This is a genomic window from Halomonas sp. LC1 (genome assembly GCF_030247125.1).
Lineage (GTDB): Bacteria > Pseudomonadota > Gammaproteobacteria > Pseudomonadales > Halomonadaceae > Vreelandella.
Map to the genome: position 1 here is coordinate 55,712 of NZ_JASSPG010000002.1, position 454,817 is coordinate 510,528.

Below are 454,817 nucleotides of genomic sequence, written 5' to 3' on the forward strand. Positions count from 1 at the left end.
GTGAGCAGCGTCGAGAAACCAATGACGCTGACATTGGGCAGCGATGCGCACACCGACTCCGCCAGCGCAATGCGCGTCTCTAAATCCAGGCTGGGGCGTTTGCCAGGGCTGGCCGCCACGGCAATCACCACTTTGTCGAACATGCGCGCGCCGCGCTCGATCAGGTCGTAATGACCGTTGGTGATCGGATCGAACGTCCCTGGGTAGACGGCGATATTCTCGCGGCGGGTGGTCATGTCGGCGTCTCCTCGTCTAGCGAACCAAACGGATTGTCGGCGGCCAGCGACACCGCCTGATCGTAGCCGGGAATGTGGATGCGGTCTGCGTGTATCTCAAGCTCTGGGCCTTCCAGCACCGCTTCGCCAAACTGATAGCGAGGTGCATAGTGTCCCCGGTCGGCGTCGGCGAGATAAGCCGCGGCGTTGGCGCGGACGGTTTCGCGGCGGCCTTTCCAGGCATCGATGGCCGCACGGCCGTGGCGCTTGACCAGCAGGCGCTCGGTGACGTCGGGCGAGAGCACGACACCCGTGGCGTTATTGCCGCCAAAGCCTTTGGCGTTGATAAAGGCGGCGTCGGCAGTAAACGCTTGCGGCGTCGTGAAAAAGCGTAGCCGCTCGGCATACACGTCATCGGCCACCGCATCCAACGTCGGGATGCCCGGCAGCAAGCCGTGGGCAAAGCTGCCCAGGGCGCTGGCCATCTGGTCGCCCGCCGCAGAGCCTTGCGAGTGGCCGATGAACGCTTTGATCGCCACCACCGGCCACTGCTCGATGCCGTTCGCACGGGCGATTTCATCGAACACGTGGGATTCGGTGGTGCGGTTTTTCGGCGTGCTGGTGCCGTGGGCATGAAGGAAAGTGCGCTCTTTCAGCGCGGTCTCCCCCAGCATGTCTTTGACCAGCGCGGCCGCTTTGCCCAGAGTGATGTAGTTGCCGATGCCGGGCGCAGAGATAGAGCGCTTGTAGCCGTCAGCGTTGACGAAGACCTCGGGCACCGCGCCCAGAATGTCGGCGCCTAGCGTGAGGGCGAGGCTGTCGTCCATCAGCAGCAGGAACTGGCTCGCTTCGGCCATGGTGAACCCGCAATTGCGGGCAAACGGGCGGCAGGCGCGCTGGTAATCAGCATCGGTGAGCAGCTCCAAGGCATCCAGCGCTTTCAGGCTGGCGTCATCGGCCAGCGCGCCCATGGCGCGGAAACCTTCGATGATCTCCGGCGTGATTGGCGCATCGGCCGTGCCCACCATGACCACTCGGCGGCGGCCAGCGCGGATATCCTCGATGCCCAGACGCAGGTTGTAGAGGAAGCTCGCGCACGCACCCAGCGCTGCACCGGTGCCGCCTACGCTGCCGAGGACATAGGCATTGAGAAAGTCTGCGGGCATTTGCCCATAGCCCAGCGGCATCTGCTTGGAGGTGGCGCGCTGGCCGGTCACCAAGCTTTTCAATAAGCCGCCCCAGCCCTGGTCATCGAGCTGGCCAATCGAGTTGCCCGCGTACACAGCGATATGGTCGGGGTTGAGCTGCTGGCGCAGGGTTTCCCAAGAGAGGCCGCTGGCACCCAGGCAGTCGCTGGCACCGAAGACCGCCATCGAGAGTCCGCGCGGATGGTGGACGCTGCGGTACAGGCTGGCGGGATCGAAGCCGCTGGGCAGCTGGGCCGCGGCCCGGACCTTGGGTTCCTGTGCATCAGGCAGCAGCACGTCGAAAGCACCGGCAGGAAGGGTGACTTCGACCTGCCGCGCGTCGATCTCACGCACCTGCCACCCGTCGGGTAGCTGTTCCGGCAGTTGGCGGCGGCGCAGCGTCACGCGCAGCGGCTCGGCCAGGGCCAAGTCGGCTCGTCGGTTCGCGGGTAGGCCGGGGGCGAGAAAGCGCGGGTCTTCGTTGCGGCGAATCAGCGTGTGGTTAAGCACCTGATCACGCAGCCGTTGGGCCGGGGCGTCGATGGGCTGCCCTGCGCTGTCGTGCCATCCGTTGTCGGAGTGCTCGGCAAGGCGCATGAGTGCCGCTAAGCCTTCCAGGGTTTGGCGCTGCTGGTCGGCGGGTAGAGCATCAAGCACGGTGCGGCGGAAGGCCTGATGGCCCGAGGTTCTGCCGGCGGGATTGATGCCGCCCATGCCGACAATCACCGGTAAGTGTGACAAGCCGGGTTCCTCGTGGTGCGGTGGTTTTTAATAACAGTTATTGTCGGACCAGGCCGAAAACGGTGACCGATCCGAGCTTAATAGTGAGCTGAACAAATAGCTCGGGCGTGATCATAGCACCGGGCGTACAACGGCGTCATGCCGAGCGCGCGGGAGACTGATAGAATCACGCTTTTTTTAACCCAGGGGATGGCATGCAGCACACTTCACGGCCAGTGACGTCCAATCAACCCGGTCCGCATCACGATGTGGCGCGTCGAGTTGCGCGCGCCCTCGCGCATCCGCTGCGCAAACCCATTGCCGACCACACGCGTCGTGCGTTCGAGCAGGCCGATGCGTGGCGGCAACAGCACACGGCGCCCTTGATTCTCGACGCTGGCTGCGGGGTCGGGTTATCGACCCGGCGACTCGCCATACAGTTCCCAGAACATCGTGTGATCGGCGTTGATCGCAGCGAAGATCGGCTGGGACGCGAGCACGGCGAGCCGCCGGACAATGCGCTGCTGGTGCGCGCCGATTTGGTCGATTTTTGGCGTCTGGCCCTGGAAGCCGGCTGGGCGCCCGAGCGTCACTATTTGCTGTACCCCAACCCGTATCCCAAGTCGGCCCACTTGAAAATGCGCTGGCATGGCCATCCGGTTTTCCCCACACTGTTAGCTTTGGGCGGGCGGCTGGAGCTGCGCTCGAACTGGCAGCTCTATGTGGAAGAGTTTGCCCAGGCCGTCGAAGTCGTCACCGGTCAGACGGCCAGCGTCACTTCGCTGCAACCTAACGGTGATTATCTCACCCCGTTTGAAGCCAAATATGACCAAAGTGGCCAAACGCTCTGGCGTTTGTGCATCGACTTGGAGCGCCCATGACGTTTGTGTATCTGATTCTAGCGATTGTGGCGGAAGTGATCGCCACCAGTGCGCTAAAAGCCTCGGCGGGGTTTACCCGGCCGCTGCCAAGTCTCTTGGTGGTGGGGGGCTATGCCGTTGCGTTCTATTTATTGAGCCTGGTGCTGCGCACCCTGCCGGTAGGGGTGACCTACGCCATTTGGGCAGGGTTGGGTATCGTGCTGGTCACGCTGGTAGGCATCGTGGTGTTTGGCGAAAAGCCCGACCTGCCCGCCGTGCTGGGCATTACCCTGATCGTGACGGGCGTGGTGACGCTACAGGTCTTTTCCAAAATGAATGTGCATTGAGGTAGCTCAACGTGACGTGTTTACTCCATTTTTCCGCACGCTGGCTGCGTAACGGTGTCGTCGCAGGGCTCACGACCGCGGCACTCTGCGCCAGTTCTGCGCTTTGGGCCGACTTCACCCGATTGAGCCAGCTCGAGGCAAAAGGGTTTTCGATCAGTGCCGAAGCGCGCCTTCTGGATGCCGATAGCGGCAGCAACCCGTTGCTGGGCAGCCTGAACCCTGAGCGTCAGCTCTCGCCCGCCTCGGTCACCAAAGCGTACATGTCGGCGGCCTTGCTGAATCGCTTTGGCCCCCAGCACCGCTTCACTAGCCAACTCGTTAGTACCGGCGCGGTGCAGGATGGCGTGCTGAGGGGCGATCTCGTGTTCGAAGGTGGCGGTGACCCAGGTCTGACCACCGAAGATCTATGGCGGCTCGTTCAACGCTTGCGGCTGGCGGGCGTTGACCGCGTTGACGGCGCGCTGGTGGTTAGCCAGTGGCGCTTCGGGCCGGTGGAGTGCATCACCACGGACCGCTGCAATGCCCGCACCCGGGTGACCAATGCCTACAGCGCGCCGCTCACCTCGGCAGGCGTCAACTTTGGCACTTGGTGTGTCAATGTCGCGCCGGCCGCCCAGCCAGGGGCACCTGCCCGGGTAGGCCTGTGCGACAGCCAAGACCCGCTGATCGTGATCGATAATCAGGTCGTCACGCGTCCGGCCAATAGCGGTACCGAGATCAGCGCAGAGCGGCTAACCGACGAGCGCGGTGATGTCATGCGATTGACGGGGCAGATTTCTACCAACGCAGTGGCGCGGGATGTCTACCGTGGTGCGGGGGATGCCGCAGAGAAGACGGCTCAGGTACTGCTCAGCATGCTCAACCAGTCGGGCGTCAGCGTTCGTGATCCGTGGCGCGTCAGCGCCAGCCAGCCGCCGAGCAACGCCCAGCGCCTGGCCGCCGTGGATAGCCAGCCGCTACAAGAGCTGCTGTTGCGCACCATGAACTACTCCAACAACTACATGGCCGACGTGCTGGCGCTGAACTTGGTGGAAACGCCCCAGGCGCAGCTGCGTCAGGCAGGGCAGGCCATCGAAACCTACGTCCAGCGCCTGCCTGGGCATGGCCCGATCACGCTACACAGCGGCAGTGGACTCACCACCGATAACCGCACCTCGGCCCACGGTGTCAACGTCATGTTGGAGGACATGTTCCGTCAAAGCGCGCTGTTCCCCAGTTTCGTAGCCTCTTTTCAATCGCCCGCCAATGGGGTGATGCGCTTTATTCGTCGCGGTTCATCCACGTTCCAACATAACGTCATGCTGAAAACCGGCACGCTCAACCAGCCGTTTGCCGTGCGCGCTGCGGCAGGCTATTTCCGTACGGCCCAAGGGCGCTGGGGCGTGTTCAGCGTGCTGGTGAACGGGAGCGGCAGCACACCTTATCTCAGCTGGCCCGAGGTGCTCGACCCGCTGTCGTTAGATCTAGATGCAATGATATTGGCCAATTAATGAAACGCTTAGCTGAGGCACAACGGGCATGAAGCCAAGTCACACGGGGTTAACCCATTTACTGCACTCCACACGCTACTCCTGGAAGGGGCTAAAAGCGGCGTTTCGCAACGAATCTGCCTTTCGCCAGGAGCTGGCGATTACCGCCGTGCTGCTGCCGTTCGCCTGGTGGATCGGCGAAGGCCCAGTAAGCTGGCTGCTGCTGGTTGGCAGCCTGTTTTTAGTGCTGATCGTCGAACTACTAAACAGTGCGATTGAAAACGTGGTCGACCGTATTGGCACCGAACACCACGAGCTATCTGGGCGTGCTAAGGACATTGGCTCGGCGGCGGTGATGCTGTCGCTGATGATGGCGGGCCTGACCTGGGGGCTGTTAGGCTGGGAAAAATGGATGGGCTAATCGGCCCAGAATGTCGTTAATAATCATAACAACCGCTTGGCAAAGAGGTGCTCATGCATACCCACGATGCGTTATTTCCCACGGCCACGCTTCCTAAAGCACTCGCACCTGCCGCCGCTGGGGCACACCAACGCCTGAGCGAGGCGTTGAGCCAAGCGGACAACATCGCCTCGATGACCAAGCAGCCGCTACCCTCCAGCAGTTGGGAGTCGCTCTCTCCTGCCCGCCGGGAAGCGCTCGCCCGAGTGGTGACGATTTCCACCTTTGCTCTCGATACGCTGGCGCGCTTTCCCCTCTGGCTGGCCGAGCTGGACGCTGCCGAAGAGTTGGATAGCGCCCCCAGTAAGGAAGCGCTGACTCAGTGGTTGGATGATGCCCTGGAGAGCGCCGAGGACGAAGACGCGTTGCACCGTATCCTGCGCCGTTTTCGCCGCGCGCGTATGCTGGGCATTATTTGGCGCGATCTTAATCGCCCCGACGGTGCCACCATGTGGGACACCGCTCGGTCGGTCTCTTGGCTGGCGGAAGTGTGCACCGACGCGGCGCTTGGCTGGCTGGAGCGTTTTTATGCCCCCCGCTGGGGCACGCCTGCGGCCCGACGACAGGGTGAGTCTCAACGGCTGGTGGTGCTGGGAATGGGTAAGTTGGGCGCCGGGGAGCTCAACCTCTCCTCGGACATCGATTTGATTTTTGCCTTCCCTGAAAAGGGCGAGACCGAAGGTGGCCGTAAGCCACTCGAGCATCAAGAGTACTTCACCAAGCTTGGTCAGCGTTTGATCGCTGCCCTGGATGCCATGACGGCGGATGGCTTCGTGTTCCGCGTGGATATGCGCCTGCGCCCGCTGGGCGACGGTGGCCCACTGGTGGGCAGCTTCTCGATGCTCTCCAGCTACTATCAAGACCAAGGCCGAGAGTGGGAGCGCTACGCAATGCTCAAAGCGCGGCCCATTGCTGGGGACCTCGACGCCGGGCATGAGTTGCTGGCGAGCCTGCGGCCGTTCGTGTATCGCCGCTACCTGGATTTCGGGGCCATCGAATCGCTGCGCGAGCTGAAGGCAATGATCAACCGGGAAGTGAAGCGCAAAGGCATGCAGAGCAATATCAAGCTGGGGCCGGGAGGCATTCGCGAGGTGGAGTTCGTGGTGCAGGCGTTTCAGCTGATTCGCGGCGGCCGTGATACCGAGCTGCAGGTCACCTCGCTGCAAACAGCGCTCAAGCGCTTACCCGACCTTGGGCTGCTGCCCCCAGCCGTGGTAGACGAGCTGCTGCCGGATTACGCCTTCCTGCGCGATCTGGAGCACGCCCTTCAGGCGCTGGAAGATCGCCAAACGCAGATGCTGCCCAACGACGATGAGGACCGCGAGCGCGTCGCTTTCGCCATGGGGCACGAGGATTGGCCCGGACTTATCGCCCAACTCGATGAGGTCCGCGAGCGGGTGCGCCAGCACTTCGACGCGGTGATCGCGGACCCTGAAGAAGAGGCCGATGAAGAGCAAAGCGACGCCAGCCTCCACCAGTGGCGGCTTTTGTGGCGCGGTGAGCTTGAAGAGGATGAGGCTCAGGCCCTTCTCAGCGAAGCGGGCTTTAACGAATCGGAAAAAGCGCTCAAGCGCGTGCAGAGCCTCTCCAGCTCCCGGGCCGTGCAAAGCATGCAGCGCATTGGCTTTGAGCGTTTGGATGCGCTCATGCCGCTCCTGCTGAGTGCCGTTGCCGAGAGCGAGACCCCAGACACCGCGCTGACGCGGGTGCAGCCGCTGATCGAGGCCGTGTTGCGCCGTACCGCTTACCTGGCGCTGCTACGGGAAAACCCTCAGGCGCTGGAGCATCTTATGCGACTCTGCTCGGCGAGCCCTTGGATTGCCGAGCAGCTAGCACGCTACCCGATCCTGCTGGACGAGCTATTGACCCCCGATACGCTCTACACGCCCGCAGACAAGGCGCGTTTGGCCGATGAGCTGCGCCAAACGCTCAACCGCATACCCGAAGAGGACGAGGAAGCACAGCTAGAGGCGCTGCGGGTTTTCAAGCACGCCCAGATGCTCCACGTGGCGGCCTCCGATATTGCCGGTACGCGCCACCTGATGAAAGTAAGCGATTACTTAACCTACATCGCCGAAGTGATCTTGGATGCGGTGCTGGCCATGGCGTGGAAACACGTGACGCGCAAGCACGGCGCTCCCGCCGGGTGTCATCACCAAGAGCCGGCGTTCTTGGTGATTGGTTACGGCAAGCTGGGCGGCATCGAGTTGGGCTATGGCTCCGATCTGGATCTGGTGTTCCTGCACGATAACGACGGCAAAGGCAGTACCGACGGTCCGCGTCCTCTGGATACTCCGGTGTTTTTCACCCGCCTAGGCCAGCGCATCATCCACCTGCTCACCGCCGTAACCCCCGCAGGCAGCCTGTACGAAGTGGACATGCGCCTGCGACCCTCAGGAAATGCGGGGCTGCTGGTTACTTCCCTCGATGCCTTCGCCGACTACCAGCACCAAAACGCCTGGACCTGGGAGCATCAGGCGCTGGTGCGCGCGCGCGTGGTGGCAGGCAACGAGTCGCTGGCCAAAAAGTTCGATGCCCTGCGTGGCGAGATTTTACGCCGTCAGCGTGACCCAGCATCGCTGCGTGACGACGTGGTCAGCATGCGCCACAAAATGCGTGACCACCTGGGTACCAAAGGACAGGTGGAGAGTGGCCCCGACGCGACCTTTAACTTGAAACACGACGCCGGTGGCATGGTGGATATCGAGTTTCTGTGTCAGTACGCCGTGCTGGCGCTCTCACACCAAACGCCAGCGCTGATCACCTATAGCGACAATATTCGCATTCTGGAGACCCTGGCGGAGAGTGGGCACATCACCCAGGAGGAGGCCGAGCAACTTCGCGACGCGTATTTGGCCTACCGCATCCGAACGCATCGCGCGGCGTTGACGGGAGACAAGGCGTTGGGGCAAGTCAGCGAGTTTGCAGAACATCGTCAGGTGGTGACCACGTTGTGGCAGCGTTTTCTGGAGCCCTGATTGGCGCGCCAGGCATTTTTCAGTAGCATCGGTAAAAAGCTAGCCTGATAACGACCTCCCCAGGGCGGCGACTCCAATAAGAACAAGGACGAACCTATGTGCACTCACCCGTCTGCACGGCCTCAGAATGAGGCGTCTTACCAATGATCGGTCACATTCTAGCCACGTTGCTGCCGGTATTTTTGATTGCCGGCAGCGGTGCCGCCTATGGACGTTTCCGCACGCCCGATATACGCAGTCTGAACACCCTCAATATGGAGCTGTTCGTTCCTCTGCTGGTATTTGCGGTACTGGCCGACCGCCAAGCGCCGCTGGCGGAGTACGCGTGGCTCGCCAGCGCGGCCGCGCTGGTGGTGCTGGGGTCAGGGGTCGTGCTATGGCCCGTGGTGAAGTGGCTGGGGTTGGACAAAAAGGTCTTCTTGCCACCGATGATGTTCAATAACTCCGGCAACATGGGGGTGCCGCTGCTGGTGCTGGCCTTTGGGCCGGAAGCGCTGCCAGCGGCGGTGGTGGTCTTCATCGTGGAGATGCTGCTGCACTTTTCGGTGGGGCTTTACATGCTCGACCCGCGCACGTCGCTGTGGAGAATGTTGAAGATGCCTATCGTCGCGGCCAGTGTGGCGGGGCTTTTGGTCAATGTTGGGGGCGTGCCGCTGCCGGGCTGGCTGCTGGAAGCCATGCATATGCTGGGGGGCGTGTGTATTCCGCTCATGCTGTTTGCCCTGGGCGTGCGCCTGCTGGAGATCGACTTTAGTGATTGGCGAACGGGCTTGTTGGGAGCCGTGCTTTGCCCACTCTCCGGGCTCATCGTGGCGCTCCCGCTCATGTGGCTGATGCCGCTGACGCCGCTGCAGACGGCCACGCTGCTCGTGTTTGCCGCACTGCCGCCAGCCGTATTGAATTACTTGGTGGCGGAGCAGTACCAGCTGGCACCGCACAAGGTGGCGTCGCTGGTGTTGATTGGCAACTTAGGCAGCTTGATCGTCATGCCGCTAACGTTGGCCGCGGCATTTGCCTGGATCCAGCCGCCCCCGTAGCGGCAGCTGGCGGTGTTGGGGGCCTAACGACACACTAGTAGCGAGATGAGCGGCGAGGCTCCTCTTTGACTTCGTAGCTCCCTTCGAGCGCATCCTGCTGCCCGGTGGGCCGTTCACTTGCATAGCCGCCGCCAATGTCTTGCGCCTGATCGGCGCGCATCTGCTCCATGCGTTTTTTCATCTTGTGGCGAACAAACGGCATCATCGCCCAGCCAACGAGTAGGAAAAACAGGCCAAGTACGACGCCAACGATCATCAGCGCGCCAAACGCAAGCCACGTCAGCAGCAGTTTGAGACTGCCCATGAGACCGTTGGGCTGTGTCTGAGCAGCGCGGGCGCGCCACTGGTGGGCAGCCTGCCAAGCGGCATTACGTTGTTCGCGATTCATCTGTGGCATGAAAGCCTCCATCGTTCGTTTGCTTCCTTTGGAACCTCGCACCACGAGCAAGTTCACTGTTTCTTCGGTCTTCTATTCAAAGGGCCGTCATAAGAATCAATTAGGATTGACTAATTTGCTGACTTAATGACTTAACATGCGATCGTTAGCATTGAATGTTAAGGTTTAAACGAGTGCACTAACATTATGCGTCATGTTGTTATGAGCTAATGTTTTATGAGCTGCTATCGATGAGCGTTAATAAGCGATGACTTTTATGAACGTATGTTGTTCATTAACCAGGGTGGTGCTATGACAAACCATGGAGGTAAGTCGGTGTTTATCGCATCGGCTGTGATTATTTTCGGTTTAGTGGTGGTGGGGGCCTCTTTTCCAGAAGCGTTTGGTAACGCAGCGGAGTCGGCGCTGACATCCATCACCGAACTGTTTGGCTGGTTTTATCTTTTTTCAGTGTTTGGCTTTGTCGTTTTTCTGATTGGCCTGGCACTGAGTAAATACGGCAAAGTGCGCCTGGGCCCACAGGACAGTACGCCGAGCTACGGATTTTTCTCCTGGATCAGCATGCTGCTGGCGGCAGGTTTTGGGGTAGGCTTGGTGTTTTACGGCATGGCGGAACCCATGACGCACTACCTCAATCCGCCTTACGGAGATGTGCCCGGCGAGAGCGAAGCGGCTGCTCGCTACGCCATCCAGTACAGCTACTTCAACTGGGGGATTCACCAGTGGGCAGCGTTCTCTGTCGTCGGGCTGATCATTGCGTACTTTCAATTCCGTAAAGGGCAGGCGGGGCTGGTGTCGTCAGTGTTGTCGTCGGTCACGGCCAAGCATCCTCGTATTCGCCCTTATGCGTCTTGGTTGGATGTCTTTGCCGTGGTGGCCACCGTCATGGGAGTGGCGACGTCGCTGGGGCTTGGCGTCTTACAAATGAACGGCGGTCTCAACGCGGTCTTTGGCCTGCCGGAGAACGGGTTTTGGCAATTCGTCATTCTCTTCGTGATGTTTTGTGCGTACATGGCGTCGACCTGGTCAGGACTCGATAAAGGCATTAAACGGCTCTCCAACCTGAACATGGCGCTGTGTATTGGCCTGATGCTTTACGTACTGTTCACTGGCCCGACCATTGCCATTCTTGAGACCATCACGCTCGGGATCGGTGACTATCTTCAGAACTTCATTGGCATGAGCCTGCGAATTTCGCCCTACAGCGACAATCAGTGGGCCAGTAGCTGGACCATCTTCTATTGGGCATGGGTCATTGCTTGGTCGCCTTTCGTTGGCACCTTCGTTGCGCGGGTTTCCCGTGGCCGTACCATCAAAGAGTACGTCTTCGGGGTGCTGTTCGTGCCGCCGCTCTTGGCGTGCCTGTGGATCGGCGTATTTGGCGGTGCCGCACTCAACCTGGAGATGAGCGGTGCCGATGTTGGCTTGGCGGCCGCGACCGAGGCCAACATCACCGTTGCCCTGTTCGAGATGTTCGATCTCATGCCGTTCTCCGGGGTGCTGTCCGTCGTGGCCATGCTGCTGATTTTCATCTTCTTGGTGACGTCAGCCGACTCCGCTTCGTATATTGTGGCGCAGATGACCGACAACGGCTCCATCAATCCGCCGCTCTATAAGCGGGTAGTGTGGGGGGTACTTATTGCGGCGATCTGTCTGACGCTCATCGTGGCTGGGGGGCTGTCTGGATTGCAGTCGGCCGCCGTGCTCTCAGCGCTACCGTTTACCTTCATTCTGTATATGATGGTCATCGTGCTGGTGCGCGAACTGCGCGCAGACCGCAAAGCCATGCTGACCCAGCTCTACCGTCGCCACGGTGAAACCCCGGTAGGGGCCGATGCGTTCGAAGCCGAGCAGCTTGGTGAAGAGGAGCGGCTGCGCCGTGCGCCCAGCGTGGTCAACCGGCGCATCAATAGTTAAACAACGGCTTCAATAGAGGAAGCACCCATGGAAACAGCGTGCTAATGGCTCGACAGGGACGTCACGGGGCAACGCGAAGGCAGCCCAAAGGGGTTGCCTTCGACCGCTGGCTAGATCGCATCGTCACCATCGCGGTGGTCACTGCCATGGTAGTAGGGATCTCAGCGGTGATTGCCCACTGGCTGTTGTGACGACGTGCCCATGGAGAGCAAAAAAACGCCCGGCTACGCCGGGCGTTCGTGTATCTCGACACGGTTACGCCCGCGCCGTTTGGCCAGATAGAGCTGCTGGTCGGCAAGACCGAGCAGGTCGTCGGTGCTGAGCGGCTGCTCGGGCGTCATGGTGGCCACGCCCATGCTGGCCGTCAGGTGGGAGTGGGTGCTGGAGTAGGCGTGAGGAATGGCAAGAGAGAGAACCGCCTGGCGCAGACAGTTGGCGACGCACTTTGCCTCGCCGCTGGCTTTGCCAGGCAGCACACAAATGAACTCTTCACCGCCGTAGCGTGCCAGCAGGTCGCGGCTGGGGTCGATGCATTGGTTCAGCGCCGTTGCCACCGCCCGCAACGTATCGTCGCCCATGGCGTGGCCGTAGTGGTCGTTAAACTCTTTGAAATTGTCGATATCGATGAAGATCACCGAGAGCGGCCGTTTGGCGCGATGTGCCCACTGCCACTGCTGAGCAATGAACATATCGAAGTGGCGACGGTTGGCCACCCCCGTCAATCCGTCGTACTGGGAGAGCTGGTGAAGATGGTCGCGCTGCTCCAGCCCTGACTGAAAGGCATTGAGTAGGTGGTCCAAGCTCTCGACCAAATGGCCCAACTCGTCGTCATGGTGGCCTTTCAGCGTGGGTTTGGGCCACTGGCCTGGGCGCGCCGGGTCGGTTTGGGTGATGGCGGCATGTACCTTCAACAGCGGGCGCGTGATGAAAATATGAAATAGCGCAATGACCAAGCTGCTCAGTAAAAAGGCTTCCAGCACGCTCCTACCGACGACGGTGTAGCCCCGCGCTAAAAATTCCTGGGTGAGGTAGGTGGCATCCAGGGTCAACGAGATATGGCCGACCGTCGCTTCGGGCATGTCGCTGCCCATGTAGTAGCGCAGCGGCATCTCATGGTCGACGATATCGCCAAACAGCCGCTGGCCGAGCCAGCTGGTGGTCGTGGGTTGAGAGGGGTAGAACTCCGCCAGCGCCCGGCCAAAATCGTCGCGAATCGCCACTTGAGCGATGTCGCTATTGCTGAACAAGCCAAAGGCGATTTGATGCGCTAAATCGGGATTGAGCTGAAAGGCTGCCTCGGCCGCCGCGCCATTGACGATGGCCAGTTGTTGCAGGGTGCGCTTTTGCACGTCTTCGCGCATGCTGCTGGCGTGCCCAAGCAGCTCGATGCTTCCAGATACCAAACTGATCATTATAGCGATCATCAGCGTCAGCAGTGCCTGCTTGAGCGTCAAGCGACCGCTGGCGAGAGAGGGCTTGGCGACACTCAAGGCAGAGGCTCCATACGGGGGGTGGGAGGTGTGTCTAAGTGGCGCTGCAGTTGCTCGATCACGCTGCGCTCGACGCTAGGGTGGCAGGCGAGGTAGAGCGGCGCGTAATAGAAGGTGAACAAGTGTTCGATGGCGATGTTTGCTTCTTCTGCCAGCTGTTCAGCGGTGGCCCGTCCGGTGACGATGACATCCACGAGCCCGGCGCCCAGCCGAGCCATGTTCTCCCGTTCGGTGGGCGCGCGCAGCACGTCGACCCCTTGGCTGGCGACGTAATCTCCAACGGCATCTTCGCGAAAGCTGCCGACGCGCCACTCGTGTAAGTGGGTAAGCGCGGCTAGGTCCAGTTGACGCTCCACCAAGCCGAAAGCCGACCACTCGTTGATCACCAGCGGCCCTACCCAATGAAATAGCGGTTCCCGGGCGGGAGTGCGGGTGGTGGAGTAGACGCAGTGATACTCCCTCAACCTTGCTTCGGTATAGGCGCGTGCCCAGGGTAGCAGGCGAAAGCGAGCCTCGATCCCGGCGCTCTCCAACGCATGGCGTAGCTGTCGGGTGGCGGTGCCATCGACCTCGCCTTGGGCATTTTGAAAATTAAACGGCGGGTACTCTTCGGTATTGATCGTGAGAAACGGGAGTTGCGCGCGGCTGGCGTGGCTCATGCCCATCAGCAGCGCGCCAAACGCAATGACCAGCCAGTAGGGCTTGGCGGGAAAGATCGATCGATTAACCATCGCTACCTGCCTGTGTGGCCAGCGAGAGCGACGTGACGCGCTCGAAGGCCTGCTGCAACTGGGCAACGAGACGCGGGTCCGTCTCAGGGTTCAGCGCAAAGTATAGGTAAGATTCGCTCAGCGTGTAGAGCGGCACCACGATCTCTGCAGGATAGCCGGCTTGTTCGGCAATCCACTGGGCGACATCGGTACTGTACGCCCACAAATCGACGCGCTCATGAAGCAACATATGCAGCGCGCTGCGATTATCCATGGCCGGTCGCACCAGCGCGTCTGGGTAGCCCGCTTCGATCAGTGCCTGGGCACCAATGTCTTCGCGAATGACCGCCACGCTCAGCCCCTGTTCGACGGCATCGTCCACCGAGGTCACGCGAATGTTCGCTCCCTGGCGTGCAAGCAGTACCACATGGTCCTGGGCAATGGGGCCTACCCAGTGAAAGCGCGACTCTCGGCTCGGCGTACGAGTGGTGGAAAACAGCACCGTATTTGGCCGCTGCAAGGCGAGTTCGTAGCCGCGTACCCAGGGGTAATAGCGTATCTCCCTCTTATCCAGGGAGGTGCCCATTTGGGCCAGCATGGCCTGAAGTAGCTCGACGGAGGTGCCCGCGATGCGGTCACCGTCTAAATAGTTGTAAGGCGGGTACTCTTCGGTGATAAACGTCAGAGATGACAGCGATGCCGTTGAGTCGTCAGCCAAAATACGGTCGGCAAACAGAGTGGCGGTGACCCCAGCACACCCTAACAGCAGCGAAAGGGTGGCGAGTAAACGCTTTTTTATAACGTTGCCATGCGCCATCTAACTGCGTCCCTGTTATTAAATGAATCTAGCAAAGTTAGAGTAACTTTGTGTGTCTGTCACCTCTAATCTGTTAACGACCTGGATAGCGGTGCGATACTGCTAACTGATACTCTTATGACTCTTTTTAAGAGAACGCTGATATGCCGTCCGCACCCGCCATGCCTAATGCCACTGCCTATGCTACCCGGCGCGAAATTTTCGGCTGGGCCATGTTTGACTTTGCTAATCAGGCCTACACGCTGCTCATTATTACCGTGGTGTTTGGCGAACTATTTACCACGGTCATCGTGGGGGATCGTAACGATGGTTATCGACTCGCCAACTTTTTGTGGAGTCTTGCCCTCGCCATTAGTTATTTGATGGTGGTGATCAGTGCGCCACTATGCGGTGCCATCATGGATTACCGTGCTGAAAAGAAACGCTTTCTGCTATTTAGCTATATGGCAACGGTGGCGACGACGGCGATGCTCTATTTTGTCGAGCCGGGTTACGTGGTGTTGGGGCTCTTGTTGATCGTGCTCTCCAACTACGCTTACTCCATGGGGGAGTCGTTTATCGCAGCCTTCTTACCCGAATTGGGGCCGCCGGATGCGCTAGGCAAAATTTCCGGCTTTGGCTGGGCGTTGGGTTATATCGGTGGTTTGGTAGCGGCTGGGTTTACCCTCGTCGTGCTGGGTGAGGCCACGGCCGAGAACTACGAGCGCATTCGCTGGGTGGGGCCGTTTGCGGCGGGCTTCTTCTTGGTGGCCGCCCTTCCCACGTTCTTATGGCTTAAAGAGCGCGGCGTGCCCAAACCCCACGGTGTCTCCTATCGTCACATTGCCCAGCAGCGGTTATGGGGCACGTTCCAAGAGCTTCGTTACTTCAAAGATTTAAGTATCTTTTTAGTCTCTCTGCTGTTCTCCATGGCGGGGGTCTACATCATTATCGCCTTTGCCTTTATTTATGGCGCGCAAGTGATCGGGTGGGATGAGAGCGTGCGCAACATCATGTTCATCATCGTACAAATCACGGCAGCGGCTGGGGCCATCGGGTTTGGCTTTCTGCAGGATAAACTCGGGGCCAAGCACACCTACCAAATGACCCTGGCTCTGTGGGTGGCCGCGATCGTGGCCATTTGGGCGACTCCCGCATTGACCGCATGGCTCAATCAGCAGTGGGTGTGGCAGTGGCAAGCACAGCACGTGTTCTTGATCGTAGGCTGTTTGGCCGGGTTGAGTTTGGGGTCCAGCCAGTCGGCGAGCCGTGCGCTGGTGGGGGTCTTCTCGCCGTTGGAAAAGTCGGCGGAATTTTTCGGTTTCTGGGGGCTGGCGAACAAACTCGCCGGGGTGCTGGGGATCGTCATGCTCGGCGTATTGCAAACGCTGATCGGCCTGCAAGCGTCTATTCTTTTATGTGTGGGGCTGTTCATAACGGCCATGCTGATTTGCGTAGGCGTCAACGAGCGCCGTGGCCGTGAGGCAGCGGTGGCCTGGAAAAGCGCCTGATGCGTCGAGGTGAGCGATGGTGACACACCGGCCACAGCGCGGCGGCATCGTGATGATGCTGCTATTTTGGGTACTGCTCATGGCAGTGGGCACTTGGTGGATTCAAGGCGGCCTGGAGCAGATGTGGCAGCCGAATGTGCACCTGATGAACACCGCCCCGGATAACGCCCCGGTGACGCTCAAGCGAAACCGAGCGGGGCATTTTGAAGCACCAGGTCGCATCAACGGAGAGCCCGTCACGTTTTTGCTGGATACCGGGGCCACCTACGTGGCGGTGCCTGCCGAGCTGGCCAAGCGTCTGGGCTTGGCGCCTGGACGGCGCGCTTGGTTCAACACGGCCAATGGTCGCGTGGAGGGCAACCTGACTCAGCTAGACGAAGTGGCGTTGGGTGGCATACGCATGCGCAATGTGCAGGGTTCCATCAGCCCCGGTATGGAGCGCGACACGGTCCTATTGGGCATGAGCTTTTTGAATCAGTTAGCCATCGAAATACGCGGGGGAGAGATGGTGCTCAAGCTGCCAGAACCTTAGCGTCCGTTTGTGTTTAGCCCACGCATGTGCTTAGCTGAAGGCTCATGGACGTTAACACGCAAGGAGAGACACATGGGTATCGAAGTCGGCGGTTTATTAGGTTTGATCTGGCTCGTCATTGTCGTATGGGCCATCGTAAAAGTCGCCAAGAGTTCGGCCGGTGGGCTGGCCAAACTGCTTTGGATTATCGCGCTGCTGGTATTTCCCCTCGTTGGGCTGATTGCTTGGTTCTTGTTTGGCCCTAAAGGGTAGCGAACGTCATGGCAGTATGCGTATAAAAAAGGCAGGCCCTAGTGGCCTGCCTTTTTTCTATATAGACCGCGGTGAACAGCGGCTAATCATCCATTGCGCCATTGGCATCGCTAGGCGGTGCCTTATAGTGCCCGGGGATCTTTAGCTTTTCTCCGTTGGGCAGGTCACGTACTTGCGTGGGTACATAGACACGTTTAATGACACTTTTGGCTTTGCCATCTCCCATAGGGATCTCCTCCTGCCAGATTGTCGACAGTTTGCCACTTCACATTAGCGCCTGATGTTTGAAGAATCAAGCTGGCGCAGGGTGCCCAGCAAGGTAAGCCCGGCGAACGTTGATCAAGGGGCAGGCGTTAGCGAGGTTTTAAGGTATCCTGGGAGCTATCACAACCTGCTTTTGCAACGGGTGAGCGGGTGATAATACAAACTGCCTAAGCGGAGTGAAGAAAAAGGATGGTAGATCACTTGGAACAGCAATTTCAAGCACTTGGGGCACAGGATTCGGTCACCCCCGACTACCCCGACCAGGACCACGTGCTGATCATCGAAGACGATCAGCGCTTGGCGGAGCTCACCCGCGACTACCTGGAGGCGAATGGCTTTCAAGTCACTTTGGAAGCGGATGGGGCCAAGGGGGTCGATCGCATTTTAACGCTGCAGCCCGATCTGGTGATCTTGGATCTCATGCTGCCGGGGGAAGATGGCTTGGCGATTTGCCGCCGCGTGCGACCCAATTTTGCGGGGCCTATCATGATGCTGACCGCCCGCACGGACGATCTCGATCAAGTGCTGGGGCTGGAAATGGGGGCAGACGACTACGTGCCCAAGCCCGTACAGCCGCGCGTGCTGTTGGCGCGTATGCGCGCGCTGCTGCGGCGTGCCGATGGCCCCGCCCCTGATGGTGAGATGCGCCTGAAGTTCGAAAACCTAGAAATCGACAACGCCACCCGTGAAGCGTGGCTCTCCGGCGAGCGTATCGATCTCACCAGCGCCGAGTTCGATCTGCTGTGGCTGTTGGCGCGTAACGCAGGGCGCGTGTTGACCCGCGAGGAGATCTTTAGCGACCTACGCGGCATCAAGTACGACGGTCAGGACCGCTCCATCGACGTGCGCGTTTCGCGTATACGACCCAAGATCGGCGACGATCCCAATCAGCCGCACCGCATCAAAACCGTGCGCAGCAAAGGTTATCTGTTCGTCAAGGACAGCTAAGAGAGGTTGTCGCATGCGGCGAGTGCTTGGTCACGGCACGTTTTTGCGCTTCTACCTGCTGCTGGGGTTGGCGCTCTGCGTGGTGTTTTTCATCGCGCTGGGCGGGCGCTCCTTCATCGAGCAGGTACGCCGTGAAGATTACCGGGAGCAGCTCGCCGCGCTGCCCATGTCCTTGATGACCCAACAGCTTGCCGACGTGCCCATGGAGGAGCGTGAAGTCCTGCTTGGGGAGTTTTCGGAGCAGTTGGGTATGCAACTGGCGCTACGCAGTCTCAGCGAGGCACCGCTTGGCTATTTCGAGCGAGCGCGCATCGAGCGGGGAACGGTGTTGGTGTCAGAAGAGCCGTGGCAACTGCGCCAGCGTCTGCCGACGTCCAGCAGCGGTGAGCAGTGGATGCTGGAGGCCACGTTTGGGTCTTGGAGCGAGCGTCAGTGGCAGGGCAGCATGGTGCTGTTGGGCGAATGGCTGGCCGAGATGCCCGCCGAGGAGCGGCTCACGGCGCTCACACGGCTGCGCCCTGGCAGCTGGCCGCTGAGTCTGCTCAATGCGTTGCCTGACGACCTGACCACCGAACAGCAGTTTCAACTCACCCTGGGCGGGGTGATTACCCGCCTCATGTCGGACAAACTCTCCATTACCTTACTGTATCAGTTACCGAACGACGCCGACGACGCGGAGCAGTGGCTTCAAGCAGGCCCGATTTCCCGAGGAGACACGCTGCCACTGAACTTGCACTTGCCGCTGCTGGTGGCGTTGATGGTCGTGCTTAGCCTGATTGTTTACCTGATCATGCGCAGCATCGAATCGCGCATGGCGCGTTTGGAGCTAGCCGCCACGCGCATCGCCAGCGGGCGCTTGGAAACCCGTGTCAAAGTGGAGAGCGGGGACTTTCTAGGCCGCTTGGGAATGGCCTTCAACGGCATGGCGAACCAAGTGCAGAGCCTGTTACGTGGCCAGCAGGAGATGATTCGCGCGGTGTCTCACGAATTGCGCACCCCGGTGGCACGTATTCGCTTTGCCGTGCAGATGGTCGAAGACATGACCGACCAGCCCGCCATTCAGCGCCAGCTACAGGGCATCGATGCCGATATCGCCGAGCTGGATGAGCTGGTGGACGAAATTTTGACTTACGCCCGCTTGGGTGGCGAGACGGTCAACGGTGCCGAGCTCGAAATGGCCCTGGTCGATTGTCGGGCCATGGCCGAGCGAGTGATCGACACGCTGGCGCCGCTACACAGCGGCCAGCAGCTGACCCTCGTGCCGGGGCCTGATATCGAGCTGCTGGCCGAACCTCGCTATCTACAGCGCGCGCTACAGAACCTGGTGGGCAATGCGTGCCGCTATGGCAAATCTCAGGTGGTGATTCGCCTGTGGGATGAGCCGCACCTCGTACGTATCGATGTGGAAGACGACGGGCCGGGGATTCCTTTCGAAGCGCGGGCCGATATCTTCAAACCCTTTGCGCGGCTGGATGATAGCCGTGCCCGCAGCTCCGGCGGCTATGGTCTGGGCCTCTCAATCGTACAGAAAATCATGGCTGGCCACGGCGGTAGCGTCACCGTGGACAGCAGCCCTGCCTTGGGCGGCGCGCGCTTTACGCTGCTGATTCCTCGTCGCGACTCGCCGGTTTAATCCCCGAAAGCACTGCGAAAGAGGTCTCTTTCGCAGTGCGCAAAAAGTCCTGCATCCATGGCGCGTCTGCGCTCTCTTCCCTTATGGCCGCATAGAGCGTGCTCCAAATGCCCTGGTCGCCGAGCTTCACGGCGCTGACATAGTCGCGCTCCAAATACTCGGTGAGCGCCCAGTTGGGCAGCGCACACACACCGCGGCCACTGGCGACCAGCTGCATCATCATGATGGTGAGTTCTGCCGTGCGGATCTCTTTGGGGCGCACGTTGGCCGGGGCCAGAAATTGCGTGAACACGTCTAGCCGCGACTGCTCCACCGGGTAAGTAATGAGCGTTTCATCGGCCAGGGCGTCCGGGGTGATATAGGGCTGCCCTGCGAAGCGGTGCTGGCGGGCAACGGCAAGCAGGCCCTCGTAGCGAAACAGCGGCACGTAATGCACCCCTTCCAGCGGTTGCGGGTCGGCGGTAATGACCAGATCCAACTGCTCTCGGGAAAGCGCAGGCAGCGGGTCGAAGTGGTGCCCGCTGGGAATATCGATCTCCACTTCCGGCCAGTGGTCGCGAAAGTAATCCACCGTGGGCATGAGCCACTGAAAGCAGCTATGGCACTCGATGGCCATGTGGAGCCGCCCCTGCTCGGTGCCTGCCAATCGAGCCAGGTCCCGCTCGGCTTTACGGACTTCCGGCAGGATCTCATCGGCCAGCGCCAGCAATCGTAGCCCTGCCCGCGTGAACTCCACTGGCCGAGTTTTGCGCACGAAGAGCGCGCTATCCACACGGCTTTCCAGATCTTTCAATTGGTGCGAAAGAGCCGACTGCGTCAAATGCACCCGCTCGGCGGCTTCCACGAGCGAGCCGGTTTCGCGCAGGGCCAGCAGGGTGCGCAGATGGCGTAATTCAATCATTGTGAGTATTTTTCATGTTTGATATTAAAATCTTTAGTTTGATTCACGTTTATGCGGCGCTCAAACTGTGTGAAATCATTCACGTTGGAAGGATTCATCATGACAGTTTCTCATATTCTCGGCTATCCTCGCATCGGCGCACAGCGCGAACTGAAAAAAGTCACGGAAGCCTACTGGAAGGGCGACGTCAGCCGTGACGAGCTGGAAGCCGCCGGTCAAGCGCTGCGACTGGCCCACTGGCAAACCCAGCAGGCTGCGGGCTTGGACATGGTCAGCGTGGGGGATTTCGCTTTTTACGATCAGGTGCTGAACGTTTCCGTGATGCTGGGAGCGGTACCCAAGCGCTTTAACGCCCAAGACGAGGTCAATGCAGGCCGTGTCGATCTGGACACCGCCTTTCGCATGGCCCGTGGCCGCGCGCCAAGCGGTACCCCGGCGGCCGCCTGCGAGATGACTAAATATTTTGATACCAATTACCACTACCTCGTGCCGGAGCTTCATCAAGGGCAGACATTTACCTTAGCCTCCACGCGACTGTTTGACGAGGTAGATGAAGCGCTTAAAGCGGGCTTTACGCCCAAAGTGACGCTGACCGGGCCGCTGACGTGGCTTTGGCTGGGTAAGACCAAGGGCAGTGATTTTAACCGTCTCGAATTGCTCGATAGCGTGCTGGATGTATATAGCGAAGCGCTGTCTCGCCTGGCGACTCAGGGCATTGAGTGGGTACAGCTCGACGAGCCCGCGCTGGTACAGGATTTGCCACTGGCATGGCAGCAGGCCTACGAGCGTGCTTACCATCGCCTGCAGTCCGCTCCGCTGAAGCTGCTGGTCGCTACCTACTTCGGCGCGCTGGGCGACAATCTTTCGCTCACCACGCGGCTACCGGTAGAGGGTCTGCACATCGATGCCGTGCGTGCCCCCGAACAGGTGGAGAGCGTGATCGATCGGTTAAGCCCGCATCAGGTGCTCTCGGTAGGTTTAGTGGATGGCCGAAATATCTGGCGGGCCGATTTGGCGGCACTGCGTGAGCGCTTACTGCCGCTGAAAGTGCGACTGGGACAGCGGCTGTGGCTCGCACCTAGCTGCTCGCTGCTTCACGTGCCGGTCGATCTGCGTCAAGAGACCGAGCTGGACGCCGAGCTGGTGACTTGGCTGGCCTTTGCTCGCCAGAAGCTGGATGAAGTGGTCACGCTGGCGCGACTGATTGATAACCGCGCCACGCCGGAAGACGAGCAGCGTTTGAGCGAAGCAACCCGCGCCTTGGACGCGCGCCGGGAATCGACGCGTATCCACCAACCCGCTGTGAGCGAGCGTTTGGCCGCCGTCACGTCACAAGACAGCCAGCGTCAGTCGCCCTATGCACAGCGTGTGCAGGCCCAGCGCAGGCTGCTGGCACTGCCGCTGTTTCCCACCACCACGATTGGCTCGTTCCCGCAGACGGATGCCATTCGTGCCGCTCGTCGGGCGTTCAAAGCGGGGGAACTCAGTCAGACGGACTACGAAGCGCGGATGCGCGAAGAGATCGCCTATGCGGTGGAACGCCAGGAAGCGCTTGGCTTGGACGTACCGGTGCACGGCGAAGCCGAACGGAACGACATGGTGGAGTACTTTGGCGAGCAGCTCGACGGTTTTGCGTTTACCCGCTTTGGCTGGGTGCAGAGCTACGGCTCCCGCTGTGTGAAGCCACCGATCATCTTTGGCGACGTGACGCGCCCTGCACCGATGACCGTGCGCTGGAGCGAGTACGCTCAATCGCTGACCGAAAAGCCGATGAAAGGCATGCTCACCGGGCCGGTGACGATCTTACAGTGGTCGTTCGTGCGTGACGACCAGCCCCGCGCCACCACCTGCCGTCAGATCGCCCTGGCGCTGCGCGACGAAGTGTGTGACCTGGAAAAAGCGGGTATCCATGTCATTCAAATCGATGAGCCCGCGCTGCGGGAAGGGCTGCCGTTGCGCCAGAGCGAGTGGCAGCGCTATTTGGATTGGGCCGTCGAGAGCTTCCAGCTGAGTGCCGCAGGGGTAGCCGACAGCACCCAGATTCATACTCATATGTGCTATTCGGAGTTCAACGACATCATTGGCGCCATTGCCGCGCTGGATGCCGATGTGATCACCATCGAGACGTCGCGTTCGGATATGCAGCTGTTGGATGCGTTTCAGGACTTCGCTTACCCCAACGAGATCGGGCCGGGTGTCTACGATATCCACACCCCGAATATTCCCGAGGTGGAGTGGATGGTGGCACTGATGGAGAAAGCGCTGGAGAAAATCCCTGCCGAACGTCTGTGGGTCAACCCGGATTGCGGATTGAAAACCCGTGGCTGGGCCGAGGTAGAGCCAGCCCTCGCGAATATGGTGGAGGCCGCTGAGCAGCTGCGCCAGCGTTACGCTTAAGCCAAGCGTGTTACTCGGCTTTTATTACCCCGCTGCTAAGTGCAGCGGGGTTTTTGCATTAGCTCTTCGAGGCGTAGGCGTACAGCAGCGTTTCCTGAGCACTGATTGCATCACCGCTGCCGGGGTCCTGCAGCTGGTAGCTGCCGTCGCTCTGCAAGAGCCAGCTCTGGCAGTTATCCACCAGGTAGGTCTCTAGATCTTTACGTACCCGAGTGGCGAGCTTCTTATCCAGCAGCGGGAAGCACGTCTCGACCCGGTGGAACATATTGCGCGACATGAAATCGGCGCTGGAGCACCAGATTTCCGGCTTGCCGTCGTTATGGAAGTGGAATACCCGGGTGTGCTCAAGGAAGCGGCCAATGATCGAGCGTACGCGAATGTTGTCGGATACACCGGGAATGCCCGGCTTCAGGCAGCACATGCCGCGAATGATCAGATCGCACTCCACGCCCGCTTGAGAGGCGCGGTATAGCGCTTTGATCAACTTGGGTTCTGTCAGCGAGTTGCACTTGATGATGATATGGCCGCGTTTCCCTTTACGTGCCACCTGCGCTTCCCGATCGATCATCTCGACTAAGCGCTCGTGCAGCGTGAAGGGCGCATGCAGCAGCGTATCGATCTTGCGCGCCCTGCCCATGCCCGAGAGCTGCTGAAAGACTTTATGCACATCGGCGCATAGCGCTGTGTTGGCAGTCAGCAGGCTGTAGTCGGTGTAGAGCTTGGCAGTTTTGGAGTGGTAGTTGCCGGTGCCCAGGTGCGCGTAGTGGCGCAGCTCGCCCTTCTCACGACGCACGATATGCAGCATCTTGGCGTGGGTCTTATACGCCATGATGCCGTAAATCACGATCGCGCCTGCTTCTTGCAAACGTGACGCTAGCTGCAGGTTATCCGCCTCGTCGAAGCGCGCCCGCAGCTCGATCACTACGGTGACTTCTTTGCCCTGGCTGGCGGCATCCACCAGCGCGGTGACGATGGGCGAGTCCGAGCCGGTGCGGTAGAGCGTCTGCTTGATGGCCAGCACGTCGGGGTCACGGGCGGCTTCCCGCAGTAAGTCTTCGATAGGTGAGAAGGATTGGAAGGGGTGGTGAAGCAGAATGTCACTTTTCGCGATGGCGCTAAACAGGCTGCTGCCTTTCAGCGCTTTGGGCACGCTGGGAGTGAACGGGCGGTAGAGCAGCTCGGGGCGGTCGACGTCGCCCAGCACGGCCATCATGCGGGTCAGGTTCACGGGCCCCTGTACGCGATAAAGATCACCGCTCTCCAGATCGAACTGACGCAGCAGGAAGTTGGTCAGGTCGTCGGGGCAGTTGTCGGCGACTTCCAAACGCACGCCGCTACCGTAGCGACGGGCCAACAGCTCGCCGCGTAGGGCGGAGGCCAGGTCGGACACTTCTTCCGGGTCGACGGTCATGTCCGCGTTGCGGGTCAGGCGGAACTGATAGCAGCCCCGCACGCGCATGCCGGGGAAGAGCTCTTCGGCGTGGGCATGAATCATCGACGACAGGAAAACGTATTCGGAGAAGCCCTCGGCGCACAGCTCTTTCGGCAGCGCCATCAGGCGTGGCAGTGAGCGGGGGGCGGGTAGAATCGCCATCCCCCCTGCGCGGCCAAAGGCGTCTTTCCCCTCGAGCTCGACGATGAAGTTGAGGCTCTTGTTGACTAGCCGTGGAAACGGGTGGGAGGGGTCGAGGCCGATGGGGCTGATGACCGGCATGATTTCGTTGTCGAAGAAATCACGCACCCAGGTTTTTTGCGCGTCGGTCCACTGGTCGCGACGGCGAAAACGCAGCCCCTGAGCTTCCAGCGCAGGTAGCAGCGTATCGTTGAGAATCTCGTACTGGCGGGCAATTTGCTGGTGCGCGATCTCGGAAATCTCGGCCAGCACGGCTTTGGGTAAGCGGCCATCGGCGGCGGTGGTGTCGTCGCCCAGGGCCATTTGATGCTTGAGCCCGGCGACGCGAATTTCGAAGAACTCATCCATGTTGGAGGAGAAGATCAGCAGGAACATCAGCCGGTTCAGCAGTGGATGTGCGTCGTCCAGCGCCTGCTCCAAAACACGGATATTGAACTGTAAATGGGAGAGCTCACGGTTGAAGTAGAGCTGAGGGTCATCCAGGTCGGCTTCGGTGTGCGACTCTTTGGCTTGGACCCCGGTTGGCGTGCGGTTGATGCGCAGTGGAGCGATATCGACGTCGCTGCTCGACGTCTCACTGGGCTGTAACGTCGACGATAGTGTCGACGTGGAATCTGTTGCGTTGTCGTCCATGGTTGCCCCCCGCAGTAGTGGTTTTTACCCATCATAGCTTCATAACGATAATTAAATCAGTATGCAGGGGGAAGATGACAAACTGGTGTCACCGATTTGTCATCTTAATGGCATAAGCGACGTTCAGCGCTGAAGAAGGCGCGCTGCTTCCAGGGCAAAATAGGTCAAAATGCCGTCGGCTCCCGCCCGCTTGAAACACATCAACGACTCCAAAATCACCGGTTCTGCCTCTAACCAGCCGTTGTCGAATGCCGCCCGATGCATGGCATACTCGCCGCTCACCTGATAGGCAAAGGTGGGCACCTGTAGCTCGCTTTTGACCCGACGTACCACGTCCAGATAGGGCATGCCCGGCTTGACCATCACCATGTCCGCCCCTTCGGCGATGTCCATCGCCACTTCGTGCAGCGCTTCGTCACCGTTGGCCGGGTCCATCTGGTACGTGCGCTTGTCCGCTTTGCCCAGGTTGGCCGCCGAACCGACCGCGTCACGGAAGGGACCGTAGTACTTGGAGGCGTACTTGGCGCTGTAAGCCATAATGCGCACGTTGTGCAGATGCTCCTGCTCCAGCACTTGGCGAATGGCACCAATGCGGCCATCCATCATATCGGAAGGCGCGACCACGTCGGCACCCGCCTCAGCGTGGGAGAGCGCCTGTTTGAGCAGAGTGTCGACGGTGCGATCGTTTTGAACGTACCCCTGCTCATCGAGAATGCCGTCCTGCCCGTGGCTGGTATAAGGATCGAGGGCCACATCGGTAATGATCCCCAGCTCGGGCAGCGCCTGTTTGAGCGCACGCACGCTGCGCTGTACGAGGCCACTGGCGTTGTACGCCTCTTCGGCCAGCTCGCTTTTCTGCTCAGGGCCAATCACCGGGAATAGCGCCAGCGCGGGGATGCCCAGGGCATACGCTTCACGGGCCTGCTCGATCAGCAGGTCGATCGACAGACGCTCGACACCGGGCATCGAAGCGACTTCTTCACGCTGATTCTCGCCTTCCAGAACGAAGACCGGCAGGATGAGATCGTTGGGCGTCAGCGTCGACTCTTGCATCAGGCGGCGCGAAAAATCGTCCCGGCGCATGCGGCGCATTCGGGTGGCGGGGAAGTGGCGTGGGGTTGAGGTAGTCAACGGCTCTCTCCAAGCAATCGCAATGTGGGTGCCCCGTTCAGGGCTTGGTGTGAGTATATCAGTCATGCCATGCAGCGAAAGCCGCCTTGTGGCAGCGATGGAGACTGACTAAAGTGAGCCATTCAGCCACATGGATGGCCTGGATAAGGAGAGAGGTATGACGAAGCAGGTAGCGGTCGTATTAGCGGGGTGTGGCGTCTTTGATGGTTCGGAGATCTACGAGACCACCTTGACGCTGTTGCGCTTGGATCAGTTGGGCATCGGTTATCGCTGCTTTGCCCCGGACGTGGCGCAGCACCATGTGATCAATCACCTGGACCAATCGCCGGTGGAGGGGGAAACCCGCAACGTACTGCAGGAGTCCGCGCGTTTGGCCCGTGGCGATATCAGCCCGATTACCGAGCTGGAGGCCGACGACTTCGATGCGGTCATCGTGCCGGGGGGATTCGGAGTGGCCAAAAACCTCTCTGATTTCGCCCTGCAGAGCGACAACATGCAGGTATTGGAGAGCGTGAAAGAGGCGCTCGCCGGATTCAAAGAGGATGCCAAGCCCATCGGTCTGATGTGTATTGCCCCGGTGATGGTACCGCGCTTGCTGGGCGATGGCATTGCGGTCACCATTGGCCATGATCCGGGCGTGGCGGGTGCGATCAGCGCCATGGGCGGCCTGCACCGTAGCTGTGGCGTGGAAGATATCGTCGTGGATCATGAGCACCGTGTGGTCACGACCCCGGCGTACATGCTCGCCACGCGTATCAGCGAAGCCGCGACGGGGATTTTCAAGCTGGTGGATCGTATCGATGACATGATGGGGTGATGGTCACGCGGACGCGTGCGCGGGGCCACTCGTAGGAAAAAAGCCTCTGTCATCGTGGGATGACAGAGGCTTTTTAGTGGCTCGTCGCAAGGGCGATGACGCTTACTCGTCGGTGTCGGCCTCTGCGCGGCGTTTACGTACCAAGCGGCCAAACAGCAAGCCGACTTCGTAAAGCAAGTACATGGGAATGGCCAGCAGGCTCTGTGAGATGACATCCGGCGGTGTCAGCAGCATCCCGATCACGAAGCACCCCAGGATGATGTAGGGGCGTTTCTTGGAAAGGCTTTCGACGGTGGTCGCACCGGACAAGATCAGCAGAAAGGTCGCGATGGGAATTTCGAACGCCACCCCAAACGCAAAGAACAGCTTCAACACAAAGTTAAGGTACTGGTTGATGTCGGTCATCACCGCGACGTTTTCCGGGCCGGTTTGGGTGAAGAACTCAAACAGCAGCGGAAATACCACGTAGTAAGCGAAGGCCGCACCGACATAAAACAGCGCCACGCTGGAGACCAAAATGGGGATGGCCAGCATTTTCTCGTTGTCGTACAGCCCCGGTGCGACGAACGCCCAGGCCTGATGCAGCACGAACGGGATGGCAATGAAGACCGCCACTACCAGCGTCAGCTTGAAGGGCGCCAAGAAGGGCGAGGCCACTTCGGTGGCGATCATCTGCGAGCCTGCCGGCAGCAGCGACATCAGCGGGTCGGCCACGAAGCTGTAGATGTCGTTCGCAAACGCGTACAGCCCGAGAAATACCACCAGGATCACCACGATGGCCTTCATCAAGCGCGAACGCAGTTCGATCAGGTGCTCAATGAGGGGCGCTTGGCTTTGGTCGTTATGCGGCTCCTGGGAATCGCCAGACATACTCATTGGTGGTTGCTATCCTTTTGATGATCGGCCTGGTCAGTGGCTGGGGCGTCTTCCCGCACCGTTTTCAGAGCGTCGTCTAGACGAGCGCTGGCGCTGGCCACGCGCTGCTCGGTGGCTTGCTGGTTGGCCGTCGTCTCGCGGTGTGGCTCGGCAATGCTTTCGACGTCCTGCTTGGCTTTCTTCAGGCTGTCGTCGAGTTTTTTCTGCTGCTCGTTCAGCTTCTGCCGCAGCTCTTCCGCTTCCAGTTGGGCGCTGATCTCACGCTGCATGCCGGATACCGTACGCTTGATCTTGCCGATCCATAGCCCCGTGGTGCGTGCCGCTTTAGGCAGCCGCTCAGGGCCGAGCACCAGCAGCGCCACGATGCCAATGAGCATGAGTTCAAGAAAGCCGATATCCAGCATGGGTTATTTGCGCTCTTCGTTGCGGTCGGCAGCAGCGCGTTTCTCTTCGGCCTGCACGTCGTAGGTGTTGCCCGCTTCTTCGTGGCTCACCTTGGCGTGAGGCTGATCGGCGTCCTTCTTGTCGCCCTCTTTCTCCTCTTCGTGCATGGCTTTCTTGAAGCCTTTGACGGCACCGCCTAGGTCGGTGCCCACGTTACGCAGTTTTTTGGTGCCGAAAATCAGGATGATAATGCCCAGAACAATCAGCAACTGCCAAATACTGATACCACCTAACATATGCATTTCCTCATCGGAGCAGGGTTAACGTTGTGATCGGGACGCTTTCTCGTCGTGGCCAGAAATACCGAACCGCCGAGCGAGTTCATCAAGTACCCGCTGATGGTCGAGATCTAGGTGCGACAGCATGACAAGGCTATGAAACCACAGGTCGGCCGTTTCGGCGATCAACGCTTCACGGGCCTCGTCACTGCCGTGCTCGGCATCTTTGGCCGCCAGCAGCGTTTCTGTGGCTTCTTCACCCACTTTTTCGAGTATCTTGTTCAAGCCCTTATGATGCAAGGAGGCAACATAAGAATCTTCTGGATTAGCATGGCGCCGCTGCTTTAAAACGTCAGCAAGGGCATCTAAAACGGGTGCGTGGGTAACGTCGGTCATGGTGTTCTCTTTATCAATCGGCGGCGCCGTTTCGTCAAGTGATTGCATCGTATCAGTGCCAGAGCAGCAGTATTAAGCCGGCACCGGCAGCCGCGAGTATCGGCCAATCCTGAGTGGCAGCCCAACTACTGAGTGGCTGCCAAGCCAGCGCAATAGCGACTAGGGCCAAGCCAATGCGCAGCCGATGCTGGCGTTTACCTTGCTGACTCATTTGGCGGCGCATCTGGCTGATCGCCGTCACCTGCTGATGGCGCTGACGATGCTCATGCTCCATGCGGCTAAGTGCCTGATGCGCCAATACGGGCAGTTCAGGCAGCTGATGAGAAAGCTCCGGTGCTTGGCGCTTGAGCGATTCCCACAGCCCGCCAATGCCTGCCCGCTCTTTCATCCACTTCTCTAAATAGGGCTTGGCGGTGCTCCAAAGGTCCAGGTCGGGGTAGAGCTGGCGGCCCAAACCCTCGATATTGAGCAGCGTCTTTTGCAGCAGCACCAGTTGGGGCTGCACTTCCATATTGAAGCGCCGAGCGGTCTGGAACAGCCCGAGCAGTACCTGCCCAAACGAGATGTCTTTGAGCGGCTTCTCTAGAATGGGCTCGCATACCGTGCGAATGGCGGCGGCAAACTCGTTGGCGCGGGTGTTTTCACCGACCCATCCCGACTCGATGTGCAGCGCGGCGACTTCGTAGTAATCCTGGTGAAAGAATGCCAGCAGATTGCGCGCCAGGTAGTCCTGATCTTCCCGGGTGAGGCTGCCGACGATGCCGCAGTCGATAGCGATATATTGTGGATCGTCCGGGTCGTCACAGTTTACGAAGATGTTGCCGGGGTGCATGTCGGCATGGAAGAAATTGTCGCGGAACACCTGGGTGAAGAAAATTTCCACCCCGCGTTCGGCGAGCTTTTTCAAGTTCGTGCCCCGCGCCATCAGCGTATCCAGATCGGCCACCGGTACGCCGCGAATGCGCTCCTGCACCATGACGTGGCGGCGGGTGTAGGGCCAGTAAATGGTCGGCACGAACAGCAGCGGTGAGTCTTTGAAATTGCGCTTGAGCTGGGAGGTATTGGCGGCCTCTTTGTAGAGATCCAGCTCGTCGAACAGCGTCGCCTCGTAATCGCGGATCACCTCGACCGGGCGTAAGCGCCGGGCTTCGGGCACTTTGGCCAGCAGCTTGGCCACCTGGTACATCAAGCCCATGTCTTGACGCATGATACGGTCGATGCCGGGACGGATGATTTTGACCACCACGTCTTCGCCGCTGTGCAGCGTGGCGGCGTGGACTTGGGCAATCGAGGCCGACGCCAAGGGGACACGATCAAAGGCGGCAAACGCCTCCGGCAGCGTCATTTCGAGCTCTTTTTCCACCCGCGCAGCGGCCAGCTCGCCAGGGAAGGGCGGCACTTGGTCTTGCAAGCGCTTTAGCTCGTCGGCGATGTCTTCCGGCAGCAGGTCACGGCGGGTCGAGAGCATTTGGCCGAACTTGATGAAGATCGGCCCCAGCGCCTCCAGCGCCAAACGCAAACGCTCGCCACGGCTGCGCTGCCCAACGGGCACCAGTTGAAGCGGCGACAGCTTCAGTAGTAGGCGCATCCAGAGCGGCAGGCGCTCGGCAGGAATCAAGGTGTCCAAGCGATGCCGCGTGACGACCCAGACGATTTTAAACAGCCGCAGGCTCATCCGCGCTGCTCCTTAGGCGTTGATGGTTCCGCTGGCTGCGTAAGTCGCTTATGGAGACGGTTAAGCCGCGCTTCCAGGCGGTCGGTGGCGATCTCTAGCTCGGTCAGGTGGTCGCGCAGCACGTCGCGCTGCTGGCGGCCGGGCAGCAGGCGCGCTTCCTCGAACACGTACTCCGAGACATCCTGCAGCAGCTCGTCTTTGGCACGCAGCCCCCAGCGGGCCGCACGTCGAATACCTTCCGCCAGGGAGTGAGCAGGCATATCGCCCAGCCAGCGCGCCAGTTCGCCCTCCCAGTCGATATCCAGATCGAACAGCAGATCGCGGGTCGCTTCCAGCAGATGGAGTCGGCCGCGTACGGCCAATTTGCCGTCGAACATCAGCCGCTCGATGGAAGCGCCGCTCAGCCATTCGGAGAGCGTCTCGGGGGTGAGTTCCACGACGGCATCGACGTCGGTCTCTTCCACTTCGTCGCCGTGCTGCAGGTCAATGCCTGATGCGTGGTAGCAGAGCAGCAGCGCGAGCTGGGGCTTCTCCAAACGGACCAGCAAGCGGCTACCTGCCAGCGACGCCAAACGGTTTGGCGCCGCCGGGTCGCGGGCGAGCAGGGCATTGATCGTGCGTTCACATCCGGCCAGCAGCAGGGTCGGGGTGACTAGCATGCCGACCTCGTATTCCAAGGGATCATCGCTGTTTGCTGCTGTGTCATAGTTTGATGCCGCGGTGGAGGGCCACGATACCGCCGGTCAGGTTGGTGTACTCCACCCGTTCCAGGCCTGCGTTCTCCATCATGCCCTTCAGCGTCTCTTGGTCCGGGTGCATACGAATCGACTCGGCCAAATAGCGGTAGCTCTCGCCATCACCGGCGACCAGCTCACCCATTTTGGGCAGCAGGCGGAAGGAGTACTCGTCATAGGCTTTGGAGAGCAGCGGGTTGTTGGGTTTCGAGAACTCCAGCACCAGCAGGCGTCCGCCGGGCTTCAGTACCCGCGCCATGGAGCGCAGCGCGGCGTCTTTATCGGTGACGTTACGCAGGCCAAAGGCAATGGTGATGCAGTCGAAGCTGTTATCCGGGAAGGGCAGGCACTCGGCGTTGGCCTGCACGTACTCGACGTTGCCGCCCACGCCGTTATCCATCAGCTTGTCGCGGCCGACCTTGAGCATGGAGGCATTGATATCGGCCAGCACCACTTTGCCACGCGGGCCTACCAAGCGGGAAAACTTGAGAGTGAGGTCGCCGGTGCCGCCCGCAATGTCGAGCACTTGGTGCCCTGGGCGGACGCCAGCACGTTCGATGGTGAGTCGCTTCCAGACCCGGTGGATGCCCATGGACATCAGGTCGTTCATCACGTCGTAACGAGCGGCCACCGAATGGAAGACGTCGGCCACGCGGGAGGCTTTCTCGTCGACCGGCACTTCTTGGTAGCCAAAATGGGTAGTGCGCTTTTCCGTGGGGCTCATGGGGCTTTAGCTCCCGAATTCGAGGCGGTAGTTGTCGACCGTTAGGTCATCGCAATCAATGGTTGGCAACATTGTAGCCTTCTCGACCCCAATTTGTCTGCGCCTCGCCTGGGGCAGCGCGTCACAGCTGCTTGAATTGAATGCCTGCAGGCTCGCGAGAGGCCCCTGCCGCCTCCAAGCGCTCGAGATAGTTCTGCCAATAAGCGTCTTGGTGGGTGGCGAGGTCGAAAAGATAGTTCCAGCTATACAGACCGCTATCGTGGCCGTCGTCGAAGTGCAGTTTGAGGGCGTAGTTACCGGCTTGGGTAATGTTCTGTAAGCCGACATCCTTTTTACCCACTTGCAGCACGGCCGTATCACCGCCGTGGCCGCGCACTTCGGCGGAGGGGGAGTAAACCCTCAAAAGTTCGACGGGAAGCCGGTACGTCTCGCCGCTGGCATAGCCAAGTTCCAGCTCACGCGCCTGCTTATGATAGTGAACCCGGGTGGGCGTCGGGGCGTTCATGGGGGGCACCTCATAACGATCAATCGCAAAAGCAGCCTGCCCGCCAATGCGAGCAGGCTGCCGGTGGCTCTACCGAAAGCGGCGCTTACAGAATGTAGCGCGACAGGTCCTCGTCGACCGCCAGCTCGCCTAGCTGAGCATTGACGTAGTCGGCGTCGATGACCAAGGGGCTGTCCATATCTCCCCCTTTGAACGACGCCTCTTCCAGCAAGCGCTCCATGACCGTGTGCAGACGACGAGCGCCGATGTTCTCGGTTCCTTCGTTCACCTGCCAGGAAATCTCGGCAATGCGTTCGATGCCGTCCGGGGTGAACTCGACGTCGAGCCCTTCTGTGGCCAGCAGTGCCTGATACTGCTTGGTGAGCGAAGCAGAAGGCTCGGTGAGGATCCGCTTGAAGTCGCCCGGTGTGAGCGCATCCAGCTCGACGCGAATGGGCAGACGACCCTGCAGTTCCGGAATGAGGTCGGAAGGCCGCGACAGGTGGAAAGCACCGGAAGCAATGAACAGAATGTGGTCGGTTTTGACCATGCCGTATTTGGTCGACACCGTCGAGCCTTCGATCAGCGGCAGCAGGTCGCGCTGCACGCCCTCGCGGGAGACTTCGCCACCGCTGGATTGGCCACTGCCCTTGGCGACCTTGTCGATCTCGTCCAGGAACACGATGCCGTGCTGCTCGACGGCTTCCACGGCGCGGGCTTTGATCTCTTCTTCGTTGACCAGCTTGCCGGCCTCTTCGTCACGCAGTAGCACCAGCGCCTCTTTGACGGTCACGCGGCGCTGCTCGCGCTTCTGCTGGCCCATGTTGGAGAACAGGCTCTGCAGTTGGCTGGTCATCTCTTCCATGCCCGGCGGGGTCATGATATCGATGCCCTGGCCCTGGGAAGAGATTTCGATATCGATCTCTTTATCGTCGAGCTGGCCTTCACGCAGCTTTTTGCGGAAGGTCTGGCGGGTGCCGCTATCTTCACGGGGTTTATCTTCCTGGCCCCGGGGCGGCGGCAGCAGCGCATCGAGCACGCGGTCTTCGGCGGCGTCTTCGGCACGGTGGCCCACTTCCTCTTTGGCATGCTCGCGAACCATCTTGATCGCCGCTTCCATCAGATCGCGAATGATCGACTCGACGTCGCGGCCTACGTAGCCCACTTCGGTGAACTTGGTGGCCTCTACCTTGATGAACGGCGCGCGGGCGAGCTTCGCCAAGCGGCGGGCAATTTCGGTTTTACCTACGCCAGTGGGGCCAATCATCAGAATGTTTTTCGGCGTGACTTCGGGGCGCAGCTCGTCGTCGAGCTGCATGCGGCGCCAGCGGTTGCGCAGGGCAATGGCCACGGCGCGCTTGGCATCCTGCTGGCCAATGATGTACTGGTCCAGCGCATGAACGATTTCGCGGGGTGTCATCTGGGTCATAAAGGGGCCTCAACGTTCGTTGATGTTCAGCTCTTCGAGCGTCACGTGGTGATTGGTGAATACGCAGATGTCACCAGCGATGGCGAGGGATTTTTCGGTAATTTCGCGAGCGGACAGCTCGGTGTTCTCGAGCAGCGCTCTGGCGCTGGCCTGGGCAAAGTTGCCGCCAGAGCCAATGGCGATGATGCCGCGCTCCGGCTCGACCACGTCACCGTTACCGGTAATGATCAGCGAGGCGCTGTGGTCGGCAACGGCCAACAGCGCTTCCAAACGGCGCAGCGCGCGATCGGTGCGCCAATCTTTGGCGAGTTCGACGGCGGCTTTGGTCAAATGGCCTTGATACTTTTCAAGCTGCGCTTCGAAACGCTCGAACAGGGTAAACGCATCGGCGGTGCCACCGGCGAAACCGGCCAACACCTTGCCGCGATACAGGCGGCGTACTTTGCTGGCATTGCCTTTCATGACGGTGTTGCCGAGGGAAACTTGTCCATCGCCCGCTAGGGCAACTTGATTACCGCGGCGAACGGAAACAATCGTGGTCATGGAGATAACTCCTTGGGGGAGACGCGCTCCCGATGACTGATCGGCCGCAGCGAGCGGCCGTATAAAAAGCGATTCCCAACAAAATGCGGGCGGCTGATAAAAAATCAACCGCCCGCAAGCGAAAGCCATCCGATAAAAGGGGGCGGCAGGCGTGTCACGCCGTGGGGATTAGTTCTGTAGCTGGATCAGCAGCGGCTCGATGCCTTGGGTACTCATCAGGTCCTGGGCGCGATTGAGCTCGCGGGTGTCGTCGTAAGGGCCGACCTGAACCCGGTGCCAAGTGTCGCCGTTGGCCTGTACCTCGCTGATCTGCGCCAGCAGGCTCAGGTTGCGCAGGCGGCTGCGCAGCTGCTCGGCATCGCTCAGCTCGCGAAACGAGGCTGCTTGCAGCATGTAGCGGTTCGAAGCACTGGCCGGTGCCTGCTGAACGGCGGCTGCCTGATCACTGGGGCGTGTGTTGGCGGCAATGACCTGGGCAATGGGGTCGTCCGCCGCGCTGTCTGTGGCGCTTGCTGTACTCTCTGACGAGTCCGTCGTGGCCGTATCGCGCTCGGTGTCCTCGTCACTGGCTGCCACGGTGGGCGGTGTGACGTTGGAAGGCACAGCCCCACCTGGAGCGATGACTTCGGTTTCGGGTAGCAGCGTGTAGAACTCGAAGGTGGGCATCGCCTGTTCGGCAGGCGTTTCGGTTTGCCGCGCGGCGCTGCGTTCGTCACTACCGGCCGGCTTGGGCAGCACCGTGGCCTGGGGTGTCTCGCTTTGCTCCTGCCAGGGAGCCGTGCCGTGCTGGTGCTGAGCGAGGAAGAAACCAGCGGCCACCCCGGCAATCCCCCATAGCCAGCCGGGTATGCGCAGCCCGCCGCCGGAGCGGCGGGGCGATTTGCGCTGCGTGGTGGCTCCGCGGCGGGCGGGCTTATTACGCGGGCTGGCCATGAATTACATCTCCTCTGGGGCGCTGACACCCATCAGATCCAGGCCGTTGCGCAGCACTTGGTGCACTGCCAAGCCTAGCGCCAAGCGAGTATTGCGCAGGGTGTCGTCATCAACCATCACTTTGACCGCGTTGTAGCAGGTGTGGAAGTCACCGGCCAAGTCCAGCAGGTACTGGGCGACTTGTTGCGGCTCGCGGTTCTTGGCGGCGTGTTCGACCACCTCCGGATAGCGGGCCAACCGGTTCAGCACCGCTTTCTCCTGATCGCTATCGAGCAGTGCCAAGTGGGCCGTGGCGATGCTGTGATCGAAGGGTTGGCCTGCCTCTTCGGCTTTGCGCAACATGCTGCACACCCGCGCGTGGGCATACTGAATGTAATACACCGGGTTGTCGTTGGACTGGGAACGGGCGAGGTCGATATCAAAGGTCAACTGAGAGTCCGCGCGCCGTGCCGCCAGGAAGAAGCGCGTGGCGTCACGGCCCACTTCGTCGATCAGGTCGCGCACGGTGACGTAGCTGCCTGCGCGCTTGGAGAGCTTCACTTCAACCCCAGAACGGGTGACCATCACCATCTGGTGCAGCACGTAGTCGGGCCAGCCTGTCGGGATGCCCACTTCCAGCGCTTGCAGACCCGCCCGCACCCGCGTCACGGTGGAGTGGTGATCGGCGCCCTGCTCGTTGATCACGGTGGTGAAGCCGCGCTGCCACTTGTCGAGGTGGTACGCCACGTCGGGTAGGAAGTAGGTGTAGCCCCCTTCGCGCTTGCGCATCACACGGTCTTTGTCATCGCCGAAGTCGGTGGTGCGCAGCCACATGGCACCGTCTTCTTCATAGGTGTGACCATTGGCGACCAGTTTTTCGACGGTGGCCTCGACCTTGCCATCCTCGTAGAGCGAGGACTCCAGGAAGTAGACGTCAAACTCGACGCCAAAGGCTTTGAGGTCTAGATCCTGCTCGCGGCGCAGCCAAGCCACGGCGAAGGCCTGAATGGCGTCCAGGTCGTCTGCATCGGCTTTGGCGGTCACTTCCCGATCATCGGCGGTGACGGTTTTACCTGCCATGTAGTCGTTGGCGACATCGATGATGTATTCGCCGCGGTAGCCATCCTCCGGCCAGCTAGCATCGTCGGGGCCGAGGTGTTTGGCGCGGGCTTGAACGGAGAGCGCCAGGTTTTTGATCTGCGCGCCCGCGTCGTTGTAGTAGAACTCGCGGGTCACGTCGTAGCCGGTGGCTTCCAGCAGGCGGCAGAGACAGTCGCCAATCGCCGCGCCGCGGCCGTGACCAACGTGGAGCGGGCCGGTGGGGTTGGCGGATACGAACTCCACCTGCACTTTTTCACCCTTACCGATTAGGCTGCGGCCGAAGGCATCGCCGCTATCCAGCACTTGGGCGACGATTTGCGCGGCGGCGTCGGCGGCAGCAAAGAAGTTGATGAACCCAGGGCCGGCAATCTCGGTTTTTTGAATGGCGTCGCTGGCGGGCAGGGCAGCGACGAGGGTATCGGCCAGCTCACGGGGCTTCATGCCGGAGGGCTTGGCCAACATCAGTGCGAGGTTGGTGGCGTAGTCGCCATGGGCCTTGTCTTTGGTGGGATCCACCTTGATGGCGGGCGTTAAATCGTTGGGCAGCACGCCTTGGTGCTTGAGCGCGTCAACCGCGCCTTCGAGCAGAGAAATAATCGTATCTTTCATGTAAATATCCGGATGTCGTCGGTGGCGGCGTGTGCAGTCGCCCAGAGAATGCAGCGGCAAAGCGGCCATTATCGGCAATTGGCGCGCAGTTTCAAAGCCGTATTCCCTTCGACGCGCCAGCGTTGTGCGCCCCCTGGCGGTCAGGCCAGGGTTTGTGGGTCGATATCCATCGACCAGCGCACTTTGCGCGCCTCGCGGTTGGCTTCTAGCCACTGCACCAGCCAGTTAGCGGCGGCGTGGCGGTGGCTACGTTTGTAAGCAGTGATCATGACGTGAATGTGGTAGCGGTTTTGGCGACGCTCCATGGGGGCGGGCACGGGCCCCAGGCAGCGCACGGGCAGCTGGGCGTCCTTCAACCACTGGCGCAGCGCCTGGGCGGCGTGTTGAGCCAGCGCGAGCGCCGCCTGCTCCTGTGGGCTTTCTACGCGTAGCAGCGCCATAAAGCAAAACGGCGGCAGCTTGGCGATGCGGCGCTCTTCCAGCAGGTTGCGGGCCAGTGCGCCGTAGCCATGTTCGGCCAGCTGGCCTAGATGTGGGTCATCCGGGTGGAGGGTTTGCACCAGCACACGGCCAGGGTGGGCGGCGCGGCCCGCACGCCCCGCCACTTGCTCCAAGAGCTGTGCGCTGTGCTCCAGGGCGCGGAAGTCCGCCGCGTAGAGGCCGCCATCGGCGTTGACCACCACCACCAAGGTGACGTGGGGCAGGTGGTGGCCTTTGGCGAGCATTTGAGTGCCCACCAGCAGGCAGGGTTCGCCGCGATGAATCTCTTTGAGCACCTGCTCGAAGCTCTCTTTTTTGCGCGTGCTGTCGCGGTCAATGCGGTGAACGGTGGTGTCAGGGAACAGCCCTTGTAGCGTCTCCTCGGTGCGCTCCGTGCCGCTACCCAGCGCACGTAAGTCGCCGCTGCCGCAGTCTGGGCAGGCATCCGGCAGGGCACGGCGGCTGTCGCAGTGGTGGCAGGCCAGCAGCGGTGGCTGGCGGTGAAGCGTCATGCGCGCATCGCACTGGCCGCATTCGGCCATCCAGCCGCAGCTATGGCAGGCCAGGCTCGGCGCAAAGCCACGCCGGTTGATAAAAATGAGCGCCTGCTTGCCCGCCGCGAGGGTGCTTTTGATGGCTTTGATGGCCCCCGGCAGCAGCCCCCCTTGGCGGCGCTGGTGGCGCAGGTCGATCAGCTCTAGCTTAGCGGGCGGGTGACGGCTGGGCCGCTGGGTTAGCCGCAGGTGACGATAAGCACCCGTAAGCGCCTGCTGCAGGCTTTCAAACGAGGGCGTTGCACTACCCAGTAATAGAGGAATGCCGTGATAGTGCGCCCTGGCAACGGCTAAATCCCTAGCGTGGTAGCGCAGCCCGTCGTGCTGTTTGTAAGAGCCATCGTGCTCTTCATCGACGATGATCGCCCCGGGGTTCGCCAGCGGGGTGAAAATGGCCGACCGGGTGCCGATGATCACCAGCGCGCGGCCGCTGGCGGCGGCTTCCCATACATCCAAGCGCTCTGGGTCGGTAAGCCCGGAGTGTAGCGCCACCACCGGCACGCGAAAGCGGCTTTTGAACCGCGCGAGCGTTTGCGGTGTAAGGCCGATTTCAGGCACGAGTACCAGGGACTGCTTTCCTTTGGCAGCGAGCGCTTCGATGAGCTGTAGGTAAATCTCGGTTTTGCCGCTGCCGGTCACGCCTTCCAATAAACAGGGGTGGTAGCCGTCGAGTTTTTCATGCAGCACGGATAGCGCAGCGGCCTGTTCACGGTTGAGCGGCAGCGACGGTGAGGCGAGTAAGCTTCCACCGGTGGGTTGAGCGGCGGTGAGGGTGATCTCTTGAGGCTCGGTAAAGCCCTTCTTTTGCAGCGCTAATAGCTGGTCCCGAGTGAAGCCGTGGGCGCTCACGGCGCGGCCTGGGAGTCCGTGGGGGTGCTGGCGAAGAAGCGCATAAAGCGCTGCCTGTTTAGGCGCGCGCGCCAGGGCCGTTTCATCGTTGGGGAGCGGAAGCCACAGGGTTTGGGTGCGCCCTGCCATCGGGTGACCCTGGCGCAGCCTGGCGGGCATGGCGTGCTGCAGGGTATCGCCCAGGCTGTGCTGGTAGTAACGCGCCGCAAAGTGGCACAGCCACTGCCAGTCGCTGGGCAGGGGGGCATCATCCAACGCTTCGCTAATAGCGCGTAGCTGCGCGCGGGGGAGCTCGCTGCCGGTGGCGAGGGAGACCACCACGCCCACCACCTCTCGGCGGCCAAACGGAACACGCACCCGGAGCCCCGGCTGCCAGCCACAGGCGGGCGCGCGCGGGGCCGGTAGATAGTCAAACAGGCGGCGCAGCGGCGATGGCAGCGCCACTTTCACTACCTGAAAAGCGCCTTGAGGCTGCCTCTGGGTAGGGGGCGTTGAAGAAACAGGATCGGACAATTGGCCTCCGGCGATTAGTTTGCTAGAATGCGCGGCCGCTCTGAATCTATCGGATGGAGCGGTTAACCGGTTAGCAGTTTTTTCAAACCCGTATGCGGTGCCTGGCAATGGATCAGGTGGCGGCATATAGCTCATGAGGCTCAAGATGAAACAAGGTATCCACCCGAATTACAACACGGTCACCGCCAACTGTTCTTGCGGTGCAAGCTTCCAGGTCGGTTCTACTTCTGGTCAGGACTTCTCTCTGGACGTGTGCTCCAACTGCCACCCGTTCTACACCGGTAAGCAGAAGCAAGCGACCACTGGTGGCCGCGTAGAGCGCTTCAACAAGCGTTTCGGCGCTGCTATCAAGCGCGGCTAATCCTAACGGATTCAGCCTATCGCAGGCACGTCTCGTGCTCTGTGCAAAAGCCCACGCCACGGCGTGGGCTTTTTGTCCCTAAAAGGCTACGCTTTTGGTTAGCCTCGTCGGCCGCTCTCTCCCGCTGCCAATAGCGGACGCATCGATCTCTCCTTGCTGACCAAGCAATCTCTCTTTGTTTCTTGTTAGCTTTTCCACAGGGCGATTGCGCCCAATGGGTGTGGATAACTCTCTTGTTGTTCTATTGGAATTTATTTCCAAAAATACTGCACTGCATCAATAAGGAAACCTTTATAGCTGATAGCGTGAAGCATAAGTTGCAGCAAATAACGTAGAAAAGTTTCGAAATGGAGTGGAAAGTAGCTAAAACGGTCGTTTCGTAGGTAAGTTTACTACGTGCTTGAGGCGCCTAGGTTTTTTCTATATTCTGATACGACTTTTCTACTTTAGGCTGATGAGACCTTGACCATGACGGATGCAAACAAGCAGGCAGCTTTGGATTATCACGCTAAACCGATCCCCGGTAAGCTTTCCGTGGAGTTGACCAAGCCCACTGCTACTGCTCGGGACTTGGCACTGGCGTATAGCCCAGGCGTTGCCGAGCCGGTTCGCGAAATCGCTCGCGAAGCGGAAAATGCTTACCGTTATACCGGCAAAGGTAATCTGGTCGCGGTCATTTCGGACGGCAGTGCGATTCTGGGCTTGGGCAATCTTGGCCCGCTGGCCAGTAAGCCGGTCATGGAAGGCAAAGGCGTGCTGTTCAAGTGTTTTGCGGGCATTAACTCCGTTGATATCGAAGTAGACGCCGAAAGCCCCCAAGCGTTTATCGACACCGTTGCCCGCATTGCCGATACCTGGGGCGGCATTAACCTGGAAGACATCAAAGCGCCCGAGTGTTTCGAGATCGAAAAAGCCTTGGTCGAGCGCTGCAGTATCCCCGTCTTCCACGATGACCAGCACGGTACGGCGATTGTGACCGCTGCGGGCATGCTCAACGCGCTGGATATCGCGGGCAAGCGGATTGAAGACGTGAAAATCGTCTGCATGGGCGCAGGCGCGGCGGCGATTGCCTGCATGCGTCTGCTGATCTCCTGCGGTGCCAAGAAAGAGAACCTGGTCATGCTGGATCGTCGCGGCGTGATTCACACTGACCGTGACGGTATCAACGAGTACAAGGCGGAGTTTGCCCGCGATACCGACATGCGCACGTTGGACGATGCCATCGACGGGGCAGACGTGTTTATCGGCCTTTCTGGCCCGGGCCTGCTCTCTGCGGAGCAGGTGAAGAAAATGGCCGCTGACCCGGTGATTTTCGCCTGCACCAACCCCGACCCGGAAATTCACCCGGACGTAGCCCGCGAAGCGCGCCCGGATGTGATCATGGCCACCGGCCGTTCGGACTTTCCGAACCAGGTGAACAACGTGCTGGGCTTCCCGTTCATCTTCCGCGGCGCGCTGGATGTACGCGCCACGCGCATTAACGAAGCCATGAAGTTGGCCGCCGTTCACGCGCTGAAAGACCTGGCCCGCGAGCCGGTGCCTCAGGAAGTGCTGAACGCCTACGAGCGTACCGAGATGAGCTTTGGGCGTGATTACATCATTCCCACCCCGGTGGATATCCGCCTGCTGGAACGCGTCTCCTCAGCAGTGGCCCAAGCGGCGGTCGACTCCGGTGTGGCCCGCAAGCCGTACCCGGCTCACTACCCGCTGAAAACCATTAATGACGTGTATGGTGGGTAATTAACAAGGCCACTTAGGTCAGGGCAGCCCGTAACGGGGGTCTTTCGCCATGGCCGAAAAATGCTCCCTGCAATTTCGGCATTTCCACCATCCATGGCGGTCAGATGGCGAAAGTAGCGCCCAAGGACGGGTTTACAGCGCCCCCGTCTAGGGTTGTGCTGACCGGTATTTTACAACGCCCGCACACTGCGGGCGTTGCTGTTTTTAGAGGTGTTTAGAGCAGAGGCTCAAGACTGCGGATAGCGCACCAACCCCTCTTGCGCCGTCGAGGCCACCAAACGCCCATCGCGGCGATAGATGTGACCCCTCGCCAAGCCCCGTGCGCCGCCGGTCCAGGGGGAGTCGATGGCGTACAGCAGCCACTCGTCTAGCCGCGTATCTTCGTGCAGCCAAATGGCATGGTCGAGACTGGCGATGCGCAGTTTCGGGTCGGTGTACTTGATGCCATGAGGAATCAGGCCGGTGGTCAGCAGGTTGAAATCCGATGCATACGAGAGCAGGTGACGGTGCAGCGCCGGGTCGTCCGGTAGCGGCCCACCAGCAAAGCGGAACCATAGGCACTGGCCGGCCGGTGAGGCGCTGTCCGGATTATCCTTCAAGTGTAAAAACTCGATAGGGTGGCCGGGGAAGCGCGCGTGCTTGGCATCGCCGCTCTCTATAAGCGCTTTCGGCGTGGGCACTTGTGGCATGGCCCGCTGATGATTGATGCTCTCTTCAGCACTTTGGAAAGAGGCGCTGCAGAAGAAAATCGGTCGCCCTTTCTGAATAGCGGTCACCCGCCGGGTGGTAAAACTGCCGCCATCGCGGATGGTATCGACCTGATACACCACCGGGCGATGCGGGTCGCCTGGGCGCAAAAAATAGCCGTGCTGGGAGTGCGGGCGGCGCTCATCCGGCACCGTGCGCGCCGCAGCGGCCAGTGCCTGGCCCAACACTTGGCCGCCATACAGTTGAGGAAAGCCCAAATCTTGGCTTTGGCCGCGAAAGAGCGTCTCTTCAAGGGTTTCAAGCTCTAACAAGCTGACCAGTGACTTCAGCGCATCGTTCATTCTCTGTATCCTTGGTGCTATCCGTTTTCCCGCCGATGATTGAAAGCGCACCCAGTGCGGCCATCACGCTATTAAAACGATCGTTTTGCTACCTTAGCGGAGTTTGCCTTGATACGCAGCGATGAATTTTACATGCACCGCGCCATGGACCAAGCGCACCTAGCGTTTGCCGCCGGGGAAGTGCCGGTGGGCGCGGTGGTGGTGGATGCCCAGGGGGAGATCATCGGCGCTGGCCACAATGCACCGCTGGCAAGCTGCGACCCCAGCGGCCACGCCGAGGTGCGCGCGCTACGCGAGGCGGGGCAGCGGTTGGGCAACTACCGTTTAGAGGGCTGCACGCTGTTTGTGACGCTAGAGCCCTGCATGATGTGCGCAGGCACCATGGTGCATGCGCGCATTGCCCGTTTGGTATACGGCGCGCCCGAGCCACGCACTGGCATGGTGGAGTCAAAGGCCAACCTGCTGGCACAGCCCTGGTTCAACCATCAGATCGCAGTGACGGGCGGCGTGCTGGCGACGCCCGCCAAGCGGTTGCTCAAGCAGTTCTTTGCCGAGAAGCGCTAGCCAGATTACGGCTCGATAGGGGGCACGATATCGAACAGCAGCAGCGGCTCTTCGCTGGTGGGCGCCTGCTCTAGCTGAAAGAATTGCTGTCGGCTGCGCTCCACGTACTCGATCATCTCGTAGTAGCGCCGGATGTTGCGCACGTAGATGACCGGCTCGCCGCCACGGGCATAGCCATGGCGGGTTTGGCTATGCCACTCACGCTCCTGTAAGAGCGGGAGCGCTGCGCGAACGTCCTGCCAGTGATCCGGATCGCCGCCACGCATCTCGGCAATCTTACGGGCATCGTAAAGGTGGCCAAGACCGACATTGTAAGCCGCCATGGCCATGTAGAGTCGGTCATCCCCGGTAATGCTGTCTGGAAGTCGGTCTTTAATGCTGCGCAGGTAGCGCGCGCCGCCATCGATACTCTGTGCGGCGTCGGTGCGGTCGGCCACGCCCATCTCGCTGGCGGTGGGGTTGGTCAGCATCATCAGGCCGCGAACCCCGGTGGGGGAGACGGCGGTCGGGTCCCAGTGCGACTCTTGATACCCGACGGCGGCCAGTAGCTTCCAATCAAAGCCGGTATCGCGGGCCGCTTGCTTGAATAGCTCGGTGTAGTTGGGCAGGCGCTCATCGAGATGGGCGAGGAACGTGCGGGTGCCCACGTACTCCAGATAGTCGTCATGGCCGAAGTAGCGGCTCACCAGCTGTTGCAGGGTGCCGTTCTCTTGTAGCTCCTGGAGAAATTGATTGGCGGCTTCTAATAATCCAAGCCCGCGGCCGCTAGGCACGGCCCATGCCAGAGAGAGCGGCTCGCCTAGAAAAAAACCGCGTTCGACGTTTGGGAAAAACAGCCGGTTCAAACGAAACTGGTGATCAAAAATGATCGCCGCATCCAAAATACCGTTTTCTACTCGCGCCAATAGTTCGGCCACTTCAAGCTCGTGAGACTCTTTCCAGCTAAGGTTGGGGTAGTCACGTTGAAGGGCGCGCAGCGCTTGGCTGGTGCCCGCCTCGCTCAGCGTGCCAAGCTCCAGGCCCACGAGATCTGCCGGTTCATCGATGCCGTTGAGCCCGCGGCGATACACCACCAGCGGCTGCATCTGAATGATGGAGCGGGTGTAGTGAATGCCCGGTGAGTCTGCCAGTAGGGGGAGGGCGGCAGCGCCTAAGTCGCCCTGCTCGCGCACGGCGGGAAGCACGCTCTCCGGGTGGTGGCTCGCGTTCAGGTTGAGGCTGACCCCTAGATAGTCCGCAAAGCGGTGCATCAGCTCATACTCGAAGCCGGTCGGCCCTTGGCGGCCTTCGTAATAGGTGGTGGGGGTGTTGCGAGTATGAATCGTGATGAACTCTTTCGCTTGAATTTGCGCAAGGTGTTCACCGCTCGTCATGGACGCACTGCGCGGCACTAAAATCAGAAGAAGTGTCGCGATCATCGCGAAATACGCCCGGTAATGAGCGATAAAATGTTGGGCAATCGATGTCGGCATGAGGGCTGGTCAACATGGAACAGTCTGCCACGATACCCAGCCTGCCAGGCGCTGTCACCTTGTTGATTTCGTGTGGACGCCGCTTTCCAGTATCATAGTGGGATTGCCGCGTAGCGGCCCGGTGATTTCCTGCTCGAACTCTCCCTGCTTTAGAGGCTCTCAGATATGCTCGAACTGCGAGGCGCACCCGCCCTTTCCGCCTTCCGTCATGAACGGCTGTTAATGGTGTTGCGTGACCGTGTTCCGGAGGTGGAGGCGCTGTCTGCCCATTACGTCCACTTCATCGACCACCACGAAGAGCTCGATCAGGCCGCCCAGGCGCGGTTGGCGCAACTGCTGGCGTACGGCAGCCACGAACACCAGGAAACCCCCGATAACGCGCAGCGCTTTCTGGTCGTGCCGCGTCTGGGCACTCAGTCACCGTGGTCCTCTAAAGCAACCGACATTGCCTATAACTGCGGGCTCAGCCAGATTAGTCGCATCGAGCGGGGTATCGATTACCGCGTAGGCCTACGTGGTGCCCCCAGCGCTGAGCAGCTAGAAACGATCAGCGCGCTGTTGCATGACCGCATGACCGAAAACGTGCTGGCCGACGTAGCCGAGGCGAGCAAGCTATTCGCCCATCACTCGCCTGCCCCCCTTGGCAGCGTCGACATTCTGGAAGGCGGCCGCGACGCGCTGATGACGGCGAACCGTGAGCTGGGCCTTGCGCTGGCGGATGATGAAGTCGACTACCTCGTCGAGGCCTTTATCGAGCTAGGCCGCAACCCCAGCGATGTGGAGCTGATGATGTTCGCCCAGGCGAACTCTGAGCACTGCCGCCACAAAATCTTCAACGCAGATTGGATTATCGACGGCGAGGCCCAGAGCCACTCGCTGTTCAAGATGATCAAAAATACCTTCGCCACGTCACCGGATAACGTGCTCTCTGCGTACAGCGATAACGCGGCGGTGATCAAAGGCAGCCACGGCGGACGCTTCTTCCCCACGCCGCTCACCGGTGCCGAAGGCGAGCGCGCCCGCTATGATGCCCACCAAGAGCCGATCCACATTCTGATGAAGGTGGAGACCCACAACCACCCCACGGCCATTGCGCCATTTCCCGGTGCGGCCACCGGCTCCGGCGGTGAGATTCGAGACGAAGGCGCGACCGGCATCGGCGGTAAGCCAAAAGCAGGCTTGTCCGGTTTTACCGTTTCTAACCTGCGCATTCCTGAATTCGTTCAGCCCTGGGAAGCCTTCGATTATGGCAAGCCCGAGCGCATGCAGTCCGCGCTCAATATTATGCTGGACGGCCCGATTGGCGGTGCCGCGTTCAACAACGAGTTTGGCCGCCCCAACCTGACCGGCTACTTCCGCACCTATGAGCAGGATGCGCTCAGCGAAGGCGGCATCGAGCGTCGCGGCTACCACAAGCCGATCATGATTGCCGGCGGTTACGGCAACATTCGCGCTCAGCACGTGCAAAAAGGCGAGATTCCGGTCGGCGGTAAGCTGATCGTCATGGGCGGCCCGGCGATGCTGATCGGCCTGGGTGGCGGTGCGGCGTCCAGCATGGCGTCCGGTGAGTCCAGCGCGGATCTGGATTTCGCCTCTGTGCAGCGGGAAAACCCGGAAATCGAGCGTCGTGCCCAAGAAGTTATCGACCGCTGCTGGGCGCTGGGCGACAACAACCCGATTCGCTTTATCCACGATGTCGGTGCGGGCGGGCTGTCTAACGCCTTGCCGGAGCTGGTCAAAGACGGCAACCGTGGCGGTCTGTTTGACTTGCGCGCGGTGCCCAACGCCGAGCCGGGCATGAGCCCGCTGGAAATCTGGTGTAACGAAGCCCAGGAGCGCTACGTACTGGCAGTGGCCCCTGAAGACTTGGATACCTTCGACGCGCTGTGCAAGCGCGAGCGCTGCCCCTATGCGGTGGTGGGCGAAGCCCAGGCGGAGCACCACCTGGAAGTGCGCGACGGCCACTTCGAAACCAAGCCCGTCGATCTGCCCATGAGCGTGCTGTTTGGCAAGCCGCCGAAGATGACCCGTTCGTTTGAGCGCCAAACCCCTGAACTCTCTGGCGTCATGCTGGATAACCTGGACCTGCGCGAAGCGATGGACCGGGTGCTGCGCCTGCCCACGGTGGCCTCGAAAAGCTTCCTGATCACCATCGGCGACCGTTCCATCACCGGCCAAGTCGCCCGTGATCAGATGGTAGGCCCCTGGCAAGTGCCGGTGGCCGACGTCGCGGTCACCACCGCGAGCTTCGATACCCACGCCGGTGAAGCCATGGCCATGGGCGAGCGCCCGCCGGTGGCGCTGATCAACCCTGCGGCCAGCGCGCGCTTAGCGGTGGCAGAAGCCATTACCAATCTCGCGGCTGCGCCGATTGCCAAGCTGTCGGATATCAAGCTCTCCGCCAACTGGATGAGCGCTGCTGATCACCCCGGTGAAAACCAGGCGCTGTATGACGCCGTTCATGCCGTGGGCATGGAGCTATGCCCGGCACTCGGCATCGCCGTGCCGGTGGGCAAGGACTCCATGTCCATGCGCACCGCGTGGCAAGAGGGCGATGACGCCGAAGAGAAGAGCATTACCTCGCCGCTGTCGCTGGTGGTGACCGGCTTTGCACCGGTGACCGACGCGCTGGCGACGCTGACGCCGCAGATCAACCTGGAGCAGGATGAGTCTGATCTGATCTTGATCGACCTGGGGAACGGCCAGAACCGTCTTGGCGGCTCGGCGCTGGCGCAGGTCTATGGCCAAGTGGGCGATGAGTGCCCCGATGTGGACGACCCGGAAGATCTGAAAGCGTTTTTCGAAGTGATCCAAGGTCTGAACCGCGACGGCAAGCTGCTGGCTTATCACGACCGCAGCGACGGCGGCCTGTTGGTGACGCTGCTGGAGATGGCTTTTGCCGCGCACGCCGGTCTCGAGATCAAGCTCGACTGGCTGATCGATGAGCCGGTGGAAGCCTTCAACGCGCTGTTCTCTGAAGAGCTGGGCGCGGTGATTCAGGTCAATCGCCAGCACACCGAAGAGGTGCTGACCCAGTTCGCCATGGCGGGTATCGAAACCTGCGGCGTGATTGCTCGCCCGCGTTACGACGACCAAGTGCGTGTCACGCTGTTTGAAGAGCCGCTGCTGGAAACCACCCGTCAGCTAACCCAGCGTACCTGGTCCGAGACCAGCTACCGCATGCAGGCGCTACGGGATAACCCGGAATGCGCGAAGAACGAGTTCGACAACCTGCTCGACGTGCGCGACCCGGGCCTCAGCGCCGCGCCGACCTTCGATATCAACGACGATATCAGCGCGCCCTTTATCAACACCGCCAAGCCCGCGGTGGCCGTGCTGCGTGAACAGGGCGTCAATGGTCAGGTAGAGATGGCCTGGGCCTTTCACAAAGCGGGTTTCGATGCGGTGGATGTGCATATGAGCGACATCCTCGAAGGCCGTGTCTCCCTGGAGGAGTTCAAAGGTTTGGTGGCCTGTGGCGGTTTCTCCTACGGCGACGTGCTGGGTGCAGGCGGCGGCTGGGCCAAGTCTGTGCTATTCAACGAGCGCGCCCGCGAGCAGTTCGAAACCTTCTTCACCCGTGACGATAGCTTCTCGCTGGGCGTGTGTAACGGCTGCCAGATGCTCTCGCAGCTCAAAACGCTGATTCCTGGTGCGGAAAACTGGCCGGCTTTCGTGCGCAATGAGTCCGAACAGTTCGAAGCCCGGGTGTCGATGGTGCGGGTAGAGAAGAGCCCTTCGATTCTGCTGGCGGGCATGGAAGGCTCCAAGCTGCCCATCGCCGTGGCCCACGGGGAGGGCCGCGCCGAGTTCCGCGATACGGCGCACCTGCGCAGCATGCAGTCGAGCAGCCAAATTGCCCTGCGCTATATCGATAACTACGGCCAAGTCACTACGCGCTACCCGGCCAACCCCAACGGCTCCCCGTCGGGCATTACCGGCCTGACCACGCCGGATGGTCGCGTGACGATCATGATGCCGCACCCCGAGCGGGTGACCCGCGCGGTCACCAACTCCTGGCGTCCGGCGGAGTGGACCGAGGATGGTGCGTGGCTGCGCCTGTTCCGCAATGCGCGGGTATGGCTGGGCTAATGTCATGTGATCAACCTGAAAGGTGATGGATGACACATCCTGATAAGGCGGCCTCCGGGCCGCCTTTCTTGGCTAACGGGGCAGCGCCTTCGCTGCGCCCCTACCAAGCCGAGGCGGTCAAGCGGGTAGTCAGCCACTTTCGCGCCACCAGCGCCCCCGCCGTGGTGGTGTTGCCGACGGGCAGCGGCAAGTCGCTGGTGATCGCTGAACTGGCGAGACTCGCCCGTGGGCGGGTGCTGGTGTTGGCTCACGTACGCGAGCTGGTGGAGCAGAACCACGCCAAGTACCAAGCGTACGGCTTGGAGGCGGATATCTTCAGCGCTGGGTTAAAGCGCAAAGAGGCCAGTCGCCAAGTGGTGTTTGGCTCGGTGCAGTCGGTGGTGCGTAACCTGGAGCAGTTCAACGACGCCAGCTTTACTCTGCTGGTAATCGACGAGTGCCATCGGGTATCGCTGGAGGAAGACTCCAGCTATCGGCAGGTGATCGAGCATCTACGGAGCCAGAACCCGCAGCTCAAAATCCTCGGCCTAACCGCCACCCCGTTTCGTTTGGGGCAGGGTTTTATCTACCACCGCCACCACCACGGGATGGTGCGCGGTTCAGAAGAGAGCTTTTTTGCCGACTGCGTGTTCGAGCAGCCGCTACGTCTGATGGTCAAACAGGGCTTTTTGGCCGCGCCCAAGCGGCTGGATATGGCCATCGAGGGGTACGACTTCTCGGCGCTGGCGCCCTCGTCCAGCGGGCTGTTTCGGGAGGAGGAACTCAACCGGGTGGTGGCGGGCAACCGGGCGACACCGGGCATCATTGCCCAGGTGGTGGAGTACGCCGCCGACCGCCAGGGGGTGATGATTTTCGCCGCGACGGTGGCCCACGCCGAAGAGATCATGGGCTATCTGCCCGCCGAGCAGGCCGCGCTGATTACCGGTGCGACCGCCTCGGCCGAGCGCACCGCGCTGATTGATGCGTTCAAAGCGCGCCAACTGAAGTATTTGGTCAACGTGGCGGTGTTGACCACCGGCTTCGATGCCCCCCACGTCGATCTGATTGCGATCCTGCGGCCTACCGAGTCGGTCAGCCTGTATCAGCAGATCGTAGGGCGCGGGCTGCGCCTCTCGCCGGGTAAAGAGGAGTGCTTGATTCTCGACTATGCGGGCAACCCGTGGGATCTCTACGCTCCGGAAGTAGGCGAACCCAAGCCGGATAGCGATAGCGAACCGGTGCAGGTGCCCTGCCCGGACTGCGGTCACGCAAACCTGTTTTGGGGCAAGCGCGACGGCGAGCTGGTGATCGAACACTTCGGCCGCCGCTGCCAGGGGCTGATTGAGGATGACGCAGGGCGGCGCCGCCAGTGCGAGTTTCGCTTTCGCTTCAAAGTATGCGACGAGTGCGGCGCTGAGAACGATATTGCCGCCCGCCGCTGTCATGGCTGTGAGAAGCTGCTGGTGGACGCTGACGACAAGCTCAAGGATGCGCTGAAACTAAAAGATGCCAAGGTGCTGCGCGTCAGCGGCATGCAGTTGGAAGCGACCACCAATGGCCGTGGTCTGCCGCGCCTAAAAGCCACCTACCACGATGAAGATGGCGACAGCCTGAGCGAATGGTTTGCCTTAGAAACCCCTGCCCAGCGCCGCGCGTTTTATGCCGTATTTTTGCGTACCCATCTGCGTGCGCCAGGCGGTCAATGGCAACCGACGACGCCTGATGAGGTTGTCAACGAGCAGCGTCGATTGCGCCACCCGGATTTTGTGGTGGGGCGAAAGGTAGGCCGACACTTTCAAATCCGCGATAAGCTGTTCGATTATCAAGGGCGCTATCGGAAAGCCGCCGATGCTGGCTAGATGCCGCGCTGACAACGCGCTGTTACACTGCTGTTTTCCCACTCATCAACGAAGGATTCGACCCGCGTGAGCGAGACGCCAAGCGCAGCGCCAGACCAAGACCAAGACCAAGACGTGGCGGAATCTACTGCCGAGCCGTTGGTGGAGGCGCTTGGGCGTCTGTTTGATGAGCCCATCACGCAGCTGCCGGAAGATCTCTATATTCCACCCGAGGCGCTGCGGGTCTTTCTGGAAGCCTTCGAAGGGCCGTTGGATCTGCTGCTCTATTTAATTCGTCGCCAGAACCTAGATATTTTGACCATCAACGTGGCCACCATTACCCACCAGTACATTGAGTACGTGGAGCTAATGAAAGCCATGGAGATCGAGCTGGCGGGCGAGTATCTGCTGATGGCTGCCATGCTGGCGGAGATTAAATCCCGGACGTTGCTGCCACGCCCGCCGAAAGCAGAAGGCGAGGAGGAGGAGGATCCCCGCGCCGAGCTGATTCGCCGTCTGCAGGAGTACGAGCGCCTGAAAGAGGCCGCTGAGGCGCTGGATACGCTGCCCCGAGTAGGCCGGGACTGGTTCAGCGTACAGGCGGGCTTGCCGCCGTTGGAAACGCGGGTGATCCATCCCGATGTGGCGCTCGATGAGCTGCTGGGGGCGCTGTCCGATATTCTCAAGCGTGCCGAGCTGGCCCAGGCCCACCAGATCAGCCGGGAAGTGCTCTCCACCCGCGAGCGAATGCTGAAGATCATGGAGCAGCTCAGCCTGGATGGCGAGAGCGGCCGTTATACGCCCTTTGAAGCGCTGTTTACCCTTGAAGAGGGGCGTGCCGGTGTGGTGGTAACCTTTATGGCTATTTTAGAGCTGGCCAAAGAGGCCATGATCGAGATCGTTCAAAACGCACCGCTGTCGCCCATTCACGTGCGCGCCCGCCAAGCGGCGCTGGCCGATGGGGAAGAGGGCGCTTTCGAGCGTTTGGGAGAGGAGCAGGGCGATGCCGCCTCGGCATTCGAAGAGCCTGCGTTTGAACCTGACGAGGAGTCGCGGTGAGAGACACCACGTTAGACGATATTATTGAAGCGGCGCTGCTAGCGGCGGGTGAGCCGTTGCCGATTGAGCGCCTGGAAACGCTCTTTTTAGAAGAGGAGTGCCCTACCCGCAAAGCGCTGAGGGAGGCGTTGTCGCGGCTGGCGCTGCGTCATGAACATGGCGCGCTCGAACTGGTCGAGACCGCCTCGGGCTTTCAGCTACGCATTCGCCCGCGTTTGGCCCACTGGGTCTCGCGGCTGTGGGACGAGCGCCCCCAGCGCTACTCGCGGGCACTGCTGGAAACGCTGGCGCTCATTGCCTACCGTCAACCGGTGACTCGGGGTGATATCGAAGATGTGCGCGGCGTGAGCGTTAGCAGTTCGATCATTCGAACACTGATGGAACGCGGCTGGATACGCGTGGTAGGCCACCGAGACGTGCCGGGTCGCCCGGCGGTCTATGCCACCACGCGCAGCTTTTTGGATGACTTCGGGCTGAAAACCTTGGATGCGCTGCCGCCCATGCATACGCTGGTCAGCGGCGACGATCACGAAGCGCACTCCGTCGAAGAGGAATCGGGCGAACAAAACCCACTGCCAGCACTGGACGAAACGGTGCAAAGCGTGCAGGATGCGCCACCCCAGCAAGATGAGAATACGTCGGCAGAGAGTGCCGATCACCACGCCGAGACGGCGTTAACCCAGCCGCTCAGTTTTGCCGATTTAGAGGCACGGCTAGCGGCACGTGCGCAGCGTCAACATGAGGACGCTGGCACGCAGACCAACGATGTGAGGTCAGACGACCATGAGTCAGAGTAACAACACCACGCCGCCCACCAGCGAAAAGCTGCAGAAAGTCCTCGCCCGTGCGGGCCTTGGCTCCCGCCGTGAAATGGAAACCGCCATTGCCGATGGCCGGGTGAAGGTGAATAGCCAGGTCGCCAAACTGGGCGATCGGGTGGAAGCGCGGGATAAGGTCAGCTTCGATGACCGCCCGGTGACGCTGCGCCCGGAAGAGGAAGTGCCGCGCCGGGTCATTATGTACAACAAGCCGGAAGGCGAGCTGTGCACCCGCAAAGATCCGGAAGGCCGTCGCACGGTCTTTGAGCGCCTACCGCGCCTGAAAGGCGAGCGCTGGATTGCGATTGGCCGCCTGGACATCAACACCAGCGGTTTGCTGCTGTTCACCACCGACGGTGAACTGGCCAACCGCTTGATGCACCCCTCGACTCAAGTAGAGCGTGAGTACGCGGTGCGGGTCATGGGCGACGTCAAGCGTGAGCATATCGTCGCTATGGTCGACGGTGTGATGCTGGAAGATGGCCCGGCGCGCTTCACCGACGTGCAGGAGTTTGGTGGCGAAGGCATCAACACCTGGTTCCACGTGGTGATTCTGGAGGGCCGCAACCGTGAGGTTCGCCGCCTGTGGGAATCCCAGGGGCTTACCGTTAGCCGCCTGAAGCGCGTTCGCTACGGCAACATCTTCCTCGACAAGCGCGCGAAAGCTGGTGAGTGGGTCGAACTCTCTCAGGATGAGGTGGATGACTTGGCGACGCTGGCCAATCTTGAAACCCGGAAAGTGCCTGAGCTGACGCCAGACGAGAAGAACCGCTGGAGCCGTGACAAGCACAAGCGCCGTCCGGTGCAGGCGATGCGTAAGCCGAAACCCAAGCGCGGCTAAGCAAGTGACCTCTGCGGTGTAGGCGTTGTCGACGCCGCAGAGGACGGAATATAGACGAAAGATAAAAAAGGGCTTGCTATTCACAAGCCGTATCCGTACTATATGCATCCGTTCGGACGGGTCGTTAGCTCAGTTGGTAGAGCAGTTGACTTTTAATCAATTGGTCGTAGGTTCGAATCCTACACGACCCACCATCCGAACCAAACAATGCATCAAGCCGTTATCTTCTTAATGCCTTGTTTTGATGCCAGCCATTGCGGGATTCGTGAATGTTGGCACCATCCGTAGTAACGCAGCAAAATTTGGGTCGTTAGCTCAGTTGGTAGAGCAGTTGACTTTTAATCAATTGGTCGTAGGTTCGAATCCTACACGACCCACCAAATTTCGACGCCCTTGGTAGCTTGCTGCCAGGGGCGTTTTGCTATGGGCGTTTTGACGCGCCGCAGCGTGACTTTGCGCTTGCAGCGAACAATCATTGTCCACCACAATGCCATGACAACGACGTGATGGCATCGTGAAACAGGATGAATGAACGTCTAATCGATTGATCGTATAGCTGCCGAGCTGTCACGGCAGCCCTGGCTCCCAAGAGTCAGATTGGTGACGCGCCACCGCGAGAGACGCAGCGGCCGTTGCCCCGAGTGCGGCGCATGCGGAGCGCATACGCCGTGACTGGTGTTTAACAGGGGGATTCCCTGTTCGTCACAGTGGTAGACACGATGACTATGATGACTTCTCAAGTGGAGTTAGACGCTCCGCTGCCAAGCCCGTACTGCCCTACCCGCATCCCGGCGGAAGACGAAGCGCGAGTGGCTGAGATCAAGCAGCTGCTCAAGGCGAACAACGCCGTTTTGGTAGCGCATTACTACACCGACGATGCCATTCAGCAGCTAGCCGAAGAGACTGGCGGCTGTGTGGCTGACTCCCTGGAAATGGCCCGCTTTGGCGCTCGCCATGAGGCCACTACGCTGGTGGTTGCTGGCGTGCGTTTCATGGGCGAAACGGCCAAGATCCTCTCCCCCGAAAAGCGCGTGTTGATGCCAACGCTCGAAGCGACCTGCTCCTTGGATGTCGGTTGCCCTATCGATGAGTTCAGCGCGTTCTGCGATGCCCATCCTGATCGTACGGTGGTGGTGTATGCCAATACCTCGGCGGCAGTAAAAGCGCGTGCCGATTGGGTCGTGACCTCTTCGATCGCCGTGGAGGTCATCGAGCATTTGCAGGCGAAGGGCGAAAAGATCCTCTGGGCGCCGGACAAACACCTGGGTAGCTATATTCAGAAGAAAACCGGGGCCGATATGCTGATGTGGGACGGTGCCTGCATCGTGCACGAGGAGTTCAAGGCGAAAGGCATTCAAGACTTGAAGCGTCTATATCCGGATGCCGCCGTGCTTGTCCACCCGGAGTCGCCGGAAGCCGTCGTGACGCTGGCCGATGTGGCGGGCTCCACCTCGCAACTCATCAAAGCGGCGAAAACGCTACCTAACGACAAGCTGATCGTGGCGACTGATCGTGGGATCTTTTTCAAGATGCAGCAAGCGGTGCCTGAGAAAACGCTCTTTGAAGCGCCCACCGCCGGTAACGGTGCGACGTGCCGTAGCTGTGCCCACTGCCCGTGGATGGCGATGAACGCGCTGGATAATTTGGCAGGGGCGCTGCGTGAAGGCAGCGGCGAAATTTTCGTCGACGACGCGCTGCGTCAGCAGGCGCTCAAACCCCTCGAACGCATGCTGAACTTCAACGCTTAGACATCAGCACAACGTCTTTGACGTTAGCCAAAAGCCCGAACGCAATGCGTCGGGCTTTTTTGCCTAGGTTGCATGGGCGCTAAAATGTCTCCAGCGTCTCTCGGTACTCAAGAAACGCTTCTCGGCGCTGCTCGATACGCGCGAGCGCTTGAGCGTCGTTCTCCTGTTGAGCAGCGTCTTTGGCAATACTCAGCTGTCGAATGGCGCGGTCTATGCGGCCGGTGAGCTGGAGGTGTTCGGCACGGGCCAGATGACCCCAGCCGTTGAAGCCGCTGCGCCCGGCCGCCTCGGCCAGCAGGTTGAATCCCTGCGGGTTTTCCGGGTGTTGCGCGGTAATGTCCCGAAGCAGGTCATAGGCGGCTTCAGGATGACGCTGTAGCTGCGCTTCCGCTAGCGTGAGCTGCGCCGGCAGGTAGTTGGGCATTAGCCGCAGCAGCCGCTGGCTGCGGTGAATGGCGTCATCGTAGCGCTGTGCGGTCAACGCCACGTGCGCCGCCGTGGCGGGCAGCATGCCGTAATCGGGAAGCTCGCTGGCTAGCTGGTCGAGGGTTTGGAGGGCACGGTCGGTCTGCCCGTTTTGTGCCGTGATCAGCGCGTCGATGTAGCGTAGCGCAGGCTCCTCGGCATCCTCTTGCGCCAGTCGCGACGCCGCCTGCTGGGGCGTGTTGCGGTAGATGCTCAGCAGCGCCCGGGCGCGCATCATGTCGTACAACGTATCGCTGGTGTAGCGGCTGGCCACGCTGAGCTGAGACACCCGCGCCTGGGCGTCGCTCAGGCGGCTGTCCGAGACCGGGTGGGTGAGCAGGAATTCCGGCGGTGTGCCGCCCTGAAGGCGCGAAAGGCGCTGCATGGTATCGAACATGCGCACCATGGCTTCGGGGTCGTAACCGGCGTCTGCCATGGCCTGTAGGCCGATGCGGTCGGCCTCCTGCTCGAAGCGCCTGGAGTAGGCGAGCTGATCTTGAATCAGCGCCGCCTGAGAGCCCATGGCGGTGGCAATGCCCGCATCGCCGCCGCCGCTGGCAGCAATCAGCATCCCCGCGAGCATGGCGGCCATGGCGGGCAGCTGGGTTTGCTCCGCGCGGGCGCTGCCGCGAGCGTAGTGGCGCTGGGAAAGGTGCCCAAGCTCGTGGGCAATCACCGAGACAAACGCCCCTTCATCCTCGGCAAAGGCAAACAACCCTGAATTGATGCCCACCACGCCGCCGGGCACCGCAAAGGCGTTGAGCGAGCGGTTATCCACCATCACTGTCGTCGTTTGCAGGCTGCCGAGCTGGCTGTAGGGCGCCAGGCGCGCGACCAGGCTTTCTAGGTAGTCGCTCACGATGGGGTCCTGCCACTGCGGTGCCTGGGCGCGAAACTGGCGCAGCCACGCGCGACCCAGGCGAAACTCTTCGTTGCTCACGGATGACGATGCGCCGCCTAGCGTGGGTAGTTGGTAATCCTCATAGCTGTGACTGGGCAAACTAACGCACAGGGTGCCGAGCGATAGCGCTAGCGCACAGGCCCAGCGGGCGTTGGTGGGTCTAAAAAGCAGCATGGCATCCCCATTCGTTCAGGTTATAGGCGCGGCGAACAACGGTGTGACATTGATTCAGGCAGGGAAGTGCCGTTAAATCAGAGCCACGGCGGGCATCGCAAAAAAACAGTTTATGCAACAATGCGACGCTTATGTAGCCAACGAACGATTGAGCACCATAGAAGCTGCCTTTGGGGGAGAGTATGTCTGAGCAAACAGCGTCTGGGTTGGCCGAGGGGGTTCAGCCCGATCGGGTAGTGGACGCCACCGGATTGCACTGTCCGCTACCGCTGCTGAAAGCCAAGCAGGCACTGGCCGGTCTAGCCCCCGGTCAACTGTTGGAAGTCAGCGCCACCGATGCTGGGTCGTGGCGGGATATGGCGGCATTTACCGAGCTGAGTGACCATGTCATGGAAGCGCGGGCGCAGCGCGGCGATGTATATGTGTTTTGGATCCGTAAAGCAGGGAATGCCCACTCATGACCATGCGCAGCATCCTGAGAGGTTGGGTCGAACGCTACTTTTCGGACGAGGAGGCGCTGATTCTTCTGTTCGTGCTGGTGGCGGGGTTCGCCGCGATCATCTGGTTTGGTCGTATGCTTGCGCCTTTTTTTACCGCGCTGGTGCTGGCGTTTTTACTGCAAGGGGTGGTCAGCGCGCTGACGCGGCGACGTGTACCGCACCTGTTGGCCGTCATTTTGGTGTTCTTGGCGTTTGTCAGCGTGCTGCTGACGCTGGCGTTCATTTTGATGCCGCTAATCTGGAATCAGCTGGTGGGGCTCGTTCAAGAGACCCCGCGCATGTTTGCCAGCGGCCAAGGGTGGCTGGATCAGTTACAGCAGCGTTTTCCCAATATCGTGACGCCCGATCAGATGCAGAGCTGGATTGGCGTTGCCGGACGGGAAATCAGCCAGCTTGGCCAGCGCGCGTTGACGCTCTCGCTGACCTCGTTGGGCAATATCATGTCGCTGATCATCTATCTGGTCCTGGTGCCGATTCTGGTCTTTTTCATGCTGAAAGATCGTGAGGCGCTGGTGGGTTTTACGCTTTCGTTGCTGCCGCAGAAGCGGACGCTGCTCACCCGTATCTGGCAAGAGATGGACCGCCAGATCGCCAACTACATTCGCGGCAAATCCATCGAAATCGTGATCGTGGGCACGGTGGCGTACATCACGTTCGCCTTTTTTGGCCTGCCTTACACGGCGCTGCTGGCGGTGCTGGTCGGATTTTCCGTCTTGGTGCCGTACATTGGCGCGGCGGTCGCAACGCTTCCCGTGGCGGCGGTGGCCGGGTTCCACTTTGGCATCAGCGAGCAGTTCGTGTACGTGCTGGTGGCCTACGGCGTGCTTCAGGCGCTGGATGGCAACGTGCTGGCTCCCGTGCTGTTCTCGGAAACCAACAATATCCACCCGGTATCGATTATCGTCGCGGTGCTGTTTTTTGGCGGTATTTGGGGGTTTTGGGGAGTATTCTTCGCCATCCCGCTGGCCACGCTGCTCAAGGCGTTGGTGTACGCTTGGCCCAGAGGGATCGAAAGCCGACAGGCAGCGCAACCGCCTCGCTTGGGACAGGATTCACCCTAAGGGCGACGGTGCCCCGATCCTAGGGGCACCGCGCTGTGCGCCGCTGTTACTGGCGGTGAAGTGCCTGCGCCGCGCTCAGCACTTCTTCTGCATGGCCGGGTACTTTGACGCCGCGCCACTCTTGGGCAAGCTTGCCGTCCTGGTCGATCAAGAAGGTGCTGCGCTCGATGCCTTGGTGCTCTTTGCCGTACATCTTTTTGAGTTTGATGACGTCGAAGAGCTGACAAACGGTTTCGTCTTTGTCGGAAATCAGCTCGAAATTGAAATCCTGTTTGGCTTTGAAGTTCTCCTGGGCGCGCAGGCCATCCCGGGAGACACCGATGATCACGGTGTTGGCCGCATCGAAGGCGGCTTTGCGATCCCGAAAATCGCCGCCTTCGGTGGTGCAGCCGGGCGTACTGGCTTTCGGGTAGAAGTAGATGACGACCTGCTTGCCGCGCAGTGCCGACAGCGTGACGGTGGTGTCGCCCGTGGCGGGGGCGGAAAAATCAGGGACGGGCTGGCCAAGTTCGATCGCCATAAAGGCTCCTTATCGGGGTGACTTTCATAGGGAATTACACGCAAGCGCTGCGCTGCTGTCAAAGCGTTCGATAAACTCGCAGTGCTTTACGCTGTACAGGCTCGAATCGCCTGAGTACCATTTGCTGTTTGTGGGCAGGGGTGATCGCGCTCCTTTAAGGCATCAACGCCGCGTCTTGACGTAATGTACGCCATTGCATCCCACGTGGCAGCTTGATTTCAACTTTTTGCAGGTGAGGAAAATACGGATGATCACAGGCAGCATTGTCGCCCTGGCGACGCCGATGAAGGTCAATGGCGACATCGACTGGGAGGCGCTTCGTCGTCTGGTGAACTTCCACCTCGATAATGGCACCGATGCCATCGTCGCTGCGGGCACCACGGGTGAGCCCACCACCATGTCTTTTGCCGAGCACTTCGACGTGATTCGCAGCGTGGTGGAAGAGGTCAACGGCCGTATTCCGGTCATCGCCGGTACCGGAGCGAACGCGACCTCGGAAGCGGTCGAGCTGGCACGCTACGCCAGCGAAGTGGGCGCGGATTACTGCCTGTCGGTTTGTCCTTACTACAACAAGCCCACCCAGGAAGGTCTCTATCAGCACTTCAAAGCGGTGGCAGAAGGCAGCAAACTGCCGGTCATTCTGTATAACGTGCCGGGCCGTACCTGCTCCGATCTTTACAACGAGACCGTGGTACGTTTGGCGGAAGTTAACAATATCATCGGCCTGAAAGACGCGACCGGGAACCTTGAGCGCGCTGAGGATCTAATCTCACGCCTGAAAGGCAGCGACTTCATGCTCTACTCCGGCGACGACGCGACGGCCTGTGACTTCATGCTGATGGGTGGCCATGGTGACATCTCCGTCACCGCCAACGTTGCCCCCAAAGCCATGCATGATCTGTGCGCGGCTGCCGTGGCGGGCGACGCCGACAAGGCGCACCAAATCAATACGCGCCTGATGCCGTTGCACACGAACTTAGGCATCGAATCCAACCCCATTCCCGTGAAGTGGGCGCTGCACCGCATGGGCTACATGGACGCCGGTATTCGCTTGCCGCTGACGTGGCTGTCGGAGAAGTACCACGGCACGGTCAGTGAAGCGCTGCAGCTGGCGGGTGTCGTAGAGGAGTAACCCGGCGCTCGAAACCCTTTTGCTACCCGGTGAAGGCATCGCCGGCCGGGTAACTGATCTGTTGACTGTTAAGGTGGCTTGATGAGCTCTGTGCTTGAACAACGTGCGCTTAAATGGATACCGCTGGCACTCGCAGCCGCTGTCACACTGGCAGGTTGCGCACGCGATGGGTACTACCACGACCGCAACCTGGACTACATCGAAGCGGCCCCGGCGCCGCCTTTGGTGTTGCCCGAGTCCCGCAATACCCAGCGTTACCGCGATGCGATGCCCGTTCCCCAGGTCGCCATGCAGGGCACACAGCTCGATGAGCCAGCCGAGGTCGAACCGCCTCAGTCGCTGGCCATTGGCAGCGGTCTGGAGCCTGACTACGTCGAACGTCGCCAAGTCGGTGACCAAAGCTGGTTAGTCGTCGCTGCGGACCCTGGTACCGTTTGGCCGCAATTGGAAGCCTTCGTGCGTAGCCGCCAACTCCCCGTTCAAGAGAGCAGTGCCAATCAAGGCGTCATCGTAACCCCGCAGGCGACGCTACGCCTACAGAGCGCCCTGCGCGCCGGTAGTAGCGAAGTGCGCTGTGATCAGAGCGGTCAAAGCGTCGAGAGCTGTCTCGCGGCCTTGGAGCAGTACTTGGGTGCTCGTAGCGCCACTGCCAGCTCCTCCTCGTGGACCGCCCAGCGTCTGGCCAGCGAGCAGACCCTTCAGCTGCGTCAGCAGGGCGACGAGTGGGAAGTGGTCATTCCGCAGCCCATCGACCGCGTCTGGGCCGAGTTGAACCACTACCTATCGCTTGATTTCACTCAAGAAGGGCAGCGTGACCTGCTCGCGACCTCCGCTGATGACTACGAGTTCTTGGTGGAGTACATGACCGAAACCGAGCGTGGACGTAACCCGTTGCAGATCGTCTTTAGTCCAGACGTACGCCGGATGTCACAGCAGATTCGTTTGGCGCTCGAGCCCAACGGCGACCAAACCGTACTGCGTGCCATCAACGCCAGCGAGCGTAATTTCAGTGCGGATGATCAGCGCGAGTTGCTTGAGCGCGTCTCCGGCTACTTACGTTAACCCTTTGCTTCTCACTTTCTCACGGAGCCCCCATGGAAAAGCGCCAAGAACTCTATGCCGGCAAGGCAAAATCCGTCTATACCACTGACGATCCTGACCTTCTGGTACTGCACTTTCGTGATGACACCAGCGCTTTCGATGGCAAGAAAAAAGAGGCGCTTGCCCGTAAGGGAATGGTGAACAACATCTTCAACGCCTTCATCATGGAGCGCTTGGAAGAGGGCGGTATCCCCACGCATTTCGAAAAGCAGCTTTCCAACAATGAAAGTCTGGTCAAGAAAATGCAGATGATTCCGGTCGAGTGCGTGGTGCGCAACATTGCGGCGGGCGGTTTGGTGAAGCGCTTGGGGGTGGAAGAGGGCATTGCCCTAAACCCGCCGACCTTCGAGCTGTTCTTGAAGAACGACGAGAAGGGCGACCCGATGATCAATGAATCGCTGGCGGAAACGTTTGGCTGGGCAACCCCCGAGCAACTGGCCAAAATGAAGACCCTGACGTTCAAGGTGAACCACATCCTCAAGCAGCTGTTTGCCGAGGGTGACATGCTGCTGGTGGATTACAAGCTAGAGTTCGGTGTGTTCAACGGCGAGGTCGTCCTGGGGGATGAGTTTTCACCCGATGGCTGCCGCTTGTGGGATGCCAACACCCGCGAGAAGCTGGACAAAGACCGCTTCCGCCAGGGCTTGGGTGGCGTCATTGAGGCTTATGAAGAAGTCGGCCGTCGCTTAGGGATTACCTTTCCCGCCTAAGAGCATTTCGTCAGTCAGTGTATCGATTGCCACCACCGTCAAGGTGGTGGCGTCGTTTTCAGAGGCGGCATCGATCGCCTGGAACTTGACGTCTACGTCGCGCAGTCGCACCCCGTAAAGGCGGTCACTCTGCGTGGCTTTCTGGTAGGCAGGACGTGGGTCTTGGCTCAATACCTGTTCGATCAGCGCATGGAGCGACGCTCCATCGGCACGGGCGGCAAGGCTTGCTTGGGCGGCCTGGCTAAAATGTACGGGTAGCCGTGAGGGCGCGCTGGGTGCAAAGCCTGCCCGAGCATCGGGCTTGGCTTCGGCCCAGGGCAGGTAAGGCTTGATATCGACCACTGGCGTCCCGCTGATCAAGTCACACCCGACGAGATGCAGACTCACCCCTTGCCGGGTGTCGATGTGAGACAGCTCGATCAACGACAGCCCAAGCCGATTGGGGCGGTGGGTGCTGCGGCTGGCAAAGACGCCGACTTTGCGGTTACCGCCCAGCCTCGGTGGGCGTACCAAGGGCGTCCAGCGGGTCGGGCTGTGATGAAAGATAAACGTCACCCATAGGTGGCTAAACTCTTCCAAGCCCCGTACGGTGAGAGGATCATCGAACGGTGCGGTAAGTACCAAGCTTGCGCTGGCCGCTGGCGCAAGTCCCGGCTGGCGGGGAACGCCGAACTTGTCCGGGTAGTCGCTGACGATATGGCCAATGGGCGTCAGCGCAAATGACGCGCTGTCTGATCGATCATGCATGGCACTGCCTTGTGGTTGACCGACACCGACGGGGTCGATGAAGTGGGGCTTTCGAAACGAGGCGACGAGTATAAAATAGCCCGCGGGTGACAGACAGTCCGCTGTCGTTGCCAGCCGCTAAATCGCATTGAGGCGAAGCATGTTGAAAACGAACGAACGCGCACCCTCTGCTGCGCCGACTGCCCGTGTGACCTATCGCGCGGCGCTGGCCAAAGATGCCGCCGATCAGGCGGAAGTCTTTTATCATGCGGTCATGCAGGGCGCGGCCACACACTATGGGTTGGATGAACGCCGTGCCTGGGCGAATGCGCTGCCTCGTGAGGCGAGCGCTTGGGCAGCGCGCCAGGCGCTCTACACCACACTGGTGGCGGCTTGCGATGGCCGCTGTGTCGGGTTTCTAGAGCTGAATATCAGCGCAGGCCGCATTGAAACGCTCTACGTCTGGCCGTCGCTGGCGGGGCGTGGTATTGGCACCACGCTACTGATCCACGCCGAACGCATTCTACTCGAGCACGGCGTTTCGAGCGTAGAGATCGAGGCGAGCCTGGTGCTCTATGAGCGCCTGCTGCGCCGAGGCTTCGATAACCTCGGCGAGCAGTGGGTCGAGCGCAGCGGTGAAATGCTGCGTCGCTACCGACTGGTGAAGCAGCTCAGCGCCGTAGAAACCTAACGCCTACACGTTGAAGGTTTGGGTGATCCGCATCGACAGGTCGATGGATTTAACGTCTTTCGTCAGCGCGCCGCTGGAGATGCAGTCTACCCCCGTGTCGGCAATCGCTCTTAGCGAAGAGTCGTCCACGTTGCCGGAGGCTTCCAGCGTGGCGCGGCCGCCGTTGATTTCCACCGCTACGTGGAGGTCTTCAATGGCGAAGTTATCCAGCATGACGATGTCGGCACCGGCGGCTAGGGCTTGATCCAGCTCCTCGAAGGTTTCGACTTCCACTTCCACCGGCAGCTCGCTGGCCAGTTTGCGGGCTTGAGTCACGGCGGCTTGAATGCCGCCGCAGGCGGCGATGTGGTTCTCTTTGATCAAGAACGCATCCCACAGGCCGATGCGGTGATTATGTCCGCCCCCACAGGTGACCGCATATTTTTGGGCCAGTCGCATCCCGGGAAGCGTTTTACGAGTATCCAGCAAGCGCACGCCGGTGCCTTCGATCAAGTCCACGTAGCGACGCGTGGCAGTGGCCGTAGCCGACAGTGTTTGCAGCATGTTGAGGGCGGCCCGTTCGCCGGTGAGCAGGCTGCGGGCCGGACCTTCGAGCTCGAGAAAGCACTGGTCGGGTGCCAAAAGGTCGCCATCTGCAGCTTGCCAGCGCAGCGTCACGCGGCCATCCAGGCGGCGAAAGATCTCATCGACCCAGGCAACACCGCAGAGTACTGCGGCTTCACGGGTAATCACCTTGGCGGTTGCCCATTGGCTCTCAGGAATCAGCTGAGCCGTGATATCGCCTGCACCCACGTCTTCCGCCAGCAGACGGGCGGCGCAAGCGCGAATCTCTTCAGCAAGAGCAGTTTGGTAATCCATAGGGGGAGGTCTCTGGGCGTCGTCTTCGATGACGGGCATTATAGTGAAACAGACGGCTAACGTAGAGGAGTGCGTGCGCGCATGAACCAAGAAAACAGGGCGGGAGCGTGGTCCAGGGCGCGGCAGGTGCCATCACCGAACCAGGATGCACGCCCCCAGCAGGAGGTCTCACTGCTGCTCTTGCACGCCATTAGCCTGCCGCCAGGGCAGTTCTCGGGCGATGCCATCGAGGCGCTGTTCACCAATCGACTGCCCCCGGACGGACACCCTTTCTTTGCCGAGATCGCCCACCTGCGGGTATCGGCCCATCTGTTGATCCGTCGCGACGGCGAGTGCGTTCAGTTCGTCGATACCGACCAGCGTGCTTGGCATGCCGGTCGCTCCTGCTGGTGGGACCCTGCGCTGGGCGCATGGCGATCCAGGCTCAACGATTTTTCCGTAGGCATCGAGCTCGAGGGCGATGATGACACTCCCTTTACCCAAGCGCAGTACACCGCCCTCGTCGACGCGGTGGGGTGGCTGATGGCTCGCTACCCGGCTTTGACGCCTCAGCGAATCACCAGCCATGCCAAAGTAGCGCCGCTGCGTAAAACCGATCCAGGGCCCGCCTTCGATTGGGCGTATTTCCGCCAGCGATTGTCACAGGCGGCCTTTAAACAATAAAAGCGTGGGTTAAAAAGTAGCGTTAAGTGGTTCTTGAGGCAGGTAATAAAACGGTAGTTTCACTACATTTTGAAGGTGTTCGTCGCAGCGACGAAGGTCTTATAAGGTGCTTATGTTGCAGTGCAATAGTTTGTTTTGGATAGCCTTTTACGGCTCACTGGAATTGGCAGCGTGGCGACTTTGCGGTATCTTCGCATATACAAAAGGCTAACTTTCACTCTCTATGTGTAGCTTTACTACATCAAGACGAGCGTAGCTTGTTGAATGTAGAACGAAAACCCCCGTACGGTGCAAACGCGTCGTGCCATTGTATGGCCTGTGGTGGCTAAACACCGCAGCCGCCCCAGGCCCGAAGGGTTGGCGGGGCTCATTGTCATTTATCGTCATTCGGAGAGACCTCTATGAGTCTGGAGACAAGAGAAGATCTCGATCCGGTCGAAACCACGGAGTGGCTGGAATCCCTGGAATCGGTACTGGATCGTGAGGGCGAGGATCGTGCCCGCTACCTGATGACCCGCCTGGCGGATCGCCTGCGCCGGGACGGGATGAAGGTGCCCTTCTCGGTGACAACCCCCCACCGTAATACGATCCCGGTTCACCGCGAAGCGCCCATGCCTGGCGATCTGTTCATGGAGCGTCGTATCCGCTCCCTGATCCGTTACAACGCCATTGCGCAGGTCATTCGTAACAACCGGGCCAACCCGGGCCTGGGTGGTCACATTGCAAGCTTCATGTCGTCCGCGACGCTGTACGATGTGGGTTTCAACCACTTCTTCCGCGCTCCCAAAGGCGATTTCGAAGGCGACTTGATCTACATTCAGGGGCACGTGGCGCCGGGTATCTACGCGCGTTCGTTCCTGGAAGGCCGTCTGAGCGAAGAGCAAATGGACAAGTTCCGTCGCGAAGTCGACGGCGATGGCCTCTCTTCTTATCCGCACCCGTGGCTGATGCCGGATTACTGGCAGTTCCCCACGGTGTCCATGGGTCTTGGCCCGATTCAGGCCATCTATCAAGCCCACGTGATGAAGTATCTGCATCACCGTGAGCTGAAAGATATGCACGACCGCAAGATCTGGTGCTTCATGGGCGACGGCGAGTGTGACGAGCCGGAATCCCTGGGCGCGATCTCGCTGGCGGGCCGTGAGAACCTCGATAACCTGATCTTCGTCATCAACTGTAACCTGCAGCGCTTGGACGGTCCGGTACGCGGTAACTCCCGCGTCATGGACGAGTTCGAAGGCGTCTTCCGCGGTGCCGGTTGGAACGTGATCAAGGTCGTTTGGGGGCGTCACTGGGATCCGCTGTTCGAGAAGGATAAGAAAGGCATCCTTCAAAAACGCATGGACGAGGCGGTCGACGGCGAGTACCAGAACTACAAGGCGAACGGCGGTGCTTACACCCGTGAGCACTTCTTCGGTAAGTATCCTGAAACCGAAGAAATGGTCAAAGACCTCTCCGACGAAGATATCTGGAAGCTCAACCGTGGCGGTCACGACCCGTTCAAGGTCTACGCTGCGTACCACGAAGCGGTCAATACCTCCAATGGCAAGCCCACCGTCATCCTGGCGCACACCATCAAAGGGTATGGCATGGGCAGCGGCGATGGCGAAGCGGCCAACGAAGCGCACCAGGTCAAGAGCATGGAGTACGAAGCGCTGAAGAAATTCCGCGACCGCTTCGGTATTCCGCTCACCGACGAGCAGCTCAAGGACGTGCCGTACTACAAGCCGGAAGAGGACTCTCCCGAGCTCAAGTATATGCACCTGCAGCGCGAGCGTCTCAACGGTTACCTGCCGAGCCGTCGCAGCTCGTTTGAGCCGCTGGAAATACCGACCCTGGAAGACAAGACCTTTGCTTCGCAAATGGGCGGCTCCAAAGGGCGTGAAGTCTCTACCACCATGGCGTTCGTGCGTATCTTGAACGGCCTAGTGAAAGACAAGAAACTGGGCAAGCAGGTCGTGCCGATCATTCCGGACGAAGCACGTACGTTCGGTATGGAAGGTATGTTCCGTCAGCTCGGTATCTACACCTCTGAAGGTCAGAAGTACGAGCCGGTCGATAAAGGCCAGATCATGTACTACCGCGAGGACCAGAAAGGTCAGGTTCTCGAAGAGGGTATTTCTGAAGCAGGCGCGATGTCGGCGTGGATTGCCGCCGCGACCTCCTACAGCAATAACAACGTCACGCTGCTGCCGTTCTACATCTACTACTCGATGTTCGGTTTCCAGCGTATCGGCGACTTGGCATGGGCCGCAGGCGACCTGCAGGCACGTGGCTTCATGGTCGGCGGCACTGCCGGGCGTACCACGCTCAACGGTGAAGGTCTGCAGCACCAGGATGGTCACAGCCTGATTCAGGCGTCCACCATCCCCAACTGCCGCAGCTACGACCCGACGTACGCACATGAAGTCGCGGTCATCGTGCAAGACGGTCTGAAGCGCATGTTCACGGATCAAGAGAACTGCTTCTACTATCTGACGGTGATGAACGAGAACTACGAGCACCCCGAGCTTGAGAACGTACCGGCCGACGACATCGTCAAGGGCATGTACCTGCTCAAAGAGACGAAGGGTGACAAAGGTCGCGTTCAGCTGATGGGCTCGGGCACCATTCTTCGCGAAGTGGAAGCCGCTGCCGAGCTGCTGGCCAACGACTGGGGCATCGGTGCGGACATCTGGAGCGTGACCAGCTTCAACGAGCTGCGTCGTGAAGCGCTGCTGCTGGAGCGTGAAGCGTTCCTGAACCCGGATGCCGAGGCCAACAAGCCCCACGTGACCAAGTGCCTGGAAGGCCGTGACGGTCCGGTCATTGCGTCGACCGACTACATGAAGCTGTACGCGGACCAAGTGCGTGCCTGGGTACCGAACGACTACACCGTGCTGGGTACCGACGGCTTTGGCCGTTCCGATACCCGCGAGAAGCTGCGCTACTTCTTCGAAGTAGACCGCTACTTCGTCACCGTCGCCGCGCTGCGTGCCCTGGCCGACCGTGGTGAGATTGATCGCAAGCATGTCGGCGACGCGCTGAAAAAGTATGGCATCGATGCCAACAAGCCGAACCCGCTGACCAGCTAAACCGCTGCCCGGCGGGCAGATGCCCGCCGGCTCGATCCGATTTGGAAGGAGCGCGACCTTGAGTAGCGAAATCATCAAAGTTCCCGACATCGGTGGGGATACCGATGTCGAAATCATCGAGATTGCGGTGTCAGAAGGCGACGTCATTGAAGCGGAAGACACCCTGATCACTCTGGAATCCGACAAAGCCAGCATGGATGTACCGGCCCCGAAAGGCGGCAAGGTGATCAAAGTGTTGGTCAAAGAGGGCGATAAAGTCTCGGAAGGCGATGATATCGTCGAGCTGGAAGTGGAAGGTGGCGGTGAGAGTGATGATGCCGAGCCGGAAGCCGACTCCCAAGCGTCTGAGCCAGACGAAGCGCCCGCCAAGCAGCAAGAAGCGGCCCCTGCGCCAAAGAAAGCCAGCGGCGGCAAGCAAACCGTGGATATCAAAGTCCCCGATCTCGGTGGCTCTGACAACGTCGAGATTATCGATGTCGCCGTCGGCGCAGGCGATGAAGTCAACGCCGAAGACACGCTGATCACCCTGGAGTCTGATAAAGCCTCCATGGACGTGCCCAGCCCGCACAGCGGTAAGATCGTCGCGCTGACGGTGAAAGAGGGCGACACCGTGTCCGAAGGCGATGTGATTGGCCAGATGGAAATCGCGGGTGAAGGCGATGATGACAGTGATGCGGACGCGCCTGCCCAAGCCGACGAGTCTGCCTCCACTAACGACTCTGCTGAAGCTGAAGACGATACGGCTGACGACGAAGGCGGCAGCGGCGAGCCAGAGCGTAAAGAGATTCGCGTGCCGGATCTGTCAGGCTCCTCTGACGTACCGATTATCGAAATTGGCGTTGCCGCCGGTGACGAGGTCGACGTCGAAGATCCGCTGATCACCCTGGAGTCCGATAAAGCCTCCATGGACGTGCCGAGCCCCTTCAAGGGCAAGATTCTGGAGCTCACCGTCAAAGAGGGTGACACCGTTTCTGAAGGCGACGTGATCGGCTATATGGAAGTCGCGGGTGCCAAGAAAGCCGCACCCAAAAAAGCGGCCCCTGAAAAAGCGGATAGCAAGCCGCAGAGCGCGCCCAGCGCCAAGCAGGCGTCCCCGGCGGGTTCCCCCAGTCCCGAAGCGCAAATGGCGTCTCACAAGCCTCGCGACGGCAAGCTGGTACACGCGGGCCCCGCCGTGCGTATGCTGGCCCGTGAGCTAGGCGTCGATCTGGGCCTCGTGAAGCCCAGCGGCCCGAAAGATCGCGTGCTGAAAGAGGACGTGCAGGCCTACGTCAAACAGGCAATTGCCAACCAGGGTAAAGCCCAGGCTGCCGCTCCTGCGGCCAGCGGTGGTGCAGGCATCCCCGCCGTGCCGGAAGTCGACTTCAGCCAGTTCGGTGAGGTGGAAGAGAAGCCGATGGGTCGCCTGCTCAAGATGGGCGCGACGAACCTGCATCGCAGCTGGCTCAACGTGCCCCACGTCACCCAGTTCGACGAAGCCGACATCACCGAGCTTGAGAACTTCCGTAAAGCCATGAAGGCGGAAGCCGAAGCCCAGGGAGCCAAGCTCACGCCGCTGCCCTTCCTGGTCAAGGCCTGTGCCTTTGCCCTGCGCAAGTTCCCGCAGTTCAACGTCAGCTTGAAAGGCGACGGCGATACGCTGGTATGGAAGAAGTACGTCCATATCGGTATCGCGGTGGATACGCCGGACGGTCTGATGGTGCCCGTGCTGCGTGACGCCGATAAGAAATCCTTGATCGAGATTGCCAAGGAGATGGCGGAGCTAGGCAAGAAAGCGCAAACCAAGAAGCTCAAGCGGGAAGAGATGACCGGTGGCTGCTTCACCATTTCGAGCCTGGGTTCGATTGGTGGCACGGCCTTCACGCCGATCGTCAACGCCCCTGAGGTCGCGATCTTGGGTGTGTCGAAAGCGCAGATGAAGCCGGTATGGGATGGCAGTGCTTTCCAGCCGCGCTTGATGATGCCGCTGTCGCTCTCCTACGATCACCGCGCGATCAACGGTGCGGATGCAGCGCGCTTCACCGCCTTCCTGGCGGACGTGCTCACCGATATCCGTCGCTTGCTGCTGTAAGCGATCATACGAGCAAGCCACAAGCGGCGCCCTGATGGGCGCCGCTTGTGTTTATAGCAAGCCCACTTAAACGGCAGTTTGAAGCAAACAGGGTGACCAAAGTACTAACGTTGGCCACTTTGCTGTTTTTGCTCAAAAAAACACAAAATAATCGTGCTCTCAGGCTTTTGGGGAGTTGTGTCGCCTGAACGGCACGGTTATTGTCGATTCATTGATTTCAACTATCACTATCATTCAAGACGATCATTCAAGGAGCAGTGCCATGCGTTTAATCCTGTTGGGTGCCCCCGGCGCGGGGAAGGGGACTCAAGCTCAATTTATTTGTGAGCAGTTCAAGATTCCCCAAATTTCCACCGGGGATATGCTGCGCGCCGCTATCAAGGACGGCACTGAGCTGGGCTTGAAGGTCAAAGAGATCATGAACAGCGGTGGTCTGGTGTCGGACGACATCATCATCGATCTGGTCAAAGAGCGCATCAGCCAGCCGGACTGCGCGAATGGTTTCTTGTTCGACGGTTTCCCGCGGACCATTCCCCAGGCCGACGCCATGAAAGAGGGCGGCGTCAAACTGGATCACGTACTGGAAATCGCGGTGCCGGATGAAGAGATCGTCAGCCGTTTGGCGGGTCGCCGCGTACACCCGGCCTCTGGTCGCGTGTATCACATCGAGCACAATCCGCCCAAAGAGCCGGGTAAAGACGATGTCACCGGCGAAACGCTGATCCAGCGTGAAGACGACCAAGAGTCCACGGTGCGTAACCGCCTGTCGGTCTACCACGACCAAACCGCGCCGCTGGTGGACTACTACCAGCAGTGGGCGAAAGAGGACCCGGCCGCCGCGCCGCAGTATCACCGCGTCGAAGGCGTGGGCAGCGTGGCGGACATCACGCGCCAGGTGAAAGAAGCGCTGAGCTAAGCGCGCTGCAGCGTCACGTGCCACGATGGCCCGCAGGCTTCCTGCGGGCCATCGTCGTTTCAGGCGTGTGACGGTATACTAGAGGCCTATTTTTACGGAGTGCAACACCGCTATGTCGTCGTTATACCTTCTGGCACTGGATGCCTCCTCCAGCGCCTGTTCTGCGGCTTTGCTCCGCCAAGCAGGCGGTCAGCGTGACTGTTTGGCGCGCTATGAAATGACGCCACGCGCGCACACCAAGCGCTTGATGCCGATGGTGGATGAGCTGCTCGCTGATGCGGGCATTGCCCCTCAAGCGCTGAACGCCATTGCGTTCGGGCGTGGTCCCGGTTCGTTTACCGGCCTGCGCATTGCGGCCGGTGCTGCCCAAGGGCTGGCGTTTGGCTTGGACTGCCCGCTGCTCGGCATTTCGACCTTGGAGGCGCTCGCGCTACAAGCGCATCGGCGTTATCACTTTCGCCATGTGGTCACCGCGTTGGATGCGCGCATGGGCGAAGTGTATGCGGCCACCTGGCACTGCTTGAACGATACCCTAAGCTTACAAAGTGACGAGGTCGTCATCGCGCCCGGTGCATTCCGCTTGCCGGCCGACGAAACCGATTGGGTAGGCGTAGGCTCGGGCTTTAGCCTGTGGGATGAGTTTGCTGTCGGCGTGCAGGCCAGCATGTCGCAACATCTCACGGACTTAGAACCGCGCGCAGAGGAGATGGCGTGGCTGGCCGCGCGCGACCTGGACGCAGGCTTGGGCCAAGCGGCCCACGCGGCACAGCCGGTGTATCTGCGTAATAACGTGGCGTGGAAAAAACCGGCATGAGCCAGCCGATACCGGAGGTTCTCCTGCCGACGGGGCTAACCTTGGGCTATGTGGAGGGCCAGCTTGCCCTGATCGGGGAGGAGCGGGAGTACGGCAAGCCGCTCAGCGTTGATTTTGTCTCGGGAAAGGCCGCGCATCGCCGTCAGTTCGGCGGCGGCCGTGGGCAGCTGGTGGCGAAGGCCTGCGGGCTGGCCAAAGGCGTGACGCCGAGCGTGGTCGATGCTACGGCGGGGCTGGGGCGCGACGCCTTCGTCTTGGCAAGCCTTGGAGCGCCGGTGCTGATGATCGAGCGGGTCGCGGCCATCGCCGCCTTGCTCAGCGATGGCCTCGCGCGTGCGGCGGCCGCAGAGGACACCGCCGCGATTGCCGCGCGAATGTGCCTGCGTCATGGCGATGCCGCCGAACAGTTGGCGATGCTGGTGGCAGACGCCGAGTTCGCCCCTCAGGTCATTCATCTGGACCCTATGTTCCCCCATCGGGAGAAGTCTGCGCTGGTGAAAAAAGAGATGCGCGTGTTTCGCGAGCTGGCCGGGGACGACGACGATGCCCCACGGCTGTTGGAAGCCGCGCTCGACGTGGCGTCTCACCGGGTGGTGGTGAAACGCCCCCGTAAAGCGCCGCCTATTGCGGGGCCCGCGCCGCAGCACACGCTGGAAGGCAAAACGAGCCGCTACGACCTGTACGTTCATCGTTCACTCAGCCGCTGAGCGTGGATGACACAGCGTAGCCAGAGAAGGAGTCTCTATGCAGCACGAGTGGCGAGAAGGAAACCGTGTGATTCTGCTGCCGGAAGCGTCGCGCTTTTTACCGGCGATGTTCGAAGCGGTTAGTCAGGCACAGCATTACGTGCTGGTGGAGCTCTACTTGATGGAATCGGGGGAGCTTGCCAACCAAGTCATCGACGCGCTGGCGTCGGCCTCGCAACGAGGCGTCAGCACCTACCTACTGCTGGACGGATACGGCGCGATGGGATTGGAGCGACGCGACCGTGAGCGCCTGGAGGCCGCTGGCGTGGCGTTGCAGCTGTTCAACCCGATTGGCTTTCACTCCCTGGCCCGTAATCTCAGCCGCGACCACCGTAAGATCGTGGTGGTGGACGGTGAGATTGCCTTTACCGGCGGTTTTGGCGCAGTGGATGAGTTCCTGCAGGCATGGTATGAAATCGCGCTACGTATCGACGGCCCGGCCGTTGCGGACTGGGAAGTGCTGTTTCGCCGTCTGTGGCGTTCCCGGCTGACTCGCCAAGCGTCGGGTGACCCAGCGCCCCTTCCGCTCCCGCCACAGCGCAGCGCGACCTCCCATGCCGATGGCGTGCGGGGGCGAGTGATGTCGGCAAGAGGCTATCGTTACCAAGCAATTCGCCACTCGCTGTATGCCCGGGTGAGTAGCGCCCAACAGCGGCTGTGGCTGTGTACGCCCTACTTCGTGCCTACGTTTGCGCTGCGCCGCCGGTTGATCCGCGCTGCTCGGCAAGGCGTGGATGTGCGCCTGCTACTGCCCGGTGCCAAGCACGACCATCCCGGCGTGCGCTATGCGGGTCAGCGCTTTTATCAGGGGTTGCTGAAAGCGGGCGTACGCATTTTCGAATTCCAGCCGACCTTCATACATGCCAAATTCGTTCTGGCCGATGAGTGGGTTAGTCTCGGCTCCTGCAACTTCGATCACTGGAACCTGCACTGGAACTTAGAGGCCAACCAGGAGATAGACGATCCAGGATTCGCCAGCGACGTGCAGGCGCTTTTCGAGCGTAACTTTGCCGCCAGCCAAGAGGTAGATGCCGCCGCCTGGGCCGCGCGCCCCTGGGGGCAGCGGGCCAAGGAGTGGGTGTATGGCGTCGTGGATGGCCTTGTGATGCGTCTAAAATAGCGCGGTTATTTGCGCTTTTTGCCTTTAGCCTTGGCGGGCGTTTTTTTACGCGGTTTGGGCTTGGGGGTTTCCGGCGGCACGCGGTAGTGCAGGTAAAGGTCAAGCACCAGCTCGGGCAGTTGAGCAACGAAGGTCTCTTGGCTGGCTTGATCCTTGGCCATCTCGGCCATGTCGGGTTCGTCGTCGAAGAGCCCCGATAGCGACATGAACGGCAGCAGCAGCGTGGCGGCAGCCTCTTCGTCATCCTGGAACCAGGCGCTTTCGTCGCTGAACACCGCTTCCATAAAGCCTGCACACCAGTCACCAATCGGCGTCTCCTCGGCGGGCAGTCCATCCAGCGTTAGCTCGAAGGGTAGTTCCGGTAGGCCACCTTGCTCCAGTACCGCCATGGCGTTGTCGCGCAGCAGCGTCAGCAGCTGGACGATCTCGTCGCGCTCGTCGGCATCGCGGTAGTTGGGTTCGCCTTGGAACAGCTCCTCCAGCCACTGTTCGGTGGGCTGTTCGCTAGGGGCAACCGCCAGGGCGACGAGAAAGCCGTGGGCTGAAATCAGGTCGAGGGCATCTTCGCCCACCCGGTCGGAGTCGAGAAAATCGTCCAGCCTGTCCAGCTGTTCATCATCAAGCAGCGGCTGAGGCGGAGTGCTGTCGGGCGAGTTAGCTTCGGTCACGGTGTTGCGCTCTGCCATAGGGAGCCTCGTGGTCAACGTCATCATTGAAAACCGCTGTCGATCCGTCACAATCGAGCAACGTCACTAATGGCTAGTTTATCACTAATGAAGACGTCACCACTGCCCCCTTGGCCGCACGATGATTTGATGGCGCGCTCCCAGGAGGCGCTTCTTCGGGCCGCCCAAGAGCGGGTCGCACAGGCTTTGGCACGCTGCCGAGAGGTGCATCCAGCGCTGCCTGCTCCCAAGGTGTGGTTTGACCTCAAGGGCGCATCGGCGGGGCAAGCGCATCTTGGACGGGGTGGGCTGCGTTTCAACCCGGTGCTGCTGGCAGACAATCGCGAGGCCTTCTTCGACGAAGTGATTCCTCATGAAATGGCCCACTGGCTGGTGTTTCATCTCGCCAACGGCGCGCGCTTGAAGCCCCATGGCCGCGAGTGGCAGGCGGTCATGCGTGATCTGTTCGGGCTCGTGCCACGGGTGACCCACCGCTTCGATATTCAGCGCTCCCAGCCGCGCCCCTATCGCTATGAGTGTCGCTGTCAGACCCACCGTTTTACACCGCGCCGCCATGCCCTGGTCGTCAAGGGGCGACGCTACCGCTGCCGTCATTGTGATGAGACCTTGGTCTATCGTGCTTTCGAACGCCCGTGATTCTTATTTTAAGTAGCTGTTTTTTAAATAAAAAATGCTACTACCAATGTCTAAAGGGAAGCCGTTCGGGACAGGTTTATGCTAGGTAAATATTACGCGCGTCGGTGCAGCCAATAATAAAACCGACATCACTTACCAGAGAGTGCAACTTCACGGACAGAGGCAACTTCATGAGCGAGCATAAAAACGTCTATCCAGTGCGCGATAGCATCGCTGCCAAGGCATGGGCCGATAAAGATAAATATGCGGCAATGTATCAGCAGTCCATGGACGACCCCGAAGGTTTCTGGGGCGAGCAGGCCAAACGCCTCGACTGGATCAAAACGCCCAGCAAAATTAAAAACACCTCGTTTGCCCGCGATAACGTCGATATTCGCTGGTTCGAAGATGGCGAGCTGAACGTGGCGGCGAACTGTCTGGACCGCCATCTAGACAAGCGAGGCGATCAAACGGCGATCATTTGGGAAGGCGATAACCCCAACGAATCCAAGCATATTACGTATCGCGAACTCTACGAGCGCACGAATCAATTGGCCAACGGCTTGAAGTCGCTGGGCATTCAGAAAGGCGATACCGTCACACTCTACATGCCGATGATTCCTGAAGCGGCTATGGCCATGTTGGCCTGCGCCCGTATCGGCGCGGTGCATTCGGTGGTCTTTGGTGGTTTCTCGCCTGACGCAGTGGCCCAGCGGGTCATCGGTGCGGATTCTAAGCTGGTCATTACCGCCGATGAGTCGGTGCGTGGTGGCAAGCACGTACCGCTCAAAGAGAACGTCGACTCCGCGCTCAAGCGTGATGGCACCGACGTGTGCAAGAACGTACTAGTAGTGAAGCGCACCGGTGGCGAGATCGACTGGCAGGAAGGCCGCGATATCTGGTTTGACGAGCTGGTCGATAAGCAGTCCAGCGAGTGCCCGGCCGAGGCGATGAACGCGGAAGATCCGCTGTTCATTCTCTACACCTCCGGTTCCACCGGCGCACCAAAAGGCTTGAAGCACACCACCGGCGGTTACCTGACTTACGCCGCCATGACGCATCAGTACGTCTTCGACTACCAAGAGGGCGAGATCTACTGGTGTACGGCTGACGTGGGCTGGGTGACCGGTCATAGCTATATCGTCTACGGCCCGCTAGCGAACGGTGCCACCACGCTGATGTTCGAAGGCGTGCCGAGCTACCCGACCCACGGCCGAATGGGCGAAATCGTCGACAAGCATCAGGTCAATATCCTCTACACCGCGCCCACCGCCGTACGCGCACTGATGGCCCACGGTGATGGCGTCATGGACTCCAGCAAGCGGGATTCGCTGCGCCTGCTGGGGTCGGTGGGTGAGCCGATCAACCCCGAAGCGTGGGAGTGGTTCTACCGCGTGATCGGCAACGAGAAGTGCCCCATCGTGGATACCTGGTGGCAGACCGAAACCGGCGGCATCATGATTGCACCGCTGCCGGGGGCCACCGACCTGAAACCAGGCTCGGCGACGACGCCTTTCTTTGGCGTCAAACCTGCCCTGGTCGATAACGAGGGCAATAAGCTCGAAGGTGCCACCGAAGGCAATCTGGTGATTCTAGACTCCTGGCCGGGGCAAGCGCGCTCTATCTGGGGCGACCACGAGCGCTTTGTTCAAACGTACTTCTCCACCTATGACGGCATGTACTTCACGGGTGACGGCTGTCGTCGTGATGAGGATGGCTACTACTGGATCACCGGTCGTGTGGATGACGTGCTGAACGTTTCCGGCCACCGTATGGGCACCGCCGAGATCGAGTCGTCGCTGGTGGCGCACTCTGCCGTGGCCGAAGCGGCGGTAGTGGGCTTCCCCCACGATATCAAAGGCCAGGGCATCTACATCTACGTGACCCTGAACGACGGTATCGATCCCACGGACGACCTGAAGAAAGAGCTGACTCAGTGGGTGCGCAAAGATATCGGGCCGATTGCCTCGCCGGATGTGATTCAGTGGGCACCGGGACTGCCGAAAACGCGCTCGGGTAAAATCATGCGCCGTATTTTGCGCAAGATCGCCGCCAACGAGTGCGATGGTCTCGGCGATACCAGCACCCTGGCCGATCCGTCGGTCGTCGATGATCTGATCGAGCATCGGGCCAATCAATAACCGTCTCGCCCTCACTGCCATCGGCAGTGAGGGCGGCGTTCAATGACGGGCGTCAAGCATTTGCGTCTAACGATCAGGCAAACTGCGCTTATCCGATGCAGTGCCGGCCATAGGGCCGGCACTGCTGTTTTCGTTCGGATGACGTCTCAATGACAAATTGTGCATGTGATGCTTGGGCATGATGAAGCCCATGGGGTACCATGCTTCAACCGTATGAGCCTAGCGTCGCGGCGGCAGGCAACCCCGCTGCTCGAGGAACCGGAGGAATATCCATGGCAGTAGCCCATAAGTTTATCGTCGCTGACGACCATCCGCTGTTTCGTGCAGCGCTCACCCAGGCGTTGCGCCAGTTGGCCCCCCAGGCTGAGATTGTCGAAGCCGACACCATGGAAGCCACCACTGAGGTCGTGAATCGACACCCCGATGCAGATTTGATTTTGCTGGATCTCCACATGCCCGGTGCCCACGGCTTTTCGGGCCTCATCCAGTTGCGCGGTCAGATGCCGGATATTCCGGTTGCCGTGGTATCCGGCAGCGATGAGCCCTACGTCGTGCGCCGTGCCATCGACTACGGTGCCTCGGGTTTTATTCCCAAGTCGTCATCGCTACAGCTGATCGCCGAGGCGGTGGGTGAGATTCTGCAGGGTGAGGTGTGGTTACCGGAAGCGCTGGCCAACGTCCTCGAAGAGACCAGCGAAGAGGAATCGCGCTTTGCCGAGGCGATCGCCTCGCTCACGCCCCAGCAGTTTCGCGTACTGAACATGCTCACCGAAGGTCTGCTGAACAAGCAGATCGCCTATGAGCTGAACGTCTCGGAAGCAACCATCAAAGCCCACGTAACGGCCATTCTGCGTAAGCTGGGCGTGCACTCGCGCACCCAGGCCGTCATTGCCGCGCAGAAGCTGGAAGTGGAGCCGCCAAAAGTCGAGTCGTAACGGCTAACGACCGGTGAACAGCGCCGCGCTTAGATGTTTCTAAGCGCGGCGCTGCTGTTTTCGGGCTGGCGATTAGGGATTGGCGCGGCTGGCCTGCAGCGTGCGGGTTAGTAGCGCACGGAGGGCGGCGGGCTTCACCGGCTTCAATAACAGCTGATAGCCTGCGCGCTTGACCTCTTCGGCAACGGCCTCGGTACGGTCGGCGGTAATCACAATGCCGGGAACGGCGCCGGTGAAGCGCTCGCTCAGTGCTTCTAGCGCCATCAGGCCGGTGACCTCGTTATCCAGATGATAATCCGCCAGGATGGCGTCAGGATCACCGTCCATATTGCGTAGAATCGATTTCGCCCCGCCAATGCTGGTCGCGGTGAATACCTCGCAGCCCCAGCCGCTGAGCATCGCGGTCATGCCTTCCAGAATCAGTGTTTCGTTGTCGATACACACAATCCGTGTGCCCGCCAGCTTATTACCGCTACGACGGCCGCTGGGCTCCTGTTCGGCGACGGTTGCCTCCCGGGCCGCCACGATAGGCACGCTGACCGAAAACACCGTGCCCACCCCTTCCCAGGAGCGCACTTTGATGGGGTGATCCAGCACGCGACTCATACGGTCGGCAATGGAGAGGCCCAGCCCCAGGCCTTTTTCGCTCTCTTTATGGCGGGACACCTGGTCGAGTCGACGGAACTCCTGGAAGATCTCCGTTAGCTTGGATTCAGGAATGCCTGGACCGCTGTCCCACACCTCGATCAGCAGCCTTCCCCCCTGACGGCGACAGCCGAGCAGTACACGCCCCTCTTGGGTGTAGCGAATCGCGTTGGAGAGAAAGTTCTGCACGATCCGGCGCAGCATCTGGGGATCGGAGTCCACCCACTGCTGGGTGGGCACCACGACCAAATCGAGCCCACGATCATCTGCCATCACGTCGAATTCGGCACGTAGCGGGCGGAAAATGTCGGCCAGGGCGAAGTGGCTACGCCGTGGCGTCAGCGCCCCCGCATCCAGCTTGGAGATGTCCAGCAGCGTGCCCAGCAGCTCCTCGGCGGCTTGCAACGAGTTATCGATATGGCCAATGGTGCGCTGAGTGTCGCTGGCGGTGACGTTCTGCATCAGCGCCGAGGTAAACAGGCGCGCGGCATTCAGAGGTTGCAGTAGGTCGTGGCTGGCGGCAGCCAGGAAACGGGTTTTCGAGGCGTTGGCGTCTTCCGCGAGCTGTTTCGCTTGGCGCAGTGCCTGCTCCGCTTCGGCGCGTACGCGGTTCTCCTGGCGCAGGGCCGCGTTGGCTTCTGACAGCGCCTGGGTGCGCTCGCGCACCCGCTCTTCCAGGGTTTCATTGGTCTCTTTCAGAGCAATTTCCGCCTGGCGGCGCTCGGTAATGTCTTGATACAGCGCAAAGAAGCCCAGAATCGACTGACTATCGCCAAAGTGCGGGGTGTAGGTCACCAGCATATAGCGCATGGCATCGTTGACCCGCATGGAGACTTCGAAACTCACCCGTTCACCGGCCAGGGTGCGCTGTACCCAGGGCACTCGTTCTTCGGCCTGTTTTACCGGCAGCACGTCTTCGTAGCGCCGCCCGATCACCGCGTTGCGATCGATGTTGAACGCCTGCTCGTAGGCGCGGTTAGTAAACAGGTAGCGGCTCTCTTTATCGAAGTAGGCAATGAGCGCCGGGACGTTATCGGTATAGATACGGATGTTGTTTTCCGAGCGGATCAGCGCCTCTTCGATGCGCTTCTGTTGGGTAATGTCTTGGTAGGTATAGACAAAGCCGCCGCCGGGCATCGGGTTGCCCTGTACTTCCAGCACGCTGCCGTCCTGGCGGTAGCGTACGTAGCGGTGGGGTTGGCCATCGCGAATGTTATCCAGCAGTAGCTGCACGTGCTCTTCCGGGTCGCCGGGGCCGTACTCACCGTTATGGGCGTTATAGCGGAAGATACGGTCCATCGGTGCGCCGACGCGAATGATGTGGTCGGGGAAGCGGAACAGCTCTAAATAGCGCTGATTCCACACCACCAGGCGCAGGTTCTGATCGACCACGCTAATGCCTTGATTGATGTTCTCGATGGTGGCCTGCAGCAGGGCGCGGTTGAACTCCAACACCTGAGACGCTTCATCCACAATCGAAATGACATCGGAAATGCCGATGCCTCGCCCTTGAAGGGCAGAGTTCACTACGATCCGCGCCGACGATGCCCCCAAGACAGAGGCGAGAAACCGCTCGGTAAATTGGATCACGTCGATGGAGGCACGGGTACCGTCATCCAGCGGCTTGCCCGCTCGGCGTGCGTAATCATCGAAGGCGCGATCGACTTGGCCCGCCCCCAGGAATCGCTCACACAGCACTTTCAAATCGCCCACCGTCGTGGCCCCCGTCCAGGGGCGATTCACTGAGGTTTGCCGGGTTTCGACGCTATCCACAAACAGCGAGGCTTGAATGCGCTCCACGACTCGCTGCGAGGTGACCTGCGAGACAAAGATATAGCAGAACAGGTTAATACCCAGCGACAGCATGACCCCGTGGGTAAACGTATCTCCCAGGTTCAATCCAAACAGCGCCGTGGGTGACAGCCAATTAAGTCCCAGCGGGCCACCGGTAAGCCACGCTTGAGGCAGCACGCCAGCGTTAATCATGGCGGGCATCAGCAGGCTATACGCCCAAATGGCAAAGCCCATGTTCATGCCCACGATCACGCCCAAGCGGTTGCCGCGCTTCCAGTACAGCCCGCCAATCAGCGCCGGAGCAAACTGGGCCGCTGCAGCAAACGAGAGCATGCCGATGGAGGCCAGCGAGGTGAACTCGCCAATCAGCTGATAAAAGCCGTATGCCATGGCCAGCACGGCCACGATGGTGAGGCGGCGGGCGCGCAGCACCAAACGGCCATAGTCTCGGGCTTTGGTATCGAACCAGCGCAGCCTGAAGAGCGCGGGAATGACGATCTCGTTCGAGATCATGATGGACACCGCCACCGCCGCCACAATGACCATGCCGGTGGCGGCAGAAAAACCGCCGATGAAGGTAAGCAGCGTTAGCCACTGCTGGCCGGACGCCATGGAGAGGGCAAGCACATAGGTATCCGGCTCCACGCCGCTTTCAGAGAACAGCAGCAGGCCAGCGGCCGCTAGAGGAACCACGAAAAAGGCAATCGCCAGCAAATAGAGTGGGAACAGCCAGCGCGCTTTGGTGGCATCGTCCGGATGAATATTCTCCACCACGGCCACGTGAAACTGGCGCGGTAGGCACAGAATGGCGAGCATGGCGAGTAGCGTTTGCGCCCAGAAGCTTTGACCGAAGTCTTGGTTAGCGAGCTGGCGCTGCAGCTCTAGCTGGCTTTCGGCGTGACCCATCAGCTCGCCTAAGCCGTCAAACATGCCCCAGGTGACGAAGGCGCCCAGCACTAAAAACGCCACCAGTTTGACCAGCGACTCAAAGGCGACCGCATGAATCAAGCCTTCGTGGTGTTCGGTGGCATCGGTGTGCCGGGTGCCAAACAGAATGGCGAATATCGCCATGACCACCGCCACGTAGAAGGCCGTATCGCCAAACAGCGGGGCGTGTGTCATGTCTTGGGCGTCGGTCAAGACGCTGAAGGTCGTCGAGACGGCTTTTAGCTGTAGCGCGATATAGGGCAGGGTGCCAATCAGGGCGACCAAGCTGGCAAAGGCGGCGAGAGACTGGGTCTTACCGTAGCGCGAGGCGATGAAGTCGGCAATGGAGGTGACGTTTTGGTGCTTGGCAACGCGGATCATCTTCGCCAGGACGGGCCAGAAGAGCAAAAACGTCAGAATAGGCCCCACGAAGATACTGGCAAACGACCAGCCTGCGGTGGCTGCTTGGCCCACCGCGCCGTAAAACGTCCATGACGTGCAGTAGATGGCGAGTGCCAAGCTATAAATAATGGGTCGGCGGCGGCTGGCGCCGTGGGTACGAGCACGCCGGTCGCCAAACCAGGCAATACCAAACAGCACTGCGATATAGAGCAGTGACACCGCGACCAGCAGCCCGCCATGAAACATAGTGTCTCCTCACCAATCGTACCTGTGACGATACGTCTAAGCCGTACGTCGCCTAGCAAAGGGCCCCATTCTAGGCGAAGGGAGGGCGCTACGTCTGCCGTTCGTTGGCCAGTTGGCAAACGGTAGTTAGCAGCGGTGACGTTTCCCGCAGAGATCGAAGCGCGTCGAGATCCGCTTCGCCGCTCTCGGGGTTTAGCGGAACCAGCTCTCGGCTTGAGCAGTTAAGGATGTAGGGCTGTGTAGTGATCAGGTCCGTATGGCGACGCTCGAACTGATACAGAATGAACTCGGCCACCACGTCGCCCTCGACGGTTTGCGAACGGACGTTTTCGCTATCCACCACGCTGAAGGTCGTGGTCATGGGAAATAGCAGGGTCCACGGCCGCCAGATCTGGCTCGAGGTGTCGCTGGAGATCACTTTGGCCGTGTCCGGCAACTGTTGCTGCTTGTGTTCATACCAGCTGTACTCGAACTGAACCTGGTAGCCCAGCATCCCCAAGCCGCCAAACACCGGCACGATCCACTTGGGAAGCCGTTTACGGCTCAAGGTGCGAAGCAGTAGGCCAATCCCGGCCGCGGCAAGGCCTGCAAACACGGCGGCCACTAAGTGCCAAATCATACGTTTTCCTTCTGAAAAGCCATCGGGCTCCCCTAAGGAAGCCCGATGGAAGATGGTTCCGTTCGCTATTGGCCGACGGCGCAATAGGGTGGAACGATTATGACTTAGTGATCAACCGCAGCACCAGCACCTTTCGGATAGCGTACGCTTTCCACCAGGTCCTGAATTTCTTGCGGCGGCGCGTCGGTGGCGTTGGAGACAACGAAGGCCACGGCAAAGTTGATCACGGCACCTACGGCACCAAACGAGAGCGGTGAAATACCCAGCATCCAGTTGTCCGGCGTGTTGGCCAGCATGTTGGTGCCCGGAATAAAGAACCAGCCCAGGTAGGTGAAAATGTAGAGCAGGGTGCAGATCAGGCCTGCCAGCATACCGGCCACCGCACCTTTGTTGTTCATACGCTTGGAGAAGATACCCATCATCAGCGCAGGGAACAGCGAGGCACCGGCAATACCGAAGGCAAGCGCGACCGTTTGAGCGGCAAACCCGGGCGGGTTGAGCCCTAAGTAGGTCGCCAGCAGGATCGCACCACCCATGGAGATACGGGCTGCCAACATTTCGCCTTTTTCAGAAATTTTCGGGTTGATCATGGTCTTGATCAAGTCGTGACTGATCGCTGACGAGATTGCCAAGAGCAGACCCGCTGCGGTGGAGAGCGCCGCCGCGATACCGCCCGCTGCGATCAGACCCACTACCCAGCCGGGCAGGTTGGCAATTTCAGGGTTCGCCAGTACCAGGATGTCGTTGTTCACCTCCAGCTCGTTGCCTTCCCAGCCGCGGTCTGCGTAGTCAGCAGCGCCGTTGTAGAACTGAATCCGGCCATCTTCGTTCAAGTCGTTGTGAGTGATCAGGCCGGTCTCTTCCCAGGTGCGGAACCACTCAGGACGATCGGCATAGAGGATCGGGTTACGCGCGGCCTCTTCGTAGTTCTCGGTTTGACCTGCCATTTCCGGATAGACGGTGGTCATCAGGTTCAGGCGTGCCATGGAGCCCACTGCGGGAGCCGTCAGGTAGAGCAGGGCGATGAACACCAGTGCCCAGCCCGCTGACCAGCGCGCATCGGCGACCTTCGGTACGGTGAAGAAGCGGATGATCACGTGGGGCAGACCCGCAGTACCGACCATCAGTGACAGAGTGAACAGCACCATGTTCAGCTTGTTGTCCACGTCAGCGGTGTAGTCGCGGAAACCAAGTGCCGACACCACGTCATCCAGCTTTTGCAGCAGTGGAACGCCGGATTCGGTGTGCGTGCTGAACATACCGAACATCGGCAGCGGGTTGCCGGTGAGCTGCATGGCGATGAACACCGCCGGAATAGTGTAGGCAATGATCAGTACCACGTACTGCGCTACCTGGGTGTAGGTGATGCCTTTCATACCGCCGAACACGGCGTACATGAAGACGATCGCTGCGGCAATCCAGATACCCCAGGTGTTGCTCACTTCCAGGAAGCGGGAGAACGCCACGCCTGCGCCGGTCATTTGGCCGATGACGTAGGTCACCGACGCAATGATCAAACACACAATCGCCACTAAACGTGCGGTGTTGCTGTAGAAGCGGTCGCCGATGAAGTCAGGCACGGTGAACTTGCCGAACTTACGCAGGTACGGGGCCAGTAGCATCGCCAGGATGACGTAGCCACCGGTCCAGCCCATCAGGAACGTAGAGTTCGCGTAGCCGCCAGACGCGAGCAGACCCGCCATGGAGATGAACGATGCCGCCGACATCCAGTCGGCTGCCGTAGCCATACCGTTGGTAATGGGGTGTACGCCGCCGCCGGCGACATAGAAGTCTTTGGTGGAGCCCGCTCGCGCCCATATCGCAATCCCGATATAGAGCGCGAACGAGGCGCCAACGAACAGTAAGTTGATTGCAAACTGGCTCATGCTGGCTTACTCCCCCAGGCCGTATTTTTTGTCGAGCGTGTTCATTCTCCAGGCGTAGAAGAAGATCAGCACGATGAAGGTAAGAATGGAGCCTTGCTGAGCAAACCAGAAGCCCAGGTCCGTACCGCCAACGGGAATGCCCGCGAGCAGCGGACGGAACAGGATGGCACATCCGTAGGAGACAAATGCCCAAACCACCAGGCATCCGAAGATCAGCCGGACGTTGGCCTTCCAGTATTCAGCAGCATTGGATTTATCGTCTGCCATTGTGTTGCTCTCCAGTTGTGATTTTTAGGGTTGGAAAGTGAACTCAAGATAGCGTGTGGTTCATCAGGGCAACCCCGCATGGAACACCGCGCTGGTGAGTGAGCGGTAAGTCAGCGTTGCCAAGCACGTCACCTTCTTATTGTTAAGCCGTTTTGTGTCGTTAAGGGGTGATCGGCAAGTTATCGTCAGCGGCTTGAAGTGCGTTAGACAGGTGGTGTGCGATTACCCTGTATGACTCGCTGATAATACTGGGCAATAATCGCCGAAAATAAATCCCAGACTTTGGTATCAGGCGCTTTTAGTCACGTGGCAAACAGGGGCTGTATGAATATAAAGCATTATTTTTCATGAGCTTTCAGCGTTCTTTAAACGCGTTCCTGGCGGTGATAGGACAATGGTCTATGGCTCGGTTAAAAGCAATGTTTGCTACCTTAACAAGTGGTGTTTAGTCGATTTAAAAGTGAGTAAAAAAGCCACTACTTTCGTCGCTAAACAAACGTCGTTAAGACGTTAGCGCTATAGCGGAAAGTATAATGAGTCAATGTGTCTACAGGTCTTCAAACCGTTTCTAGTTCTCTTTAGTCACTGCCCTTAAGTGAGGTCGCCCATGGTAGACGTGGATCTCTCCCAACTGCCGTTTTCGCTGATGGATGATGCGGGGCGCGATCACGTTCGTCGCGGTATGGACCTTGCCTACTTCGACCGGGATGAAATCATTCTTGAGATGGGCCAGGCAGGCGAGTCGGTATTTCTCATTCACAAGGGAGAGGTCGCCGAGCTGGACCCCACGCTACCCGCCGCCAGCGCGCGGATTGGCCACTACACGGCCGGGGACCTGTTTGGGGCGATCAGCATTCTCAACGGTAAAAGCCGCTACCGTTTCCAGGCCGAACAAGAGTGCTTGTGCTATGTGATGCCTAAAGCGCTGTTCGTGCAGCTCTGCCGACACTATCCTCCTTTCGAGCAGTTCTTCAAACAGTCGCTCTCCCATAAGGCGCGCCTGCTCACCGAAAAGCGCGCCGAGGGGGGCGTGACGATGGCAGGCTTCATGCTAGCCAAGGTGCACGAGTGCATGCGTGAGCCGCTGTTGATCGACGCATCGAAAAGTATTCGCGATGCCGTGCGTCAGTTAAACGAGAGTCACGCCGATAGCCTGCTGGTAGGGACGCAAGGCGCGCTGGGCATGGTCACCAAAACCGATCTGCTCAATGGCTTAGTGCTGGGGGACAGCACCCAGCATACCCCGGTAGAGGCGTTGGCAAACCAGGCGCTGGTCACCGTGACCCCCGAGCAGTACCTGTTTGAAGCACTGATACTGATGACTCGCCATAAGGTCGCCCGGGTCGTGGTGATGGAGGACGAGCGCGTTCGGGGCGTCGTAGAGCTGATGGACGTGCTGAGCTTCTTCTCCAGCCGCAGCTACGTAGTGAGCTTGCAGGTCGAGCAAGCCAATAGCCTGGAAGCCTTGGCGGCCGCCAGCCAGCGTACGCCGGAGTTGGTCAACGCGCTGATGGCCCAGGGCGTGAAGCTGCGCTTTGCCATGGAGTTACTGGCGGCGCTCAATGGTCGCATCATGAGCAAAGCGTGGGGATTTACGGTGCCCGAGCAGTACCACCGCCATAGCTGCCTGATGGTGATGGGCAGCGAAGGGCGCGGCGAACAGATTCTAAAAACCGATCAGGACAATGGCCTGATCCTGGCCGACGACTGCCAGTGGCCCGAGGTGCACGAGGCGATGAGCGGGCTCACCGACACGCTGATCCAGTTGGGTTACCCGCCGTGTCCTGGGAACATCATGGTGTCCAATCCCGAGTGGGTGGGCACCGTCTCGCAGTGGAAGAGCCGTATCGCCAAATGGGTGAGCGCCCGGGACGGTGACAGCTTGATGAAACTGGCGATTCTGCTCGACTCCCACGGCGTGGCAGGTAACCCCGCGCTACTGGATCAAATACGTGAGGCGCTGTTCGAGCGCTGCTCCCACGATGAGCTGCTGCTCTCTTACTTTGCTCGGGCAGCGCTGCGCTTCTCGACGCCGCTGACGCTATTTGGCTCGCTGAAGAAGCCCCAACACGGTATCGATATCAAAAAAGGCGGCATCTTCCCTATCGTGCACGGCGTGCGCACCATGGCGCTTGAGCGGCGCATCAAGGCCACGTCGACCCTGGATCGCCTGGAGGCGCTGGCCATCGATGGGCGGTTGGATCGCCGGTTTGCCGATGATCTCGGCGAAGCCCTGGCGCTATTCACCGAGTTGCGTCTTCGCCAGCAGCTCCAGGACATGGAGGGCACCCACGCCAAGCGTACCAATCGGGTCGTGGTACAAGAGCTTTCTTCACTGGAACGAGACCTGTTGCGCGAAGCCCTGCACATCGTGAAAGACTTCAAGCAGCGTCTTTCCCACCGCTACCATTTGGAGTACTCGTGAGCGGAATGCGCCTGTTAGACCGACACATGACGCTGCTCAGCGGCTCGCTGAGAACGCTGCTTCAGCGAGAAAGCGACCGTCGCCGCTGGGCCTATTCGCCGTATGCCTGGCTATTTCAGCCCTACATGGGGGAAGAGTCCGTGGCCATGGCCTGCCAGGTGAGCGAGGGTCAGCCAGCGGTGATCAGCGTAGCGGCGGTGGTACTGAACCCGCGCCGTGTGCACACCAGTCGTATGTGGTGGGCCACGTTGTCGGTATCGCCCGCGCTAGTCCCTGCTACCCTGCGACGCCATCACCAGCTACACGCCACCGACGCGCCGCGCACGCCAGATGCCGAGTGCCTGACGGAGTTGGCCGACTTCATCGGCAACCGGCCGCTGGTCGGCTGGCAGTTGGAGCACACCCTCGAACCTTTGAACGGGCTGTTCAAAAGCGTATTGGGGTTTGGTCTCCCCAACGCCCAGGTGGACGTTGCCAAGTTGCACGGGCGACAGCTGCGGCGGCTGCATCCACACATCGATACCCTCGACCCGCTTGGCGTAGCGTTGGCTCGCTGGCAGCTACCGCCATTGATCTGGCCCAGCGTGGTCAGTGAAGCCACCGCCAGCGCGCTCCTCTACCTGCGTTTACAGCGTGAGATCGCCCTGACGGCCTAGGGTTTGTATTGGGTAGAGCTTCGGAGTGTTGTTAGAATACGCGCTGCTCCTTCACCCATCGGCAGTGCGACGATCATGTTACAACCTGACTACTTTGACCCTACTGCGTCAGACAGCGCGTCTGACGAGTCTCTTGCCCAGCAGCATGAGCTGCAGGATGCCAAGCAGAAGCGTGAATTCAACAAGTTGCAAAAACGCCTGCGGCGCGAAGTGGGAAATGCCATCATCGATTACAACATGATCGAAGAGGGCGACCGGGTCATGGTGTGTCTCTCCGGTGGCAAAGACAGCTACACGATGTTGGAGATCTTGCGCAATCTTCAGCGCAACGCGCCGGTCAATTTCTCGCTCGTGGCGGTCAATATGGACCAAAAACAGCCTGGTTTCCCGGAGCACGTGTTGCCCCAGTACTTAGACAAGCTGGGGGTGGAGTACCACATTCTCGAACGTGATACCTATTCGGTCGTGAAGGAGAAAACGCCGGAAGGAAAGACCACCTGCGCGCTCTGTTCACGTCTGCGCCGTGGCTCGCTGTATGGGTTTGCCGACGAGATTGGCGCCAACAAGATTGCCCTGGGTCACCACCGGGAAGATATTCTGGAAACGCTGTTCCTGAATATGTTCTTCGGCGGTACGCTGAAGGCCATGCCGCCGAAACTGCTCTCTGATGACGGGAAAAATATCGTGATTCGCCCGCTGGCGTACTGCAAAGAGGCGGACATTGCAGAGTTTTCACGGCTGATGGCGTTTCCGATCATTCCCTGCAACCTGTGCGGTTCACAGCCCAACATGCAGCGCCAGATCGTCAAAGAGATGTTGGCAGAGTGGGACAAGAAGCACCCTGGCCGTTTGGAGAGCATGTTCAAAGCCGTCACCAACGTCGCCCCTTCCCAGCTTGCTGACCGCGAGCTATTCGACTTTGCCGGTCTGGAAGCGAAGCAGGCGGCGCTGATGGAGAGCCGCATTCAGGCGTTTAACGTGTAATCGTCTGCGCCTCCTCTTCTGCCAGGGTGATGAGGCGCTGCATGTCCAAAATATTCACCTCGCGACCCGAAACGGCCACCACCTCCTGCTGCTGAAAGCGGCTGAGAATACGGCTGACCGTTTCCACCGCCAGACCTAGGTAGTTGCCCATATCGGCCCGCGACATCGACAGCCGAAAGCTGTAGGGGGAGTAACCCCGGCGACGGAAGCGGTCAGAGAGCGTAATCAAAAAGCTGGCGAGCCGCTGGTCGGCGGTTTTGCGTGACAGCAAGCGCATCATCTTACGGTCATCGCGCAGCTCTTTACTCATGCTGCGGTAAAGCTGACCACGCAGCTCGGGCAGTTCTTGGGAGAGCGACTCCAAGCGGTCGAACGGAATTTCGCATACCGTGGTCGTCTCCAGGGCAATCACGGTACCGGGGTAGTACTCTTCGTCGATACCATCCAAGCCGACCAGCTCGCTGGGCAGAAAGAAGTTGGTGAGCTGATCGTTACCGTTCCCTTCGCTGGTCACCTGTTTCAAACTGCCAGAGCGCACGGCATAAACGCTGGTGAACGCGTCGCCCTGACGAAACAGCGGTTCGCCCTTCTTCAGCGGCGAGCGACGGCGAATGATGGCATCGAACTGGCTCATATCCTCAAGCTCCAGGGCAAGCGGTAAGCACAGCGAGCTTAAACTACAGGTTTGGCAGCGCGCTTCTTGCAGCAGTGAACGTCGTTGGCTGGCAGGATATGACATGGGGGTCTCCCTTCTTATTCGCCATCATGGGTACAGGGGGGCAGGTGGCTCAAGGCGCTCACACGATCTTTGAGTAGCGCTGGCCATCCTGGCGTTGTAAGTGGGTGTCGAAGGCCATGGCCAGGTGTCGAATGAGTAGCCGCCCCACCGGGGTGGCGGTGAGCCGAAGCCCCTGACGCGTTAACAGGCCATCCCGTTCGGCGATTTCCAACCGCTCAAGGGCGTTGGCAAAGTAATCTGCGGCATCGACCTGCCAGCGCTGGCCGACAGTGTCGAGGTCAATGGCCATATCGCACATGAGCCGCTCGATGACCTCTCTTCGCATTAGGTCATCCTTATTTAAACGTAACCCTTTCACGGTCGCCAGCCTACCTTCATCTAAGGCCGCTTCATAGTCAGCGAGCCGGGTAGGGTTTTGCGCGTAGCTATCGTTGATCCGAGAAATGGCCGATACCCCCAAACCAATCAAGTCGCACTCGGCGTGGCTGGAATAGCCTTGAAAGTTGCGCTGCAGGGTGCCGTTGCGCTGCGCCTTGGCCAAGCTGTCGTCGGGGCGCGCGAAATGGTCCATGCCGATATGCACATAGCCCGCCTGGGTCAGCATCGCAATGGTGGTATGCAGCATGGCCAGCTTCTCATCGGCGCTGGGCAGGTCGGCGTCCTTGATGCGTCGTTGGGGCGCAAAGCGGGTCGGCAGATGCGCATAGTTAAACACCGACAGCCGTGCGGGACCTAGCTCGATCACTTGGCGCAGCGTGTCCGCGAAACTCTTCTCGGTTTGTAAGGGCAGGCCATAAATCAAATCGAGGTTGAGCGAGCGAAAGCCGAGCCGATGGGCTTCATCCATTAGCGTTTCGGTGAGCACCCGGGGCTGAACGCGATTGATCGCCGCTTGTACCTGTGGATCGAGGTCTTGTACGCCCAAGCTCAAGCGGTTGAAGCCCAGCGACTGCAAATGGCGCAGGGTAAAGACATCCGCCTCACGTGGGTCGATTTCGATGGCGTAATCACGGTCCGGCGCATTGGAGAGGCCAAAGCGTGCGTCTAAGCGGTCGATCAAATCGCTCATCTGAGCCAGAGTGAGAAACGTTGGCGTGCCGCCGCCCCAGTGCAGCTGCTGCACCGGACGCTTTGTATCCAAATGGCGCGCAGTGAGCACCATCTCGCGATCCAACCGTGATAAGTAGGGTTCGGCCAGAGCGGTATTTTTTGTAGCGATTTTGTTGCACGCGCAGTAAAAGCAAATTTTCCGACAAAACGGGACGTGCACGTACAGTGAGAGCGGTTTTCGGCTGGCGTTGCTGCGCGCAAGCGCCTGGCTCATATCGTCAGCAGTGAATTGGTCATGAAAAGAGAGTGCCGTCGGGTACGAGGTATAGCGCGGGCCGCTGGTGTCGTAACGGCGTAGCAGTGCGTCGTCCCAGGCAGTGGTCTCCGCCGCTGCGGAAGAGGGGTGAGCGAGGGCAGCAGTGGCGTTAACGGGCATAGGGAGCGCTCCGACGTAACAGGGCAAGCAGAAAAGCGGATGCGCCAATGTTACGCCGGTTCCACACGCAAAGGGTTGAGCTATATCAAGCAACGGCGCAATAGCCGTCGTTGTGTTCAATGCCCGGTGGGAAAGAGAAGTACCCAGAGCTGCCACAAGGCAAAGCCGATAATGGTCAGTGCGGCGAGGCTACGCGTGGCGGGATGGCGGATGAGCTGACTTAGCTGGCGCGCCGCAAGGCCCGTGGCCAGCAGTGCGGGCAGGGTGCCCAAGCCAAAGGCACCCATCAATAACGCCCCTTGTAGCGGGTCGGCAATGGCCAAGCTCCAGGCGAGCATCGAGTACACCAGCCCGCAAGGCAGCCAGCCCCACAGGGCACCTAGCGCAAAAGCTTGCGGCAGGTGAACCACGGGCATCAAACGTCGCCCAACGGGTTCGATGAAGCGCCATAGCCTGCGCCCCACGGCTTCGACTTTCAATAGCCCTTTCCACCAGTTGGCGATATACAGCGCCATTAGGATCAGCATCACCGCCGCGACGATTTGCAGCGCGATACGCGCCTGCGGCGAGAGCGAGACCAGGGTGCCGAGCGTGGCTGCCAAGGCCCCTGCCGTCATGTAGCTCAAAATGCGGCCCACGTTATAACTGAGCAGCAGTCCGCCCATGCGAGCCGGGTGGCGCATGCTGGGCGGCACGGCGAAGGTAAGGGCGCTCATGATGCCGCCGCACATGCCAATGCAGTGAGCCCCGCCCATCAGGCCAAATACGAACGCCGCCATGAGCGGCGGCAGATCCAGACCCGTGGGGTTCATGGCGGTGGCTCGCGATCGCGGGGTGGCTTGGCGGCTTGTTTGCGTTCGGCGCGCTGCTCGGGGGTGAAGTCGTTCTCATCGTCATCGAACAGGATGCGGTGGGCGGGGCCTTCTAGGTCGTCGAACTGGTCATTCTTCACGGCCCAGAAGAACGCCCACACCGCCAGCCCTAACAGAATCAGCGATAGCGGAATCAGCAGATAGAGAATCGTCATACGGTCACCGGTGTGGCTGGGGCTAGCTGGGGAGCGGGTGAGGTACGCCAGCGCGTGAGGCGTAACGCATTGCCCACCACGACCAGCGAACTTAGCGACATGCCAATCGCCGCCAACCACGGCGGGACTAGCCCCATCGCAGCCAGGGGCAGCGCGGAGAAGTTGTAGCACACTGACCAGATCATGTTCTGGCGCATGATGCGTCGCGTGGCGCTGGCGATTTCAATGGCCTCGAAAATACGCATTAAGCGTGGGCTGAGCAAGACCGCGTCGGCCCGAGTGCGTGCCAAGTCGGTGGCTCCGTTCATGGCAATGGCCACATCGGCACCGGCGAGCACCGGCACATCGTTGATACCGTCGCCAATCATGACCACACGTTCGCCCTGCGCCTGTAGCTCACGCAGCCGTTCGAGCTTGCCTTCCGGTGACTTGCCTGCGTGCCACGTGGCAATATTGAGCTGCTCTGCCAAGCTCTCCACCGCTTCCTGGGTATCTCCAGACAGTAGCTCCACGGTGAGCCCTCGTGCCTGCAGGGCGGCCACGGTGTGGGCAGCATCGTCTCGAATCCCGTCGTGCAGTTTGAACCACGCCCGCGGCGCGTCATTTTCGCTGAGCAGCAGCCATTGGCCGCTGCCGGGCGGCGTGAGTGGTTCCGTCGTTGCAAAATCGGGCTTGCCCAAGCGCCATGTGGCACCGTTCAGCACGCCTTCTAGTCCGCTTCCCGTCACGCTTTTGACTTGGCGCGCCTGGAGCGTGGCGTCCCGAAACGGCCGAAACGCGCGGGCAATGGGGTGCTCGGAGTGGGCTTCCAGCGCGGCGGCAATAGCGCGCAGCTGTTCACTACTCTGGGCTGTTAACGGGCAGGTTTGGGTGAGCTGCATCTCGCCCCGGGTGAGCGTGCCGGTTTTGTCAAAAATCACTCGCGTGACGTTAGAGAGCGACTCGATGGCGTCGGCACGGGTAATCAACACCCCGCGCTGGCGCAGTTGCCCATGCCCTGCCGTGAGTGCCGTGGGAGTGGCGAGTGCCAGCGCGCATGGGCAGGTGACTACTAGGACGGAGAGTAGCACCCAGAGCATGCGGGAAGGGTCGATAAACCACCACGCCACGGTGACACAGGCGGTGACCACCAGCAGGCGCAGTACGAACAGGTGCGCCATGCGCGCCGCCATTTGCGCCAAGCGCGGGCGACTGGCAAAGGCGCGGTCGGTCAAATCGACGATGCCCGCCACGCGTGCATGGTGGCCTGCATGAGTCACCCGCACCGTGAGCGGATTCTCCATGTTTTGGCTGCCACCTACCACCTGTTCGCCCACACGGCGGGTGACGGGCAGGTACTCGCCGGTCAGCATCGACTCGTCCAGGCTAGACTCGCCATCTTCGATAATACCGTCGGCGGGGACGCCGTGGCCGGGCTTGATAAGTACGCGGTCGCCGGGGGCAAGCTCGCTAGCGGGCAGAATGCGTTCGCTGCCGTCAGCTTCCAGCCGTGTAGCAGAGACCGGCAGCACGCCACTTAAGGCATTACCGCTATGGCCGCTGCGTCGCCTAGCGCGCCCTTCTACGTAGCGGCCAAACAGCAAAAAGAAGGTGAACATGGCGACCGAGTCAAAATAGACCTCACCCACGTTAAACAGCACCGCGTAGCTGCTGGCGAAATACGCGCCACCAATGGCTAATGAAACAGGCACATCCATCCCTAGTACGCCGGTTTTGAGATCGCGCAGGGCGTTACGGAAGAAGGGCAGCGCCGAAAAGAACACCACCGGCGTGGCCAGCGCGAACGAGAGCCAATGAAACAGCGCAAAGAAGTCCTCACTGAGTTCCCCAGGCCCCGAGACGTAAATGGGGATGGAGAACATCATGACCTGCATCATCCCCACCGCCGCCACGATCAAGCGGCGTACGTTCATGCGCTCTTCATGCTGCAAGCGCATTTGGGCATGGTCCGGCTCGTAGGGCTGCGCATCGTAGCCAATGGCGGCGAGCTCGGCGAAGAGCTGGGAGAGCTTGATGACGTTAGGGTCCCAAGCGACGCGTAGGCGGTGATGGGTCAGGTTGACTGCGCTGGAGACAACGCCTTCAAGCGCGTTCAAGCGGTGCTCGATGAGCCACGCGCAGGCGGCACAGGTAATCCCTTCTACGGCCAGCGTTGCCCTGACGTGGCCCTCATCGCCGTCTGGGTGAACGAACTGCGCCTGCAGCCCTGGATCGTCGAACACCGACCAGGTCTCCGCTTTGGCGGCTTGACGTTCGTCGGGGCGCTCGGGCAGTTCGGTGCGATATCGGTAGTAGCTCTCTAACCCGCCGTCGACGATGGCGTGTGCCACGGCTTCACAGCCGGGGCAACACAATGAGTGGGGCGTGTCGTCCACCACGATTTGCCACGGTGCGCCGTCGGGCACCGGGCTGCCGCAGTGGTAGCAGCTTAGCGCGTTCGTGCTCATTCGCTTTCTGAGCGCCCTCCGGGCAGTAGAGCAACGCTCTCTTCATTCGGGAAGCGGGCTTCGCCGATCAGCCGCCAATCGGCGTCATCACCTTGCTCGGGCTGAATTTGAAGGTACCAGCGGTAGCGCAGGTTATCCGGCCCTTGGGTGATGTAGCGGCCTTCCCGGACGTGCTCCAGTACGAAGGATTGGTCTCGGTCATCTTCGGTGGGGAAGATGAGGTCCAGATAGAGTTTGTCCGGGCGAACATCGCCTGTAAGGTCGATGACGATATCACTCGTCAGCGGGTCGATGCGAAGGTCGGCGCTCAAATTGAGTTCACGCGCGCGCTCCTGCTTCGCCAGCACCATGTTGATGGCTTTGCCGTGCTCGTAGTAATCCTCTTGAACCACCATGCCGTCGTAGCTTTTGATCGACATGACTGCAAAGCCAATGCTGAACAGAATGGACGAAAACAGTAGCCCGAGCAGGAACCACGGCCAGAACTGTTTGTACCAAGGCGGAATCGGGGTGTCGGACATGACGCGTTTATCTCCTAATATCACTCAAGAACCGCGCTTCGCGGGTCTGACGAATCTGCTCGTCTTGCTGCGCCTGCAGCGTGAAGGTGATGGCGTGGCTGGGTTCGCTCAAGGTCTCAGGGTCCGCCAGTACGGTGATCACCTGAATGCGCGACTCACCGGCGGGAACGCGTAGCGCGGTGTTATCTAGCTGCAGGTTAGGCAGGCCCGCCGCGCTGATGTCATAGGTATGATCCTGGGCGTCCAAATTGCGCACGGTGAGGCTGTAGACGTTGCTTATCTGGCCATCGCGAGTGACTTGATAGAGCTGGGTACGCTCGCGTTCGGCATCGAAGGTTAGCGGTGTGCGGTCGTTCACGGCCCAGGCAAAGGTCGCCACCATCACCACCAGTGCCACGAAATAGCCGATCAAGCGCGGGCGCAGAATGTGGCTCTTTTTACCTTCCAGGGCGTTCTCGGTGGTGTAGCGAATCAGCCCTCTGGGGTAGCCCATTTTATCCATTACGCTATCGCAGGCATCGATACAGGCGGCGCAGGTAATGCATTCGTACTGCAGCCCGTCGCGGATATCGATGCCGGTCGGGCAGACCTGGACACACAGCTCGCAGTCGATACAGTCACCCAGGCCCGCTTCTCGGACCTCGGCATGGCTGAGCGATTTCTTGCGGTGGCCGCGGGGTTCGCCGCGGGCGTCGTCGTAAGAAACGATCAGCGTATCGCGATCAAACATCACCGACTGGAAACGGGCATAGGGGCACATGTAGATGCATACCTGTTCACGTAGCCAGCCGGCGTTGAGGTAGGTAAAAACTAAAAAGAAACCTACCCAAAAATAGGACCAGCCGTGGGCTTCTAGCGTGGGAAGCTCCTGGACCAGGTCACGAATCGGCGTAAAGTAGCCGACGAACGTCACGCCGGTGGCCAGGGCAATCAGCAGCCAGGCAGCGTGTTTTGCTCCCTTGCGCCAGGCTTTGTTGGCAGTCATCGGCTGGTTATCCAGCTTTATGCGCTGATTGCGCGAGCCTTCGATGCGGTGCTCAAGCCAAATGAATAAAAATGTCCAAACGCTCTGCGGGCAGGTGTAGCCACACCAGACACGCCCCGCAAACACGGTGATGAAAAACAGCCCAAAGGCGCAAATGATCAGCAGCCACGAGAGAAGGATGAACTCCTGCGGGTAGAACGTGGCCGAAAAAATGTGGAATTCACGGCCCGGTAGATCAAACCACACGGCAGGGCGGTCACCCCAGTTCAGCCAGGGGAGCAAAAAGAAGCCCATCATTAGCGCCCAGTTCGCGCTGCGTCGTACCTTTTGAAACAGCCCTTTGATCTCCCGCACGTAGATATGCCGCCGCTTGGCGTACATCTCTTGCGTGGTGGTGTCTCCCGGCGTGTGGTGCCCAACGGTTGGCGGCGTAATATCGTGGCTAGGTATTTTTTCCATGGCGGTGATCGCAGCTCAATAGGCAGGAGTGGACGATAGCCTGGCTCACGCAACCTTCATTGGTGAAGGAGATCGCGTCGCTGTATGTCGAATCGCTATACACACATTGCTAAACAATAGTGTAACGGATAGCCGGGTGGCTGAGCGGATGCTGGATGTAGAAAGGGTGCGGTATGTAACCGCACCCCTTCGTACACGCTGGCGTTAAAACGCCTATCAACGGGGTTAGTCGTTGAAACGTAGGCTGTACACGTAAGCGGCCACGAGGTGAACGCGCTCTTCACCGATGTACGCAGCCTGGGCAGGCATGTGGCCGTTACGGCCGTTACGCAGCGTTTGGCGAATGGAGTCGTCCACGTTCTGGCCGGGTGCCAGATAGAGCCACACGTCGTCGGTCAGGTTCGGCGCACCAAGAGCGGTGTTCCCCGTGCCGCTGGGCGTGTGACACGCCGCACAGGCAGCCAGGAAGGTGCTTTCACCGCTGGCAGCACGCTCGGCGTCATGCTCTTCGCCGGAGAGCGACAGCACGTACTGAGTCAGGTTTTCGATATTGTTCTCACCGAGCTGCTGCCAGGACGGCATCAGACCGTTACGGCCATTGTTCAGCGTGGTCAGAATGTTTTCGGGTTCGCCCCCGTAGAGCCAGTCGTCGTCGGTCAGGTTGGGGAAGCCGTAGCCGCCCTGGGCATTCGAGCCATGACATACGGCGCAGTTGTTCAAGAAGATACGCTCTGCCACCTGCATGGCTTCGGCATCCTGCGCGAGGTCTGGAATCGGCACTTCCTGGTACTGGGCAAAGATCGGCGTGAAGCGGTCTTCCGCGTCGGCCACTTCCTCTTCCCACTGGCTCTCCTGAGACCAGCCCAGGATGCCGGCGTAGTTACCCAGACCTGGGTAGAGCACCAAGTAGCCGAGGGCAAACACCACGGTAAGGATGAAGAGCTTGAACCACCACTGCGGCAGCGGATTGTCATACTCTTCGATACCATCCGCCGCGTGGCCAGTGGTCTCGACATTGCCATCGGCATCGGGCGTTTTATCGGTGCGGCGGTTGGCTAACAAAATCCAAACGCTCAGCGCGATCGTGCCCAGTGTGATGACGATAATCCAGGCGCTCCAGAAGCTGGATAGGGAGTCACCCCATAAATTATTCATCTATTCTTATCTCCCCTGTCGTGGCGGGAATCCGCTTCGTCTTCGGTCGAAGCATGCTTATCACGGGTCGGCTGCTCATCATCGTCGGCGAAGGGCAGGTTGGCCGCTTCGTCAAAATCTGGTTTGCGTCGCTTCGAGTAGGCCCAGAAAAAGATGCCAATGAAAGCGAAGATCAAAATCAGCGTGATCAGGCCGCGGAAAGTTCCCGTATCCATAACTTAACGTGTGCCCTCGAGCACGGTTCCTAGCTGTTGCAAGTAGGCGACCAGGGCAGTGATTTCCTGGGTGCCGCGTACGTCAGCGGTCGCGTTGGCGATGTCCTCATCGGTGTAGGGCACGCCGAGCTGACGCAGGGTGCGCATTTTATCCGGTGTGGCTTCGCCGTCGAGGGTACGCTCAAACAGCCAGGGGTAGGCTGGCATGATCGATTCCGGCACGACATCGCGCGGGTTGTACAGGTGGGCACGGTGCCAATCATCGCTGTAGCGGCCGCCTACACGCGCCAAGTCAGGCCCGGTACGCTTGGAACCCCACAGGAAGTTGTGCTCGTATACCTGTTCGCCCGCTACGTTGTAGTGGCCATAGCGCTCGGTTTCTGCACGGAAGGGGCGCACCATCTGCGAGTGACAGCCAACGCAGCCTTCACGGCGATAGATATCGCGGCCTTCCAGCTCAAGCGCGGTTAAAGGGCGTAGCCCTTCAACCGGCTCGGTGGTCTGCTTTTGAAAGAACAGCGGAACGACTTCGGCCAAACCGGCAAAGCTGATCACAACCAGGATCAACACGGCGAGTAGGCCAACGTTCTTTTCGACAATCTCGTGTTTCATTGGTCTTAACTTCCCCGGTTTAAGCGGCTTGCGGCGCAGTGAGGCCAATGGCTTCGCGGCGCTTCACGGTCATGTACACGTTGAAGGCCATCAGGAGCATGCCGGTTACCCAGAAGAGGCCGCCCACCATGCGCACGAAGTAGCCGGGGCCACTGGCTTCAACCGATTCCACAAAGGTGTACATCAGCGTGCCGTCAGCATTGATGGCGCGCCACATCAAGCCTTGCATGATGCCGTTGACCCACATCGCTGCGATGTACAGCACGGTACCGATGGTCGCCAGCCAGAAGTGCACGGCGATCAGATTAACGGAGTACATTTCGGTACGACCAAAGACGCGTGGAATCAGGTGGTACATGGAGCCGATGGTAATCATCGCGACCCAGCCAAGCGCACCTGAGTGAACGTGACCAATGGTCCAGTCGGTGTAGTGGGAAAGCGCGTTGACGGTCTTGATCGCCATCATCGGACCTTCGAAGGTCGACATGCCGTAGAACGACAGGGCAACCACCAAGAAGCGCAGGGTTGGGTCGGTGCGCAGCTTATGCCAAGCGCCTGACAAGGTCATCATGCCGTTGATCATGCCACCCCAAGACGGTGCCAGCAGAATGATCGACATGATCATACCCAGCGACTGCGCCCAGTTGGGCAGCGCGGTGTAGTGCAGGTGGTGCGGGCCTGCCCACATGTAGATCATGATCAGCGCCCAGAAGTGGACGATAGACAAGCGATAGGAGTAGATCGGACGCTCAGCCTGCTTCGGCACGAAGTAGTACATCATGCCCAGGAAGCCCGCTGTCAGGAAGAAGCCCACCGCGTTGTGGCCATACCACCACTGCACCATGGCATCGACGGCACCTGCATAAATGGAGGTGGAGTACATGGGCGTGACGGGAATCGCGGCGTTGTTCACGATGTGCAGAACGCCAACAGTCAGAATGAACGCAGCAAAGAACCAGTTCGCCACATAGATGTGTGACGTGGTGCGTTTCTTAATTGTCATCAAGAACACGATCGCATAGCTGATCCACACTACCGCCAGTAGGATGTTGATCGGCCATTCGAGCTCTGCGTACTCTTTGGTCGTGGTGTAGCCCAGCGGCAGGGAGACCACCGCCGACAGGATCACCGCTTGCCACCCCCAAAAGGTGAACGCTGCGAGCTTGTCAGAGAACAGGCGTGTCTGACAGGTACGCTGAACGACGTAATACGACGTCGCAAAGAGCGCTGAACCACCGAAGGCGAAGATAACGGCGTTAGTGTGTAACGGACGAAGACGCCCGAAGCTCGTCCAAGGTAGGCCGAGGTTCAGTTGCGGCCAGACCAACTGGGAGGCAAGGATAACGCCAAGCGTCATACCTACGATGCCCCACACAACGGTCATAATCGCGAACTGCCGAACTACCTTGTAGTTGTAGGTCGGGTGTTCCAATGCTGTGCTCATTTCATGTTCCCATCGAACGCGGTTAGGGGGTAACCCGTGGCATTTTGCAATCGCACGTTGCCATCGCATTGTGCACGGGTGCGGCCACCCGCTTGATGATGCAGGTCAAGATCCGGCCTAGATTCTATCGCAGCCGCGCCCTAAGCTGAACACGCCAATGGATGTAACGCTGAATTATTAGGAGGGCTAAGTGTCCTATTACGCTGGCCATGGTTTCGTGACCATCACCCCACAGGCGCTGCGTGAACGGCTCGCCAGCCCCGCTGTTCAGCGGTTTCTCGTGGAAGGGATGGGGCCGGTGAGCGTCTCCGGCAACCCCGAGCAGGGGCGAATTCTGCTAGCCCATGGTGCTGGGGCCGGTCACCTGTCAGATTTTATGCGGCAATTTGCCGCGACGCTGGCCCATCAGGGGCTCCAAGTTTGGGCGATCGATTTCCCCTACATGCAGCAAATGAGCGAGCAGGCAAAGCGCCGTCCGCCTCCGCCCGTAACGAAAACGCTGGAGCACTTCGTCGCTTGGTATGATCTGGTCGTGTCCATCAGTGGTTCGCCTTTATGGGTGGGAGGAAAATCCATGGGCGGGCGTGTGGCATCGCTGTTTGCCAGTCAGCACCCCTGCGCAGGCGTCGTTGCAGCAGGCTATCCGTTTCACCCACCCAAAAAGCCCGACTCTCTTCGCACCGATCATTTTCCTGACATCGCTACGCCTATGCTGATTCTGCAAGGGGAGCGTGACCCGTTTGGCACGCGTGAAGAGGTGGCCGCCTATGATTTACCAGACGCTCTTCACATTCATTGGTTAACCGATGGCGACCATGACTTTAAGCCGCGGCGACGTTCTGGTGTCAATCAGCAGGTTTTGATTGACGAAGCAGCCATAGTTGCGGCATCCTTCGTCCGCGCTCAGTAAGCGGTTGCCGCGAGAACGTGCAGTACGCTGGTTTAAATCAAAAATTTAAACGCAACGTGTTGACATTCAAACAGGCTTCTGTAGAATGCAGCGCCACGTGACCAGCGGGTGGTTAGCTCAGTTGGGAGAGCACCAGCCTTACAAGCTGGGGGTCACTGGTTCGAACCCAGTACCACCCACCATTTATTTGGTGCCCTGGAAACGTAACGCAGTTAAGTGATGCATTTGTGGACCGGTAGTTCAGTCGGTTAGAATGCCGGCCTGTCACGCCGGAGGTCGCGAGTTCGAGTCTCGTCCGGTCCGCCATCATCATCTTAGTCTGCAATTAGTTATCGCTGTTCGGACCGGTAGTTCAGTCGGTTAGAATGCCGGCCTGTCACGCCGGAGGTCGCGAGTTCGAGTCTCGTCCGGTCCGCCACGATAACTTGAGAAGTAGCAATATTGATAAGCAATAAGCTATCAATACCCCGGGTGGTTAGCTCAGTTGGGAGAGCACCAGCCTTACAAGCTGGGGGTCACTGGTTCGAACCCAGTACCACCCACCATTTAAGCCAATGTTTTAGCGCCTCTGAACCGCTTTAATAAATGATTTAAATGGTTAGTGTGTCTTAAAGTGGACCGGTAGTTCAGTCGGTTAGAATGCCGGCCTGTCACGCCGGAGGTCGCGAGTTCGAGTCTCGTCCGGTCCGCCATTAAGCACCCATCGGCAGTCATATTGATAAAGCCGAACAAATTTCAAAAAAGCCCGAATCGATGATTCGGGCTTTTTTTATTGCGCGTACATAACACGCTAACAAGCAGCGTGCAGTCGATGCGCTGCACGCTGCTGTTACTTGCTTTTATTACTGACTAGGTAAGCGTTAGGCGATCGCGCTGACGCCTGCTTTGGCAATTTGCACGTCTTGATCTGGCTTAACGCCAGAGATGCCAACAGCGCCGACGACTTGGCCATCCACGATGATCGGCACGCCGCCAGACAGCAGACCCTGTAGCGGTGCAGAGACAAACGCCGTACGGCCACCGTTAATCATCTCTTCAAACATTTGGGTCTCTTTACGACCCAGGGCAGCGCTACGCGCTTTTTGGGTAGCGACATCGGCGCTGAACGGGGCAGCACCGTCTAAACGGCGCAGTGCCAGCAGGTGGCCGCCATCGTCGGTGACAGCAATGGTGACCGGCCAGCTATTGGCGTCAGCTTCTTTCTGTGCAGCGTCGAGGACTTGGATAACGTCGGCTTGGCCTAAAACAGCTTTGGTTTGCATCAAAGGATCCTTTTTATCATAGGGATTAAAGCGCTGCGCCCAACCGTTAATACGTTGTGAAAGCGCAGCGAGTGTAAAGGGTTATACCAGGGCAGCGTCCACAACTTCTACCCAGTGGCGTACCGGCGTGCGGTTGGCACTGGCCAGATGCGTTTGACAGCCAATGTTGGCGGTCACAATCACCTCAGGGTTGCCTGCTTCTAGCGCATTCAGCTTGTTATCGCGCAGCTGAGTGGCGAGCTCTGGCTGTGTCACCGAGTAGGTGCCCGCCGAGCCGCAGCACAGGTGGGCATCTTTCACGGGCGTTAGTGCAAAGCCGAGTTTGCTAAGCACGCCTTCCACTGCGCCGTTGAGTTTCTGAGCGTGCTGCAGCGTGCAGGGGCAGTGGAACGCTAAACGCTGGTGCTCTTTAAGCTGCAGCGCTTCCAGCGGCTCGTCGCGCAGTATTTCGACGATATCCTTCGCCAGTGCGCTGACTTTTTTGGCCTTTTCAGCGTAGGCGGGGTCGTCCTTGAGCATGTCGGCATACTCTTTGACGAACGCGCCGCAGCCGCTGGCGGTTTGTACGATGGCTTCCGCGCCCTGCTCGATTTGCGGCCACCAGGCATCGATATTGGCGCGCATCCGCTCGCGGCCCGCCTCTTGGGCATTGAGGTGGAAGTCGATAGCACCACAGCAGCCAGCTTCACTAATCGGTGTGACGCTAATGCCCAAACGATCGAGCAGGCGTGCCGTGGCTGCGTTGGTGTTGGGCGACAGGCCCGGCTGCACGCAGCCTTCTAGAATCAATACCTTGCGGGCATGGCGCTGGCTGTCGGGTCGCTGGCCTGCATCGACCGGTGCGGGCGGCATTTTGCTACGCAGCTTGCCGGGCACTAGAGGCTTGAAGGTTTGCCCCAAGGTCAGCAGCGCTTTGAAGCGTTTCGGGTCGACCAGCATTTTGCGCAGCGCATAGCGCTGAGCCCGTTCTGCCGCCGGGCGCGGCACACGACGGTCGATTTCCGCACGGCCAATATCCAGCAGCTTGTGATACTCCACGCCGGAGGGGCAAGTGGTTTCACAGTTGCGGCAGGTTAGGCAGCGGTCTAAGTGCAGGCGAGTCTCTTCGGTGACTTGGTCATCGTCATCGCGGCTCTCCAGCAGCTCCTTCATTAAGTAGATGCGCCCGCGTGGCCCGTCTCGCTCATCGCCCAGCAACTGGTAAGTGGGGCAGGTGGCGTTACAAAAGCCGCAGTGCACACAGGTACGCAGAATGCGCTCGGCTTCCTGAATATGCGGTTTTTGGCGGTCGGCATCGGTAAAGTGCGTCTGCATGTCAGCTCTCCTGATTAAAATGCCGCATAAAGACGACCAGGGTTGAAAATGCCGTGGGCATCCAGCTCGGCCTTCAGGTTGCGGTGGTACTTCTCGACCACAGCATTCAGCGGAGTAAACGGTGACTCCGCGCCCCCTTGGGCATGCGGGGTGTAGCAGGTAGCGTGGCCACCGGCCTTCTGGCATTCATCGCGCAGCGTGTCTGCGGGTAGTGCGGTTTTCACCCAGCGCTGGCTGCCGCCCCAATCATAGAAGATATCGCTTTCATCAACGGCGAGCTCTAGCGCTGGGGTATGGGGCGGTAGCGAGAGGCGCCACAGTGCTTGCCCTTCGTTGAGGCTGAAAAAGCCATGCTGCTGGTCACGAAGCTGCTGCCAGAAATCCGCAGACAGCGCTTCACCGCCCAGGCGCTCTTTCGTGGCCTTGACGGAGCTTTCACCGCCTTCCAGCCGAATAAACAGCTCGCCCGCGTGCCATGCCGCAGCCGTGATAGGCAGCGGCTGGCGGCCAAGCTCAGAGAGCTTCGCTAAAGCATCTTGCAAGCCCATTTCAAGGCGCAGACTGTGGCTGGCGGTGGGAATAGGCAGCACCTTAAATGAGATATCGGCCAGCACGCCTAGCGTGCCCTGGGCACCGGCCATCATGCGGGACAGGTCATAGCCCGCCACGTTTTTCATCACTTCGCCGCCAAAGCGCAGCAGCTTGCCTTCTTGGGTAATCACCCGCGTGCCCAGGACAAAATCCCGTGCAGCACCTGCCCAAGGGCGGCGAGGGCCGGACATACCGGTGGCCACCGCACCGCCAATGGTGCTGGCTTCGCCAAAAATGGGCGGCTCGAAAGGCAGCATTTGATGTTTTTCTGCCAGCGCCGCGTTCAGCGCGCTCAAGCGGGTGCCTGCCCGCACCGTGACGACGAGTTCGATAGGATCGTAAGAGACGATGCCGCTATGGGCGGCGACGCTGAGTTCCGTGCCTTCCACCGGGCGACCATAAAAGGCTCGGGTATTGCCCCCCACGATGCGCAGCGGAGTACGGTCGTGGTAGGCGCTGTGAACCTGTTCGCTCAGCTCGTCGGCAATGTCTCGGTCGGCAGCGTGTATCGCTAGTTCGGTCATGGTGGTTCCTTATTGCATCAGAAGCGTGGCAGTTCCGGATGCGGTAACTCGTTGTTATGCACATGCATCGCGCCAAATTCGGCACAGCGCGCCAGGGTGGGAATGTTTTTCCCTGGGTTGAGCAGCCGTTTGGGGTCGAACGCCGCTTTCAGCGCGTGGAAGACCGTCAGCTCATCGGGCTGGAACTGGCTGCACATCTGGTTGATTTTTTCGCGCCCCACGCCATGCTCGCCGGTAATCGAGCCACCGGCGGCTACACATAGCTCCAGGATCTTGCCGCCTACGTCTTCCGCCAGGGCAAGCTGACCCTCTTTGTTGGCATCGAACAGGATCAGCGGGTGCATATTGCCGTCACCCGCGTGGAATACGTTGGCCACGGGCAGGCCGCTCTCTTCGGATAGTGCGGCAATGCCTTTCAACACGCGCGGCAGCTCGCGGCGGGGAATGGTGCCATCCATGCAGTAGTAGTCGGGTGACATGCGGCCTACGGCAGGGAAGGCATTCTTGCGTCCGGCCCAGAACTTGGCGCGCTCGGCTTCGTCCCGCGCCTGTTGAATGTTAGTGGCTCCAGCTTTTTCAAGTACGCGGCGCACGGTGTCGCAGTCGTCGTCCACGTCGGCTTCCACACCATCCAGCTCACAGAGCAGAATGGCTTCGGCTTCCACGGGGTAGCCTGCCTTGATGAAATCTTCGGCGGCTTTGATGGCGAGCTTATCCATCATTTCCAGGCCACCGGGGATAATGCCTGCGGCAATGATGTCGCCCACCGCGCGGCCCGCTTTTTCAATATCATCGAAGCTGGCCATCAGCACTTTGGCGGTTTCTGGCTTGGGCAGCAGCTTCACGGTGATTTCCGTGACCACCCCAAGCATGCCTTCTGAACCGTTCATCAGGGCCAAGAGATCAAAGCCGGGCGCATCCAGGGCTTCAGAACCCAGCGTCATGTGCTCGCCTTCAATGGTCAGCACATCCACCCGCATCACGTTATGCACGGTGAGGCCGTACTTCAGGCAGTGCACGCCGCCGGCATTTTCGGCGACGTTGCCGCCAATTGAGCAGGCGATTTGCGAGGAGGGGTCGGGGGCGTAGTAGAGCCCGTAAGGGGCGGCCGCCTCGGAAATGGCAAGGTTGCGCACCCCTGGTTGAACGCGGGCAATGCGCGCGTCGGGGTCAACGGTAATAATTTGGTTGAACCGCGACATGACCAGCAGCACGCCCTGCTCAAGCGGCAGTGCGCCGCCGGAAAGGCCGGTGCCTGCGCCCCGGGTCACCACGGGTACGCCCAGTGCATGGCAACGCTTTAACAGGCCTTCGACCTGTTCCAACGTTTCCGGCAGGGCCACCAACATCGGCAGCACGCGGTAAGCGGCTAAGCCATCGCACTCGAAAGGGCGTAAATCTTCTTCCCGATGCAGCAGCGTTAATGAGGGCACGGCGCCTTGCAGGTCGCTAAGCACCTCGGCTTTATCACGGCGGACAAGCTCACCATCAAGGCGCTCGTCGTAAAGGATATTCATGGTAACTCCTATGGATGAGGAGGAGAGACAGCTATCTAATCACTTGATGGAAAATATTTCCATAATATGTCGATGCTTTTGGAAGTATTTTTCATAAAGTGTCGAGAGTGGTTGGTGAGGATACAATCCGGCTTTTTAATGTAGTGCTGGGTAGCCCTAAGGCTACCCAGCCGTTCCTACCGTGAGGTAACGTTACTCCTTACATCAATGGGTCAGTCACACCCAAAACATAAAACGCGATCAGCGCGATAATGCCGGTGAAGACCAGGTAGTAGATGGTCGGGATGATCGTTTTACGAATGGTGGTGCCCTCACGGCCGAGTAGGCCGACGGTAGCCGACGCCGCCACGACGTTGTGAATTGCGATCATGTTACCTGCGGCCGCACCCACGGCTTGCAGTGCGACCATCATCGCCGTGGAGAGCCCAAGCGTTTCGGCCACGCTGAACTGGAACTCCGCCAGCATCAGGTTAGACACCGTGTTGGAGCCTGCAATAAAGGCGCCCATGGCCCCCACTGCCGGGGCAAAGAACGGGTAGATACCGCCCACACCGTTAGCCACCGCTTGTGCCATCATGACGGGCATCGAGACCAGATCCGCGCCGTTGACGCCGGAGTTGATCAGGATACGTACCATCGGCACGGTGAAGATCAGGACGAAGCCCGCACCAAAAATGGTTTTGGTCGACTCGGATACTGCAGCGCTTAACTGGCGCGGGTTCATGCGGTGCAGGAAGTAAGTCACCAGCACGACGGCAAGGATGATACCGCCGGGCAGGTAGAGCGGCTGAATGCCACCGCTAACACCGGCTTCACCAAAGATATTCGCCCAGTTCAGATTGATGGAGGTCAGCGCGGCTTTAAGCGGCTCGATGGTGCGTGAGGCCACCAAAAATAGCGCGAGCAGTACGTAAGGTACCCAACCTTTAAAGGTGGACATCGGTGCTTTACCGGCCACATCGTCCAGCTTGATTTGCAGGTTGCCGATCCACTCGTCCGGCCAGGCAGTCGATTCTGGGAAGTCCCAGGTATCTTTGGGCAGCAGGAAGCCTTTACGCGCGGCAGGTACCACAATCGCTAGGCCCACCATCGCACCAATCATGGAGGGGAATTCCGGACCAAGCAGCACGCCTACCAGCATATAAGGCACGACGAACGAGATACCGGTGAAGATCGCGAAAGGCGTGATGGATAGCCCCTCTTTCCAGGAACGGTTGGCACCGAAGAAACGCACCATCACCACGACTAAAATCAGCGGCATTAAAATACCGACGATACCGTGAGTGATTGCTACAGAGCTGGTCACCTGCTGAAAGAATACGTCCCAGGTAGAACCGTTCGCTTCAAGCTGTGCGGTAATGTCTGCACGGTTCAAGCCGCTACCTACACCCACGACGATGGGCGTACCCACGGCGCCGAACGATACCGGTGTGGATTGGATCATCATGCCCACCACCACGGCGGCCAACGCTGGGAAGCCTAATGCCACCATCAACGGGGCTGCCACGGCTGCCGGTGTACCGAAACCAGACGCGCCTTCAATGAAGCAGCCAAACAGCCACGCAACAATCAGCGCTTGTACACGGCGGTCAGGGCTGATGCCCGAGAAGCCGTTGCGAATCGCGGTGATGCCGCCTGAGTGTTTAAGCGTGTTGAGCAGTAAGATCGCGCCGAAAATAATCCACAGCAGGCCAGCGGTCTGGATAAGCCCCTGCACGGTGGATGCCGCCACGCGGCTAAACGACATATCCCAAGCGGTCAGACCAATAATGGCTGCCGTCAGGAAGACAATCGGCATCGCTATTTTGGCCGGGATTTTGAAGCCTATGAGCAATATCCCAGCGAGCAACAGCGGCAGAAATGCCAGAAGAGCGAGTATAGTTTCATTCATGGGAGGAACGGCCCCTTGTTATTGATTTGGTGTGCTCCGCAGTAGCCAACTTGTCATTTCAATGATAGTTGGGTCAGCGTGAAAGATACGGTCAGGCGGGCTGAATGACTACATTGGAAAATTGGTCTTACCAGTGTGGGTTGGCTCGTGAGTGCAAAAACCAAGCGGTCGTTTTAAATTAAGACGTTGTTTTTGTGAGGCTTTGAGCTTTACGTTAGCGTGCTAGCCAGACAGTGCCCATTAGACTAATAGACAGTGCGGCAAGCCTTCACGCAGCGAGCCTAGCGCGCAGCTTGCGTTGTTGATCGCTTAGACTCACTGTAGTGGCGATGCACTCACCATGACAAAAGGAGTACGATCCAATGGCGATTACCTTATATGACCTATGCGGCCGCGATGAGCGCCTGCGTTTTTCCCCTTACTGCTGGCGTGTGCGGATGGCGCTGGCCCATAAAGGGCTGGAGTACACCACCGTGGCTTGGCGCTTCCAGGAGAAAGACGTTCTCGCGTTTGCCGATTACGACAAGGTGCCTGTACTCACTGATGGCGACAATGTGGTCACCGATAGCTTCGACATCATGCGCTACCTAGACCGCGCTTACCCAGAGGCCCCGGTGGTGGGCGAAGGGGTGAGCCTTCAGCGCTTAATGCTGTTTAAACAGTTAGTAGAACGCAGCATTACCCCCGCGCTGTTTAAGATCGTCGCGTTAGATCTGTTAGCCGCGATTCACCCAGATGATCGTGATTACTTCCGTAAAACCCGTGAAGCGCGTTTTGGCGCGACCATGGAAGCCGTTCATGATCCCGAGCAGGGGCGTCAGCTGCTCAAGCAGGCGCTGGTGCCGGTGAGCGCTCAACTGAAAGAGAGTCCGTTTTTAGATGGCGATGCCCCCAGCGGTGCCGATTATCTGCTGTTTGGCAGCATGATGTGGGCTTACACCGTCTCCACGGAAACGTTGGTGGACGACAAGGACCCCGTTGCCGCATGGTTCCAACGCATGCTCGAGGTCCATGACTCCGCGGCAGGGAAGGCCCTGACGGTTCGTGATCTATAATAGGTAGGGCGGCACTTGGCCGCCTGACACCCACAGGCAGCACTAACGGCTTAGGCCGTTAGTGTGTAAGGAGATGGCAATGATTGACCTGTACTACTGGACAACCCCGAACGGCCACAAAATCTCCATCATGCTTGAAGAGGCAAAGCTGGCTTACCGCATCAAGCCGATCAATATTGGCCGTGGCGAGCAGTTTGACCCTGAGTTTTTGACGATTGCGCCCAATAACCGGATCCCCGCCATCGTGGACCACGCCCCTAACGATGGTGGTCAGCCCATGGCGCTGTTTGAATCAGGCGCCATTTTGGAATATCTCGCCGACAAAACGGGGCAGTTCCTGCCAACAGAAGGGCGCGAGCGCTACGTGGTATTGCAGTGGCTCCACTGGCAAATGGGCGGTCTTGGCCCCATGGCGGGGCAAAACCACCACTTCTGCCACTACGCCCCGCAAAAAATCGAGTACGCCATTGAGCGCTACGTGCGCGAGACCAACCGGCTATATAGCGTATTGGATCAGCGGCTCTCCCAGCAGCATTACGTTGGCGGTGACCGCTACTCCATTGCCGATATGGCGATTTACCCTTGGATCGTGCCGTGGGAGAAACAGCGCCAGACCCTGGAAGAGTTTCCCGACCTCGAGCGCTGGTTCGAAGAGGTATCCCAACGCCCGGCGGTGCGTAAAGCCTACGCGCTAGTGGAAGATATCAATCCCCAAGCGGGAGTCACGATGGATGATGAAGCTCGTAAGCATCTGTTTGGCAACCGTTAATCCAACGGCTTTTTCTGGCCTTTGAGTGGGCGAAAGTGTGGCAAGCGCAGCATGTTGAAAAATCATGTTGCGCTGCACAAAAAGCGCTGCTAGCTTTGTGGGTAGCAACGGCAAACGCCCACTACCGGCCTGCCTCGGCGCGGGTCGAATCGCTAGCTCACTCAAGGAGATTACGTGATGAACAAGGCCGCAGAGAAAACCAGTCAGCAGTTCGAGTCGGTATTCGTGTCCCCCATGCGTTCCTACACGTTGGCGGCACTGAACTACTACGAGCAGCTGGTCGGCGCGCAGATGGATGCAGCCCGTGCCTACTCCGACATGACCATCGCTCAAGCGCGTACGTGGTTAGACGTGAAAGATGCGGATAGCTTCAAAAAAGCGATGGAGAGCCAGCAAAAAACTGCTGCCGATCTGATGGAGCGCATGAAAGGCGACTCTGAAAAAGTCACTTCTATCAGCCAAAGCTTCATGCAAGACAGCCAGAAAATGGCCGAAGAAACGACCAAGAAAGCGGTAGAGACTGCCAAGCAGTAATTATCCCGCTTGAGTGAAAAAATGCCGCGCCCAGAACCGAATCTGGGCGCGGCATTTTTGTCGAGATGACGTAAAGATTACCGTGATGCTTCGTCAGCACGGGCCCGCAGCCGGAAGCGTGCAATACGAATAATTTGTTGAATCGCGGTTTCACGCTCTTGGGCCAAGCCGTTCTCCAAACGCTCTTCGAATGCCGCGAGGATGTCGTAGCGGTTCAGCCCTTTCACCGCAATGACGAACGGAAAGCCAAATTTCTCTTTATAGGCCGCGTTGAGCTGCTCAAAGCGGGCAAATTCCTCGGGCGAGCACTGGTCGAGCCCTGCGCCTGCCTGCTCGCTGGTGGAGTCGTGCGTTAACTCTCCCGCCAGTGCGGCCTTACCCGCTAGATCGGGGTGAGCCCGAATAACGGCAATCTGCTGCTCGGGCGTTGCCTGTCGCAGCATCAAACCCATCAGTTCGGCCAGTGCGTCAGGGGTGTCATGTTCTGGACGCAAGCCCTGCTGCCAAGCAGCCTCTGCCACCCAGGGCGAGTGCTCATACACATCGCCATAGTGGGAAACGAAGTCTTCCAGGCTGCACTGGCTGGGGGCAGGGGATAGCGTGAGTGGGGTAGCGGTCGGCACAAAAACTCTCCAGGCGTGCGAAAAGGGAAATGCTGTATACAATAAATAGCATCAACGGTACTCTTTGACCAATAGGTCAAACTCTACACATACCCTCTATCCATAACACCAACAACCCCGCCAATGTAAGGAGTGACGATGGGACGCTTAACTACCCACGTGCTGGATACCGCCAAAGGGCAGCCCGGCCAAGGCATTACCATTGAGGTCTTTCGTCTAGCGGGCGGCAGCCGCGAGCACTTAGGCTCCACCGTCACTAATAGCGATGGCCGTTGCGATGCCCCCCTGTTAGAGGGCGAGGCGCTCATACCCGGTGAGTATGAGTTAGTGTTCCACGCGGGGGATTATCTACGTCGTCAGGGCGTCGACGCCGTCGAACCGCGCTTTTTAGACGTGATTCCGCTGCGCTTTGGCGTAGCCGATGCAAGCCAGCACTATCACGTGCCGCTGCTGCTCTCGCCGTATGGCTACTCGACCTACCGCGGTAGTTAAGAGGGCGGATCATGCAAGCGTACATCGTTGAATTCGTAAACCTACTGCTGCGCTGGCTGCACGTGATTGCGGCCATTGCCTGGATCGGCGAGTCGATCTACTTCGTGATGCTGGATAACGGCCTGCGTACTCCCAAAGCCGCTGAAGATCGTGAGAAGGGAGTCTTTGGCGAGATGTGGGCTGTGCATGGTGGCGGTTTCTATCATAACCAGAAATATGCCACGGCCCCGGCCAAGCTGCCCAACGACCTGCACTGGTCATTCTGGAAAGCCTATACCACGTGGCTATCGGGTTTCGCGCTGTTCGTCATTCTCTACATGGTGAACCCCGGTTTCTACTTAGTGAACCCGGACAGCAACTGGGCCTGGGCGGCTAACCTCACCGGTTGGCAGGCGAACCTGCTGGCGCTTGGGTTCCTGCTAGGTGGCTGGGTGGTGTACAACGAGTTATGTAAGCGCATCAGCCCCAACATGGAGCGCGATGGCCTGCTGAGTATTGCCGTAGCGGTGATGATGGTGGTGGTGGCCTACCTAAGTACCCAGATGTTTACCGGGCGGGCGGCATTTCTGCTCACCGGCGCGGTAATGGCCACGGCGATGTCGGCCAACGTCTTCTTCTGGATTATTCCCGGCCAGCGCCGCATGGTAAAAGCCATGAAAGCGGGGGAGACCCCCAACCCGCTGGACGGCAAACGCGGCAAGCAGCGTTCGGTGCACAACACCTACTTCACGCTGCCCGTGGTTCTGCTGATGGTGAGTAATCACTACTCCTTTATCTACGCCCACGAGCTTTCCTGGGTGGTGATGGTGCTGTTTATTTTTGCCGGAGCGCTGATTCGTCAGTTCTTTGTGCTGATGCATGCCGGTAACATTCAGCCTGCCTACCCTGCGGTAGGCGTTGGGCTGATTCTGCTCGCGTTCTGGGTGGCAGCGCCCAGCCCACGTGCCGCCGTGGAAGGCGTTGGCGGTGCGCCCACGCAAGCGCAAATATCTGGACTCATCGAGCAACACTGTACCCAGTGCCATGCCCGCAACCCTGAACATGCCGGTTTCTCCGCGCCGCCTGCAGGCTATGCCTTCGATAGCTGGGACGATATTCTTGGTCACAAAGCGCAAATCCAACAGGTTGTTGGCAGTCGCTACATGCCGCTTGGTAATATCACCAACATGAGTGACGAAGAGCGCGATATCATTGCGGCCTGGGAGGAGTAATCAGAGTCGCAGACAGGAGACACTATGAGTGATGCGCAGGCGGCGTTAAAACGGAGGCCTTCTGACAAAGAGGGCGATGAGCGCCACGAAGCGATTTACCGGGCGGTGAGCGATGCGATTGTGGAGCAGCGTCTTAAGCCCGGCGCTCGGCTGCGCGAAGATGCGCTAGCGGAAGTATTCGGTATTAGCCGCACGGGGATTCGTAAAATCCTCCAGCGGCTGGCGCTGGAGCAGCTTGTTACCTTGACCCCGCGTCGTGGGGCCAGCGTAACGCGCCCCACTGCCGATGAAGCGAAAGACGTGTTCGATGCCCGCCAGCTGATCGAGTGCGGGCTAATGCCCGATGTGGCCAGGCGAATGAACGCCGCGGCGGCAGCGGAGCTTCGCGACATGGCCCGCCAAGAGCGCCAAGCCCTACGCAGCGGTCAGCAGAGCGTGGCGATTCGTCTCTCGGCGGATTTTCACGTGCGTCTCGCGCAGCTCTCCGGCAACGCCACCCTGGCAGAATTTGTTGAACGCCTCTGCTCCCGCTCCTCGCTGATCCTCGCCGTCTACGGCCATCGCGGCCACTTAGGCTGCGAATCCCACGACCACGACGACCTGATTGGCTACCTGGAAACCGGCAACGGCGAACGCGCCAAAGCCTTTATGAGCCGCCACCTCAAAGCCATCGAAGCCTCGCTCTCTATGGTTGAAGAGGAAGAGAACGTCCCGGATCTGCAGCAGATTTTTGGCGCGTAGCGACTCAGCTCTGCTCAGCTTTAATGACGGCTAAGCCGCTTCTCGAGACTCCCCACTAACATAAAAACGCCACCGGAGCTTATCCGGTGGCGTTTTTAGTGGTTATCTAACGTGTGTGGTGCTTCATCACTACATGGCTTAGTGCGCTTTCTGCTCAGCCATCACGGGCGCTGCCTTAAACCGCTTCATCAGCCCGTAGTAGAACACCCCACCCAAACCTGCGCCGATCAGCCAGCCGTAGCCGCCTAAGCTGGCTAAGGCCGGTACTAGTACGGTAGAGAGCGAGAACATCGCCGCCACGCCAAAGGCAATAAGAGCGCGGGTGTTCCAGCCGTTGACGTAGTAGTAAGCGCTGCCGGGGGCTGAGGAGAATAGCTCCTGCATATTGAGGTGCTGGCGTTTGATCAGGTAGTAGTCCACCACGATGATGCCGTAGAACGGCGCGACGATAGCGCCCAGCGCATTCACAAAGCCCGGCACGCCAATTTGGCTGATCACCGAGATCCACAGCGCACCCACGAAAAAGGCAATCACGGCGGTAATCAAGCCGCCCATTTTGAAGCTGATTTTGCTCGGGAACAGGTTGGCTAAGTCGTAGGCGGGGGGAATGAAGTTAGCAACGAGGTTAATACCCACCGTAGCGGCAAAGAAGGTGAGAGCAGCCACAATGGTCAGCGGCAGTGAATCGACGCGCTCCACGATATCCGCCGGGTTGGTGAGCGCTTCGCCAAACAGTACCAGCGTGCCTGCGGTAATAATCAGAGCAATAAACGAGAAGAACGCCACGTTCAAGGGCAGGCCCAGCAGGTTGCCCAGCTTCATCTGGCGCTCGGTTTTCACAAAACGGGTAAAGTCGCCGAAGTTGATCACCACTGCGGCGAAGTAGGCCACCATCGTACCCACAATGGCGAGAAACGCACCCAGGCCACCCTGCTCACCGTTGCCGCTGAAGATGGTGCCAATGGCGGGGAGCAGCTCGCTACCGGCTTGTACCCATACCACGATCATCAACACCACCATTACCCCATAGACCAGTGGGCCTGCCCAGTTCAGGAAGTGTTTGATGCGCTCGATGCCCTGCCAAAAAATCGCGATCTGAAATAGCCACACAATCACGAACGACAGCCACGCCACCCCGGAAAGGCCAAGAAAGGTACCCCCGTTGCCCACGCCAAACAGCGCGGTGATCAGCAGGGCCACGGCGGTGGAGGCGAAGTAGGTCTGCACGCCGTACCAGAAAATACCCACGATGGCGCGCAGCATGGCAGGCAGGTTGGCACCACGAACGCCCATGCTGGCGCGTACCATGACCGGGAAAGGAATGCCGTACTTCACGCTGGGTTTGCCGGTCAGGTTGACCAAAAACATGACGATAATCCCGGCCAGAATAATCGCGGCCATCACGGCCCAGCCGTTAAGGCCATAAGAGAGAAACAGAGACGCTGCCAGGGTGTAGCCAAACAGGCTTTGAATATCGTTAGACCAAACGTTAAAAATCTCAAAAGCGCCCCAAGTGCGGTGCTCTGGCTTTAGCGGGGCGAGGTCTTCGTTATAGAGCGTTGGATCAATCTGCTGGATGTTTAGGTCGCTTTGGCTGGGGTGTTCATTCATTGCAAGGCTCGTTATCCGGAAATGGTCGCCTGCCACGCGAGGGTGGCAGGCGTTGGCAAGGCGAGTTACTGAGTGAATCGCTGGCAGGCGGGCCAGTGTTTCATCAGCAGGTAGTAGGTCAGTCCGGCAGGAATAAGGCTGGCGTACCAAGAGACCGCCGAGAACGAGAGCGCTGCGACAATACCTACCGCTGTCGCTATCAGCGCCGCTTGGTTAATGCCTTGATAGGGGCCGTTTTCATCGTAGAGCTTGCCGATATCCAGCGTGCGGCGGCGAATCACGTAGTAGTCCACCACCAGAATGGCGAAGATGGGGCCAAGGAACGCGGAGTAAGTTTGTACAAAGAGCTGCAACCCTGCGGCCGATTCAGGCTGCACCAGTTTCCAGGGGAAGGTAGCGAAAGCCAGCAGGCCCACAATGACGGTGGCGACGGGGAACTTGAGCTTGAACACGTCCATCAGCACGTAGGTGGGCGGCACCACGTTATTCAGTACGTTGGTGGTCACCTGGGCGAAGGCGATAAACAGCAGTGTGATCATCAGTAGCGGCGTGTTATCCACCGCGTTGGCGAACACTTGGATAGGGTCGGCGGTGCCGGTGGCTTGCGACACCATGTAGCCAATCAGGCCCATAAACAGCGTGCAGGGCAGAATCGACATGGCGTAAATAGTGGTTAATAGCCCTTGGCCGGTGCCTTTTTTATGCTCGCGGGAGTAATCGCTCACATTCAGCATCATGGTGCTGTAGATGCCCAAAAACAGCATAGTGGCGCTCCAGAAGGGCATCCCCCAAGAGCCTTCCATGGTCAGCAGGCTGGTGGAAAGCTCATCGCCGTAACGCTGCACCGTGGCGTAGAACATGTACATCAGCGAGCAGAGAATAAAGGCGCTGCCGATATTTTCCAGCCACTTAATACCCTGAAAGCCGAGTACCGAAAGGCCAATCTGCAAACACTGGAAAGCAATGAAGTAGAAGATCAGGTTATCGAAGCCGAACAGCGTCGCCGACACCATGTTAAGGGCACCTGCGCCAATCCAGCTTTGAAAACCGTACCAGACGATGGCAGGCACGGCGCGCACAAGGCCTGGAATACGCGTGCCGGTAAAGCCAAACGCGCTGCGTGCCTGCACCATAAACGGAATGCCGTATTTGTAGCCAGCAGCCCCATTAATGGCGAGCGCCACGCCAATCACAAAGCAGCCAATGGCGATGGCCAGGGTGGCTTGAAGCAGGTTGAGCGTGCCCACCACGCTTGAGCCCATGGCGAAGGTGCCGATAGAGACACACCCTCCGAACCAGGCTAAAAAGTAGGAGGTGCGCCCCATAATGCGGGTGCTTTGTGGAGCTAAGCTTTCCGCCCCAACGGCTTTGGCGGTGGCGGGGCTAGCCGCTCCCGGTAGTTCATCTGAGGTAAGAGCAGAGGTTGAAGTGCTCATGTTACCGTCCTCGCAAGATTATCGATGTTATTGGCAACCTGGGCACTGTGGCCCAGGAGACGCTTGCGGCGTGGCGTGCTAATGGCGGTATTCGTACGGTTGTTATAGTTTTATGGTGCGTGATTTTTTAGCGTGTGGGTGGCAGGGTTAGGTTGGAAAAATCCGCGAACTTGCCGGTAAAGGGTTTCGGGCGAGGGTAGTCTAAATCGCCGTATTTGCTGGTATGTAAGCCCAGCCCCACCAGCGACTCGGCAAGCTTCAGCGCCGCGCTTACCCCTTCCACCACGGGCAGGCCAACTTCGCGGCTAATGGCGTGGGTGAGGTTCGCCATCCCGCCACAGCCCAGCACAATCGCGCCGATGCCATCCTCATCGCGGGCACGGCAGCACTCTTGCACAATGCGGCTAAAGGCAGCGTCAGGGTGGTCTTCCAAATCCAGCACCGGAATTTCAGCGGCGCGAATGCGGCGGCAGTGGTGGCTAAAGCCGTACTGCTCAAGAAGGTGCTCGGCAATAATGCCGGTACGGCCTAGGGTGGTCACAATCGAGAAGCGCGTGCTAATCAAGGTGGCCATGTGAAAAGCGGCTTCGGCAATGCCAATCACTGGGGCGCGGGTCAACTCGCGTGCAGCCAGCAAGCCTGGGTCACCAAAGCAGGCCACTACGTAGGCATCAATATTGCCCTCGCGCTCGCCTTTCAGCACTTCTTCGGCCACGCCCACTGCGCTCACTGCTTCATCGAAGTGGCTTTCGATAGAGACCGGGCCAGCGTCGGGTTGAGTGGCGCTCACCGTGGTCGATGGGGCCGCTAACTGTTCGGCTGCTTGTCGAATTGTCGCCGTCATGGCAGCCGTGGTATTGGGGTTAATCAAGCGTATATGCACGGGGTGATACTCGCATGTGAACAATATTTTCTATCTTGTATACGAAAATAGGGCGCTTTTCTGCGATGCGCAAGCCCTTTCATGCAACGGTTTAGCGCTCGTAGAGTTGACCAAGTGTTCAGGTTTCAAAGGGTTAGCGTGCTGTTGAGCCGAAAAGCGTCGTCATCTCAATTAATTAGCCCTGCGTTGAATTGCGATGGCCGTTCAAAATGGCTATTTTGTATACAAACTAAAACGCTCTGCCTTTGTTAAGGAGCCTGTCCATGACCTCTCATTACCCTCGCGATTTAATCGGCTATGGCCGCACGCCGCCCCACGCTAACTGGCCAGGCAAGGCCAAGATCGCCGTTCAATTTGTGCTTAATTATGAGGAGGGCGGCGAGAACTGCGTGCTGCATGGGGATTCAGGCTCGGAGCAGTTTTTGTCCGAGATTATCGGTGCGGCCAGCTACCCAGACCGCCACCTGAGCATGGAGTCCATCTACGAGTACGGCTCCCGCGCTGGCGTGTGGCGTATTCTGCGCGAGTTCGAGCGCCGTGGGTTGCCACTGACCGTATTTGGGGTGGCGATGGCGCTAGAGCGCCACCCGGACGTGGCCCAGGCGTTTAAAGAGCTTGGCCATGAAGTGGCGTGCCACGGCTACCGTTGGATTCACTACCAAGAAACTCCTGAGCATGTCGAGCGCGAACATCTGCAAAAAGCCATGGAGATCTTCCAGCGCTTGTACGGTGAAAAGCCTGAAGGCTGGTACACCGGGCGCGATAGCCCCAATACGCGCCGTTTAATTTTGGACGAAGGTGGTTTTCTTTACGACAGCGACTACTACGGCGACGACCTACCGTTCTGGACCAAGGTGAGCGATAGTCAGGGGGCTGAGCATAACCACCTGATCGTGCCTTACACCTTAGATACCAACGACATGCGCTTTGCTGCCCCGCAAGGTTTCAATACGGGGGATCACTTCTTTACCTACCTGCGCGACGCCTTTGATGTACTGTATGCCGAAGGGGAAGAAGCGCCGAAGATGCTCTCGATTGGTATGCACTGCCGTTTGCTGGGCCGCCCCGGGCGCTTCCGCGCGCTGCAGCGCTTCTTAGACCATATTGAAGCCCACGACCGAGTGTGGGTGGCTCGCCGGGTCGATATCGCCCGCCACTGGGCGGAGCATCATCCCGCGCCCAAATAACGAAACAGGACACTATGACGCCCCATATCGGACAACGGATTGCCGCCCAGTTTGATGCACTTAGCGCCCAAGAGCAGCGTGTGGCGAGCTTTATTCTGGATCATTTTGATGATTTGGCCGTGTATAGCGCCGCTGATCTGGCGCGTTTGACCGGGGTGTCAAAATCCACCGTGAGCCGCTTGTTCAAGCGCCTAGGCTTTGAAAGCTACCGCACGGTAAAAACCCACGCCCGGCAGCTGCGTAATTTGGGTGTGCCATTGGTGATTGATGCCCATGCCATGGAGGAGGAGAGCGAAAGTGGAGCACCGTTCCAGCGCCACCTTCAGCGGGAGCAGGAAAATCTGCAGCGTTGTCTCGGCAATCTTGACCACCACGACTTTGCTGCCATGGTGGATGCGTTAGCAGGGGCACAGCAGGTGCTCGTGGTGGGCTTTCGCAACAGCTACCCGTTGGCGCTGCATCTACGTCAGCAGCTCGTTCAGGCCCGCGGCCAAGTGCGTTTGGCTCCACAGCCCAACCAGTCGTTGGCCGAAGAGCTGGTGGACTTAACCGAACACGATACCGTGGTACTGTTTGGTTTTCGCCGCCGCCCATCGGCGTTTGCAGCTTTAGTTGCTGCACTGGAGCGTTCACCCGCGAACGTACTCTTGATTGCTGACCCCACCGCCTCGCCGTTTGCTTCGCAAGTGACGTGGTGGTTAGAAGTGCCGCTAGAGAGCCTTTCAGCGTTTGATAGCTACGCCACCGCCAACAGCGTGATTTGCCTGTTGGCGAATGGCGTTTTGCACCAACGCCTAGCGGATGGTCGCGAACGGATCAGCGCGATTGGTGACCAGTACGCTGAGTTAAACGAGCTGGCATCCCCCGTCATGAGCGTCGATTGGGATGCCCATCAATAATGGTGCGGCCTACCCGCTCTCTGCACCAAAGATAACCGCCGTATGCTCTGTGTACCCGGCCTGCTGGGTGCATTTTCCTGCCTGATAGTTACCTAACACGCTGTTCTTAAGGCGCTTTCCTTTTAGCTGGTCTCGTTATTGCAGATGCGGGTCGTAGTGTGAAACGAAAGTTTCTTTGTTTTGCCTTGTGCAACAAAGCTTTCATCACACTACGCACAAATTTTTCTTCTCGGCATTGGCTTGCGACTCACTTTAAGGAGAGCGTCATGGGAACTACCCCTCAGGGCTTTAAAGATTCGGTTCAGCACTACTTAAAACGTCTTCAAACCGGCGTAGTGGCCACCGGTATGGCGGCCACTCTGGCTGTGGGTGGGCTGAGCGCTAGCACAGTGGCTCACGCCGATGCGCTGGAAGCTATTGAGTCTCGCGGCACGATTCGTATTGCGGTACCGCAGGATTTTCCGCCCTTTGGCTCGGTAGGCACTGATCTACAGCCGCGCGGTTACGATATTGATATGGCAAATTATTTGGCCGAAGAAATGGGCGTCACCCTGGAGCTGATTACCGTGACCAGCGCTAACCGCATTCCCTATTTGCAAACAGGGCAGGCGGACTTGGTGATTTCTAGTTTAGGTAAAAATCCTGAGCGGGAAGCGGCGATTGATTTTTCGGATGCCTACGCACCGTTCTTCCTCGGTGTGTTTAGTGCGGACGCAGACGAAAGTGTGGATGGCCCTGAAGGCTTCGCTGATAAAACCATTGGCGTGACTCGTGGTGCGGTAGAGGACATGGAGCTTTCCAACGTTGCGCCAGAATCCACCACCATTCAGCGCTTTGAAGATAACGCCACGACGATCTCGGCGTTCCTTTCTGGCCAAGTTGATTACGTGGCGACAGGCAATGTGGTGGCAGCAGAAATCGCCGAACGTAACAGCAATCGCGCACCGTCGTTGATGTATCAACTGAAAGACTCTCCCTGCTACGTGGGGCTGAACAAGAATGAGCCAGCGCTTTTGGAAGAAGTGAATCGCCTGATCGCTCAGGCATTGGAAGATGGCACGCTCAACGAGTTCTCCCAGCGCTGGTTCAGTGCGGATCTCCCCGACAACTTCGGTAGCTGAGAGGTAGCATGGGGCCAACACTCGATTTTCTCACCCTGTTGCCCTACGTCGGCGAGCTGGTCAAAGGCTTCACCACCACGGTCGCACTGACCGTGGTGACCACGTTGACCGGGCTAGGGCTGGCAGTAGCGGTAGTGTATTTACGTGTGAACGGGCAGCCTTGGATGCGCTGGGGGCTAGGCGGTTATGTCGAAGTCACCCGTAACACGCCTTTTATTGTGCAGCTATTTTTTATCTTTTTTGGTTTGCCGGGGCTCGGTATCAAAATCGACGCCATCACGGCTGCCTTTATTGCCATGACGTTGAACCTGGGCGCTTACAGCGCCGAGATTTTACGTGCGGGTATTAGTGCCACGGCGAAAGGGCAGCTAGAAGCCGCCAGAGCGCTGGGCATGAGTACCCTGCAAAGTTACCGCCATGTGGTGCTGGTGCCTGCTTTTGCTAGGGTCTATCCCTCGCTGATTAGCCAGTCAATCATCGTCATGTTGGGCTCGGCGGTGGTGTCGCAAATTTCCGTCTTCGATCTGACCTACGCCGCTAACTTCATCCAGTCCCGCAACTTTAGAAGCTTTGAAGTCTATCTGCTGATTACCTTGGTGTACTTGCTGTTGGCGTTCGGTATGCGCCGCGCCTTTATGCTGGTGGGTAAGCGTGTGTTCGCATATCAGCAAGGAGAGCAACGATGATTGAGTTCACGCTGTGGGATATCGTACGCAACCTGCTGCTCGCCGCCCGCTGGACGGTGGTGTTGTCACTGATTGCCTTTGTCGGCGGCGCCACGGTAGGGCTGGCGCTCACCTTGATGCGCCTTTCTAGCCGCCGCTGGTTGCAGCGCTTGACCGCGCTGTATGTGGATCTGTTTCAAGGCACGCCGCTATTGATGCAGCTGTTTTTGATCTTTTTCGGCGCGGCGGCCATGGGGCATCCCATCTCTGCCTGGTGGGCGGCTTCGATTGCCCTCACGCTGTTTACCAGCGCGTTTCTCTGCGATATCTGGCGTGGCTGCTTGGAAGCCGTCGCCAAAGGGCAGTGGCACGGTGCCTGCGTGCTGGGTATGAACTACTTCCAAACCATGCGCCACGTGATCCTTCCTCAGGCGCTTCGGCTCTCGATTCCGCCCACAGTGGGGTTCTCGGTTCAGGTGATTAAAGGCACCGCGCTGGCATCCATCATTGGCTTCGTGGAACTCACTAAAGCGGGCACGATGTTGAATAACGCCACCTTCGAGCCGTTCACTATCTTCACTCTTGTGGCCCTTTTTTACTTCGCGCTGTGCTACCCGCTCTCCTGCTACGCGCGCCATTTGGAGAAAAAGCTCTATGACGCTGGTCTGCGTTAATAACGTTCATAAAGCCTTTGGCGACCTGCAGGTGCTCAAAGGGATCGACCTCAACGTTGCCCAGGGTGAAGTGGTCGCCATTATCGGCCGCAGCGGTTCAGGCAAAAGCACGCTGCTGCGCTGCTTGAACCAGCTCGAACAGCACGATAGCGGCGAGATTACCATTGCCGAACAGCAGCTCGATGCCGGTACCATGTCGCCCAAAGAGCTTAGTGAAAACGTCGGGATGGTGTTTCAGAGCTTTAACCTGTTTCCCCATAAAACCGTGGGTGAAAATGTTTGCTTGGCACCCGTGGTAGTGCGTGGCGAAGCCCGTGCCGATGTCGAGAAAGTCGCCCGCGAGGTGCTGGATAAAGTCGGCCTGGGGGATAAGTACGATGCTTACCCCGCCCAGCTTTCCGGCGGCCAGCAGCAGCGGGTAGCGATTGCCCGGGCGCTGGCCATGCGCCCCAAGGTGCTGCTGTGTGATGAAGTCACCTCAGCGCTAGACCCTGAGTTAGTCGGCGAAGTACTGCGCGTGCTGGAAGCGTTGGCGGCAGAAGGCATGACGCTGATTTTGGTCACCCACGAAATGGGCTTTGCTCGGGATGTGGCTGACCGCGTGGTGTTTATGCACCAGGGGCGCATACACGAAGAGGGTGAGCCTGCCGAGCTGTTCAGTAACCCTAAAACCCCAGAGCTTAAGCAGTTTATCTCTGCGGTGCTTTAAGGTTTGTCTGAAGTCGCACCGCGTAATATTGTATACAAGAAATAGGCGCAGCATCCTCATGCTGCCATGACCGCTGAGTACGCCACTCACTCCAGGGAGAGACAATGCCAACAACACGCCAACCCGCTCACTATTACGCCCCCACCGGCGGGCACCCGCCGCAAACCCAGCTCACCGCTGATCGTGCGGTCTTTACCGAGGCCTATGCACTGATCCCCAAAGGCGTGATGCGCGATATCGTGACCAGCAACCTGCCGTTTTGGGAGGGCACTCGGTTGTGGGTGCTGGCGCGGCCGCTGTCGGGATTTGCGGAAACCTTCTCCCAGTACATCATGGAAGTGCAGCCTGAGGGCGGTAGCGATAAGCCTGAGCTAGACCCTCAGGCGGAAGGCGTGCTGTTTATTGTGGAGGGTGAGTTAACGCTCACTTTAGCGGGCGAGCGCCATACGATGGGCCCAGGTGGCTACGCGTTTATTCCACCTGGCAGCCACTGGCAGGTGCGCAATGAAACCCACGAGCCGGTGCGTTTCCACTGGGTACGCAAAGCCTACGAGTATGTAGAAGGTCTGGAAGTGCCCAAAGCCTTCGTGACCAACGAGCAAGAGATCGCGCCGATCGAAATGCCGGGCACCGAAGGCCGCTGGGCTACGACGCGTTTTGTCGACCCCAACGACGTGCGCCACGATATGCACGTCAATATCGTTACCTTTCAGCCGGGCGGCGTGATTCCGTTTGATGAAACCCACGTGATGGAACACGGCCTCTACGTACTTGAAGGCAAAGCGGTGTATCACTTGAACCAGCAATGGGTCGAAGTGGAAGCGGGCGACTTTATGTGGCTACGCGCCTTCTGCCCTCAGGCGTGCTACGCCGGCGGCCCTGGCCCGTTCCGCTACCTGTTGTACAAAGACGTTAACCGCCATGCGGCGCTCAAAATCTGAGTTGGGAAGCCCACCACAACGATCACTCGTTAGGATGATGCTATGTTACATCTGACGGCAAAGCCGCTAACGGCGGAGGCGTTTGCGCCCTTTGGAGACGTCATCGATGCCCGCACCTCCGCGTCGTATCCAATTAACGCCGGGCGCACCCAGCGCCATCACGATCTCGCCAAGGTGGAAACCCTCGGTGACAACGCTCGAACGCTGATCAATATTTTTGTCAGCCAGCCAGTGACGCTGCCGCTCAACCTCACGTTTTTAGAGCGCCACCCCCAGGGCACTCAAGCGTTTATGCCGCTGCATCAGGAGCGCTTTATTGTGGTAGTGGCACCGCCTGGCGACACCATTGCGCCAAACGAGGTGCAGGCGTTTGTCACCGACGGCCGCCAAGGGGTGAACTACCACGCCGGTACTTGGCACGCGATTCAGTCGGTGTTGGAGCGCGAAGGGGAATTCCTGGTGGTGGATCGCGGTGGGGATGGCAATAACTGTGACGAATATCCCCTGGATGTTACCGTCACTTTAGCGGAATAGCCCACCGCAAGTGCATGCGAGTGTCATCTTGGTTGGGTTATCCTGATAAGCTGACACTCTACTCTATGAACGGTTAGGACATTTATGAGCGCAAACACCCATATCCCCCTTCGTCGTACCAAAATTGTCGCGACCCTCGGTCCCGCCAGCGACCGTGAAGGCGTGCTGGAAGCCATGTTGAAGGCGGGGGTGGATGTGGTCCGCTTGAACTTTTCCCACGGCACGGCGGACGACCATCGTCGCCGCCTTGCCCGTGTGCGTGAAATCGCCGCTCAGCTAGGCCGCAGCGTGGCCGCGCTAGGTGATTTGCAAGGCCCCAAAATTCGCGTTGCCCGCTTTAAAGAGGGGGCGGTGTATTTGGAAGAGGGCCAGCCGTTCGTACTGGATATGGCCATGGACAGCGATGCCGGTGATATCCACAGCGTCGGATGTGATTACAAAACCTTGGCCGATGACGTATCGGCGGGAGACCGCCTGCTACTGGATGATGGTCGCGTGGTGCTGGATGTTACTCGCGTAGAGGGCAAGCAGGTTCACACTGAGGTGGTGGTGGGCGGCAAGCTCTCTAATCATAAAGGCATTAACAAGCAGGGCGGCGGGCTATCTGCTCCCGCGCTGACAGAAAAAGATAAAACCGACCTGAAAACCGCCGTCGAGATTGGCGTTGATTATTTGGCTATTTCCTTTCCCCGTTCAGCGGAGGATATGCTGGAAGCCCGCCGCTTGCTGGGTGAAGAGGGCAAGGAAATTGGCCTCGTTGCCAAAGTGGAGCGCGCCGAAGCCGTGGCCGATGACGCCACGCTGGATGGCATTATCGAAGCCTCCGAAGCGGTGATGGTGGCCCGTGGCGACCTCGGCGTGGAAATTGGCGATGCCAAACTGGTCGGTGTGCAGAAGCGCATGATTAAACGCGCCCGTTCGCTTAACCGCGCGGTGATTACCGCCACCCAAATGATGGAGAGCATGATCTCCGCGCCGCTGCCCACCCGCGCTGAAGTCTTCGACGTGGCTAACGCGGTGCTGGATGGCAGCGATGCGGTCATGCTCTCTGCGGAAACCGCCGCAGGCGACTACCCGCTGGAAACCGTAGAAGCGATGGCGCGTGTGTGCCTGGGTGCCGAGCGTGAGCGGGTCGCCCAAGAGTCGGGCCACCGTATCCACGAAGGCTTTACCCGCCCGGATGAAACCATTGCACTTTCCGCCATGTATGCCGCTAACCACATGAAAGGCGTGGTGGCGATTGCCTGCATGACCGCCTCTGGTTACACGCCGCTGATTGCCTCGCGCATCCGCTCGGGCTTGCCCATCGTCGGCCTGGCTCACAACCCGATTGCCCAGCGCCGTATGGCCATGTACCGCGGCGTGGTCTCACTTCCCTTCGATACCTCGGAAATGACCGCCACCGAGCTTAACGACCAAGCCCTTACGCTATTGGTGAAGCAGGGCGTCGCCAAGCCGGGTGATCACGTCATCCTGACCCGTGGCGACCACATGAACGCCCACGGCGGCACCAACACCATGAAAGTGATGGCCATTACCGAGCAGCACGCCGAAAACGCGAAGGCGTAAACGAATGCGCGCACTGCTGCTCCTGTGCGGTTGGCTGCTAAGCGCGCCTGTGATGGCGGGCGCGCCCATTGTAGCGGCGGCGTCTAGCCTGCAGTTCGCCCTGAAGGAAGCCGCCGCCCAGTTTACCCAGCAGACCGGGCACACGCTGCGGCTTAACTTCGGCTCCTCCGGCAACTTTCGTCGTCAAATCGCCCAGGGCGCGCCCTTCGAGCTGTTTTTGTCAGCAGATGAAGGGTTTGTTCAGGCGCTGTACGACGAAGGGTACGTGGATAACGCGGGCGTGATTTACGCCCGAGGACGGCTAGCCTGGGTACAGCCAACTGGCCGTTACTCCGTACCCAGTGAGCAAGCGCCGCTTGCCGGCGTGCAGGAGGCCATTGCCGCCTGGGGAGAGGGGCAGCGGCTGCGTATCGCCATTGCCAGCCCAGAACACGCCCCTTACGGTATGGCCGCCCGAGACGTGTTGCAAAAGGCGGACCTTTGGGAAGCCAGCGAACCGCTGAGGGTTCAAGGGGAGAATGTCTCCCAGGCGATGCAGTTTGCGCTTTCCGACGAGGCGCGAGGTGGTTTGGTGGCTTATTCGCTAGCGGTAGCACCTGCGCTAGCGGAGCGCAGCGAGGCGGTGTTGATGCCTGAAACGTGGCATACGCCGCTGCGCCAGCGCATGGTGTTAACGCCGCAGGCTGGAGAAGTGGCTCACGCGTTTTACGAGTGGCTGCAACAGGCGGATGCGAAAGCGATGTTTGAAACCTACGGATTTAGTACCGATTAATGGACTGGTCGGCGTTCTCTGTCTCGCTGCGGCTCGCGGCGTTTACCTGTCTCTTCTTATTACCTCTAGGCATTTGGTGGGGACGCGTGCTGGCGACGACACAGTTCCGTGGCAAGGGCCTTTGTGAGGCGCTGATTGCGCTGCCGCTGGTGCTACCGCCCACGGTGCTGGGGTTTTATCTGCTTCAGCAGTTTGGCCGCGATGCGCCGCTAGGCGGTACCTGGGCGGCGCTGACAGGGGGCGGGCTCAACTTTACCTTTAGCGGTATTTTGTTGGCTTCTCTGATTGCCAATCTCCCCTTTGCTATTCAGCCGATTCAGCGTGCCTTTGAGCATGTGCCTGCGAACCTGCGTGAGGCTGCGTGGTGCAGTGGGCTAAGCCCATGGCAAACCCTATGGCGCATTGAATTGCCGCTGGTGTGGCAGGGCATTTTGTCGGCGGCAGCGCTAACCTTTGCGCACACACTGGGCGAGTTTGGCGTGATTTTGCTGGTAGGCGGTGCGATTGATGGCGAGACCCGCACGCTCTCTATCGCCATTTATGATCGCGTACAGGCCTTTGATGAGCAGGGTGCGGCGAGTATGTCTGCACTATTGCTGGTTATTTCCCTGGCAACCTTAGGCCTTGTCTATGGGCTCGCTGGCAAGCGCAGGTGGTCACGTGGATGATCTGATAGTGACCGCCCAACAGGCTGGCCCGATTCCACTTAATGCCTCGTTTCGATGCGCCCCTGGGGAGCTGCTGGCGCTGGTCGGGCCATCGGGAAGTGGTAAAACTACCCTGCTGCGCACCATTGCCGGGCTTTACCAGCCTCAGCAGGGTAGCGTGCGCTGCGCGGGCAGGGAGTGGTTTCTGGCCCAAAGCGGCCAGCGCCACTCACTGCCGCCGCAAGCGCGCCAGATTGGTATGGTATTTCAGGACTATGCGCTTTTCCCTCATCTAACGGCGCTGCAGAATGTGCAGCTCGCCATGGGGCACCTGCCCCGCGCTCAAAGGTTTGAGCAGGCCGCTCAGTGGTTGAGCAAAGTGCGTTTGCAGGGGCTGGAGGCGCGCTACCCCAGCGAGCTTTCCGGCGGCCAGCGCCAGCGAGTGGCTTTGGCCCGTGCGTTGGCCAGAGAGCCCCAAGCGCTGCTGCTGGATGAGCCGTTCTCTGCGGTGGATCAGGTGACGCGTCGCCGCTTGCAGCGTGAGCTGGCGCTGTTGCGCCAACAGATTTCTATTCCCATTATTCTCGTCACCCACGACTTGGAAGAAGCCACCGCGCTCGCCGATCAAATCTGCGTGCTGCATAACGGCGTCAGCCTGCAGCAGGGCACGCCTGAGGCGTTGTTTCGGAAACCGACTTCGCCGCTTGTCGCTAGGCTGTTGGATCGCCACAACGTCTTTAGCGGGGAAGTGGTCGAGACGGACGCTGGGCGACGCTTGCAGTGGGGCGAGTGGTGGCTGGAAGTGGCAGAAGGACTAGACCGTGTTGAACCCGGCAAGCCGTTGGCCTGGTACCTACCGCCGTCAGATATCGTGCTGCATCGTCGGGGGCGGCCTTCCCAAGGCGAACGCGAAAACCCGGTGGCGGCGACGGTCAGCGAAATGGTGGTGTTGGGCGGCATGACATCAATCTCGCTGCGTGTTTCCCACGGAGATATGCTACGTTTCGACATCGCCACCCACGCGGCCAAACGTAATCAGCTTAGCTTGGGGGAAAGGGTACACGTCTCGCTGCTGGCCGAGGGGATTCATCTTATGCCCTCGCAGCGTACCCACACGGCATCACACAACAAAAGGAACCTGTTATGACCCTGACACGCCGCCAACTGCTGAAAACCGCTGTCGGTGTTTCACTCGCCGCTTGTTTACCCCTGCCACTATTGGCGGCCTGGGCGGCTGAACCCGCGCCAGCCAATACCTTGCCACTGGCGATCCATAGCGAAGGTGGCCCGCACCGTCTGGATGTGGAAGTGGCGGAAACTGCCTCGCAGCGCCAACGTGGCTTAATGGGCCGTGAGGACCTGCCAGAAGCGCGCGGTATGCTGTTTCGGTTTGAGAGCGAGCAGCCCGCCGGTAACGCTTTTTGGATGTATCGCACGCTGATTCCGCTGGATATCGCGTATATCGACGGCGAAGGGCGGATAGTGGCGATTAATACCATGCCGCCCTGCGAATCGGATACCCCCCAGGAGTGCCCCTCTTATCCTGCCGGGGCGGCCTATCATGCGGCGTTGGAGGTTAACGCGGGCTACTTTGCGGAACGTGGCATACAGGTAGGCGACTGTGTCTCGGTGCCTGCGCTGGCCGGTTTTTGCCGCCCCGAGTAACGCTCTCGCTTACGCCCTGGTTGGCCGCTGTTTGCCAAACTTCAGCACAATCAGGGCGATTCCCGCGACCACTAAGCCTCCGCCTACCAGTTTATGCACCCCAAGCGGGTCGTCCATCAGCAGCGCGCCTAAGCCCACCGCGAAAACAGGGGTAAGGAGTGTCATTGGCACTACGCGATTTACCGGGTGGCGGCGCAGCAGCGCGTACCAAATGCCGTAAGCGGCGATGGACGACATAATGGCGGTATACGCCACCGCGCCCCAGCCCAGCCAGCTTGCCTGCGTGATCGCCTGCCACTGGTGTTGCTCAAAGAGCCACGAGCCGAGCGCAACCTGAGGCACCGCAAAAAGCGCTACCCACCCCGCCAGCGCCAATGGTGCGATGGGTGGCCCGCGTTTGATCAATAGCTGCGAGACCGCCCAGCCAAACGCGCTCAACAGCAGAATGGCTAACGGTAGCGGCGAGGGCAGCGTTGGCCCTCCTGCCAGTACCACGACACCTGCAAACGAGAGCAGCAAGCCTGCCAAGCGTTTAGGCCCCAGCTTCTCTTTTAAGAAGACCACCGCCAATAGCGTCGCGAACGGTGTGCCCATCTGCACAAGCAGCGCGCCTGTTCCAGCTTCCGCTTGCCCCAAACCAATAAACAGTAGCGCAAAGTGAAGGCTGCCAAACGTGATGGAGAGCAGCACTAAAAAGGGCAGCTGCGCCCGGGTAACCGGGTAAAACGGCACCAGCAGTGCGGCCACTAGCACAAAACGCAGCGTAGTCATGAGTAGCGGCGGCAGCTCCGCCACGCCCACTTTGATCACAATGATGTTGAGTGACCAAATGGCAATGACCAACAGGCCCAGAAGCACATCACGAAGCGGCACGGCGTTCTCTCGGTGAGGGGTGAGGCGCCCTCATAGCAAAGCGCTTTTATAACGGAAAAAGGTCATTTCGACGATTTAGCAAAACATAGTGTTATAGTAAGACGGCAACAGTCGTTGTATCGAGATCAATAGTAATAACAGAGGAATGATTATGAAGAAAATCTCATCAACGTTGTTAGGCCTGAGCATGGCGCTGGTGGCGGCTTCCGGCCACGCCAACGACAAGCAGTTGGTCATTGGTACCAATAATTGGGCTGAAAATATTGCCGTCGCCAATATGTGGAAAATCGTGCTGGAAGAAGAGCACGGCTACGATATCGAGCTGACCGACGTAGGCAAAAGTGTGCTGTACAGCGGTTTGGCCAATAATGATTTCGATATCTCGCTGGAAATTTGGCTGCCCACCACGGACAAGGAGTTCCTGGCGCCCTATAAAGACGAGATCGATGTGCACGACGTGTGGTACGAAGGCACGGGGCTGGGCATTGTAGTACCGAGCTATGTCGATATCGATACTATCGATGCGTTGCGCGATAGCGCCGATCAGTTCTCTTACCAGGGCCGCCCGACCATCGTCGGCATTGACTCCGGCTCTGCCATTGCCGGGCTGACGGACGAGGCCATCGATGCTTATGACCTGCCGATGCGTCAGCTGTACAGCTCCGACCCGGCGATGATGGCGGCGCTCGATGATGCTTATCAGCGTGAAGAGCCCATGGCCGTGACGCTCTGGAGCCCGCACTGGGCCTTTGCTGAGTATGATCTCAAGTACTTGGAAGATAATCAGGGCGTGTTCGGTGAAAGCGACGATATTTTCTGGTTCTCCCGCAAAGGCTTCGCGGAGGACGACCCGTGGCTCACCCAAGTGCTGAACACGTGGCATATGAATGACGATACGCTGGGTGGGCTGATGGCGACGATTGAACAGCAGGGCGACCCCGTAGAAGGGGCGCGCACCTGGATTGGCGAGAACCGCGAGTTAGTCGATACGTGGCTGGCTGCTGGCGAATAAACGCGACTCTTTATGCCCAGTGGGCGTGCCATCAAGTCCCTCAACGCCTCACGCTTAATGCGTGGGGCGTTTCATTTGTATATTGACTAAGACGAAAGTTTTAGTTTTCTCGATGACTTGATAAATGCTTTATAACCAGTTGCTTATACAGTTTCTGTTAGGAGGTATAGGCTTTTAAAACAAATAAATGAAGGAACTCGATGAGGCTGGCTTGCACAAGCGCTATCCATGATCTAAAAAAATGTAACCGATTACATTTTGTCTTGTTAAGGCAGTACGGAAAAGGTCGCTAGGCCATTACCTAGCCAATCACCTAATAACCTAACAATGAAATGAGGTGGACATGGATACGTTGAACAACCAACAACCCTCACGCGCTTGCGCGTTGCTTGCCGTCGGTGCGGTAACGCTCACAACGCTGAATATGGCAGATGAGGCCCAGGCTCAGCATGCCAGCGCAGCAGCTTTACCCATTGCGGTTCAGATGTATACGCTACGTGATTTTGGCGATCTTGAAGAGCAACTGTCTGTTGTCAATCGAGCGGGCGTCTCTGCCATCGAGACGGTGGGCACTCAGCAAGTAACCGCCGATGCCCTCAATGTATTGTTAGAGAAACATGCGCTTGAAGTGATCTCCAGCCATGTAGCGCTAGAGGATTTACGCCATCGTTTAGACGAAACGATGGCTTTTAATCAGTCGGTGGGTAACGACACGCTAACCATGCCGTACCTAGATGAGAGCGCACGCCCTAATGATGCTGAAGGCTGGCAGGCTCTGGGTGAAGAGCTAGGCAGCATTGCTGCAACCTTAGAGGCCGAAGGTTTCCGTTTGGCCTACCACAACCATGATTTTGAGATGGAGATGTATGACGGCAAAACAGCATTGGAGCATCTGTTTGATGCGGCGGGATCGGATTTGTTGGCGGAATTGGATCTTGCCTGGGTGGCTCGTGGTGGGCTGGACCCGGTGGAGTATGTCTCTCGTTTCGATGGCCAGCTTTTCGCTATCCACGCCAAAGACAACGCCCCAGAGGGCACTGCTCAGGATCAGGGTGGTTTTGCGACGCTAGGAGAGGGGGAGTTGGATTGGGATGCCATTTTACCCGCCGCCGAAGCTTCGGATGTTGAGTGGTACATCATCGAACATGATATGCCCCACGATGCGGAAGCCGTCATCACCCGTGGAAATAGCTTTTTAGAGGAGAAACTGTCAGCGCTTCGTGAAGAGTAAGCACGCTTAAGCCATCTCTTTCAGATGACGTACGCGAGGGTACCTTATGAAGCGCTATTCTCTTGATCGACGCAGCCTGCTGCGTCACAGCATGACCGGTGCGCTTGGCTTGACGGCTTTGCCTTACCTAGGGGGGCGGTCGTTAGCCGATGACACATCTCACCAAAGACGAGTATTGAAGGGCAATATTCATCACTCGGTCGCGCGTTGGACATTCGACTTTTTGCCTCTTGAGGGGCTCTGTCAGCTTTCAACCGAATTGGGTATTAAAGCGATTGACCTCGTTGGGCCAGAAGAGTGGCCAATCCTTAAGCGCTATGGACTCGACGCCTCGATGTGTCATGGCGCTGAGTTGAGCCTGGAAGATGGCTGGGGCGATACACGCTTCCATCCGGCACTGATCGAGCGATACCGTCAATATATCGATCTGGTTAGCCAAGCTGGCTATACCAACCTCATCTGCTTTAGCGGCAATGCGCGAGGCATGGACCCTGAGCAGGGGTTGCAAAATGCCGAAGCGGGGCTCAAGCAAGTTCTTGCCCAGGCAGAAGCAAAAGGCGTGGTGCTACAGATGGAGCTGTTCAATAGCAAAATCGACCACCCTGATTACCTTTGCGACAACTCGACATGGGGCATCGAGCTGAGTCGTCGGCTTGGTTCGCCCAACTTCAAACTGCTCTATGACATCTACCACATGCAAATTAGTGAGGGCGATGTCATCCGCACTATCCGTGATCACCATCGTTTTTTCGGCCATTACCACACGGCCGGTGTGCCTGGGCGTCACGAAATAGATGCCACCCAAGAGCTCAACTATCCCGCGATTTGCCGAGCGATCAGAGATACCGGCTTTAACGGCTATATCGCCCAAGAGTTTATCCCTGACCGCGCTAGCCAAGAGGAAAGCATCGAATCACTGCGGGCGGCGATTGCACTCTGCGATGTGTGATTCGCATCGAACAACAACACAACAAGGAAGATGACCATGTCAGATAATCACTACGATGCCATCGTGGTTGGCTCAGGTATTAGTGGCGGCTGGGCCGCTAAAGAGCTAACCGAGAAAGGCTTGAAAGTCTTACTGCTCGAACGTGGGCGGAATATCGAGCATGTGAAGGATTACCATAATGCCCACAAAGAGGCTTGGGACTACCCCCACCGCAACGAACCCACTCAAGAGATGATTGCCGAGTACCCGGTGCTCAAGCGCGACTACCCGCTCAATGAAGCTACCTTGGGAATGTGGGCCGATGAACAGGCCAACCCCTACGTAGAGGAGAAGCGCTTCGATTGGTTTCGTGGCTACCATTTGGGTGGTCGCTCACTCTTATGGGGGCGACAAAGCTACCGGTTTAGTCCGATGGATTTTGAGGCTAACCAGCGTGAGGGTATCGCGATCGACTGGCCGATTCGTTATGAAGATCTCGCGCCTTGGTACGACTACGTAGAGCGATTTGCCGGCATTTCCGGCACCCGCGAAGGGTTGGATATTCTCCCCGATGGTGAGTTTTTGCCTCCCATTCCTCTGAACTGTGTCGAGCAGGAGGTCGCCAAACGGATAGAAAGCGCGTTCGGCGGGCAGCGGCACCTTATTCACAGTCGAGTCGCCAATATTACTCAGCCAAAGCCGGAGCAAAATCGCGTCAACTGCCAGTATCGCAATAAATGTTGGCTAGGCTGTCCTTACGGTGCCTATTTCAGCACTCAGTCCGCTACGCTTCCCGCTGCGGTGGCCACGGGAAATTTGACGCTGCGACCTTTCTCTATTGTCAGCCAAGTACTTTACGACAAGGATCGCCAGCGTGCCCGAGGCGTTGAAGTGATCGATGCAGAAACGCATGACGTTCACGAGTACACCGCCGATGTGGTGTTCCTCAACGCGTCGACCTTTAACACCACCTGGATTTTGATGAACTCTGCCACCGATGTTTGGGAAGGTGGCTTGGGAAGTAGCAGTGGTGAACTGGGGCATAACGTCATGGATCACCATTTTCGCTGCGGTGCTAGTGGCGACGTGGAAGGTTATCTCGACAAATACTACTTTGGACGCCGCCCCGCAGGCTTTTACATTCCTCGCTTTCGCAACGTCGGCGATGAGCAGCGAAGCTACGTACGCGGATTTGGGTATCAAGGTGCTGCCAGCCGCCAAGGCTGGGATCGCGAAATTGCGGAACTCAATATTGGCGCTGATTTGAAGCAAGCGCTGAGCCAGCCAGGTGGTTGGACGATCGGCATGACGGGCTTCGGCGAAATGCTACCTGATCACGATAATCGTATCGCGCTGAATCATAGCGTCCGCGACCAGTGGGGGCTACCGGTCCTGTCGATCAACGTTGAACTCAAGCAGAACGAGCACGCGATGCGTCGTGACATGGTCCAGGATGCTATCGATTTGCTCGAGGCCGCAGGCGTGAAGAACGTCAAAGGTGACGTAGGCGATTATGCGCCGGGCATGGGGATTCATGAGATGGGCACGGCGCGTATGGGCCGTGATCCGACAACCTCCGTACTCAATCGCCATAACCAGGTATGGGATGCGCCGAATGTGTTCGTCACCGATGGCGCCTGCATGACGTCCTCCTCCTGCGTGAACCCTTCGCTCACCTACATGGCACTGACCGCTCGCGCGGTGGACTACGCAGTGGAAGAACTGAAGCGGGGGAATTTGTCATGAATCGTCGCGAACTACTCAAAATGATCGCTTTGACGACGGGGACCGCCATGATCGGTGGCAAGTCTCTCTTAGCCTTTAGCGATACAGGCCGCACCCGTCACCTCTTTAGCAGCCGTGATGTGGAACGAATGAGCGAGCTGGCCGAGACGATCCTACCGAGAACCGAGACTCCTGGCGCCAAAGACGCTGGCGTGGGTGAGTTCATGGCGCTGTTCGTGAGTGATTGTTATACGCCTTCGGAAAGAGAGGTGTTCTATTTTGGTTTGGCGCAGCTTGAGGCGCGCAGCCGGGCGGCTTACGAAAGTGATTTCATGGCGTTAAGCAGCGATCAGCGGTTAGCGCTCATTACTGAATTGGACCGCGAAGCAAAGGCACACGCCCAACGCCTGTCGCGCAGAGAGCAGCCGACGCCTGCTGAGGCGCTGACGGCAGAGACGCAGACCGCTCAAAATCAAACGGCAGATACCCAGTCATCCCTCAACCACACGGATAGTGAGGCTTCGCTTCCGCACTATTTCACCATGATGAAACAGTTGACGCTGTTTGGCTTCTTCACCTCAGAAGTGGGCGCGACGGAGGTCCTGCGCTATGAAGCCGTGCCCGGCCGCTACGACGGCTGCGCGACTTATCAGGGCGAACCTGCTTGGGCCACCTAATAAAGAAGGAGAGCATTCATGAGCTTTCGAGATATCCCGCAGCTAAAGCAACGCCACCGTTCGCAGGGGTATGCCCCCGCCCTCTGTGTGCTGGCCTTCGCCATGGCATCCGATAGCGTAGCAAAGGAAAGCGCCTCGCAAGAGGCGCTAACCCCCGAACAGCAAGCCGCCAACACCGAAGTGTGGACGCCCGTACCCCGCGCGGTGTCGGTGCCTGAGAATGGCGTACCGTCTGATGCCATCGTACTATTCGATGGTGACGATGTAGATGCCTGGGAGGCCGAGGAGGGCGGGCAGGTCGAGTGGCACGTGATGGACGGCGTCATGACCGTCAAGCGGGGCGCAGGAGGGATACGCACACGCCAGGACTTCTGTGATGTGCAGCTTTACTTGGAGTGGCGAGCGCCAGCCGATATGGCAGACATGGAGGGCCAGGACCGTGGCAATAGCGGCGTCTTTTTGCAAGAACGGTATGAAGTCCAGATCTTGGACTCCTACGATAATCCGACCTATCCCAACGGCCAGGCAGCGTCCATCTACAAGCAGTACATTCCTCTGGTCAATGCCTCTCGCCCGCCTGGTGAATGGCAGCGTTACAACATTCTCTATACTGCGCCACGTTTCGACGAGACAGGGACGCTGGAGTCACCTGCCTATGTCACCGTGCTCCATAACGGTGTCGTGGTTCAGCACCATGTTGAAGTGCAAGGCACCACCGAGTGGATAGGAGAGCCCAGCTACGAAGACGCTCATGACTGCGCGCCTATCTATCTGCAAGATCACGATGCGGACGTCAGTTTTCGCAATATCTGGGTGAGGGAGCTATAAGTCAGCACTTCTTGCGTTAGCTAAAAAGCCCCGCCCGTTTTTGCAATTCAGCACTGACGGGCGGGGCTTTTTGGATCTTAGTATTGCTAATCTATCGATGTAAGCGTCGTTTATCCAACATCATTGACCACGATTACCCACCCACTACCGGGCGCCGAGACAGCGCCCGGTAATGCCAACGTTTAACTTCCTTGCAAGCTGGGTGCCGTCGCTACGTTTTTCTCGTTTTTAAAGGTAAGGAAGAAGAGCGCCAATACCGCGATAGCGAAGATCGCTGGGAATATCCAGATGCCTTGCCAGTCGTGCACGCCATTAGTGGAGAAGTGATCGGTGATTTGACCGGCGACCCAGAAGCCTATCAGCATGCCCACGCCGTAAGTAGCCAGTGTGATCATGCCTTGGGCAGAGCTTTTGAATTTCTCTCCCGCTCGAGCATCAGTGTAAATTTGGCCGGTCACAAAGAAAAAGTCATAACATACGCCGTGTAAAGCAATCCCGATCAAGAGCATCCACACCATCTCATCGGCGTTGCCAAAGGCAAACAGCGCGTAGCGTAGCGCCCAGGCCAGCATGCCGATCAGTAGCGTTTTCTTAATGCCAAAGCGATGAATAAAGACGGGCAGCAGCAGCATGAACAGGACTTCGGATACTTGTCCTAGCGTCATTTTACCGGTCGGGTTAGCAACACCGATCTCAGCCAGAAATGGATTGGCGTTTTGGTAATAAAACGCAAGCGGAATACAGATTAAAATAGAGGCAATGAAGAAGATGGCGTAATTACGGTCTTTAAGCAGGGCCAGCGCATCCAACCCCAGGACTTCTTTTAAGCCGACTGGGCCGTTTGCTTTAGGTGGTGTCGCGGGAAGGCTAAAGCTATACAAGCCAAGTGCTAATGACGCGATAGCGCACATCAAAAAGGTGTTCCTCAGCATGCCGTCCGCAATGCCTTGGGAAGAGTCCCAGGCAAAGAGGTAGCTAATTCCCAGGCCTGCCATAATCCAACCGATCGTTCCCCATACGCGAATTTTGGCAAACTCTTGGCCTGGGTCGCTCATCTGGCGAAAAGAGACCGAGTTGACCAGGGCGAGTGTAGGCATATAAAGAATCATATACATCAGTACCAAGGGGTAAAACGTGCTGAAGTCGCTGGCGATATACAGGCCATACATGAGCCCTGCACCCAAGAGATGCAACACGCCCAATATTCGCTCGGCGTTGAAGTAGCGATCGGCAATCAAGCCAATGATGAAGGGCGCGATGATGGCCCCCCAGGATTGGGTTGAGAAGGCCATACCAATTTGGCCGCCGCTGGCATTGAGATTATTTGCCAAAAAAGTGCCTAGGGTGACGAACCAGCCGCCCCAGATAAAAAACTGCAAAAACATCATGATGCTGAGTCGTGTACGTATCATGGCCATGACGTCGTCCTTTGTTGTCGTTGTTGAAAACGTGGTTGTGAGGTTGGCGTTGTATGCGCCTTGAGAAAGGCCGTTAATCGGCCGTTGAGGAAAGGCCGAGGATTCGACGATTGCGCGAGCGACTGCTGCTTACGCTGGCAAAATCATCGAAAGCGCGACCGGCGGGCTGAATCAGATGCGCCTCGATAAAAGGCGCTCCCTCTGCGGCACCCTGCTCCGCATCCTTGAGGCAGCACTCCCACTCCAGCACTGCCCAGCCATCGAACCCGTATTGCGTTAATCGGCTAAAAACAGCGCTGAAATCGATCTGACCATCGCCTAATGAACGGAAGCGACCTGGTCGCTCCATCCAATCCTGATAGCCGCCATACACGCCGCTGCGCGCATTGGGAGTGAATTCGGCATCTTTAACGTGAAACATGCCGATACGTTCATGGTACTGATCGATAAACCCGAGATAGTCGAGCTGCTGTAACAGCAAATGGCTAGGGTCATAGAGAATTTTGGCTCGGCGGTGGTGGTCGACGGCCGCCAGAAAACGCTCGAAGGAAGCACCATCATGTAGATCTTCGCCGGGGTGAATCTCAAAGCAGAGATCCACGCCTACTTGGTCGAAAGCATCGAGGATAGGTGTCCAGCGTTGGGCGAGTTCGTTGAACCCCTCTTCGATTAACCCGGCGGGGCGTTGGGGCCAAGGATAGACAAACGGCCACAGCAGAGCGCCGGAGAACGTTGCGTGTGCCGTCAAGCCAAGCCGCTGGCTGGCTTTGGCTGCCAGCATGAGTTGTTCGATGGCCCACTCGGTGCGTGCCTGCGGCTGACCGTGTAGCTCTTTTGGCGCGAAGTCATCGAATACATCGTTGAAGGCGGGATGCACGGCGACCAGCTGTCCCTGAAGGTGGGTCGACAGCTCGCTGATCACGACTCCCGCGTTCTCGCAGAGGGCGTTTAATTCATCACAATACGCTTGGCTCTCTGCTGCTTTGCGCAAGTCGATAAAGCGGTCATCGATCGTGGGTAGCTGAATGGCACGATAGCCTTTCTCGGCCGCCCAGCGAGCGATGCCCTCTAGGGTATTGAAGGGTGCCTCTTCACCGATGAACTGGGCCAGAAAAATAGCGGGTCCTCGCAGGCCTGTAGACTGGTTGGGCATGATCAAGCTCCTTGTGGATGTGTATCGGGGAGAGGTGTCCATTTCTGGTCGCTTTGTTGACTGGTCGTGACGGCGTCGATAAATGCCATTCCTCGTAGCCCCGAGGCCATGCCAGGCACACCCTCTACGCTTCCTTGCTTGCCCTGCTGGATGGCGGTGGCGAAGTCCCGGTACAGATTGCCAAGTGCTTCCAAATAGCCCTCTGGATGGCCTCCAGGAAGGCGTAAACGCTGCATGACACTGGGAAAAAGGTCGGGCTGGTCGATGCCGGCACGAAGCGTTCGCATCGGAGCCTGCGAGGGGCGATAAAGAAGTGAGTTAGGCTCCATTTGGTGCCACTCAAGCGCTCCTTGGTCGCCGTAAAGGCGTATCTTGAGTGCGTTCTCCTCGCCGCGGCATACTTGACTGGCAATGAGAGTCCCGCTAGCGCCCTGCGCTGTGCGCAACAAGACATCACCATCGTCATCCAGTGAACGACCCTCTGCGTGGCTGTTCAGCGAAGCGCAGAGTTCACTGACGTGGTGACCTGAGATGAACTCGACGAGTCCGAAAGCATGGGTGCCAATGTCGGCCATGCAGCCACTGATACCCGCGAGCTGTGGATCGGTTCGCCAAGCCGCCTGCTTATTTCCTTGTTGCTCCAGACTCTCGCTTAACCAGCCCTGCGGGTATTCCACGTGTATTTTGCGAAGTTGGCCAAGCTGACCGTCTCTCACCATTTCTCGCGCTTGCCATACCATGGGATAGCCAAGGTAGGTATGCGCTAAGCCATAGAGGCAACCGCTGGCCTGCCAACTGACGGCCAAACGCTGCGCTTGAGAGAGCGACACTGCCGCCGGCTTTTCGCAAAACACATGAAAGCCTTTACGCATTGCCGCCTCGGCAATGGGGACATGCAGATGATTGGGAGTGACAATGACCAAGAGCTGCATCCGCTGTGATTCGGGCAGCTGGCTTTCGCTTTCTAAGAGCTGCTCCCAGTCGTCGTAAACCCGTTGGGAGGGGAGGTAGCACTGCTCGCCGGTAAGACGGTTGTTCTCTTTTGAGCGACTGAATGCGCCACATACCAGTTCACAGGTATCATCAAGCCGAGCGGCTAGGCGATGAACCTGACCGATGAATGCGCCTTGTCCACCACCTACCATGCCTAAGCGGATACGTGATGACGTAGGGTGGGACATATAGTCCTCCTTTTTTTTGCTGCATGCATTGGGCTGATCAAGCGCATGCCATTGACGGATCTTTATTGATGTAACCGGTTACATTAAGTTGAAATTAGGTTTCACAACGAGTGACGTCAATGCGACAAAGGTCTATTCGTAACGGGTAAATAGCGCGCTGAGTTTAAAGACGGGATACGGTAAGCTGACGCATGAAACGTCGCATAAGCACCTGCAGGCGACGATGGGCAAGTGATAAGGGAGGCTATGACCAATATACGCAAGGTCGCCGATTTGGCGGGGGTGTCGGTGGCGACGGTGTCGCGCGCCTTGAAATCGCCCGATATCGTTTCTCCCTCCACGCGTGAAAAGGTGCTCAAGGCGGTGGAGCAGGCAGGCTACAAACCGAACTTGATGGCAGTACAGTTTCGCTCTCAACGCACTCACAATCTCGTCGTGCTCGTGCCCACCATTGCGAATACGTTTTTCGCGCGGGTGATCAGCGGTATTCAAGAAGCTGCCCAGGAGCGCGGCTATGGTGTGTTGCTATGTAATACGCTCGGTAATGAAACCATGGAGACCCATTACGCGAGCTTGGTCAGTACGCGTCAGGCCGATGGGGTCATCCAATTGCGAGCGTTCAACCCTTTTGCTGAGAATGCGTTCCCATCCGGCACGCCTTTGCCCATGATCAATGCCTGTGAGGTATTGGATAATGCGCCATGCCCCACCGTGCAGTTGGACAATCGAGGGGCTGCACGGGAGCTGACGGAGCATCTCATTGCCCTTGGCCATCGACGTATTGGCATGATCAAAGGCCCGCGCCGAAGTCCGTTGACGCGCGATCGGCAACAAGGGTACCAAGACGCCCTGGCGGCAGCAGGTATTGCACTGGACGAACGCTTACTGTGTCCTGGTGACTTCACCCCCTCATCGGGATATCAGGCAGCCGATGCGTTGGTCGCCTTGAAAGAGCGACCCACCGCTATATTTTGTGAGAGCGACGAAATGGCGATTGGTGCCATTAGTCGCATCAAAGAAGCTGGACTGCGCGTACCCCACGATATCTCGGTCGCGGGCTTCGATGATATCGCCTTTGCTTACTACAGTGACCCCCCGTTGACGACCATTGCACAACCGGCTGAAGCGTTTGGGCGGACAGCGGTAGACATGCTGATCGATGTGCTGGAAGGAAAGCGCGTTGATAACGTGACTCTGCCCCATGCCCTGGTGACGCGTAACAGCACTGCTCAATGCCGACCTTAGGCGTCTTCCTTTCGCTTGCTAACGGCCTACAATGGGCGGTGTGCCGATGGTTTTGAAAAGCCAGGCACCTTATAAGAACCGATAAAAAAGGATCGATAATAATGACGCTGACACGCTCTATGGCTCGTTTCACCGCTGGCTTGGCTGGCGCTGCACTGCTCTCGGCTGCGTTTTCTGCGCAAGCGCGCGAACTCTCGGTCTCAACCGTGCTTTCAGAAGCCTTTCCTTGGGGCCAAGCCGCCGAGAAGTGGGCGGAATTGGTAGAAGAGCGCAGTGGTGGTGAACTCACCCTGCGGGTTTACCCCAACTCTCAGCTGGTGTCGGGTGACCAAACCCGTGAGTTTTCCGCCATGCGTTCTGGCCTGATTGATGCCGCGGTGGGGTCCACCATCAACTGGTCGCCCCAAGTGCCGGAACTGAACCTGTTCTCTTTACCATTCTTTGTTCCTGATGAGGCCGCCGTCGATGCCGTGACGGGTGGTGAGGCGGGGTCTCTGGTGTTCGAGGCGATCGAGTCTCGTGGCGTTATTCCGCTGGCCTGGGGTGAAAACGGCTTTCGTCAGGTATCCAACTCCCGCGGCCCGATCAGCCAGCCGGAGGATCTGGACGGCTTGAAGATCCGCGTAGTGGGCTCACCGCTGTTCCAGGATACGTTCTCCGCCTTAGGCGCTGACCCTACGCAGATGAGCTGGACCGACGCCCAACCCGCTCTCACCACGGGCGCGGTCGATGGCCAGGAAAACCCGCTGTCGGTCTTTGACGTGGCACGTATCGATCAAGTAGGCCAGGAGCATTTGACCCTATGGAACTACATGAACGATCCGCTGATTTTTGCCGTTAACCAGCAGGTCTGGCAGTCGTTGAGTGACGAGCAGCAAACGATGCTGCGCGAAACGGCCCAAGAGGCGGGTGCCTGGGAAATCGCCATGACCCGTGAGCAGGAGAGCGAGCGTTTGGCCGCGATCCAAGAGCGCGGAGTGACCGTCACCGAACTCACCGATGAGCAGTATCAAGCGTTCGTGGAAGCCACTCAATCCGTCTACGAAAAATGGGCCCCTCGTATCGGTGAAGAGCTGGTCGAGGCCGCTCAAACCGCTATCGACGCCCGTTGATGTTCGTGTGTTTTCACTGCCGCCCGCCAAGGGCGGCAGCTTGCTGATGTGAGGCTGCCATGAAAGGCTTCCCCGATGCGCGCCCCGAGCGCTGGCTCGGTGCGCTCTCCTTGATTGTCATTGCGTTGATTAGCCTGGGCAATGTGGTGACCCGCTACCTAACAGGCGGCTCGTTTTCGTTTACCGAAGAGTTTTCCGTTTTCCTATTGGTCGTGTTGACCTTCGCCGGTGCGTCGGTTGCTTTGCGTCGCGACCGGCATATCCGCATTGGCTTTTTAGAGCGCGCCTTGCCGCCACGGTGGCGAGGCGCGCTGATTCTCTTTCAAGCCCTGTGTGGTCTCGTCGTGCTGGGCTTGATTACCTGGTATGGCGGTAAGCTGGCGTGGCAGGAGTACCAGTGGGAGTCACTGTCGCCGGGCTTGGGGCTACCGCAGTGGTGGTACTTGGTATGGCTGCCCGTATTATCTGCGGCCATGCTATGGCGCTTGGTGCAGCAAACCCGTGACCGTTTGAAAGGGGAGCTAACCAGTGACGCCTGATATTTGGATGATTTTGGCATTTGCCGGGCTGTTAATTGCTGGCGTACCGGTGGCGTTTTCCTTGGCGCTTTCTGGTGCGGTGGGCATCGTGCTGGGTCTGTCGCCGGATATGCTGGCCACCCTGGGTACCAATACCTATAACAGCATCGCTAAATACCCTCTCATTGCGATTCCACTGTTTATTCTCACCGGGCTGATTTTCGAGCGGGCAGGCGTGGCGCTGCGTTTGGTGCGCTTTGCTCAGGCATTGATTGGGCCCCGGCACGGCGGGCTGGCGCTGGTTGCGGTGTTAGTATGTATGATCATGGGCGGCATGAGCGGCTCTGGCCCCGCCGATGCCGCCGCCGTGGCCATGGTGATGCTACCCAGCATGACCAAGGCAGGCTACCCCAAGCCGTTCTCTGCCACGCTGATCGCGGCTTCGGCCTCGACGGCGATTTTGATTCCTCCCTCGGTTGCACTGATTCTCTACTCGATCGTGGTACCGGGTGTCGATCTTCGCGCGCTGTTTGCGGCGGGATTGTTTCCAGGTGTGTTGGCAGGTTTGGCGCTGCTGGTGCCGGCCATGTTGGCCGCCAAACGCTATGGCTGGGAGGGAACACCGGTAGAGGGAGCTGAAAGGCTGACGGTACGAGGCACCTTCCGTGAAGCGCTGCCTGCGTTGTTTGCGCCGGTGCTGATTTTAGGAGGGCTGCGTTCAGGCCTCTTTACCCCCACGGAAGCCGCCGTGGTCGCCGTTGCCTATGGAGCGGTAGTGGGCTTGTTCTTGACGCGAGAACTCACGCTACGCGATGTGTGGGAGCTGCTAGGGGAGGCTGCAATCATCTCGGGCGTGGTCATGCTGATCATTGCGCTGGCAGGTATCTTTGCCTGGGCAGGCACCATGCTGGGCACCTTCCGTCATTTGGCGGAGTGGATCATTGGCTTGACCGACAATGGAGTGCTACTGCTGGTCCTCGTCATGTTAGCGGTGCTGGTGGCAGGCATGCTGCTAGACGCGATTTCCATTTACCTGATCATGATGCCGATTCTGATTCCGGTGATGCATCATTTCGAGTGGAACCCGGTGTGGTTCGGTATTTTGCTGGCCATGAACATTGCGATCGGTCAGTTTACCCCGCCGGTGGCGGTGAATCTGATGGTCACGACGGAAGTCGCCAAGATTCGTTTGGAACATACCCTTGGGTGGGCGCTACTCTTCGTGGTGGCGATGGGCGGTGCACTGGCGCTCGTGGCGATCTTTCCAGGCATTGCACTATGGCTTCCCACGGTGCTGGGTTATAACGTGTGAGCCTCGGATAAACGATGGGTGATAGCCCATGCCGAACAGGCATACGCGTTTCAGGATGTTTAACGCTTACTAAACGTTACAGGCCGCTAAACTAACGAAGAGTGCCAAGCGTGCCTATGGTAAGTGTGATGTGGCCTAAGCGGGCTGCCCGTTTCGTTTTGCCAGCTATGTCGATGGTGACATCGCCCGCCGATGGAAATCGTGAAACATCGGGTGTGAATGCTGCACTGCACGACACGCTAAATTGCATCGCGCTTCGCCAATTAGCTTTTTTTTCGCTAAAGTAGGAACAGTCGGCACTAAATGCCGAGGTTGATAACAGACTGTCTTGACAACGTTTTGGAACCGAAACACCTGAAGGGAACCGTTCTGCAGGTGGCTTCAAAGCGCATAACGCTCACAACATCAAGATAAAGAGGTGTGTTCATGAAACGCCATGTATTTTCTACCGCGGCCTTCTCAGGCGCGTTCATTGCTGCGGCAACCTTTGCCTCTCCGGCCGTTGCCCAGGAGCGCTACATCACGATCGGTACCGGCGGCCAAACCGGTGTTTACTATGTCGTTGGCCAGTCGGTATGCCGCATGGTCAACCGTGGCAGCGATGAGCACAACATCCGCTGTAATGCCCCGTCCACCGGTGGCTCCGTGGCGAACGTCAATGGCATGAAGAGCGGCGAGCTGGACATGGGTGTTGTACAGTCCGACGTTCAGTACCGTGCTTACCACGGTGAAGCCAACTTCGAAGAAGAGGGCGCTTGGGAAGACATGCGTGCCGTCTTCACCATGCACGGCGAGCCGCTGACCGTGGTGGCCCGCGCGGATTCCGGTATCGAGAACATCAGCGATTTCCCCGGCAAGCGCGTCAACATCGGTAACCCTGGTTCTGGCCAGCGTAACACCATGGATGTCGTCATGGATGCGTTCGGTTGGGACGAAGATACCTTCGCCCTGGCGTCGCAGCTAGATGCTGCCGAGCAGGCGGCTGCCCTGTCTGACAACAACATCGATGCCATGGTGTACGTGGTAGGCCACCCGAATGGCTCTATCCAAGAAGCGACCACCACCATCGACGCGCGTCTGGTCTCCGTCACCGGTGAAGAGATCGACGGCCTGATCGAAGAGTACCCCTATTACACTCGTTCCGTGATTCCGGGTGGCCTCTACCGTGGTAACGACGAAGACGTCGAAACTTTCGGTGTGGCGGCAACCTTCGTTTCTTCCACCGCTGTTGATGAAGACATCGTTTACGAAACGGTGAAAGCCGTCTTCGAAAACTTCGATCGCTTCAAGCGTCTGCACCCGGCGTTCGAGAACCTGAACGAAGAAGACATGATCTCTGACGGCTTGACCGCGCCGCTGCACGATGGCGCAGCGCGTTACTACCGTGAGCGTGGCTGGATTGAATAAGTCGTAAAAAGAGTGACGCTATTGACGGAAGGTGAGTAGCGTCGCTTTGAGTTGCAAAGCGCGGGCACCTTGGGTGTCCGCGCTTCTTGTTGAGAGCGCTGATTGTCAGCGCTGACCATTAGGCAGGGCAAGCGTATGCGTGATGACAAACACCCTTCGGCAGCCGCTGAGAACGACCTGGAGGATATGGTCGCTTCCAGCGATACAGGGGCACGGAAACCCCTAGGCGTACCTGGAAAGCTGCTCGTGAGTATTGCAGCCATCTGGTCGCTGTTTCAGCTATGGATTGCATCGCCACTTCCCTATATCGTTGGCTTTGGCGTGTTTAGCGCCACGGAAGCGCGCTCGATTCATTTGGCGTTTGCGCTCTTTTTAGCCTTCATGGCGTACCCCGCCTTCAAGCGTTCGCCCCGTGATCGTGTGCCGCTGGCCGACTGGGTCCTGGCAGCGGTAGCGGCGTTTTGCGGCGCCTACCTATTCATTTTCTATGCCGATTTGGCCCAGCGGCCTGGGTTGCCGATTACCCAGGATATCGTCGTGGGCGTCGTTGGCATATTGATGTTGTTAGAAGCCACCCGTCGTGCACTGGGGCCGCCTCTGATGGTCGTGGCAGCGGTGTTTATTGCGTACTCCTTGTTTGGCCCTTACATGCCGGGCATTTTGGCTCACCGTGGTGTGAGTCTGGGCGGTTTGATCAACCACCAGTGGCTGGGCACCCAAGGCGTGTTCGGTATTGCGCTGGGGGTTTCGACGAGCTTCGTGTTCCTGTTTGTGTTGTTCGGGGCATTGTTGGATAAAGCGGGTGCCGGTAACTATTTCATCAAAGTGGCCTTCTCGCTGCTTGGCCACTTTAAAGGCGGCCCGGCCAAAGCGGCGGTGGTGGCGTCTGGTATGACCGGCTTGATCTCGGGGTCGTCGATTGCCAATACCGTGACGACCGGTACCTTTACGATTCCGATGATGAAGCGAGTCGGCTTTAGCGCTGAGAAAGCGGGCGCGGTGGAAGTCTCCTCCTCGGTGAACGGCCAGATCATGCCACCCGTCATGGGGGCAGCGGCGTTCTTGATGGTAGAGTACGTCGGTATTCCCTACGTCGACGTGATCAAACACGCCTTCTTGCCAGCGCTGATCTCCTATATCGCGCTGATCTACATCGTTCACTTGGAAGCGCTCAAGGCCAATATGAAAGGCCTGCCGTCCAGCAACCCGGCGCGTCCTCTACTAAATAAAGTGATTGGTTTCATGACCGGCTTATTGCTGCTCATGGGGCTCTCGATTGCCGTTTACTATGGCCTGGGTTGGCTAAAACCCGTGCTGGGTGAAGCGACTCCTTGGGTCGTCTCCGTCGGTCTAGCGATCGTCTATGTGGCGCTGCTAAAAGTGGGAGCCAACTACCCCGAGCTGGAGATGGACGATCCCAACTCCGAAGTCGTGACACTGCCGCAAACCCGCCCGACGGTCATGGTCGGCCTGCACTACATTCTGCCGGTCGTGGTACTGGTGTGGTGCTTGATGGTCGAGCGTCTGTCGCCTGGACTGTCCGCGTTCTGGGCCACCATGTTCATGATCTTCATCATGGTCACTCAGCGTCCGATCATTGCGATCTTCCGCGGTCGCAGCCAGATGGCCGCCGATATCAAAGAAGGCTTTAAAGACCTGTGGGATGGCCTGGTCACCGGCGCGCGCAACATGATCGGTATCGGTATCGCGACGGCCACTGCCGGTATCGTGGTGGGTGCGGTATCGCAAACCGGCGTAGGCTTGGTACTGGCGGACGTCGTCGAGATTCTCTCCGGTGGCAACCTGATGATGATTCTGCTGCTGACGGCCCTGCTAAGTCTGATCCTGGGCATGGGCTTGCCGACGACGGCGAACTACATCGTGGTGTCGGCGCTGATGGCGCCGGTGATCGTGCTGCTGGGTCAGCAAAACGGCCTGATCGTCCCGCTGATTGCCGTTCACCTGTTCGTTTTCTACTTCGGCATCATGGCGGATGTCACACCGCCCGTAGGCCTGGCCTCCTTTGCGGCGGCAGCCGTGTCAGGAGGCGATCCACTGCGCACCGGCTTCCAGGCGTTCTATTACAGCCTGCGTACTGCTGCCTTGCCGTTCCTGTTCATCTTCAACACGGATTTGCTGTTGATCGATGTCACGGTGGTGCAGGGCATTCTGGTGTTCATCGTCGCGACCATCGCCATGTTGATCTTCGCCGCGGGCACCCAAGGTTACATGCTCACCCGTAACCGTTGGTACGAGTCGCTGCTGCTGCTGCTAGTTGCCTTTACGCTGTTCCGTCCCGGCTTCTGGATGGACAAGATCCACGACCCCTACGAGTCGGTGCCGCCTGCTCAGTTCGCTGAGGCACTAGGCCGAGTCGATGATGGAAGCAACCTGCGCGTGCAAATTGCCGGTGAGGACGATTTCGGTGCGCCCATGACCACCTATGTCCTCGTTCCCGTACCGCGCGGTGACACGGGGGAAGAGCGCATGGCGAACCTGGGCATCGAGCTTTACGAAGACGGTGACCAAACGCTGGTCGATTTCGTCGAGTTTGGTAGCCAAGCGGCCGAATTGGGCTTCGATTTCGACCAAGAGATCCTCGAAGTGTTGGCCCCGGTGGATCGCTGGACCAAAGAGTGGATGTGGCTGCCTGCTCTGGGCATCTTTGGCTTGGTCGTGGTGATGCAGCGCCGCCGTCGGCGTCAAGAGCAGTCCAACGAAGTGGCCGCTGCCTAAGGAGGTTGCCATGTACCATAAAGTGCTACTGCCCGTGGACTTGAACGAAGAAGCGTCATGGAAGAAAGCGCTGCCTACGGCGGTGACCCTGTGCCAAACCTTTGGGGCATCGCTACACGTGGTGACGGTACTGCCGGAATTCAAAATGCCCATGGTGGGCGCTTATTTTCCGAAAAACTTCTCTGAAAAAGCGCATGTGGCCATGAAAGAGGCGCAGCACAAATTCATTCAAGAGCAGGTGCCGGAAGGGATCAAGACCCAAAGTGTGATCGTCGATGGCTCGCCTTGGGAGGCCATTATCAAAGTCGGCAAGAAAATCGATGCCGACCTGATCGTGATGGCGTCGCACACCAAACGTAAGTTCGTCGATTACGTGCTTGGCCCCAATGCGGAGCATGTCGTTCATCATGCCAAGATATCGGTGATGATCGTGCGCTGAACGCCGTCTACCCCACGAAGCTCCGGGCCATTGGCCTGGAGCTTTTTTTTGTCGTGAATATCACGACACGCTAACGCATCGAATTAATTGTCGTTAAGAGCGCCAGAGGAGGATTTTTTGTACTGAGTGGCGGGAAAGCCCTTCACGTGACACTGGCTCAGCTACATTAAAAGAACATTAAGCCATTAACGTTGGATTAATGGTGTCAACACACATGGTAGCTATTTACCTTGGTGCTTGGGTCAGTGACAGCCATTTGGGGTAAATCATAGGAGTTACGCCATGAATGCAGTAACAACAAAAACTCACGGCCAATCAGCCGATGCGCCCAACGTTAAAATCATCATCAACAAGGTCGGCATGGACAGGCCTAAAGCCTGGCTCGCTGCAGGCGTCGAAGATTTTCGCCGTGCCTCGGCCATCAGCTTGTCCTACGGCATGTTCTGGGTGGGGTTGAGTATCGCCATTACGCTGGGTGCCTACACCTTGGGCTACTGGCACTGGTTGCTGCCCATGATTGCTGGCTTCATGTTCATTGGGCCGCTCGTGGCGGTGGGCTCCTACGGTATCAGCTTAGCGCTTGAACGCGGCCGAGTTCCTAACTTGGGCGACGCGTTCGGTAGTTGGCGGCCGCATGCGGGTCAGCTCGCCATGATGGGTGTGATGATGATGATCTTCTTTTTGGCATGGATACGTCTCGCCACACTGCTCTTTGCGCTCTTTTTCGGATTCGAAGTGCCCAGCCCAGCTACGCTCTACACGGCGCTGGTCACAACGCCCGAAGGGCTTAGCATGCTTGCCGTCGGCACCGTTGCCGGTGGCGTTCTGGCCTTTGGTGCTTTTGCCATCAGCGTCGTCGCCATTCCTACGCTCATGGATCAAGACCTCACGTTCATGGAGGGCATCGAAGCCAGCGTGCGCTGTGTGGCCCGCAATTTCCGCCCCATGCTGCTATGGGCCGCCATCCTGACGGGCTGCGTACTGGTGGGCGTCATGACGTTCTATATCGGTTTGGCGCTCATACTGCCCGTTCTCGGCCACGCGAGCTGGCACGCCTACGAAGAACTGGTACGGTTCGAGCCGGTGGAAAAACTCAAAACCTAACGAAGGCAACCTTCGCGTTACGCTCCGCTTACCAAAAAAGTCGACATTCAACTGACCAATGAATCGAGATGGCGTACCCTAACGCCATCTCTTTTTTATTGCCTTGCGCTTGCGACAGCCGTCGCGTCGCTCAGGCACTACGATACGAGGAGTCAGTAGTGAAAGCGTTGTTATTGGGGTGGACTATGCTGGCGTTCAGCATTCCCCATACGGGGCTAGCGGACGCGGCAGAGACGGGAACACTGGCAACGCCTAGTGGGCCGGTGATTCTCAAGATAGAGGGAGAGGTGACAGCGGCCAACGTCGACGACGAGGCCCATTTCGATAGTGCCATGTTGAGCGCTTTGCCTCAGCATGAGTTCACCACCGGTACGCCGTGGACCGAAGGCACGAGCCACTACCGTGGACCGCTGATGCGCACGCTGCTCGAACACGTCGGGGCAGAGGGCGATACCATTAACGTGGCGGCGTTGAATGGCTATGAAGCGGAGATTCCCACCGAGGATTTTTACGACTACGACGTGATTTTGGCCCTTGAGCGAGACGGACAGACCATTCCCATCCGCGAATATGGCCCGTTATGGGTGCTTTACCCCTTCGATCATGACGAAGCGCTGTTGAGTGAGCGTATGCGCTTCAGAGCCGTGTGGCAGGTCATGCACATCCATGTCCACTAGTGAGTCTGCCGCACGGGCGCCCCGCCTGCTGCGCTACCCGCGTCGCCTCAAGCTGGTTGCCATCATTACCGTGCTGCTGTTTGCGGCGGCGTTGGTGGTGGCTGGCTTATCGGCTTGGCGCCAGGACAACTTGACGCAAAGCCTGCGTGAAGATACCGCCTGGGTGGTTTACAAGCTCGATCGTGACGCCGTGCAACTGCTCAACCATTTGCTGGCAGAGACCCGAGGCCCTTTATCACCGGCCGCCCAGGACGAGCTCAATCTCCGCTTCGAGCTGCTCTACAGCCGTATCACCCTGCTACGCGAAGGGGAAGTCAGCTCGCTGTTGCAAAGTATTAGTGCCGCCAGTGAACTGCTGGACCACATTCAGCAGCAGCTCGACACCCTCGACCCCATGTTCGAACCCCACGAGTCCATGGCTCGGCTGCCCGTCACGGCGTTGGAGACCGAGCTACAGGCGCTGACTCGACTGACCGAGCGCTTGGTGATTACGATCAACGGCTATTTAGCGGAGTCTGCCACCGAAGAGCGTGCGCTTCTGAGTACGCTGTATAAATTACTGATTTCTTTGCTGATTGGAATGAGCTTCGCCGTGCTGACGGTCATTGTCTTTCTGGTGCGTGAGATGCGCGAGAGCGCAGCAGCGCGACGGGAGCAAGAGCAGCTCAGTAAACAGCTTCAGGTGACGGCAAAGCAGGCGCAAGCCGCCAACCATGCGAAATCGGACTTTCTGGCCATGGTCAGCCATGAAATTCGCACGCCGCTCAACGGCGTGATTGGGATGAGCGAGCTGCTGCGCGAGCCCGCCAGTCCCGCCCAGGTCGAAGACTACGCCCGTACCATTCACGAGAGTGCCAACCAGCTACTCGCGATGATCAACGAGATTCTCGATTTCTCCAAAATCGAGGCCGGCCATTTGACCCTGGAAACGTCGCCGACCGAGCTTAAGCCGCTGGTAGAAGGGGTCATGGCGCTCTTTGAACCCAGAGCGCAGGCAAAAGGGCTTCAGCTGTCGCTGCACGTGGACCCACTGGTGCCAGCCTGGGTGATGATCGACGCGGGGCGTTTGCGGCAGATCCTGCTCAACCTCATTGCCAATGCGATCAAGTTCACCGACTACGGCAGCGTCTCGATTCGGGTGTCGTCGACCGTCGAGTATCTCTCGTTCGACATCACCGATACCGGCTGCGGGCTCAATAGCGAACAGCAAGAAACGCTTTTCGAACCCTTCCAGCAGGCGGATGAAAGCGTTGCACGTCGCTATGGCGGCACCGGTTTGGGCTTGGCCATCTGTAAGCGGTTGAGTGAAGCCATGCAGGGGCGGCTGGGCGTTAACAGTACGCCGGGCCAGGGCAGTACTTTCTGGTGTGAGCTGCCGCTCGTCGAAGCGACCCCTGTCACGACACCGCTGCCCGCCGAGCCTACGCGGGACTTTGGCGGCACGTCGCTGCTCTTGGTAGAGGATAACGCGGTCAATCGCAAAGTAGCGGTGGGGCTACTATCACGGTTGGGCTGCGAGGTGGTGTGCGCAGAAAATGGCCGCGACGCTCTGGCGATGGTGCAGCGTCAGCAGGTGCATCTCATCTTCATGGACATTCAACTGCCGGATATCGACGGCATCACCGTCACGCAGCAATTGCGGGCGATGGGGGGCTGGTGCAGCGAGGTACCCATCGTGGCGATGACCGCCGGTGGCGCTGAGGATGATCGTCGACGCTGTCTCGCTGCGGGCATGAATGACTACATCACCAAGCCGCTCTCGCTGCTAGCCCTGGGTAACGTGTTGGCGCTGCAGCTCTCGCCCACGCAGACGCCCGTCGCCCCCGCGCGCTTGGCGTCCACGCAGGAAGGGAATGACGCGGCTCTGCTCAATGAGGCGACACTGGCAACGCTCATTGGCTCGCTAGGCCCTGACAGCGTCAACCAACTGGTGGTGCTCTACCACCAGCAGGTGAACGACTACATCCCCCAGCTTGCGGGCTATTTTGCGCCCGGCAGCCAGCCCGATCGCAAACACTGGCATCAGGTCCAGCGGCTGGCGCATCAGTTACGGGGGGAATCCGTGAGCATAGGTGCCGAGCTGCTTGCCGTTCAGGCCAAACGGTTAGAAACCATGGCTGCCCATGATGAGGCATCGTTGGCGTCGCTGGACGCCTGTTTCAACGCGCTCCGCCACTGTGCGGCACGTACTCACGCTGCGCTGGAGACATGGCGTCGTGATCACCAGCTTCACTAACCGTGGCCTGATCGCGGCTGCGAGCCGTGAGGCCGACCCGCAGGTGGCTGCCCATGCGCTGGCGGCCGAGTTGTGTCATGAGCACGCCGGTTTCGTGCTGTTTTTTTGCAGCGCTGAGTACCCGCTGGATCGGCTGGCTGATGCGCTCTGTCAGGCATTTGGTGAGCTGCCCGTCAGCGGCTGCACCACGGCGGGCGAGCTAACGCCCGATGGCTATGACCGTGGTTCGATCGTTGCCATCTCCTTCGATCGACGCTTTTTTGCCGTCGAAACCGCGCTGATCGATGACCTGGATCATTTCGATTTACCCGTCGCGCAGCCGCTGGTCGATGCGCTCTTGGAGCGCTGCCGTCGACAAGCCGTGGCTCCGGTCAACGAACACAGCTTTGCCCTGACACTGCTGGATGGTCTTTCAAGCCGCGAGGAGCAGGTACTGGCAACGCTGGATGCGGCACTCGGGCGTATTCCAAGCTTTGGAGGTTCCGCAGGCGACGACAACCATCTCACCCACACCCATGTGTATGCCAACGGGCGCTTTCATACCCGAGCGGCGGTGGTCGTCATGATGAATACTCGGCTGCCGTTTGACGTCTTCTCTACCCACCATCTTGAGCCGCTCGAGCATAAGCTGGTGGTCACCGGGGCGGACCGGGAGCGTCGCCGCGTACTTGAACTCAACGGTGTACCCGCCGCCGAACTGTATGCTGCTCTGGTGGGCTGTCCGGTCGAGGCGTTGGCACCGGCGGTCTTCGCCCGACACCCGCTGGCGGTGCACTTGGGCGGCCAGCACTACGTTCGCTCGATTCAGCGGGTCAATGACGACGGCAGTCTAAGCTTCTACTGCGCGGTCGAGAATGGCATCGTGCTCACCGCTATGCAGCCCACGCCGCTGCTGGACGATTTAGCCCGCATGCTGCAGCGCCTAGAAGCCCGTCTAGGCGAACCTGCCGCCATCATTGGCTGCGACTGCTTTTTAAGGCGCATGGCGCTGGAGTCGCTGGAACAACTCGACCAAGCCTCCGCGCTGCTGCGTCGGGCGAGGGTGGTCGGTTTCAATACTTACGGCGAGCAGCACCATGGCATGCATGTGAACCAAACCTTTACGGGGGTGGCGTTTGGCACTCTTCCAGCTCTCTGATTCGTCGCCACGGGACGACGATGTGGCAGCCCTGCGCGAAGAGAATCGGCGCTTGCGCAGCGTGTGTACGGCGCTCATGGAGCGGGTGGAGGCTGGCGGTGCTCCCAACGGTGCGCCTTACGCCGCGTTCGAACGCTCCGTGCTGCTCGCCGAGCAGGTGCGCGAGCGCACCGACGCGCTGCACCGCACGCTGGATGAGTTGAGTCAGGTCAACGCTCGGCTGTTGGCCGCCCATGCCGACGCCCAAGCGGCCAATGAGTCGAAAACCAAATTCCTAGCCGCAGTCAGTCATGACCTGCTTCAGCCGCTCAACGCCGCTCGACTGTTCGCCAGTGCCCTGGAAGCCCATGCGCTGCCGGCAGCGTCCCAAGCACTGGTCGGCCATATTGGCCGGTCGCTGAAAGATGTCGAAGGGCTGCTGGGAACGCTGGTGGACATCTCCCGTCTTGACGCCGGAGTGCTCCACGCCGATAAAGCGCCCTTTGCCGTCAACACGCTGCTGGATGCGTTGGCTGAGGAGTACCGCCAAGTGGCCGGGGTTCGCGGTCTCAGCCTGCACTACGTCCCCTCCCTGGTGTGGGTGGAATCCGACCTGGCGCTGCTGGCTCGGGTTGTGCGTAATTTTCTCAGCAATGCGGTGCGCTACACCGAACATGGCCACTTGCTGTTAGGTTGCCGCCGCCGCCGCGACGGATTGGAGATCATGGTCGGGGATACCGGCCCGGGTATCCCCGAACCGCAGCGTCAGGCGATTTTTTTGGAGTTTCGCCGCGCCAGCCAGCCGCAGGCGAACCAGAGTCGCGGGTTGGGGTTGGGATTGGCCATCGTGGATCGCATTAGCACGATGCTGGGCCACCCCGTTCGGTTGGCCTCTCGACTGGGCCACGGCTCTCTGTTCTCCATTTTGGTGCCCTATGCCGACATCGGCGAGGACAGCGCCGTCCCGTCGCGAACGTCCATCGAGTGGGATGACGATCCCTTGCAAGGGTGCGTCGTCTGGGTGGTGGACGATGATCCGGCCATTACCGAAGGCATGCAGGCGCTCCTGGGCAGTTGGGGATGCCGGGTACGCGCGGCCGCGACGGTGAGCGCGTTGGAAGCGGCTAGCGACGGTGAACGTCCCGCCGTTCTATTGGTGGATTATCATCTCGGCGACCATCGAGAGAACGGCATCGACCTCGCTGCTCGACTGCGTCGACGCTACCCAGGGTTAGCCGCCGTGGTGATCACTGCCAACCATGAGGCCGCCGTGAAGCGTGCCACCCGCGAAGCAGGGATCCACTGTCTGCTAAAACCGCTCAAACCGCTGCGTCTCAAAATGTTGCTGGGCACGCTGTTGGAGAGCCGTTAACGCACCGGACGTTTCGCAAGATAACCGCTTAAATCTTCCTCGCCAGCCATGACAATGGCGTGCACTCGGCTGCTCGCGCCGAGCTTACGCAAAATCGCCGATACATGGGTTTTGACCGTGGTTTCAGCGATGGCAAGTTCTCGGGCAATCTGCTTGTTCGACATGCCCTGGCTCATGCAGCTCAACACATCCAACTGTTTTTCGGTCAGCCGAGGTAAGCGACTCTGGCGGTCGTCCGAGAGTGTCGCGCCGGGCGCCGAAGGAGGCCTGGGAGGAGGGCGGCGCATGATCTCGGCGGGCAAATAGAGCTGCCCTTGGAGGATTTGCTGCAGAGCGGCAAGCAGCTGCTCCCGTGGCGTCGATTTTGGGATATAGCCCACTGCCCCTAGCGTAATGGCATCGAGCACGAGCTGGCGCTCCTGATGGGCAGAAACGATGGCGACCGGCAGCCAGGGAAACGTCTCGCGAAGCGCTTTCAGCCCCTCTAGCCCGTCGGCATCCGGCAGGCTCAAATCGAGCAACAGCAGGTCCAGCCCCTCTTGCGCTTCGATACGTGCGATGGCCGCGGCAAGGCTGTCGGCTTCGACCAGCTCCGTATCGGTGAAGCCGCTGCGAATCACCGCGTGCAGCGCATCGCGGAACAGCGGATGGTCATCTGCCACTAACAGCGAGTACATGGCGTCTCCTACCAAGGAATGAGGGTGCGTCCTGCCATCGGGCTATATCGTGAATGGCGTGAGTGGCCAACACTGGGTAGGCACCTTTTAATAATCATAATACTCAGGAGCAGTACCATGATCTACGCCAACCCAGGTGAAGCGGGCTCTGTTGTGTCGTTCGAAAAGCGCTATGGCAACTACATCGGCGGTGAATTCGTCCCCCCGGTGAACGGTCAGTACTTCGACAACATTAGCCCAGTGAACGGCAAAGTGTTCTGTGAAATTCCCCGCTCTAGCGCTGAAGATATCGAAAAAGCGTTAGACGCGGCCCATAAAGCCGCTCCGGCGTGGGGCAAGACCTCGGTACAAGAGCGCAGTAACATCCTGCTCAAAATCGCCGATCGCATCGAGCAAAACCTCGAAATGCTGGCCGTGGCCGAAACGTGGGATAACGGCAAAGCGGTGCGTGAAACCCTCAATGCGGACATCCCGCTGGCCGTCGACCACTTCCGCTATTTCGCCGGCTGCCTGCGCTCCCAGGAGGGCACCGCCGCCGATATCGACGCCAACACCGTGGCGTACCACTTCCACGAGCCGCTGGGCGTGGTGGGGCAAATCATCCCTTGGAACTTCCCGATTTTGATGGCAGCGTGGAAGCTAGGTCCGGCGCTGGCGGCAGGTAACTGCGTCGTTCTCAAGCCCGCCGAGCAGACCCCTGCTTCCATTTTGAAAGTCGCCGAGTTGATTGGCGACCTGCTGCCGCCGGGCGTACTCAATATCGTCAACGGTTTTGGCGCGGAAGCCGGTCAGGCGCTGGCGACCAGCAAGCGCATCGCCAAGATCGCCTTTACCGGTTCGACGCCGGTGGGCTCGCATATTCTGAAGTGTGCGGCAGAGAACATCATTCCCTCTACCGTCGAGCTGGGCGGTAAGTCCCCCAATATCTACTTTGCCGACATCATGAACGCCGAGCCGACGTTCATCGACAAAGCAGTAGAAGGACTGGTGCTGGCCTTCTTCAACCAAGGGGAAGTGTGCACCTGCCCGTCGCGGGCGCTGATTCAAGAGAGCATGTACGACGAGTTCATGGCGAAAGTCATCGAGCGCACCAAAACCATCAAACGGGGTAACCCGCTGGATACCGACGTTCAGGTGGGCGCTCAGGCATCCCAAGAGCAGTTCGACAAGATCATGTCGTACATGGATATCGCCCGGGACGAGGGCGCCGAGTTCCTCACCGGCGGTAACAAAGAGACGCTGGATGACAGCATCAACAGCGGTTACTACATTCAGCCAACGTTGTTGAAAGGCACCAACCAGATGCGTGTCTTCCAGGAGGAGATTTTTGGTCCGGTGGTCGCCGTGACGACCTTCAAGGACGAAGAGGAAGCGCTGGCGATTGCCAACGATACCGAGTTTGGCTTGGGGGCGGGCGTGTGGAGCCGCGACATCAACGTGGCCTTCCGCATGGGCCGTGGCATTCAAGCGGGCCGCGTCTGGACCAACTGCTACCACCAGTACCCCGCCCACGCTGCTTTCGGCGGCTACAAGAAGTCGGGCGTGGGTCGTGAAACCCACAAGATGGCACTCGAGCACTACCAGCAAACCAAGAATCTGCTGGTGAGCTACGATATCAACCCGCTGGGCTTCTTCTAAAGCGCGCGAGTACGGCAAGCACAAAAAACCCCGGTCAATAGACCGGGGTTTCTTATTGGGCGAGTGCCGTTACAGCTGAGCATCCTCTGGCGGTTCGCCAATGGTGCCCGGCATGGCCTGTACGTGGCCACCTGCCAGGGTGAGGAAGTGCAAGTGGCGCTCGTATTCGGCCACCAAATCCCCAATCACCTGACCCCGAGTGTAGCCATTGAGGTCTTTCTCCTGACCGCCTTCGGCAAGGTACACATCCAGACGCACGTAGAAGTCATCGTCTGCTGGAATAAAGCTCGGTGTCCGCATGCGGTGCGGGCAAACCTGGTAGACAAAGCTTGTTGCGTCACCAAAGTCGACCTGAAGCGTCAGCGTGGGCAGCGACTCCCCCTCGACCTGCTCTTCGGTGACGTTAGCGGCCTGACCACGGCTCTCCAGCTCCTGGGCAAACTGTGTCATCGCGGGGCGAATCGAGTGCTGAATGGTCGCCGCGGCACCGGCACGGTTGGAGGTGTCCAGCGCGCGATCCAAACGCTCCCGCCAGTCGCCACCCGGGGCACCGCCCGCAATCATGCGGCGTGCGTCGGCTTTGCTGCCTTCCAGCTTCAGCGCTTTATAGGTGCCCACCATGATGGCAAAGATCACCACCGAGAAGGGCAGCGCCGTAATCACGACTGCGCTTTGTAGCGCGTTTAAGCCGCCTGCCATGAGCAGAGCCACGGTAATCAAGCCAATCACGGCCGACCAGAAGATGCGCAGCTTCACCGGCGCATCGTGGTTCACGTCGCTTAAGATCGAGGTGAAGTTGGCCAATACCAGCGCACCCGAATCCGCCGAGGTAATGAAGAAGACGATACCCAACACGGTCACGACGGCGGCGGTAATGCCCACATAGGGGTAGTACTCAAGCAGCGTATACAGCGTGGTTTGCGGTGAGTTCAGCGCCTGTTCGCCCAGCTCGACAACGCCCTGGTTGGCGACCAGCTCGATACCGCTGTTACCGAAAATGGACATCCACACCATCATGAACGACAGCGGAATGAACAGCGCACCGGCCACGAACTGACGAATGGTACGACCGCGAGAGATACGCGCCAGGAACAGGCCTACGAAAGGCGTCCAGGCGATCCACCAGCCCCAGAAGAAGATGGTCCACCACATTTTCCACTCTTGGGCGCCTTCATCGGCAAAGGCGTAGGTGTCGAAGCTGGCAGACACGAAGCCAGAGAGATAGTCGCCCGCGTTGTTGACCACCTTATCCAGCAGCACCAGGGTGTCGCCGGAAAAGAGCACGAACAGCATCAGCGCCAGGGCCAACAGCATGTTGAACTCGGAGAGGCGACGAATGCCTTTCTCGACGCCGGTGACTACCGAGATCGTGGCGAGTACGACCACCAGCACGATCAAAATGACCTGCACCGTCAGCGTTTCCGGCACGTCGAACATGTAGTTTAGGCCGTAGTTGAGCTGAATCACGCCAATGCCCAAGCTGGTGGCAATACCGAACACGGTCGAAATGACGGCAGTGATATCGACGGCGTTGCCAATCGGGCCGTGAATGCGCTTGCCCAGCAGCGGATAGAGCGCGCTGCGAATCGCCAGCGGCAAACGGTGACGGTAGCTGAAGTAGGCCAGGGCCATGCCCATCAGCACGTACAGACCCCAACCGGAGAGCCCCCAGTGCAGGTAGGTTTGTACCACGGCGTTGCGCATGGCCTCTTGGCTTTCAGGAGTTAGGTCCGGCGGTGCCAAATAGTGGGCAACCGGCTCGGCAACGCTGAAAAACAAAAGGTCAATGCCAATGCCTGCGGCAAACAGCATGGCCGACCAGGAGAGTAGCGAGAACTCAGGCCGTGAGTGGTCGGGGCCAAGGCGGATGCTGCCGTAACGGGACATGCCGATGATCACCACGAACACCAGATATGCCACAATCGCCAGCATGTAGTACCAGCCAAACGTTTTGCTCACCCAGGCAAGGCCTGCATCGAAGAAAGCGCCTGCTTGCTCGGTGAACAGCATCGTCATGATCAAGAACACGAGAATACCGGCGACGCTGCCGTGGAAAACCACGGGGTTCAAGCGGTCTCGTGAGGGGAGGACGGGGTTGTCTTTCGCCATGGAGGCGGACTCCTGTTGTTAAGACAAAGATGAGAAACACGTTATTTTTGAATGAACGTTCAAATAAAATACGCGCTTTAGGCGTTCACTTCAAGTCGAGCGCCAAGCAGGCCAGCCAGGGTGGAAGCGCATGAGACAGGGCGCGCAACGGGCTGCGGGAGGAGTATAGAAACAAACGCGCCCAGCTAAGCTGGGCGCGGAGAGCGTGTTTGACGCTAAATAAACGCTTACTCGGCAGCAGCCTCTTCGGTGTCCATGTCGTGGGTGGAATCGTCATGGTGACCGCGTTTGCCGTGGCCACTATGACCACGCTCCTGGCGGTACTCAGCGTGCATGGCATCACGCAGCGCCTGCTGCTCTTCGTCGGAGAGAATCTCGGCGACACGGGCTTGATGCTCTTCACGCAGTGCCAGGACGGCCTCACGATGCTCGGCGTGGGCCTCATTGAGGGCTGCTTGCTGCTCCTCGCTCAGTTCAGCGCGCTGGTAAACTTCCTGGCGGCGCTCTTCCATGCGCTCTTTCATGGCCTCACGATCCATGCCTTGGCCATCGTGGTGATCCGCTTGTGCGGTGAAGGCTAACGGTGTCAGGGCGACGGCCAGCAGAGCGGGCGCGAACAGTTGGCGAAGTGACATCTTCATGGCATACCTCATCGGTGAATACATGGTAATTTGACGATGTCAGTATTCATGGGCTTGGTGTAAAACGTTTGCACAAAGTGTGCAACAACCGTGACCTTCTCAGATGAGACGAAACGACAAGATAGAGCACGGGGCGGTTGAGCGGTGAGGGGAAACGCCACTACCGTTGGTCAGAAGGAGAGACGCATGCCAGATATTCGTGGTCTACGCCGAATCGTGAGTGTCAGCGCGCTAGCCGTGTGGTTAAGCGGCTGCGGTGTCACGCATCAAGTCAGCCAAGGGGAGCCTGCCATCGAGCAGGGCACGCTGCGCGCCCCCCAGCCGTTTAGCCGCCTGGCTCCTCAGCCCTACACGCCTGAGACGTGGCCCGAAACCTTACGTGCCCAGGTGCTGCTCCCCGAGACGTCAGGCGACGCACGTCGTCCTGCGGCGCTCGTGGTACACGGTGGGGGGTGGCGTAATCGAGGGCCGGAGGATATGGAAGGCATCGCGGCGCAGTTGGCGGCACAGGGGTACGTCACGGTGAATATCGAACACCGCTTTGCCCCTGACTATCGTTTCCCCGCGCAGCTACACGATCTCCAGCAGGCGATGGCCTGGATACACGACAACGCCACTGACTGGCAGATCGATACCGACCGCATCGTCGGTGTCGGCTTCTCCTCCGGCGCGCATTTGGTCAGCTTGCTTGCCCTGGCTGGCAGTGAAGGCCCGTTGGCAGCGCCTTATGGCGGGGAGCATGCGCGTTTGGCAGCAGTGCTGGCGGGCGGGTTACCCAGTGATCTGTTGAAATTCGACGATGGACGTCTCGTGATCGACTTTATCGGCGGCACACGTGCCGAGCGGTCGGAGGCCTACGCGCTGGCCTCTCCGGCCCGGCAAATCACCGCGAAGGCACCGCCTTTTTTCCTGTTTCACGGCAGCTGGGACCAGCTCGTGCCGGTCGATCACGCCACCGACTTCTACGCAGCGTTGAAGGCCCAGGGGACGCCTAGCGAACTCTACCTGCAGCGCGGGCGTGGCCATGTCACGAGCTTCCTGCTGCGCGGAAGCGCCATCGAGGCGGGGATTGCGTTCTTGAACCGTCATGTCGCGTCTGAGTAAGTGGCTTACCCCTCGGGCTGATACTTATAGCCCACCCCATACACCGAGCGGATTATCTCCTGGTCGGGCAGGGCTTCGGTGATCTTTTTACGCAGCTTCTTGATGTGGCTGTCGACCGTGCGTTCGGACACGATGCGGTTGTCGCGGTACATATGATCCATCAGCTGCTCGCGGCTGAAGATCCGGCCAGGCGACTGCATCATCACGCGCAGCAGTTGAAACTCCACGGCGGTCAGCCCTAGGTCATGGCCATTGGCGAGCGCCTGCCAGCCCTCTTCGTCCAGCGTCACCGGGGCATGCTTGGCGGTGGTTGGGGCATCGCCCTGGGCGGCGGCATGGCTTCTGCGCAGCACGGCTTTGACACGCGCCACCACTTCGCGCGGGCTAAAGGGTTTGCAGATGTAATCATCGGCACCCAGTTCGAGCCCGAGGAGACGATCTACCTCTTCCACTTTGGCGGTGACCATGATGATCGGCAGGGTCGGCCACTGTTGGCGAATTTCTCGGCAGAGCGTCAGGCCATCTTTGCCCGGCAGCATCACGTCCAACAGTACCAGCGACGTCGAGTGTTGGGTCAGCCAGGGCATGACGTCACTGCCATGGCTGATAATGGTCGGAGCGAAGTTATTGCTTTGCAGGTAGTCCGCCATGAGGCGGGCAATTTTAGGCTCGTCCTCCACGATCAGTAGGGACGTCTCCTGATAGAGACCGTCTTGGGCGGGAGCCTCGGGGTGTTCAGCACGCTGGGTCATCGCAAGCTCGCTTAGGGTCGGGTTAAGAGACGGTTAACAGCGGAAACCGCAGGGTCCAGGTCAAGCCGCCAAGGGGCGAAGCGCTGGGGGTGAGGGTACCACCATGGGCCGTTACCAGCGCGCTGGCAATGGAAAGCCCTAGGCCGCTTCCGCCGCTGGCGCGGTTGCGGGAACCCTCCACGCGGTAGAGTCGCTCGGTCAGCCGTGACAGCTCTCCCTCGGGAACGCCAGGGGCACTGTCTTGCCAGGTAATCACCGCGTCGCCCCGTTCGCAGGTCAGGGCAACGTTTAGCTTGCCAGGCGGTTGGGTGTAGGCGCAGCTGTTATCCAGCAGGTTGCTCCACAGCTGGCGCAGCCGTTGGGCATCGCCGCGAATCATCACATCATCGGCCAGGGCCGTGGTGAGGCTGAGACCGCTCTCTTCCAGCCAGCGGTCGGCGTCGTTCAGGCGGCTTTCCAGACTTTCGCTGAGATTCATGGGGGCAAGCTGGATATCCAGCGCGCCCGCATCGCTTTGGGAGAGCAGGCGTAAATCGGCTACTAAGCGCTCTAGCTGAGCCACTTCCTGAGCCAGCGAACTTAAGTTTTCCTGATTCAGCGGGCGGATGCCGTCCTGCATGGCTTCAATTTCACCCCGCAGCACGGCCAGCGGGGTGCGCAGCTCATGGGCGGTGTCCGAGACCCAGCGGGCGCGGGCTTCACGGCTGGCTTCGAGGGTGGCGGCCAGCACGTTGAAATCGCGAGCGAGGCGGGAAAGCTCGTCTTTGCCACGCTCCGGCAGGCGGGTGTGGTAGTCGCCTTCGGTCAAACGCAGCGTGGCCCCGGCCAAGGCGCGGGTGCGCCGACCCAGCCACCAGGAGAGCCCGCCCGCCAGCAGCAGCGAGGCCAGCCCCAGCGAGATCACGATAAGCACGAGGTTACGCTGCTGGCGCTCCAGAAAGCGGCTCTCCATGCGCTCCATCATCTCCTGTGGTGGGCGGAAACCTAGCGTGCCGATGGCTTCCCGCTGGCCGCTTGGGGTCATCTCGCTATACAGCGTTAGCCAGCGCCAGCCCATCGAACCGCGTGGCGCATCTACCGGGGGCACCACGTAATCGCCTTCGCTATCGCGCAGAGCGAAATCCTGGGCTTCGCCAAGGGGAGAAGGGCGGTCGCGATGCTCCTGGCCGAGCTCAAAGCGCACAATATAGGGCCAACGATCAGGCGACGTTTCTAACCAAACCCAGTCGCCCTGGGTTTCCCAGCGGGTAATCAGTCCATCGGCGAGCAGCGTGGCCCGCCGCTCCTGGGCCTGATTGAGATACTCCAGAAAGCCGCGGTCGATACTGTACGAGACCGCCAGAAACACGCTCGCCGCGATGGCCACGTTAACGCTGAGAATCGCCACGAACAGCTTTAGCCCTAGGCGCGAGGGCCGCCATTGGCGCAATCGGGTCCATCTACTCATTAGTTCACGCCTTGCTGGCTAGGTTGGCGCGGCGCGTTTAGCCGTTCACGCAGATTTTCCAGCCCTAAATAGAGGCAGGGCACCACCAGCAGCAGAATCATGGTGGCGAAGAGCATGCCAAAGCCTAGCGAAATCGCCATGGGGATCATAAAGCGTGCCTGGCGTGAGGTTTCCAGAATCATCGGCGCAAGCCCCAGGAACGTGGTTAGCGTGGTCATCATAATCGGCCGCAAGCGACGGGTAGCGGCGGCCACAATCGCTTCGCGAGGCGCCATGCCTTCCCGGCGCTTGCGGTTAGCGTAGTCGATCAACACCAGCGCATCGTTAATCACCACGCCGGAGAGCGCTAGCATACCTAATAGGCTGATGATCGACAGCCCAAAGCCCATCAGCATATGCCCGCCCACGGCACCGACGATACCAAACGGTATTGCGGCCATCACTAACAGCGGCTGCAGGTAGCTTCTGAACGGAATGGCGAGCAGCGCATAGAGGGCCGCTAACATCAGCCACATGGCGTTACGCAGGGTGGCGAGGTTGTCGGCGGTATCCTGTTGACGGCCGCCCATGCTCACTTCAAGCCCTGGCCAGGTGTTGCTGAGCGTGGGGAAGACCTCTTCTTGAAGGGTGGCGAGCACTTGGTTAATCGCTTGGTCGCCCTCTGAATCGGCGGTGACGGTGATAATCCGCCGCCCATCGATACGCTGCAGGCTGCTGGAGGCTTGGCTCAGAGTGATATCCGCGACTCTAGAGAGCGGCACGCTCATCCCGTCGGGGGTTCTTATCGGCAGGCGGTATAGCTCGCTAAGGCTGTTGCGCGACTGCTCCGGTAGGCGCACTTCCACGCTCACCTCCTGGCGGCCGATAAACTGCTCCACCGCCGTGGCTCCTTGCAGCGGGCCGCGCAGCGCCTGGGCGAGGTCGCTGCCGGTCAGCCCGAGTGAACGCCCTTCGGCGGAGAGACGCATCTCTAGCTGCGGCTTGCCATCGCCCAGGCCGCTGTCGATATCGGTTAATCCATACTCCCCCAGCCGTTCTGCCAAACCTGCGGCGGCGGCTTCCAGTACTTGGGTATTGGGATGCGAGAGTCGCAGGCTCAGCGCCGCCCCGCTGCCGGGGCCGCCCACGTCAGACTCAAAACGTACCGACTGCGCGCCTAACAGATCCCCGGTGAGGTCCCGCCACTCCCGAGCGATGCGAGAAGGAGGCCAGGCATCGAGGCTTTCCGGCGCGATATCCAAACGTACTTCCAGGTTTTCGCCATCCAGGCTGCTGCGGGTGCTGCTGAAAGTGAGCGTCTCTTCCTGCTCGCTGAGCTGTTCGGCGGCATCAAGTAGCTGCTGGCTAAGCTCGCGGCTCACGCTGATATGGCTGCCAATTGGCAGGGTGACGGTGGCTTGTACCTGATCAGACTCGACCCGAGGCATCAGCGAAAAACCTAACCGCCCGCTCATCGCCCAGGCCATGGTCACGCAGAGAATGGCGACGCCCATAGCGACGGTGAGCAGGCGCTGATTGAGCGCACGCTGCAAGAAGGGCTCAAACTGTTGATAGGTGAAGTGATGCAAACCGCGCTGCATGCTGAGTCGCACCGCTTCGATGGGCCGCTGCCACGCGGGCGTTTGGCGGGGCTTGCTGGCGTGGGCCAAGTGGGCGGGCAGAATAAACAGCGCTTCTACCAGCGAAATCACGAACACCGTGATCACCACCACCGGCACGGTGGCAAAAATCAGCCCCAAAAAGCCCGGCAGGAATAAGAGCGGTAGAAACGCGACGATATTGGAGAGGATGGCAAAGGTCAGCGGAGTGGCAATTTCTTGAGCGCCTTTGACCGCTGCATCTCGCAGCGAGTAACCCTGCTCTCGATAGCTGTAGATGTTCTCCCCCACCATGATGGCGTCATCCACCACGATGCCGAGGGCGATGATAAAGGCGAACATCGACATCATATTGAGCGACACGCCGACCCAGGGTAGAAACAGCATGGCCCCTAAAAAAGCCGTGGGAATGCCTAGCGTGACCCAAAAGGCCAGCCGCGCCTCTAAAAATAGCGCCATCAAAATCAGTACCAGCGCTAGCCCCATCCAGGCGTTTTTCAGCAGCAGGCTGAGGCGGTCTTCGTAAACTTCCGAGCTATCCCGTGAAACGTCCAGGCTGACGCCATCGGGCAGGTTGGCCCGCAGCCGCTCCAACTCGCCGTAAACCGCATTGGAAATACCAGTGGGCGTTTGGTCGCCGATTTGATACACGTCCACCGATAGCCCCGGTTGGCCGTTATAAAATTCCTCCCGGTCGGTTTCGGCAAAGCCTTCGCTCACTCTGGCAATATCGCCGAGCATAACGGGCGCGCCCTGGGCGGTGGTTAAGATAGGCAGTTCGGCAAACTCCTCGGCGCTGTTGCGCCGCCCCTGGTAGCGAATCAGCCACTCACCCTCGTCGGTTGTGAGCTGGCCGCTGGCAAGGTCCAGCGCTTCCTCGGCGATGCGGCCCGCCAGCTGTTGATGATCCAACCCGTAGCGCTCAATGGCCTCGTCATCCAAATGAACCTGGATTTCCCGTTCGCGGTTGCCGGAAAGCTCGGCGCGGGAAATGCCGCTGGTGGCCTGCAGCTCGGCGCGTACGTTCTCGGCGGCGTCGTGAAGCGCGGCCAAGCCCACGTTGCCATATACCTGAAGGCTGACCACGCTGCGCGAGCGGCCTGCCAGGGTGAAGCGGGGCGGGTCGGCGGCGGCGGGCAGGGTGGTGATGGCGTTCACGGATTGCTGAATATCCTGATACGCACGCATCACGTCCACGCCATCAATCAGCGTGGCGCTCACCACGCCACTGCCTTCGCTGGCGCTGGCGGTCAGTTCATCGATGCCTTCCACATCGGCAATCGCGGCCTCGACCGGCAGCAGCAGGCTCTGCTCTACATCCTCCGGCGTGGCACCCGGGTAGCTGATGGTGACCTGAACGATTTCGGTCTCGAATTCAGGGAAGACCTCTTTTTTAATCGCCAGCGATGCCATTAACCCGCCGATGATAAACAGTGCCATCATCAGGTTAGGGGCGACGCCGTGATCCACCATCCACGCCAACGGGCCTTTACGCATCATTGCGCCGCTCCCTCATCCTGAGCGGGGGTATCGCCACGCTGGCGAATCCGTACTTCCTGGCCCTCTCGGGGTTGGGCCAGCCCGGCAGTCACTACCCGCTGGCCGGGCTCCAGGCCACTGCGTATCAGCACTTCTTCCTGGCCGCGATAGGCGAGCGTGACCTGGGTGCTCTGCAGGCGATTATCCTCATCCACCCACCACACCTGCTCGCCGGGGCGAAGTGCGGCTGAGGGCAGCGCAATCAAGGGCTCTTCGGCGGTTGTATGAAACGCCACGCGCAGCACATCGCCCAAGCGCAGGGCGGGGCCGTCCTGGTTGAGCGCCAGCGGATCATCCACGGCGATCAACAGCTGGGCCTGAAGGCCGTTCTCTTCGAGGTTGGGCAGAATAGAGAGCAACGTGCCTTCCCGTGAGGCACCTTCTGGCCAGCCTTGGCTGGTCAGCGTGACGCTCCCCCCCGGCGACAGCCAATTCAGCGTTTCGCCCGGCAGCGAGGCGCGCACCCAGAACTGCTCGACGCCAACCAAACTCACCACGGCGGTGCCTTGGCTCAGCAGGCTGCCAGCGCCCACCAAGCGCTCTTGCACCATGGCGCGCCACGGGGCGGTTAAGGTCGCACGTTCTAGGTTGAGCGCCGCTTGGTCACGCACCACGCGGGCTTGGGTCAGTTGAGCTTGGGCCTGACGGAGCTGCGGTTCACGCAGTACCAGCGCGCGGCGTTCGGCGCTGAGCTGGCGGCCAAAGGATTCGTACTCGCTGCGCGCGCGCTGCTGCTCGGCCTGCTCTAAGGCGAGCTGCGCCTGGGCATTCGCCAACTGGGCTTCGGCGTCTTCTAACGTTAAGCGCAGGTCGGCTTGGTCGATGTGGGCCACAGGCTCCCCTTGCTCCACGACTCGCCCAGGCAGCACGCCATCGCCAAAGCGCTCTAGCTGGCCCGCTACGCGGCTGGCAAGCTCGGTGGATTTTTCTGCCTCAACGCGGCCAAAGCCATTCAGCGTGGGGGATTGCACCTGCTGTTCCGTGGTGATGATATCGACCACCGGCGGCGTTGGCGGTGGCGGCGGGCGGCGCTCGACCCGGGGTGGCTGGCTAACGATCCACCAAGCGAGAGCTAAACCACCGACAAACACCAATAGCGCTGCCAGAGCACCGAAGCCGATGCGACCTTGCTGAGAAAAAGCGTAAGAGCGAGAGGGGGTCATGGACGGGCGTTATCCGTTGGCTGAGAGCGAAAATTCCAGAAAAGAGCGCGTATCATGCTAGCATCACCGATTGCCACGCAGCGATTAGGTAAGCTTTGTGCAAAAAGTGTGCAACCCGACGTGACGGGGCTTTTTTGCACCAAACGCTGACGCAGCAAGCAATAGCTGCCATCATTCATATGAAAAGCCATAGACTCCCTGGTCTGTATGACGTTATGAAAAACACCGCCACCCGCGACAAACTCATTGATTCTGGTGCCGAGCTGATTGCCCAGCAGGGCTATAACGCGACGGGTATCAATGCTGTATTAAAAACCTGCGGTGTCCCCAAAGGCTCGTTCTACCACTACTTTTCTAGCAAAGAAGATTTCGGCTTGGCGGTTATCGAGCGCTTCGCCGACGATTACGATGCGTCGTTAGCGGCGCTGCTGGAAGACCCCTACCTGCCGCCCCTGGAGCGTTTGCGCCGCTACTTTGCCACCGGGCGCGCCCATATGCTCGACTGCGATCACACCACCGGCTGCTTGATCGGTAATCTGGGTCAGGAGCTTTCCGGGCAGAGTGATACCTTCCGTGATGCCCTGAATCTAGTGTTTCAGCGTTGGGAAAAACGCTTTGTGGCCTGTTTGAGCCAAGCCCAGGCCGACGGCACGATCAATACCGCCGTTGCCCCTGAGGCGCTGGCCAGTTTCATTCTTTCCGGATGGGAAGGGTCGATTCTGCGGGCCAAAACGCTCAAATCTCTGGCCCCTATGGAAGACTTCGAGGCCATTTTGTTCGATCACGTACTGGCCCCCCGCTAGCCTGCCAAGCATCAATGGCGGGCTCGGAAGTGGTAATCCCCACTGGCCACGTCGTTGTTCACGGCGGCGAGCAGCGAGGCATCCAGCGACGGGTCATCCAGCGCGACCAAGCCGCACTGTGACAGCGCGTCTCGCAGGCTAATTTGCTCATCCAAGCGTTGATAAACCACGCGCACGCAGCAAGGCATGCGCTCGCTATTATCCGCCACGCCCATTTTCAGGCCCGTTAACCGCGTTACCTGGCTTTGAAAGCTGGGGAATAGAATGGTCTGGGTGATCTCGTGACCGTTGAGGGTTTCGTGGTCGACCAAAAACAGCCGGTCGGCCAGCTTGACCGCTGCCCCGACATAGCGGTTATGGCAGGGGCGTTTCCCCGGCACCACCTGCATTCGCTCGGTGCGCTGATACACCACGCCGCCTTCTCGCTCTTCCAAACACACCAGCGTGCGCATTAAATAGCCGGGGCGCGACATAGAGTGATAAAGCTCGAAATAGCGCCCTAGATAGCGCTCCATGCCTTCGCTGCCGCGCTGAATTAGCGCGTTGGGCCAGGGCAGCGAGGTGCTCGCAGTGTCGGCATTGAGCTGGCCGGTTTGTACCAGCGCCCGAAAATCGTGGTGGGGCAGGGCAATGTCGTCTGGCGTGACGCCAAAAAAGTGGCAAATACGCTGGAGCGCGGCATGGCTGGGGTAGTAGCGTCCGCTGAGGTAGCGGTTGAACTGCGCCCGGTTGATGGGCAGGCGACGACACACGTCGGCAATAGAGGGGTAGTAGCTGCACAGCAGGCGCAAATTGGCCACAAATTCATCATGCATGGGCGAGACTCGAGGCTCTTGGGCGGTGGCGGTGCGGCTAATGTGCCGCCTTGCGCCCAAGAGTGCAACGGCTCGCTCTTTACGTCCGCTTAAAATAAGCGGTGCGCGTGGTTAGAAGCCCTCTAACACCAGCTTACCCACGGTGCGGTTGCTCTCAATCAGCGCGTGAGCGCGCGTTAGATTGTCGGCAGTGATGGGGCCAAGCACCTCGCCCAGCGTCGTGGTTAAACGGCCGCTATCCACCATGGCGGCGACTTCAGCCAATAAATCGTGCTGCTTGGCAATGTCCTCGGTGGTAAACAGCGGCCGCGTGAACATCAGCTCCCAGTGCAGTGACAGGCTCTTGAGCTTGAGTTTGCGCACGTCGATCAGCTCCGGGTCATCGATCAGCGCCAGTTTACCCTGGGGCTTCAAGGCATTGATGATCGCCTCAAAGTGGTGGTCGGTTTGGTTCAGGCTGATCACCATATCCACCTGCTCGTAGCCTGCCCCTTTTAGCGCTTCATCCAGCGGCTGGTGGTGGTCGATCACTGCATCAGCGCCTAACGACGTGACCCAGGCTTGGCTTTCCGGGCGAGAGGCCGTCGCAATCACGGTGATATCGGTGAGCTGCTTGGCGAGCTGAATCAGAATCGAGCCAACGCCACCCGCAGCGCCTACCACTAAAAGGGTTTTGCCTTTGGTGTCGCGCATGCCCAGCTCTAGGCGGTCGAACAGCAGTTCCCAGGCGGTAATGGCGGTTAACGGCAGGGCGGCGGCCTGGGCGTCGGAGAGGCTCTTCGGCGCTAGGCTGGCGATGCGCTCATCGACCAACTGGTACTCAGCGTTGGAGCCTTGGCGTGCGATGCTGCCCGCGTACCACACCCGGTCACCCGGCTGAAAGCGAGTGACCGCACTGCCCACGGCATCGACCACGCCCACCGCGTCGTAACCCAGCACGCGCGGCTCGCCGCCGTCGGGCAGCGCGCTCTTGCGCACCTTGGCATCCACCGGATTAACGGAAACCGCACTCACCGCGACGCGAATATCGTGGGGCTCGGGGGTGGGCAGCGGAAGCTCAACGGCATGCAGGGCGTCTGGGTGGTCGATCGGCAGGCTTTTGGTAAACGCAAATGCTTTCATGGTTGCTCTCTGAGGGATGATGAATGGCGTCATCATGCCTGGGTGTCGTTTTATGAAAAAGAGGGCTAATGTAGCTAACAGTTTCTCATTTTCTTTGAAAATAAGGGCGCCATCGACCCATGCGTACCGATGACCTAAACGTGCTTGTCTACGCCGCCGAGCACGGCAGCCTTTCCGCCGCCGCGCGGGAGCTGGCGATTACCCCAGCGGTGGCTAGCGTGGCGATCAAACGGCTTGAAGACGCGCTAGGCACGCGGCTGCTGGTTCGCTCTACCCGCAGCTTGCGGCTAACGCCCGCCGGGGCGCACTATTTAGTGCATGCGAAAACGGCGCTGAGTGCCCTTGCCGAAGGGGAAAAAGAACTGCACCGCGAGCGCCAGGAGATAGCGGGAGAGCTCAGCCTTTCCATGCCGTCTGATCTGGGCCGCAACGTGCTGCTGGGCTGGCTGGATCGCTTTATGGCGCGGCATCCGCAGCTGCGCCTGCGGCTTCGGGTGAGTGACCGGGTGAGCGATCTGTTTCGCCAGCCGGTGGAGATTGCCCTGCGCTACGGCGTGCCGGAGGATTCCAGCCTGGTAGCCCTGCCGCTAAAAAGCGATAACCACCGGGTAGTGTGCGCAGCACCAAGCTATATTGCGCAGCACGGCGAGCCTGCCACGCCGGAGGCGCTATGCCAACACAACTGCCTCTGCTTCAACCTGGGTGAGCGGGTGCACAACCAGTGGCAGTTCGGCAGTGAGCGTATCAGCGTGCAGGGCAATCGGGTGAGCGACGATGCCGAGTGTGTACGCCGCTGGGCGCTGGCGGGAGAGGGCATTGCCTATAAATCTCGCCTCGATGTTCAGGCAGACCTCGATGCAGGCCGCTTGGTGGCGCTGTTGGCCTCGTTTTCTACCGAGCCCGCGCCGCTGTATCTCGTCTGCCCGCATCGGCTGTCGCTCACGCCTGCCGTGGTCGCGCTGAAAGACTTTCTGATCGAGCGGTTACAAGAGGACGCCAAGTGAAGAGCATCACCTATCCGCGAGGAGCTAGCCATGTTTGCAGGGTTTGAAAAACATACGCGCCGCGTTAACGGCGTCGAAATTGCCTATCGGATGGGCGGCAGTGGCCCGGCGCTACTGCTGCTTCACGGCCACCCGCAGACCCATATGATTTGGCACAAAGTTGCGGCCACGCTTACCCAGCACTTTACGGTGATTGCCGCCGACCTGCGCGGCTACGGCGACAGCAGTAAGCCGGATGACGACGCAGCGCACTTCAATTACGCCAAGCGCACCATGGCCGCCGATATGGCGGAGCTGATGAGCGCGCTGGGGTTCGAGCGTTTCAAGGTGCTAGCCCACGACCGTGGCGCGCGGGTGGCGCATCGTTTAGGCGTTGACTCCGCCGAGCGGGTCGAGCGCATGGTGCTTTTAGATATCGCCCCCACGCTGGCCATGTACCGTGGCACCAATGAGGCGTTCGCCCGCAGCTACTGGCACTGGTTCTTTCTGATTCGCCCCCAGCCGCTGCCAGAAATGCTGATTCAAGCCGATCCCGCTCAGTACTTAAAAAGCGTGATGGGCGCCCGCAGCGCGGGCATGGCACCGTTCGCGCCAGAAGCGCTGGCGGAGTACGAGCGCTGCCTGGCGCTTCCCGGCACGGCCACCGGCATCTGCGGCGACTACCGCGCCAGCGCGACTATCGATTTAGAGCACGATCAGGCGGATATCGATGCGGGTGTGAAACTGACCTGCCCCATCAACGTGATGTGGGGTGCCCAAGGGGCGATTGAAGCCTGCTTTGATGCCCTGGGCGAGTGGCGCAAGGTAGCGACCCAGGTAGAAGGCAAGGCGCTGCCTTGCGGGCACTATATCGCCGAAGAGATTCCTGACATGCTGTTAGAGAAAGCGCTGCCGTTCTTGCTGGTTCCGCAATAAGCGATTCACGCGACTGCCCAAGACGAAGCGGGCAAAAAACTGGATAATGGCCGCCATTCGCCTGATGCGTTGGCGCTCAGGCACACTCATTACTCCGGACGCCCGCTTATGGAAATCAAAGTTAACTATCTCGACAACCTCCGCCTGGAGTCCAAGTTCGACGATTTTACGGTTATCTCCGACCAGCCGATTCGCTACAAAGGCGACGGCTCGGCCCCTGGCCCTTTTGACTACTTCCTGGCGTCGTCGGCCATGTGTGCCGCCTACTTCGTTAAGGTGTACTGCAACGCGCGGAATATTCCCACCGAGAATATTCGCCTGTCGCAGAACAACATCGTCGACCCGGAAAATCGCTACAAGCAGATTTTCAAAATCCAGGTCGAGCTGCCGGAAGATATCTCGGAAAAGGATCGCGAAGGTATTCTGCGCTCCATCGACCGCTGCACGGTGAAGAAGGTTGTTCAGACTGGCCCCGAGTTCCAGATCGAAGTGGTCGAGAACATCGACGAGGACGCTCAAGCGCTGCTGATGGGCGCGCCGGAAGGGGGCAGCACTTACATCGAAGGCAAAGACCTGCCGCTGGAGCAGACCATTGCCAACATGAGCGGTATTTTGGCCGACCTCGGCATGAAGATTGAGATCGCCTCCTGGCGCAATATCGTGCCCCACGTGTGGTCGCTGCATATCCGCGATGCGGCTTCGCCCATGTGCTTTACCAACGGCAAAGGTGCGACCAAAGAGAGCGCGCTCTGTTCAGCGCTGGGCGAGTTTATCGAACGCCTGAGCTGCAACTTCTTCTACAACGATCAGTTCTTCGGTGAAGAGATCGCGGGCAGCGAATTCGTTCACTACCCTAACGAGAAGTGGTTTAAACCAGGGCCGAATGACGAGCTGCCGAAAGGCATTCTCGACGAGCACTGCCTGGATATCTACAACCCCGAAGGCGAGCTGGGTGGTTCGAACCTGATTGATACCAACTCGGGTCGTGAAGATCGCGGCATTGTCGCGCTGCCCTTTGTGCGCCAAAGCGATGGTGAAACGGTCTACTTCCCCTCCAATCTGATTGAAAACCTGTTCCTCAGCAACGGCATGAGCGCGGGCAACACCCTGGTGGAAGCTCAGGTGCAGTGCCTTTCAGAAATTTTCGAGCGGGCGGTGAAGCGGGAGATCCTCGAACAGGAATTGACCCTGCCCGACGTGCCGCAAGAAGTGCTGGCCAAGTACCCGAGCATTGTCGAGGGCATTAACGCCCTGGAAGCCCAGGGCTTCCCGGTGCTGGTGAAGGATGCCTCCATGGGTGGGCAATTCCCGGTCATGTGTGTGACGCTAATGAACCCGCGTACCGGCGGCGTGTTTGCCTCCTTCGGTGCCCACCCAAGCTTTGAAGTGGCGCTGGAGCGCAGCTTGACCGAGCTGCTCCAAGGCCGCAGCTTCGAAGGCCTGAACGACCTGCCGCTGCCAACCTTCAACTCGCAGACCGTCTCTGAGCCCAACAACTTCGTCGAGCACTTCATCGACTCGGTGGGCGTGGTCTCCTGGCGCTTCTTTAGTGCCAAGCCTGACTTCGAGTTCAGCGAATGGGACTTCTCCGGCAGCAACGAAGAGGAAGCCGAGACCCTGTTCGGTATTTTCGAAGAGCTGGGCGCGGAAGTGTACATGGCAGTGCATGAAGACTTAGGCGCGCCGGTCTGCCGCATTCTGGTGCCGGGCTACTCCGAGGTGTACCCGATTGAAGACCTGATTTGGGACAACACCAATAAGGCGCTGGACTACCGCGAAGATATTCTCAACCTGCACCGTCTGGATGACGACCAGCTTACCGATCTCGTCGAGCGCTTGGAAGAGAGCCAGATGGACGACCACGCGGATATCATCACGCTGATCGGTATCGAGTTCGACGAAAACACCGTGTGGGGCCAGTTGACCATTCTGGAGCTGAAACTGCTGGTCTACCTAGCGCTTGGCCGCCATGAAGAGGCGCTGGACTGCGTGCAGATGTTCCTTCAGTACAACGACAACACTGTTGAGCGCGGCCTGTTCTACCAGGCGGTGAACGCGGTGTTGGAGATTGAGCTGGACGACGAATTGGCGCTGGATGACTACTTGCCCAACTTCAAGCGCATGTTCGGCGAAGCGACCATGGAGGCCGTCGTGGGTTCAGTAGACGGCAGCGTACGCTTCCACGGCCTCACGCCCACCAATATGCAGTTAGAGGGCTTGGATCGCCACCAGCGCCTCATCGAAAGCTACAAGAAGCTTCACGCAGCGCGGGCGGCAAAAGCGGGCTTCTAACGGCAGTTATCGGTGAGCAACAACAGCGGTGCGTGGCCTTCAGTGGCCCGCACCGTTTTTTTATGTGGTGCACTCTGGTGCAGTGATTGGCGCAGTGAGTGCAACCAACTGCACCGCTGCGCCAAATTTCATGGCAGGCTTGGCTTGGTACAACACTCTTCGCGCATCTCAATAGCAAAAAGACGCGGTCGTTAACGACGCAACTTCCATAACGCTCAATAATAACGCGGAGAGTATCCCATGCTCGATATGCTCAATGACCTCCTCTGGGGAAAGGTTCTACTCGTTTTACTGGTGGGAGTGGGGATCGGTTTTACCGTTGCCTCCCGCTTTGTGCAGTTTCGCTATTTCGGTGAAATGTTTCGCATCCTGGGCACAGGACAAGCCTTCAAGCGTAATCAGCACGGCCACTTAAGCTCCTTCCAGGCGCTGGTGCTGTCGGTGGCTGGCCGTGTAGGCGGCGGCAACATTGCCGGTGTGGCCGTGGCGATTACGCTGGGCGGCCCCGGTGCCGTTTTCTGGATGTGGCTGGTGGGCCTGATGGGCATGGCCACCAGCTTTCTGGAGTGTACGCTGGCGCAAACCTATAAAGAGGCCGAGGGCGACGGCACCTACCGTGGCGGCCCGGCGTACTACATCGTCAAAGGCCTGGGTAAGCAGTGGCGCTGGCTGGCGGCGTTCTACTCGGTGCTGCTGCTGATTACCTTCGGCTTTGCCTTTACGGCCCTGCAGTCCTATGCCGTTGCCACGTCGTTTGGCGACGCCTTTGGCGTGCCGGTGCTGTACAGCGGTATCGCGTTGGCCATGTTGGTGGGGCTGATCATCTTTGGCGGTATCAAGCGTATTGCCCGTATTTCCGAGTATCTGGTGCCGTTCATGGCCGTGGGCTACATCGCCGTGGCGCTGCTGGTCATTGCGTTGAACATCACTGAGATTCCTGGCGTGATCGCGCTGATCGTGAAGAGCGCGTTTGGCCTGGAGCCGCTGGTGGGCGGCGGTATTGGCGCTGCCATCATGATGGGCTTGAAACGCGGCCTGTTCTCCAACGAAGCGGGCCTGGGCAGTGCGCCCAACGTGGCCGCCGTTGCCTACGTGCCGCACCCGGCCAACCAGGGCATCGTGCAGGCGTTCTCGGTGTTTATCGATACGGTGATCATCTGCTCGGCCACGGCGTTTTTGATTCTGCTCAGCGGCGTATACGACCCGGCCGCCGGTGCTGGCGTTGAAGGCATTGCGCTGACCCAGGCTGCTCTGGCAGACCACGTGGGCGAGTGGGGTCGTACCTTTGTGAGCCTGGCGCTGCTGCTGTTCGCCTTCAGCACCATTTTGTACAACTACTACCTGGGCGAGAACAGCCTGAACTTCTTCAGCCGCGATAACCAGAACCTGTTCAACGCCTTCCGCGTGGCGATTGTGCTGCTGGTGTGCTGGGGCGCGACCACGGATCTAGGCACCGTGTTCGGCTTTGCCGACGTGACCATGGGCCTCTTGGCGGTGGTGAACCTCGTAGCGCTGATCCTGTTGTTCAAATGCGGCCTGCGTATCATGAACGATTTCGATAGCCAGCGCCGTCAGGGCATCAAACAGCCGATTTTCGACGCTAATCAGCACCCGGATCTCGACCTGGACCCCAAAGCGTGGGAACTGGAGCCCGAAGAAGCCGAAGCGCTGAAGCAGCGCCTGGAAAGCGCGCCGGCGAAGTAAGTTTGTTTCTGTTCACTCGACTGTACATCAGGTAAGGAGTGCTCATGCCCCGCGTCCTCATGCTCTACACCGGCGGCACCATTGGTATGCAGCCATCGCCCCAGGGGTATGTACCCAGCGCGGGGCTGGCCGAGCGCTTAGCGGCGCACCTGGCCTTGGGCGACCCTTACCGGCTGCCTGCTTTCGATGTGGTGGAAATGCAGCCACTGATCGACAGCGCCGAACTGATGCCCGAGGCGTGGAATCGCCTCGTGGCCGTGCTGGAAAGCCACTGGCAGGCTTACGATGCGTTCATCATCCTGCACGGCACCGATACCCTGGCCTATAGCGCTGCGGCGCTATCGTTTATGCTCGGTGCGCTCAACAAGCCGGTGATCTTCACCGGCTCCCAAATTCCGCTGGGTGAGCCAAGATGCGACGCGCTGAACAACGTGGTCAGCGCGCTACAGCTGGCCGCTCATCCGGCCACGCCCTGCGAAGTGAGCCTGCTCTTTCATGACCGGCTGCTGCGCGGCAACCGCGCCCGTAAGGTGCGCACGCAAGGTCTGGATGCCTTCGATTCTCCCAATTTTCCCTGGCTGGCTGAGATAGGCATTGGCATTAGCTTTCCCCAACCGTCGGCGCTGCTCAGCGGGGAGCCCAGTTTTTCACCCCTTCAGCTAGACGACGACGCGGTGGCGGTACTGCCGCTGCATCCTGGTATGTCGTTAAGGCGTGCCAAAGCGCTGCTGGAAGATGCCACTCTCAAAGGATTGGTGATCTCAAGCTACGGTGTGGGCAATCCGCCAAGCTTTGAAGGTGAACTGCTAAACGCAATGCAAGCCGCTAACGAGCGGGGTGTGGCGCTGCTCAACGTTACCCAGTGTGCCCAGGGGGAGGTCGTTCAAGGCGCCTACGCCACGGGGGCGGCGCTCAATCAAGCGGGCGTGATCGCCGGGGGCGATATCACGCTGGAAGCTGCCGTCGCGAAGCTTACCGTGCTGCTTGGCCAAGGGCTTTCTGGGCTAGCGCTGCGTAAAGCGCTCAGTGCACCTATTCGCGGCGAGGCGACGGCCCGTTAGCGAGATGTCACGCTCAGTGCGGTCACGGTCAGTAAGATAATCCCCATGCCGACCATCTGAATCATCTCTAGATTTTCACCCAGCACCACCACCCCAAACAGCGTGGCGGTGACCGGCTCGACCATGGCCACCATGGACGCTAACGCCGGGGCGGCGTGTTTGATGCCTACCACATAAAGCAGAAACGACAGGCCCGCGCCCAAAATACCCAACGCCACAAACAGCGGAAGCTCTGGTGCGCTGACCACGCTGATGGTTTGAGACAGATCGGCTGGCACAATCAGAACGACGGCCAGCACCGTGAAGGCAATCGAAAGCACGGCGGAGGGGCTGCCATGGGGCGCGGCGTATTTGAAGCCAAAAATGAACAGTGCGTAGGAAAGTCCCGCCAATAGACCCGTGGCGACGCCCATCAGCGACAGGTCACCTGCGCCAATGGCGTACAGCTTGGTCAGTAGCACCACGCCCACCATGACCAGCGCGATGGCCAGCCACTTTGCCGCTGTGGGGCGCTCGAGCTTGAGCGCAAACGAAGCCAGATAGACAAACACCGGAGCGCAGTACATCAAGGTAGCCGCCACCGCCACGCTGCCGTGTTCGATACTGAGAAAGTAGAAGGTAAAGTTGCCCGCCACCCCCAGGCCCGCCACCACTGACCAGCACCATAGCGACCTGCTGGCCAAGCCGCGACCGCCCCGTTGCAGCACAAGCCACACCAGTGCGAAGACGAGCCCAACAAAGCCGCGATAAAACGAGACCACGGCAGCGTCCCAGCCGCTATCTAACAGAACCCCCGCGATGCCTCCAGAAATACCCCAGAAGAGCGCCGCGAGCGCAATCAACATCGTGCTGGCGCCTAGCATGACTCACCTTTCGTCCATGAATGGTCTGGCGTGGCTTTGAAAGGTAGACGCTGTCACCAGTGAACGAAAGCGTGGGAGTCACTTCTTAACCAAAGAACCAGTAACACACAACAATGGCGGTAGTAATGCCCGCCGCGTCGGCTACTAACGCGCAGCCCAAGCCGTGGCGAATGCGGGTGATGCCTACGGCACCGAAGTAAACCGCCAGCACGTAAAACGTGGTTTCGGTGCTGCCTTGGAAGGTGGCCGCCAGTAGCCCAGGGAAGCTATCGACACCAAAGGTGTTCATGGTTTCGATCATCATGGCACGGGAGCCACTGCCGGAGAGGGGCTTCACAAAGGCGGTGGGCAGCGCATCCACAAAGCGGGTGTCCCAGCCGATGCCCTCAACCAGCCAGCGGATACCGCCAAGCCCGGCATCCAGCACGCCGCTGGCGCGCAGCACTCCCACGGCTACCAGCATGGCAATCAGGTAGGGCAGTAGGGTGATGGTAAAGCTCAGGCCCTCTTTAGCCCCTTCGATAAAGGCGTCGTATACTTTCACTCCGCGCAGCGCGCCAACCACCAGAAACATCATCACAATGCTAAACAGGGTCAGATTGCCTACCAGGGTTGAGGCCGCCGCCAGCGCCTGAGCGGACATCCCCGCCAAGGTAGTGATCAATAGCCCTAACGCTAACGCAGCCGCCACTAAATAGGCCAACACGACAGGGTGCCAGAGCTTTAAACGCTGCATCACCGCTACCGCCAACAGCCCAGCCAGGCTAGAGGCGCTTGTCGCTAACAAGATCGGTAAAAAGACCAGCGTCGGGTCGGCGGCTCCCTGTTGGGCGCGGTACATAAAAATAGTGACGGGCAGCAGGGTGAGCGACGACGTGTTGAGCACTAAAAACAGGATTTGCGCGTTGCTGGCAGTCTCACTGCTGGGATTAAGACTTTGCAACGAATGCATCGCTTTGATACCGATCGGCGTGGCGGCGTTATCCAGGCCGAGAATGTTCGCCGCGAAGTTCATGCTAATCAGCCCCATGGCCGGGTGGCCGCGGGGCACTTCTGGCATCAAGCGGCTAAAAAGCGGGTCGAGTACCCGCCCCAGTAGTCGTATTAATCCCGCTTTTTCAGCAATGGAAAGAAACCCCAGCCACAGCGTCATGGTGCCCAGCAGCACCAAGATAATATCGACGCTCACTTTCGCCATATCGAACAGCGACTGCACCAAGCGGGCAAACACGTCGCTGTCGCCACCCACCAACCACTGCCAGAGCGATGCCGCAAAGGCGGCAATAAAGAAGCTTAACCAGGTTCCGTTGAGCATGGCGGGTAGGCGTCCTTGGTCATCAAAGAGGGTATGCGCTTGCTGCGTATCCTAACCAAGGAGCGCCCGTGCGTGCTAACTCGAAAGCGAAAGAAAGAACAGAATCAGCGGCGGGGAGAGCAGCGAGAGGATAAAGCCGCTCACCACGGCAATGGGCACGCAGGCCACGCCGCCGTGCTGCTGGATGACGGGCAGGGTGAAATCCATGGAGGTTGCCCCGCCGTAGCCAATCGCCAGCGCGGTGTGGCGGTGAATGACCAGCGGGATCAGGATAAACGCCAGTAGCTCGCGGGTAAGGTCGTTGAAGAACGCCACACCACCCATCAGCGGGCCAAGCTGGTCGCCAATCAGGATGGCTGAGAGTGAGTACCAGCCGAAGCCTGAGGCCATCGCGAGGCCCTCGTTCCAGCTCAGCGCAAGCAGCGGGGCGGCTAACAAGCCCGCTAGCAGCGAGCTAACGGCCAGCGTGACCGCAATGGCGAGCCCCAAGCGGTTGAGCAAAATTTGCTTCAGCGGCATACCGGAGTTGCGTAGCTGGCAGCCAATCAACACCAGCAGTAGGTACAGCACCCACTCGGCTAGCCAGTCAGCGGTGGTGAACAGCGCCTCGCCAACCATTGGCCCAAGCAGCAGCCCCATGGTGACACCCGCTGCCACCACGCCCACCAGCATTAACGAGCCCTGCATGGCGGCCAGCTTGTTGGTAGGCGCATCTTGCACTACCGGCGAGCCGCCCGCGCTTAAGCGCACTCGCCGAGAAAGCCACCATAGTGCAGCTAAGTTAAACAGCGTGGTGATGCTAAATAGCAGTAGGGCGTTGCCACCCAAGCGGGAGAGCTGGCTGCCCAAATTCTCAAGCCCGGCGAGGCTCACGCCCATCAACAGCAGAATCAGGTACACCGAGCCGCTAACGGCTCGGTTGATCAGGTTCAGCAAGCGGGTCGAACGGACACGTACCAAGTAGCCCAAAAATAGCGGCAGTAAAACGATCAATAGGCCAGAAAGCATTTAGGGAGCGTTACCCCCGGCGGGGTTGAATTGGGTCATGGTGAGCGTCGTTTGTCTGCGTCCCTCTTTCTCATACGTGGCAGAGAGGATGAGTCCCGGCCATTCGGGATGAAAATTGATCAGCAGGTGACGATCAGGCTTCTCGGCATCGATCAGCGTGACCTGTTTGGCCTCGAACTCACCGGCAGGCACGCGGGCTGTGGTGGGCGCATTCACATAGTACTGAAAGTTTTCGTCCCGCCCGCGATGGTCCACGAAGCTGATGTCACAGGGGCTGCTTTCTGTGCAGCCCTCGGTGCCTGCCCGGCGGGAGAGGTCGAAAAGCGCGGCCTGACGGTCGATGGAGCTAATATCGCCCTCGTTGAGCTGATAGCTGTCACCCACACCGAAGAGCGAATAGCTGCTGTTGTAGAGCAGTGAATGAGTGCTGTCGTCGTCAATCGAAAAGCGGCTGCGCTCCTGGCCGCGGGCCACCGCAATGGAGAAGCTCATATCGCTCAACCAGTGCGAGCCCTCGTTGGTGAGCGTATGCGTGATGGTCGCGCCGGGCCAGCCGCGAATCTCTAGCCGGTACTGCGCCTCGAACGGTTGTGGAGACACCAATGACGCGCCATCATCGGCAAGCGCAGCGGTGCTTGTCATCAGCAGGGCACCCAAAGCAGCGCCAATCAAGCCGCGTTGCGCGGCACGAGCGAGTGTGTGATGCAAAGGCCCTTCCTCCATCCAGTCTGTTGTCCTAAGAGCCTTTAGCGAGCGCTTGGTTCCTTGGGCGAGTATAGCGAGCGCAGGGGGAGCCGTCAGTAGCCCATTGCCGGGTTCACGGTGGCCAGTGGCTCCCCTGCATCGAAAGCATGCAGGTACGAGATCACCTGATCGATGGCGTCGTTCAGTGGCGTGGGCGCCGCCATATGGGGTGTGACGAGGACCTTGGGGTGTTGCCATAACGGGTGGTCAGCGGGCAGGGGCTCTTCATGGAAGACATCCAACAGCGCGCCGCGCAGATGACCTGAATGCTCGTCCGAACCCAACGCGTTCAGCAGCGCCTGCTCATCGATCAAGCTACCGCGCCCAGGATTGATGACACTTGCCCCTTTGGGAAGTTGGGCCAGCCGCTGGGCGTCGAGAATGTGCCGAGTCGCTGCCGTGTCAGGCAGGATCGTCACCACGCTTTGCACTTGGCTCAACAGCTCGTTCAGCCCGTCATCGCCGTGTAGGCAACGCACGCCGCTGATCTTTTTAGGCGTGCGGCTCCAGCCCAAGACGGGAAAGCCCGCCTGTTGAAGAGCGCTGGCGACATAGCTGCCGATGGCTCCTAGCCCCAATACGCCCACTGGCCAGCTCGCTTTATCGGGCACGGCATGGGGCTGCCACCGAGCAGTGGGCTGCTGCGCGGCGTAGCGATCCATGCTGCGGTAGAAGTGCAGCACGCCATAGAGCACGTAATCGGCCATGAGCTCGCTCATACCCGCGTCGCGCAATTTCACGATGGGCACGTCTTTGGGCAGCCCGGGGGTCTTGAGCAGATGATCGACGCCTGCGCCTAGATTGATAATGCCTTTTAGCTGGGTTTGTTCCTGCAAAAGGTGCGCTGGCGCTTTCCATACGGCCAGGTAGTCGGCGTTGATGCGCTCGCTAGCAGGCGCGTCGCTGGTGAGAACGGTCGCCTGAGGCAGCGCTTCGGCAATGGCGTGTTGCCACTGTTCTGCGTCGTCGATATGCACCACGATTTTCATACCATCTCCTGATCATCTGCCCAATGCCGTTGCCCACTATCATGGGTGAGAGCGATAGGCGTGCGCAACCCGCGCTATGCCTGACGCTGACCTCGTAAAGGCGCTGTCAACATTCGAATGAAGGGGGCGTTAACGGCATATGAAATTTTTGTCATAAAGGTTTTGACCGGCAACCAAGGGTGGGTGCTAGTATCGGCTTAAGACGACATTGGCGGGCCAACAGCGGCGGTGGCCAGGTCGATCCTGTGGCCCAGCGCGGCAAGCCACTTTGGCTTGTGCTGGTTCTTAGTGATCTTTGATGGCGAGTTGCCCGATGACTGAGGTTTCCCTGCCTTTCACTCGTGAAGAGTATGCGAACCGCCTGTGGAAGGTGCGTACTGAAATGGCCGTTCGCGGCATCGATGTACTGATCGTCAGCGACCCTTCCAACATGGCGTGGCTGACCGGCTACGATGGCTGGTCATTTTACGTTCACCAGTGCGTATTGGTGGGGCTGGAAGGCGAGCCGGTATGGTTTGGTCGCCGTATGGATGCCAACGGCGCGTTGCGTACTTGCTGGATTCATCCCGACAACATCACCTACTACCCGGATTACTACGTCCAGAACCCCGATATGCACCCGATGGAGTATCTGGCGCAATCGATCATGCCTGACCGTGGTTGGCATACCGGCGTGGTGGGCATGGAGATGGACAACTACTACTTCTCCGCCAAAGCGTATCAGAGCCTATTGAAAGAGCTGCCCCATGCGCGGTTTATGGATGCTAACGCGCTGGTCAACTGGTGCCGGGCGATCAAGTCGCCCCAAGAAATTGCTTATATGCGGATTGCGGCCAAAATCGTCGAAGGGATGCACTCGCGCATTCTTGAAGTGATCGAACCCGGCCTGCCCAAGAGCAAACTGGTATCAGAAATTTATCGTGTCGGTATCGAAGGGTTTATCGACGAAAACGGCAAAGTATTCGGTGGTGACTACCCGGCCATCGTGCCCATGCTGCCGACCGGAAAAGACGCAGCTGCCCCGCATTTAACCTGGGACGACACGCCGTTTCGTACCGGAGAGGGCACGTTCTTCGAAATTGCTGGCGTGTTTAAACGCTACCACGCCCCTATGTCGCGCACGGTCTTTCTGGGCACACCTCCCACCGACTTCATTCGTGCGGAATCGGCGCTATTGGAAGGGATCGAAAACGGCTTAGCCGTTGCCAAGCCCGGCAACCGCACGGCAGATATCGCCATGGCGCTGGGGGCTGCGATGGATAAATACGGCTTTGACCGTGGCGGTGCCCGCTGTGGTTACCCCATCGGGATCTCCTATCCGCCCGACTGGGGCGAGCGCACCATGAGCCTGCGCCCCTCGGATGAAACCATCCTGCAGCCCGGCATGACGTTTCATTTCATGCCTGGCCTCTGGGTCGATGACTGGGGCCTGGAAATCACCGAAAGCATCCTCATTACCGAAGACGGCTGCGAAACCCTGGCAAACTTCCCCCGCCAGCTGTTCGTTAAATAGCCGCGCACAAGACAAGGGACACACAATGACGCATCAACCGAACCAACTGCGGCCAAGCCCCATTTCCGCCACCGTTGATTTCGACGCCGACGGCGTGCAGCACGGCTTTTTAAAGCTGCCAATCTCCACCGATGAATCGGCTTGGGGCGCGGTGATGATCCCCGTCACGGTAGTAAAAAATGGCGAAGGCCCCACGGCACTGCTCACCGGCGGCAACCATGGCGATGAGTACGAGGGCATCACTTCGCTGTTGAAGCTCTCCTCAACGCTGAAAGCGGAAGACGTGACCGGTCGCGTGATCATCGTGCCCTGCATGAATACTCCCGCGGTGATGGCGGGCAAACGCACCTCGCCCATGGACAAAGGCAACCTGAACCGTAGCTTCCCTGGCGACCCTAACGGCACGGTGACCTCGCAAATTGCCGACTACTTCACCCGCGTGCTGGTGCCCATGAGCGATGTGGTGCTCGACCTGCACTCCGGCGGCCGCACGCTGGATATCCTGCCGTTTGGTGCGTCTCACGTATTGGACGACAAAAAGCAGCAGCAGGCAGCCTTAGAAGGTGCCAAAGCGTTTGGCGCACCTTACGCCATGGTGATGTTCGAGCTGGATGCCGAAAAGCTATTCGACACCGCCTGCGAGCGCCAGGGCAAAGTGTTTGTGGCCACTGAGTTGGGCGGCGGCGGCACCTCTACGCCGCAAAGCATTGCCATTGCCGAGCGTGGCGTGCGTAACTTCTTAATTCATTACGGCTTGGTAGCCGGTGACGTGGAGATGCCCAAAGGCGGGCAGATGTACCTCGATATGCCGGATGCCAGTTGCTACGTGCAGAGCCAACACTCCGGCGTGTTGGAGCTGTTAGTGGCGCTGGGGGATGAAGTGAAGAAAGGCCAAACCATCGCCTACGTCTACGACATGACCCGCAGCGGCACGGCTCCCGTGGCCTACCAAGCTGAGCGTGACGGCATTCTCATGGCGCGCCGTGCGCCGTCGCTGATCAATATGGGGGACACCCTGGCGGTGATCGCCGATGTTGTCGAACGCCTGGAGGCGTAGCCCCCGGCATGATGAAACTGGACCGTTTTGATCTCAAAATCCTCGATATCCTCTCTCGGGACGGGCGCATCACCAAGTCGAAGCTGGCCGAGGCGATTAACCTTTCGGTCAGCCCCTGCTGGGAACGGGTAAAACGCCTGGAAAAAGCCGGGGTGATCGAGGGCTACACCGCGCGCATCAATGCGGAGGTGTTGGTGCCGCGCAACCCCGTGTGGGTACAGATCGAGCTCAAACAGCATAACGCCGACAGCTTTGCCCGCTTTGAAGCCTTGGTGATGCAAACTCCCGAGGTGACCGAGTGCGTGGCCGTCGGCGGTGGCGTCGATTATCTGGTGAAGTTCGAAGCCCGCACCATCGATAGCTACCAGCGCTTGATGGATAAATGGCTGGTGTCGGAGGTGGGCATTGAGCGCTACTTTACGTATATCGTGACGAAGACCGTCAAGCATCAGCCGATTGGCATCGACCCCAGCGCTGCGCTTTAGCCGCTTTGCCTTGCGGCCAAAAAAAACCATCATAAAACGTCTTGCCACAAAAAAAGTGCCGGAAAACACCGGCGCTTTCAAAAACACTTCGTGGCGGTTCTCCCTTACGCTAGGCACATCGATTCAGCGCGGCCATTGGGCCGCTGTGATAACCCTTTTGATGTGCACGGTTTGTCGCCCTCACTTGGCTTCACCGTACTGGCTGCAACCTGGGGAGGTTCCCATGATCACACTATCAACCACGCTTGTGAAACGCCTGGAAGACCCGCGCTTGTTCCGGCAGTACGCCTACGTGAACGGCAAGTGGACCCATGGTGAAGGCGGCCGCGAAGAGGCCGTGTACGACCCCGCAACCAACGAAGCCATTGGCCATATTCCGTTGCTGGAGGCGAATCAAATCACTGCGGCGGTGGATGCAGCCGAAGCGGCCTTCGTTCACTGGCGGGCACTGCGCGCCGACGAGCGTTGCGAACGTCTGCTGGCGTGGTACGACCTGATTCAAGCCAACCGTGAAGACCTAGCGACCATCATGACCCTGGAGCAGGGCAAACCGCTGCCCGATGCCCGTGGTGAAGTGGAGTATGGCGCAAGCTTTGTGCGCTGGTTCGCGGAAGAGGGCAAGCGCACCTACGGCGAGACCATCCCGAGCCACATTCCTAACGCATCGCTCGGCACGATTAAAGAGCCGGTGGGCATTGCCGCGATGATTACGCCCTGGAACTTCCCGCTGGCGATGATCACCCGCAAAGCCGCTGCCGCGCTGGCCGCAGGTTGCCCGGTGATTGTGAAGCCCGCCAACGAAACGCCGTTCTCGGCGCTGGCGCTGGCTGAGCTTGCTGAGCGAGCGGGCATTCCCGAAGGCATTTTCAACGTGGTGCTGGGTGAGCCTGCGGAAGTCTCCAAGATTTTGTGCAGCGAGCCGCGTATTCGTGCGCTCTCGTTCACTGGTTCCACCCGCGTTGGCCGCCTGCTCATCGAGCAGAGCGCGAACACCGTGAAGCGTCTTTCGCTGGAGCTGGGCGGCAACGCGCCGTTCATCGTCGGGCCGGATATGGATCCGAAAGAAGCCGCCTATGCGGCGGTAGCGGCCAAGTTCCAAACCGCTGGGCAAGACTGCCTTGCCGCTAACCGGATTCTGGTACACGAATCGATTCACGATGAGTTCGTGGCCCAGTTCACCGAGCGTATGGCCGCCCTTACCGTGGGCAATGGCCTGCATGGCGAAGTCGATCTTGGCCCGCTCATTCACCGCCAAGCGGTCGAAAAAGCAGCCGCGATTGTGGACGACGCGATCTCCCAAGGCGCTACGATGGTGGCGGGCGACCAGAGCCAAGCGCCGGGCGACAACTTCTTTATGCCCGTGCTGCTGACCGGTGTGACACCGCAAATGAAAGTATGGCGGGAAGAGAACTTTGCTCCGGTAGCCGGCATTACCGCTTATAGTAGCGACGACGAAGTGATCGAGATGGCCAACGACACCGAATACGGCTTGGCCGCGTACATCTACACCCATGATATTCGTCGTATTTGGAAGCTGATGCGCGCACTGGAGTACGGCATGGTGAGCGTCAATTCCGTGAAGATGACCGGCCCGCCCGTGCCCTTCGGCGGCGTCAAACAGTCCGGCCTTGGCCGTGAAGGTGGCGCGACGGGTATCGATGAGTACCTGGAAACGAAGTACTACTGCCTTGGGGCGCTGGGTTCCGTATCGGGTAGTTAAAAAAGAGAGCAGATACTTAAGGATCAAGGGAGGCTGGTTAGGTACTAAGCGAACCGTCTTTTTCAGGGCCGGAAAGAGCTCCATGCAGTTCCGGCATTCCCGCCATCCATGGCGGTCAGATGAAAAAGCCGAGCGCCCAGGGAGGGGGTTACAGCGTGTTCGTGTGTGCCTAACCAGCCGGAAGCCTTCACTATTTAAATAACCTCCCCACTGTTTGGGGAGGTTTATCGTACAGAGAGAACGTTATGAGCTTGCATCAGGATCTGATCAAACGCGACCGCAAAGTCACCTTCCACGCCTCTACCCATCTGCGCGACTTCGCCCATGGCGATTTGCCTGGCCGTGTCATCACCGGCGGTAAAGGCATTCATATTGTTGATAAAGATGGCCGCGAGTTCATCGACGGTTTTGCAGGTCTTTACTGTGTGAACATCGGCTATGGCCGCACCGAAGTAGCAGAAGCGATTTATAAGCAGGCGCTGGAGCTCTCCTACTACCACACCTACGTAGGCCACTCCAACGAGCCGCAAATCGAGCTGTCCGAGCGCGTGCTGAAAATCGCAGGCCTCAACATGTCCAAGGTCTACTACGGCATGTCCGGCTCTGACGCCAACGAAACCCAGCTCAAAATCGTGCGTTACTACAACAACGTATTGGGTCGCCCGCAGAAGAAAAAAGTCATCTCGCGTATGCGCGGTTACCACGGCTCTGGCATCGCGTCTGGCTCACTCACTGGCCTGAAAGCGTTCCACGACCACTTCGATCTGCCGATTGACACCATTCGTCATACCGAAGCGCCGCACTACTACCTGCGCGCCGCCGAGCAGCACGGCATGACCGAGCGGGAATTCTCTGCCTACTGCGCGGATAAGCTCGAAGCGATGATTCTGGAAGAGGGCCCGGATACCGTGGCCGCCTTTATCGGTGAGCCGGTACTGGGCACTGGTGGTATCGTGCCGCCGCCGGAAGGCTACTGGGAAGCGATTCAGCCGGTACTGGACAAATACGACGTGCTGCTAATTGCCGACGAAGTGGTGTGTGGTTTTGGCCGTACCGGCTCCGACTTCGGTAGCCACCACTACAACATGAAGCCTGACCTGATCACTATCGCCAAAGGCCTGACCAGCGCCTACCAGCCGCTGTCTGGCGTGATCGTTGGCGATAAAGTATGGAAGGTACTAGAGCAGGGCACCGGTGAATTCGGCCCCATCGGCCACGGCTGGACCTACTCAGGCCACGCCCTGGGCTGTGCCGCAGGCCTAGCAAATCTGGACATTATCGAGCGCGAAAATCTGGTGGGTAACGCGGCGGAAACCGGCGCTTACTTCCAGCAGCAGCTGAAAGCGACGTTCGAAGGCCACCCGCTGCTGGGTGATGTTCGCGGCGTTGGCCTGATGGCCGCGCTGGAGTTCTCCCCGGATGCCAAGCAGCGCCTGCACTTCGATCCCGCACTGAAAGTCGGCCCGCGTGTTGCTGCGGCGGCCATGGAAGAGAACCTGATTGCCCGTGCCATGCCCCAAGGCGACATTCTTGGCTTTGCTCCGCCGCTGACCATCAACCGTGGCGAAGTAGACGACATGATCGGCCGCGCCAAACGCGCCATCGACCGCGTGACCGATGAGCTAGTACGCTCCGGCGACCTGAAAACGGGCCAGCAAGAAGCGGCCTTCACGATCTAACGCCAGCGATCACCCGATTGGCGAAACACACACTGCCCGCTTGCTGCGGGCAGTGTCGTGTTAGCGCATCATCAGAAGCGGTAGTTGACGCCGAGACGAATATCGCGACCCGGCTCTGCCAGCCCCACGATGCCCTCATAACCGGGGATGTGCTCGAAGTCGGCGTTGCTAGCATGGTCCAGGTACTGTTTATCCAGCAGGTTATTGACGGTCAGCGTGACGGCGAGGTCGTCGCTTTGGGTGGGTAGCCAGCGAACGTAGGCATCGTGCACGCCATATCCCGGTTTACCGATGGTGCCTACCGAGGTATCCAGCGCGTCGATCCCCTCGACGAACTGGCCCCGCCAGCCTACCTGCCAAGCGCGGTTGACGTGGTAATCCACCTGCGCCGTCCACGTATCGCCCACCGTGTTACCAATACCGTTGTACTCATAGACGGTGAGCGGCTGGCCATTCAGTTCGATGTCGTTGTGATGGAAACTGAGCCCGGCGGAGAGTGACGCCCACTGGTAATTCGCACTGAGCACATAACCGTTGGACTCTAGATCTCCCACGTTTTGGTAACGCGTGGGGCGACCCAGCGGGTCGGCAATGACGTCGTCGATAGTAGAGCGGTACAGCTCCGCGCTGAACTGCCAGGGGCCTTGCTCGAAGCGCGCTGCGAGTTCGCTGTTCCGAGCATGTTCACCGCGTAAGTCCGGCGCATTGGTTGCTCCCTCTAACTTGAACGCGTCGTGCGCTTTGGGGCCCCGGAACGCGCGAGCATGAGCGGCACTGAGGGTGATCTGGTCAGTTACCATCCACTGGGCGTCGATATTGGGGCTAATGTCATCCTCGCGGTAGGAGAGGCCGCTGTTATCGGTTAGGCGGTAGCGGTCATAGCGGGCGCCTAGCCCCAATTGAACGTCATCGGTGAGCTGTAGGGCGTTTTGCACGAAGACGCCAGCGATGTCGCCACTTTCACGCTCCTGGGTAGGGTTATCGGCATAGCCCGCCGTGACCTCGTCGTCACGATAATCAAGGCCGTAAGTGAGTCGATGGCTACCTACCCGGCTGGTGTTGGCGATGGTCAGCCCGGTGGAAGCGGATTCACCAAAGTAGCGCCCCCAGCGGTCGGCAACGTTTTGCTCCACATCGGCGGTGGTGTGGTATAGCGTGGCCTCCAGGTCGAGCCGCTGTTGGCCTTGCGGGCGCAGCCGATAGTTGAGCGTGCTGGTTTGGCGCTCGGCGTCCAGTGTGTAGAGGCGGTTGAAACCGCTCACGACCCACTGCGGGCGCTGGGCGCGTTCGCCCTCGTCCTGACGAATCTCGTGACTGAGCGTAAAACGCTGGGCGCCAAAGTCCCCTAGCAGTTTCACTTGCCCCAACTGTTGATTGGCCTCGGTACCGGCCTGTTCGCTGCCGTTGCCATCTTCATAACGCTGCTGGTCGCGTTCGACGAGCGTGCCCATGGCGCTCCACTGGTCGTTGACGCGTCCAAATAGCGTGGTACTGACACGGTAACTCTCTGGGTTGGTACCCGCACCCGCTGACAATAGCCCGCCTAATCGCTCGCCGTTGCGTAACAGGTCATCCGGGTCTTTGGTGACGAAGCGGACGCTACCGCCTAGGGCACCTGGGCCGTCGGTAGCTCGACCAGCACCCGTGGTGACTTCGACACGCTTGAGCAGAGCTGGGTCGACGCCAATACGTCCCGTATGGTGAAACAGGCTGCCGCTTTGCGCCGCGCCATCAATGGTGACGTTTAGCAGCGGGTCTTCGACGCCACGCACGTAAAGCTTCTGTGCAATACCGAGCGAACCCCCCACACTGATTTGCGGGTCTTGGTCAAATAGATCGCCTAGGTCGTCGGCTTGGTAACGCTCCAGCGTGTCGGCGTCTACCACGCTATCGCTGTGGTGAAGCGCTTCCGCCACGACGTGGACGGTGTTTAGCGTTGGCGACGACTGAGCAAAGGCCGCGCTGCTCATCAGCGCAGCGATCGTCAGGCCGAGGGGGTGACGTAGAAAACGAGCGGTTGACGGCATGATAACGAGGAGGCTCCCAATGTTTTTCTATTTGATTATTATTCTCGTTTGAGAGAGTGTCGCTGGCTACCGTTTTTACAACTGTTACAACTGGCGGCGGGAGGAGAATGCAACGTGCGGCTGGGCAGCGTTCTTTGGCAGCGTGATGACGTGTTCCAAACCGCCCTGGGGATGGTTACGCGTACTGATACCCCCCTGCACTGCCTGGATATGACGCAGTGCCAGCGCTAGTCCCAGCCCGGTACCCTCTGGGCGCGATTGCCGCGCCTCCGCCGTGCGGTAGAAGGGCGTAAACACGTGTGGAAGCTTCGACGCCTCTACCCCCGGGCCGTTATCGCGTAGCGTTAACTGATAGCTATGTGGCCCGGCGCTTAAGGTGAGTGTCACCGTCGGTGGTTTGGCGACCTCGTGCGGCGCAGATGAATAGTGACAGGCGTTGCGCAAAAGGTTTTCCAGCGCCTGGCCCAGCGCTCGCTGGTTGGAGTGCATTAGCAGAGCACTCTCGGGCAGCGACACGCACCAGCGGTGATCGGGATACTCAAAGCGCACGTCATCCAGCAGAGCATCCAGCAAATCGACCAAATCAAACGTGTCGTTGCCCACCGCCGGTGTCTCGTGGGTGAGCCAGGCCAGCGTCAGCGCGTCGTTGACCAACTGACGCATCTGCTGGCTCTCCTGCTCTAGGCGGGCAAGCGATGCCGGTGAGGTAGCGCCCGCTTTCATTTGCTCAATCGCCAAGCTAAGACGGGTCAGCGGCGCACGAATTTCATGGGAAAGGTCGGCCAACAGCTGCCGCTGGGCGGTAATGGTCGCTTGGGTTTTGCTCGCCATGCCATCGAACCGGAGCATCAGTTCGCCTAACTCGTCATGCCGGGGCGGTAGGTTTCGGTTGGCATGGGGCTGACCCTCGGCAATGGCCGTCGTGGCATCCTGCAGGTAGCGCAGTGGTCCGCTGATATGTCGATATAGCAGCCAGCCAATAGCGAGTAGCGTCAACAGAGGAATTAGTCCATTGACGAGCCAAATCATGCTCTTGAGATGGCTACCGGGGCGCATACGCTGGGGTAGGGTGATCAAGAAGTGGCGGTGGCCACCTGCGAAGGTAATGTCCATGATGGGGTTATCGGGAAAATAGAGGTGGATTGGCCATTCGATCAACCGGCCCAACCGATACCCCTCCTCGAACTGGGCGGACAGCGTGCCCCCCGCCACCGGTGTCACGCTGGAGGTCACCACCGCTGCCCAGGTGTTCTCTTGCGCTTGCAAAGCCTCTAACCAAGCGGCCAATGCGGCGTCATGGCCCGCGCGGTAAAGCGCTTCGGCCGTGGCTCCCCAGTCGGCCAAGGTGCGCTGATGATGCGGGGCAATCACGCTCATTTGCCGTTCTGCCCATTTTTCGAGTAGCGACGTCGAGATCACCAAGGCAAGGCCGCCGGTCGCTACGATGCCGCACAACTTCCAGAGCAAACGCCGTTTCATTGTAAGCAGTAGCCTTTCCCGTGTTGCGTTTGCAGTCTCAGCGCATCGAAACCGGCGCCGCTGAGCTTGCGACGAATACGGCTCACATGCATGTCCAAACTGCGGTCATACGGGCTGTAATCGCGCTGAAATAAACGATGATACAGGTACGTTTTACTCAGCGTTTGGCCTCGATGGTGCGCCAGCAGCCACAGTAAACGGAACTGTAGCGGAGTGAGTTCGACGGGCGTTCCTGATACCTTGAGTTCCACCCGGGCAGGGTCGAAAGAGAGGCTATCCACCTGCAAGCAGTGTGTGAGGTTGGCAGACTGCAGCCCCGTGCGGCGCAGCAACGCTTCGATCCGTAGTACCAGCTCCAGTGGGTGAAACGGCTTGGCTAAGTAATCATCCGCTCCGTGCTGAAGTCCACGAATACGCGCTTCTTCGGCACCGCAGGCACTCAGCATCAACACCGGTAGCGTGGTGTTTTTGCGCAGCGCTGACAGCAGCTCTAAGCCGCTCATGCCGGGCAGCCGAACGTCCAACAGCAGCAGGTGAATGTCGCCCTCTAGCGCGCGTTGAAAGCCGCTGTTGGCATCGAGACAGTGGGTGACACGATACTCCCGCTGGCTAAGTAAATGGGTCAGCTGTTCGCCGAGGATGGGATCATCGTCGATCAATAAAAGATGCTGTGGGGCAGACATGAGGAATTGGAAAACGCATTTTGCCAGTGAATGATAATAATGATTGTTTGCATTCTTATTGGCAAGAGGAGACGCGAAGTGCGCTACATGAATGGAGGTTTTCGCTCGGCCCGCTACGCTTAACTCCATGGAGCCATCAACGTTGAGAAGGAGCCCATTATGCAACCGGTACTCGCTTTTGATGTATACGGTACGCTAATCGATACCCTGGGGGTCACCATCGAGCTGGAGCGCCGCCTGAGCGATGCCAGCAAGGCAGGTGAGTTCGCCAAGCGCTGGCGAGAAAAGCAGTTGGAGTACAGCTTCCGGCACAGCCTGATGGGTGCGTATGTGCCTTTTGCCGAGTGCACCCGAGAAGCGCTGGTCTTTACGGACCGCGCGCTACAAACCGGCCTGTCCGATAACGATCGTGACCATTTGATGGCGGTTTATGCTGAGCTGCCCGCTTTCCCCGATGTGGTGCCAGCGCTGGATCGATTACGCGATGCCGGTATTCGCTGCGTGGCGTTTTCGAACGGGACCGAAGAGGCCGTCAATCAGCTACTGACGCGCGCTGGGGTGAAGAGCCATATGGACGCCGTAGTGAGTGTCGATGCCATCAAGCGCTTCAAGCCCGACCCGGCCGTTTATGCCTATCTCCGTACGCGGCTGGAGACGCGACCGGAAGCAACATGGTTAGTATCCAGTAATCCGTTCGATGTGATTGGGGCCACCCACGCGGGCCTGCGCAGTGCTTGGATACGCCGCCACTCCGATGCACCGTTCGATCCATGGGGGATTGAACCCGATATGACGGTACCCGAGCTTGAAACCTTGGCAGACCGGATGATGCGCTAGGTTGGTATCTCGCGCTACCGGCCCCATAATGGAAGCGAGCCTTACTCTTAACTTGGAAGACGACATGTCGAAAAAAATCTACTGCATCGCGAGCTTCAAACCCAAAGCCGGTAAAGAAGAAGCCGTTTTCAAAGCGCTGCAGACCCTGGAGCCCAACACGCATCGCGAAGATGCCTGTCTGCACTACACGGTGACTCGCCAAATCGATAACCCGTTTGCCCAGGGCACGAGCTACCCGATCGTGTTCCACGAGATTTGGGCCAGTCGCGAAGAGTTCGAAGCCCACTGCCAGCGTAAGGAAATTCAGGACTTCTTCGCCAAGCATGTCGAGTCGCCAGAAGGCGATATCGAAGACGCCAACGTGTGCGTTTACACCGACGAGCCGTGGAATTTCGACGCTCCCAAGGTGTAACTCACGCTCAGCGTGTAGAATAGGCGAATGAAAGAGAGCGACTACGGAGCCAACATGACCGAAAAGAAGATGAACGTCGAAAGCTTTAACCTGGATCACACCAAGGTGAAAGCCCCCTACGTACGTTTGGCCGACATCAAAGAGGGCCAACACGGGGATCGTATCCATAAGTACGACCTGCGGATCTGCCAGCCCAACAAAGAGCACATGGAGATGCCCGCGCTGCACTCCCTGGAGCACTTGATGGCGGAAATGTCGCGCAACCATACCGATAAAGTGGTCGATATCAGCCCGATGGGCTGCCAGACCGGCTTCTACATCGCGTTGATCAACCACGATGATTACGACGACGTGCTGTCGATCATCGAGAAAACCCTTAACGACGTACTCACCGCCACCGAAGTGCCCGCCTGCAACGAAATGCAGTGCGGCTGGGCCGCCAGCCACAGCCTGGAAGGCGCCCAGAAGCTTGCCAAAGGTCTGCTAGACAAGCGTAGTGAGTGGACTGAAGTGTTTGCGTGAGTCATTGTGTAAGTAAGCACTGACTGCTGAACGCCCCCTTTATGGGGGCGTTTTGTTGTCAAAACATAAATCGAATTTCTCAGGGGTAATTATTGATACTTAAATTCTTGAATCTGATGCTTAGCTTTTGGGGTTGAAGTGGCTTTGTGTTTAATTATATACATAAAATCAATTGTTTCTTGAGTTTTTAGGCTTGGTGAATAGATGGTGTTGCTATCAAGTTCCAAGAATGCGTATCTATTTTGCATTGGAATAGTTTTATATCTTTTTTTCCCCAATTTTTAAGTAGCGTGATTAGTTCGGTGTCGCTAATCGAGTTACCTCTGGTTACATTCTTGTAGATATTGTTGCCTATGTGAATTTCTTTAATAGACTTTTTAGGAATATCAAGACAATATAGCGGTCTGCCAAATACAGTAATTTTGCTCCATTCTTTATAACGACCTTCATTGAAGTGATAGCTGAAAGGTAGGTGTGCTATATTTTTTACAATACGAACTTCCTCTTCGTAAGCCCATTCTATTGATTTATATAGAAAGGCTCTTTTCGCTAAATTGAATGTGCTTGGTTCAAATTTTAGCTCTGTGCCAATGCTCATTAGTTCGTCTTCATTTATGATAGGTAGATCTTTGTGTGGCTTTGTTGCTGAGTAAATTACTTCTCCGTAATGGCTGGGAATTATATTTTTTTCTGGATCTGAAAATCCAGCTAGTTCGCTATCAAATCCTATTACCACACCTCGGTGAGAGTCTCCATAATGTGACCACATAAGAGCGTTTAAAGGTTGGCGAGTTAGAGATAAGACACCATACTTCCTTGAAAAACGATTTTTACACGCATGTGTGGCAATGCTTGCAGTTATAGGTGAAGTATCAATTTCTTCAAAGCCAAAAGATGTGCACTCAAAAGGGTCATTTAGGTCTTCTAAACAGGTAAAGCCTATTGAAAAGTTCTCAATAACCTTTATCGCAGCTCCAAGTGACATGTATTTATATAAGATCAATTGAACCTCAAGTGCTAATATAGGTTTTAATAGGTATTGATGTTGAAAAATAGGTTGATCACTTATTTTTCTTAAGTGTGTTGTACATAACGGCAAAAAAGCTCATTAAGCGCAGCTTTTGAGTCTTTGGCGGCAAGTGTACCTGACTGACTGTAAGTAAAAACTCCTTCACTAGGTTCAGCAAGGTTCTTAAACAACTGCTGTTGTGCGTCAATATTACAGTTACTAGCGAGTGCTTCGATACGCGATAGCTCGCGTTTCAGCGGCTTGAGGTGTTGAGCAAACAAGCTATCTGACAGTGCCGGGAAAACGTCGTCAACGCGAGAATAGCCTGCATCAACGACCCGCGTAGAAAAGCTACCATCATTGCCATGGATGACGATGCCGATATTGATAAATTCGCCTCTGTCTCTACAAGGCAAAAATCGGATGATGGCGTAGTTGTAGTAGTGATTAGTCATCTTGCTGGTACTTATTAAAAAGAACTTCGTCGTTGAACCTGCCAATTTCTTCAGCCCATGGCTTGCTGATGTTAAGTAGCTGTTCGCAGACTTTTTTCAACGCCTTTGGTGTAAAAAAGGTGCCTTGATCCTCTATATGAGTGAAGAATTCTTTAACGTTTCCGTGGCAGAGGTTGTTTCTTAACCTAACGATTTCAACGGGTTCTCGGAGCTGTTGTCCGGGTGCCATTTTACGTTCAAATTCTTCTTCGCCTTCCATTGCAAGAATTTCTATTTTTAAACCGACACACCTTGCCTTGTGAAGCAGGGCGTTACTTAATGTCTGACCAGGGTTGAGGTTAAGGTCATCCACTCCTCGGAGGTGGTAAGCATGAAGAGCCCGGACGCTTGCTTCAATACCTATTAGCAAGCAGGTTGCGGAGGCAATATAGAGACCATGGCGGTAAGCTTCTTTACCTTCTACGAAAAAATAATGCATTTCAGCGCCGCCAATGCGACTCCGGTAATTGTGTAGCGCGAAGAAGTACTTTAGCTGATCCTCAACTGATCTTTTCATATCACCTCACCAGCCGCCAGTGTTCGTCATCTTGCTGGGCTTGGCCGAGGGCGGCCAGCGCCGAAAGGACCTCATTAACGCCTTTTAGCGGTTTGCGTTTGAACTGGGCGGCCAAGCTTTCCGCGCTGTGGGGGCTGGCGGCGAGCATGTCGCGTAGCAGTGTGACCTGGGTGGCGAGGTCTTTGGGCCAGGCGGCTTTGGTTTTGTCGGCGGCTGGGGCGCTGGCCTCAGCCGTGGTGCTTTGCAGCTCGGTTTGTGCGGGGGCGGCTTCTTCCGGCGCTTGGTAATCTGGGCGTAGCCAGCGCACGTTGCCTTGCACTTCTTCCGCGGCGCGCTGTTTGTTCAGCGCCACTAGGCGCATCAGCAGCTCTTCTTCGGCTTCTGCTTGGGCGGCGGGTTTATCCGGCAAGGGCGTGGTGGCACCGGGTAAGCCCACGAGTGCTTTTGCCAAGTCATCCCAGCCGTAGGCGTTAAATACCGCGCGGTCTAAGGCATCGTGGTCGGCAAGCAGGGTGCTGACCAAGCCTTGCTGGTTAATGGTTTGCTCTCTGGCGTTGAGCTCTTCGCCTGCGCGGAGCTTCTCCATCACGTTATACATACCGGTAAGCGTCAGCGTTGGGTGCTCGGCCTGCTGACGCTTGCGGTGGGCGTCGATCTGTTCGGCCAGTTGGCCGATCTTCGCCGCTTGCTCGTCGGTAAGTTCTGGGAAGGGGAAGGTCTCGAAGCAGCGGGTTTTGTTGTAGCGTGGGTCATTGCCCATGCCCAAACGACCACCAGCTGTTAGAGCCCAGCAAACGTGCAAACGGCTTGATAAAGTACCTAACCAAGCAGGGTTATGAACCGCAATGTTCACCAACATATTGTCTGGCAAAATGTCGGCATCTAAGAAAGTAAACAGACGATGTTTCGTAGTTTCTACCGTGGCGATATAGCGGGGAAGGCCATTAGCATAACGGCGCCAATCTTTTCTCGCTTCCCCGAAAATCCACCACTTATTGCGGTAAGTGGCACGCTTGTTCTGGTCTCGCTCAGGTTTAACGCGTTCGAATATCCATTGATAAACAGACGGGAACTGCCACTTTACTTCGTCGACGGTTAGACCAAAAAGGTCTATTACTTTGACGCCACGTGGGGTTTGGGTGAGGTCGCGACCGTTGCGGTAATTGCGGATTACTTGGTTAAGTGTTGGATTGTTATGCAGGCCAAGCTGGTTGGCTTCTTCTGAGGTCACAATAAAGCCAGCCCCATGTAATTTCACACCGGGTGAGCTAATTTCTTGGTTGGCCTTTAAAAATTGCGCCCCCGCCACATCTGCCCCAATACTCAAATCGGCAAACACCTTACCCTCGCGACGGCTTAGGGCCACATTGCGGGCTTCGCGGCCTTCATCGCTGTTTTCATTAGTCACTTGCTGTAGCAGCCCAGGCGCTTCGCCTGCTCGGCCTACGGTCATGGCGATGCGCACGGCGGCACCGTCGTTGCCGTCTACCCAGGGGTGGTCGGGAATCGCGAAGGTGAGCGAGAGCGGCTTTTTGGCATCGTTTAAGTGTGGTTCCAGCACGCGGCGGTTGAAGGTTTGGCGCAGGCTGTTGGTGGTAATAAAGCCAAACTGCTGGGTGTGGCCGCTGCGCACCGCCTCGGCGGCGATATGCCACCAGTACATCACAAAATCGGCAGATTCCGGCACCGTACCTTTAAATACCTGGCGCACGGCGTCTACATAGCCATCGCCGAGTGCGCGGCGCATGGTAGAAGCCCCAATAAACGGCGGATTGCCGACAATATAATCCGCTTCCGGCCACTCTGCACGCCTGGGGTTGTGGTAGCGGTACACCGTGGTGCGGGCGGTTTCATCGGGGATCAGCTCGCCGGTGGCGGGGCTTTTCTTCATGCTGATGCCGTCCCAGATGGTGACTTCTTTGCCTGCGTTATCCAGCAGCGGCTCGCGGCGTTCAAATTCCATCAGCGCATCGCGGTTTTCGATGTTGTGGAAGTCTTTCAGAATTGGCTCTGGCAGGTCGAGCTTGCCGTTAATGCGGTAGTGCCACTGCAGGTAACCAATCCACAGCACAATTTCGGCAATGGCGGCGGCGCGGGGGTTAATTTCCATGCCGAGGAACTGCTGGGGCGAGACGGTAAAGCCTTCGGCTTCTAAGGAGTCTTGCCCGCCGCTGAGGTCGGCAATCAGGTTTAACACCTCACCTTCCAGGCGCTTCATGTGCTCCAGCGCGACATACAGGAAGTTGGCGCTGCCGCAGGCGGGGTCTAGCACGCGTACTTGGCAGAGCTTGTGGTGAAAGGCGCGCAGGCTCTCTAGCGCTTTATCGGTTCTGCCTTTCTGGTTGTGAGTTTCTGCGACCACCTGGGCGGTGGCCCACTCCCGGCGTAGCGGCTCAATCAGCGTGGGCATGACCAGTCGCTCGACGTAAGCGCGAGGCGTGTAGTGGGCACCTAGCTTGTGGCGTTCGCGGGGGTCTAGGGCGCGCTCCAGCAGCGTGCCGAAAATGGCCGGTTCCACAAAGCGCCAGTCGGCTTTGGCGGCATCAATCAGCAGTTGGATTTGTTCGGGGGTGAGCGGGATAGGGTCGATGCCTTTGAACAGGCCGCCGTTAAAGCGCATTACCTTGGCCGTGAGTACGCCGCTAAAACCGCCGTTGTTCATGCTTTCCCATAACGAGCCAATGGCGTCGGCAAAGTGTTCGGGGGTCTCTTTCATGCGGATGAGAAAGTCGGTAAAGCTGTTTTTAGGCAGCAGCTCTACGTCTTCGCTAAACATGGTGAACAGGCAGCGCTTCAAGAAGTGCGCCACGCGGTCAACTTCGTAACCATCGGCTTCTAGTGTTTTGGCAAGCTGGGCCAGCGTTGTGCTTACTTCGCGAGTCACGCGGGCGGCGTATTGGCTCGGGTCTAGGGTATCGGGCGCTTCCCACAGGGCTTTTAGGCGCTGCTGTACCTCGGGCTGGCGTAAGTCATCCAGTTTGATTTGGTAGTTACGCGGGTCGGGGAAGGGCACATAGGTGCCACCGGAGCGCGAAAATTCAGAATAAAGTGCTAGGGTGCGGCCAACATCCGTCACTACGATAAATGGCGGGCGACCTTCGTCGGCGGGCAGGGCGCGCACGTACTGGTCGGCTTGGTTATAGGCCGCCTGCATGGCTTTGTCCCAGCCTTTAGTGGCCAGCCCTTTGCCGGTTTGTTTGGCTTCCAAGACAAACGCGCCACGTTTGTAGAGATCGATAAAGCCGCGATTTTCGCTGCCATCGGGGTTTTGAATATCTACCCGGCGCTCGAAGGTGTAGGCGTTTTCACTGTTGTCTTTGCTGGCGGGGTCGGGCGTGGGTAGCGCCAGCAGTGCGCATAGCTCTGAAAGGAACAGCTGGTAGTTGGCCTTTTCGGTGCCGGTGGTGCCCTTCCAGCGGGCAATAAAGGTCTCAACGGCTTCAGGCGTAGCAACAGCAGCGGGCGCGTCAAACATCAGCAAGCATCCTTTCAGGCAGGGGTCTAACCACGTTAAGCGGGGTTAGATAGTAGCATGCTTGAAGGCTGGTAAAAGAAGGATGGCGCTAGAGGGTGCACGTCCCTGTGCATGAAAATCGGTCGCTCTAAATATGCGTATCCGCCGCCAACTGCTCGATGGAGTGGGCGACGCTTCTGGCGTCTTGCAGAATCTTGTTCACAATGGCGTCGATTTCGCTGACGCTGGACTGACTGGCTTTGCCTTGCTGAATGACCTGCTGCATGGCTTGTGTGGTTCGTTCTACCAAGCTGCTGTTGTCTTTGAGTACGCGGGTAATTTGGTCGACGGCTTCAGTAGCCCCTTTCGCCAGTTGGCGGACCTCGTTGGCGACCACCGCAAAGCCGCGACCTTGCTCTCCCGCGCGAGCGGCTTCTACGGCAGCGTTCAACGACAGAAGATTGGTTTGGCTAGCGATCTTGGCAATCGACTCCGTGATCGTGTTGATGCTTTGCGACTGCTTATGCAGCGCATCGATCAGTTCTTGCGCCTTTGCCAGGGTTTGGGCAGCTTGCTCGGAGCCTTTCACCATTTCATCCAAGTGGTCCAGGCTATCCTTGGCGGTGCGTTCGATTTGCGAGGTGCTGCTCTGGGCCGAACTGATGGTGCCTGATGTGGCATTGGCTTTTTCGACCAGTGGCGTGATGTCGCTGGCGAACTTGACGACTTCGACGACATTGCCATCAGCATCCGTCACCGGGTTATAGGTTGCTTCCAGCCAGACCGTTTTACCATGGGCATCTACTCGCTCGAACCGCCCTTTATTGAATTCCCCCTTAGCCAAGCGTTGCCAAAAATTCGGCTGTTGACGGTAAAAGTCGGGTCGGCAGAACATCTTATGGTGCTGTCCAATCAGCGTATCGCGACGATACCCCATGACGTTTTCAAAGTTCTGGTTGACGTCCAGTATGTAGCCTTCGGGAGAGAACTCAATCACCGCCATAGAGCGGTGCAGGGCGTGAAGCAAGGCATCTTGATGTCGCGCCTCCTGGTGGCTGCTGGTGACCTCATTGGCAACTTTAAAAATTTCCGTAACTTTGCCAGAGCGCGAGCAAATCGGTAGATAGGTAGCTTCCAGCCATACCTCGTCACCATTCTCTTTGAAACGGCGAAAGCGGCCGTGATGACTTTCACCTCTGGCAAGCTTTTGCCAAAACTGTTGATACTCTGGTCGTTGCGCTTCGGCGGCATCGCAAAAAATGCGGTGGTGCTGCCCCTTAATATCCTGTAACCGACAGTCCATGACGTCCAGAAACGGCTGGCTGGCGTGTTTGATCACTCCCTGCGGTGTAAAGAAGATACAGGCAGTGTGAGTAAGTAGCGCTTGATAAAGAGATGCATTTAAAAAAGGAGTATGCATTGTTGCCTTCTCTATTTTCAGTGTTCCATACAGGAGGAGGCGCAAGGGGAGGCACCTAAGATAAACATGGCATAGTTTTTCTTGGAAAGGTAATTTTTATTAGCCGTGCGCGATGTTTTTTCAAGCCGAGCCTTTAGTCACTATAGTCGTTTTAATTAAAGCATCGGCCCATGGAAAATGTGAAAAAATGCAAACTTTCTTACTCAAGTGATTGATACTAATAGCCCCCGAAAAAGCAGTGGTTTTTACGGATTGACATTGCTGCTTGCATCGCGTGATAAAGTAAACCTAAGCTCATGATGTGGGCAATGAAGTCTGTGCCACCCGGGTATAACGTGATGCTCAACAAACGCTGGCAACACATCAGTCAATACAAATTATCCCCTGACGTCGATACCGATGCATTGGACAGGCTCATTGCGTCGGTCGCCGATTTTTTTGAGTTCCCCATTGCGCTGGTGTCCGTTCTCGGCCGAGGCTGTGTGAAAACGTAGCTGTCGCTATACTCTACCCATGACAGATCGTGGGAGGTACCGATGAAACGTTTCGTCGCAGGTGAATCCCGGTCCCAAGCTACGTTGTTTCCTGAGCTCCTGGATGATTTCGTCTCTGAAGACAATCCGGTTCGGGCCATTGAGGCTTTCGTGGACGCTCTCGACCTCAAACAGCTGGGTTTCAAAGGTGTTGATCCCCATGCCACGGGGCGGCCCGCCTATCACCCCGCTGTACTTCTAAAAATCTATCTTTACGGTTATCTCAACCGCGTGCAATCCAGCCGCCGTCTAGAACGTGAGGCGCAGCGTAATGTTGAACTCATGTGGCTAACCGAGCGCCTCGCACCGGACTTCAAAACGATTGCCGATTTCCGCAAGCACAATGGCAAGGCGATCCAAGCCACCTGCCGAGACTTTGTCTTGATATGCCGGCGTCTGGGGCTCTTTTCACAATCTGTGATGGCCATTGATGGCAGCAAATTTAAGGCAGTCAACAATCGAGACCGTAACTTCACCTTGGCCAAAATGAAGCGGCGAGCAGAAGAAATCGACAAAAGTATTGAGCGCTATTTACGCCAGCTCGACGCAATGGATCAAGGCTCCTCCGTTGTCACAGAAGCCCAGACGTCAGGATTGAAGGAAAAGCTCGCCTCCCTGACAGAAGAAGTTCAGCAACTGCAATCCATTGAAATTCAAAGGACCGAGGCCCCTGATCAGCAAATCTCGTTGACGGACCCAGATGCTCGCTCCATGACGACGCGAGGAACGGGAATTGTGGGCTACAACGTGCAGACGGCTGTCGATAGTCGGCATCACTTAATCGTCGCCCATGAGGTCACCAATGTCGGCAGTGACCGGCGTCAGCTTTTCAGGATGGCGAAGAAAGCACGCGATGCTAGCGGCGTCGATGATCTTCACGTTGTGGCTGATCGTGGTTACTTCACAGGGGAGGAGATTCTTGCGTGTCACGAGGCCGGTATCACGACATATCTTCCCAAGCCCAAAACCTCGCCGAACCAGGCCAAAGGTATGTTTCCCAGAGAGGCGTTCCGTTACGTGCCCGAACGAAATGAATATCGCTGTCCCGCGAGAGAGCGACTAGTTTGGCGCTTCAAAAACGTCGAAAAAGGCCAGACGCTACATTGCTATTGGAGCTCGGCCTGTCCGAGTTGCTTAATGAAGTCGCAGTGCACCACGGGTATCTATCGGCGCATCAGACGCTGGGAACACGAAGAGGTACTGGAGGCGGTAACATCACGTCTGGATCAGACGCCGGATATAATGCGAACCCGTCGTCAAACAGTCGAGCATCCCTTTGGCACGTTGAAAGCGTGGATGGGTGCGACACACTTTTTAACCAAAGGGCTTAAGAACGTCGGAACGGAAATGAGCCTTCATGTGCTTGCCTACAACATGAAACGCGTCATGAATATCCTTGGCACCAAGGGTTTGATCCAGGCCATACGAGCATAGGGTAGCTGACCCTAGCTCTACCGTACTTAGTAGAAGTCGGTGACGCTCTAGAGAAAGTATTTTTTAGGCTTTATCTCGAACAACTTCAGATGTGGAAATAATAAAGGAAGGCGCTCTGAACTGCCTTGCTGACCCGTTAGTGGTGCCAAAACGGCTGAGCACTGTAATCGCCAACTGATTTTGGGTTTTCACACAGCCTCGGCCAGAAACAGTGGTTCATCGCCAAGTCGGGGTTGGACGTGGACTTCACGTCGTTAGAGGACGCGTTTTGTCGCCATGTGGTTGCCTTACGGGCACCGCTGGTCATTGAGGACGCCAGCCAGCATCCTGATTTTCGTGATAACCCGCTCGTGCTAGCCGCTCCGCATATTCGCTTCTATGCGGGTGTTCCGCTGACCGCAGGTGGGCGTGAAGTGGGGGCCGTGTGCTTGATCGACAGCCGTCCTAATACGCTCTCCGACAAAGATTTGCGCTTTTTGGAGTCGCTAAGCTATTTCATAAGCGACTATATCCATCTGATTGATAAACAACGGGCGGGAATCAGCGATGGCGATTTCGCCATGATGATCGAGTCCGCAGACGTAGGCGTTTGGGACTGGGAGATATCCAACGACCACAACGTGTTCAACCAGCGTTGGTGTGAGATGCTGGGTCTAGAGAGCGATGAGGTAGAGAGCCGCTCTAGCTTCTGGAAAAGTTTGATTCATTCCGACGACTTTACGTCGGTCAACAACGCCATTCGGCGGCACTTGGCGCAGGAAGACGAGGTATTGAACGTCGAGTATCGAATGCGTCATGCCGAAGGCCATTGGCTCTGGGTGAACACCTACGGCCGAGTGGTCGCCAACGACAGCGCAGGGCGACCACTGCGTTTAACCTGCGTGACTCGGGATATTTCGGACAAAAAGAGCGCCGAGCTGCGTGAGCGAAAGCAGGTGCAGTTACTCAACTTCATGAACCGCGCCCAGAGCGTTTTTCTTCACGAAAAAGACATCCGCCACTCCTGCGAGCTGATCTTCGACGAGCTATTACATCTCGCAGAGAGCCAGTTTGGGCTGATCGGCCAGGTGCAAGTGCGAAGCGACGGAGAGAAGTCCCTGTTCATCCACGCGCTTTCGAACATCAGCTGGAGCGAGGAGACCAATGAGCAGTACCGTGCCTACCAACGGGGCGAGCTATTTTTCAACAACCTAGACAATCTGTTTGGCCATGTGGTGACCAGTGGCCATGTCGTGTTAGCCAATCGCCCTCGCCAGTATCATGCGTCTCGCGGGACACCCGCAGGCCACCCTCCCTTGCTGCGATTTTTGGGGTTACCGATCAAAATTGCCGATGAAACCGTTGGGATGATTGGGCTTGCCAATAAAGAAGAAGATTATACCGAAGAGGATGCGCTGTTTTTACAGCCCCTTTTAGATACATTGGGTGCGCTGTTTTATGCTTTGGACGTCGAAAAGTCACGTCACCATGCAGAACAGCAGTTGCGCTATCTTGCTGAAACGGATGTATTAACGAAATTACCCAATCGGCGTGCTTTTATAGAGCGCACATCGGCGTTTTATTCTCAGCTTAAATTTACTTTTTCTATTGCAGTTATTGATATCGACTATTTTAAATCGATTAACGACCAGTACGGGCATCAGGTCGGTGATGAAGTGCTTCAAGAGGTAGCGTTCCGCTTAAGTCACTCGCTGCGCTCCGATGACTTAGTCGCGCGGCTTGGGGGCGAAGAGTTTGGTATCTGTTTATACGATACTCACGATGCCCCGACGTTGGAGCTACTTCGCCGAGCGATCGCCGAGACTCCCATCTTGACCAGCGAAGGCGCAGTACATGTCACGGTAAGCATTGGTGCCTGCCAAGTGAAGCCGAGAGGCAGCGCGGAGCACTGGGAGGAAGACCTACGCCGTGCCGATATGGCACTGTATCGCGCCAAGAAAGAGGGACGTAATCGCGTTCGATGGCATATGCCGAGTAAGGAGACCAGTTTTACATAGGTGGGCTGGCGGCGCAGCGGTGAGTTGCCTAGGCTAGTGATTGACACCTGATGATCGAGTCTCTATAACGCTATTTCACCCACTACCTAGAGCTTCCATGTTCCTCCTCATCACGATTGCTACGTTCTCAATCGCGTTCTCCTTTCTGTGTTCTATTCTAGAGGCAGCGCTGCTGTCGATTACGCCGAGCTATATTGCCAAGCAAAAAGAAGACAATCCAAAGCTGCATACAGCGCTGACCAAGCTGAAAACCAATATCGACCGGCCGTTAGCCGCGATTTTGACCCTCAACACCATTGCCCACACGGTTGGTGCAACGGCCGTTGGTGCCCAAGCGGCGGTCGTATTCGGCGAGTCTTCCATCGCGATCGTCTCTGCCGTCATGACCATGTTGATTCTGGTCCTGTCAGAGATCATCCCCAAAACGATCGGCGCCACCTACTGGCGCGGCCTGGCTCCGCTGTTGCCGAAGCTTTTGAACCCGATGATCATTGGGCTGCTGCCCTTCATCTGGATGTCGGAGCAAATTACGCGTCGTCTAGGCAAATCTGAGCACGATGTGGACCTGCGTGACGAAATCAAAGTGCTCGCGCGAGTGGGTCTCGAAGAGGAGGTGCTGGATGCTGACGAATCACGCACCATCATCAACATGCTCAACCTGCACGATATTCTAGTGAACAAGGCCATGACGCCGCGCACCGTGTGCGAAACCGTGCCACCGAACATGACCGTCAGCGAATTCGACGAGCAGTACGGGAAAGCACCGTTCACCCGTTTCCCGGTCATGGACAACGGCGAGCAGGCGTTTGGGTATGTGCATAAGGCCGATATGTACCACGCCGACGACACCAAAACGATGCGTGAGTTGATGCATCCCATTGGCAGCGTCGACGTCTCCAATAATGTGGAGCAGGTCTTCACCTCCATGTTGAAAGATCACCTTCATATGCGAGTGGTCTACGATGAGCACGGCACCTTCGTGGGGCTGATCACGCTGGAGGACATTATCGAGACTATCTTGGGTCAAGATATCGTCGATGAAACCGACAGCGTGGCGAACCTGCGCCACTACGCGAAACAGCGCTGGGTCAAGCGGATTAAACGCGAAGAGAAAGACGTGAAACCGGCAGAGTGAACGCCGCCGTCATCTCATTGTCTTTAGCGCTAAACGTTCTATAGTGAAGGCGTTGAAAGTCATATAAGGTATGAGAACCACTTCACGTTAACGAGGAGCAACGATGTCATTACGTATCAATGCAGTCGTGCCTGATTTCGAAGCAGAGACGAGCCACGGTCCGATCCGTTTTCACGATTGGATCGGCGACAGCTGGGCGATTCTGTTCTCACACCCAAAAGATTTCACGCCGGTATGCACCACGGAGTTCGGCGCCGTCGCAACGCTGAGTGCCGAGTGGGAGAAGCGTGGCACCAAGGTCATCGGTGTGTCCGTCGATGGTGTAGAGGATCACAAGCGCTGGGCTGGCGACATTGAAACCGTGAGCGGTAGCAGCGTCGGCTTCCCGATCATTGCGGATGAGAGCCTCAACGTCTCCAAGCTGTTCGATATGCTGCCGGAAGATGCTTACCTGCCCGATGGCCGCACCCCCGCCGACAGCGCTACGGTGCGTTCGGTCTTCATCATCGGTCCGGACAAACAGCTCAAGCTTTCCATGACCTACCCGATGACCGTTGGCCGTAACTTTGCGGAAATTTTGCGCGCGTTGGACGCGTTGCAAACCACGGCAAAGCATGGCATTGCCACTCCGGCGGATTGGACGGTTGGCCAGGATGTTATCATCCCGCCCAGCGTCTCAGACGAAGACGCCAAGCAGAAATTCGGTGAGTTTGATGCCGTACTGCCTTATTTGCGCAAGACCAAGCTGCGTTAAGCACGCCGATAGTACGCGTTAAAGATAGTACGCGTTAAAAAAGCCCCGTCAGCACAAGCTGGCGGGGCTTTCGTGTTCCTAGGGCGTCACCGTTAGGAAGGTTCGAGCGTCAGACGTTCAATGGAGTGAGAAACGCTCTGTGCCCCTTGAAGAATTTCGTTCACGATCGACTCGATCTCCTGCACGCTGGTCTGGCTGGTTTGTCCCTGTTCCACTACCTGCTGCATCGCCTCAGTGGTGCGCAACACCAAGGCGCTATTCTCCTTGAGCACTCGGGTGATCTCGTTGACGGCATCGCTAGAGCCTCGGGCGAGCTGACGCACCTCGTTAGCTACGACTGCAAAGCCGCGCCCCTGCTCGCCCGCCCGTGCGGCTTCCACCGCCGCATTGAGAGAGAGCAAGTTGGTTTGGCTGGCAATTTGAGCAATCGTGTTGGCCGTTTTATTGATCTGCTCTGCCTGTGTATTGAGATCGCTAATCAAGCGCTGCGCGTCTCCCAGCGTGCTGCTGGCATGCTGAAAGTGAGTGATGACTTTACGCAGATGCTCAAGCCCCTCTTGTGCAATGCGCTCGGTCTGATTGGAAGAGGTACGAGCGCTGCCCACGGTGGCGCGAGCGGCTTCGGATGCTTCCATGGCGCGAGTAATGTCCGTGGCGAATTTCACCACCTTCACCACCTTGCCATCATCGTCCACGATGGGGTTGTACGTGGCTTCCAGCCATACCACGCGGCCCTTTGCATTCAAGCGCATGAACTTGCCTTGCTTGAACTCACCCTTGGCGAGCTGCTTCCAGAAGTCTGGGCGCTGCTGGTAGAACTCCTTCGTGCAGAACATACGATGATGCTCGCCACGGATGTCATGTAGCGAATAGCCCATGGCCTGCTCGAAGTTGCGGTTGGCGTCCAGAATGTAGCCATCGGGGGTGAACTCGATGACCGCCATCGAGCTATCCAGCGCCTGTAAGATGGCACGTTCACGAGCGGCGCGCTGATGCTTCTCGGTGACGTTGCTGGCCACTTTGAACACCTGCACGACGTTGCCTCGGCGATTTTTGATAGGAACGTAGGTGGCCTCTAGCCAAACCTCTTCACCGTAGGCATTGATACGGCGAAAACGTCCTTGCTGACCCTCTCCTGCGGCCAGCGCTTTCCAGAAGGCGGTATACGCTGCGCTCTGGGTGTCTTCTGGATAGCAGAACATACGGTGATGCTGCCCTTTGATCTCGTCCAGAGAGTAGCCCACCGTTTCTAGAAATAGCGGGCTAGCATCCTGAATGATGCCCTCGACAGAGAAGTAGATACAGGCCGTGTGCTGGGCCAGGGCGCCACGTAAATTTCCAGAGGAAAAGGGGCTGAACATGGGGGCAGACTCTCAAACGCAGTATTGTAAATGCGCTTAGAATAGACCAGTTTCTTATAGAAAACAATGTTTTGTATCGGTGTGGCACAAAATGTCACAATGGTAAGGTTAAGTATCTGTTTTAACGTAAGTTAACGATTAGGGGCAGGTAGGTGGGGTCGCCGTGGCGGAAAACCCGAGATGAGTAAACCAGGCGCTGGCGCTGCCGCCTGCGTTGTCCCCGTCGCTCATCAAGGCGATGCCGTGAATCTCGTCGGGCGCACTGCCAAACAGCGTTCGGTAGTCGGCGCGCACATCACGGACTTCTGCCTGCCACTGGCCGACGTTGTGTTCGCCACTTTGTAGGGCCAGAAGATGGGCGCGGTCGGTGAATGCGTTGGGCCAATGAGTGCCTTGCGGCTGTTGGGAAGCCCAGACGTAGTTTACGGATTCGACTTGCCAAGGCAGCAGGCCGGTTTTCCGGGCGACGTACACCCTCGCCGGATAGTCGTCGCCCGCTTGGGTGGTTTCGTCCAATCCTGGGTAGATCCCGCTCACTTGCCAGCACCAGTGCAGATACGGTGTGGCGTTCAGGTCGATGGTTCGCTCAAGATAGCGAGCGGAGGCTTGCCCCAAGGCATCTGCTTGAAGCACGCGCTGGCCGGATTTTTCCACCACCCGGTACTGCGTTTCTCCAGCGAAGCTACGCGTTGGCCATGTCATCATTCGCTCCGGTGTAAAGCGCACCTCCTGTGCCAAGGCCGCATGCGCGATGACGCTACTGACGCCCAGGCCCATGACCAAGCGTTGCCAAGCCGCATAGGACAGCGTGTGGTTCGGTCTTTGGCTACGCGTCATGGCGGTCATCTCCGGCGGGGGCCGCAGGGTGGCGGTGTCCTAGGTCGTGCATGAGATCGAACTGGCGCGCGCAAGCTCGGCAGGCGCTGCAAATGGAGAGGTGTACACGCAGCGCCGTGCGCTCTTTGAAGGTCAGCTTTCTATCCAACTTGAGCGACATCAAGCGCGTCGCTTCTCGGCACATCAGCATACGGATTTACTCCTGCTCGCGAATCCAACCGCGCTCTAAGCACTCTCGAAGGCGCAGCCGAGCCCGGTGTAAAATAACCCAACAGTTGGTTTCGGAGACGCCGGTTTCCTTACAGATATCGTCAGTGGAGAGCCCCATCAATTCCCGCAGGCTGAAGATACGGGCAATGTTCTCGGGGAGGGCGAGCATGCAGGCGTCGAACACTTGCCAAAAGCGCTGATTGTCGAGCACATGCTCAGGCTGTCCCCAGTCGTTGGGTCGCGCGTTGGGTTGCCAATGCCCATTGGCTTCGAACAGGCGGTCTAAGGTATCGTCATCGAGATCCTCGTTCAGCGGCTGCCAGCGCCCCTGCTTTTTTTGACGGCGCAGCTGATCGAGAATTTTGAATTTCAAAATGCCGAATACCCAGGTTTCGAACTCTGAGCGGCCCTCGAAGGTGGCGCTTTTTTCGAAGGCAGTCAGCAGCGTTTCCTGGACGGCATCTTCAGCGGCGGCGGCATCTCTGAGTTGCAAGCGCGCAAAGGCGACTAGGCGAGGGCGCATGTGGCTGAAGTGCGTAGCGGCCAGCGAAGCGGTGATGGTCACGGTGTCCCCTTGTCGTTGTTCATTCCTTCTCATCGCACATCGAGTTTACGATATTCATGGAAAATACGCTGTTATTAGGATTTTTAGGCAGTTTGGTGGCTGGGCTATTGACCGCCGTGGGGGCGTTGCCCGTGCTGCTGGGCAAAACGCCAAGTCGGGGGTTTCGTGATTTAGCGCTGGGCTTTGCGGCCGGGGTGATGCTGGCGGCTTCGTTTTTTTCCCTGATCATTCCTGCCCTGGAGGCCGCAGAAATCTACTACGCCGGTGGTCCGGTGCCCGCAGCGCTGGTATGCACTGCGATTTTGCTCGGCATGGGGGCCATTGCGCTGCTCAACGAAGGTTTGCCGCACGAACACTTCCAGCAGGGGAGAGAGGGGCCGGAAGCCGCTTCGCTGCGTCGCGTATGGCTGTTTGTGTTTGCCATTGCGATTCATAACCTGCCGGAAGGGCTGGCGGTCGGTGTGGGTTTCGGTGCCAATGGCTTAGAGGGTGGAATGCCGCTGGCGCTTGGCATTGGATTGCAGAACATGCCGGAAGGGTTAGCGGTGGCCGTCGCGCTGATGGGGGAAGGTTACTCCAAGTGGCGCTCCTGGTCGATCGCGGCGCTGACCGGACTCATCGAGCCGATTGGCGGGCTGTTTGGCGCCAGCGTCGTCACCGTGTCTCAAGTGCTGCTGCCTTGGGGGTTGGCGTTTGCGGCAGGGGCCATGCTCTACGTGATCAGCCATGAGATCATTCCCGAAACCCACCGCTGCGGCCACCAGAAGAAAGCGACGTTTGGCCTAGCGATGGGCTTGGTGATCATGCTGTTTCTCGATGTGTGGCTGGGCTAGGTTCAGCCTTTTAAGTGCTCCACCAGCGCCTGGGCAAAGGTATCGGTGGTGCCGGTGCCGCCCATATCGGGTGTCACCATATCGCGGCGATTCTCTAGCACGGCGCGAATCCCCTGACGAATGGCATCCCCCTTGGCGGCCATGCCGAGGTGGTCGAGCATCTGGGCGGCGGCGAGCAGCAGGGCGCAGGGATTGGCAATTTTCTTGCCTGCAATGTCCGGCGCCGAGCCGTGTACCGCTTCGAAAATCGCCGCTTTCTTACCGATGTTTGCCCCTGGGGCGAGGCCCAAGCCGCCTACTAGGCCAGCGCACAGGTCAGAAAGAATATCGCCGAACAGGTTGGTGGTGACGACCACATCGAACTGATGAGGGTTCATGACCAGCTGCATGCAGGCGTTATCCACGATCATCTCTTGGAATTCGATTTCGGGATACTCGCTGGCGATGTCGCGGGCTACGTCTAAAAATAGGCCGGAGCTGGTTTTGATGATGTTGGCTTTGTGAACGGCGGTGACCTTCTTGCGGCCATTCTGCTTGGCCAGCTCGAAGGCGTAGCGCACGATGCGCTCGGAGCCTTGGCGGGTCACTTTGATCACCGAGATGCCGGTATTGCCGTCATCGATCATTTCTTGACCGTCGGAGAGGTAAGCCCCTTCGGTGTTTTCCCGCACGGTGATCATGTCGATATCATCGTAGCGGGAGCGGGTGCCCGGAAAGCTGATGGCGGGGCGCACGTTGGCATAGAGGTCAAAGTGGCGGCGTAGCTGCACGTTAATCGATGAAAAGCCCTTACCAATCGGCGTGGTGAGCGGGCCTTTCAGGGCAATGCCGTGCTTTTCGATGGCATCCAACGAGGCTTGAGGAATCAGCGTGCCGTGCTTGTCGAGTGCGACCAAGCCCGCATCGATGAATTCGTAGGTCAACCCGCACTCGAGTGCGTCGAGCACTTGCAGGGTGGCGTCCATGATCTCAGGGCCGATGCCGTCACCTTTGATCACTGCGACTGTCTGGCTCATGTGCGGGTCCTCTCGTTCGGTAGCGTGGGGAAGATCAAGATGTCGAGAAGGCGACGGTAGTATCGCCGTGTGGGTGCCATGGTAAGCCAAGCTTGGGAGAAAGGTCATCGTCTAAACGTCTAGGGCGACGGGTGCGAACGGGCCTGTTTGCTGGTAGAATACCGCGCTCAAGACGACTGGAACGCACTTAGCTGCCGCTCCTCGCCTGAATAACGATGATAGAACAGCAAGGTTTATCTGTAATGAACAATGTCATGGCAGCCGTTGCTCTGCCGACACCAGGGCTGATGACTCCACCCTAGGTTTTCCCCTCCTTATCAGCGCCATAACGCTCTTCGCGTTATATCGGTGCTATGGCACCCCGTTGCCGCTATTTAGCTATCGGCGCATGTGCGTCTTCGATTGGTAGCATTCATCCGACAATCTATTCCTAACGTGCGCTCTTGTGCTGCCTTTGTGTGCGGCTGCGGCGCGCAATGTCTTTAACCCCCTAACCATGGACTCCCTGAATGGCACTTTTCAGTAAGCATGAGTGGTTCTCTAACATTAAGGGCGACACGCTCTCAGGTATTGTCGTCGCGCTGGCGCTAATTCCTGAAGCGATCGCCTTTTCCATTATCGCGGGCGTGGACCCGAAAGTGGGGCTGTATGCCTCGTTCTGTATTGCGGTCGTTATCGCCTTTACCGGTGGCCGCCCCGGCATGATCTCTGCGGCCACCGGGGCGATGGCGCTGCTGATGGTGACACTGGTGAAAGAGCACGGGCTCGAGTATTTGCTGGCCGCCACGCTGCTGACCGGGGTGCTGCAAATCATTGCGGGTTACCTGCGGCTGGCGGAACTCATGCGCTTCGTCTCTCGTTCGGTGGTCACTGGGTTCGTGAATGCGCTGGCGATCCTGATTTTCATGGCGCAACTGCCGGAGCTGACCAACGTGACGTGGCACGTGTATGCCATGACGCTGGCAGGCCTGGGGATTATCTATCTATTCCCTTATTTGCCGATGATTGGTAAATCGGTGCCTTCCCCGCTGGTATGCATCGTGGTGCTGACGGTGGTGTATATGGTGAGCGGTATGGATATTCGCACCGTGGGCGACATGGGCGAACTGCCCGACACGCTGCCGGTTTTCCTGTGGCCGAACGTGCCGCTGACTCTCGAAACGCTGATGATCATCTTCCCTTATGCGATCATGCTGGCAGTCGTGGGCCTGTTGGAATCGATGATGACCGCCACGATCGTGGACGATCTGACCGACACGCCCAGCGACAAGAACCGCGAGTGTAAAGGTCAGGGCGTCGCCAACATTGGTGCGGGTTTAATGGGTGGTATGGCTGGCTGCGCAATGATCGGACAGTCGGTCATCAACATCAAATCGGGGGGGCGTACGCGTTTATCGACGCTGATTGCGGGCGTGGTGCTGTTGCTGATGGTAGTGTTCTTGGCCGATTGGGTATCGCAAATCCCCATGGCGGCACTGGTGGCGGTGATGATCATGGTCTCGATTGGCACCTTTAGCTGGGCCTCCATTCGCGATCTGAAAAAGCATCCGATGAGTACCAATATCGTCATGCTGGCGACCGTCGCGGTCACGGTGGGAACGCATAACCTCGCCATCGGGGTCTTCGTGGGCGTGCTGCTGGCAGCACTGTTCTTTGCCAACAAAGTCGGCAACATCATGTACGTGGGGTCGAAAGAGATAGAGGCCGGCACACAGCGCGAGTATCAAGTGGTAGGGCAGGTGTTCTTTGCCTCGTCCGAGCGCTTTATGGCGGCGTTCGATTTCAAAGAGAGCATCGATAAGGTGACCATCAATCTCTCCAAGGCGCACTTTTGGGATGTCACCGCCGTTCAGGCGCTGGATCGCGTGGTGATCAAGTTCCGCCGTGAAGGAACCGAGGTAGAGCTGATAGGCCTGAACGAAGCCAGCGCTACCGTAGTAGACCGCTATGCCGTTCATAACGACCCGGTCGCAGTCGATAAACTGATGGGCGGCCACTAACCCTCACGGGCACCCTGTCATCGCCGACGCTTACTTGCCGTAAGCGTCGGCTTTTTTGTGGCCTGAGCTGGGAATTAGCCGCTTCGGCACCCAGCGAAGGTACGCGACCATACCCAGCAGCTCGACCAGCGATTGGCATACGATGATGACCACCGCGGCTTGCCAACCGTTGGGCAGGGTGAGCGCAATGGGCAACATGACGAAGGAATTACGGGTGCCGAAGCTAAACACCAGGGTGCGAGTGCTGGTGGGCGGCAGGTTAAAGAGGTGACCAAGCGCTTTGCCCAGCCACGCCGCAACGATCAAGAAGCCTACGAAGATCAACACTGCCTGCCAGAGAAGCTGACGCAAGGCCAACACTTGAGCGACTTGAGTAGCCGCAATGATCAGCACCACGCATGCCAAGAGTGGTACCGGCATCCAACCCAGTGCACGGGTAGCCCGCTCGATGGTGACGAATTTCTGCGCTGCGCGCTCGGTGAGCCAGGCGAGCAGCAGGGGTAGCACCATCAAGCTCAAAAAGGCGCTCAGTAGCGCAGGGGAGAGTGTCAATTGCAACCATTCGCTGCCTAGCAATAGCCATAGATAGGCCGGTAGTGCCGCCATCTGCACGAGCAGCAACAGGGGCGTCGCGGCAATGGCCCGGGCAGCGTCGCCTTTACCTAAATGCGCAAAGGTAACAAACCAGTCGGTGCAAGGCATCAGTAGCACCAATAGGATGCCCGCCAGCACGGGTGGCGGGAGGGGAAGCCACACCACTAACACGCCCAGCAGCGCAGGAATCACAACAAAGTTGCCTACCAACAGCGCCGTCATGAAGCGCGTATCTTGAAGACTTTGCGTTATTTGCAGCAGCGGGATTTGGGTGAAGGTGGCAAAGAGCAGGAAACCGAGCAGCGGCCATAGCGCCTGCCCAAACGCTGCCATCGCTTCTGGCGCCAGTAGGCCCAGGCAGAGCCCAAGCGCGATAAACGCTAGATAGATCCATGACTGCTGCTGTTCGAGCTGTTCGCGTTTCAAGAGATTAGGTCACGGTTGCTTTCAAAAAGGCCAGGCGCTCGCCCACCCAGGCGGCGGCGACGCACAGTGGTAAGCTGCCTACGCCGTAAAGCAGCGCCAGCCCTAGGTGGCTCTGCTGCGTCAGGTGCAGCGTTTCCAGGCTAAAGAGCGAAAAGGTAGTGAAGCCGCCGCAAAATCCTGCTATCAGCAGCGGTTGATGTCGTGCCAGCGCGCCTCGAGGCAGGCGGGACGTCGTCGCGGCTAGCCAGCCGATGAGGCAGGACCCCAACACGTTGACCAGCAGCGTCCCCCAAGGGAAGTGACTACCTAGCACGGCCATCGACACCAGCGAGACGCCATAGCGCAGCACGCTCCCCAGAGCGCTGCCAAGGCCGACGGCGAGATAGGCGTTAACGTTCATCGAGGGCTCCTCTTCAACCCTGGGCCAGCCACCAGCCCAATGCTGCCATGGCGATGCCCAGCAGTAGCGTAGCGACCATGTTGAGCGCGGCACGCATCGCCTGGCCGCGCTGGAACAGCTCAAGGGTCTGTAAGCTAAACGATGACACCGTGGTATAGCCACCGAGCAGGCCCGCTATCGCAAATAGCCAAAACGGCTGTGCGTTAGGCACGCCGTAAATGCCTAGCAGCCCTCCAGCAAGAAATGCACCGCTGGCATTTACAAGCAGCGTGCCCCACGGGAAGACTTTACCCAGTAAATGGGCCATGGCATTGGAGACGGCAAAGCGTGCCATCCCGCCCAGTGCGCCGCCCAAGCCGACAAGTACGACGTTGGTGATGCCATGTCCCATATGACGCCTCGCGCTATGTTGGTGAAAATCGCTAGGCGGCTAAGTGTAACACCGCAAGGGAGCGCGCGCAGACAGCGGCAGTCGAGCAAAAAAGCAGGCGCTACGGTGTTGCCGATCCGCCTCTTCGTGTACAAAAGAGTCAGAATAACGATAACTTTTCATGCACCCGCGCAAGGAGACGCCCTTATGTCTGATTACGTGTTAGCAGCCATCGACGGTTCTCACTACTCAGAAAGTGTGTGTGACTATGCGGTGTGGGCCGCCACGGCACTCTCAGCCCCGCTGCGTTTTCTGCACACCGTCGACAATCACGCCCAGGTCGCAGAGCCTGACCTGACGGGCCATCTCGGCCTAGGCACCCGGGAGCACCTGTTGGAACAGCTCTCGGACATCGAAGAGCAGCGCGGAAAACTGGCCCGCGAACAGGGGCGGTTAATGTTGAATGCCGCGAGGGAGCGAAGCGAGGCGGCCGGCTTTTCAGAACCTCCCTGCATGCAGCGCAACGGCACCCTCGTGGATACTCTGGCGGAACATGAGAAAGAGATCCGACTGCTGGTGCTTGGTAAGCGAGGAGAAACGGCGCATCAGGCCAGCGGCCACCTTGGGTCTAACCTCGAGCGTGTCGTTCGCGAGCTTCATCGGCCCATTTTGATGGTGCCCAAAACGTTCACCCCGCCCAAGCGCATTCTCATGGCCTTCGATGGTAGCAACACGGCCCGCAAAGGGGTGGACATGCTGGCCAAAAGCCCGCTCTTTGACGGTGCAGAGTGTCACGTGGTGATTGTCGGGGCGGACACCGCAGAGAACCGCTCCCAGCTTGAGTGGGCTACCGAGACGCTTCGCTCTGCGGGGCACCAAGCCGAGGGGGCGATTCGTGCGGGGGAGGTCGAAGAAGCACTACGTGCCTATAAAGAGGAGCAGGGAATCGATCTTCTCGTGATGGGCGCATACGGCCATTCGCGCATTCGTCATTTGCTGGTGGGCAGCACCACCACGGCGATGCTGCGTCACGCCCACTTGCCGGTCTTGATTTTACGCTGAGCCATGAGGGCCGCATGGCGTTGGCCGCTGCGCCGTCGGGCGGCGGCCAACGGTGCGATTCAAGCGAGGCTGGTCGCCACTTGCTGGGTAGCATGAGCAGGCTTTGCCGCATTGATCCCAGAAAGCACGGCTTTGAGTGACGCGCTCACCGTGTCGCTATCTTCCGCGACGGCGCATACGCGCTGACCATCGATGTTGAGCTGCACAAACGCGATGGCGTTGGCTTCGCTGTCGCCGCCCAGCGAGTGCTCGCTGTAATCGAGTATGGCGACGTGGCTGCCGGTATGGCGTTTCCAAGCGTCGGTGAAGGAGGACATTGCGCCATTCCCCGTGCCGGATAAACGTAGCGTGTCGGCACCTTGCCACAGCGTGATGTCGATCCCCTCCTGCTGCCCTTTCGACAGCCGATAGTCGGCCAGCGCGAGCGGCGCACCATGGGAGAAATGATCGAACATCACTTGGCGAATCATCTCGCTGGAAAGCTCGCTATTACGGCGTTCGCTCTCTTTTTGCACGTAGGGAGCCAGCGCGAGCATCATCCAACGAGGCAGGTTGATGCCGTAGTCGCGCTCCAGCAGAAAGGCCATGCCGCCTTTGCCCGACTGGCTGTTAACCCGGATGACCGCCTGATAGTCCCGGCCAATGTCGTGAGGGTCGATGGGCAGATAGGCCACTTGCCACGGTTCGTCGGGTTTTTGATGTTTGAGCGACTTACGAATCGCATCCTGGTGGCTGCCAGAAAAAGCGGTATACACCATCTCACCCACCCAGGGGTGGCGGGGGTGCATCGCAATCCCGGTGCACTCGTGCACTACCTGAATGATCTCGTCGGGATTGGAAAGATCCAGCTTAGGGTCGATACCCTGGCTATAGAGGTTCATGGCCAGCGTAACGATGTCCATGTTGCCGGTGCGTTCACCGTTACCCAACAAGGTACCCTCGACCCGGTCGGCCCCCGCCAGCAGCGCCAGCTCCGCGGACGCCACGGCACCGCCCCGGTCATTATGGGTATGCACCGAAATGATCACGCTGTCGCGGCGGCTAATATGCTGGCAGAAGTACTCGATCTGATCAGCGTGATGGTGGGGGCCTGCCACTTCCACGGTGGTGGGCAAATTGAGAATGCACTTGTTGTCTGGGGTGGGCTGCCAGACATCCATCACCGCTTCGCAGATGGCCAGCGAGAAATCGATTTCGGTGCTGGAGAAGCTCTCCGGCGAGTACTGAAAGCGCCAATCAACCTCGGGATACTGTTCGGCATACGTCTTCACCCACGTCGCCCCTTGTACGGCGATATCGGTGATACCGTCGCGGTCCATCTCGAACACCCGCTCTCGTTGGATCGTGGACGTGGAGTTGTACAGGTGAATGATGGCGCGCTTGACGCCCACCAATGACGCGAACGTTTTTTCGATCAGGTGTTCCCGGCACTGCACGAGCACGGCGATGGTCACGTCGTCAGGAATTTGATCCTCTTCGATCAACCAGCGCACGAAATCGTAATCCGGCTGGCTAGCGGAGGGAAAGCCGACCATCACTTCCTTGATACCGACCTTGATGATCTGATGCCAGAAGCGCTGTTTCTGTTCGACCGTCATCGGCTCGAGCAGGGCCTGATTGCCATCGCGTAGGTCTTCGCTCACCCAGATGGGCGCTTGGGTCAGCTCCCGGTCGGGCCACTGACGGTCAAACGTGGGCACCCGTGGAGCAGGACGATATTTGCGATGATCAAAAGCAGGCATGGTGAGTTTCCTGAAAACGGTGAGTTGTTTGGGGCGGCTGCTTGTGGCGCAAGCCGCTCGAGCGTGCTCTGTCAGGGTAAGAAGAGCCTTGGGGGACGCCTGGGTAAGGCGTCAATCGAGGACCGCTTGTGGCAGTCAACACAGTCTAAGGCATGGGTCGCGACAGGTTGTTGCGAAAATATGGCTTTTTCAGGATTTAATGGCAGAATATATCAATAACTATTTTTAAATTGGCAGGAGTTACCGACATGGCTACCGCGCCTTTGACGCTCGACCGTTTCGACCGCCGTATTCTGGAGGTCCTGCAGCAGGAGGGACGCATCAGCAATCAGGAGCTTGCCGAGCGCATCGGGCTATCGCCTTCGCCCTGTTTACGGCGCGTGCGGGCCTTGGAGGAGCATGGGCTGATTACCCAATATCGGGCAGTGGTGGATGCGCGCCCGCTCGGGTATCAGCTCATGGCGCTTTTGCATATCTCGATGGACCAGCACACGCCCGAGCGCTTCGATAACTTCGAACGTCATATCCGTAACATTCCCAACGTGGTGGAGTGTTTGATCATTACCGGACAAGCGGCGGATTTTCAGCTCAAAATTCTGGTGAAGGACATGGATGATTACCAACACCTGCTCCTCCACGTGATCAACCGTATCGAAGGGGTCACCGGGGCCCACACGAGCTTCGTACTGCGCCGCGTGTTCGAGCATCGCCCCGTGCCGACCTAAGGCTCGCTGGCTAACGAAGCATAGGCAGCGGCTGGGTAGCGGTTTACACTGCCTTTTTGCATCGACCTAGGAGAACGAACTATGAGCATTCAGCGTCATGATACAAAAGCCCGCATGAGCCGTGCGGTGATTCATCAGGGCGTGGCCTATTTGTGCGGCCAGGTGGCGGGCCCCGACGCGCGCCATGGCGATATCACCGCCCAGACCGAGAGCATGCTGGCGCGGGTCGATGCACTGCTGACAGAGATCGGCTCCAGCCGTGAGCAGCTGCTGAGCGCCACGATTTACCTGAAAGATGGCGGTGATTTTGCCGCCATGAACGCGGTATGGGATGCCTGGGTACCGGAAGGTCATGCACCGGCACGCACCTGCGTATGCGCGCCAATGCCTGCCGACGAGTTGAAAGTCGAGATTACCGTGACGACGGCGGTGGACGCGTAACCCTAGCGACGCTTATTTGGTGGGTTTTTCCACTGGAAACCGAGTATCGCGCAGGCTGTCCTTGATCTTTTTTAGGTGCGGCAAGAAATCTTCGCCGCGCCTAAGCGTCACCCCAGTGGCGAGAGCATCGATCAGCGTAAGTTGAATGACCCGCGAAGTCATCGGCATGTAGTGGTCGGTATCTTCGGGAGTGGCGACTTCCAGCGTGGCCGTGCACTCCTGCGAGAGCGGAGAGTCTGGCGCGGTAATCCCCAACACCACGGCGCCAGCCTCTCTGGCTACCTTGGCAATGTCGACCAGCTCACGCGTGCGCCCGGTGTAGGAGATGATCACCACCACATCGCCGGTATGGCAGGCCGCTGCCACCATGCGCTGCATCAGCACGTCGACGTACGCCATGACCGGCAGGTTGAAGCGGAAGAATTTATGCTGGGCGTCCTGCGCGACGGCGCCGGATGCCCCCAACCCAAAAAAGTGAATCTGCTTGGCTTGCGTCAGATAATCCACCATCCGCTCGACGGCCGCCATGTCCACTTCCCGCTGAGCTTCATCAAGCGCGGCAATGGTCGCCCCAAAGATTTTATGGGTGTACTGCGTGGCGGTATCGCCGGGTTCGACGGCGCGGGTCACATAAGGCGTTCCGCCTGCTAGGCTTTGGGCCAGTTTGATTTTGAAATCGGGATAGCCCTTGGCGCCGAAATTACGGCAGAACCGGTTGACGGTAGGCTCACTGACGCTCGCCGCTTGGGCGAGGCTGGCGATGCTCAGGCTGGTGGCCGCTGCGGGATCTTCCAAGATGACGTTCGCGACTTTACGCTCAGAGCGGTTCAATTCTTCCAAGCGTTCCCGTAAGCGGTCTAGCAGGTCATGCGCCATTAACTGACTCCGTGGCAAGCGTTAGATGTGAATGGGGTTTCCAGTCCCTGCACCAGCGATAGAACTCATCGGCGGGCAGCGGACGAGCATAGTAATACCCTTGTGCAGCTTCGCAACCAATTGAACGTAAGTAGTCGGCCTGGGCGGCGGTTTCGATGCCTTCGGCCACCACGTCGCAGCCCACGGCATGGGCAAGCTGGGTGATGGTGAGCGCTAGATGCCGGTCGATTGGATCTTTTTCGATGTCCATGACGAAGGCACGGTCGATTTTTAACGTCGAGAACGGCAGCGTTTTGACATATGCCAGCGACGAGTGCCCGGTACCAAAGTCATCGATGGCCACAGCTATGTTCACCTCGGCCAGTTGTGCTAGCTGAATGCGCGCATTGTGCATATCACTAAGCAGGCCCGACTCGGTGACTTCCAGGGCGAAAAACCGCTCCGGTATGCCGTGCTTGGCCAGGCGAGCTAGCAGGTTTTCGGCAAAGTCCTTACGCGCCAGCTGGCGCGCCGCCACGTTCACGGCAATATGGAAATTGTCGTCCAGCAGCCCCTTGGCCCGCCAGTCGGCAATATAGCGCATGGCTTCTTCCAGCACCCATTCGCCAATCGAGAGGATATCACCGCTCGCCTCTGCCAGCGGAATGAAATCGCCGGGAGAGACGTGGCCCAGCTCTGGGTGATGCCAGCGTAGCAGCGCCTCAGCCCCGATCACGCGCTGGGTCTCGAGCGAGAGCTTGGGCTGAAAGGCGAGCGACATTTCCCCGCGCTGGGTCGCGCCACGAATGGCCTGCTGTAGATGCAGCCGATGGCGCTGCTGGTTTTCCAGGGTTTCGTTGTAGCTTTGCAGCCTGAGTGAGCCGCTTTGCGGCAGCGCCAGGGCGGCCATGTGCACCAAGCGCTCGGTCTTGAAATGGCCTTGAGACCAACTGATGCCGATGCGGGCGTTCAGCGGTAGCAGCAGGTCGCCCAAGGTTTGATCGTGCTCGAAGCAGCTCAGCAGTCGCGAGGCCAACTGGCGCAGCTCGCTCAGCTCGGCCGTTGGGGTGATCACCAAGAGTTCGCTGCCGCCCCACAGCCCGAGCGTGCTGCTCGCTTCCAACTGATCGTCGAGCCGATGGCTGATATGCACCATGAGCTGGTCGGCAATGCCGTAGCCATGTAAGCGGACGACATCATCGAGGTGATCCAGCGCGATGAACAACAACCCCGTGGGGCGGCCCTGTCGCGCTGCGTCGGCCAGGTACTGCGTTAGCGCCCGCCGGTTGGGTAGTTGGGTGATGGGGTCGGTACGTGACTGGCGGTCCAGCTCTTCGGTGCGCTTGGCGACCATTTGCTCAAGCGTTTCGGCCTGCTTGTCGCGCACCTGATAGCGATGCTCCACGCTTAGGGTGTTGCGTATCCGCTGCAGCACTTCGTCATGCTTGAAGGGTTTGGTCAGAAAGTCGCGCACTCCCATGCTTAACGCTCGGTGACGCGTTTCGTCATCGATTTGTGCGGTCAGCACGATAACCGGCGGCGTATGTTCGGCAAACGTTGACTGCAGCTGCTCCATGACGCCGTAGCCATCGAGGTAGGGCATACGAATGTCGAGCAAGATCAGGTCGGGGAGTGCCGCTTGGCAGTGCGCCAGCACAAGCCGCGGGTCGCTGAGGCCGTGCACATTGTCGAATCCCTGGTCGTCCAGCAGGTCCAGCAGTAACTCGACGTTGATGCTGTTGTCATCCACTACCAGTAGATGCTTGTTCATAAACGTCATGGCGTCTTCCTTGGTGTTTCTGTGACAGAGGCTGCCGATACGTAGCGACTCAGTGTCGAGGAGAGTTGGTCGATATCAATCGGCTTGGTGAGATAGTCGGCAAACCCAGCGGCTAAACCGTGCGCTCGGTCGCGCTCCATGGCGTTCGCGGAGAGTGCCACCACCGGAATATGCTGCAATCGCGGATCGTGCTGAATCGCATCCAGCGCTTGATAGCCGTTCATGCCGGGCAAATGAATGTCCATCAGCACCAAATCGGGGGGAGAGTGGCGCATGATGTCGAGCCCCAACTCGGCACTGGTGACGGTCTGCAGCCGCACTTGATCAAAATCCTCCATGATATCTTCAATCAAACGCTGGTTAGTGGGGTTGTCTTCGATATACAGCAGGTGTAGGCGGCGCGGGTTCGCCGCGGCGTTGGATAGCGTTCTCGCCACCGATGATTCATTCGGGGGGCTGGCCTCGGTGAGCGGAAGCGTGAACCAGAAGGTGGCGCCCTGCCCAGGCGTGCTCGTCACACCGATCTGCCCCCGCATGCGCTCCACCAGCTCACGGGTGATCGCCAGCCCAATACCGGTGCCTTCGATGGTGCCATGCTCGGCATCGAGCCGATTGAATGGTTCGAAGAGTTCGTGTTGGCGCTCCGGCGCGATGCCATACCCAGAATCCGTCACGCGAACGCACAGCTCGCTGCCCTGCTGTTCGACGGTTATCCGTATCGAACCTTGCGGGCGATTGTATTTGATGGCGTTGGAGAGCAGGTTGAGCAGCACCTGCTTGGTACGGGTGTAGTCAGCGGCCACCTGCCATGGCTTGGCCAGCGGCGGGCGCTGAAGCGTCAGCCCGGCGGCATCGATACTGGCTTCCAGCGTGCTGCAGGCGTCGTCGATCACGCCCTCCATTGCAATGGGCTCGATGGAGAGCGTCATGTGGCCTGACTCGATTTTGGCCAAATCAAGCACTTCGTTGATCAAGCTCAGCAGGTGCTGCCCGCTCTTTTCGATTTGATTGACCTGGCGCTGCTGCTTCTCGCTGAGCGGGTCGCGGCGCCCTTTGCCCAATAGCTGCGCAAACCCGAGGATGGCGTTAAGCGGTGTGCGCAGCTCGTGGCTCATGGACGACAGGAACTCGCTTTTCGCCTTATTGGCCTGTTCGGCCTGATCTCTAGCGGCAGCAAGATCCCGGGTGACCTGCTCACGCTCGGCCATCTGCCGGTACAAATTGATCAGCAGGGCACAGGTGTCGGTAAACGGCTGCAGCCAATCCAACAGCGTCTGGCTGAGCGTTTGCTGGCTGTTGGCAATGGCGAACATGCCAATCAGCTTATCACCGCTGAAAATCGGCGCACCCAAGTAGTTGTCGATTCGCGGATGGCCGGGAGGGAAGCCGCCACGCTGGGCGTGGTGATACACGTCGTCGGTGATCACCACGTCGCCGTGGGCGAATACGCGTCCCAGCAACGAGTCGGGGTTGGTCAACCTCATATCCCCGCTGCGTAGCTGCTCCATCAAATGGCGCGATTCATCGCTCCAGGAGAGATCGGTGATGGCGTGAATTTTGAGGGCGTTCGTGGTGCTCGTCGGCAGCACTTCGCCAATCAGCGCATAATCGCTGTCGGTCAGCTCACGCAGCGCTTCCATGAGGAAGGACCACAGCTGCTCGCCGGACATCAAGGCTTGGTAGTCGGTAATTCCCTGGTGCAGCACCTTCAACAGGCTCTGCTCTTTATGCATTCGGTGGTTGGCGTCGTACACATCGCTCAGGTTGGTGAGAATGCCGAGAAACTCCACCACCTCGTCCTGTTCGTTGTGAATGGCGTTGACCGCAAGATGAACGGGGACGAGACGCCCCTCTTTATGCAGCGCCTCCACTTCCCGGCCTCGACCGATCACCTTGGGGTCGCTGCCCGTCAGAAAGCGCGCGATAAAGTGGTCGTGCTCCGCGCGAATCGTAGGCGGTGTTAGCATCGAGACGTTACGGCCAACGACCTCCTGTTTGGTATAGCCCAGCATCGTGAGCGCATAGGGGTTGATGCCCAGCACTTTGCCTTCGCGGTCGATACGCACGATGCCGGTTGCGCTCTCATTGAACAACGCCTCGTAACGCCGGGTGACCTGCGAGAGGGTATGACGCATTTGGTGCTGGCGCAGCAGCTCGTCCACTTGTCCTGCCAAGCGAGCCAGTATCTGCCTGTCTCGCGCCGAGAAAGTGCGAGGCCGGTCGCTGATCAAGCACAGGGTGCCCACGGCCAGCTCGCCGGTGGGTCTGAGCGGATGTCCGGCGTAAAAGCGGATATGGGGCATCCCTTGCACCAGCGGATTGTCGGCAAAGCGTGGATCATCGCCGGTATCTTCGATGACCAGCGGCGTATTGGCAGCGACCGCATGGGCACAAAAGGAGATCTCGCGACGGGTTTCGCAGGCATCAAGCCCATGATGCGATTTGAACCACTGACGCTCCTCGTCCACGAGCGACACCAGCGCGGTCGGAACGTCGAAGAGATCGCAGGCAAGCTGGGTCAGCTGCTCGAAAGCGTCGTCGATGGGCGTATCGAGGATGCGTAACGCATGCAAGGCTGTCAGGCGCTGTGATTCATTCTCCGGTCGCTCGGCGGCTTGCATGGCGTTTCCTAAACGTGAGGGGCTTATGAAAAAAACGTATTAGAGAAGTATCGGACATTAGCCCGCTAGCTTTAGCCAAGGCGAAGTAATTTTAGCAGCCAGCGATGATAAGGCGGTCGTAGCCAGCGGCTGCTAGGGCGCTTGGACTGGTAAAACATGCTGCGAAGATGGCTAAACCGTTCGAAGCCGTGTCGACCGTGATACGCGCCGCTGCCGCTCTCGCCCACGCCGCCAAAGGGGAGCGAAGGGACGGCGTGGTGGATCAGGGTGTCATTGAATACCAGCGCGCCGGAGCGGGTGCCGCGGCGCAGGGTTTCCTGCAGCGTCGTCTGGTGTGTAAAGGCATACAGCACCAAAGGATGGGGACGTTGATTGATCAGCCGCACGGCGTCGTCAATTCGCTTGACGCTGATGACAGGCAGCGCACGTCCAAAAATCTCTTCTTGCATCAATGGCAGGCGCTGGTGCGGATCGATCACGAGGGCCGGTGCATGGTCGCCATGCTCGATCACGCGGCAGCCGTGGTCACGGGCGTCGTTCAGTAATGCGTCGATCCGCACCCGGTGGGCCTCACTGACGTAGCCGGTCGCCTCGATGTCCGTGGGTCGCTGGCGGCGAATGGCACGCTTCAGGGCATGGGTCAGCGCATCCAAGCGGCGGCTCTCCACGATCACGTAATCCGGCGCGATACAGGTTTGTCCGCCGTTGAAACCCTTACCGAAGATAATCGCGTCGGCGGCGCTGTCGAGATCCGCATCGCTGGCCACCAGTGCCGGTGACTTACCGCCCAGCTCCAAGGTGACGGGGGTAAGGTTCGCGGCGGCGGCCATCGCCACCTGACGGCCCACGTGGGTCGAACCCGTAAACACCAAATGATCAAACGGTAGTGCGCTGAACGCTCTGGCCACCTCGATTCCGCCCTGAATTACGCAGAACTCCTCTGGCGTGAAGTATTGAGGCACCAGCTTGGCGAGTAGCGCGCTGGTATGGGGCGTCAACTCGCTGGGTTTGAGCATGACCGTGTTGCCCGCTGCCAACGCATCGATGACCGGCATCAAGCTGAGGCTCCATGGGTAGTTCCAGGGAGACATCACGCCCACGACGCCTAGCGGCTGCGGGGCAATGCGGGCGCGAGCGGGCCAGAGCCGCAGAGGAACGCCCGCGCGGCGAGGTCGCATCCAGTGCCAAAGGTGTCGGCGGGCGTGGCGCGCTGCGTGGAGTACCGGAATGATCTCGGCCAGGTGGATCTCGGTCTCGCTGCGTTGACCAAAATCGCGCTGGATGGCCCGTACGATCGCCTGCTGGTGGCGTTTCGTCATACTGGCGAGGCGTGCCAAGCGTTCACGACGAACGGCCAGCGTTGGAAAAGGCGCGGGGCCGGCTGCTTGGCGCTGCGCCTGTAAACTATCCGTCAAGTCGCGAGTCATGGCCTCTCCTTGGAGTCACGGGTGTCGGTACAGCGTGCTTGTGAGCGGTGTTGGCGCACTTCTGCCCAGCATCCCCGCTGGTTGATAAATGAAGGCGGTTCATACGCATAGGCGGCCGGAGTGGTACAGTAAGCCATCCGCCATTTGTGCCAGTGTGCCCGGGAGATGTTATGCCTCTACGTCCGCTCTCCTTTTCCATTCTACCTGCCATTGAGGCCGTTGCGGCAAGTCAGTGGGATGCGCTCGTGCGTGACGATCAGCCTTTCCTGCGTCACGACTTTTTGCATGCGCTGGAGGTTAGCGGCTCCGTCAGCGCGGCGACCGGCTGGGAGCCTTGTCATCTATGTGTTTGGCAGGGCGAGACGCTGGTCGGTGCGCTGCCAATGTATCGTAAGCATCACTCCTACGGAGAGTACGTGTTCGACTGGGGGTGGGCCGAGGCGCTGGAGCGCGCGGGTGGGAAGTATTATCCGAAAGCACTGAGCGCCATTCCCTTCACGCCAGTGCCAGGTCCGCGCACCTTGATCGCTCCCGACGCCGATGCCGACGCTGTTCGAGCGCAGTTAGCGATGGGCTGGCGGGAGCAGTGTGACGCCATGGCGCTGTCGAGTTGGCATCTGCTGTTTGCCGACGAGCCGGAGGTCGAGGCGTGGCAGCGCCACTGCCCGGATTTGATCGCTCGGGAAGGCGTACAGTTTCAGTGGCGGGATCGCGGTTTCGGTGATTTCGACGGTTTTCTTGCCAGCCTCACCGCCAAACGGCGGAAAATGATCAAGCGCGAGCGGCGTTTAGTGGCTGACCAGGGGATTACCCTGCACCGCTTGGAAGGCGCGGAGATCAGCGAAGTGGACATGGCGCATTTTTACCGCTGCTACACCATCACTTACCACGAACGCGGACGTCCGCCCTATCTCAATCACGCCTTCTTCGAACGGTTGCGCCAAGTGATGCCCGAGGCGCTGATGCTGGTGCAGGCTCGGCTGGAGGGGCGACCCGTCGCTGCAGCGCTCTATTTTCAGGGAGGAAGCACGCTCTATGGCCGTTATTGGGGAAGCGAAGTCGTGGCCGATTGCCTGCACTTCGAAGCCTGTTACTACCAGGGCATCGACGCCTGCTTGGCCAAAGGATTGACGCTGTTCGACCCTGGCACCCAGGGCGAACATAAGCTCGTGCGAGGCTTTGCCCCCCAACGGGTGCGTTCGCTGCACTATGTGGCACACCCGGGGCTGGCCGCTGGCGTGGCGCAGTTTTGTCAGCAAGAGGGTGTCCATATCATGGCCTATCGCCACGCCGCCGAAGAGGCGTTACCGTTTAAGTAACTCCCACCGCGTCGCGGCTCGCTGGACTCAGCCCTTAATGGCATAATGCGCGCCGTTTCCGCTTTCACAAAGGATGTCCGTGATGCACAAATGGCTCGTAGGCCTGCTGCTGGCCGTGCTGGGGTTGCTGCAGTACCAGCTTTGGCTGGGAAACGGCGGCTGGCAGGATCTGCAGCAGGTAGAGCGGCGGGTCGCCATTCAGGAAGCTGCCAATGACCCGCTGCGTGAGCGCAATGCGCGGCTGGCGGCGGAGGTCACCGACTTGAAAACCGGGCTGGATGCCATCGAAGAGCGGGCCCGCAGCGATATGGGCATGGTGCGTACCGACGAGCAGTTTTTCTGGGTGCCGGGCGTGGCCATCGAAAATGAGCTGGTCGGCATCCATGCCGGGCTCGTGGCTCAGCCTGGGGTCATTCCGCCAGACGAAGGTGAGGACGTGCACCCATGACGTCGCGACTCTGGCTCGTCGTGCCCGCTGCCGGGCAGGGTAAGCGCATGGGGGCCGACAAGCCCAAGCAGTACCTCCATCTGGAGGGCCAACCGATCTTGGCACATACCTTGGCGCGTTTGCATGACGCCTTTCCGCAGGCGCGTTTAGTGCTCTGTTTGGACCCCGAGGACCGCTGGTTTCAGCCAGACTGGGTGCCGTTTGCCCAGTGGCAGCGGGTGCCTGGGGGCGAAGAGCGCATGCACAGCGTCGTGAACGCCCTGCAGGCCATGGCAGCCGATGACGACGATCTGGTCATGGTCCATGACGTCGCACGGCCCTGCATCACCCGCGACGATCTTCGCGCTCTGTATCATGCGGCCCAGGCCCACCGGGGTGGGGCTTTGTTGGCCATGCCGGTCGCTGACACCATGAAGCGCGACCGGGGCGATCATTTGAGCCACGCTACCGAGCCGCGCGATGGCCTGTGGCACGCGCTGACGCCACAGGGGTTTCGCTATGCGCTGCTGCATCACGCGCTGACCCAGGCCCAGCAGCAGGGCACCGTGGTCACGGACGAAGCCTCCGCCGTCGAGGCGCTGGGGGAGGCCCCCAAGCTCGTCAGCGGGCGGCGCGACAACATGAAGGTCACCCACCCTGACGATTTAGCGCTGGCCGCTGCCATCATGGCTGCCCAGCGCAGCACGAGTAACAGGAGTTTCTAATGCGAATTGGCCACGGCTTCGATGTACACCGCTTTGGGCCGGGTGATCATTTGATGATCGGCGGCGTCAAGCTGCCGTTCGACCATGGGTTCGTTGCCCACTCCGATGGCGATGTCCTGCTTCACGCCATTAGCGACGCACTGCTCGGTGCCTGCGCGCTAGGCGATATTGGCCGCCACTTTCCCGATACCGACCCGGCATGGAAGGGCGCGGACAGTCGCGGCCTGCTTCGTCATGTGGTCGCGCTGGTGCGGGGCGAAGGGTTCGAGGTCGTGAATCTGGACGCCACGATCATGGCACAAGCCCCCAAAATGGCGCCGCATATCGAGGCCATGCGCGCCGCGATTGCCGAGACACTGGGCGTGACGCTGGGGCAGGTCAACGTCAAAGCCACCACGACCGAGCGTCTTGGCTTTACCGGGCGAGGGGAAGGAATCGCCGCCGAAGCGGTGGTGCTGCTGGCCGCGCAAGAGGCGTCGGATGCTTAACCTTCCCGTGTGGCAGCGCAGCTTGACGCCCACGTTGGGCGCGCCCGCCCCCGGCCAGTATCGCGTGCAGCCGGAAGACTTCATCGTCGATGAGCAGCTCGATTTCACCCCGGAAGCCCACGGTGAGCACCTGTGGCTACGTCTTGAAAAGCGCAATCAAACCACGTTAGATGTGGCGAAACTGCTCAGCCGTTTGTGCGGTGTCACCCCGCGCGATATCGGCTACTCCGGCATGAAAGATCGCGTGGCGGTGGCGCGCCAGTGGCTGAGCGTTCACTTGCCTGGTCGCGAAGCGCCTGAGAACTTATCCGCCGCCCTCGGCGCGGCGGGCATCACGGTGCTGGCCAAGGCGCGCCATCCGCGTAAATTGAAGCGGGGCGTGCACCGTACGAACCATTTCACGCTGCGCCTGAGCGGTGAAGCGGTTCGGCCAGACGCCTTACTCCCGCGCTGGGAAGCACTCTGTGCCCAGGGAGTGCCCAACTATTTTGGCCACCAGCGTTTCGGCGCCGGGGCGCGCAACTTGCAGCGCGCCGCTGCCGTGCTGGCCAAAGGTTGGCGTAAACGGGACGACCGCCAGGGGATGATGCTTTCCACGGCACGCAGCTTTCTATTCAACGAACTGCTGAGCGCTCGGCTGGCGGATGACAATTGGCGCCAGCCCATTGCAGGCGATACGCTCATGCTCGACGGCACCCAAAGCGTCTTTACCATCGATGACGTCGAGGAGAGCCTAGTGGCGCGTGCCGCCGCGCTGGATGTTCACCCCACGGGCGTCTTATGGGGCGTGGGGGAGGCGGCAGGCGGTGACGCTGGCCGCTACGAAGCGCAACTGGGGGCCCAGCACCCTGCGCTGTGCGCTGGGCTCGAACAGAGTGGCGTCAAACGCGGCCAACGTGCGCTGCGTGCCCGGCTGATCGCGCCCCAGGCCACGTTCGAGCAAGAGGCCGTGCTACTCTCATTCGCGCTGCCCCGTGGTAGCTTTGCCACGGCGGTGATTGGCGAACTAATTCATCATCCCGATACGGCATGATGCTGAGGTAAGGAGATTCTGATGCGGCGACTGCTGCTTTCCAACGATGACGGTGTTCACGCTCCCGGCCTGCGCGCGCTGTATGATGCGCTCTTGCCCCACGCCCATCTTCGCGTGGTCGCCCCGGATCGAGACCGCAGCGGCGCGAGCAATTCGCTCACGCTGTCGCGTCCGCTGTCGCTGAGCGCCTTAGAAAACGGCTTTTACAGTGTCGATGGCACGCCCGCGGACTGTGTCTACCTGGGTGTCAACGGCGTGTGGGACGAGCGGCCGGATCTGGTCATGTCGGGTATTAATCACGGCAGCAATCTGGGTGATGACGTACTCTACTCGGGCACGGTAGCCGCCGCAATGGAAGGACGTAACCTCGGCATGACGGCCATTGCCGTGTCGCTATGCGGCACCCAGCACTTTGCCACGGCGGCCAAATTCGCCGCGAGCTTGATCGGCGCTGCCGACCAGCTCTCGCTGCCGCCGCGCACGCTCCTGAACGTGAACGTGCCGGACGTGCCGTGGGAAGCGATCAAAGGTGTGAAGGTCACTCGCCTGGGCTATCGCGGGCCAGCAGAAAAGCCAATACCCGTACAGGATCCCCGTGGGCGGACGCGCTACTGGATTGCGCCGGTCGCCGCCAATGCGGATGACGGCGAGGATACCGATTTTGCCGCCATCGAAGCAGGCTATGTATCGATCACGCCGCTGCAAACCGATTTAACGCGCCACCCGGCTCGTCGCGATGTGCAGGATTGGTTGGATGCCTTTGCCTGATCTGTCCCCTGGGGAGCTGCGCGGTAGTGGTATGACGTCTCAGCGCACCCGAGATCGTATGATCGAGCGCCTTGTGCAGCAGGGCGTAAGCGACCCGCGTGTGCTGGACGTCATGGCCAGCGAGCCGCGTCATCTGTTCGTCGATGAAGCGCTTGCCCACCGCGCCTATGAAGACACCGCGCTGCCCATCGGCTTCGGTCAAACGCTCTCGCAGCCCCTGACGGTGGCGCGAATGACGGAATTGGTGCTGCGCGCCTCGCCACGTCGCGTGCTGGAGGTGGGAACCGGCTCAGGTTATCAAACCCTGATCCTATCGCGTTTGGTAGAAACGCTTTACTCCCTGGAGCGAATCTATACCCTGCACGAGCGCGCGGCCGAACGGTTGTGGCGACTGCAGGCACCGGCCACCCTGGCCGTGGCGGATGGCGGTGAGGGGTGGCCGGAGGCGGCGCCTTTCGATGTCATTCTGCTCACCGCCTGCGCGCAAACGCTGCCGGAAGCGCTGCTCGAGCAGTTACGTCCCGATGGTGTGATGATCGCACCGTTAGAAGCGTCAGACGGTAGCCAGTGGCTGACGCAAATCAAGCGGATTGGCTCCGCCTTTGAAAAGCGCCGACTAGAACCCGTGCGCTTCGTACCTTTATTGCAAGGAGTGGTGGATTGAAGCGTCGACCCCTAGGACTGTTTTTAAGAGGCGCCGGGATGGGCGCTGCCGATGCAGTTCCCGGCGTATCGGGAGGCACGATTGCCTTTATCACCGGTATTTATGAAGAACTCATCAATACCATCAAGCAGTTTGGTCCCAGCGCTCTCGGTGCCTGGCGCAGCGGCGGCTGGACAGGGCTGGCGCGGCATCTGAACGTAGCGTTCTTGATCCCCCTGCTGTCGGGCGTGGCGGTGAGCTTGGTCAGCGTAGCCCATCTCGCGCTGTGGCTGATGGAGGCCTATCCGCTGCTGCTGGAGGGCTTCTTTTTTGGGCTGGTTGCCGCGTCGGCACTGGTCGTCGGTCAAGCCGGTGAGCGGTGGAAAATGTGGTACTTGCTGCCGCTGCTCATTGGTTTGATGCTGGCAAAGCTGCTGCCGGGAATGATGCCGCTAGTGCTGATGGTGGGGAACGAGTCGCTGGTCGTCATCGTGGCGGGGGCCATAGCGATTAGCGCCATGCTGCTGCCTGGGGTGTCGGGCAGCTTCTTACTGCTGACCATGGGGCTCTACGGCACCATCATGGGGGCTATTCGCAGCTTCGATATCGGTATTATCATGCTGTTTGGAATGGGCTGTGTGGTGGGGTTGGCGCTCTCGTCGCGTCTGCTGTCATGGCTGCTACGGCGGTATCATGGCGCAACGCTGCAGCTACTGCTGGGCTTCATTATCGGCTCGCTGCCGGTTCTCTGGCCCTGGCGGGAGCTGTTACGCTACCAGTTAGGTCCTGATGGGCAGATGATTCCGCTGGCTTACCGCTATTTGTTACCCAACGATTACGCCGTGCTGACAGGGGCGTCGGCGCAGGTAACTGGCGTGATAACGTTGATGGTCGTCGGCGCGCTACTCGTCGTAGCACTCAACCGTCGCGCGACCACTCATGCCCAGCATCACTCAACAGACAGTCATTCCATTGATCGCTAGCACGGCGTTGAACAGGAGTAGGGTTTGCATGCGTAAGGTTTTCATGATGACGGTACTCGCACTGGCGGTGAGTGGCTGTGCCAGTCAGCAGTCCAACACCCCCCAGGTGCGCGACTTGAGCGACGCCCGGCGCGCGGTGGAGAACGCGCCGCAGTACACGGTGAAAGCGGGCGATACGCTCTACGGCATCGCATGGCAGCACAATCTGGACTATCGCCAGCTCGCCGCCATCAACAATATCGATGCGCCCTACCAAATTTACCCCGGCCAAACCATCGCGCTGCGGGAAGGTGCGGGAGGCATGGCGGCGTCGTCTGACGGCAACGGGTCCCCCGCTGCCACCAGCGGTGCCGTAGCCACGGGGCTACAGCCCCAAGCCACCGCCGTGGCGAGCAATGACCAAGAGCTCGACTGGCTGCTACCGGACGAGAGCGCCATTGAGCGCAACCAGCGGTTGACGGCAGAGCGTGCCGAGCGCACGGCGGTCGAGGCGTCTCAACAAGTCGCTGCCGCTGCCGAACCGTCTGAGGAGGCAGCTCCTCAGACGCCAAGCGCTCAGCCTGAACAAGAACCCGCGCCCGAGCCTACCCCAGAGCCGGAACCTGAGCCGACCCCGGCCGCCGCAGCAGCGCCTGCCGCTGAGCCTACGCAGACGGCCCGCACCGATCGTTCGTCACGGACCTTCACGCCGGCCGAAAACATCGACTGGCGTTGGCCCACCGATGGCCAAGTGACCGGTGAATTTGGGCAAGGAGGCAGCATCACCGCCGGGATTGATATCGCCGGGCAAAAGGGGCAACCTGTTCGTGCTGCAGGCCCGGGCATCGTGGTCTACGCCGGTAGCGGCGTGCGCGGCTACGGTAACCTAATACTACTGAAACATAACGATCAGTTTCTCAGTGCTTATGCACATAATGATAGCTTGAACGTCAAAGAGAATGATGTCGTCGAGGCAGGAGAAGTCATTGCCACGATGGGCGATAGCGATGCAGATGCCGTCAAACTGCATTTTGAGGTGCGCCGCGATGGCCAGCCGCAAGATCCGTTGGACTATCTGCCATCTCGCTAGCCATCCCTTGGCAGGTGTAGAGTGATGCCTGCTAGGAGTACCCGAATAGCTGAACCAGGGCGTCATATAACAATAAGGTGCACGCGCACAGGGAGTGCGACCACCCTTACTTTTTTACATGGCGGATAGGCGAGACCACGGGGGTATGACCATGAGTATGCTGGAGAAGGACCTACAGGAGATTGACCTGGATGAAGTTGAGGAGGCGTTGGACGACGCCGACGACGACGTTACGGCCGAGGAGGATGCGTTTGAAAAAGCGCTGGGCCGTGAAGGCCGTCAATCGACTCAAAGCTTGGATGCGACACAGATCTACCTTAACGAGATCGGCTTTTCTCCGCTGCTGACGCCGGAAGAAGAAGTGTATTACGGCCGCCTGGCACGCAAGGGCGATGCGCTTGGTCGCTCCAGGATGATCGAATCTAACCTGCGCCTGGTAGTCAAGATTGCCAGGCGCTACCTGAACCGAGGCTTAACGCTGCTCGATTTGATCGAGGAGGGGAATCTTGGTTTGATCCGTGCCGTCGAGAAGTTCGACCCCGAGCGGGGGTTTCGCTTCTCTACGTATGCCACCTGGTGGATTCGCCAGACCATCGAGCGTGCGCTAATGAATCAGACGCGTACCATTCGCCTGCCCATTCACGTGGTAAAAGAGCTCAATATCTATCTGCGCGCTGCTCGTGAGCTGACGCAAAAGTTGGATCACGAAGCGACCGCCGAGGAGATCGCCGAGCATCTCGACAAGCCGGTCGAGACGGTCAAGAAGATGCTGGGGCTCAACGAACGAGTGTCGTCGGTGGATTACCCCATGGGCGGTGACAGCGACAAGCCGTTGATCGATACGCTCACTGACGACGAAGTCCTCGGTCCGGAAGCGTGTTTGGTGGATGGCGACGTGCGTGAGCACGTGGACCATTGGCTGGATGAGCTGAGCGAAAAACAGCGCGAGGTCGTGGTACGCCGCTTTGGTCTACGCGGCCACGAAGCCGCGACGCTGGAAGAGGTTGGCGCGGAGATTGGTCTAACTCGTGAGCGGGTGCGCCAAATTCAGGTGGAAGCGTTAAAGAAGCTGCGCCGCTCGCTGGAAAAACAGGGACTCTCCCTCGACGCGATTTTCGAGAGTTAATCCAGGGTCGTGCGGTACGTCAGCCATTCTGGCCGAGCTCAGCGACGTTAACAAAGGCAATACCCATAGCGCACCGAGTTATCCACTCGGTGCGCTGTTTTTGGGCAGACGGTTTTTCACTCCCCGCTGTTGGGCCGCTGACCGTCCCAATGTGGCGAGCCTGCTGAGCCACTGCCCATCGGAGCCTGAGTGAATGAACGCGTGACGGACAGAGTGACGAAAAGAGTCAATGAAACAGTCAATTGAAGAGTGAGAACGCTATGCGCCCGCTAGTGGCCCATATTGATTTGGACGCGCTGCGTCACAACTATCAACTGGCGTGCCGCTGCGCCCCGCAAAGCCGCTCAGTGGCCGTGATCAAAGCCGATGCTTACGGTCACGGAGCGCTGGCCTGCGCTCGCGCGCTGGAAGCCGACGTGCCGGCCTTTGCCGTGGCTTGCATCGAAGAGGCGCTGAGCCTGCGAGAAAGCGGTATCCAAGCGCCCATCGTAATGCTCGAGGGTATCTTCAGCGCTGAAGAGCTGGCACTAGTCGACCAGCACCGCCTCTGGATCAGCGTCCATAGCGCCTGGCAGGTGGAGGCGCTGCTGGCCTATTCGCCTCGGCAGCCAATTCCCGTGTGGCTGAAAGTGGATTCCGGCATGCACCGGCTGGGGTTCTCGCCGGAGCAAGCGCCCAGCGTGTGGCAGCGGCTGGTCGATGCGCCTCAAGTGACGGCGCTGCATCTGATGAGTCACTTTGCCAACGCCGATGCGCAAGATCCCAGCTACTTCAACCGCCAGATGCGCGTGCTGCAAGGACTGGCGGCCGAGCTGAAAGCGCCGCTCTGTTTGGCCAACTCCCCGGCGACGCTGGCGTGGCCAGCCGCTCATGGGGATTGGAACCGTCCCGGCGTGATGCTCTATGGCAGCGACCCGTTGGAAGTGGCCAACGACATCACCCGCCAGCTACGTCCGGTCATGTCGCTACGCTCAGAGATCATCGCGCTGCGCGAACTCAATACCGGCGAACAGGTGGGGTACGGTGGGCGCTGGAAAGCAGCACGCCCATCGCGGATTGCCGTGGTTGCCGCAGGCTATGGCGATGGCTATGACCGTCATGCCGTCGATGGCACGCCGGTACTGGTCAACGGCCAGCGCTGCCCGATTGCCGGTAAGGTCTCCATGGACATGCTGACGGTGGACGTGACCGACGTCCCTGACGCGGCCATTGGCAGTGACGTGGTGCTATGGGGAGCGGCCAGCAACGGTGCCGTGTTGCCCGTGGATGAAGTGGCTCGCTACTGCGATACCATCAGCTATACGCTGCTGACGGGGGTGCTGCCTAGAGCCCCACGGCGTTATCATGGGGCTCACGTTTAAACGGTTATCGGTATGTCTAAAGCGTCTTATCCGCGCTCCTTTGCGCACCCTCGTTACTGGCCGACATGGCTGGCGATTGGCCTGATGTACGTGGCCGCATGGCTCCCCTGGCGCGTGAAGCTCTGGGTGGGGAAAGCGATTGGCCTGCTGGCGTGGCGCTTCGTAAAGCGTCGTCGGCACATCACCGCCACGAACATCGCGCTCTGCTTTCCAGAAAAAAGTGCCGATGAGCAGCGCCAACTGGTCAAAGAGACCTTCATTGCCAACGGGATTGGTTTGGTCGAAACCGCAACCGGCTGGTGTCGGGATGCCGAAGGGCTGCGTCATCGAGTGGCCTATCACGGCCAAGAGCACCTTGCACGCGCCAAAGCCCAGGGCAAAGGCGTGCTGGTGGTGGGTATCCACTTCTCGACGCTGGACCTAGGCGGGGCGTTACACTCGCTGTTTTTCCCGGCGGATGTGGTTTACCGCCCCCATAACAACCCGCTGTTCGAGCGCTTCATGACCCGTGCGCGTTCACGCATCTTTGGCCAAGCCATCGATCGCCATGACTTGCGCGGCGTGGTACGCCGCATCAAAGCGGGGCATATCGTGTGGTACTCACCGGATCAGGATTTTGGCCGCGATGTCAGCGTCTTTGCGCCGCTGTTTGGTCAGCAGGCGGCGACGATTCGTCTCACCTCGAAAATCGCCCGCATGACGGGCGCTCCTGTAGTGCCGCTGATGTTCCACCGCAACCCGGATAATCACACCTACACCATCGAGTGTTTGCCTGCCTTCGAAGATTTCCCCAGTGGTGATGAAATGGCCGATGCCACGCGGGTGAATGCCTTTATCGAGCGGGCGATTCGTAAGCACCCAGAGCAGTATCTGTGGCTGCATCGACGGTTCAAGACCCGCCCGGAGGGTGAAGAGGGCGTTTACTAGCGTTAGCCCGTATAGGTAAGAAAAAAAGCTGCCCGTGGGCAGCTTTTCATTGGCATCGACGCGGCTGCAGGCCGTGCCTCAGTCGAAGTTGCGGGAGTAGAAAATCTCCAGCATCTCTTTGCGCAGACGACTTTCGATGTCGCGCGCTTCTTCGAAGGTGATGTCGCGGCGCGAGGTGCCGAACAGGTAGTTATCCAGTTCGAAGTCCTTGAGCAGCATCTTGGTGTGGAACATGTTCTCTTGATACACGTTCACGTCGATCATCTGGTAGGCCTGCTTGGTGTCTTCTGCCAAGTAGTCCTGAATCGAGGTGATGTCGTGGTCGATGAACAGTTTTTTGCCATCCACATCCCGCGTGAAGCCGCGCACGCGGTAATCCATGGTCACGATGTCGGAGTCGAAGCTATGGATCAGGTAGTTCAGCGCTTTCAGCGGGCTGATATGACCACAGGTCGACACGTCGATATCCAAACGGAAGGTGCTGATGCCGTTGTCCGGATGGGATTCTGGATAGCTGTGCACCGTGACGTGGCTCTTGTCCAGGTGCGCCACGACGGTTTCAGGCAGCGGGCCCGGGCCTGGCTCGGTTTGACCCGGCGTGGGGTCATCCAGCTCGTGCTCGGCGATCAGGATGGTGACGCTCGCACCGTGCGGCTCGTAATCCTGGCGTGAAATATTCAGCACGTGGGCGCCGATGATATTGGTCACGTCCTTGAGAATCTGCGTCAAACGTTCGGCGTTGTAAAGCTCATCGATATAGTCGATGTAAGCCGCACGCTGCTCCTCGGTTTTGGCGTAACAGATGTCGTAAATATTGAAGCTCAACGAGCTTGTCAGGTTGTTGAACCCGTGGAGTCGGAGATTATCTGACACGTCCGAACCTCCCTATGGCAGATGAAGACACCCCGACGATCCAGCGCCGGAACCGATAAACACTTGTTACCGTGCTGACGCAGCCGCTGTGCATGGAGCGGCCCCGCACTACGCAGTAGGGGGAAAAACAAGCGGGCGTATTATGCCCGCCCGTGGCGCGGGTTGCATCCGGCCACACTACTTTTTTTGAACCTGAGCGAAAGTGTCGCAGCGTGGGGCTCAAGCGTCGACGATCTCGAAAGAGTGGGTAATCTCAACGCCACCGTTGACGAGCATGATCGAGGCGCTGCAGTACTTCTCTGCCGAGAGCTCCACGGCCCGCTGTACCTGCTTCTCTTTCAAGCCACGCCCCGTCACCACGAAGTGCACGTGGATCTTGGTGAACACGGACGGCACCTCATCGGCGCGCTCGGCGTCCAGCTCTGCCACGCAGTCAGTGACATCGGCGCGGGCTTTGTCGAGGATGTTCAAGATATCGAAGGCAGTGCAGCTACCCATGCCCATCAACAGCATTTCCATCGGCCGTGGGCCAGTGTTACGACCGCCGTGGTCGGGCGGGCCATCGATCACAACGCTGTGTCCGCTACCCGATTCTGCGACGAACTGACGACCATCGGTCCATTTTACCCGTGCTTTCACGTTGCTCTCCTCATCTTGGCGACGAAAGGTAAGTCGCGCAGCATAACATTTCTAGGCGACAGCGCACGGCTTCATCGTGCGCTGGTCATGGCGGTCAAGCCTGAGCCAAGTGCTGCTCCAGTTCGGTGAGCCGTTCTGGGGTGCCAACATCGACCCAGTGGCCGCAGTAATGTTCACCGCTGACGCGCTGTTCGGCCATGGCGCGCTTCAGTAGCGGAGCCAGTGCAAACGCTCCTGGTGGCTCTGTTGCGACGAGGTCAGGGCGCAGAACGCTAATACCCGAGTAGGTCAGGCGTGACTCGCCCGTCTGCGTAACGCGGCCCCGGTCGAGCGCAAAATCGCCGCCAGGGTGGTGGTTAGGGTTATCCACGAGGATCAAGTGGGCGAGGTCGCCCTCTGCCAGCGTGGCAGCACTGGGTAGGTAGTCGCACCACACATCACCATTGATCAGTAGAAACGGCGCTTCGCCCAGCAGAGGCAGCGCTTTCTGAATGCCGCCGCCGGTCTCGAGCGGGCTAGCCTCCTGGCTCCAGTGAATGCGCAGTTGGTGGGCAGAGCCGTCGCCTAGCGCGGCCATGATCTGCTCGGCGCGGTAGCTCACGTTGATCACCACCTCCTCGATACCCGCACGCTTCAAGCGCTCCAGATGATGGACGATCAGCGGCTTGTCTGCCACGGGCAGCAGCGGTTTCGGGCAGTGGTCGGTGAGTGGGCGCATCCGTTTGCCCAGGCCTGCCGCTAAAATCATCGCCTTCATGGCGTATTTTCCTCCAGACGCTGCATGATCGCTGGGCGCAGCACGCCACTTACCCAGTCGGCAAACTCGCGGTGTTGGGGTAGTGCCACTAGGCTATCTTCTAGGTGCGCTAAAAAGTGGGGCAGGCGGGCTAAGTAGCCTTCTTTGCTGTCGCGCAGCGTCAACCGACAAAAGATGCCCAGCACTTTTAGCGAGCGCTGTGCGGCCATGGCGTGGCACTGCGCTAAAAAAGTTTCCTCGCTGACCGAGCGGGTCAGGCGACCCTCTTGCCGTGCCTGCTGATAGAAAGTGCCGACGAAGAAAGCAAACTGGTCAGGGCTGAAACGGCAGTAGCGGCCTCGCAGTAGCGAAATAACGTCGTAGCTGAGCGGACCTGCCACGGCGTCCTGAAAATCGATCATGTAAAGCGTTTGCTGGTGGAGCATCAGGTTCATCGCATCGAAATCACGATGAACGCTCACCACCGGTTGTTCCAGGGCGCGCTCGATCAATGTGCCGCGGAGCGCCTCCCAGCTATCCGGAACCGGCAGCGACAGCCAGCGACCCAGGCACCATTCGGGAAAAAGATCCAGCTCCCGGCCAAGTAGGGCGGCGTCGTAGGCGGGCAGGGCGGCTGGGTTGGCGCGGTTTTGCAATTCGGCAATCAGCGACAGCGCAGCGTGGTGGTGCTCCTCCGTGCGCGCCGGGTCAGTAAAGGTGGCTTGCAGGGGCGTATCGCCCAGATCATCCAGCAGCAAAAAGCCGGCGTCCAGATCACTGGCGTGAATGGCGGGCACCGGCAGTCCGGCGGCATGCCAGCGCTGGCCTATGGCCACAAACGGCGTGGAATCCTCCTGATCCGGCGGTGCATCCATGACGATTTGCGTGTTGCCATCCGGCAGCGTTAGTCGAAAATAGCGCCTAAAACTGGCGTCACCGCCCGCAGCAGAGAGGCGAAGAGTGGCGTGATCAAGGCCGTGTTGTTGCGCCGCCCACTGAGTGAGGGCGTCGATCCGAGAAGAGGACATGCAAGCTCCTTGCTGGTCGGGCATCATGCGGGCTGTATAATACCGATTCTGGATGCCAAGGATAACGAACATGGGCAAGCGAATCTCGCGCACCGTACCGGTTGCGCATACGCTGCTGGGCAGTTTGCTCGCTGGCGCCTCGTTTTCAGCGGTGGCGCAGGACCGAACCCTGCCCGCAGAGGCGCTGGACTGGCAGGCCTGGAGCCAAGACGAAGCGCCGCAACAGCTATGCCGGGGGCGCTATGTGATGCCCGGCTACCGCTTGCCAGCGGAACAGAACCCGGAAACGCTTTCGGTCGAAACCGAAGAGGTGGATTACGCCGCTGACGGCGAAGCCCTGCTGCGTGGCGATGTGGTACTGCGCCGGGGCAATACCGAGCTAGAGGCCGAACGTGTCTTTCTCCCGGCAGATCGCCAGCGGGTAGATGCCGAGGGCAACCTCGCCATTCGCGATAGTCAAGCCCTCGTGCGCGGCGAACACGCCACGTTGATGTTGAACGAAGATCGCGCCTCGCTACGTAACAGCCACTATGTGCTCTACGAGCAGCACCTGCGTGGGCAGGCGCGTGAGCTGCAACAGACCGGAGAGGAGCAGTACCGTCTGCAGGAAGCCACCTTCACGACCTGCGACCCCGGTGCTAACAGTTGGCAGTTGGTAGGTAGCGACATTCGTCTCGATCAGGCGGCAGGATTCGGCACTGCCCGCCACGCGCGGCTGGAAGTCAAAGACGTCCCGGTATTTTACTGGCCGTGGCTGCGTTTCCCCATCGATGATCGCCGTCATACGGGGCTGCTCTCGCCGTCAGTAAGCTTCTCAAGCGATGGCTTCGATTATACGCAGCCGTTTTACTGGAACATTTCGCCGAACCAGGATGCCACCATTACCCCGCGCTGGATGTCGGACCGGGGGCTGCTGCTCAATGGGGAATACCGCTACCTGCTCGAAGAGAGTCAGGGCTTGGTGGAGGGCGGCTACCTCGATAGCGACGGCGGCACCAATAACGGTGATAACCGCTTCGAGGGGGACGACCGCTGGTACATCGACGCCCAGCATGCAGGACGGCTCACGCCGCGCAGCGACTACCGGCTGCGCTACGGCGCGGCCAGCGACGGGCGCTACTTCGATGACTTTGGTGGCGAGTTCGGCAACAGCGACCGGGTCAGTATGGAGCGTCTGGCCCAGGTCGATTACCGCGGCGAACGCTGGCAGCTCGATGCGCGGGCCCAGGGCTTTCAGCGCCTGGAAGACCCGCTCAGCGACACCGATCGCCCCTTTTACCGCCTGCCAAGCCTGACCGCCAACTCCGATTGGCAGCTAGGCAACGGCCTCTATACGCAGTGGCGCTCCAACGCCACCTACTTCTGGCGCGATGTGGACGAGCGGCGGGTGCCGGAACGTGAGGCGGCCATTGGGTCGCGCCTGCACCTCACACCGGCGGTGGGCTGGCGTTACGAGCAGCCCTGGGGCTATATCGAACCCCGCACCGAGCTTTGGCACACGGCTTACGAGCTGGATTATGGCGACCGAGTGACCGATCGCACCACATCGCCTTCGCGCAGCGTCGCGATCACCTCCATCGACAGCGGCCTTGTCTTCGAGCGTGAACTGGAGCTTGGCGGGCGCGATTATCGCCAAACCCTCGAACCCCGCGTGAACTACGCCTACGTACCGCGCACCGACCAGACTCAGCTGCCCGATTTCGATAGCCGTGAACGGGCGTTTTCATGGGATCAGCTCTGGTCGCCGCACCGTTTCTCGGGGGCTGACCGCGTGGGGGATCTCAATCGCGTATCGCTCGGTGTCGAATCACGGTTGATCGAAGATAGCGCCGGGCGTGATCGTCTGACCTTTGGCGTCGGCCAGAGCTACTACTTCTCCGAGCGGCGCATCGATAGCGAAGGCGACCCGGACACGCTGCCAGCGCGCCCCAGTGAAGACCCTTCGGTGAATCCGGAAAGCCGCTATCAGGCCACCCGTGACCGCTCCCCGCTGGTCACTCGCCTGGATTGGCAAATATCGGATCGCTGGAGTACGGGCTACGAATGGCTCTACGATGACGAACGCGAGCAGACCGAGCGCTCTAGCGTGGACGTTCGCTACCGTCACCCGGAAGGGCACGTAGTGAACCTTGGCTACCGTTGGGAGATCGAAGGGTTCGATCCGAGCGTGGTGCCGGGCGACGACGGTTTCCGCGACTACAGCCGCGAAGAGTGGGATCTCTCGCTGGCGTGGAAAGCGAGCCCAAGGATTGATTTGATTGGCCGCTACCTGCACGATCAAACCAACAACCGTCCCCTGGAACAGCTCGCGGGCCTACAGTGGAACGACTGCTGCTACGGCGTACAGCTGGTATGGCGTGAATGGATCGACGACAACGATACGGCGCGGGTTGGCGATGACTTCAACGACCGCGGGCTATTTTTGCGCTTCGTGTTTCGTGGTCTAGGTGGCGTGGGTCAAGAGGCCGACGGCTACTTTGAACAGGCGATTCCCGGCTACCGCCCTACGCCCCTATGAACGACCACTTTAAAATAGCGACTGAAAGAGACTTTTTATGATGATCAGAAAGACCTTGCTGAGCTGCGCGCTGAAGAAACGAGCCACCCAGCTGTCCGCAGGCAGCCTGATGGTGCTCTGCCTGGGCACGGGTGCGGCGCTGGTTCCGCTGACCGTTCATGCGCAAAATTTCGAGTCGGCCCAGCGTCAGCAGTTGGATAGCGTCGTCGCAGTCGTCAACGATGGCGTCATCATGCGCAGCGAGTTGGATGACCGCATTGCCCAGGTGGAGCAGCAAGCAGCGGCTCAGGGCGGCAATTTGCCGCCGCGTAATCAGCTGGCCCAGCAGGTGCTGGAGCGCATGGTCATGGATGAAATCCAGCTGCAGATGGCCCGCCAAGCCAACCTGAGCGTGGATGACACCGAACTCAACCGCCAGCTGCGCAGCATTGCCGAATCCAACAACATGACGTTGGACCAGTTTGCCGATGCGGTAGAAGCCGACGGCATTACCCTGGCCGACGTGCGCGAAGACGTACGCCGCGAAATGCTGATGCGCCAGGTACAGCAGCGCCAGATTAGCCAGCGCGTCACGGTTTCCGACCGCGATGTGGAGCGTTTCCTGAGCCAGCAGCCAAGCCAACAGCAGGGGCAGGCGTTTATCGAAGAGACCCGTGCCCGCCACGTGCTGGTGGAGCTGACGCCTACGCGTAACGAGAACCAAGCCCGCGCCCGCGCGGAAGAGGCTCGCCAGCGTTTGCAGCAGGGCGCAGACTTCGCGTCGGTGGCCCGTGAGTACAGTGACGACCGTGGTAGCGCCATGAACGGCGGCGACCTGGGCTGGGTGCGCCCTGGCCAAACGGTGCCTGCGTTCGAAGAAGCCATGACGTCTCTCAGCCCGAACCAGCTCTCCGAGCCAGTACGCTCTCAGTTCGGCTATCACGTCATCGAAGTGCTGGAGCGTCGCCGCCAGGACGTGACCGAAGAGAGCCGTCGTGAGCAGGTGCGCCAAGCGATTTTCCAGCGTCGTGCCAACGAAGAGCTGCAAACCTGGCAGCGTGAAATTCGCGAACAGGCCTTCGTGGATATTCGTCTCTAATGACGCGGCCGCTGCTGTTAACCACCGGTGAACCTGCGGGCATCGGGCCAGAGCTGACGCTGATGCTGGCCGCTCGTGGGCAATTAGCCAACACGGTGGCGGTGGGTGACCCGCAGATGCTGCGCCAGCGCGCCGAGCTGCTCGGGCTGGCCGTAGAGGTCGTCGAGGCCGCGCCGGGTAGCTTGGATATATCCTCTCCAGGGCGTTTGGTGGTGTGGCCCGCCGCACTGCGCGCGCCTGCCACGCCTGGGGTGCTCAATCCCGCCAACGCCAGCTACGTGTTGGAGACACTGCAAATCGCCGTAGACGCCTGCCAAGCAGGGCAGGCCGCGGCGATGGTCACCGCGCCGCTACATAAAGGGGTCATCATCGAAGGGGGCTTTCCCCACTTCACCGGCCATACCGAGTGGCTGCGCGATGCCTGCGGCGTGGATGACGTAGTGATGCTGCTGGCGACCGATGCCGCGCTGCATGCCAAGAACCCGCTGTGGCAAGGCAGCGGCGATTTGCGCGTGGCGCTGGTGACGACTCACCTGCCGCTGCGTAACGTGGCCGATGCCATCACGTTCGAGCGGGTCACCCAGATCAGCCGCTTACTGGCCGCTGACCTGCGGCGCCAATTCGGCATCTCGCATCCGTGCATTGCGGTATGCGGCCTCAACCCCCATGCGGGGGAAGAGGGGCATTTGGGGCGCGAAGAGCTGGATATTATTATTCCTGCCCTCGACGCGCTGCGTGCCGACGGGCTGGATATCCAAGGGCCGCTGCCTGCCGATACGCTGTTCACCCCGCGTCACCTAGCCGGAGTCGATGCGGTGCTGGCGATGTACCACGACCAGGGCTTGGCAGTGCTAAAATACGCCGGCTTTGGTCAGGCCGCGAACATTACCCTGGGGCTGCCGCTGGTGCGTACCTCGGTGGACCACGGCACCGCGCTGGATTTGGCGGGCCATGGTACTGCCGACCCCAATAGTCTGGGCGTCGCGCTTGCCCTAGCGCAGCGCCTTGCTGCTCAGCGTGCCAGCTCCCTGGCCGCTTCATGAATCAACCCTCCAAGGAACACTGTTAGATGTCTCAAGTGCCTCAGCAGCACCGTGCTCGTAAACGCTTCGGTCAAAACTTTCTGCGTGACCTCGGCATCATTTCGCGTATCGTCCGCGCCATCGGGCCACGCGAAGGCGACCGTCTCGTCGAAATTGGCCCCGGGCAAGGTGCACTGACGGCGCCGCTGCTGGAAGCGGCGGGGAAGCTGGAGGTGATCGAGCTGGACCGTGATCTGATTCCAGGCCTGCGGGTGCAGTTTTTTAACTACCCTGAGTTCGTGATTCATGAAGGCGACGCGCTGAAGTTCGATTTTGCCGAGCTCAAGGGCGATGGCCCGGCGCTGAGGGTGGTGGGCAACCTGCCTTACAACATCTCGACACCGCTGATCGTGCACCTTCTGAGCATGGGTAACGCCATTGCTGATATGCACTTCATGCTGCAAAAAGAGGTCGTGGAGCGCCTGGCCGCCGAGCCGGGTAGCACCGACTGGGGTCGCCTGTCGGTGATGGCGCAGTACTACTGCCAAGTGGACCAGCTGTTCATCGTACCGCCGGAGGCCTTCGTGCCGCGCCCGAAGGTGGACTCCGCGATCGTGCGTCTCACGCCCCATGAACATCTGCCCCACACCGCCGATGATCCGGCCCTGCTGTTCGAACTGGTCAAGCTGGCCTTTGGGCAGCGGCGTAAGACCCTGCGCAATAACCTGAAAGGGCGAGTCAGCGCCGAGACGCTGGAAGCGTTGGGCATCGACCCGGCGCGACGCCCGCAAACTCTGACGGTGGCGGAGTACGTCACCATCGCCAATCAGGTCGCGGCCAACGAGGCGGCCACTGCGGACGACGGCAACCAGGGGGGCGACGAGGCGTGAGTGGCTTGGAGATCGAGGTCAGCGTCACGCCCGAGTTTCGTGATGCAGAGTCGAGCGACAGCGAATCCCGCTACGTGTTTAGCTACACCGTAACGGTCCATAATCAAAGCCCGCACAGCGTGCAGCTAATGGCGCGTTACTGGAAGATCACTCAAGGCAGCGGCGATAGCCAAGAGGTGCGTGGCAAAGGCGTGGTGGGCCAGCAGCCGCTGATTGGCCCTGGTCAGCGTTTTCGCTACACCAGTCGGGCGATTCTGCAAACGCCGGTCGGGGTGATGGAAGGTGCCTATACGCTGCTCAATACTTACACGCAGCGCGCCTTCGATGTGCCCATTGCGCCATTTCGTTTGGCGGTGCCGCGTCAACTGCACTGAACTCTGTTAGTCGGGAATGCCCATGAGTACCTATGTCATTGGCGACCTGCACGGCTGCCATGCCGAGTTTGTTCGCCTGCTGGACGCTGTGAATTTCAGCCCCACCCACGACACGCTCTGGCTGGTGGGCGATGTGATCAATCGAGGCCCCGGTTCGCTTGCCTGCTTGCAAGAAGCTCAGGCCCTCGGTAGCGCCGTGCGCTGCGTGCTGGGGAACCACGATTTTCACCTGCTGGTGGTGGCTCGTGGGGGCGGCAAGTTGAAAAAGAACGACACCTTGGACGATATTCTGGCCTCCCCCCAGCGGGAGTCGCTGCTGGATTGGCTGCAGAGCCAGCCCCTGGTCGTGCATGAGGGTAATACGCTTATGGCCCACGCCGGACTGCTGCCCAGTTGGAGTGCCGAACAGGCGCTGACGCTAAGCGGTGAAGTGCAGTCGGCGCTGCAAAGCGAGCACTCAGGCGCATTTTTAAGCCAGCTTTTCGGCAATCAGCCGGACCGTTTTCGGGACGACTTGGAAGGTATGGATCGCCTGCGCTGTATCGTCAATGTGTTGACCCGGATGCGCTTCATCGACGCCGAGGAGCGCCTCGATTTTGCGGCCAAAGAGGGACTCGATAGCGCCCCTGAAGGGTTCGCTCCCTGGTTTCAGTTTCCACGCCAGGATGATCTGCGCCTTCTGTTTGGCCACTGGGCCGCGCTGGAAGGGCGCACTCCCCACGCCAAGGTCAACGTCGAGGGATTGGATACCGGCTGCGTATGGGGCGGGGCCTTGACGGCGATGAACCTGGAGACCGGCGAGCGCACCCGCGTCCCTAGCCAGCAAGGAGGTCGTTAAGTGTTTCAACAGGATGCGCTCACCCAAGGGTTGTCGGTATACCGCGTAGGCGGCGCGGTGCGGGATGCGCTGCTGGGCTGGCCGGTGGTCGATCACGACTGGGTCGTGGTGGGAGCAACGCCGGACGACATGCGCCAGCGGGGCTTCAAGCCCGTAGGTCGCGACTTTCCAGTTTTTTTGCATCCCCATACCTCAGAAGAGTATGCACTGGCGCGCACCGAGCGGAAATCCGGGCACGGCTACGGGGGGTTCGAGGTGTATGCCAGCCCGGATGTAACGCTGGAGGAGGATCTCTCCCGGCGTGACTTGACGATCAATGCCATTGCCCAGGGGCCCGAGGGGGAACTGACGGACCCGTTTCACGGCCAGCAGGATATCCGGCAGCGACTTTTACGCCACGTATCGCCTGCCTTCAGCGAAGATCCGTTGCGGGTGCTGCGCACTGCGCGCTTTTTAGCCCGCTATGCGCATCTGGGCTTTACCATTGCCCCAGACACCCACGCGCTGATGCGCCACGTCAGCGGCAGCGGCGAACTTGGCCACCTAGCCGCAGAGCGGGTGTGGGTAGAGACCGAAAAAGCGCTGGGAGAACCCAATCCAGAGCGCTATTTCACGACGCTAAACGAGTGCCAGGCGCTCGCCACTTGGTGGCCGGAACTTGACGATGACGACACCTTGGCCGCTGCCCTCGACGCGCTAGCCAGCGCGCCTGAGACCTCTTCACCCGCGCTTGCCCACTGGCGCTATGCGCTGCTGGTCTCGGTGCTCAGTGACGAGCAGCGCGACGCGTTAGCGGGCAGGCTGCGGCTGCCCAACGCGGTGACGCAGTTAGCTCGCCATACCGCGCTGACGACAGCGCTACTCGTTGCACCGCTCAACGATGAGCGAGTGCTGCACTGGTTGGAGCGCTTGGATGGCTGGCGCAAACCTGCGCAGGTCGCTGCGCAGTTGCAGCTCGTCGGCCGTTTGGCTCCTGAGTACCAAGCCCTGCTGGAGGCGGCATGGCAGGCAGCCCAGGCAGTGAGCCCCCAGGCGCTGCTCGGTGAAGGGTACCGTGGTGCCGCTTTGGGAGACGCGCTGCGCCAGTATCGCCAGAGGGCGGTGGCAGGTGCGCTAGGCGAAAGGGCGTCGCACTAGCGCGCTATGGCCGCACGAAGCTGCGGGTCGGCTTGGGAAATCCAGCGGCCCCGCCAGTGAAAATCAATGGGCCAAAGGCGCTGGTCGCCCAACGTGAAGCGTTTCCAAAGCGTGGCATAGGAGGTGTGGCAGGCGGGATGACGCGTGTTGGGTAGTAGCTCGGCCAGTGGCTGAAGCACGAAGGCATTGTGGGTGATCTCCCCGCGGGGCAGGGTGACATCATCGATGATCCCGCAGGCATCGCCGACGGTCAGTAAATCGATATCCAGCGCGCGGGGGCTGCACTTCTTCATGTCTGGCGTTCGGCCGTGGGCAATTTCGAGCGCTTTGGACCACGCTTGGAGGTCGCTCACCGACCAATCACTGTAAAATGCGACCACCAGGTTGTAGAAGTTACGGCTATCTTTAAAGCCTACCGGCTCGCTTTCAAAAATTCGCGAAATCTGCAGCGGGCCAAACGTCTCTTCTAGGGCATCCAGACAGAGCCGGATATGGGTGTCGGGGTCGATGTTGCTGCCCAGGCTCAGGGTCACCAGATTCATAACGTCGTGTCCTGCGTGGCCTCCGGCAGCGTGCCGCGGGTGATTTCCAGACCGACGCTGGCCGCTTGAGGGACGGCACCGGGCTTGCGGACGGTCATGCGTAGCCAGCGAATCGGGAATTCATGCTGTAGGCAGGCCGCGAGACGCTCCGCGAAGGTTTCCACCAGGGCAAACTGATGCTCGTCGGCGAACTGCTGGATTCGTTGGCAGATCGCGGCATAATCCAGCGTCAAGCGTAAATCATCCGTGGCGGCTGCGGGCCGAATGTCCGTTGCCAGCGATAGATCCAGGCTCAGCGATTGCGTTATCGTGCGTTCCCAGTCGTACACACCGATGACGGTGTCTACGGTGAGTGCTTCGATCAAAATGCGGTCCACAGGCCTTCCCCCAGGGTCAACAAGCGGGCGATTGTACTTGAGGATGACCAGAAACGACAGTAAGGCAGCGGCGTTGGCCGCCAATGCCAGGGTGGGCAGGCCATGATATGGATAGTGATCGGCTACTTGAGTGGCAGTTGGCTGGCGGCAGTGAGCGTGTGCCGCTGGGCAGGTGTCGACGATCCTCGGTTTTGTGGCTCCTACAACCCAGGGTTTTCCAACGTACTGCGCCTGTATGGCCCGCGACTGGCCGCCGCCACGCTGCTGCTGGATGCGCTAAAAGGCGTGCCCGCAGTGCTGGCGGCCAAGTGGCTAACGCTGCCGGTATGGCTCCAGGGAGTTGTGGGGCTCGCCGTGCTGCTGGGGCATAGCTACCCCCTTTGGTATGGCTTTCGCGGGGGAAAGTCGGTGTCCAGTGCGTTTGGCGTGCTGCTGGTGCTGGTGCCCAGCGTGGCGCTGCTGACGGCACTTGGTTGGACGCTGCTTGCGTGGCGGCTGCGCACTGCCGCAGCGGCATCGCTTGCCTGTGCGCTGCTGGCGCCGCTGCTGTGCCTCTGGCTGGCCCCCGGTTACGTGAGTGTCGTAGGGGGCTTTAGCCTACTGGTGCTGGCTCGACACGGCCTCAATATTCGCCGCTTGCGTCGAGGGGACGAGCCGCACCTGCGTGGGTAGGCGCGGCGATTACTCGGGGGCGTTCAAGGTATCCAACGGCCATCGGGGCGTGGCCTGCATCACGCCGTTGTCATCCCGCTCGCCTGCCGCCAAGCGCTGCGCCCCGACATAGGCAATCATGGCGCCGTTGTCGGTACAAAAACGCCCGCGAGGGTAATAAGCGCGGGCTTGGCGCTTTTGAGTCTCCAGCGCTAGCCGTTCACGCAGGCGGGTGTTGGCGCTCACGCCGCCTGCCATCACGATGCGCTTTAGGCCGGTTTGGTCGAGCGCACGGCGACATTTGATCACCAATGTATCCACCACGGCCTCTTCAAAGGCCCGTGCAATATCGGCTTTCGACTGTTCATCCAGCTCACCTGCGGCTTCTAGCTGGCGAATCGCCGTTAGCGTATGGGTTTTTAGACCAGAGAAACTGAAGTCCAAGCCCGGACGGTCGGTCATCGGGCGCGGAAAACGAAACCGTTTCGGGTCGCCCTGTTCGGCGAGTTTGGCCACCAGCGGGCCGCCAGGATAGGCAAGGCCGAGCATCTTGGCGGCTTTGTCGAAGGCTTCTCCGGCCGCGTCATCCACCGATTCACCCAGCAGTTGGTAATGCCCTAACCCTTGTACCTCCACCAACTGGGTATGACCGCCCGAGACCAGAAGAGCGACGAACGGAAACTCGGGGGCATCGTCTTCCAGCATGGGGGCCAGCAGGTGGCCCTCCATGTGGTGAACGCCCAGCACCGGTATGTTCAGCGCTTTGGCCATGCCGTGGGCAGTGCTGGCACCCACCATCAGGGCGCCGACGAGGCCCGGTCCGGCGGTGTAAGCGATACCGTCCAGGTCTTGGCGGGTGAGCTGGGCGTCTTTTAGTACTTGCTCGATCAACGGCAGCAACTTGCGGGTGTGATCTCGGGAGGCCAGCTCCGGCACGACGCCGCCGTACTCCGCATGCATGGCGATTTGGCTATACAGCGCATCGGCTAGCAGGCCGCGCCCACCGGTAAACGCGGTATCGTAAATGGCGACGCCGGTTTCGTCGCAAGACGTTTCAATGCCCAGTACGCGCATAGCAAAAGAACTCGTATAGGTGGTAAGGCAGAAGCTTGAAACCGGCTAGTTTAGCATTATGGCAGTGAAGGGGCGTAAGCATTTGCAAAGATCGCCAACCACGACTAGACTACTGTGCGCTGTAAAACTGGGTCGTACACCGTCGTGTTCGGTGTGCGTACTATCCGAACTCAAGACTCCTTAAGGTAGGTGAGTGCTTAATGCCTTCTGTAAAAGTACGTGATAACGAGCCGTTTGACGTCGCCCTGCGTCGCTTCAAGCGTTCTTGCGAAAAAGCTGGCGTTCTGTCTGAAGTACGTCGTCGCGAGCACTATGAGAAGCCGACTGCTGAGCGCAAGCGCAAAGCGGCAGCTGCCGTAAAACGTCACGCTAAGAAATTGCAGCGTGAGCGTAAGCGTTTCGAACGGCTCTATTGATCCGTACCTGGGGGTAGCCTGCGCTGTTAGCCGGTTATCTCAAGAGGGATGCCAAGCGGCCGCCACTAGGTGGCCGTTTGTTTTTCGTTCTGTGATGTGTGTTTTGCGCGGTTTAAGGTGATCAGGCGCGTTGCCTGATGACGTTAGACCCGCCCATTAGCGCTTCGCGCGAGGATGCCCGCAGTTCATGGCAGGCCAAATTCCACAGCGTTTCATTGACGACCTGCTTGGCCGCGTTGACGTGGTGGAAGTGGTTGGCGAGCGCGTGCAGCTCAAAAAAGCGGGCCGTAACTTCTCCGGTTTGTGTCCTTTCCATCAAGAAAAAACGCCGTCGTTCACGGTGAGTGCCGACAAGCAGTTTTATCACTGTTTTGGCTGTGGCGCTCACGGCAACGCGCTGCGCTTTTTGATGGAGTACGACAAGCTGCCGTTCCCCGAAGCGGTAGAGCAGTTGGCTGGACGCCTAGGGCTCGACGTACCCCGTGAGGGAGCGGATGACCCGCGTGCCCAGCAGCGCGAGAAGAAGCGTAAAGAGGGCGTCAATCTGCTGGAAGTGGCCGCCAGCTTCTATCGTGAACGGCTGAAAATGCAGGAGGGCCAGAGTGCTCAGCGCTATCTGCAGGGTCGCGGTCTATCGCCGGAGGTGATCGACACCTACGGTATCGGTTATGCGCCGGGTGGCTGGGAAGCGCTCAAACAGCACCTGTCGGCAAAAGGTATCGGTGAGCCGGTACAAGTCGAGTACGGGCTGCTGATCCATCGAGAAGATACCGGGCGCACCTATGACCGCTTTCGTGATCGGGTAATGTTTCCCATCCGCGACTTGCGTGGCCGTACGCTAGGCTTTGGTGGCCGAGTCATGGGCGATGAGCAGCCCAAATACCTCAATTCACCGGAAACGCCTGTCTTTCATAAGGGGCGAGAGCTATACGGTTTGTACGAGGCGCGCCAGGCGTCCAGCAAACTTGAGCAGCTGGTGATGGTCGAAGGCTATATGGATGTGGTGGCGCTGGCCCAATTCGGCATTCATAACGCCGTCGCTACCTTGGGTACCGCGACCACGGAAGATCACTTGAGCCGCCTGTTTCGTCTGGTGAGCCGAGTGGTGTTCTGCTTCGACGGTGACCGGGCGGGTCGTCAGGCGGCAAGCCGCGCTCTGGAGACCGCTCTGCCGCAAATGATCGACGGTCGTGAGGCGCGTTTTCTATTTCTGCCTGACGGGGACGATCCAGATTCGCTGGTACGGCGAGAGGGGAGCGAGGCGTTTCAAGATCGCGTTACCTGCGCGATGCCGCTGTCGGAGTTCCTCTTCGAGCAGGCCGCCCAAGGGCGCGATTTGAATACGGTGGAAGGGCGCGAGCGCTTTGCCAGTCAGGTGTTGGAGGCGCTGAACAAAGTGCCAGACGGCATGCTGAAATCGCTGCTGCTCGAGTCGCTGGCCAAACGCAGCGGGCTGGCGCAGTCGCAGCTCCAAACACTGTTGGAGAAACGCACGGCTGCCGCTCAGGCGAGCCCCCAATGGGCGCCAGTGGACGAGACAGCGCCTGAGCCCATGCTGGCAGAGCAAGCCTCCTCCCGCCCGGCTGCTCGCGGCCGTCGCCAAGGGACAACGCTGCAAACGCTATCAACGGTGGGCCGGATCGTGCAGCTACTGCTGCATGAGCCGCGTTTGGTAACGGCGCTGCCCGAGACGCTGGATTGGCTGCCAGATAGTAGTGAAGAGGCCCCGCTGTGCCGCGAGTTGATTGCACTACTGCGTGCCGGACGCTATCGCAGTCCACAGGTGGTGCTGGCGCACTTCCAGGGCACTGAGGAGGGAAAGTTGCTTAGTGAAATTGCAGCAAGAGAGCCTTTGCTTGGTAGGGAGCATCGAGAGACAGAGTTAATAGATAACATAAATTATCTAAAAGCTATGAAAGAAAAGTCTCAGCCTCACGCTGAAATTGATGCGTTAACTGAGCAGTTTTCTGCATTGGTAAAGAAAAAAGAGTCTGGTCAAAAGCTTACTGCCCAAGAGAGGCAAAAGTTTATGCAGATGCTTGCGTCTAATAAGCGGATGTAAGCCTCTAAATTTCACTTAAGGGTTGAATTACCACGCTTCAGCACCACATACAGGGTTAGTCGCCAGGCGCTGGCCTAACCGAACAACCTAACACACCTGAATGACCGCGCAAATACGTTTCGCTGGAAAAAATCCAGCTATTTACGCTATACTGTTCGGCTTGTTGAGTTTAATCGATTCAGCGCCCCAGGTGTTTCATTCTTCTTCGTCGAGATAGGGTTTCTATGGCTGGAAATGCGCAGCAGCAGTCACGTCTGAAGGAGTTGATCGCGCGCGGCAAGGAACAGGGCTACCTGACCTATGCCGAGGTCAACGACCATCTACCCGAGGATATCGCCGACCCGGATCAAGTGGAAGACATCATTGGCATGATCAACGACATGGGTATCAGTGTCGTTGAAGAAGCGCCAGATGAAGACACTTTGATGATGTCGGATCACTCCACGGACGAGTCCGCTGCGGAAGAGGCCGTTGCGGCACTCGCCGCCGTGGAAAGCGACGTCGGTCGCACCACCGACCCCGTGCGCATGTACATGCGTGAAATGGGGACGGTAGAGCTTTTGACCCGTGAAGGCGAAATCGAGATCGCCAAACGGATCGAAGAGGGCACGCGGGAAGTGATGTCCGCACTGGCGTATCTGCCCGGTGCAGTGGCCTCGATCCTCGAAGCCTACGACGCCACCCAGGACGAAGAAGCCCCTGGGCGCCTATCGGATCTGTTTTCTGGCTTTATCGACCCTGACGAAGGTATTCCTGGGGTTGCCGAAGCAGAGGTGCCGGAGCCCGAAGTCGACACCGAGCTGAGCGATGATGACGATATCGACAGCGATGCGGACGACGACGAGGACGACACCACCGCTAGCGAAGGCGGCCCAGATCCTGAAGAGGCCAAGGCTCGCTTCGAACAGATTCGCGAGCAAAATGCGGCGGTGGAAGCCGCGCTGGCCAAACACGGTCGTGGCAGCGCCGAGCTGAAGTTCGAGCAGGAGCGTCTTGCCGAGCTGTTTTCGCCGATCAAGCTGGTGCCGAAACACTTCGAGCGTCTGGTTGGCCAAGTGCGGATCAGTGTCGAACAGGTGCGTGCCCAGGAAAAAGCGGTCATGCAGCTGTGCGTCAAGAAAGCCAAGGTGCCGCGCAAAACGTTTATCAAGTCGTTCCCGGGCCACGAATCGGATCAGACATGGCTGGACGCCTTCCAAGAAGCGCAGCCTAAGTACGCTGACCGCCTAGAGCCGCTGCGTGCCGATATCGCCCGCTCTCAGCGTAAGATTGCCTTCGAAGAGGACATGGTGCAGCTCTCGGTGGCTGACCTCAAAGAGGTGAATCGCAAGCTGTCGATTGGTGAAGCGAAAGCTCGTCGCGCCAAGAAAGAGATGGTCGAGGCGAACTTGCGCTTGGTAATCTCGATTGCCAAGAAGTACACCAACCGTGGCCTGCAGTTCCTCGATCTGATCCAGGAAGGCAACATCGGCTTGATGAAGGCGGTAGACAAGTTCGAATACCGTCGTGGCTACAAGTTCTCGACCTACGCGACGTGGTGGATTCGTCAGGCCATTACTCGCTCGATCGCAGATCAGGCGCGGACCATTCGTATCCCGGTCCACATGATCGAGACGATCAACAAGCTCAACCGCGTCTCCCGTCAGATGCTGCAGGAAATGGGTCGCGAGCCGACACCGGAAGAGCTGGGCGAGCGTCTGGAAATGCCGGAAGACAAAGTGCGTAAGGTGCTCAAGATCGCCAAAGAGCCGATCTCCATGGAGACGCCGATTGGTGATGACGACGATTCGCACCTGGGTGACTTCATCGAAGACGGCACCATGCTGCTGCCGATCGATATGGCCACCGGCGAAGGCTTGATCGAAGCGACCCGCAACGTGCTGGGCGGTTTGACTGCCCGCGAAGCGAAAGTCCTGCGGATGCGTTTCGGTATCGACATGAATACCGACCACACGCTGGAAGAGGTGGGCAAACAGTTCGACGTCACCCGCGAGCGGATTCGTCAGATCGAAGCCAAAGCGCTTCGCAAGCTGCGCCACCCCAGCCGCTCAGAGCCGTTGCGTTCGTTCCTGGACGAGTAAAGCCACGAGTAGTGAAGAGTGAGTGGTGAATAGAGTCGCCACGAAGATCGAAAAGCCCGCCGTTCTCTGAACGGCGGGCTTTTTATGTTATGCCGTTTAAAGCTTAGAGCGTGTAGTAAGTGGCAGAACCTGGACCAACCGGCAGGCCAAGAATAAACACCCAGATAAAGAACAGCACACTCCAACCGATCAGCATGAACAGCGTATAAGGCAGCATGAGCGCCACCAGCGTGCCAATGCCCATATCGTTACGGTAACGGGTCGCCACCGCGAGAATCAGGCCAAAGTAGCTCATCATCGGTGTAATCAAGTTGGTGACGGAGTCGCCGATCCGGTACGCCGCCTGAATGACCTCGGGAGCGTAGCCCATCAGCATCAGCATGGGCACGAAGATGGGGGCAGTGACCGCCCACTGCGCCGAGGCACTGCCCAGCGAGAGATTGACGAAGGCACACATGAGGATGAACAGCGCAAACAGGCCTGGGCCGCGCAAGCCAAGGGAGTCCAGCAGGTCAGCGCCCGCCACGGCGGTCACGGTGCCGAAGTTGCTCCAGTTGAACAGCGCCACGAACTGAGCGGCAAAGAACACCAGCACGATATAGAGCCCCAGGCTGCTCATGCTTTTGGCCATGGCATCGACGATGTCGCGATCGTTTTGCATGGTGCCCGCGAGTCGGCCATAGACAAAGCCCAGCACAGTGAAGGCAATCGCCACGATGACCACAATACCACGCAGGAAGGGGGAGCCGCTTACTAGCCCTGTCTCTGGATTGCGTAGAATGCCGCTCTCCGGCACGACCATCACGGCGACCAGCGCTATCAGCGCTAGCGTGGCTAGGCCGGTACCCTTCAGCGCCCGTTTTTCGGTCGCGCTCAGGCCCTCCATCCGGTTCTGATCGATATCGCTATCGGCGTAGGCAGAATCGAACTTACCCAGCTTGGGTTCGACGATCCGCTCGGTGACCAAGCCGCCAATCAGTGTGACGAAGAACGTGCTGGCAAACATGAAGAACCAGTTGGCTTCAGCCCCAACGGAGTAGGTAGGGTCGAGCAGGCGTGCAGCCTCCTGGGTGATACCCGAGAGCAGCGGGTCGACTGTACCGATCAGCAGGTTCGCGCTGTAACCACCAGAGACGCCGCAAAACGCCGCTGCCAAGCCCGCTAGCGGGTGACGACCGAGTGAGTGGAAAATCATTGCCGCCAGTGGAATGAGCACGACATAGCCAAGCTCGGCAGCCATGTTCGACATGATGCCCGCAAATACCACGGCATAGGTCACGATGCGGGGAGAGCGGTTGAGCACCAGCGCGCGCATGCTGGCGGAGAGTAAGCCAGAGTGTTCGGCAACGCCTACCCCTAGCATGGCGACTAGTACCGTGCCCAAGGGCGCAAAACTGGTGAAGTTAGTCACCATCTCGGTGACGAGACGACGCAACCCCTCCGCGTTCAAGAGCGAGTTCACTGCGATCCACTCGCCCTCGTTAGCCGGGCGTGGGTCGGCCACGGAAACACCCAGAGCAGCAGCGATGCCACTAGCCACCACTACTAACACACAGAGAATGGCAAACAGCGTCACCGGGTGCGGGAGTAGATTACCCAGCCACTCGACGCTATCGAGGAAGCGGGTAAATGCGCCGCGCTTCAGGTTTTCTTCACGATTTTGTGGGTTTGTCATAAGATTTATATCGTTGGTAGGTTATTTTTCAGCAAAAAATGCCTGTTAAGGTGTTACGCGCGACACTACGTTGATGGGGCAGTAGGCGCAAATGGCTTTACGTATAGCGAGATGTAAAAAATGAAACGCCGCTGACTCGGTCAGTCAGCGGCGTTGAGTAACGATAAAGAAGCGAGGGTTAGGGGGTTAGTCGTGCGCGATGCAAGCGTCGGGCTAGAAAGAGAAGCTCGATGGTGGCGAACAGAATCAAGCTGTAGCCAAGTAGCTCAATGGCCTCTTCGGCGATATCTTTGAAGTCACGGATATAGTGTTCGGCTAGCACGGCGCGCCAGAATTCTTGGCGACCGTACAGACGAGAAAAGATATAGGTGACCAGAACACCTGCCGCAAACAGGCCAAAAGCGAACGTATTGCTGTAGTAACGAAACTCATCCAGGAATCGCTGACGATGCCGGATGACCCAGGCAAGGCTGGGTAACACGATCAGTGCCACGAGGTACTTCCAGGTGTTTTCGGCGACATAGTGATCCAAAAAGTAGTCCTGCTCGCGCACCAGGGAGGCTGCGATAAACGCTAGTAATAGCAGCGTCACCGTAGGCCATACGTTCAATACTTGGCGGATATAGACCAGCAGCGCACAGCAGCTCGCCAGCACCATCGTTTGGGTGAACTCGGTAAAGCCAAGCTCGGTATAGCGCACGTCTGGCAGGTAAAGCACTTCGAGGTAGCCACCTTGGGCAATACCGCCAATGGCGAGCGTATAGAGCGTGGCACGAAGCAGGGCGGTGCGAAAACTGATCGCCCAGGGGGGAGACGATGACATACCAACATCCTTATCGGGGGGTGAAGCGACGGGAGTAAACATTCAGGAATGAATGTTCATTATATCGTCACTTTTCTGTGCTCGCACGTCTAACCTTCTGTCGATGGCTCGACGGGCAGACGATAACGCTGCAAAGTGGTGGTAAGAGAGAAAATGCAAAGCGACGACGTATCAGGTCGCTGTTTATCCCAGTAGGACCGTTGAGGGGCGGGCACCGTTATGGCAATTAGCGTGTTTGATCTGTTTCGGGTTGGTATCGGCCCATCCAGTTCGCATACCGTGGGGCCCATGCGGGCAGCCAGGGATTTCGTGATGGCGCTGACTGCGCCGGACATCACTCGTCTCGTCGTCAGGCTGCATGGCTCACTGGCCGCTACCGGGGTGGGGCACGGTACCGATAACGCGGTGGTCATGGGGTTGATGGGGGAAACGCCGGAAGCGATCGACCCGGATACCATCGCCGCACGGCTGGCCGCGCTGGATGACGGTACGCCGCTGACGCTGCCTCACGGCCAGTCGCTGACGTTTCAGCGTGCGCGGGATATCGAGTGGGACGACACCTGTTTGCCGTTTCACCCCAACGCTATGGTGCTGGCGGCGTATCATGACGATACACTGATCAGCACGAACACCTATTATTCGCTTGGCGGCGGGTTTTACGTGGACCAAGCCTGCGCCGACCGGGGTGGGCTGGATGAGGACAAAACGGCGCTGCCGTATCCGTTCGAGTCGGCCAATGAGCTGCTCGCGCTGTGCCAGCAGCACGGCCTGCGAATTAGCGCGCTAATGCTGGAAAACGAGAAGGCGTGGCGTAGTGAAGCCACGATTCGCCAAACGCTGTTAACGATTTGGCACGCCATGCGCCAGAGTATCGATAACGGCTTGAAGGCCACTGGGCGGCTTCCGGGTGGTTTGAACGTCCGCCGTCGCGCTCACTCGCTGCACCAGCAACTGCTCACTCCGCCCGACCATCAGCGCCTCATTGTAACCAGCTTTACGGTCATGGACTGGGTTAACCTGTTTGCCCTGGCAGTGAACGAGGAGAACGCCGCTGGTAAACGCATGGTGACCGCGCCCACCAACGGTGCAGCGGGCATCGTGCCCGCCGTCCTTGCCTATTACCTAAAGTTCGAGCCCGACGCCTGCGACGACGATGTCGTGGACTTTCTGTTGGCGGCAGGCGCGATGGGCATTTTGTGCAAAAAAAACGCCTCCATTTCTGGCGCAGAAGTGGGCTGCCAAGGGGAGGTGGGCTCTGCCTGTGCCATGGCCGCTGCGGGCCTCGCCGAAGTGTTGGGCGGTACGCCCAAGCAGGTGGAGAATGCCGCCGAGATTGGCCTGGAGCATAACTTGGGGCTGACCTGTGACCCGGTGGCAGGGCTCGTGCAGGTTCCCTGTATCGAGCGCAATGCGATTGCCTCGGTGAAGGCGATCAACGCCGCGCGCATGGCACTGCACGGCGACGGGGACCACTTCGTCTCATTGGATAAAGTGATTCGCACCATGCGCGATACCGGCCGTGACATGCAGGATAAGTACAAAGAGACCTCGAAAGGCGGCCTCGCAGTCAACGCCATCGAGTGTTAGGTAGCCGGCAGAAGGGTGGTGATATGGGCGACCAAATAGTCCACCAGCTGGCGGATTTTAGGCGATAAATGGCGGTGGCGAGGATACACCGCCCAAACCGCCGTATCGTTGTGCTGAAACGGTTCCAGCACCGATACCAACTCGCCGCTGGCAAGGTAAGGTGCCACGTAGTAATCCGGCAGTTGAGCGAGCCCCAGCCCCTTTAGCGCCGCATCCAGAAGGGCAGGCCCGGAGTTTCCGCTCCAACACCCTTCTACCTTGACTTCCCGACGCTGGCCGTTGACTTCGAAGAGCCAATTAGGGCGAGAGCCGATCAGACAGCGGTGTTGGCTCAGTTCGGAAAGGGTATGCGGTCGGGGAGCCTGACGAAAGTAGGCGCTCGACCCCACCACGTACTCCCGCCGCTCGCAGAGCCGCCGAGCGATCAGGCTAGAGTCTTTGAGGACGCCCATGCGGATGGCAATGTCGTACCCCTCCTCGATCAGCTCGACCGGCCGGTTGGTGAAGTGCATATGCACTTCCAACTGGGGGTGCAGGCGCTGAAAATCATTCACCAGCGGTGCGATGTAGCGCTCGCCGAAGGTCGTGGCCGAGGTGAGTTTCAACAGCCCGTGGGGGCTGGCCTGAAGCTCGCTAATAGCCTGCTCGGCATCGCGCAGCCCATCGAATAGATGGCGACAGTGCTCCACGTAGAGCGCACCTGCATCGGTCAGACGAATTTGCCGCGTGGTGCGGTAGAGCAGCTGCACACCCAGCTGGTTTTCGAGTTGGCTCACCAAACGGCTGATGTGCGAGGTTGAGACTTTCAGATGCCGAGCGGCGGCGGAAAAGGTGCCCAGCCTGACGACCTCGACGAAAGCTTCGATACGATCCCAGCGCTGCATGCGTCGCCCTTCAGTGGATGGGTTGTTGCTCAGTAGCAATAATCTTGTGAGTGTATCCCGCTTTATCCCTCTCGCCTAGCTGACCTACACTGCTAGTCTCTTTCGCGTATCCATGGAGTGTCTTGCTTATGTCGATGATCTCGTCACGCTGGTCTCGTCGTGCTTTGGTGGCTGCTATCAGCACCGCCTGGGTCGCTGCCGCTCAGGCCGAGGTGCCTGCCCAGCAACAAGAGCAGGCGCCGGGCTGGTTCCGTATGATGGTGGGCGATGTCGAGGTGACAGCTTTGTACGATGGCCACACCACGCTGGACACGTCGCTGCTGAAAGGCATGGAGCAGGATGAGATCCTGCGCCATCTCAACGCGCTGTTCATCGATGCCGAAAGCGGCATGCAAACCGCCGTGAACGCCTTTTTGCTTCATACCGGTGAGAACTTGGTGCTGGTGGATGCTGGGTCGGCGGCGTGCTTTGGTCCCACTCTGGGCCAAGTCGAGCAGAATTTACGCGCGTCGGGCTATGCACCGGAACAGGTCGATACGATCTTGATGACCCACCTGCACCCCGACCATGTGTGCGGTTTGGTGGATGAGAACGGTGAAGCGGTCTACCCCAATGCCGAGCTGCGCGCCAGCCAAGGCGACGCTGACTTCTGGTTGGACGAAGAGCGCTCCCAAGCGCTTCCAGAGGAGGAGCGTGCCTTCTTTACCATGGCACAAGAGGCCGTGGCGCCCTATCAAGAGGCTGGCCAATTCAGCCCCTTTGCACCGGGCGATGAGCTGCTGATGGGTATCGTCGCGCAGGATACGCACGGCCATACGCCGGGCCATGCGAGCTTTATGCTCAACAGTGACGACGACGCCATGTTGGTCTGGGGCGATGTCGTCCACAGCTATGGCGTGCAGTTTGCCGACCCCAGCGTTGCCATCGAGTTCGATTCCGACCCCGAGCAGGCGGTGCGCACCCGTGAAGCCGTGCTAGAGAGTGCGGTCGATGAGAAGCACTGGGTGGCCGGTGCTCACATGCCGTTCCCGGGCATTGGTCATATCGTCGAAGACGAGGAAGGCTACCGCTGGCTGCCCATCGAGTTTGGGCCGGTCTCTGGCGATAGCGAGTAAATCACCCCCTTTTTAGACGAGCACGTCGCCGCGTGCTCGCCCACTGCGAATCCATAGGAGTGACCATGAAATCACGTGCGGCAGTTGCGCTCGAAGCGGGTAAGCCACTCGAGCTGGTGGATATCGATGTAGAAGGTCCGAAGGCTGGAGAAGTGCTGGTCAAAATGGCCGCCACCAGCGTGTGCCACACCGATGCCTATACGCTCTCCGGCGCTGACCCAGAAGGTAACTTCCCAGCGGTACTCGGCCATGAAGGCGCGGGTGTCGTTCAAGAAGTGGGGGAAGGCGTTACCAGCGTAAAGCCGGGTGACCACGTCATCCCGCTCTACACCGCCGAGTGTGGCAAGTGTAAATTCTGCCTCTCGGGTAAAACCAACCTGTGTGGCAGCGTACGTGCCACACAGGGTAAAGGCGTCATGCCAGACGGCACGTCGCGCTTCTCGCTAGACGGCAAGATGCTGCATCACTACATGGGCACCTCGACGTTCAGCGAGTACACGGTGCTGCCGGAGGTGTCGCTGGCGGTGGTGTCCAAAGAAGCACCCATGGACAAAATCTGTCTGCTGGGCTGCGGCGTGACTACCGGTATCGGTGCCGTCTTGAACACCGCCAAAGTAGAGCCGGGGTCGACCATTGCCGTGTTTGGGTTGGGCGCCATTGGGTTGGCGGTCATTCAGGGCGCGGTGATGGCCAAAGCGTCCAAGATTATCGCGATCGACGTCAATCCGGATAAATTCGCCCTGGCCAAGCAGTTCGGCGCGACGGACTTCGTCAACCCGAAAGATTACAGCGACCCGATCCAGCAGGTTATCGTCGATATGACCGATGGCGGCGTCGACTACTCCTTCGAGTGTATCGGTAACGTCAACGTCATGCGCTCGGCGCTAGAGTGCTGCCACAAGGGCTGGGGGGAATCGATCATCATCGGCGTGGCAGGCGCTGGCGAAGAGATCTCCACACGTCCGTTCCAGCTAGTTACTGGCCGCGTGTGGAAAGGCTCCGCCTTTGGCGGCGTGAAGGGCCGCAGCGAGCTGCCGGGCTACGTGGAGCGCTACATGAACGGCGAGCTCAATATCGACGACTTCATTACCCACGATATGCCGTTCGAGAAGATCAACGAAGCCTTCGACCTGCTGCACGCGGGCAAGAGCATTCGTACCGTGCTGCATTACTGAGTATCATCGAGCTTAAGAAACCGGGTAAACGAACGCGGTAGGGGAGACCCGCCGCGTTTTCATCTTCTAAGGAGCCTGCCCCATGAGCATGAGTGAAACTTTAGAACTGGTGTCGGCCAACCGCAGCTGCGGCGGCTGGCACAAGCGCTACCGCCACTACTCCCGGGCGCTGGACTGCGACATGGTGTTTGCCGTGTACCTGCCGCCGCAAGCGGAAAACGAGCGCGTGCCGCTGCTGTGGTGGCTATCGGGCCTGACCTGCAACGACGAAAACTTCATGCAGAAGGCCGGCGCGCACCGCATTGCCGCCGAATTAGGCGTGGCGATTGTCTGTCCGGATACCAGCCCGCGTGGCACCGATCTCCCCGGCGAGCACGATAGTTACGATCTCGGCTCTGGGGCGGGCTTCTACGTGAATGCCACCCAGGCGCCGTGGAAGTCGCACTACCGTATGTACGACTACGTGATCGAAGAGCTGCCCTCGGTCGTGCGCCAGCACTTTCCAGTCAACGGGCGCGAATCGATCAGCGGCCACTCCATGGGCGGTCACGGCGCGCTCATTCTTGCCCTGCGCCATCCGGGCCGGTTCCGCTCGGTCTCCGCCTTTGCGCCTATCGTGAACCCGATGAATTGCCCTTGGGGCCAAAAAGCCTTTACCAGCTACTTGGGCGACGACCAGTCGCGCTGGCGCCAGTACGATGCCTGCGAGTTAGTGGCCAACGGGGCGTCCCGCCAGCGTCTGTTCATCGACCAGGGCGAAGCGGATCAGTTCTTGGAGGAGCAGCTCATGCCGGAGCGCCTGGAAGCCGTGTGTGACGAGCACGACCATCCGCTGACGCTGCGTCGCCAGCCGGGGTACGATCATAGCTACTTTTTCATCGCCTCGTTCATCGAGGATCATTTGCGCTATCATGCGGAACACCTCATGAAACGCTAAGGATTCCGAGATGCTCAATCGCGCGCTGCGCCGTTTTCTTCGTCTGTTATGGCGTCTTCTCTGGCGTGGTGCGCTTGGCTTCGTGGTGCTCTCGGTTGCCCTGGTGCTGCTATTTCGCTTCGTGCCCCCGCCTGGCTCCATGGTGATGGTCGAGCGTAAAGTGCAGAGCTGGATCAACAGCGAGCCCATCGATATTCAGCGCCAGTGGCGTGGTTGGGAGCAGTTGTCCAGCAATGCCAAGCTGGCGGTGATCTCCGCCGAGGATCAGCGTTTTCCCCAGCATCGCGGGTTCGATTTCGTTGAGATGCGTCGTGCCTGGGAAGCGAGCCGAGACGGCGGGCGGCTGCGTGGCGCCAGTACCTTGAGCCAGCAAACCGCTAAAAACGTGTTCTTGTGGAGTGGACGTAGCTGGATACGCAAAGGGCTGGAGGCGTGGTTCACGCTGCTGATCGAAACGCTATGGGGTAAACAGCGGATCTTAGAGGTCTACCTCAACGTCGCCGAGTGGGATACCGGCGTGTTCGGTCTGGAGGCGGCCGCCAGCCACTACTTCGGTGCCTCAGGCAGTGCGCTGACCGAACGTCAGGCGAGCCTGTTGGCTGCCATTCTACCGAGTCCGCGCACCCGCAGTGCCTCCCGTCCCGACGCCCAGGTCGAGCGTCGCAGTCAGTGGATTCGTCAGCAGATGCGCAACCTGGGCGGCACCGCCTACCTCGAACGGTTATAGCGCCGCGCTACTCGTATCGCTCTAGCGCCACGGTGGGGAGCTCGCCCACTTGAGGGCGGGCAAAATAGTACCCCTGCTGCACCGAAATACCCAGTGCCAGAAGGCAGCGAGACTCTTCTCGGGTCTCGACGCCTTCGGCCACGAGTTGCGTTCCCAAGGTACGAGCCAGTGACACCATGCTTTTGAGGATGGCCTGACGGCGCACGTTGCTGTCGCAATCCATGACCAATTCTCGGTCGATTTTGAGCGTGTCGGGGCGAAGATCGGTCAATAAATCCAGGTTAGCGTAGCCGTTGCCAAAGCCGTCCAGCGATGTGGTGAAGCCCATTCGCCGGTAGCAGTCGATGATCGAACGCATGTGCGCGCGGTCGACCACGCGCTCGGTCTCGGTAATTTCAAAATTGAGTCTTTCGGCTGGCCAGCCCACGCGGTGTGATGTTTCGAGCGTGGACTGAATGCAGGCTTCTGGTTCGTACACGGCATTCGGTAGAAAGTTGATCGACAGCCGCGCGTTCATGCCCAGCTCGCTGGCCAATTCGATCGCCTTGACGCGGCAGGCTTGATCGAAGCGATACATGAGTTCATCGGTCACTTGATCCAGGATCGAAAACGCCGATTCACCGTTCACGCCGCGAACCAGTGCTTCGTAGTACACCACTTGTCGCTGAGCGACATCGACGATGGGTTGAAAGGCCATCGTAAAGGCGAAGGGAACCGGCGTATCGCACCGGTTGCAGACGCCGTTGACCCTGGCGCAGTGAGGTTGTGCAGTCATTTTTCCAAGCCCTGGAAGATTCGTCTTTTTTCGTATCGGTTATGTCGTCGAGGGGCGCACGACCATGACCACGCCCATAATGGCGATGACCATGCCTGCCAAGCCAAGCAGCGGCAAACGCTCATCGAATAGCCACCACGCCTGTAGCGCAGTGACCGGTGGCACGAGATAAAAGAGACTCGCCACGCGGGAAGCCTCCCCCTTCTTTATCAAGGCCATCAGTAGCAGGATAGCGGCAATCGACAGAATCAGCACGAGCCAACCAAGCGTCAGTATGAACGTCGTGCTCCACTCCACCTCGCGGCTTTCGAAAAGCAGGGCACCTACCCCCAGCAGTGCGCCCGCCGCCATGTACTGGATGACCGCGCCCGATAGCAGCGGCATGCTGGTGCAGTAACGCTTTTGGTACAGCGTGCCCAGCGAAATACCCATCAGGGCGGCCATCACGCTCACCAGCGCCCCAACCCCGAACCCGCTAAAAAGCGTACTGCCGAGTTCCAGCTTGCTACCCAGTACCAAACTGATGCCGAGTAAGCCCAAGAGCAGACCACACCACTGTCGTTTGGTCAGCCGCTCGCCTAGCAACGGTCCCGCGCAGGCCGCCGTGAGCAGTGGCTGTAGGCCAACCAGTAGGGCGGCCAAGCCGGCGGGCATGCCTAAATAAATGCCGTAAAACACGCCGCCCAGATAGGTGCCGTGGACCAGCAAACCCGATACCGCAATATGTTTCCATAACGTAGGTGATGAAGGCCAGGCAATGCGCATCAGCCACGTCAATGGCAGCAACAGCAGCAGTGTGAGCACGAAACGGATGAACAAAAAGGTGAAAGGTTCGGCGTAGGGCAGGCCAAACTTCGCGCCGATAAAGCCGGTGCTCCAGAGCAGAACGAAAAGCCCTGGCATGGCGGCCAGCCCAAGGGAGGCGGCGTCTTTCTCTCCTAACGTCTTGAAATTAATAGACATAGTGCTCCTGGGATAGCATGATTCATGGGGTAGATAACTTACGCTTTGTTCTTTTTGTTACTGAGTTTTACATAAAAGATTGAACCAGCGCCCAAACGACGCGTCACACTGGGCACATTCATAACGCGCCAATGAGGTTTCTTACCATGCAACGTATGACTGCTTTGTTCTCTGCTGCACTTCTCGCCACGGGTCTGATGGCGGGCACCGCTCACGCCCAACAAGCTGAAGGTCAAGCGCAAGATCCAATGGCTACTCAGCAAGCCCCGGCTCAGGATTTTTCTGATCAGCAGCTACAGCAGTTCGCCGATGCTTCTCAAGAAATCGCCGTGATCTCACAAGAGTACACACAGCGTCTGCAGGAAGCAGAAGACGAAACCGCACAGCAGGAAGTTCGCGCTGAAGCCAATGACCGCATGATCGAAGTCGTCGAGGACAGCGGCTTGGATGTCGATACCTTCAACGCCATCGGTCAATCCATCCAGCAAGATCCGGAAGTGATGCAGCGCGTTCAAGAAATGGCGAGCCAGTCGTAAACGCCATGAGTTGAATGTTTCATCCAAGGCTATGCGGATAGTGCCAGATTTTCCTTAACGTGCGAAGTATCCGCCACACCGCAAGTCGACTAAAGCCCAGCGCTCGTGCGCTGGGCTTTTTCGTGTCGGGCCGTCCGTCCCGCTCTTTCGATTCACCTTCAAAGGGTTGTCCATGGCGAGTGTTCACGACAAACTTAGCCCTTGACGACACCACTCTCGTCAAAGCACCGCCCGTTCAATAGAGTCAGCGCCCAGCAGGAGAGCGTATGGACGTCGAGTTATTAGAAATACGCCAACACATGGGGCAGTTTCCCCCGTTTGATGGTTTGTCGGATGAGTTGCTGGACGCCATTGCCGAGCAGGTAGAAGTCAGCTATTTCAAAACGGATAGCGATATTCTGACGCTGAACGATACGCTGAATGAGCTTTGCTACATTCGCAGCGGTGCGGTTGAGGTGTATCGCCGCCAGGGCGAGCTCTATAACCGCCTAGGTGAGGGCGATATCTTTGGCCACTTCAGCCTGTTGCGTAACCACAAGGTGCGTTTTCCCGCCAAGGCTATCGAAGACACGCTGATTTACTTTATCCCCGACGCAGTGTTTCAACGTCTATGCGAAGAGGATGACGACTTCGCCGATTTCGTCGAGCTAGAGCGTCCGCGGCTAGAGACCGCCGCCGAGCAGCAGAAGAAGTCGAACGACATGATGGTGACCCGCATTCGCAAACTGGTCACTCGCTACCCGGTGATGGTCGAATCCACCACCAGCGTACAGCAGGCAGCTCGACAGATTATCGACGCCCAAGCGTCTGCGGTGCTGGTCATCAATGAGGGGAGCGATAACCCCCGCTATAGCTTCCAGGATAGCGAGGGCAAAACTTGGCAGATGTGCGGCATTCTCACTGACAGCGACTTTCGCACGCGCGTCGTGGCCGAAGGTCTATCGCCCACGACTCCCATCGGAGAGGTGATTTCGGAACGACTCATTACCATCCAGTCCGATGCCTCGGTCTATGAAGCGATGCTGACCATGCTGCGTAGCAACGTTCATCACCTGCCCGTGCTGTATCGCCAGCGCCCGGTAGGCGTGGTGCACCTATCGGATATCATTCGCTACGAAACCCATAGCGGCCTTTATCTGGTGAGCAATATCTTCAACCAGTCCAGCGCCCAGGGGCTGGCCAAGCTGGCACCGGACGTTCGAGCGGCGTTCGTACGCATGGTGCAGGAGGGTGCGAACTCGCAAATGGTGGGCAGCGCGCTCTCCACGATTGGACGCAGTTTCACTCGCCGGTTGCTGGAGCTGGCCGAAGATACCCTCGGGCCGCCGCCAGTGCCTTATTGCTATATGGTCAATGGCTCCATGGCGCGTAATGAGCAGAGCATCGTCACCGACCAGGATAATGCGCTGATTCTCTCTGATGACTTCGTCCCCGAAGAGCACGACGAGTATTTTCGTGCCCTAGCGGCGTTCGTCAGCGATGGCCTGGCCGCCTGTGGCTACACCTACTGTAAGGGCGACGTGATGGCGACCAACCGCCAGTGGCGTCAGCCGCTGGCGGTATGGAAGCGCTATTTTCAGGACTGGATGGCGAACCCAACCCCCGAGAAACTGCTGCACAGCTCGATCTTTTTCGATCTGGATAGCATCTATGGGGAAGATTTGTTCGTCGAAACGCTCCAGGATTTGATTGCCCAAACCGCTCCCAAGTCGCCGCTGTTCCTGGCGGCTATGGCACGCAATGCGCTCAATCGAACCCCGCCCCTCGGCTTTTTCCGCACCTTCGTGATGGAGAAAGATGGCAAGCACAATAACTCCATCAATCTCAAGCGGCGCGGTACGGCACCGATGGTGGATTTGATTCGCGTGCATGCACTGGCCTGCGGTTCCAAAGCGCAAAACTCTTTCCAGCGTCTGGACGACATCAGTAAAACCCAACTGCTGGCGACGGGTGTCAGCGACAAGCTGAACTATGCGTTCGAATTTTTATGCATGTCGCGGATACGCCATCAAATGATCGACCTGCAGGAAGAGCGCGAGCCGGATAACAATATCGAGCCCGAGAACGTGGAAGATAGCGAACGCCATACCCTGAAAGACGCGTTTCAGGTGTTGAGCAATGCCCAGAAGTTTTTGAAGTTCCGCTATCCCGTTCCCACCCAACGGCAGGGGCGCTGATATGCACGGCATACGACCGCGCCAAAAAGTCACCCAGGCCGACTGGCAGGGCTATATGGCCGCCCGGGTCGCGGGGGCCCAAGACGAGATGTTGAAGCGCTTTTTCGACACGCCCATGCCCGACCCGGATACCCCCTTGTCGGAAGTGCCCATGGTGGCGCTGGATATGGAAACCACTGGGCTCGACGAGCGCCGCCATGCGATTGTCAGTATTGGCGTCGTACCATTTACGTTGGGGCGTATTCCCATGGCCCAACGCTGTTACTGGGTCGTGAAGCCATCCCGGCCGCTGGACGAGACGTCGATTGCTTATCACCACATCACGCACTCGGAGATCGCCGATGCGCCAGACCTCGATGACGTGTTGGATGAACTGTTGACGGTGCTGGCAGGGCGTATCGTGGTGGTTCACTTTCGTAACATCGAACGCCCCTTTCTCGATGCGGCGGTGAAGGCGCGCCGGGGGGAAGGGGTGCTGTTTCCGATGATCGATACCATGTCGCTGGAAGCGCGACTGCATCGTCAAACTCTGTGGGCCCGTTTCCGCCGTTGGTTAGGTCGGCCGCCGGTATCGATTCGCCTCAACGCCAGTCGTGAGCGCTACGGTTTGCCTGCCTATCAAGGGCACCATGCGCTGGTCGACGCGCTGGCCACCGCGGAGCTTTTGCAGGCGCAAATCGCCAATCGCTATACGCCAGACACGCCCTTGAAAGCGCTGTGGTGTTAACGCTTGAATCTCTCCACCCTGATAGGCAAACGGGCAGCCCATGGGCTGCCCGTTTGCGTCTTACCTAGGTAAAGCAGATCGTTAGACCGCTTTGGGCTCGCTCATCAAGCCTTTGATGATGGCGTAACACGCCACCAGAAGAATGATGGTGAACGGGAACCCGGTAGAGACGGCCATGGTCTGCAGTGCGGTCAAACCACCGCCCAGCAGCAGCGCAATGGCAATCGCACCTTCGATGATCGCCCAGAACACGCGCTGCGGTTTCGGGGCATCCACCTTGCCGCCTGCGGTGATGGAGTCGATCACCAGCGACCCGGAATCCGACGAGGTCACGAAGAAGACGATGACCAGCACGATGGCAATGAACGAGGTGATCTGCGAGAGCGGCAGTTGCTCCAGCATGATGAACAGCTGCAGATCCACGCCCGCATCGCGCACGGCTTCTATGCCTTGGCTGACGTATTGGTCGATGGCGGTGCCACCGAACGTCGTCATCCACAGAACCGAAACGACCGACGGTACGATCAGTACGGAGATCAGGAATTCACGAACGGTACGGCCACGGGATACCCGCGCGATGAACATACCGACGTACGGAGACCAGGAGATCCACCACGCCCAGTAGAAGGCCGTCCAGCCTTGGCTGAAGTTCGCGTCTTCACGGCCAAACGGGTTCGATAGCGCCGGCAGGTGAACCACGTAGTTCACCAGGTTTTCGAAGAAGCCAGTGGCAATCAGCAGCGTGGGGCCGACACCGATCACGAAGAACAGCAGCGCGGCGGCCATGGCAATGTTGATTTTCGATAGCAGCTGTACGCCTTTATCGACCCCGGCCACGATCGAGCAGATCGCGATCATGGTGATGCCGATGATCAACAGAATCATCGTGATGTCGCTTTCCGGCGCGCCAAACAGGTAGGTCAAACCGGCAGCGGCTTGGGTGGCGCCCAAGCCCAGCGACGTGGCCAGACCAAACAGCGTGGCAAAGACCGCCAGGATATCGATCAAGTGCCCCGGCCAGCCCCACACGCGCTCACCCAGCAGCGGGTAGAACACCGAGCGCATGGAGAGCGGCAAGCCTTTGTTGAACGAGAATAGCGCCAGTGACAGCGCCACAACGGCATAAATCGCCCACGGGTGCAGACCCCAGTGGAAGATCGTCGCCGCCATGCCGAGTGCCGCCGCACCCGCCGTATCGCCTTCAGCACCAGCCAACGGTGCCCAATCGCCACCGTCGAGAGAGGTGCCAAAGTGCGTCAGCGGTTCGTTGACGCCAAAGAACATCAGCCCGATGCCCATACCGGCCGCAAACAACATCGAGAACCAGCCGGTGTAGGTAAAGTCCGGTTTGGCATCTGCCCCGCCAATTCGGATTTTACCCAGGGGCGATACGATCAAACCCAGGCAGAGGATGACGAAGATATTGGCGGCCAGAATGAAGAACCAGGCCAGGTTGCCGGTCAAAAAGCCAAAGATGGCATCATAAACCGGTGCAATCATGTCTTGCAGAGCAAGAGTCAGTACCACAAACAGCAGCACGATGAGCGCAGAAATGGTGAATACCTTGCCGTGCAGGTCAAGGTTGAAGCCCATTGCACTCGTCGTGATGTTGTCTTGACCGATCACGTAGTCGGTATCGATCAGGTTGGCCGGACCATCAGGGGCGGGGATGCCTTCTGATACCGGCTCATCAGCGGGACGCTTAGAGTCAGGATTATCCACGGGAGCCTCTCCATGTCGGACAGAAACCGCTAAACGCACGTTGATGGACCAGCGGTTTCCCTCTGGTCATCCATGGGTGCGGTAGCAGGCGTGCATTACATCAGTAACAGTAGCAAACGTTGCTTAATCTTTATTCAACGCGAGGGCACATTACCACGAAAAAGCGACATAACTATAACGACAACAGAGGGCCGTAGCCCCCTGTCATTAAACGCTTATGAGCGGGCGTTAGCTATTGAGCCACTGCTCGACGACGTCTTGGTTCTCTTCTACCCACTGTTTGGCATTGTCGTAGGGGTCGCTGCCTTCTTCCTGGTTCATCAGCATGACTTCGCCCATCTGCTCGGGCGTCCACTCGAAGGCATCCAGGATGGCATACGCGTCGGGCATGTCCTCTTCCAGGCCGCTACGAACCACGGTATGGATCTGCTCGGCACCGCCGTAGACGTTTTCCGGGTCTTCGAGGTATTTCAGATCGAAACGAGCAAACATCCAGTGCGGAGTCCAGCCGGTGACGACCACGTCCTCTTCGTTTTGGATGGCGCTGGCCAGGGCCGCTGTCATGGTGGCGCCGCTGCCGCTGCGCAGGTCCAACCCAAGGTCATAGGTATCCACAACCTCTTCGGTGAGTGCCATTAGGCCTGCACCGGGGTCAATACCGATGATCTCGCCGTTGAAGCTGTCGGCGTTGTCGTTCAGATCGGCAATGGAGTCCACGTCGGTGTACTCAGGTACGACCAAGCCGAGTTTGGTGCCATCCAGGTTGGGGCCCAGGTCTTCGATATTGCCACCGACGCGCTCCATGTAGTCCGCGTGGGTGGTGGGCAGCCAAGCGGCCACGATGGCATCGGCATCGCCCGTGGAGAGCGCTTGGAACATTGCCGCCGCAGACAGAGACGTCAGCTCCACTTCGAAGCCTGCTTGCTCGAGTACCGCCGCCATGACGTTGGTGGAGGCGACTTCAGACGACCACTCCACGTAGGCCAGGTTGATCGTGCCCTGATCCTGTGCGTGGGCCAGGCTGCCAGCGACGAGGCCAGTACCGGCGACCAGGGCCATAGAGGCGAGGCGGATGCGGTGATTCAACGTATGCGTTTTCATTCACTTGCTCCCTGTTGATGGGCAGTGGCACTCACCACTGCGGTATGAAGAGGTCTTTCTTGTCTTAACCTAAGTGATCGGTTGACCCGTTCAGCATGGTCACTCATGACCGGTGGTTCAAGTGCACGGGTCAACGCAGCGTCGAGCGCTATGATGAGCGGCGCGATTTGCGCAGCGATTGCGTCAGGCGGTCTAGCAGCATGGCCAGGATCACCACGGCGATCCCTGCTTCGAAGCCGTCGCCTGGGCGTAGACGCTGAATGGCGCGCCACACTTCGCTACCCAAGCCATCGGCACCGATCATGGCCGCAATCACCACCATCGACAGCGCCAGCATGATGGTCTGGTTGATGCCTGCCATCACCGTGGGCAGCGAAAGCGGTAGCTGTACTTTGAACAGTTTTTGGCCCCGCGTGGCACCATAGGCGTCGGCAGCTTCGATGAGCTCGGTCGGCACTTGACGAATGCCCAGCGTGGTAAAACGAATCGCAGGAGGCATGGAGAAGATGACCGTGGCGAAAATCGCCGAGACCGAGCCAATCCCGAAGAACGGAATGGCAGGAATCAGGTACACGAACGCGGGCATGGTCTGCATGAAGTCCAGCACGGGCATGATCAGTCGGTAGAGCCGCTCGGAAAGCGCCGCGGCAATCCCCACGGGCAAGGCAATGACCACCGCCACTAGCGTGGCAATCACCACCAGCGTCAGCGTCTCGATCATCGGGTTCCAAAGCCCTAGATTCCAGATCAACGCCAGCCCGGCAACTGCACCAATGGCCAAGCGAGTGCTGGCGAGTTTCCAGCACAGCAGCGCAATGATCGCCAGCAGTGCCCACTCGGGTAGCCACATCAGGCCATCGTTGAGACTGTTGATCCCTGTTTGCGTCACGCGGGAAATGCCGCGCGTCACGACGGAGTATTCGCTGGTCAGCCACGTCAGGCCGCTTTCGATCCAGCTACCTAAAGGAATACGTGCGATCTCCATTACTGCTCTCCTGCTCGTGCCAGTTCATCCAGTACCGCGCCTTTCACCACAACGCCCAGCAGGCGCTGCTGCTCATCCACCACCGCGATCGGGTAGCTCTTTTCGCTAAACATGGCGAAGAGGTGTTGCAGCGGCTCGTCTGGCGGCACTTTGCGGAAGTCCTGAGTCAGGTGATGGGTAATGGTCTCGGCTTTTTCCTCGATGGCACGGCTGGCCGCATCGGCTTCGAGTAGCCCGAGCAGTTGGCGGTCACGGTCGGTCACGTAAATGGAATCGATGCTGTGATCGCGCATACGATGCAGCGCCGTTCGCGGGCCGTCGCTGTCCCTTGCCGTGGTGCGCACCGGGCGCATGGCGCTCTCGGCGGTCAAAATGCGCGAGCGGTCGACCCCCTCGATAAAGCGGCGGACGTAGTCATCGGCAGGCTTGGTGAGGATCTCTTCCGGCGTGCCGATTTGTACGACTTCACCATCTTTTAGCAGCACGATGCGGTCGCCGATATTGAGCGCTTCATCCAGGTCGTGGGTAATGAAGACGGTGGTTTTCTGCATTTTGGTTTGCAGCTGCAGAAGCTCTTGCTGCATATCTTTCCGGATCAGCGGGTCGAGGGCCGAGAAGGCTTCGTCCATCAGCAGAACGCTGGCATCGTTCGCCAAGGCGCGGGCAAGCCCGACGCGCTGCTGCATGCCGCCCGACAGCTGGTTTGGATAGGCGTCTTCCCAGCCTTCCAAGCCCACTTGCTTCAGCGCGTTATGAGCAATCGACTGGCGCTCCGATTTTTCGACGCCGCGAATTTCCAGGCCGAACTCGGCGTTCTGCTGAACCGTGCGGTGAGGAAAGAGCGCGAAGTTTTGAAACACCATCGAGAAGTGGCGACGGCGGCACTCTAGCAGGGCCTTTTCGCCCAGCGTTGGGATGTTTTCGCCATCAATGACGATCTCACCTTCGGTGGTGTCGATGAGGCGGTTCAAGCAGCGAATCAGGGTCGATTTACCCGAACCCGATAGGCCCATGATGACCAGTAGCTCGCCTTCGTAAACGTCGAAGGAGATATTGGAAAGGCCCAGGGTTTGGCCCGTTTTTTCGAGAATTTCAGGGCGCTTGAGGCCTTGGTCGCGTAGCTCGAGTGCTTTTTTGGGCTGCTTGCCAAATACCTTGCTCAAGCCGCGTACCTGAATTTTGACAGGGCGTGTCTCGTCCATCAGCGGTGCCTTTTGATTGAATGAGCAGCCTTGTGTCGTTACTCAATGCGCTTACCTGCGGCCTTTACGTGCTTCCTGCAAGCAGCGACACAAAACGGTTCATAAGTAGAAGTTAAGATTATATTTGATAAGTTATTACAAATTATTATACATAAGTGAGCGGGATGTGCCACAACGCTCCCGTCCATCCCGTCAATTTACGCCACATGTGCCATTTTGAACCCCCGTCTATGACCCTGTCATGACAGCGGATGGCATCCTGATTTTGTTTTTAAGATATTGTTTTTAAAATTAAAAATTATTTTATGTGGATGTTGGCACGAAGTGTGAAAGTATCGTTTTAGAAATGCTTGGCAAGTGACGCAAGCACGTTAGTCGTCAATGGAGGCAACCCTTATGGACAAGCAAGTGAGCCAACCGCGTAAGCGTCCACGTGTACTGACGCTGTGTATGTTAGCGGCAACCGTCAGCACCCTGGCCTTGGCTGGCTGTGGTAATGGCGACGAGGAGATGCCCCCGGCACAGCAGCCCGACACGCTGGAGCAGGATGCCACCACCTCTACCGCTCCGGCTGCTGAGAACGAGCCTGCCATGGCAGACGAGCCGATGAACGAAGACCCCGGCCTGGGTGACGACCCGGCAGCAGCGCAAGAGCCGATGCCTGATGAGCAGGCGCCCATGCCGGAAGAGAATACATCGGCGGCGTCCGCAAACGATCCTGAAGAGAATCCTGGTTTCGGTGAAGGTACCGACCCCATGCCCGGTGCCGATGAAGCGGGTACCGATGACGCCCCTAGTGGCGATGAAGAGGAAGACATGACTAACGGCCAATAGTCGTCAACGCTCCCTACGATGGTAGGCCGACCCAGCTGTCTGTTCCCTGCGGCTGCTCCACGCGGTTTACCATCCTTTTCGCCCCCGCGCCCGCGGGGGCTTTTTTTTGCCTTCGGGCGGTGCATGCCGGGTGGCGCTCGGTTTTGCAAGATCGCGGACAGCCGCTAAGGTTAGGGGAGCAGTCGCTGCCTTGGCGGCTGTTTGCCCATGATCAAGGAAGGAGAACGACATGATGTCACGATTACACAACGCGCGTGGGTTGGCGTTACTGCTGAGCGCACTGCTCATGGCAGGCGTGCTGACGGGGTGCGGCGATTCAGAGGCACCGACCACCGATTCAGAAGCACCGGCAGACGAACCTCAAGAGCCCATGGATACCGGGCCCATGGCGAACGACGGCCAGGCAACACGGGAGTCGCCCGGCGAGGGCGTCACGGAGTAGGCGTTAAAAAGCCGGTCGTCGAACGGCGACCGGCATGGGATTACTCTTCGCTATCTTCTAACCGCCGGTAGAGCGTGCGGCGGGCAATCCCCAGCACTTCGGCCGTGCGCCGTTTATTCCCACCTGTGGCTTCCAACACCTTGCGAATATAGCGCTTCTCGACCTCTTCTAGGCTCGGCCAGCGGGCCGGTGCGGGTGCCGGGATCTGGGTGCCGGGCAGCACCTCACCGCTGAGCGTAGGCGTGGTGTCGGCACTGCTCTTTTGCTGGCTGGATTGTTCGCGCAGGCGTTCGGGCAGGTCCTGATGCTGCAGCACGCCCGCTTCGCTTAGTGTGACCGCGCGCATGATTGCATTCTCCAGTTCGCGTACGTTGCCTGGGTAGCTGTAGTTCAACAGGCTGTTGAGGGCCTCCGGCTCGATCTGCTCGATCTGTTTGTCCTGGGCTTCCGCGTGTTTGTCGATCAACGCAAAGACTAGGTGTTCGATATCCGTGCCGCGCTCGCGTAGCGGTGGAATGCGCAGTGAGAATGTTTCCAGGCGGTAAAACAGATCGCTTCGGAAGTTCTCCTGCTCGATCTCTTTTTCCAAGTGGCGGTGAGTGGCGGCAATGATGCGCACGTCCACCGGCTCCTCGCGCTCGCCCCCCACTGGGCGAACGGTTTTCTCTTGCAGGGCGCGCAGCAGCTTGGCCTGCAGATTGATCGGCATTTCGCCAATCTCATCGAGAAACAGGCTGCCGCCCTGGGCGCTGTGAAACAGGCCTTTACGGGCCTCGTTAGCGCCGGTAAAGGCGCCTTTCACGTGGCCAAAAAATTCGCTCTCCATCAGGTCGGCAGGAATGCTGGCGCAGTTCACGGGCACGAACGGAGCGTCGTGGCGGCTGCTCTCCTGATGAATCGCTCGGGCCAGCAGCTCTTTCCCGGTACCGCTTTCACCCAAAATCAAAATAGGCGCATCGCTTTTCGCCAACCGCGACGCATCGTGAAACAGCGACTGCATGGCCGGGCTCTTGCCCACGATGCCGTGAAAATGGCTAAGTTCCGTATCATGGGAAAGGGACAAACGCTGGCGCTCCAGTACGCGAAAAACGGCCTCGCGGATAGCGTCTAAATCCAGAGGTTTGGTCAAAAAGTCGTCCGCCCCTAACTTGAGGGCCTCAACCGCTTGGTCAATGGTGCCAAATGCGGTAATCACGATGATGCCAAGCTCGCTGCCGCTCTGGCGGAGCTGTTGAAGTAACTGAATGCCGGTCATGCCCGGTAGCCGTACATCGGTAATCATCATGGCCACCGGCGTATGGCTCAGCAGAGCAATGGCCTCTTCTGCGCTGGGGACACCCAGTGTGTCGTAGCCCGCGTCGTTGAGCTCTTCCTCTAATAACTCACGGATAGCGGCGTCATCTTCCACCACCAATAACGGTAAAAGGTGTTCCTGATGGGTCACAAACGTCGTCCTCAAGCGGATGCGGTTTCACTAAGGGGCAGCGTAATTTCAAAGCCAGCGCCGCCAAGCGCGCTGTCAAATACGCCAATCGTCCCGCCGTGGTCGTTAATAATGCGGTGCACCATCGATAATCCCAAGCCGCTGCCTTGGCCCACCGGCTTGGTGGTGAAAAATGGATCGAACACTTGATGATGGTGCGAAGCTGGGATGCCAGGCCCGTCGTCTTCTACCCAAAGGGTCAGCTCTTCGCTGTGTGCCTGCGCGCGGACACGGATATGGCTGACCTGGGGAGCTTGGGCGGCGTTGCGTAATAAATTGGTCAGCACTTGAACGATTTGCTGACCATTGACCAATAAATGGGGGGTCGGAGTAGGAAGATCAATATCCAGATGGATATTTCGTGGTTCCAACTCCTCTTCGACCAGCTCACTGGCACTGATGATAAGCTGATCGAGCGCTTGGTGTCCTTTCTCCACGTTATGTTGTCGGCCAAGTTCCATCAGCTGACGGACGATCTCGACGATGCGTTCCACTTCGCCACGAATGCGGCCAAGCCGTGCCCGCTCATCGTCGCCAATCGTATGACGGCGAGCCAAGCGCTGAGCTTGGCCATTGATGACCGTCAAAGGGGCGCCGATCTCGTGGGCGACCCCAGCGGCGAGCACGCCCAGTTCGGCGAGCTTTTTGGACTTGCGCAGACGCTTTTCCAGCTCGATTTCGCGCCGCTGTCGCGCATCGATGTCGCGATCTTTTTCGGCCATGGCGTCCAGCATGCCGTTCAAGCCCGACGCAAGGCGGCGATACTCCGTGGGGCCATCTGCCGTGGCCCGCTGGCTGCGGTCGCCATCTTCGACCAGCAGCATGACGCGCAGCAGGCGGTTGAGCGGCCGCTCGATATAGTGGCGAAATCCCCACCAAATGCTGAACACGATGCCCGCTGCCCCAATCACGAAGACCAGTACGGCCACGATGCTAATAAACCCGGTGTAGTTCTCGATGCCGGTATTGAGGCGGTTCACCTGCAGCACGCCCTGCACGGTGCCATCCTGGGTGCGCAGGGGCGTCAGCGCGGAGTAGTAGGTCCAGCCCTCTTGCTGACGGTAGCTGCTGTGCATGTCGTCGGTGGCGATGACCTGTTGGATCTCTTCTGGCGTGAACAGATCTTTCCCCAGGCCCAGGCCGTATATTTCTCGGCCTTGGGGGTCGAATACGTAAGCGCCATAAATGCGGTGAAACGAAAACGCCGATTGCAGCGCTTCTTCCAACGGCGTGGCGCTGTCGCGGGCCACTGCGTAGCTCAGCGAGGTGCTGAGTGCGCGGGTGATGATCTCGACTTCGGTTTGAAGCTTGGAGCGCACGTTGTCTTCCAGCGATTTGATCGCCACTAGACTAAACACCACCAGAATCACGAACAGCGGTACGATGACCGTTAAAATGATGAGGTTACGTAGTCGCATCGTGCTTCCTGGTGGTGGCTCGAGATTAGCGCTCGGTCGGTGTCAGGCGGTAAAGGCTGCCTTGGCTGCCGTCGGTTAGCAAGTAAATCGCCTCATCGGGCCCTTGGCGCACGTCGCGGATGCGGCCAATCTCGCCATCCAGAATCAGCTCTTCGTCGGCCACTTGGCCCTCGTCGAGGGTGAGGCGCAGCAGCTTTTGGCTGCCAAGGCCACCCGCCAACAGGCTTCCTTGCCAGGGTTCAAAGGCATCGCTGGTCACTTCGGCAAGACCGGAAGGGGCAAAGCGCCCATCGAAGCGATACACCGGGTCTTCCATGCCGGGTTTGGATTCCACGCCAATGGGTTCGTTGGTGGCGTAATCGTTGCCCAGGCTCACCTCCGGCCAGCCGTAGTTGTTGCCAGGCACGATCTGGTTCAACTCATCGCCGGTGCGAGGGCCGTGCTCGGTGGCCCAGGGCTCGCCATTGCTTAGCACGGTCATGCCCTGAATATTGCGGTTGCCTAGGGTGTAAATCTCATCCAGCGTATCGTCGTCATCCACGAAGGGGTTGTCATCTGGCACGTCGCCGGTCTCGGTGAGCCGCAGCGTAGAGCCTGCGTGGTCATCGCGGGCTTGGGCGCGGGAAGGGTCGACGCCGCGGTCGCCAATGCTCATGAGTAGCGTGCCATCTTTGAGCCACGCCAAGCGTGAACCGTAGTGCCGGCCGGGAGAGGAGGCGCGATCCTGCTCGAACAAATGCTCGACCTCGCCCAAAGCGTCATCTTGCCACTTGACGCGCGAGAGCGCCGAGCGGCTTTGACTGCCTTCTGGCTTGCTCCAGGTGAAGTAAATCCAATCGTGTTCGCCGTCGCCAAACTCAGGGTGCAGCGCCACATCGAGCAGGCCCCCCTGACCGTTTTGGCTGACTCGGGGCAGGCCACTCAACGCCTCAATGCGTCCCTCGGCGTCGACGAGGTTCAACCCCCCGCTGCGCTCGCTGACCAGATAGCGGCCATCGGGCAAGAACGCCACCGCCCAAGGGTTGTCGAGGCCGTCGGCCACGCGCTCGATGGTGAGGGCTAGATGCTCGGTGTCTAATGCTTGGTGAACGACGTCCGCATGAGCTGCGCTGGCGAGCAGAAGCCCCGTGACGCAAGGGGCCACCCAGCGAACGGCGCGATGGCAGAGCGAGCGGGGGTGTGGCGTTTGCGGTCGAACGGGCAGGGAGTGTCGCATTGGCATTGTATGTCCTCGAGTGGCGCAACGTCAGTAGTAGTCTAGCAGTGACTGCCAACGACGGGCGGGGGTTCCCGGAGCTACATCAGCAGCGCCAGCAAGGCCGGTAAATAGAACAGCGCCATCAAGGTCGAACAGAACACGAGGCTGGCCACATAGGCCGGTTCGCGCTGGGCACGTTGGGCGAATAAATAGTTGAAGACCGCCACCGGCATGCACATCTGTACCACCAGAATGTTCTGCGCCAGCGGTGGCAGTCCTAGCCAGCCAGCGATGAGCCACGCAGCCGCCGCGGCCAGCGGAATACGGATGAGACTAAAGCCAACCCCAGAGCGCAGGCTTTTCACCTGAATGCTAGCCAGCGATACGCCGAGGGTGATGAGCATGAGCGGTACGGTGAAGCCCGACATGAGATCGACCGTGTTGGCCATCCATAGGGGCAGCGGGGTATCGGTCAGCAGCAGCGCCATGGAGAGGGCGATGGCATACACCGTTGGGGTTTTGAGTAGAGTTTTAACCGGGTTGCCCTGGCTACTGAGCACTGCCCCCAAGGTGAACTGAAACAGCGAAACCGTCACCATCACCGTAATGCCGTAAGCAAAGCCCGCGCTGCCAAAGGCGTACAGCACCACCGGCAGCCCCATATTGCCCGTGTTGGGGTACATCATCGGCGCGATGAGCACTCGCCAATCTCGGCGCAGCACCTTGGCAACGGCAAAACTAGCGGCCCCCATGCCGACGATCACCAGGGCGGCAGCCAGCATGACTTGACCGAACGTGCTGGCATCGATCGTTGCCCCAGACAGCGACGCCAGCACCAGCGCGGGCGTACCAATATTGAAAACGAGGCGTGTCACAAAATCGACGGGGTAGGGTTGGCCGAGGCGAACCCATAGAAAGCCTAGCCCGGCACCGGCCAATACAGGGGCCATGACGGCGAAGAGTTCAGCGAGCATTAACGTTCCTTGACGATCATCGGCCGCCTATTGTGGGTAATTAGGCGGCTAACTGGCAAGGCGAATCGCTAGTGCGTGTGCACGGCGCCAGTGCGGGTTTGCCATGCGGTGGGCACCTGATCACGCAGAAAATCCAGCAGCGCGTTGACCCGGCGGGAGTGGTGCCCGTAGGCATACAGCAGCGTCACGGGTAGGGGAGCAGGTTCCCAGCCGGGCAGGCAGTTGACCAGATCTCCAGGGTGGTGGCGCTCGCGTTTTTCGACCACCCAGTGGGGCAGCAGGCCGATCCCTTGGCCATAGGCGATGGCATCGATGTGCAGCGCTGTAAGATCTACCCGGAGCCGCGAGCGGGGTGCGTTGAACAGGTAGTCGGCGTGTTCGGCGTGGTGCAGCAGTAGGCCGCTGGATGCAGTATCCAACAAGTCGATCCAGGCATGCGCATCCAGCTCTTGAGGGTGCTGCGGCGTTCCTGCGTGGGCTAAATAGTGCGGGTTGGCGTAGAGGCCGCGGGTGAGGTGGCCCAAACGCTCCTGATTCAGCCCGCACTCATGGGTGGCGCCTAGCCAAATGTGCACGCTGTTGCTGTGCATCTTGGTGGGCGGCGTCTCCCGGGTATGCAGGGTTAGCTCGACCTTGGGGTAGCGGGTCAAGAACGCATCCATAACGCCTGCCATCCAGCCTCGTGCCAGCGCGCCGTGTACTTCGAGCGTGACTTTACCGCTGATCTCCTCGCGCAGCTCCGCCAGCGCCTCTTGGCTGTGGGCGGCCATGGCCAGCAGCTCGGTGCAGTACTGATGAAACAGCAGGCCCGCTTCGGTGGGAATCAAACGGTTCGCCTGACGACGCAGCAGCGGTTGGTTTAGCCGGGCTTCTAGCTGGCTGATTCGGCGACTCAACGTCGATTTTGCCAGCCCGAGCTTCTGTGCGCTGCGTGTCAGGCTGCCGGTGGTCATCACATCGGCAAAAGCGGCGAGTTCATCAAAATCGTACATAGTCGGGACCACTGGCGAAACGGAGTCACGCTATTGTGCCATCGAATTTGCTGAATGAAAATAATTGCCATTTGTGTTCCGCTTGGTTGAACGCACCGTCCCGCCCCTTTGTGCAAAGAGTATGCAAAAATATAAATGCTAATAATTCGTATTTGTAAGCAAGTGCTCTTTATATCAAAGGAACCCGCTATGTCTTCTCGTTTGCGCCGTACGCTGCTGGCCAGCGCTATTTCATCTCTCGCCTGCGGGGCAGCCGTGGCTCAAGAAACGCCCCAACTTAACGATATCGTGGTGACGGCCTCCGGCTTCGAGCAGCAGATCAGTAGCGCCCCCGCCTCGATCAGCGTGATCTCCCGTGAAGAGCTGGAGCGTGGTCACTACCAAAACGTCACCGATGCGCTGCGCGACGTACCGGGCGTGGTCGTCACGGGCGGCGGGCGTGGCGATAACGGCAACGACATTTCCATTCGCGGCATGCCGTCACAATACACGCTGATTCTGGTCGATGGACGCCCGCAAAGCTCACGAGAGTCGCGTCCCAATAGGGATGCGGGCTTTGAACAGGATTGGCTGCCGCCGCTGCAGGCCATCGAGCGTATCGAGGTGGTGCGCGGGCCGATGTCGACCCTGTACGGCTCCGATGCCATCGGCGGGGTGATCAACGTGATTACCCGAAAAGTGGCGGATAGCTGGCACGGCAATATCCAGCTCGATACGGTGCTGCAGGAAGACAGCGCCTCCGGCGACAGCCGCCAAGCGAACTTCTACCTCAGCGGGCCGCTGGTGGGCGAGCGCTTGGGGCTTCAGCTCTATGGCCGCACCTCCGAGCGGGACGAGGACGACATCGAGTATGGCTACGAAGAGAAGAGTCTGCAGAGCCTCACCGCACGGTTGAGCCTGGCCGCTAGCGACGACCACGACCTGACTGCCGAAGCGGGAATCACCGAGCAAGACCGCCGCTCGCTGGTGGGGCGCTCCGGGCCGGTGGACGGCTGCCGGGGTGGCTGCACCGACAGCATCGGCGAGTACACCAACACCCACGTGGCGGTGACCCACAGCGGACGCTTCGATTGGGGCACCAGCGAAACCTTCGTGCAGCGCGAGCGCAGCGAAAACCAGTCTCGGGATATCGAGATTACCAACACCACCGCGAAAACCAGCGCCCTGATTCCCTTGGGTATGCACATGCTCACCGTCGGCGCGAGCTGGGAAGAGGAAGCGCTGGAAGACGCCAAGACTAACCAGATCTCTGACCGGAACACCATCGAAAACAGCCAGTGGGCGCTGTTTGTGGAAGATGAGTGGATGCTGACAGACGCCTGGGCACTGACCGGCGGGCTGCGCCTGGACGATGACGACAACTATGGCAGCCACCTCAGCCCGCGCCTTTACAGCGTATGGAACATGACACCTGAATGGACGCTGAAAGGAGGTGTATCCACCGGCTACCGCTCGCCTAACCTGCGGGAAATTACCCCGGACTGGGGGCAGGTCAGCCGTGGCGGTAATATTTACGGCAACCCGGATCTCGAGCCGGAAATCTCGCTCAACAAAGAGATCGCGCTGCTGTACGGCAACGACGCAGGCCTGAACGGCAGCCTCACGCTGTTCCACAACGACTTCGAAGACAAAATCACTCGCATCGCCTGCCCGATCGATATTTGCAATGCAGGCCCGAATCAGTTCGGCAGTGACCCCACGTACCGGGTCAATATCGACGATGCAGTGACCCAAGGGGTCGAGGCCAGCCTAGGCGCACCGCTAACCGACACGCTAGCGCTAACCGCCAGCTACACCTTCACCGATTCCGAACAGAAAAGCGGCGAGTACGCTGGCGAGCCGCTGACCCAGCTGCCCCGCCACCAGGTGTCGGCCACGCTGGATTGGGAGGTAAACGCACGGCTTAGCCAGTGGACTAAAGTGACCTACCGGGGTGAAGAGAGCCAGCCCACCACCGGGCCGTCGCAAAGCTCGATTGTCGCACCGTCCTACACCTTTGTGGATGCGGGTATTGGCTATCAGCTCAACGACAGCGCCACGGTGAACGCCGGTATCTACAACTTGTTTGATGAGCGCATCACCTACGACGAGTATGGCTATGTGGATGACGGCCGCCGGGTGTGGCTGGGCCTGAACGTCGCTTTCTAAACATCTTGCAAATAGGCAACGGACGCGGCCACCGATGGGTGGCCGCGTTTTTTTATGCCCGCGAGCGGGCTGAACGGCGCTCGGTGATCTTGAGCACGCTGATCATCAGCGCGGGCAGGAAGGTCACCGTGACCACCGCCGCACCCAGCAGGCCAAACAGCACAATCGCCCCCACGCCGCGATACAGCTCGGTGCCTTCGCCGGGTAAAAAGACCAGCGGCGACAGCCCGCACAGGGTGGTCAGCGTGGTGATGGCGATGGGGCGCAGGCGGGTTTGTACCGCCTGTGATACGGCCTCCTGAACGCTGAGCGTTTTGTCATGCAGCCGCCGTCTGGCCTGGTCGACCACCAGAATGGGGTTATTCACCACTGTACCCATCAGGATTAAAAAGCCCAGCATGGTAATCATATCGAAGGGCTGGCTGAGCGGTGCCACGCCGATTAACGGCAGCAGGCTGCCCACGCCATTCATGGCGGCCAGCCCCATAATGCCGCCCACCACGCCTAGCGGTATCGAGGTCAAAATCAGCAGCGGATAGCCCCAATGGGAGAAGATCGCCACCAGCAGCAGGTAAACAATCACGATAGCGATCAGGAAGTTGCCGGTAAGCGCCTCACGGGTGGCGTTCAGCTGGTCGCTGGCGCCGGAAATCGAAACATCCACCGTCGAGGGCAACACGCCCTCCTGGCGCAGCCGCTCCAGCATCGCCTCGGCCTGCTCGACGCCTGCCTCTAATGCAATGCTGGCAGGGGGAATCACGTTCAGCGTTACCGTGCGGCTGCCGTCTACCCGGCGAATCACGCTGGTATCCATGGTTTCATCGATACGCGCCACCGCCGATAGCGGCAGCGTATAGCCATCGGGGGTGTGCAGCGGCAGGTTTGGCAGTTGGTCTAACGGCAGCGACGCCTGCGGGCCATAGAGGTAAATATCGATCTTCTCATCGTCTAAAAAGAAGTCATCCACATACGCCCCTTCCCCGAGAGCAGAGACCGAAAACCCCACCGCCTCGGCAGAAATTCCCAGCTCCGCGACCCTGGCCCAGTCGGGGCGAATTTGAATCAAGGGCTGGTCGAGCGACAGCGACGAAGGCTGGCTTTGAATACGCGGATTGCCAAACTGCGTTTGGGCTTCCCGGTAGAGCGTATTGGCAGCGCCGTACACCGTGGCTAGGTCCGGGCCCGCCACATCCAGGTTGATGCTGCGCGTGCCGCCATCGTTGCTGGAGATAATCGAGCCTTTCGAGGCAAAGGCGCGCATGCCGGGGAAGCGCTCGTAGTAGTTCGTGAGTGCCTCCATCAATGCTTCGATATGCGAAGAGTCGACCGCTTCGGCAACAATGAAAAGCTGCGTGGGGGCCACACGCATGTTCATGTAAGCCAGCGGCGGCACCTCGGTATCGCCCGCTAAAAAGGCATCCGGCTCCGCCTGCACATGGGGTAGAAAGTACGCTTCGACCTGCTCGGCAATGCTGGCCATCTCCTGCAGGCTGTAGCCAGGGGGAGGGCTCATGCGTGCAAAGGTTTTGGGCTCCTCGCCTTCGGGCAAGTACTCGGCGGGCGGTGTCAGGGCCAGGATCGTCCAGCCGCTGATCAGCAGCGTCAGCACTAGGATCACCCCACGGCGTAGCGGCGTCGCAATCAGCCGCTCAAGCAGCGCGCCCAGTCGAGAAGGGCGCTCGTCGCCGGGCGCTTGAGCATCGTCGGGTTTAGACGCGTGATGCATCGAAAAGCTGAATCGCGAGCAGAGCGAGGGCACCAGCGTGACGGCCACCAGCATGGAGGCAAATATCGCCGCCGAGACCGCAATGGCCACGTCGGAGTAGAGCTGCCCGGCTTCCTCTTCGATGAAAAGGATCGGTAAGAACACCAGAATGGTGGTGGCGGTGGAGGCGAGCGTGGCGGGCCACACCTCCTGCACGCCGCGCAGTGCCGACTCAATACGGTCCAGCCCCTGGCGGCGGTAGCGCTCGATGTTCTCCAATACCACGATGCTGTTATCCACGCTCATGCCGATGGCAAAGGCAATGCCCGCCATAGAGATGACGTTGATGGTGCGGCCGGTCAGCATCAGCCCCAAAAAGGCGGCAATGGTACAGAACGGAATGCCGATAACGCCGATAAACGTGGCGCGAGCCGAGCGCAAAAACAGGTACATCACCAGGGTCGCGAAGGCGGCCCCCAGCAGCAGGTTGCTCCACACGTTGCTCACTGAGGCTTCTACGTAGCGCACGTCATCGGCTGTCAGCACGATCTCCATGCCGGCTGGGCGCAGAATGGTCTCGTTGATCGCCGCCAGTTCATCCTGCACCGCGTATTTGATGTCGATGACATTGGCGCCGCTCTCCCGGCGCAGGTCCATCCCAATCCCCGCCTGGCCGTTGTAGAACGACAGCTGATTAAGCCGCGACTGCCCTTGGCGCACGTCTGCTACATCGCCCAGCCGCACGATGCTATCGCCTTCGCGGGCCACCACTAGCTCTGCCAGCGCTTCGGCGCTATCAAACCGGCCCAGCGTGCGCACCAGGTAACGCCGCTTGCCCGCGTCCAGCTCGCCGCCGGAGATATCCCGGTTGCGCTGGGTAATCGCTTCGCGCAGCTCCAGCAGCGAGATGCCGCGCTGGGCCAGGGCGGCGGGGTCGACCAAAATTTGCAGCTGGCGCTGGGCGCCGCCGTTTACGCCGACTTCCGAGACCCCTTCAATGCCTTCCAAGCGCGGGCGCACGCGGTCTTCGATGAAGTCGCTCATCAGCTGGATATCCAGCGCGTTGGGGTTGCCGGGCAGGGTGCCGACATAAAAACGCAAAAACGCATCGGTGGAGAACGCGGCCGACACTACCCGGGGCTGGTCGACGTTATTGGGGTAGGAGGAGACCTGGCTCAACGCGTTGTTCACCTGGATCAGCGCGGCGGTCATGTCCACGCTAAACGGAAACTCCAGCTCGATCTCGGCGCTGCCGCTTTCCGCTACCGCCGTCATGCGGGTGAGGTTAGGCACATTGCGCAGGTACTGCTCCTGCTCCACCAGAATCTCTTTTTCGATATCCTGGGGCGTCGCGCCCGCCCAGCGCGTTTCCACGGTAATGGTGCGGGCTTCGATATCCGGAATCATCTGTACCGGAATGCGTAGCGTCGCGGCGATGCCCAACAGCAGAAAAATCAGCGCAATCACGGTCACCAGCGTTTGCTGGCGCAGCAGGGCAGCAAACATTATTCGCCACCCTCCGAGACGGCTTCAACGCTGACGCCTTCCACCAAGGATTCATTGCCGCGAACCACTACCTGCTCGCTGCCGGAAAGCCCGCTGGTAATTTCCACGCGCTCAGCGAAGTTGATGCCGACCTCGACCCTTTGTTCGCGCACCTGGTACATGCCGCTGTCGTCAGGCGTGGCGACCCACACCGTGACTCGGCCATCTGGGTAACGGCTAAGCGCATCCCGGGAGACGGTGATGCCATCGCGCCCGGTGGCGGCTTTCACCACGGCGTCGACCGCATTGCCAGGGTAGAGCGGCAGCGCCTCGGGCACCTCGGCACGCAGCAAAAACGTCCGCGCGCTAGAGGCGCTGACCGGCACTAAGGTCGCGATGCGGGCTTCAGCGCGCTGCTCGCCTGCCGTGAGGGTGAGTGTGGCGTTCTCCTCCAAGGCGGTATAGAACGCTTCGGGCACCTGAAAATCGGCACGCAGGGTGTTGAGGTTGACCAAACGGGCGACGCTGTCTCCCGGTGTGACCCACTCGCCCAGGTTGACGCTTCGCTCGCTGACCACACCGCTGAACGGTGCAGTCATCGTGTGGCGCTCCAACAGCGCGTTGAGCCGTGACTGTTCGGCATTCAGGCGGGAAAGCGCTGCGTTGGCGACGCTCACCGCGCTGCGCCGGGCGCTCACTTCCGTAGCGGCAATGTTGCGCCCAGCCCCCACCGATTCCGCCTCCCGCAGCAGCCGCTGCGCTTCGCTAAGCGCGGCCCGGGCTTCCTCTTCTGCCGCTTGCGCCCCGGCTAGCTCAAAGCGTGCCAAATCATCATCCAGCGTCACCAGCGTGTCGCCTGCGTCAACTCGGTCGCCCGGGTTCACGTTAATCGCCGCGACCAGCCCGGCCACCGACGAGGAGAGCAGCGCATCCTCCAGGGAGTTCACCGTGCCGACCAGGTTAAGCTCTTGATAAATCGGCTCACGGTTGACGCTCGCCAGCTCGACTCGTGGGGCAGATTGGGCCAGCGCGGTGCCAGCAACGAGTGAAAAAGCCAGTAGCAGCACCAAGCGAGCTAAGGGAAGAGGGCGGGCAAGTAAAGGCACCGTCATAACAGGTTGTTTCCTAACTTAGATGAAGGGCAGTCAAGGCGCAGACGAGCAAGTAACGTACTGTGCTCATACTACCCAAGCGAATGCGTTGAAATAGATTAAAACCATGAATCGCTGCCATAGGGGGAAGCTACTGCGGGGCGCTCCACCCAAAAGCACGTCATAAAAAAGCCCCGGCGCGTAGCCGGGGCAGCAAGTCAGCATTGAAACAGTAAGTGAACCCTCAAGCGTTAGAAGTCGTAAGTGGCAGAGACCCAGAAGCTGCGGCCATCCAGCGCTACGCCGTCGGTGGAACGGCCGGTCTGAGTAAAGCGGTAGGCCAGCAGCGTGTCGCCGTTGTGCACGAAGGTATCCGCACCGGTGAAGTCTTTATCAAACAGGTTGTAGATGGTGCCGGTCAGGCGCACGTTGTCGCTGAAGCGGTAGGAGCTGCGCAGGTTGAACAGCTCGTAACCATCCAGCTTGTTGCCCAACTGCTCCACCAGCGAGGCGGATTCACCGCTGATATCACCGACGAAACGTTCGCGGGAAGAGTAGTACTCACCTTCTAACGTGGTGTTCCAGCGGTCGTTAATCGCCCAGGTAAGGTCAGCGGTCAGCTTGTGATCAGGCGTGTTAGTGAGTACCTGGCCTTCATTGGCCCCCGAGGTAATTTCGGAATCGGTGAAGGTATACCCACCGCTAACACGCCACGCCGGGGCAAGCTGGTAGCTGGCATTTAACTCAACGCCGCGGGTTTCGGCTTCGTCGATATTGGTCAGCTGGCCAAAGCTCTCCTGCTGGGTGAAGTTGCCAACGCTCAGGCAGTTCGCTAGCCCAGCGTTGGGCGTATTGCCGCTGCTGTCGACAAATTGGCAGTTAGGAATATCGGCCGCATCGGCGATACGGTCGGTGAACCGGTTGTAGAACACCGTGGCACCCGCCGAGAAACCGCTCTGGTTATCGTAGATAGCGCCAATTTCGTAGTTAGTGCTCTTCTCGGGTTCTAAGTCCGGCGAGCCAATGTTGACCGTGGTGCCCTGGCCGCCAAAGCCATTGATACCGCTATGCAGGTCGTTCAGGCTCGGCGTTTTATAGCCACGGCTCACGCCGCCTTTTAGCGTCCATTCGGGTGTGGTGTTCCACACCAAATAGCTGCGCGGGCTAAAGTGGCCGCCGAAGGCATCATGGTGCTCATAGCGACCGCCCAGCGTTAGCGCTAGGTCGTCCCGTAGCATCCACTCATCTTCTGCAAATAGCGCCCAGCTGGTTTGCTCGAAGGTAATGTCGCCTGCGGTGCCGTCCTGCAGCTCGGCATCGATGTACTGGCCGCCAATGGTGGCCATGTGGTCACCCAGAGGCGCTACAAATTTGGTGTCGACGATAATGTCGCGGTTTTCCAGCAGGCGATCTTCACCGCCCTGGGCTTCATAGCCGTAATCCGGTGCGCTGCCTGCGGGCAGCGTGCGGCCGAGGGTTTCGGTGAAGTTACGCGTTATGCTGCTTTCCCAGGTGCCCGCGCTGTAGTGGCCGGTGTGGCCAATGGCGATTTGGTCGCGGTTAAAGCGCAGCTCGTCTTTATAGCCGTTAAAGGTACCGGGAGAGGGTTGGCCCGCGCGGTTGGTGCCATCTTGCGTGCCCAGGCGGTTATCGTCATTGGAGTACACTTGGCGGGCGCGCTCCGCATCCAGCCAGAACTCGTTCGCTTCATCCGGCGTCACGTTCAAACGCCCGCCGATGGAGTAAATGCGCGCCTCTGAAGGGCGCGGGTCGCGGCCAGCGCTGTTTTCGATCATGCGCTCGGAGCTATCGCGATCAAACAGGCGGCCACGCACCTGAAGGCCAACGGTGTCTTCCACCAGCGGCCCGGCGCTGTAAAGGTTAATCGCCGAGCTGTTGCCCGCATCGCGATCTTCCTGGAAGGTGTTCTCAACGCTCACCGAGCCCGCCCAATCATCGCCAATGCGGCGAGTGATGATGTTGATAACCCCGCCCATGGCGTCAGAGCCATACAGCGTCGACATCGGGCCACGAATCACTTCAATGCGTTCAATGGCAGAGAGCGGCGGTATAAAGCTGGTGGAGGTTTCGCCAAAGCCGTTCGGCGTGACGCTACCGGAGGTGTTCTGGCGACGGCCATCAATCAAAATCAGCGTGTAATCGCTGGGCATGCCACGGATAGAGATATTCAAACCACCGGTTTTGCCCGTGCCTGCACGTACATCGACGCCCGGTACATCGGCAATCGCTTCGGCGATGTTAGAGAACTGTTTTTGCTCCAGCTCTTCACGGGTAACTACGGCAATACTCGCAGGGGCATTGTTCAGCGTTTGCTCATAACCGGCGGCGGTGACCACCATATTATTAAGCTGGGTGCTGTTTTGGGTGGCCTCTTGGGCATGAGCCGTCGCAGTAACGCTCAGCGCGATGGCACTGGCGAGGGCGGTGCGAGTAAAGCGTGGCATGGCGATCCCCTGATATGAGTCTTGTTTGCTAATGAAACTAATTATCAAATGAGCTGCGGATTCTAAGAAGAAAAGTTCCCACTTGCGAGATAGTTTTATCGAACATAGCGTTGCTATTAATGGAACGATTGCCGACAGAGAGACGTTGATCTGCCCGTAGGATTGGAAGCCGACGTGTGCCGTTCCACCCAGCGTTGCAGGACATGCAACGGGAGATTCGTTGGAATATGGGTGCAAGTGCTTTTGAGAATCGTTATTATCAGCGGAGAGGATCATTTAGGCATAGCGTTTTACCGGAGAGTCATATGCGACACACGTTACTGCAGCGCGGGTTAATAGGGATATTGATGGGCGGCTTGCTGTCGGGTACTGCTCAAGCGCGCACCTTGGAGACCGCCTACGGCGACGTGGAGGTTGCTGACAACCCTGTGCGTGTCGTCACACTGTATGAGGGCGCGTTGGATGCCGCGCTGGCGGCAGGCGTGACCCCGGTAGGGGCGGTCACCACCCGTGGCGGCGACAACGTGGCGCAATACGTGACCGACTACCTCAGTGCGAATGAGCTCGAACACCCTGAGATTGTGGGCGTCGTGCGGGAAATCAATATTGAAGCAGTGTTGGCCCAGCAGCCGGACCTGATTCTCGCCGCGGCCCAACTGCCGGAGGAGCAGTATCAACTGCTATCGCAAATTGCTCCCACTGTGGTGCCCCACACGCAACCGCTGGCGGCCGATAACTGGGAAGCCGAAGCGCGCCTGTTCGGCCAGGCTTTGAACCAGGAAGAGGCCATTGACGAAGCGATCAGCGCCGTCGATCAGCGGGTCGACGCTATGTCAGACGCAGTAGCTGACGCCGATGTGGGGAGCAACGCCTATCTGGTGCGCTGGATGCCCGGCGGCCCCATGGTGATGTCGGAAAACCTGATTGCCACCGGCCTGTTAGAGCGCGTCGGCCTGGATGTGCAAGGCGGCGAGCTGATCGGTGAACGGGGCGTGCATAGCGATGTATTGAGCCTAGAAAACCTTTCCCAGGTAGACGGCGACTGGCTGTTTTTGGCCACGCTAAATGATGACGGCCAAGCCGCCCTAGATAGCGCCAAACAGAGCGCTGCCTTCAACCGCTTGAACGTGGTACAGAACGAGCAAGTGGTGCCGGTCAACGGCCAGCTCTGGAGCAGCGCCAACGGCCCGCTGGCGGCCCAGGCGATTCTGGATGACATCGAGAATGCCTTATTGCCGTGAACGAGGCTGCCGTGAGCTCTTTTGCTAACTCTGTTGCGAACAACGTGAGCGGCAGGCGCTGCTCACCTCGTACCTGGATGATCCTTCTGCTCACCGCCCTTGTGGCGGTGAGCGTCGTTAGTTTGTTGATAGGCGCAGGCAGCGTTGGCCCCCGCCAAGTGCTGGGACTGCTAAGCGGTAGTGATCACGCGGAAGCGCGTTTTATCGTCTGGGAACTGCGCGCGCCCCGCACGCTGATTGGCATTGCCGTTGGCGTGGCGCTGGGCGTAGCGGGGGCGCTGCTGCAAGCCGTTTCCCGCAATCCGCTGGCCGAGCCGGGCTTGTTGGGCGTGAGCGCAGGCGCTGCGTTTGCCGTTTCCCTGGCGCTGGTATTAGGGGCCAGCGCGGCCACTTTACGCATTCCCGTGGCACAGCTAGGCGCGCTGATCGGCTGCGTATGCGTAATCAGCGTGGCGCGGCTGCGCGGTGTGGGGAGCGACCCGGTGCGCTTGGTGTTAGCGGGGGCCGCGTTTTCGGGGCTGCTTGGCTCGCTCAGCGCACTGATGCTGCTCTACGACCAGCGTGCCGCCGATGAGATTCGCTTTTGGGTGGTGGGCAGCTTGGCGGGTAGGCGGCTAGACGATTTATGGGCCGTGCTGCCAAGCCTATTGGTAGCAGGAGTGGGCGTTGTATTGATTGCCCGGCCGCTGGCCGCGCTGGCGCTGGGGGAGCGGGCCGCCAGCGGTTTAGGGCACCGCCCTGGGCTGATTCGCTGGCTGGCGGTGGGCTGTGTGGCGCTATTAGTCGGCGCGGCCACCGCCATTGCCGGGCCGATTGCGTTTGTGGGGCTGGTAGTGCCTTTTGTAGCGCGGGCCATCGCCGGGCCGGATATTCGCCGCACGCTCTGGTTCTGCCTACCCGTCGGCCCGCTGATCGTACTCACCGCCGATATTATCTCCCGTGTCGTCGTCGCCCCCTCCGAGCTGCCCTTGGGCGTACTCACCGCGCTATGCGGCGCGCCGGTGCTGATTGCGGTGGTGCGGGCCAAGCGCCTGCCGATGCTCTAACGCACTCTCTTTGGTTATCTGATGCTATGAAAATGACGGCAAAACAGTCGATGAGCGGTGTGGCACTGCCCCATACACCCACCGCTTATCGAGAAGAGTCGAGCGCACAAAAGGTCGCTGCCCCGCAGGGCTACTGGCGCGCTGCGCTGCCCCGTTATGGGGTGAGCGTGCTGCTGGAAAAGCGCGCCGTGGCGGTGAATATCGGGTTGAGTGCCGCACTGATGGCCGCCTGCGTGCTCTATTTAAGCCTGGGCAGCGTGACGCTTTACCCGAATACGGTTGTGGCTTCCTTGCTGGGGCAGGGCGATAGAATGACCGCGTTTATGGTGCAGCAGCTGCGCCTGCCGCGCCTGATCGCTGCCTGTTTCACTGGGGCTGCCTTTGCGCTGGCCGGGGTATTAATGCAAACCCTGGCCCGTAACCGTTTGGCGACCCCCGGCATTATCGGCATCGATAACGGTGCCACCGCCTTTGCGGTGGCCTCGATTGTTGGGTTAGGCGTCGGGATTGCCCCGCCTGCCATGGCACTGGCGGGGGCGACCACTGCCGCCGTGCTCACCTTTGGCCTAGCGGCGGGCAGCGGCACCCAGGGCTACCGCTTTATTGTGGCGGGCATTGGCGTGGGCGCGGTTTTTGGCGCGGTCACGCAGCTGATGTTGGCGCGGGTAGCGATTGATACCGCCAACGCTGCCTACCCCTGGACCGTGGGTTCCCTCAATGCCCGCCCGGCAAGCGCGGTACATCTATTGGGTATTGGCTTAGCGCTTGGGTTAGTGGCCGCGTTGGCGCTGGCCCGCTCGCTCACGCTGCTGCGCTTTAAGGATGCCATCGCCAGTGGCTTAGGCACTGCGGTGAAAGCGCGGCGGCTGCAGGTGCTGTTACTGTCAGTGGTGCTCACCGCGCTGGCCGTTGCCGTGGCGGGGCCGGTGGGCTTGGTGGCGCTGATCGGTCCTGAAATTGCCCGTTCGCTCTCCAGCGCCCGCCATGTTCCCATTCTAGCCGCCACGCTGGCGGGAGCGCTGGTGATGGTGCTGGCCGATTTAGCGGGCCGCACGCTGTTTGCCCCCATCGAGATCCCCGTGGGGATTGTTACCGCCGTGGTGGGTGGCCCCTGGCTACTCTGGATACTAATGCGCCCGCAACGGAGCCGCCCATGACCTCATTACCCACGCTTTCCACCGATGCGCTCAGCATGAGCTACGGCCAGCGCCAAGTGATTCACGAACTCGGTGTTAGCTTGCCCAGCGGGCAAGTAACCGCCATTGTTGGCCCCAACGGCTGCGGTAAATCCACGCTGCTCTCTGGGCTGGCCCGCCTGCATAAACCGGACAGCGGTGCCGTGCTGCTCAACGGCTACGACATCGCCCAGATGCCCGCCCGCCAACTTGCCACCAAGCTGGCGCTACTGCCCCAAGAGGCGGTCGCTCCGGAAGGGCTGACCGTCACCGAACTGATTCGCTTTGGCCGCCAGCCCCACCAGGGCTGGCTGCGCCAGTGGTCGGCGGAAGATCAGCAGGTGGTGCACTACGCCCTGGCCGCTGCCGGGCTTGAGGCGCTTGCCGACCGGCCTTTGGAAGCGCTTTCTGGCGGCCAGCGCCAGCGCGCCTGGATCGCCATGACCATCGCTCAGCAAACGCCGCTTTTACTACTCGATGAGCCCACCTCCGCGTTAGACTTAGGCCACCAAATCGAAGTGTTCGAGCTGGTACGCGACCTGGCCTGCCAAGGCCGCACCGTGGTCATGGTGCTGCACGACCTCGCCAGCGCCTGCCGCTACGCCGACCACCTGATTGCCATGCGCGACGGGCAAATCGTTGCCCAGGGCGCGCCCGCTGAGGTGGTAACGCCTGCGCTGGTGCGGGAGCTGTATCAGGTGGAGTGCACGCTGCTGCTCGATCCCGATACCGGCAGCCCTTTGCTCGCCAATGTGCGGCGGGCGAGCCAACCCGCGTAACGTGTTGAAGGTTAATCACCCTAGATAACAACGTAAAAGGAATTGATGTGGCTTCTTCCCCGACCCGCGCTGACAAAGCGTCCGTCAATCAAAGCTTTCACGCCTTAATGCGCCTGCTGCGCTACGCCAAAGGCTATCGGCGGCAGATTATCATCGCCACGATTTGCTCGATCATCAACAAGCTGTTCGATATCGCCCCGGAAATTCTGATTGGCGTGGCGATCGATGTGGTGGTGAACCAGGAAAACAGCTTTGTGGCGCGGCTGGGGTTTGAATCGCCTCAAGAGCAGATCACCATTTTGGCGGTGCTCACCTTCTTTATTTGGGCGGGGGAGTCGCTGTTTGAGTACCTGTTCCAAATTCTCTGGCGCAATCTGGCCCAGCGGCTGCAAGCGGATATGCGCCAAGACACCTATGAGCACGCCCAGCGGCTCGATATGGCGTTTTTCGAATCGAAAAGCTCCGGCCAGCTGGTGGCCACCATGAACGATGACGTCAACCAGCTAGAGCGCTTTCTGGATGGCGGTGCTAACGCGCTGATTCAAGTAGTGGTCACGGTGGTGGCCGTAGGCGCGGTGTTCTTCGTGCTGTCTCCGCTCATCGCGCTGCTGGCATTCACTCCCATTCCGCTGATCATTTGGGGCGCGTTTTTCTTCCAGCGCAAAGCCGGGCCGCTGTACAGCGACGTGCGCGAGAAAGTGGGCGACCTTGCCAGCCGTCTCTCCAATAACCTCAGCGGCATCGCCACGATTAAAAGCTTCACCAGCGAAGCGCGGGAAGCCGAACGGCTGCGGGATGCCAGCGAAGCCTATGTGGAAGCCAACCGTCGCGCGATTAAAGTCAGTTCTGCGTTTATTCCGGTCATCCGCATGGCGATTTTGGCGGGCTTTCTCGCCACCTTTACCGTCGGCGGCATGATGGCGCTGAACGGCAGCCTCAACGTGGGCGCGTATGGCGTGCTGGTGTTTCTGACCCAGCGCCTGCTGTGGCCGCTCACCGGCCTTGCCCAAGTGATTGACCTGTTCGAGCGCGCCATGGCCAGCACCAAACGGATTCTGGATTTGCTCGAAGTACCGATTGCCGTGAAGGACGACAGCACCACGCCTTTAACTGCCCCGGTAAAAGGCGACATGCGTTTTGAGGCGGTGAGTTTTCAATATGAAGCCAGTCAAGTAGGCGTGAACGGCGTGGACTTACACGTGCCCGCTGGCAATACGCTGGCGCTGGTGGGGGCCACCGGCTCCGGTAAATCGACGCTGATCAAACTGCTGCTGCGCTTTTACGACCCCGCCAGTGGCCGTGTGCTGGTAGATGGCCAGCCCATCACCGACGTCAGTATGCACTCACTTCGCCAAGCCATTGGCCTAGTGAGCCAGGATGTGTACCTGTTTGAAGGCAGTATTCGCGACAACATCGCCTATGGCCAGCCGGATGCCAACGATGCCGCGATTATCGACGCCGCTAAAACCGCCGAAGCCTGGAGCTTTATCGAAACGCTGCCCCAAGGGCTGGATACGCCGGTGGGCGAACGGGGCGTGCGACTTTCTGGCGGCCAACGCCAGCGGCTGTCACTAGCGCGGGCGCTGTTAAAAGACCCGCCGATTCTGGTGCTGGATGAAGCCACCAGTGCGGTGGATAACGAAACCGAAGCGGCCATTCAGCGCTCGCTAAAACGCATCGCCCACGGCCGAACGGTGATCATGATTGCCCACCGGCTCTCCACCATTGTGCACGCCGATGAGATTGTGGTGATCGAAAAAGGCCAAGTGGCCGAGCGCGGCACCCACGCCAGCCTGTTAGCGGCGGACGGCCATTATGCCGCTCAGTGGCGGGTACAAACCGGTACCGCCCAAGCAGGCGATGTGGAAGCGCTTAGCCACTAGGCGCTCATCAGTGGCTAAGCCAAACGTTAGCGGTTTACCAGCAGCGCATTTAGCGTGACGGGCACATGCTCATCAATCTGCTGGTAGCCCAGCATCGACAGCACGGTACGCACCGTGCTGTTGGCCATCAGCGCGTTGCCATCTAGCGCCATGGGTTCTGCGTGGGTCACGCGCACCTCGTTTAACCCTTCGCGGGTAAAGCGCAGCGGCACCGCTTCTTCTTGGTTAATCAGGTCGGTTTGCACCCGAAAGGTGAGTGTTTCCACCATCGACTCGCCAATATCCAAGCCGTCTAACCGCTCCGGCGGCATTTGCGCTACCAGCGTCACCAGCGTGGTGTTCGCCAGCAAGCCCACCCACGGCGGCAGTTCCCCAAAGCGGTTGAGCAGGTCGGTTTGGCTCAAGCGCAGCGGCAGGCGCAGCGTGCCATCGGCAGCAATATCGCTCTGCAAGTTATTCACCTGATGGTGATGGGTTTGAGGGGCCTCGCCATCCAGTTGGGTAATCGACGCCTGCACCTGAGACTGGCCAGGATCAAGCTGCCAATCCGCCTGCACCGGCAGCACCAACAGCAGCGGGAAAAGAGCCATCAAAGCTTTCAAAGCGGTTCTCCATAGAAGCATTCACCACCAGACCTCAGCGCCGGTCATTAGTGCCGAAAAATGCCGATCACGCCGTAAGATAGCGCACCAAGGGGGTAGCCTCGCCCACACACATTCGCTATTATGTGCACGCTTTTCGGGCCTATAGCTCAGTTGGTTAGAGCAGGGGACTCATAATCCCTTGGTCGTAGGTTCAAGTCCTACTGGGCCCACCATTTCTAAATGCTTCTTCTAAATATTTCTTCAAAGCAGGGGATTATGAGTCCCTTAGTCGTTGGCTCCCCGCCGCTGGTTTTATCTGTTTATTGTTTATGTTCCGCCAATCTTGCTTTAGCGGTTGCCCAGGGCAATCGTCGCCCAGCGGTCTTCATGGCGTCATAAGCCTGATGAGCTTGCTCAACGCTGATCAGGCCTTGTCTTACCAGTTCCTCGACAAGCCATAGCGTACCCATTACTTCCATTTTTTCTTCAATTGCTGCATTGCGGAGTGCTTGATCGCCTGTCAGCAGCGGGCATTGCTCTTGGCAGGCCAGCGCGAGGGCAAAGCAGTCGTTCGTGCTGGGGCCTCGGTAGCGGGTGACTAGGTCGCCGACGTAATTAATGGAGCTAGGCGATAGCTCCATGATCTGCAACCCCAATTCCAGCAAATGCCCATGCTGATCATCTAGTTCTTCGTAGTAGAGAATATCCGGCGTCACGAACTGGTAGGGTAGCTGGAAAAGCACATCCAGAAGCTGGCCCTCTTCAATGTCGATCAGGATATTGGCGTCACTGACCAACAACAGCATCGAGGGGCTCCAGATTGCGCTCACGATGGAACTGCATCAAAGGCATTTTGAGTAATTCAGCCGCCTTAGATTCGCTGATAATTTCCTCGCCAAGGGCACGATAAACCAACTGGGAAAACAATTGGCTTTCTTCCGCAGGATAAGGCTCGCCTGGTTCTTCCTTGTGCCAGCCTTTCTGACGAAAACGAATGAAGGCACGTTTGCGCAATCCCTCATCGATAATACCCAGGTCAGCAGCCCGATAAAGGCAAGCTGCCATGCTAATGCCGTACTCATGTTTCAGTAGATACAGCTCTCGCGCTTCCAGATTATGTCGCTGCTCGCCAAACTGTTGTCGCAGGCCGCTTTCGGGAAGCAGAAAGGCAGAGGCAAAGCGGTTACAAGCCTTCTCTTCGTCAACACCTGCCCCAAGCCGCCCATGCAGTATGAGATGCCCTAACTCATGGGCTAGCGTGAAGCGCTGGCGGTCGCCCGGCCAATGGCTTGAAACGACAATAAACGGCTTACCCGCCACGGAAGCCTGAAGGCCATCAAATTTATTCAGGTCGTCTACCCCGGTAAGAATCACCAGGATGCCTCGCGCCTCTAATACATCGATCAAATCTGGAATTGGGTTGCGTCCCAACGCCCAGGCATCACGAACGCCATAAGCCACCGCGTCTACCTCATCGAGAGACGCTACATTGGCCGGTAGCCCCAGAGGCTGTGTAAAGTCTGGCAGCGGAAAATGAGGGTACAGGTCGGCCAGGATCTGCCAGCGCTCAGCTTGATCTAGAACGTCCGCCTCAATGCGGTTTAGCAGCTTTTGGGGGGTAGAAGCCCGCTTACGGTACTCGACACCTTCCAACTGCACCTGTACTGGCCGAAAGAAATACTCACTGCGTACCCCGAGCGCTTTTGATAGCTGAATCAATGCCTTGGAGCCAGGCGTGCTTTTTCCTTTCTCGTACTTGTTGATCATGGTGGCACTCACGCCCACCTGATCTGCCAGGGCCTGCATGGAGAGACCCGCAGCCTTGCGTGCACGCAATAGTCGCTCCCCTATCATGGTCAGCCCTCCTGTTCAGGTTGAAGAATGCGGTTTATAAAGTAAAAGAAATTGTGATCATTATAAACCGATGATGGGCGGCCTGCCATTGGATCGACTACCGGGGTGGTTGCCTTCCTACCGAGACGTAATCACAGACAAGCTTGCTTAGTCTCACTTTGAGTACCGTGCCATTGAATATGGATTGGATCGTGGCATGACGGCCAGCGTTGATGGTGGTAGGCTCTGAATTATGTCTTAAGCAAAGGCGACTTTGAGAGTGATGGTGTACGGTATCCGCGCATGCCACAGTTATCGTATTCACGGTAGCAGTTGTACTGATAGTGCGGCTTGTCTACCAGCCAAGCTACAAAAGACAAGGGGAGTGCGCAAGGTTGGCAGCAGCGGCCAGACAAGACCAGCGGAGCGATCAAAACCATCGAAGTAATCGTGCAAAAAGGTACGTTCTCTATGACTTGCTTTGCTCAAAAAAATTGTAAAAGATGGCCTCAGTATTCTCTGTGGCTAATGACTGATCAGGTAAATGAAGAAGCAGGTCAAATCAGCCCACAAATAGAAAAAGCTAGAGCTGACCTCAAGAAAACGGATGCTAACTAGCAAAAAGAGTTGTTGATAAATGGTTTCAGGGAGGACGGCGTTGTGGATAAAGGGGCATGGGAGTAAGCCGTTGTGAATGAAGCGAGAGAAGCATTTCACCAGATTATAAAAATGGCGATGCTGTTCGAGGGGTGGCCATTTTTTATATATGGGCTAGCAATAAGCTTTTGAAAAAATGAAAAAAGACATCAAAGCGATAAAGCTATGAAGAATATTTAGAAAATAGATAGCTTAGTTTAAGAGGCGAGTATGGAAAGCGAAGTTTTTTATAATGAAAATAAATGCAATGGTTTAATAAGGGTGCTAAGAAAGCTGGAAAAAAACAAGGTGGTATGTGTAGATGGTAAGTGGGGAACGGGTAAATCATACTTTTGCAAAAAAATTATTGAGCTTTCAAGAGATGAGTTAGAGTGCATTAAGTTTAATGCATTTGAGCATGATCATAGTGAAGACCCATTGGTCTTACTATTATCTGAATTTTCTAAAGCTGTACCAGTTTCTAAAAAAGAAAGATATATCAAAACAGTCGCAAAACACGCAGCTCCACTAATGGGCAAAGGGCTAGACTATGCTTTAACTTTGAGTAGTCTCAAAGGTATCCCAGGCGTAGATGAAGCGAGTGATAAACTAAAAAATCATATGGAGCAAAGAATAAATAATTATTTATATGCAGAAAAATCTATTGTAGGTATTAAAAGAGAGTTGAAGAAAATAGTAATCGGAAATGAAGGCAAAAAAATTGTTGTAATAATTGATGAGTTAGACAGGTGTAGGCCATCTTTTGCACTCGAGATAATTGAAAAGATTAAGCACATATTTAATATTGAAGGTATTCACTTCATACTTTCAATGCATAAAGAGCAGGTTTTAGAATCAATATCTCATACTTACGGCATTGCAAAGAATTCAGAATCATATTTAGAGAAGTTTTTAGATTTTACAATTTATTTAAAGCCAGAAATTTTAACTGAGGTTGAAGGCAATTCGCCCCATGCTGATTACGCATATCATGTGGCTAAAAGAAGCTTTAACGAGATTGAAGCTTATGGGTTAAGTCATCACGTGGCTAATTTTTGTGCTTTTTTAACTTTAAAGCATAGCTTGGGTTTTAGAGAGGTTGATAGATTTGTTGATAAATGTCTCACCGCTTATATAAGTTATAATGTGCAAGATAAAGAGGGGTTTAGTGAGGCATTGCTGGCATGTGGATTAGTGAGCAATACCTTTTTAAGTATTTATTCAATGAATGTTTTGAATTTAGGTTCGGGGATGATAGCAGCAGGAGGGATTAAAGCCGTAAAAATGGTGTGCTCATTGTTAGTGAAAGGATACGGTGCACCTTCAAGCTTAAAATCGACGAGTGATATTAAGATGCCAAGTGCGGCAGAAATAAGCTACGATGGTAAGCTTTTTTATGGATTTTTACTTTCAATATACAATTCTTCTATTGATAGAAGAAATGCAAAGGTTTTGCCAGAGTTGTCTAATCCCATTAACGAAGAATATAAATATCCAGATATAGTGACATGCTTTAGTATTTGGAACGATAACTTAAAAGAGGTGAGTTGATCTTAAAGGTTTAATATATGTGTCCAGGTTTTGGCGTACTTTGTGTACAAAACAGGCTGTTAAAGGCGAAATGGAAAATTATTGAAAAAACGACCAAAGGCGATTATTAGACGCTTTGTAAGCGACCCATAATCCCTTGGTCGTAGGTTCAAGTCCTACTGCGCCCACCATTTCCTAGTCCTTCCTCCTATATCACCATCCTTCAAGCCGCTGACCAACGTCAGTAAACGGCTCCTTTGACATATTCTCTATTTCTCAAAGCCTCATGTCTCTCTGTGGGCTTTTCCACCGATGATCCCCCTCGAACACCCCGTTCCACCGCAACCCCTTGCCCTACCCGAGTGATTGTGGTTGTGAATAAAAATCCGTATCATTCGCCTTACTATAACGATACTTCTCCTCATACCCGTTGAGACTTCCTCATGCTCCGCAAAACTCTCCCGCTTTCCGTCGCGCCGTTGCCTGCTGCCGTTCGTCGTTCACTGCTGATGTCGCTCGGTGGAATGCTGTTCGCTGCGCCGCTGGCTGCGCTTGCCCAAGAAGAAACCATTAACACCGGTACCACCGTAGTCACCGCGACCGCGTTGAAGGTCAATACGCCGTTGGTGGAGACGCCGCGCCCGGTCTCTAGCGTTGATCGGGAAGAGTTGGAAACCCGTAACGTGCAGCAGTTGGATGAAACCTTCCGCTATCGTGCCGGTGTGCTATCAGGCCATTTTGGCAGTGACAACAATACGGATTGGTTCAAGGTGCGTGGTTTTGATCAGTCCACTTATCAGGACGGGTTGCGCATTTACCGTGAAGGCTTTTACCAGTGGCTACCCGAGCCGTATGGCCTTGAGCAAGTCGAAGTATTCAAAGGGCCTTCCTCGATTCTTTACGGCGAGGCGCCTCCCGGTGGTTTGATCAATGCGGTGAGCAAACGTCCTACGGAAACACCGCAGGGCGAGGTGAATTTCCAACTGGGCAACCGTAATCATCGCCAAGTGGGGGTCGATACCAGCGGGCCGTTGGGGGAGTCTGGTGACGTTCGCTATCGGTTGGTGGGCGTGTACAAAGAGCGCGATGGCGATCTCGACCACACGGATAATGAGCGCTATTACTTCGCGCCTAGCCTCGCCGTCGATATGAGCGACGATACGAGCGTGACCTTCTTGGCCAGCGTGCAAAAAGACGATGGCGTGCCGGTCAACCCGTTCAAGCTGCCCTACGGCACCGTGCAAGATACGCCGTTCGGCCGCGTCGACCCGCAAACCAACCTCAGCGAGCCGGGCTACGACCGTGATAACCGCACGCAGTGGGCGCTGGGTTACGAGCTGCGCCATGACCTCAATGATACGTGGCGGTTTGAACAAGATTTACGCTACAGCGAGCTAGACCTGGAGCTACGCAGCACCTATGCGTTCTTCATGTCGGACGCCCGTCGGGCAACGCGTGGCCATGTCTATCGCGATGGTTCTATCGACAGCTGGACGGTCGATAACCGCATGGTGGGTAACTGGTACACGGACCGCACCGAAAACACGCTGTTGCTGGGTGTCGATTATCAGAACCTGGGGGTGAGTGGGCAAGAAGCCGACCCGTTCCCATTTGGTGATCCTATCGACGTGTTCGACCCCACCTACGGCAACTTTACGCCGGTGGGCGCGGATGACTTGCTGAGCCGCGAGATCGATAAAGAGCAGACCGGTTTGTATGCTCAAAACCAACTTCGTATTGATGACCGCTGGGTGCTGCTTGGCGGCGTGCGCGTTGACCAAGCCGAAACCGAAAACAGCAACCTGACATCCGGTGTCACGCAGCGCTCCGATGATGACCAAGTCTCTTGGTCGGGCGGCGCGATGTACCTGAGTGACCAAGGGATCAACCCGTATATCAGCTACACCGAGTCGTTCGATCCGGTGGGGCGTGTGGATGACGCGGGCGATCTGTACGAGCCCCGTGAAGGCGAGCAGTGGGAAGCCGGTATCAAAATCGCGCCGTTTGGCTGGGATGGCTACGTGACGGTTGCCGTGTTCGACCTGAAAGAGAACAATACGCTCGTGAGTTCTCCTGCCGGGTTCCAGGTTCAGGAAGGCGAGCGTACTTCTCAAGGGTTTGAGCTGGAGGGCGTGGGTTACCTCACCGATGCGTTAAAAGTGACGGCTGCCTATACCTACACGGATTCACGCTTGGAAGATGATCAGCGCGCGCCATTAATTCCGCGCCATCAAGCGTCTACTTGGCTGGATTACGCCTTTACCAATGGGGCCTTGCAAGGCGTGAGTTTGGGTGCTGGTGTACGCTACGTGGGCAGTACGGTGGACACGAGCGTTGCGGACAATACCGCCGTCGATAGTTATATGGTGGCGGATGCCATGGTCGGTTATGAGTTTGCCGATGGCTGGCAGGCTCAGGTAAACGTCAATAATCTGACTGATGAAGAGTATGTGGCCAGCTGTGAGTACTGGTGCTACTACGGCGAATCTCGCAGCATTATCGGCAGCGTGAAATACCGCTGGTAAGAGCGATCACTCGCACTCAGCTTTAACCCACAACGCCCGGCTTTAAGCCGGGCGTTGTTGTTCGTCTATGTATTACCCATTCACCATCGCGTGCCATACGATGCTTTCGGTGGGGCCTTGCTCAAGGTCGGCACAGGTGTCTACCCGCCATAGCGTGGTGGCTTGGCAGTGCACGGTCAGCTCCCCCTGTTGCTGGTCGAGCTGCCACTGAAAGCGTATCTCTCGTGTTTGGTCATCGCCGTGATCGCTGATCAGAGCCAACGTTGGCTGTGCGGTATCTGTGCTGAGGTGTGTTAACGCAGCGATTTCAGCGCTTTGTTGTGCGGGGGTTGATTGCGAGCCGCCGCGATAGCCGGGTAAGTAGCGCTGCTGGTGGGCTTCCGCCTGTAAGAAAGGCAGGGCCTGTTCTGGCGTGATACGCCCATATTTGCGCACATTGGGCAGTATGATCACGCTGGCAGCGAGTCGGCAGCCGCCGAGGTGGCTGCTCTCCCACACTTCGAACGGCAGCGGGTGCTCCGCCACCGTGCTGGCTAGCGCCTTGAAGGTGCGATAACCGTACTTGGCGCAGCATTTATCTTTAGTGCCGTGGGTGCAGCAGAGCACGAGGTCCTCTAGCAGCGGCGGCTGCTCCCACTGGCTAAGGCTGGTACCGCTTTGAAACGCACTGAAAAACGTCTCTAACTCCCATCGTGCTACCCGAAAACAACGCCGCTCCGGCATCAGAAAGATCTGATGTTGGTACTTTTCCATGCCCGGCTGTTGGATCAGGTTGATGCGCAGGCCATCGTCGGCCAGTGTATCCAGCGTTTGCTTTAATGAATCGCTCATATCGCTGGCGTGGCGCAGTTTGCGCTGCCACTTTGAGCGCGGCCAACTGAGCAGTAAGTTACGCTCGGCATGGGCGGCGCTACCGGCCAGCGGATCGTGCTGTTCACGGCTTAAATCTGCGCAGAAGGTATGGTTCATAGAGCTGCCTGTAACGTCGCCGAGGTGAAGGGCACGCACACTGGGCTGCCGCTAGCGGGGTCGCGCAGAATATGCGCATCTAGGTCGAAGACGCGCTTTAGGTTGGCCGCGGTGAACACGTCGTTTGGCGCGCCGCTGGTGACGATTTGTCCGTCGCGCATCATCACTAGATGGTCGGCGTAGGCGGCGGCGAGGTTCAAGTCGTGCAGTACCAGCAGCAGTGTGCGGCCATGGTCGTGGGCCAGCCGAGAAAGCAGTGCCAGCAGGTCTACCTGCACCTTCAAATCTAAAAAGGTGGTGGGTTCATCCAGCAAAATTAAATCGGTCTGCTGGGCGAGCACCATCGCGATCCAGCAGCGCTGGCGCTGGCCGCCAGAGAGCGCTTCCACATCTCGGTCGGCAAACTCGGTCACGTGCATATAGGCCATGGCTTCGGCGATGGCGTTGGCATCCTGCTGCGGATCTTTTTTCCAAAACCCTTGGTGGGGAAAGCGTCCCATCCCCACCAGCTGTTTTACGCTCAACCCCTCGGGGGCGATGGGGCCTTGCGGCAAAATGCCTAACCGCTGGGCGACCTCCCGGGTGTTGCTGCGATGAATGTCCTTGCCATCGAGATAGACATGCCCGCCGTTAGGCGTCAGCGTGCGCGCCAGCGTTTTCAGCAGGGTCGATTTGCCGCTGCCATTGGGCCCTAGCAGCACGGTGAGTTGGCCTTCTGCCACAGCCATATCCACCCCTTGCAGGATGCGCTTGGTGTCGTAGCCAGCGTGCAGGCCGTCAGCGGTGAGTCGTGATGCAGGGTGGGAATAGGCGGGCATAAGGTAGGCTCAGGCAAGCTCAGTCACGGAATTAGGGCAGTCAGCACCCTAAGGCAAAATATTCTCATTTTCAATGTTGTTCTTGTGGCTGCCTGTTCTGTGTCATTGCGGACGTTCGAACGGTGCGTTCGCAACGGTAGACCTGCCTGTTTCTTTGTGCATAATATAATCATTATCATTTAGATCCGAGTTAGCATTTCAGCGGCCGCTAAAGTGATAATTCACCAAGGGTTCATTCGTACGACGTTACACACAACGCAAGGGAGCAGACATGCAAACGATGAAACACGCCGCTTTCTGGCCAACGGTCACCTTGGCAGGATTAGTGGCAGCCACTCAGGCCAATGCCCAGCAAGAGGCAACTGACGTGGGGCAGGCGCTCAACGAGTCATCACCCACCATGGTCGTGACGGCGACGCGTAGCCGCAGCGAAGAAGGCCAAACCCCGCAGCGGGTGACAGTGATCACGCGTGAGCAGATCGAACAGCAGCTCGCCATCACCGACGACCCTGGCCAGGTCTTGAGCAACTTGATTCCCTCCTTTTCACCTAGCCGTCAGAAGCTGTCCAACGCCGGGGAGACGCTGCGCGGGCGCGATGCGCTGTTCCTGATCGATGGCGTGCCTCAGTCCAATCCGCTGCGCGATAGCTCTCGTGACAGTTACACCATCGACCTCTCCATGGTCGAGCGGATTGAAGTGATTCACGGGGCCAGCGCCGAGCATGGTTTGGGAGCCACCGGCGGTTTGATCAACTTCGTCACCCGTCGGGCCGAAGGGGGCGGTATTAGCCAAAGCGCGGGCATTAGCGTCACCATTGACGACGATCTGCACTCGGAAGGCCTGGGTAACAAGCTCAACTATCGCATTAGCGGCCAGCAGGGTGACTGGGATTTCGTGGCCTCGGCCACTCGCCAAGAGCGGGGCGTGTTTTACGATGGCGGGGACCGTCGCGTGGGCATTGCCTATCCCGGCGAGCTGCAAAACTCGGAAAGTTACGACCTTTTCGGCAAGTTAGGCTACTGGATCGACGACAATCAAAATATCGAGCTGTCGCTTAATCATTTTGATTTGGAAGAGGGCGACGACTACGTGCCCGTGGTGGGCGACCGCGATGCGGGCATCCCGACCAGCGCCGAGCGGGGCACACCCGACGGCGCGCCAGGCTTCAATGAAGTCACCACCGCCCGCTTGGCGTACTCCCACGCGGATTGGTACGGCAACGCGGTCGATGCCCAGGTGTATCGCCAGCGCTTCCGGGCGCGCTTTGCCACCACACCGTTCTTCCCTTACCTGGATGGCAACGGCAATACCCAGTTCGACCAAACCCGTAACGAATCGGATAAGCAGGGCGCCAAGTTCACCCTGAACCGACAGGGCATGCTGGATGACCGGCTGGACGTGACGGTGGGGTTAGACATCCTTGAGGATGAAACCCGCCAAATGTTGGTAGAGACCGGGCGTACCTACGTGCCGGAAAGCCGCTACAGCAACATTGCGCCGTTCTTGCAGGGTCAGTTCAAGATCGCCGACCCGCTCACGCTGCATGCCGGCGTTCGCCATGAGCACGCCGATCTTGAGGTGGATGCCTACGAGACGATTGACCGTAGCAACGTCACTCAAGACAACGTCGCGGTAGGGGGCGGCAATCCCAGTTTCGATGAAACGCTCTACAACGTGGGGTTGACGTACCAGGCCACGGAGTGGGCACAGCTGTATGCCAGCTACTCGGAAGGTTTTGGCATGCCGGACGTTGGCCGCGTGCTGCGGGGCATCAGCGAACCGGGCCAGGATGTGGATACGCTGCTTCAATTGCAGCCCATCGTCACCGATAACCAGGAAATTGGCGCGCGTTTCGACTGGGAGCGTTACGGCCTGGAAGTCAGCTACTACGAATCGAACTCTGACTTTGGCCAGCGCTTGGCAGAACAGAACGGTACGTGGGTGGGCAGCCGGGAGAAAACCGAAATCCAAGGGGTGGAAGTGACCGGCAACATGCAGGTCAATGACCAGCATGATCTGTCGCTCTCCTATGCCCATACCGAAGGCAAGTCGGACCAAGACGGCGATGGCAGCGTGGACACCAAGCTCACCGGGATCAACATCGCGCCCGATACGCTCAAGTTGGGCTGGAGCGCCGTATGGAACGACCGTCTCTCGACGCGCCTACAGGGTAGCTATTACTTCGACCGCAGCGTCGATAACCCGGCGCTCGACTTCGATGGCTACGGGTTGGTGGATGCCTCGCTGGCTTACCAGCTTCCCGCAGGGCAGCTATCCCTGGGTATCGAGAATCTGACCGACGAAGACTACCTCACTTATTACTCTCAAGCCGCTCGCATCAGCGATGAGTACTACTTCACCGGTCGTGGGCGCACATTCACGGTGGGGTATCAGCTGGATTTTTAAGGCTTAATGTCGGCGCGCCCGATGCAAGAGGTAAACAAAGAAGGGCGCGCCGATTCCAGCGACGAAAATACCTGCGGGCAGATCTTTGGGAAGAAAAGCGACCCGGCCCAGCAAATCGGCATACAGGACGATCAGCGCCCCGACAAGCGCCGATGCAGGAATGAGACGTGCCATATGGCGTCCCACACATTTCGCTGCGATATGAGGTGCCATTAAGCCCACGAAACTGATGGCCCCAGCATAGGCCACCGCAGCGCCTGCCAAAACCACGGCACAGGCCAGTAGGATGACTCGGCTACGCATCACCGCGACGCCTAGACCTTCCGCCACCTGATCCCCCAGCGCCATGGCATCTGCATGGCGAGCGAAGGCCAAGCATACCGGCGTAGTCACCAACAGCCACGGCAGTAAGCCATTGACGTCCCGCCACTGTGCCGCATAAAGACTGCCGGTGAGCCAGACGTAGGCCGACATGGCAGCAGCGTCGCTGCTAATGACGATCAATAGCGTGGTGCCTGCACCCATGGCCGCGGCCAAACCAATACCCACGAGTACCATACGCGACGGGTGCAGCCCGCTTTTCCAAGCGAGTACAAAGACCAGCAAGGCCGATACCAGGGCGCCCAGCATGGCGAAGAGTGGCAGCCAGTAAATACCCAAAGTACTGCTGAATAGCGCCAAAAATAGAACTGCCGCCAGTGCAGCGCCGCTAGTCATGCCGATGACATCAGGAGATGCCAGCGGATTGCGGACGATACCCTGCAAAATGGCGCCGGCCATCGCCAAGGCGCCACCCACCAAGATAGCCAATACGATTCTCGGTAGACGCAACTCCCAAACGATAAAGGCAATGTCGCTACTCTGCGGCGCTGCTAACGCCTTTAAAACGTCCGCGAATGAGGTAGGAAAGCTACCCAAGCTCAGCGATACGCCTGCGCTGGCAAACAGCAGAATGGCCAAGCCGACGACTGTGAGCAGCGACCGATCGTCATAGCGCTGTTCAGAAGAGATAAAGGAGCTTGAAGTATGTGATGTCATTGGCCAGCCATGTTGCGTCGCGCCAGATAAACGAAAAAAGGCGTCCCCAGTAAAGCGGTCATCACGCCCACGGGGATCTCCTGGGGAGGAATTAAAAAGCGCGATGCCACATCTGCCACCAGTAGCAGGCTGGCGCCTAGTAGCGCACAGGCGGGCAAAAGCCAACGGTGATCGATACCAAACAGCCCCCTCGCCATATGAGGAACGATCAACCCTATAAACCCGATCATCCCCGATAGGGCTACGGAGCTGCCCGCCAGCACGATCACGACGAGTCCGAGCAGCAGTTTGATCGTGGTGGCCTGTAACCCCAGGCCTGTCGCCATGTCGTCGCCTAACAAGAGTGCATTGGCATGTCGGACCAGCAGGGTGCAGAGCAGTAGCGCCGCGCCAAATAACGGTAATAAAGGAACCACCAGCGCAAGTTCTCGTCCGGATACCGAGCCTGCCAGCCAGTAGAGCACGCTTTCGAAGCTTTGCTGATCGATCACCAGTAGCCCCTGGCTGAAGGCGACGAACATGGCCGTCACGGCCACCCCGGCCAGTACGACACGCAGCGGCGATAGCTCTCCGTGTCGGCCCCTACTTAGCAGAATGACCAAGAGCGCGGCCACCGATGCACCGAGAAGAGCCGCCCAGACATAGTGGGCAGGCGCTGATAGCGGCAGGAGCGACACGGCAACCACGACAAAAAACATGGCCCCCGCATTGATGCCTAAGAGGCTAGGTGAGGCCAGCGGGTTGCGTGTGATGGTTTGCATCAGAGCTCCGGCAATGGCGAGGCTCGCACCCACTAACGCTGCGATGATCGCTCGAGGAAGACGCTCGGTGATGAGAATGATGTGTGCGACATTGCCGGGATCGTAGTGATGTAAGGCCGACCACAGCGCGTGCCACGCAATATCGGTCGTTCCTGATAGCGTGCTGGTTAACAATGCGCTGCAGGTCACCACCACCCCAAACAGCAGCCCGAGGCTTTTAGCAATGTGGTTATCTAGCATCCTGCGTCTCCTGGCGGCTAGCAAGCGCATCACGTTGCTCGAGGCCTTCAAGACCATAGTGGCGATAGAGGTCATCGAGCATGGCATTGGCGGCGAGTATACCGCCGCCCATCATCCAGTTGACGGGGTCCACCTCGAATACCCGCTGATGTTTAACGGCCTCTAGCTGCTGCCACAAAGGGTGGGACGACCAGTGCTGGTAGTTATCGAGAATGGCGGGGTCTGGTTCCAGCAGCACGAAAATGACATCGGCATCCAACATAGGGATGTTCTCCGTGCTGGAAAGCTTCATGCCCCAACCGTGCGTGTTCAAGGTATCGGGTTGCTCGAACCCTAGCTCATCGAGAATATAGCCCGCAAAGCCGCCAGAGTAGATGCGCAGGTGATCACTTTTGAAGCGGATCACCGCGACTTTTTGCGGCCACGCGTCTCCAAGTGCGTCTGCTATTTGCCGGTGAAAGTCGTCGACGCGCGTTGCCCAATCGCGCAGTAACGCATTGGCTGCCTCCTCTCGACCCGTGGCATCGGCCACCAGGGTCAGCGTCTCTTTGAAGTCATAAACGTTATCGGCCGTGACAGTGGGGGCGATGGCCGTCAGTAACGGTTGTATCCGCTGATGACGAAAATCCGTAGCCACGATGACATCGGGGTTCAGCCAGGCGATTTTTTCCAAGTTTGGCTGTGTTTCCAGGCCCACGTGCGGCACGTCGTTTAAGTCGTCGCGCAGATAGCGATACATGGGTTTTTCCAACCATGAGTCCACCACGCCAATAGGGGTGATCCCCAAGGCGACGGCGCTATCTGTGGCTCCTTGGTAAAGCGTTACGATGCGTTCATCGGAGGGTGTTTGGCGCATATGGGGCTGGGCGGCACAGGTAGCGCCTATCAAGCTCACGACGAAGGCAACGCCCAGCAGCGTTTTGCCCCATGAAGGTCGCCATGTCATTCGGTGCGTTCGAAAAGGGATCATTTGGCTCTTCCTTGAAGCGACGTTTGCGGCGGGCTGTTCGAGGAGGAGGGCATCGCCATGTCCGGTGGAACACCGGCGCGACCCAGTACCCACGCCAGAGGGAGACATGCCAGCGCGATACCCGCCAAGGCAAAAAAGGCCACATGCAGGGCAGAGGCACTGGCCTCGGAGTAGGAAGTGCCCAGGTCTAGGGATGCTCGTACACTCATGTCGTAGTAGACCGATAGGGCGACCACCCCGAGTGAGGAGACGAGTCGACGCGCCATGTTGTTCATGGCCGAGGCCTGGGCCACCTGCTGTTCAGGAAGCTCTTTCATGCCCACCGTGGTCGCCGGTAAGTAAGCGAACCCCAGTCCCATCCCACGAAGCCCCATCCAGGCCGCGATGATCCAAACGGGCGTTGTCGCGCTCAGCGTGCCGAGTCCTATCAAGCTGATGACCGTGGCGATCAGGCCTAAACCGATACACCACTGAGGGGGCGCCCGGTCGATCCAACGGCCTGCGATGGGCGAACAGGCAGCGGCAGCAAGCGCGGTGGCGAGAAACACGAGGCCTGTCGTCAGCGGGCTAAAGCCCAGCGTGTTTTGCATCCACAGAGGGATTAACAAGATGCATCCAAACAGGATGATCGATTGCAAACTGGCAAGCAGCACGCTGTAGCGAAAGCGATGATGGTTAAACAGGGACAGATCAAGCAGCGGCTCGGCCTGCTGTCGTTCAACACGTATGAACAGCGTTAACGCGATGGCGCCCAGGAGAAGCGGCAAGAGGGTAGCGGGGCGCAACAGGTCAGACAGCGTTTCCACGCCATTGAGAGACAGCAGTACGCCTCCGCTACCCAACGTGATGAGACAAAAGCCCGCTAGGTCAAACCGACGTTGAGGCGGCCGCGAGTCGGCGGATAAATAACGGTAACCGCATATCAACCCTACGATCGCGAAGGGCATATTCATCAAAAACAGGGCTCGCCAGTGGCTGATCTCCAACAGCAGGCCTCCCACCGTCGGGCCTATGGCGGGCGCCATCATCACAGCAAAGCCCCACACGCCGCTGGCACGCCCCCGCTGTTCGTGGGGGTAAGCAGAAAAAATCAACGACAGAGACAGCGGAATCATCAAGCCAGCGGCGATCCCTTGGACGCCTCGGGCCACGATAATGCCATTGAGATGTTGCGCTAAGGCACCGAGCCCCGAGCCGGCCAAAAACCCGCATAGGCCCAAGAGGTAAACCGTTTTTCGCCCCCATCTGCCTGCCAAATAGCCCGTCAGCGGCATTGTCATCGCCATGGCAATCATAAAGATGGTCACCACCCAACTAACTTGGGTGGCACTAGCGTTAAACGTCACCATGAGTTCAGCGACTGCTAGGTTAAGAGCGCTGTTATTGAGGCTGACGGTAAAGGTGCCCAGTAGCACGCTAATCAGCACTTTTTTGCCGTTGGAAGTCGCGTTCGGCATGAGACCCACTTTCTGAGATGTCATGGGGATATGGCAAAGCAGACGTGCTGCTATGACGCCTCACCCAGAAAGTGATGATGCCATGTTAAGGCTTATTAATGCAAATAGTTATCAATTGTGATTGGGCCGTTGAATCGACGTGCGCGATGATCGTGCTCTTTAAATGAGGGCGGCCGCTACCTCCACCGCTCCAAACACCGCCACCCCGGCGGCTACCGGCCAGCCCAGTGAGCGCAGGCGACGCCACACCAACAGCGTAACGCTCAGGCCAATTGCGGTGGCCAACCAAGAGATAGCGCTGGGGTTGACCGGCACCATCGAGACACCCAACACGGCGGCAATCATCATGGGGCCCAGAATCACCAGCCATTGGGGCATGGCGTTCATTCCCGTTGCGCTGCCCAACCGCCGCTGCATCCATAAAAAGGGCACCACTCGCATAAGCAGCGTGCCGAGTGCGCAGATAATGACGGCGATCCACATGGCGCTGCTCATGGGCGGCTCCTCCGTGGTTGGAACGTGACCGTGTAGAAGCACAGCGCGCCGCAGGCGGCTGCGAGAGGAATGGCCACATTGCTCCACCCGGCCAGGTTCAACCCCAGTGCGGCAAGAATGGTACACAGCATGGCGGCGGCCCAGCGCTTGTCGGTAAAGCGCGGTGCCACCATGGTGAGAAACAGCGCGGGGAGGGCGAAGGGCATAATCTCACCCAGTAGCGGCCAGCGGGCGGTGACCGCTTCGCCGCCGGTCGCACCCACTGCCGTGCCGATAATCCACACCCCCCACGCCAGCAGCGAGGCGCCAACAAACCAGCTAAACCGTTTGACCTTCGGTAGCTGGGGGAGCCGTGTGAGCGCCAGAGCAAAGACTTGATCGGTCAGGCCGTGCATCAGCCAAGGCCAGTGGCGGCTTCGGGGCAGCAGCGCGGCCAAATTGGGGCCGTACACCACGTGGCGCACGTTGATGAGTAGCGTCATGGCCACCACCAGCCAGAGCGGCGCACCAGCGGCAATCATGCCCACGAACAGAAACTGCGAGGCACCCGCGTAAATCAGCGCTGAAATGGCGGCCGCTTCCCAAGTGGTAAAACCGGCCTGGGTCGCGACCAAACCAAACGAGAGCGCGACCGGAATATAGCCGCCTAACAGCGGAATTGCTTCACGCACGCCCTGTAAGGCAGAGCGCAGCGGTGAGTGGTTGGCGTGCACCGTGTGATCGGCTGGCTGGCTCATGGTGGGGTGCCTTCTTGGCCGTAGGTAACGGTGAGTAGCAGGGTGGCTTCATCAGTGTGCGTACGGTACAGGTGCGGCTGGTCGGCCTGAAACGTGACGCTTTCGCCAGCGGTGAGCGTCGTAGTAGCACCCTCTGGGCCTACTTCTAGCCAGCCGCTAATGAGCGTCAGCGTTTCCCGCGTGCCCGGGGTATGGGCCTCGGCGTGGCGCAGCGTATTGGGCGCGCAGCGCATCCAGTAGGCATCCACCTGTGGCACGCCCTTACCCTGGTCGATCAACTGTACCTGCACGCCATCCTCACCGAGCGGTACGCTGATAGGTGCCACCAGGGTGCCAAACGGAACGTTGAGTTGGACGGCCAGCCGCCAAATGGTGTCCAGCGTGGGGTTACCGTTGCCCTGTTCTAAGCGGCATAGGTTGGATTTCGCGATGCCTGCCGCGCTGGCAAGCTGTGAAAGCGAGAAACCCTGGGTTTTACGAAGCGCTTGGAGGTGTTGGCCTAGCGTAACAAGAGAGTGCGCGTCCATGGTGATTGCCCATTGTTCCTTTTATAGAACGTTCTATATAAGGAACAATGGGCTGTCAATCGACAAGCAATAAAGAAGTGATTAGGTAGGCTTGCGCGCTCGGCAGGCGGCGGCGGTAAACAGCACGTCGGTGGAGGAGTTGAGCGCTGTTTCGGTGGAGTCTTGTATCACGCTAATCACGAAGCCAATAGCGACGGCCTGCATGGCGACTTCGGTGGGAATGCCGAACAGGCTAGCGGCCATGGGAATCAGCATCAACGAACCGCCCGCCACGCCAGAAACGCCGCAGGCCGCCAGGGCCGACACCACGCAGAGCAGCAGCGCAGTGGGGAAGTCGACGCTAATGCCCAGCGTATGCGTGGTGGCCAGAGTGATCACGGTAATCGTGATCGCCGCGCCGCACATATTGATGGTGGCGCCCAGCGGAATGGAGATCGCATAGGTGTCGGCATCCAGGTCCAAGCGGCGGCAAAGTTCCAAGTTGACCGGGATGTTGGCCGCCGAGCTTCGAGTGAAAAACGCCGTAATGGCGCTGCCCCGTAGGCAGGCGAATACCAGCGGATAAGGATTTTGGCGGGTGGCTAAATAGACCAGCAGCGGGTTACTCACTAGCGCCACAAATAGCATACAGCCAACGATCACCCCCAATAGCTGGGCGTAGTTCAGCAGTGCTTGAACGCCAGACTCCGCCAGCGTACCGGCCACCAAGCCGAAAATACCTAATGGGGCTAAGCGAATCACTAGCGTGACAATACGCGTAACCGCCGCCGATAAATCGCTGAGCGCTTGGCGAGTCGTGTCGCTGGCCTGGCGCAGCGTTAAACCCAAACCAATTGCCCAGGCCAGAATGGCGATGAAGTTGGCTTCCATCAGGGCCGTGACGGGGTTGGCGACCGCGTTGAGCAGCAGATCACGCAGCACGGTCAGAATATCGCTAGGCGGGTTGCCATCGACTTGTCCTGCATCCAAGGCCAGCTCCGTGGGGAGCGCAAAGCTTGCTGCCACGGCAATCAACGCAGCAATCAGCGTTCCCGCGACGTACAGCACGAGCACCGAGCGAATACGGGTCGGTTGGCCCGTTTGGTGGGCCGCAATAGCCGCTCCCACCAGTACGAAGACCAGGATAGGGGCCACGGCCTGCAGCGCAGCAATGAATAGCTGGCCCAGTAGCGCAACATGGCTGGCCATCTCAGGGACGAATAGGGCCAGCAGAACCCCAGCGACAATACCGATCACGATTTGAGGGATAAGTCCCAGCCGTAACAAGGGCCGAAAAACGGCATTAGCGGTGGCAATCATTGCGCGACTCTCAGGTAGTAGAGGGAGGGAAGCGATGCGGCGGTAACCGCAACCGCGCCTGAAAGGGGCAGCATTCTATCAGTTGCGAGCCCCTCTTGGGTGGGTGTGTCAAAAATCGTCACTCGCTATCGCGGACGTGAGCGCCCGACTATACTTCGCTTGCTGCGGGGCATCACCGCAGCGTGGCCTTAGTGCCACCCCCGCCTATCTCAAAAAAAGAAGAAGGAACGTTCCATGCGTATGAAAGTGTTGTTAGCGGCACTGCTGATGCTATGTAGCTCGTCGCTCGTCATGGCTGCCGACTACTACGTCGATATCACCAATCGCACTGGCTACACCATTTACTACATGTACGTAAGCCCGGCGGATTCGAAAAGCTGGGAGGAAGACGTGCTGGGTAGCGACGTGTTGATGGATGGGGATACCCAGCGCGTGACGCTGACGGGCTACAAGAGCCCCTTATTCGATATCCGCTTGGTCGACGAGGATGATGACAGCTACACCTTTTGGAACGTAGACGTCTCCACCCAGGACATCGTCGTGACGCTGGATCATTTGGACTGAACATAAAAACGGCTTGCCACTTTGAAAGAGGCAAGCCGTTTATAGCGATAGAGAGTTACACGGTCGCTTGAGCGCTTAAGCAACGGCGCTAGAAGTGGTCAAAGCTGATGGGCGCTGAGACATTGCAACGGACGCGTGGGCGGCATGCTGCGCGTTTAGGCTCGCCATGTCGGCATAGGCGCGTTCGGTCAGGGCTACGACGTCCGGGGAAGCTCCCCACTTCAATAGCATGTCGTCGATGTGTCGCTCGGCGGCGTCGAACTGGCCACAGTGGCTCAGCAGTTTCGCAATGGTGTAGTCACACTGCGGGGTATCGAACATCTCTTCCTTGATTTCTTGAATGGCGAGTTTCAAGCCCGCTTGTGAGATATCGACTAGAGAATGAGTATGCATGCCACGACTCCTTGTGAATGCCAACGGCTGCTCGGCAAGAGCAACAGAAATATCAAAACGCTATTTATACGCGTCTTGTACTCTTCGAGAGTAATACAGGGGTGGGTGAGAATCAATCACCCGTTTCGGCTGTCTGCAAAAATTCACATGAATCAAGCAGGACAAAAAAATCCCCACGATTCACATGGGGATTTCGCTGTCTGTGGGCACGAAGCGGTGGGTGCTAGAACGTGAAGGTGGCTAGTAAAGTGACCAGGCATCCCGCGAAGAACGACACGGTCGCGACGGTCACTACGTCTAGCTGTTTTGCTTTTGCACGACTATGTTTTTGTTCCATAAGATATTTCTCAAGATGTTCTCGGCTGCCAGGCTGAGTGCCTTTGAAAATATGTTGACGGATCATCTGACCTCCCCAATTCGGGTAATGTGGGTGATCCCCCTCAAAGAGAGCAGCCGTGTCGTCTTCCAGACCCCTTAGGCACGGCTGACTCATACTCACAGCATAGACCAGCGACTCGGGGAAGGCGTTCATAAAAGCTATACAAAATGTTAACAATGGTGTCATCGTCGGGTCATGCGCGCAGTGTCCAGTAGCCGCCCCATAGTCGCGTGACCGTGGTGATTAGACAGGCAGCGGCGAACAGGCTGGCCAGCAGCGGAAACGCCTTCGGAAACAGGCAGAACAGTACCAGGGCGGCAACCGTCTCAGTGCCTTCGGTCAAGCCCTCTAAATAATAAAAGGCTTTCTTAGGAAAATTGGGGCGCTCTACTTGGCGGGCTTTGGCGGCAATAGCAAAGGCCAAAAAGGAGGTGCCGGTACCAATGAACGCAAACAGCAGTAGCGCGGCGGGGAGGGCATTTTGCGCCGAGTCCGCCAGTGCAAAACCGAGCACCACCGCCGCATAAAAGACAAAGTCGAGCCCAATGTCCAGAAAGCCCCCTGCATCGCTTTGCTGGCCGCTCAGGCGGGCCAAGGCGCCGTCTACCCCATCTCCTAGACGATTGAGCACGATGGCGGCCAGTGCCAACCCATACTGTTCGAACGCCAGCAGCGGCAGGGCGCAGATGCCAATGATAAAAGCTGCCAGCGTGACCTGATCCGGGGTGATGTGTCGATGATGCAAGGCGTGCGCCAGATAGCGAAGCGGGCGCTGGGTCATCGGCATGGTAAAGCGGTCTAACACGATGATATCTCCGTAAAAGGTGGTTCCGTTTAATGTTAGTAGTGACTAAACATTGCGACTAAAGTGGTTAGACTTTGGTTGTAATCGTCGCCAATTGACTGGACTAATGGCCTATTGCAGTGAATAAAGGGCACCGAAAACGCCAGTGGCGTTGGTTAGACATGCCATCGGGCCAGCCACCTCCTGAGCCCTTTCGTTCCCCCTGACTGCGAGCGGTACATTTATAATGCGCAGAACTGCCACGATGACGCTGTGGGACCACCTCTGGCACTCCCACGACCAAGTCAAAAACCTCCTGATGTGTGCGTTGCCGACCTCGAGTGCGGGTGGCGCTGCATCGCGCGGAGAGTCACACGACGCCCAAGACGATCACGGCCCCGGCGGCCAACCACCAAACCCCCCTGCCTACAACCGGGCTCAGACGATCGGTCTGGTGCTGGGCCCGCTGCTGTTTGCCCTGGTGGTGCTGTTTTTCCACCCGGCCGATCTGAGCTTCGAAGGGCGCATGGTGTTGGCCACCACCTTATGGGTGGCGGTGTGGTGGATCACCGAGGCCATTCCCATTCCCGTGACCTCGCTACTGCCGATTATACTGCTGCCCATTACCGGTGCGCTGGAGGGTAGCGCCGTCACGGCGGCTTACGGTAACCCGATCATCTTCCTGTTCTTGGGCGGCTTCATGATTGCCTTGGCCATGGAGAAGTGGGATCTGCACAAGCGTATTGCGCTGTCGATCATCTCCGTGCTCGGCACCAGCATTAACAGCATCGTGTTCGGTTTCATGGCGGCAACGGGCTTTTTGTCCATGTGGGTATCCAACACCGCCGCCGTCATGATGATGCTGCCCATTGGCACCGCGATTGTCTACCAGGTCACCCAAGAGCTGAATAAAACCGAAGGTGACCACAGTGAAGAGATCGATAAGTTCAGCAAAGCGCTGATTTTTGGTGTGGGCTATGGCGGCACCATTGGCGGTTTGGGCACCCTGATTGGCACGCCGCCGAACATTATCCTGGCAGCCATCGTCAATGAACTGTTTGGCGTCGAGATTTCGTTCGCGGGGTGGCTGATGTTCGCTTTCCCGGTGGTCGTTTCGCTGCTGGTGATTGGCTGGGTGATGCTGACGCGCTTCATCTACCCGATCAAGCTCGCCAAACTGCCGGGCGGTCGAGCGCTGATCCGTAAAGAGAAAGAGGCGCTGGGTAAGATCACCTTCGAAGAGAAGGCGGTACTCGGTGTGTTCCTGTTCGCCGCGTTCTTCTGGATCACTCGGTCGTTTTTATGGCAAGGCCAAATCCTTAACATCCCTGGCATTAACGACACCATGATTGCGATTACCGCTGCCGTGGCGCTGTTTCTCATTCCTTCTCCCAACAAAGGCGGCTGCCTGCTGGGGTGGGATGTGGCCAAAGACGTACCGTGGGGCATCTTGCTGCTGTTCGGCGGCGGCTTGGCGATTGCCGCAGGCTTTGGCTCGTCGGGTCTGGCTTCCTGGATTGGCGGCCAAATGAGCGTGCTGGAAGGCGTGAACTTCCTGCTAGTGATTCTGCTGGCCACCGGTATGGTACTGTTCCTGACCGAAATCACCTCCAACACGGCCACGGCCACCATGATCCTGCCGGTACTGGCGTCGCTGGCGCTGGCGCTGAATATTCACCCGTTCGTGCTGATGGTACCGGCGGCCATGGCGGCGAACTGCGCCTTCATGCTGCCCGTGGGCACGCCGCCTAACGCGATCATTTTCGCCACCGGCAAAATCAAAATCATCGAGATGGTGCGTAACGGCTTCTGGCTGAACATCATTGCGATGTTCCTCATCGTGGCCGCGGTCTACTTCCTGCTGCCGATGCTGTGGGGCGTTGACTTAACGACCTATCCGGATGCGTTTCGGGACTAATCTAGATTAAATTTATCCGGTAAGCCTTCAGCCCCCATCCTGCGATGGGGGCTTTTTTTATGCGGCTTTCAGCGCGAAACGGCATGCCGGGGTGGGTTGGCCGCCTTTCGACAAATGGCAGGGATTACCTATAGTGGCTTGAGGGATTTCAACACGCAGGCATACCCCAAAAAAGGAAATGGCAATGGAACTGCTCGAACATGTCCGCGACTATCTGCAAAAGCACGCCTTGAAACTCGCCACCGCCGAGTCCTGCACGGCTGGGCTGATCGTGTCGGAACTGGCGCGGGTGCCCGGCAGCGGCCAATCAATAGATGGTGGCTTGGCCGTCTACTCCCCGGACGCGAAGCAACGCTATCTCTCCGTGAGCGTCCATACCATTGAGACGTGCGGATTAACCAGCGAGGCCACCTCCAAAGAGATGGCGCTGGGGGCGCTGACCAACAACGATGCCAACGTGGCCCTGGCTAATACCGGCATTGCCGGGCCAGAGCCCCACGACGGCATTCCAGTAGGTACGGTATGTTTTGCCTGGGCGTTTTACCACGAACAGCAGTACTACCTGATATCCGAGACGCGGCGCTTTTCCGGTGACCGCAACGAGGTGCGTTTAGCTGCCGCCCACTACGCGCTGAAGCGCCTACCGGAGCACCACTCAGCCGTAGTAGAGGGGCAGGTGAGTGCTATCAACCATCAAGCCAATCAGGCCCATATCCAGACAGCGATGCAAGTGTCTCCCACCATCGACCCACAGCAGGAAGTGGAGCGTCGCGTGGCATTTTTATATCGCCAGCTAGTGAGCGCCGGGCAGAAGAGCCTGGTGCTGGGCATTAGCGGCGGTGTCGATTCCACCGTGGCCGGGCGGCTGGCGCAACTAGCGGTCGAAAAAGCCCGCCAAGAGGGAGTCGAGGCGCACTTCTACGCTATGCGTTTGCCCTACGACACCCAGCAGGATGAAGAAGACGCCCTGCAGGCGCTGGCGTTTATCCAGCCGGATAACGTACTGACGGTTAATATTCAGGCGGCCAGCGATGCGCTGTTGGCCTCGCTTGAAGCCGGTGGGCTGGGCTTTACTAACGCCCATCAGCGGGATTTCGTGCTGGGTAACATTAAAGCGCGCCAGCGGATGGTGGCCCAGTACGCCGTAGCAGGCGCCAACGCAGGGTTGGTGGTAGGCACCGACCAAGCGGCCGAAGCGTTGATGGGCTTTTTTACCAAGTATGGCGACGGTGCCTGCGATATTGCGCCGCTCACCGGGTTGACCAAAGCCCAGGTGCGGCAGCTCGGCGCCGTGCTAGGGGCACCGGAAGCGCTGGTGGAAAAACAGCCCACCGCCGACCTGGAAACCCTCAAACCACAGCTCGCCGACGAAGAAGCGCTGGGCGTTAGCTATGCGGATATCGATGCCTTTCTTACCGGCGAGCAAATAAGCGAGAGCGCCCGTGCCACCATTATCCAAACCTACCAGCGCTCGGCGCACAAGCGGCGGCTGCCCATCACTCCCTAAGCGCTAGCGTCGCGGTGTCAGGTTGTTATGATGCAGCTAACGTTTCTGTGTCGAGCCTGTCATGCGATTACTTCATACCGCCGATTGGCATTTAGGGCGGCTGTTTCACAACCTTTCCCTGCTGGAAGACCAGCGTCATGTGTTGCAGCAGTTGCTGGAGATCATCGACCGCGAGCAGGTGGATGCCGTGCTAGTGGCGGGCGATATTTACGACCGCTCGGTGCCTCCAGCAGCGGCGGTCACGCTGTTGGATGAGGTCTTAGGCGAGCTGTGCGAGAAGCGCGGCCTGCCAGTCGTGATGATTTCCGGTAACCACGACGGTGCCGAGCGGCTGGGGTTTGGCGCACGCCACCTGCGCCAAGCCGGGCTGCATATTCTCACCGACCTAGCCACCTGCGACCAGCCGGTCACGCTCACGATTGGCGATGACACGGTGGATGTCTTCGGCATCCCCTACGCCGACCCGGAATATGTACGCAGCGAGTTTGGCGAAGACGTGCGCGACTTCGACAGCGCCCACCGCTACCTGCTGGAGCGCATTGAGGCACAGCGCCAGCCGGGGCGCCCGACGCTACTGATGAGCCACTGTTTTGTGGATGGCGGAACCGCCAGCGACTCCGAGCGCCCGCTTACTTTGGGCGGAGCGGAGAGCGTGGCTTGGGAACCCATGCAGGGCTTTGACTACGTGGCACTGGGCCACCTTCACGGCCCTCAGATTCGCGGTGGCGAGCATATTCGCTATAGCGGCTCGCTGCTGAAGTACAGCTTTTCCGAAGCCACCCAGCGCAAAGGCGTCACCTTTGTTGAGGTGGGCAGCGAAGGCGTCACCCAAATAGCCCACCATCCGCTGCTGCCCCGCCGGGACGTGCGCGTGCTGGAAGGTGAGCTGGACCAGCTTTTGGCCCAAGGGGCCACTGACCCCCACGCCGATGACTACCTGCTGGTGCGCCTCACCGACCGCCACGCCATTCTCGACCCCATGGGCAAACTGCGGGCGGTGTACCACAACGTGCTACACCTGGAAAAGCCCGGCATGCTGGAAGCGAAAGGCCGCCAACAGCTAGACCGCGAGCAGCTTGCGTTCAGCGCGCTGGATATGTTCAGCGACTTTTTCGCTCAAACCAGCGGCGAGCCAATGAACGACGCCCAGGCCAGTGCCATGAGCGAGTTGATCACTACCCTGAGCCGCGAGCAGGAGGGCCAAGCATGACGCCATTAACGCTGACCATGCAGGCCTTTGGCCCCTTTGCCGGTAGCGAAACCATCGACTTCACCGCGCTGGGCAGAAGCCCGCTGTTTCTGATTAACGGCCCCACCGGCGCGGGCAAAAGCTCGATCCTTGATGCCATCTGTTTTGCTTTGTACGGCCAAACCACCGGCAATGAGCGGGACGCGGGCCAGATGCGCTGCGATCAGGCGGATGCCTCTCTGCTCACCGAAGTCAGCCTGACGTTTCGCCTGCGTGATGCCATGTATCGGGTGCGCCGAGTGCCTCTGCAGGAGCGCCCCAAGGCCAGCGGCGAAGGCACAACGACACAAACCGCAGAAGCCCAGCTGTGGCGACTCACTTCGGAAGGTGAGGAGGACGAGTGCCTAGTGGCGCGAAAGGTCACCGACGCCACGGCCGAGCTGCAAGCGCTAATAGGCCTAGACGCCAATCAGTTTCGTCAGGTGATGGTACTCCCCCAGGGTAAGTTCCGCGAACTGCTGCTGGCAGGCTCCAAAGATCGCGAAGTCATTTTCTCCCAGCTGTTTCAAACCCAGGTGTTCCAGCGTATTGAAGAGCGCCTGCGCACTCAGGCTAATCAAATCGAGCGGGCGGTGAGCGATCATCGCCAGCATATCAATGGCATTCTTGCCGGGGGGGAGCTTGAGAGCGAAGCCGCGTTGGCGCAAGAGCTGGAGTCGCTCACCCCTCAGGTAGGCCAATCGCGTGAGCGCTTTGAAACGGCACAGCAGCAACGCCGCCGCGCCGAACAGCAGCGCGATGAAGCCCTGGCGCTGCAGCGCCAATTCGAGGCGCGGGACGCACTGGCTGCCGATAAGGGTCGCCATCTTGAGCAGCACGGCGAGGTCGAAAACATCCAGTTACGGTTAGCGCAAAGCGCCCATGCCCAAGCGCTGCGCCCCCAAAAAGCCGCTTTAGACCAAGCGCAGCAGGCGTTGGCCACCGCTCAGGCGGAACAGCACCAGGCGCACGCCGCGTTAACGACGCAGCGCACTAGCGCTGAGCAGGCGCAGCAGGCGTTAGAATCGGCGCGCCAACGTCAGACAGAGCTTCCTGAGCTAAGGGAGCGGCACCGTCAGCTGGGAGAGTTTATTCAAAAGAGCCAGCAGCTCAGTGAGCTGCAGCGGCACTTTCAAACGTCTCAGACTGCCTGGCAACAAGCCGATGAGGCGCTTAAGCGCGATGAGCAGCAGCTAGATGGCATTCGCCAGCAAGGCGAAGCCATTGGCGTTCACCTGGAACGCTTGCAGAGTGAGTTTCAGCAACTGGCGAGCGCCCCCGCTGAGCTAAGCCGCCATCACCACCTGCTAGCCCTGCGCCAAGAGCTGGATGAACTCACCCAGCAGCGCCAGGCGTTGATCACGCAACAGCAGCAGGCTAAAAACGCGCTCAGCCACCAACAAGGCGAGACCGAGCGTGCCGAACGCTACGCCACTGAGCAGGAGATGCGCTGGCACCAGGGCCAGGCCGCGCTGTTAGCGCTGACCCTTGAGCAGAATTCCCCCTGTCCGGTATGTGGCAGCCTGGAGCATCCCGCCCCAGCGATAAATCGCGCCGAGTTGGTCACCCAGGCACAGGTGGAAGACGCTAGAGCGGCGCAAGAACAGGCGCGCCAGGCACTGCAACGTGCAGAGCGTCACCACCATCAGCTCGCTCAACACATCGACAGCCACACCGAGCAGGCTCAGCGGCTTACCCAGCAGTTGGGGGAGTGGGCTAGCCAGCCGCTGCTTGCACTACAACAGGCCTATGAAGACCTGCGCCAACAGGTACAGCGCCGGGAGCAGGTTGAGGCCGAGATTCGCCAGCAAACCGCTGCCCGGGAGTCGCTGCGATGTGATTGGGGCACGCTGGATAAGCAGCTTAAAGCCCAGCGTCCTGAGGTGGAAAAGGCGAAAGAGAGCGCGTTACGCCTAGAGAGCCAGCGTGATCAGCTGAGCCAATCGCTGCCGGAAGACGCCCGGCATCCTGAGGCAATGCGCCAAACCCTGGCTGAGCTGGAGCAGCACATCGCCCAGCTTGAAAAGGCCTGGGAGAGCGCTCAACAAGCACTTTCGACTCGCCAGACCCAACTGGCGCGGGCGGAAGAGCAGTTACGCGGAGCGAACGAGCGGGTCGAGCGTAGCGAGCAGTCGCTTCAGCAGGCTCACGCCGAGTGGCAGGCGGCGCTGCAGGCTAGCCCCTTTGGTGATGAGGCGGAATATCAGGCCGCCCAACTGAATGATGCCCAGCGGCATGAGCTGACGCATCGGGTGGAGGCGTATCAACGCCGCTTGGCCGAGCTTGAGGGCGCGCTAGAGAATTACCAAACCCAGCTGGCGGAAAAAACGCCGCCGGATCTCGCCGCACTGACTGCCCAGGCTGAAAGTGCACAGGCTCAAGAAAACAGCCAGCTAGAGACCTGGCGGCAACTGGATGGGCGATTAACCACGTTGCAAAACATTCACCAAAAGCTGGCGGCTGCCCACGCCTCCCAGGCGGAGCTGGAAGCCCAATACCAGCTGTGGGGCACGCTGAGCGACGTCGCCAATGGCCGCACCGGCCACCGCATCAGCCTTCAGCGCTTCGTGCTGGGCGTACTGCTGGATGATGTGTTGATTCAAGCATCCGAACGTTTGGTGCGCATGAGCCGCGGGCGTTACCAGTTGGTGCGCCGGGAAGACCCCTCCAAAGGCAATAAAGCGTCTGGCTTAGAGCTAGACGTGGCTGATACTTACACAGGCAAAAATCGCCCGGTGGCTACGCTCTCTGGTGGGGAGTCGTTTATGGCGGCGCTGTCGCTGGCGCTGGGGCTTTCTGATGTGGTGCAGGCCTACGCGGGTGGTATTCAGCTCGATACGCTATTTATTGATGAAGGCTTTGGCAGCCTGGACCAAGACGCCCTGGATCAAGCCATTGCCATGCTGAGCGAGCTGCAAATGAGCGGCCGCATGATTGGGATTATTTCCCACGTCAGCGAACTCAAAGAGCAGATGCCGGTTCGTATTGAGGTGAGCGCTAGCCGTCATGGCAGTTCGGTCGCGGTGAAAGGGGCGTTGAGCTAAGCGCTAGCGCGGGGTTAATTCATGCTGCATTCATGTAGCATGCGTTATAACAAGGGTTAAACGACCCGCGTTTGCCCCGTCGAACGAATGTTTATTGAGGAGTGCAAGGATGAACGCAAGCAAAATTCTACAGCAGCTGATGAGCCAGGCCAGTGGTAGCAAAGGCAGCAGCGGCGGCATGGATGTCAAAGGTGTGATTGATGGGCTCTCCCGCCATTTAGGCGGTAATAGCAGCCAAGGTACACGTCAAAGCAGCGGTTCCAGCGGTTTTGATGTGAAAAGCCTGCTGGGCGGCGGTGCCATGGGCATGCTGGTGGGTTCCAAACGTGGCCGTAGCATGGGCGGTAAAGCGTTGAAATATGGCGCGATTGCGGGTGTAGGCATGCTGGCGTGGAAAGCGTGGCAAAGCTCGCAGGAAAAGAAAGGAGCGGCGACCCAATCCTCATCAGAAGGCGAGCGCGTCGAGGTGCTGAGCGGTGAGTATCAAGAGCGCCGCAGCCTGGAGCTGTTGCAGGCAATGATCATGGCCGCCCGGGCGGATGGTCATATCGATGAGCAGGAGCAGGCGCTAATCACCGATCAGATTGATGCCCTAGGCGCGGATCAGGAGATGCACCGCTGGGTGGAACAGCAGTTAAAAGCACCGCTGGATGCCCAGGCACTCGCCCGTGAGGCGGATTCCCCCCAGGCGGCCCGCGAGATGTACCTGATCAGCGTGGCAGTAATTGACGACCAAAACCCCATGGAGCGGGCATGGTTGGATCAACTCGCCAGCGCGCTAAACCTAACGCCAGAGATGGCGGCAGAGCTTGAACGTCAGGCACAGCAGGCTGGCTAATGTTCGATACGATTAATTTTTGGCTAGCGACCGGCTTTGGGCTAGGGCTAGCGCCCGTTGCGCCAGGCACCTTTGGTTCATTGATTGGCTTGCCGTTGGCGTGGTGGCTCTTGGGTCGCCCGACCGGGCAGCAGGCTGCCATCATCGCGCTGATGCTGGTGGCCGCGGTGCCGGTGTGTCATATCGCGGCGTGGCACTACGATGGTTTGGATCACGGTAGCATTGTCGCCGATGAGTACGTCGCCTTCCCGCTGGTAGTGCTGGGGCTAACAGCCGCTCGCCATCCGCTGGTACTGGCCTTGGCGTTTGGCGTCTACCGCTTCTTCGATGGCTTGAAACCGCCACCTATTCATTTAGCGGAATACGTTAACGGCGGGTTGGGCATTGTGTTGGATGACGTGATTGCCGCGCTGGTAAGTTGGCTGGTAGTGGCACTGTTGGTGACGCTATGGCAGCGTCGGCGGCAAATCGCCTAACGCTGCTTTTAAAATACGCTACCTATAAAAACGCCGCAGGTCGTGAAACGACACTGCGGCGTTTTTGTGGGTTTGCCCATCGTGAGCCGATGGGCTTGATGATGTTAGCTTTGAACCACAATCACCGATTTAGCGTTGACGAACTCGTGCATACCAAAGCCGCCGTGCTCACGGCCATAGCCTGAATCCTTCACGCCGCCAAACGGCATTTCAGGCGTTGCCACACCAAAGCCGTTGATAAACACCATGCCGGTATCAAAATACTTGCTGGCAAGCTCGGTGGCACGCTTCACATCTTTGGAGATGATGCCGCCGCCCAAGCCGTAGCGGCTGTTGTTGGCGATGCGCATGGCGTCTTCATCATCTTTGGCGCGAATCAACGCGGCAACCGGGCCGAACAGCTCGTCGTCGTAGGCGGGCTGGCCGGGGGTGACGTTATCCAGCACGGTTACCGGGTAGAACGCCCCTTTACCTTCTGGTTTTTCGCCGCCGCAGAGGATTTTCGCGCCTTTACGCACGCTCTCTTCCACCTGCTCGTGAAGGCCGTCGCGAAGATCGACACGGGCCATCGGGCCTAGGTCGCTATCTTCTTTGGTCGGGTCGCCCGCTTTCAAGTCCTTCATGCGCGCCACGTAGCGCTCTTTGAACGCTTCATAGTTTTTCTCGGTGACCACAAAGCGTTTTGCCGCCACACAGGTTTGGCCGCCGTTAAAGACGCGGCCAGTCACGCAGGTATCCACCGCCACGTCCAGGTCGGCATCGTCCAGCACCAAGTAGGCATCGTTGGAGCCTAGCTCTAGTACGGTCTTTTTCAGATGCTCGGCGGCTTTAGCGGCCACTTTGCGGCCAGCGCCGTCGCTACCGGTCAAGGTCACGCCACGTACGGCTTTATGGGCGATGACAGTGTCGGACACATCGTGTGAAATGACGAGCGTACGGAAAACGTTTTCCGGCAGGCCCGCTTCACGGTAGATTTTTTCCAGCAGCAGGCCGCTGCCCGTCACGTTTTCAGCGTGTTTTAGCAGCACACTGTTACCCGCCATAATATTGGCGATGGAGTAGCGCACTACTTGGTAAGCAGGGAAGTTCCACGGCTGAATGCCGTAAATCACGCCCATGGGGGAGTAGGTGACGATGCCGCGCTCGCCATTGCCGGGTTTGCGCTCTTCATCGGCCAGCTTGGTGGGACCATGCTCGGCGGTGTAATCACAAATGCCGACGCAAAGATCCACTTCCTGGCGCGCTTGCGAGGGCAGCTTGCCCATCTCTTTGACCATCAGGTCGGCAAGCTCTTCTTTATGCGCGCTCATTGCTTCGCCAATGGCTTTCACCACCTTGGCTCGGTGCTCGAGCGGCTTGAGCCGCCAATCCAGAAACGCCTCATGACTGGCCTCGACTACCTGCTTGGCCTGGCTTTCATCCATCAGCGTATAGGTCTCAAGCGTTTCGCCGGTGGTCGGGTTCACTGTCGTAATGGTGTTGCTCATAAGATCTCCTATCTTTAGATCAACGGGGCGTTTAATCAGATAGAGCAGCCCTTTAGCCGACTGGTCTATTAATGCTGACTTTCTACCTTAGTAGAAAAATGGCGGTTTGCCCAAATGAATGAGTCGCCATCATATAAACCTGCTAGTAGGGCAGGGCGCATAGGGAATCGTTCCATAAAAAACGCCAAGGCGAATCAACCGCCTTGGCGTTTTGAGGCTAACGGGGTGAGATTACTCGACAGTAGGGCCGCCCGCTTCTTCGCCCCACACTTCTTCTAGACGGTCATCCCGACCGCAGCTCAGGCGGTAGAATTTGTAGCGCAGCGGATTTTTTTCGTAGTAATCCTGGTGATACTCCTCGGCTGCCCAAAACTCGCTGGCAGGAACGATTTGAGTCGCTATCTCTTGATCGAAACGGGCTTCCATCTCGGCTTTTGACGCTTCGGCCAAGGCCCGCTGCTCATCATTATGATAAAAGATCGCCGACCGGTACTGATCACCGCTATCGCAGAACTGGCGGTCGACGGCGAAGGGGTCTATGTTCCGCCAGAAAATCTCCAACAGCTGTTCATAGCTGATTTGGCTGTCGTCATACTCGATTTGCACGACTTCCGCATGGCCAGTACCGCCTCGGGAGATCTGCTCGTAGGTCGGATTCTCAAGCTCGCCGCCCATGTAGCCGGATATGGTGGCGCTCACGCCCGGCTGTTTGTCGTAAGGCGGTTCCATGCACCAGAAACAGCCGCCAGCAAAGGTCGCCTCGCTATTGGACTGCGCGTGGAGCGATGTGCTTGCCAGACCGGCGGCGGCCATCACGCACAGGGTTAAAGGGCGAATATGGGGAAATCGGATCATTGCAAACACTCCGGTGGCGGTGACGAATCAAAGCTCGTTATTGAGTCCATTAGTGTCGAGAGGTTCCGCTTCCTTACAGCGACCTTAGACGATGCGGCCATACCGTATCGAGGGTGTCCAGCGCCGCCTTAATTGTAGGTTCGGTGGCGCGGTCGCTGCGCCAGATCAGGCTTAATGCGCAGGGCAGGCGAACGTTGTCCGCCACCGCCAAGCCGCTCTCTTGGCGTTCGGCCATGGCCAGCGCGTCTCGCGCTAGGCTCAGGCCCACGCCTGCTCTGACTAAATCCAGCATACACGCCTCTTGGTCGACCTGGGCAACACGGTTCGGGGTCGCGCCGCTTGCGGCCAGCGCTCGCTTGAGTAGCCGGGAGTGCGCTGACACAGCGGGGGTCACAATCCAGGGCAGTTGCGCAAGCGCTTCCCAGCGGGTATCGGCAAGTTTGGCTTCCCAGCCCGGCGGTGCCACCACGTGGTAGTGAAAGTGGGTTAGCTCCCGCCACTCGAGGTCAGGATGGCCGGTGCCTTCGTCGGGCGGGGCGAGAAAAAAGCCTACATCTAACTCCCCCTGTCCCACACTGCCCAATACGCTGCCGCTCATGCCGTGGTGAAGCTCGGTTTCCAGCTGTGGCGCGCGGGCCATCAAGCGGCTGAGAAAATCGCCCAAGCGAATAAATTCCGGGTCAACAATGGTGCCAATACGCAGCTTGCCCCGCAGCGTGCTGTGTAACGCGCTGGCGCTCTGCTCAAAGGCCAGCGCGCTGGCCAGGGCATTTTCAGCGGCCGGTAGCAAGGCGTAACCATCGGCAGTCAGCGTTAACCCTTGTGGGCGGCGGGTAAACAGCGTTAGGCCCAGATGCAGCTGTAGCTGCTTCAACTTTAGGCTAACCGCGGGCTGGGTCAAATGGAGCTGCTCGGCCGCCTTTGAGACGCTGCCGGTATGGGCAACGGCCACAAAGGCCCGCAGCGTGGCGTACTCCTGCATGGTGGTGAACCTTCATTGTTGTGTTATTAGCAAAGCTTATATCTGGGTTAAAAATTACTCAATTGCTTGGCCTGTTAGGCGGGGTAGTCTAGTGATCATCCTCCGATCACTTAAGCTTTTGTTATAAAGGTAGCGACAATGACAACCAACGCCATCCACCACTTTATTAACGGCCAACGCAGCGAAGGCGCCTCCGGCAGCGCCCAGGATGTCTTCAACCCTGCCACCGGGCAGGTCACTGGCCGCGTTGCCCTGGCTTCGGCCGCCGATGTGGACACCGCCGTGCAAGCCGCCCAGGCGGCATTTCCAGCCTGGGCCGATACACCGCCTATTCGTCGCGCTCGGGTCATGTTCAAATTCCTGGAGCTGCTGAACGCCAATAAAGATGCCCTGGCCGAAGCAATCACCAAAGAGCACGGCAAGGTATTTACCGATGCTCAGGGCGAAGTGGCACGGGGTATTGATATTGTCGAGTTTGCCTGCGGCATTCCCCAGCTATTAAAGGGTGATTACACCGAGCAGGTTAGCACCGGCATCGATAACTGGACCGTGCGCCAGCCGCTGGGCGTGGTTGCCGGTATTACGCCGTTTAACTTCCCGGCGATGGTGCCGATGTGGATGTTCCCCATCGCCATTGCCGCCGGTAATACCTTTATTCTCAAGCCCAGCCCGCTGGACCCTAGCGCCTCGCTGATGATCGCGGATCTGCTAACTCAGGCAGGCCTGCCCGATGGCGTGTTCAACGTGGTGCAGGGCGATAAAGACTCCGTCGAAGCGCTGATCGATCACCCTCACGTTAAAGCGCTGTCGTTCGTCGGCTCCACGCCGATTGCCAACCTGATTTACGAGCGCGGTGCCAAGCACGGCAAACGCGTGCAGGCGCTGGGCGGGGCGAAAAACCATATGGTGGTCATGCCAGACGCCCACCTGGATAAAGCGGTGGATGCGTTAATTGGTGCAGCCTACGGCAGTGCGGGCGAGCGCTGCATGGCGATTAGCGTGGCCGTGCTGGTCGGCGATGTGGCCGATAAAGTCGTGCCGATGCTCACCGAGCGGGCTAAGGCGCTGAAAGTCAAAGATGGCATGCAGTTGGATGCAGAAATGGGGCCCATCGTGACCCGCCAAGCGCATCAACGAATCACCGGCTACATCGAAAAGGGCGTGGCAGAAGGCGCGCAGCTTATCGTCGATGGCCGCGAGTTTGATAGCACTCAAGCGGGTGAGGGCTGTGCAGACGGTTTCTGGATGGGCGGCACGCTGTTCGACCACGTCACGCCGGAGATGACCATCTATAAAGAGGAGATCTTTGGCCCGGTGCTGGTATGCGTGCGCGTGCCGGATGTGGCGACCGCCATTCAACTGATCAACGACCATGAGTTTGGCAACGGGGTGAGCTGCTTTACCGAAAGCGGCAGCGTTGCCCGCGAATTTGGCCGCCGTATTCAGGTGGGGATGGTCGGTATCAACGTACCGATTCCGGTGCCTATGGCGTGGCACGGTTTTGGCGGCTGGAAGCGCTCGCTGTTTGGCGATACCCACGCGTATGGCGAAGAGGGTGTGCGCTTCTACACCAAGCAGAAGTCGATCATGCAGCGCTGGTCGGACTCCATCGACGCGGGTGCAGAGTTTGTGATGCCGACGGCGAAGTAGCGCCTGACCGTTACGGGAGCCAAGCCCATGCCAACAAATACAACCACTCATCCCACCGCAGAAGCATTTGATTACATCGTGATTGGCGCAGGCACCGCAGGGTGCCTGATGGCCAATCGACTGAGCGCCGACCCCAATAATCGGGTGCTGCTGATTGAGGCAGGCGGTCGGGATAACTACCACTGGATTCATATTCCAGTGGGCTACCTTTATTGCATTAATAACCCGCGCACCGACTGGCTGTTTCGCACCGAGCCGGACAAAGGGCTCAATGGCCGCTCGCTGATCTATCCTCGGGGGAAAACCCTGGGAGGCTGTTCTAGCATCAACGGCATGATCTACATGCGCGGCCAAGCGCGGGATTATGACCACTGGGCAGAGGTCACCGGCAGCGACGAGTGGCGTTGGGAGAACTGCCTGCCCGACTTTATTAAACACGAAAACCACTACCGGCTGGATAAAGGCAGCGACGGTGATGAGACTCACCGCGCTTTTCATGGCCATGGCGGCGAGTGGCGAGTTGAGAAGCAGCGCCTGAAATGGGAAGTGCTGGATGACTTTGCCGAAGCAGCGGTGCAGGCGGGTATCCCCCGCACCGATGACTTCAACCGGGGGAGTAATGAGGGGGTTGCCTATTTTGAGGTAAACCAACGTGACGGCTGGCGCTGGAATACCGCCAAGGCGTTTTTGCGCAGCGCGCTAAAGCGGGACAACCTGACGCTTTGGCACTCCACCCAGGTAAATCGGCTCTGCTTCGATCATACACAAGCGCCTCGTTGTACGGGGGTAGAGGTGGTGCGCAGCGGCAAAATCCAGCGCGTACAGGCGCGAAAAGAGGTGGTGCTGTGTGCGGGGGCCATTGGCTCTCCCCACCTTTTACAGCTGTCGGGCATTGGGCCTGCTGAGCATCTGCGTGAACACGGCATTGAGGTGGTGCACGACCTGCCTGGGGTAGGTGAAAACCTGCAAGATCATCTCCAGATTCGCTCGGTGTATCGTGTCAGTCATGCCAAAACGCTCAATGCTATTGCCAGTACGCTGTGGGGCAAGGCGGGGATTGGCTGGGAGTACGTGACCAAGCGCACCGGGCCGATGAGCATGGCGCCTTCGCAGCTTGGTGCGTTTACCCGCAGTTCTGACGATCAGCCGTACCCCAATATTCAGTATCACGTTCAGCCGCTCAGCCTAGAGGCCTTTGGGCAGCCGCTGCATCCGTATCCGGCCATTACCGCGAGCGTATGCAACTTGAACCCTACCAGCCGAGGAACGGTGCGTTTGAAAAGCGCCGACCCGCGTCAGGCACCGGCGATTTCGCCGAACTATCTCAGCACGGCGGAGGATCGCAAGGTGGCGGCTGATTCGCTGCGGGTGACCCGGCGTATCGCTGAACAGCCTGCCTTCGCTAAATATTCACCTGAAGAGGTAAAACCGGGCGTTGAGTATCAAACGGATGACGAGCTAACGCGGCTAGCGGGAGATATTGGCACGACGATTTTTCACCCGGTCGGCACCACGCGGATGGGCAAACGTGATGACCCAATGGCGGTGGTGGATGAAAAATTGCGGGTGCGTGGGGTGGTGGGATTGCGGGTCGCGGACGCGGGCGTGATGCCGACCATCACCAGTGGAAACACCAATTCTCCGACGTTGATGATCGCCGAAAAGGCGGCGGGATGGATTTTGAAAGAAAATTCATTGCATTGACTTTTTTTTCCATCATAGTGTTGACGTGCGGCGTCGTTAAGCGCATGCTGCATGCAGTTGGTTAGCAAGTCGAACGTTGTCAGCAGTATCGAAACGCTCTAGCGTTGAGTCTGGTGAAAGTTTCTTGTTCTACCCACTGCAACTCGGGTATTACCCGGCTCTACATTAAGCTAAATCGAGGATTTCGATCATGGCAACTGGTACCGTTAAGTGGTTTAACGACACTAAAGGCTTCGGCTTCATTTCTCCGGACGACAACGGCGACGACCTGTTCGCGCACTTCTCCGAAATTCAAGCTGACGGCTTCAAAACTCTGCAAGACGGCCAGAAGGTTTCCTTCGACGTCACCCAGGGTAAAAAAGGCCTTCAGGCTTCCAACATCAAAGTTCTGGGTTAATCCAGCTTGATGTTTGCCGCTAGCACTCGATGCTAGCGCGCTAGAAAAACCCCGCCTTGTGCGGGGTTTTTTGTTTGTGGATTATTATCTGACTCACACCTCACACCTCACACCTCACACCTCACACCTCACACCTCACACGCATATTCTTTTTTGTTCTGACTGTGTTTCTAAAAATAACTTTTTAGAATATCTGCTAGGCGGCACAATGCCCTTCATATTGTTCGGTTATGTCAGTTGAGTGGGCTTGAGAAAGGATGTGGGGTTATGTCGCTGGATGCTTGGATTGCAATAGGGGTCGTGCTGACGATTTTTCCGCTGATGGCGCTCTCTCGCCTCGGTCCGGACATCATTTTAATGGGCGCAGTAGTGGTGTTAATGACACTGGGGGTCATCGATCCTCAACAGGCGCTGGGTGGATTTTCCAATAGCGGCCTGTTTACCGTCGCGTTCATGTACGTGCTGGTGGCTAGTATTCGTGAGACTGGCGGTATCGATCTGATCATTCGCTACGTGTTGGGGCGTCCATCGAGTGAACGCGGCGCGCTGACACGTCTATTGTTACCCGTAGCGTCGCTCAGCGGCTTTCTCAATAACACCCCGGTGGTGGCAACCTATATTCCCGCCGTTTTGAGTTGGAGCCGCCGTTTGCGGCTTTCCCCACAGCGCTTGCTCATGCCGCTGAGCTTTGCCTCTATTTTAGGCGGTACTATCACGCTATTTGGTACCAGCACTAACCTGGTAGTGCATGGGCTGCTGATCGAGCGCTACCCGGAGTTGGCCATGGGGCTTTTCGACTTGGCGTGGGTAGGGATTCCGGTCGCGGTCGCGGGCTTGGCATATCTGATTTTCCTTGGCCCGCGTTTATTGCCCGCCCGTGGCGGCACGGCTAAAGCCTTTGCCAACCCACGCGAGTTCACGATCGAAATGGAAGTCGACCCATCAGGGGTGCTGGTAGACCGCACGGTCGAAGAGGCGGGGCTGCGCCATTTGCAGGAACTGTTCCTTGTAGAGATCGAGCGTGCCGGTAACGTGGTCAGTGTGGTTGGACCAGGGGAGCAGCTCAAAGGCGGGGATCGTTTGGTATTCGTGGGTACTTCGGATGCCGCTGTGGAGCTTCAGCAGATCCGTGGGCTGATCCCTTCTCGGGATGGCGCTTCTAGCCTAGAAAAAGAGTTCAAAGAGCGCCGTTTGGTCGAGGCGGTAGTCTCCAATCAATGCCAGTTTATTGGTCAACGGATTCGTGACGGTCGATTTAGAACGCTATACGGCGCGGCCGTGCTGGCGATTTGTCGCGGCGGCGAGCGCGTGAGAGGGAACCTCGGCCAAGTGCGCTTGCAGCCTGCCGATGTATTGCTATTGGAGGCACGCCCGCCGTTCATCGAGCGCCACCGGCAGTCGAAAGATTTCTTATTGATCAGCGAACTCAACGGCTCGGCGCGGCCCATTCATGAAAAGGCGCCGCTGGCGTGGGGAATTTTAATAGGTGCGGTGCTGCTGGCGGCGTTGGGCGTGCTGAGCATGCTCAATGCCGCCATGTTGGGCGCGGCCATGGCACTGTTGACCGGCTGTTGTACGGTGGGCGCCGCCAAGCGCGGGCTAGACACCCAAGTGCTTTTGACCATCGCCGCTTCGTTTGGGGTGGGGGCAGCGTTACAGTCGTCAGGTGCTGCGGATGCCATGGCAGGCAGCGTGCTATCGCTGGTGGCGGGCAGCCCGTGGCTGCTGCTGGTGGGAACTTACTGCGTCGTGGCGCTGCTTACGGAGTTAGTGACCAACAACGCGGCGGCGGTGATCATCTTTCCGGTGGTTATGGCGGCCGCAGAAAGCCTCGGCGTCAGCCCCATGCCTTACGTAGTCGCGGTGATGTTTGCTGCGTCGGCCAGCTTTCTTACCCCGATTGGCTATCAAACCAACTTAATGGTGCACGGCCCCGGTGGTTATCGCATCACTGATTTTCTCCGCGTCGGCGGCGGCTTGAACGTGCTGACGGGGGGGATTGCCGTGAGCCTGATTCCTTGGGTATGGCCGTTCTAAGCCGCTAATGACTCGCTCCCCGCGCTGCTTTACGCTAGGGTGGCGCTTTTCATATCAGCAAGGACATAGCCCATGACAGCCCCAGGCGAACTGATTATTGAACCGAAAAATGGTCAACCCGCCGATGCGTGTGTGTTCATCATTCACGGCTTAGGTGCCGATGGGCACGATTTCGAGCCGCTAGTGCCTGCCTTGGCGCTGCCGGAAAGCGTCAACGTGCGCTTCATCATGCCCCATGCCCCGCGCCTACCGGTGACCATCAACGGCGGCATGGTGATGCCCGCTTGGTACGACATCCTGGCGATGGACTTGGGGCGTCGGGTTGATGAGGTGCAGCTGAAAACATCCGCCGAGCGTATTCAGGCGCTGATCCAAGAGCAGATCGACCAAGGCATGGATAGTCAGCGCATCATCGTGGCGGGCTTTTCCCAGGGCGGGGCAGTGGCGTATCAGGCCGCGCTGTCGTTTCCTCAGCCGCTAGGTGGGCTGTTGGCGATGTCGACCTACTTTGCCACCGCCGACAGCATCGAGCCTGCTGAGGCGAACCGTCACGTGCCGATCGACGTTCATCACGGTAACTTCGACCCCATCGTGCCCGAAACCCTGGGCCGTAGTGGCGTCGAGCGTTTGAAGGCCATGGGATATAACGTCAACTATCGCCAGTACCCGATGGCCCATGCGCTCTGCCCGCAGCAGGTCAACGATATCGGCAAGTGGCTGAGCGAGCGGTTGGGCTAAATGGATAGCCACCGTCGAGGTCGTGCCGCCGACGTGCCCAGCGATATCCCGCGGCGGGGCTGGCACGATATTGCCTGGCGCGTTGTGCGTGCGGCTCGCCGGGATCGAATCACCATGTTTGCCGCAGGGGTGGCGTTTTACGCGCTGCTGGCGCTGTTTCCAACCATTGCGGCGGTGATCTCGGTGTGGGGGCTGCTGTTCGATCCGGTGGAGGCGGGGCGTCAGCTCTACACGATCAGCCGTTTCATGCCACCGGATGCGGCCAATTTGATCGATCAACAGGCGCAGGAAGTGGTCGAGAGCACCGAAGCGGGTAACGTCATGACCGCGTTGGCGGGGCTACTCATTGCCATGTTCATTGCCTCGAAAGCCGTTTCGGTGCTGGTGATCGGTCTCAATGCGGTATACGGCGAGCAGGAAAAGCGCTCGCTGCTCTACCGGGGCGTAGTGCTAGTGTCGCTGACCCTGGGCTTGATTGGCATGACGTTGGTCTCGTTGGGGTTCATCGCCATCGTGCCTGCCATGGTGGATAGGCTCATGATCGATCCTCCCTTGGATCGCGTGCTGCAGTGGCTGCGCTGGCCGGCCCTGTTGGTGTTGATGAGCCTACTGATCGCGCTGCTCTACCGCTTCGCGCCTTATCGGCGCTCACCGCAGTGGCGCTGGCTGAGTTACGGCACCCTGTTTGCGACGCTAATGTGGTTGCTGGGCTCTGGCGCGCTGTCACTCTATGTGCGCTACTTTTCGACGTTTAGCGAGCTGTACGGCTCGATAGGGGCGGTCGTGGCGCTGATGCTGTGGTTTTGGCTCTCGGCATTCGTCGTGCTGTTCGGGGCGGAGCTCAATAGCGAAATGGAGCGCCAAACCTGCCATGACACCACCGTGGGCGAAGCGCGCCCGCTAGGTGAGCGCGAGGCGTTTGCTGCCGATACCATCGGCGTCGAGAACCCCTGGAACAGCGACAATGCCGCAAAACGGCAGCCGCCGTGCGATTGAAGACAAAGGAGAGCCGCCCAGCGAGCTGGGCGGGGTAGAGTAGCGAGAGAAGGGTAACGACAGAAGCGCAAAGAGCGCTACAGCAGCTCTTCGGCCGCCAGGGCCAAGCGAGAGCGCTCGACGCTTTTCAAGGTGATATGCCCGGCGTGAGGCCAATCTCTGAACCGCTCGACCACGGCGGCCATGCCGCAGGTATTGGCGGTGAGGTAGGGCGTATCGATCTGCCCGACGTTGCCCAAGCAAACGATCTTGGTATTGCGCCCTGCACGAGTGACCAACGACTTTAGCTGTTTAGGTGTGAAGTTTTGCGCCTCGTCGATGATCAAGAAGGTATCGTTCAGGGTGCGCCCGCGCATAAAGCTCGGTGAGCGGATTTGTACCCGTGAACCAATTAGCTGTCGTGTGGCACCGTTGTCCCACGTCGACTCTCCCTCTTCGTTGCGCAGCAGGTTATCCATGTTGTCGTGGAAGGCGCCCATCCACGGTGACATTTTCTCCTCCTCGGTACCTGGCAAGAAACCAATGTCCTCGCCCATGGGAATCGGCGCGCGGGTGAAGACGATACGCTCGAAGCGCTTGGCGTCCAGGGTTTGCTGGAAAGCCGCCGCCAGGGTCATGAAGGTTTTACCGGTGCCCGCATTACCGGCAATGGTGACGAGGTCGATCTCAGGGTCCATCAGCAGGTTGAGGGTAAAGTTCTGACGGCTGTCGTGGGCGTGCACGCCCCACACCCCTGCGTGGTGGCGATAGTTGGTGAGTAGCTGCAGCCGCGCAGAAGAGGATGATAGCTCCCGCACGATGGCCTCGAACTCGGCGCCGTTCTCGCTATCGGAGACCAGCATGCCCACGTGCCAGTCGCGAGGCATTTGGCCACTGAGCTGATAGAAAGTGTGATGGCCCACGCGCTCGACGGTGACTTCGACATTCAGCGCTTCCCATAGCGAAGCGCCGTCATGCCCTGCCTGGCTGTATACCTGCGCGCCCTCGATCATCGCATCGCTATCGGAGAAGGCGCGGTCGTTGAGGTAATCCTCTACCGGTACTTTCAGCGCGGCGGCTTTGACCCTGAGGTTAATGTCTTTCGTAATCAGAATGACCGAGGCATCCGGACGTTCGTCACGCAAACGGCAGGTTTCTGCCAGGATTCGGTTGTCGGGACTATCGTCTAACGAGTCGAAGGGCTTGAGGTCGTTGTAGCACAGAAAGTGCAGGCGGCCGGATTCTCCGCTGATGCGGGGGATGGGAATGCCTTGCTGTATTTCGTCGAACGTCACTTGGCTGGTGAGATCGGACAGGGTGCGGCTGATTTGCCGTGCCGTACGGGCGATTTCGCGGATGCCGTTCTTGTGCTTGTCCAGCTCTTCAAGCACGGTCATGGGGATGACCACATCATGCTCATCGAAATGGTAGAGCGCGGCGGGGTCGTGGATCAGGACATTCGTGTCTAGGACGTACAGCCTAGTCGCTTTCTTATCGAGTCGTACCATCGCGGAAACTACTCCTTGGTTGACGGCAACATCGACACTGGCAGATGCACTTTACGCTTAGATGACACTTGCCTGTGTCGGTTCTCTAGCGTGTCCTTTGGGCTCCTTCAATGGCCTGTTTTTTTACAGCGTGGCGGGCAATTGCTTTTTTCGCCACTGCTAAATTTCAACGCTGCTCATGCGCGGTGCTCCGCTTTTCGACTGAGAGGGGCGCTCAGCGTGTGGTGCCTAAAAAACGGATGACGTTGGTCAGCAGCGCCGTGGCGACTACGCCGAGACTCTCGCCTTCCACGTAACGGTAGTAGTGACTTTCCAGCAGCAGGTCGTGGTTGAGCGCACACAGACTGTGGCTGGCCAATGCCTCTTTGACGAGCGGGTAGGGAAGCAGTGCCCAGCCGGTGCCATTGATCACTGCATCGCGAATCACCTCGAACATGGTCAGGCCAAGATAGTTGGTGGAAAACAGCGCTTCGCTCACCAGTTTGTCGCCCTGATCGAAGGTCAGACATACCTGGGTGTACTGGGCCAAATCATCTTTAGTGACGTTCGGCAGGCGGCTGAGTGGATGGACTGGCGCCGCGACCAGGCTCATGCTAATAGGCGCCAGGTTGCTGGCATTCACCGCCGCCCCTTCGGCGGTATACAGCCCAAAGGCAATATCCACCGTTTGACGCAGCACGAACTGGGCGTGCTCTTGGGGGGGCAGCAGGTACACCGAAATGGCCGTGAGTGGGTAGCGCTGTTTCAGGTCGTGCATGACCTGTCGCCAAAATGCCTCGGGTAGCGCGTCGTCCCGCGCGATGCAAAGCTGACTCTCCACGCCTTGTAAGTGTTGCTGGCAGTGCTTATTGATGCGGTTGGCACTGGTCAGCAGGCGATAGCAGTCGGGCAGCACGCTTTCCCCCACGGCCGTGAGCTGAAGGCTGTTCCCCGAACGCTCGAAGAGTGCCACGCCCAGGCTATCTTCCAGCGCATTGACGGCGGCGCTTAGCGTGCTGCGCTTCATGCCGGTGTGCCGTGCGGCGGCGGCAAACGACCCGTGCTCCGTGACATCGATAAACGCCTGGACTTGTTCTGCGCGCATGATGGTCCCTTGATCAACGTGCTTAGTGCCAAAATAGTTGGCGCTGAGCGACTGGTGAAGCGTCAGTGTACTCACTATGATGGCCTGCGTTTACCACTCTCTACTGGAGCAACCCGCGTGACCCCCTTTGTCGCCGAGCGCCGTGCGCTAAGATTTTCCGCCATTTCCGCTAGCCTGTTTGCCTTTACCGGGCTTGCCTTGGGCCTTGCCAGTGGCTCGATAACGATACTCTTCGATAGTGGCTATTCGCTATTAAGTTTAGTGCTGGCATCGCTCTCTCTGTTTGCGTTGCAGCAGGCCCGCAAACCGGCGGATGATCACTACCCCTTTGGGCGGCTGACGGTCGAACCGCTGGCCGTGCTGCTCAAAGGCGTGGTGATTGCGCTGGTGTGTTTGTTTTCATTGGTCTCAGCAATCTGGAGTCTGGCGCAAGGAGGGCGTCTGGTCACGCTGGACTTGGCGCTGATGTTTGGCGTGGTCAACGTGACCGGTTGTTTGCTCACGTGGTGGTGGCTGACCCGCTATGCCAAGGTGGCGCAGTCCTCGCTACTGGCCGCAGAGCTTCGCCAGTGGCAGATGGATACCTGGCTAAGTGCCGCCGTCATGCTGGGCTTTGCCCTTACTTGGGGGTTAACCCTCTCGCCCTGGGCGCACTTGGCGCGTTTTGCCGACCCGGTGATGGTGCTGATCATTGCCGGTTACTTCCTGCCCATGCCCATTCGGATGGTCAAAGGAGCGCTGCGTGAGTTGATGTTTGGTGAACCGGTAGGCAGCGTCCGCCAAGAAGTGGTGCAAGAAGTGGCGGATTTCGATATCGCCGACGACGATGTGCGCCTTGCCCAGGTAGGCAGCTTCTTGATGGTCGACATTCAGCTCGATAAGCAGCAGATCGATGACGCAGAAGAGATCGTCGAGAGCGTCGAGCAGCACTGTAAGCTGCGTAATTTGCGCCCGGTGACGAGCATTACGCTGGTCACGTAATGCTTGCATTGAAAAAGTGTTGACGCTATCGAAGGTGTGGTGATATTTAGCGCTACCGACAACTGGTGTCGGCCTAACACTGCACTTTTGAGGGTTGCAAAAACATGCCACTGCGCCGCTGTTTGCCCGTGCTGCTGGTCACCGCTTTGGTGGCTGGCTGCGCAAGTTCTACCATTGCCCCACGTTACACCACTGAAAATCCAGACGTCATGCGGATCGGCGGAGAGCGCCCCGTCAGCGCGGACCCGCGTACCGAAAACGCCGGTTCGTTCTGCCTGGAAACCACCGAGCGTTGGAACGAACATGGCCGCACGCCGGATGGCCAAACGCTGTGGGCGAAAGATACGCTGCGCCGCGTGGTGCCTTGCCAATAATTGGCTGACATAGGTTCACGCAAGCTGCGCCAGCGCAAGCCGCTGGCGCAGCATCGCTCAATCGTCCTCTTTCTTTTGCGGTTTGCCCTTACGCTGGGTACCCGCCATCTCTTCCAACTCCTCTTCGCTCATCGAGTCATACATCTCTTTCGAAGCGTCATATAGCTCGCTCGGCTTGGTCTCACCGCGTTTGGCGGAAAGGGCCGCGCCAGCGGCTTTCTGCTGTGCTTTAGAGGTGGCTTTCATTTAACGACTCCTGTCAGTTGACTTCCATGAGGTGCTCACGCTATTAAGCCTAGCAGTGGGAAGTGATGTTTTCAGATAGGCTGACGCGTTTAACTTAAGAGAACTCCATGACACCGGCGATTAACAGCGCAAGGCATGCAGGTATTGCGTTTCAACTCCATGAGTATCAGCACGATGCCGCCGCCCCGTCCTATGGGCTGGAAGCGGCGGACAAACTTGGCGTGACGGCCGAGCAAGTGTTCAAAACCCTCGTCGTTAGCTTGGATGGCAAGCAGTTGGCCGTTGGTATCGTCCCCGTGAATAGCCAGTTGGGGCTGAAGCAGATCGCCAAAGCCGCTGGCGCTAAAAAAGCCGTGATGGCCGCACCGGATGTCGTCGAGCGTACCACCGGCTACGTGCTGGGCGGTGTGAGCCCGCTGGGCCAAAAAAAGCGCCTGCCTACCTTTATAGATGCGTCGGCGCAGGCGTGGTCGACGCTATACGTGAGCGCCGGGCGACGTGGGTTGGAAATCGAGCTCTCGCCGGAGGACCTTGCCGCACTCAGCCAAGGGCGATTCGCAGCGCTCTCTGCGTAGGCACGACGCGTCAGGATCAGCGCGTGGCAAAGCAGGGGGTGGCACTTTCTGGTATGGTGCTTCACATTATCGGTTTGCTGGGCATCACGCCCCCTTCAGGAATTTTTCGTGTCAGATACCTCGTTTGCCTCTCTTGCCCTCTCGCCCGCGCTGCTGAGCACGCTCGACTCCCTGGGCTATCACGCGATGACGCCCGTTCAAGCACAAAGCCTGCCACCCATGCTGGTGGGACGCGATGTGATGGCGCAAGCCAAAACGGGGTCAGGCAAGACCGCCGCCTTTGGCTTGGCGATTCTTTCCCAGTTGCGCCTCGAGGCGTTTAGCGTCCAGGGTTTGGTCCTGTGTCCCACCCGTGAACTGGCCGACCAAGTGGCGGAAGAGTTGCGCCGTCTAGCCCGTGGAATGCCCAACGTGAAAGTGCTCACACTCTGCGGCGGCGCCCCGTTTGGCCCGCAGCTCGCATCGCTGGAGCACGGCGCCCACATCGTGGTGGGCACGCCGGGCCGGGTGGATGAGCATCTGCGCAAGGGTTCGCTCACCCTTGGGTCACTCACCACGCTGGTGCTGGATGAAGCGGACCGCATGCTAGACATGGGTTTTCAGGTCACCATCGACGATATCATTGCCGATACGCCTGCCGACCGCCAAACGCTGCTTTTTAGCGCGACATTCCCTGATGAGCAGGCCTCCGGCGGTCTCGCAGCCATGACGCGTGGCGTCATGCGCGATCCGGTCAGCGTTAAAGTCGCAGAGACCCATGACGCGACGACCATCGAGCAGCACTTTTACCGTGTGTCTCATGACGACGACCGTTTTGCTGCATTGACCGAGCTGCTGCTCGCCACGCGGCCTACCACCAGCGTGGTGTTCTGTAACACCAAGCGAGAAACCCAGGCGGTAGCCGATGGTTTGGTCGACGCGGGCTTCAGCGCCGTCGCTTTGCACGGCGATCTCGAGCAGAAAGACCGCGACCGGCTGCTGGTGCTGTTTGCCAACCAGAGCGCATCGATTTTGGTCGCCACCGATGTCGCCGCCCGCGGGCTGGACATTGCCCAGCTGGACGCCGTCTTCAATTACCAAATCGCCCGCGAGCTGGACGTCCACGTTCATCGGGTAGGCCGAACGGGGCGCGCCGGGGCCAGCGGTATCGCCTGCACCCTGGTGACACCGCAGGAAGATTATCGACTCGAACGCCTCGCTGAGCTGTTGGGCGAGCCGCTCTCGACCGAGCCGCTGCCGACAGCGGCTAACGGCACACCGTTCGAGGCTCCCATGGCTACGCTACAGTTGGCGGGTGGTAAAAAGGATAAGCTGCGCCCAGGCGATATTCTGGGAGCATTGACCAGCGAAGGCGGCTTGCGCGGGGATCAGGTGGGCAAAATCAAAGTGCTGGCCCGAAGTGCATACGTCGCGGTCGAGCGCAGCGTCGTCCAGAAAGCTCAGGCCAAGCTGGAGCGGGATAAACTCAAAGGGCGCGCTTTCCGCGTGCGACGCATTCGCCATTGACGACCCCCACGACGGGGTCGTTACCAGAAGGAGCCTTCGCAGCAAGCTATGAAAACACCCAAACGATTACAGCCCTTGGTCGATGATGGCCTGATCGATGAGGTGCTGATGCAGTTGATGAGCGGCAAGGAAGCGCAGGTGTATGTGGTGCGCTGCGGCGACGACACGCGCTGTGCCAAAGTCTTCAAAGAGGCCAAGCAACGCAGTTTCAAACAGGCGGTGCAGTACCAAGAGGGGCGTAAAGAGCGCAACAGCCGCCGGGCCCGTGCCATGGCCAAGAAAACTCGCTACGGCCAGAAAGAGCAGGAGCAGGCGTGGCTCACCGCCGAGGTGGACGCGCTGTACCGCCTAGCTGCCGCCGATGTGCGTGTACCTAAGCCGTACGGTTTCGTGGATGGCGTGCTGCTGATGGAGATGATCACCGATGCCGAAGGCGACGTGGCACCGCGCTTGGACGATGTCACCCTGACCGAAGAGCAGGCGCTGCGCTATCACGCCAAAGTGATTCAAGACGTGGTGAAAATGCTTTGCGCTGGTCTGATTCACGGTGACCTTTCTGAGTTCAACGTGCTCGTCGATGCCGATGGCCCGGTCATTATCGACTTGCCCCAAGCGGTAGACGCGGCCGGTAATAACAGCGCCGCCGCCATGCTGGAGCGCGATGTCGATAACATGCGCGCTTATTTTGGTCGCTTTGCTCCCGAGCTGCTCACTACTCACTACGGCAAGGAGATGTGGGCGCTGTATGAAGCGGGCGAGCTGCACCCCGATAGCAAACTCACCGGCCACTTCGAGTTTGATAGCCACATTGCCAACGTGGATGAGCTGATGGAAGTCATCGACGACGCCAAAGAAGAAGAGGCAGAGCGCCAAGCGAGAATGCGTGATGACGACGACGAGGATTGACCCCAATAGTGATAAACTGAGGCAACGCTTAGCAGAGTAAGTAGTTGGATGAAACGACTCTGCCATATCGCATAGCCGAAAGATCACCGGAGGGGAGTGTGAAGGGCAGCCGTTTCAGTGCAGGGAGAGCCAAAGCGCTTGTCTTATCGCTCAGTGTTGGTGCAGCAGGCGGTGTGCTGTTCCACATTTCGGGGCTGCCGCTGGCCTGGATGCTTGGCCCCTTGGTGGCGAACCTGCTGGTGTCTGCCAAAGGGGTGAAGGTTGAAGTGCCTGAATCGCTGCGCAGCGTGTTTTTAGCGGTGATGGGCATGGTTCTCGGCAGCCAAGTCACGCCTGAGCTGGCCCACCGGGTGCTGGATTGGCCCGTTTCGGCCATGCTGCTGTTGGCGGGGGTCGCGGCGTCAACCGCCGTGGCGTCAGCCTGGTACCGCCGCTGCGGTTTCGACCCGGTCAGCGCCTGGTTTGGTGCCTCGCCGGGCGCCATGACCGCGATGATCCTACTGGGTGAACGATGCGGCGGCGACCCGCAGCGCATTGCCATTGCCCAGTCGCTGCGTATCGTGCTGGTGATCCTCTTTCTACCGCCGCTGTTTTGGGCATTCGAAGGGGGAGAAGGTACGCTGGGTCCGACAGCGTCAGCACTTACCGATGGCTGGTTGTTGCTGGCTATTCCACTGTTGCTGCCGCTAGGGAAATGGCTACGCCTGCCAAGCCCCGCGCTGCTCGCTCCCTTGTTAGCCACCGCGCTACTCTCCGGGCTGGATATTGCTAGCCTCGCCTTGCCAAGCTGGGGTATGAATCTGATGCTCTGGGTGCTGGGCAGCGCCATTGGTTCACGCTTTCAAGGTATGACGCGGCGGCTCTTGGGGCGCTATCTTTGGCAATCCGGAGTGGCGACGCTGTTGGCCCTCATCGTGCTGGCCGTATTTGCCGAACTGATCCACCAAACCGTAGGCGTGGGGCGTGATGTGGCGCTCTTGGCGCTGGCCCCCGGCGGTATTGGTGAAATGGCGATACTCGCCGTCGCGCTCAACATTGACCCAGTGTTCGTGGCGTTTCACCACCTGCTGCGGATGGTCACCCTGATGATTGTCGCTCCCTTCTGGGCCCGCTGGTTAATGCGTCATCATCCTGACGCCTGACGTCGCGATCATTACGCAAACATTCCTACGCTGTACTCCCTTTTATCGCGTCTTGTAAGGACTTTCCATGCTGTCACGTCTGCTCTCGCCGCTGTTCCGTTTCTTTGAGGAGCGCGTCAACCCTTATCCAGAGGGTGAGGTCACCACACCGCCTAAAGGGCTGTTGCCGTTTATCTGGCACTTTTCGCGCCCGGTGTGGCCGTGGCTGCTAGTGATGTCGCTGATTACGGCGGTGGTATCCGCCGCAGAGGTGGTGTTCTTTAGCTACATGGGCGATTTAGTGGATTGGCTGGGCGGCGTCGAGCGCGCCGATTTTTGGGCCAACCACGGGCTGTGGCTGGCGGGCCTTGGTTTGTTAGTGGTAGTGGGCCTGCCGCTATTGGTGCTGCTGCAGTCGTTGGTCACTCACCAGAGCATTTTTGGTAACTACCCGATGATTGGCCGCTGGCTCTCTCATCGCCATATGCTCAGCCAGAGCCTGGCATTCTATCAGGATGAGTTTGCCGGGCGGGTATCGCAAAAAGTGATGCAAACCGCGCTGGCCGTGCGGGAAACCGTCACGAAAGTGATGGATCTGCTGGTCTACGCCATCGTCTATTTTACAGGGGCGGCCATCTTGCTAGGCCGCGCCGATCCATGGCTGCTGCTGCCGCTAGGGCTTTGGCTGATCGGTTACTTGGGCATCATGCGCTTTTTCGTACCGCGCCTGCGGGATGTTTCCATGGCCCAGGCGGATGCGCGCGCGCAAATGACCGGCCGCGTGGTGGATAGCTACAGCAATATCCAAACCATCAAGCTGTTTGCCGACACTCAGCGCGAAGAGCGCTACGCCAAAGATGCTATGGAGGGCTTTATGGTCACCGTGCATCGCCAGATGCGCTTGGTCACGGTGATGAGCGTCTGCTTGACGCTCCTTAATACGCTGCTGCTGGTCGGCACGGCGGGCATGGCGATTGCCGCGTGGTACATGGAGGCGATCTCCCTGGGCGTGCTGGCCATCGCCATTGCCCTGGTGATGCGGATCCGCTTTATGTCCGACTGGATTTTATGGGAAGTCGCCGGGCTGTTTGAAAACATCGGCACGGTGCAGGATGGCATGAACACCATCGCCCAGGAGCCGACGGTGAAAGACGCGCCCAACGCCAAAGCGCTGACCGTGCCCAACGGCGAGATCGTCTTCGACACACTGCGCTTCCAGTATGCCCAGGCAAAAGGGGAGAGCAAGAATGTGTTTGATGGGCTGAACCTGACCATCAAGCCCGGTGAAAAGATTGGCCTGATTGGCCGTTCCGGGGCGGGAAAATCGACCCTGGCGAACCTGCTGCTGCGCTTTTACGACCTGCAGGGCGGGCGCATTTTGATCGACGGACAAAACATTGCTGAGGTCACCCAGACCTCGCTGCGCCACCAGATCGGCATGGTGACCCAAGACACCTCGCTGCTGCACCGTTCGCTGCGAGATAACATCCGCTACGGCAGCCCGAATGCCAGCGATGCGGATGTCTGGCAAGCGGTGTGCCGCGCCCATGCTGATACCTTCATCAACGACCTAGTCGACCCCAAAGGGCGGCGAGGTTTGGATGCTCATGTGGGTGAGCGGGGTGTGAAGCTCTCAGGCGGCCAGCGCCAGCGCATTGCCATCGCCCGGGTGCTGCTCAAAGACGCCCCCATCCTGGTGTTGGATGAAGCCACCTCGGCGCTGGATTCCGAAGTCGAAGCGGCGATTCAAGAGCAGTTGGATGCCTTGATGGAGGGCAAAACCGTGATTGCCATCGCCCATCGGCTCTCTACCATTGCCATGCTAGACCGTTTGATTGTGGTGGATGAAGGGCGCATGGTGGAGAGCGGCACCCATCAGGAGTTGCTCGCCCGAAACGGCATCTACGCAGGCCTATGGCAGCGTCAGTCGGGCGGCTTTTTGGGCAACGACCTTGATCCTGATGACAACGCCCCCATTTGAGACTAGACCGGTCGCCTAGTAAGGGCGCATTTACAGGAGGTAGTGATGCAAGCGATTGAGCTTCAACAACCCGGCGGTTTAGATAAATTAAACGTTGTCGACGTGGCAGCCCCAGGGGAGCCAGGCCCCGGCGAGATTAAAGTGCGCCTGCACGCCAGCTCACTGAACTTTCACGACTACGCGGTCGTGGCGGGGATGATTCCCACCGATGATAAGCGCATCCCAATGTCCGATGGTGCGGGCGTGGTGGAAGCCGTTGGCGAAGGTGTGGAAGAGTTTGCCGTGGGCGATGCGGTCGTCTCGACTTTCTTCCCATACTGGCTGGAAGGCCCGGCGCGCGTAGGCGATTTCACCACCACCCCAGGCGATGGCGTCGATGGCTATGCCCGCGAGCAGGTGATTCGTCCGGCTGAGTGGTTTACTCGCCAGCCGCAAGGCTACAGCCATGCCGAGTCCGCCACGTTGACGACCGCAGGCCTAACCGCCTGGCGCGCGCTAGTAGTAGACGGCGGCTTGAAGGCTGGCGATACCGTGCTGGTACTGGGCACCGGCGGCGTCTCCATTTTCGCCTTACAGTTTGCCAAACTGATGGGCGCTCGGGTGATCGCAACGTCTTCGTCTAATGAAAAGCTGGAACGCCTGCGCACGCTAGGCGCGGATCACACCATCAACTACCGTGAGACCCCGGAGTGGGGCAAAGCCGTGCAAGCGCTCACCCATGGCGAAGGCGTGGATCACGTGGTCGAAGTAGGTGGCCCCGGTACGCTGCCGCAATCCATCGATGCGGTGAAGATTGGCGGGCATATCTCACTGATTGGTGTGCTCACCGGCCGTGAAGGTGAGATCCCGACGGCTAAGCTGATGGCAAAACAGGCTAAATTGCAGGGGCTTATCGTAGGTAGCCGTCGTCATCAGATCGAGATGATCCAAGCGATCGAAGCGGCGAAGCTCAAACCGATCATTGACCGTGAATTCCCGCTCAGCGAGATCGCCGATGCGTTTCGTCATCAAGAGTCAGGCAAGCACTTTGGTAAGATCTGCCTGGCCTATTGAGCGAAGCGCGACGCTTTGTACAATGAGTAAAAAAAGCGACGAGTCAAAAGCGCGTCTGCCAAAAGCAGGCGCGCTTTTTTTGCCATGAGGGGGAGGCTACGTTACTCCCCCAGTCGGCTGTAGACCACGCCTTTGACTTCCAGCTCCCAAATATCGTCGTAGGGCACTGTCACGCCATCCATGTCGCCAGGGTCGCCCGTACTGTTTTTGATGACGGTTTCAGGAATGACTTTTACCCCCATCACACCGACATGCTGGATACGGCCGCTGAATCGATTCCCTTCCTGCTCAATGAGCACCCGCTCGCCCGCAATGCACTTTGCAAGCTTCTCGTGAAGCTCCGCCATCGTGACATTCACCACGCTCATCGTTGCCTCCTGCACATCGCTCAAAGGGGAGTTGCTTGGCTATAACGACTTTATTCTAGCCGATAAGTTCGACCAGCCCCGAGGGCAGCGCCTCAGGCATGCTAACCTTAATCTACTTTACCGAACCGAGGCAGACGATGGCGCAAGGCTCAACGAACGCGGCGTTATCGCCATGGAACGTGGTGGCACTGGACACCTTTCACACCCCCGAACGCACCCAGGCCAGCCAGTGGCGGCGTAGCTGGCGAGCAGCCACGACTTGGATGATCGGCCGCGAGGCCTCCGAGCGCCAAGCCAAGCAGGAGAGCGAACTGCGCGCGCTGCCGGAGGTCAAGCTGGCCCACTGGGCACCCAGTATCGATTGGACGCCTGCTGCCCACCGTTTGGAGCAGGCACTACGCGCCTATGAAGAAACGCCCGTCGTGCTGTTCATCTCACCGCCCCACGGTGGGCACGAAGCGGTAGTGAGCCACTGGGCCGCGCAGCAAGGTATCGAGTGCCTCACGGCTCCTACGCTGTCCGAGCTGGTCGACGGGCGCTTGGCCTGGGTCGATCATGCCACGCCACTCAAACGCTGGGCCATCCCAGCGCTGGAGCGTCACTTTCTGCGACATACCAACGGCCTTCAGGGCGTGCGTGAACTGGTCGAACGCGCTCTGAGCGGGCGTCTGGGCATGAGCGTGATCGGCTGTGATAGCTGGACGTATGCCTACTTGCAGCACGCCGTCGGCCTCGAGGGCGTACCGGTATTGACCCTGCAAGGGCTCGAAGGCGAGCAGTTAGCCCACTACTTCTCCCACCGCGTGACCCAAACGGCGGGAGCATGTCCGACGGTATATAGCACGCGGACCGGGAAACCGATTCTATCGAGCGAAAGCGATAGTAAGGCCGTCTTCAAAGAACTGCAGCGGCTGGCAGCGCACTGCCGCGGACATTTGGGAATTGCGTGGCACTACTGGCGCGAGCGACTGCGGGAGCCGTCGGAGGCGAATACCTCCAACGACGCGCTAGAGACGCGCAGCAACGCGCAAGAGCTATGGCTACTCGATGCCCTAGCCGATGCCGAGCTTCCGGCAGATACCGGCGACTTAGCCACGCTGCTACTGCACACGCTGCTGATTCACGGCGGGCTCGAAGACCAAGCCCTGAAGCACGTGCTGCCGTTTTCCGATCACGAAGCGCTGAACGCACGTTTTGCGCTGGCGCGGCGTGGCATTCTCAGCCGTCAGCAGGGGCGTTGGCAGGTCGCACCGTTGAGCTATGCCAGCGTACGGCAACTGCTAGAGTCGCGTAATTATCTGGTAGACCCGCTTTAAGGAGCGTAGATGGACGATCAAGGGCAGTACGCCAAACTGTTTAACGAGATGGACAGTCAAGCGCTGATCACGCTGGGCATCATTTTAGGTAGTACGATCTTGTTGATCATTGCCAGTCAGCGTGGTCTCAACTGGCTGGCCAATCGGCTGCATGGTCAAGTGCGCTTCCGTGTCTTTGCACTGGTACCGCTGACGCGGCTGATCATTCTGATCGTTGCGCTGGCCATCGCCGTCCCGATCATCATTGAGCCGTCGCTACGCAATATGGTCACTCTGCTGGGTGCCATTGGCTTGGCCATTGGCTTTGCGCTGAAAGATTATGTGAGCAGCCTGATCGCTGGGGTCGTCTCGGCGGTGGAGCTGCCTTATCGCCCCGGCGACTGGGTCAATATCGAAGGCACGTACGGTGAGGTGAAACACGTGGGCATGCGCACGGTGGAAGTGCAGACTCCCGATGATGACTTGGTCGCCGTACCACACTTGAAGCTGTGGGATTCGGCGATCTATAACGCCAATAACGGTGGCACTAGCCTTCAGTGCGTGGCGAGTTTTTATCTACACCCCGAGCACGAGGCGGGTTGGGTGCGCAAAGCGCTGCGCGATGTCGCGCTGACCAGCGCTTATTTGAAGTTCGACGAGCCAATTGTCGTGGTCGCCGAAGAGAAACCCTGGGGAACCCACTACCGTATTCGCGCGTATCCGGTAGACCCGCGTCAGCAGTTTCTCTTCATTACCGATTTGACGGTGCGCGGCAAGGCGGTACTGAGTGCGGCAGGCGTCACGCCCGCGCTGCTACCGCCCGATGCGGCACTCGATGCCAAAGGCGCGGCCAGCTAATGACGACGACCACCCTATATCTTGGATGGGATGTGGGCGGCTGGAACTGCGACCACAATCCCGCCAGCCGCGATGCGCTGGTCGTACTGGACGAGTCGCTGACCTTGCTGGGCACGCCCTGGCGGGGCAATCTACGCCAAACGCTCAACGACGCGAGCTCGACTCGCGACTTTTTGAATCGCCTGTTGGCGCTGTGCCAAATCACGGCCAGTGGCCAAGAACGGGTCGTCATGGCCATCGACACGCCCTTGGCGTTTCCCCAAGCACTGCTGGCCCTCGCTCAGGGTCAGCCCGTCGATGCCCTGGGCCGCTCGCAGGACAATCCCTACCTGTATCGCCAAACGGAGCGTTGGCTCTTTGCTCGTGGGGTGACGCCGCTCTCTCCGATCAAGGACATGATTGGTAGCCAGGCCACCAAGGGCATGCACGTGCTGGCGCGCTTTGCGCCCCATCGCGTGCAGTGCGGCCAGTGGACGAGCGAGCAGGGGGAGCTGTTGGCTGTCGAGGGGTATCCGTCGCCGGCGAAACGCTCGGTAGCGTTTGCCGCGTTGCTAGAGAGGGTTCGCGCACCCGAGGCCGTCGTTACCCTGCTGCATCAGCCAACGCCGAAGCAGCAGGATAGCCAGGACGCCTGCTTTTGTGCCCTGCTTGCCTGGAGTCTCGAGCAGGCGCCTGCGCAGATTGCGTGGCCGCCGGCAGAGATGCCAGCGGCGGAAGGGTGGATCTTCGTGCCGAGGGATGCGTTGAGCGACTAGCGGCTCAAGCTTCGTCTTCCGGCAGTTCCGCGTTATGGAAGACGTTCTGGACGTCGTCCAGCTCGTTGAGCATGCCCAGAAACTTTTCAAACATCGCCACGTCGTCGCCTTCGATGGGCGTGGTGGTTTGTGGCAAGAACTGGATTTCGTCGACTTCGAAGTCGATCTCACCCAGCGCATCCAACAGTGCCTGCTTGGCTTTGGCGTAGTCGGTATGCGGCGCAAAGACGGTGATGCGACCCTCTTCCTGTTCGATATCGGTCACGTCCACGTCGGCTTCCATCAGCGCTTCCAGTACGGTTTCTTCATCGCTACCAGCGAAAGAGAAGATCGCGCAGTGGTCGAACATGTGGCTCACGCTGCCCGGCGTGCCGATTTTGCTTTTGGTTTTGGTGAAGCAGCCGCGCACGTCGCCAAAGGTGCGGTTGGGGTTATCGGTCAGGCAGTCGACGATCACCATAGCGTTGCCGGGGCCAAAGCCTTCGTAGCGCGCCGGGGAGAAATCTTCACCGCCTGCGCCGCTGGCTTTGTCCAGGGCCTTGTCGATCACGTGGGACGGCACCTGATCTTTCTTGGCGCGCTCCATCAATCCACGCAGCGCGAGGTTACCGTTGGGGTCCGTACCGCCAGCTTTGGCACAGACGTAGATTTCACGCCCATACTTGCTGTACACCTTGGTTTTCGCAGCGGCCGTTTTGGCCATGGATTCCTTACGGTTTTGAAACGCCCTACCCATATTGAAGTCCTTTATTAGCCATGAACCGCCTGCATGGCAGGCGTCATCGTGTTCAAAAAGGGGAAAATTTTACCCAACAGCGTACCATGCTAACAGCGTTATTTAAGCGTCTGACACGTTAATGCGGTGCTGCGAGGTGTTGCGGCCACTCCCGACGTTAGGACGAGCGCCGAAGAGGCCAGCGCTGGCGTATACTGGCACGCTTGTTCCATGACTTTTCAGGGAGGACACCATGCCGCTGACCCTTTGGCTTTCGCTGGCTGCCATTTGTGCGATGGGGGCCATGTCGCCCGGACCAAGCCTTGCGCTGGTGCTGCGCCACACCTTGGGAGGTGGCCGTGTGCCGGGCGTAACGGCAGCCATCTTCCATGCCCTGGGTGTCGGATTTTACGCGTTGCTGACGGTCTTGGGATTAGGCGCGGTCATGGTGCGCTTTCCCGAACTGTTTCACATCATTACCTGGTGTGGCGCGGCCTATTTAGCGTGGTTGGGAGTCAAAGCGTTACGGGCGGGCCGAGGCGGCGCACTGTCGCCGAACGCTGTGGTCACCACGCCGCGCCAGGCGGCCAAAGAGGCCGTGTTGGTGGCTCTGGGTAACCCAAAGCTGATCATCTTTTTCGTTGCGCTTTTAAGCCAGTTCGTCACGCCGGACATGAGTCTGCTGGCCAAGGCGATTATCGTCGCCACGGCTATTATGATTGATGGTGGCTGGTACGTGTTGGTGGCCGTTGGGTTGTCTCACTCGCGGGTGTTGCCCTGGCTGCAGCGCCGCGCCCACTGGATCAACCGCCTCACCGGTGTGCTGCTGATCGCGCTGGCGCTGCGGGTGGTGGCAGGGCCCATCATTTAATCTCTATGCTGGTGTCGTTACCGTTGCCGTGGCAAGGTAAGGCGCATGCTGGTAAAGGCATTCTAGAGGCCTGGCGATGACGATTTACGAGCAGGATTGTTATACCCACCAAGGTAAGCCGTTCAACCTTCGCGCGCTGCGCGGACAGGTGTTGCTGGTGGTCAATGTGGCCAGCCAGTGCGGTTTTACCCCCCAGTTGAAAGAGCTGGAAGGGCTTTACCAGCGGTACCGGGATCGTGGCTTTACCGTGCTGGGGTTCCCCTGTAACCAGTTTGGCCGTCAGTCTCCTGAAAGTGCCGAAGCGTTTTGCGCCTTTGGCGAGCAGCAGTTTGGCGTGAGCTTTCCGCTCATGGAGAAAGTGAGGGTCAACGGCAACGATGCCCATCCGCTGTTCGTTCAGCTCAAGCAAGAGGCGCCGGGGATCTTGGGAACCAAGGCTGTGAAGTGGAATTTCACCAAGTTCTTGGTGGGGCGCGATGGCAAGGTGGTGGCTCGTTTTGGTCCCAAAGATCGCGGGCTGACGCTGCGCTTGGCCCTGGAGGCCGCTCTGGACAAAGAGTAAGCCTCACGACGTGACGCGCTACACCTCACCTCGGGCGACCACCAGGCGCTGCATCAGCTCGTTCCAACGGTGACGCACCATCATGGTCGTCAGCCCTGAAAAGAGTGCCCAGCTTTTGCGTCGCCAGCCGGTCAGCTTCATGTTGTGGCTCACGAGTTGCTTCATCAGTTTGTAATCGTCGAACTTGCGCCACTCGCTGGCGACCGAGAGCTGGTGGCGCGACATGACCGGTGCCAGCTCTAGACGCAGCATCCACTCCAACTCCTTGAGCGACATCTGGTGCTGTTCGATCACTTCGATCATACGGGCGTAGTCGCGCTCGCTGGGTTCGCGATCAAGCCAGAGCGGGGCCAGGGCAAGCCACAGATCGCCTCGCTCATCGACTAGCTGCTGTGCATTCATCAAAGGTCTCGTCGGCAAGTGGTGGGCAGGCCGCTATCCTGCCGCGAATGGCGAAGAAGCTCAAGAGCGGACAGGGCGCGCCGAGACCGCTAGAATACCCCTCATTGGTAACTCGGCACTGCCGTGCCGAACGCAATACTCATCTGATGAAGGGGTCCAATGTGATCATTAAACCGAAAGTGCGTGGCTTTATCTGCACCACCACCCATCCGAAAGGCTGCGAGCAGAACGTTCTCGAGCAGATCGAAGCGACCCGCGCCCGTGGTTTGGATAAACGCCAAGGCCCGAAAAAAGTACTGGTGATCGGTGCCTCTAGCGGTTACGGCCTAGCAGCGCGTATTACCGCCGCCTTTGGTTATGGCGCCGACACCTTGGGCGTGTTTTTCGAAAAGCCGGGCACCGAGAAAAAGCCGGGCACGGCGGGCTGGTACAACAGCGCGGCCTTCGATAAATTTGCCAAGCAGGAAGGTCTGTACAGCAAGTCCATCAACGGCGATGCGTTCTCCCACGAAGCGCGGGAAAAAGCCATCGAGCTGATCAAGCAGGACATGGGTGAGATTGATCTCGTGGTCTACTCGCTGGCGTCTCCCGTGCGCAAACTGCCTGACAGCGGTGAGCTGAAGCGCTCCAGCCTGAAGCCGATTGGTGAAACCTACCGCGCCACGGCGATCGATACCAACAAAGACGCCATCATCGAAGCCGAAGTGGAACCGGCCACCCAGCAAGAAATCGACGACACCATCACCGTGATGGGCGGCGAAGATTGGGAACTGTGGATGAGCGCTCTGGATGACGCGGGCGTGCTCGCCAAAGGCGCGCGCAGCGTGGCCTTTAGCTACATCGGCACCGAAATTACCTGGCCGATCTACTGGCACGGCGCTCTGGGTAAAGCCAAAGAGGACCTGGACCGCGCAGCGTCCGCCATCGATGCCAAGCTCAAAGAGAGCGGCGGTGGTGCCAACGTGGCCGTGCTGAAATCCGTGGTGACTCAGGCCAGCGCCGCGATTCCGGTCATGCCGCTGTATATCGCCATGGTCTACCGCATCATGAAAGAGCAGGGCCTGCACGAAGGCACCATCGATCAGCTGAACCGCCTGTTCGGCGAAAGGCTTTACTCCGGTGAGCCCGGCGACATGGTTACCGACGACCAAGGCCGCCTGCGCCTGGACGACTGGGAACTGCGCGACGACGTTCAAAAAGCCTGCCAAGACCTGTGGCCGGAAGTCACGACGAACAACCTCTTCGACATTACCGACTATGCTGGTTACAAGCATGAGTTTTTGAAGCTGTTTGGCTTCGAGCGTAACGACGTGGATTACGACGCCGATGTGAACCCGGACGTGGAATTCGATGTCGTGACGTTATAAGGCGACGCGCGACGGGTAACGCTGGCCGCCGCGCTGTTGATCATCGACCGGACTGGATGAGGTGCCGTATGGATACCCGAGAGAGCAAAACCCCGGAAGAAGAGAAAGAGCACGTATTGAGCGAGCGCTTACCCGAAGATTTCGAAACCTCGCAACCTCAGCAGCAGCCAGAAGCGAAGAAATCCGCTAACGGGCTGCACAACATGCTGCCGCTGATCATCATAGTGATGGGGATCATCGTGGCGGGTATTGTCATGCTGGGAATGGGCAATAGCGGCGGCTGAGACGTCGTTGTTGCAGCGCATATCGCCGGGCCTGTGGCCCGGCGATATGCGTTTCAGGCCTTTGGTAGCGAACGTTCCATGGCGGTCACTAGGAGTGCCTGTGTTTAATGTTTGTCAGCTTTTGTGCCCATCTTCTGCTAAACGTCCGTTAATCTAGGTACAACGTAGTGGTTGTGTGCCGTTTCATCTTGCCTCGATGCGCCGTGCTTAACTAGTGTGCAACGTGTACTTCAGCACAAAGTGTGCTTTAGAAACGATGCACGTCAGTAAACGGAGAACGAGCATGAAACGGACAGCAATCGCAGTCGCCATGGGCACGGTATGCGCTAGCCTCTCAGGTATTGCCCTCGCGCAAAACGATGATCACACCGATCCTTCGACCACCCGGGACATGTCGCAACAGCGACAGAACGAGGTGGCCGAACAGCAGCGCCAAAACGGCCAAACCCCAGATGGCAACGAGACGATGGATGTCACGGTTGATCAAGCGCCTGCGGATGTTCAGGTGCAGCAGGAGTCGCCCAACATCACGGTCGAACAGTCAAAACCTGACGTCACCATCGAGCAGCCTAAGCCCGACGTGACCATTGAACAGCCCGAGCCAGAAGTCACGGTGGAAGAGGCGGAGCCGAACGTCACCGTTGAGCAGCGCGGTGAACCGGAGGTGACTATTGAGCAGGCTGACACTGCAGAGGTAGAGGTTAACCGGGATAACGAAGGGCGCGATCAAGAACAGACGTCAGCGCAGCAGCAGAATCAACAAGTCGTGCAGGAAGACGTTCAGCAAAGCGACCAGGGCAACTCGCTGATGGCAGAGCGCGCACGGGATCTTGAGGGCATTACTGTCGCTAATCAGCAGGGTGATGAAGTGGGTGAAATCCAGCACATTGCCCGTCATCAAGAGAGTGGCGAGCTGTTTGCGATTGTCTCGATTGGCGGCATCTGGGGCTTCGGCGCTAGTGATGTAGCGCTCCCCGTGAAAGAGATGCAGCGCGAAGGAGACCAGTTGGTCGTCAACACCGACTACGGTAGCGAAGAGATCGAAGCGTCCGCCGACGAATACCGCGAGAGTGACTACCAGATTATTGATAACCAAACGACGCTTTCAGACGCGGAAGAGAACAGGTAACACGCACTCGCTATAGCCTTGCGACGCCTTTTTTGAGATAGCGACAGCAGGCGCTGCCTTCAGTGGCACAATTGGGTAAGATGTTGGTCACATCAACGACTCAGTTAGCCAGCGGCGGTTTTCATGCAGCGCGACAGGCAGCACAGCGAATTCACATGCATTCCAGTACGTTAACGCCACCCCCTAGCCACCGCAGGCGGGTGGCGTTCGTGTTGCTGCCGGGATTTTCGCTGTTGGCCCATGCCAGTGCCATCGAGCCGCTGCACATGGCCAACCAGCTGAGCGGCCAGATGCTGTATCACACCCTGACCCTCAGCCTGGATGAAGAGCCCGTGCGCAGCGGCGCGCAGCTATCACTTATCGCGCAGCATTCGTTAGGAGCCCCCCTTGGCCCGCTGGATTTACTGCTGGTGTGTGCGCCTACGCCGCTACCCTACGTATTGCCCGCGAAGCTCAACGAGTGGCTGCGTAGCCACCAGGGCCGAGGCGTGGCCTTTGGCGGTTTGGCCGGTGGCACCGAGGTGCTCGCCCGCTGTGGTTTGCTGGAAGGCTACCGCGCTACCTTGCCTTGGCAGCGCTTCGATGCGTTTGCCCAAGCCTACCCCCAAGTCACGCTCTCTCAGCAGCTCTTCGAGATTGATCGTGACCGCCTGACCTGCGCGGGCGGCACCGCCGCTATGGATATGATGCTCACGCTAATTGGCAAGCATCACGGCCCACGCCTAGCCGAGCAGGTCTCCGAACAGTTCGTCTGCGACCGTATTCGCTTAGCCGATGAGCGCCAGCACGTGCCGTTGCGTAACCGTTTGGGCCACGCGCCCCAGAGCTTGGTAGATGCGGTGACTCTCATGGAAGCTAATATTGAAGAGCCGCTCTCGACGTTGGAACTGGCCGAGCATTTGGGGATCTCCCGGCGTCAGTTGGAGCGATTATTCAAGAAGTACCTGCAGGCGGTTCCCAGCCGCTACTACCTCGACCTGCGTTTGCAGGAAGCACGCAAACAGCTGCGTGAGAGCGACCGGGCCGTCGGTGATATTGCCTTTGCCACTGGGTTTTCTTCAGGGGCTCACTTCTCAACCGCCTATCGCCACCATTTCGGTATGACGCCGAGAGAGGAACGGCTCGGATAACGCTTTACGTCAGCGTATCCACAATGCCGCCCTCTACGCGAAGCGCGGCACCGGTAGTGGCACTGGCCTGTGGCGAGGCTGCATAGACGCTCATGTGGGCGACTTCTTCGGGCGTCGCCAAGCGCTGAATGATCGACGACGGACGGTTCTCTTTGACGAAACGCGCTTCTACTTCCTGCTGCGAGATACCCTCTTTCTGAGCGATGTCGCTGAGCATGTTCAACACGCCCTCTGAGCGCGTGGGTCCTGGAAGAATAGCGTTGACCGTGACTTGGGTGCCACTCAATACTTTTGCCAATCCTCGTGAAATGGACAGTAGCGCAGACTTTGTCATGCCGTAGTGAACCATTTCGCTGGGAATGTTGATCCCGGATTCGCTGGACACGAACTGGATACGGCCCCAATCGCGCTCACGCATGCCCTTGGCGTAATGACGCGACAAACGAACCGCACTCATGATGTTAACATCGAAGAATTGTTGCCAAGTGGCGTCATCTACGTCGAAGAAGTCTTGCGGGCCAAAGATGCCGACGTTGTTGATAAGGATGTCGGTCTCGGGCTGCTGGTCAATCAGAGCCTGACACCCTTCAGCAGTGCCTAGATCGGCGGCTACCCCGGTCGCGCGGGCCTCGGGGAGGCGCTTTTTTAGGGCAGCGATGGCATCATCCACCCGCTGCTGCGTGCGCCCGGTAACGACTATTTCTGCGCCCGCGTTGGCCAGTCCTTCTGCGATGGCATAGCCGATACCGGCGGTAGATCCGGTGATAATGGCATGCTTGCCGCGTAGATCGATCTTCATGGTTCAGCTCCTTGGGTCAAAAATGTCCGTGCCGCTCCACAAGGCACCAGTAAATGCCCTATTAGTGACAATGGGGTGCTTTAGACATTCTTCAAGGTGATGCGAGCCAGTACTTAGATGTAAATGCACACGTCTCTATTCATAATTTACCGTCCCAATACTGAAAGCAGGGCGTCCTACGCCCCCCGTATACTGATTCAATCGCTTACTCCACTGGAGGTACTGTCCCATGAGCCACACCCCGAACCGTCAAGACTTCGACCACTACATGGCGCCTAACTACGCGCCGCAGCAGATTATTCCGGTACGTGGTGAAGGCAGCCGCTTGTGGGACCAAGAAGGCCGCGAGTACATCGATTTCGCTGGCGGTATTGCGGTGAACTCCCTGGGTCACTGCCATCCGGTGCTGGTCAATGCGCTGAAAGAGCAGGGCGAAAAGCTTTGGCATCTCTCCAACGTATTCACCAACGAACCGGCGCTCAAACTGGCCAAAACCCTGACCGAGCGAACCTTCGCCGATAAGGTCTTTTTATGCTCCTCCGGCGGTGAAGCCAACGAAGCCGCGCTGAAGCTCGCACGCCGCTGGGCGGTCGACCACTACGGCGAGCATAAAGACAAAATCATTTCGTTTTACCAGTCGTTCCATGGCCGCACGTTCTTTACCGTCAGCGTAGGCGGCCAGCCCAAGTACTCTCAAGGCTTTGGCCCGGTACCGGGCGGCATTCTGCACGCCAACTTCAACGACCTGGAGAGCGTGCGTAAGCTCGTGGGCGACGACACCTGCGCCATCATGGTTGAGCCGATGCAGGGCGAGGGCGGCATCGTCCCCGCGACCCAAGAGTTCCTGCAGGGCCTGCGCGATCTGTGTGACGAGCACAACGCGCTGCTGATTTTCGATGAAGTGCAAACCGGCGTTGGCCGCAGCGGCGAGCTGTATGCCTATAAAAACTTCGGCATTACCCCGGATATTCTCACCAGCGCCAAATCCCTGGGCGGCGGCTTCCCGATTGGTGCCACGCTGACCACCGACGCTATCGCTAAATCGCTGGCCATCGGTACCCACGGCTCTACCTACGGGGGCAACGCGTTGGCCTCAGCGGTAGCGCTAGCGGCGGTCGAGTTCATCGATACGCCGGAGGTACTGCAAGGTGTCAAACATCGCCACGATCTGTTCCGCGAGCACCTGGAAACCATCAACCGCAAGCATGGCGTTTTCAAAGAGATACGTGGTATGGGCATGCTGATGGGGGCCCAGATGTCGGACGCCTTCGAAGGCCGCGCCAAGGATATTCTGCCGCTGGCGATTGAAGAGGGCGTGATGGCGCTCATCGCGGGGCCCAACGTGTTGCGTATGGCGCCGTCATTGGTGATTCCCGAGGAAGACATTGCCGAAGGCATGGCGCGCCTAGAACGTGCCATCGAGCGACTTGTCGCCAGCGCATGAGTAGAGCGCAAGTCACACAAGAGGGGGCGCTGAACATGTTGGTAATCCGACCGGTCACCCTGGCTGACCTTCCCGCCTTGGAGCAACTGGCAGAGCACGCGGTGCCACGGCTGACCAACCTGCCCGCCAACCGTGAACGCCTTGAGGAGCGCATTGTGCGCTCCCAGGAAGCATTCGCCAGCGAGATCGAGTTTCCCGGTAACGAGCACTATATGTTCGTGCTAGCGGACGATAGCCGCAACGACGTTCTGGGCACGGCCACTATCCGTGCCCAGGCGGGGGCCGCCGAGGCCTACTACACCTACCGCCAAGAGACGCTAATTCACGCCTCTCAGCAGCTTAACGTTCGCCGTGAAGTGCAAACGCTGGCGCTTTCCCATGAAGCCTCGGATGCCACGCTGCTTTGCGCGCTGTCGCTCAACCCACGCTACAAAGGCACCAGTGCGGAGAGCTTACTGCGCCGGGCGCGGCTGATGTTCATCGCCCAATACCCGGAGCGCTTCTCGCGGATATTAGCGGTGGCTTTCCCCGGCTATTTGGATAGCCAGAACGAATCCCCCTTTTGGGAGAGCGTGGGCCGCCACTTCTTTGCCCGCAGCTTCCAAGAGATGAATCACATGGCGGGCGTGCGCTCGAAAAGCTTTATTGCTGAAGTGATGCCGCAGTTTCCGCTCTACTTACCGCTACTCACGCCCCAGGCTCGCGCTGCGATTGGCCGCGAGCATCCGGCCCACGAAGAGGCGCTGGCCGAAATGCTGGCCGAGGGCTTCGTGCGCTCCCGGCATGTGGATATTTTCGATGCAGGCCCCATCGTCAAAGCCGAACGCGAGCGCCTGGAAACGTTCCGCCGCGCGGCCTGGCACCCGGTACGGATACGCCCAGAGCACGCGCTGCCGGATGCCGAACCGGCGATGATCGCCAATCAAACGCTGAGCGATTTCCGCTGTATCGTCGCACGCTACGCGCTCTCGCCCACGGGGCAGCTGATGCTCTCCCCGGAGCACGCGGAGCGTTTGGGCGTAGAAGAGGGTCGGGCGGTGCTGGCGGCACCGTTAACCCTGCCAAGCGCCATCGATGCGCTTGATGAAGGAGAGATGTAATGCGCATTCGACCCATTGCCCGTAATGATCTGGATGGGCTCCAGGCGCTTGCGCAGCAGGCCGGTGTTGGCTTTACCTCGCTGCCGGATAACCGCGAGTTTTTGGCCGGTAAAATCGAGTCCGCCGCCCGCGCGTTCGAAGAGCGTACGCCGGTGGATGACCGTCTCTACTTCTTCGTGCTGGAAGATGAAACCAACGGCGAGCTAGCAGGCTGCTGCGCCATCGAAGGCCAGGTAGGGCGTGAAGTTCCGTTCTACAACTACCGGCTCGGCACGCTGGCGCACTCGTCGGTACAGCTCGATCTGCATCGCACCATCGACACGCTGTTCTTAAGCTCCGACCACACCGGCGACGCCGAAGTGTGTTCGCTATTTCTGCGTCCGGAGTATCGCGGCGAAGCCAACAAGCACCTGCGTAATGGGGCGCTGCTTTCCAAAGCGCGCTGGCTGTTCATTGCCCAGTTCCGCGACCGCTTTCCGCAGAAAGTGCTGGCCGAGATGCGCGGCGTGTTCGATGAGAACAACGTTAGCCCCTTCTGGGAAAGCCTGGGGAAACACTTCTTCCCCATGGATTTCAACGAAGCCGACCGCTTGACCGGCCTGGGCCAGAAGAGCTTCATCGGCGAGCTGATGCCCAAGTTCCCGATCTACACCACCTTCATGTCGGAAGAGGCGCGGGCGTGTATCGGGCAGGTGCACCGGCACACCCGGCCAGCGCTGGAGATGCTCAAAAAAGAGGGGCTGCGCTGGGAAGGCTACATCGACATCTTCGATGGTGGCCCCACGGTGGAGGCCTACATCGATGACGTGCGGGCGATTCGCAACTCGCAGCTTTATCAGGTGGAAGTCTCCTCTAACGCGCCACAAGAGAGCGTTAGCCGCTGGCTGGCGGCATCTACCCAGATGCTGAACTTTACCGCGAGCTGGATCGGCCGCGGCCCGGCAGATAGCAGCACAATTGTGCTCACCCCCGACGAGGCCGAGCGGCTAGGCGTTTCCACCGGCGACGCCGTTCGCCTGCTGGAAACCTAATATTGGCAATCTAAGCGCCCCCTCGACCCGCGCCAAGACGACAAAAACTCAGTGAAGGAGAGCACGATGCACACCCAGAACATGCACGCCCAGCAGCAGCAACTGATCAACGGCGCCTGGGTCGTCGGCGACGCCGAGCCCTTTACCAAGCACGACCCCGTTGCGGGAACGCTGCTATGGCAGGGGGCGGCTGCCTCTAGCCGTCAGGTAAGCACGGCGGTGGAGGCAGCCCGTGCGGCGTTTCCTGCCTGGGCGCGCACGCCCTTTGCTGAGCGCCAGGCGCTGGTGGAGCGCTTTGTAGACGTATTGACCGCACGTCGCGAGGACTTGGCCATTGCCATCGCCTCGGAAACCGGCAAGCCATTGTGGGAAGCACGCACCGAAGCAGGCGCGATGATTGGCAAGGTCGCGCTCTCCATCAAGGCGTACCACGAGCGCACCGGGGAGCGCGAGAAAGAAGTGGGCAGCGCCAAAGCGATACTGCGCCACCGCCCCCACGGCGTGATGGCGGTGTTTGGCCCCTATAACTTCCCCGGCCACCTGCCCAACGGCCATATGGTGCCTGCCCTGTTGGCGGGGAACACCGTGGTGTTCAAGCCCAGCGACCAAACCCCGCTCACTGCGGATTTCACCCTGCAGTGCTGGTTAGAAGCCGGATTGCCTGCCGGCGTGATCAACCTCGTGCAGGGCGGTGTCCCGGTCGGGCAGGCGCTCTCCGCCCATCCCGGTATCGATGGCCTGCTGTTTACCGGCAGCGCCAAAGTGGGTGGAATGCTGCAGCAGCAGTTCGCCGGGCAGCTGGATAAAATCCTCGCGCTGGAATTAGGCGGCAATAACCCGCTGGTGGTGATGGACGTGGATGACGAGCGTGCGGCGGTACTGACGATTCTACAGTCGGCGTTTCTCTCCGGCGGCCAGCGCTGCACCTGTGCGCGCCGCTTGATGGTTCCTCAAGGCGAGGTGGGCGACCGTCTCATCGATGCGCTCTCGGAGGCTATCGCCAAGCTGCACGTGGCGGGACAGTTCGATGAAGAGCCCGCGCCGTTCTATGGCGGCTTGGTAAGCGTTGCCGCAGCCGATGGCCTCCTCAACGCCCAGGATGAACTGGAAGCCATGGGCGGTACGGTTATTAACCGTATGCAGCGCCTCAAAGAGAACACCAGCCTGCTCAGCCCCGCGCTGATCGACGTGACGGGCCTGGACGTGCCCGACGAGGAGCACTTCGGCCCGCTGCTGAAAATCCACCGCTACGCGGATTGGGATGAGGCGCTCGCCCTTGCCAACGACACCCGCTACGGCCTTTCTGCCGGGTTGATCGGTGGCGAGCAGGCGGATTGGGACGATTTCCTGCTGCGTATTCGCGCAGGCATTGTGAACTGGAACCGCCAGACCACCGGAGCCTCTGGCGATGCGCCCTTTGGCGGCGTAGGCGACAGCGGCAACCACCGCCCCAGCGCCTACTACGCGGCGGATTACTGCGCCTATCCGGTCGCCTCCATGGAAGCCGAGAGCCTGGAAATGCCCGAAACCCTGCCGCCGGGAGTCAATCTATGAGCGTCAACAGCATTCGCGAAGTCAACTTCGATGGCTTGGTAGGGCTTACCCACAACTATTCGGGGCTTGCCCACGGCAATGTGGCCTCCATGAGCCACGGCGGCTTGGTCTCCAACCCCAAAGAGGGTGCGCTACAGGGGCTGGCCAAAATGAAGTCGCTGATGGATGCAGGCTATGCCCAAGGCGTGCTGCCTCCTCAGCAGCGGCCTGATTTGGGCGCACTGCGAGCGTTAGGCTTTAGCGGCAGCAACAGCGAGATCCTCGCTCAAGCCGCGAAGCAAGCGCCGCAGCTGCTGCGGGCAGTATGTTCAGCCTCCAGCATGTGGACGGCTAACGCAGGCACCATTACGCCTAGCGTCGATGCACCGGATGGCCGGGTGCACTTCACCCCCGCCAACCTGCAATCCAGCTTCCACCGCTACCTAGAGCCGAAGACTACCGGCCGCGTGCTACAAGCGATTTTCCGCGACGAGCAGCGCTTTGCCCATCACCCGGTACTGCCCGCCACGCCCGCATTTTCCGATGAAGGGGCGGCCAACCACACCCGTCTGTGCGGCGAATACGGCGAGCCGGGCGTTCATCTCTTCGTTTACGGTCGCCAAGCGTTTAGCGACGCGAGTAGCAGTGGGCGCGAACCTAAGCGTTACCCCGCCCGGCAAACTCTTGAAGCCAGCCAAGCGGTGGCTCGTCAGCACGGGCTGAGCGACGCGCAAACCGTCTTCGCCCAGCAGCACCCGGAGGCCATCGATGCCGGGGTGTTCCACAACGATGTGATTGCCGTGGGTAACGGCCCGGTGTTGCTCTACCACGAAATGGCGTTTCTTCATGAAGAGTGTACGCTGGACGAGCTGCGCGCCAAGATGAGCACGCCGCTGATTCCCGTTCGGGTGCCGGTGGAAGCGGTTAGCATGGAAGACGCGGTGGCGTCGTACCTGTTCAACTCCCAACTGCTCTCCAACCCAGACGGCACAATGACCCTGGTGGTGCCCAGCGAGTGCCAAGAGCGGGAAGCCGTTTGGAACACGATTCAGAACTTCATCCTGGCGGGCAATAACCCCATTGGCGAAGTGATCGTCAAAGACGTGAAGCAGAGCATGCGCAACGGCGGCGGCCCCGCCTGCCTGCGCCTGCGGGTGGTGCTAACGGAAGCCGAGCGCGCCGCCCTTACCGGCCGCGTACTGCTCAACGATGCACTTTATAGCGACCTCACCGCCTGGGTGAACCGCCACTACCGCGACCGCCTCACTAGTGAAGACCTCGCCGACCCACAGCTCGCCACCGAAGTGCTCACCGCGCTGGACGAGCTGACTCAGCTCCTACAAATCGGGCCGGTGTATCCGTTCCAGTTAGGGTAGGTAATGATCGGCCAAATTCGTGTTTGCCAACGGCCGGATGGTTCAGGTGTTGAACGATGACGCCTGTGTTCCAGCCGACGAGCGATAAGGCGTTTGCCGAAACGCTGATTCGTCACAACATGGCGGCTTACCACCAGCAGCTAGGATGGCACTGGGACTCCGCCCTGTTCGATCAGCAGTGGCGCGAGCTAGAAAGCTTTAAGTTAGTCATCAATGCAACCCCTGTGGGCGTGCTATGCCTCCATCAGGAGGATGACGCTTACCATATTCGAGAGCTGCAAATTGCCCCGCCGTGGCAGCGCCAAGGCTTGGGAACGGCAGCGCTCCACTTCGCCGAAGCGCATGCCCGGCAAGCGGGTGTTCACCGACTGCGGCTGCGGGTATTTAGTATCAACCCCGCCATGGATTTATACGAGCGCATGGGGTTTCGAGTGCTGAACACCGAAGACGCAGTGTACGCCATGGAGCGGTGTATTGTGTGATCCTCGCTATCGACAACTATATCGACAGCTATATCGACAACTAAGCAGGCGATGAAACAAACGCCTTGGGGCATTGGCTCTCATACAGCGCTGCCAGTGCTTCGGCTTTGGTATCTTCATTCCAACGCTGGGCGTAGGCTTGGCCGCGGTGGGTGAGGGTGGTGCGAAGAGCGTCATCAGAGAGCAGTCGGCAGACGTGTTCTGCAAAGCGGGCAGGGTGCTCTTCCGCGATCAGGCAGCCCTCATCCTGCTGCAATACATCTTGGGTGCCCATGATGGCGGTTGAGACGACCGGAGTGCCCAACGCCATGGCTTCCAGCAGCACTAAGCCTTGGGTTTCGGTGCGGGAGGCAAACACAAAGGCATCGGCTGCTCGGTAGGCATCTTGCAGTGCGCCATCTCTGGGAAGGTAGCCTAAAAAGTGAACCGCATCGGAGAGGCCTGCTTGCTGGGCCTGCTGTTTCAGCGAGGCGAGGGCCGGGCCTTCGCCGACGATGACTAGATGAGTCTCCGGGTGCTGGTGGCGCACCTTAGGCAGCATATCGATCAGAAAGCCGATATTTTTCTCATACGCGGCGCGACCTACAAACAGTAGCAGTCGACCTTGCGTTGGAAGGCCATGATGCTCTCGAAATTCTCTGCCAGCGGTTTGTGCGACGAAATGAGTGAGCGACAAGCCCGTTGCGATGGTCGCGATCGGGGAGCGAACGCCATAGGCGGTGAGAGCAGAGGTCATGGCGGGCGAAGGAGCGACAACGGCGGAGAGCTGATGGCACTGGTGCACCGAAAATCGCCGGGCGGTAAAGCGCAGGCTGCGGCGAGGCAGCCACGGCACGTAGTGGTGCAGATACTCTTCAAACAGCGTGTGGTAGGTGCCTACCACGGGTACGCCGAGCCGTTTACTTAATGCTACGCCCGCGTAGTGCGCCACAAAGGGGGTGTGAATGTGGATTAGGTCGAACTCGATGGCGTGCAGCGACGGAACCAGCGCCATGATGGCCTGGTAGCGCATCATGCGGTCTTCCGGGTCACCTAATACGCCTCGTGAATCGATACGCCAAAGGCGCGGGTCTTCGTTGGCATGATCCATATAGCGAGGGCAAATCAGATGTACTTCATGGCCCAAGCGCTCCAGCGCCCCACGGAAGCTTTCAATCGACGTGGAAACGCCGTTCACCCGGGGGAAGTAGACGTCGGAAAGCATTAAAATCTTCATCATAAGCGGCTTAACGGCTGGCATTGCGGCCTAGTGTGGCAATGTGCCGTGACACCGCCATGACAGCCGCTGAGGCTACCACTTCTTTTCATCATCTTATGGATATGACATGCGACGTTTTTTAGTGCTGCCCACGTCTCGGGCGGGCTGGGGGCTTTTCATTGCCTTTGTGACGCTGGTATTGGCCGGTATTTGGCCAGTGATTGGCTGGGTGAACCGGGCCACGCTGGTGATGGGACTGCCGCTGCTGGTGGTGTGGAGCTACGTGGTCATGTTTGCCTGCGTGGCAGTCATGCTAGTGGGCAACCGCATTGTAGAGCGAGACGACCATGAGTAGTGCCTGGCCGCTGGTCATTACGCTTTTATACGTGGCCACCGCTATGCTGATCGGCCTTCGCGCACGGGCAGGCCGCTCCATGAACAGTCTTGAAGAGTGGGGCGTGGCGGGACGCAGCATGGGGCCGGTGACGCTTTACCTTCTGATCGCGGCGGGCAGTGTGAGTGCTTACACCTTCATGGGCGCGCCGGGCTGGGCCTACTCCAAAGGCGTGGCGGTTTTTTATGTAGCGATTTATCTGGCGTACTTGGCGCTGGTGGCGTGGTATTTCGGGCCGAAGGTATGGCAGTTCGGTGAGCAGTTTGGCCATGTGACGCAGGCAAGCGCCATTGCCGACCGCTATCAAAGCCCCGCGTTGGGCGCGCTGTCCGCGCTGGTCATGGCGGTAGGCTCCGTGGCCTACGCGGTGCTACAAACGATTGGCTCTGCTTATATTCTGTTCGTGATGAGCGGCGGGCAGATTCCTGTTTGGTTGGGCGTGCTGTTGGTGCTGGCTTGCATTGCCGTTTATCTCTACGCCAGCGGGCAGCGGGCGATTGGCCGTACCAACGCGTTCCAGGGCGTGCTGATGCTGGTGGTGGCCTGGGCGGTAGGCCTGTGGGCCATTCATAGTGCCACCGGCGGGCTGAGTTTTGCGGGCGTATTTGAACGCATCGCCGCCGAGCACCCAGAGTTTCTAACCCTCCCCGGCGCGGGGGGCGATATGAGTTTTAGCTTCTGGACCACGTCGATCATTGTCTCGATGTTCTCGTTTATGCCCCCCGTCTGGACGCAGTGGATGAGCGCCTCTTCAGCGCGCACCATCCGCCGTAGCGCGACGTGGCTACCCACCTACTACGTGGTGATTCTGCCCATGGTGGTGGTGGGCTTTATCGGTATTTTCTCGCTGCCGGAGCTGGCCCGGGCAGATACCGTGGTGCTGGAGTACGCCATGCAGCACTTGCCCGTGGTGTTAGTTGGACTGCTGGGCGCGGGCACCTTGGCTGCCTCTATGTCCTCCAGCGAGCCGTTTATTCATTCGGTTTCCCTTTCCGTGAGTAAAGACGTGCTGCAGCCGTTGTTCAAGCTCTCGGAGGGCACCACCGCCAAGCTGGCGCGTCTTTTGATTCTGCCCATTATGTTTCTGGTGATTGCGCCGCTGGCGATTGCTGAGCCGGGGAGCCTGGTGATGATTTTGCTGGTGGGGCTTGGCTTTGCTTCGCAGGTTTTGCCCGCCTTTATCGGCATGTTCTTTTGGTCTCGCGCCTCAAGGCTGGGCGTTATGGCGGGCATTTTAGGCGGTTTTGTAGTGACCGTGGCGTTCACCACCTTATGGCGGCATCCGCTCGGCATTCATGCAGGGTTTTGGGGGCTGATGGTCAATTTGCCGCTGTTTGTGCTGGTGTCGCTAGTGACCCCTGCTACGCGTGAAGAGGTGGTCGAGCGCTTCTTTCGCATTTCAGCGCCCCGTGGTCTGACGCGTTTGGGCAAGCAGGTGTCTTAATCTGTTAACGTGCATCGTCTACGCTTAACCTAAGCGATTTAATGCACACATAAAGGGACTGTATGAGCCACGCATTGACAGGACATAACCGCCCTCAGCAGGTCATTGAGGCCATTCAAAAGGCGAATGCACCGCTGAGTACGGCGCATCGGCAGGCGAAATACGCCAAAATGGCGGCCTCTCCCTATCGCTTCTTTCGAGGCTCAAATCACCTTTATTGGCAAGACGTATGGCACGACTGGCGCTTTGCGCTGTTCGGCGGTTGGCCGAATACGCAAACCTGGCTTCAGGGCGATGCCCATGCCTACAACTTTGGCGCATACGGCCATCACGATGACCAAGTGCGCTACGGCATGGATGACTTCGACGATGCGTTGATTGGGGACTACCAGTACGACGTGTGGCGGCTGGCGATTAGCCTCGTGTTGGATGCCCGTGAGAACGCTGAGCTAAGCCCTAAAGCGGTGGATAAAGCGCTCAAAAAACTGCTGGAAGGGTACATGGAGACTCTGAGCGCGCACTGTGAGGAGGAACTACCGATTTACGCTGTTACTCTCGATAGCGCGAGAGATCCGATCAAATCCTTTATGGGCAAGGTGGCCGATAAGCAGAGCCGTGCCCGCATGCTGGAGAAGTGGACGACGCTAGACCCAGATAAAGGGCGTCAGTTTGCCGAGCGCCCCGGCAAACTCGCAAATCTGCCTGCCGATGTGGCAAGCCAGCTACGGCGCATCATTGAGCAGGAGTACCAGCAAACGCTGCAGCACCCCATCAAGGAGAGCGACCCGCAGCACTTCTTCGTCAAAGACACCGCCCGGCGCTTGGATGCAGGCACTGGGTCACTGGGCGTCGAGCGGTACTACGTGCTGATCGAAGGCGGGGCGGATCACGAACACGACGATGTGATTCTGGATATCAAAGAACAGGTCACGCCAGAAGCCTACCGCCTGATGGACAAAGCGCAGCAGCAGGCGTGGTGCAAGCTGTTTCCCAATGAAGGTATTCGCCATGCCGCGGCGTTCCATGCCATTGCGGAGCACCCGGATGCCTACCTTGGCTGGTTGACCATGAACGGCAAGGTGTTTTCGGTACGCGAGCGTTCACCGTTCAAAAAGGATTACCCCACCCATAAGCTCTCTGGCGGTAAAGCCTACCGCAAGCTGGCGCGCCAGTGGGGCGAGATTCTGGCCCGTGAACACCTGCGCGGTGCGCAGGCACTTAACCGAGGCAAAGCCGCACCGTTTGCCGACGCGGTATGCCAGCGGTTAGAAGGGCGTGAGGAGCAGTTTATCGGCGTGGTCTCAACGCTTGCTAAAGCCTACGCCGACTGTGTGAATCAAGACTACCAAGTGTTTATGGAGCATTTTCTAGCCACTGACACGGCATCATAGGCTGATCAGTACCGTGCCAGTGGCGTAACGCGTTAGCTGCTACTGGCACCACCGACAATGCCACTTCTTAAGCCGCTTTCCTGACCGGAGCGGCTTTTTAGCGAGAGTTCTCTTCGTTACCGCCGATAGCGCTAAGCACCCGCTTGATGGACTCCCACTCTTCTTGGGCGCGCAAAATGGCAGATTCTTTATCGCCTTGAACGTACAAGATGGCGGATTAACGCTGGCCCTGGGCCATAGCAGCGATACTGGGCGTCAACAGCACCATCGCGCCAGCGGTCAGTTCGGGTACGCCCAACAACAGGACGAGTACCAGTCAGCTGTAAGCAAGGTGCTAGTCCATGTGTACTCCATGACTAATGGCTAAGAGGATTAACAGAGTAACGCGATTAGCGCATCTTGACCTGTGGGCAGCCTGTAGGTTTTAGACTTCGATGATCTATCTTGCTGATAAGAGCGCTGCCATGCCGATCTCTAGTTCTGTTAGCCAAGTGTTAATTTCCCGGCCACTCTTTGCACACCGTATGGCTGTTCCTTTATGGGTTTTAGCAGGATTACTGATCGTGCCGCCTGCTATTGCTCAGCATCAAGTCCACTCTGGTAGCCACGGCGAGCACACCAATACCGCTTACTCTCGCAGTGATAACCCTGCGGTAGCCGCCTACCAAGCGGCCAGCGCGCGTATGCACGAAGAGATGGCGACAGCATTGACAGGCGATCCTGATGTGGATTTCGCCCAAGGTATGATTCCCCATCACGAAGGTGCCATTGCCATGGCGGAAATCGTGCTGGAGCACGGCGAAGATGATGAGATTCGTCAACTGGCTGAAGAAATTATTGCTGCTCAAGAGAGTGAAATTGCTTTCCTAAAAGAGTGGTTGCAGCGTCACGGCTATTAAGCCGACCGGCTCTCTGATCACATACACCTTTCCCGAATGAGTGATATTCTGCCCGCCTAAACAGCAGGTGATGAGGGAGAGCCGCGTGTCGGGTGTGATTTATTGGTTGGATATGGCGGGGGTGATTGTGTTTGCCCTGTCGGGCGTGATTTTGGCCTGCCGCTCGCGGATGGACCCGTTCGGTATGTTGGTGCTGGCGGCGGTGACGGGCATTGGGGGCGGTACGCTGCGTGATTTGGTGCTGGGCGTTAGGCCAGTGTTCTGGGTGACCGACCCGACCTATCTCTGGGTGATCTTGGCCACGGTGGGCGTGTCGCTGGTGGGGTTTCACTATATTCATCGTCTTTCCCGGGGCTTTTTGCCCGTAGCCGACGCCTTTGGGCTGGCGCTCTTTACCGTGATCGGCACGCACAAAGCGCTGCTGCTGGGTACCTCTGGCGTGGTGGCGGTACTGATGGGCATGATGACCGGCGTGGCGGGCGGCATGATTCGTGATGTGCTGGCCCAGCGGGTGCCGATGGTGCTGCGCGAAGAGATTTATGCCACCGCTGCCATGGCGGGCGGGATTGTCTATGTCGCGCTGCAGGCGCTCGATGCGCCGCTGACATCCGCCATTGCCGCCTCATTGAGCGTGACGCTGGGCCTGCGCTTAGCGGCAATTCATTGGCACTTGGCCCTGCCGGTGTTTGCCTGGGTCACGGTGCCGCCTAAATACCAAGACGCCAACGCGCCGCTGTCTACACCACAAAAAGCCAAAGAGCGCGTGCGTATGATTCGTCGAGAACGCACGCGCCGCTAAGGCCTTGGAAAGCGCTGGGCCTCTCGCCAGCGGTCAAACCAGCGCTTGGGTTGTAGCACGCGCAGGGCCGGTTCGCTGTCGTTCAGCTCCACGCCGAGGCCCACGGCACCCAGCCGCGCATAGAGCGCGCCGTTGGCTTGGCCATCGGCTAGAGTCACATCGGAAAGCAGTAGCAGCGGCCCGCCTGTGAGCGTGAGGTCATGCAGGCGTATTTGCTCGCCGCTTACTGTGAGTAGGGCGTGCCCGTTGATGTCATGCACGTTTAAAAGCCTGCCCAGCCAGTCGCTCTCCCGGGCACGGGCGAGAAATAGCCGTGCCAGCAGCCCAGTATCGCGCATGCCTAACCGTAGCTGGCTGGTGAGTTGTATTGGGTCACCCCAGTTGAGTTGCGCTTCTTCCATGGTGAGCTGCACCCACCAGCCTGCGTCCTGAGTGCCGTCGTCGCTTCGGCGAAAGACGTTTTCCAGGCGCAGGTAGGAGTCATTGGCGACAAAGCGGCGCGTTTCGATATCGCCCTCGGTGAGCTGTAAGTGCAGCGTCACATCGCCCTTTAGGCGCTGCTCTAGTAGCGCCATTTCGGTTTCGAAAGCGCGCAGCGTGATATCACCTTGGGCGCGCAGCCCCTCTAGCAGCCATTCGCTGGTTAGGCTGGCGTTGCCGGAGAGTAGCTCAACCCCCGCATCTTCTGGCAAGTAGCGGTTGTAGCGGGAAATGTCCGGCACCTCGGTGATTGGCAGCGCAACGCGGGTAGTGAAGTGTTCGGGAGCGGGGGCGTCGAGTACATCGCTAAAGCGGTCGGTTTGGGTGGTGAGCGCAAAATGGCGGCCTTCCAGATGAGGGCGGTCATCATCTTGCCGACGTAGGGCGAACTGTGGAATGCCTAGCGAAAGCTGTGCTTGCTCGGGGCTATCTAGCTGGGCGGTGAGCTCGCCGCGCCCGGTGGCCAAGTAGTCGAGAAACGTCACTTCCAGCTGGTTAGCATTGACCCGCAGCCGCGTAGGGGCTTGCAGCGTGTCGTCTATAAACGCGCCCTGTAAAAAAAGCTGACCGTTGCCGGAAAGCGATACGCCGTGGGCATCCGGTAAAAACGTGTTGAGAAACCCTAGCCGCTGCACGCTGCCCTCCAGTGTGAACTGCCCGCTTGGGGTGGCGTTTTGGCGCTGAAAGCGACCGTCGCGCAGCACCAGCGTGCTCTCCAGCGCTTCGCCGGGACGTTGCGGGTCGGCCACCTGCCAGCTTAACCGCGAGCCGCTGATGTCCAGTGCTGTGCCATCCAGCGCCGCTTGGTGGATGGCCAGCGCAAGCTGCGTATCGCTCACCAATGTGCCGCTCTGCTCGCTTCGTTGCCAGCCGGTGGTCAGCGCGTTGCCAGCTAAATAAAGCTCTCCACTCAGTTGCTCGGTCGTGAAGCGAAGCTGACCGTGGCTGGTGGCTGAGCCGCTGTTTAACGTTAGCGGAGAAGGGCTGGGCAACACTGACGCAAGGTAGGGTTGTAGCGCTTGAATATTGGGCAGCGTTGCTTCTTCCCAGCTCAGTTGCGCCGTGGCGCTTTGTTGCGCTTGTTCGGGGTCGAGGGGGCTTTGTGCGGCTAGCGTGAGCGCTGCGTTCGCCAGTAAGGTTCGCTCCTGATGGCGCAGCGTGGCGTCTGTGAAGGCCAGCGTTGCCGCTACTTGCTCATCGGGGGAGAGCGTCGCGTCGAGCGTACCGCTGCCTTGCGCGGTGAGTTCAAGCAGCTCTGCGCCTAGCGTGGGGGCTTGAACGGTCAGCGATGCTTCATAAGGGCGCGCATCCCGCAGCGTCGCGCTCGCGGTGATGCTCCCCTGGCCGGATAGCCGAATCCCTTGGCCATCGAAGGCCGTTGCGAGATAGCGGTCAAGCATGTCCAGGCGCGTTACCTCGCCCGATAGCTCAAGTGAGGCGCCAGTGGGCAAGTCGAGCTGATCCAGGCGCTGGTTGGGGATGTGTGTAGAAAGGGCGAGCCGTGTGTTGGTGGCGTAGGGGTGCGTGTCGGCTAGCGTGACGTCTTCCAATTGAGTAGCGAAGCGAAGTTGCCTATCCTCCACGGCGAGCCTGACGCGCCCCTGGCCCGTGGCGGTATGCGGCGGCGGTGTGTCATCCGCTACCAGCCAGCGGCGCGTGTTGTCGGTACCTTTCAAGCGCTGCTCATCGATAGAGAGCGCAAGCTCGGGGGCTGCTAATGTGAGTTCGCTGCCCGGCTGTAGTTGGCCCTCGGCAAGCGCTAGCTCACCTTCCAATACGCCGTTGCCTGCCAGGCTCAACCAGGGCAGCGCCTCTAGGTAGGGCATGAACACGTCCCAAGCATCCGCTTGAGCCGTGATGGCAAGCTGGGCGGTGAGGGCGTCGAGCAGCGCCTCCGTCAGCGCATCGTTACTTTGCTGGGTGGACAGTGAGTCCAGTGACGCCGTACTGCGTAGCTGAATATCCTGCACCAGCGTGGTTTGATCGCTCAAGCGGACGAGGCGGCCTTGGGTGATGTCCAAACCTACATAAGGCACTGTAAGGGTCTCTTGGCTGAACTGGGTATCCTCGACCTTCAGCTGGCCCTCTGCCTCCAGGGCAATGTCCCCGACGGTAAAGCGGCGAATACCGTTCGCTTCCAGTGCTTGGATATGTAGCTCTCCGCGCAGCAGGGCAAGCAGCGATAGCGACAGGGTGGCTTGGCTGGCCTCGACGGTAATCGGTAGCGCTTCGTCTTCCCGGGCTAGGTAGAGGTTGTCGACCTCCCAACGCCCTGGGTGAAGGCTCTGGGCGTTAGACCAGTGCACCTCGACCCCTTCGATGGTGGAGATTCGATGCGGTAGCCACTGGCTGTTGAGAAGCCAGTGGCTGCCGATCAGCCAGATCAGCACGAGCGCTAGCGCGCCAAACAGCAGGGCGATGAGAAGGCGAAAACGGCGTGGAGTAGCGGGCGTGTCACTCGTCATACGGGCTTCCTAGCAGATGACTCCTGTTGGCGCGTGTTTTATGGCATTATGCGCGACGTGGGGCAGTTATGGGTTTTCGATTTCAACGCTAGGCAGGCAGCAAAGCCATGTTCAAGGATTTTTACGCGCAGCGCGGAGAGTATGTGGTGATCTCCGCTGAGCAGGCCAGCCGCTTCGCTAAAGGCGTGGCCGGCGACTACAACCCGATTCACAACCCGGATGCGCGGCGTTTCTGCGTCCCCGGCGACCTGCTGTTTACGCTGGTACTGGTGAAGTTCGGGCTGTCGCGACAAATGGAATTTCGCTTCACCAATATGGTGGGGGCCGATACACCCATCAAGTTCAGTGAAACCGAGAACGGGGATATCCACGTCTGTGACGACAGTGGCAAGTGCTACTTACAGGTTGTTCGTAGTGGCGAGATGACCCGCGATGAAGCGGTGGTAGAAGGGTTTGCCCGCTGCTACGTAGCGTTTTCGGGTAAGAACTTCCCCCACTATCTCAAACCGCTTATGGAGCAGCATGGGGTGATGTTCAACCCCAAACGTCCGTTAGTGATTTACGACAGCATGGGGTTCTGTCTGGAGCGTTTGGATGGCTTCTCGCCCAACTTGGCGCTCACGCAATCCTCGTTAGACGTACAAGGCAAGCGTGCCGATGCCTTGTTGGAGTTTTCCATCGAGTCTGCCGGTGAATCGGTCGGCGTGGGCTCGAAGAAGCTCGTGGTGAGCGGGCTGTGTGACTACGATGCCACCGAAATGGCGGCCATTGTCGACGAGTTTTATCGCTTGAAAGCCGCCTACGAAGCTGCCTAAGTAGCCGACCGCGCTACGCTGCGTTAGCGCAATGGCGGGTGCCATAAACGCCATCGCTAAGGTATTCTCAAAGCCGCTAATTAAAAAAACACCCAAAGCGCCGTATGGCGCTTTGGCTGGACAACGAGGCTTTGCATGAACCGAATGAAAACGCTGACGCTTGCCTGCGCCGCAGCCGCTCTGGCCGTTTCTTCCGTTAGCGCCCAGGCGCGTGATTTCCGTTTGGGGCTGATTACCCCCGCCCAGCATCTGTGGTCTACCGAAGCCGAAGCGTTTGCCCAAACGCTGAGCGAGCGCTCAGGCGGTGAGCATAGCGTAAGCGTGTTTCCTGCTCAGCAGTTAGGTAACGAAGCGCAGATGGTGCAGCAGCTGCAAACCGGCGCGTTAGACATGGCCTTTCTGACCATTGCCGAAATCTCCAACCGCATTCCTGATTTTGGCGCGCTCTACGCCCCGTATCTGGTGGACGACGTGAATCACGCGGCGCGCCTGCTGCGCTCCGATGCCGCCGGAGAGTTGCTGGACCTGATGCCGGAAGGTGTCGGCTTGGTCGGTGTGGGTTACGGCATGGTAGGCATGCGCCAAGTATTAAGCCGCAGCCCCATCGAGAGCGCTGACGATCTGCAGGGTCAGCGGCTGCGAATTACGCCCTTCGAGCCGATCCGCGACTTCTACACCGCGACTGGCGCGGCCCCTGCGCCCATGCCGCTGTTGGAAGTCTACGATGCCCTCGCCAATGGGCAGGTCGACGCCATCGACATGGACTTCGATTCCATTCTGATTCTGAAATTCTACGAGCAGGCGAATAACCTGCTGATCTCCAACCATATGATGTTCCCGATGGTGGGGGTGGTGTCTGGGCGCGTCTGGCGCGAGCTCTCTGAAGAAGATCGTGAGTTGATCGATACCGCCATGGCCGAACACCTGGAAAACGTGCTGACGGGGTTCGAAGAGATGGACGCCGCTCAGGAAGAGGAGATTCGCGGGTTGGACATCAATATCGTCGAAGCCGATGCCGAGTTCTTCTCCGAGGCGATTGCCGAGTGGGAACGTATTTGGGCACCCAAAGCGCCAATGCTGGAAACCCTGCGCGCCGAGGCGGACCGCCTGCGCGACGAGTAATCCTTAACGTCAAACAAGCCGTTGATAAAGGCCTTTAATCATCATGTTGCAACGCCTGTCCAACGGGCTGGCCCGCTGTGAAGAGATCACCGCCGCTGTCTTGGCAGCGGCGGTGACGTGTTTGATCCTTACGAACATCGCCTTTCGCGCGCTGGGCAGCCCGCTTTACTGGGTCAGTGAACTGGCGATCTACGCCATGATCTGGATGACGTTTTTGATTGCCGGGGCAGTGCTGAAACGCCGCCAGGGCATCGCGGTGACGCTGTTGAGCGACCTGCTGCCGCCAACGGGTAGAAAGCTGGTTGGCGTGGCGGTGGATGCCATGGTGCTGCTGTTCGCCCTGCTGCTGGTATGGCTCTGCTGGCGCTGGTACCAGCCGCTGACGCTGGCCCAAACCGGCTTCGATACGCGAGCCTTCCAGGGGCAAACGTTCAATTTTATCTATGCGGAAAACACCTCCACCCTCGGCATCAAGAAGTTCTGGGCGTGGCTGATCGTGCCCTGGTTTGCGCTCTCGCTGAGCCTACACGGCGTGTCGAATCTGGTGCAATCGCTAACGGCCAAGAGGGGGCGCGTATGACGGTCGTGGTGTTTCTGTTGCTGTTACTGGGGGCGGTCCCCATTGCTTTGGTGCTAGCGCTCACGGCGATGTGGTACATCCAAGCTTCCGGCAATACGGTGTTATTCGACTCCTATCCGCAGCAGCTGTTTAGTGCCATTGAAAGCTACGGCCTGCTGGCGATCCCGCTGTTCATGCTGGCCGGGGAGTTGATGAACGAGGGCGGACTCACCAAGCGCTTGATTGCCCTGGCGCGGATTCTGGTGGGCGGGTTTCGCGGTGGCTTGGCTTATATCAACCTAGTCGCCAATATGATGATGGCGGCGATTATTGGCTCGGCGGCCTCGCAAATCGCCATTATGTCCCGTGCCATGGTGCCTGCGATGGAGGAGGAGGGGTATGACACGCCCTACAGCGCGGCGATTACGGCGGCGGGCGGGCTGCTGTCGCCGATCATTCCGCCCTCCATGCTGTTCGTGCTGTTTGGTGTGATGGCCCAAGTACCCATTGCGGAGATGTTTATCGCCGGGCTACTGCCGGGGCTGTTATTGGGCGCGAGCTTTTTTGTAGTCATCGCTCTGGTGGGTCTGGTGCAGCAATACCCAAAAGGGCAGTGGCCCAGTCGGCAACAGGCGCTGCACGATGCGCTATGGGGGATGCCTGCACTGCTGATTCCAGTAATTATCATCGGCGGCATTCTGATGGGCATTGCCACGCCCACGGAGTCGGCGGCGCTGGCCTCGCTCGCGGCGCTATTGATGGGGCGCTTCGTGTATGGCGATCTGCGTTTGAGTCAGCTTCCTCAGGTGCTCACGCGCACGGCGATCAATGCCGGACTGGTGATCATGTTGATTGCCGCAGCGGGCGTGTTTGGCTGGGTGGTGATTTACGAGCAGCTACCGCAAATGGCCGCTGAATGGATTGCCGCGCTGACCAGCAGCCCGTTTCTCTTTCTGCTGTTGGTGATTGGGGCGCTACTTCTGGTGGGAATGGTGATCGATGGCATTGCCGCGCTGATTTTGGTGGTGCCCATTTTGATGCCCATCGCCCAGAATCAGTTTGCCATCAGCCCCTATCAGTTTGGCGTGGTGGTCTGCTTGACGCTGGTGATGGGCTTGCTGACGCCCCCGGTGGGGGCTGGGCTATTCATTGCGTCCTCCATGACCGGCGCGCCGCCGCTGAAAATTTTCCGAGCGCTGCTGCCTTTTCTATTGGCGACGCTGGTCACGCTGGTGCTGCTGGCGTGGTTGCCGTGGTTAACCAACGGGTTGATTCAACGGTGATCGTTCCACGGGCGCGGCTCAGGCCGCGCTGTTGTCGGTGAGGGGCATGACGTCCACCTCCACCTCTAGACGGTGGTCGCCGCCGCCGTTCATCACGCCTTTGAGCGGTGCTACGTCCGCGTAATCGCGACCCCACGCCAGCACCGGATGCTGTTCTCCGGCCACCGTGCCGTTGGTCGGGTCCAGCGCCAGCCAGCCCCAGTCGGGAATCCATGCGGCCAGCCACGCGTGGGAGGCATCGGCACCTATCAGCCGTGGCTGCCCAGGCGGCGGCTGAGTTTCCAAATAGCCGCTCACGTAGCGTGCCGCCAAGCCGACCGAGCGCAGTGCACCAATGGCCAGGTGGGCGAAGTCTTGGCAAACCCCCCGTCGGTTGGCCAGCACCTCGCTGAGTGGTGTCGCCAGGGTGGTGAAGCTGGGGTCGTAATCGAAGGTGTCGTAAATCAATTGGTTGAGCGCCAGCGCGGCATCGACGAGCGGGCGGCCGGGCGTGAAACAGCTGCGGGCAAACGCCGCCAGCTCGTCGTTACGACGAATGAACGGCGAGTCGAGCCGGTAGAGCTGCCGATCGAAGCGGCTGTCTTTGCTCAGCTGGTCGGCTACACGCTCCCACGCTGGCGAGCTGCCTGGCAGTGGCCCCAGAGGTTGGGTGTTGAGCGGCGTCACGACGGTCACGTCCAGCGTTTGGTGCACGTCCTCTAGTGCGAAGTAAAGCACGCGGTTGCCAAACACATCGCGCCGCTCGGCCTGCACCTGGGGCTCGGGGCTGATGGTGAGCGTGGATGCACCGCACTGCTGGTGCTGGGTTTTGCGCGGCAGCACGCGTGCCTCGCTATGGCAGAGCGTCACCGGCGCGCTGTAGTGGTAGCGTGTGGTGTGCCGCAGCGTGTAATTCATTCGTCGGGCTCCATGCTGACAAGTTGGCGCGGCCGCTCCACGTGGCTAAAGTGGCTGTGGCTAATGGCATCGGAGAGCGCGTTGAGCGGGGCAATCAGCTCGTCCAGCAGTTGCTCCAGCGCGGCCTGCGCATCCGGGGTATCGGCCAAGTGGCTGATCCGGTCGATATCGGCGAGATGCAGCGCGGCGTTGGCTTGAATGAGCAAACGCCGTTCGGCATTCCGGTAGGGCGATGAGCTGCCGGGCAGTCGGTCCATCTGCCGCTCCAAGCGCTTGAGCATATAGCCCACCGAGCGCGGGTTGGTCTCATCGAACAGCAGCAGATCGAGAATCGCTTCTGGGTGCAGCTCGCTGCGGTAGCGCCGCCGGTAGGCGGTAAAGTTATCGGTGGTGGCAAGCACCACTTCCCATAGCGCCAGCCCCGGCGAGTGGGGCGCGTTGAGGGTGAGTTTGAGCAGCGACAGCAGCCCCAGCACGCGATCTAGGAAGCGGCCGATATCCATGAAGCGCCAGCCGTAGTGGTGGGGCATGGTTTCGTTACACAAGCCAAAGAACGCAGCGATCTGCGCGGAAAGCCCTTCGCAGGCGCGGCGTGCGGCGCTGGCACCGAGGCTTGGATTGAACGTATCCACCCGCTGGCGCAGTTGGTGAACGACTCGCCAGGAGTCATCTCCCAGGTGGTCGCGAACGCTGCGGGCATTGCGCAGCATGTTCGCAAAGAGCGGCTGCAGGGCTTGAGGGTCGCGTTCATCGAACTGGGCCAACAGCGCCGTGCGTTTTTGTGCAAAGCCGACGAGCGGCGGTTTGGCATCCTCACCATCACGATGGAGCGTGGTGATGTCGAGGGCTAGCAGCAGCTCATCCAGCAGTTGGTCTGCGATTTCGTCCTGGTCGTACTCCATCAGCCGCATCAGCGCTTCACGCAGCAAGCGGGCGCGCGCATCCAAGCGCTCGCCGTAGCGACCCAGCCAAAACAGGCTTTCCGCCACTCGGCTGGGCAGGTCGGTGCCATCGCGGGTCGCGACCACCGGACCACGCGCTTGGCGCAGCTGGCTGACATGAGGTTGAGGCGTATTTGCGGTCACCCACACATCTTTGACGATCGGACTGCTCAGTGACGGAGACCCCGGCGTACCCACCCATGCAAGCCCGCCTGGCATGACGTGGTAGTCGCTGGGCTGCTGGCGCTGTGTCGCGACGCTGCCCGGCATCCGCGAGACGAAGCAGCGTAGGTTGAGCGTCGCTGGGGATAACCGCTGCATATGGGCATCGAACACCGGTGCCGTGGCCGGTCGAGTGCTCGTGTCGGCATTGGGCAGCAGCAGCTCTTCGCCCAGCACATGCTGGCAAAGGGCAGGCAGGTAGTCTGCTAGCTCGGCCATCTCCAGCACTCCCACGCCTAGCGCATTCGACATGGCCACACCGCTGGCGCGGGTCGCTTGTAGCAGCCCCGGCACGCCCAGTTGCGAGTCACCGCGCAGCTCCAGCGGGTCGCAGTAAGCGTCGTCGCAGTGGCGCAGCACCACATCCACGGGCTGCAATCCCCCTAAAGTGCGCAGCCATAGCTGACTATCGCGCACGACCATGTCTTGCCCTTCGGCGAGGTCGATGTTCAGGTAGTTCGCCAGATACGCGTGCTCGAAGTAGCGTGGGCTGCCAGGACCGGGGGTGAGCAGCACGATCGTTGGGTTATCGCGGTGCTGGTAGGCCAGCGCGGTCAGGGTGCGGTGGTACTTGTCCAAGAAGCCGGCCAACCGCTTGAGCGGCGCGTTACGGTACATCTCCGGCAGCGCGCGGGCCATCAAGATCCGGTTTTCCAGCGCGAAGCCGGTGCCCGAAGGGGCCTGCAGGCGATCCCCGATCACCCGCCACTGGCCGTCGGTATCTTGGATAACGTCAATGCCATGAAAGCTGATCGCGGGGCGGTCGCTGGGTTGCGAACCGTGGCAAGGCAGCAAAAAGTGGGGAGAAGCGAGAATGGCCTGGGTCGGTAGTAGCCCCGCGTCGACCAGTTTGCGCGGGCCATACAGGTCATCGTAGAGCGCATTGAACAGGCGCGTGCGCTGCATCAATCCGACTTCTAGCGCTTGCCACTGCACTTGATCGATCACCCAGGGGAGCGGGTCGAGCCGCCAGGAGCGGCCCTGGGTATCTTCGTGCATATTGAAAATCACGCCGTTTTCCGCCAGCAGGCGCTGAATCTCTTCGTGCTGCTGGTAGCGGCCATCCGCGCCGAGTGTTTCCAGGGCGTTGAGCAAGCTCTGCCAGCCGGGGCGCAGTTGCCCCTGCCGATCGAGCATCGCATCAAACGTGCCGGGCTGTCCCTTGCCTAGCTGATTCGAGTAATCCTCAACGAGCCCGGCAGCGCCGAGCTCGAGCAGTGAGGGAGAGACAGGGGCGGTCATGATCCTGTTTGTCCTAAGCGGGTAGGGGGCGGATTATCCTGTAGCTAGCGCGGATAAGAAAGCATTAGCCGTTTCATGAGCGTGGGTTCCAGCGTAGATCCAGCGTGCAGGGCAGCTCCTGACTCGGCATTTCGGGCGTAGGAACCCGATAGCCATGGGTATGGCCACTGTCGCTGAAACGCCCTAAACGGCGGGCTTCGGCTTCAAACGCATTCACAGGGAAGGTTTCAAAGCTGCGCCCTGTGGGATGTACCACATAGTAGGTGCAGCCTGCTACTGAACGTTGGTTCCAGGTGTCGATGACATCGAACACCAGCGGCGCGTGAATCGAAATCTGCGGATGCAGCGCAGAGGGGGGCTGCCAAGCGCGGTAGCGTACCCCAGCCACGGCTTCACCGTTACGTCCGGTGGCGGCCAACGGCACCGGACGGCCGTTGCAGGTAACGACGTAGCGGTCGCCGCTCATGCCGCTCACTTTGACTTCCAAACGCTCCACCGATGAGTCGACGTAGCGTGCGGTGCCGCCTGTGGTCGCCTCTTCGCCCAGTACGTGCCATGGCTCAATGGCTTGGCGAAGCTCGATCGAGAGCATCGGCGTATGCAGACGACCGTGCACCGGGAAACGGAACTCCAAGAACGGCGCAAACCAAGCCAGCTCGAAATCGAAGCCATGATGGCGCAGGTCGCTGAGCACGTCGTTCAAGTCTTCCCATAAATAGTGGGGCAGCATCCAGCGGTCTTGTAGCGCACTTCCCCAGCGAACCGGTTTGGCACGGTACGGCGTTTTCCAGCAGCGGGCGACCAGCGCGCGAATCAACAACATTTGCATCAGTCCCATCCGCGCGTGGGGAGGCATTTCGAAGCCACGCAGCTCCAGTAGCCCCAGGCGGCCGCTGTCGCTATCCGGCGAATAGAGTTTATCGATACAGAACTCGGCGCGGTGAGTGTTGCCGGTCAGGTCGGTGAGAAGGTGCCGCAGTAGGCGGTCGACCAGCCATGGCTGTACTACCTCGCCCTTGGGCATTTGCTGTAGGGCAATTTCCAGTTCGTAGAGTGCTTCGTGGCGCGCTTCATCGACGCGCGGCGCTTGGCTGGTGGGGCCAATGAACAGCCCAGAAAACAAGTACGACAGGCTCGGATGATGCTGCCAGAAAGTCACTAGGCTGGCCAGCAAGTCGGGACGACGTAAGAACGGCGAATCGTCCGGGGTGACGCCGCCCAAGGTCACGTGATTGCCGCCTCCGGTGCCGGTATGGCGGCCATCCAGCATGAACTTTTCGGTACCTAGGCGTGCTTGACGCGCTTCGTCATAGAGCCGTTCGGTCTGTGCGACCAGCGTCTTCCAGCTGGCGGCGGGCATGATGTTGACTTCGATGACGCCCGGGTCGGGAGTGATCTGGAAACTTTCCAGGCGCGGGTCGCGGGGCGGGGCGTAGCCTTCGATCATGACTGGGCAGGCAAGCTCGCGGGCGCACTCTTCGATGCTGCTGAGCAGGTCGAGGTAGTGCTCGAGCTGAGTCAGGGGCGGCAAGAAAACATGCAATCGTCCCTCACGGGGTTCGACACACAGGCTCGTATGGATGATCGTGTGCTCTCGATCCTCCTCTGCGCTGGGCTGCTGCTGGACCGATTCGCCTTCCGGGTGACGATGGCTTGGATGGGTGGTCTGCCCCAAGCGCTCGGCATTCGTGAAGCGGTGCTGTTCGGCGTTACGGCGGGCCACTTCGCCATGGATGTCGCCCAGCGCCGGGCGTGGGGCAAACAGCGACTGCGGCTGGGGCTGGTCTTCTGGGTCGGCCCAGGGCAGGGCAGAGAGCGGCAGGCGCAGCCCCATGGGCGAGTCGCCGGGCACCAGGAAAAGGTGGTCGCGCTTCAACGGCCAGCGACCGCTCTCCCAGCGATGCGACTGGGCGATAGAGTGGCGTAGCGGCAGCGCATAGCCAACGACCGCGCTGAGATCCTGCTCCAACAGGCGAGCGAGGCGTTGGCGCTCGGCGTCGTCTTTCAAATCAGCTTTGCGTGGGTCCACGTTGACCGGCAGCGTTTGCTCTTTCCACAGGTAGTAGTAGGCATCTTCAAAGGCAGGAATCCAGTGGCGCTCGGCAATACCCAACTGTTTGCTAAGCGCACGGGTAAAGCGCTGCGCCATAGCATCATCGACGGCCACAGAGGGCGCACCCTCCATACAGGCAAGCCAGGTCGGGTCGCGCCATAGCGGCACGCCATCTTTGCGCCAGTAACAGGCCAATGCCCAGCGGGGAAGCGGCTCGCCGGGGTACCACTTGCCTTGCTGTTGTTGGATGACGCTGCCCGGAGCGTAGGCAGCTTGAAGCCGTGTTAGCAGCGCTTCGGCACGTTCGCGCTTATGTTCACCCAATGCTTCAGTGTTCCACTGGGGGCTTTCCATATCATCAATGGAAACAAACGTTGGCTCACCGCCCATGGTGAGGCGAACATCCTGCTCGTTGAGCTCGCAATCCACTTGGTCGCCTAGCTTAAGAATTTTTTCCCACTGTTGGTCGCTGTACGGTTTGGTGACACGCGGGTCTTCATGAATGCGCTCAACGCGCATTTCCACATCAAACTCCACCTCGCACTTATCAGAAAAACCAGTGATGGCCGCAGCGCTTCCGGTGGTGGGGGTGGCGGCTAGCGGGATATGCCCTTCACCGGCAAAGAGGCCAGAGGTGGGATCGAGGCCGACCCAGCCTGCACCAGGTAGGAAGACTTCGGTCCAGGCGTGTAGGTCGGTAAAGTCCACGTCGGTGCCGCTGGGGCCATCGAGCGCTTTGACATCCGGCGTGAGCTGAATCAGATAGCCCGACACGAACCGCGCCGCCAGGCCCAAATGGCGCAGTATCTGCACCAACAGCCAAGCGCTGTCGCGACAAGAGCCGCTCGCCAGGGTCAGCGTCTCTTCGCAGCTTTGTACGCCAGGCTCCATGCGTACCAAGTAGCTGATGTCTTTCTGCAGGCGCTGGTTGAGGGCGACGAGGAAGTCGACGCTGGTGGTCGGCTCGAGAGAGACGTCTTTTAGCCACTCCAGCAGCCGTGGTCCCGCTTCGGTCACCTCCAGGTAAGGGCCAAGCTCTTTGGTGAGCTCGTCGGGGTAGGTGAACGGAATCTTCTGGGCAACGTCATCCAAAAAGAAGTCGAACGGATTGATCACCGTCATCGGCGCAACGAGTTCGACGGCAATGGTCAGCTCTTTGCGCGGTTCAGGAAATACCACACGAGCATTGAAGTTACCGAACGGATCTTGCTGCCAATTCAGAAAATGATCATCCCCAGAGATAGTCAGCGAATAGGCATCGATATGAGTACGGCAGTGAGGGGCCGGGCGTAACCGGATCACATGAGGTGACAGCTTGACGGGGCGGTCGAAGCGGTAGGTCGTGCGGTGATGCAAGGCAACGCGAATGGTCATGAGCCACCCTCAAAGAAAGCCAAAAGTCACCGCGCGACGACAGCGTAACGCGACGGTGAAGAAAATAAGTACACAGAAGTATCGTTGGAGTTGAACCATTTTGCAGCTGCAATATGAACTAAGACGTTTAAAGAGTGTGGAAAATTGTCATCGCCTCATGAGTATTAACTTTCATGCACTTTTTTGGTGCCTTTAGTTTAATGGATGACTAAAAAAGAGCAGTATCAGTGCATTTATGCATAACAAGGGGGCCAATAACGTTAGATAGAGAGAAACGCGAGTATCAAACTCGGATTAAGCGTTGAAATAGCGGGGAATATGGTACGAGTTTTGCGTGTTTATATGGTCAAGTTGCTACGTACATTGCACGCGGCAGGCCTACACTACTGAATTAAGGAAGTTGCCGCTTCCACCCTAGCGCCAGGAGAGCGCCCATGAGCCAAGTCGATTGGAATAACTATGCGTGCCGTGATTTTTACGATGAGCTGCTGGCGGCACCGGGCAAACCACGTGCTTCTGCGGATGAGTTATGTAACATGTTGGCGCGCTTCAGCGCTGAAGAGTTAGCCGAACGCAAAACGGCGGCAGAAATTGCCATTCGCACGATGGGTATTACGTTTACCGTTTATTCAGAAGGGGCGATGATCGACCGTGCTTGGCCCTTCGATATCGTTCCCCGCATCATACCCGCCAATGAGTGGCGTAAAACGGAAGCGGGCTTGAAGCAGCGGGTGCAAGCGCTGAACTTGTTTATCGACGATCTGTATCACGAACAGAGCGTCGTGAAAGATAAAGTACTCCCTGCGGAAGTATTGGCTCAGTCGGCCAATTTCCGACCTCAATGTGTAGGCATCAATCCTCCCCATGGCGTTTGGGCACATATTTGCGGGTCTGACTTGGTGCGTGGCGGTGATGGCACGCTCTATGTGTTGGAAGATAACCTGCGCATTCCGTCGGGCGTTTCGTACATGCTGGAAAACCGCAACGTCACCAAACGCGTACTACCGGAGCTGTTCGCGTCGGGCAAGATCTTGCCGGTGGATGACTATGTCGCGCAGCTTTACGACATGCTGGCAGCCATGTCGCCGCGCCCGGGTGATGACCCACAGGTGGTCGTGTTGACACCGGGGATCTATAACTCTGCCTATTTCGAACACGCTTACCTTGCCCAACAAATGGGCGTCGAGCTGGTGCAAGGCAGCGATCTGCTGGTCGATGACGACGACGTGGTTTACATGCGCACGGTAGAGGGCCTGCGCCGTGTCGACGTGATCTATCGCCGGGTGGACGATGAGTTCCTCGATCCAGAGGCGTTCAACCCGCACTCCATGCTGGGCGTGCCGGGGCTGATGCGCGCCTGGCGCGCAGGAAAGGTCGCGCTGGCCAACGCACCTGGGGCAGGGGTTGCCGACGACAAAGTCGTCTACGCCTTCGTCCCTGAGCTGATCCGCTACTACCTGGATCAAGAGCCGTTGCTGCCGAACGTGCCGAGTTATCTATGCATGTTCGAAGAGGATCGCAAGTACGTGCTGGACCATTTGGATGAGCTGGTGGTGAAACCCGCCAACGAGTCCGGCGGCTACGGCATGCTGATCGGCCCACGCTCCACCAAAGAGACGCGCGACGAGTTCGCGCGCTTGATCAACGAAAATCCGCGTAACTACATGGCCCAGCCGACGCTGGCCCTCTCGACCACGCCAACGCTGGCCAACGGCTTGCCTCAGCCTCGCCACGTCGATCTGCGTCCCTTCATTCTCTCCGGCCCGGAAACCCACGTCACCACCGGGGGACTCACTCGCGTGGCGCTGGTCGAGGGTTCGTTGGTGGTCAATTCGTCCCAAGGGGGCGGTAGTAAAGACACCTGGATCGTCGAGACCGACGAGAACGCGGCGGGTGCCGCTGAGCAGAAAGGAGCCTAGCGCCATGCTGTCACGCGTTGCTGAAAACCTCTATTGGATGGCGCGCTACATCGAGCGTGCCGAAGATACCGCGCGATTACTGAGCGTCAACAGCCATTTGATGCTGGACTTGCCTCGGCATTTGCCACTGGGCTGGGCGCCTCTCATCGAAATGACCGGGACGCTGGAGGCCTTCAATGCCCGCCATTCCAGCTTCGACGAGCGTAGCGTGGTGCACTTTTTGTGTGCCGATGCCCAAAACGGCAGCTCGATTCTCTCGGCGCTGGCGAGCGCCCGGGAGAACTTACGCACCACCCGGGACGTAGTGCCCCGCGAGATTTGGGAAGAGGTCAATCAGCTCTATCTCAACGTCGCGGACCACGCGGAAAACGGCGTGAGCCCTCGACGTCGAGACGCATTTTTGAAAAACGTCATTCGTGGCTGCCAAACGTTGACCGGGTTGATCGAAGGCACCTTGAGCCACGGCCCTGCGCGCACGTTCATCAAACTGGGCCGCCAGCTTGAGCGGGCAGATATGACCACGCGGATCGTCGATGTGCGTTCGGCCAGCCTGCTGCCGCAAAACCCTGAAGAGCTGCTGCCGTTCGAGAACCTGCAGTGGATGAGCGTCTTGAAGTCACTCACCGCGTATCAGATGTATCGTCAACAGGTCAGGCTACGGGTGCGCGGCCCGGACGTGCTGCGTTTTCTGCTGCAAGATCCGCATTTGCCTCGCTCCATTGCCTGTAGTTTGGAAACCTTGGGGCACGAGCTACAGCTACTGCCCCGCCAAGACCGCGTCGCGGCGACGGTGTCGTTGGTACGGGCCGACGTGGTCGATGCGGATATTCAGGCGCTGGCGCACTCGCCGAGCAAGCTGCACGCTTTCGTGGACGAACTGCAAATTGGCTTTGCCGCCATCCACGATACGCTTAGCGCTACCTACTTCGTGAACGGCGACGGCGTTCCTCGGGTCACCCAGCGTCAAACCCAAAGCCACACAGGCGACCATGACAACGATTAACTAGGCCGCTTGAGAGCTGGCGTTCGCCTGTTGAATGAGTTCATGCAGGTACGCCAGCTTCTCACGCACCGCCGGGGCGATGACGCCGGGTGCCAAGTCCAGCAGGCCCATGTCACGATTGAGTTCGTTCACTGCCATGCCCACCTGATGAAACGCCTGAAGCATGCTCTCCAAAGAGCCGTCGTACTCGGCACGTGAGAGGCCCATGTGCAGTGCCGTATCCAGCACGGCCACCATGTCCAGATAGAAGGCAAACGTCTCGGCGAAATCCTCCCACGGATGCATGGCGGCGTAGGCGGAAATGAACCGCGAGGGCCAGTCTGCCGGCGCGCCTTGCTGATAGTACTGCTCCAGGGCTTCGCCATAGGTAGGGTGGTTGTGGTCGCCGAATACGCGAATGCTGGCGGCTTCGTCTTGGTCTTTGACCAGCAGATCCCAGTAGTAGTGGCCGATTTCGTGACGAAAATGGCCGATCAGCGTGCGGTGGGATTCGTTCATGTCGACACGCAGCCGCTCACGCTCTACGTCATCGGCTTCTTTGACGTTGATGGTGATATGGCCGTTGGCGTGGCCGGTGTAGACCTTCTCTTGGTTCGCCGTGGAGCGCCATAGCCCTTGGTCGGGCAGCGCATCGGCCATGAACGAAAAGCTCAGCGGAACGCGGATGTCCTCGCCTTCGACGCCATGGGGAAGCTTGAGCAAATCCAGCGTATAGAAAAGCCGCCGTTTAGCACTCTCCAGCGCTGCCCAACGCTCCCGGTTGCCGTCGACCTCTAAATCGGGAATCACCTCGTTATAGCGGCAGCAGTCGCACAGCGTATCCGCGTGCCCTTCGGCCATCACGACCATCCGATTGCAAACGTTTTCGACGGCGTAGTTGTGGCACTTCATCAGCGCCGTACCGCAGCCTTCATGGGTGCAGCGGTAGCCGCCGCTATCCAGCGGTGCCAGTGCCACGATATGACGACAAGCGGGGCACCAGCCTACCTCCGACTCACAGGCCAAGCAGTGAGTGTTCTCGAAAAACAGCGGATTGCCACAGCGGCAGCTAAACGTCTGCATGGATGCCTCCTTGTGATCACCACAGCGCATCTCACGAAGGTGAGTGCTGATACTCAACTGTCTCAGCATAGCGAGGCCCTGACTGAGAGGGAAAGCCAAATCGTCGCTCGATGCGGAAATTATCTTTGCCCAGAGGCTAATTGACGTTTACGTCAACTTGCTGATATACCCTAGTAGCGCCTTATTCGATCCCATAACAAACACAACCCGAGGAAACGCATCATGTCTGTTCGTGAAATACCGATGTATATCGATGGCCAGCCGGTCATGTCCCAAAGCCAAGAGTGGCGCGACGTGGTGAACCCAGCGACTCAAGAAGTGGTCGCCCGGGTGCCCTTCTGTACGTCCGACGAGGTCGAGCGCGCCATCGCCAGCGCCAAGACGGCGTTCAAAGAGTGGCGTAAAGTGCCGCTGGGCAAACGCATGCGCATCATGCTCAAACTGCAGGCGCTCATCCGAGATAACACGGCGGAGCTGGCGGCACTGATTACCGAAGAGCATGGTAAAACCCTGCCGGATGCGGAAGGTGAAGTGGGGCGCGGCTTGGAAGTGGTCGAGCATGCGTGCTCCATTACCTCGCTTCAGCTAGGCGAGCTGGCCGAAAATGCCGCCAATGACGTCGATGTATACACCATGCACCAGCCGCTGGGCGTGGGAGCGGGCATTACGGCCTTCAACTTCCCGATCATGCTGCCCTGTTTCATGTTCCCGCTGGCCATTGCCACGGGCAACACCTTCGTGTTGAAGCCCTCCGAGCAGGACCCCAGCTCGACCATGCGGCTCGTAGAGCTGGCGCACGAAGCAGGTATTCCTGCCGGGGTTTTGAACGTGGTCCACGGTGGGCCGGATGTCGCTAACCAAATTGCCGACCATCAGGATATCAAGGCACTGTCGTTCATCGGTTCGACCCATGTGGGGTCACTGCTGTACAACCGCGCTGCCGCCGCAGGCAAGCGCATGCAGGCCATGATGGGCGCAAAAAACCACTGTGTCGTCATGCCGGATGCCAACCGTAGTCAAGCCATCGATAGCCTGCTGGGCTCTGCTTTTGGTGCCGCCGGTCAGCGCTGCATGGCGAACTCGGTGGTCGTGCTGGTGGGAGAGGCGCGCGAGTGGATCAAAGATATCGAAGCCGGTGCGCGCAGTATGACCGTGGGGCCGGGTACTCAGCGTGAAGCGGACCTAGGGCCGCTGGTATCGCCACAGGCCAAGGCCCGCGTCGAGCGCTTGATTAGCGCAGGCGAAGCAGAGGGCGCCACGCTGCTGGTGGATGGTCGCGGCTACACGGTCGACGGCTACCCGGATGGTAACTTCGTCGGACCGACTCTGTTTTCCGATGTGACGGCAGACATGACGATCTATCGCGAGGAAATTTTTGGCCCGGTGCTGTGCGTTGTCAACGTCGAGACGCTGGACGACGCCATCGCGTTCATTAATGCCAACCCAAATGGCAACGGCACCTCGATCTTCACCAACTCGGGCTGGGTAGCACGGCGCTTCGAGACCGACATCGACGTGGGCCAAATCGGTATCAACGTGCCGATTCCAGTGCCGGTGGCTTATTTCAGCTTTACCGGCTCTCGGGCCTCGAAACTGGGTGACTTGGGGCCCAACGGTAAGCAGGCGATTGCCTTCTGGACCCAAACCAAAACGGTCACTGCCCGCTGGTTCGAGCCGGAAAACGTCTCAAGCGGTATCAACAGCACGATTTCGCTATAGCGCGCCCTGGGCGCAGTAAAGCGCCTCCTCGGCCGAGGAGGCGCGCAGCTCAATAACGTTCGAACAGCGGCAGGCTTTCCGAGAGCAGTTGGGCGATGGGACCCAGCTGACTTTCGTGAAGGACTAGCAAATAAGGCGCGTCCTGCTCCTCGCTGATGGGCACCAGCAGCGCAAACTCGCCCTCCTCCAAATGAAACTCATGGATCTCGCGAGGGCCGTGGGGGGTGTCGCACTGGGAGCAGCGGTAGGTGTCATCTTCGCCGTAAACCAAGCGGTGGTACATCTTGAACAGCGTGTAGAGGGCGAGCCCACCTTCGAACGCGGGCCAACGGGCCGGCGTTTCGCGGATGTCGTCGGTCAGTGCGTTGCCATCTGCTTCGGCATCGGCAATGGCGTCGGCTAGCGGCTCGGCCAGGATGGCGGTTTGATCTGCGGGCAACGGTGCGTTTTTCTCGGCAGCCGTAGCGAAGCGCGTCACGGCGGCATCGAAATCTGTCAGGCTGTGCAGGGTAAAGTCGGCGTGCTGCAGGTCGGCGGGTTCGAAGCCACCGTTCTCCCAGCCGTGAATCACACGAAGCGTTACCTGACCTCGCTTCATGGGGCGGGCCAGCAGGGTGTGAAGCATGACGCGGATATGCAACTGACGCTCATCCGTATCGTTTTCGAACGCACGGTAAGGGTCGGCGAACAGTTCATGCAAACGCCCTGGCGTGTGCTCTTTTGCTTCGGAGTATGACATGGTGGTTTCCCTGTTAGTACACCGCTTGGCTAATAGCGTACGGCTCTTATGACATTAAATCATTAAGAGTATGGCGAGCGTTAAGGCGTATTGAAAGACTCTTTAGTTAGCAATTTGTTACGAGTAAACGCCATTCAGCAGTTAGGCGCCACGTTACAAAAAACAGGAGTGCGTATGTCTGTCTCGATAAGTCGATTTACACTTCCTGAGACGCTAGAAGAAGTTCCCGAGGATATCCGGGAAGCCATGTTAGCGGTGCAGGAAAAAGCGGGCTTCGTACCCAACGTATTTCTCATGCTCGCGCATCGTCCCCAGGAGTTCCGTGCTTTTTTTGCCTATCACGATGCGTTGATGGACCGGGCGTCCGATACGCTGACGAAAGCGGAAAAAGAGATGATCGTCGTGGCCACCAGTGCCCGTAATCGCTGTTTGTACTGCGTTGTCGCCCATGGCGCGCTGGTGCGTATTTATAGTAAAGACCCTTTGCTGGCGGACAATATCGCCATTAATTATCGCGTGGCGGGACTCAGCGAGCGTCATCGGTTGATGCTCGATTTTGCGCTGCATAGCGCCATCGAGCTGGGGGAGTTTTCAACCGAGTGGCAAATGCGCCTGGAAACCGTTGGGTTTACCTTGGACGACTGTTGGGACATTGGTGCCATTGCGGCCTTTTTCGGCATGTCCAACCGCTTGGTGACGCTGGCGGGAACGCCGCCCAACGCCGAGTTCTATACGATGGGGCGCGTCCCCAAACAGCCGGAGGAGAGTGCTCGGCAGACCACCTGAGACTTTACTAATGCGCTAGTTTGATTGAGGATGTCGCCTCCATTCACTGTCGCCAGGGGAGCCCCATCGGGGCTGAGAATGCGCGTAACGCAGACCCTGGAACCTGATCCGGTTCGTACCGGCGGAGGAAGCGCGACATGCCTTACCTAACGTCTCTCGTATTAGGCGCAGCGTTGTGCTGCTTTGCTTTTTTGGGCCTTCGGGCCCGCTTTGGTGGCGGTTCGTTGGATGACTATGTCACCGCCCGCAATTCTCAAACCGCGTCTACCTTGGGGCTCTCCTTTTTGGCCTCGGGTATGGGGGCGTGGATTCTGTTTGCGCCCCCGGAAATTGGCGCGTTCGTGGGCCCCGTGGCGCTCCTGGGCTATGCGCTTGGCTCGGCGCTGCCTTTCATCGTGCTGGGCCTTTATGGCCCCAAAATACGCCAAGCGCTGCCGGAAGGGCGCAGCATCGCCGAGTTTGCTGATACGTGCTACGGCACGGGCGTGCGCCGCTTCGTCGCGCTCGTTTCCGTGGCTTACATGGGCTGCTTCCTGGCTGCTGAACTCACCGCCATCGGGGCGATTACCGCGCTACTCTCCGACGTGCCTCCTGCCGTGGTCATCATCGGGGTGGCGCTCACCACGCTGGTCTACACCGTGATGGGAGGGCTCCGGGCAAGTCTCGCCACCGACCGCTGGCAAGCGTGGCTGCTTTTGGCACTGCTGCTCGCCGTCGCCAGCGTAACGCTCTGGCGACTACCCAATATGCCGAGTGACGCACAATTCCCGTCGCTCCCCATCGGTAGCTCGCTCAGCGTCGCGTTGACGCTGGTGATCGCCGTGACAGCAGCGAACTTGTTTCACCAAGGCTATTGGCAGCGGGTGTGGGCGGCCCAAGACGACGCGAGCCTGGGGCGCGGTGCCTGGCTGGGCGGCGGCCTGACCGTTCTGGTCGTCATGGTGATCGGTGGTGTTGGCATCATGGCAGCGATGAGCGGGGTCAGCTTCGGCGAGCCGCCCATGCCGTTTTTTGCGCTGCTTAGCGATGCCCCGGTATGGATCACGCTGCCATCCCTGGTCCTGGCCGTCACGCTGGTCACCTCGAGCGTCGACACTTTACAAAACGGTATTGCGTCACTGTGGGCCAGCGGCCACCGGCCCGAGGCCCTCAACAAAGCGCGCTGGCTCACCGTGGCCATCATGCTGCCCGTGATCGTGATTGCTTTACAGGGGCTGTCGGTGCTGCGGCTGTTTTTGATTGCCGACCTGCTGTGTGCAGCGATCGTGGTGCCGGTGCTGCTGGGCTTGTGGCAACGAATGACACCGACGGCTGCGATCAGCGGTGGGCTAGCGGGGCTAGTAGGCGCCGTGCTGCCTGGCTGGCTGAGTCAAGGTAGCGTCAGCGCGGGAGTATTGGCCGCGACGTTCCCCGGTAGCGTACCGACACTGGGGCCGTTCGTGGGGGCGCTGCTGCTCTCCACGGTGGTGAGCGTGGTGTGGGCCGGGTTGACCCCGCGGCGTATCGCCGTGCGTTAAGTGGGGCGTTGAGCAGAAAATTCCGTTTCACGGTATGCTGTTAGGGGACTGATGACCACTTAGGTGTGATCGCCATGAGCCACCTGTTACCCCCTAACGAAACCGCCCGTTTGGCTGCGCTTAACGAGCTGGCCCTGCTGGATACGCCGAACGAGCCCGTTTTCGATCGCATCACGCGGTTGGTCACCGTGCTGCTCGGCGTTCCTAAGTCCACCATCAGCTTGATCGATACCGACCGTCAGTGGTTCAAGTCGCAAGTAGGCATGGAGTTCTCCGAGAGCCCCCGGGACATGGCGTTTTGCGCCTATACCGTGCTGGAGGACGAACCGCTGGTGGTCGAAGACGCTCAGAGTGACGAGCGCTTCGCTACCAATCCCATCGTGACGAAACCCGGCGGCATCCGTTTTTATGCCGGGATACCGTTGCGCAACTCCCATGGTCTAGTGCTTGGATCGCTGTGTGCGATGGATACGCAGCCGCGCCAGTTGACTCCTCAGGAACAAGCTGCGATGCAGGATTTGGCCGATATCGTGATCGGCGAAATTCATCTGCGCGAGCGGCTCATCAACGAGCAGAAAATTCGCGCCGCCACTCAGCAGTCGCTCACGGCGCTTCATCAAAGTCTTGAACAGCGTATTGAGCAGCGCACGCGTGAGCTCAATTTGGTGATCGAGTCTGCCTACGACGCCTACCTGAGCATCGATGCGCAGGGGCGCGTGTTGGACTGGAACCGGGCCGCCGAAAGCATGTTCGGCTGGAGCCGCAAAGACGCGTTGACGCGCCCACTCACCTCGCTCATGTTCCCACAGGGGCTGACCTGTGACGACGCCGCGATGCCCTTGACCTGCGACGCCATACGACGAGACGGGGTTCGCTTGCCGGTCGAGGTGCGGCTAAAGAGCTTTGAAGTGAATGGCCGCCCGCGCCGCAGCGTCTTCATCCACGACATTACCGAACGCCAGCAGCTTGAGCGTCTGCGTGACCAGCAGGCCCGAGAGGACGTACTGACGCGCTTGCCCAATCGTCGCGCACTGGATGAGCGGCTTCCCGAAGCGATGGCGCGGGTACGTCGTACCCTGGCGCCGCTTGTCGTGCTGTTTCTGGACCTCGACGGGTTCAAGCGCATCAACGACCAGCACGGCCACGGCATGGGCGATGAGCTGCTGCGTGAGGTCGCGCAGCGCCTTCAGAACGCCGTCCGCGAGACGGACTTCATTGCCCGTTGGGCGGGAGATGAGTTCGTCGTACTGCTCGAAGGGGTGACTACCGAGGCTCTTGAACCGTTGGCAAACAAGCTGATTCAGGTGATCGAAGAGCCGCTACACGTGGGGAGTGCCACGCTGCGAGTGAGCACCAGCATTGGCGTGGCGCTGTTCGTGCCCAACGCGGCTGAGACGCCACAGGAGCTGCTGAAACGTGCCGACGACGCCATGTATAACGCCAAACGCGCAGGTAAAGCGCGTGTCGCGTTGGCGCGTCCGGCGGATACCCCCAACCCTCTTTAACGAACCCAGGGACGCGTATGATTCGTTGTTTATTGACCACCCCAGAAGGCGATGTGCGTGAGGGCGATTTGAGCCTGATGGACGAGTGGAAACGCATGCCCACGGCACATCTGTGGGTCGATATGAAAGGCGAGAGCGAAACGCAGGAGCGTGACGTGCTAGAGCGTTTCGATTGCCACCCCATGGCGATCCAAGATGCTCATAAAGAGCGCCACCCCCCAAAGATCGAAGAGTTCGACAATCACACGCTGATCATCTATCGCGGTATTTCGTCGTTCGATGCCCAGCTCAATTTCGTGCCCCAGCAGGTCTGTTTCTTTGTTGGCGAGCGTTTTCTGGTCACGCTGCACCCCGGCGAGGCGCTCAGTATCGAGCGTTTATTCAATGAGCACGGCAAAGCCCTGCTGGCCCAATCGCCCGAGCAGGTCGCGTTAAGAGTGATGTATACCTCTGCGGGCTTTTACATCGACAGCTTGCTGGAGTTCGAGACGGAGTTGAGCGATCTCGAAGATGAGCTGCTGGAGAACGGCAACGATGTGTTGATGCGTAAAATCACCACTTATCGTTCTCGTCTGGTCAAAATGCGCCGCATCTTCAGCTACCACAAAGGCATCACACAAGAGCTGACGGCGTATGATTACGCGCATTTACCCCGAGGCGAAAGCGAAACGCTGCATGCCATTACCGATGTCGAAGAGCGTTTCGAGCGACTCTATACGCTGACGCAGATGTACTACGACATTTGTGGTGATTTGGTCGATGGCTATATCTCCATTTCGTCTCACCAGCTGAACATCACCATGCGCGTATTGACGGTGATTACCGCTATTTTCGTTCCGTTGACGTTTATCGCCGGTATTTACGGCATGAATTTCGAGTACATGCCTGAACTGAGCTATCAGTACGGCTACTTTTTCGTTTGGGGCGCCATGCTCGGAATTGGTGGGATTCTCATTTGGCTGTTCAAACGGAAAGACTGGTTTTAAAGCCCTTGCCGAGCCGTCAACTGCCGCAGACGGTACGCCAGCAGCATCAGCCCCAGTGCAATCAGTAGCCAAAGCGTGGCCAGTAGAATGGGAAACGCCTGGGCCCCCGCCATATCCAACAGTGGGCCGGTCAGTGACGGGATGACCAGCGCACCGCTGCCCGCAGCGGTGAAGATGGCGCCGGTGGTGCGTCCTCGCATGACGATCGACTGGTTGCACAGCGCAAACAGCGTGGGGAAGAAAGCCGAGGCGGATAGGCCAAACAGCAGCGCGCCGACGCTAAGCGGCAGCGCGTTGGCGTGCAGCCCTGCCGCCGCGCTCAACCCCAGCGCCAAGCAGCCGGCAAGCACCTGCCAAGGTGAGCAAACGCGCAGCAGCGGAATCGCCAGCAGACGCCCTGCCGATAGCGCCAGCCAAAACAGCGTTGCCAGCAGCGCCGCCTGCTCGGTGCTCAACCCAGAGAGCGTGCCATACGCGGTAACCCAACCGGCGAACGTAATCTCGATGCCCACATAAACGGAAAACAGCAGCATGAATAGCCCCAGCAGCAGCGGGTCTCGGTGCTTGAGGGCGGCCGCGGTGTCGGGATGAGGGTCGACGGTGGGCATGGTCGGGCTGACGAAGCGGGACAGCGGCCACAACATGACCGCCACGCTAGCCGCAACGATCCAAAACGTGAGATGGAACTGCCCGGTGAGCGATAGCGCGGCAATCATGATCAGCGGCGTCAGCATGTTGCCGAAACTAAAGCAGAAGTGCAGGGCGCTCACGTTGGGGCCTGCCGCATCTCGATGCAGCCATAGCAGCAGCGTGTTGCCTCCCGCGTTGAGCGATACCTCCGCAAACCCCAGCAGCATGAATAGAAGCGTCAACAGCAGCAAAAGCGGGCTAAGCGGAGCCACGGCTAGCCCAGCTACCGCCAGCACGCCCATCATCACCAGCACGCGGTGGCCGTTGAAGCGGTCCATGAGCAGCCCGGTGACCATCGCGCCGCTCATGTTGCCCACGGCGCGTGCGGTAAACAGCACGGCGATCTGGCTCATGGAGGCACCGCTGACCTCGGCCAGGTGCGGCAGGGCCGGGCCAAGCAGGCCGCCGGTCATGCCAATGGCAATGAACAGCCCAAAATAGGTCCAGGTGAGACGGCGATGGTACGTCGAGGGGAAGTGAAGCATACCGATCCTTGGCGAGGGCAGAGGCACAGTCAGTCGTCTAGCTTGACGGGTTTTGCTCTCCATCACTATTGGCGAAAAGTTGACGCCGCGCCATGTGGTTTGCCAAGGAGTGTGGCATGCTCCCACTCGACCAACGACTTGCAACTCACCGGAGAGTGACCACCATGACCCTCATGATCTTAGGCCTGCTGATCTTTTTAGGCGGGCACTCGGTACGTATCTTTGCGGAATCCTGGCGACAGCAGCAGATCGCTAACCGTGGCCAGAGCACGTGGAAGCTGGCTTACTCCGTGGTGGCCCTCATTGGCCTTGCCATCGCCATATATGGCTACGGTCAAACGCGCCTCGACCCTATCCACCTATGGTTTCCGCCGATGGGCTTACGCCATGCAGTAGCGCTACTGATGCTGCCCGCCTTTATCATGCTGGTGGCGGCGTATGTGCCGGGCAATGCGATCAAAGCCAAACTGGGCCATCCGATGATGCTGGCCGTCAAGATTTGGGCGTTTTCGCACCTGCTTGTGAATGGCCGACTGGGCGATGTGCTCTTCTTTGCTGCGTTTCTCGTCTGGGCAATCTTGGCGTTTAAAGCCGCGAAACAGCGTAGCCGTCAACAGCCCGCTGCACCGGCAACGACCTCGCTGGCGGCTACGCTGGCCACGGTGGCGATCGGCGTAGTGGCGTATGCCCTGTTTGCCTTCTACTTACACCCGGTGCTCATCGGTGTGCCGGTCTTCGGCTAGTCCCTTGAACCTTGCCCGGCGTTTGTTATTGTCGCGGCATATGCACTGAATAAGGAGCCCACCCATGGCCCATACGGATAACAGCGCGGCGATACCGGCCACGATGTCGGCGATGCTTTTGACCGGCCACGGTGATGTAGACGTTCTGCAGTACCGCCAAGACGTGCCCACGCCACAACCTGGCCCCGGCCAGGTGTTGGTGCAGGTCACGGCCACGGCGAAAAACAACACCGACCGCAAAGCACGCGAAGGGCTATACCCCACCAAAGGGAAAGAGGACGTCACTTCGTTTGCCATGGGCGGCTCCCCAACGCTGACGTTCCCTCGCATACAGGGGGCAGACGTGGCTGGGCGGATCGTCGCCGTGGGGGAGGGCGTTGACGCCCAGCGCATCGGCGAGCGCGGTCTGCTGGATTTCAACCTATACGCCGATGAGCGTCGCGACATCAACCTGACGCCGGACTACTATGGCCACGGTGCCGATGGCGGCTACGCCGAGTACGTGGCGGTGCCTGCCGATCAGTTCCACCACGTGGCCAACCCCGAATTGCACGATGCGGAGCTGGCGGCCATGGGCATGTGCTCCTATCAAACGGCCTATCACATGATGACCGCCGCTAACGTCCAGGCGGGCGAGCGCGTGCTGGTCAGCGGTGCCAGCGGAGGGGTCGGCACGGCATTGATTCAACTCTGCCGCATCGTCGGCGCGATTCCCTACGCCGTCAGTCAGCTCGATAAAGCCGACGCGCTGCGCTCGCTGGGCGCAGAAGCGGTGATCGATCGGGGTGACTTACCGACGTTTGTCGAGCGTGTGTTGGCGGAAACCAAGGGGCAAGCCATCGATGCCGTGATGGATCTCGTGGGTGGCGAGATGACCGACCTGTTCATCGATACCATGATTGGCGATATGCAGCGCCGCACCACGTATCCCCGGCTCTCCATTGCCGGTGCTAGCGGTGGCAATCTTAGCGAAATCATGTGGACCCGCATTTACCTGTATCAGGTGCAGATATTCGGGGTCTCCCACGGCACTCGCGAGGAGGCAGAGCAGCTAATCGCCTGGATTCGTAGCGGTGAGCTAAAGCCGGTGCTGCACGGCGCGTTCAAACTCTCGGCATTACATCAGGCCGAGCGCTATTTCGTGAACCGGGGCAGCAACTACCTGGGGAAAATCGTTATTGTCCCCGATGCTCAGTGGGACACCCACGGTGCACCGTTTGCCATTACCACTGCCTAGGAGCCGGGTGAGTGAAAAACCTTCATACGATTCAATTGTTGGACACACATGCCGGGGGCGATGTGAGCCGCATCGTCACTGGCGGTATTGATACGTTGCCCGGTGCCACGGTTCGCCAGCAGATGGAGTACCTGCGTGACGACGCGGATGGGCTGCGCCGTTTGCTACTGGAAGAACCTTACGGCATTCCCGAAATGTCGGTGGATCTATTGGTGCCCGCCACCGACCCAGAAGCAGTTGCCGGGTACATCATCATGGAAGTGATGGGTTACCCAATTTACTCGGGCTCGAACACGCTGTGTACGGCGACGGCCGTGCTCGAGACCGGTATCGTGCCCAAGCAGGAGGGGATTCAGCGCTTCAAGCTGGAAGCCCCGGCGGGCTTGGTGCAAATCGAAGCGCGGGTGCATAACGGCGTGGTGGAATCCGTGACTTGCGAAGGCTTGCCCAGCTATATCGACACCTACCGCGACACCATCCAAGTCCCGGGGATCGGTGAAGTGACTTACTCGGTCGCTTACAGCGGCGGCTTTTACGCCCTGGTCGATGCCGAGGCGCTGGGCTTCAAACTGGTGCGTGATGAAGAGCAGGCGCTGGCGGCGTGCGCTCACAAAATCGTCGAGGCGATTCAGGCGCAGCGCGGCTTCTCCCACTACACCCTCGGGGATGTGGGGCCGCTGCCGTTTTTGCACTTCATGGGGCCAGAAGAGCCGGTGGCGGAAGGCTATATCCGCTCTCGCTCCACGACGTATGTTCACCCGGGCGTGATTTGTCGCAGTACGACGGGCACCGGTACGTCGGCACGGCTGGCATTGATGAATTACGAAGGGCGGTTAAAGCTGGGCGACAAGTTAGAAACGATATCGCTGCGGGAGACCGGTTTCATCGGTACCTTTACCGGTACGCATCAAGAAGGCGCTTACCAAGTAGTAGAAAACACCATTACCGGACGCAGCTACGTGCTGGCGGAGTCGAACATCGTCATCAACTGCGATGACCCGATGGTGGCCTGTGGTGAACTTCACCATATCTTGAGCGACCGCCACGACGAAGAGCGTTGAGCGATCCCAAGCGTTCACTCTGGGGCGGCATCATCGGACTGCCGCTCGACATAGCCCGCTTGTTCGATACGTTTCCATACCGGGGCCTTCTCGGCCTCGGTCATGCTTCCCCAGCAGGCAATTTCATCCAGCGTACGTCCGCACCCTTTGCACATCTGGGTGCTTGGCACGATTTGGCAAACGTGGATACAGGGCGAAAGCGGACGGGGTGTCGTTGGCATCAAGGTCACTGTGTCAGGTAGAGAGAAAAGCGGCGCGTGCAGCGCTAGCTCACCGGCACTTTACCACGCAGCGACTTAATTTTGCCTTTGCGGGTTTTGTGATCGACCCGGCGGCGCTGAGAGCCTTTCGTGGGTTTGGTGGGACGGCGCGTTTTAGGCTGTTTGGCTACGCTCTTGATCAGCGCCTGCAGGCGGTTCAAGGCATCCTCTTTATTCAACTCCAGGGTGCGGTAGCTCTGGGCTTTAATAATCACCACGCCCTCTTTGCTAATGCGCTGATCCGAGAGGGCCATCAGCCGCTCTTTGTAAACCGGCGGTAGCGTCGAGCGCTGAATGTCGAAACGCAGGTGCACGGCAGAGGCGACTTTGTTGACGTTTTGACCGCCAGCCCCCTGCGCGCGAATTTGGCTCAAGTCGATTTCCCAATCGGCCAAGCTAACGCTGTTGGAAATAGTGAGCATTCAGATCCTTCGTCTTTCAATGTGCGTACAAGGCTAACACACTTGACAGGGGGCGGGCGTCGGCGGCCTATTAAGGGCATCGTTATCACCCAGTGATCAGGAGCGCCCATGGATACCCTACTCGAAAAGTCCCCTCTCAGTGCAGGTACGCTCTATCGCTTGCTGTCGGGCAGCGTGTGCCCAAGGCCCATTGCGTGGGTGGCCACCCAAGACAAGCACGGTAACGCCAATTTAGCGCCGTTCTCGTTTTTCAACGTCGCCAGCATCGATCCACCCATCCTGGCGTTTTCGCCTTTGCTGGATGGTAGCGCGCAACCCAAAGATACGCTGCGCAACTTGGCAGAGGTCGATGAGTGCGTGGTGCATGTAGGCACGGAAGGGCTGGTCGACGCGCTCAACACCACCAGCGCGAGCCTGCCCAGGGGGGAGGACGAGTTCACCTTGGCAGGGCTCGAGAAGGCCGCCATGTCGGGCGTTCGCGTGCCTCGCATCGCAGCAGCCCCGGTGGCGTTTGGCTGCAAGCTGGTGGACGTGGTTCGCTTTGGCGACCGGCCGCTGGCAGGCAGCCTGGTGCTGGCGCAAGTCGTCGCGATACATATCGACGATGTGCTCTGGGATGGACGGCATGTGGATATGGAGGCGCTCCAGCCCATCGGCCGTTTGGCTGGGAGCGACTACGTGCGTATCACCGACCGTTTCGCCATCGAACGTCCCTCTTAGTCCAAGACACGTTTTATTACATTCTGTTTAAAGCTAGCTAGGCTTAAGTCGTATATTCTTCCGCCGATAAGAGAAAAAAGCACCACGATGTGGGGGAGAATCGATGCGACGAATCACGACATGGCTCATGACGGCGGGACTATTGACCGCACCACTGGCGCACGCAGCGCTTGAGGTTGGCATGGTGGCCCCAGCGAGCGGCAGCGCGGCGCCGTTGGGCATCGGTATGCAGCAAGGGGTGCAGGCCTATTTCGCCCAACTCAACAGCGAAGGCGGCATCGATGGAGAAACGCTCAGCCTGACGACCTTCGATGACCAATACTCGCCGCTGCTGGCGGCCAAACACACCCGCGACCTGGTGGGAAATGACAACCTGTTGGCGGCCATCGGCAACGTAGGAACACCTACTGCCGCCGTCACTATACCCATCTACAACCAGGAAAAGACGCTGCTATTTGGGGCCTTTACCGGCGCCGGTATTTTGCGTCGCTCCCCGCCAGACCGCTACGTGATCAACTATCGGGCCAGCTACGTGCAAGAGACGGCGACGATGATCGAGGGGCTGTTGGCCGCCGGTATCGAGCCTGAGGAAATCGCATTTTTTACCCAGAACGATAGCTTCGGCGATGCGGGCTACAACGGCGCGATTCGCGCGCTCAATGCGCAGGGCTTCTCGAACACGTCTCAGCTCGTGCATGGCCGCTTCACTCGCGGTACGCGTAACATTCACCAAGGCCTTGCCAGCATTCTGCAAGCGCCGGTCACTCCTCGGGCGGTGATCATTGTCGGCACGTTTGGCCCCGCTGCGGATTTCATTCGCGAAGCACGACAAGACCTGCCCGATGCGCTGTTCCTGAACGTCTCGTTCGTGGGTAGCCAAGCGCTGCTGGACACGCTCGGCCCGCTGGCCGAAGGCGTCATCGTGACGCAAGTCGTGCCCCCGTTGGACGCCGACCTGCCTGCGGTCGAAGAGTACCGTCAGGCACTGGCGGAATTCGCGCCCAATGCCAACCCGGACTTTATCTCCTTGGAAGGCTATTTGGCCGCCAAACTGTTTGCCGAAGGCGTCAAAGCCGCAGGTGATCAACCAGATCGTGAAGCCATCGTGGATGGCCTGCTGAGCCTGGGCAGCATCGATATCGGCGTTGGCGAGCCGCTGACGCTAGGGCCGAACGACCATCAAGCCAGCGATGCCGTATGGCCCACCATTATCCGAAACGGCCAGTTCGAGCCGGTGGATTGGAACAACTTAGTGCAGTAATCGTGGTTCCATATTCCGTATGCATTATCTCTGACACAGCGAATACCCCTGATGAAAAAAACCATAAGTATCCGCGCGATGCTCATTAGCCTCTTTGCTGCCGCCGTGCTGGGTAGCATGGTGCTGGCAGGTACGGGTTGGATGACCAACCAGCGGCTGATCAACGTCCAGCACTTTGTGACCGATGAGGTGCTGCCGCTGCAAGACGCCAGCCGTAGCATGGTGTTGACCATGGGGGCCTTTGGGCAGCGCCATGCCGACCTGCTGGCGGTCAACAGCAACCAAGCGCTAGATGACGTGACGCCTCGTAGTGAGTTGGACGCGCGCTATCGCCAAGCGCGTACGGGGCTGGCGCGTATCGAGCAAACCGATGCCGCCGAACAGCTTGCCGCGCTGGACAACGAGTATGACGCATTGCTGGCCGGTGACGAGGCGCTGGAAAACGTGCGCCGTGATGCGCTGACTCTGCAAGCGCAGATGGACGAGCAGATCGTTCAGATGCAAGCGGCCATCACCAACGTCATGCGCAGTGCCGAAGACATTGCCGGGCGTACTGCCTTGGCTCAAGTGCGTGAAGAGCGCCGCCAGCGGGAACTGATGGAAGCCTGGCGGGAGGAGGGCACCACGACGCTGCCTACCCAGCTGCTGGATAATATGTTTACCGCCCGGGTCGATATTGGTCGCCTGAGTGGCAATGCGCGCATGGCCGTTGCCACGCTGTCCGATTTAGGGCGGCAAATGATGCAGGTGGATAGCATCGATGCCCTGGTCAACCTGCGCAGCAACGAGATTTCCCAACAGGTGTCGCTGGCGCGCCAGTCCCTGGCGGCGATCGCCGAGGCGCCCAGCACCACCGTCGAGCAGCGCGCCCTGATCAGCGAACTCGATGAGGTCATCGTCGAGCTGAACGGCGTGATGGTGGAAGACGCCGATTCGGTCTATGCGCTGCGCCAGCAGCAGTTGGACCTGGGGGCCCAAGTACAGGCCGCACTGACCAATGTGGCTGCCGCGACGACCGAAATGCGCGCAGCGCTTAGTGACATCGAAGCCTATACCGTTGCCCAGGCAGCCAGTGCCAGCGAAGAAGCCGAAACGCTGGCCAATGCAGGGCGTACGCTACTGATTTTGGTGACGGCAGGGGTCATCGGGGTGCTGGCCATCTTTGGCTGGCGCACGCTGGTACGTGTGCTTGGCCCGCTGGTGGCCATGCGTCGTCAAATGGAGAGCATTAGCGGTGCCGCCGGTGAAAACGCCGACCTCTCCATGCGGTTAGCGCTTCAGCGTAACGATGAGGTCGGCCAAGCCGCCCAGGCGTTCAACCGGATGATGGACACCTTCGAAGGCATGGTGTCGCAGATTCGTGAAAGCGCCGAGGCGATTGCCGCCAGCAGCCGCCAAATTGCTTCCGGCAATGAAAACCTGTCACAGCGCACGGACCAACAGGCGGCATCGCTGGCGGAGACGGCCTCCAGCCTCGAGCAGATTACCGCCACGGTCAAGCAGACCGCTGACTACGCCGATCAGGCCAAAGGAGCCAGCAGCAGCGTGGATGATCGGGCGCGCTCTGCAGGCGACGTGGCTAAACGCACCACGGCCGCCATGAGCGATATTCGTCAGGCGAGCGAGAAGATCACGTCCATCATCAAAGCCATCGACGACATCGCCTTCCAGACCAACCTGCTGGCGCTGAACGCCTCGGTAGAAGCGGCCCGTGCAGGTGAGCAGGGGCGCGGTTTTGCCGTGGTGGCACAGGAAGTGCGCAAGCTGGCGGGGCGCAGCGCAGAAGAAGCAGCGCAGATTCGCCATCTAGTGGACGACAGCGTGCAAAAAGTGAGCGAAGGCGAGCAGTTGGTCAACGCGTCGAGCCATCACTTGCAGGACATCATCGACAGCCTCTCGGAGGTAACCCGCTACGTCACCGAAATTGCCGATGCCACAAAAGAGCAGTCGGCGGGTATCGATCAGATCAACCAAGCCATCTCCCAGTTGGATCAGGTGACGCATCAAAACGCGCGCTTGGTTCAAGATGCCTCCAGCGCTAGCCAAACGCTGGATGAGCGCGCGGGCGACATGCATACGCTGGTCAGCCGCTTTCACGTCAGTCCCAGCGCCGGACAACAGGCTGCGCTGCCTGCTCGTGAGGAGCACGCGCGCCTGACGTAAGCCGATGAGCGGGACCAACGTTCTTACCGCGGGCACCGAAAGGTGCCCGCGGTTTTTGCCTCTAGGGTTGAACTTTAGGCGTGCCGCCTACACTGATAAAGCAGACACGATAGACAAGGAGGCAAAATGACGACCCTAGTGATTGGTGCCAATGGTCAGATCGGTAAACAGTTCTGCGCGTTAGCCCAAGAGGCTGGCACGCCCATCAAAGCCATGATTCGCCATGAAGAGCAGGCCGCCTGGTTTCAAGAGCGTGGCATTCAAACCGTCGTGGGCGACTTAGAAGGCGACATGGAACACGCCTTCGAAGGGTGCGATCAAATCGTCTTTACCGCCGGTTCTGGCCCGCACACCGGGCCGGACAAAACGCTACTCATCGATCTGTTTGGCGCGATCCGTGCGGCGGATATCGCCAGCCAGCAGGGACTGTCGCGTTACATCATGGTCAGCGCCATTCGGGCGGAAAAACCCTTGGAAGCCCCCGAAAAAATGCGCCCCTACATGGCCGCCAAATTCGCAGCCGATGCGCACCTGCGGCACAGCGACGTTTCCCATGTGATTTTGAAGCCCGGCCGTCTCACCGATGAGGCGCCGACGCACAAATTCGCCAACAGCGTCGAGGAAGCGGGAGACAACCAGATCTCCCGGGCCAACGTGGCTTATGCACTGCTTCGCGTGGTGCAGACCCCGAGTCTCATCAACCAGGAGATAACGCTGCTGGATGGGCAGCGGCCCATCGACGCGCTGCTGTAATCGATATCCATCCAGCTCAAGCCCGCTCGTTCGTAGCGGGCTTTTTTATGATGAGCGGGTGCCATTGGGCATGTAGTAACGGCGTACTACCTATCCCGCCTGATGGCTTGCTAGTCTGCCATGACACGCCCACCGCGTGCTCGACCGACGACAATCACAAGGAGAACGGAGATGAGCAGCAAACGCATTTTAATGATCACCGGCGACTTCACCGAAGATTACGAAACCATGGTGCCTTTCCAAGCGCTGATGGCGGTCGGGCATCGTGTCGATGCAGTCTGCCCGGGTAAGGCTTCGGGAGATACCGTGGCCACTGCCATTCACGACTTCGAAGGCGACCAAACGTATACCGAAAAGCCAGGCCACCGGTTTGCCCTCAATGCGGATTTCGCAAGCGTCGACCCGGCGGATTACGACGCCCTGGTCGTGCCCGGCGGTCGAGCGCCGGAGTACCTGCGGCTCAATCAAGACGTGCTCGCCATGGTGAAACACTTTTTCGATACCCAGAAACCGGTCGCGGCGATCTGCCACGGGGCTCAACTGCTGGCGGCAGCCAAGGTGCTGGAGGGCAAGCAGTGCTCGGCGTACCCCGCTTGCCAGCCCGAGGTCGAACTGGCCGGTGGTCGGTTCGCAGCGTTAGACGTCACCGAGGCGGTGACCGATGGCAACCTCGTCACGGCCCCCGCTTGGCCCGCCCACCCCGCTTGGCTGGCGCAGTTCATGGCGCTACTCGACAAATAGTGGCCTCGTCGTGAAGGTGCGCGCCTCTGCTGGGCGCGCACTCGCTCAGCCGCTATGCTAATCGGAGACGGTGGGTTTGGAGGAAGTGACCATGTGCAAACTGTTTATCGATGCGGACCCGGCACTGTGGCGCAGCGCCACGCACTCACTGCGTATCGATGGCATGGTGACCAGCGTGCGGATGGAGAACTATTTCTGGCAACTGCTGGAAGAGATTGCCCAGCGCGACGGAATGAACACCGCGCAGATGATCACCCGGCTGTACCATGAATCGATCGATGCCGGGCATGACCTGGGTAACTTCACCTCGTTTTTGCGGGTGTGTGCGCTGCGCTACCAGGCCCTACAGCTAAGGGGGGAGATTCCCGCCAGCGTGACCGTGCCCATTGGCGAGCTGGACGCCCAGCAGATTTTGGCCAGCGAACGTACGCGGGATGACCACCAAAAACGCGTTCATTAAGGTCGGCGCGGTGCTACTCCAACCGCTTGCGTAGTGCGTTCAAAAAGGTCTCGATGCGCAGCGCATTGGTGCCCACGTCGCTGGCACCCAGCCGCGATGCCGACCGCATGTCCACCTGAGTACGCTCGCCCTGTTCGGTCAGTCGAATCACCACGTCATCCTCAAAGCCAAACCAGCGCGTCACGGCAGTGGCTTCCAAACGGGTCGGGGTGATCTCGGCAATGTCCCAGCCGGCGGCATCTACTTCGGCTTGAACCGCGGCCAGCACGGTCGCGGCGGGAGCATTCACCACCAGGGGTTGTACGTTCGGGTAAGCGGCGCGCTGCTGCTCGGCAGTGGCATCGCCTGGATACGCCACCCCGTTAGGGGCCGCCTCGCGCTCATCGCGTAGGGCAACGAATGGGGGCGGCTGCTGGGTATCGGTGGTGATGTCATGAATCACCGGCGCTTCTTGGGCGCGCTGCCACTGTTGCCATGGCATGTAGAGTAGGGTGGCCGTGGCAAGCAGAACGCCAATGGCCGCGATAGCCGTTCCCCCGAGCCGCAGGATGGCACTGACCAGCAGCACGAGTACGCTCAGCGCGACGGCGGCCGTCGCCGCATAAACGCCGTTTCGCAGTAGATTGAAGGCCTCCCCTAAGGAGATCCACTGCCAGCGATAGGCGGGACCAGCGCCTGCCATGAGTAGTGCCGCTGCCAGCAGCGCCAGCACGCTCAACCAAACGATGACATGGAGCCAGCGGCGTTTGGCGGGCTGATGTGGGCGTTGTCTAACCATAAGCTCCCTCTTGGTGATTGCCACTCAATCGTCACGCATTGGCAACAGCATAGCCAGCGATGTGGTAGCGTGGCTATCTTTCTCTACCGCCGCTTAGAACGAGTAACTCCCCCATGCACTCAGCCGATGTCGACGCTCTTGCCCGCCAAGTCCGTGCCCTTCTGATGCAAGCTCCCTCCAACGCGTTGCCGATGACCTATCAGCACGTTGCCAGCGCGCTAGGGCTGACGCCCCCGCGCACCATTGCACGGGTGGCCCAAGCGCTCGAGCAGTTGATGGACGAGGACGTCGCCGCCGGGCGACCCATGATCGCCGCGCTGGTCATCAGCCGTCGGGGTGACGACATACCGGCCACCGGCTTTTTCGAGAAAGCCGTCGCGCTAGGCCGGTTTCCGGACGACCCCGACCAGCATCGCCACCGTTACATGGAAGAGCGAGCGCAGGCGCTGCGCGCTCGTTAACGGTTGCGTAGCGGTGTGAGCAGATCGCTCAGGCCGTTATGGTCGATCTCATGCATCAGTTGCAAGAGCTGTCCAATCTCGCCGTTGGGAAACCCCTCCCGGGCAAACCAGTTCAAATAAGGGCCCGGTAGATCGGCGATGAGCCAGCCTTCGTATTTGCCAAACGGCATCGTTCGCGTCACCAATGTTTCCAGGTCTTCTGGCTTCATGCGTTAATTCCTTTCATTCTCATTTAAGATTTCTTTTATGTTCCCGTGAACAGGGTTATTTGTTAGACTTTCGTCGCAATTTTTATCCCCTCGACGCTGGGCACCCGCTGTTCCGGCACGTCATTTCTGTATCGTCAGGGACATGACATGCAAAAACGTTTAAGTCTGTTACTTTGTTCACCACTGTTAGCCCTTGCCGCCATGCCCGTCGCCGCCGATGAACCGGTCGACGTAGTGCTGATTGGAGGCGGTATCATGAGCGCGACCCTGGGCACTTACTTGCAAGAGTTAGAGCCTGAGTGGGACATTCATCTCTATGAGCGCCTGGATCAAGTCGCTCAAGAGAGTTCCAATGCTTGGAACAACGCCGGTAGCGGCCACTCTGCGTTCATGGAAATGAACTACACGCCGGATGCCAGTGGCCGTGTCGAGATCCAGCGCGCGATCAACGTCACCGAGCAGTTCGAGATCTCTCGTCAGTTCTGGGCGCATCAGGTCGAGAACGGCATTCTTGGTGAGCCCTCCTCATTTATCAATAGCGTGCCGCACATTGCCGTGGTGTGGGGCGATGAGGACGTCAATTTCCTGCGCGAGCGTTACGACGCCATGACGCAGAATCCGCTGTACGCGGGCATGGAGTACTCGGAAGATCGCGCTGAGCTGGCCGAGTGGATGCCGCTGGTCATGGAAGGTCGTGAAAACGACGACCGCCCGGTGGCTGCCACGCGCATGCAGATGGGAACCGAGGTGAACTACGGGGCTCAGGCCCGTGAGATGGTCGAAGCGCTGACGCGCAGCGAGCACTTCACGCTGGGGTTGAACAGCGAAGTGCGCGACCTGACCCGCAACGACGATGACACTTGGCACGTCACCATTGCCAACTTGGAAAGCGGTGAAGAGAGCACCGTCGATGCGCGCTATGTGTTCATCGGCGCAGGCGGGGCTGCGCTTCCGCTGCTGCAGGCATCGGGGATTCCCGAGGCCGAGGCTTACGCGGGCTTCCCCGTTGGCGGCCAGTTCCTCTACACCACCAACCCGGACGTGGTGTCGCAGCACGACGTGAAAGCGTACGGTAAAGCGGGGGAAGGGTCGCCGCCCATGTCCGTTCCGCACCTGGACCTGCGCTACTTGGATGGTGAACCGGCGCTGTTCTTCGGCCCCTTCGCCACGTTCTCCAGCAAGTTCTTGAAAGAGGGCTCTTGGACGGACTTGTTTGGCTCCATGACGCTGGACAACACCTGGCCCATGGTGGAAGTCGGTCTGGATAACTTCAATCTGGTGAGCTACCTCGTGGGCCAGGTACTGATGTCTGACGATGACCGCTTCGAAGCGCTGCAAGCGTACTACCCCAACGCTAACCGCGACGATTGGGAACTGTGGACGGCGGGCCAGCGCGTACAGATCATCAAGAACGACCCCGAGCGTGGCGGCGTGCTGCAATTCGGTACGGAAGTCGTGACGTCGCAAGACGGCACCATGTCTGCGCTGCTGGGCGCTTCGCCGGGTGCTTCGACTGCGCCGTCGATAATGCTTGGCCTGCTGGACCGCGTATTCCCGACTCACGTGGCAAGCGACGAGTGGCAGTCCACGCTGACCGAGATCATTCCTTCCTACGGCCAAAAGCTGGCAGAGAACCCTGAGCTGTTGAGCGAGGTGCGCGCTTACACGGCACGGACGCTCGCGCTAGACGAGCCCATGAATCTGTCCAACGAGGCCGACGCCGCAGACGAATCCAACCAAGCCGCTGACGAGGCATCGCAAGAAGAGCCGAGCGCTACAGAAGACAGCGCTACGGAAGACGAGAACACCACCGAGGCCTAGGCCACGTGCAGGATGGGCTCATTTGCGCCAGCCTTCGGGCTGGCGTTTTAGTGTGCGGCAGCGGTTACTTGGTGGCTACTTGCGTCAGCAGGGCGGCCAGGGCCTGGGCCGGTTCGCTGAGCTGACCGCTGGCGCGGTGAACGATACCGATATCGCGATGGAAGGTGTGCTCGTTCAAGTCGATGGCCCGCACGCCAGTGGGCCAGCGCTGGAGAGCGCTTGGTTGCGGTGCCAGCGCGACGCCCACGCCGTTGGCCACTAGCTGTACGATGGCGTCGAGCTCGTCGACTTCACACACATCATGTACTTGGCAGTGATTGTCTCTCAGAAAGCGGTCGACCTGGCGCCCGCCAAACGAGGCGCGGTCATAGCGCACGAACGGCTGGCTGGAGAGTAACTCACGCCAATCGTTACCGGCCATTTGGCGGGGCACCAGTAACCGAAACGGCTCATGGGCAAGAGGCTGCCAGCGTAGGTCGCTGTGTAGCGAAAAAGGTGGACGAATGATCACCGCCATATCCAGTTCTCCCGCATCCACCTGATTCATCAGCGCCAGTGACAGTCCCGGCACCACGCGGGAGCGGCATTCGGGAAATTGGCGATGAAAGCGCGCCAATACGCTTGGTAGCAGCGAGCGCTGAATGGAGGCTATCGCCCCCAAGGTAACGCGGGTAGCGGCCTCTTGCCCAGCGGAGGAGGCGCCTAAGGTGCCGTACAGGGCCAGCAGTACCTGGGCTTGTTGCAGCGTTTCGTGTCCGCGCTGGGTGAGAACCGCTGCCCGCCCGCTGCGTTCGAACAGCGCCACGCCAAGCTCGGCCTCCAAGCGCTTCATCTGCGCGCTGACGGCGGCTTGGGTCAAGCCGATACGTTTGCCCGCTGCCGCAAAGGTGCCGTGCTGGGCAACGGCGATGAGCGTCCTGAGTTCGCGGATCATGGTCTATGTATTCATCAATAAAAGTTGTGAATAGATCAAAAAACAATTGATTTTATTTTTACATGTCGCCTTTTAGGATAGTGACACGGACCTAACGCAGCGCGCTAGCCATCTACCAACAAAAGCACTCAATCAGGAGATACCCATGAGCCTTTCCCCTTTCCACTTAGCGATTCCGGTGTACGACGTTGCCTTGGCGCGTACTTTTTACAATGACGTGTTTGGTCTGGAAGAGGGTCGCTCCAGCGATCACTGGGTCGACTTTAACTTCTTCGGCCATCAGCTCGTCATTCATGAGCACCCCAAAACGCCGGGCCAGGAGAGCGCCCACACCAACCCGGTAGATGGTCATAACGTGCCGGTGCCGCACTTTGGGGTGATTTTGGAGTGGGACGAGTGGGAAGCGCTGGCCGAGCGGTTGAAAGCGCGTGGCACTGACTTCGTCATCGAGCCTTACATTCGCTTCAAAGGTGAAGTAGGCGAGCAGGCCACCATGTTCCTGCTCGACCCCTGCGGTAACGCGCTGGAGTTCAAGGCCTTCAAAGACAAGCGCCAAATCTTCGCTAAATAAGCGTCGAACGCCCGTGCGCCTTACGCGCGCAGCGCCTGCTCCTGGCGGCGATGCTGGAGGGGCGACTCACCAAAATAGCGTTTATAGTCGCGGCTGAACTGCGGCACGCTGCGGTAACCTACCGCCAGTGCAGCTTGATTCACGTTGTGGCTATCCTGCAAGAGGAGCTGCTGCGCTTTGATCAAGCGCAGCCGTTTGAGGTACTGGGCAGGCGAGGCGCGGGTAATTTGCTTGAAGTGCTGGTGAAACGTCGACACGCTCATGTTCGCCTGCTGCGCGAGCTGCTCTACTGAAAAATCGTCAGCAAAGTGGCTGTGGAGCTGCGAGAGCACTTGCACGATACGTGAGTAGTTGCCGTGCCCCTGTACCAGCGCGCGTAAGGCAGGCCCTTGTTCGCCCTTGAGCGCCTCGAATACCACGTCGCGTATGCGGGCATCTCCCATGGTGCTGCACTCCACCGCATCGTGCAAGGTGCGCGCCAAGCGTAAGACGGCCGCCTGCATCCCCTCGTTCATTGCCACCGAGGCCATCGGCAGGGGCGTGATGTCCGGCTGGTAACGGTCGCCCATGGCGGTGACCATTTCACTGAGCAGTGCCGGGTCGAGTTTGACCGAAATGCCCAGCAGCGGCGCCTCCGGAGAGCCGTGGGTCTCGCACTCGAATGGCAGAGGAAGCGTTTGAACCAGGTAGTGCCCGGGGTTGTAGTGAATCTCCCGGTCGCCCAGATAGCCCACTTTACGCCCCTGGGCGATGATGATGAGACTCGGTTCATACATTAGCGGCGTGCGTACCTGGTGTCGGCCTAGGCAGAGCAGGCTGACGCGGTTCAGGCGGGAGGGGCTGGGTCCATCGCTCTTTACGAGCGGAGTGATGAGGTCGGCAAGGGCATTGCCGACATGGGCGGTGCTGGCCATGGACTCTCCTTACGCTTTGTAATCGTTGGGTTGCGAGAATTATGACGTTTTTCTGACTTATTTTGTTATTTTATTGCACCTGATTAGAGAAATAAGCAAAAAAAACGTAGCTTCGTTCATCGCTATCTCCCCTTAGGCGGCCAATAATGGAAGCACCTTTCCGCACCTGCGGGATGTATTTAAAAAGGAGTTTTCATGAGCCAAGCAAAATCTTACGCCGCGTTTTCCGCTGACAAGCCCCTCGCGCCGTTTACCTTTGATCGTCGTGAGCCGCGTCCCGACGATGTTGCCATTGAAATCCTTTACTGCGGCGTATGCCACAGCGACCTGCACTTTGCCCGTAACGACTGGGGCATGAGCCAGTACCCGGTCGTGCCGGGCCACGAAATCGTGGGCCGCGTCACGGCCGTGGGCAGCGACGTGACCCGTTTCAAAGCCGGTGACCTGGTCGGCGTGGGTTGCATGGTCGATTCCTGCCGCACCTGCTCTGCCTGTCAAGATGGCGTAGAGCAGTACTGCCTGGAAGGGTTCACCATGACCTACGGCAGCCCGGACCGCCAGGACGGTACCCTGACTCAGGGCGGCTACTCCGACTCCATCGTGGTCAGCGAGCACTTCGTTCTGCAGATGCCTGACGGTATCGATCTGGCCTCCGCTGCGCCCATCCTGTGTGCCGGTATCACCACCTACTCGCCGCTGAAGCATCACGGCGTGGGCAAAGGCCACAAGGTCGGCGTGATCGGCATGGGTGGCCTGGGCCACATGGGCGTCAAACTGGCCAAGGCGCTGGGTGCCGAAGTGACCGTATTCACGCGCTCCGATGCCAAAGTCGAAGAAGCCAAGCGCAACGGTGCCGACCACGTGGTGGTCTCCAGCGACCAAGCACAGATGGATGCCGTGGCCGAAACCTTCGACTTCATGCTCGATACCGTGCCGGTTCAGCACGACTTGAACCCCTACCTGGCGTCGCTGAAGTATGACGGTACGCACATTCTGGTCGGCCTGCTAGAGCCCATCGAACCGGCCATCGAAGCGTTCAACCTCGTGTTCAAGCGTCGCGTCGTGGCAGGCTCTTTGATCGGCGGCATTGCGGAAACCGAAGAGCTGCTCAAGCTGTGCGCCGAGCAGAACATCACCTGCGATATCGAAATGCTCGATATCAACAAGATCAACGAAGGCTTCGAGCGCATGGAGAAAGGTGACGTGCGCTATCGCTTCGTGATCGACATGGCGACTCTAAAAGAGACCGCTGCCTAAGCCATCGAGCGTCGGCAAGCCCACCCCCTCAAGGCGGTGGGCTTTTTTGTTTTGTCGTTATGTAAAATTTATTGGTATACAAAGGTCGTAGTGGCGTCATATTTCTGCTCGTCTTGCTTTACCCTCCTGACAGGTGGGGTAACAACTAATAAAGCAGAAGGGAACGCAGCGATGAAACAACTCTCCATCAAGTGGAGCCTGACGGCTGCCTTGGCACTGCTCGTAGTGATGATCGGCTTGATCAGCGCGTTGGGGTTTTACACCAATACCACCAGCGATCGAGCACTCAGCGAGATCAATAACATCAACGTGCGACTCGCCAACTTGGCGAACCGCACCCAAGTGAATGCGCTTAGGGCGCAAACCTTCCTCGACCGCTCGGCCAGTTTCAGTACCCAGGGCAATCCGGATAAAGGGCAGGAGAGCCTGGCCATGGCGGCAGACGCCGTGACGGCAGCGCAAAGTCGCTTTGACGAGTTCTCGGCGATTCCCGTAACACCGGAAAGCGAGCTGGCCCAGCGGCGTGACAACGTGATCGCGGCCTATCACGCCTTCGTGACCGACGGCATCGTGCCGTTATTGGATGCCGCGCCGTTTCAAATTCAGCGTCAACAGGAAGCGTTGGGCGAGCTGGGGGCTAACCTGGATACCGCGATGGGCGAGTTCGTGGCCTACACCGAGGCACGCGGCCAGCAAGTCATGGGCCAGGTGGAGCGCTTGGCGACGATTGGTGGTGCGGTAGCGGTTGGTCTGCTGCTGTTTTCCCTGCTGGCGGCGGTCGTCATTCGTATGGCGATGATGCGTGGCGTGGTGACCCCGCTCCAGCAGGCGCTGGGGCATTTCGACCGCATTGCCAACGGTGATTTGACCGGGCGTATCGAAGACCGTGGCCGTAACGAAATTGGTCAGCTCTTCATCGGTTTAGCGACCATGCAAGAGAAGCTGAAGACACTGGTGATGTCGCTGCGTAGCAGCAGTGAACACGTCTACAGCGGCGCCAGCGATATCTCGTCGGGCAGTCAAGACCTCTCTTCACGTACCGAGCAGCAGGCCTCGGCGCTGCAACAAACGGCCTCCAGCATGGAGCAAATGGCCACCACGGTGAGCAAAAATGCCGAGATAGCCCAGGAGGCCGACCAGCTCTCGGTCGCGGCCTCCCAATCTGCCGAGGCGAGCGGCGAAGAGGTCGAGCGTACCGTCCAGCTCATGCGCGAGATCGCCGCCAGCGCCGATCGGGTCAACGATATCATCGGTGTGATCGACTCGATTGCCTTCCAAACCAACATTCTGGCGCTCAACGCCTCGGTAGAGGCGGCGCGGGCAGGCGAGCAGGGGCGTGGCTTTGCGGTGGTGGCGAGCGAAGTGCGCTCGCTGGCGACCCGCAGTGCGGAGTCGGCCAAAGAGATTCGGGGGCTGATCGAACAAACCACCACCCAAATCAACAGCGGCGCCACGCAGGCCGAACGGAGCGGCGAGACGCTGAGCCAGACCGTCGACGCCATTCGTCAGGTCACCACGCTGATGGGGGAGATCTCCACGGCTACCCGAGAGCAAAACAGTGGCATCGAACAGATCAACGCTGCACTGACGGAAATGGACTCGGTGACCCAGCAAAACGCTGCGCTGGTGCAGCAAACCAGCTCGGCGGCAAGCGCGCTGGAAGGGCAAGCCAGCCAGCTTGCCACGCTCATGGCGACGTTCCGGCTAGCCGAAGGGAGCCAGCCGCCTGCGGCGAGTGCCCCGTTGGTGGAGCAGCGCCCGGCGGCCAAGCCTGCTGCGCAGTCGACGGTGTCGAGCAGCGACGACTGGGATGAGTTCTAGCCAGCGGCCCTATCTGTCTATCTTTCTCATCCTTACATCCCTTCAGGGCGGCTAACGAGCCGCCCTGTTTTTTTAGGAACGATAAGAGGGAGCGCGTTTAAACGTGGGCGACGACGCGGATGCGCACGTAGTCTGCCGTCCAGTTGCCGTGGCCGTCGCTCAGACTGTGGGCCAGCAGGTTGAGGGTGTTATCGAAAATGGCATCTTTCAGGTCCTCTTCCAGGCCGTGGAAGAAAGGACTGGCAAAGGTATCCAGCCAGCTCGCCATGCCCGTCGGCAGCGGCGTAGGGCGGGGAATGAGCTCGACGCTATCGACCCGAAAGCCGACCGTTTGCAACAGATTGGTGTACTCCTGGGTAGTGGGGAAGTACCACGGGTGACGGCCCTTCGAGCTGATACCGCGGAACTGGAGCGAGGCAATCAGCGCGGTGCAGATAGCCGCCACGTTGCCATGGCCACCAAACTCTGCCACGAAACGCCCACCGGGCTTCAAGGCGCGTTTTATGCCCGCCAGGACGGCTTGCGGGTCGAGCATCCAGTGCAGCGCCGCGTTGCTGAAGACCGCGTCGAATTCGTGGTCGAAGGGCAGCTGATGCCCGTCGATCACGCGCGCCGTTACGCCGCGCTGTTGGGCGGCGGCAACCATCTCTGCTGAGGCATCGATCCCTACGACGTCCGCGCCAAGCTGCATGATGCGTTCGGTGAGGGCACCGTCGCCGCAGCCCACGTCCAAAATGCGCTGACCTGGTTGGGGCGAAAGCAGGCGGAGGACCTCCGTACCTAGATCGGGAACAAAGCTGGCGTGCTCCGCATACCGACCGGCGTTCCATGCCTGGCCGGGCGGTGTGTGAGAGGCGTTAGACATATCGGCTTCCTAGCAACGTGATGAGGCCTGAGGGTTAGAAATAGTATAGCGAGCGTTGTCTTTCTCGCGTGCAACATCGCGTAAAAATTCTTTATCCACCGTACGTTAACCCCCTTGAGTGGCTACCCAATCTTAGACAATAGCGTTACGCTGAAAACTCACTAGGGAGAGAGCCAGCATGAACCAACAGCACCAAGCGGATGACAATTTTGAAGGGGGGGATCAGCGTCGTGAGGAGCACGGCCAGCATGAGCCAACTTCCCAGGCGTCGAGTAATCAGCAGGAAGCGCGAGAGGCGAACTTGCCCTCCAGAGCTGCCGTGGTGCATCAGCATTTACGCTTAGAGGGGCAAAAGGAGCTCTCGCGAGACTCCATGGCGCTGCTATGGTCGGCCATTGCGGCGGGTATCTCGATGAGTTTCTCCATGGTGGCGCGCGGCGTCATGCATGCCCATCTGCCGCAAACCGACATTGGTTTTTTAGTCGAGTGCCTAGGCTATACCGTGGGCTTCATTGCCGTCATTTTGGCCCGCCAACAGCTCTTTACCGAAAACACGGTCACGGCCGTGCTGCCCGTCATGAGCCGCCCAACGCTGCCGAACCTTGGAGCATTGGGCAGGTTATGGGGCGTGGTACTGGTAGGCAACCTGATGGGGGCCGCGCTCTCTTCCTTTACCTTCCTGCACATGCCGATGTTCGACGAGGCAACGCACCAAGCGTTCATCGCCCTTGGGGAGCACATGATGGCGAATACGCCCATGGAAATGTTCTCTAAAGGGATTCTCGCTGGCTGGATGATTGCGACCCTGGTGTGGCTGATTCCCGCCGCCGACCAGGCCAAGGTGTGGATCATCATCATCGTGACCTACGTCATGGCGATTGGAGAGTTCACTCACATCATCGTCGGCACCAGCGAAGCGCTGTATTTGGTGTTCGATGGCCATATTTCCTGGTACGACGCGGTGGTGGGTTTTGCACTGCCGACGCTGGCCGGTAACGTCATTGGCGGCACCTTCATTTTCGCGCTGATCAGCCATGCACAGATTCGTGGCGACGTCGAGGCGCAGCGGGAGTGTAAGCAGGGCCTGTTCAACCGCCGTAAACACTAATCCGCCCAATGGACAACCACCCAAGAGGTACGTGATATGAACGATGTGATCAAGCTACTCAATGCCCACCGGTCGATTCGTAAATTCACCGATCAAGCGATTCCCCAGGGGCTACTGCGCGAACTGATTCAAGCGGGCCAAGCGGCAGCGACATCGAGCCATGTGCAGGCGTACACGGTGATTCATGTCAAAGATACCGCCAATCGCGAAGCGATTGCTGAGCTGGCCGGTGGCCAAGGTTACGTGGCCAGCAGCGCGGCGTTTTTGGTCTTCTGTGCCGACATGAAGCGCCCCACCGATGCCTCTGAGCGTACCGGCGCCAACGTCGAGCGCGGCATGACCGAACAGCTTCTGGTCGCCACCGTGGATACGGCGCTCATGGCGCAAAACGTGGCGGTCGCCGCCGAATCAGAAGGCTTGGGTATATGCTACATCGGTGGTATTCGCAATGACCCGGACGCCGTCAGTGAGCTGCTGCGTCTGCCAGCCCATGTCTACCCGGTGTTCGGCATGTGTCTGGGCTACCCAGCGCATCAGCCGGAAGTGAAGCCGCGCCTGCCCGTTGAAGCGATTCTAAAAGAGGACTACTACACTGATGATAGCGATCATGTGGCCGCCTTTGACGACACCATGCAGGCGTACTATCAGTCTCGGAGTAGCGGCAATAAAAACAGTGATTGGTCGCACAACCTAACCCCTCTGTTCGATAGCAAGCTGCGCCCCCATATGCGTGACTTCTTGGTGAAACGCGGCTTTACCATGAAATAAGGAGTCCTCTATGTCTCTACAGCGTGCCTACGTGCTACTGGCCGGACTTTACAGCCTGCTACCCGTGATGGGAGTCGTGGCGATCTTTTCCGGTGGGGGAACACCGCTTGCCATGGCGCACCTGTTTTTCGGGGCGCTGGGCGTGGCAGGGCTGTGGGGATACATCTTGAATCGCGCCGTCATGAGTCAGCGCATGTGGCGACCATTGGCAGCGGTCTTGTCGTTGGGGAGTTTGCTGCAGCTCGTCATCATGCTGACCATGCCGTTGTCCGGCGTGCTGCTGACCTGGATGCTCACCAGCAGCATTTTCGCCGTGCTGCTGGCGGTGCTGCTCTACCACTACGGCAACCGCGACCAGCCGCTATGGGCCACTGACGAAGAGCGTGACGCGGCCCAGCGGCTAGCGACGCTGCTGGCGCAGCAGCCAAACGTCACGCTGGTACACCGGGAGCCGGGCCATGAAAACAGCGTCAAGGTGGCGAAGGTGGGCAGCGACTACCTCGCCAACGTCACGCGTCGCTATCACACCGAAGACGAGGTTCGCCAGGAAACCTTCGAACGTCGCTTCCGACATCCCGAAACGCTGGTCTATTTCGTCGACAAGTTTGCCAGCATCACCCCCCAAAGCGTGTCGACGCCATCTACCGCTGCGCCTGCGGCTTAATGAGCATAGACGCAGGTGGTGGCCGGTAGTTGGGCGGCAAGCTGCGTCTTGATGGTGTGGTAAAGCGGAACGATGCGCTTAGGCAGGCTCTCTTCCGCGACCCGCTGGTCGATGTAGTAGGGCGCGCGACTGCCGCAGTAATTGATGACCCCACCTACCTGATGGAAATGCAGCCCCGAGGCTTTCAATAAACGGCTAAAGCGCGGCTCTAACATGGCAAAAACATGGTAGCGCCCGCTGAGCCCCACCATGGCCGTGGCCGCTAAAAAGAGGCTCAGGCTCAAGAGCGCCGGGCTCTCTTTGATGCTTTCGTAAGGCGTTTGAAGCGCTGGAAAAGGCGAGGGACGTCGTGCATCAGAGGTGGAAGCGGCTGGCCCAGCGCGGCCTTTCGGCTTTTTACGAACGGTGGGGTGAACGGCTAAGCGCGATACTTCGCAGGTTTTATGAAGTGGAAACGTATGCGGGTGGGCGTCGGGAATAAAGAGGTGGGCATGATAGTAATCTTCCAGCGGTAGGCCTCGGGCGGGTTGTCCTGGGACGGGGTCGATCAATACCACCCTGACGCAGCCCACGTCGACCCCCGTGGCGTTATGGTGAAGCAAACAGAGCAGCGAGTGTTGATCGTGCTCGTCGCGCTCGATGTTCAGAGCGCTTTCCTTGCCAATGGCGTAGTTGAGTTCTTCGATGAATACCGCGTGGCGCAGTGCAAACGCCCGGTGCTGCTCGTCGGGGGTTTGGGCAATCAGCAGTCTGAAGTGGTCGTTGAAAAACGTAGGGCTAAAGGTCGTGTCTTCGAGGATCTCTGGCGTGGTCATGGCGGGGGTTATTGTCGTTATCACCAGCGTTCATCCTTTTAGTAGCTGCGCCAGGGGCAGGGGTTTGCCTACATAAAAGCCTTGTCCGTAAGCAATGCCGTACTCTTTTAAAATAGGCAGCAGTGCCGCCTGGTCGACAAACTCTGCAATGGTTTGTTTGCCAAACCCTTTGGCGATGTCGGCGATGGCTTTCACAATGGTATGGCTATCGGGATTGATCAATAAGCTGCGAATGAACGAGCCATCTATTTTGATGTAGTCCACCGGTAGCTGACCCAAGTAGTGAAAGCTGCTGAACCCAATGCCGAAGTCGTCCAGGGCCGTACGGCAGCCTAAATCGCGTACGGTTTGCAGCACGTTTCGCGCGGTCGAAAAGTCGGTGATCGCGGCGGTTTCGGTGACTTCCAGAATCAAATGGTGGGGGTCGGTGCCACTGCGCTGTAACTCGTCGGTCAAGTACTGTTTGAGCTCCAGGTCGTGCAGCGATTGCCCCGACAAATTCACAGCCAAGGAAATGCCCCGCGCTTGCAGCGTACCCAGGGCTTCCAGGCTATGTCGGAGGACCCATCGGTCAAGCGGCACGACCAAGCCGCTCTGTTCGGCAATGGCAATGAAGTGCTGAGGGGCGATCAGGCTGCCGTCCGGCGCGCGAAGACGCAGCAGCACTTCATAGTGCTTCATTGATTGGTCGAACAAGTGCACGATGGGTTGCACCATCAGTTCGAAGCTGTCGTTCTCCAGCGCGTGATGGAGCTGCTCGACCCAGTAAACGCGATCTTGTAGTTCGTCTTTGGCGTTCTCGGCCTGAGAGAGTAGATACCAGCGCTGGTGAGTGCTCTCTTTGGCCTTGTACATCGCCATATCGGCGCTTGCCAGCAGGTCGGCGGGGGTGCGGCCATGTAGAGGGAAAAGCGCAATGCCCATGCTGGCAGAAATATGGTGCTTTCGGCCTGCCGATTGAAAACCGATGCCGCTCAGTAGCTGGCTGATGTACCCCGCCATGCTAATGGCCTGCTCACTGCTGACGCCCTCCAGTAGCAGGGCGAATTCGTCGCCTCCCAGACGGGCGATGATGCTGCGCTGGCCAAGGTTCAAGAACAGCGTCTCGGCGACCTCACGCAGCAAGTGATCGCCGACATGGTGGCCGCTGAGTTCATTGATCTCTTTGAACTGATCCAAATCCAGCAGCACGATGGCCCCTTCGCTGTTCTTCAGCAGGGCGCTCTGCAGCGCATCCTGGAAATAGCGACGGTTGAACAGCTCGGTCAGCGGGTCGCGCTCAGCGAGCCAGGTCAGTCGCTCTTCGGCGGCTTTGCGTTCGGTAATGTCCAGCCCGACCGAAATGCGCAGCGCATCGTCTCGGGGGCTGACTGGCAGCACGGAGTGGTACCAGACCACGGTACAGCAGCGCTTGTCGGCGGTTTGCAGGATTTTTTCTTCCTGCTGGGGCGTGGTCAGGGCGGTATCGAGCGGCGCGTCTTTTGCAATGAAACGGCTTGGCAGCCCGGTGAGCGGGGCATGGTCAAAAATGTCCGCAAAATACCGGCCCATCAGTTCGCTATCTTTCAGCGCGAGCCGGGTGCGCGTGTACGCGTTGACTCGCTGAATGCGCCCCTCACGGTCGTGTACCACGATGAAGACCTGAGCGGTATCCAACAGGCTATTCACGAAGTCTCTTTCATGGGCCAGCTCGTCGATGCGCTCGGCAAGCTGGCTGCTGTGCTCGGTCACGCTGGACTCCAAGTGCTCGAGCTGGTTCGCCAGGGTGCGGGTCGCGTTCTCCAGGACATCGATCTCATTGGAGAGCCGAGGCGCGCGCTGGGGCAGCTTGCCTCGCACTCCCGTAAAGTCGCCTCTCGCTAGTGCTGGTAGCAGCGCGGCAACCCGGCGCAGCCGGGCCATGGGCCCGAGCAGAATCGCGAGCAGCAGCAGCTCGGCGGCCAGCCAGCCCACCACGCCGAGTAAGAGCAGCGTATTGGTGGCTTTCTGAATGGCCACGGTTTGCGCCGTGACATCGGAAATCAGTAGAAAATAGCCCGTGCTGCGCCAGTCGGCATCGTCCTCCATGTAAACGGCGCTGAGTTCCAGGTAGCGCTCCGCGTACGGCAAATTCAGCGGCCGCTCGGCCAGCTCCACGATGGGCGCCGTGAGGGCAGCGCGCTCCAATAAGGGGAGCGTGACCTCGCGGCTGGTGAGGGCAACCAAATGGCCGTTCCACTGTGCTATCCGGCGGCTGGCGTCCATGCCGGGCGTGCCGCTATAGCCCGTCACCATCAACGCGACTTCGCTGCCGGACACCTCTCTGGCTTCGCGGGTCACGTCGGCCAGCGAGCGGGATAGCACCACCATGCCAATGCTGCTGCCCTCCATCAAAATGGGCACGGCCGCATACTGCTGGCAGTTCAGCCCACAGCGTAGCGTGGTGATGGGGGCCTCGCGGGCGAGCACGTCCTCCACCCACCCCTCGACGGGGATATCCACCGCGCTTTGAATGCCGCCGGAGTGGCCGAGCAAGCGCCCTAGCGGATCGAAGACGAAGACCTCATCGATCCCCGCCTCCAACTGTAAAGAGGGCCACTGAGCGCGTAGGGCGTCGTCGATGGCGGTGGTGTCTCCCACGGCCAGCGCATCCACGAGGGGCGGTGCCGAGGCGGTCAATCCTGCCAGTTGACGCAGGTTGTTTGCTGAGCGCTGAAGGGCGAGCCGTATTTCGCGCTGCTGGCGCTCATGGTGGGCCAAGCGGCTACTTTCGAACTGCTGGGCAAGATGGTGATGCCCTAACCAAATGAACAGCGCGACCAATATCAGCAACAGCAGGCTGCTAAGCGCGGTGACCCGCCAGGCGAGACTAAACCGATGACGTGTTGGCAATGGTGAAAACCGATTCATCACGGCAGTTCCCGATCCGTTCAATGGGCTAGAAGCGCAGCGATAGTTGAAACAGCAGCATGTTCCAGTGTTGGCGTGTGGCGCTGGCCTCTGGGTTGTCTTGTTTCGGCAGCCACCCGGTGCCATCCACGGCGTGGTACTCACCCGCTAACATGAGCGTAGGCGTGGGTGACCACTGTACGCCCAGCGTGACGTCATCGGCGAACTGTGAGTGGGCTGGGCCGAGGCTTGCTTGTTCGTAACGCTGACCCGAGCGGTCATCGGTATTGTTGATCAGGCGATCAAAACGAACTAGCCCGCTCCAGCTAGGCGTGAAGCGATACTGATACTGCACGTACCAACTCTCGCCGGTGATATCGAACGTGCGCGGCAGGTTTTCGCCAGCCAGCGACTGCTGGCGTAGCGCGTATTCCGCCGTCAGGCTCCAGAACTCTTCGTTGTATTGAAGCGACGCAATCCAGGGCTGGAAATCGAAGTCGGCCGCTTGCCCGCCGAACGAGGTGTCGAGGTTCACCGTGGCGGTGCTTAGCGCCGCGACCCACTGGCCGGAAGGGGCTTCGTATAGCAGCTGGGCAATCGCGGAAGGCTCTGCCGCCGAGACATCGTTGGCCGCACCGTTGAAGAGCTGTCGCGTTAGCTCCGAGCCCGTTTGCGGGCGGCCGAGCCCGCTACGAAAACGCAGTGTGCCCGCGTCCATGTGCTCTTCCCAATAAAAGCTAACGCCGTCGGCGGCCAAGCCAAGGGCGCGGGTGCGGTCAAAATAGATGGATTGCGGCAACAAGATGCTGGGCCGGGTAAACGCCACGTCGCGGGTTTGGTTGTACAGGCCAAAAGGGTTCTTGAAGCGACCTAGCTGGACACCCAGCGTGCGCGAGGTGGTCGAGCGCATTTGGTAGTCGATCACCCCGTAATCCAGCGTCGGCACGGCATCCTCGGTATCGCCGCCGGCACGGCGGCTGAGCAGTTGGGCGGCCACCAGCACCTGACGGTGAGGGCGGTACGAGGCGTTCAGCCCCAGCTCGGTGAACTCCAGACTACCCGCGTGATCGCTACTGGCACCAAAAACGTCGTTATCATCGGTAATGACCAACGCCTGACTGAGAAAACCGTGAACCTGAAGCGTATCCCAGCGGCCTCCATCGCCATGGACGCTCAGGGGCAGCAGGGCCAACAGCCCTGTGGCTAGCCACGCCGTCGGCGCTCGGTATTCACTCCATTGAAATGACAAGGACGCTCTCATCCAAGTACTCCCTTTCAAGGTAACCCAGCGCACCCGGAGTGCCAGCGACCCGCTCACGCATCTCGGCTTGGTCGCGTACTCGGTTGGGGGCTTGCCCCATGCCGGAAAACACCATTCGATCCCACGCTAACTGTAGCTGATGGGGATAGACCCCCAGCTGCTCCTTGGTAAACCGGCCATGAACGGGATCTCGGTTAGGCAGCACGAAGACTTGGGCGGCTTGCCCATTGGGCCACGTGCGCTGGCGCATGGCGAACATGGCCCGCACCGTATCGCGGTGCACCTTTAGCGTGCCCACGGACGGGTGGGCAATCAACACGATCGTATCGGGTAATTCGTTGGGCTGGGCTGACGTCGTCACCAAGAACAGGCCGAGCGTCATTAACGCTGTCAGTGAAGCGCTAATGAGCGTGAGTCGCGGCCTCTTAAACGGCATGGCTCAAGGGGTACCTTGGCTTGCCGAACGTCAGGTTCATGCACCCTGTGGGGGTGGCCCACACGTTAGCTGTGAATGAGTGAATGACGTTTCTCCCTTACGGCGATCAACCAAAAAGATGAGTTAGAGAAAAGAGCTTATCGGCTTTTTTACGTAACGCAAGCAACAAAAAATGGCAAAAAGTGACAGGGCGCTTAGGGTAATTTACATCACCCCAAGCGCCCTTGCGCTGCGGCGTATCAACGTTGCCACTCACTTTCCGGCTTATTCGTTTACCAGTTCCAGCAGGCGGTCAGGGTAATCGGTAAACAGGCCATTGACGCCCAGTGCCATCAAACGCTTCATGTCCTTTTGTTCATTGATGGTGTACACGTGAACCGGCAGGCCATTTGCCTGTGCCTGACGAACAAACGCAGCATCGATCACGGGTTGGCCTTGGTAGGCGGCATTGGTGCCAATCCCCACGGCGTATTCAGCAATGCGCTCGAAATCCTCGTCACGGGTCGTGTCGGCCCCCGGCGTGGTGTCGTTCCACTCGGTGAAAGTGGCGTTATCTTGCTCGCTGGGGGAGTACCACAATAGTTGAATGAGCGGCACGTCTGGATTCAGGTCGCGCACTTTCAGCAAACTCTCCTGATCGAAGGACTGCACCAGGACGCGGCCTTGCTCGATCATGTCGTAGGCTTCCAGACGCGTCACCAGGGCTTCTTCCAACCCAGGGTTGAGATCGGGAGACTTGGTTTCGATGTAGTAACGGGTGGTATGGCCGAAATGATCGAAGAGCTCATCGAGCGTCAGGATCTGTGTGCCGCGATAATCCTCGTCCAAGCGATCAGGGTAGGCTTCATGGAACCACGAACCGGTATCCAACGCTTTCAGTTCGGCCAAGGTGTAATCGTGGATATGCCCTTCACCGTCACTGGTGCGCTCGATGGTGCCATCATGAAACAGGACTACCTCGCCATCGGCGCTGAGCTGTGCATCCAATTCCAGGTAATCCGCCCCCCAGCGGTGGGCTAGCTCATAAGCGGCCAGCGTGCTTTCCGGGGCGTGCCCGCTGGCCCCTCGGTGAGCAATGACCTGAAAGCGATTCAGATCATCGAGCTGTTCAGCTAGCGGGGTAGCGTCGGCTGCCAGGGCCAACGAGGAAGTGCTGGCCAGCAGAGTGAAGGTGGTGGTCCATAAATAGCGCAACGTCATCACTCCTTGTCGTCGAGAGAGGTATGACCTTACCTGTCTCACATGACAAACGCACGAAGTCGTGGGGCAGGCCACGATGATGATCTCGCCATACGACTAAACGACGTGAGGGAGCCAGTCACTGCGCGGTGTTAGGGGAGGCAGACAATATGCCTGCTGCGGTCGGGTCATAACCTGCTAGTTTAAAAAGAGGGCCGATGAACCATCAGCGCCACGTCACTCATCCAACGGATAGGATAGCCATGACCCATCAAGAACATCACCGCTCTCATCGCTCAGGCTGGTTAAGAGCCGCCGTGCTTGGTGCCAACGATGGGATCGTGTCCACCAGTAGCCTGATTTTAGGAGTGGCAGCGGCGTCAACTGCGCAAAATGAGATCGTGTTGGCGGGGCTTGCGGGGCTGGTCGCGGGGGCCATGTCGATGGCGGCGGGGGAGTATGTCTCGGTCAGCTCGCAATCGGATACCGAGCGCGCCGATTTGGCCATGGAGCGAAAAGCGTTAGATCACCATTTCGACGACGAGAAAGAGGAACTGGCCGCTATTTATGTCGAGCGAGGATTAACGCCAGATCTAGCCCGTCAAGTGGCCGATCAACTAATGCAAAAAGATGCCTTGGGCGCTCATGCCCGCGATGAAATCGGCATCACTGCTGTCAGCCAAGCGCGGCCGTTGCAGGCCGCGTTCTCATCGGCGGCAATGTTTACCCTGGGGGCACTGCTGCCGCTGCTCGTCGCTTGGTGGGCACCCTCGGTGCTGCTGATCCCACTGGTGGCCATGGCCTCGTTAGCGTGCTTGGCGCTGTTAGGCGCGCTGGCCGCCAAAGTGGGCGGCGCGCCGGTACGCACCGCTGCACTGCGTGTACTGTTTTGGGGAGCGCTGGCCATGGCGTTGACATCGCTCATTGGCCGACTGTTTGGCGTTATGGCATAACCGTTATATGTCCAACGCTTATAAGGAGAACGCGCATGCTGGCCTATACCATGGTGGGAACAAACGATCTCGCGCGTGCCCTGCAGTTCTACACGCCGCTGTTTAACGCTATGGGGCTGGATATTTGCTGGCAAGATGACAGCTGCGTCTCGTTTGGTGACCCGGACGATGTCAACGTGCCCCAATACTTCGTGGGCCACCCCTTCGACGGCCACGAGGCCACCGTGGGCAACGGCACCATGACCGCCTTTCAGTTCACCGACATCAAAGAAGTCGACACGCTGCACCACCTAGCCCTGGAAAGCGGCGGAAGCGACGAAGGCGCACCGGGCTTTCGACCGCAGTACGGGGAGGGCTTTTATGCCGCCTACGTCCGCGACCCGGATGGCAACAAGCTGGCGTTTGTGGTGTACCCGCACCGAGTAGGGCTCTAGCCCTACAGCTCTTTTCGCAACCATTTAGCCAGCGATTCGCTGCGGCGGGCGTTGGCGTGTTTGGACAGCCACAGGCAGAGCCTGGCCGGGGTTTCGATGCTGCCCCAAGGGGCGACAAGCCGTCCGCTTTTGAGATCATCTTCTACGAGTAGTTTCGGGGCGATGGCGACCCCTAGGCCCGCTACGGCAGCTTCTATGAGGTAGTACAGGTGCGCAAAGCCTTGGCCCTGTTGGAGGGCTGTTTTCAATGCGGCGGTTTCCAGCCCTTGGGCGTCTGCCCACTGGGGCCACGCTTGGGGGCGTGAGGCGGTGTAAAGGAGCTTGTTGGTAAACAGCGATGCGGGATGAGCGGCATCGCACCCATCCACCAAACGTGGGCTGGCCACGGCGCAAATTTCCTCAGACATCAGCTCAATCAGCTCGCCCTCGTCAGGCCACGGTGGCTCGAAAAAGGCCAGCGTTGCGCTGGTCTCCGGCTGGCCGGGCTGCTCAGAATCGCTCACTACCACCTGAAGTTTTAGCTCCGGTAGCGCCTGGTTTAAGCGGTCTAAACGGGGAATCAGCCAGCGGGCCAGCAGGCTGCCGGGGCAGGCCAGGGTAAACGGCGCTTCTTCCATCTCATGCTTGAGTCGGGTGCAACTATCCCTAAGCTTGGCGAAGGCTTCCCCCACGCCGTTTTGCAATTGCTCTCCGTGGTGGGTGAGTACTAGCCCCCGCCCGGCTTTGGCGAACAGGGCTACGCCAAAATGCTCATCCAGGCTCTTTAGCTGGCGGCTTACCGCGCCGTGGGTCACGCTTAGCTCATCGGCGGCGGCGGTTACGCTGCCTAGCCGGGCGGTGGCTTCAAAGGCGCGCAGAGCACTTAAGGGCGGCAGGCTGTGGTGCATGGGGGCCTCTTCAAATAGTTGCGTAAAACTCACAGGTGATTGCCATCTTATCGATTTTTCTTCCCGCCTGCCTGCGCTAACGTCATCACAACCCTAAATCGCACCCAAAACGCAGAGGTCGTGATGAACAAACCTTTAAGCCTACCCGATGCCAACGGGCTGTTTGGCAGTTTCGGTGGCCGCTTTGTCGCTGAAACCCTGATGCCGCTGATTCTTGAGCTGCAGGATGAGTACACCACCGCCAAAAACGACCCGGAGTTTCAGCGCCAGCTCGCCTATTTTCAGGGTGATTACGTCGGCCGCCCCAGCCCGCTCTACTTTGCCGAGCGGCTCACCGAGCACTTCGGCGGCGCGAGCATTTATCTCAAGCGTGAAGAGCTTAACCACACCGGCGCGCACAAGATTAACAACTGCATTGGTCAAGTATTGTTGGCCAAGCAGATGGGCAAAAAGCGCATCATCGCGGAAACCGGCGCAGGCATGCACGGCGTTGCCACCGCTACCGTGGCTGCGCGTTTTGGTTTGCCCTGCGTGATTTACATGGGCGCCACCGACATCGAACGCCAGCAGCCCAACGTGTTCCGCATGAAGCTGCTGGGCGCAGAGATCGTGCCGGTCACCTCCGGCACCGGCACGCTGAAAGATGCGATGAACGAAGCGCTGCGCGACTGGGTCACGAACGTCGACGACACCTTCTACATCATTGGCACCGTGGCAGGCCCGCACCCGTACCCGGCCATGGTGCGCGATTTCCAAGCGGTCATTGGCCACGAAACCCGCACCCAAATGCTCGAAAAACAGGGGCGTTTGCCGGATTCGCTGATTGCCTGCGTGGGCGGCGGCTCTAATGCCATGGGCCTGTTCTACCCGTTCATTAATGACGACAGCGTTCACATGGTGGGCGTGGAAGCAGGCGGCAAAGGCGTCAACAGCGGCCTGCACGCCGCCAGCCTGAACGGCGGCACCCCCGGCGTGCTGCACGGCAACCGCACCTACCTGCTGCAAAACGAAGATGGTCAGATTATCGACGCTCACTCGATTTCCGCAGGGCTGGACTACCCCGGTATCGGCCCCGAACACGCCTGGCTGCACGAGCAAGGGCGGGTCGAGTACGTTTCCGCCACCGATGACGAAGCGCTGGAAGCGTTCCAAATCTGCTGCCGCCAAGAGGGCATCATCCCCGCGCTAGAAACTGCCCACGCCCTGGCGGAAGTGGCTAAGCGCGCGCCGACACTTCCCCGCGAGCACCTGATGGTGGTCAACCTCAGTGGCCGTGGTGATAAAGACATGATGAGCGTGGCACACCACCTGGGCGATAAATTCGGAGTGAAAAACGTATGAGCGCGATACAGGAGAACGACATGACTAGCACCTCTCGTCTTGAACACTGCTTTACCGCGCTCAAGCAACAAAACCGCCCCGCGCTGGTCAGCTACCTTACCGCTGGCGACCCGGACGCCGAGACCTCCCGCCGCCTGCTGCACGGGTTGCCGGAAGCAGGCGTGGATATCATCGAGCTCGGCATGCCGTTCAGCGACCCCATGGCCGATGGCCCCGCCATTCAAAAAGCCGCTCTGCGCGCGCTGGAAAACGGCCAGACCCAAGCCAAAACGCTGGAGATGGTGCGCCAGTTCCGTGAGCAGAACAGCACCACCCCCATCGTGCTGATGGGCTACTACAACCCAATTTACTGCTATGGCGTCGAGCGCTTCTTAACCGATGCCGCCAAGGCCGGGGTAGACGGGCTGATCGTGGTGGATCTACCGCCCGAACACGACGAAGAGCTGTGCCAGCCCGCCGCCCAGCACGGCATCGATTTTATTCGCCTCGCTACGCCCACCACCGATGCCAAGCGCCTGCCCAAAGTGCTGGCCAACGCTTCCGGGTTTATCTACTACGTTTCCGTGGCGGGGGTGACGGGCGGCAGCGCCCCCACGCCGGAGCGTTTAGAAAGCGCCGTTAATCAGCTGCGCGAACACACGCCGCTGCCCATCGCCGTAGGCTTTGGTATTCGCACCGCCGAACAGGCCGCCACCATTGGCCGCTTCAGCGACGCCGTGGTCGTGGGCTCTGCGCTGGTAGATTGCATCGAACACGCCAGCAGCGGTGATGACGCCGTGATGCGGGTGCACGGGCTGGTGAAAGAACTGGCGGAGAGTGTGAGAGGGTGCAGACATTAGGCATCGCATCGTTGAGCAGTGAATGTAAACAGCGAACGCTTGGAGTAGTTGCAAAAAAAGAGCTAATATGAGGGCTAGAAAAGGAGCTTTTTTATGGCTTCAGGAGGTTTCCATGCACCAAGTATTAGCTAACTTTTCGGTCAGTATTTCTGAACTAAAGAAAAACCCTTCGGCACTGCTGAGCCAGGCAAGCGGTGCCCCCATTGCTGTGTTGAATCACAACAAGCCCGCCGCTTACCTTGTCCCTGTAGAAACTTATGAGGCGATGATGGAGATGCTGGAAGACTACGAGCTGGCCAAGCTAGTGGAAGAGCGTCGAGCCGATAAAGACAAGGCCGTCACGGTATCACTGGATGACCTATAAGCTACGCTTTTTGCCCGCGGCCTTGAAAGAGTGGGAAAAGCTTAGCCCACCCGTCAAACAACAGTTCAAAAAGAAGCTGGCTGAAAGGCTAGAAACCCCACGTGTGCCTGCCGATAAACTCAGTGGTTTCGATGCCTGCTATAAAATAAAGCTTCGAAGCGTAGGCTATCGTCTGGTCTATGAAGTAGTGGATGATGAACTGTTTATCTACGTTATTGCTGTGGGTAAGCGTGACAAAGGCAAAGTCTACGCGTCGCTAAAGCGCCGGATGTAATCCATCACCTATCGTGCAAATGACCACAAACAGAGGCAAATAATGGGCAAGCTCTTTTCATTGCTGGTACTGCTGGGGCTGGGCTACGCAGGACTCTATTTTTACTACGGCGTTGTGGTTGAGAAGGAAGTCGCGGAGCAGTTAGAAGCCCGTGGGCTGTCGTCGGTGAGTGTGGATAACGTCGAGTACGATTGGCTGGCCCCAGTGAGTGACAGCGCTTATGTGGCCGTCACGCTTGGCTACCGTGGCTCTCAAGCAGCGGTCAACATGCAGCTACAAGGCCACCCGCTGTTTTCTGATGAGGTCACGGTACAGCTCGATAGTCTGCAAGCGCTGCGCTTGGGCCTTAGCTTTGGGCAGTAGTCTTGAGTAGCCGTCTCGTGCAATAACTCCCCAAAAAGGACACCCCCATGTTTACCGGCCTGAGTGCGTTTCCGCTAACCCCCATGAATGAGCAGGGCATTAACGAGCAGGAGTTTACCCAGCTCGTGGCCCGTTTGGCCCAAGCGCAGGTGGATTCCATTGGCGTGCTGGGTTCTACCGGCAGCTACGCTTATTTAAGCGTGGAAGAGCGGGCGCGGGTGGCCAAGCTGAGTGTGGAGAGTGCGGCGGGGGTGCCGGTGGTGGTGGGCATTGGTGCGCTGCGCACCCGCGATGTGCTGGCCAATGCCGAGCACGCCCAGCAGGTCGGGGCAAGCGGCCTGCTATTAGCGCCTGTGTCATACCAAACGCTGACCGATGACGACGTGTTCAACCTGTTCAGCACCGTCAGCCCCGCCATCAGCGTGCCGCTGTGCGTGTACGACAACCCCGGCACCACCCACTTCACGTTCAGCGACGAGCTGCACGGGCGCATTGCCGAGTTGCCCCAGGTGCGCTCGATCAAAATTCCGCCAGTGTCTACTGACTTGGAAGATGCCAAAGCCCGCGTGGCGCGGCTGCGGGCGCTGATTCCTGATGATGTAACCATCGGCATCAGCGGCGACCCCGCCGCCGCGACGGGCCTGCTGGCAGGCTGCGAGGCGTGGTATTCGGTGATTGGCGGGCTCTACCCAGAACTAGCGCTGGCGCTAACACGCGCCGCCCAAGCGGGCGACGCCGAACAGGCTCAAGCCCGCTCAGACGCCTTAGCACCGCTATGGGCGCTGTATCATGAATACGGCGGGAGCCTGCGGGTGGCGGCAACCATTGCCGAACTCACTGGTCGCGCTAGCTCACCTTGCTTGCCCCAACCGTTGAACACCCTGCAAGGGGAAGCACGCCAACAGGTCGCAGCGGTGATTGAGGCGCTAGGCCTTCACTAAACCGCATCAAGCGAAGCGCACAGGGCTGGCTTACAGCCCTTGCGCCCCACGCCGCAGCCAGTCGTGAACGAACGCCAGCTTGCGCAGCGCCACTTCCGAAAGCACAAACGGGTAGAGATCCGACAACCCCATCGAACGGTTGACATGGTTCACGCCTGCCACCAATGACGCCGCAATATGAATCAGCCGCTCTGAATCCGGTTCAGCGTAGGCATCCCAATTGTGGTCGTCCGGTAGCGCGGGCGACGTCATGCCCGAGGATACGAAGCTGTCGGTGATATCCGTTAGGTGCAGCAGATGCGAGGCGGTTTCCGCCCAATCCTCGTGGGGGTGGGACGACGCGTAGGTGGAGAGAAAGCGCGTTTGCCAATCCGCCGGCGGGCCGTTTTGGTAGTGGCGCTGCAAGGCCGCCGGGTAATCCTCCCGCTCATCGCCAAACATCTCGCGGAAGGCATCCAGAAAATCCTCCCGCAGGCTAAGCCGCCACCACAGCATATGAGCAATTTCATGGCGCATATGGCCAATCATGGTGCGGTAAGGCTCATCCAACGCCTCTTTGCGGGTGGTGCGCACCACGGCATCCGCTTCCGCCACGCTAATCGTTACCACGCCGCCCACGTGCCCCATAGGGACAGGCGTACCGCCTTCCGCCAGCATATGAAACACCGGCGGCGCGCCGGGGTCTTCCGGGCGAAACCAGTGCCAGCGGCCCAGGTTATCGATCACCCAGCGCTTGGCCGCCTCGGTGTGTGCCCAGTTGGGTATCGCATCGGAAATGGAAGGGTCTGGGGCCAGGGCGGTCATCGCGCAGGCGCGGCAGAACTCGCCCTGCTTCGGGGCAATCCAGTTACAGCCAATCACGTCGCGGTTGGCACAGAAGGGCGGCATGGGAATGAACGCCCGCGCCTGGGGGTCGTAGGCCACCGGCACACCATCCGCCGTGACCAAATTATCGAACCAGAGTGAACCGGCACCGACCAGATTAGAAAAAACGCGCATAGGTCGGGTATCTCAAGAGAAACGAAGCTTCAGTCTAGGAGCCGTCGCCCGCCAACGCCAATCGAGATACCCGCCGACTCAAGCGCTACGCCACCGGCACCGTGCCGCCATCAATCACAAACTCCGTGCCCGTGATTGAGCCTGCCAGCGGCGAGGCCACGAACGCAATCAGGTTCGCCACTTCCGCCGGGGTAGAGGGCCTGCCCAGCGGGATGCCGCCCAGCGCGCCCATGATGATCTGCTTGCCGCCCTCGTAATCGGTGCCTGCCTGCTCGGCCAGCCGCTCCGCCAAAGCAACGGCGGCTTCCGTCTCGATCCAACCCGGCGAGACGCGCACCACCCGCACGCCTTGTGGCGACACCTCCTTCGACAAACTCTTGCTGTAGGTCGAGAGCGCCGCCTTGGCCGCCGCGTAGGCGGTGGTGGATTCCGGCAAAGGCAGCTCCCGCTGAATCGAGGTCACGTGAACGATCACCCCTTCACCCTGGGCTAGCATGCCCGGCAGCAGGGCGCGGTCTAACCGCACGGCGGGGAACAGGTTCAGGTTCAGCTCCTGCTGCCACTCCTCTTCACCCAGGGCCGCAAAGCCGCCAGCCGGGGCAGACGAGCCGCCCACCACATGCACGATGATATCCACACCGCCCATGCGCGCCTTCACGGCTTCCGCCACTGTCGTGCAGCCTTCGGCCGTGGTGAGATCGGCGGCGACGAACAGCTCTTCAGGTAGGGCAGCGGGGCGGTTACGGGCGGTGGTGAGCACCTGCGCGCCCTCTTCACGAAACAGCGCCACCACCGCCGCACCCGCGCCTTTACCGCCACCCGTGATCAATACGCGACGGCCGCTAAGCTGCAGGTTCATGGGGTAATCTCCAAGCTTTGAATGCGTTCATCGGCCAGTTCGATATGGTGAAACAGCTGCACCGGACTACCGGGAAAATCGCCGGTCACGGTGGTGGTCATCACCATCTTGTCGCCATCACGAGAGACGTCGGTGGGCTCCACGTGGTACTCAAACTGGCGGCGGGTGCCGCGTAACCAGGCACGAATGGCGGCAATGCCCTGGTGGGTTTGCCCTTCATCCACCACGCGGGCATCGGCGGTAAAGCACTCCGCCAGCGGGGCATCATCCGCGCCGTTGCTAATGGCGATATAGGTGGCAATGGGAGTGGAGAGTGACACGCTCATGGTAAGCCTTCCTCGTCGTGGTTGCTGTACGAGGATCTTCTGCTTAGGCTTACCGATTATCAAGAACGCACAAAAAGGTAAGTGGCTTACCCATGAGAAGGATTTACACGCCCACTAGCGCGGCCAGCGGAGTGGAAGATGTATTAAAAATGCTGGAAGGGCGCTGGAAGCTGATTATTCTCTTCCACCTCTTCGACGGTAACGTGCAGCGCTATTCCGATTTTGAAAAGCTGATCCCCGGCATCTCGCAAAAGATGCTCGCCCAGCAGCTACGGCAACTGGAAGCCGACGGCATCGTGGCGCGCAAGGTGTACCCGCAAGTGCCGCCCAAAGTGGAGTACCGCCTAACCGAGTGGGGCCAAGCGCTCTGCCCTGCGCTGGATGCCCTGCTGAAATGGGCCGAGCAGAAAGAAGCGTTTCACCCCAGCGAACACGCGGACGACGCCAGCGCCTGAGCCACGCCAGCGCCCACGGCGGTACTGCCAAGGGCGCTCACCAGTCGCCAAGGCCGCCCTGGCTCAGTATCATCACCCGCTCATTCATCACAGAAGCCACTGCTTATGTCTTGCCCGCCATGTCCCCGCTGCCAGTCGGAATTCGTTTATCAGGATCAACGCCTGTTTATCTGCCCCGAATGCGCCCACGAATGGAACCCTGAAGAAGCCGCCGCCGAAGAGGCCGTTAACGTGGCGGATGCTAACGGCACGCCGCTTGCCGAAGGCGACAAGGTTACGTTGATCAAAGACCTCAAGGTCAAAGGCAGCTCCCAAGTGCTCAAGATCGGCACCAAAGCCGTCATCAAACGGCTAAAAGAGGGCAAAGACCACCAGCTAGACTGCAAAGTCGACGGCGCAGGCGACATGATGGTAACCGCACAGTTTGTGAAAAAGGCTTGAAGCGGTCGTTCTGTCTCATTAACTGTACAGGTTTCCGGGCAACGGCTAGACTTGTACTCTAAATAGTACATGTGAGGTGTGTATGAAAATCGTGTCTTTTACAGAAGCGAGGAATGGCTTGAAAGCTGTGCTGGATGGCGTCGTTAATGATGCGGATACCACCGTGATCACGCGCAGGGATGCTGAAGATGCCGTGGTGATGTCGCTGGATTATTACAATAGCCTAATGGAAACAGTGCACCTGCTTCGTTCGCCTAATAATGCTGAACACCTTAACCGCTCAATAGCGCAATATCGTGCTGGCCAAACAAGCGCACGCGAGTTAATGGATGAGTAGTCAGCGACTGTTGTGTTGGACAGATGAATCTTGGAACGACTACGTCTATTGGCAAGCGCAGGATAAGAAAACCCTTAAGCGCATTAATAAGCTGATAAACGATGTAAAACACTCCCCCTTTAAGGGAATCGGCAAGCCAGAGCCCTTAAAAGAAAACCTAGCGGGCTTTTGGTCTCGACGTACAGACGATACTCATCGGCTTGTTTATGCAGTCGATCACCACGCGATCACTGTCATTTCTTGCCGCTATCACTATTAGCCCGCAAATGAATCGGCCCCGAGATTGAGCCAGCAGTGGGAGGTGGCTTTAGCCCGCGACTGTGCCTGCACGCAGCCAGCTAAGTGGAAAAAATGACAGCTACCACACCAGCCCCCATCACCATTGCACTCGCCCAATTGCCTGTTATCAAAGCAGCGGTAGACGACAACCTCAAAACACACTTGGCCTACATAGAACGCGCCGCCGCGCTGGGGGCCAACGTGGTGGCTTTTCCCGAACTCTCGCTCACCGGTTACGAGATGGCGCTACTCAGCCAACTGGCCATGCCCCGCGACGATGCCACCTTTGCCGCCCTCACCGCCGCTGCCGCAGCCAATAACACGGTGGTAATGGCAGGCTGCCCGCTGCACAACCCCAACGGCAAACCCCACATCGCAGCGGTGATCTGCTTCCCCAACGGCGAACACACCTTCTACCTAAAACAACACCTTCACGAAGGGGAAGAGGTTGACTGTGCCCCCGGCTGTGAGAGCGGCCTCATCAACGTTAACGGCACCCGCATCGCCCTGGCCGTTTGCGCCGACTTCACCCACAAAAGCCACGCCGCTACCGCCGCTGCCAAACAGGCTGACGTATATCTCGCCAGCGCGCTGATCTCCCCAGATGGCTATGCAAAAGATGCCGAGCTGCTCGCCACCATCGCAAAGCGCCACCAACAGCCGGTACTGCTCGCCAACCACGTTTCCACCACGGGCGGCTGGGAAACCTGCGGCAATAGCGGCGGCTGGACTACAGCAGGGGAGTTAACCGTGAAAGCCAACGGCACGCAGCCCAGCTTAGTGATGTGCCGCATTCACAACGGTGGCATAAGTGGTAGCGTGGAAGTGATGACTAACTTACATAGCTAAGTATTAGTTGTCGGCTAAAAACTAATCCGGCAAGGTAGGCTTAACCTAGATTAACTGCTAGTCTCAAAGCATTAGAGTAAATAATGTCGCAGGGACAACAAAATGCAGAATGCCCGCATAACGCTTCACCCCAGCAAGCAGCGCATGCAAGTGCAGGTGGATGGCATTCTGCTAGCCGACTCCACCAATACGCTTGAACTCCGCGAACACGGCTACCCGCCGCGCCACTACTTCCCACGTGAAGACGTGCGAATGGACTTACTCACCGTTTCAGAAACGACCACTTACTGCCCGTTTAAAGGGCATACGGTGTATTTTTCGCTGGGTGGGCGACGGGATATTGCTTGGAGTTATGAGGAGCCGGTTGAGGGGATGGAAGCTATTGCGGATAGGGTGGCGTTTTATGAAGAAGTGGTTGAGTGACCCTTTTCGATCCAAAGCGAACATGCCGGCAGAAAGCGCAAGTTAATTAAACAGTATGTACAACTTGCACGATAATCTATTTTATGTTTTTGCACTTAATTTATTTTATTTTCAATGGGTTGTGAATTACAGGCGGCATAGCATGAATGAAGTGCTGTCGAATTCATTCAGGTGATGTAGAGCGAAGTATAATCATTATTGTGTGTCCAAGAAGGGATAATATGACTGAAGATACAAAGGGTATACCGTCAATTAAAAAGACAGCTTTTTGCTGCCCCCACTGTGATGCATATACAACTCAGTATTGGTCTTCTTTGTACTCGAAGCCATACAAAGAAAATGGGCGCACCCCTATCATCCCAAATATCAGTGAAAAAATTGAATGGGAGAACGATCCTAAGATTGAGCCAGACGTTAAAAAAATGCTTGTAGAGTGGATTGAAAAAATGTGCGCGGGAAAGCCATTTTCTGAAATACAAGGCCAAAGTGAGTATTTGCAGAGTCATATCCAAAATGTGAATATTTCAGAATGCTATAACTGTAAAGAAATTACTATTTGGGTGTATGATCAAATAGTATATCCAAGTACTAAATTAGTGATTATACCGAATCAAGACCTACCACCACACATAATTAAACTATTCGAAGAGGCAAGAGAAATTGTTAGCTCATCACCAAAAGGCGCTGCTGCACTTTTACGGTTGAGCATTCAGTATCTTTGTAAAGAACTTGGGGAAGGCGGAAAGGATATTAATCGTGATATCGCAAGCTTGGTATCAAAGGGCCTCAACCCTTTAGTCCAAAAAGCTCTTGACGTTGTTCGAGTTATTGGAAATGAGGCCGTTCATCCCGGTGAGATTAATCTTGATGATGATCGCGATACGGCCTTGCAACTTTTCAGTGTTATAAATCTAATTGCTGAGCAAATGATTACACATCCGAAACAGGTTGAAGCCATGTATAACAAGCTTCCAGAGTCCAAGCTTGATGGTATAGATCAGCGTAATAAAAAGGCAAAGGAAAGCTCTTAAAATGCAAAGCAAGCTCATGTTGCTGAACGGGTTGATCGCTGAGCTCTAAATTAGCCGAAAATGCGGGCGTTGAGGGGATGGGTGCCCAAAAGACAAATAGGAATTCTTTTATGAGACTCCATGAGATACAAATAAAAAACTTTAGAAAGCTCAAGAATTGCCACATCAAATTTAGAGACACCACCTTTCTTATCGGTCCCAATAACGCTGGAAAGTCCAGCGTGTTTTCTGCGTTGGAACATTTTCACAAAAATTCGAATTTGGATAGAGAGGATTATTCAAAAAGGTATAACGAAGACGAAGAGAGTTATACTTACGAAGAAGACGTTGAAGTTATAGCAGAATATTATAACTTGCCGAATGAAGCTAATGGCTGGTTGGGGTTTAAAGGCCGAGTGTTATCCTCAAAAGAACAACTTGAAGGAGAGACGGGTAACTCTATTATTTATAAAAAAGTTTGGTCTCTCAATCAAAGTAAGCCAAAAATATTTATGAAGGAATATCCGAGAAAAAGAAGTGCAATATATGATGATTGTAATAAAGTGTCGGATCTTGTAGGAAGGCATTACTCGGAAGTGTTTCTAAAAGATCATTTTGGCGAAGCTAATTTTGAGAAAAGCCTTACTGTTGCAGCAACAAAACAAAAACTATTAGATTTGCCAGAATGCTGGGATGTTCAATTGGACGAAGAACCTACTTGGGTAGAGAATCCAGGTGGTATCCCCGGCAATGTCTTATCTAAACTTCCTATTATCGTCGTAATACCAGCAGAATCGTGTATTTCAGAGCTGACAAGTTCTGGTGGAGCATTGTTTAACCTGCTGGGAGGGCTATTTGATACTGTTAGAAGCAACTCCGAAAATTATGCTCAAGCACAGACATTTCTTAATGCTCTAGCATCAGAGCTTAACCCAAACGATGAAGAAACGGATTTTGGGAAGCTAATTCGCGACCTTAATGGAATGGTAGATACTCTTTTTCCTGATTCGTCTGTACACGTTAGCGCGACGCTCGACGTACCAGAAAAATCTATTAAACCCCAATTTAAAGTGGAAATGGAGAGTAACGTGAAAACCTCCGTTGACTATCAAGGTCATGGAATGATCAGGGCAACAGCATTCCAATTGCTAAGATTTGTGCAAGATTTCATAAATAGAAATACTGATAGCACTCGGACAACTATATTCTGTTTTGAGGAGCCTGAAATATATTTGCACCCTTCGGCTGCAAGCCAAATGCGGGACTCATTATATGACTTGGCTGGTCCAAATTGTCAGATTATAGCGACTACTCATTCGCCGTATATGGTTGATCTTGGGTCAGAAAAGAGTATGAGTCTCACTAAGTTTAGTTTTACTGAAGACAATTTTTCAACAGCAACTTCTTTCAATCTCGAAGAGGCCTTCGTTACGCTTGCTGGAGATGAAAAGCAAAACTTAAAAATGCTCTTAAAGGTTGATGACTATATATCAAGAATGTTCTTCTCGAAAAAGTGTATTTTTATTGAAGGTGATACAGAAGAAGTTGTCGTGCGCGAGACTATTAAAAGACTGTCTCATGAGGATAAATCAAAAGTTATAGGCAACTGTGAGTTTCTCAGGGCTAGAGGAAAGGCAGTGCTTATATCAATCGCAAAATATTTGAATGCACTAGATGTAAACTATATTTTCATGCACGATCGCGACGCAGGAACAGAGCGAGCAGAAGCGATGAATGCTCCAATATTAGCTCAAACTGGAAATGACCGAAGGATTATGATCGAGGAGTGTATCGAAGATTTGCTGGGGTATGAAGCTCCGAGTAGTGAAAAGCCTTATAAGGCTCATCTACATATACAGAATCATTGGGGGGATGCATTTGTTGATTTGCCTGAAGGTTGGAAATCAACGTTCATTAATTTGTGCAGCCCATACTTAGATCATCTTCGAAAGACCCCTTGAAAACATGTCAAATACGACGCTCCTACACCGTTTGCTTTAGCATATTATATTTGAGGAGGCTAAAATTAGCCTCCTGGCTGTTACCAACAGTATAAAAATAAGAGCATTTTCTTTATGAAAACTGCTTGCCTCTCCATAGATCCTTGGCGAGGCTATTTCAATTAATAAAATTTCGTAACAGTTTTTACGAAAAGAAATGGTTTAATTATACTAAGCCATCCGTGTCTAGTTTTACTTGTTTCTAAAAAAGTCAAATGCTTTCTTCCCTGCATATCCAACAAGCCCTATACTTGCTGCTGTTAAAGCTGGCCCACCTATTAACGCAGCGGCTCCGCCCATGCCAGCATATCTTAAAGCCATTGCTGCAGAAAACTTTTTCACTGAACTAATCTGCTTGCTTTTTGCTTCTCCTGTTATACACCATACTACAAAGTGTTCACAATTATTAGAAAATAGGCAGTATTCATCTTCTCCAAGGCGTAAATTAGCTCTTTGTACAGATTCATTTCTTGAATATTTTCTTTCGTTTTCTGCGTACTGAGCAATGATGACGTCATCGCCATTCAAGAAATCCAATAATGGTATCTCGCTTATTTTCCCCTTTTTAAATTTTTCTGAAAAGCCGCTGTAGTGAATTACCTTGCCGAATCCTGAATATATCCCGTGATGATGGTATCCTGATTTTGATACGTAAAGGTGATCGCCAAGAACAATATCCATAGCCTCTATCTCTCAAAATAAAATTAGTTGTGAAAATATTATCTTATGTTTTACAAAAACTCTATGGAATTTTCTATATAATTTTTTTCTTAGGAGGCATGAATAGTGGTTGATCGCAGAACGTTAGTATTTTCGTGAGCATGGCAGTCAATTTATGAATAGAAGCAAGGTTTGCTTGTGGTGCAACAACCTCTTAGACCCTAATGGAGTGAGTCGATCTGTATAAATGGCAGTGCAACCGACAAGATCGTCTCTATGTATCATCAGATACGTCTAAAAGTCTGTCCCTGGTAGAAAACGACACTATTAATACTCTAAATATAGGTGTTGCTCACATGCTCATCTAACCCCACTAACCCTAACCACCTCCCTCACCACCGCCTCATTCAACACCCTGCGCTTGGCTTCCACCACCGTGAGCCATTCGCGGGCGCGGGTGATGCCGGTGTATACCAGCTCGCGGGTCAGAATGGGATTCAGGGTGGGCGGCAGCAGTAGGGCGGTGTGCAAGAACTCGGAGCCTTGGGATTTGTGTACCGTCATCGCAAACACGGTTTCCACCGCGTGCAGGCGAGAAGGCATCACCCAGCGGATGGGCTTGTCGGTGTCGCTAGTGGGGAATGCGACTCTTAATAGCTTCTGCTGTGGGTTGCGCGGGTCGGGCACGGCCAGGGTGATGCCGATATCGCCGTTCATCAGTTTCAGGCCGTAGTCGTTTTGGGTCATCAGTACCGGGCGGCCTTCATACCAGCCTTTCTCCAACGTGTAATCGCTGCCGTATAGCAGCTTTTCGCGGCGCAATGTGCTGGCGATGCGTTGGTTTAACCCTTCAACCCCCCAGGGGCCTTTGCGCAGCGCGCACAGCAGTTGGAAGTGGCTATAGGCGCTGAGCACCTCGCTGGCCCAGGTGTTATAGGCGGCTTGGTTCTCCTCGAACGACTCCCCCCGTGGGCGCTGGGCTTGCAGCACGTTGAGGTAGTGGCGGTAGCCGGTGGGCGGGGCGATAGGCTGGCCTTCGTGGTCGGTGCGGCCTTCGCCGTTGCCCGCAAAGCCGTTGGGGCTGCCGTGAATCACCAGCTTATCCAGCGCCGCGTCGTCACTCATCACCAAATGGTGAATATCCGGGTAGCCGTGGCGCAGCACGGCGCTTATCGCCTGCTGTTTTTCCCGCTCGCTTTGCGCATGGCCCGGCTGGTTAATGGCTTTGGCTAGCTGGCCGATGCCGCTGTGTTCATTGAAGCGGTGGCTAACCCGCAACATGGTAATGGCTTGGTCGAGCGGTTGGCCTGCGGGGTCGATGAACTCGGCTGGCAGCGGCTGGCCGGTGGCCTGGGCTAGCCAGTCGGCGGTGGCCGGGGTGTAGTGGGCGGCATCGGCGCGGCGGCATAGGTCGCCGAGTACCGAGCCTGCCTCTACCGAGGCGAGCTGGTCTTTATCCCCCAGCAGAATGCACTGGGCGTGGGCGGGCAGGGCGCTGAGAGTGGCGGCCATCATTTCGATATCCACCATCGAGGCTTCGTCGATCACCAGCACATCCAGCGCCAGCGGGTTGGCGGCGCTGTGCCGGAAGTGGCGGGTGTCGGGGCGTGCGCCGAGCAGGCGGTGGAGGGTGGTGACTTCCGTGGGAATCGCGATCTCGCTGGCTGTTACCGCAGGTGAGTGTTCACTGAGTAGCGTTGCCAACTCAGCGAGCGGTAACGCATTCACCTGCCCGGCGATGGATTCGTTCAAGCGGGCGGCGGCTTTGCCGGTGGGGGCGGCTAGGCGGATGCGCAGCGGCTGGCTGGGGTGCTGGGCCAGTTGCAGGGTTTGCAGCAGGGCGAGCAGGCGTACCACGGTGGTGGTTTTGCCGGTGCCGGGGCCGCCGGTAATAATGCCGAAGCGGCTGCGGGCGGCCAGGGCGCAGGCGGTTTTTTGCCAGTCTAGGCCGTTGCTTTCCTTGAACAGTATGTTCAGAGCTTGGGGGAGTAACCCAGGGTGACTGGCGTCACCCATCGCCCAATGAATTGGCCTCCCACTTTGGCCTTCTGTGCCCGTGCTTTCTGAGCCGGTGCTGGTGGTTTCCAGGCGGGCGGCGATGTGTTGGTGCAGGCTTTGCTCGTACTGCCAGTAGCGGCGCAGGTAGAGCCGCGTGCTGGGAGTGCCGCTGGCTGAGTGAGTGGTCACTACGACCAGCGGCGTGTTGCCGGGGCCTTCGCTGGTGAGCAGCGGGTGGTGCAAGGCGGCTTGCCATTCGCTGAGCGTGAGCGTGGCCAGCACGTCGCTGGGCAGCGGCGGTGGGTCGGTGAGGTCGTCCCCTTCGGGTGGTAGCGAAAGGGCGAAATCCGGCGCGTTGAGCGTGGCGTTAATATCCAGGCATACGTGGCCGCGGCCTAGCTGGTGGCTGGCAAGTGCTGCCGCCAGTAGCAGCAGCGTGGGGGCGTCCGGGGCTTCACTGGCGAGAAAGCGCACCAGGGCGCGGTCTAAATCCCGCAGCCAGCCTCGCGCTACCCAGCGTTCGCACAGGGCCAGCAGTTCCGGGGGGCTGCCGAGTGCCGGGTGGGCGCTGGCGGCATCGCCGAACATATCGAAGGTGTGGGTGTCGTGCTGGCGGCTCATGCCGTGGCCTCCTGCTGGGTGGCGTGTGGCTCGCCTGCAAACAGGCTATCCAGGGCTTCGATGAGTTCAACCGGTGCGGGTTCGCCCACTACGCCGCGCCCAGGGCTGCGGCTGCCGCGTAGAAATACCGTCATCGAACCGCCCAGGTGCTGGTGCGGGTCATAATCCGGCAGGCGCGCTTTTAAAAGCCGGTGCATGGCGAGTAAGTAGAGCGCGGCCTGCAGGTCGTAGCGTTTGGCCAGCAGCGCGTGGCGCAGGGCCTCGGGTTCGTAGGCGCTGTCGTTGGGGCCTAGGTAGTTCGATTTCCAGTCCAGCACGTAAAAGCGCCCCTGGTGCTCGAAGGCCAAGTCGATAAAGCCTTTCAGCATGCCGTTCAGGGTGTCGGCATCCAGCGCGGGGCGCTCTACTCCTGGCAGTAAGTGCTTGCTCACCAGCGCATCAATGGCTTGGGTGTTCACCCGCTTGGCGGCGAACCAGAACTCAAGCTCTACCTGATAGCTTTCTAACTCATTCAGCGCCACGCTTTGCGGGGTGGGCGCGGCCAGCGGTAGCGGCGTGGTGAGCAGGGCGCTTAGCCAGCCTGCCAGCGGTTCTTGCCACGCCTGCCAGCCGCGTAGCTGCACCCGCCGCCACAGCATGTCGTTGAGGGCGTCCATATCGTTGGCGGCGGTATCGAAGCCTTGCTTGCCCGCCCACTCCAGCAGCCCGTGCAGAAAGGTGCCGGGGCCGGGGCCACGGGGGAATTTGTGCAGGTGATACGCTTCCGGCTCAGAAAGATCCCGAGGTTCATCCAGCACTTCAAAGGCGGTGGCTTCTTGGGCGGTGGTGGGTTCCAGCGGTGGCAGCACTGGAGCGGTCAGCGTGCCGGAAAGCCGCAGCGCGGAGTAGCTGGCAATCCACCAGTGCTCTTTGGCGGGGCGCGTGGGCGTGCGGGCGTGGCCCAGCGCACTGCTTTGCTCCACTTGGGCCACGCGCTCTGCGGTGGGCGCGGGTGGTTGGTGAATCTGTATCTCGCTGCCTTTGCCTTCCACCAGTTCGTCGAGCGCTTTATTCAGCGCCTCCGGTGAAAGGGCATTGCCGCCTTTTAGCAGGTAGCCCATCGCGCTGTTCTCCAGGCCTTTCAGCGGGGCCAGCCCCAGCCAGGTGGCGTGGCGGGCGCGGGTAAGCGCGACGTAGAGTTTGCGCAGGTCTTCCCCCAGCCGTTCGCGGTCGGCGGTGGCGAGTATCGCGTCATCCGCTTCTAGGCTGAGCTGTAGGTTGCCTTCGCCATCGTGCCAGCGCAGCGGTATGTCTTCGGCTTTGACCGGGCGGTGGTTGGCGATGAAGGGCAGGAACACCAGCGGGTACTCCAGCCCTTTGGATTTGTGGATGGTGACCACCTTGACCAAATCCGCGTCGCTCTCCAGGCGCAGCTTGTGGCTGTCGCCGTGGCTTTCTGGGTCGGCAATGGCGTCAAACAGAAAGCGAATCAGCGCGTGCTCGCCGTCCAGTTCGGCGCTGGCCTGCTGCAGCAGTTCACCCAGGTGCAGCAGGTCGGTAAGCAAGCGCTCACCCTCTTCAAACTCCGCTAGCAGGCGGGCGGGAATATCAAAATCCACCATCATGCGGCGCACCAGTGGCAGCACACCCTGGCGCTGCCACAGGCGGTGGTAGCGGCTGAACTGCTCTACCCGCTCTTCCCAGGCCAGCTCGTTTTGCTGCAGGTGGTCCAGCTCTGCCAGGCTTAGCCCCAGTACCGGCGTGGCCAGCGCGGCGCGCAGGTGCGCTTCGGCTTGTCGGGAGCTGGCTAGCGGCTCGGCGCAGGCGCGCAGCCAGCGCTCTACCTGGGCGGCCATGGGCGAGCTGAATACCTTGTCGTGATCCGAAAGATACACGCTCTTCACCCCACGGCTAGCCAGCGCTAGGCGAATGGCGCGGGCTTCCTGCAGGCCGTTTACCAGTACCGCCATATCGGAAGGTTTGAGCGGGGTGAGCGCGTCGTCGGTTTGAAAGCCGCTCTCGCCTTGTTGGCCTGCGCTGAGCAGTTCCGCCATGAAAGAGGCGCAGCGTTCGGCCATCTCGGTTTGGTAGGCGGTTTTGGATAGCGGCTCGTCGGCGGCCAGCGGCCAGAGCGTCATGGCGGGCAGCGGTTGGCCCTGGTGAACGAGCTGTTCGCTTCGGCCTTTGGCGTCTACCGGCAGAAACGGCAGCGGGTTGTCGCCGCCTTCTTCGCGGAACAGAAATGCCCCGGCGGGGTGCTCATCGGCGTAGCGGAAGCAGTGGTTCACCGCCTCTACCATGGCGCGGCTGGAGCGGTAGTTGGTGCCCAGCGTCACGTGGCGGCCTGCGGTGTCTTCGCGGGCTTTTAAGTAGGTGAAGATATCCGCGCCGCGAAAGGCGTAAATGGCCTGCTTGGGGTCGCCGATCAGCAGCATGGCGGCGTCTCGGCGGGGGTTGGCGACCTCATACACCGCGTTGAAAATGCGGTACTGGATGGGGTCGGTGTCCTGGAACTCGTCGATCAGCGCCACGGGGAACTGGCGCAATATTTGCGCGGCCAGGGCCTCTTTATTGGGGCCTTGCAGGGCGCGGTCCAAGTGGGTGAGCAGGTCGTTGGGGCCCATTTCGGCGCGTCGCTCCTGCTCCCGCTCCAGGCGCACTTTGCACCACTGCACGGCGTGAATCAGCAGGTCGTTGCGCGGCTCGGGCAGGGCGTTTAGCGCGGCGGGCAGCTCGGCCAGCGCTTTCCAGGCGGCGGGGCAAGGGGGCGCGCCCTCTTTCCATATCTCGGCCATGCCGTCTGGGGTGAGGCGTTTCCAGGCGGCATCGGTGAGTGCGGGGCGGGTGGCGTCGCTGTCGCACCACTCCCGCAGTGCGCCTAGCCAATTGGCACGGCTTTTGGCATTGAAGCTTTGGCCTTTGAAGGCTTTGCGCTTGGCGGCGTCTTCTAGTGCGGGCACTAGGTCATCCAGCCACGCAGGCCAGGGGGCTTTCAGCTCGGCTAGGCGTGCGCTGCGCTCGGCTTGGGCGGCGCTTAGGGTTTGCTCGGGGGCGGGGCGGGGGCTGCCTAGGGCCTCGCTTTCGGCCAGCAGCTTGCGCACCTGCCCGTGGAGCTGATCCGGCGATTTCCAGTAGCCGGTAATGCTGCCCAGCGCTTCGGCGTCCAGCGGGTAGTAGAAGGTGCGCCAGTAGTCGCGCACTACCTCTTGCTCCAGCTCTTGCTGGTCGTTTTCCAAATTGAGCGAGAACAGGCTGCCGCTATCGAAGGCGTGCTCCCGCAACATGCGGTAGCACCAGCTATGGATGGTGGAAACGGCGGCTTCGTCCATCCACTCGGCGGCCAGCTCTAAGCGGCGGGCGCAGGCGGGCCACGTGGCCTCGGGGTATTGGCTGCGCAGCGCCAGAAGGAGTGAGTCTTCACCCTGATGCCGAAACACCGACGCTGCTTCCACCAGCCGATGGCGGATACGTTCACGCAGCTCTTGGGTGGCGGCGTTGGTAAACGTGACTACCAGAATTTCCGGCGGGGTGAGCGGGCGTACGAAGGCGGTGTCGTCTTCACTGTGCTGCCCGCCCAGCACCAAGCGCACATACAGCAGCGCAATGGTGAAGGTTTTCCCCGTGCCCGCGCTGGCTTCAATCAAACGGCTGCCGTGAAGCGGCAGCGTCAGCGGGTTCAGCGGGGCGGGCTGGCTCATTCTCATTCTCCGAACATCACGGCAGGCGGAAAGCAAAGCGCCTTTGGCGGATAGCCAAAGGCACCGGCACTATATCGCGTTGCCAAGAGCTGGGCAAAAGAGCAAAGCAGCGTTAGAGGCTGGTTTGAAAGACGGTGTCGAATTCGTTAGAGAAGTCTTGGGTGGCAGGAAAAATGCCCAATTGTTCAGCACTCCATGTCACTAGTCTTTTTGAGGTAACAAGGAGAACGTCGGCAAGTTCGTTCAGCAAGTTAAAGTGCTCTGCTATTTGTGCATAGTGCGTCGAGTAATCATGAGCGGCAATATTGCGAATAGCGCGGCAGCGCTGCCAGTCACTGGTAGCGTCCACGACGCCCTGCTTTTCGAACAGCGAAAGAACTTTGAGAAAGCTGTCAGTAGACTCACCTGCCAACAGAGCGCTGTGCCGCATAGCAGAAGCAATAGAGTCCTGTAGCTTGGCAAACCGCTCATTGATAGCGGCCAGTGTTTCAAAAAGGTCGACATCTTTTTTATGGTCGGCTAACCAATCACCGTCCAAAGGCCATGTGACTTTTTTGCGTGATTGATGAAGAAACCAAGCGCAGCGCTGAATGGCTTCAAGCAGTTGCGCCAGATAGCGCTGCTGTTCACTAAGTACATCCTGGCTCATGCGGCTTCCTCAAGCGTCATTGGCCGTGACTGGGCGAGTGCAATGGCTTGAAACGGAGTAGGTTCAGCTGTTGTGACGTAGGTCACGATATCGAGCGGTAGCTGGAGGCGTTGTTCTAGCGCCATTTTGAGCTCAGCACAGGCGAGTAGCGGGATGGCGTTGGGGGATATAAGCAGCAGATCGACATCGCCGCCTCGCTTACTATCATCTAGCCGCGAGCCGAAAACATGCACTGCCACCGAAGGCCCTACAAACTCACGGACGCCTGACAGAATAAGCTCGCGCTGTGATTGTGAAAGACGCATGGAGTCCGCTCCTAGTGATAAACCGGTGTTTAAATGGTAGCACTCTACTCACGATAGCAGATAGCCGCTCGCCCACCTGCTAGCCACAGTAAACAGGGGTTAGGCTGTGAGGTATCGTCGCCAACTGGTAATCTAGCGGGCTAGCCGCTCTTGGCGATCTGTTGATGCTGGTGAAGGGATCTCATGCTGACCTCGCTTCTGGATAACGATTTTTACAAGATCACGATGCAGAATGCCGTGATTAAACGCTTCCCCTATGCCCATGCCCGCTACGCGTTTATCAATCGCGGCGAGCATGCGTTTCCTGAGGGTTTTGGTGAGGCGCTGCGCGGTGAAGTGGATCGCATGGCGACGCTGCGCTTGTCGGATGAAGAGAAGCGCTACCTGCAAACCACCTGCCCTTACCTAGACCCCACCTATCTCGATTTTCTGGCGGGCTTTCGTTACGACCCCAGCGAAGTGACGATCGAGCAGCAGGGCAGCGAACTCTCGGTGGTGATGGAAGGCCCGTGGTACCGCACTATTTTGTGGGAAGTGCCGCTGATGGCGCTGATTAGCGAGCTTTGGTACCACCTGCGCGGCGTGAGCGTGTCGGAAGATGACGAAGCGCTCATCGAGCAGCGCACGCGAGAGAAAATTGAGCTGTACCGCCAGCATGGGCTGAAGATTGCCGAGTTTGGCACCCGTCGGCGTTTCTCGTTTGCGGTGCACGACCGAGTCGTCAAAGCGCTGCGCCACTACGGCGGCGAGGCGTTTAGCGGCACCAGCAACGTGCTGCTGGCCATGCGACACGGGGTGAAGCCCATCGGCACCCACGCCCACGAGTGGTTTATGTTCCACGGCGCTCGCTTTGGTTTCAAAATGGCCAACAGTTTGGCGCTGGAGCACTGGGTGGACGTGTACCGGGGAGATCTGGGCATCGCGCTGACCGATACGTTTACCACCCGCGCCTTTTTCGAGAGCTTCGATAAGAAGTTCGCCAAGCTGTTCGATGGGGTGCGCCACGATAGCGGCGACCCGATTGAGTTTGCCGATGCCACCATTGCCCACTACCAGCGCCTGGGTATTAACCCGCTGAGCAAAACCATCATCTTCTCCGATGCCCTCACGCCTGAAAAAGTGGAGCGCATCCGCGCCTTCTGCCAAGGGCGAATTGGTATGGCCTTCGGCATTGGCACCAACTTCACCAACGATATTGGCGTGGCGCCCATGAACATGGTGATCAAAATGGTCGAGGCCCGCCCCGAAGGGCAGGGCTGGCTGCCAGTGGTGAAGCTGTCCGATGTGCCCACTAAGAACACCGGCGACCCGGAGATGATTGCGTTGGCCAAGCGCATTTTATCGCTGGGTGGAAAGGGGGATGAAAGCCCGCTGATCTGACGCTGCAGGCATCAGCCGCATGCTAAACTGCTTTTCATATCGCTGTTTTTTGTTCTGGAGGCCGCCGTGCAGGATGCCCATCGCCGTAAGCTACCCATCGGGATTCAGACGTTCTCGGATATCCGTGAGGGCGACTATTACTACGTCGATAAAACCCCGCATATCGAGCGCTTGGTTAACCAGAACAAATACTACTTTCTCTCGCGGCCGCGCCGCTTTGGTAAAAGCCTGTTGCTGGATACGCTGCGCTGCTTGTTCGAGGGCCGCCAGGCGCTGTTTGAAGGGCTCTATATTCACGATAAGTGGGACTGGCAACAGCGTTACCCGGTCATTCGTATCAGCTTTGCCGATGGCGTCATGCAGAGCCGTGAAGAGCTCGATGAGCGTATTCGTGATCAGCTTCGGGTTCAGCGCGAGCGGCTGGGCATTACCCGACACCATAAGACGGATATTCCCGGCGAATTTTCTACCCTGATTCGCAGCGCCCACCAGCAATATGGTCAGCGGGTGGTGGTGCTGATCGATGAATACGACAAGCCGATTCTGGATAACATTCTGGAACCTGAGCGTGCTCGGGAGGTGCGCGAAGGGCTGAAGAACCTCTACAGCGTGCTGAAAGACGCCGATCCTCATTTGCACTTCGTGCTGCTCACCGGGGTTTCTAAGTTTAGTAAGGTGAGCTTGTTTTCGGGGTTGAACAATCTGCGCGATATTACCCTGTCTCCCGACTATACGACCATTTGTGGCTACACCGATGAGAACATCGATACGGTGTTCGCGCCGGAGCTACCCGGCCTGGATCGTGAGGAGATTCGCCAGTGGTATAACGGCTACCGCTGGGGAGGCCGTGAGGTGGAGTCCGTCTATAACCCCTTCGATGTGCTGCTGCTGTTCCAGGAGCAAGAATTTGGCCCTTACTGGTTCGAGTCTGCTACGCCGACATTTCTGGTCGATATTCTCAAACAGCGGGGGGTATTTACGCCCTCACTAGATCACTGGGAAACCGAGTATGAACTGCTCAGCCAGTTCGATGTGGATCAGATCAGTACCGAAGGCCTGCTGTTTCAAACCGGCTACCTGACCATTCAGCAGGTAGAGGAGCCGCTGCTGGGATACCGCCAGTACACGCTGGGCTTTCCTAACCGTGAAGTCGAAACCAGTCTCAACCACGCCTTGCTGCCATCGCTGGGGGTCGAAAATGCCCCACGCGAACGCAGGACGCTGTTTCGCCATTTAAGCCAGCATGATCTTATCGGGCTAGAAGCGCACTTAAAGGCGCTTTATGCAGTACTCCCTCACGACTGGTATCGCAACAACCCGATTGCTCGCTACGAAGGGCATTATGCGAGCGTGTTCTACAGCCACTTCGCGGCCCTGGGTCTGGATGTGACGGTGGAAGATGCCAGCCACCACGGCAAGGTGGATATGAGCGTGGATTTTGGTGGGCATATCTACCTGTTCGAGTTCAAAGTGGTGGAGCAATTGCCGGAAGGTGAGGCGCTGGCTCAAATCAAACACAAAGGGTATGCGGACAAGTACCGCGCCTCTGGCAAGCCCATACACCTGATCGGCGTCGAGTTTTCCAGTGCCAAACGCCAGATTGTGGCGTTCGATGTGGAAACGCTCGACGCTATGTAACACCCACGCTGGTTTACCCTTTGACCGCCTGATGAAGCGGCGCGTAGAGCGCTTCTGTGAGCGTGGCAAAGGTGTGCCCGTTGGCTTGCTCGAAGAACAGGCGCTCGAAGCGGGGCCACTGGCGGCTTAAATACGCGCTTTGGGCCACTTCACCGGTTTGGTAGCGGCCGCCTTCATAGGCGGTTTCGGCGGCGGCGTAGGCGTCGCTTTCTCGGCCTTTTTCTTGCGCCATATCTGGCGTGCCTTGCTTACTTAGCCAAGCAAACGCGGCTTGCGGTGCGAGCGGCAGCGGGGTTTCTAGGCCCGCTTGCCACGCGGCTAGCTGGGTTTTTAAGTGCTGGCGAGCGGTCTCGGCATCCACTGGCGCTAGCGTGACATGCCCCGCTTTGGAGAGCAGTTGCGTCGTCATCGGGCCATCCAGGTTGCCCGCTAGGTGCGCGACCCAAGGGCGCAGCAGGTGGCTCCAGCGGTACTGGCCGCGCCCGCTGCCTTGGCTAATCAGGCTGCTACTGAGTAGCAGCAGGCGGCAGCGGTGGCCTGTTTCATCCTGGCGCAGTTCGCCCAGGGGCTCTTCCAATGTGAGGCCGTGGGCTTCGAAGTGAATCATGGTGTCGGGCAGGGGATGCGGCCACGCGTCTAGCGCTTCTTCGTAGGCGTAGAAAAGCGCCTCCATGGGTTCGGCGAGTGCTGCGCGCATGCGTTCGCCGAACGCGCCCATGGCCAGCACGCCTTGGCCTTGAAAGCGCTCCAAGGCCTCGTGCAATGCTTGCATGCGCGGCTGGCCGTTATCCACCGCGTGGCGCTGGGCGGCAATCAGCTGGTCTTGGAGCTGCCAGTTTTGCAGGCCATCGAGAGCGAATGGCTCGGCGTCCAGCTCGGCGATGGCTTCCTGCTCGAAATAGACTCCCAAGCGAGTATTAAAGAAGCTGCGCACCGGCTCGCGTAGAAAGCTGCCCAGCTGCCCAAGCGAGAGGCTGGTAGGGGCGTTTTCCGGCGCTGGCAGCGTGCGGCTAGCGGCGGGGGGCGTGCGCGGGGCGTGCACCTCGCGCCATTCGTGGGCGTAGGTGAACAGCCGGCTTGCTGGGCTGTTGAAGTAAGCGCGGCTGAAAGGCTGCAGCGGATGCTCGGTGGTGAGTGTTTCCAGCAGCGGCGCGCCGTTTTCCGTTTGCCAGCCGGCTTCCAGGTGGTCGCGCAGTTGGCCCACCAGCACCGAGGGCGGCAGCGGCGTGTTATCGATCTGGCTGCGGCCGACCCAGCTCACGTAGAGCTGGTCGCGTGCGGAGAGCAGCGCTTCCAGAAACAGGTAGCGGTCGTCTTCCCGACGGGAGCGGTCGCCGGGGCGGTAGTCGCTGCCCATTAGGTCGAAATCCAGCGGCGGCTGGGAGCGGGGGTACTCGCCGTCGTTCATGCCCAGCAGGCACACCCGCTTGAAGGGAATGGCGCGCATGGGCATCAGCGTGGCGAAGTTGACCGCTCCGGCCAAGAAGCGTTGGGAAAGGCTGTGCTCATCAATCTGCGCCAGCCAGTGCTCCCGTACCATAGAGAGCGGCAGCGGGTCGTTGAGTTCGGCTTCCCGGCTGCTTTCCAGCATCTGCTGCAATCCGCTCTCCAGCTTGGTGAGCATGATGCTCTCTTGGGCGTCGTCGGTAAGAAAGAAAGTCTCCAGCAGCTCCCGTAGCCGCGCGACCCAAGTAGCGGCATCGGTGGGTTGGCAGAAAGCTTCCCAAGTGGCTTCGAGCTTCTCTAGCAGCGTCGCCAGCGGCCCCGCTAAGCCCGCCTCCAGCCCGCCAATATCATCAAACGGTTCGATGCCTTGCCACGCGTGGCCGTCGCCCACGGTGTAGCCCAACAGCAACCGGCGCAGGCCGAATGCCCAGGTGTTTTGGCTCAGCCCGCCGGGCAGTTCCAGCCGCTGGCGCTGCTTGGCGTTGAGCCCCCAGCGGATGCCCGCGCCTTCCATCCAGCGCTCCAGCACCGGCAGGTCGCGCTCTTCTAGGCCGAAGCGCT

The 454,817-nt window shown here is 59.0% G+C and carries 407 protein-coding genes, 8 tRNA genes, 2 pseudogenes and 1 riboswitch (2 of these 418 running past the window's edge); of the genes and pseudogenes, 244 read left to right on the forward strand and 173 right to left on the reverse strand.

The genetic code is table 11. From position 1 onward, the window contains the following. Together coaD and QIT27_RS03175 are read right to left on the reverse strand one after the other, a co-directional pair. A protein-coding gene (coaD, locus tag QIT27_RS03170) for a pantetheine-phosphate adenylyltransferase (protein ID WP_285262868.1) crosses the window boundary here: on the reverse strand, positions 1-236 show its 5' portion. The gene continues 259 nt to the left of window position 1, outside the view; the window shows 236 of its 495 coding nt (coding positions 1-236); the start codon lies at positions 234-236; the stop codon falls past the left edge of the window. Next, positions 233-2,116, reverse strand: a complete 1,884-nt coding sequence (locus tag QIT27_RS03175) for a beta-ketoacyl synthase (RefSeq protein WP_285263153.1) — start codon at positions 2,114-2,116, stop codon at positions 233-235. Before QIT27_RS03175 ends, coaD begins: the two co-directional genes overlap by 4 nt. Positions 2,117-2,337: 221 nt before the next feature. Between QIT27_RS03175 and trmB the strand changes: the two genes are divergently transcribed. The 6 genes from trmB (at position 2,338) to QIT27_RS03205 (ending at position 9,273) form a co-directional block, all read left to right on the forward strand. Continuing rightward, positions 2,338-3,003 (forward strand): tRNA (guanine(46)-N(7))-methyltransferase TrmB, encoded by a 666-nt coding sequence (gene trmB, locus QIT27_RS03180; protein WP_253017464.1) that lies wholly within the window; start codon positions 2,338-2,340, stop codon positions 3,001-3,003. Continuing rightward, on the forward strand, positions 3,000-3,329 hold the full coding sequence (locus QIT27_RS03185; protein ID WP_285262869.1) for a DMT family transporter: 330 nt from the start codon (positions 3,000-3,002) through the stop codon (positions 3,327-3,329). Before trmB ends, QIT27_RS03185 begins: the two co-directional genes overlap by 4 nt. Positions 3,330-3,340: 11 nt before the next feature. Continuing rightward, positions 3,341-4,819, forward strand: coding sequence for a D-alanyl-D-alanine carboxypeptidase/D-alanyl-D-alanine endopeptidase (gene dacB / locus QIT27_RS03190; protein ID WP_285262870.1), 1,479 nt, complete (start codon positions 3,341-3,343; stop codon positions 4,817-4,819). Between the two features lie 28 nt (positions 4,820-4,847). Next, a complete protein-coding gene (locus QIT27_RS03195) occupies positions 4,848-5,219 on the forward strand; it encodes a diacylglycerol kinase (RefSeq protein WP_159343181.1) in 372 nt (123 codons plus the stop codon). Positions 5,220-5,272: 53 nt separating this feature from the next. Then, entirely contained in the window at positions 5,273-8,236 is a 2,964-nt protein-coding gene (gene glnE / locus QIT27_RS03200; RefSeq protein ID WP_285262871.1) for a bifunctional [glutamate--ammonia ligase]-adenylyl-L-tyrosine phosphorylase/[glutamate--ammonia-ligase] adenylyltransferase, read from the forward strand. A gap of 143 nt (positions 8,237-8,379) precedes the next feature. Then, positions 8,380-9,273 carry an AEC family transporter gene (locus tag QIT27_RS03205; RefSeq protein ID WP_285262872.1) on the forward strand — a complete coding sequence of 298 codons (894 nt, stop codon included), beginning with the start codon at positions 8,380-8,382 and terminating at the stop codon, positions 9,271-9,273. A 34-nt stretch (positions 9,274-9,307) separates the two neighbouring features. Here QIT27_RS03205 and QIT27_RS03210 read toward each other — a convergent pair whose 3' ends face one another. Continuing rightward, complete coding sequence (locus QIT27_RS03210) at positions 9,308-9,670, reverse strand: hypothetical protein (protein WP_285262873.1); 363 nt, start codon at positions 9,668-9,670, stop codon at positions 9,308-9,310. 291 nt (positions 9,671-9,961) lie between these two features. Here QIT27_RS03210 and QIT27_RS03215 point away from each other — a divergent pair, with 291 nt between their 5' ends. Together QIT27_RS03215 and QIT27_RS03220 are read left to right on the forward strand one after the other, a co-directional pair. Continuing rightward, the gene (locus QIT27_RS03215) at positions 9,962-11,587 is read left to right on the forward strand and encodes a BCCT family transporter (RefSeq protein WP_159343177.1); all 1,626 of its coding nucleotides are present in this window, start codon (positions 9,962-9,964) and stop codon (positions 11,585-11,587) included. Between the two features lie 44 nt (positions 11,588-11,631). Continuing rightward, positions 11,632-11,778: a hypothetical protein gene (locus tag QIT27_RS03220; RefSeq protein ID WP_167520885.1), complete on the forward strand. Its 147-nt coding sequence runs from the start codon at positions 11,632-11,634 to the stop codon at positions 11,776-11,778. A 33-nt stretch (positions 11,779-11,811) separates the two neighbouring features. Here QIT27_RS03220 and QIT27_RS03225 read toward each other — a convergent pair whose 3' ends face one another. The 3 genes from QIT27_RS03225 to QIT27_RS03235 are packed head-to-tail and all read right to left on the reverse strand — an operon-like array spanning position 11,812 to position 14,604. Further along, positions 11,812-13,077, reverse strand: a complete 1,266-nt coding sequence (locus tag QIT27_RS03225; protein ID WP_285262874.1) for a GGDEF domain-containing protein — start codon at positions 13,075-13,077, stop codon at positions 11,812-11,814. Beyond that, on the reverse strand, positions 13,074-13,808 hold the full coding sequence (locus QIT27_RS03230) for a substrate-binding periplasmic protein (RefSeq protein ID WP_159343176.1): 735 nt from the start codon (positions 13,806-13,808) through the stop codon (positions 13,074-13,076). Before QIT27_RS03230 ends, QIT27_RS03225 begins: the two co-directional genes overlap by 4 nt. Then, on the reverse strand, positions 13,801-14,604 hold the full coding sequence (locus QIT27_RS03235) for a substrate-binding periplasmic protein (protein ID WP_285262875.1): 804 nt from the start codon (positions 14,602-14,604) through the stop codon (positions 13,801-13,803). Before QIT27_RS03235 ends, QIT27_RS03230 begins: the two co-directional genes overlap by 8 nt. A gap of 143 nt (positions 14,605-14,747) precedes the next feature. Here QIT27_RS03235 and QIT27_RS03240 point away from each other — a divergent pair, with 143 nt between their 5' ends. The 5 genes from QIT27_RS03240 (at position 14,748) to QIT27_RS03260 (ending at position 19,723) form a co-directional block, all read left to right on the forward strand. After that, positions 14,748-16,094, forward strand: a complete 1,347-nt coding sequence (locus QIT27_RS03240) for an MFS transporter (protein ID WP_285262876.1) — start codon at positions 14,748-14,750, stop codon at positions 16,092-16,094. Between the two features lie 16 nt (positions 16,095-16,110). Then, entirely contained in the window at positions 16,111-16,626 is a 516-nt protein-coding gene (locus QIT27_RS03245; protein WP_159343174.1) for a retropepsin-like aspartic protease family protein, read from the forward strand. 72 nt (positions 16,627-16,698) lie between these two features. After that, on the forward strand, positions 16,699-16,878 hold the full coding sequence (locus QIT27_RS03250; RefSeq protein WP_139526324.1) for a PLDc N-terminal domain-containing protein: 180 nt from the start codon (positions 16,699-16,701) through the stop codon (positions 16,876-16,878). A gap of 453 nt (positions 16,879-17,331) precedes the next feature. Next, complete coding sequence (locus tag QIT27_RS03255) at positions 17,332-18,090, forward strand: winged helix-turn-helix domain-containing protein (RefSeq protein ID WP_285262877.1); 759 nt, start codon at positions 17,332-17,334, stop codon at positions 18,088-18,090. 13 nt (positions 18,091-18,103) lie between these two features. Further along, entirely contained in the window at positions 18,104-19,723 is a 1,620-nt protein-coding gene (locus tag QIT27_RS03260; protein WP_285262878.1) for an ATP-binding protein, read from the forward strand. On the opposite strand, the gene QIT27_RS03265 is transcribed toward QIT27_RS03260, so the two are convergent. Further along, entirely contained in the window at positions 19,686-20,624 is a 939-nt protein-coding gene (locus tag QIT27_RS03265; protein WP_159343171.1) for a LysR family transcriptional regulator, read from the reverse strand. The genes QIT27_RS03260 and QIT27_RS03265 overlap by 38 nt on opposite strands. Positions 20,625-20,723: 99 nt before the next feature. Here QIT27_RS03265 and metE point away from each other — a divergent pair, with 99 nt between their 5' ends. Then, positions 20,724-23,021, forward strand: coding sequence for a 5-methyltetrahydropteroyltriglutamate--homocysteine S-methyltransferase (gene metE, locus QIT27_RS03270; RefSeq protein ID WP_285262879.1), 2,298 nt, complete (start codon positions 20,724-20,726; stop codon positions 23,019-23,021). Between the two features lie 58 nt (positions 23,022-23,079). On the opposite strand, the gene ppk1 is transcribed toward metE, so the two are convergent. After that, complete coding sequence (gene ppk1 / locus QIT27_RS03275; RefSeq protein WP_253017486.1) at positions 23,080-25,287, reverse strand: polyphosphate kinase 1; 2,208 nt, start codon at positions 25,285-25,287, stop codon at positions 23,080-23,082. A gap of 123 nt (positions 25,288-25,410) precedes the next feature. After that, complete coding sequence (gene hemB, locus QIT27_RS03280; protein ID WP_285262880.1) at positions 25,411-26,418, reverse strand: porphobilinogen synthase; 1,008 nt, start codon at positions 26,416-26,418, stop codon at positions 25,411-25,413. Positions 26,419-26,575: 157 nt separating this feature from the next. Between hemB and elbB the strand changes: the two genes are divergently transcribed. After that, entirely contained in the window at positions 26,576-27,235 is a 660-nt protein-coding gene (elbB, locus tag QIT27_RS03285) for an isoprenoid biosynthesis glyoxalase ElbB (protein ID WP_159343168.1), read from the forward strand. Between the two features lie 102 nt (positions 27,236-27,337). Here the strand turns inward: elbB and tatC are convergent, their stop codons facing one another. The 13 genes from tatC to QIT27_RS03350 form a co-directional block, all read right to left on the reverse strand. Then, positions 27,338-28,111 carry a twin-arginine translocase subunit TatC gene (tatC, locus tag QIT27_RS03290; protein WP_285262881.1) on the reverse strand — a complete coding sequence of 258 codons (774 nt, stop codon included), beginning with the start codon at positions 28,109-28,111 and terminating at the stop codon, positions 27,338-27,340. Beyond that, positions 28,108-28,515: a Sec-independent protein translocase protein TatB gene (gene tatB, locus QIT27_RS03295; protein ID WP_285262882.1), complete on the reverse strand. Its 408-nt coding sequence runs from the start codon at positions 28,513-28,515 to the stop codon at positions 28,108-28,110. Before tatB ends, tatC begins: the two co-directional genes overlap by 4 nt. Positions 28,516-28,518: 3 nt before the next feature. Beyond that, a complete protein-coding gene (gene tatA / locus QIT27_RS03300; protein WP_159343165.1) occupies positions 28,519-28,791 on the reverse strand; it encodes a Sec-independent protein translocase subunit TatA in 273 nt (90 codons plus the stop codon). A 24-nt stretch (positions 28,792-28,815) separates the two neighbouring features. Next, a complete protein-coding gene (locus QIT27_RS03305) occupies positions 28,816-29,169 on the reverse strand; it encodes a phosphoribosyl-ATP diphosphatase (RefSeq protein WP_285262883.1) in 354 nt (117 codons plus the stop codon). A 52-nt stretch (positions 29,170-29,221) separates the two neighbouring features. Continuing rightward, positions 29,222-30,844, reverse strand: coding sequence for a ubiquinone biosynthesis regulatory protein kinase UbiB (gene ubiB / locus QIT27_RS03310; protein WP_285262884.1), 1,623 nt, complete (start codon positions 30,842-30,844; stop codon positions 29,222-29,224). Beyond that, positions 30,841-31,503, reverse strand: a complete 663-nt coding sequence (locus QIT27_RS03315) for a ubiquinone biosynthesis accessory factor UbiJ (RefSeq protein WP_285262885.1) — start codon at positions 31,501-31,503, stop codon at positions 30,841-30,843. Before QIT27_RS03315 ends, ubiB begins: the two co-directional genes overlap by 4 nt. A gap of 43 nt (positions 31,504-31,546) precedes the next feature. Further along, positions 31,547-32,302 (reverse strand): bifunctional demethylmenaquinone methyltransferase/2-methoxy-6-polyprenyl-1,4-benzoquinol methylase UbiE, encoded by a 756-nt coding sequence (gene ubiE, locus QIT27_RS03320; protein WP_159343162.1) that lies wholly within the window; start codon positions 32,300-32,302, stop codon positions 31,547-31,549. A 121-nt stretch (positions 32,303-32,423) separates the two neighbouring features. Continuing rightward, positions 32,424-32,807 carry a gamma-butyrobetaine hydroxylase family protein gene (locus QIT27_RS03325; protein ID WP_153842493.1) on the reverse strand — a complete coding sequence of 128 codons (384 nt, stop codon included), beginning with the start codon at positions 32,805-32,807 and terminating at the stop codon, positions 32,424-32,426. Positions 32,808-32,892: 85 nt separating this feature from the next. Next, entirely contained in the window at positions 32,893-34,215 is a 1,323-nt protein-coding gene (hslU, locus tag QIT27_RS03330; protein WP_159343161.1) for an ATP-dependent protease ATPase subunit HslU, read from the reverse strand. Positions 34,216-34,224: 9 nt separating this feature from the next. Then, positions 34,225-34,758 (reverse strand): ATP-dependent protease subunit HslV, encoded by a 534-nt coding sequence (gene hslV / locus QIT27_RS03335; protein WP_044630495.1) that lies wholly within the window; start codon positions 34,756-34,758, stop codon positions 34,225-34,227. Between the two features lie 168 nt (positions 34,759-34,926). Next, positions 34,927-35,691, reverse strand: a complete 765-nt coding sequence (locus QIT27_RS03340; protein WP_285262886.1) for an SPOR domain-containing protein — start codon at positions 35,689-35,691, stop codon at positions 34,927-34,929. 3 nt (positions 35,692-35,694) lie between these two features. Further along, positions 35,695-37,380: an arginine--tRNA ligase gene (gene argS / locus QIT27_RS03345; protein ID WP_285262887.1), complete on the reverse strand. Its 1,686-nt coding sequence runs from the start codon at positions 37,378-37,380 to the stop codon at positions 35,695-35,697. 140 nt (positions 37,381-37,520) lie between these two features. After that, on the reverse strand, positions 37,521-39,902 hold the full coding sequence (locus QIT27_RS03350) for a primosomal protein N' (RefSeq protein ID WP_285262888.1): 2,382 nt from the start codon (positions 39,900-39,902) through the stop codon (positions 37,521-37,523). 19 nt (positions 39,903-39,921) lie between these two features. Between QIT27_RS03350 and rpmE the strand changes: the two genes are divergently transcribed. Next, the gene (gene rpmE / locus QIT27_RS03355; RefSeq protein ID WP_044630499.1) at positions 39,922-40,137 is read left to right on the forward strand and encodes a 50S ribosomal protein L31; all 216 of its coding nucleotides are present in this window, start codon (positions 39,922-39,924) and stop codon (positions 40,135-40,137) included. A 468-nt stretch (positions 40,138-40,605) separates the two neighbouring features. Next, complete coding sequence (locus QIT27_RS03360; RefSeq protein WP_253017504.1) at positions 40,606-41,877, forward strand: malic enzyme-like NAD(P)-binding protein; 1,272 nt, start codon at positions 40,606-40,608, stop codon at positions 41,875-41,877. A gap of 227 nt (positions 41,878-42,104) precedes the next feature. Here the strand turns inward: QIT27_RS03360 and QIT27_RS03365 are convergent, their stop codons facing one another. Beyond that, positions 42,105-42,926, reverse strand: a complete 822-nt coding sequence (locus QIT27_RS03365) for an acyl-CoA thioesterase (protein ID WP_285262889.1) — start codon at positions 42,924-42,926, stop codon at positions 42,105-42,107. A 111-nt stretch (positions 42,927-43,037) separates the two neighbouring features. Between QIT27_RS03365 and tadA the strand changes: the two genes are divergently transcribed. Next, the gene (gene tadA / locus QIT27_RS03370) at positions 43,038-43,490 is read left to right on the forward strand and encodes a tRNA adenosine(34) deaminase TadA (protein ID WP_217353011.1); all 453 of its coding nucleotides are present in this window, start codon (positions 43,038-43,040) and stop codon (positions 43,488-43,490) included. A 5-nt stretch (positions 43,491-43,495) separates the two neighbouring features. Here tadA and mltF read toward each other — a convergent pair whose 3' ends face one another. Beyond that, on the reverse strand, positions 43,496-44,962 hold the full coding sequence (gene mltF / locus QIT27_RS03375) for a membrane-bound lytic murein transglycosylase MltF (RefSeq protein WP_285262890.1): 1,467 nt from the start codon (positions 44,960-44,962) through the stop codon (positions 43,496-43,498). Positions 44,963-45,127: 165 nt separating this feature from the next. Between mltF and purL the strand changes: the two genes are divergently transcribed. The 8 genes from purL to nadA all read left to right on the forward strand — a co-directional run bounded on the left by purL (position 45,128) and on the right by nadA (position 55,337). Continuing rightward, complete coding sequence (gene purL / locus QIT27_RS03380; protein WP_285262891.1) at positions 45,128-49,054, forward strand: phosphoribosylformylglycinamidine synthase; 3,927 nt, start codon at positions 45,128-45,130, stop codon at positions 49,052-49,054. A 29-nt stretch (positions 49,055-49,083) separates the two neighbouring features. Next, entirely contained in the window at positions 49,084-50,892 is a 1,809-nt protein-coding gene (gene radD / locus QIT27_RS03385) for a DNA repair helicase RadD (protein ID WP_285262892.1), read from the forward strand. Positions 50,893-50,958: 66 nt separating this feature from the next. Further along, complete coding sequence (locus QIT27_RS03390; protein WP_285262893.1) at positions 50,959-51,930, forward strand: segregation and condensation protein A; 972 nt, start codon at positions 50,959-50,961, stop codon at positions 51,928-51,930. Continuing rightward, positions 51,927-52,727: an SMC-Scp complex subunit ScpB gene (gene scpB / locus QIT27_RS03395; protein ID WP_285262894.1), complete on the forward strand. Its 801-nt coding sequence runs from the start codon at positions 51,927-51,929 to the stop codon at positions 52,725-52,727. Before QIT27_RS03390 ends, scpB begins: the two co-directional genes overlap by 4 nt. Continuing rightward, positions 52,714-53,589 (forward strand): 23S rRNA pseudouridine(2605) synthase RluB, encoded by an 876-nt coding sequence (gene rluB / locus QIT27_RS03400; RefSeq protein WP_159343151.1) that lies wholly within the window; start codon positions 52,714-52,716, stop codon positions 53,587-53,589. Before scpB ends, rluB begins: the two co-directional genes overlap by 14 nt. Before the next feature lie 118 nt (positions 53,590-53,707). Beyond that, a tRNA-Lys gene (locus QIT27_RS03405) sits at positions 53,708-53,783 on the forward strand. 110 nt (positions 53,784-53,893) lie between these two features. Continuing rightward, a tRNA-Lys gene (locus QIT27_RS03410) sits at positions 53,894-53,969 on the forward strand. A gap of 339 nt (positions 53,970-54,308) precedes the next feature. Beyond that, on the forward strand, positions 54,309-55,337 hold the full coding sequence (nadA, locus tag QIT27_RS03415) for a quinolinate synthase NadA (RefSeq protein ID WP_253017522.1): 1,029 nt from the start codon (positions 54,309-54,311) through the stop codon (positions 55,335-55,337). Positions 55,338-55,416: 79 nt separating this feature from the next. On the opposite strand, the gene QIT27_RS03420 is transcribed toward nadA, so the two are convergent. Continuing rightward, complete coding sequence (locus tag QIT27_RS03420; protein WP_285262895.1) at positions 55,417-56,877, reverse strand: M48 family metalloprotease; 1,461 nt, start codon at positions 56,875-56,877, stop codon at positions 55,417-55,419. A gap of 182 nt (positions 56,878-57,059) precedes the next feature. Here QIT27_RS03420 and QIT27_RS03425 point away from each other — a divergent pair, with 182 nt between their 5' ends. Then, positions 57,060-57,338 carry a sulfurtransferase TusA family protein gene (locus tag QIT27_RS03425; protein ID WP_285262896.1) on the forward strand — a complete coding sequence of 93 codons (279 nt, stop codon included), beginning with the start codon at positions 57,060-57,062 and terminating at the stop codon, positions 57,336-57,338. Further along, positions 57,335-58,438: an AI-2E family transporter gene (locus tag QIT27_RS03430; RefSeq protein ID WP_285262897.1), complete on the forward strand. Its 1,104-nt coding sequence runs from the start codon at positions 57,335-57,337 to the stop codon at positions 58,436-58,438. Before QIT27_RS03425 ends, QIT27_RS03430 begins: the two co-directional genes overlap by 4 nt. A 46-nt stretch (positions 58,439-58,484) precedes the next feature. Here QIT27_RS03430 and QIT27_RS03435 read toward each other — a convergent pair whose 3' ends face one another. After that, positions 58,485-58,958, reverse strand: coding sequence for a peroxiredoxin (locus QIT27_RS03435; RefSeq protein WP_285262898.1), 474 nt, complete (start codon positions 58,956-58,958; stop codon positions 58,485-58,487). 247 nt (positions 58,959-59,205) lie between these two features. Between QIT27_RS03435 and dapA the strand changes: the two genes are divergently transcribed. The 3 genes from dapA to purC all read left to right on the forward strand — a co-directional run bounded on the left by dapA (position 59,206) and on the right by purC (position 61,901). Beyond that, entirely contained in the window at positions 59,206-60,090 is an 885-nt protein-coding gene (gene dapA / locus QIT27_RS03440) for a 4-hydroxy-tetrahydrodipicolinate synthase (protein WP_159343145.1), read from the forward strand. 81 nt (positions 60,091-60,171) lie between these two features. Beyond that, positions 60,172-61,152, forward strand: coding sequence for an outer membrane protein assembly factor BamC (locus QIT27_RS03445; RefSeq protein WP_159343144.1), 981 nt, complete (start codon positions 60,172-60,174; stop codon positions 61,150-61,152). A 32-nt stretch (positions 61,153-61,184) separates the two neighbouring features. Beyond that, positions 61,185-61,901 (forward strand): phosphoribosylaminoimidazolesuccinocarboxamide synthase, encoded by a 717-nt coding sequence (purC, locus tag QIT27_RS03450; protein ID WP_159343143.1) that lies wholly within the window; start codon positions 61,185-61,187, stop codon positions 61,899-61,901. Here the strand turns inward: purC and tsaA are convergent. Beyond that, entirely contained in the window at positions 61,878-62,648 is a 771-nt protein-coding gene (gene tsaA, locus QIT27_RS03455; protein ID WP_285262899.1) for a tRNA (N6-threonylcarbamoyladenosine(37)-N6)-methyltransferase TrmO, read from the reverse strand. The two genes, purC and tsaA, sit on opposite strands and share 24 nt — an antisense overlap. Positions 62,649-62,787: 139 nt before the next feature. Between tsaA and QIT27_RS03460 the strand changes: the two genes are divergently transcribed. Next, positions 62,788-63,318, forward strand: a complete 531-nt coding sequence (locus QIT27_RS03460) for a GNAT family N-acetyltransferase (RefSeq protein WP_253017529.1) — start codon at positions 62,788-62,790, stop codon at positions 63,316-63,318. Between the two features lie 3 nt (positions 63,319-63,321). Here the strand turns inward: QIT27_RS03460 and nadC are convergent, their stop codons facing one another. Then, positions 63,322-64,176 (reverse strand): carboxylating nicotinate-nucleotide diphosphorylase, encoded by an 855-nt coding sequence (nadC, locus tag QIT27_RS03465; RefSeq protein WP_285262900.1) that lies wholly within the window; start codon positions 64,174-64,176, stop codon positions 63,322-63,324. A gap of 81 nt (positions 64,177-64,257) precedes the next feature. Between nadC and ampD the strand changes: the two genes are divergently transcribed. The 7 genes from ampD to QIT27_RS03500 all read left to right on the forward strand — a co-directional run bounded on the left by ampD (position 64,258) and on the right by QIT27_RS03500 (position 73,580). Then, positions 64,258-64,839, forward strand: a complete 582-nt coding sequence (gene ampD, locus QIT27_RS03470) for a 1,6-anhydro-N-acetylmuramyl-L-alanine amidase AmpD (protein WP_285262901.1) — start codon at positions 64,258-64,260, stop codon at positions 64,837-64,839. A 401-nt stretch (positions 64,840-65,240) separates the two neighbouring features. Continuing rightward, on the forward strand, positions 65,241-67,913 hold the full coding sequence (gene aceE / locus QIT27_RS03475; RefSeq protein ID WP_159343138.1) for a pyruvate dehydrogenase (acetyl-transferring), homodimeric type: 2,673 nt from the start codon (positions 65,241-65,243) through the stop codon (positions 67,911-67,913). A gap of 58 nt (positions 67,914-67,971) precedes the next feature. Further along, on the forward strand, positions 67,972-69,984 hold the full coding sequence (gene aceF / locus QIT27_RS03480; protein ID WP_285262902.1) for a pyruvate dehydrogenase complex dihydrolipoyllysine-residue acetyltransferase: 2,013 nt from the start codon (positions 67,972-67,974) through the stop codon (positions 69,982-69,984). A gap of 262 nt (positions 69,985-70,246) precedes the next feature. Continuing rightward, the gene (gene adk, locus QIT27_RS03485; RefSeq protein WP_285262903.1) at positions 70,247-70,900 is read left to right on the forward strand and encodes an adenylate kinase; all 654 of its coding nucleotides are present in this window, start codon (positions 70,247-70,249) and stop codon (positions 70,898-70,900) included. Positions 70,901-71,012: 112 nt separating this feature from the next. Further along, the gene (gene tsaB, locus QIT27_RS03490; protein WP_159343135.1) at positions 71,013-71,714 is read left to right on the forward strand and encodes a tRNA (adenosine(37)-N6)-threonylcarbamoyltransferase complex dimerization subunit type 1 TsaB; all 702 of its coding nucleotides are present in this window, start codon (positions 71,013-71,015) and stop codon (positions 71,712-71,714) included. Next, complete coding sequence (locus QIT27_RS03495) at positions 71,711-72,421, forward strand: class I SAM-dependent methyltransferase (RefSeq protein ID WP_159343134.1); 711 nt, start codon at positions 71,711-71,713, stop codon at positions 72,419-72,421. Before tsaB ends, QIT27_RS03495 begins: the two co-directional genes overlap by 4 nt. 37 nt (positions 72,422-72,458) lie before the next feature. Next, positions 72,459-73,580 (forward strand): phospholipase D-like domain-containing protein, encoded by a 1,122-nt coding sequence (locus QIT27_RS03500; RefSeq protein WP_159343133.1) that lies wholly within the window; start codon positions 72,459-72,461, stop codon positions 73,578-73,580. A 5-nt stretch (positions 73,581-73,585) separates the two neighbouring features. On the opposite strand, the gene QIT27_RS03505 is transcribed toward QIT27_RS03500, so the two are convergent. Further along, positions 73,586-74,266: a YecA/YgfB family protein gene (locus tag QIT27_RS03505; protein ID WP_159343132.1), complete on the reverse strand. Its 681-nt coding sequence runs from the start codon at positions 74,264-74,266 to the stop codon at positions 73,586-73,588. A gap of 129 nt (positions 74,267-74,395) precedes the next feature. Here QIT27_RS03505 and QIT27_RS03510 point away from each other — a divergent pair, with 129 nt between their 5' ends. The 3 genes from QIT27_RS03510 to QIT27_RS03520 all read left to right on the forward strand — a co-directional run bounded on the left by QIT27_RS03510 (position 74,396) and on the right by QIT27_RS03520 (position 77,957). After that, positions 74,396-74,902, forward strand: a complete 507-nt coding sequence (locus QIT27_RS03510; protein ID WP_285262904.1) for a SprT family zinc-dependent metalloprotease — start codon at positions 74,396-74,398, stop codon at positions 74,900-74,902. 170 nt (positions 74,903-75,072) lie between these two features. Further along, complete coding sequence (gene acs / locus QIT27_RS03515) at positions 75,073-77,022, forward strand: acetate--CoA ligase (protein WP_285262905.1); 1,950 nt, start codon at positions 75,073-75,075, stop codon at positions 77,020-77,022. A gap of 272 nt (positions 77,023-77,294) precedes the next feature. Beyond that, positions 77,295-77,957: a LuxR C-terminal-related transcriptional regulator gene (locus QIT27_RS03520; RefSeq protein WP_016916171.1), complete on the forward strand. Its 663-nt coding sequence runs from the start codon at positions 77,295-77,297 to the stop codon at positions 77,955-77,957. Between the two features lie 72 nt (positions 77,958-78,029). On the opposite strand, the gene QIT27_RS03525 is transcribed toward QIT27_RS03520, so the two are convergent. From QIT27_RS03525 to QIT27_RS03540, 4 genes are all read right to left on the reverse strand, one after another. Beyond that, the gene (locus QIT27_RS03525; protein ID WP_285262906.1) at positions 78,030-81,971 is read right to left on the reverse strand and encodes a hybrid sensor histidine kinase/response regulator; all 3,942 of its coding nucleotides are present in this window, start codon (positions 81,969-81,971) and stop codon (positions 78,030-78,032) included. An 88-nt stretch (positions 81,972-82,059) separates the two neighbouring features. Beyond that, positions 82,060-82,590, reverse strand: a complete 531-nt coding sequence (locus QIT27_RS03530; protein ID WP_159343128.1) for a hypothetical protein — start codon at positions 82,588-82,590, stop codon at positions 82,060-82,062. Positions 82,591-82,694: 104 nt separating this feature from the next. Continuing rightward, on the reverse strand, positions 82,695-84,476 hold the full coding sequence (locus QIT27_RS03535; protein ID WP_159343127.1) for a sodium:solute symporter family protein: 1,782 nt from the start codon (positions 84,474-84,476) through the stop codon (positions 82,695-82,697). Between the two features lie 6 nt (positions 84,477-84,482). Further along, positions 84,483-84,743: a DUF4212 domain-containing protein gene (locus QIT27_RS03540; protein ID WP_159343126.1), complete on the reverse strand. Its 261-nt coding sequence runs from the start codon at positions 84,741-84,743 to the stop codon at positions 84,483-84,485. A 607-nt stretch (positions 84,744-85,350) separates the two neighbouring features. Between QIT27_RS03540 and QIT27_RS03545 the strand changes: the two genes are divergently transcribed. The 3 genes from QIT27_RS03545 to ttcA all read left to right on the forward strand — a co-directional run bounded on the left by QIT27_RS03545 (position 85,351) and on the right by ttcA (position 88,808). After that, a complete protein-coding gene (locus QIT27_RS03545) occupies positions 85,351-87,168 on the forward strand; it encodes a putative nucleotidyltransferase substrate binding domain-containing protein (RefSeq protein WP_159343125.1) in 1,818 nt (605 codons plus the stop codon). A 5-nt stretch (positions 87,169-87,173) separates the two neighbouring features. Then, a complete protein-coding gene (locus tag QIT27_RS03550; RefSeq protein ID WP_285263154.1) occupies positions 87,174-87,824 on the forward strand; it encodes a 3'-5' exonuclease family protein in 651 nt (216 codons plus the stop codon). 75 nt (positions 87,825-87,899) lie between these two features. After that, positions 87,900-88,808, forward strand: coding sequence for a tRNA 2-thiocytidine(32) synthetase TtcA (ttcA, locus tag QIT27_RS03555; protein WP_159343124.1), 909 nt, complete (start codon positions 87,900-87,902; stop codon positions 88,806-88,808). Here ttcA and fnr read toward each other — a convergent pair. The 11 genes from fnr to ccoN form a co-directional block, all read right to left on the reverse strand. Continuing rightward, on the reverse strand, positions 88,798-89,547 hold the full coding sequence (gene fnr, locus QIT27_RS03560; RefSeq protein ID WP_159343123.1) for a fumarate/nitrate reduction transcriptional regulator Fnr: 750 nt from the start codon (positions 89,545-89,547) through the stop codon (positions 88,798-88,800). The genes ttcA and fnr overlap by 11 nt on opposite strands. 58 nt (positions 89,548-89,605) lie before the next feature. Next, the gene (gene hemN, locus QIT27_RS03565) at positions 89,606-91,033 is read right to left on the reverse strand and encodes an oxygen-independent coproporphyrinogen III oxidase (RefSeq protein WP_253017558.1); all 1,428 of its coding nucleotides are present in this window, start codon (positions 91,031-91,033) and stop codon (positions 89,606-89,608) included. A gap of 116 nt (positions 91,034-91,149) precedes the next feature. Continuing rightward, positions 91,150-91,845 (reverse strand): sulfite exporter TauE/SafE family protein, encoded by a 696-nt coding sequence (locus QIT27_RS03570; protein ID WP_285262907.1) that lies wholly within the window; start codon positions 91,843-91,845, stop codon positions 91,150-91,152. Further along, positions 91,842-92,060 (reverse strand): cbb3-type cytochrome oxidase assembly protein CcoS, encoded by a 219-nt coding sequence (gene ccoS, locus QIT27_RS03575; protein WP_159343120.1) that lies wholly within the window; start codon positions 92,058-92,060, stop codon positions 91,842-91,844. The genes QIT27_RS03570 and ccoS overlap by 4 nt, the downstream gene beginning before the upstream one ends. Then, positions 92,057-94,507 carry a heavy metal translocating P-type ATPase gene (locus QIT27_RS03580; protein WP_285262908.1) on the reverse strand — a complete coding sequence of 817 codons (2,451 nt, stop codon included), beginning with the start codon at positions 94,505-94,507 and terminating at the stop codon, positions 92,057-92,059. Before QIT27_RS03580 ends, ccoS begins: the two co-directional genes overlap by 4 nt. Then, positions 94,504-95,028 (reverse strand): FixH family protein, encoded by a 525-nt coding sequence (locus tag QIT27_RS03585; RefSeq protein WP_285262909.1) that lies wholly within the window; start codon positions 95,026-95,028, stop codon positions 94,504-94,506. Before QIT27_RS03585 ends, QIT27_RS03580 begins: the two co-directional genes overlap by 4 nt. A gap of 7 nt (positions 95,029-95,035) precedes the next feature. Then, positions 95,036-96,472: a cytochrome c oxidase accessory protein CcoG gene (gene ccoG / locus QIT27_RS03590; protein WP_285262910.1), complete on the reverse strand. Its 1,437-nt coding sequence runs from the start codon at positions 96,470-96,472 to the stop codon at positions 95,036-95,038. A gap of 225 nt (positions 96,473-96,697) precedes the next feature. Next, entirely contained in the window at positions 96,698-97,627 is a 930-nt protein-coding gene (gene ccoP, locus QIT27_RS03595; protein ID WP_285262911.1) for a cytochrome-c oxidase, cbb3-type subunit III, read from the reverse strand. Next, positions 97,624-97,842, reverse strand: a complete 219-nt coding sequence (locus tag QIT27_RS03600) for a cbb3-type cytochrome oxidase subunit 3 (RefSeq protein WP_159343115.1) — start codon at positions 97,840-97,842, stop codon at positions 97,624-97,626. Before QIT27_RS03600 ends, ccoP begins: the two co-directional genes overlap by 4 nt. 3 nt (positions 97,843-97,845) lie before the next feature. Further along, the gene (gene ccoO, locus QIT27_RS03605; protein WP_153842519.1) at positions 97,846-98,454 is read right to left on the reverse strand and encodes a cytochrome-c oxidase, cbb3-type subunit II; all 609 of its coding nucleotides are present in this window, start codon (positions 98,452-98,454) and stop codon (positions 97,846-97,848) included. Positions 98,455-98,473: 19 nt separating this feature from the next. Continuing rightward, positions 98,474-99,898: a cytochrome-c oxidase, cbb3-type subunit I gene (gene ccoN, locus QIT27_RS03610; protein WP_159343114.1), complete on the reverse strand. Its 1,425-nt coding sequence runs from the start codon at positions 99,896-99,898 to the stop codon at positions 98,474-98,476. A 190-nt stretch (positions 99,899-100,088) separates the two neighbouring features. Here ccoN and QIT27_RS03615 point away from each other — a divergent pair, with 190 nt between their 5' ends. The 6 genes from QIT27_RS03615 to QIT27_RS03640 all read left to right on the forward strand — a co-directional run bounded on the left by QIT27_RS03615 (position 100,089) and on the right by QIT27_RS03640 (position 101,500). Further along, complete coding sequence (locus QIT27_RS03615; RefSeq protein WP_159343113.1) at positions 100,089-100,808, forward strand: alpha/beta fold hydrolase; 720 nt, start codon at positions 100,089-100,091, stop codon at positions 100,806-100,808. A gap of 106 nt (positions 100,809-100,914) precedes the next feature. Beyond that, a tRNA-Val gene (locus tag QIT27_RS03620) sits at positions 100,915-100,990 on the forward strand. A 47-nt stretch (positions 100,991-101,037) separates the two neighbouring features. Then, positions 101,038-101,114, forward strand: a tRNA-Asp gene (locus QIT27_RS03625). Between the two features lie 35 nt (positions 101,115-101,149). Further along, a tRNA-Asp gene (locus QIT27_RS03630) sits at positions 101,150-101,226 on the forward strand. A gap of 51 nt (positions 101,227-101,277) precedes the next feature. Continuing rightward, a tRNA-Val gene (locus QIT27_RS03635) sits at positions 101,278-101,353 on the forward strand. Positions 101,354-101,423: 70 nt separating this feature from the next. Then, positions 101,424-101,500 (forward strand) — tRNA-Asp (locus QIT27_RS03640). A gap of 168 nt (positions 101,501-101,668) precedes the next feature. On the opposite strand, the gene QIT27_RS03645 is transcribed toward QIT27_RS03640, so the two are convergent. The 5 genes from QIT27_RS03645 to QIT27_RS03665 all read right to left on the reverse strand — a co-directional run bounded on the left by QIT27_RS03645 (position 101,669) and on the right by QIT27_RS03665 (position 107,907). Continuing rightward, positions 101,669-102,070 carry a GlcG/HbpS family heme-binding protein gene (locus tag QIT27_RS03645; protein ID WP_285262912.1) on the reverse strand — a complete coding sequence of 134 codons (402 nt, stop codon included), beginning with the start codon at positions 102,068-102,070 and terminating at the stop codon, positions 101,669-101,671. Positions 102,071-102,151: 81 nt separating this feature from the next. Then, positions 102,152-103,384 (reverse strand): glycolate oxidase subunit GlcF, encoded by a 1,233-nt coding sequence (glcF, locus tag QIT27_RS03650; protein ID WP_285262913.1) that lies wholly within the window; start codon positions 103,382-103,384, stop codon positions 102,152-102,154. Positions 103,385-103,398: 14 nt separating this feature from the next. Next, a complete protein-coding gene (glcE, locus tag QIT27_RS03655; protein WP_285262914.1) occupies positions 103,399-104,499 on the reverse strand; it encodes a glycolate oxidase subunit GlcE in 1,101 nt (366 codons plus the stop codon). A 17-nt stretch (positions 104,500-104,516) separates the two neighbouring features. Continuing rightward, positions 104,517-106,016, reverse strand: a complete 1,500-nt coding sequence (glcD, locus tag QIT27_RS03660) for a glycolate oxidase subunit GlcD (RefSeq protein ID WP_285262915.1) — start codon at positions 106,014-106,016, stop codon at positions 104,517-104,519. Between the two features lie 199 nt (positions 106,017-106,215). Continuing rightward, complete coding sequence (locus tag QIT27_RS03665) at positions 106,216-107,907, reverse strand: L-lactate permease (RefSeq protein WP_253017594.1); 1,692 nt, start codon at positions 107,905-107,907, stop codon at positions 106,216-106,218. Positions 107,908-108,269: 362 nt separating this feature from the next. Here QIT27_RS03665 and QIT27_RS03670 point away from each other — a divergent pair, with 362 nt between their 5' ends. The 3 genes from QIT27_RS03670 to QIT27_RS03680 all read left to right on the forward strand — a co-directional run bounded on the left by QIT27_RS03670 (position 108,270) and on the right by QIT27_RS03680 (position 110,265). After that, on the forward strand, positions 108,270-108,962 hold the full coding sequence (locus tag QIT27_RS03670) for a glutathione S-transferase family protein (protein ID WP_159343107.1): 693 nt from the start codon (positions 108,270-108,272) through the stop codon (positions 108,960-108,962). A gap of 79 nt (positions 108,963-109,041) precedes the next feature. Further along, positions 109,042-109,731: a glutathione binding-like protein gene (locus QIT27_RS03675; RefSeq protein WP_159343106.1), complete on the forward strand. Its 690-nt coding sequence runs from the start codon at positions 109,042-109,044 to the stop codon at positions 109,729-109,731. A 177-nt stretch (positions 109,732-109,908) separates the two neighbouring features. Beyond that, a complete protein-coding gene (locus QIT27_RS03680) occupies positions 109,909-110,265 on the forward strand; it encodes a phasin family protein (RefSeq protein WP_054640956.1) in 357 nt (118 codons plus the stop codon). A 77-nt stretch (positions 110,266-110,342) separates the two neighbouring features. On the opposite strand, the gene uraD is transcribed toward QIT27_RS03680, so the two are convergent. Continuing rightward, positions 110,343-110,888 (reverse strand): 2-oxo-4-hydroxy-4-carboxy-5-ureidoimidazoline decarboxylase, encoded by a 546-nt coding sequence (gene uraD, locus QIT27_RS03685; RefSeq protein ID WP_159343104.1) that lies wholly within the window; start codon positions 110,886-110,888, stop codon positions 110,343-110,345. Between the two features lie 138 nt (positions 110,889-111,026). On the opposite strand from uraD, the gene uraH reads away from it, so the two are divergent. From uraH to QIT27_RS03700, 3 genes are read left to right on the forward strand one after another with little or no spacing between them, the layout of a single operon-like run. Beyond that, positions 111,027-111,380 carry a hydroxyisourate hydrolase gene (uraH, locus tag QIT27_RS03690; RefSeq protein WP_285262916.1) on the forward strand — a complete coding sequence of 118 codons (354 nt, stop codon included), beginning with the start codon at positions 111,027-111,029 and terminating at the stop codon, positions 111,378-111,380. 11 nt (positions 111,381-111,391) lie between these two features. Then, the gene (locus tag QIT27_RS03695; RefSeq protein ID WP_285262917.1) at positions 111,392-112,591 is read left to right on the forward strand and encodes a urate hydroxylase PuuD; all 1,200 of its coding nucleotides are present in this window, start codon (positions 111,392-111,394) and stop codon (positions 112,589-112,591) included. A 24-nt stretch (positions 112,592-112,615) separates the two neighbouring features. Next, on the forward strand, positions 112,616-113,332 hold the full coding sequence (locus QIT27_RS03700; protein WP_253017602.1) for a GntR family transcriptional regulator: 717 nt from the start codon (positions 112,616-112,618) through the stop codon (positions 113,330-113,332). A 138-nt stretch (positions 113,333-113,470) separates the two neighbouring features. Here QIT27_RS03700 and QIT27_RS03705 read toward each other — a convergent pair whose 3' ends face one another. The 3 genes from QIT27_RS03705 to QIT27_RS03715 all read right to left on the reverse strand — a co-directional run bounded on the left by QIT27_RS03705 (position 113,471) and on the right by QIT27_RS03715 (position 117,262). After that, positions 113,471-114,943, reverse strand: a complete 1,473-nt coding sequence (locus tag QIT27_RS03705; RefSeq protein ID WP_285262918.1) for an NCS1 family nucleobase:cation symporter-1 — start codon at positions 114,941-114,943, stop codon at positions 113,471-113,473. 65 nt (positions 114,944-115,008) lie between these two features. Next, positions 115,009-116,379: an NCS1 family transporter gene (locus QIT27_RS03710; RefSeq protein ID WP_253017606.1), complete on the reverse strand. Its 1,371-nt coding sequence runs from the start codon at positions 116,377-116,379 to the stop codon at positions 115,009-115,011. A gap of 127 nt (positions 116,380-116,506) precedes the next feature. Further along, on the reverse strand, positions 116,507-117,262 hold the full coding sequence (locus tag QIT27_RS03715) for an aspartate/glutamate racemase family protein (protein ID WP_285262919.1): 756 nt from the start codon (positions 117,260-117,262) through the stop codon (positions 116,507-116,509). 263 nt (positions 117,263-117,525) lie between these two features. Between QIT27_RS03715 and puuE the strand changes: the two genes are divergently transcribed. The 13 genes from puuE to QIT27_RS03780 all read left to right on the forward strand — a co-directional run bounded on the left by puuE (position 117,526) and on the right by QIT27_RS03780 (position 128,645). Then, positions 117,526-118,449 (forward strand): allantoinase PuuE, encoded by a 924-nt coding sequence (gene puuE, locus QIT27_RS03720; RefSeq protein ID WP_285262920.1) that lies wholly within the window; start codon positions 117,526-117,528, stop codon positions 118,447-118,449. A gap of 14 nt (positions 118,450-118,463) precedes the next feature. Beyond that, positions 118,464-119,348, forward strand: a complete 885-nt coding sequence (locus tag QIT27_RS03725; protein ID WP_285262921.1) for a MurR/RpiR family transcriptional regulator — start codon at positions 118,464-118,466, stop codon at positions 119,346-119,348. Positions 119,349-119,614: 266 nt separating this feature from the next. Next, the gene (locus tag QIT27_RS03730) at positions 119,615-120,469 is read left to right on the forward strand and encodes a transporter substrate-binding domain-containing protein (RefSeq protein ID WP_285262922.1); all 855 of its coding nucleotides are present in this window, start codon (positions 119,615-119,617) and stop codon (positions 120,467-120,469) included. Positions 120,470-120,477: 8 nt separating this feature from the next. Further along, the gene (locus QIT27_RS03735; RefSeq protein ID WP_285262923.1) at positions 120,478-121,155 is read left to right on the forward strand and encodes an amino acid ABC transporter permease; all 678 of its coding nucleotides are present in this window, start codon (positions 120,478-120,480) and stop codon (positions 121,153-121,155) included. After that, positions 121,152-121,808 carry an amino acid ABC transporter permease gene (locus tag QIT27_RS03740; RefSeq protein WP_285262924.1) on the forward strand — a complete coding sequence of 219 codons (657 nt, stop codon included), beginning with the start codon at positions 121,152-121,154 and terminating at the stop codon, positions 121,806-121,808. Before QIT27_RS03735 ends, QIT27_RS03740 begins: the two co-directional genes overlap by 4 nt. Beyond that, a complete protein-coding gene (locus tag QIT27_RS03745; RefSeq protein WP_253017617.1) occupies positions 121,789-122,517 on the forward strand; it encodes an amino acid ABC transporter ATP-binding protein in 729 nt (242 codons plus the stop codon). Before QIT27_RS03740 ends, QIT27_RS03745 begins: the two co-directional genes overlap by 20 nt. Before the next feature lie 104 nt (positions 122,518-122,621). Next, the gene (locus tag QIT27_RS03750) at positions 122,622-123,458 is read left to right on the forward strand and encodes a bifunctional allantoicase/(S)-ureidoglycine aminohydrolase (RefSeq protein ID WP_285262925.1); all 837 of its coding nucleotides are present in this window, start codon (positions 122,622-122,624) and stop codon (positions 123,456-123,458) included. Positions 123,459-123,500: 42 nt separating this feature from the next. Further along, complete coding sequence (locus tag QIT27_RS03755; RefSeq protein ID WP_285262926.1) at positions 123,501-123,992, forward strand: ureidoglycolate lyase; 492 nt, start codon at positions 123,501-123,503, stop codon at positions 123,990-123,992. 84 nt (positions 123,993-124,076) lie between these two features. Continuing rightward, the gene (gene pyk, locus QIT27_RS03760) at positions 124,077-125,561 is read left to right on the forward strand and encodes a pyruvate kinase (protein WP_159343089.1); all 1,485 of its coding nucleotides are present in this window, start codon (positions 124,077-124,079) and stop codon (positions 125,559-125,561) included. 4 nt (positions 125,562-125,565) lie between these two features. Beyond that, positions 125,566-126,333 carry a molybdate ABC transporter substrate-binding protein gene (gene modA, locus QIT27_RS03765; protein WP_285262927.1) on the forward strand — a complete coding sequence of 256 codons (768 nt, stop codon included), beginning with the start codon at positions 125,566-125,568 and terminating at the stop codon, positions 126,331-126,333. Next, a complete protein-coding gene (modB, locus tag QIT27_RS03770; protein WP_285262928.1) occupies positions 126,333-127,001 on the forward strand; it encodes a molybdate ABC transporter permease subunit in 669 nt (222 codons plus the stop codon). Before modA ends, modB begins: the two co-directional genes overlap by 1 nt. Next, entirely contained in the window at positions 126,994-128,127 is a 1,134-nt protein-coding gene (locus QIT27_RS03775; RefSeq protein WP_285262929.1) for an ABC transporter ATP-binding protein, read from the forward strand. Before modB ends, QIT27_RS03775 begins: the two co-directional genes overlap by 8 nt. Beyond that, entirely contained in the window at positions 128,124-128,645 is a 522-nt protein-coding gene (locus QIT27_RS03780; protein ID WP_285262930.1) for a DUF192 domain-containing protein, read from the forward strand. The genes QIT27_RS03775 and QIT27_RS03780 overlap by 4 nt, the downstream gene beginning before the upstream one ends. A gap of 9 nt (positions 128,646-128,654) precedes the next feature. Here QIT27_RS03780 and QIT27_RS03785 read toward each other — a convergent pair whose 3' ends face one another. After that, positions 128,655-129,518, reverse strand: coding sequence for a DMT family transporter (locus tag QIT27_RS03785; protein WP_285262931.1), 864 nt, complete (start codon positions 129,516-129,518; stop codon positions 128,655-128,657). A 151-nt stretch (positions 129,519-129,669) separates the two neighbouring features. Between QIT27_RS03785 and QIT27_RS03790 the strand changes: the two genes are divergently transcribed. The 6 genes from QIT27_RS03790 (at position 129,670) to QIT27_RS03815 (ending at position 135,919) form a co-directional block, all read left to right on the forward strand. Beyond that, positions 129,670-130,530, forward strand: a complete 861-nt coding sequence (locus QIT27_RS03790; RefSeq protein ID WP_285262932.1) for a glycine betaine ABC transporter substrate-binding protein — start codon at positions 129,670-129,672, stop codon at positions 130,528-130,530. A 343-nt stretch (positions 130,531-130,873) separates the two neighbouring features. After that, positions 130,874-131,761 (forward strand): sugar phosphate isomerase/epimerase family protein, encoded by an 888-nt coding sequence (locus tag QIT27_RS03795; RefSeq protein WP_285262933.1) that lies wholly within the window; start codon positions 130,874-130,876, stop codon positions 131,759-131,761. 46 nt (positions 131,762-131,807) lie between these two features. Beyond that, positions 131,808-132,710, forward strand: coding sequence for a hydroxypyruvate isomerase family protein (locus tag QIT27_RS03800; protein ID WP_285262934.1), 903 nt, complete (start codon positions 131,808-131,810; stop codon positions 132,708-132,710). Positions 132,711-132,746: 36 nt separating this feature from the next. Then, the gene (locus tag QIT27_RS03805) at positions 132,747-134,435 is read left to right on the forward strand and encodes a GMC oxidoreductase (RefSeq protein WP_285262935.1); all 1,689 of its coding nucleotides are present in this window, start codon (positions 132,747-132,749) and stop codon (positions 134,433-134,435) included. After that, positions 134,432-135,091, forward strand: a complete 660-nt coding sequence (locus QIT27_RS03810) for a gluconate 2-dehydrogenase subunit 3 family protein (RefSeq protein ID WP_285262936.1) — start codon at positions 134,432-134,434, stop codon at positions 135,089-135,091. The genes QIT27_RS03805 and QIT27_RS03810 overlap by 4 nt, the downstream gene beginning before the upstream one ends. Before the next feature lie 18 nt (positions 135,092-135,109). Beyond that, on the forward strand, positions 135,110-135,919 hold the full coding sequence (locus QIT27_RS03815; protein ID WP_254436397.1) for a 3-keto-disaccharide hydrolase: 810 nt from the start codon (positions 135,110-135,112) through the stop codon (positions 135,917-135,919). Positions 135,920-136,101: 182 nt separating this feature from the next. Here QIT27_RS03815 and QIT27_RS03820 read toward each other — a convergent pair whose 3' ends face one another. The 3 genes from QIT27_RS03820 to QIT27_RS03830 form a co-directional block, all read right to left on the reverse strand. After that, positions 136,102-137,337: a nucleoside permease gene (locus QIT27_RS03820; RefSeq protein WP_159343078.1), complete on the reverse strand. Its 1,236-nt coding sequence runs from the start codon at positions 137,335-137,337 to the stop codon at positions 136,102-136,104. Between the two features lie 73 nt (positions 137,338-137,410). Continuing rightward, positions 137,411-138,490 carry a sugar phosphate isomerase/epimerase family protein gene (locus QIT27_RS03825; RefSeq protein ID WP_285262937.1) on the reverse strand — a complete coding sequence of 360 codons (1,080 nt, stop codon included), beginning with the start codon at positions 138,488-138,490 and terminating at the stop codon, positions 137,411-137,413. Between the two features lie 2 nt (positions 138,491-138,492). Continuing rightward, positions 138,493-139,671 (reverse strand): Gfo/Idh/MocA family protein, encoded by a 1,179-nt coding sequence (locus tag QIT27_RS03830; protein ID WP_254436396.1) that lies wholly within the window; start codon positions 139,669-139,671, stop codon positions 138,493-138,495. A 246-nt stretch (positions 139,672-139,917) separates the two neighbouring features. Here QIT27_RS03830 and QIT27_RS03835 point away from each other — a divergent pair, with 246 nt between their 5' ends. The 12 genes from QIT27_RS03835 (at position 139,918) to QIT27_RS03890 (ending at position 154,946) form a co-directional block, all read left to right on the forward strand. Then, positions 139,918-140,916 carry a LacI family DNA-binding transcriptional regulator gene (locus QIT27_RS03835; protein WP_159343076.1) on the forward strand — a complete coding sequence of 333 codons (999 nt, stop codon included), beginning with the start codon at positions 139,918-139,920 and terminating at the stop codon, positions 140,914-140,916. Positions 140,917-141,017: 101 nt separating this feature from the next. Continuing rightward, positions 141,018-142,028, forward strand: a complete 1,011-nt coding sequence (locus tag QIT27_RS03840; protein ID WP_285262938.1) for a DctP family TRAP transporter solute-binding subunit — start codon at positions 141,018-141,020, stop codon at positions 142,026-142,028. 59 nt (positions 142,029-142,087) lie between these two features. Further along, complete coding sequence (locus tag QIT27_RS03845) at positions 142,088-142,567, forward strand: TRAP transporter small permease (RefSeq protein WP_285262939.1); 480 nt, start codon at positions 142,088-142,090, stop codon at positions 142,565-142,567. Then, complete coding sequence (locus tag QIT27_RS03850; protein WP_285262940.1) at positions 142,557-143,858, forward strand: TRAP transporter large permease; 1,302 nt, start codon at positions 142,557-142,559, stop codon at positions 143,856-143,858. Before QIT27_RS03845 ends, QIT27_RS03850 begins: the two co-directional genes overlap by 11 nt. 426 nt (positions 143,859-144,284) lie before the next feature. After that, positions 144,285-145,265: a TAXI family TRAP transporter solute-binding subunit gene (locus QIT27_RS03855; RefSeq protein ID WP_159343072.1), complete on the forward strand. Its 981-nt coding sequence runs from the start codon at positions 144,285-144,287 to the stop codon at positions 145,263-145,265. Between the two features lie 135 nt (positions 145,266-145,400). After that, positions 145,401-148,001 (forward strand): TRAP transporter permease, encoded by a 2,601-nt coding sequence (locus QIT27_RS03860; RefSeq protein WP_159343071.1) that lies wholly within the window; start codon positions 145,401-145,403, stop codon positions 147,999-148,001. Between the two features lie 10 nt (positions 148,002-148,011). Continuing rightward, positions 148,012-148,440 (forward strand): universal stress protein, encoded by a 429-nt coding sequence (locus QIT27_RS03865; RefSeq protein ID WP_159343070.1) that lies wholly within the window; start codon positions 148,012-148,014, stop codon positions 148,438-148,440. Positions 148,441-148,722: 282 nt separating this feature from the next. Beyond that, positions 148,723-149,544 carry a DUF2189 domain-containing protein gene (locus tag QIT27_RS03870; RefSeq protein ID WP_159343069.1) on the forward strand — a complete coding sequence of 274 codons (822 nt, stop codon included), beginning with the start codon at positions 148,723-148,725 and terminating at the stop codon, positions 149,542-149,544. 185 nt (positions 149,545-149,729) lie between these two features. Beyond that, a complete protein-coding gene (locus tag QIT27_RS03875) occupies positions 149,730-150,221 on the forward strand; it encodes a putative pterin-binding protein (protein WP_285263155.1) in 492 nt (163 codons plus the stop codon). After that, positions 150,211-152,457 carry an ATP-binding protein gene (locus QIT27_RS03880; RefSeq protein WP_285262941.1) on the forward strand — a complete coding sequence of 749 codons (2,247 nt, stop codon included), beginning with the start codon at positions 150,211-150,213 and terminating at the stop codon, positions 152,455-152,457. Before QIT27_RS03875 ends, QIT27_RS03880 begins: the two co-directional genes overlap by 11 nt. Continuing rightward, on the forward strand, positions 152,441-153,595 hold the full coding sequence (gene nosP / locus QIT27_RS03885) for a nitric oxide-sensing protein NosP (protein WP_502875187.1): 1,155 nt from the start codon (positions 152,441-152,443) through the stop codon (positions 153,593-153,595). Before QIT27_RS03880 ends, nosP begins: the two co-directional genes overlap by 17 nt. Further along, on the forward strand, positions 153,573-154,946 hold the full coding sequence (locus QIT27_RS03890; RefSeq protein WP_285262943.1) for a hybrid sensor histidine kinase/response regulator: 1,374 nt from the start codon (positions 153,573-153,575) through the stop codon (positions 154,944-154,946). Before nosP ends, QIT27_RS03890 begins: the two co-directional genes overlap by 23 nt. On the opposite strand, the gene QIT27_RS03895 is transcribed toward QIT27_RS03890, so the two are convergent. Then, positions 154,943-155,623 (reverse strand): response regulator, encoded by a 681-nt coding sequence (locus QIT27_RS03895; protein WP_285262944.1) that lies wholly within the window; start codon positions 155,621-155,623, stop codon positions 154,943-154,945. The two genes, QIT27_RS03890 and QIT27_RS03895, sit on opposite strands and share 4 nt — an antisense overlap. A 117-nt stretch (positions 155,624-155,740) precedes the next feature. Between QIT27_RS03895 and exaC the strand changes: the two genes are divergently transcribed. Further along, positions 155,741-157,261 carry an acetaldehyde dehydrogenase ExaC gene (gene exaC / locus QIT27_RS03900; RefSeq protein ID WP_159343065.1) on the forward strand — a complete coding sequence of 507 codons (1,521 nt, stop codon included), beginning with the start codon at positions 155,741-155,743 and terminating at the stop codon, positions 157,259-157,261. A gap of 69 nt (positions 157,262-157,330) precedes the next feature. Here exaC and betT read toward each other — a convergent pair whose 3' ends face one another. Continuing rightward, complete coding sequence (gene betT / locus QIT27_RS03905; RefSeq protein ID WP_285262945.1) at positions 157,331-159,370, reverse strand: choline BCCT transporter BetT; 2,040 nt, start codon at positions 159,368-159,370, stop codon at positions 157,331-157,333. Between the two features lie 227 nt (positions 159,371-159,597). Continuing rightward, a complete protein-coding gene (locus QIT27_RS03910) occupies positions 159,598-160,011 on the reverse strand; it encodes a hypothetical protein (protein WP_285262946.1) in 414 nt (137 codons plus the stop codon). Positions 160,012-160,197: 186 nt separating this feature from the next. Between QIT27_RS03910 and QIT27_RS03915 the strand changes: the two genes are divergently transcribed. Further along, positions 160,198-161,115 carry an alpha/beta hydrolase gene (locus QIT27_RS03915; protein WP_285262947.1) on the forward strand — a complete coding sequence of 306 codons (918 nt, stop codon included), beginning with the start codon at positions 160,198-160,200 and terminating at the stop codon, positions 161,113-161,115. A 5-nt stretch (positions 161,116-161,120) separates the two neighbouring features. Here QIT27_RS03915 and QIT27_RS03920 read toward each other — a convergent pair whose 3' ends face one another. From QIT27_RS03920 to QIT27_RS03935, 4 genes are read right to left on the reverse strand one after another with little or no spacing between them, the layout of a single operon-like run. Further along, the gene (locus tag QIT27_RS03920) at positions 161,121-161,867 is read right to left on the reverse strand and encodes a response regulator (RefSeq protein ID WP_285262948.1); all 747 of its coding nucleotides are present in this window, start codon (positions 161,865-161,867) and stop codon (positions 161,121-161,123) included. Positions 161,868-161,889: 22 nt separating this feature from the next. Then, positions 161,890-163,314, reverse strand: coding sequence for an ATP-binding protein (locus tag QIT27_RS03925; RefSeq protein WP_285262949.1), 1,425 nt, complete (start codon positions 163,312-163,314; stop codon positions 161,890-161,892). Continuing rightward, on the reverse strand, positions 163,314-166,412 hold the full coding sequence (locus tag QIT27_RS03930; RefSeq protein ID WP_285262950.1) for an efflux RND transporter permease subunit: 3,099 nt from the start codon (positions 166,410-166,412) through the stop codon (positions 163,314-163,316). The genes QIT27_RS03925 and QIT27_RS03930 overlap by 1 nt, the downstream gene beginning before the upstream one ends. Then, positions 166,409-167,614, reverse strand: coding sequence for an efflux RND transporter periplasmic adaptor subunit (locus QIT27_RS03935; protein WP_285262951.1), 1,206 nt, complete (start codon positions 167,612-167,614; stop codon positions 166,409-166,411). The genes QIT27_RS03930 and QIT27_RS03935 overlap by 4 nt, the downstream gene beginning before the upstream one ends. A gap of 215 nt (positions 167,615-167,829) precedes the next feature. Here QIT27_RS03935 and QIT27_RS03940 point away from each other — a divergent pair, with 215 nt between their 5' ends. Next, positions 167,830-168,417 (forward strand): TetR/AcrR family transcriptional regulator, encoded by a 588-nt coding sequence (locus QIT27_RS03940; RefSeq protein ID WP_285262952.1) that lies wholly within the window; start codon positions 167,830-167,832, stop codon positions 168,415-168,417. 11 nt (positions 168,418-168,428) lie between these two features. Here the strand turns inward: QIT27_RS03940 and QIT27_RS03945 are convergent, their stop codons facing one another. Both QIT27_RS03945 and QIT27_RS03950 read right to left on the reverse strand, forming a co-directional pair. Beyond that, positions 168,429-169,232 (reverse strand): helix-turn-helix domain-containing protein, encoded by an 804-nt coding sequence (locus QIT27_RS03945; protein ID WP_285262953.1) that lies wholly within the window; start codon positions 169,230-169,232, stop codon positions 168,429-168,431. A 111-nt stretch (positions 169,233-169,343) separates the two neighbouring features. Further along, positions 169,344-170,354, reverse strand: coding sequence for a zinc-binding alcohol dehydrogenase family protein (locus QIT27_RS03950; protein ID WP_285262954.1), 1,011 nt, complete (start codon positions 170,352-170,354; stop codon positions 169,344-169,346). 119 nt (positions 170,355-170,473) lie between these two features. Here QIT27_RS03950 and QIT27_RS03955 point away from each other — a divergent pair, with 119 nt between their 5' ends. The 5 genes from QIT27_RS03955 to QIT27_RS03975 all read left to right on the forward strand — a co-directional run bounded on the left by QIT27_RS03955 (position 170,474) and on the right by QIT27_RS03975 (position 177,330). Continuing rightward, positions 170,474-171,358, forward strand: a complete 885-nt coding sequence (locus QIT27_RS03955) for a LysR family transcriptional regulator (RefSeq protein WP_285262955.1) — start codon at positions 170,474-170,476, stop codon at positions 171,356-171,358. A 30-nt stretch (positions 171,359-171,388) separates the two neighbouring features. Beyond that, on the forward strand, positions 171,389-172,273 hold the full coding sequence (locus tag QIT27_RS03960; RefSeq protein WP_285262956.1) for an alpha/beta fold hydrolase: 885 nt from the start codon (positions 171,389-171,391) through the stop codon (positions 172,271-172,273). A 108-nt stretch (positions 172,274-172,381) separates the two neighbouring features. Then, positions 172,382-174,565: an OsmC domain/YcaO domain-containing protein gene (locus tag QIT27_RS03965; protein ID WP_285262957.1), complete on the forward strand. Its 2,184-nt coding sequence runs from the start codon at positions 172,382-172,384 to the stop codon at positions 174,563-174,565. Between the two features lie 240 nt (positions 174,566-174,805). Then, the gene (locus tag QIT27_RS03970; protein WP_285262958.1) at positions 174,806-176,269 is read left to right on the forward strand and encodes an alanine/glycine:cation symporter family protein; all 1,464 of its coding nucleotides are present in this window, start codon (positions 174,806-174,808) and stop codon (positions 176,267-176,269) included. Positions 176,270-176,313: 44 nt separating this feature from the next. After that, entirely contained in the window at positions 176,314-177,330 is a 1,017-nt protein-coding gene (locus tag QIT27_RS03975) for an asparaginase (RefSeq protein WP_285262959.1), read from the forward strand. On the opposite strand, the gene QIT27_RS03980 is transcribed toward QIT27_RS03975, so the two are convergent. The 5 genes from QIT27_RS03980 to QIT27_RS04000 form a co-directional block, all read right to left on the reverse strand. Then, the gene (locus QIT27_RS03980) at positions 177,327-178,193 is read right to left on the reverse strand and encodes a DMT family transporter (protein ID WP_285262960.1); all 867 of its coding nucleotides are present in this window, start codon (positions 178,191-178,193) and stop codon (positions 177,327-177,329) included. The two genes, QIT27_RS03975 and QIT27_RS03980, sit on opposite strands and share 4 nt — an antisense overlap. 85 nt (positions 178,194-178,278) lie before the next feature. Next, the gene (locus QIT27_RS03985; RefSeq protein WP_285262961.1) at positions 178,279-179,508 is read right to left on the reverse strand and encodes a spore maturation protein; all 1,230 of its coding nucleotides are present in this window, start codon (positions 179,506-179,508) and stop codon (positions 178,279-178,281) included. Positions 179,509-179,583: 75 nt separating this feature from the next. Further along, positions 179,584-180,516, reverse strand: a complete 933-nt coding sequence (locus QIT27_RS03990) for a LysO family transporter (protein ID WP_285262962.1) — start codon at positions 180,514-180,516, stop codon at positions 179,584-179,586. Next, positions 180,517-181,224: a hypothetical protein gene (locus tag QIT27_RS03995; protein WP_502875183.1), complete on the reverse strand. Its 708-nt coding sequence runs from the start codon at positions 181,222-181,224 to the stop codon at positions 180,517-180,519. Between the two features lie 89 nt (positions 181,225-181,313). Then, on the reverse strand, positions 181,314-182,249 hold the full coding sequence (locus QIT27_RS04000; protein ID WP_159343046.1) for a 2-hydroxyacid dehydrogenase: 936 nt from the start codon (positions 182,247-182,249) through the stop codon (positions 181,314-181,316). Positions 182,250-182,562: 313 nt separating this feature from the next. Here QIT27_RS04000 and doeA point away from each other — a divergent pair, with 313 nt between their 5' ends. From doeA to QIT27_RS04025, 5 genes are all read left to right on the forward strand, one after another. Beyond that, complete coding sequence (gene doeA / locus QIT27_RS04005; protein ID WP_285262963.1) at positions 182,563-183,762, forward strand: ectoine hydrolase DoeA; 1,200 nt, start codon at positions 182,563-182,565, stop codon at positions 183,760-183,762. 25 nt (positions 183,763-183,787) lie between these two features. Beyond that, positions 183,788-184,819, forward strand: coding sequence for a N(2)-acetyl-L-2,4-diaminobutanoate deacetylase DoeB (doeB, locus tag QIT27_RS04010; RefSeq protein ID WP_253017690.1), 1,032 nt, complete (start codon positions 183,788-183,790; stop codon positions 184,817-184,819). A gap of 8 nt (positions 184,820-184,827) precedes the next feature. Next, the gene (locus QIT27_RS04015; protein ID WP_285262964.1) at positions 184,828-185,304 is read left to right on the forward strand and encodes an Lrp/AsnC family transcriptional regulator; all 477 of its coding nucleotides are present in this window, start codon (positions 184,828-184,830) and stop codon (positions 185,302-185,304) included. 223 nt (positions 185,305-185,527) lie between these two features. Next, entirely contained in the window at positions 185,528-187,024 is a 1,497-nt protein-coding gene (locus QIT27_RS04020) for an NAD-dependent succinate-semialdehyde dehydrogenase (RefSeq protein ID WP_285262965.1), read from the forward strand. Positions 187,025-187,269: 245 nt separating this feature from the next. Beyond that, on the forward strand, positions 187,270-188,703 hold the full coding sequence (locus QIT27_RS04025) for an aspartate aminotransferase family protein (protein WP_285262966.1): 1,434 nt from the start codon (positions 187,270-187,272) through the stop codon (positions 188,701-188,703). Positions 188,704-188,774: 71 nt separating this feature from the next. Here QIT27_RS04025 and QIT27_RS04030 read toward each other — a convergent pair whose 3' ends face one another. From QIT27_RS04030 to QIT27_RS04040, 3 genes are all read right to left on the reverse strand, one after another. Continuing rightward, positions 188,775-190,730: a TonB-dependent receptor domain-containing protein gene (locus tag QIT27_RS04030; protein WP_285262967.1), complete on the reverse strand. Its 1,956-nt coding sequence runs from the start codon at positions 190,728-190,730 to the stop codon at positions 188,775-188,777. Between the two features lie 84 nt (positions 190,731-190,814). Then, complete coding sequence (locus tag QIT27_RS04035; protein ID WP_285262968.1) at positions 190,815-192,209, reverse strand: sensor histidine kinase; 1,395 nt, start codon at positions 192,207-192,209, stop codon at positions 190,815-190,817. Next, the gene (locus QIT27_RS04040; protein ID WP_159343039.1) at positions 192,206-192,892 is read right to left on the reverse strand and encodes a response regulator transcription factor; all 687 of its coding nucleotides are present in this window, start codon (positions 192,890-192,892) and stop codon (positions 192,206-192,208) included. The genes QIT27_RS04035 and QIT27_RS04040 overlap by 4 nt, the downstream gene beginning before the upstream one ends. Positions 192,893-193,051: 159 nt before the next feature. On the opposite strand from QIT27_RS04040, the gene QIT27_RS04045 reads away from it, so the two are divergent. The 3 genes from QIT27_RS04045 (at position 193,052) to QIT27_RS04055 (ending at position 194,663) form a co-directional block, all read left to right on the forward strand. Further along, the gene (locus QIT27_RS04045) at positions 193,052-193,729 is read left to right on the forward strand and encodes a haloacid dehalogenase type II (RefSeq protein ID WP_253017708.1); all 678 of its coding nucleotides are present in this window, start codon (positions 193,052-193,054) and stop codon (positions 193,727-193,729) included. 64 nt (positions 193,730-193,793) lie between these two features. Then, entirely contained in the window at positions 193,794-194,141 is a 348-nt protein-coding gene (locus QIT27_RS04050) for a putative quinol monooxygenase (protein ID WP_062360950.1), read from the forward strand. Positions 194,142-194,195: 54 nt separating this feature from the next. Then, positions 194,196-194,663, forward strand: coding sequence for an S-ribosylhomocysteine lyase (locus QIT27_RS04055; protein WP_285262969.1), 468 nt, complete (start codon positions 194,196-194,198; stop codon positions 194,661-194,663). Positions 194,664-194,850: 187 nt separating this feature from the next. Here QIT27_RS04055 and QIT27_RS04060 read toward each other — a convergent pair whose 3' ends face one another. The 6 genes and pseudogenes from QIT27_RS04060 to QIT27_RS17055 form a co-directional block, all read right to left on the reverse strand. Further along, on the reverse strand, positions 194,851-195,762 hold the full coding sequence (locus QIT27_RS04060) for a DUF2971 domain-containing protein (RefSeq protein WP_285262970.1): 912 nt from the start codon (positions 195,760-195,762) through the stop codon (positions 194,851-194,853). Beyond that, positions 195,738-196,127 carry a DUF3037 domain-containing protein gene (locus QIT27_RS04065; protein WP_285262971.1) on the reverse strand — a complete coding sequence of 130 codons (390 nt, stop codon included), beginning with the start codon at positions 196,125-196,127 and terminating at the stop codon, positions 195,738-195,740. The genes QIT27_RS04060 and QIT27_RS04065 overlap by 25 nt, the downstream gene beginning before the upstream one ends. Continuing rightward, the gene (locus tag QIT27_RS04070) at positions 196,120-196,683 is read right to left on the reverse strand and encodes a hypothetical protein (protein WP_285262972.1); all 564 of its coding nucleotides are present in this window, start codon (positions 196,681-196,683) and stop codon (positions 196,120-196,122) included. Before QIT27_RS04070 ends, QIT27_RS04065 begins: the two co-directional genes overlap by 8 nt. 1 nt (position 196,684) lies before the next feature. Then, entirely contained in the window at positions 196,685-200,158 is a 3,474-nt protein-coding gene (locus QIT27_RS04075; protein WP_285262973.1) for a class I SAM-dependent DNA methyltransferase, read from the reverse strand. Positions 200,159-200,285: 127 nt separating this feature from the next. Beyond that, positions 200,286-200,729, reverse strand: a complete 444-nt coding sequence (locus QIT27_RS17050) for a methyl-accepting chemotaxis protein (RefSeq protein ID WP_475326303.1) — start codon at positions 200,727-200,729, stop codon at positions 200,286-200,288. 102 nt (positions 200,730-200,831) lie between these two features. Next, a pseudogene (locus QIT27_RS17055) lies at positions 200,832-201,557 on the reverse strand (PAS domain-containing protein); the annotation flags it as partial. Between the two features lie 536 nt (positions 201,558-202,093). On the opposite strand from QIT27_RS17055, the gene QIT27_RS04085 reads away from it, so the two are divergent. The 4 genes from QIT27_RS04085 to QIT27_RS04100 all read left to right on the forward strand — a co-directional run bounded on the left by QIT27_RS04085 (position 202,094) and on the right by QIT27_RS04100 (position 207,410). Next, positions 202,094-203,524 carry an IS1182 family transposase gene (locus QIT27_RS04085; protein WP_285262975.1) on the forward strand — a complete coding sequence of 477 codons (1,431 nt, stop codon included), beginning with the start codon at positions 202,094-202,096 and terminating at the stop codon, positions 203,522-203,524. A gap of 239 nt (positions 203,525-203,763) precedes the next feature. Further along, positions 203,764-205,521 carry a diguanylate cyclase domain-containing protein gene (locus QIT27_RS04090; RefSeq protein WP_285262976.1) on the forward strand — a complete coding sequence of 586 codons (1,758 nt, stop codon included), beginning with the start codon at positions 203,764-203,766 and terminating at the stop codon, positions 205,519-205,521. Between the two features lie 97 nt (positions 205,522-205,618). Beyond that, positions 205,619-206,656, forward strand: coding sequence for a CNNM domain-containing protein (locus QIT27_RS04095; RefSeq protein ID WP_159343034.1), 1,038 nt, complete (start codon positions 205,619-205,621; stop codon positions 206,654-206,656). Positions 206,657-206,759: 103 nt separating this feature from the next. After that, on the forward strand, positions 206,760-207,410 hold the full coding sequence (locus QIT27_RS04100; protein WP_159343033.1) for a peroxiredoxin: 651 nt from the start codon (positions 206,760-206,762) through the stop codon (positions 207,408-207,410). Between the two features lie 92 nt (positions 207,411-207,502). On the opposite strand, the gene QIT27_RS04105 is transcribed toward QIT27_RS04100, so the two are convergent. From QIT27_RS04105 to QIT27_RS04120, 4 genes are all read right to left on the reverse strand, one after another. Further along, complete coding sequence (locus QIT27_RS04105; RefSeq protein WP_285262977.1) at positions 207,503-208,771, reverse strand: methyl-accepting chemotaxis protein; 1,269 nt, start codon at positions 208,769-208,771, stop codon at positions 207,503-207,505. 138 nt (positions 208,772-208,909) lie between these two features. Continuing rightward, entirely contained in the window at positions 208,910-209,608 is a 699-nt protein-coding gene (locus tag QIT27_RS04110) for a DUF3047 domain-containing protein (protein ID WP_253017725.1), read from the reverse strand. Further along, positions 209,598-209,798, reverse strand: a complete 201-nt coding sequence (locus QIT27_RS04115; protein ID WP_253017727.1) for a zf-HC2 domain-containing protein — start codon at positions 209,796-209,798, stop codon at positions 209,598-209,600. Before QIT27_RS04115 ends, QIT27_RS04110 begins: the two co-directional genes overlap by 11 nt. Before the next feature lie 6 nt (positions 209,799-209,804). Beyond that, positions 209,805-210,383, reverse strand: a complete 579-nt coding sequence (locus QIT27_RS04120) for a sigma-70 family RNA polymerase sigma factor (protein ID WP_285262978.1) — start codon at positions 210,381-210,383, stop codon at positions 209,805-209,807. A 56-nt stretch (positions 210,384-210,439) separates the two neighbouring features. Here QIT27_RS04120 and QIT27_RS04125 point away from each other — a divergent pair, with 56 nt between their 5' ends. Further along, on the forward strand, positions 210,440-211,216 hold the full coding sequence (locus QIT27_RS04125; protein WP_159343029.1) for a ZIP family metal transporter: 777 nt from the start codon (positions 210,440-210,442) through the stop codon (positions 211,214-211,216). A 2-nt stretch (positions 211,217-211,218) separates the two neighbouring features. Here the strand turns inward: QIT27_RS04125 and QIT27_RS04130 are convergent, their stop codons facing one another. Further along, positions 211,219-212,232, reverse strand: coding sequence for an isocitrate dehydrogenase (locus QIT27_RS04130; protein ID WP_285262979.1), 1,014 nt, complete (start codon positions 212,230-212,232; stop codon positions 211,219-211,221). A gap of 509 nt (positions 212,233-212,741) precedes the next feature. Between QIT27_RS04130 and QIT27_RS04135 the strand changes: the two genes are divergently transcribed. Then, positions 212,742-214,232, forward strand: a complete 1,491-nt coding sequence (locus QIT27_RS04135) for a SulP family inorganic anion transporter (RefSeq protein WP_253017731.1) — start codon at positions 212,742-212,744, stop codon at positions 214,230-214,232. Between the two features lie 30 nt (positions 214,233-214,262). Here the strand turns inward: QIT27_RS04135 and QIT27_RS04140 are convergent, their stop codons facing one another. From QIT27_RS04140 to crcB (QIT27_RS04150), 3 genes are read right to left on the reverse strand one after another with little or no spacing between them, the layout of a single operon-like run. After that, positions 214,263-215,252 (reverse strand): bile acid:sodium symporter family protein, encoded by a 990-nt coding sequence (locus tag QIT27_RS04140; RefSeq protein WP_285262980.1) that lies wholly within the window; start codon positions 215,250-215,252, stop codon positions 214,263-214,265. Positions 215,253-215,256: 4 nt separating this feature from the next. Further along, positions 215,257-215,652 (reverse strand): fluoride efflux transporter CrcB, encoded by a 396-nt coding sequence (gene crcB / locus QIT27_RS04145; RefSeq protein WP_285262981.1) that lies wholly within the window; start codon positions 215,650-215,652, stop codon positions 215,257-215,259. Between the two features lie 13 nt (positions 215,653-215,665). Next, on the reverse strand, positions 215,666-216,043 hold the full coding sequence (gene crcB / locus QIT27_RS04150) for a fluoride efflux transporter CrcB (RefSeq protein WP_159343025.1): 378 nt from the start codon (positions 216,041-216,043) through the stop codon (positions 215,666-215,668). A gap of 186 nt (positions 216,044-216,229) precedes the next feature. Here crcB (QIT27_RS04150) and QIT27_RS04155 point away from each other — a divergent pair, with 186 nt between their 5' ends. Then, positions 216,230-217,084, forward strand: a complete 855-nt coding sequence (locus QIT27_RS04155; protein WP_159343024.1) for a universal stress protein — start codon at positions 216,230-216,232, stop codon at positions 217,082-217,084. A gap of 59 nt (positions 217,085-217,143) precedes the next feature. Here QIT27_RS04155 and QIT27_RS04160 read toward each other — a convergent pair whose 3' ends face one another. Beyond that, positions 217,144-218,826: a 2-isopropylmalate synthase gene (locus tag QIT27_RS04160; RefSeq protein ID WP_285262982.1), complete on the reverse strand. Its 1,683-nt coding sequence runs from the start codon at positions 218,824-218,826 to the stop codon at positions 217,144-217,146. Positions 218,827-219,074: 248 nt separating this feature from the next. Between QIT27_RS04160 and QIT27_RS04165 the strand changes: the two genes are divergently transcribed. Beyond that, complete coding sequence (locus QIT27_RS04165) at positions 219,075-219,551, forward strand: Lrp/AsnC family transcriptional regulator (protein ID WP_285262983.1); 477 nt, start codon at positions 219,075-219,077, stop codon at positions 219,549-219,551. Positions 219,552-219,632: 81 nt separating this feature from the next. Beyond that, a complete protein-coding gene (locus QIT27_RS04170; protein ID WP_159343021.1) occupies positions 219,633-219,992 on the forward strand; it encodes a RidA family protein in 360 nt (119 codons plus the stop codon). A 12-nt stretch (positions 219,993-220,004) separates the two neighbouring features. Here the strand turns inward: QIT27_RS04170 and QIT27_RS04175 are convergent, their stop codons facing one another. From QIT27_RS04175 to QIT27_RS04190, 4 genes are all read right to left on the reverse strand, one after another. After that, on the reverse strand, positions 220,005-220,868 hold the full coding sequence (locus tag QIT27_RS04175) for a MurR/RpiR family transcriptional regulator (protein ID WP_253017737.1): 864 nt from the start codon (positions 220,866-220,868) through the stop codon (positions 220,005-220,007). Continuing rightward, positions 220,858-222,627 (reverse strand): EAL domain-containing response regulator, encoded by a 1,770-nt coding sequence (locus QIT27_RS04180; protein ID WP_285262984.1) that lies wholly within the window; start codon positions 222,625-222,627, stop codon positions 220,858-220,860. Before QIT27_RS04180 ends, QIT27_RS04175 begins: the two co-directional genes overlap by 11 nt. Next, a complete protein-coding gene (locus tag QIT27_RS04185) occupies positions 222,624-225,248 on the reverse strand; it encodes an ATP-binding protein (protein ID WP_285262985.1) in 2,625 nt (874 codons plus the stop codon). The genes QIT27_RS04180 and QIT27_RS04185 overlap by 4 nt, the downstream gene beginning before the upstream one ends. A gap of 71 nt (positions 225,249-225,319) precedes the next feature. Beyond that, positions 225,320-226,675 carry an aldehyde dehydrogenase family protein gene (locus QIT27_RS04190; protein WP_285262986.1) on the reverse strand — a complete coding sequence of 452 codons (1,356 nt, stop codon included), beginning with the start codon at positions 226,673-226,675 and terminating at the stop codon, positions 225,320-225,322. 170 nt (positions 226,676-226,845) lie between these two features. Here QIT27_RS04190 and QIT27_RS04195 point away from each other — a divergent pair, with 170 nt between their 5' ends. From QIT27_RS04195 to lpxL, 12 genes are all read left to right on the forward strand, one after another. After that, positions 226,846-227,994 carry a GNAT family N-acetyltransferase gene (locus QIT27_RS04195; protein ID WP_285262987.1) on the forward strand — a complete coding sequence of 383 codons (1,149 nt, stop codon included), beginning with the start codon at positions 226,846-226,848 and terminating at the stop codon, positions 227,992-227,994. A gap of 82 nt (positions 227,995-228,076) precedes the next feature. Next, complete coding sequence (gene ftsB / locus QIT27_RS04200; protein WP_253017742.1) at positions 228,077-228,442, forward strand: cell division protein FtsB; 366 nt, start codon at positions 228,077-228,079, stop codon at positions 228,440-228,442. Beyond that, a complete protein-coding gene (ispD, locus tag QIT27_RS04205; protein ID WP_253017743.1) occupies positions 228,439-229,146 on the forward strand; it encodes a 2-C-methyl-D-erythritol 4-phosphate cytidylyltransferase in 708 nt (235 codons plus the stop codon). The genes ftsB and ispD overlap by 4 nt, the downstream gene beginning before the upstream one ends. Then, positions 229,146-229,634, forward strand: a complete 489-nt coding sequence (ispF, locus tag QIT27_RS04210; RefSeq protein WP_285262988.1) for a 2-C-methyl-D-erythritol 2,4-cyclodiphosphate synthase — start codon at positions 229,146-229,148, stop codon at positions 229,632-229,634. The genes ispD and ispF overlap by 1 nt, the downstream gene beginning before the upstream one ends. Beyond that, positions 229,627-230,667, forward strand: coding sequence for a tRNA pseudouridine(13) synthase TruD (gene truD / locus QIT27_RS04215; protein ID WP_285262989.1), 1,041 nt, complete (start codon positions 229,627-229,629; stop codon positions 230,665-230,667). Before ispF ends, truD begins: the two co-directional genes overlap by 8 nt. Before the next feature lie 21 nt (positions 230,668-230,688). Then, the gene (gene surE, locus QIT27_RS04220; RefSeq protein ID WP_285262990.1) at positions 230,689-231,435 is read left to right on the forward strand and encodes a 5'/3'-nucleotidase SurE; all 747 of its coding nucleotides are present in this window, start codon (positions 230,689-230,691) and stop codon (positions 231,433-231,435) included. Next, positions 231,422-232,099 (forward strand): protein-L-isoaspartate(D-aspartate) O-methyltransferase, encoded by a 678-nt coding sequence (locus QIT27_RS04225; RefSeq protein WP_159343010.1) that lies wholly within the window; start codon positions 231,422-231,424, stop codon positions 232,097-232,099. Before surE ends, QIT27_RS04225 begins: the two co-directional genes overlap by 14 nt. Further along, entirely contained in the window at positions 232,096-233,061 is a 966-nt protein-coding gene (locus tag QIT27_RS04230; RefSeq protein ID WP_285262991.1) for a DUF368 domain-containing protein, read from the forward strand. The genes QIT27_RS04225 and QIT27_RS04230 overlap by 4 nt, the downstream gene beginning before the upstream one ends. Positions 233,062-233,089: 28 nt before the next feature. Further along, on the forward strand, positions 233,090-234,130 hold the full coding sequence (locus QIT27_RS04235; RefSeq protein WP_285262992.1) for a peptidoglycan DD-metalloendopeptidase family protein: 1,041 nt from the start codon (positions 233,090-233,092) through the stop codon (positions 234,128-234,130). A 151-nt stretch (positions 234,131-234,281) separates the two neighbouring features. Next, a complete protein-coding gene (gene rpoS / locus QIT27_RS04240) occupies positions 234,282-235,256 on the forward strand; it encodes an RNA polymerase sigma factor RpoS (RefSeq protein WP_285262993.1) in 975 nt (324 codons plus the stop codon). A 260-nt stretch (positions 235,257-235,516) separates the two neighbouring features. Further along, positions 235,517-236,617: an alanine racemase gene (gene alr, locus QIT27_RS04245; protein ID WP_285262994.1), complete on the forward strand. Its 1,101-nt coding sequence runs from the start codon at positions 235,517-235,519 to the stop codon at positions 236,615-236,617. A 12-nt stretch (positions 236,618-236,629) separates the two neighbouring features. Beyond that, entirely contained in the window at positions 236,630-237,544 is a 915-nt protein-coding gene (lpxL, locus tag QIT27_RS04250) for an LpxL/LpxP family Kdo(2)-lipid IV(A) lauroyl/palmitoleoyl acyltransferase (protein ID WP_159343005.1), read from the forward strand. Positions 237,545-237,622: 78 nt separating this feature from the next. Here the strand turns inward: lpxL and speD are convergent, their stop codons facing one another. The 4 genes from speD to QIT27_RS04270 all read right to left on the reverse strand — a co-directional run bounded on the left by speD (position 237,623) and on the right by QIT27_RS04270 (position 240,820). Then, positions 237,623-238,417 carry an adenosylmethionine decarboxylase gene (speD, locus tag QIT27_RS04255; protein ID WP_159343004.1) on the reverse strand — a complete coding sequence of 265 codons (795 nt, stop codon included), beginning with the start codon at positions 238,415-238,417 and terminating at the stop codon, positions 237,623-237,625. 219 nt (positions 238,418-238,636) lie between these two features. Continuing rightward, positions 238,637-239,056: an OsmC family protein gene (locus QIT27_RS04260; protein WP_159343003.1), complete on the reverse strand. Its 420-nt coding sequence runs from the start codon at positions 239,054-239,056 to the stop codon at positions 238,637-238,639. Between the two features lie 94 nt (positions 239,057-239,150). Next, positions 239,151-239,813 carry an N-acetylmuramate alpha-1-phosphate uridylyltransferase MurU gene (gene murU, locus QIT27_RS04265; protein ID WP_285262995.1) on the reverse strand — a complete coding sequence of 221 codons (663 nt, stop codon included), beginning with the start codon at positions 239,811-239,813 and terminating at the stop codon, positions 239,151-239,153. After that, positions 239,810-240,820, reverse strand: coding sequence for an aminoglycoside phosphotransferase family protein (locus QIT27_RS04270; RefSeq protein WP_285262996.1), 1,011 nt, complete (start codon positions 240,818-240,820; stop codon positions 239,810-239,812). Before QIT27_RS04270 ends, murU begins: the two co-directional genes overlap by 4 nt. A gap of 70 nt (positions 240,821-240,890) precedes the next feature. Between QIT27_RS04270 and QIT27_RS04275 the strand changes: the two genes are divergently transcribed. Genes QIT27_RS04275 through QIT27_RS04305 form a run of 7 tightly spaced genes read left to right on the forward strand, consistent with a single transcriptional unit; the run spans position 240,891 to position 248,677 of the window. Continuing rightward, positions 240,891-243,338: an LPS-assembly protein LptD gene (locus QIT27_RS04275; RefSeq protein ID WP_285262997.1), complete on the forward strand. Its 2,448-nt coding sequence runs from the start codon at positions 240,891-240,893 to the stop codon at positions 243,336-243,338. Positions 243,339-243,375: 37 nt separating this feature from the next. Continuing rightward, the gene (locus QIT27_RS04280; RefSeq protein WP_159342999.1) at positions 243,376-244,416 is read left to right on the forward strand and encodes a peptidylprolyl isomerase; all 1,041 of its coding nucleotides are present in this window, start codon (positions 243,376-243,378) and stop codon (positions 244,414-244,416) included. After that, entirely contained in the window at positions 244,416-245,459 is a 1,044-nt protein-coding gene (gene pdxA, locus QIT27_RS04285; protein ID WP_285262998.1) for a 4-hydroxythreonine-4-phosphate dehydrogenase PdxA, read from the forward strand. Before QIT27_RS04280 ends, pdxA begins: the two co-directional genes overlap by 1 nt. 26 nt (positions 245,460-245,485) lie before the next feature. Beyond that, the gene (rsmA, locus tag QIT27_RS04290) at positions 245,486-246,328 is read left to right on the forward strand and encodes a 16S rRNA (adenine(1518)-N(6)/adenine(1519)-N(6))-dimethyltransferase RsmA (protein WP_159342997.1); all 843 of its coding nucleotides are present in this window, start codon (positions 245,486-245,488) and stop codon (positions 246,326-246,328) included. After that, entirely contained in the window at positions 246,325-246,702 is a 378-nt protein-coding gene (apaG, locus tag QIT27_RS04295; RefSeq protein ID WP_139526510.1) for a Co2+/Mg2+ efflux facilitator ApaG/CorD, read from the forward strand. The genes rsmA and apaG overlap by 4 nt, the downstream gene beginning before the upstream one ends. A 22-nt stretch (positions 246,703-246,724) precedes the next feature. Next, entirely contained in the window at positions 246,725-247,540 is an 816-nt protein-coding gene (locus QIT27_RS04300; RefSeq protein ID WP_285262999.1) for a symmetrical bis(5'-nucleosyl)-tetraphosphatase, read from the forward strand. After that, positions 247,541-248,677: a tRNA nucleotidyltransferase/poly(A) polymerase-related protein gene (locus QIT27_RS04305; RefSeq protein ID WP_285263000.1), complete on the forward strand. Its 1,137-nt coding sequence runs from the start codon at positions 247,541-247,543 to the stop codon at positions 248,675-248,677. Here the strand turns inward: QIT27_RS04305 and folK are convergent. Together folK and folB are read right to left on the reverse strand one after the other, a co-directional pair. Then, positions 248,674-249,219 (reverse strand): 2-amino-4-hydroxy-6-hydroxymethyldihydropteridine diphosphokinase, encoded by a 546-nt coding sequence (gene folK, locus QIT27_RS04310; RefSeq protein WP_285263001.1) that lies wholly within the window; start codon positions 249,217-249,219, stop codon positions 248,674-248,676. The genes QIT27_RS04305 and folK overlap by 4 nt on opposite strands. After that, positions 249,216-249,596, reverse strand: coding sequence for a dihydroneopterin aldolase (gene folB / locus QIT27_RS04315; protein WP_159342993.1), 381 nt, complete (start codon positions 249,594-249,596; stop codon positions 249,216-249,218). Before folB ends, folK begins: the two co-directional genes overlap by 4 nt. Before the next feature lie 102 nt (positions 249,597-249,698). Here folB and QIT27_RS04320 point away from each other — a divergent pair, with 102 nt between their 5' ends. Then, positions 249,699-250,268, forward strand: coding sequence for a glycerol-3-phosphate acyltransferase (locus tag QIT27_RS04320; RefSeq protein WP_159342992.1), 570 nt, complete (start codon positions 249,699-249,701; stop codon positions 250,266-250,268). 9 nt (positions 250,269-250,277) lie between these two features. Here the strand turns inward: QIT27_RS04320 and tsaD are convergent, their stop codons facing one another. Then, complete coding sequence (gene tsaD / locus QIT27_RS04325; protein WP_285263002.1) at positions 250,278-251,321, reverse strand: tRNA (adenosine(37)-N6)-threonylcarbamoyltransferase complex transferase subunit TsaD; 1,044 nt, start codon at positions 251,319-251,321, stop codon at positions 250,278-250,280. A gap of 200 nt (positions 251,322-251,521) precedes the next feature. Here tsaD and rpsU point away from each other — a divergent pair, with 200 nt between their 5' ends. The 3 genes from rpsU (at position 251,522) to rpoD (ending at position 255,880) form a co-directional block, all read left to right on the forward strand. Then, complete coding sequence (gene rpsU / locus QIT27_RS04330) at positions 251,522-251,737, forward strand: 30S ribosomal protein S21 (protein WP_016416934.1); 216 nt, start codon at positions 251,522-251,524, stop codon at positions 251,735-251,737. 187 nt (positions 251,738-251,924) lie between these two features. Next, entirely contained in the window at positions 251,925-253,799 is a 1,875-nt protein-coding gene (gene dnaG / locus QIT27_RS04335; RefSeq protein ID WP_285263003.1) for a DNA primase, read from the forward strand. Positions 253,800-254,023: 224 nt separating this feature from the next. Then, positions 254,024-255,880: an RNA polymerase sigma factor RpoD gene (gene rpoD / locus QIT27_RS04340; RefSeq protein WP_159342989.1), complete on the forward strand. Its 1,857-nt coding sequence runs from the start codon at positions 254,024-254,026 to the stop codon at positions 255,878-255,880. Between the two features lie 103 nt (positions 255,881-255,983). On the opposite strand, the gene QIT27_RS04345 is transcribed toward rpoD, so the two are convergent. Beyond that, positions 255,984-257,555: an AbgT family transporter gene (locus QIT27_RS04345; protein ID WP_159342988.1), complete on the reverse strand. Its 1,572-nt coding sequence runs from the start codon at positions 257,553-257,555 to the stop codon at positions 255,984-255,986. A gap of 178 nt (positions 257,556-257,733) precedes the next feature. Then, on the reverse strand, positions 257,734-258,378 hold the full coding sequence (locus QIT27_RS04350) for a hypothetical protein (protein WP_159342987.1): 645 nt from the start codon (positions 258,376-258,378) through the stop codon (positions 257,734-257,736). 219 nt (positions 258,379-258,597) lie between these two features. Between QIT27_RS04350 and QIT27_RS04355 the strand changes: the two genes are divergently transcribed. Then, positions 258,598-259,965: an L-serine ammonia-lyase gene (locus QIT27_RS04355; RefSeq protein WP_159342986.1), complete on the forward strand. Its 1,368-nt coding sequence runs from the start codon at positions 258,598-258,600 to the stop codon at positions 259,963-259,965. Here QIT27_RS04355 and QIT27_RS04360 read toward each other — a convergent pair. Next, entirely contained in the window at positions 259,962-260,849 is an 888-nt protein-coding gene (locus QIT27_RS04360; protein ID WP_159342985.1) for a LysR family transcriptional regulator, read from the reverse strand. The genes QIT27_RS04355 and QIT27_RS04360 overlap by 4 nt on opposite strands. Before the next feature lie 128 nt (positions 260,850-260,977). On the opposite strand from QIT27_RS04360, the gene QIT27_RS04365 reads away from it, so the two are divergent. The 4 genes from QIT27_RS04365 (at position 260,978) to mtgA (ending at position 264,803) form a co-directional block, all read left to right on the forward strand. Further along, a complete protein-coding gene (locus tag QIT27_RS04365) occupies positions 260,978-261,964 on the forward strand; it encodes an MBL fold metallo-hydrolase (RefSeq protein WP_285263004.1) in 987 nt (328 codons plus the stop codon). A gap of 65 nt (positions 261,965-262,029) precedes the next feature. Beyond that, a complete protein-coding gene (locus tag QIT27_RS04370) occupies positions 262,030-263,139 on the forward strand; it encodes an S-(hydroxymethyl)glutathione dehydrogenase/class III alcohol dehydrogenase (protein ID WP_285263005.1) in 1,110 nt (369 codons plus the stop codon). Positions 263,140-263,221: 82 nt separating this feature from the next. After that, entirely contained in the window at positions 263,222-264,076 is an 855-nt protein-coding gene (gene fghA / locus QIT27_RS04375) for an S-formylglutathione hydrolase (protein WP_159342982.1), read from the forward strand. Positions 264,077-264,086: 10 nt separating this feature from the next. Further along, positions 264,087-264,803 carry a monofunctional biosynthetic peptidoglycan transglycosylase gene (gene mtgA, locus QIT27_RS04380; protein ID WP_285263006.1) on the forward strand — a complete coding sequence of 239 codons (717 nt, stop codon included), beginning with the start codon at positions 264,087-264,089 and terminating at the stop codon, positions 264,801-264,803. Positions 264,804-264,810: 7 nt separating this feature from the next. Here mtgA and QIT27_RS04385 read toward each other — a convergent pair whose 3' ends face one another. Together QIT27_RS04385 and QIT27_RS04390 are read right to left on the reverse strand one after the other, a co-directional pair. Further along, positions 264,811-265,578, reverse strand: coding sequence for an EAL domain-containing protein (locus QIT27_RS04385; protein ID WP_502875184.1), 768 nt, complete (start codon positions 265,576-265,578; stop codon positions 264,811-264,813). 39 nt (positions 265,579-265,617) lie between these two features. Then, the gene (locus QIT27_RS04390) at positions 265,618-266,541 is read right to left on the reverse strand and encodes a DMT family transporter (RefSeq protein WP_159342980.1); all 924 of its coding nucleotides are present in this window, start codon (positions 266,539-266,541) and stop codon (positions 265,618-265,620) included. Between the two features lie 146 nt (positions 266,542-266,687). Here QIT27_RS04390 and QIT27_RS04395 point away from each other — a divergent pair, with 146 nt between their 5' ends. From QIT27_RS04395 to QIT27_RS04405, 3 genes are all read left to right on the forward strand, one after another. Continuing rightward, positions 266,688-267,077 (forward strand): DUF4168 domain-containing protein, encoded by a 390-nt coding sequence (locus tag QIT27_RS04395; RefSeq protein WP_285263007.1) that lies wholly within the window; start codon positions 266,688-266,690, stop codon positions 267,075-267,077. A gap of 266 nt (positions 267,078-267,343) precedes the next feature. After that, positions 267,344-269,254 (forward strand): DUF294 nucleotidyltransferase-like domain-containing protein, encoded by a 1,911-nt coding sequence (locus tag QIT27_RS04400; RefSeq protein WP_285263008.1) that lies wholly within the window; start codon positions 267,344-267,346, stop codon positions 269,252-269,254. A 1-nt stretch (position 269,255) separates the two neighbouring features. Beyond that, the gene (locus QIT27_RS04405) at positions 269,256-269,981 is read left to right on the forward strand and encodes a 3'-5' exonuclease (protein ID WP_285263009.1); all 726 of its coding nucleotides are present in this window, start codon (positions 269,256-269,258) and stop codon (positions 269,979-269,981) included. 81 nt (positions 269,982-270,062) lie between these two features. Here the strand turns inward: QIT27_RS04405 and QIT27_RS04410 are convergent, their stop codons facing one another. The 4 genes from QIT27_RS04410 to QIT27_RS04425 all read right to left on the reverse strand — a co-directional run bounded on the left by QIT27_RS04410 (position 270,063) and on the right by QIT27_RS04425 (position 274,991). Beyond that, complete coding sequence (locus QIT27_RS04410; protein WP_159342976.1) at positions 270,063-271,703, reverse strand: BCCT family transporter; 1,641 nt, start codon at positions 271,701-271,703, stop codon at positions 270,063-270,065. Between the two features lie 228 nt (positions 271,704-271,931). Then, positions 271,932-272,804, reverse strand: a complete 873-nt coding sequence (locus QIT27_RS04415; RefSeq protein ID WP_285263010.1) for a glycine betaine ABC transporter substrate-binding protein — start codon at positions 272,802-272,804, stop codon at positions 271,932-271,934. A 148-nt stretch (positions 272,805-272,952) separates the two neighbouring features. After that, positions 272,953-273,789, reverse strand: a complete 837-nt coding sequence (locus QIT27_RS04420; RefSeq protein WP_159342971.1) for an ABC transporter permease — start codon at positions 273,787-273,789, stop codon at positions 272,953-272,955. After that, positions 273,789-274,991 (reverse strand): quaternary amine ABC transporter ATP-binding protein, encoded by a 1,203-nt coding sequence (locus QIT27_RS04425; protein WP_285263011.1) that lies wholly within the window; start codon positions 274,989-274,991, stop codon positions 273,789-273,791. Before QIT27_RS04425 ends, QIT27_RS04420 begins: the two co-directional genes overlap by 1 nt. 396 nt (positions 274,992-275,387) lie before the next feature. Between QIT27_RS04425 and QIT27_RS04430 the strand changes: the two genes are divergently transcribed. Then, positions 275,388-275,825 (forward strand): hypothetical protein, encoded by a 438-nt coding sequence (locus QIT27_RS04430; RefSeq protein WP_159342968.1) that lies wholly within the window; start codon positions 275,388-275,390, stop codon positions 275,823-275,825. 229 nt (positions 275,826-276,054) lie between these two features. Next, positions 276,055-276,267 (forward strand): hypothetical protein, encoded by a 213-nt coding sequence (locus QIT27_RS04435; protein WP_159342967.1) that lies wholly within the window; start codon positions 276,055-276,057, stop codon positions 276,265-276,267. Between the two features lie 40 nt (positions 276,268-276,307). Here QIT27_RS04435 and QIT27_RS04440 read toward each other — a convergent pair whose 3' ends face one another. The 5 genes from QIT27_RS04440 to QIT27_RS04460 form a co-directional block, all read right to left on the reverse strand. Beyond that, positions 276,308-277,711, reverse strand: a complete 1,404-nt coding sequence (locus QIT27_RS04440) for a sigma-54-dependent transcriptional regulator (RefSeq protein ID WP_159342966.1) — start codon at positions 277,709-277,711, stop codon at positions 276,308-276,310. An 11-nt stretch (positions 277,712-277,722) separates the two neighbouring features. After that, positions 277,723-279,168, reverse strand: coding sequence for a sensor histidine kinase (locus tag QIT27_RS04445; RefSeq protein ID WP_253017775.1), 1,446 nt, complete (start codon positions 279,166-279,168; stop codon positions 277,723-277,725). A gap of 25 nt (positions 279,169-279,193) precedes the next feature. Continuing rightward, on the reverse strand, positions 279,194-280,384 hold the full coding sequence (locus QIT27_RS04450) for a PQQ-dependent sugar dehydrogenase (protein ID WP_159343808.1): 1,191 nt from the start codon (positions 280,382-280,384) through the stop codon (positions 279,194-279,196). An 80-nt stretch (positions 280,385-280,464) separates the two neighbouring features. Continuing rightward, the gene (locus QIT27_RS04455; protein WP_285263012.1) at positions 280,465-281,340 is read right to left on the reverse strand and encodes an AEC family transporter; all 876 of its coding nucleotides are present in this window, start codon (positions 281,338-281,340) and stop codon (positions 280,465-280,467) included. Between the two features lie 68 nt (positions 281,341-281,408). Continuing rightward, on the reverse strand, positions 281,409-282,332 hold the full coding sequence (locus QIT27_RS04460) for a LysR family transcriptional regulator (protein WP_159342963.1): 924 nt from the start codon (positions 282,330-282,332) through the stop codon (positions 281,409-281,411). 189 nt (positions 282,333-282,521) lie between these two features. Between QIT27_RS04460 and QIT27_RS04465 the strand changes: the two genes are divergently transcribed. Then, positions 282,522-284,480, forward strand: a complete 1,959-nt coding sequence (locus QIT27_RS04465) for a ligand-gated channel protein (RefSeq protein ID WP_285263013.1) — start codon at positions 282,522-282,524, stop codon at positions 284,478-284,480. Between the two features lie 52 nt (positions 284,481-284,532). On the opposite strand, the gene QIT27_RS04470 is transcribed toward QIT27_RS04465, so the two are convergent. The 3 genes from QIT27_RS04470 to QIT27_RS04480 form a co-directional block, all read right to left on the reverse strand. After that, positions 284,533-287,691, reverse strand: a complete 3,159-nt coding sequence (locus QIT27_RS04470; protein ID WP_285263014.1) for an efflux RND transporter permease subunit — start codon at positions 287,689-287,691, stop codon at positions 284,533-284,535. Further along, on the reverse strand, positions 287,691-288,782 hold the full coding sequence (locus QIT27_RS04475; protein WP_285263015.1) for an efflux RND transporter periplasmic adaptor subunit: 1,092 nt from the start codon (positions 288,780-288,782) through the stop codon (positions 287,691-287,693). The genes QIT27_RS04470 and QIT27_RS04475 overlap by 1 nt, the downstream gene beginning before the upstream one ends. 230 nt (positions 288,783-289,012) lie before the next feature. Then, positions 289,013-291,226: a TonB-dependent receptor domain-containing protein gene (locus QIT27_RS04480; protein ID WP_285263016.1), complete on the reverse strand. Its 2,214-nt coding sequence runs from the start codon at positions 291,224-291,226 to the stop codon at positions 289,013-289,015. Positions 291,227-291,531: 305 nt separating this feature from the next. Between QIT27_RS04480 and QIT27_RS04485 the strand changes: the two genes are divergently transcribed. From QIT27_RS04485 to QIT27_RS04505, 5 genes are all read left to right on the forward strand, one after another. Further along, on the forward strand, positions 291,532-292,467 hold the full coding sequence (locus QIT27_RS04485; RefSeq protein WP_285263017.1) for an ABC transporter substrate-binding protein: 936 nt from the start codon (positions 291,532-291,534) through the stop codon (positions 292,465-292,467). 77 nt (positions 292,468-292,544) lie between these two features. Continuing rightward, positions 292,545-293,513 (forward strand): FecCD family ABC transporter permease, encoded by a 969-nt coding sequence (locus QIT27_RS04490; RefSeq protein WP_285263157.1) that lies wholly within the window; start codon positions 292,545-292,547, stop codon positions 293,511-293,513. A gap of 26 nt (positions 293,514-293,539) precedes the next feature. Continuing rightward, positions 293,540-294,670, forward strand: coding sequence for a FecCD family ABC transporter permease (locus tag QIT27_RS04495; RefSeq protein ID WP_285263018.1), 1,131 nt, complete (start codon positions 293,540-293,542; stop codon positions 294,668-294,670). Next, positions 294,667-295,467, forward strand: coding sequence for an ABC transporter ATP-binding protein (locus tag QIT27_RS04500; protein ID WP_285263019.1), 801 nt, complete (start codon positions 294,667-294,669; stop codon positions 295,465-295,467). Before QIT27_RS04495 ends, QIT27_RS04500 begins: the two co-directional genes overlap by 4 nt. Before the next feature lie 107 nt (positions 295,468-295,574). Next, complete coding sequence (locus QIT27_RS04505; RefSeq protein WP_285263158.1) at positions 295,575-297,350, forward strand: ABC transporter ATP-binding protein; 1,776 nt, start codon at positions 295,575-295,577, stop codon at positions 297,348-297,350. A gap of 26 nt (positions 297,351-297,376) precedes the next feature. Here QIT27_RS04505 and QIT27_RS04510 read toward each other — a convergent pair whose 3' ends face one another. Continuing rightward, a complete protein-coding gene (locus QIT27_RS04510; RefSeq protein WP_285263020.1) occupies positions 297,377-297,952 on the reverse strand; it encodes a hypothetical protein in 576 nt (191 codons plus the stop codon). Positions 297,953-298,090: 138 nt separating this feature from the next. On the opposite strand from QIT27_RS04510, the gene QIT27_RS04515 reads away from it, so the two are divergent. Beyond that, positions 298,091-298,167: transfer RNA gene (locus QIT27_RS04515), tRNA-Ile, on the forward strand. A gap of 87 nt (positions 298,168-298,254) precedes the next feature. Here the strand turns inward: QIT27_RS04515 and QIT27_RS04520 are convergent. Together QIT27_RS04520 and QIT27_RS04525 are read right to left on the reverse strand one after the other, a co-directional pair. Next, positions 298,255-298,740, reverse strand: a complete 486-nt coding sequence (locus tag QIT27_RS04520) for a PIN domain-containing protein (protein WP_285263021.1) — start codon at positions 298,738-298,740, stop codon at positions 298,255-298,257. After that, complete coding sequence (locus tag QIT27_RS04525) at positions 298,721-299,770, reverse strand: helix-turn-helix domain-containing protein (RefSeq protein ID WP_285263022.1); 1,050 nt, start codon at positions 299,768-299,770, stop codon at positions 298,721-298,723. The genes QIT27_RS04520 and QIT27_RS04525 overlap by 20 nt, the downstream gene beginning before the upstream one ends. A gap of 348 nt (positions 299,771-300,118) precedes the next feature. Between QIT27_RS04525 and QIT27_RS04530 the strand changes: the two genes are divergently transcribed. From QIT27_RS04530 to QIT27_RS04540, 3 genes are all read left to right on the forward strand, one after another. After that, positions 300,119-300,385: a hypothetical protein gene (locus QIT27_RS04530; RefSeq protein WP_285263023.1), complete on the forward strand. Its 267-nt coding sequence runs from the start codon at positions 300,119-300,121 to the stop codon at positions 300,383-300,385. 249 nt (positions 300,386-300,634) lie between these two features. After that, positions 300,635-301,954, forward strand: coding sequence for a KAP family P-loop NTPase fold protein (locus QIT27_RS04535; RefSeq protein ID WP_285263024.1), 1,320 nt, complete (start codon positions 300,635-300,637; stop codon positions 301,952-301,954). Positions 301,955-302,376: 422 nt separating this feature from the next. Then, positions 302,377-304,458 carry a TonB-dependent siderophore receptor gene (locus QIT27_RS04540; protein ID WP_285263025.1) on the forward strand — a complete coding sequence of 694 codons (2,082 nt, stop codon included), beginning with the start codon at positions 302,377-302,379 and terminating at the stop codon, positions 304,456-304,458. 72 nt (positions 304,459-304,530) lie between these two features. On the opposite strand, the gene QIT27_RS04545 is transcribed toward QIT27_RS04540, so the two are convergent. Beyond that, the gene (locus QIT27_RS04545) at positions 304,531-305,427 is read right to left on the reverse strand and encodes a ferredoxin family protein (RefSeq protein ID WP_285263026.1); all 897 of its coding nucleotides are present in this window, start codon (positions 305,425-305,427) and stop codon (positions 304,531-304,533) included. After that, on the reverse strand, positions 305,424-306,245 hold the full coding sequence (locus QIT27_RS04550) for an ABC transporter ATP-binding protein (RefSeq protein WP_253017829.1): 822 nt from the start codon (positions 306,243-306,245) through the stop codon (positions 305,424-305,426). Before QIT27_RS04550 ends, QIT27_RS04545 begins: the two co-directional genes overlap by 4 nt. Positions 306,246-306,525: 280 nt before the next feature. Between QIT27_RS04550 and QIT27_RS04555 the strand changes: the two genes are divergently transcribed. Beyond that, positions 306,526-308,652 (forward strand): TonB-dependent receptor, encoded by a 2,127-nt coding sequence (locus tag QIT27_RS04555; protein ID WP_502875188.1) that lies wholly within the window; start codon positions 306,526-306,528, stop codon positions 308,650-308,652. Positions 308,653-308,655: 3 nt separating this feature from the next. Here the strand turns inward: QIT27_RS04555 and QIT27_RS04560 are convergent, their stop codons facing one another. The 8 genes from QIT27_RS04560 to sstT all read right to left on the reverse strand — a co-directional run bounded on the left by QIT27_RS04560 (position 308,656) and on the right by sstT (position 316,176). Further along, complete coding sequence (locus QIT27_RS04560; RefSeq protein WP_285263028.1) at positions 308,656-309,690, reverse strand: FecCD family ABC transporter permease; 1,035 nt, start codon at positions 309,688-309,690, stop codon at positions 308,656-308,658. After that, positions 309,687-310,691, reverse strand: coding sequence for a FecCD family ABC transporter permease (locus QIT27_RS04565; protein WP_285263029.1), 1,005 nt, complete (start codon positions 310,689-310,691; stop codon positions 309,687-309,689). The genes QIT27_RS04560 and QIT27_RS04565 overlap by 4 nt, the downstream gene beginning before the upstream one ends. Then, on the reverse strand, positions 310,681-311,661 hold the full coding sequence (locus tag QIT27_RS04570; protein WP_285263030.1) for an ABC transporter substrate-binding protein: 981 nt from the start codon (positions 311,659-311,661) through the stop codon (positions 310,681-310,683). The genes QIT27_RS04565 and QIT27_RS04570 overlap by 11 nt, the downstream gene beginning before the upstream one ends. Further along, positions 311,658-313,118, reverse strand: a complete 1,461-nt coding sequence (locus QIT27_RS04575) for a DHA2 family efflux MFS transporter permease subunit (protein ID WP_285263031.1) — start codon at positions 313,116-313,118, stop codon at positions 311,658-311,660. The genes QIT27_RS04570 and QIT27_RS04575 overlap by 4 nt, the downstream gene beginning before the upstream one ends. A gap of 159 nt (positions 313,119-313,277) precedes the next feature. After that, positions 313,278-313,613 carry an AzlD domain-containing protein gene (locus QIT27_RS04580; RefSeq protein WP_285263032.1) on the reverse strand — a complete coding sequence of 112 codons (336 nt, stop codon included), beginning with the start codon at positions 313,611-313,613 and terminating at the stop codon, positions 313,278-313,280. Continuing rightward, on the reverse strand, positions 313,610-314,350 hold the full coding sequence (locus QIT27_RS04585) for an AzlC family ABC transporter permease (protein WP_285263033.1): 741 nt from the start codon (positions 314,348-314,350) through the stop codon (positions 313,610-313,612). The genes QIT27_RS04580 and QIT27_RS04585 overlap by 4 nt, the downstream gene beginning before the upstream one ends. Then, positions 314,347-314,877 carry a helix-turn-helix domain-containing protein gene (locus QIT27_RS04590; protein ID WP_285263034.1) on the reverse strand — a complete coding sequence of 177 codons (531 nt, stop codon included), beginning with the start codon at positions 314,875-314,877 and terminating at the stop codon, positions 314,347-314,349. Before QIT27_RS04590 ends, QIT27_RS04585 begins: the two co-directional genes overlap by 4 nt. Before the next feature lie 81 nt (positions 314,878-314,958). After that, on the reverse strand, positions 314,959-316,176 hold the full coding sequence (sstT, locus tag QIT27_RS04595) for a serine/threonine transporter SstT (RefSeq protein ID WP_285263035.1): 1,218 nt from the start codon (positions 316,174-316,176) through the stop codon (positions 314,959-314,961). A gap of 234 nt (positions 316,177-316,410) precedes the next feature. Here sstT and QIT27_RS04600 point away from each other — a divergent pair, with 234 nt between their 5' ends. Continuing rightward, on the forward strand, positions 316,411-316,740 hold the full coding sequence (locus tag QIT27_RS04600) for a hypothetical protein (protein WP_253017845.1): 330 nt from the start codon (positions 316,411-316,413) through the stop codon (positions 316,738-316,740). A gap of 75 nt (positions 316,741-316,815) precedes the next feature. Here QIT27_RS04600 and QIT27_RS04605 read toward each other — a convergent pair whose 3' ends face one another. Together QIT27_RS04605 and QIT27_RS04610 are read right to left on the reverse strand one after the other, a co-directional pair. Beyond that, the gene (locus QIT27_RS04605; protein WP_159342918.1) at positions 316,816-317,133 is read right to left on the reverse strand and encodes a hypothetical protein; all 318 of its coding nucleotides are present in this window, start codon (positions 317,131-317,133) and stop codon (positions 316,816-316,818) included. A gap of 572 nt (positions 317,134-317,705) precedes the next feature. After that, entirely contained in the window at positions 317,706-318,317 is a 612-nt protein-coding gene (locus QIT27_RS04610) for a CDP-alcohol phosphatidyltransferase family protein (RefSeq protein ID WP_159342917.1), read from the reverse strand. 244 nt (positions 318,318-318,561) lie between these two features. Between QIT27_RS04610 and QIT27_RS04615 the strand changes: the two genes are divergently transcribed. The 6 genes from QIT27_RS04615 (at position 318,562) to QIT27_RS04645 (ending at position 327,307) form a co-directional block, all read left to right on the forward strand. Next, positions 318,562-320,214: a DASS family sodium-coupled anion symporter gene (locus QIT27_RS04615; RefSeq protein ID WP_502875189.1), complete on the forward strand. Its 1,653-nt coding sequence runs from the start codon at positions 318,562-318,564 to the stop codon at positions 320,212-320,214. A gap of 184 nt (positions 320,215-320,398) precedes the next feature. Continuing rightward, positions 320,399-321,721: an NAD(+) synthase gene (nadE, locus tag QIT27_RS17025; protein ID WP_350338752.1), complete on the forward strand. Its 1,323-nt coding sequence runs from the start codon at positions 320,399-320,401 to the stop codon at positions 321,719-321,721. 61 nt (positions 321,722-321,782) lie between these two features. Beyond that, entirely contained in the window at positions 321,783-322,931 is a 1,149-nt protein-coding gene (locus tag QIT27_RS04630; RefSeq protein ID WP_285263037.1) for an exonuclease SbcCD subunit D, read from the forward strand. Then, on the forward strand, positions 322,928-325,993 hold the full coding sequence (locus QIT27_RS04635) for an AAA family ATPase (protein WP_285263038.1): 3,066 nt from the start codon (positions 322,928-322,930) through the stop codon (positions 325,991-325,993). The genes QIT27_RS04630 and QIT27_RS04635 overlap by 4 nt, the downstream gene beginning before the upstream one ends. A gap of 109 nt (positions 325,994-326,102) precedes the next feature. Continuing rightward, positions 326,103-326,831 carry a tellurite resistance TerB family protein gene (locus tag QIT27_RS04640; protein WP_253017854.1) on the forward strand — a complete coding sequence of 243 codons (729 nt, stop codon included), beginning with the start codon at positions 326,103-326,105 and terminating at the stop codon, positions 326,829-326,831. After that, on the forward strand, positions 326,831-327,307 hold the full coding sequence (locus QIT27_RS04645; protein ID WP_285263039.1) for a phosphatidylglycerophosphatase A family protein: 477 nt from the start codon (positions 326,831-326,833) through the stop codon (positions 327,305-327,307). Before QIT27_RS04640 ends, QIT27_RS04645 begins: the two co-directional genes overlap by 1 nt. A 104-nt stretch (positions 327,308-327,411) precedes the next feature. On the opposite strand, the gene QIT27_RS04650 is transcribed toward QIT27_RS04645, so the two are convergent. From QIT27_RS04650 to QIT27_RS04660, 3 genes are all read right to left on the reverse strand, one after another. Next, positions 327,412-328,794, reverse strand: a complete 1,383-nt coding sequence (locus tag QIT27_RS04650) for an NAD-dependent succinate-semialdehyde dehydrogenase (RefSeq protein ID WP_285263040.1) — start codon at positions 328,792-328,794, stop codon at positions 327,412-327,414. Between the two features lie 231 nt (positions 328,795-329,025). After that, entirely contained in the window at positions 329,026-329,649 is a 624-nt protein-coding gene (gene msrA, locus QIT27_RS04655; RefSeq protein WP_285263041.1) for a peptide-methionine (S)-S-oxide reductase MsrA, read from the reverse strand. Positions 329,650-329,722: 73 nt separating this feature from the next. Next, complete coding sequence (locus tag QIT27_RS04660) at positions 329,723-330,631, reverse strand: LysR family transcriptional regulator (protein WP_285263042.1); 909 nt, start codon at positions 330,629-330,631, stop codon at positions 329,723-329,725. Positions 330,632-330,769: 138 nt separating this feature from the next. Between QIT27_RS04660 and QIT27_RS04665 the strand changes: the two genes are divergently transcribed. From QIT27_RS04665 to QIT27_RS04690, 6 genes are all read left to right on the forward strand, one after another. Continuing rightward, positions 330,770-332,281, forward strand: coding sequence for a CoA-acylating methylmalonate-semialdehyde dehydrogenase (locus QIT27_RS04665; protein WP_285263043.1), 1,512 nt, complete (start codon positions 330,770-330,772; stop codon positions 332,279-332,281). Between the two features lie 27 nt (positions 332,282-332,308). Next, positions 332,309-333,985 carry a GMC family oxidoreductase gene (locus tag QIT27_RS04670; RefSeq protein WP_285263044.1) on the forward strand — a complete coding sequence of 559 codons (1,677 nt, stop codon included), beginning with the start codon at positions 332,309-332,311 and terminating at the stop codon, positions 333,983-333,985. Positions 333,986-334,175: 190 nt separating this feature from the next. Further along, positions 334,176-334,382: a cold-shock protein gene (locus QIT27_RS04675; RefSeq protein WP_054641278.1), complete on the forward strand. Its 207-nt coding sequence runs from the start codon at positions 334,176-334,178 to the stop codon at positions 334,380-334,382. Positions 334,383-334,649: 267 nt separating this feature from the next. After that, positions 334,650-336,419 carry an SLC13 family permease gene (locus QIT27_RS04680; RefSeq protein WP_159342906.1) on the forward strand — a complete coding sequence of 590 codons (1,770 nt, stop codon included), beginning with the start codon at positions 334,650-334,652 and terminating at the stop codon, positions 336,417-336,419. A 72-nt stretch (positions 336,420-336,491) separates the two neighbouring features. After that, on the forward strand, positions 336,492-337,157 hold the full coding sequence (locus QIT27_RS04685; protein ID WP_285263045.1) for an alpha/beta hydrolase: 666 nt from the start codon (positions 336,492-336,494) through the stop codon (positions 337,155-337,157). After that, positions 337,158-338,153, forward strand: coding sequence for a YihY/virulence factor BrkB family protein (locus tag QIT27_RS04690; protein WP_285263046.1), 996 nt, complete (start codon positions 337,158-337,160; stop codon positions 338,151-338,153). Positions 338,154-338,230: 77 nt separating this feature from the next. On the opposite strand, the gene QIT27_RS04695 is transcribed toward QIT27_RS04690, so the two are convergent. Together QIT27_RS04695 and QIT27_RS04700 are read right to left on the reverse strand one after the other, a co-directional pair. Further along, entirely contained in the window at positions 338,231-339,640 is a 1,410-nt protein-coding gene (locus QIT27_RS04695; protein ID WP_285263047.1) for a PhoH family protein, read from the reverse strand. A 214-nt stretch (positions 339,641-339,854) separates the two neighbouring features. Then, a complete protein-coding gene (locus QIT27_RS04700; protein WP_350338755.1) occupies positions 339,855-340,724 on the reverse strand; it encodes a LysR family transcriptional regulator in 870 nt (289 codons plus the stop codon). Positions 340,725-340,841: 117 nt separating this feature from the next. Between QIT27_RS04700 and QIT27_RS04705 the strand changes: the two genes are divergently transcribed. Both QIT27_RS04705 and QIT27_RS04710 read left to right on the forward strand, forming a co-directional pair. Next, the gene (locus tag QIT27_RS04705; RefSeq protein ID WP_159342902.1) at positions 340,842-341,705 is read left to right on the forward strand and encodes a cation diffusion facilitator family transporter; all 864 of its coding nucleotides are present in this window, start codon (positions 340,842-340,844) and stop codon (positions 341,703-341,705) included. Between the two features lie 104 nt (positions 341,706-341,809). Beyond that, positions 341,810-342,079, forward strand: a complete 270-nt coding sequence (locus QIT27_RS04710; protein WP_159342901.1) for a hypothetical protein — start codon at positions 341,810-341,812, stop codon at positions 342,077-342,079. Positions 342,080-342,136: 57 nt separating this feature from the next. On the opposite strand, the gene QIT27_RS04715 is transcribed toward QIT27_RS04710, so the two are convergent. Beyond that, entirely contained in the window at positions 342,137-342,325 is a 189-nt protein-coding gene (locus QIT27_RS04715) for a DUF3008 family protein (protein ID WP_139526597.1), read from the reverse strand. Positions 342,326-342,432: 107 nt separating this feature from the next. Between QIT27_RS04715 and ybaK the strand changes: the two genes are divergently transcribed. From ybaK to QIT27_RS04745, 6 genes are all read left to right on the forward strand, one after another. Continuing rightward, the gene (gene ybaK / locus QIT27_RS04720) at positions 342,433-342,900 is read left to right on the forward strand and encodes a Cys-tRNA(Pro) deacylase (protein ID WP_159342900.1); all 468 of its coding nucleotides are present in this window, start codon (positions 342,433-342,435) and stop codon (positions 342,898-342,900) included. Between the two features lie 108 nt (positions 342,901-343,008). Beyond that, positions 343,009-344,406: an ATP-dependent RNA helicase DbpA gene (dbpA, locus tag QIT27_RS04725; RefSeq protein ID WP_159342899.1), complete on the forward strand. Its 1,398-nt coding sequence runs from the start codon at positions 343,009-343,011 to the stop codon at positions 344,404-344,406. A 48-nt stretch (positions 344,407-344,454) separates the two neighbouring features. Further along, positions 344,455-345,312 (forward strand): PA4780 family RIO1-like protein kinase, encoded by an 858-nt coding sequence (locus QIT27_RS04730; protein ID WP_159342898.1) that lies wholly within the window; start codon positions 344,455-344,457, stop codon positions 345,310-345,312. A 98-nt stretch (positions 345,313-345,410) separates the two neighbouring features. Beyond that, entirely contained in the window at positions 345,411-346,454 is a 1,044-nt protein-coding gene (locus QIT27_RS04735) for an AbrB family transcriptional regulator (protein ID WP_285263049.1), read from the forward strand. 67 nt (positions 346,455-346,521) lie between these two features. Further along, positions 346,522-348,414 (forward strand): ABC transporter ATP-binding protein, encoded by a 1,893-nt coding sequence (locus QIT27_RS04740; protein WP_285263050.1) that lies wholly within the window; start codon positions 346,522-346,524, stop codon positions 348,412-348,414. Between the two features lie 45 nt (positions 348,415-348,459). Next, positions 348,460-349,467, forward strand: a complete 1,008-nt coding sequence (locus QIT27_RS04745) for a zinc-dependent alcohol dehydrogenase family protein (protein ID WP_285263051.1) — start codon at positions 348,460-348,462, stop codon at positions 349,465-349,467. Between the two features lie 101 nt (positions 349,468-349,568). Here QIT27_RS04745 and QIT27_RS04750 read toward each other — a convergent pair whose 3' ends face one another. Then, the gene (locus QIT27_RS04750; protein ID WP_159342894.1) at positions 349,569-349,835 is read right to left on the reverse strand and encodes a hypothetical protein; all 267 of its coding nucleotides are present in this window, start codon (positions 349,833-349,835) and stop codon (positions 349,569-349,571) included. A 137-nt stretch (positions 349,836-349,972) separates the two neighbouring features. Between QIT27_RS04750 and QIT27_RS04755 the strand changes: the two genes are divergently transcribed. The 3 genes from QIT27_RS04755 to QIT27_RS04765 are packed head-to-tail and all read left to right on the forward strand — an operon-like array spanning position 349,973 to position 352,743. Continuing rightward, positions 349,973-351,151: a hypothetical protein gene (locus QIT27_RS04755; protein ID WP_285263052.1), complete on the forward strand. Its 1,179-nt coding sequence runs from the start codon at positions 349,973-349,975 to the stop codon at positions 351,149-351,151. A gap of 9 nt (positions 351,152-351,160) precedes the next feature. Further along, positions 351,161-351,988, forward strand: coding sequence for a mechanosensitive ion channel family protein (locus QIT27_RS04760; protein WP_159342892.1), 828 nt, complete (start codon positions 351,161-351,163; stop codon positions 351,986-351,988). After that, complete coding sequence (locus QIT27_RS04765) at positions 351,988-352,743, forward strand: DUF429 domain-containing protein (RefSeq protein WP_285263053.1); 756 nt, start codon at positions 351,988-351,990, stop codon at positions 352,741-352,743. The genes QIT27_RS04760 and QIT27_RS04765 overlap by 1 nt, the downstream gene beginning before the upstream one ends. A 4-nt stretch (positions 352,744-352,747) precedes the next feature. Here QIT27_RS04765 and QIT27_RS04770 read toward each other — a convergent pair whose 3' ends face one another. Next, entirely contained in the window at positions 352,748-353,479 is a 732-nt protein-coding gene (locus QIT27_RS04770; protein WP_159342890.1) for a YebC/PmpR family DNA-binding transcriptional regulator, read from the reverse strand. 232 nt (positions 353,480-353,711) lie between these two features. On the opposite strand from QIT27_RS04770, the gene QIT27_RS04775 reads away from it, so the two are divergent. Continuing rightward, positions 353,712-354,329 (forward strand): LysE family translocator, encoded by a 618-nt coding sequence (locus tag QIT27_RS04775; RefSeq protein ID WP_285263054.1) that lies wholly within the window; start codon positions 353,712-353,714, stop codon positions 354,327-354,329. Between the two features lie 76 nt (positions 354,330-354,405). Beyond that, positions 354,406-354,891 (forward strand): glutathione peroxidase, encoded by a 486-nt coding sequence (locus tag QIT27_RS04780; protein WP_285263055.1) that lies wholly within the window; start codon positions 354,406-354,408, stop codon positions 354,889-354,891. Between the two features lie 18 nt (positions 354,892-354,909). On the opposite strand, the gene QIT27_RS04785 is transcribed toward QIT27_RS04780, so the two are convergent. After that, positions 354,910-355,293 (reverse strand): DUF7079 family protein, encoded by a 384-nt coding sequence (locus QIT27_RS04785; RefSeq protein ID WP_159342887.1) that lies wholly within the window; start codon positions 355,291-355,293, stop codon positions 354,910-354,912. A gap of 161 nt (positions 355,294-355,454) precedes the next feature. Between QIT27_RS04785 and fabV the strand changes: the two genes are divergently transcribed. The 4 genes from fabV to QIT27_RS04805 all read left to right on the forward strand — a co-directional run bounded on the left by fabV (position 355,455) and on the right by QIT27_RS04805 (position 359,203). Beyond that, positions 355,455-356,660 carry an enoyl-ACP reductase FabV gene (fabV, locus tag QIT27_RS04790; RefSeq protein ID WP_285263056.1) on the forward strand — a complete coding sequence of 402 codons (1,206 nt, stop codon included), beginning with the start codon at positions 355,455-355,457 and terminating at the stop codon, positions 356,658-356,660. A gap of 68 nt (positions 356,661-356,728) precedes the next feature. Beyond that, the gene (locus QIT27_RS04795; RefSeq protein ID WP_253017884.1) at positions 356,729-356,944 is read left to right on the forward strand and encodes a hypothetical protein; all 216 of its coding nucleotides are present in this window, start codon (positions 356,729-356,731) and stop codon (positions 356,942-356,944) included. 283 nt (positions 356,945-357,227) lie between these two features. Then, the gene (locus QIT27_RS04800) at positions 357,228-358,073 is read left to right on the forward strand and encodes a PRC-barrel domain-containing protein (RefSeq protein WP_285263057.1); all 846 of its coding nucleotides are present in this window, start codon (positions 357,228-357,230) and stop codon (positions 358,071-358,073) included. Positions 358,074-358,228: 155 nt separating this feature from the next. Next, complete coding sequence (locus QIT27_RS04805) at positions 358,229-359,203, forward strand: GlxA family transcriptional regulator (protein ID WP_285263058.1); 975 nt, start codon at positions 358,229-358,231, stop codon at positions 359,201-359,203. Positions 359,204-359,207: 4 nt separating this feature from the next. On the opposite strand, the gene QIT27_RS04810 is transcribed toward QIT27_RS04805, so the two are convergent. Beyond that, the gene (locus QIT27_RS04810) at positions 359,208-360,002 is read right to left on the reverse strand and encodes an SDR family NAD(P)-dependent oxidoreductase (protein WP_253017887.1); all 795 of its coding nucleotides are present in this window, start codon (positions 360,000-360,002) and stop codon (positions 359,208-359,210) included. Between the two features lie 229 nt (positions 360,003-360,231). On the opposite strand from QIT27_RS04810, the gene QIT27_RS04815 reads away from it, so the two are divergent. The 6 genes from QIT27_RS04815 to QIT27_RS04840 all read left to right on the forward strand — a co-directional run bounded on the left by QIT27_RS04815 (position 360,232) and on the right by QIT27_RS04840 (position 366,968). Continuing rightward, the gene (locus QIT27_RS04815) at positions 360,232-361,446 is read left to right on the forward strand and encodes an aspartate aminotransferase family protein (protein ID WP_139526614.1); all 1,215 of its coding nucleotides are present in this window, start codon (positions 360,232-360,234) and stop codon (positions 361,444-361,446) included. A gap of 35 nt (positions 361,447-361,481) precedes the next feature. Continuing rightward, on the forward strand, positions 361,482-362,546 hold the full coding sequence (locus tag QIT27_RS04820) for an arginine N-succinyltransferase (protein ID WP_285263059.1): 1,065 nt from the start codon (positions 361,482-361,484) through the stop codon (positions 362,544-362,546). Further along, positions 362,546-363,577: an arginine N-succinyltransferase gene (gene astA / locus QIT27_RS04825; protein ID WP_285263060.1), complete on the forward strand. Its 1,032-nt coding sequence runs from the start codon at positions 362,546-362,548 to the stop codon at positions 363,575-363,577. The genes QIT27_RS04820 and astA overlap by 1 nt, the downstream gene beginning before the upstream one ends. Before the next feature lie 81 nt (positions 363,578-363,658). Next, the gene (gene astD / locus QIT27_RS04830) at positions 363,659-365,131 is read left to right on the forward strand and encodes a succinylglutamate-semialdehyde dehydrogenase (protein WP_285263160.1); all 1,473 of its coding nucleotides are present in this window, start codon (positions 363,659-363,661) and stop codon (positions 365,129-365,131) included. Continuing rightward, positions 365,128-366,486 carry an N-succinylarginine dihydrolase gene (gene astB, locus QIT27_RS04835; protein WP_285263061.1) on the forward strand — a complete coding sequence of 453 codons (1,359 nt, stop codon included), beginning with the start codon at positions 365,128-365,130 and terminating at the stop codon, positions 366,484-366,486. Before astD ends, astB begins: the two co-directional genes overlap by 4 nt. 56 nt (positions 366,487-366,542) lie before the next feature. Then, on the forward strand, positions 366,543-366,968 hold the full coding sequence (locus tag QIT27_RS04840; RefSeq protein WP_285263062.1) for a GNAT family N-acetyltransferase: 426 nt from the start codon (positions 366,543-366,545) through the stop codon (positions 366,966-366,968). A gap of 40 nt (positions 366,969-367,008) precedes the next feature. Here QIT27_RS04840 and QIT27_RS04845 read toward each other — a convergent pair whose 3' ends face one another. Beyond that, a complete protein-coding gene (locus QIT27_RS04845) occupies positions 367,009-368,187 on the reverse strand; it encodes a glycosyltransferase (RefSeq protein WP_285263063.1) in 1,179 nt (392 codons plus the stop codon). A gap of 106 nt (positions 368,188-368,293) precedes the next feature. Between QIT27_RS04845 and QIT27_RS04850 the strand changes: the two genes are divergently transcribed. The 3 genes from QIT27_RS04850 to QIT27_RS04860 all read left to right on the forward strand — a co-directional run bounded on the left by QIT27_RS04850 (position 368,294) and on the right by QIT27_RS04860 (position 371,395). Continuing rightward, complete coding sequence (locus QIT27_RS04850) at positions 368,294-368,521, forward strand: hypothetical protein (protein WP_285263064.1); 228 nt, start codon at positions 368,294-368,296, stop codon at positions 368,519-368,521. Continuing rightward, entirely contained in the window at positions 368,514-370,004 is a 1,491-nt protein-coding gene (locus QIT27_RS04855) for a sodium:solute symporter family protein (RefSeq protein WP_285263065.1), read from the forward strand. The genes QIT27_RS04850 and QIT27_RS04855 overlap by 8 nt, the downstream gene beginning before the upstream one ends. 62 nt (positions 370,005-370,066) lie before the next feature. After that, positions 370,067-371,395 carry a DUF2252 domain-containing protein gene (locus QIT27_RS04860; RefSeq protein ID WP_285263066.1) on the forward strand — a complete coding sequence of 443 codons (1,329 nt, stop codon included), beginning with the start codon at positions 370,067-370,069 and terminating at the stop codon, positions 371,393-371,395. A gap of 100 nt (positions 371,396-371,495) precedes the next feature. Here the strand turns inward: QIT27_RS04860 and QIT27_RS04865 are convergent. Further along, positions 371,496-371,636: pseudogene (locus QIT27_RS04865) on the reverse strand (SPFH domain-containing protein); the annotation flags it as partial. Between the two features lie 322 nt (positions 371,637-371,958). On the opposite strand from QIT27_RS04865, the gene copM reads away from it, so the two are divergent. Continuing rightward, positions 371,959-372,294, forward strand: a complete 336-nt coding sequence (gene copM, locus QIT27_RS04870) for a CopM family metallochaperone (protein ID WP_285263067.1) — start codon at positions 371,959-371,961, stop codon at positions 372,292-372,294. Positions 372,295-372,379: 85 nt separating this feature from the next. Then, the gene (locus QIT27_RS04875; protein ID WP_285263068.1) at positions 372,380-373,093 is read left to right on the forward strand and encodes a trimeric intracellular cation channel family protein; all 714 of its coding nucleotides are present in this window, start codon (positions 372,380-372,382) and stop codon (positions 373,091-373,093) included. Here QIT27_RS04875 and QIT27_RS04880 read toward each other — a convergent pair. Further along, complete coding sequence (locus QIT27_RS04880; RefSeq protein WP_285263069.1) at positions 373,090-376,038, reverse strand: translocation/assembly module TamB domain-containing protein; 2,949 nt, start codon at positions 376,036-376,038, stop codon at positions 373,090-373,092. The two genes, QIT27_RS04875 and QIT27_RS04880, sit on opposite strands and share 4 nt — an antisense overlap. Positions 376,039-376,145: 107 nt before the next feature. Between QIT27_RS04880 and QIT27_RS04885 the strand changes: the two genes are divergently transcribed. The 4 genes from QIT27_RS04885 (at position 376,146) to QIT27_RS04900 (ending at position 379,817) form a co-directional block, all read left to right on the forward strand. After that, a complete protein-coding gene (locus QIT27_RS04885; RefSeq protein ID WP_159342868.1) occupies positions 376,146-376,853 on the forward strand; it encodes a DUF3581 family protein in 708 nt (235 codons plus the stop codon). A gap of 135 nt (positions 376,854-376,988) precedes the next feature. Further along, positions 376,989-377,975: a TRAP transporter substrate-binding protein gene (locus tag QIT27_RS04890; RefSeq protein ID WP_159342867.1), complete on the forward strand. Its 987-nt coding sequence runs from the start codon at positions 376,989-376,991 to the stop codon at positions 377,973-377,975. A 43-nt stretch (positions 377,976-378,018) separates the two neighbouring features. Beyond that, positions 378,019-378,555 (forward strand): TRAP transporter small permease, encoded by a 537-nt coding sequence (locus QIT27_RS04895; protein WP_159342866.1) that lies wholly within the window; start codon positions 378,019-378,021, stop codon positions 378,553-378,555. Next, on the forward strand, positions 378,552-379,817 hold the full coding sequence (locus QIT27_RS04900) for a TRAP transporter large permease (RefSeq protein ID WP_285263070.1): 1,266 nt from the start codon (positions 378,552-378,554) through the stop codon (positions 379,815-379,817). Before QIT27_RS04895 ends, QIT27_RS04900 begins: the two co-directional genes overlap by 4 nt. Positions 379,818-379,835: 18 nt before the next feature. Here the strand turns inward: QIT27_RS04900 and QIT27_RS04905 are convergent, their stop codons facing one another. The 3 genes from QIT27_RS04905 to QIT27_RS04915 form a co-directional block, all read right to left on the reverse strand. Beyond that, on the reverse strand, positions 379,836-380,714 hold the full coding sequence (locus QIT27_RS04905) for a transglutaminase family protein (protein WP_159342864.1): 879 nt from the start codon (positions 380,712-380,714) through the stop codon (positions 379,836-379,838). Continuing rightward, positions 380,711-383,119 carry a circularly permuted type 2 ATP-grasp protein gene (locus tag QIT27_RS04910; protein WP_159342863.1) on the reverse strand — a complete coding sequence of 803 codons (2,409 nt, stop codon included), beginning with the start codon at positions 383,117-383,119 and terminating at the stop codon, positions 380,711-380,713. The genes QIT27_RS04905 and QIT27_RS04910 overlap by 4 nt, the downstream gene beginning before the upstream one ends. 73 nt (positions 383,120-383,192) lie before the next feature. Continuing rightward, on the reverse strand, positions 383,193-386,546 hold the full coding sequence (locus QIT27_RS04915) for a transglutaminase family protein (RefSeq protein WP_285263071.1): 3,354 nt from the start codon (positions 386,544-386,546) through the stop codon (positions 383,193-383,195). 434 nt (positions 386,547-386,980) lie between these two features. Here QIT27_RS04915 and QIT27_RS04920 point away from each other — a divergent pair, with 434 nt between their 5' ends. Beyond that, positions 386,981-388,465, forward strand: coding sequence for a circularly permuted type 2 ATP-grasp protein (locus QIT27_RS04920; RefSeq protein ID WP_159342861.1), 1,485 nt, complete (start codon positions 386,981-386,983; stop codon positions 388,463-388,465). Between the two features lie 4 nt (positions 388,466-388,469). Further along, positions 388,470-389,468 carry an alpha-E domain-containing protein gene (locus tag QIT27_RS04925; RefSeq protein WP_159342860.1) on the forward strand — a complete coding sequence of 333 codons (999 nt, stop codon included), beginning with the start codon at positions 388,470-388,472 and terminating at the stop codon, positions 389,466-389,468. On the opposite strand, the gene QIT27_RS04930 is transcribed toward QIT27_RS04925, so the two are convergent. Then, complete coding sequence (locus QIT27_RS04930; RefSeq protein ID WP_253017940.1) at positions 389,469-390,530, reverse strand: zinc-binding metallopeptidase family protein; 1,062 nt, start codon at positions 390,528-390,530, stop codon at positions 389,469-389,471. Between the two features lie 222 nt (positions 390,531-390,752). Between QIT27_RS04930 and QIT27_RS04935 the strand changes: the two genes are divergently transcribed. Further along, positions 390,753-392,249: a CoA-acylating methylmalonate-semialdehyde dehydrogenase gene (locus tag QIT27_RS04935; RefSeq protein WP_159342858.1), complete on the forward strand. Its 1,497-nt coding sequence runs from the start codon at positions 390,753-390,755 to the stop codon at positions 392,247-392,249. Positions 392,250-392,298: 49 nt separating this feature from the next. On the opposite strand, the gene QIT27_RS04940 is transcribed toward QIT27_RS04935, so the two are convergent. Further along, positions 392,299-392,988: a hypothetical protein gene (locus QIT27_RS04940; RefSeq protein WP_159342857.1), complete on the reverse strand. Its 690-nt coding sequence runs from the start codon at positions 392,986-392,988 to the stop codon at positions 392,299-392,301. A 174-nt stretch (positions 392,989-393,162) separates the two neighbouring features. Between QIT27_RS04940 and QIT27_RS04945 the strand changes: the two genes are divergently transcribed. The 4 genes from QIT27_RS04945 (at position 393,163) to QIT27_RS04960 (ending at position 397,782) form a co-directional block, all read left to right on the forward strand. Beyond that, complete coding sequence (locus QIT27_RS04945; RefSeq protein WP_285263072.1) at positions 393,163-393,774, forward strand: peroxidase-related enzyme; 612 nt, start codon at positions 393,163-393,165, stop codon at positions 393,772-393,774. A 44-nt stretch (positions 393,775-393,818) separates the two neighbouring features. Then, positions 393,819-393,922: riboswitch (TPP riboswitch) on the forward strand. Further along, positions 393,912-395,291, forward strand: coding sequence for a sodium:solute symporter family transporter (locus QIT27_RS04950; protein ID WP_285263073.1), 1,380 nt, complete (start codon positions 393,912-393,914; stop codon positions 395,289-395,291). It overlaps the preceding riboswitch by 11 nt. A gap of 74 nt (positions 395,292-395,365) precedes the next feature. Further along, positions 395,366-396,796 (forward strand): sensor domain-containing diguanylate cyclase, encoded by a 1,431-nt coding sequence (locus QIT27_RS04955; RefSeq protein ID WP_285263074.1) that lies wholly within the window; start codon positions 395,366-395,368, stop codon positions 396,794-396,796. A 17-nt stretch (positions 396,797-396,813) separates the two neighbouring features. Then, positions 396,814-397,782, forward strand: coding sequence for a magnesium transporter CorA family protein (locus tag QIT27_RS04960; protein WP_159342853.1), 969 nt, complete (start codon positions 396,814-396,816; stop codon positions 397,780-397,782). Here QIT27_RS04960 and QIT27_RS04965 read toward each other — a convergent pair. Continuing rightward, on the reverse strand, positions 397,779-398,957 hold the full coding sequence (locus tag QIT27_RS04965) for an MFS transporter (protein WP_285263075.1): 1,179 nt from the start codon (positions 398,955-398,957) through the stop codon (positions 397,779-397,781). The genes QIT27_RS04960 and QIT27_RS04965 overlap by 4 nt on opposite strands. Before the next feature lie 164 nt (positions 398,958-399,121). On the opposite strand from QIT27_RS04965, the gene QIT27_RS04970 reads away from it, so the two are divergent. The 3 genes from QIT27_RS04970 to QIT27_RS04980 all read left to right on the forward strand — a co-directional run bounded on the left by QIT27_RS04970 (position 399,122) and on the right by QIT27_RS04980 (position 401,998). Further along, entirely contained in the window at positions 399,122-399,700 is a 579-nt protein-coding gene (locus tag QIT27_RS04970; protein WP_159342851.1) for an NnrU family protein, read from the forward strand. A gap of 64 nt (positions 399,701-399,764) precedes the next feature. Then, positions 399,765-400,937 (forward strand): alcohol dehydrogenase catalytic domain-containing protein, encoded by a 1,173-nt coding sequence (locus tag QIT27_RS04975; RefSeq protein WP_159342850.1) that lies wholly within the window; start codon positions 399,765-399,767, stop codon positions 400,935-400,937. An 11-nt stretch (positions 400,938-400,948) separates the two neighbouring features. Further along, positions 400,949-401,998, forward strand: coding sequence for a proline racemase family protein (locus QIT27_RS04980; RefSeq protein WP_253017968.1), 1,050 nt, complete (start codon positions 400,949-400,951; stop codon positions 401,996-401,998). 14 nt (positions 401,999-402,012) lie between these two features. On the opposite strand, the gene QIT27_RS04985 is transcribed toward QIT27_RS04980, so the two are convergent. Further along, the gene (locus tag QIT27_RS04985) at positions 402,013-402,219 is read right to left on the reverse strand and encodes a DUF1289 domain-containing protein (protein WP_285263076.1); all 207 of its coding nucleotides are present in this window, start codon (positions 402,217-402,219) and stop codon (positions 402,013-402,015) included. Between the two features lie 44 nt (positions 402,220-402,263). Then, positions 402,264-402,680: an alternative ribosome rescue aminoacyl-tRNA hydrolase ArfB gene (arfB, locus tag QIT27_RS04990; RefSeq protein ID WP_285263077.1), complete on the reverse strand. Its 417-nt coding sequence runs from the start codon at positions 402,678-402,680 to the stop codon at positions 402,264-402,266. A 108-nt stretch (positions 402,681-402,788) separates the two neighbouring features. Here arfB and QIT27_RS04995 point away from each other — a divergent pair, with 108 nt between their 5' ends. From QIT27_RS04995 to QIT27_RS05020, 6 genes are all read left to right on the forward strand, one after another. After that, positions 402,789-403,400 (forward strand): flavin reductase family protein, encoded by a 612-nt coding sequence (locus tag QIT27_RS04995; RefSeq protein WP_285263078.1) that lies wholly within the window; start codon positions 402,789-402,791, stop codon positions 403,398-403,400. A 103-nt stretch (positions 403,401-403,503) separates the two neighbouring features. After that, positions 403,504-404,661, forward strand: a complete 1,158-nt coding sequence (locus QIT27_RS05000; protein ID WP_285263079.1) for an ABC transporter substrate-binding protein — start codon at positions 403,504-403,506, stop codon at positions 404,659-404,661. A 51-nt stretch (positions 404,662-404,712) separates the two neighbouring features. After that, a complete protein-coding gene (locus QIT27_RS05005; protein WP_285263080.1) occupies positions 404,713-406,824 on the forward strand; it encodes a methyl-accepting chemotaxis protein in 2,112 nt (703 codons plus the stop codon). 126 nt (positions 406,825-406,950) lie between these two features. Beyond that, a complete protein-coding gene (locus tag QIT27_RS05010; RefSeq protein WP_285263081.1) occupies positions 406,951-407,577 on the forward strand; it encodes an SDR family oxidoreductase in 627 nt (208 codons plus the stop codon). 171 nt (positions 407,578-407,748) lie between these two features. After that, entirely contained in the window at positions 407,749-408,318 is a 570-nt protein-coding gene (locus QIT27_RS05015) for a DJ-1/PfpI family protein (protein WP_159342842.1), read from the forward strand. A 91-nt stretch (positions 408,319-408,409) separates the two neighbouring features. After that, positions 408,410-408,778, forward strand: coding sequence for a ribbon-helix-helix domain-containing protein (locus tag QIT27_RS05020; RefSeq protein WP_285263082.1), 369 nt, complete (start codon positions 408,410-408,412; stop codon positions 408,776-408,778). Between the two features lie 13 nt (positions 408,779-408,791). On the opposite strand, the gene QIT27_RS05025 is transcribed toward QIT27_RS05020, so the two are convergent. After that, on the reverse strand, positions 408,792-409,556 hold the full coding sequence (locus QIT27_RS05025) for a DUF1499 domain-containing protein (protein WP_285263083.1): 765 nt from the start codon (positions 409,554-409,556) through the stop codon (positions 408,792-408,794). Between the two features lie 113 nt (positions 409,557-409,669). On the opposite strand from QIT27_RS05025, the gene QIT27_RS05030 reads away from it, so the two are divergent. Then, positions 409,670-410,017 carry a hypothetical protein gene (locus QIT27_RS05030; protein ID WP_159342839.1) on the forward strand — a complete coding sequence of 116 codons (348 nt, stop codon included), beginning with the start codon at positions 409,670-409,672 and terminating at the stop codon, positions 410,015-410,017. On the opposite strand, the gene QIT27_RS05035 is transcribed toward QIT27_RS05030, so the two are convergent. After that, complete coding sequence (locus QIT27_RS05035) at positions 410,014-410,226, reverse strand: DUF3820 family protein (RefSeq protein ID WP_159342838.1); 213 nt, start codon at positions 410,224-410,226, stop codon at positions 410,014-410,016. The two genes, QIT27_RS05030 and QIT27_RS05035, sit on opposite strands and share 4 nt — an antisense overlap. A gap of 147 nt (positions 410,227-410,373) precedes the next feature. Here QIT27_RS05035 and mqo point away from each other — a divergent pair, with 147 nt between their 5' ends. Continuing rightward, positions 410,374-412,047 (forward strand): malate dehydrogenase (quinone), encoded by a 1,674-nt coding sequence (gene mqo, locus QIT27_RS05040; RefSeq protein WP_285263084.1) that lies wholly within the window; start codon positions 410,374-410,376, stop codon positions 412,045-412,047. 64 nt (positions 412,048-412,111) lie between these two features. Here mqo and QIT27_RS05045 read toward each other — a convergent pair whose 3' ends face one another. Beyond that, complete coding sequence (locus tag QIT27_RS05045) at positions 412,112-412,981, reverse strand: LysR family transcriptional regulator (RefSeq protein ID WP_285263085.1); 870 nt, start codon at positions 412,979-412,981, stop codon at positions 412,112-412,114. 145 nt (positions 412,982-413,126) lie between these two features. Here QIT27_RS05045 and QIT27_RS05050 point away from each other — a divergent pair, with 145 nt between their 5' ends. After that, positions 413,127-413,552 (forward strand): VOC family protein, encoded by a 426-nt coding sequence (locus QIT27_RS05050; RefSeq protein ID WP_159342835.1) that lies wholly within the window; start codon positions 413,127-413,129, stop codon positions 413,550-413,552. Between the two features lie 20 nt (positions 413,553-413,572). On the opposite strand, the gene QIT27_RS05055 is transcribed toward QIT27_RS05050, so the two are convergent. Further along, a complete protein-coding gene (locus QIT27_RS05055) occupies positions 413,573-414,466 on the reverse strand; it encodes an AraC family transcriptional regulator (protein WP_159342834.1) in 894 nt (297 codons plus the stop codon). 195 nt (positions 414,467-414,661) lie between these two features. Here QIT27_RS05055 and QIT27_RS05060 point away from each other — a divergent pair, with 195 nt between their 5' ends. Further along, positions 414,662-415,723, forward strand: coding sequence for an NAD(P)-dependent alcohol dehydrogenase (locus QIT27_RS05060; RefSeq protein ID WP_285263086.1), 1,062 nt, complete (start codon positions 414,662-414,664; stop codon positions 415,721-415,723). A gap of 171 nt (positions 415,724-415,894) precedes the next feature. After that, positions 415,895-417,544 (forward strand): methyl-accepting chemotaxis protein, encoded by a 1,650-nt coding sequence (locus tag QIT27_RS05065; RefSeq protein WP_285263087.1) that lies wholly within the window; start codon positions 415,895-415,897, stop codon positions 417,542-417,544. 97 nt (positions 417,545-417,641) lie between these two features. Here QIT27_RS05065 and QIT27_RS05070 read toward each other — a convergent pair whose 3' ends face one another. Then, positions 417,642-418,409 carry a class I SAM-dependent methyltransferase gene (locus QIT27_RS05070; protein ID WP_285263088.1) on the reverse strand — a complete coding sequence of 256 codons (768 nt, stop codon included), beginning with the start codon at positions 418,407-418,409 and terminating at the stop codon, positions 417,642-417,644. A 178-nt stretch (positions 418,410-418,587) separates the two neighbouring features. Between QIT27_RS05070 and QIT27_RS05075 the strand changes: the two genes are divergently transcribed. The 3 genes from QIT27_RS05075 to QIT27_RS05085 are packed head-to-tail and all read left to right on the forward strand — an operon-like array spanning position 418,588 to position 420,949. Continuing rightward, complete coding sequence (locus tag QIT27_RS05075; protein WP_285263089.1) at positions 418,588-419,517, forward strand: formate/nitrite transporter family protein; 930 nt, start codon at positions 418,588-418,590, stop codon at positions 419,515-419,517. Positions 419,518-419,553: 36 nt separating this feature from the next. After that, positions 419,554-420,285: an oxygen-insensitive NADPH nitroreductase gene (gene nfsA / locus QIT27_RS05080; RefSeq protein ID WP_253017999.1), complete on the forward strand. Its 732-nt coding sequence runs from the start codon at positions 419,554-419,556 to the stop codon at positions 420,283-420,285. Positions 420,286-420,295: 10 nt separating this feature from the next. Beyond that, the gene (locus QIT27_RS05085) at positions 420,296-420,949 is read left to right on the forward strand and encodes a hypothetical protein (protein ID WP_285263090.1); all 654 of its coding nucleotides are present in this window, start codon (positions 420,296-420,298) and stop codon (positions 420,947-420,949) included. Here the strand turns inward: QIT27_RS05085 and QIT27_RS05090 are convergent. From QIT27_RS05090 to QIT27_RS05110, 5 genes are all read right to left on the reverse strand, one after another. Beyond that, positions 420,946-421,788 carry a PEP-CTERM/exosortase system-associated acyltransferase gene (locus QIT27_RS05090; RefSeq protein ID WP_285263091.1) on the reverse strand — a complete coding sequence of 281 codons (843 nt, stop codon included), beginning with the start codon at positions 421,786-421,788 and terminating at the stop codon, positions 420,946-420,948. The two genes, QIT27_RS05085 and QIT27_RS05090, sit on opposite strands and share 4 nt — an antisense overlap. 6 nt (positions 421,789-421,794) lie before the next feature. Then, on the reverse strand, positions 421,795-424,653 hold the full coding sequence (locus QIT27_RS05095; protein WP_285263092.1) for a bifunctional diguanylate cyclase/phosphodiesterase: 2,859 nt from the start codon (positions 424,651-424,653) through the stop codon (positions 421,795-421,797). Positions 424,654-424,681: 28 nt separating this feature from the next. Further along, entirely contained in the window at positions 424,682-425,893 is a 1,212-nt protein-coding gene (locus QIT27_RS05100; RefSeq protein ID WP_285263093.1) for a porin family protein, read from the reverse strand. Then, on the reverse strand, positions 425,862-426,329 hold the full coding sequence (locus tag QIT27_RS05105) for a hypothetical protein (protein WP_350338754.1): 468 nt from the start codon (positions 426,327-426,329) through the stop codon (positions 425,862-425,864). The genes QIT27_RS05100 and QIT27_RS05105 overlap by 32 nt, the downstream gene beginning before the upstream one ends. Positions 426,330-426,593: 264 nt before the next feature. Beyond that, complete coding sequence (locus QIT27_RS05110; protein ID WP_285263094.1) at positions 426,594-427,529, reverse strand: glycerophosphodiester phosphodiesterase family protein; 936 nt, start codon at positions 427,527-427,529, stop codon at positions 426,594-426,596. Positions 427,530-427,771: 242 nt separating this feature from the next. Between QIT27_RS05110 and QIT27_RS05115 the strand changes: the two genes are divergently transcribed. Both QIT27_RS05115 and QIT27_RS05120 read left to right on the forward strand, forming a co-directional pair. Next, positions 427,772-428,461, forward strand: coding sequence for a VIT1/CCC1 transporter family protein (locus QIT27_RS05115; RefSeq protein WP_285263095.1), 690 nt, complete (start codon positions 427,772-427,774; stop codon positions 428,459-428,461). Between the two features lie 35 nt (positions 428,462-428,496). Further along, complete coding sequence (locus QIT27_RS05120; protein ID WP_285263096.1) at positions 428,497-428,895, forward strand: VOC family protein; 399 nt, start codon at positions 428,497-428,499, stop codon at positions 428,893-428,895. 2 nt (positions 428,896-428,897) lie between these two features. Here QIT27_RS05120 and QIT27_RS05125 read toward each other — a convergent pair whose 3' ends face one another. Beyond that, on the reverse strand, positions 428,898-429,782 hold the full coding sequence (locus QIT27_RS05125; RefSeq protein ID WP_285263097.1) for a LysR family transcriptional regulator: 885 nt from the start codon (positions 429,780-429,782) through the stop codon (positions 428,898-428,900). A gap of 123 nt (positions 429,783-429,905) precedes the next feature. Between QIT27_RS05125 and trpB the strand changes: the two genes are divergently transcribed. The 6 genes from trpB (at position 429,906) to QIT27_RS05155 (ending at position 433,904) form a co-directional block, all read left to right on the forward strand. Next, positions 429,906-431,123 carry a tryptophan synthase subunit beta gene (gene trpB, locus QIT27_RS05130; protein WP_285263098.1) on the forward strand — a complete coding sequence of 406 codons (1,218 nt, stop codon included), beginning with the start codon at positions 429,906-429,908 and terminating at the stop codon, positions 431,121-431,123. Positions 431,124-431,143: 20 nt separating this feature from the next. Then, the gene (trpA, locus tag QIT27_RS05135; RefSeq protein ID WP_285263099.1) at positions 431,144-431,962 is read left to right on the forward strand and encodes a tryptophan synthase subunit alpha; all 819 of its coding nucleotides are present in this window, start codon (positions 431,144-431,146) and stop codon (positions 431,960-431,962) included. Positions 431,963-432,074: 112 nt separating this feature from the next. Further along, positions 432,075-432,326 (forward strand): type II toxin-antitoxin system Phd/YefM family antitoxin, encoded by a 252-nt coding sequence (locus QIT27_RS05140; RefSeq protein WP_062372637.1) that lies wholly within the window; start codon positions 432,075-432,077, stop codon positions 432,324-432,326. Then, positions 432,316-432,600 (forward strand): type II toxin-antitoxin system RelE family toxin, encoded by a 285-nt coding sequence (locus QIT27_RS05145; RefSeq protein ID WP_089675540.1) that lies wholly within the window; start codon positions 432,316-432,318, stop codon positions 432,598-432,600. The genes QIT27_RS05140 and QIT27_RS05145 overlap by 11 nt, the downstream gene beginning before the upstream one ends. A 42-nt stretch (positions 432,601-432,642) precedes the next feature. Continuing rightward, complete coding sequence (locus QIT27_RS05150; RefSeq protein ID WP_253018019.1) at positions 432,643-432,963, forward strand: hypothetical protein; 321 nt, start codon at positions 432,643-432,645, stop codon at positions 432,961-432,963. Positions 432,964-433,010: 47 nt separating this feature from the next. Beyond that, positions 433,011-433,904 (forward strand): dihydrodipicolinate synthase family protein, encoded by an 894-nt coding sequence (locus QIT27_RS05155; protein ID WP_285263100.1) that lies wholly within the window; start codon positions 433,011-433,013, stop codon positions 433,902-433,904. 30 nt (positions 433,905-433,934) lie between these two features. Here QIT27_RS05155 and QIT27_RS05160 read toward each other — a convergent pair whose 3' ends face one another. The 3 genes from QIT27_RS05160 to QIT27_RS05170 form a co-directional block, all read right to left on the reverse strand. Continuing rightward, positions 433,935-434,903, reverse strand: coding sequence for a zinc-binding metallopeptidase family protein (locus QIT27_RS05160; protein WP_285263101.1), 969 nt, complete (start codon positions 434,901-434,903; stop codon positions 433,935-433,937). Between the two features lie 85 nt (positions 434,904-434,988). Continuing rightward, on the reverse strand, positions 434,989-435,762 hold the full coding sequence (locus QIT27_RS05165; protein ID WP_285263102.1) for an SDR family oxidoreductase: 774 nt from the start codon (positions 435,760-435,762) through the stop codon (positions 434,989-434,991). After that, positions 435,759-436,088: a nuclear transport factor 2 family protein gene (locus QIT27_RS05170; RefSeq protein WP_285263103.1), complete on the reverse strand. Its 330-nt coding sequence runs from the start codon at positions 436,086-436,088 to the stop codon at positions 435,759-435,761. Before QIT27_RS05170 ends, QIT27_RS05165 begins: the two co-directional genes overlap by 4 nt. Before the next feature lie 92 nt (positions 436,089-436,180). On the opposite strand from QIT27_RS05170, the gene QIT27_RS05175 reads away from it, so the two are divergent. The 8 genes from QIT27_RS05175 to QIT27_RS05210 all read left to right on the forward strand — a co-directional run bounded on the left by QIT27_RS05175 (position 436,181) and on the right by QIT27_RS05210 (position 441,843). Continuing rightward, entirely contained in the window at positions 436,181-436,543 is a 363-nt protein-coding gene (locus QIT27_RS05175) for a winged helix-turn-helix transcriptional regulator (protein WP_153842707.1), read from the forward strand. Positions 436,544-436,648: 105 nt separating this feature from the next. After that, positions 436,649-436,984: a zinc ribbon domain-containing protein YjdM gene (locus tag QIT27_RS05180; protein ID WP_009100498.1), complete on the forward strand. Its 336-nt coding sequence runs from the start codon at positions 436,649-436,651 to the stop codon at positions 436,982-436,984. A gap of 82 nt (positions 436,985-437,066) precedes the next feature. Further along, a complete protein-coding gene (locus QIT27_RS05185; RefSeq protein ID WP_062360219.1) occupies positions 437,067-437,321 on the forward strand; it encodes a type II toxin-antitoxin system Phd/YefM family antitoxin in 255 nt (84 codons plus the stop codon). Continuing rightward, positions 437,314-437,580, forward strand: a complete 267-nt coding sequence (locus QIT27_RS05190) for a Txe/YoeB family addiction module toxin (RefSeq protein ID WP_285263104.1) — start codon at positions 437,314-437,316, stop codon at positions 437,578-437,580. The genes QIT27_RS05185 and QIT27_RS05190 overlap by 8 nt, the downstream gene beginning before the upstream one ends. Positions 437,581-437,672: 92 nt before the next feature. Next, positions 437,673-438,449 (forward strand): carbon-nitrogen hydrolase family protein, encoded by a 777-nt coding sequence (locus QIT27_RS05195; protein WP_285263105.1) that lies wholly within the window; start codon positions 437,673-437,675, stop codon positions 438,447-438,449. Between the two features lie 102 nt (positions 438,450-438,551). Next, positions 438,552-438,872 (forward strand): DUF427 domain-containing protein, encoded by a 321-nt coding sequence (locus QIT27_RS05200; protein ID WP_285263106.1) that lies wholly within the window; start codon positions 438,552-438,554, stop codon positions 438,870-438,872. A 221-nt stretch (positions 438,873-439,093) separates the two neighbouring features. Beyond that, on the forward strand, positions 439,094-439,903 hold the full coding sequence (locus QIT27_RS05205; RefSeq protein WP_285263107.1) for a DUF4145 domain-containing protein: 810 nt from the start codon (positions 439,094-439,096) through the stop codon (positions 439,901-439,903). 110 nt (positions 439,904-440,013) lie between these two features. Further along, complete coding sequence (locus QIT27_RS05210; RefSeq protein WP_285263108.1) at positions 440,014-441,843, forward strand: ATP-dependent nuclease; 1,830 nt, start codon at positions 440,014-440,016, stop codon at positions 441,841-441,843. A gap of 231 nt (positions 441,844-442,074) precedes the next feature. On the opposite strand, the gene QIT27_RS05215 is transcribed toward QIT27_RS05210, so the two are convergent. The 5 genes from QIT27_RS05215 to QIT27_RS05235 form a co-directional block, all read right to left on the reverse strand. Further along, positions 442,075-442,563 carry a lecithin retinol acyltransferase family protein gene (locus QIT27_RS05215; protein WP_285263109.1) on the reverse strand — a complete coding sequence of 163 codons (489 nt, stop codon included), beginning with the start codon at positions 442,561-442,563 and terminating at the stop codon, positions 442,075-442,077. 339 nt (positions 442,564-442,902) lie between these two features. After that, entirely contained in the window at positions 442,903-445,161 is a 2,259-nt protein-coding gene (recD, locus tag QIT27_RS05220) for an exodeoxyribonuclease V subunit alpha (RefSeq protein WP_285263110.1), read from the reverse strand. Then, positions 445,158-448,838, reverse strand: coding sequence for an exodeoxyribonuclease V subunit beta (gene recB / locus QIT27_RS05225; protein ID WP_285263111.1), 3,681 nt, complete (start codon positions 448,836-448,838; stop codon positions 445,158-445,160). The genes recD and recB overlap by 4 nt, the downstream gene beginning before the upstream one ends. A 112-nt stretch (positions 448,839-448,950) precedes the next feature. Further along, positions 448,951-449,487 (reverse strand): hypothetical protein, encoded by a 537-nt coding sequence (locus QIT27_RS05230; RefSeq protein ID WP_054641496.1) that lies wholly within the window; start codon positions 449,485-449,487, stop codon positions 448,951-448,953. Then, positions 449,484-449,792 carry a nucleotidyltransferase domain-containing protein gene (locus tag QIT27_RS05235; protein ID WP_159342801.1) on the reverse strand — a complete coding sequence of 103 codons (309 nt, stop codon included), beginning with the start codon at positions 449,790-449,792 and terminating at the stop codon, positions 449,484-449,486. Before QIT27_RS05235 ends, QIT27_RS05230 begins: the two co-directional genes overlap by 4 nt. 183 nt (positions 449,793-449,975) lie before the next feature. Here QIT27_RS05235 and pncB point away from each other — a divergent pair, with 183 nt between their 5' ends. After that, positions 449,976-451,172: a nicotinate phosphoribosyltransferase gene (gene pncB / locus QIT27_RS05240; protein ID WP_285263112.1), complete on the forward strand. Its 1,197-nt coding sequence runs from the start codon at positions 449,976-449,978 to the stop codon at positions 451,170-451,172. A gap of 66 nt (positions 451,173-451,238) precedes the next feature. After that, entirely contained in the window at positions 451,239-452,810 is a 1,572-nt protein-coding gene (locus QIT27_RS05245) for a PD-(D/E)XK nuclease domain-containing ATP-binding protein (RefSeq protein ID WP_285263113.1), read from the forward strand. Between the two features lie 13 nt (positions 452,811-452,823). Here QIT27_RS05245 and recC read toward each other — a convergent pair whose 3' ends face one another. Then, positions 452,824-454,817, reverse strand: partial view of an exodeoxyribonuclease V subunit gamma gene (gene recC / locus QIT27_RS05250; protein ID WP_285263114.1) — the 3' portion only. Its footprint extends 1,561 nt past the window's final position; only the last 1,994 of its 3,555 coding nucleotides appear in the window; the start codon falls outside the window, past its right edge; it ends in the stop codon at positions 452,824-452,826.

Bases quoted from the DNA above. Each gene is read 5' to 3' on its own strand.
- QIT27_RS03175 (WP_285263153.1), bottom strand. From the start codon at position 2,116: ATGGGCGGCATCAATCCCGCCGGCAGAACCTCGGGCCATCAGGCCTTC.
- trmB (WP_253017464.1), top strand. From the start codon at position 2,338: ATGCAGCACACTTCACGGCCAGTGACGTCCAATCAACCCGGTCCGCAT.
- QIT27_RS03185 (WP_285262869.1), top strand. From the start codon at position 3,000: ATGACGTTTGTGTATCTGATTCTAGCGATTGTGGCGGAAGTGATCGCC.
- QIT27_RS03195 (WP_159343181.1), top strand. From the start codon at position 4,848: ATGAAGCCAAGTCACACGGGGTTAACCCATTTACTGCACTCCACACGC.
- glnE (WP_285262871.1), top strand. From the start codon at position 5,273: ATGCATACCCACGATGCGTTATTTCCCACGGCCACGCTTCCTAAAGCA.
- QIT27_RS03205 (WP_285262872.1), top strand. From the start codon at position 8,380: ATGATCGGTCACATTCTAGCCACGTTGCTGCCGGTATTTTTGATTGCC.
- QIT27_RS03210 (WP_285262873.1), bottom strand. From the start codon at position 9,670: ATGCCACAGATGAATCGCGAACAACGTAATGCCGCTTGGCAGGCTGCC.
- QIT27_RS03215 (WP_159343177.1), top strand. From the start codon at position 9,962: ATGACAAACCATGGAGGTAAGTCGGTGTTTATCGCATCGGCTGTGATT.
- QIT27_RS03220 (WP_167520885.1), top strand. From the start codon at position 11,632: ATGGCTCGACAGGGACGTCACGGGGCAACGCGAAGGCAGCCCAAAGGG.
- QIT27_RS03230 (WP_159343176.1), bottom strand. From the start codon at position 13,808: ATGGTTAATCGATCGATCTTTCCCGCCAAGCCCTACTGGCTGGTCATT.
- QIT27_RS03235 (WP_285262875.1), bottom strand. From the start codon at position 14,604: ATGGCGCATGGCAACGTTATAAAAAAGCGTTTACTCGCCACCCTTTCG.
- QIT27_RS03240 (WP_285262876.1), top strand. From the start codon at position 14,748: ATGCCGTCCGCACCCGCCATGCCTAATGCCACTGCCTATGCTACCCGG.
- QIT27_RS03245 (WP_159343174.1), top strand. From the start codon at position 16,111: ATGGTGACACACCGGCCACAGCGCGGCGGCATCGTGATGATGCTGCTA.
- QIT27_RS03250 (WP_139526324.1), top strand. From the start codon at position 16,699: ATGGGTATCGAAGTCGGCGGTTTATTAGGTTTGATCTGGCTCGTCATT.
- QIT27_RS03255 (WP_285262877.1), top strand. From the start codon at position 17,332: ATGGTAGATCACTTGGAACAGCAATTTCAAGCACTTGGGGCACAGGAT.
- QIT27_RS03260 (WP_285262878.1), top strand. From the start codon at position 18,104: ATGCGGCGAGTGCTTGGTCACGGCACGTTTTTGCGCTTCTACCTGCTG.
- QIT27_RS03265 (WP_159343171.1), bottom strand. From the start codon at position 20,624: ATGATTGAATTACGCCATCTGCGCACCCTGCTGGCCCTGCGCGAAACC.
- metE (WP_285262879.1), top strand. From the start codon at position 20,724: ATGACAGTTTCTCATATTCTCGGCTATCCTCGCATCGGCGCACAGCGC.
- ppk1 (WP_253017486.1), bottom strand. From the start codon at position 25,287: ATGGACGACAACGCAACAGATTCCACGTCGACACTATCGTCGACGTTA.
- elbB (WP_159343168.1), top strand. From the start codon at position 26,576: ATGACGAAGCAGGTAGCGGTCGTATTAGCGGGGTGTGGCGTCTTTGAT.
- tatC (WP_285262881.1), bottom strand. From the start codon at position 28,111: ATGAGTATGTCTGGCGATTCCCAGGAGCCGCATAACGACCAAAGCCAA.
- tatB (WP_285262882.1), bottom strand. From the start codon at position 28,515: ATGCTGGATATCGGCTTTCTTGAACTCATGCTCATTGGCATCGTGGCG.
- tatA (WP_159343165.1), bottom strand. From the start codon at position 28,791: ATGTTAGGTGGTATCAGTATTTGGCAGTTGCTGATTGTTCTGGGCATT.
- QIT27_RS03305 (WP_285262883.1), bottom strand. From the start codon at position 29,169: ATGACCGACGTTACCCACGCACCCGTTTTAGATGCCCTTGCTGACGTT.
- ubiB (WP_285262884.1), bottom strand. From the start codon at position 30,844: ATGAGCCTGCGGCTGTTTAAAATCGTCTGGGTCGTCACGCGGCATCGC.
- QIT27_RS03315 (WP_285262885.1), bottom strand. From the start codon at position 31,503: ATGCTAGTCACCCCGACCCTGCTGCTGGCCGGATGTGAACGCACGATC.
- ubiE (WP_159343162.1), bottom strand. From the start codon at position 32,302: ATGAGCCCCACGGAAAAGCGCACTACCCATTTTGGCTACCAAGAAGTG.
- QIT27_RS03325 (WP_153842493.1), bottom strand. From the start codon at position 32,807: ATGAACGCCCCGACGCCCACCCGGGTTCACTATCATAAGCAGGCGCGT.
- hslU (WP_159343161.1), bottom strand. From the start codon at position 34,215: ATGACCCAGATGACACCCCGCGAAATCGTTCATGCGCTGGACCAGTAC.
- hslV (WP_044630495.1), bottom strand. From the start codon at position 34,758: ATGACCACGATTGTTTCCGTTCGCCGCGGTAATCAAGTTGCCCTAGCG.
- QIT27_RS03340 (WP_285262886.1), bottom strand. From the start codon at position 35,691: ATGGCCAGCCCGCGTAATAAGCCCGCCCGCCGCGGAGCCACCACGCAG.
- argS (WP_285262887.1), bottom strand. From the start codon at position 37,380: ATGAAAGATACGATTATTTCTCTGCTCGAAGGCGCGGTTGACGCGCTC.
- QIT27_RS03350 (WP_285262888.1), bottom strand. From the start codon at position 39,902: ATGCCGCCACCTGATCCATTGCCAGGCACCGCATACGGGTTTGAAAAA.
- rpmE (WP_044630499.1), top strand. From the start codon at position 39,922: ATGAAACAAGGTATCCACCCGAATTACAACACGGTCACCGCCAACTGT.
- QIT27_RS03360 (WP_253017504.1), top strand. From the start codon at position 40,606: ATGACGGATGCAAACAAGCAGGCAGCTTTGGATTATCACGCTAAACCG.
- QIT27_RS03365 (WP_285262889.1), bottom strand. From the start codon at position 42,926: ATGAACGATGCGCTGAAGTCACTGGTCAGCTTGTTAGAGCTTGAAACC.
- mltF (WP_285262890.1), bottom strand. From the start codon at position 44,962: ATGCCGACATCGATTGCCCAACATTTTATCGCTCATTACCGGGCGTAT.
- purL (WP_285262891.1), top strand. From the start codon at position 45,128: ATGCTCGAACTGCGAGGCGCACCCGCCCTTTCCGCCTTCCGTCATGAA.
- radD (WP_285262892.1), top strand. From the start codon at position 49,084: ATGACACATCCTGATAAGGCGGCCTCCGGGCCGCCTTTCTTGGCTAAC.
- rluB (WP_159343151.1), top strand. From the start codon at position 52,714: ATGAGTCAGAGTAACAACACCACGCCGCCCACCAGCGAAAAGCTGCAG.
- nadA (WP_253017522.1), top strand. From the start codon at position 54,309: ATGACTATGATGACTTCTCAAGTGGAGTTAGACGCTCCGCTGCCAAGC.
- QIT27_RS03420 (WP_285262895.1), bottom strand. From the start codon at position 56,877: ATGCTGCTTTTTAGACCCACCAACGCCCGCTGGGCCTGTGCGCTAGCG.
- QIT27_RS03425 (WP_285262896.1), top strand. From the start codon at position 57,060: ATGTCTGAGCAAACAGCGTCTGGGTTGGCCGAGGGGGTTCAGCCCGAT.
- QIT27_RS03430 (WP_285262897.1), top strand. From the start codon at position 57,335: ATGACCATGCGCAGCATCCTGAGAGGTTGGGTCGAACGCTACTTTTCG.
- QIT27_RS03435 (WP_285262898.1), bottom strand. From the start codon at position 58,958: ATGGCGATCGAACTTGGCCAGCCCGTCCCTGATTTTTCCGCCCCCGCC.
- dapA (WP_159343145.1), top strand. From the start codon at position 59,206: ATGATCACAGGCAGCATTGTCGCCCTGGCGACGCCGATGAAGGTCAAT.
- QIT27_RS03445 (WP_159343144.1), top strand. From the start codon at position 60,172: ATGAGCTCTGTGCTTGAACAACGTGCGCTTAAATGGATACCGCTGGCA.
- purC (WP_159343143.1), top strand. From the start codon at position 61,185: ATGGAAAAGCGCCAAGAACTCTATGCCGGCAAGGCAAAATCCGTCTAT.
- tsaA (WP_285262899.1), bottom strand. From the start codon at position 62,648: ATGCATGATCGATCAGACAGCGCGTCATTTGCGCTGACGCCCATTGGC.
- QIT27_RS03460 (WP_253017529.1), top strand. From the start codon at position 62,788: ATGTTGAAAACGAACGAACGCGCACCCTCTGCTGCGCCGACTGCCCGT.
- nadC (WP_285262900.1), bottom strand. From the start codon at position 64,176: ATGGATTACCAAACTGCTCTTGCTGAAGAGATTCGCGCTTGCGCCGCC.
- ampD (WP_285262901.1), top strand. From the start codon at position 64,258: ATGAACCAAGAAAACAGGGCGGGAGCGTGGTCCAGGGCGCGGCAGGTG.
- aceE (WP_159343138.1), top strand. From the start codon at position 65,241: ATGAGTCTGGAGACAAGAGAAGATCTCGATCCGGTCGAAACCACGGAG.
- adk (WP_285262903.1), top strand. From the start codon at position 70,247: ATGCGTTTAATCCTGTTGGGTGCCCCCGGCGCGGGGAAGGGGACTCAA.
- tsaB (WP_159343135.1), top strand. From the start codon at position 71,013: ATGTCGTCGTTATACCTTCTGGCACTGGATGCCTCCTCCAGCGCCTGT.
- QIT27_RS03495 (WP_159343134.1), top strand. From the start codon at position 71,711: ATGAGCCAGCCGATACCGGAGGTTCTCCTGCCGACGGGGCTAACCTTG.
- QIT27_RS03500 (WP_159343133.1), top strand. From the start codon at position 72,459: ATGCAGCACGAGTGGCGAGAAGGAAACCGTGTGATTCTGCTGCCGGAA.
- QIT27_RS03505 (WP_159343132.1), bottom strand. From the start codon at position 74,266: ATGGCAGAGCGCAACACCGTGACCGAAGCTAACTCGCCCGACAGCACT.
- QIT27_RS03510 (WP_285262904.1), top strand. From the start codon at position 74,396: ATGGCGCGCTCCCAGGAGGCGCTTCTTCGGGCCGCCCAAGAGCGGGTC.
- acs (WP_285262905.1), top strand. From the start codon at position 75,073: ATGAGCGAGCATAAAAACGTCTATCCAGTGCGCGATAGCATCGCTGCC.
- QIT27_RS03520 (WP_016916171.1), top strand. From the start codon at position 77,295: ATGGCAGTAGCCCATAAGTTTATCGTCGCTGACGACCATCCGCTGTTT.
- QIT27_RS03525 (WP_285262906.1), bottom strand. From the start codon at position 81,971: ATGTTTCATGGCGGGCTGCTGGTCGCGGTGTCACTGCTCTATATCGCA.
- QIT27_RS03530 (WP_159343128.1), bottom strand. From the start codon at position 82,590: ATGATTTGGCACTTAGTGGCCGCCGTGTTTGCAGGCCTTGCCGCGGCC.
- QIT27_RS03535 (WP_159343127.1), bottom strand. From the start codon at position 84,476: ATGAGCCAGTTTGCAATCAACTTACTGTTCGTTGGCGCCTCGTTCGCG.
- QIT27_RS03540 (WP_159343126.1), bottom strand. From the start codon at position 84,743: ATGGCAGACGATAAATCCAATGCTGCTGAATACTGGAAGGCCAACGTC.
- QIT27_RS03545 (WP_159343125.1), top strand. From the start codon at position 85,351: ATGGTAGACGTGGATCTCTCCCAACTGCCGTTTTCGCTGATGGATGAT.
- QIT27_RS03550 (WP_285263154.1), top strand. From the start codon at position 87,174: ATGCGCCTGTTAGACCGACACATGACGCTGCTCAGCGGCTCGCTGAGA.
- ttcA (WP_159343124.1), top strand. From the start codon at position 87,900: ATGTTACAACCTGACTACTTTGACCCTACTGCGTCAGACAGCGCGTCT.
- fnr (WP_159343123.1), bottom strand. From the start codon at position 89,547: ATGTCATATCCTGCCAGCCAACGACGTTCACTGCTGCAAGAAGCGCGC.
- hemN (WP_253017558.1), bottom strand. From the start codon at position 91,033: ATGCCCGTTAACGCCACTGCTGCCCTCGCTCACCCCTCTTCCGCAGCG.
- QIT27_RS03570 (WP_285262907.1), bottom strand. From the start codon at position 91,845: ATGAACCCCACGGGTCTGGATCTGCCGCCGCTCATGGCGGCGTTCGTA.
- ccoS (WP_159343120.1), bottom strand. From the start codon at position 92,060: ATGACGATTCTCTATCTGCTGATTCCGCTATCGCTGATTCTGTTAGGG.
- QIT27_RS03580 (WP_285262908.1), bottom strand. From the start codon at position 94,507: ATGAGCACGAACGCGCTAAGCTGCTACCACTGCGGCAGCCCGGTGCCC.
- QIT27_RS03585 (WP_285262909.1), bottom strand. From the start codon at position 95,028: ATGTCCGACACCCCGATTCCGCCTTGGTACAAACAGTTCTGGCCGTGG.
- ccoG (WP_285262910.1), bottom strand. From the start codon at position 96,472: ATGGAAAAAATACCTAGCCACGATATTACGCCGCCAACCGTTGGGCAC.
- ccoP (WP_285262911.1), bottom strand. From the start codon at position 97,627: ATGAATAATTTATGGGGTGACTCCCTATCCAGCTTCTGGAGCGCCTGG.
- QIT27_RS03600 (WP_159343115.1), bottom strand. From the start codon at position 97,842: ATGGATACGGGAACTTTCCGCGGCCTGATCACGCTGATTTTGATCTTC.
- ccoO (WP_153842519.1), bottom strand. From the start codon at position 98,454: ATGAAACACGAGATTGTCGAAAAGAACGTTGGCCTACTCGCCGTGTTG.
- ccoN (WP_159343114.1), bottom strand. From the start codon at position 99,898: ATGAGCACAGCATTGGAACACCCGACCTACAACTACAAGGTAGTTCGG.
- QIT27_RS03645 (WP_285262912.1), bottom strand. From the start codon at position 102,070: ATGCAAACCAAAGCTGTTTTAGGCCAAGCCGACGTTATCCAAGTCCTC.
- glcF (WP_285262913.1), bottom strand. From the start codon at position 103,384: ATGCAGACGCACTTTACCGATGCCGACCGCCAAAAACCGCATATTCAG.
- glcE (WP_285262914.1), bottom strand. From the start codon at position 104,499: ATGACCGAACTAGCGATACACGCTGCCGACCGAGACATTGCCGACGAG.
- glcD (WP_285262915.1), bottom strand. From the start codon at position 106,016: ATGAATATCCTTTACGACGAGCGCCTTGATGGTGAGCTTGTCCGCCGT.
- QIT27_RS03665 (WP_253017594.1), bottom strand. From the start codon at position 107,907: ATGAATGAAACTATACTCGCTCTTCTGGCATTTCTGCCGCTGTTGCTC.
- QIT27_RS03670 (WP_159343107.1), top strand. From the start codon at position 108,270: ATGGCGATTACCTTATATGACCTATGCGGCCGCGATGAGCGCCTGCGT.
- QIT27_RS03675 (WP_159343106.1), top strand. From the start codon at position 109,042: ATGATTGACCTGTACTACTGGACAACCCCGAACGGCCACAAAATCTCC.
- QIT27_RS03680 (WP_054640956.1), top strand. From the start codon at position 109,909: ATGAACAAGGCCGCAGAGAAAACCAGTCAGCAGTTCGAGTCGGTATTC.
- uraH (WP_285262916.1), top strand. From the start codon at position 111,027: ATGGGACGCTTAACTACCCACGTGCTGGATACCGCCAAAGGGCAGCCC.
- QIT27_RS03695 (WP_285262917.1), top strand. From the start codon at position 111,392: ATGCAAGCGTACATCGTTGAATTCGTAAACCTACTGCTGCGCTGGCTG.
- QIT27_RS03700 (WP_253017602.1), top strand. From the start codon at position 112,616: ATGAGTGATGCGCAGGCGGCGTTAAAACGGAGGCCTTCTGACAAAGAG.
- QIT27_RS03705 (WP_285262918.1), bottom strand. From the start codon at position 114,943: ATGAATGAACACCCCAGCCAAAGCGACCTAAACATCCAGCAGATTGAT.
- QIT27_RS03710 (WP_253017606.1), bottom strand. From the start codon at position 116,379: ATGAGCACTTCAACCTCTGCTCTTACCTCAGATGAACTACCGGGAGCG.
- puuE (WP_285262920.1), top strand. From the start codon at position 117,526: ATGACCTCTCATTACCCTCGCGATTTAATCGGCTATGGCCGCACGCCG.
- QIT27_RS03725 (WP_285262921.1), top strand. From the start codon at position 118,464: ATGACGCCCCATATCGGACAACGGATTGCCGCCCAGTTTGATGCACTT.
- QIT27_RS03730 (WP_285262922.1), top strand. From the start codon at position 119,615: ATGGGAACTACCCCTCAGGGCTTTAAAGATTCGGTTCAGCACTACTTA.
- QIT27_RS03735 (WP_285262923.1), top strand. From the start codon at position 120,478: ATGGGGCCAACACTCGATTTTCTCACCCTGTTGCCCTACGTCGGCGAG.
- QIT27_RS03740 (WP_285262924.1), top strand. From the start codon at position 121,152: ATGATTGAGTTCACGCTGTGGGATATCGTACGCAACCTGCTGCTCGCC.
- QIT27_RS03745 (WP_253017617.1), top strand. From the start codon at position 121,789: ATGACGCTGGTCTGCGTTAATAACGTTCATAAAGCCTTTGGCGACCTG.
- QIT27_RS03750 (WP_285262925.1), top strand. From the start codon at position 122,622: ATGCCAACAACACGCCAACCCGCTCACTATTACGCCCCCACCGGCGGG.
- QIT27_RS03755 (WP_285262926.1), top strand. From the start codon at position 123,501: ATGTTACATCTGACGGCAAAGCCGCTAACGGCGGAGGCGTTTGCGCCC.
- pyk (WP_159343089.1), top strand. From the start codon at position 124,077: ATGAGCGCAAACACCCATATCCCCCTTCGTCGTACCAAAATTGTCGCG.
- modA (WP_285262927.1), top strand. From the start codon at position 125,566: ATGCGCGCACTGCTGCTCCTGTGCGGTTGGCTGCTAAGCGCGCCTGTG.
- modB (WP_285262928.1), top strand. From the start codon at position 126,333: ATGGACTGGTCGGCGTTCTCTGTCTCGCTGCGGCTCGCGGCGTTTACC.
- QIT27_RS03780 (WP_285262930.1), top strand. From the start codon at position 128,124: ATGACCCTGACACGCCGCCAACTGCTGAAAACCGCTGTCGGTGTTTCA.
- QIT27_RS03790 (WP_285262932.1), top strand. From the start codon at position 129,670: ATGAAGAAAATCTCATCAACGTTGTTAGGCCTGAGCATGGCGCTGGTG.
- QIT27_RS03795 (WP_285262933.1), top strand. From the start codon at position 130,874: ATGGATACGTTGAACAACCAACAACCCTCACGCGCTTGCGCGTTGCTT.
- QIT27_RS03800 (WP_285262934.1), top strand. From the start codon at position 131,808: ATGAAGCGCTATTCTCTTGATCGACGCAGCCTGCTGCGTCACAGCATG.
- QIT27_RS03805 (WP_285262935.1), top strand. From the start codon at position 132,747: ATGTCAGATAATCACTACGATGCCATCGTGGTTGGCTCAGGTATTAGT.
- QIT27_RS03810 (WP_285262936.1), top strand. From the start codon at position 134,432: ATGAATCGTCGCGAACTACTCAAAATGATCGCTTTGACGACGGGGACC.
- QIT27_RS03815 (WP_254436397.1), top strand. From the start codon at position 135,110: ATGAGCTTTCGAGATATCCCGCAGCTAAAGCAACGCCACCGTTCGCAG.
- QIT27_RS03820 (WP_159343078.1), bottom strand. From the start codon at position 137,337: ATGGCCATGATACGTACACGACTCAGCATCATGATGTTTTTGCAGTTT.
- QIT27_RS03825 (WP_285262937.1), bottom strand. From the start codon at position 138,490: ATGCCCAACCAGTCTACAGGCCTGCGAGGACCCGCTATTTTTCTGGCC.
- QIT27_RS03830 (WP_254436396.1), bottom strand. From the start codon at position 139,671: ATGTCCCACCCTACGTCATCACGTATCCGCTTAGGCATGGTAGGTGGT.
- QIT27_RS03835 (WP_159343076.1), top strand. From the start codon at position 139,918: ATGACCAATATACGCAAGGTCGCCGATTTGGCGGGGGTGTCGGTGGCG.
- QIT27_RS03840 (WP_285262938.1), top strand. From the start codon at position 141,018: ATGACGCTGACACGCTCTATGGCTCGTTTCACCGCTGGCTTGGCTGGC.
- QIT27_RS03845 (WP_285262939.1), top strand. From the start codon at position 142,088: ATGAAAGGCTTCCCCGATGCGCGCCCCGAGCGCTGGCTCGGTGCGCTC.
- QIT27_RS03855 (WP_159343072.1), top strand. From the start codon at position 144,285: ATGAAACGCCATGTATTTTCTACCGCGGCCTTCTCAGGCGCGTTCATT.
- QIT27_RS03860 (WP_159343071.1), top strand. From the start codon at position 145,401: ATGCGTGATGACAAACACCCTTCGGCAGCCGCTGAGAACGACCTGGAG.
- QIT27_RS03865 (WP_159343070.1), top strand. From the start codon at position 148,012: ATGTACCATAAAGTGCTACTGCCCGTGGACTTGAACGAAGAAGCGTCA.
- QIT27_RS03870 (WP_159343069.1), top strand. From the start codon at position 148,723: ATGAATGCAGTAACAACAAAAACTCACGGCCAATCAGCCGATGCGCCC.
- QIT27_RS03875 (WP_285263155.1), top strand. From the start codon at position 149,730: ATGCTGGCGTTCAGCATTCCCCATACGGGGCTAGCGGACGCGGCAGAG.
- QIT27_RS03880 (WP_285262941.1), top strand. From the start codon at position 150,211: ATGTCCACTAGTGAGTCTGCCGCACGGGCGCCCCGCCTGCTGCGCTAC.
- QIT27_RS03895 (WP_285262944.1), bottom strand. From the start codon at position 155,623: ATGTACTCGCTGTTAGTGGCAGATGACCATCCGCTGTTCCGCGATGCG.
- exaC (WP_159343065.1), top strand. From the start codon at position 155,741: ATGATCTACGCCAACCCAGGTGAAGCGGGCTCTGTTGTGTCGTTCGAA.
- betT (WP_285262945.1), bottom strand. From the start codon at position 159,370: ATGGCGAAAGACAACCCCGTCCTCCCCTCACGAGACCGCTTGAACCCC.
- QIT27_RS03910 (WP_285262946.1), bottom strand. From the start codon at position 160,011: ATGAAGATGTCACTTCGCCAACTGTTCGCGCCCGCTCTGCTGGCCGTC.
- QIT27_RS03915 (WP_285262947.1), top strand. From the start codon at position 160,198: ATGCCAGATATTCGTGGTCTACGCCGAATCGTGAGTGTCAGCGCGCTA.
- QIT27_RS03920 (WP_285262948.1), bottom strand. From the start codon at position 161,867: ATGACCCAGCGTGCTGAACACCCCGAGGCTCCCGCCCAAGACGGTCTC.
- QIT27_RS03925 (WP_285262949.1), bottom strand. From the start codon at position 163,314: ATGAGTAGATGGACCCGATTGCGCCAATGGCGGCCCTCGCGCCTAGGG.
- QIT27_RS03930 (WP_285262950.1), bottom strand. From the start codon at position 166,412: ATGATGCGTAAAGGCCCGTTGGCGTGGATGGTGGATCACGGCGTCGCC.
- QIT27_RS03935 (WP_285262951.1), bottom strand. From the start codon at position 167,614: ATGACCCCCTCTCGCTCTTACGCTTTTTCTCAGCAAGGTCGCATCGGC.
- QIT27_RS03940 (WP_285262952.1), top strand. From the start codon at position 167,830: ATGAAAAACACCGCCACCCGCGACAAACTCATTGATTCTGGTGCCGAG.
- QIT27_RS03945 (WP_285262953.1), bottom strand. From the start codon at position 169,232: ATGCATGATGAATTTGTGGCCAATTTGCGCCTGCTGTGCAGCTACTAC.
- QIT27_RS03950 (WP_285262954.1), bottom strand. From the start codon at position 170,354: ATGAAAGCATTTGCGTTTACCAAAAGCCTGCCGATCGACCACCCAGAC.
- QIT27_RS03955 (WP_285262955.1), top strand. From the start codon at position 170,474: ATGCGTACCGATGACCTAAACGTGCTTGTCTACGCCGCCGAGCACGGC.
- QIT27_RS03960 (WP_285262956.1), top strand. From the start codon at position 171,389: ATGTTTGCAGGGTTTGAAAAACATACGCGCCGCGTTAACGGCGTCGAA.
- QIT27_RS03965 (WP_285262957.1), top strand. From the start codon at position 172,382: ATGGAAATCAAAGTTAACTATCTCGACAACCTCCGCCTGGAGTCCAAG.
- QIT27_RS03970 (WP_285262958.1), top strand. From the start codon at position 174,806: ATGCTCGATATGCTCAATGACCTCCTCTGGGGAAAGGTTCTACTCGTT.
- QIT27_RS03975 (WP_285262959.1), top strand. From the start codon at position 176,314: ATGCCCCGCGTCCTCATGCTCTACACCGGCGGCACCATTGGTATGCAG.
- QIT27_RS03980 (WP_285262960.1), bottom strand. From the start codon at position 178,193: ATGCTAGGCGCCAGCACGATGTTGATTGCGCTCGCGGCGCTCTTCTGG.
- QIT27_RS03985 (WP_285262961.1), bottom strand. From the start codon at position 179,508: ATGCTCAACGGAACCTGGTTAAGCTTCTTTATTGCCGCCTTTGCGGCA.
- QIT27_RS03990 (WP_285262962.1), bottom strand. From the start codon at position 180,516: ATGCTTTCTGGCCTATTGATCGTTTTACTGCCGCTATTTTTGGGCTAC.
- QIT27_RS04000 (WP_159343046.1), bottom strand. From the start codon at position 182,249: ATGAAAATCGTGGTGCATATCGACGACGCAGAACAGTGGCAACACGCC.
- doeA (WP_285262963.1), top strand. From the start codon at position 182,563: ATGACTGAGGTTTCCCTGCCTTTCACTCGTGAAGAGTATGCGAACCGC.
- doeB (WP_253017690.1), top strand. From the start codon at position 183,788: ATGACGCATCAACCGAACCAACTGCGGCCAAGCCCCATTTCCGCCACC.
- QIT27_RS04015 (WP_285262964.1), top strand. From the start codon at position 184,828: ATGATGAAACTGGACCGTTTTGATCTCAAAATCCTCGATATCCTCTCT.
- QIT27_RS04020 (WP_285262965.1), top strand. From the start codon at position 185,528: ATGATCACACTATCAACCACGCTTGTGAAACGCCTGGAAGACCCGCGC.
- QIT27_RS04025 (WP_285262966.1), top strand. From the start codon at position 187,270: ATGAGCTTGCATCAGGATCTGATCAAACGCGACCGCAAAGTCACCTTC.
- QIT27_RS04030 (WP_285262967.1), bottom strand. From the start codon at position 190,730: ATGCCGTCAACCGCTCGTTTTCTACGTCACCCCCTCGGCCTGACGATC.
- QIT27_RS04035 (WP_285262968.1), bottom strand. From the start codon at position 192,209: ATGAAACGGCGTTTGCTCTGGAAGTTGTGCGGCATCGTAGCGACCGGC.
- QIT27_RS04040 (WP_159343039.1), bottom strand. From the start codon at position 192,892: ATGTCTGCCCCACAGCATCTTTTATTGATCGACGATGATCCCATCCTC.
- QIT27_RS04045 (WP_253017708.1), top strand. From the start codon at position 193,052: ATGCAACCGGTACTCGCTTTTGATGTATACGGTACGCTAATCGATACC.
- QIT27_RS04050 (WP_062360950.1), top strand. From the start codon at position 193,794: ATGTCGAAAAAAATCTACTGCATCGCGAGCTTCAAACCCAAAGCCGGT.
- QIT27_RS04055 (WP_285262969.1), top strand. From the start codon at position 194,196: ATGACCGAAAAGAAGATGAACGTCGAAAGCTTTAACCTGGATCACACC.
- QIT27_RS04065 (WP_285262971.1), bottom strand. From the start codon at position 196,127: ATGACTAATCACTACTACAACTACGCCATCATCCGATTTTTGCCTTGT.
- QIT27_RS04070 (WP_285262972.1), bottom strand. From the start codon at position 196,683: ATGAAAAGATCAGTTGAGGATCAGCTAAAGTACTTCTTCGCGCTACAC.
- QIT27_RS04075 (WP_285262973.1), bottom strand. From the start codon at position 200,158: ATGTTTGACGCGCCCGCTGCTGTTGCTACGCCTGAAGCCGTTGAGACC.
- QIT27_RS17050 (WP_475326303.1), bottom strand. From the start codon at position 200,729: ATGGTGAAAGGCTCCGAGCAAGCTGCCCAAACCCTGGCAAAGGCGCAA.
- QIT27_RS04085 (WP_285262975.1), top strand. From the start codon at position 202,094: ATGAAACGTTTCGTCGCAGGTGAATCCCGGTCCCAAGCTACGTTGTTT.
- QIT27_RS04095 (WP_159343034.1), top strand. From the start codon at position 205,619: ATGTTCCTCCTCATCACGATTGCTACGTTCTCAATCGCGTTCTCCTTT.
- QIT27_RS04100 (WP_159343033.1), top strand. From the start codon at position 206,760: ATGTCATTACGTATCAATGCAGTCGTGCCTGATTTCGAAGCAGAGACG.
- QIT27_RS04105 (WP_285262977.1), bottom strand. From the start codon at position 208,771: ATGTTCAGCCCCTTTTCCTCTGGAAATTTACGTGGCGCCCTGGCCCAG.
- QIT27_RS04110 (WP_253017725.1), bottom strand. From the start codon at position 209,608: ATGACGCGTAGCCAAAGACCGAACCACACGCTGTCCTATGCGGCTTGG.
- QIT27_RS04115 (WP_253017727.1), bottom strand. From the start codon at position 209,798: ATGCTGATGTGCCGAGAAGCGACGCGCTTGATGTCGCTCAAGTTGGAT.
- QIT27_RS04125 (WP_159343029.1), top strand. From the start codon at position 210,440: ATGGAAAATACGCTGTTATTAGGATTTTTAGGCAGTTTGGTGGCTGGG.
- QIT27_RS04130 (WP_285262979.1), bottom strand. From the start codon at position 212,232: ATGAGCCAGACAGTCGCAGTGATCAAAGGTGACGGCATCGGCCCTGAG.
- QIT27_RS04135 (WP_253017731.1), top strand. From the start codon at position 212,742: ATGGCACTTTTCAGTAAGCATGAGTGGTTCTCTAACATTAAGGGCGAC.
- crcB (WP_285262981.1), bottom strand. From the start codon at position 215,652: ATGAACGTTAACGCCTATCTCGCCGTCGGCCTTGGCAGCGCTCTGGGG.
- crcB (WP_159343025.1), bottom strand. From the start codon at position 216,043: ATGGGACATGGCATCACCAACGTCGTACTTGTCGGCTTGGGCGGCGCA.
- QIT27_RS04155 (WP_159343024.1), top strand. From the start codon at position 216,230: ATGTCTGATTACGTGTTAGCAGCCATCGACGGTTCTCACTACTCAGAA.
- QIT27_RS04160 (WP_285262982.1), bottom strand. From the start codon at position 218,826: ATGCCTGCTTTTGATCATCGCAAATATCGTCCTGCTCCACGGGTGCCC.
- QIT27_RS04165 (WP_285262983.1), top strand. From the start codon at position 219,075: ATGGCTACCGCGCCTTTGACGCTCGACCGTTTCGACCGCCGTATTCTG.
- QIT27_RS04170 (WP_159343021.1), top strand. From the start codon at position 219,633: ATGAGCATTCAGCGTCATGATACAAAAGCCCGCATGAGCCGTGCGGTG.
- QIT27_RS04175 (WP_253017737.1), bottom strand. From the start codon at position 220,868: ATGGCGCATGACCTGCTAGACCGCTTACGGGAACGCTTGGAAGAATTG.
- QIT27_RS04180 (WP_285262984.1), bottom strand. From the start codon at position 222,627: ATGACGTTTATGAACAAGCATCTACTGGTAGTGGATGACAACAGCATC.
- QIT27_RS04185 (WP_285262985.1), bottom strand. From the start codon at position 225,248: ATGCAAGCCGCCGAGCGACCGGAGAATGAATCACAGCGCCTGACAGCC.
- QIT27_RS04190 (WP_285262986.1), bottom strand. From the start codon at position 226,675: ATGACTCGCGACTTGACGGATAGTTTACAGGCGCAGCGCCAAGCAGCC.
- QIT27_RS04195 (WP_285262987.1), top strand. From the start codon at position 226,846: ATGCCTCTACGTCCGCTCTCCTTTTCCATTCTACCTGCCATTGAGGCC.
- ftsB (WP_253017742.1), top strand. From the start codon at position 228,077: ATGCACAAATGGCTCGTAGGCCTGCTGCTGGCCGTGCTGGGGTTGCTG.
- ispD (WP_253017743.1), top strand. From the start codon at position 228,439: ATGACGTCGCGACTCTGGCTCGTCGTGCCCGCTGCCGGGCAGGGTAAG.
- ispF (WP_285262988.1), top strand. From the start codon at position 229,146: ATGCGAATTGGCCACGGCTTCGATGTACACCGCTTTGGGCCGGGTGAT.
- truD (WP_285262989.1), top strand. From the start codon at position 229,627: ATGCTTAACCTTCCCGTGTGGCAGCGCAGCTTGACGCCCACGTTGGGC.
- surE (WP_285262990.1), top strand. From the start codon at position 230,689: ATGCGGCGACTGCTGCTTTCCAACGATGACGGTGTTCACGCTCCCGGC.
- QIT27_RS04225 (WP_159343010.1), top strand. From the start codon at position 231,422: ATGCCTTTGCCTGATCTGTCCCCTGGGGAGCTGCGCGGTAGTGGTATG.
- QIT27_RS04235 (WP_285262992.1), top strand. From the start codon at position 233,090: ATGCGTAAGGTTTTCATGATGACGGTACTCGCACTGGCGGTGAGTGGC.
- rpoS (WP_285262993.1), top strand. From the start codon at position 234,282: ATGAGTATGCTGGAGAAGGACCTACAGGAGATTGACCTGGATGAAGTT.
- alr (WP_285262994.1), top strand. From the start codon at position 235,517: ATGCGCCCGCTAGTGGCCCATATTGATTTGGACGCGCTGCGTCACAAC.
- lpxL (WP_159343005.1), top strand. From the start codon at position 236,630: ATGTCTAAAGCGTCTTATCCGCGCTCCTTTGCGCACCCTCGTTACTGG.
- murU (WP_285262995.1), bottom strand. From the start codon at position 239,813: ATGAAGGCGATGATTTTAGCGGCAGGCCTGGGCAAACGGATGCGCCCA.
- QIT27_RS04270 (WP_285262996.1), bottom strand. From the start codon at position 240,820: ATGTCCTCTTCTCGGATCGACGCCCTCACTCAGTGGGCGGCGCAACAA.
- QIT27_RS04275 (WP_285262997.1), top strand. From the start codon at position 240,891: ATGGGCAAGCGAATCTCGCGCACCGTACCGGTTGCGCATACGCTGCTG.
- QIT27_RS04280 (WP_159342999.1), top strand. From the start codon at position 243,376: ATGATGATCAGAAAGACCTTGCTGAGCTGCGCGCTGAAGAAACGAGCC.
- pdxA (WP_285262998.1), top strand. From the start codon at position 244,416: ATGACGCGGCCGCTGCTGTTAACCACCGGTGAACCTGCGGGCATCGGG.
- rsmA (WP_159342997.1), top strand. From the start codon at position 245,486: ATGTCTCAAGTGCCTCAGCAGCACCGTGCTCGTAAACGCTTCGGTCAA.
- QIT27_RS04300 (WP_285262999.1), top strand. From the start codon at position 246,725: ATGAGTACCTATGTCATTGGCGACCTGCACGGCTGCCATGCCGAGTTT.
- folK (WP_285263001.1), bottom strand. From the start codon at position 249,219: ATGAATCTGGTGACCCTGAGCCTGGGCAGCAACATCGACCCCGACACC.
- QIT27_RS04320 (WP_159342992.1), top strand. From the start codon at position 249,699: ATGATATGGATAGTGATCGGCTACTTGAGTGGCAGTTGGCTGGCGGCA.
- tsaD (WP_285263002.1), bottom strand. From the start codon at position 251,321: ATGCGCGTACTGGGCATTGAAACGTCTTGCGACGAAACCGGCGTCGCC.
- rpsU (WP_016416934.1), top strand. From the start codon at position 251,522: ATGCCTTCTGTAAAAGTACGTGATAACGAGCCGTTTGACGTCGCCCTG.
- dnaG (WP_285263003.1), top strand. From the start codon at position 251,925: ATGGCAGGCCAAATTCCACAGCGTTTCATTGACGACCTGCTTGGCCGC.
- rpoD (WP_159342989.1), top strand. From the start codon at position 254,024: ATGGCTGGAAATGCGCAGCAGCAGTCACGTCTGAAGGAGTTGATCGCG.
- QIT27_RS04345 (WP_159342988.1), bottom strand. From the start codon at position 257,555: ATGACAAACCCACAAAATCGTGAAGAAAACCTGAAGCGCGGCGCATTT.
- QIT27_RS04350 (WP_159342987.1), bottom strand. From the start codon at position 258,378: ATGTCATCGTCTCCCCCCTGGGCGATCAGTTTTCGCACCGCCCTGCTT.
- QIT27_RS04355 (WP_159342986.1), top strand. From the start codon at position 258,598: ATGGCAATTAGCGTGTTTGATCTGTTTCGGGTTGGTATCGGCCCATCC.
- QIT27_RS04360 (WP_159342985.1), bottom strand. From the start codon at position 260,849: ATGCAGCGCTGGGATCGTATCGAAGCTTTCGTCGAGGTCGTCAGGCTG.
- QIT27_RS04365 (WP_285263004.1), top strand. From the start codon at position 260,978: ATGTCGATGATCTCGTCACGCTGGTCTCGTCGTGCTTTGGTGGCTGCT.
- QIT27_RS04370 (WP_285263005.1), top strand. From the start codon at position 262,030: ATGAAATCACGTGCGGCAGTTGCGCTCGAAGCGGGTAAGCCACTCGAG.
- fghA (WP_159342982.1), top strand. From the start codon at position 263,222: ATGAGCATGAGTGAAACTTTAGAACTGGTGTCGGCCAACCGCAGCTGC.
- mtgA (WP_285263006.1), top strand. From the start codon at position 264,087: ATGCTCAATCGCGCGCTGCGCCGTTTTCTTCGTCTGTTATGGCGTCTT.
- QIT27_RS04385 (WP_502875184.1), bottom strand. From the start codon at position 265,578: ATGACTGCACAACCTCACTGCGCCAGGGTCAACGGCGTCTGCAACCGG.
- QIT27_RS04390 (WP_159342980.1), bottom strand. From the start codon at position 266,541: ATGTCTATTAATTTCAAGACGTTAGGAGAGAAAGACGCCGCCTCCCTT.
- QIT27_RS04395 (WP_285263007.1), top strand. From the start codon at position 266,688: ATGCAACGTATGACTGCTTTGTTCTCTGCTGCACTTCTCGCCACGGGT.
- QIT27_RS04400 (WP_285263008.1), top strand. From the start codon at position 267,344: ATGGACGTCGAGTTATTAGAAATACGCCAACACATGGGGCAGTTTCCC.
- QIT27_RS04405 (WP_285263009.1), top strand. From the start codon at position 269,256: ATGCACGGCATACGACCGCGCCAAAAAGTCACCCAGGCCGACTGGCAG.
- QIT27_RS04415 (WP_285263010.1), bottom strand. From the start codon at position 272,804: ATGAAAACGCATACGTTGAATCACCGCATCCGCCTCGCCTCTATGGCC.
- QIT27_RS04420 (WP_159342971.1), bottom strand. From the start codon at position 273,789: ATGGAGATCGCACGTATTCCTTTAGGTAGCTGGATCGAAAGCGGCCTG.
- QIT27_RS04425 (WP_285263011.1), bottom strand. From the start codon at position 274,991: ATGGACGAGACACGCCCTGTCAAAATTCAGGTACGCGGCTTGAGCAAG.
- QIT27_RS04430 (WP_159342968.1), top strand. From the start codon at position 275,388: ATGGACAAGCAAGTGAGCCAACCGCGTAAGCGTCCACGTGTACTGACG.
- QIT27_RS04435 (WP_159342967.1), top strand. From the start codon at position 276,055: ATGATGTCACGATTACACAACGCGCGTGGGTTGGCGTTACTGCTGAGC.
- QIT27_RS04445 (WP_253017775.1), bottom strand. From the start codon at position 279,168: ATGCGACTACGTAACCTCATCATTTTAACGGTCATCGTACCGCTGTTC.
- QIT27_RS04450 (WP_159343808.1), bottom strand. From the start codon at position 280,384: ATGCGACACTCCCTGCCCGTTCGACCGCAAACGCCACACCCCCGCTCG.
- QIT27_RS04455 (WP_285263012.1), bottom strand. From the start codon at position 281,340: ATGCTCGCTGAACTCTTCGCCGTCATGGCCCCTGTATTGGCCGGTGCC.
- QIT27_RS04460 (WP_159342963.1), bottom strand. From the start codon at position 282,332: ATGTACGATTTTGATGAACTCGCCGCTTTTGCCGATGTGATGACCACC.
- QIT27_RS04465 (WP_285263013.1), top strand. From the start codon at position 282,522: ATGTCTTCTCGTTTGCGCCGTACGCTGCTGGCCAGCGCTATTTCATCT.
- QIT27_RS04470 (WP_285263014.1), bottom strand. From the start codon at position 287,691: ATGTTTGCTGCCCTGCTGCGCCAGCAAACGCTGGTGACCGTGATTGCG.
- QIT27_RS04475 (WP_285263015.1), bottom strand. From the start codon at position 288,782: ATGACGGTGCCTTTACTTGCCCGCCCTCTTCCCTTAGCTCGCTTGGTG.
- QIT27_RS04480 (WP_285263016.1), bottom strand. From the start codon at position 291,226: ATGCCACGCTTTACTCGCACCGCCCTCGCCAGTGCCATCGCGCTGAGC.
- QIT27_RS04485 (WP_285263017.1), top strand. From the start codon at position 291,532: ATGCGACACACGTTACTGCAGCGCGGGTTAATAGGGATATTGATGGGC.
- QIT27_RS04490 (WP_285263157.1), top strand. From the start codon at position 292,545: ATGATCCTTCTGCTCACCGCCCTTGTGGCGGTGAGCGTCGTTAGTTTG.
- QIT27_RS04495 (WP_285263018.1), top strand. From the start codon at position 293,540: ATGAAAATGACGGCAAAACAGTCGATGAGCGGTGTGGCACTGCCCCAT.
- QIT27_RS04500 (WP_285263019.1), top strand. From the start codon at position 294,667: ATGACCTCATTACCCACGCTTTCCACCGATGCGCTCAGCATGAGCTAC.
- QIT27_RS04505 (WP_285263158.1), top strand. From the start codon at position 295,575: ATGCGCCTGCTGCGCTACGCCAAAGGCTATCGGCGGCAGATTATCATC.
- QIT27_RS04520 (WP_285263021.1), bottom strand. From the start codon at position 298,740: ATGCTGTTGTTGGTCAGTGACGCCAATATCCTGATCGACATTGAAGAG.
- QIT27_RS04535 (WP_285263024.1), top strand. From the start codon at position 300,635: ATGGAAAGCGAAGTTTTTTATAATGAAAATAAATGCAATGGTTTAATA.
- QIT27_RS04540 (WP_285263025.1), top strand. From the start codon at position 302,377: ATGCTCCGCAAAACTCTCCCGCTTTCCGTCGCGCCGTTGCCTGCTGCC.
- QIT27_RS04545 (WP_285263026.1), bottom strand. From the start codon at position 305,427: ATGAACCATACCTTCTGCGCAGATTTAAGCCGTGAACAGCACGATCCG.
- QIT27_RS04550 (WP_253017829.1), bottom strand. From the start codon at position 306,245: ATGCCCGCCTATTCCCACCCTGCATCACGACTCACCGCTGACGGCCTG.
- QIT27_RS04555 (WP_502875188.1), top strand. From the start codon at position 306,526: ATGAAACACGCCGCTTTCTGGCCAACGGTCACCTTGGCAGGATTAGTG.
- QIT27_RS04560 (WP_285263028.1), bottom strand. From the start codon at position 309,690: ATGACATCACATACTTCAAGCTCCTTTATCTCTTCTGAACAGCGCTAT.
- QIT27_RS04565 (WP_285263029.1), bottom strand. From the start codon at position 310,691: ATGCTAGATAACCACATTGCTAAAAGCCTCGGGCTGCTGTTTGGGGTG.
- QIT27_RS04570 (WP_285263030.1), bottom strand. From the start codon at position 311,661: ATGATCCCTTTTCGAACGCACCGAATGACATGGCGACCTTCATGGGGC.
- QIT27_RS04575 (WP_285263031.1), bottom strand. From the start codon at position 313,118: ATGCCGAACGCGACTTCCAACGGCAAAAAAGTGCTGATTAGCGTGCTA.
- QIT27_RS04580 (WP_285263032.1), bottom strand. From the start codon at position 313,613: ATGAGCAGCGCCATGTGGATCGCCGTCATTATCTGCGCACTCGGCACG.
- QIT27_RS04585 (WP_285263033.1), bottom strand. From the start codon at position 314,350: ATGAGCCAGCCAGCCGATCACACGGTGCACGCCAACCACTCACCGCTG.
- QIT27_RS04590 (WP_285263034.1), bottom strand. From the start codon at position 314,877: ATGGACGCGCACTCTCTTGTTACGCTAGGCCAACACCTCCAAGCGCTT.
- sstT (WP_285263035.1), bottom strand. From the start codon at position 316,176: ATGATTGCCACCGCTAATGCCGTTTTTCGGCCCTTGTTACGGCTGGGA.
- QIT27_RS04600 (WP_253017845.1), top strand. From the start codon at position 316,411: ATGCGTATGAAAGTGTTGTTAGCGGCACTGCTGATGCTATGTAGCTCG.
- QIT27_RS04605 (WP_159342918.1), bottom strand. From the start codon at position 317,133: ATGCATACTCATTCTCTAGTCGATATCTCACAAGCGGGCTTGAAACTC.
- QIT27_RS04615 (WP_502875189.1), top strand. From the start codon at position 318,562: ATGACGCTGTGGGACCACCTCTGGCACTCCCACGACCAAGTCAAAAAC.
- nadE (WP_350338752.1), top strand. From the start codon at position 320,399: ATGGAACTGCTCGAACATGTCCGCGACTATCTGCAAAAGCACGCCTTG.
- QIT27_RS04630 (WP_285263037.1), top strand. From the start codon at position 321,783: ATGCGATTACTTCATACCGCCGATTGGCATTTAGGGCGGCTGTTTCAC.
- QIT27_RS04635 (WP_285263038.1), top strand. From the start codon at position 322,928: ATGACGCCATTAACGCTGACCATGCAGGCCTTTGGCCCCTTTGCCGGT.
- QIT27_RS04640 (WP_253017854.1), top strand. From the start codon at position 326,103: ATGAACGCAAGCAAAATTCTACAGCAGCTGATGAGCCAGGCCAGTGGT.
- QIT27_RS04645 (WP_285263039.1), top strand. From the start codon at position 326,831: ATGTTCGATACGATTAATTTTTGGCTAGCGACCGGCTTTGGGCTAGGG.
- QIT27_RS04650 (WP_285263040.1), bottom strand. From the start codon at position 328,794: ATGAGCAACACCATTACGACAGTGAACCCGACCACCGGCGAAACGCTT.
- msrA (WP_285263041.1), bottom strand. From the start codon at position 329,649: ATGATCCGATTTCCCCATATTCGCCCTTTAACCCTGTGCGTGATGGCC.
- QIT27_RS04660 (WP_285263042.1), bottom strand. From the start codon at position 330,631: ATGCAGGAGTACGCCACGCTGCGGGCCTTTGTGGCCGTTGCCCATACC.
- QIT27_RS04665 (WP_285263043.1), top strand. From the start codon at position 330,770: ATGACAACCAACGCCATCCACCACTTTATTAACGGCCAACGCAGCGAA.
- QIT27_RS04670 (WP_285263044.1), top strand. From the start codon at position 332,309: ATGCCAACAAATACAACCACTCATCCCACCGCAGAAGCATTTGATTAC.
- QIT27_RS04675 (WP_054641278.1), top strand. From the start codon at position 334,176: ATGGCAACTGGTACCGTTAAGTGGTTTAACGACACTAAAGGCTTCGGC.
- QIT27_RS04680 (WP_159342906.1), top strand. From the start codon at position 334,650: ATGTCGCTGGATGCTTGGATTGCAATAGGGGTCGTGCTGACGATTTTT.
- QIT27_RS04685 (WP_285263045.1), top strand. From the start codon at position 336,492: ATGACAGCCCCAGGCGAACTGATTATTGAACCGAAAAATGGTCAACCC.
- QIT27_RS04690 (WP_285263046.1), top strand. From the start codon at position 337,158: ATGGATAGCCACCGTCGAGGTCGTGCCGCCGACGTGCCCAGCGATATC.
- QIT27_RS04695 (WP_285263047.1), bottom strand. From the start codon at position 339,640: ATGGTACGACTCGATAAGAAAGCGACTAGGCTGTACGTCCTAGACACG.
- QIT27_RS04700 (WP_350338755.1), bottom strand. From the start codon at position 340,724: ATGCGCGCAGAACAAGTCCAGGCGTTTATCGATGTCACGGAGCACGGG.
- QIT27_RS04710 (WP_159342901.1), top strand. From the start codon at position 341,810: ATGCCACTGCGCCGCTGTTTGCCCGTGCTGCTGGTCACCGCTTTGGTG.
- QIT27_RS04715 (WP_139526597.1), bottom strand. From the start codon at position 342,325: ATGAAAGCCACCTCTAAAGCACAGCAGAAAGCCGCTGGCGCGGCCCTT.
- ybaK (WP_159342900.1), top strand. From the start codon at position 342,433: ATGACACCGGCGATTAACAGCGCAAGGCATGCAGGTATTGCGTTTCAA.
- QIT27_RS04730 (WP_159342898.1), top strand. From the start codon at position 344,455: ATGAAAACACCCAAACGATTACAGCCCTTGGTCGATGATGGCCTGATC.
- QIT27_RS04740 (WP_285263050.1), top strand. From the start codon at position 346,522: ATGCTGTCACGTCTGCTCTCGCCGCTGTTCCGTTTCTTTGAGGAGCGC.
- QIT27_RS04745 (WP_285263051.1), top strand. From the start codon at position 348,460: ATGCAAGCGATTGAGCTTCAACAACCCGGCGGTTTAGATAAATTAAAC.
- QIT27_RS04750 (WP_159342894.1), bottom strand. From the start codon at position 349,835: ATGAGCGTGGTGAATGTCACGATGGCGGAGCTTCACGAGAAGCTTGCA.
- QIT27_RS04755 (WP_285263052.1), top strand. From the start codon at position 349,973: ATGGCGCAAGGCTCAACGAACGCGGCGTTATCGCCATGGAACGTGGTG.
- QIT27_RS04760 (WP_159342892.1), top strand. From the start codon at position 351,161: ATGGACGATCAAGGGCAGTACGCCAAACTGTTTAACGAGATGGACAGT.
- QIT27_RS04765 (WP_285263053.1), top strand. From the start codon at position 351,988: ATGACGACGACCACCCTATATCTTGGATGGGATGTGGGCGGCTGGAAC.
- QIT27_RS04770 (WP_159342890.1), bottom strand. From the start codon at position 353,479: ATGGGTAGGGCGTTTCAAAACCGTAAGGAATCCATGGCCAAAACGGCC.
- QIT27_RS04775 (WP_285263054.1), top strand. From the start codon at position 353,712: ATGCCGCTGACCCTTTGGCTTTCGCTGGCTGCCATTTGTGCGATGGGG.
- QIT27_RS04780 (WP_285263055.1), top strand. From the start codon at position 354,406: ATGACGATTTACGAGCAGGATTGTTATACCCACCAAGGTAAGCCGTTC.
- QIT27_RS04785 (WP_159342887.1), bottom strand. From the start codon at position 355,293: ATGAATGCACAGCAGCTAGTCGATGAGCGAGGCGATCTGTGGCTTGCC.
- QIT27_RS04795 (WP_253017884.1), top strand. From the start codon at position 356,729: ATGGATACCCGAGAGAGCAAAACCCCGGAAGAAGAGAAAGAGCACGTA.
- QIT27_RS04800 (WP_285263057.1), top strand. From the start codon at position 357,228: ATGAAACGGACAGCAATCGCAGTCGCCATGGGCACGGTATGCGCTAGC.
- QIT27_RS04805 (WP_285263058.1), top strand. From the start codon at position 358,229: ATGCATTCCAGTACGTTAACGCCACCCCCTAGCCACCGCAGGCGGGTG.
- QIT27_RS04810 (WP_253017887.1), bottom strand. From the start codon at position 360,002: ATGAAGATCGATCTACGCGGCAAGCATGCCATTATCACCGGATCTACC.
- QIT27_RS04815 (WP_139526614.1), top strand. From the start codon at position 360,232: ATGAGCCACACCCCGAACCGTCAAGACTTCGACCACTACATGGCGCCT.
- QIT27_RS04820 (WP_285263059.1), top strand. From the start codon at position 361,482: ATGTTGGTAATCCGACCGGTCACCCTGGCTGACCTTCCCGCCTTGGAG.
- astA (WP_285263060.1), top strand. From the start codon at position 362,546: ATGCGCATTCGACCCATTGCCCGTAATGATCTGGATGGGCTCCAGGCG.
- astD (WP_285263160.1), top strand. From the start codon at position 363,659: ATGCACGCCCAGCAGCAGCAACTGATCAACGGCGCCTGGGTCGTCGGC.
- astB (WP_285263061.1), top strand. From the start codon at position 365,128: ATGAGCGTCAACAGCATTCGCGAAGTCAACTTCGATGGCTTGGTAGGG.
- QIT27_RS04840 (WP_285263062.1), top strand. From the start codon at position 366,543: ATGACGCCTGTGTTCCAGCCGACGAGCGATAAGGCGTTTGCCGAAACG.
- QIT27_RS04845 (WP_285263063.1), bottom strand. From the start codon at position 368,187: ATGATGAAGATTTTAATGCTTTCCGACGTCTACTTCCCCCGGGTGAAC.
- QIT27_RS04850 (WP_285263064.1), top strand. From the start codon at position 368,294: ATGCGACGTTTTTTAGTGCTGCCCACGTCTCGGGCGGGCTGGGGGCTT.
- QIT27_RS04855 (WP_285263065.1), top strand. From the start codon at position 368,514: ATGAGTAGTGCCTGGCCGCTGGTCATTACGCTTTTATACGTGGCCACC.
- QIT27_RS04860 (WP_285263066.1), top strand. From the start codon at position 370,067: ATGAGCCACGCATTGACAGGACATAACCGCCCTCAGCAGGTCATTGAG.
- QIT27_RS04880 (WP_285263069.1), bottom strand. From the start codon at position 376,038: ATGACGAGTGACACGCCCGCTACTCCACGCCGTTTTCGCCTTCTCATC.
- QIT27_RS04885 (WP_159342868.1), top strand. From the start codon at position 376,146: ATGTTCAAGGATTTTTACGCGCAGCGCGGAGAGTATGTGGTGATCTCC.
- QIT27_RS04890 (WP_159342867.1), top strand. From the start codon at position 376,989: ATGAACCGAATGAAAACGCTGACGCTTGCCTGCGCCGCAGCCGCTCTG.
- QIT27_RS04895 (WP_159342866.1), top strand. From the start codon at position 378,019: ATGTTGCAACGCCTGTCCAACGGGCTGGCCCGCTGTGAAGAGATCACC.
- QIT27_RS04900 (WP_285263070.1), top strand. From the start codon at position 378,552: ATGACGGTCGTGGTGTTTCTGTTGCTGTTACTGGGGGCGGTCCCCATT.
- QIT27_RS04905 (WP_159342864.1), bottom strand. From the start codon at position 380,714: ATGAATTACACGCTGCGGCACACCACACGCTACCACTACAGCGCGCCG.
- QIT27_RS04910 (WP_159342863.1), bottom strand. From the start codon at position 383,119: ATGACCGCCCCTGTCTCTCCCTCACTGCTCGAGCTCGGCGCTGCCGGG.
- QIT27_RS04915 (WP_285263071.1), bottom strand. From the start codon at position 386,546: ATGACCATTCGCGTTGCCTTGCATCACCGCACGACCTACCGCTTCGAC.
- QIT27_RS04920 (WP_159342861.1), top strand. From the start codon at position 386,981: ATGAGCCAAGTCGATTGGAATAACTATGCGTGCCGTGATTTTTACGAT.
- QIT27_RS04925 (WP_159342860.1), top strand. From the start codon at position 388,470: ATGCTGTCACGCGTTGCTGAAAACCTCTATTGGATGGCGCGCTACATC.
- QIT27_RS04930 (WP_253017940.1), bottom strand. From the start codon at position 390,530: ATGCAGACGTTTAGCTGCCGCTGTGGCAATCCGCTGTTTTTCGAGAAC.
- QIT27_RS04935 (WP_159342858.1), top strand. From the start codon at position 390,753: ATGTCTGTTCGTGAAATACCGATGTATATCGATGGCCAGCCGGTCATG.
- QIT27_RS04940 (WP_159342857.1), bottom strand. From the start codon at position 392,988: ATGTCATACTCCGAAGCAAAAGAGCACACGCCAGGGCGTTTGCATGAA.
- QIT27_RS04945 (WP_285263072.1), top strand. From the start codon at position 393,163: ATGTCTGTCTCGATAAGTCGATTTACACTTCCTGAGACGCTAGAAGAA.
- QIT27_RS04950 (WP_285263073.1), top strand. From the start codon at position 393,912: ATGCCTTACCTAACGTCTCTCGTATTAGGCGCAGCGTTGTGCTGCTTT.
- QIT27_RS04955 (WP_285263074.1), top strand. From the start codon at position 395,366: ATGAGCCACCTGTTACCCCCTAACGAAACCGCCCGTTTGGCTGCGCTT.
- QIT27_RS04960 (WP_159342853.1), top strand. From the start codon at position 396,814: ATGATTCGTTGTTTATTGACCACCCCAGAAGGCGATGTGCGTGAGGGC.
- QIT27_RS04965 (WP_285263075.1), bottom strand. From the start codon at position 398,957: ATGCTTCACTTCCCCTCGACGTACCATCGCCGTCTCACCTGGACCTAT.
- QIT27_RS04970 (WP_159342851.1), top strand. From the start codon at position 399,122: ATGACCCTCATGATCTTAGGCCTGCTGATCTTTTTAGGCGGGCACTCG.
- QIT27_RS04975 (WP_159342850.1), top strand. From the start codon at position 399,765: ATGGCCCATACGGATAACAGCGCGGCGATACCGGCCACGATGTCGGCG.
- QIT27_RS04985 (WP_285263076.1), bottom strand. From the start codon at position 402,219: ATGCCAACGACACCCCGTCCGCTTTCGCCCTGTATCCACGTTTGCCAA.
- arfB (WP_285263077.1), bottom strand. From the start codon at position 402,680: ATGCTCACTATTTCCAACAGCGTTAGCTTGGCCGATTGGGAAATCGAC.
- QIT27_RS04995 (WP_285263078.1), top strand. From the start codon at position 402,789: ATGGATACCCTACTCGAAAAGTCCCCTCTCAGTGCAGGTACGCTCTAT.
- QIT27_RS05000 (WP_285263079.1), top strand. From the start codon at position 403,504: ATGCGACGAATCACGACATGGCTCATGACGGCGGGACTATTGACCGCA.
- QIT27_RS05005 (WP_285263080.1), top strand. From the start codon at position 404,713: ATGAAAAAAACCATAAGTATCCGCGCGATGCTCATTAGCCTCTTTGCT.
- QIT27_RS05010 (WP_285263081.1), top strand. From the start codon at position 406,951: ATGACGACCCTAGTGATTGGTGCCAATGGTCAGATCGGTAAACAGTTC.
- QIT27_RS05015 (WP_159342842.1), top strand. From the start codon at position 407,749: ATGAGCAGCAAACGCATTTTAATGATCACCGGCGACTTCACCGAAGAT.
- QIT27_RS05020 (WP_285263082.1), top strand. From the start codon at position 408,410: ATGTGCAAACTGTTTATCGATGCGGACCCGGCACTGTGGCGCAGCGCC.
- QIT27_RS05025 (WP_285263083.1), bottom strand. From the start codon at position 409,556: ATGGTTAGACAACGCCCACATCAGCCCGCCAAACGCCGCTGGCTCCAT.
- QIT27_RS05030 (WP_159342839.1), top strand. From the start codon at position 409,670: ATGCACTCAGCCGATGTCGACGCTCTTGCCCGCCAAGTCCGTGCCCTT.
- QIT27_RS05035 (WP_159342838.1), bottom strand. From the start codon at position 410,226: ATGAAGCCAGAAGACCTGGAAACATTGGTGACGCGAACGATGCCGTTT.
- mqo (WP_285263084.1), top strand. From the start codon at position 410,374: ATGCAAAAACGTTTAAGTCTGTTACTTTGTTCACCACTGTTAGCCCTT.
- QIT27_RS05045 (WP_285263085.1), bottom strand. From the start codon at position 412,981: ATGATCCGCGAACTCAGGACGCTCATCGCCGTTGCCCAGCACGGCACC.
- QIT27_RS05050 (WP_159342835.1), top strand. From the start codon at position 413,127: ATGAGCCTTTCCCCTTTCCACTTAGCGATTCCGGTGTACGACGTTGCC.
- QIT27_RS05055 (WP_159342834.1), bottom strand. From the start codon at position 414,466: ATGGCCAGCACCGCCCATGTCGGCAATGCCCTTGCCGACCTCATCACT.
- QIT27_RS05060 (WP_285263086.1), top strand. From the start codon at position 414,662: ATGAGCCAAGCAAAATCTTACGCCGCGTTTTCCGCTGACAAGCCCCTC.
- QIT27_RS05065 (WP_285263087.1), top strand. From the start codon at position 415,895: ATGAAACAACTCTCCATCAAGTGGAGCCTGACGGCTGCCTTGGCACTG.
- QIT27_RS05070 (WP_285263088.1), bottom strand. From the start codon at position 418,409: ATGTCTAACGCCTCTCACACACCGCCCGGCCAGGCATGGAACGCCGGT.
- QIT27_RS05075 (WP_285263089.1), top strand. From the start codon at position 418,588: ATGAACCAACAGCACCAAGCGGATGACAATTTTGAAGGGGGGGATCAG.
- nfsA (WP_253017999.1), top strand. From the start codon at position 419,554: ATGAACGATGTGATCAAGCTACTCAATGCCCACCGGTCGATTCGTAAA.
- QIT27_RS05085 (WP_285263090.1), top strand. From the start codon at position 420,296: ATGTCTCTACAGCGTGCCTACGTGCTACTGGCCGGACTTTACAGCCTG.
- QIT27_RS05095 (WP_285263092.1), bottom strand. From the start codon at position 424,653: ATGAATCGGTTTTCACCATTGCCAACACGTCATCGGTTTAGTCTCGCC.
- QIT27_RS05100 (WP_285263093.1), bottom strand. From the start codon at position 425,893: ATGAGAGCGTCCTTGTCATTTCAATGGAGTGAATACCGAGCGCCGACG.
- QIT27_RS05105 (WP_350338754.1), bottom strand. From the start codon at position 426,329: ATGCCGTTTAAGAGGCCGCGACTCACGCTCATTAGCGCTTCACTGACA.
- QIT27_RS05110 (WP_285263094.1), bottom strand. From the start codon at position 427,529: ATGACGTTGCGCTATTTATGGACCACCACCTTCACTCTGCTGGCCAGC.
- QIT27_RS05115 (WP_285263095.1), top strand. From the start codon at position 427,772: ATGACCCATCAAGAACATCACCGCTCTCATCGCTCAGGCTGGTTAAGA.
- QIT27_RS05120 (WP_285263096.1), top strand. From the start codon at position 428,497: ATGCTGGCCTATACCATGGTGGGAACAAACGATCTCGCGCGTGCCCTG.
- QIT27_RS05125 (WP_285263097.1), bottom strand. From the start codon at position 429,782: ATGCACCACAGCCTGCCGCCCTTAAGTGCTCTGCGCGCCTTTGAAGCC.
- trpB (WP_285263098.1), top strand. From the start codon at position 429,906: ATGAACAAACCTTTAAGCCTACCCGATGCCAACGGGCTGTTTGGCAGT.
- trpA (WP_285263099.1), top strand. From the start codon at position 431,144: ATGACTAGCACCTCTCGTCTTGAACACTGCTTTACCGCGCTCAAGCAA.
- QIT27_RS05140 (WP_062372637.1), top strand. From the start codon at position 432,075: ATGCACCAAGTATTAGCTAACTTTTCGGTCAGTATTTCTGAACTAAAG.
- QIT27_RS05145 (WP_089675540.1), top strand. From the start codon at position 432,316: ATGACCTATAAGCTACGCTTTTTGCCCGCGGCCTTGAAAGAGTGGGAA.
- QIT27_RS05150 (WP_253018019.1), top strand. From the start codon at position 432,643: ATGGGCAAGCTCTTTTCATTGCTGGTACTGCTGGGGCTGGGCTACGCA.
- QIT27_RS05155 (WP_285263100.1), top strand. From the start codon at position 433,011: ATGTTTACCGGCCTGAGTGCGTTTCCGCTAACCCCCATGAATGAGCAG.
- QIT27_RS05160 (WP_285263101.1), bottom strand. From the start codon at position 434,903: ATGCGCGTTTTTTCTAATCTGGTCGGTGCCGGTTCACTCTGGTTCGAT.
- QIT27_RS05165 (WP_285263102.1), bottom strand. From the start codon at position 435,762: ATGAACCTGCAGCTTAGCGGCCGTCGCGTATTGATCACGGGTGGCGGT.
- QIT27_RS05170 (WP_285263103.1), bottom strand. From the start codon at position 436,088: ATGAGCGTGTCACTCTCCACTCCCATTGCCACCTATATCGCCATTAGC.
- QIT27_RS05175 (WP_153842707.1), top strand. From the start codon at position 436,181: ATGAGAAGGATTTACACGCCCACTAGCGCGGCCAGCGGAGTGGAAGAT.
- QIT27_RS05180 (WP_009100498.1), top strand. From the start codon at position 436,649: ATGTCTTGCCCGCCATGTCCCCGCTGCCAGTCGGAATTCGTTTATCAG.
- QIT27_RS05185 (WP_062360219.1), top strand. From the start codon at position 437,067: ATGAAAATCGTGTCTTTTACAGAAGCGAGGAATGGCTTGAAAGCTGTG.
- QIT27_RS05190 (WP_285263104.1), top strand. From the start codon at position 437,314: ATGAGTAGTCAGCGACTGTTGTGTTGGACAGATGAATCTTGGAACGAC.
- QIT27_RS05195 (WP_285263105.1), top strand. From the start codon at position 437,673: ATGACAGCTACCACACCAGCCCCCATCACCATTGCACTCGCCCAATTG.
- QIT27_RS05200 (WP_285263106.1), top strand. From the start codon at position 438,552: ATGCAGAATGCCCGCATAACGCTTCACCCCAGCAAGCAGCGCATGCAA.
- QIT27_RS05205 (WP_285263107.1), top strand. From the start codon at position 439,094: ATGACTGAAGATACAAAGGGTATACCGTCAATTAAAAAGACAGCTTTT.
- QIT27_RS05210 (WP_285263108.1), top strand. From the start codon at position 440,014: ATGAGACTCCATGAGATACAAATAAAAAACTTTAGAAAGCTCAAGAAT.
- QIT27_RS05215 (WP_285263109.1), bottom strand. From the start codon at position 442,563: ATGGATATTGTTCTTGGCGATCACCTTTACGTATCAAAATCAGGATAC.
- recD (WP_285263110.1), bottom strand. From the start codon at position 445,161: ATGAGCCGCCAGCACGACACCCACACCTTCGATATGTTCGGCGATGCC.
- recB (WP_285263111.1), bottom strand. From the start codon at position 448,838: ATGAGCCAGCCCGCCCCGCTGAACCCGCTGACGCTGCCGCTTCACGGC.
- QIT27_RS05230 (WP_054641496.1), bottom strand. From the start codon at position 449,487: ATGAGCCAGGATGTACTTAGTGAACAGCAGCGCTATCTGGCGCAACTG.
- QIT27_RS05235 (WP_159342801.1), bottom strand. From the start codon at position 449,792: ATGCGTCTTTCACAATCACAGCGCGAGCTTATTCTGTCAGGCGTCCGT.
- pncB (WP_285263112.1), top strand. From the start codon at position 449,976: ATGCTGACCTCGCTTCTGGATAACGATTTTTACAAGATCACGATGCAG.